Raw genomic sequence first — 403,713 nt, 5'->3', positions numbered from 1 at the left:
ACGATCGGCATGAAGCCGTGGTCCTTGCCGCACAGCTCGGCACACTGGCCGCGGTAGATGCCCTCCTTGGAGGTGCGGGTCCAGGCCTCGTTGATGAAACCGGGGATGGCATCTTTCTTCACGGACAGCTCGGGTACCCACCAGGAGTGAATCACGTCGTTGGCGGTGACCAGGAAGCGCACTTTCTTGTCGGCGGGCAGCACCAGGGGCTCGTCCACTTCCAGCAGGTAGTGCTCGCCCTTGTCTGCGGTGTTGTAGATTTCGCTCTGCGGGGTGCGCAGGTTGCTGAAGAACACCACGTTCTCGCCGTTCTCGTTGAGGTACTCGTACTTCCATTTCCACTGGTAGCCAGTAACCACCACGTCGAGGTCGGCGTCGTCGTTGTCGTAGATATTCAGCAGCGTCGACGTGGCAGGCACTGCCATGCCCACCAGGATGATAAAGGGAATGACGGTCCAGATAATTTCCACGGTGGTGTTCTCGTGGAAATGCGCGGCGACTGCGCCCTTGGATTTGCGGTGTTTGTAGATGGAGTAGAACATCACCCCGAACACACCGATACCGATCACCGTACAGATGCCCAGGATGATCATGTGGAGATCGTAGATCTCCTTGCCCACTTCCGTGGCGCCTGGGCCCATGTTCAACTCGTTCATGCCGCCGTAACCCAGGGCGGCTCCACCCCAAAGCATCAGCACAGGACCGAGCGCGAGCTTCACTAACCGCTTCGCTTCAAGACACATTTCCCGTGTTCTCCATGTTTTTGAATAATAGTTTTTCTACCCCACAACTGGCTGGCATTGCGCCACGGCCGTGTCGTGAACCCCCCTGAATCACGGGTGACCATCCTCAGCTGGGGACAGTCGAATGAAGACAGGGTATGGATTACCAGCTGACTTGGTTTTACCCAAGATGCGACAATATGCCGCAGCGGCAAAACGCCGGAAGTATAACCGCTCCGACGCGTATTTCCCAAACAATTACCGGGCCCCCTGGGGTCCCCGCACCAGCTTGGTGCGCCCGCGGAGCGTGCAAATCCCGTGACAATGGAAGATATGGAACCCCTGTCGCGCCTCGACCGCAAAATATGGGGCATCGCCTGGCCGGCCATCCTCGCCAATATTTCCGTTCCGCTGCTCGGCCTGGTGGATTCGGCAATCCTCGGTCACCTGGGCAACAGCCGCTATCTGGCCGCGGTGGCGGTGGGTGCGGCCCTGCTGACCTTCCTCTACTGGGGCTTCAGTTTCCTGCGCATGGGGACCACAGGCCTGGTGGCGCGCGCCGAGGGAGCAGGGCGCCACGACCGGGCAACCCTGGTGCTGTTGCGCTCCTCGGCGCTGGCCCTGCTCATCGCCGCGACGGTATTTTCCCTGCGCGAACCGCTGATCGGCCTCGGGCTCTACCTGATGGCACCGGCACCGGACCTTTACCCGCTGGCCGCGTCCTACGCCCACATTCGCATCTACAGCGCACCGGCGGTACTGGTGACCTACACCGTGCTCGGCTGGTTCATCGGCCGCCAGGACACGCGCTGGCCCATGCTGGTGGTCATCGTCACCAACCTGGCGAATATCGCCCTGGATTTCCTGCTGGTGATGGGCCTGGACCTGCGCAGCGACGGCGCCGCCTGGGCCACGGTGATCGCCGAGTACCTGGGCTGCGCGGTGGCGCTGGCCAGCGCCCGCCATAAGCTGCCGCGCGACCCCATCGAGGAGCTGCGCCGCAAACTCCTCGACTGGCGAGCCTACCGCGCCCTGCTGCGCAGCAATCGGCACCTGTTCGTGCGCACGGTGTGCCTGCTGTTTGCGTTTGCCTTCTTCGTCGCCCAGGGCGAAAACCTGGGCAGCGAAGTGGTAGCCGCCAATACCTTGCTGGTGCACCTGATGATGGTCGCCGCCTACGGCCTCGACGGTTTCGCCTTCGCCGCGGAGGGCTTGTCCGGCCAGCGCCTGGGCGCCCGCGACCTGCCCGGCTTCTATCGCGCGGTGCATCGCTGTGCGCTGTGGTCCGCTATCACTGCCGCGGTGGTCAGCGTCGGTCTGCTCGCGGCCAGCGCGCCGATGATCACGCTGCTCACCGACCTCGAGAACATCCGCGCCCTGATGCGCACTTACTACCCCTGGCTGGTGGTGCTGCCGCTGCTCGCCGCGCCGGCCTACCTGCTCGACGGCGTGTTCGTCGGCGCCAGCGAAACGCGCTACATGATGAGCACTATGCTGCTCAGCCTGCTGGGAGTCTTCCTGCCGCTGTGGTACTTCACCCAGGGGCTGGGCAACCACGGTCTGTGGTTGTCCTTCGCCGCCTTCAACCTCGCCCGCGGTATCACCCTGTACCTGTGTTACCGAGACCTGAATCACAAAGCTGGCTGGTTGCGATGAAAATCCCTGTAGAAATCGGGTGATTATGTACTAGCCTGAAGCTATTTCCTTCTGCCCGCGGATGGTCCCATGCCCATCAACGCGATACGGGAAACGATTCAGTCGGCGCTCGCCCACGAGGAGCGAACGGGGAGTTTTCGCCAGAAACTGGCGGAACAACTGCCGTGTCTTCGCGCCCGCCTGGAGCTTCCCGACATAGACCCCGTGGGCACCTTGATGTGCTTCGTCATCGATTACGTGCGCAGCGTGCCCGGCAGCCTCAACCTGGTCCGCGCGGTGAGCAAGCGCTTTGGTTTCCACGACTACACCGTGCCGTTTCTCGAACTCGCCGAGGATTACATCCTGCACCCGCCCCCGGTGCTGCCCTCGGACGAGGGTCTCGAGGCCATGCTCGACGAGGCCTACCTCTCGCACCGGCTGCTCGAGGAGGTCAACGACCATCACCAGCGGGAACTCAGGCGTCCGCTGCTGCCGGTGGACATGACCGAGGCCAACCTGATCGTGCACTACCTGGTGGGCGACGAGTTCGCCACCCGGCTGGAGCACCTGGTGCAGATCACCGCATCCCAGTTACTGGCGCGCGATTACGTGTGGGAGCGGGTGAGGGCGCTGCCGGGGGTGGAGCAGGCCTCGGTGGCGCGCATCTCCAGCGATACCTTCGGGCGCGGGCCGCTGCGCGTGCGCCTGCGGCTGGATCGCGGCTAGTCGGGCTTTTTTTTCGGGTCCGGTTCCGGGTCGAGCAGGCGCCCGCGCCGCGGCGCGGGTGACACGGGTGGGCAGTTCCTGGCCGGCATTATCCCGCGGCCGCTCTTCGCTGAAGTCACAGGCGATGCACTCGCGGCGTTCGGTCTGCATATCCACGACGATACGATCCATGGCCCCGCAGCGGGGACACACGGCGCCGGCGATAAAGCGGCGATTATGTGAGGGTGTGGACATGGCGGGCGACCCGGCGACGGGGTAGTCAGTCAATGGCAGGTTGGCTATTGTACCAGCCTTTCCCGGACCGCGAAGAACCCGCCATGCGTCACTACACCGCCAACAGCCTGCGCACTTTCCACGGCACCACGCCGGTTCTCGGCGAGCGTGTGCTCATAGACCCAAGTGCAGTGGTGATCGGCGATGTCACCCTGGGCGACGACGTCTCGGTGTGGCCGCAGGTGTCGATTCGCGGCGACATGCACCGCATCCGCGTCGGTGCACGCACTTCCATCCAGGACAGCTGCGTGCTGCATATCACCCACGCCGGCCCCTACAACCCCGACGGCTACCCGCTGACCATCGGCGAGGATGTCACCGTGGGCCACGCGGCGGTGCTGCACGGCTGCGAGGTCGGCGATCGCGTGCTGGTGGGCATGGGCGCGATTGTCATGGACGGGGCGGTCATAGAAAGCGACGTGGTGATCGCCGCCGGCGCACTGGTCACCCCCGGCAAGACCCTGCGCAGCGGTTTCCTCTATGCCGGCAGCCCGGCGCGGGAAAAGCGCGCGCTGACGCCTGGGGAGATGGACTACTTCGTCTACAGCGCCAACAACTACGTGAAGCTCAAGGACCAGCACCTGGCGATGCTGGAGGGAACACAGCAGGACTAGGCGGCGAGCATCGCCTCGCGGATTTCGCCGATCACCGCCTGTGTCGCCGGGCGCACACCGCGCCAGATGTAGAACGATTGCGCCGCCTGCTCCACCAGCATGCCGAGTCCGTCCGACACCGCCCAGGCGGCATGGTGAGCGGCCCAGCGCATGAACGGGGTGGGCTCCGCTCCGTAGATCATGTCATAGCAGCAACTGCGCTCGGTCAGCAATGCGCTGGGCAGGTCCGGCATCTCACCGGCCAGGCCGGCGCTGCTGGCGTTGATCACCAGGTCGAACTGGCGCTCGCCCAGGGCATCGTAGCCGCCGCCGGCGAGCGCGCCGCAATCGGCGAATTCCTGCGCCAGTTGTTCGGCGCGCTGGGGGGTGCGATTGACGATGAACACCTCGCGCGGCTGTTCGCGCAGCAGCGGCTCGAGCACGCCGCGCACCGCGCCGCCGGCGCCGATGATCAGCACCCGCTGGCCCTGGATGACCCAGCCGAGGTTGGCCACCATGTCGCGCACCAGGCCGATGCCGTCGGTGTTGTCGCCCTCGACCTGCCCGTCCGCAGCACGCGACAGGGTATTAACCGCCCCGGCGCGCCGGGCGCGTTCGCTGAGCCGGTCGGCAAAGCGGAAGGCCTCTTCCTTGAACGGAACGGTGACGTTGAGCCCGGCGCCGCCGGTGGAGAAAAATTCGCGCGCGGCGCGGGTGAAATCCCCCTCATCGACGCGCACCGCGCGGTACTGGATCTGCTGCCCGCACTGGGCGGCGAAGGCCGCGTGGATCGCTGGCGACTTGCTGTGCTTGATCGGGTTGCCGAATACCGCGTATTTGTCACTCACGCCTGTTCCTCCGCCAGCCAGTCCCGTCCCTGCAGGTAGTAGTCGGTCAGCCCGGCCTCCGCACTGCCCGGTTGCGGCTGGTAATCGTACTCCCAGCGCACCAGCGGCGGCAGCGACATGAGGATGGCCTCGGTGCGCCCGTCGGACTGCAGGCCGAACAGGGTGCCGCGGTCGTACACCAGGTTGAACTCCACGTAGCGCCCGCGCCGGTAGAGCTGGAACTGGCGCTCGGCCTCGCTCCAGGGCTGGTCCTTGCGCCGCGCGACGATCGGGCGATAGGCCTCGATGTAGGAATCGCCCACCGCGCGCATAAAGGCGAAACAGGTATCGAAGTCCCACTCGTTGAGGTCGTCGAAGAACAGGCCGCCGACGCCGCGCGGTTCATCGCGGTGGCGCAGGTAGAAGTACTCGTCGCACCAGCGCTTGTAGCGCGGGTAGACGTCGGCGCCGAAGGGCGCGCAGGCCTGCTCCGCCACGCGGTGCCAGGCGATGCAGTCCTCGCGGTTGCCGTAGTAGGGGGTCAGGTCATAGCCACCGCCGAACCACCAGATCGGTTCCGCCCCGGGTTTTTCGGCGACGAACATGCGCACGTTGGCATGCGAGGTGGGCACGTGGGGGTTGCGCGGGTGGATGACCAGGGAAACGCCCATCGCCTGGTAGCTGCGCCCGGCGAGTTCCGGGCGCGAGGCGCTGGCCGAGGGCGGCAGGTTGCTGCCCATGACGTGCGAAAAGTTGACGCCGGCCTTTTCAAAGACGGCGCCCTCGGCAAGCACCCGGGAGCGCCCGCCGCCGCCTTCCGCGCGCTGCCATTCATCGGTGCGGAACACTGCGTCGCCGTCCTCTTCGGACAGGGCGGCGCAGATGCGGTCCTGGAGGGAGAGCAGGTAGGCCTTGACCTCTTCGATCTGCATGTAACGCGTCCTTCAGCAGCGGCGCGAGCATTATACGCACCCGCGCGGTCGATCAACAGGCAGTGGCGCGATTCAGGCGCGCACCAGTTCGCCGCTGGCGAGATCGCGAATCTGGCTGGGCCGGGCGGAGGCGCCCACTGCACCGGGGAGGATGTCGGCGAGCAGGTCGCCGAAGTAGCGGCGCACCTGGAAGGCGTGCCGCGGCGGCTGCGCGCCGGCCGGGTTGGCGGACGTCGACACCAGCGGCCCGCCCCAGGCCCGGCACAGGGCGCGCACCGTGGGATGGGCACTGACGCGCACGGCCACCGTATCGAAATCGCCGTGCACCCAGGGCGGCACGCGCCCGTGATGGGGCACCAGCCAGGTATTCGGACCCGGCCAGCTCAGCGACAGCGTCGCGCGCTGGGCGCTACTGAGGTCCTCGAGCAGGAAGGCCAACTGCGCCTCGTCCGCCGCGACCAGGATCAGCCCCTTTTCTACCGGCCGCTGTTTCAGCTGCAGCAGCTGCTCCACCGCGGCGGCGGAGAAGGGGTCGCAGGACAGACCCCAAACCGCCTCGGTGGGGCAGGCGATGACGTCCCCGGCGGCGAGGGCCTGCAGGGCTGTCGCCAACCGCAGCGGCGACAGCGGTGGCGCCTGGTTCAAGCCTTCAGCGAAGCCTGCAGGGCGGCGTCCTTCTCGGCGATGGCAGCGGCGTTGGCCGCGCGCTCATCGCGCAGGCGCGCACCCAGCTCGGCGTCGGCGGTGGCCAGGATCTGCGCCGCCAGGTAGGCCGCATTCTTGGCGCCGGCCTTGCCGATCGCCACTGAGGCCACCGGGATACCAGCGGGCATCTGCACCGTGGACAACAGGGCGTCCAGGCCATCCAGGGAAGCGTTCATGGGCACGCCAATCACCGGCTTGACGGTGGTGGCAGATACGGCCCCGGCCAGGTGGGCCGCCATGCCCGCGGCGGCGATGAACACCGCGCAACCGCGCTCGTCGGCGTCCTTCACGAAGGCCTTGGTGACTTCCGGGGTGCGGTGGGCCGAGGTGATGCGGGCCTCGAAGGGAATACCGAAGTCCCGCAGGACACCGAAACAGGCCTCCATCACCGGCAGGTCGGAATCCGAGCCCATGACAATCGCGACAAAGGGTTTGCTCATAGCTTCGCTCCACAGGTTGCGGGCAGTGTGCGCCCTGGCGGCCTCCTCGGCCGCGATTCAGGCGCTGGCAGCGACCCTTCGAGGGTTCGCGTCTGCCCCGCTCGGGGCTGCGCGCCGGTATATCCGGGGCCGGCCAAAACCGCACCAATTACAGGGACTTAGTCCCAAATCAGCCACGCAACGAGCGCCCCGGGAAAGGGCGCGAAATTTAACCGAAGCGGTGCCGGCTTGGCAAGGTTATACGACCATCTGGCTCCCGGCGATAGCCTTGTGCGCCGCGCCTTACCTGCCCGGCCAGCTCGAGGGCGGTAAGTTCTGCCATTACCTCCGCCACCGGCCGCCCCGTGAGCCCGGCCAGCGTATCCGCCGGAATCTCGTCGTCGCCGAGCAGGGTGAGCAGGGCTGGCGCATCGCCGTCCGCTGTCTCGGACTCCTCGACCGGGCTCGGCGTGAGCGCCCGCTGGGCGCGGTACAGACTGTCCAGTTCTTCCAGGATATCGTCGATGCCCTGGACCATCTTGGCCCCGTCGCGCAACAGGCGCAGGCAGCCGGACCCGCCGGCATGGGCGTTGGACCAGGGCAGGGCGAAGACCTCGCGGCCCTGCTCGACGGCGGCACTGGCGGTGATCAGCGAGCCGCTGCGCAGGGCCGCTTCAACCACGACGACGCCCAGGGAAAGGCCGCTGATAATGCGGTTGCGCCGGGGAAAGCGCCAGGGTTCCGGCGCCGAGGCCGGCGGGTATTCGGTCACCAGGCAACCGCGCTCGATAATCTGCCTGGCCAGCGCGCCGTTGGCCTTTGGGTAGTGGATGTCGATCCCCGTACCCATCACCGCCACCGTTGGACCACCGGCCTCCAGCGCCGCCCGGTGCGCGGCACCGTCCACCCCCTGCGCCATACCGCTGCACACGCACAGACCGGCATCCACCGCGGCCCGGGCGAGTTCCGCGGCCGCCTGCAGGCCAGCTGCAGAGGCGCGGCGCGCACCGACTATCGCCAGTTGCGGCCTGGCGAGCAGGTCAGCGTCGCCGTGCAGGTACAACCGCGCGGGCGGGTCGGGAATAGCGTTGAGCAGCGGGGGGAAGCGGGGGTCGGTTGAAAGTATCAACTGCGTGCCGGGCGGCAGCGCCGGCGGGCACATATCGACGGTTTCCATGCATCATCCTTGACGGCAGGTCAGTCGGTTCGTTTTGTGTGGTTGCCGGCGGCGTCTCCCGGCTGGGCGACGCCGTCAGCGGCGAGGGATCAGGGGTTCTTGACCTTGTCCATCACCTTGAGCGGCCGGTTGGCCTTGAGGATGAGGGCGTAGCTGGCTTTTTCGTAGACTTCGAAGACCATGGCCATACCGGCGCGGACATCCGGCAGGCGGACATTCTCTTCGGCCACCTGGTCCAGCACCAGTTCGCCGGCCTGGTAGACCGCCAGCACGTTGCCGATGACCAGGCCGTCACGCAGGCCCTTGTTGATCACCACGATATCGGTGCTGCCGATCTGGGTAACGCCACCATCCACCGCAATCATATAGGCGTCTTCCAGCGTTGTCGCCGGGGCACTGGGGTAGAACGTGGAATCAATTACGCGCTCGGGGAGCGGGATCAGCCGGTCCGCCACGCGCACTTCCTCGGTGACGCGAGTGATTTCCAGCTCGGGGATCGGTTCGCGGTTGGAGGTGACCAGCTTGGCATTGCCGATGTCCTTGGCCTGGTAGCCGAGCAGTTCCTCGGTCAGCGGGTCGCGGTAGACGTCGCCGGGACGATAGATACCGTAGGCGCGCTCGCCGTCCGGGAACGGCCCGCGGCCGAAGATGTGGTCGCCCGGGGCGCTGATCAGGTGCTTCTGGGCGCCGGACACAACGTAGGCCGAACCGTTCATCTCGTCCGCACCGATAATCCGGTGGCGCATCAGGAAGGCTTCGATCTGGTCCAGCGGAATCACCGGGATGGCCAGATCCAGCGGGGTGACCCGCATGCTCGGCTCCAGCTTGACATCGCGGCCGCGACGCAGGCGCAGGCGCGGCTGGCCATCGACCCAGACCAGGTACAGTTCGTCGCCGGGGTAGATCAGGTGGGGGTTATCGATCTGCGGGTTGACGTCCCACAGCTCGGGCCACAACCACGGCTCCTGGAGGTACATGCCGGAAATACCCCACAGGGTGTCGCCCTTCTTGACGATATAGGTTTCCGGCACATTGTCGTTCAGCTCCACAGCCGCGTGCAGCCCGGCGCTGAACAACAGCGACGCCAGCAGCAGCCCAAGCGAGAATGACCTTGCTTTCATTGTTTTCGTCCCTGTGGCCTTGTTATGCGCTGCCCGACAGCTGGTACCGGTGGTAGCGGCACCGGAATAGCGGTGCAGCCACCGTCCGTGACATCAACCCGGCGGATAACCCGCCACTGGGCACCCCTTATTCCCGGACAGTATAATAGTCGTAAGTGTGCTGCCGCGTTTTCCCGCTGGCAAGCCAAAAGTTACTATTTCTCCAGCCTGTCGCTGGGGCCCCGCGAGACCGAGACCAAGAGATGGCCATACTCGAAATCCTCGAATTCCCCGATCCCCGCCTGCGCACGGTGGCGGAACCCGTGGTGGAGGTCACCGACGCCACCCGCTCCCTGATCGACGACATGCTGGAGACCATGTACGCGGCGCCGGGCATCGGCCTCGCGGCCACCCAGGTCGACGTACACCAGCGGTTGCTGGTCATGGACCTGTCCGAGGACCAGGATGCGCCGCAGGTGTATATCAATCCCGAGGTCGAGATCCTCGACCCGGAGCTGGGCGAATACGATGAGGGCTGTCTCTCCGTGCCGGGCTACTACGAGACCGTGAACCGGCCCCGGCGGGTGCGCGTCGCCGCCCTGGGTCGCGACGGCGAAGCGTTTACCGAGGAACTCGACGGGCTCGCCGCGATCTGCCTGCAACACGAGATCGACCACCTCGACGGCAAGCTGTTCGTCGACTACCTGACGCCGCTCAAGCGCACCCGCATCCGCAAGAAGCTGGAAAAGACCCAGCGCCGCCGCGCCTGATCCATGTCCGGCCTGAAACTCATCTTTGCCGGCACACCGGCGTTCGCGGCCCTTCACCTGGAGCCACTTATTGATAGTGAGCACCAACTCCTGGCGGTGTATACGCAGCCCGACCGGCCCGCGGGACGGGGCAAGAAGCTGCAGGCCAGCCCGGTCAAGCAACTGGCGCTGGAGGCCGGCCTGCCGGTGCTGCAGCCGCGCAGCCTGCGCGATGCCGATGCCCAGGCGGAACTTGCCGGGTTCGGCGCTGATGTGCTGGTGGTGGTCGCCTACGGCCTGATCCTGCCGCAGGCAGTGCTCGACGCGCCGCGCCTGGGCTGTGTCAACGTACACGCTTCGCTGCTGCCGCGCTGGCGCGGGGCCGCACCCATCCAGCGCGCCATCGAGGCGGGCGACGCCAGCACCGGGATCACCATCATGCAGATGGACGCCGGACTGGATACCGGCGACATGCTGGCCACCGCCAGCTGCCCGATCGACGCCAGAACCACCGCCGCTGACCTCGAACAAGGCCTGGCGCGCCTCGGTCCGCCGCTGCTCGCCGAAGTGCTCGCCGACCTGCCCGGCCACCAGGCGCGGGCCGCGGTACAGGACGATGCGGCGAGCTGCTACGCCGCCAAGATCGACAAGGCCGAGGCGGAGCTGGACTGGTCGCAGGACGCGCAAACCCTGGAGCGCCGGGTGCGCGCGTTCAACCCGGTGCCGGTGTGCTTTACCCACCTCGACGGGCAGCGCATCCGCGTCTGGGAGGCGCTGCCCGCGGGCGCAGCGCCGCTACCCGAGCCCGCGGGCAGCATCCTGCAGGTCACCCGCGAGGGCATCCTGGTCAACACCGGTGAGGGGCAGCTGCTGCTCACCCGGCTGCAATTGCCCGGCGGCAAACCGCTGGATGCGGCGCAGATCCTCAATGGCAGCGCAGACCTGTTCGCCGCGGGACGCCGCTTCGACATACCGGCCGCGGCCGACTGATGGCCCGGAATACCCGCGCTGTCGCGGCCCGCGTCCTGGGGCAGGTTCTCGACGGCCGCTCGCTGAACCAGGCGCTGCCCGCCGGGCTCGACGCGGTGGGCCCGCAGGATCGCGCCCTGCTGCAGCAGCTGTGCTACGGCAGCCTGCGCCTGGCGCCGCGCCTGCAGGGTATTCTCGATCAGCTGCTGGACAAGCCCCTGCGCGAGCGCGACCACGATGTGCTCGGCCTGCTGCTGTGCGGGCTCTACCAGCTGGCGGACACCCGGATTCCCCCCCACGCCGCGGTTGACGAGACCGTCGCCGCCACCCGGGCGCTGAAAAAGCACTGGGCGAAGGGCCTGTGCAACGCCGTGCTGCGCCGGTTCCAGCGCGAGCGCGAACAACTGGAGGCGAACCTGTCCGAGGCACAGCGCTGCGCTCACCCGGACTGGTTGTTCACCCACCTGCAACGCGACTGGCCGGCCCAGGCTCTCGACATCATCGCCGCCAACAACCAGCAGGCGCCGATGACCCTGCGCATCAATGCCGCTCACGGCACCCGGGAGGACTACCTGGCGCGGCTGGACGCAGCGGACATGCCCGCGCGACCGGGCGAACTTTCGCCCCAGGCGGTATACCTGGCGCAGGCGAGGGCGGTGGGCGAACTGCCCGGGTTCGCCGCCGGCGACGCCAGCGTGCAGGACGAGGCGGCGCAGATGGCGGCACTGTTACTGCAAGTACAGGCCGGCGAGCGCGTCCTCGATGCCTGCGCCGCACCCGGCGGCAAAACCTGCCACATCCTCGAACTGCAGCCGGCTCTGGCCGAGCTGGTGGCGATGGACACGGACGCCGGACGCCTCGCGATGGTGGAAGAAAACCTCGAACGGCTGGGCGTCTCCGCACGCTGCGTGGCCGGCGATGCCAGCCATCCACCGGCAGAAATAACCGCGCAAGCCTTCGATCGCATCCTGGTGGACGCCCCGTGCAGCGGCAGCGGCGTCATCCGCCGCCACCCGGATATCAAGCTGCTGCGTCGCGCGCAGGATATCGATGCCCTGGCACGACAGCAGGGCGCTATTCTCGATGGCCTGTGGCCGCTGTTGCGCCGGGGCGGCCAGCTGCTCTACGCCACCTGTTCGGTGTTGCGCGCGGAAAACGATGGCGTGGTCTCGGCATTTATTGCGCGCCAGGGCGATGTCCGGCTGCTGCGTCCCGCGGCGGCGTGGGGCGAGACAACCGAGTGCGGTCGCCAGCTGCTGCCGCGCACCGATGGCCCGGACGGGTTGTATTACGCCCTGCTGGAAAAGGAGTGAGCCGGCATTGTGCACAATTGCCCGGACCGGCGCTTACAATGTGAAGGGCTTTTATTTATCGTTCCCCCACCTTAGCCGGGTCAGCGAGCCATGAAGATCATTATCCTCGGGGCGGGTCAGGTCGGCGGCACCCTGGCCGAGCACCTCGCCAACGAGCAGAACGACATCACCGTCGTCGACACCAACAGCAACAAGCTGCGCGCCCTGCAGGACCGGCTGGACATCGGCACCGTTCTCGGCGGCGCCTCGCACCCCGGTACGCTTTATAAAGCCGGAGCAGAAGACGCGGACATGGTGATCGCGGTCACCAACTCCGACGAGATCAACATGATGGCCTGCCAGGTGGCGCAGACGCTGTTCAACACGCCGACCAAAATCTCCCGTGTCAGGTCGCCCAGCTACCTCGCCTACCAGGAGCAGCTGTTCAAGCGCGAGCACATTCCCGTGGATGTGATCATCGGTCCCGAACAGCTGGTCACGCGCAGTATCGAGCAACTCATTGAGAACCCCGGCGCCCTGCAGGTGCTGGATTTCGCCGACGGCCGCGTGCAGCTGGTCGCGGTGCGCGCCTACCACGATGGCCTCATCGTCGGCCAGGAGTTGCGCGAGATCCGCAACCACATGCCGAAGAACATGGACACCCGCGTCGCTGCGATTTTCCGCCAGAACCGGCCGATCATCCCCGAGGGTGACACCGTGGTCGAGGCCGGCGACGAGGTGTTCTTCCTCGCCGCACGCGAGCATATCCGCGCGGTAATGACCGAGCTGCGCAAGGTCGACAAACCCTACAAGCGGGTAATGATCGCCGGCGGCGGCAACATCGGCGCGACCCTGGCACAGAGCATCGAGCACAAGTACCGGGTGAAAGTGATCGAGCGCTCCTACGACCGCTGCAAGCTGCTGTCGGAGCGTTTGCGCCACACCATCGTGCTCAACGGCAGTGCCTCGGAGCCGCAGTTGCTGTCGCAGGAAAACATCGAGGCCTGCGACGTATTCTGCGCGCTGACCAACAACGACGAATCCAACATCATGATCTCCATGCTGGCCAAGCGCATGGGGGCGAAGAAAGTAATCACGCTGATCGCCAACCCCGCCTACGCCGAGCTGGTGGGCGACGAGATCGACATCGCCATCTCGCCGCAGCAGATCACCATCGGCAGCCTGCTCACCCACGTGCGCCGCGGCGACGTGGGTAACGTGCACTCCCTGCGCCGCGGTGCCGCCGAGGCGATCGAGGTCACCGCCCACGGCGACCCCTACTCATCGCGGGTCGTCGGTCGGCGCCTGGACGAGATCAACCTGCCGGACGGGGTTACCATCGGCGCCATCGTGCGCAAAGATGAGGTCCTCATCGCCCACGGCGACGTGGTGATCGAGACCGACGACCATGTGATCATCTTCCTGGTCGACAAGAGCAAGATCAGCGCGGTGGAAAAACTGTTCGCCGTGGGCTTCGGGTTCTTCTAGCCCATGCATTTCGCTGTCACCCTGCGCGTCCTCGGCATCCTGCTGATGCTGTTCTCGCTGACCATGGTGCCGCCGCTGGTGATCGCGCTGCTCGCCGACGATCACTCTGCCATCGGCTTTCTCTCCGCTTTTGGTATCACCTTTTTCTCCGGCCTGCTCATGTGGCTGCCGCTGCGCGATGTGCAGCAGGAGCTGCGCATCCGCGACGGCTTCCTGATCACCTCGCTGTTCTGGACGGTACTGGGCACCTTCGGTGCGCTGCCCCTGGCGCTGGCGGAGGGGCTGGAACTATCCCCGGTGGACGCGATCTTCGAGTCGATCTCCGGGCTCACCTCCAGCGGCGGCACGGTGATTACCGGACTGGATGCGCTGCCGCCCTCGATCCTGTTCTACCGGCAATTGCTGCAGTGGATGGGCGGAATCGGCATCATCGTGGTGGCCGTGGCGGTACTGCCCATGCTCGGCATCGGCGGTATGCAGCTGTACAAGGCGGAAACGCCAGGGCCATCCAAGGACAACAAGCTGACACCGCGTATCGCCGGCACCGCGAAGGCGCTGTTTATCTGCTACGTGATCCTCACCGCGGCCTGTGCCATCACCTACTACCTGCTGGGCATGTCCGTCTTCGACGCCATTGGCCACTCGTTTTCGACCATCGCGCTGGGCGGATTTTCCACCCACGACAGTAGCCTGGGTTATTTCAACAGCAACGCGATTCTCATCGCCTCCAGTTTTTTCATGCTCATCTCCGGGATCAATTTCGGCCTGCACTTCCTCGCCTGGCGGCGGCGCAGCCTGAAGGTCTACCAGCGCGACTCGGAGACCCGCTTCTATATCGTCGCGGTGTCCTGCTGCATCCTGACGACCATCGTCATCCTGATCTACACCAACACCCACGGTCATCACGAGAGCGTAATTCACGGTGTATTCCAGGTGATTTCCATTATCACCACCACCGGATACTCGACAGAAAACGTCTCGGTGTGGCCGGCGGAACTGCCGATCCTGGCGATTTTCTTCTCCTGTATGGGCGGCTGTGTCGGCTCCACCGCGGGCGGCATCAAGACCATGCGCCTGATGCTGATCTACAAGCAGGGCATACGCGAACTCAAGCAGCTGGTGCATCCGCAGGCGGTGATTCCGCTGAAGGTAGGGCGGCGCCGGGTCGAGGCCACGGTGGTCAGCGCCGTGTGGAGTTTTTTCGCGGTCTACACCACCGCTTTCATTATCCTGCTGCTGGCCATGATGGCCTGCGGCATGGACTTCACCACCGGTTTCTCCGCGGTGGCGGCGTCGCTGAACAACCTCGGCATGGGCATCGCCGGTGTGGCGTCGGGCTTTGGCGACATCAGCGAAACCGCGAAACTCATCATGTGCTTCGCCATGCTGCTCGGCCGCCTGGAGATTTTCACACTGCTGGTGCTGTTCACACCGGCCTTCTGGCGTACCTGATGCCTACTTCCCCAGCCCGCGCGACTTGCGGATGGTTTCGTAGGCGGACTGGATCTCCTGCGACTTTTCCGTCGCCAGCTTGACCATGTGCTCGGGCACGCCCCGGGCGATCAGCTTGTCCGGGTGGTTCTCGCTCATCAATTTGCGGTAGGCGTGCTTGAGCGCCTTGTCGTCGATGTCGGCGCTCACCCCCAGGGCCGCGTAGGCGTCGGCGAGGGTATCGCGGGAAGGCGCCGCGGATTGGCCGCCACCGTGGAAGTGTCCCTGCGCCTGGGCCATGCGCAACAGCTGTTCCAGCTGGGCGGGCGCGACACCGAACAGGCGGCCGATTTCCAGCAGCGCCTCGCGCTCGGCGGGCTCGACCTGGTGGTCGGCGAGGGTCAGCGACACCAGGAACATGAGCAGGGTGTGTTGCAGCTGGCGCTGCCCACTGCAGGTCTCGAGAAACGCGGACACCGTCGCCTGCGGCTGGAATTCCGCAGCGGCGCCGCGGCGGAACAGCTCGATGGCTTCGCGCCGCTCGTCGCTGTTCAGGCCGAGGTTGGCGATCACAGTTTCGGTGTGGTCGATCTCCTGCTGGGAGATATGCCCGTCCGCCTTGGCCAGGTAGCCGGAGAGCAAAAAGGTGGTTTCGAAGAAACTGCGCTGCACCCGCGCGATATTTTCCGGCGAGGCAAAGCGAAAGGCGCCGCCGAGACCGCGGTCGAAAAAGTGGCCGACGATTATTCCTGCCACCAAGCCAATAGGCCCCAGGGTCAACAGTCCGAGAACGCCGCCGATGAGCTTGCCGTAAAACATCATAGAGGTCTGGCCCGCCTAGAGATCATGATACACATCGCGCCCCTCCCGGGGCCTCACTTTGAAGCGCTTGTACTCCCACTGGTACTGCGCGGGTGCCTGCGCCACCGCCGCCGCCACGCCGCGATTCATCGCCTGCAGCGCCGTGTGGATATCCTCGCTGGCAACGTCCGGCTCCGCGGCAGTGTAGATCACGCGGAAGCCGCGCGCCGTGCGCAGGGCGGTGCCGACCACCGCCGTCGCCCCGCTGCGGCGAATCATCTGGCAGGCCAGGGTAGGCGTGAAGCAGCGTACCCCCATGAACTCGACATTTTCCCCGGCGTTCAGGCTGCGCGGCACCTGGTCGGGGAGAATACCGGCGATGCCGCCCTGCCTGACGCTGCGCAGCAGGCGGGCGAGGCCGCGGCTGTCTGTAGGCACCAGCGTTGCCCCGCTGCGCTCGCGGGCGCGTCGCATGACCGGCTCCAGCGCCACCAGGTGGGGCGGTTCGAACAGCGAAACCGTCGGTCCGAGCGTGGCCAGGTGCAGGCCGAGCACCTCCCAGTTGCCGATATGCGGCGCCAGGATGACCACACCGCTGCCGGCGGCGAGGGCCTCGGTGACCAGCTGCGCGCCCTCGACCGACTCGATGCGAGCGGCGATCACCGGCCAGGGCCGCAACCACACCCAGCCCATCTCCGCGGCGAGTTCCCCGGTGGCGAGCAGGCTGTCGCGCGCCAGCGCGTCGCGTTCGGCGGGTGCCAGGTGGGGAAATGCCAGCTCGATATTGCGCCGGGTCACTCGCGCCGCCGCGCCGTTGAGCTGCCAGTACGCCGCCGCCAGGGTGCGCCCGACCGCCCGCGAAACACCCAGCGGGAGGAGGGCGAAGCCGTGCAGGAAAAGCTTCACCAGCGCGGCCTTCAGAGCATTCATGGGTGCATGCCAGTTTCGGGCAAAGCGCGTATTATGCCGGCAAAAGAGCCTGTATAATACCCGGCTTTTTGCACCGACGCAGGGCAGATCCTTGACTGACATCCAGAGCAAACCCGAGACATTTCAGGAGCTTATCCTGAGGCTTCAGCAGTTCTGGGCGGACCGGGGCTGCGTGGTCCTGCAGCCGCTGGACATGGAGGTCGGCGCCGGCACTTTCCACCCGGCGACGTTCCTGCGCGCGGTCGGTCCCGAGCGCTGGAACGCCGCCTACGTGCAGCCCAGCCGGCGCCCGACCGACGGCCGCTACGGCGAGAACCCCAACCGCCTGCAGCACTACTACCAGTTCCAGGTAGTGATGAAACCCTCGCCGCTGGAATTCCAGCAGCTCTACCTGGATTCGCTGGCCGCCCTGGGTATCGACACCAGCATCCACGACGTGCGCTTCGTCGAGGACAACTGGGAATCGCCAACCCTGGGCGCCTGGGGCCTGGGCTGGGAGGTCTGGCTCAACGGCATGGAGGTCACCCAGTTCACCTATTTCCAGCAGGCCGGCGGCCTCGAGTGCTACCCGGTCACCGGCGAGATCACCTACGGCATCGAGCGCATCGCCATGTACCTGCAGGGCGTGGACAGCATCTACGACCTGGTCTGGGCCGAGGGGCCGGCGGGCAAGGTCACCTACGGGGACGTGTTCCACCAGAACGAGGTGGAGATGTCGCGCTACAACTTCGAGGAGGCGGACGTGGCCTGGCTGTTCAGCCAGTTCGATCACTGCGAGGCCGAAGCCCTGCGCCTGGTCGAGACCGGCCTGCCGCTGCCCGCCTATGAAATGGTGATGAAAGCCTCCCACACCTTCAACCTGCTCGACGCGCGCCACGCGATTTCCGTGACCGAGCGCCAGCGCTTCATCCTGCGTGTGCGCACCCTGGCGCGCGCGGTGGCCCAGGCCTATTTCGATGCCCGCGCCGCCCTCGGCTTCCCGCTGGCGGAGGAGCGCGTGCGCGCCGAAGTCCTCGAGCGTATCGCCCAGGAGGTGCCGGCATGAGCACGCAGACCCTGCTCGTCGAACTGGGCACCGAGGAACTGCCGCCCAAGGCGCTGAAATCCCTGGGACTGGCCTTCCGCGACGGCGTGGTTGCAGGTCTGGCGCAGCGCGAACTGGGCCACGGCGAAGTGCGCTGGTTCGCCACGCCACGGCGCCTGGCGGTGCTCATCGCCGAGGTGCAGGAGCGCGCAGCGGATCGCGAGGTCGAGCTGCTCGGCCCGCCCGCCGACCGCGCCCGTGACGCCGATGGCGCCTGGACCCCCGCCGCCGCCGGCTTTGCGAAGAAGCAGGGCGTGGCACCGGAGGAGTTGCAGGTGATCGACACGCCCAAGGGCGCCCGGGTCGGCCTGCGCCGGGTCGAGGCTGGCGTCACCGCCAGCGAGAGCCTCAACAGCATCATTCACGAGGCGATCGCCGGCCTGCCGATTCCCAAGCGCATGCGCTGGGGCGACAGCCGCGTCGAGTTCGTGCGCCCGGTGCACTGGGTGGTGAGCATGCTCGGCAGCGAGGCTGGCCACGGCGAGATCCTCGGCCTGCCCAGCGGCAATACCACCCGCGGGCACCGCTTCCACTGGCCCCACGACATCGTCCTGGCGCGTCCGGAAGACTATGAATCCGCCCTCGCCGAGGCCCGGGTCATCGCCAGCTTCGAGGAGCGCCAGCGCTCGATCCGCGAGCAGGTCGAGGTCGAGGCCAGCGCGCTGGGCGCGACGGCGGTCATCGATGACGACCTGCTGGACGAAGTCACCGGACTGGTCGAGTGGCCGGTTGCACTGACCGGCGGCTTCGAGGAGCGCTTCCTCGAGGTGCCGCAGGAGGCCCTGGTGTCCTCGATGAAGGAGCACCAGAAGTATTTCCACGTGGTCGACGGCCAGGGCAGGCTGCTGCCCAATTTCATCACCCTGTCGAACATCGAGAGCAAGGACCCGGTGCAGGTCATCGCCGGCAACGAGCGGGTGATCCGCCCGCGCCTGTCGGACGCCGCCTTCTTCTATGAGACCGACCGCAAGACGCCGCTGGCGGCGCGCGTCGAGAAGCTGCAGAGCATCGTCTTCCAGCAGAAGCTGGGCACCCTGGGCGACAAGACCCAGCGGGTGAGCGCGCTCGCCGGCGCGCTGGCCACGCGCATCGGCGCGTCCGCCGAGCAGGCGCAGCGCGCCGCGCTGCTGGCCAAGACCGACCTGGTAACGGAAATGGTGCTGGAATTCCCGGACATGCAGGGCATCGCCGGCGCCTACTACGCCGCCAACGACGGCGAGCCCGCCGACGTCGCCAGCGCGCTCGCCCAGCAGTACTGGCCGCGCTTTGCCGGCGACCGCCTGCCGGAATCCGGTGTGGCCTGCGCCCTGGGCCTGGCCGACAGACTGGATACCCTGGTGGGTATCTTTGGTATAGGCCAGCCACCCACCGGCTCCAAGGACCCCTTCGCCCTGCGCCGCGCTTCACTGGCGGTGTTGCGCATCATCGTCGAAAAGGGGCTGGACCTGGACCTGCGTGAATGCCTGCAACTTGCCGCAGCGGGCTACGCCGACGGAACCCTCGCCGATGGCACTGGCGAACAGGTCCTCGAGTACATGATCGAGCGCTTCCGCGCCTGGTACGAGGAGGAGAACATCCCGGTCGAAGTGTTCAAGGCCGTTGCCGCGCGGCAGCTCAGTCGTCCGCTGGACATCCAGCGCCGGGTGTATGCGGTACACGCCTTCAGCCAGCTGCCGGAAGCCGCCGCGCTGGCGGCCGCCAACAAGCGGGTTTCCAATATTTTGGACAAGGCAGAGGAGGGCGCCGGCACCGAGCCGGTGGATCCGCAGCTGCTGAACGAACCCGCCGAAAAAGCCCTGTTCGACACGCTTGACGCGTTGTCCGCGACCGCACAACAACACCTGTCGGCAGGCGCTTACGAAGAGGCGCTGGCCTGCCTTGCGGGCCTGCGTGAGCCAGTAGATCGCTTTTTCGATGACGTCATGGTCAATGCCGAAGACGACAAGCTGCGCCGCAACCGACTGGGCCTGCTGAAACAACTGCGCGACCAGTTCCTCGAGGTCGCCGATATCTCGCAGCTGGTCGTCGCCAAATAAACCAGGCGCCGGGGGGCGCCACGCCCAGGGAGAACGCGTGATCGACATCGCCTGGCAGGAACTGGCCATACCCGGCGCCGCAGCGCTGGGCGGATTGCTGCTCGGTGTGCTGGTCACGTTGATCATCGCCCAGCGCCAACAGCGCCGCACACAACACGCCTTCGACGAGGAGCGCCGGGTACTCGAGCAGAGCGTCGCAGACGCGCACCGGGAAATCAGTTCACTGCTCGCCGCCCGGGATGGGCTTAGTGCCCGCCTCGAGGAAAAGCTGCGCGACAACGACCGCCTGGACGGCGAACTGCGCCAGCAGAACGCCCGCTACCAGGACCTGCGCTCCCAGCACGCCAGGCTGGAAACCCAGCTCAGCGAACGCCAGGAACAGCACGAACAACAGGTCGCGCTGCTCAAGGAAGCCCGGGATAACCTGAAGCAGGAGTTCGAGGTTCTCGCCAACCGTATCTTCGAGGACAAGGGCAAACACTTCACCGCCACCAGTCGCGAGTCCCTGGAGTCACTGCTGAAGCCCTTCCGCGAGCAGATCACCGGCTTCCAGTCGCGCATCAACGAGGTCCACTCGGAATCGATCAAGGGGCAGGTCACGCTGGAGGGCGAGATCCGCAAGGTGCTGGATATCGGCCTGGCGATGAATACCCAGGCGGCGAATCTCGCCTCGGCACTCAAGGGCGACAAGAAGACGGCGGGCAACTGGGGCGAGGCGCAGCTGGAACGCACCCTGGAACTCGCGGGCCTCCTGCCCGGCGACCACTACAGCGCGCAGGAAAGCTTCACCGATGATTCCGGCAAACGACGCATGCCGGACTTCGTCATCAAGCTGCCCGACAACAAGAGCCTGGTCATCGACAGCAAGGTGTCGCTGGTCGACTACGACCGCGCGATCGCCGCGGAATCGGACGAGGCGCGGGTAGAGGCCCTGGCCGCACACGCTGCCGCCGTACGCCGGCATATCGAGGACCTCGCCGCCAAGGACTACAGCAACCTGCCGGGCCTGGAAAGCCCGGACTTCGTGCTCATGTTCATGCCCATTGAGCCCGCCTACATCGAGGCGCTGAAATTGAACCGCGACTTGTTCAACTACGGTTACCAGCGCGGCGTGGTCATGGTTTCGCACACCACCCTGATGCCCATCCTGCGCACCGTCGCCAACCTCTGGCGCATCGACCAGAGCAACCGCGAGGCGCGGGAAATCAGCGCGCGAGCCGGGGAGATCTACAACCAGGTCTGCCTGGTAGCCGAGCGCCTGCAACGCCTCGGTGCCACCTTGCAGACCACGGTGAAGCACTACAACCTCACCCTCACTGGACTGGCCGGCCAGCAGGGACTGGCGGGCAAGGTGGAGCGTTTTCGCCAGCTTTCCAGCAAGGCGAGCAAACAGATGGCCGAACTGGAGCCCATCCACGCAGACATCGAACTGGAGCGGCTACAGGCGTTCGAGCTGGCCGAGCCGGAAGAGGGTGTTGAAGAAGACGACCTGGACGTTCAGCCCGGGGATCAAGAAGCTCAGTCTGGGGAAAGGTCTGATTGAGTTGTCCCGTCGTTAGTTGGGGCGACGGAAAAAGTGAAGGGGCACTGCCTCCGCAAGCAGTGCCCCTGGGCAGTCCCCACCAGGGGTTGCAGGGACCGGGAGTCGGTTGTCAGTCGATGGATGCCACCTGGGCGGCGCCGATACGGGTCATGGCTGATGCGACTGCTTCATCCGCACAGGCTTTCTGCTCGGCGAAAACCTCGACACTGCCGGCCTCGCGGTAAGTGGTGACGCCACATACGCGGTCCGCGGCGCGCTGGATGCGGGCCTCGACAGCAGCCAGGCCTTCTTCGGTGGCCAGTTCAGAGCGGGTGAAGCTCACGGCAGTGCTCGGTACGGCCGGTGCGCGAACCAGGGTCTGGTCCATGGTTTCGGCAGAGGCGTTCAGTGCGAAAGCGCCGGTCAGGGTGATGGCGGCGGCGGTCAGCATGCTTTTTGCGATCTTGTTCATGGTGTAACTCCCTACGTTTCCTTGCGGGCGACTGCCCTTGTTGTTCCGGTCCGGGAAAGGTTTCCCGCCGGCCTTGAGGTAAAAAGTAGGGCAAGCCGCGCTCAGCGGAAACCGTGTTTCGCCCAACTGCGGCGCGATAGCGACAAACTGCTGCTGTCGAGCGATGAACTGCGTCGCCGGATCTGGCGATAATCAAACTGTCACATAAAAGAGGCGGCTTGATGCGCCGGAAATGTAGCCCCAGGTGCAGTTGAAGGGGTGTTTTCAGCTGGTCCCGGTCAAGACAGCTGCCTTCGCCGCGGCCAGTTGCAAGGAATTGCCAGGCCTACTGCGTACGCTTAGCGATGCTCTCCAGGACAGGCAACAGGTCGTGTTCGACGGCGAGGCCGAACGTGTCAGCCAGGGTCGACGCCAGCTGCACCGCGTCGAGGTCGCGCTGTTCCAGTACCTGATCACCTGAGCTGACAGTGAATCGGCGGTTGTTCAGGGTGTAACGACGCTGTGGAGTGGTGCGGGCCACACGCAAGTCCCGGCGAAAGTGCGAGTCAAGGTGGCGACTGGTGTACCAGTTCATCATCTCGTAGTCGGCCCTGCTCTGCGGGTCGTCACAGATATCGTAGAGCGGGAGCCACCGGCCCTGGCGTGAGAGCGCTATTCGCCACCCGCCCGGAATCGCCTGCAAACGATAGCTTTCATGGCAGGTGGACTGGGCCTCGTCGCTCGCCAGGTCCAGGGGCCGCGGCAGCGACGACCCGCCGAACCCGACGTCGGCGAGCCACTGTCGTTCGCCGAGCCGCACCTTTAGTGCAACATGGGTACGCGGCGTCGATGGTGCATCATCCGACAGCATCCAGCGCACCCTGGCAGAGAGGCCTTCCACCTCGAAACCTAGTTGGCGTAGGACGTTCATTAGAAGCAGGTTCTGTTCCAGGCAGTATCCGCCGCGGCGGCGATGCACCAGTTTCTCCTCGATCGCCGGCGGTGACAGGCTGATACCGCGGTCCATCAGAACGTCGAGCGCTTCGAAGGGGATCGCATCAACGTGCAGGGCATGCAGGGTGTAAAGGGTGGCTTGATCTGCGCGCGGCTCACCCGTGAAGCCGATACGCCGGAAATAGTCCTCGAGATCGACGAGGTGTTGGCGAGCATCCGTCACGCTGCCAGCCCCTTGAAACGCTGTTTCATCTCGCGGTAGCAGTTGCCGGCTCGCGCCGCTTTCAGGGGAGTCGCCCACCAGACCAGTTCTGCCAGCATCGCCTCCAGGGTACGCGCCGCTCTCAGCGCCTCCCCGGGTTGTCCGTCCACCGCAAACGAATTGTTGGCGTTGGCAAAAGCGAGGGAGGTCCGCACACTCATGGCATGCATTTCAGCGAACACGTTGCGCAGGTGCTCAACCGCCCTGAGTCCGCCGGACAGCCCCCCGTAGGAGACGAAACCCACGGGTTTGCCGGCGAATTCCAACCCGACACAGTCGATAAGGGCCTTCAAGGGGGCGGGGTAGGAGTGGTTGTATTCCGGCGTTACCACGATGAACGCATCGCAGCGGTCGATTTTTGCCAGCAGCGCTTCCAGGGACGGGCGGTAGTTGCCATAGATGGCCTCTTCAACCTCCCCACTCGCCGGGTCGAGGATTTCCCGGTCCAGGGATGGCGCGGTTTTGGCGAGTTGGTCGCACACCCATGCAACTACAGAGTCGCATAGTCGACCGTGCCGCGCACTGCCGTAGATGATACCGAGGGTCAGGTGTTCCATTTGTTTCGCGCCAAAAGTAATCAGGAGACGACAGGCTAATACCTCAAGTTAAGTTGAGGTCAACGAGCGACTGACATATATTTTCAATTTTGCCTGCCACGGGTCACGGGTCACGGGTCACGGGTCACGGGTCACGGGTCACGGGTCACAAACTATGGGAATACAGCACAGTCCCGCGCGGTGGTTGAGTGTCGGGCAGATCGCAAAGCGCAGCGGCATTCCCATATCGACCCTGCACTTCTATGAAACCAAGGGGTTGATCAGCAGCGAGCGCAATAAAGGCAACCAGCGCCGCTACCCCCGCCATGTCCTGCGTCAGCTAGCGGTGATTCGCGTCGCCCAGGAGCTCGGGCTGTCGCTAGCGGAGATTCGCGAGAACCTGGACTCGCTGCCGGACAACCGGACTCCGACGGCAGCAGACTGGAAACGACTTTCCTCGAAGTGGCGCAGTGATCTCGATGAACGCATCGCGCGGCTGGAGGCGCTCCGCGATCAACTCAACGGCTGTATCGGTTGCGGATGCCTGTCGATTGGCGATTGCCCGCTGCGCAACCCGGATGATCGGGCTGCTGCGCGCGGGCCAGGTGCTCGCGCGTTTGATCGACAACGATAGGGCGGGGCGGGCTCAACGCCCGTTGGTCTCAGACGTCCAGGTTGGCAACGGAGAGGGCGTTTTCCTCGATGAAATCGCGCCGCGGTTCCACCTGGTCGCCCATCAGCGTGGTGAAGATCTGGTCCGCCGCGATGGCATCTTCTACGGTGACCTGCAGTAGCCGACGGGCCTCCGGGTCCATGGTGGTTTCCCAAAGCTGGTCAGGGTTCATCTCGCCCAGGCCCTTGTAGCGCTGGATCGTGTAACCCCGGCGCGCCTCTGACATCAGCCAGTCCAGGCCCTCGACAAAGTCCCGGGTCGGCAGGGTTTTCTCCCCGCGCTGGAAGTAACCACCCTCGTCGATCAGGGTGTTGAGGGTTTCGCCCAGGGCCACCAGGCTGCGATATTCCGAGGAGGCGAAGAAATCACGTCCGTATTCGGTCTCGGTCTCCACCCCGTGGGCGAGGCGTTTCACTACCGGGTAGTAGGTCTGTCGCTCGGGGTTCTTGCGTACCACGGCGGAGTAGCTGACAGCAGAGGTTGTCAGGGTTTGTAAGCGCCCACTTACCTCTTCTGTGTAGGCCGCTACCGCAGGTTCCTCGAGCATCTGGTCGGTAGTCAGGGTGCTGGCGTAGACCATCTGCCAGAGCACCTCCGGTGAATACAGTCGCGACAGGCGCTCGATTGTCGATGCAACACGACGATACTGGTCGACCAGCGACTGCAGGCCCTCGCCAGTGATAGCCGGCGCGTCAGGGTTGACGAAGATAGCCGCATTTTCCAGGGCAGATTGAGTCAGATACTGCGCAAGTGCGTCGTCGTCCTTGAGGTACTGGTGCTGCTTGCCGCGGGCTATCTTGTACAGTGGCGGCTGCGCAATATACACGTGGCCGCGTTCGATCAACTCGCGCATCTGGCGGAAGAAGAAGGTAAGCAGCAGGGTGCGAATGTGTGACCCGTCCACGTCCGCATCGGTCATGATAATGATGCTGTGGTAGCGCAGCTTGTCCGCGTCGAACTCTTCCTTGCCGATGCCGCAGCCGAGCGCGGTGACGATCGTGCCGACTTCGGCAGAGCCCAGCATCTTGTCGAAGCGGGCCTTCTCCACGTTGAGGATCTTGCCCTTCAGGGGAAGAATGGCCTGGAAACGCCGGTTCCGGCCCTGCTTGGCCGAACCACCCGCGGAATCACCCTCCACCAGGAACAGCTCGGACAGCGCCGGGTCTTTCTCCTGGCAGTCTGCCAGTTTGCCGGGCAGGCCAGCGATATCCAGCGCGCCCTTGCGCCGGGTCATTTCGCGCGCCTTACGCGCCGCTTCCCGCGCGCGTGCAGCGTCCAGCATTTTGCCGACCACTGCCTTGGCCTCGTTCGGATTCTCCAACAGGTATTCGGCGAACCGCGTATTCATGGCCTGTTCCACCGCGGTTTTCACCTCGGAAGACACCAGCTTGTCCTTGGTCTGGGAAGAAAACTTGGGGTCGGGCACCTTGACCGAAATGATCGCGGTCAGGCCTTCGCGGGCATCGTCACCGGTCGTGGATACGGCGGCCTTCTTGGCCATACCTTCTTTTTCAATGTAGGTGTTCAGGTTGCGAGTCAGCGCTGCCCGGAAACCCGCAAGGTGAGTGCCGCCGTCCCGCTGTGGAATATTGTTGGTGTAGCACAGGATGTTTTCCTGGAAGGAGTCATTCCACTGCAGTGCCACCTCGACACCGATGCCCTCTTCGGAATCGAGTTGGAAATAAAAGGGCTTGTTGATCGGGGTCTTGTTCTGGTTCAGGAAATCAACAAACGCCTGCAGGCCGCCATCGTAGCTGTAGGTCTCTTCTTTGCCGCTGCGTTCGTCCTTGAGCACGATACACACACCGGAATTGAGGAACGCCAGTTCACGCAAACGCTTGGCCAACAGGTCGAAATGGAATTCGATATTCGTAAAGGTCGCACCGGAGGGGCGAAACTTGACCGAAGTACCGGTTGAAGAGGTCTCGCCGATCACTGCCAGCGGCGCATCCGGGACTCCGTGGCGGTAGATCTGCTCATACATCTTGCCGTCGCGGCGGATGTTCAGGGTGAGTTCTTCCGAGAGTGCGTTGACGACGGATACGCCGACACCGTGAAGTCCGCCGGAGACCTTGTAGGTGTTGTCATCGAATTTGCCGCCGGCATGCAACACCGTCATGATGACTTCGGCGGCCGAAACGCCTTCCTCGTGCATTTCGGTTGGTATGCCACGCCCATCATCGCCAACCGTCACACATTCATCAGGGTGGATGACAACATCGATTCGCGAACAGTGGCCAGCCAGGGCTTCATCGATGGAATTATCCACAAGTTCGAACACCATATGGTGCAGGCCGGTACCGTCATCGGTATCACCGATGTACATACCCGGGCGCTTGCGTACCGCGTCCAGGCCCTTCAGTACCTTGATACTCGAGGAATCGTAGTTCTTTTCGTTATCGCTCATAGCCGTCTCTTTGCGAACCACCCTGTGTTCATGTTCGTTATTGCCGCGTGGCGTTGCCCTGTTCCACGTGGAACATTGCCAGTTCAGCACCACCCTCGGCGGGCCACACCGCCGAAATATCCTCTCGCTGAACGCAGGTGATAAACACCTGGGCACTCATAGATGACAACAGGCTACACACCAACCCGGCATGCTCTCGATCCAGCTCTGCTGGCAAGTCATCCACCAAATATGCGCAATTTCCGCGCTCCGCCTCGGCCATTACCATGCCCTGGGCGAGTTTCAGGCCACAGACCACGAGCTTTTGCTGCCCCCTGGACAGCACCTCCGCAGCCAGTCGACCATCCACGAACACACGCATATCTGCTCGCTGCGGACCGACGTGGGTATAGCCCTGCTCCCGGTCAGCGCTCAGACTGTTCTCCAGGGCTTCCAGCAAACTGAGCTGCTTGTCCCAACCCTTTCGGTAGCGGAGCTCGAGATCTTTCAGAGAAGGCGCTAGTCCTTCCATGATGTCGCGAAATCGCGGTGCGAGCCGCGTGAAATAAGCCTCTCGGTCGGCGCTTAGCGCCTCGCCCGACTGGGCGATTTCCCGCGTCCAGACGGCCAATTCCTGACCAGACATTTTACCATGACGAAGCAGTATATTGCGCTGTTTTATACCCCGCTGGTATCGTTGCCACTGCCCATAAAAACCCTGTTCCACGTGGAACACGCCCCAATCGAGAAACCGTCTTCGTGCGCCCGGGGCGCCGGTCAAAAGATCGAAGCTCTCTGCTGTAATCACCTGCAGCGGTAGAATCGCGACCAGTTCAGCCACCGTTCTCACTGACGATCCATTGACCTTGATCTGCACGTCGCCGGTCAGACCACGTTGGACGCCGATAGACTGATTCCCCGGGGTAAGTCCCCCGAAAACAGTGCACGCCTGGTGGCCGTGAGTCACAAGGGAGCGAATGCTGCCGCGGAACGAGCGGGCCATGCCCAGTAAATGAATGGCTTCGAGTACGCTGGTCTTGCCGCTGCCATTGGCACCGAAAAACACGTTGACCCGCTGCAAGTCCTCAAGACGAACGCTGTCGAGATTGCGTACCTGATTGATGTGCAGACGTCGCAGTTGATTGGACATCAGCACACCATCTGCACAGGGAAAGGGGGAGGGGAGCGCCTCCTCAGAGGCGCATGGGCATTACCACGTAGACCGAATCACCTTCTTCAGACTCTTCCAACAAGGCACTGCTGTTGGGGTCCGAAAGGGACATCTTGATCTTGTCACCGGAAAGTACCGAAAGAACATCGAGCAGGTAGCTGACGTTAAACCCGATTTCCAGGCCACCGCCAACGTACTCCACCGGTACGGTCTCTTCGGCTTCCTCCTGCTCGGGGTTGTTGGCGACGATGTCCAGGGTGTTCTCGCTCAACTTCAGGCGAACCCCACGATACTTTTCATTGGACAGAATCGCAGTCCGGGTAAATGCCTGGCGCAGTTCAAGGCGCGAGCCGAGGACGGTTTTGTCGGAGGCGCGGGGCAGTACGCGCTGGTAGTCCGGGAATTTACCGTCGACGAGCTTCGACGTGAAGGTAAAGTCCTCGGTCGTGGCGCGCATATGATTGCTGCCGATGACGATACCAATCGTGGCTTCCTCATCCAGCAGGAGTCGCGCCAGTTCCAGCACACCCTTACGCGGCAGGATCACCTGGGCATCGCCATCGGTATCGACCTTTTCCTGCAGGGTGCACAATGCCAGGCGGTGGCCATCGGTCGCCACCACGCGCAACTGCTGGTCTTTCAATTCCCAGAGCATGCCGTTCAGGTAATAGCGAACATCCTGCTGTGCCATCGCGAACGCCGTGCGGTCGATCAGGCGTTTCAGCTGACCCTGCTTGACCGCCAGCTGATGGGTACCAATGCTGTCTTCAAGGCTGGGAAACTCCCGCGCCGGCAGCGTGGACAGCGTGAACCGACTGCGCCCGGAGCGCACGCTGACCTTGCCATCCTCCGCGGAGAACTGGATGTCGCTGCCCTCAGGCAGCGATTTGCAGATGTCGACCAGCTTGCGGGCAGGCACGGTGACCTCGCCGTCTTCGCCGGCACCACCGGCGAGCGCCACTCGGCCGATCAGCTCGACTTCGAGGTCGGTTCCGGTCAGCGACAGGCGATCACCTTCGATGACCATAAGTACATTGGAAAGAATGGGCAGGGTCTGGCGGCGTTCCACCACGCCCGCGACCAGATTCAAGGGCTTGAGTAGAGCGTCCCGCGAAACAGTGAACTTCATAGGTTGAGTAGTTCCTTGACCAGAACGGCGCGCCACGCGCCAGCTCGCACGGTCACCTTCAGGTAGTCAGCGACCGCAGCAAATTTTTGTAGTCTTCGCGAATATCCGAGTTGGTCTCACGAAGTTCCTTTATTTTACGGCAAGCGTGCAGAACTGTCGTGTGATCTCTTCCCCCGAAACTGTCGCCGATCTCCGGCAGGCTGTGGTTGGTCAGTTCTTTGGAGAGCGCCATAGCCACCTGGCGTGGACGCGCGACGGACCGGCTGCGACGGCGCGACATCAGGTCTGCCACTTTGATCTTGTAGTATTCCGCCACCGTGCGCTGGATGTTGTCCAGGCTTACCTGTTTATCCTGCAGGGCAAGCAGGTCCTTGAGGCTGTCCTTGATCAGGTCGATGTCGATGTCACGGCCAATGAAGTGAGCACTAGCTATCACTCTCTTCAGCGCCCCCTCCAGCTCGCGCACGTTCGACCTCACTCGCTGGGCAATAAAGAAGGCGGCGTCCGGCGGCAGGTTAACGCGAGCCTGGGTGGCCTTTTTCATCAGGATGGCCACCCGGGTCTCGAGTTCCGGGGGCTCTACCGCGACCGTCAGGCCCCAACCGAAGCGTGACTTCAGGCGTTCCTCCAGACCTTCGATCTCCTTGGGGTAGCGATCACAGGTGAGGATCATCTGCTGGCCGCCTTCCAGCAGTGCGTTGAAGGTATGAAAAAATTCTTCCTGGGAGCGGTCCTTCTTGGCGAAGAACTGGATATCGTCAATCAGCAAGGCATCGACCGAGCGGTAGTAGCGCTTGAAATCACTGATCGCATTCAACTGCAAGGCCTTGACCATGTCCGCGACAAAACGCTCGGAATGCAGGTAGACGATCTTCGCGTCGGGTTTGCGCATTTTCAGCGCGTTACCGACCGCGTGCATCAGGTGGGTTTTACCGAGACCGACACCGCCGTACAAGAACAACGGGTTGTAGGAATCGCCCGGATTTTCCGCAACCTGCCGCGCCGCGGCGAGGGCGAGCTGGTTGGATTTACCCTCCACGAAATTATCGAAGGTATAGCTCTCCACCAGGTTGTGCTGGTGTTGCAGTGAACCTTCGATTTCAGCCTGCCGATGGGTGTCCACCGGCCGCACTGCGCTGCCATTCGGCGGTGGTCGGCGTTGCTCGGTGGCGACGGCAGTACCGGACACCGCAGGCGGCATGTCATCCGGGCTGCGAAACCGGGAGGGCACCTCCGCAGTCAGTTGAGCAACATCCAGTTGTTGGCCACCGATTTCCAGGCTCACCTGCATGGGGCCACTGGCGCCGTACTCGGTAACCAGCTCGCAAATGCGGTCGGCAAACTTGTCGGAGACGAAATCCTTGATGAAACGATTGGGTGCGAACAGGCGCAGCGAGTGTCCATCCAGACTCGCGCGCAACGGCCTGATCCAGGTGTTGAACTGCTGTGACGGCAATTCATCCTGAAGCCGGTCCATGCATTGCTGCCAAACTACGCCAGGCAAAACCTTCCCCTCAAGGCGAAATGCAAGCTCTCGCCTTCCCTAATGTCTATGGTTTGATTTGTTTTTTTTCCGGTCTGAACTGGGCGACCAGAGAGCGCATCATAACGCTGCTCTGCCCGGTTATCCACAAAAATTTTCTGTGGGCAAAAAAATATATTTTATATATTTTTCAATTAGTTATGGAATTACAGCTCAGATAATAGCCAGAGCGGGCCAGCGTCGGGTAACACTTCCGATCTGTGGATAACTTGTTAATAAAATATGGAGAAATTGTGGGAGGATGGCCGCAGGGCACGCCGCTCAACGATTTCGACCCTGCGGGAGTAGGGTACCGAAATCACCCCGCTTGAAGGCCTGGCAGGCGCAATTCGGGTATCGAAAATTACCCGCCTGACGCAATTGAATTAGGCTGGTCGTTAACCTAGAATACCCAGCCTTTTTTTCCGCCCCGGCTGTGCCGGTGGCTTTACTGACAGATTCAGGTGGAATCAACCATGAAGAGAACATTCCAGCCCAGCGTTTTGAAGCGCAAGCGCACCCACGGTTTCCGTGCCCGTATGGCAACTAAAAACGGCCGCCAGGTACTGGCCCGTCGTCGCGCCCGCGGCCGCAAGGTCCTGTCCGCATAAGGCGACCAGTGTAAGTGGATGCCGGGCACCGCTTCACCCGGGACAGTCGCCTTCTCAATGCCGCTGACTACAAGCGCGTATTTGACGACGTCCAGGCCAAAGCGGGACACCGGCATCTATTACTGCTGGCGCGACCAAACGCCGCGGCGCAACACCGTCTCGGCCTGGTCATCGCCAAGAAGCATGTCCGGCTCGCGGTTCAGCGCAACCGGATCAAGCGGCTGACCCGCGAGGTCTTCCGCCACCTGCCCCACACCGAGCCGACGCTGGATGTCATCGTCCTGGCGCGGCCGGGACTGGGCGATTTGGATAATGCCGAGCTATCCACTATATTGCGGCAGCAGTGGCAGAAACTGGTCCGCCACAGCTCCCGGTCCGATAAAGGCTCACAGTCCTGATGCGCAGCTTCTTTATATACATGATCTCCTGTTATAAGGCGCTGCTCAGTCCGTTCCTCGGCCACAACTGCCGTTTCTACCCCACCTGCTCGAGTTACGCCCAGGAGGCGATTGCTGAGCACGGGATCCTGCGCGGTGGCTGGTTGTCCCTGCGCCGAATCGGAAAATGCCATCCCTGGCACGAAGGTGGCGCAGACCCGGTCCCGCCGGGCCGCCACATCCACTAACGCCACAGAATTTCCCTATGGATTTGCAACGCTCACTGCTCATCGGCGCGATCGCGGTTCTTTCATTCATGCTGCTGACCGAGTGGGTGCAGTTCAAGGAAGAGCGCGAAGCCGCGACAACCACCTCTTACACGCAGGCAGACCAGGCACCCGCGGATACGCTGCAGGGCGACCTCCCCGACCTGGAGCAGGTCGCAGCGCCGCACAATGAGGACCTGCCCACCGCACCAGGACAGGCAACCGACAGCGCCAAACCGGCCGCAGCCTCGAAACACCGCTCGATTAGCGTAACCACGGACACACTGCGGCTGGACATCGATCTCCACGGCGGCGACATCGTGCAACTCGGCCTGCCAAAGCATCCGGCCAAACTGGACACACCGGAACAGCCCTTCGTTCTGCTGGAGGACAACCCACAGCGCGTCTACGTTGCGCAAAGCGGCCTGATCGGCAGCGAGGGGATCGATAGCACCGGCCGCGCGCATTTCAGCGCTAGGGCAAAGGAATATGCACTGGTAGAAGGCCAGGACCAGCTGGTCGTCGATCTACATTGGACCGGCAGCGGCAATGTCGATATCACCAAGCGCTTCACCTTTACCCGGGGCGACTACCTGGTAAAAATCGATTACCTGGTAAAGAACAACAGCGACGCACGCTGGCAGGGCAACCTGTTCGGGCAGATCAAGCGCGACAGCAGCCCGGCACCTTCAGCCAGTTCTGCGGGCATGGGTCTCCACCCGTTCCTCGGCGCGGCCATGACCCAGCCCGATGATCATTTCGCCAAATACTCCTTCGACGACATCGCCGACAAGCCCTACCAGGCCCGACTGCCCGGCGGCTGGATTGCAGTCATCCAGCACTACTTCCTGAGCGCCTGGGTGCCCAACCCGGAACAGTCGCACAACTACAGCATGCGGGTGACCAATTCCGGCTATAACATCGTCGGTTTCACCGGTCCGGCCGTCGCCGTCGATCCCGGCCAGTCCGCCAAGATCGGCGCTTCATTCTATGCAGGACCCAAGGACCAGTACCGCCTCAAGGAGATCTCGCCCTATCTCGACCTGGTCGTCGACTACGGCTGGCTGTGGTGGATTGCGCAACCGCTGTTCTGGCTGCTGATCAAGATCCACGGCATCGTCGGCAACTGGGGTGTCGCCATCATCCTGCTCACCGTGCTGGTCAAAGGGCTGTTCTTCAAGCTGTCCGCCACCAGCTATCGCTCCATGGCCAAGATGCGCCAGGTACAGCCGAAAATGGTGGAAATCCGCGAACGCTACGCGGATGACAAACAAAAGCAGTCCCAGGCGATGATGGATCTGTATCGCAAGGAGAAGGTTAACCCCATGGGCGGTTGCCTGCCCGTGCTCGTGCAGATGCCCGTGTTCATCTCTCTCTACTGGGTGCTGATGGAAAGTGTAGAGCTGCGCCAGGCACCCTTCATCCTGTGGATCAAGGACCTCTCGGTCATGGACCCGTACTTCGTACTGCCCATCATCATGGGTGCAGGCATGTGGTTTGCGCAGAAGCTCAACCCGCCGCCGCCGGATCCGACCCAGGCCAAGATCATGCAGTGGCTGCCAATCGTTTTCACATTCTTCTTCCTCTGGTTCCCCTCGGGACTGGTGCTCTACTGGGTCGTCAACCAGGCGCTCTCCATCGCCCAGCAGTGGGTGATCACCCGCCAGATCGAAAAAGCGGCGGCCGCCTGATCCGGCAGGCGCCGCACGCAAATCGCCGCAGGAGCCGATGAGCCAGCTGCCGACCGACGGCGACACCATCGTCGCCATCGCTACCGCACCGGGCCGCGGCGGCATCGGGATTGTCCGGCTCTCCGGCCCGCTGGCGCACAGCATCGCCGCGAAGATTGCCCACCAGCCCCTGCAGCCGCGCCACGCGCATTACTGCACGTTCAGCGATACGCAGGGTGAACCCATCGATTCCGGTATTGCACTGTATTTTCCTGCGCCACATTCGTTTACCGGTGAGGACGTGACTGAACTACAGGGTCACGGCGGACCTGTCGTACTCGATCTGCTGGTCAACACCTGCCTGGCACTGGGCGCCCGCAGCGCCCGCCCGGGCGAGTTCTCCGAACGCGCCTACCTGAATGACAAACTCGACCTGGCGCAGGCCGAGGCGATAGCGGACCTGATCAACAGCACCACCGAGCACGCCGCTCGCAACGCCAACCGCTCCCTGCAGGGTGCGTTTTCCAACGCGATCGACGATCTTGTAGCGCGGGTCATACGCCTGCGGGTCTATGTCGAGGCGGCAATCGACTTCCCCGAAGAGGAGATCGATTTCATAGGCGATGGCGAGGTAAGCCGGCAATTGCAGTCACTGATCGAGCACCTCGAACAGGTCCAGGCCCAGGCGCGCCAGGGAGCGCTGCTGCGCGAGGGGATGAAACTGGTCATCGCCGGGCGTCCGAACGCCGGCAAATCCAGCCTGCTCAACGCGCTCTCCGGGCAGGAAACCGCCATCGTCACGCCGATCGAAGGCACCACCCGTGACGTGCTGCGCGAGCACATCCAGATAGACGGCCTGCCTCTGCACATCGTGGATACCGCAGGCCTGCGTGAAAGCCCAGATGCGATCGAGCGAGAAGGTATTCGCCGGGCCTGGCACGAGATTGCCACGGCGGATCATGTCCTGCTGGTGGTAGACGGCAGCGCGGGTTTTACCAGCCCGGACCCGCGCGATTTATGGCCGGAATTTCACGCTCAAATGCAGCGCGAAATCCCGGTCACAGTGATTCTCAACAAATGCGATATCAGCGCCCTTGGGCCAACTATCGAGGAGTTCGAGACGTTCACCACCGTGCGCCTGTCCGCCCGGACCGGGGACGGTCTCGAACTGCTGAAAACTCACCTCAAACAGAGCATGGGTTATGCCGGCGAAGGGAGTTTCAGCGCCCGGCGCCGACATCTGCAATCCCTGGACGAGGCGCACAGCGCACTGCTCGAGGGCTGGTCCCAGCTCGAGGGTGCCGGCGCCGGTGAGTTACTGGCAGAAGACCTGCGAGCCTGCCAGCAGGCACTGGGCGAAATCACCGGCCAGGTCAGCTCGGATCAGCTCCTGGGTGAAATCTTCAGCAGCTTCTGCATCGGCAAGTGATTTGTACGGACTCAGCAAGTCGTCCGCAGGTAGTCCACAGCCAGACCATACGACATCCACAGCTGGCTCACAGTCCACATAACCATCCACAGCCTGGGCACAGCTTCCTGGCATGTTGTCCCGGGCTGCGTAATCAACCACCCGGGAACGGGTATAACCCGTGGACACCAATGGGTACCGGGCGGTGGACAATAATGGGATAAACATAGAGATCGCGGAGAGGCCGATTTTGTCCCCAATACATCCAACGGCTACCCAGTGCGAATCCAGCGTTAAATCAGGATTTATGGCCCCGGTTATACTTTCTGTAAGTTTTTGTTTTTAAGAAAATAAACGGGATTTTACACAGACGGGGGCGGCCCTAATAACTATAACAACAATAGTTCTATATATATTTATCTATATATATTTCTATATACCTAATAACCATTAACCGCTTCCGAAACGACAACAAACCTGCCCTGGCGACGGCCATACAGATCAAGCTGGGAACAAGAAACTGAATTTCCACACTGTAATCGCGTGTAATTGATTACGTTCCCGTGCGCGAGATACTGTCCGGGTGCAGGGTCGCACTTTAGCGGACAGGGAAGTTCGCACCCTTCAAGACCCCCGCACCCTTTCTCATCCAGGTCCCGCAAGGCATTGCGCTGCCCCCTAAAGGAGCGGCGCGATTACCAGGCTGACGATCGCCATCACGTTTATCAGGATATTCATCGAAGGACCCGAGGTGTCCTTGAAGGGGTCACCCACCGTGTCTCCCACTACGACGGCGGAGTGTGTATCCGAACCCTTGCCGCCCAGGTTGCCCTTTTCGACATACTTCTTGGCGTTGTCCCAGGCGCCACCGGCGTTGGCCATCATCAGTGCCATCAGCACGCAGGCGAGCAATGCGCCACCGAGCATTCCCCCCAGCGAAGCCGCGCCCAGGCCGAATCCCACCAAAACCGGTGATGCTACGGCGATAGCCCCCGGCAACAACATGCGGCGCAGCGCCGCAGTGGTCGCGATATCCACGCAGCGGGCGGTATCCGGTTCTGCCGTGCCCTCGAGCAGCCCGGGAATCTCGTGAAACTGCCGGCGGATCTCGGTGATCATGTCGAATGCGGCCTCGCCCACGGCGGTCATGGTGATGGAGGCGATCAGGAAGGGAATCGAGCCACCGATGAACATGCCTACCAGCACCAGGGGATCGGATAACTCCAGCGTAAAGCCCGGGTCGTGTAACTCCACGGTCTGCACGAAGGCCGCGATGATCGCCAGCGCAGCCAGGGCTGCTGCGCCGATGGCAAAACCCTTGCCGATGGCGGCGGTGGTATTGCCGACTTCGTCCAGGCTGTCAGTGATACGCCGGGTCTCCTCGCCCATCCCGGCCATCTCGGCGATGCCGCCGGCATTGTCCGCCACCGGACCGTAGGCGTCGATCGCCATGGTGATGCCGACCGTGGCGAGCATACCCACAGCGGCGATGCCGACACCGTACAGGTCCGCCAGCCAGGTGGAGATAAATATGATCCCCGCCAGCACCAGGATCGGTATGACCACCGATTGCATGCCCACCGCCAATCCGGTGATCATCACGGTGGCCGGGCCGGTGCCGCCAGCCTTGGCAATGCGTCTTACCGGCGCCGCACCGGTGTAGTACTCGGTCACCAAGCCGATAACGACACCACCCACGGCCCCGCATACCACTGACCACCAGATCGTCTTGTCGAGCCCCAGCCAGGTGATCAGGAACCACGCCGCCGCAACAAACACCACAGGTGCGGCGAGAGTGCCCGAGCGCAGGGCCACTTCCGGCGCCGCCTTGTTGCGCAGGCGCACGACGAGAATGCCGAACAGGGAGGCCAGCAGCCCGATACTGGCCAGCGCCAGCGGCAGGAACATCATGGCGTCGCGCTCGGCGATCGCCAGGGTGGAGGCGATGGCGATACAGGCGATCATCGCACCGCAATACGATTCAAAAATATCCGACCCCATGCCGGCAATATCGCCGACATTGTCGCCGACGTTGTCGGCGATGACGCCGGGGTTGCGCGGGTCGTCTTCGGGTATTCCCGCTTCCACCTTGCCCACCAGGTCCGCCCCGACATCGGCGCTCTTGGTGTAGATGCCGCCGCCGACACGGGAAAACAGCGCGACGGTGGAAGCGCCCATGCCGAAGCCGTGGATTGCGTGTGCGGACTCCTCGCTGGCGCCGAACAGCCAGTAGAGACCCCCAAGGCCGACCAGGCCCAGCGAGGCCACGCAAAGCCCCATGATCGAACCGCCGTAGAAAGAGATCGCCAGGGCGGCGTCGGCACCATGATTGTGTGCCGCCACCGCGGTTCGCACGTTCGCCTTGGTGGCCGCGAACATGCCGAGGAAACCGGCGACTGCCGAGGAGAGCGCACCGACCAGGAAAGCGATAGCGGTGTCTTTGCCCAGCGGTGAAACGAACAGGCCGGTGAGCAACACCGCGGCGAAAATGCCCAGCATGCGGTATTCGCGTTGCATGAACACCATCGCGCCCAGGTGTATCTGGTCGCCGATATGCTTGATGGTACCGTCGCCGTGATTGTGGCGCACGAGGATGTGATAGATGACAAATGCGACTGCCAGACCGGCCAGACCAAGTAACGGGGGTACCACGTGATACTCAGACATACGCTGACTCCATGGTGTTATTATTGATCTCGCCCCCGCATGCTATCCAACTTCCGGCAGGCCGCACAAGAGCCGGCCTGTCCGCGCCGGCGGGGCTCCGACGAGTGAGACAGCGAGGCAGATATGCAGCACAGGGATGGCCGCTTCAATGGACCTTCGGGCTTATCGGTCTACTACCAGTACTGGATGCCCGAGTTGCCGCCGCGCGCGGTGCTGCTGGTGGTACACGGTGCCGGCGAACATTCGTCGCGCTACCAGGCTCTCGCCGAATTCTTCTGCGCCCACGGCTTCATGGTCGCGGCGCTTGACCACATCGGACACGGCCGTTCCGATGGCGACTACGGCCATGTCGAACGCTTCTCGGACTACCTCGAAACGCTGGCGATTTTCCGTCGCCAGGTGGAGCAGGACGCCCCCGGCCTGCCGGTGATCCTGCTCGGTCACAGCATGGGCGGGCTGATCAGTGCGGCCTATGTCCTCGATCACGGTGATGAGTTCCGCGCCTGCGCCCTGTCCGGCCCGGCGATCATGACGGAACTCACGCCCGGGCCGGTGCAGGTGTGGATCATCAAGCTGTTGTCCGCGCTGTTGCCGAAAGCCGGGGTCATGCAACTCGACGCGGGCGGCGTGAGTCGCGACCCGTCAGTGGTGAGCGCCTATGTGAGCGACCCGCTGGTGAACCACGGCAAGATGTCCGCGCGGTTTGTCAGCGAGTTGTTTGCCACCATGTTGCGCGTGCAGGCGGAGGTTGGCCGCATCGCGCTGCCCCTGCTGGTCATGCACGGGGAGGCCGACGCCATGACGGCGCCCGCGGGTGCGAAATTCCTGGTGGAAAACGCCAGTTCGACGGAAAAAACGCTGAAGCTCTACCCGGGCCTGTACCACGAGATATTCAATGAGCCGGAACGCGAGCAGGTGCTGGCGGACCTGCTGGCATGGTGTGAGGCTCGCTTAGCCTAGTTTTGCCTTGCCAGATTTGCATGACTGGTTCTGCAGGCCTGGTTTTTCTGAAATAGCTTTCCTGGATTAGCTCGCCTGAATTAGCTATACGGGATCAGCGCAGCAGAACCAGCGACCCAAAATCACTCGCCCGCTGCTGTTTCCGCATCAACGTCCTGCGCCGCTTGCATCCTGTGCTGCGCCAGGGACCACTCGAGAAAACGGTGCACGGCGTTGATCGTGTGTTCGGCGCGGATACTGTGCAGCAGCTCGAAACCGTGCTCCGCCCAGGGCATCTCTGCATACACCACCGGCGCTGTCGATACGCTGCGCAGGCGCTGCACGAAGACCCTGGCATCATCTACGGGTATCAGGCTGTCGTGGGTCCCGTGCAGGACCATGAACGGCGGCGCGTCCTCGCGCAGGTGGGTAATCGGCGAGGCGAGGTCCCATAACTTCGGGTTCTCCTCCTCGGTTTCGTACATCACCCGGTGGCGCAGGAATTTCAGCAGGGTTTCGCGACTGTGGTGCTGGTCGTAGCGGCCCAGGAAATCGTACAGCCCGTAGAAGGGGACTGCGGCCTGCAGACTGGTGTCGACCAGCGGATGGTCGGTCTGTAGTTCGGGCAGGTTGGCGGTCAGGCCCATCAGCGCCGCCAGGTGACCCCCGGCGGACCCACCGGTAACCGCGACGAACCCGGTATCCATGCCGTAGGCTTTCCCGTTTTCACGCACCCAGCACAGGGCGCGTTTGCAGTCTTCGAGATGGGTAGGGAAACCCACGCTGGGGCTGAGGCGGTAGTTGGCGGCGACGCAGATCCAGCCGCGGGCCGCCAGGTGATACATGAGGGGCAGTGCCTGGTCGTCTTTCTTGCTCAGGGTCCAGGCACCGCCGTGAATCTGCAGCAGGACCGGGCAGCCGCCCTCGGGGATGAATTCGGGCCGGTAGATATCCAGCTGCTGGCGCATGCCGCCGGGGGCGTAAGGAATATCGCGCAACACTTCTACGCCCGGTCGCGGCCAGCGGAACGGGTGTTTCCAGTCGTCGAAGCTGACCGATTCGCGCAGTTGTTCGCTGCGTTCGGTCGGTATGTCCCGGCGGTAATCGCTGCCCAGGCCGCTTTCCAGGGCGGATTCCAGGACCTCGTCGGCGTGCAGGGCCTGCCAGATGCTCCAGCCGAAGCCCGCCCAGGTTACCAGCAGGACCAGCAGGGCAAGTTCACCCAGCGCGGTGGAAAGGGCGCCGCCGATACACATGAGCAGGCTGAGCGTTACCTGAAGTGGCAGCCAGAACCAGGCCAGTTCAGTGGCCAGCAAGGTGACGCCGAACGCGCCCCAGGGGATGCTGTCGCGCACGGTGGTGCGCGGCTGGAAGACGGTGTACATGACCACCAGGTTGATCAGGGCCATCAGGGCCAGTAGCCAGTCCATTGCGAGTCGTCCCTCTAGCGTCGCCCGCTGCGGGTGCCGGGCCTGGATGTTTGCACTTTACACAAGCCGGTAACCGCTTGTCCAAGTGCCTACCGGTGGTGCAAAAGCGGTTGTAAAGCCACCTGGAAACAGGCGAACATTTTTTGATCAGCGGGCGTAGCGCACGTATAATCGCGCCCCCGGTTTTGCCCACAGGTGAGGGCCTGCGCGTGGATTTCAAACAACAGTTCGATGTGATCGTGGTCGGCGGCGGCCACGCCGGTACCGAGGCCTGCCTCGCGGCCGCGCGCATGGGCTGTCGTACCCTGTTGCTCAGCCACAGCGTGGATACCCTGGGCCAGATGTCCTGCAACCCGGCAATTGGCGGGATCGGCAAGAGCCACCTGGTGAAAGAGGTAGACGCACTGGGCGGCGCCATGGCGCGCGCCACCGACCGCGCCGGCATCCAGTTCCGCACCCTGAATTCGCGCAAAGGTCCTGCCGTACGCGCCACCCGTGCACAAGCCGACCGCGTGCTCTACCGCAACGCCATCCGCCAGATCCTCGAGGGCCAGGAAAACCTTTGGATTTTCCAGCAGGCAGTGGACGACCTGCTGCTGGACGGCGATACCGTTGCCGGCGTGGTGACGCAGATGGGCGTGGTATTCCGCGCGCCACGCGTCGTGCTGACCACAGGCACTTTCCTCGGCGGCAAGCTGCACATCGGCATGGAGAACAGTGCCGGCGGCCGCGCGGGGGACCCGCCGTCCATCGCGCTGGCGCGCCGCCTGCGTGAACTGCCGTTTCGCGTCGAGCGCCTGAAAACCGGGACGCCGCCGCGCATCGATGCGCGCAGCGTGGATTTTTCCGGCCTCGAAGAGCAGTGGGGTGACGAACCCATTCCGGTCATGTCATTCGTCGGCAGCGCCGCGGAGCACCCGGAACAACGCTGTTGCTGGATTACCCACACCAACGAGCGCACCCATGACATCATTCGCGGCGGCCTGGATCGCTCGCCGTTGTTTTCCGGGGTGATCGAGGGCATCGGCCCGCGGTACTGCCCGAGCATCGAAGACAAGATCCACCGCTTCGCCGACAAGAACTCCCACCAGGTCTTCATCGAGCCGGAGGGCCTGACTACGCCCGAGCTGTACCCCAACGGTATCTCCACCAGCCTGCCCTTCGATGTGCAGGTCGACCTGGTGCACTCCATCAAGGGCTTCGAGAACGCGCACATCACCCGGCCGGGATACGCGATCGAATACGACTTCTTCGACCCGCGCGACCTGAATTACTCGCTGGAATCGAAAGTATTGCCGGGCCTGTACCTGGCAGGACAGATCAACGGCACCACCGGTTACGAGGAAGCCGCGGCCCAGGGGCTGCTCGCCGGCCTCAACGCGGCACTGGCGGTGCGTGGCCAGGAGGCCTGGTGCCCGCGCCGCGACGAGGCCTATATCGGCGTTCTGGTTGACGACCTGATTACCATGGGCACCGCCGAGCCCTACCGCATGTTTACTTCTCGTGCGGAGCATCGACTGCTGCTGCGCGAAGACAACGCCGACCTGCGCCTGACCCCCGCGGGCCGCGATATGGGCCTGGTCGATGACACCCGCTGGCGCCGTTTCGAAGCCAAGAGCGAGGCCATCGAGCTCGAGCGTACGCGCCTTGCCGGTACCTGGATCCAGCCCGGCAGCCCCGAGGCGAGCGCCCTGGAACCGCTGGTCAGTGCACCGCTGACCCGGGAGTATTCGCTGCTCGACCTGCTGCGCCGCCCGGAACTCGAATACACGGATATCGCCAGTCTCAAGGGTGAACCGGTGGACGACGCGCAGGCCGCGCAGCAGGTCACCATCCAGGCCAAGTACGCCGGGTATATCGATCGCCAGCAGGAAGAGATCGAACGCCTGCGCCGGCACGAGAACACCCGCCTGCCCGCAGACCTCGACTACCAGCGGGTCGATGGGCTGTCCAACGAGGTCCGCCAGAAACTCGAGGCGGCCCGTCCCGAGACCCTGGCGCGCGCCAGCCGTATTCCCGGCGTGACGCCGGCGGCGGTGTCCCTACTGCTCATCTACCTGAAGAAGCGCGGTGCACTCGGGGCGTCCGGTGCTGCGGCGCCCGACGACGCCGACCCGCGTAAACTGGCCTGACTTGGAGGCCGCCTGCGCAACTGAGCTGGCACGGGGCTGCGAGACCCTGGGTGTTGGCACCAGTGGACGCGAGCAGGAGCAGTTACTCACTTACCTCGAGCTGCTGGCAAAGTGGAACGGCGCCTATAACCTCACCGCCGTGCGCGAGCCGCTGGACATGGTGCGCCTGCACCTGCTCGACAGCCTGGCGATTGCGCCCTTCGTGCACGGCCAGCGCCTGATCGACGTCGGCACCGGCGGCGGCCTGCCTGGCGTACCCCTGGCCATACTGTTTCCCGAGCGCGAGATACACCTGCTGGACAGCAACGGCAAGAAGACCCGTTTCCTGTTCCAGGTGAAAACTGCCCTGGGCTTGGATAATATGGCCGTTCACCAGGCGCGGGTGGAACAGTTCCGCGATGGCGGACAGTTCGATGCCGTATTGTCCCGGGCATTTGCATCGCTGCGGGACATGGTTATCGGCTGCCGCCACCTGCCGGGCCCGGAAGGCGTGTTTCTCGCCATGAAAGGTGCCTACCCCCAGGCGGAACTGGATGCCCTGGGGGAGTTGTGTGACATCCGCGCGGTGCACCCGCTTTCCGTACCCGGACTGGACGCCCAGCGTCACCTGGTCGAAATGGCACTGCGCGAGCCCAGCGGCAACTGACGGAACCGGGATACGTGGCAAGAATCATCGCAATCGCTAACCAGAAAGGCGGGGTCGGCAAGACCACTACCTGCGTCAACCTCGCCGCTTCCCTGGCCGCGATGAAAAAGCGCGTGCTGCTCATCGACCTCGACCCCCAGGGCAACGCCACCATGGGCAGCGGCATCGACAAGTACTCGGTGCAGCACAGCATCTACGACGTGTTGGTGCACATGGCGACCATCGCCGACGTGGTGCAACGGCCGGAGCAGGGCGGTTTCGACGTGGTGCCCTCCAACCGCGACGTGATCGCCGCCGAGGTGGAACTGGTCGATGTCGAGCACAAGGAGCGCCGCCTGCGCGCCGCGCTGTCCGTGGGCAGCGCGATTTACGACTATGTGCTGATCGACTGCCCGCCCACCCTCAACATGCTGACCCTGAACGCCATGGTGGCAGCGGACGGCGTGCTGATTACCATGCAGTGCGAGTACTTCGCGCTCGAAGGCCTGTCCGACCTGCTCGGCACCATCGGCCGTATCGCCCAGTCGGTGAACCCGGAGCTTGTCGTGGAAGGCATCCTGCGCACCATGTACGATCCGCGCAACTCGCTGACCAACGAGGTTTCCAACCAGCTGCACGAACATTTCGGCGACAAGGTGTACCGCACCGTGATCCCGCGCAACATCCGCCTTGCGGAGGCACCCAGCCACGGCGTTCCGGTCATGTACTACGATCGCTACTCGCGCGGCGCCAAGGCCTACATGGCGCTGGCCGGCGAGATCCTGCGCCGCGCCGAGCGCGCCGGCCAGGCTGCCGACCCGGCGCTGGCCCAGACCACCGAATGAACGGAGATTGAACATGGCGGGGAAGAAACGCTCGCTGGGCCGCGGCCTGGATGCGCTGCTCGGCGCCAGCGCCACCGCACCTGTCGACACCAGTAGCGGTGCCGGCGCCGACGCGGCGGACGCCGACCGTCAGTTGCGCGATCTGCCCGTCGATCTCATCCAGCGCGGCAAGTACCAGCCGCGCCGCGACATCGAACCGGAATCCCTGCAGGAACTGGCCGACAGCATCAAGGCCCAGGGGGTCATGCAACCCATTGTGGTGCGGCCGATCTCTGCCAACCGCTACGAGATCATCGCCGGCGAGCGTCGCTGGCGCGCCACCCAGCTGGCCGGTCTCGACAGCATTCCCGCGGTAGTGCGCGATGTGCCGGACGAGGCGGCCATCGCCATGGCCCTGATCGAGAATATCCAGCGCGAGGACCTCAATCCGGTGGAGGAAGCTCTCGCCCTGCAGCGCCTGCAGGAGGAATTCGAGCTGACCCAGCAGGAGGTCGCCGAGGCGGTGGGCAAGTCGCGCTCCACGGTGGCCAACCTGTTGCGCCTGCTCAGCCTGCAGGAGGATGTGCGCCGCCTGCTGGAGCACGGCGACCTGGAAATGGGTCATGCCCGCGCCCTGCTCGCCCTGGAGGCCGGCGAGCAGTCCCACGCCGCCGGCCAGGTGGTGGCCAAGGGGCTGTCGGTGCGCCAGACCGAGGCACTGGTCCGCCACCTGCAGGCGGTGCGTGAAAAGCCGGCGGCAGCCCCGCCGACGCTGGACCCGAATGTCCGCCAGTTGCAGGACGAGCTGTCGCAGAAACTCGGGGCCAAAGTCCAGATCCAGCACTCCGCCCGGGGCAAGGGCAAACTTATCCTGAACTACAATTCCCTGGACGAGCTGGACGGTATTCTCGGCCACATTAAATAGCCTGAACCAGAACGATTTCCGGCCCGCTTCCAGCAGTCTCGCAAGTGGGCGGAGAACACAGGATATAGTGGTCAATTTATGACCAGGCACAAGATGGGCGCTCAGGCCGGAAGCGCCATTCAATTCCCAGAAAAACCGCGGTGAACTGCCCGCGAAATGCGGGGAAAATTAATACTTTGGTCGGTGCCGGTTGAGTTGAACCCCCCGGGTAATCAACCTATAATGCGCGCCGCCCTGTACGAGGAACAACCCCGTGTGGCATATGGTGTGGAGAGCGCGGCGAGGCACCCATGAAAGGTGCTGAAATAGCCCGTCCTCCCGTCCATCGCATCACCCTGGCTCAACTGGCGATCCTGACCTGCGCGTGCCTTCTTACGTTGGCGCACGACACGGTCATGACCCAGTCCCTGGCCGCGGGTGGCATGGTGGCCATCGTTCCCCAGGCGTATTTCGCGACGCTGGCGTTCCGCCGCCGCGGCGCGGGTTCAGCAAGGATGATCGCCCGCTCGAGCTATGCCGGTGAAGTCGGCAAGTTCGCGCTCAGCGCAGCCGGTTTCGCCGTGGTCTTTGCAACCCTGAGACCGATAGACGGCCTCGCGGTTTTCGCCGGGTACCTGGCGATGCTGGCAGTACAGATTATTGGTAGCTGGCTGCTTTTGGTGCGGCCACTAAGATGAAAGCAGACGTAGCATAGGCAAGAGTCGATCGATGGCAGCTTCCGGCGAAACACAAACCGTTTCCGAATACATCGTCCACCACCTGACCAACCTCACCTACGGCAAGTTGCCCGCTGGTTTTGAGCGCCATGGCGCCGACGGCGTTCACGTGGTGCCCGAAGGTGGCGTCTGGACTTTCGCCCACGGCGGTGCCGAGGCGTCAGCCATGGGCTTCACCGCAATCCACGTGGATTCCATGCTGTGGTCCATCGGCCTCGGCGTGATTTTCTGCTGGCTGTTCACCCGCGTGGCCAAGAAAGCTTCCTCCGGCGTGCCCAGCGGCATGGTCAATGCGTTCGAGATGATCGTCGGCTTCGTCGACAACACCGTGAAAGACACCTTCCACGGCCACAACAAGCTTATCGCACCGCTGGCCCTGACCATTTTCGTCTGGGTCTTCCTGATGAACCTGATGGACCTGATCCCGGTCGACCTGGTGCCGCACCTGCTCATGCTGGTGGGCGTGCCCTACCAGAAGATCGTGCCATCCACCGATCCCAACATCACCATGGGCATGGCGGTGGGCGTGTTCATCCTCATGCTCTACTACTCGATCAAGGTGAAGGGCTTCGGCTTCGTCAAGGAGCTGACTCTCAACCCCTTCAACCACCCGCTATTTATCCCCATCAACCTGTTCATGGAAGTGGTTGGCCTGCTGGCCAAGCCCTTCTCCCTCGGCCTGCGTCTGTTCGGCAACATGTACGCGGGCGAGATGATCTTCATTCTTATTGCAGCGCTGTTCAGCGCCGGCATCGCCTGGATGGTGCCCGCGGGACTGCTGCAGATCGGCTGGGCGATTTTCCACATCCTGGTAATTACCCTGCAGGCTTTCATCTTCATGGTGCTGACAATCGTTTACCTCAGCATGGCCCATGAAGACCATTAATCAACCACACTTTGGTTCTTAACGTTAGGAGAAACTCATGGAACTGATTTACGTTGCTGCCGCCATCATGATGGGTCTGGGTGGTCTGGGTGCCGCCATCGGCGTTGGCCTGCTGGGCGGAAAGCTCATCGAAGGTTCTGCTCGCCAGCCTGAACTGGCTCCCAAGCTGCAGGTGACCTTCTTCCTGGGCGCCGGCCTGGTGGACGCGATCCCCATTATCGGTGTTGGTATCGCGATGTACCTGATCTTCGTAGTTGCTGGCTAACCGGAATTCCATTCGCGGGGCCGCACGTTTGTCTGGCGGTCCCCAGCAACCTGTGAGGAGAAGAGCGTGAATATCAATCTGACGCTTATCGGGCAGATGGTCGCCTTCGTCATCTTCGTGTGGTTCTGCATGAAGTACGTATGGCCGCCGATCCTGGCTGCCATGGCGGAGCGCGAGCAGAAAATCGCCGACGGCCTGGCCGCGGCGGATCGCGCCAGCCACGATCTGGAACTGGCCCAGGAGAAAGCCGTCGAGCGACTCAAGGAAGCCAAGGAAGAGGCCGCTGGCATCATCGATGCCGCCAACAAGCGCGCCAACCAGTTGGTGGAAGAGGCCAAGGATGCCGCGGTAGCCGAGGCCGACCGGGTCAAGGCATCCGCCCAGGCAGAGATCGAGCTGGAAGCCAACCGCGCTCGCGAGCAACTGCGCAGCCAGGTTGCAGCCCTGTCCCTGGCCGGCGCGGAGAAAGTGCTGGGTGCGGCGATCGACCAGAACGCGCACGCGGACCTGGTCGAGAAGCTGGCATCCGAGCTCTGAGGCGGTGACACATGGCTGAACTGAGCACACTGGCACGCCCCTACGCCCGCGCGGCGTTCGAGTTCGCCCGCGAGCGCGATGCGCTGGCGCAATGGTCCGAACAACTCGCGACCTGCGCGGCAGTGAGCGCCGATGCGAGCGTGGCCAAGCTGCTGGACAACCCGTCGTACACCCACGAGCAACAGGCGCAGGCGCTGAACGACCTGTGCGGCGATGCCACCGGTGCCGAAGTGAAGAACTTCGTGCGCGTGCTCGCCGCCAACCGGCGCCTCGGTCTGCTGGTGGAAATCTACGCGTTGTTCGAGCAATTGAAATCGGCGCAGGAGAAGCGCGTGGACGTCGAGGTGATCTCCGCCTTCGACCTCGACGACGCGACGACGGCGCGCCTGTCCGAGGCACTGGGCAGGAAACTGGAACGCGATGTGCAGGTCAGCACCTCCACCGACAGCTCGCTGCTGGGTGGCGTCTTGATCAGGGCCGGGGATCTGGTGATCGACGGTTCGGTGCGCGGCCGCCTGAACAAGCTGGCCGAGGCTATGAATTCCTGACAGGCGTCGGGATACAGGATTTGAGGAACAGAGCATGCAGCAACTGAATCCATCTGAAATCAGCGAGATTATCAAGCAGCGCATCGAGCAGCTCGATGTGACCAGCGAAGCTCGCAACGAAGGCACCGTGGTCTCCGTGACCGACGGTATTATCCGCATCCACGGCCTGGCCGACGTGATGTACGGCGAAATGATCGAGTTCGAGGGCGGCGTCTACGGTATGGCGCTGAACCTGGAGCGCGACTCTGTCGGCGCGGTTATCCTCGGCGACTACAAGGCACTGGCTGAAGGCCAGAGCTGCCGCTGCACCGGTCGTATCCTGGAAGTGCCCGTCGGCCCCGAGCTGCAGGGCCGCGTGGTAGACGCCCTGGGTAACCCGATCGACGGCAAGGGCCCGATCAATGCCGGCATGACCGACGCGCTGGAAAAAGTGGCGCCGGGCGTTATCGCCCGCCAGTCGGTAGACCAGCCGGTACAGATTGGCCTCAAGGCTATCGACGCCATGGTGCCGATCGGCCGCGGCCAGCGCGAGCTGATCATCGGCGACCGCCAGATCGGTAAGACCGCCATCGCCATCGACGCGATCATCAACCAGAAAGGCAGCGGCATTAAGTGTATCTATGTCGCTGTAGGCCAGAAGGCTTCCTCAGTAGCGGCTGTAGTACGCAAACTGGAAGAGCACGGCGCCATGGACCACACCATCGTGGTTGCGGCGACCGCCTCCGACCCGGCCGCCATGCAGTACCTGGCGCCGTTCGCCGGCTGCACCATGGGCGAGTACTACCGCGACCGCGGTGAAGACGCCCTGATCATTTATGACGACCTGACCAAGCAGGCCTGGGCCTACCGCCAGATCTCCCTGCTGCTGCGTCGCCCGCCGGGCCGTGAAGCCTACCCCGGTGACGTGTTCTACCTGCACTCCCGCCTGCTGGAGCGCGCCGCGCGGGTCAACGCCGACTACGTCGAGAAGTTCACCGACGGCGCCGTTAAGGGCCAGACCGGTTCCCTCACCGCACTGCCGGTGATCGAGACCCAGGCCGGCGACGTGTCCGCGTTCGTACCGACCAACGTGATCTCCATTACCGATGGCCAGATCTTCCTCGAGGCCGACATGTTCAACGCGGGCGTGCGCCCGGCGATGAACGCCGGTATCTCCGTATCCCGCGTGGGTGGTGCGGCGCAGACCAAGATCATGAAGAAGCTGTCCGGCGGTATCCGTACCGCGCTGGCGCAGTACCGTGAACTGGCGGCGTTCTCGCAGTTTGCCTCTGACCTCGACGAAGCCACCAAGGCCCAGCTGGACCACGGTGAGCGCGTGACCGAGCTGATGAAGCAGAAGCAGTACTCGCCGCGCAGTGTTGCCGAGATGGGCGTCGTCCTATACGCCGCCAACGAGGGCTACCTGAAGGACGTCGAAGTAGCCAAGATCGGCCCCTTCGAAGACGCCCTGCTGGCTTACATGCATGGCGAGCACGGCGAGCTGATGAACAAGATCGTCGAGACCGGCGACTACAGCGACGAGATTGCAGAGACCTTCAAGTCCGCGATCGAGAAGTTCAAAGCCACCCAGACCTGGTAAGCGCCGAGGATTCGTAGATGGCAGTCGGAAAAGAAATCCGCACCAAGATCTCGAGCATCCAGAGCACGCAGAAGATCACCAGTGCGATGGAAATGGTCGCGGCGAGCAAGATGCGCCGCGCCCAGGAGCGCATGCAGCTGGGCAAGCCCTACGCCCGCCGCATGCGCGCCGTGGTCGGTCACCTGGCCAACGCCGCGCCCGAGTATCGCCACATGTACATGGAGCAGCGCGAGGTCAAGCGCGTCGGCTACATCGTGGTCTCCACCGATCGCGGCCTGTGTGGCGGCCTGAACATCAACCTGTTCAAGGCCACGGTCAAGGCGATGAAAGCCTGGAACGACCAGGGCGTGGGCATTGACCTCAGCCTGGTGGGCGCCAAGGCGGCCGGATTTTTCAACAGCTATGGCGGCAACGTCATCGCAGCGGTGCGTGACCTGGGTGAAGAGCCGTCCATCGCCGACCTGATCGGCGGCGTGAAGGCAATGCTCGACGCCTATGAAGCAGGCACGATCGATCGCCTGTACCTGGTGAGCAACGAGTTCGTCAACACCATGACGCAATCGCCCACTGTGGAACAGATGCTGCCGCTGGAGCCGGAAGACTCCGACGAGATGAAACACCACTGGGACTACCTGTACGAGCCCGATGCGAAGGAGCTGCTGGAAGGCCTGCTCAAGCGCTACATCGAATCACAGGTGTACCAGGCGGTGGTGGAAAACGGTGCCTGCGAACAGGCCGCGCGGATGATGGCGATGAAGAACGCCACCGAGAACGCCGGCGAACTGATCGAGGACCTGCAGCTGATCTACAACAAGGCGCGCCAGGCGGCGATCACCCAGGAGCTGTCGGAAATCGTCAGCGGCGCGGCGGCGATCAGCTAAGAACTAAATGGGGCTATTTTATGGGGTCAGAGCCCTTTTTTGCGGAGCAAAAAAGGGCTCTGACCCCGGGTAACCCCGGGTAACACCCAAGAATTTATTTAGAGAGGATCCGAACATGAGTAGCGGACGCATCGTACAAATCATCGGCGCGGTTATCGACGTGGAGTTTCCGCGTGACGCCGTGCCCCAGGTCTACGACGCACTGACCGTGGGCGAAAAGGGCCTGACCCTGGAAGTCCAGCAGCAGCTCGGCGACGGCGTGGTCCGTTCCATTGCGCTGGGCTCCTCCGAAGGCCTGTCCCGCGGCCTGGCGGTGGACAACACCGGTGCCCCGATTTCCGTGCCGGTAGGTCTGGAAACCCTCGGTCGCATTATGGATGTGCTGGGCAACCCGATCGACGAGTGCGGCCCCATCGGTGAAAAGGAGCGCGCCTCCATCCACCGCGCGGCTCCCACCTATGAAGAGCTGGCGGCGGCCGAAGAGCTGCTGGAAACCGGCATCAAGGTGATCGACCTGGTCTGCCCGTTCGCCAAGGGCGGCAAGATCGGCCTGTTCGGCGGCGCCGGCGTGGGCAAGACCGTAAACATGATGGAGCTGATCAACAACATCGCGATCCAGCACTCCGGCCTGTCCGTGTTTGCCGGCGTGGGCGAGCGTACTCGTGAAGGTAACGACTTCTACTACGAGATGCAGGAGTCCGGCGTTGTAAACACCGAGACCTTCACCGAGTCCAAGGTGGCGATGGTGTACGGCCAGATGAACGAGCCGCCCGGCAACCGCCTGCGCGTGGCCCTGACCGGCCTGACCATGGCGGAGAAATTCCGCGACGAAGGCCGTGACGTACTGCTGTTCATCGACAACATCTACCGTTACACCCTGGCCGGTACCGAAGTATCTGCACTGCTCGGCCGTATGCCTTCCGCGGTGGGCTACCAGCCGACCCTGGCCGAAGAGATGGGTGTACTGCAGGAGCGCATCACCTCCACCAAGGTCGGCTCGATCACGTCCATCCAGGCGGTATACGTACCGGCGGACGACCTGACCGACCCCTCGCCGGCGACTACCTTCGCTCACCTTGACGCGACCGTGGTACTGTCCCGTGACATCGCCGCCAAGGGTATCTACCCCGCGGTGGACCCGCTGGACTCCACCTCGCGCCAGCTGGACCCGCTGCTGATCGGTGCCGAGCACTACGACACCGCCCGCGGTGTGCAGAACGTGCTGCAGCGCTACAAGGAACTCAAGGACATCATCGCCATCCTGGGTATGGACGAACTGTCCGAGGAAGACAAGCAGACCGTGGACCGCGCGCGTAAGATCGAGCGTTTCCTGTCGCAGCCCTTCCACGTGGCGGAAGTCTTCACCGGCTCCCCCGGCAAATACGTGTCCCTGAAGGACACCATCGCCGGCTTCAAGGGCATTCTCGCCGGTGAGTACGACCACCTGCCGGAGCAGGCCTTCTACATGGTTGGCAGCATCGATGAGGCCCTCGAGAAGGCGAAGAAACTCTAAGCCGGACAGCAACGGGAGAGGCCGATAACTATGGCTATGACCATACACTGTGACATCGTCAGCGCGGAGGAGGAAATCTTCTCCGGGCTGGTCGAACTGCTGGTCGCCACCGGCTCCGAGGGCGAGCTTGGCGTGAACTACGGTCACGCCCCGCTGCTCAGCGCCCTGAAGCCCGGCCCGGTACGCATCGTCACCCAGCACGGTGACGAAGAGGTTTACTACGTCTCCGGCGGCTTCCTGGAAGTGCAGCCGGGTGTGGTGACCATTCTTGCCGACACCGCCCTGCGCGCCGACGACGTGGACGAGGCTTCCGCCGAGGAAGCGCGCCGCGAAGCGGAGCACGCCCTGGCCAACCAGTCCGGCGAATTCGACTACGGCCGCGCCTCGGCGCAGCTGGCCGAAGCCGCCGCCCAGCTGGCGACCCTGCGCAAGATGAAAAACCGGGCGGGTCGCGGCTGATACGCTGCCAGCACACAAGAAAGAAAAAGCCCCGCCCAGCGGGGCTTTTTTTTGCCCGGAATGCCGCCCGGGGGCCAGAGTCGGGACTCTGTGCTGCCCGGGGTCAGAGCCGCGGCTCTGACCCCTCTCTCCAGGCGGTGCAATTCCACAACGCGGCATCTGTATTTACCGCCCGGGGTCAGAGTCATGACTCTGACCCCTACTTCCTCCTCGTCCACCGCCGGGCAAACAACCCGGCCCATGCCCACAACACCCGCCCGGGCGGTTGGCGCCCAAGGTGAATTCCGTTAACTTGGGTCGCCGAAAAATAAAACATGGAAGGGACGATCATGGGAAGACGCGCCGCACTGGACAGGTGGCAACGGAGCAGGGGACTATTGTCCGCCTGTTTACTGGGTGCGGCGCTCAGCGCCTGTGGCGGTGGCGGTGGTGGCGGCGACAACACGCCGACACCGACACCGACACCGGAACCGCCGGCACCTGCGCCGACCCCGACCCCGCGCACGGCCGCCTTTCCCTGTGGCTCCGCCGGTGCGACCCTGAGCGCAGACCAGGCGCCCGGCAGCTATGTCCTGTTCGAAAGCGGCCCGGTGCGGCCCCTGGCGATCAGCCCCGATGGCCAGCAACTGCTGGTCACCAACACACCGGCGGGCTGCCTGGAAATCTACGACCTGCAGGAGAGCGGTTTCACCTTGCGCGGCGCCGTTGCGGTCGGCCTGGAGCCGGTAGCGGTCGCCTACGCCAGCAACGATGAAGCCTGGGTGGTGAACCAGCTCAGCGATTCGGTGAGCGTGGTCGACCTGTCTGCAGCCACTCCCCATGTGCGCCAGACCCTGCAGGTGGGCGATGAGCCCCAGGACATCGTCTTCGCCGGGCCGGAGCGGCGGCGCGCCTTTATCACCGCCGCCTATCGCGGGCAGAACCATCCCACATTCAAGCTCGATGACTTTCTCACACCAGGTCTCGGCCGCGCCGACGTCTGGGTCTACGATACCCAGGGCGTGGACCAGAGCCTCAACGGCAACCCGCTTGCCATCGTCAACCTGTTCGCCGACGCGCCCCGCGCGCTGTCGGTCTCCCCCGACGGCGCGACGGTATACGCCGCCGCCTTTCGCTCTGGCAATCGCACCACCACCCTTTTCCAGGATGTGGTGGCCGGGGCCAAGCCGGAGCCGGGCTTCAACTTCCAGGGCACCCAGCAACCCGCGACCGGCCTGATCGTGCGCAACAACGGCAATGGCTGGCTGGACGAGGAGGGCACGGACTGGTCATCCGAGGTGCGCTTCAGCCTGCCCGACTACGACGTCTTCGCCATCGATGCCATGGGGGAAGTACCGGCGTTACAGCGGCAGGTGAGCGGTGTGGGCACGGTTTTGTTCAACATGGCGGTGAACCCCTCCAGCGGCGAACTCTACGTGAGCAATCTCGAAGCACGCAACGAAGTGCGCTTCGAGGGCCCCGGGGAGCGCGCCACCACGGTGCGCGGGCGTATCTCGGAAAGTCGCATCAGTGTGGTCAACAACGACGCGGTAACCACCAACCACCTCAACCCGCACATCGATTTCGCGGTGCCCCAGGGTGCCAGCTACCCCGCCAACCAGGTGCAGCGCAGCCTGAGCCAGCCGACCGCGCTGGCGGTTAGCCCCGAGGGCGACCGCCTGTACGTGGCCGCGTTCGGTTCGGGCAAGGTCGCGGCGATCCCAACCGCGCAGTTGCGCGAGGGCAAGTACGAGCCCAACGCCGCCTTCCAGGTGCAACTGCCTGACGGTGGCCCGGCGGGTCTCGCGCTCAGCGCCGATGGCGAGCGCCTCGTGGTCTACACGCGCTTCGACAATGCCATCTCCCTGTGGAATACCGCAGATGGCAGTATGCTCGCCCGGCGCCGGCTGTTTACGCCGGAACCCGCCGCGATCATCGACGGCCGCCGCTTCCTCTACGACGCCGCGGAGACTTCAGCCAACGGCACCTCGGCCTGCGCCAGCTGCCACATTTTCGGTGACGTCGATCACCTGGCCTGGGACCTGGGCAACCCGGATGCTCCGTCCAAGTTCAATCCCAACGAGTATGTCGCGCGCAGCCCCAACACCACACCGACGTTCCACCCGATGAAGGGGCCGATGACCACCCAGACCCTGCGCGGCATTGCCGACAGCGGTCCGCAGCACTGGCGCGGCGACCGCACCGGCGAGAACCGGGCGGTGGTGAACGGCGAACAGGAGAGTATTGAGGCGGCGGCGTTCAAGGAGTTCAACCCCGCGTTCGTCGAACTGGTAGGGCGCGCAGAGGAACTGGATGAACAGGACATGCAAGCGTTTACCGATTTCGCCATGGCCCTGACCCCGCCGCCCAACCCGGTGCGCCGCCTGGACAATTCACTCACCGCCGCACAGGCCCACGGCCGCGAGATCTACTTCGAGGTCGGGAACATCACCGGCATCGGCAGCTGCAACCACTGCCACAGCCTGGACCCCCAGCAGAAGCAGTTCGGCACTGGGGGACTGATGAGCTTCGAGGGCGCGGGCATCGACGAAAACTTCAAGATTCCCCACCTGCGCAACGCCTACGCCAAGGTCGGGATGTTCGGCACCTCGGGCGGCCTCACCGGCGACGGCGTGTTCCGCGGCGACCAGGTTCGCGGCTTCGGCTACCTGCACGATGGCTCGATCGCCACCCTCGTCGATTTCCTCTCCTCGAGTACCTTCATGTTCCCGGCGCCCGTCGAGGAAAACCGCCTGGACGTGGTGCGCTTTGTGCTGGCGATGGACTCCAACCTGGCGCCGGTTGCCGGCCAGCAGGTTACGCTGGCGCCGGGAAGTGCGGCGGGCGTACTGGACCGCCTCACGCTGATGGAACAGCGCGCCGATGTCACAGAACCGCGCGCCGAGTGCGATCTGGTAGTCCGCGGCGTAATGGATGGGTTGCGCTTCTCGGCACTGCGCCAGACCAGCGGTGACTACCTGGATACCGCCGCTATCGAGTACAGCAGCACGGAACTGCGCGATGCGGCCGCCGCGACAGGCAATGCGCTGACCTTCACCTGCGTGCCACCCGGCAGCGGTGCGCGCCTGGCGCTGGATACTGCCGGGGGTTGATAACCGGGGTAGTTCCGCACTGCCTGTGGCAGCGCAAACGCAGCGTTGCGTGGTTCAGACCTGGGGAACCTGCTGGGTAATGCAGTGGATGTTGCCGCCGCCGAGCAGGATCTCCCGGCCGGGAACACCGACTATCGTGTGCGAGGGAAACAGCGATGCCAGCGCGTCGCGGGCGGCATCGTCCTGCGCCGGGTCGAGCAGGGGAAACACCACGCGCTCGTTGCTGATCAGGAAATTGGCGTAGGACGCGGCCAGTCGCTCGCCGGCGTGACGCGCCATCCCCGCGGACGCGGTCACGCCCGCCGCCTCTGTCTCGCTGACATAGAGCGGGCCGGGCAGCGGCAGCCGGTGTACCAGCGGCGTGCGGCCACGCGCATCGCGGGCCGCGGCCAGTGCCTCGCCCGCCTCACGGCAGATCGCGTACATCGGGTCGCCCGGGTCGTCGCACCAGGTCAGCGCCACCTCGCCGGGACCCACCACGTGCAGGATGTTGTCAACGTGGCCGTTGGTCTCGTCGTTGTACAGGCCGTGCGGCAGCCAGATGACGGAGTCCACGCCGAGGTAGTCGCCGAGACAGGTTTCGATGGCCGTCCGGCCCAGCTGCGGATTGCGGCTGGGGTGCAGCAGGCACTCGGCAGTGGTGTAGCAGGTACCCTCGCCATCGACGTGGATCGCCCCGCCCTCCATGATCAGCGGCGCGCGGTAGCGCTCCACGCCGCGCCACTCGAGCAGCTGCTCTGCCATGGCATCGTCCAGCGACCAGTCGTCATAGAGGCCGTCGACCGCGCCGCCCCAGGCATTGAAAGGCCAGTCCACGCCGCGCAGGCCGCCGGCGCCATTGACCACGAAGCTCGGCCCGATATCGCGCATCCAGCTGTCGTTGCTGGGGATGATCAGCACTTTGACCTCGGCGGGCAGCAAGGCTCGGGCGCGCGCCTCGCTCGCCGGCGACACGCACATCACCACCGGCGTGGCGGGTTGGATGGCGGCGGCGACCGCGGCGAAGGCCTCGCCGGCGGGACCGGCGTTGCCGCGCCAGTTGTCCGGACGCTCCGGCCAGGCCATGAGCACCGCCTGCTGCGGGGCGTGCTCGGCCGGCATGTGGAAGCCGTCTGCGCGCGGCGTGGATACCAGGGCGCGGTTCACGACCGGTTATCGCCGCAGGCGTTGTGCAGGATGGGTTCGTACAGTTCCGGCCGGCGGTCTCGGAACAGGCCCCAGGCGCGGCGGTAGGTGGCGCAGGCGTCGAGGTCGATCTCCGCCAATAGCACGGTCTCCTCGTCGCGGCCGGCCTCGGTTATTTTCGCGCCGGTGTGGTCGGTGATGAACGAGGAACCATAGAAGGTCGTGCTGATGCCGTCGTCGGTTTCCACGCCGGTGCGGTTGGAGGCGATCACCGGCAGCAGGTTGGCCGCCGCGTGGCCCTGCATCACGCGCTGCCAGTGATCGCGCGAATCCAGGGAAGCATCCTGCGGCTCGGAGCCGATGGCGGTGGGGTAGAACATCACCTCGGCGCCGAGCAGGGCACAGCAGCGCGCGGTCTCCGGGTACCACTGGTCCCAGCAGATACCCACGCCGAAGGTGCCGTAGCGGGTCTTCCACACTTTGAAGCCGGTGTCGCCGGGCGTGAAATAGAACTTCTCCGCATAGCCCGGGCCATCGGGAATGTGAGTCTTGCGGTAGTTGTCGAGGACACGGCCGTCAGCGTCGATCATCACCAGCGAGTTGAAATGCGTGTTGGTGTCGCGCTCGTAGTAGCTGATCGGCAGCACGACCTCCAACTCTGCGGCGAGCGCGGCAAAGCGTGCCACGATAGGGTTGTCCGCCAGCGGCTGGGCGAGGTCCAGGTAGCGGTACTGCTGGGTCTTGCAGAAGTAGGGTGTGGCGAACAGCTCCTGCAGCAGGATAACCTGCGCGCCCTTGCCGTGGGCTTCACGCACCGCGGCCTCGGCCTTGTCCAGGTTGGCGTCGATATCCCAGCTGATGGCGAGTTGGGTGGCGGCAAAACATACCTTGCGGCTCATGTCGGTGTCCTGTGCAGTGCAGCGCCAGAGGCGCCTTGAAATAAAGGGCTAAGCATAGAATATCGGCGCGGCGATGGGGCTACCACCGCGGAGTTAGTCGCTTATTACCGGTGTCGCGTCGCGGTTCCCCGCGCGTCGCTAGAGCAGCCGCCAGAGGGTGTCGAACATCAGCTGCTGGGTGGAGGCGATGGCCGCCGAGTCGATGATCACTACCACCGGGTAGTCCCTGGCGGCCAGGGTGATCATGGCCACCTTGGGTGGGTAGATGGCGATGTAGGAGGCGTCCGCGTCGGCCTCTGAGGGCAGCCACTTGCGCTCGGCGTACTCGGCCTCGTCGCCGCCCTCGCCGACCGCGATGACGCGCACGCGGATGCCGCGCGCCTCGCGCTGTTTGGTGAAATTGGGAAAGGGACGGTACAGGTGCTGGCGCAGGGTTTTCGTCGAGATCACCGCGTAACCGCGCTCCGGATCCTTGCCGGCGCTGTCGAGAATATCGCGCAGTACCAGCTCCACGCCGTCGTCGCCCTCGTAAAAGCGCACATTGCCCGGGTTGAACCTGGCCTGGGATTGCTTGAGTTCGGGAATGACCTCACTGCGTAACTGCTCCATGGCCTGGCTCAGTGCCTGCTGGCGCCGCTCGCCCAGCTGCAGCAGGCGCTCCGGTTCCTCGGCCTGGAATACCCGGCGCTTGCCGCGCGGGAAATAGCTGACCACGCCGCGCGAGGCGAGCTGCTTGAGCGTCTCGTAGGTGGTGCCGCGATTCACGCCGGACTCCGCAGCGACCTCGCGAATGGAGGCCGGCCCGAGCTTGAGCAGGGCCCGGTAGACGGTGACGTCGCGCTCGTCGAGGCCGAGCTGGAGCAGGCTATCCAGTTTCACTCGTTGTCAATTTATTTGTGACAAAAGGCGTTGTAATGGCAAATCCCGGTTTTTACTATGCGCTTACAGCAAAATTGATGTCAATAATTTGATGACAGCGGGGCCCGTGCCGCGCTGGGACCAGACCCTATGAACCTCGAAGTAATCATTCTCGCCGCGGGCCAGGGCACGCGCATGCGCTCGCCCCTGCCCAAGGTGCTGCACCCGGTCGCCGGGCAACCCATGCTGGCCCACGTGGTGGCAACCGCCCGCCGTCTGCAGCCGCAGGCCATTCACGTGGTAGTCGGTCACGGCGCGCCGGCGGTGCGCGAGGCATTGCCGGCGACGGACCTGCACTGGGTGGAGCAGGCGCAGCAGCTGGGCACCGGCCACGCGGTGTTGCAGGCCCTGCCCGACGTGGACCCCGCCAGCGTGGTGCTGGTGCTGTACGGCGACGTGCCGCTGATTGGCGAGCAGACGCTGTCCGCCCTGGTCGCCGCCGCGCACGACGGCCCGGCCTTGCTCACCGCGCGCCTGGCCGACCCCGGCGGTTACGGGCGCATCCTGCGCGGCGCGGACGGTGCGGTGCTGGGCGTGGTCGAGCAGCGCGACGCTACCGATGAGCAGCTGGCCATCGACGAGGTCAACACCGGCGTGATCGCCGCGCCGGCGGCGCTGCTGGCGCGCTACCTGCCGCAGGTGGGCAATGCCAACAGCCAGGGCGAATACTACCTGCCCGACGTGCTCGGGCTGGCTGTGGCCGACGGCATCCCGGTGGCGGCGCAGCTGGCCAGCGGCGAACTGGAGATTCTCGGCGTCAACGACCGCCTGCAGTTGGCCCGCGTGGAGCGCGAGTACCAGCTGCGCCGGGCGCAGGAACTGATGCGCGAGGGCGTGGCCATCGCCGATCCGGCGCGCTTCGACACCCGCGGCGAGCTGCGCTGCGGGGCCGGGGTGAGTATCGATATCAACTGCCTGTTCGAGGGCGAGGTCGTGCTCGGCGACGGCGTACAGGTCGGTCCAAACTGCGTGCTGAAAAACGTGCGCGTGGCAGACGGCGCGACGATCCACGCCATGAGTCACCTCGAGGATGCGGAAGTGGGCGCCGGCGCCAGCGTTGGGCCCTTCGCCCGCCTGCGTCCGGGCACCCGCCTGGCGCGCGGGTCGCGGGTCGGTAATTTCGTCGAGACCAAGAATGCGCAGGTGGGCGAGGGCAGCAAGATCAATCACCTGAGTTATGTCGGCGACTGCGAGATGGGTGCGGGGGTGAATATCGGCGCCGGCACCATCACCTGTAACTACGACGGTGTCAGCAAGCACCGCACGTCTCTGGGCGACGATGTCTTCATCGGCTCCAACAGCACCCTGGTGGCGCCGGTGAGCGTGGCGCGCGGCGGTTTTGTCGCCGCCGGCTCGACCCTCACCCAGGCGGTGGCCGAGGGCGACCTGGCCGTGGGCCGCAGCCGCCAGCGCAACATCAGTGGCTGGCGGCGTCCGGGCAAGCGCGGCGGGGAGGACTGAGCATGTGTGGCATTGTTGGCGCCGCGGCGCGCCGTGAAGTTTCTGAAATCCTGCTCGAGGGCCTGCGCCGCCTGGAGTACCGCGGCTACGATTCCGCGGGCATGGCGCTGCTCGACAACGAGCGCAACCTGCAGCTGCACAAGCGCCTGGGCAAGGTGGCGGAGCTGGAGAGCGCCCAGCGCATGCATCCCTACCTGGGCTGCACGGGCATTGCCCACACCCGCTGGGCCACCCACGGCGAACCCTCTTCGGTGAACGCGCACCCGCACATCGCCGGCCAGCGCGTCGCCCTGGTCCACAACGGCATCATCGAGAACTACCGCGAGCTGCGCGAGCAGCTGCAGGCTGAGGGTTACGAGTTCCTGTCCGCCACCGACAGCGAGGTGGTGGCACACCTGGTGTATCGCGAGTTGCGCGGTGGTGCCAGCCTGTTACAGGCCATGTCGGCCGCGGTCGGGCTCCTGGAGGGAAGCTTCGCGCTGGCCGCGATAGACAGTGAACATCCGGAGACGGTGGTCGGCGCACGCCGGGGCAGCCCCCTGGTGGTCGGCGTCGGTATCGGCGAGAACTTCATCGCCTCGGACCAGCTCGCCCTGCGCCAGGTCACCGACCGCTTCATCTACCTGGAAGAGGGCGACCTGGTGCAGGTCACACCCTCGGCTATTACGGTTCTCGATAGTGCAGGTGATGTCGTCGAGCGCACGCGCACGCGAATCGACAGCGCCGTCGAAAGCGTCGACCGCGGCGAATTCGACCACTACATGCTCAAGGAAATCTACGAGCAGCCGCGGGCGCTGGCCGCCACCTTCAATGTCGGCGGCGCGCACAGCGTGGATGACGCCGCTTTCGGCGCCGATGCCGCGGCGGTGTTCGACCGCGTCGAGCAGGTGCAGATTGTCGCTTGCGGCACCAGTTACCACGCCGGCATGGTCGCGCGCTACTGGCTGGAGGAACTCGCGGGCATCGCCTGCCAGGTCGAGGTGGCCTCGGAGTTTCGCTATCGCCGGCGCGTGCAGCGCCCCGGCTCGCTGCTGGTGACCATCTCCCAGTCCGGGGAGACCGCCGACAGTCTCGCCGCCCTGCGCGACGCTGCGCCGGGTGAGTTCCTCGCCAGCCTGGTCATCGCCAACGTGGACAACAGTTCGCTGGTGCGCGAGAGCGACCTGATATTCCTTACCCGCGCCGGCCCGGAGATCGGCGTGGCCTCGACCAAGGCCTTCACCACCCAGCTGGTGGGCTTGCTGATGCTGACCATCGCCCTGGGCCGGCGGCGCGGCATGGCGGCGGAGAAAATCGAGGAGCTGGTCACCGCCCTGCACCAGTTGCCGGATTACGTGCAGCAGGTGCTGGAGCTGGACAGCGCCATCGAGCAGCTGGCCGAGGCGTTCATCCCGCGCCACCACGCCCTGTTCCTGGGCCGCGGCATCCAGTACCCGATCGCCATGGAGGGGGCGCTGAAACTGAAAGAGATTTCCTACATCCACGCCGAGGCCTACCCCGCGGGCGAGTTAAAGCACGGGCCGCTGGCGCTGGTCGATGACGACATGCCGGTGGTCGCAGTGGCCCCGGGGGATGACCTGCTGGAAAAGCTGAAGTCGAACCTGGAGGAAGTGCGCTCGCGCGGCGGTGAGCTGTTCGTGTTCGCCGATCGGCGCGCCGGCCTGCACAGCGAGGCGCGGGTGCAGGTGCTCAACATGCCGCACTGCCCGGAGGTCGTTAAGCCGATGGTCTACACCGTGGCCCTGCAGCTACTGGCCTACCATGTGGCCGTGCAGAAGGGGACCGACGTGGACAAGCCGCGCAACCTGGCCAAGTCGGTGACGGTCGAATAGGCGCCGGGCTTAGTTGCGGCGCACCCGGCGCTGTTCATCGAACTGCGCGTGACGGCGCACGCGCTCAACCTGCCGCGCACTGACCTGGCGCAACACGCTGTAGATACCCGGGGTGCTGTCGCTGATATCCGGCAGTTGCAGGTACTGGCACAGTCCATTGCCCGGGTTCAGCACCCGCGCCGGTGGCAGCTGCGAGAAGTAGGGCGAGATGCTGGCCTCGTCGAGGATTCCCGCGAGGACCAGGCGCGCCCGGTTCTGCACCGCGCTGATGGACGCCCGGTTGCGGGTACCCCAGCGCAACTTGTAGTCGTTGCACTCATCCGCGCTCGGACCCGGGTCTTCGACGAAGGCGACCATGCGCTCCACCCCGAAGTAGTAGTTGGTGAGCACTTCCTCCACCAGCATCGCAGTGTCTTCGAAGGGTGTCGAGTAGGCGTAGAGGTCGCTGGCGTCGTCGCCGGCAAACTCGGCACCCACCTGGCTGGCGGTCAGCGAGAGCAGGAAGCTGGTGAGTTCGGCGCCCTGGTAGAGCACCTGGCCGAGCTCGTACAGCGTGTCCGAGTACAGCGGATAGCTGTTGTACAGGGTCACCGTCGGAGTGTCGTCGAACACGGCGTCCGCTGCATCCAGCGGCGTCTGCCAGCCGCGCAGCAGCGGCAGCATGGCCGGCGGGATGGCGTCGTTGGCGTGGGTCAGCTCGTGGGCCAGCAGGTTGGCCATGGGCAGCAGGATGTCGTCGATGGTCCGCGTGCTGCCCTCCGGCCAGGCGTAGCTGGGCAGCCAGGCCTCGAGGTTGCCGCGCGCGTACGCCCAGAATTCGAAGAAGCGCAGGCTCTCGCCGAATTCCGAGCGGTAGTCTTCATCCCAGACGATGCTGTCGCGCTCGGACTGGGTCAGCCACAGGTCCTGGGGGTCGAGGTAGATGGCGCCGGTGGCCGGTGAATAGAACGACGGGCGGATATCCTCGGCGATGACCACCGCGGTAATACCGCGGAACATCTTGAGCATGCCCACCGGCAGCTGTTGCAGCATCTGGTTGAAGCGCTGGCCCATCCAGGCCTGGCTGACCACGGTGCGCGCCATGATCCCGCCGATGGTCGGTGAGCTCTGGGTAGCACCGAGCAGGGGCAGGGTGGCGAAGTTGCACAGGTCGAAGGGGTTGTTGCCGGTGACACACTGCGGCAGCACGCCCGCCCACTTGGAATTGGGGTTGTGGGCCCGAAGTGCGGACGGCGGCGGCAGGTCGCCCAGTCCGAAGGTGATTGAGGCCGATGCGATGATGCCGTTGCTGTCGGTGCTGGAGATAAACGGCCAGAGCTGTGCCGGGTCGTCGCCGGGTTCCAGTTGGAACACGTAGTTGGCACCCACCAGCTGGCCGCGGATGACGCGCGCGAAATCGGTAGTGCCGACAAACACACGCGGGGAGGCGCCGGCTTTCTGCCCGCGGACATCCAGGGTATTGGCGGGGATGCTGAGCTGGCGGGAGACTGAATTCCAGTACAGGGAGAAGTCCCACAGGTCCAGCGGGCCCTGGTAGCGGGGCTGGTAGACGGGGCCGAGCACGGTATTCAGGTCCTGCCCCCACAGCTCCTCGTTGAGGGTCAGGTCGCAGGGCTTGTACATGGTGTTGCACAGCCCTTTCCAGCGCTCGAAGGCGTGGCCGGGGACCGGCAGCGGCCAGAAGATTTCGCTGAAATCCTCGTTGATGTCGAAGACATAGCCGTCGGGGAAGACGTCCTGGCTGCGCCCACCATAGACCGCGCCCTGGCCTTCCACGTCGATCACGATACGGCAGGCGCCCAGCGCCAGGGTACCCAGCAGTACGGTGAGTGTTCGCATTCCCTGCATTGTTGAATCCACCTCCTTCGAAGTACAGCAACGCTATCACTGACTAGCAGTGCACTCCAGCGCAATTGCAGGAATTCTGCAGTGGGTATCTGGCAACCTGCGCGGCGACTGTTACACTGGTCGCATGACGCTATTTACCCTGCTGAAGATCTTTCACTCGACCTGTGCGCTGCTCTCCATCGGCGGCTTCGCCGTGCGCGGCTACTGGGCCGTGAGCGACAACCCGCGGCGCAACGCCAAGCTGGTGCGCGTATTGCCGCACGTCGTGGATACGCTGTTGCTCGCCACGGCCATCGGCATGCTGGTGATCTGGCAGGTGTCGCCCTTCGCGATGCCCTGGCTGGGGGCCAAGCTGGTCGCCCTGGTGGTTTATATCGGGCTGGGCGTGGTGACCATGCGCATTGCAAAAACCCCCAGTGGGCGCAAGGCCGCTTATACGGGAGCCCTGTTGACTGCCGCGTACATCCTGTCCGTGGCCGTCACCAAGTCGGCGCTGGGGCCGCTGCAGTTCCTGGCGGGCTGAGGCGCCCGCCAGGGGCGGGGATCAGGGGTTTGCCGCCTTGTACTCGCGCACTTCCGCGTTGAACTGGCCTGCCAGCTCTTCCTCGGCGGTGACCGCGGCGTTGTAGGTGTTCTGGGCGGCCTCGTAGGCAGCCTTGGCTTCGTCGACACCGTCACCTTTCTCGATGGCTTTCTGTGCCGCCACCTTGGCGGATTCGATGCCCGTCTCCAGGCACTTCATGTACTCGGCGTTGGCGGCCTGGAAGGTCTTCACCATCTGCTGCCCTTCGAGCATCTGTTCCATGGTTGAGGCGCTGCCATCCGGCAGGGTGGGGGAGGCGGGCGCGGTGCATTCGTCGGCCATCCCGTAGCCGCTGCCCAGGGCCAGGGCCAGTGCTGCATACTTCAGGGTTTTCATGTTGGCTGTCTCAGCTATTGGTTATTGGGGGGCAAAAACAGTAGCAGGCCGGGCGGTTCATGCCAAGCCGGGAGGGCTCATACCAGGCCGGGCGGTTCATGCCAGGCAGGACGCCGCCCCCGGGCTCAGGGCAGCTCCCCGACCCACAGTTTGGGCAGTTTGAAGTCCGCCTCGAGCTGGCGGGCGACCGCGTCGGCCGCGGTCTTGTCCGGCAGGTCGACCACGCGGACGCGGTAGATGGTGCGGCCGTTGCTCTCCCCGGCGGCGACGATGGCGCGGCCCTGCTCCGGGCGGATGCGCTTGACCCAGTTCTCGGCGGTCTCGCGCTGGCTGTAGGAGCTGAAGTTCACGAACCAGCCGCTGCCCGGGTCGTCGGTTGTCGCCACCGGTTCACTGGTCGGGGCTGACGTCCTGGGGGTTGGCTTGGGAGCGGGCGCCGGCGGTGGCGTTTTTTCCAGTGCTTCCTGCTGCGCGGCCAGCTGCGACTCCAGCCCGGCGACGATGGCCTGCAGGTTGCGGTTCTCGCGGCCGAGCTGTTCGATGTCCGCCAGCAATTCGCGGTTTTCTTCCTCGGCGGCCTCGGCGGCGGCGCGGCTGGCGGTGACCTCCGAGGGCGGAGCCGCGGTGGCCAGCCGGCCCTGCAGCAGGCGGATTTCCTCTTTCATCTCGGCGCGCTGCTTGATCACGCCGTAGCCGCCTACCGCGAGTAACAGAAGGGCAATCACCGCGACCACGATCATGCCGATGGACAGGGTCACTTCGCGGAAATCTTCCTCTTCTGCCGCGTATTCCTGTGCGGCGTCATCCACGTCCCCGCGCTCGGGGGTGTCCGGGTCGAACTGGCTGGCGGTGGTTGCCTGCGCGGCAAAGGTGTTGTGGCCCGGGGCGTGGCGTTCGTATTCTTCTTCGTCCCGTTCCGCTTCCCAGTCCTCTTCCTCGTCTGTATCGGTCAGTGCGGACAGCTCGTCCTGTTCCTCTTGCACCAGGCTCCAGCCGCTGTTGTCGGCAGAGCGCTCATCGGTGTCGTCCGCCGGGGTATCCCGCTCATCGTCGAACTCGTCGTCGACCTCGGTGTAGATGGCGGCGAAGTCGCTGTCGCGATCCGGTTCCTCGAAGTCCTCGTCCTCGAAAAGCTCGTCTGCAGCGGGTTCGCCACGCTCGTTTTCCGCGTAGCCGTAGCGCTTTTCGTTATTGCTCATGCGTGTCGCAAGCCTGTCCTGTGCCGGTGCTGCGATAGTAGCAGAGTGCCCGCTTGCGAGGGAAAAAATCACCACGGCACGGGTGTCGCTCGGTTAGAATGCGGCCATGGATGTATCGGATATTCTGACCGGGCTGAACGCCGCGCAGCGCGACGCCGTTGCCGCCGAAAACTGCAATATGCTGGTGCTGGCCGGTGCCGGCAGCGGCAAGACCCGCGTGCTCGTGCACCGTATCGCCTGGCTGATTCGCGCCGAGGGTTTCTCGCCCGGCTCGATTCTCGCGGTGACTTTCACCAACAAGGCGGCGCGCGAAATGCGCTCGCGCATCGAGGAAATGCTGCATATCCGCGGCCACGGCCTGTGGATGGGTACTTTCCACGGCCTCGCCCACCGCCTGCTCAAGGCCCACTGGCGCGAGGCCGGTCTGCCCCAGGATTTCCAGATTCTCGACGCCGACGACCAGCTGCGCCTGGTCAAGCGGGTGTGCCGTGAGCTGGAGCTGGACGAGGGGCGCTGGCCACCGAAGCAGGCCATGTGGTACATCAACGCGCAAAAGGACGAGGGCCTGCGCGCGCGGCACGTCGAGGCACCCGCCGGGGACTTCTTCGCCCGCACCATGCTGCAGGTGTACTTCGCCTACGAGGCGGCCTGTGAGCGCGGCGGGCTGGTGGATTTCGCCGAGCTGCTGCTGCGCGCCCACGAACTGTGGCTGCAGCATCCCGAGATTCTCGAGCACTACCAGGGGCGCTTCCGCCAGATCCTCGTCGACGAGTTCCAGGATACCAACACCATCCAGTACGCCTGGCTGCGCGTGCTCGCCGGCGAGCGTATCCCGGTGGTGGCGGTGGGCGACGACGACCAGTCCATCTACGGCTGGCGCGGCGCGAAGATCGAGAACATCCAGCGCTTCACCGACGACTTCCGCGGCGTGCACACGGTGCGCCTGGAGCAGAACTACCGCTCCACCAAGACCATCCTGCAGGCTGCCAACGGCGTGATCGCCAATAACTTCGGCCGCCTCGGCAAGGAGCTGTGGACCGCCGGCGACCAGGGCGAGCCGATCACCCTCTACGCGGGCTTCAACGAACAGGACGAGGCGCGGTTTATCGTCGAGCAGATCGAGCGCTGGTCGGAGGAGGGCGAGCGCCTGTCCGAGTCCGCCATCCTCTACCGCTCCAACGCCCAGTCCCGGGTGCTGGAGGAAGCGCTGATCCGTGCCGGCCTGCCCTACCGCATTTACGGCGGCCAGCGTTTCTACGAGCGCCTCGAGATCCGCAATGCGCTGGCCTACCTGCGCCTGTTGCAAAGCCGTGGCGACGACGCGGCGGTGGAGCGGGTGATCAACACCCCGCCGCGCGGTATCGGCGGCAAGACCATGGACAAGGTGCGCGACACCGCCCGCGAGCGGGAGATCACACTGTGGCAGGCGGTGCGCGCGGTGCTCGAGGAGAAACTGCTGCCGGCGCGCGCGCTTTCCGCACTGGAAGGTTTTACCGTGTTGATCGACGAGCTCGATAGCGGCACCGATGACCTGCCGCTGGAGGAGCTGGTCGAACACGTGCTCGACGGCTCCGGTCTTATCGACTACCACCGCCAGGAAAAGGGCGAGAAGGGACAGGCGCGGGTCGAGAACCTCGAGGAACTGGTCAGCGCCGCGCGCCAGTTCGATGCCGACGCGGCGGACGAGAGCTCGCCCCTGCAGCAGTTCCTGGACAACGCTGCTCTCGACGCCGGCGATGCCCAGGCCGACGCCCACGAGGATTGCGTGCAACTGATGACCCTGCACTCGGCCAAGGGCCTGGAGTTCCCGCTGGTGTTCCTGGCCGGCATGGAGGAGAACTTGTTCCCGCACCGCATGTCGGTGGAGGAGCCCGGCCGGCTCGAGGAGGAGCGCCGCCTGTGCTACGTGGGCATCACCCGCGCGATGCAGAAGCTGTATATCACTTACGCCGAGTCGCGGCGCCTGCACGGCAGCGAATCCTTCAATACCCCTTCGCGCTTCATCCGCGAAATTCCCGTGGACCTGCTGCAGGAGGTGCGCCTCAACAATACCCTGTCGCGCCCGGTGAGCAGCCTCGAGCGCGCGGCGGTTCCCGACACTGGGCTGGGCCTGGGGCAACGCGTGTTCCACCAGATGTTCGGCGAGGGCACCGTGCTAAACTTCGAGGGTCGCGGCGGCAGCGCCCGGGTCGAAGTCAATTTCGATACCGAGGGCAGCAAGTGGCTGGTGCTGCAGTACGCCAACCTGCAACTGCTGTGATCGCGGCGGCGCGTGACGCCGGCGCCTGCCGGTCACGCGTCAACGGGGTATACCGCCAGCGGACACGCTGGACATAATAAGGACAACAGCATGGCGAACGACACGCTGGAACAGCGCATCTCTCCCCTGGTTATCGTCGCCCTGGTCGCGTTGCTGGTGGCGGTGATTGCGCTGTGGGCGATGGACAAGGCCGCGCGCGGCGAGCGCGAAGCCGGCCCCGGCGCCGCGCAGACCGGCGAGGTCTTCCACTGGAAACTGGTCACCACCTGGCCCAAGAATTTCCCCGGCCTGGGCAGTGCGCCGGAGATCTTCGCCCAGGAGGTCGAGGCGATGAGCGGCGGCCGCCTGACCGTGCGCGTGTACGGCGGCGGTGAGATTGTGCCGGCGCTGGGTGTGTTCGACGCGGTCTCCCAGGGTGTCGCGCAAATGGGCCACGGCGCCGCCTACTACTGGAAAGGCAAGGTGCCCTCCTCGGTGTTCTTCACCGCCGTGCCCTTTGGCCTCAACGCCCAGGAAATGTATGGCTGGCTGTACTACGGCGGCGGCCTGCAACTGTGGGAAGAGGCCTACACGCCCTATAACCTGGTGCCCTTGCCCGGTGGCAGTACCGGTGTGCAGATGGGTGGCTGGTTTAATCGCGAGATCAACACCGTCGCCGACGTGCAGGGCCTGAAGATGCGCATCCCGGGTCTGGCGGGCGAGGTGTTCACCGCCGCCGGCGGCACCTCGGTGACCCTGCCCGGGAGCGAGCTGTATACATCGCTGCAGACTGGCGTGATCGACGCCCTGGAGTGGGTGGGTCCGTACAACGACCGCATCATGGGCTTCCAGGATGTGGCGAAGTACTACTACTACCCGGGTTGGCACGAGCCGGGTTCGATCCTCGAGTTCATCGTCAACAAGGAGGCAATGGCCTCGCTGCCGGAGGACCTGCAGGCCATCGTGCGCGCCGCGGCCAAGGCCGCCAGCGAGGACATGCTCGCCGAGTACACGGCGCGCAATAACGAGTCCCTGCGCGAGCTGCTGCAGGACCACGACGTGCAGCTGCGGCGTTTTCCCGAAGACGTGCTGCGCGCTTTCTGGCTGGCCACCGGTGACGCCATGCGCGACCTCACCGCCCGCGACCCGATGGCGGCAAAGGTCTATGCCTCCTACCGCAAGTTCTACCGCGACGTGCGCGAGTACCACCATATTTCCGAGCAGGCTTACATCAACATGCGCGATGACATCATGGGCGACGCGGAATTCTAGAACAGTCGCCCTCGCGCGCCCCGGTAAATTCAGAAAAACTGAACGAGAGTTTCAGTATTTCCAATTTCTCCAATGACACACCCAGTGTCTATGCTTCTTCCCCATAACGGGACGGGAGCGTCAGTTTCACCGCAAGCTAGTCCCCTCGTTATCTCAGGTGCGTTACCCCTAACAACCCAGAAGCGAGCATTATTATGAAGCCTTTAAAAACCGTGAGAAAAGCAATCACCGTGGCCACGCTGTGCGCCCTCGGTGCCACCGCTGCGGCGACCCACGCCGAAGCCCCAGACAACGACTACTGGTGGCCCAACCGTCTCAGCCTGGAACCCCTGCGCGACGCATCCGCCTCCGCCGACCCGATGGGCGCGGATTTCGACTACGCCGAGGCGTTTGAGACCCTCGACGTCAAGGCCCTGGAAAAAGACCTGCGCGCCCTGATGAAAGACTCCCAGGACTGGTGGCCGGCTGACTTCGGCCATTACGGCCCCTTCTTTATTCGCATGTCCTGGCACGCTGCCGGCACCTACCGCACCATCGATGGCCGCGGCGGCGCCGACGGCGGCATGCAGCGCTTTGCGCCGCTCAACAGCTGGCCGGATAACGCCAGCCTGGACAAGGCCCGCCGCCTGCTGTGGCCGATCAAGGAAAAATACGGCAACGCCGTGTCCTGGGCCGACCTCATCGTACTCGCTGGCAACATGGCGATGGACGATATGGGCTTCAAAACCCTTGGTTTCGCCTTCGGCCGCGCCGATGAATGGCAGCCGGAAGACGTCAACTGGGGTCCCGAGGGCGAGTGGCTGACCGACCAGCGGCGCAACGAAATGGGTCGCATCGAAGGGCCTTTCGGCGCCACCGAGATGGGCCTGATCTATGTGAACCCGGAAGGGCCGCACAAGAACCCCGACCCGCTGAAGGCGGCACAGGCGATTCGCGATGCCTTCGGCCGCATGGCGATGAACGACGAGGAAACCGCTGCGCTGATCGCCGGCGGCCACACCTTCGGCAAGGCCCACGGCGCGCACAAGGCCGCGGATTGCGTCGGCCCCGAGCCGGAGGCCGCCCCGCTGGAACAGCAGGGCCTTGGCTGGGCCAACAAATGTGGCACGGGCAAGGGTTCCGACGCGGTGACCAGCGGCCTGGAAGGCGCCTGGACCATCAACCCGGTGCAGTGGACCCACAACTACCTGCAGAACCTGTACGGCTTCGAGTGGGAGCTGCACATCGGCCCCGGTGGCGCGCAACAGTGGCGGCCCGTGGATGGCCAGGGCGCGAGCCTGGTGCCGGATGCCCACGACCCCGACAAGCGCCACGCGCCGATGATGTTCACCACCGACATTGCGCTGAAGGAAGACCCCTCCTACCGCAAGATCACCCAGCGCTGGCTGGAAAACCCCGAGGAATTCGAGCAGGCCTACGCCCGCGCCTGGTTCAAGCTGATCCACCGCGACATGGGCCCGGCATCGCGCTACCTCGGCCCCTGGGCCCCTGAAGAGTCATTCATCTGGCAGGACCCGGTGCCCGAGGCCGACTACAAGCAGGTGAGCGATAAGGACATTTCCAGGCTTAAGTCCGAGATCCTCGACACCGGGCTCAGCGTCGGCGAACTGGTGCGCACTGCCTGGGCCTCCGCCTCGACCTTCCGCGAGACCGACATGCGCGGCGGTGCCAACGGTGCACGTATCCGGCTGATGCCGCAAAAAGATTGGGCAGTGAACGAGCCAGCCGATCTGGCAAAGGTGCTGGCGAAGCTCGAAAAGGTGCAGGCCGACTTCAACAAGAAGTCGCGCAAGACCAAGGTTTCGCTGGCTGACGTCATCGTGCTCGGCGGCGCCGCGGCGATCGAGAAGGCGGCAGCGGACGCGGGCTACAAGGTCTCCGTCCCCTTCGTACCGGGACGCACGGACGCCACCCAGGAGATGACCGAGGTCGCCTCCTTCACCGTGCTCGAACCGAAGTCCGACGGCTTCCGTAACTACCACGCGGCCAGCTACGACCATCCGCCGGCCCAGGCGCTGGTTGAAAAGGCAGCCCTGCTGGACCTCACGGTGCCGGAGATGACGGCGCTGGTGGGCGGGATGCGCGTGCTCGGTGCCAATGTCGGCGGCAACTCCGCAGGTGTCTTCACCGACGAGCCGGGCAAGCTGACCACGGACTTCTTCGTCAACCTGGTGGACATGTCTACCAAGTGGCAGAAGGCGAGCACCCCTGGCCTCTACGAAGGCGTCGATCGCGACAGCGGCGAGGTCAAGTGGACGGCAACACCGGTCGACCTGATCTTCGGCTCGAACTCGGAGCTGCGCGCGATCGCGGAGTTCTACGCCATGGATGACTCGAAGAAGAAATTCGTCGACGACTTCATCGCGGCGTGGACCAAGGTGATGACTGCGGATCGCTTCGACGTCTGACCTTTGGGGGGCGGTGGCTTGGTTACCGCCTTTCTTTAACTCTGAAAACGCCGCTTTTTAGTGGCGTTTTTTTTTGCTCGGTGGTTTGTTGGTTGGGTGGGAGGCCGGGAGCGTCAGCCCTTCCAGGGTTCGAAAAGCACACTCACCCTGGAAGGGCTGACGCTCCCGGCCCTGCGACAAGGTGCTTGCCGCGAGATTGCCACCAGACCAGTTCGCTGGAGACGGACTGGCAGCGGGGCCGTTGGCCGCTCCAGTCCGGCGCCGCTCCGCGGTACCCTCAGTTGGTCGGGAGCCCGCGAGCGGTCTCCCTCCACGCCCTCGGCGCCAGACGTGATTTCCGCGGCCAACACCCCCGCTGCCAGTCCTCGCATTGCGCAAGACAGTGAATCCGAGTTTCGAGCGAGCGGTCATCGCATCGCGCGATGCGCGCGCACGGAAGTTTTTATCCGACACGTCCCTCCCTATGGGAACCGCGTACCACTGAGCATCGAGCTGCAAGTGCCGGGAGACGGGCGGGTGGAGCGCTCGCAAAAGACGCGCCGAGGAAGTGGAGGGAAACAGCGAAGCGCTTTAAGGTTCCCGACCGACCGAGGGCACCCCGGAGGGGCGCGATCTTCAGAGCGCTGCGCCCGCGGGTCTCCCGGCAACCCTCGAAGCCCCCCGGACTCGGCAGACGATCAGCAGTCGAGTAAAACCGGCAACAGGCAGGCGCGAGCGTGGTATGCCCCCACCGCGACTGCGCCTTTGGAGCGAGTGGGGGCATACCACGCTCGCGACTGCCGACCAGAATACGCCCAGACCCAAGCCCAGAACGAGGAAAGCAGCTCTAAGAGCCGTAAAAAATGCTAGCGCTTGATAGCCCGAGTACGCCCCGTCTCATCGATGGCGACGAAGACGAAGTCGCCCTCCGTCACCTTGATCGGTTCGCCGTCGTGCTTGGAGTTGATCCAGACCTCGACCACGATGCGAATCGAACTGCGCCCGATCTCGAGCACGTCGCAATAACAGGAGACCACCGCGCCCACGTGCACCGGGGTGAGGAAGGCCATGCCCTCGATGGCGACCGTCGCCACGCGGCCGCCCGCGACCTCGCTGGCAGTGACCATACCCGCCAGGTCCATCTGCGAGACCAGCCAGCCGCCGAAGATGTCGCCGCTCGGGTTGGTGTCGCGGGGCATGGCCACCGTCTGCAGGGCGAGATCGCCCTGGGGGGTGGGGTTGTCGTCGATGTCGTTCATAGCGGATGCCAGGGAATCGGGGGTTGAGGGAGAGTCACTGCTTCATCAGGGCGGGCAGCCAGGTCGCCATGGCGGGCCAGAACCACAGGGCCACGATCAACAGTAGTTGAATGATTATATAGGGCAGTACGCCGCGGTAGATAGCCCCGGTCGGCACACTCTCGGGCGCCACGCCGCGCAGGTAGAATAGGGCGAAACCGAAGGGCGGCGTGAGGAAGGACGTCTGCAGGTTGACCGCGATCATGATGCCCAGCCACACCGGGTCCACGCCCATGGCGAGCAGGATCGGGCCGACGATGGGTACCACCACGAAGGTGATCTCGATGAAATCGAGAATGAAGCCGAGCAGGAAGATCACCAGCATGACCACCGCGGTGGCGCCGAGCACGCCGCCGGGCATGTGCTGGAACAGGTGGTGGATGAGTTCGTCGCCGCCGAAACCGCGGAAGACCAGCGAGAACACCGCGGCGCCGATCAGGATCATGAACACCATGCAGGTGACTTCCAGGGTGTTCACCAGCGCTTCGTGCAGGCGCCGCCAGTCCATCTGCCGGCGCAGCAGGGCCAGCAGCAGCGCGCCGACAGCGCCGAAACCGGCCGCCTCGGTCGGGGTCGCCGCGCCGAGCAGGATGGAGCCGAGCACCAGGGCGATCAGCACCATGGGTGGTAGCAGGCCGTGCAGCAACTCGCCCAGGGAGATGTCTTCCTCCTCTACCGGCGGCGCCTGCTCGGGGCGTAGGTGGGCGACCAGCCACAGGTAGATAATGTACATCGTTACCAGCACCAGGCCGGGGATCAGCGCGCCGACGAACAGGTCGCCCACGGAGACAGTCTTCGGCGTAAACACCTGCATTTTCAGCTGCGCCTGCTGGTAGGCATTGGCGAGGATGTCGCCGAGCAGCACCAGTGCGATGGAGGGCGGGATGATCTGGCCGAGGGTGCCGGTGGCGCAGATGGTGCCGGTGGCCAGTGCCGGGCTATAGCCGGCGCGCAGCATGCTGGGCAGTGAGAGCAGGCCCATGGTCACGACCGTGGCGCCGACGATACCTGTGCTGGCAGCGAGGAACATGCCTACCACCACGACGGAGATACCCAGCCCGCCCTTGAGCCGCCCGAACACCCGCGCCATCGAGCTGAGCAACTCCTCGGCGATGCGCGACTTTTCCAGGATGTTGCCCATCAGGATGAACAGCGGCACGGCGATCAGGGTGGTGTTGTTGATGGTGCCGAACACGCGCCCGGGCAGGGCGGAGAGGAAGCTGGCGTCGAAGGCGCCGAACAGGATGCCCAGCGCGGCGAAACCCAGGGCCGTGCCCGCCAGGGTGAAGGCCACCGGGTAGCCGAGCATCAGTAGTACGCATACGGCGGCGAACAGGTAGAGCGAGGTGTATTCCACGCTCAGGCCTCGCCCCGGCGCAGCACCAGCAGCGCGCGCAGCGTCTCGGCAACGCCCTGCAGCAGCAGGTTCAGCGCCATCAGCGGGATCAGCGTCTTCAGCAGGTAGACGAAGGGCAGCCCGCCGGATTCCGTGGAGGTCTCGCGCATGCCCCAAGACTCGGTGACGAAACCCCAGCTGGCGCCGACGATGAACAGGCACAGGGGAATCAGGAACACCACGCCGCCGAGGGCGTTGACCCAGGCTTTGCCGCGCGGCGAGAAATTGCGATAGAAGATATCCACCCGCACATGGGCGCCGGACTTCAGCGCATAGCCGGCGCCGAGCAGGAACAGGCAGGCGTGCATGTAGGTGACGCTCTCCTGGGCGGGAATGGAGCCGGTGTTGAAGCCGTAGCGCGCAACGACGATGACCGTGGTCAGCAGCGCCATGGCCAGCGCCAGCCAGGCGAGCAGCCGGCCGCTGGCGCCGGTGAAGCGGTCGATGCTTTGTACCAGGCGATCGGCGAGTCCCATGGTCCCGAGGCTTTTTTATTGGAAGAGGTGCAGAGTATCATAGGCCCCTCGCCGATGGGCACAACCCGGCGCGCCATTCTCACCCGAGCCAGGACCAATGCTGACAGTAATTTCCCCGGCAAAAACGCTGGATTTTGATACGCCACCGACCACCCGCCGCACCACCCAGCCGCAGTTCCTGGAGCGCTCGGCGCAGCTGGTGGAGGACGCCCGTGCGCTGTCGCCGGACGACATCCGCGCCCTCATGGGGGTGAGCGAGAACATCGCCGAACTCAACCACAGCCGCTTCATGAACTGGGGGACGCCGTTCACCCTGGACAACGCCAAGCAGGCGGTGCTGGCGTTCAAGGGTGACGTATACACCGGGCTGGACGCGGATACGCTGTCCGCCGAGCAACTGCGCTTTGCGCAGAAACACCTGTGCATCCTCTCCGGCCTCTACGGCCTGCTGCGTCCGCTGGACCTGATGCAGCCCTACCGCCTGGAGATGGGCCTGAAGTTCGCCAACCGCGGCGGCGACAACCTCTACCAGTTCTGGGGCGACGAGATCACCGGCGCGCTGCAGCAGCAACTGAAGAAGTCCGGCACCCCGGTACTGGTCAATCTCGCCTCCAACGAATACTTCAAGGCGGTGAAGCCGAAGCAGCTCGACGCCGAGTTGATAACCCCGGTGTTCAAGGACCTCAAGGGCGGCAAGTACAAGGTGATCAGCTTCTTCGCCAAGAAGGCCCGCGGGCAGATGGCGCGCTTTATCATCGAGCGCGAACTGAACGAGCCGGAAGCGCTGAAGAAATTCCGCGTCGATGGCTACCGCTACAACCGCGAGGAGTCCAGCGCCCGCGAATGGGTGTTCACCCGCGACGCCGCACCGGGGGCCTGAGTTAGTGGACGCGCTGCCTTTCTCCCTGTCCTGCGAGAATAACAAGCAGCCGATACTCGATGTGCTGGCGCGCGTATTCGCCGACCGCCGCGAGGTACTGGAGATCGCCTCCGGCACCGGCCAGCACGCCACCTGGTTCGCGCAACAGCTCCCGCATTTGCGCTGGCGGCCCACCGAGATGCCGGACAACCTCGCCACCTTGCTGCCGCGCTGCAATCACTACGCCGGCGACAACCTGGCGCCGCCCACCGTGCTGGATGTCAGCGCACGCCCCTGGCCGCCGCAGGTGCCGCACGCGCTGTTCAGCGCCAACAGCCTGCACATCATGCCCTGGGCCTCGGTTGAGGACCTGTTCGCAGAACTGTCGGAGCGGGCGGAGGCGGACACCGTGCTGGCCGTCTACGGCCCCTTCAACTACGGCGGCGAATACACTTCCGAGAGCAACGCGCGTTTCGACCAGTGGCTGGCGGCGCGCAGTCCATTCAGTGCGATACGCGATTTCGAGAAGGTCGACGCCCTGGCGCAGGCCGCGGGTTTCGAGTTGGCCCAGGACAACGCCATGCCCGCCAACAACCGCCTGCTGGTGTGGCGAAAGCCCGCCTGAACCGTGCTCAGCAAAAATCGCGCTTAACAAAGGCCGCGCTCAACAAGAGCCCCGCGCAACAAACCGGAACCGTGGTTCGGCCTGGCTTCCCCGTCAGTCCCCCTGCTTGAACGGCAGCAGCGTCGCCGCCTCGCGCCGGTAGGCCTCGGTGTGCGGTAATTCCCGTCGGGTGAAGTCTGCCACCGCGGCGCGCAGCCGCGGATCGGCGATCCAGTGGTTGGAGAAGGTCTCGACCGGTTCGAAACCGCGCTGGATCTTGTGCTCGCCCTGGGCACCGGGGTCAAAGCGCGCAATGCCCTGCTCGATGCAGTACTCGATGCCGCGGTAGTAGCAGGCCTCGAAGTGCAGGCAGTCGAACTCCCGCTCGCAACCCCAGTAGCGCCCGAACAGCGTATCCGCCGAGCGGAAGTACAGCGCGGCGGCCACTGGCTGCCCGGCGTGGCGCGCGATGACCATGATCACCTGCTCGCCCATGCCGGCGGCGACGCGGGTGAAGAACTCGCGGGTCAGGTAGCCGCCGTGGCCGCTGCGCTTGGCGTAGGTGAGCTGGTAGAAGCGGTAGAACGTGCTCCAGTCCTGTTCGCTGATCGCGTCGCCGACCAGGGTCTGCAGCTCCAGCCCCTGCTCCTCCACCCGACGCCGCTCCCGGCGCAGGTTCTTGCGCTTGCGGCTGGCGAAGGTGTCGAGGAAGTCGTCGAAGCTGCCGAAGCCGCGGTTGAACCAGTGGAACTGCACCGCGCGGCGCTGGGGCAGCTGCTCTGCCTGTAACAGTCGCACGGAGACGTCCTGTTCGGGGAACAGCAGGTGCCAGCTGGACAGCTCCTGGCGCCGCGCGAATTCGGTGACGGCCTCCACCGCGAGCCGCCAGGCCTGCGCCTCATCGAGGTGAGGGGCGTGGCACAGGCGCGGACCGGTGGCCGGGGTGAAGGGAATGGCACTCACCAGCTTCGGGTAGTACTCGAGCCCGGCCTGCTGCCAGGCCTGGGCCCAGGACCAGTCGAACACGTACTCGCCGTAGGAGTGGGACTTCAGGTACAGCGGCAGCGCCGCAACCGGCTTGCCGGCTTCGCGCAGCACCAAATGACAGGGCTGCCAGCCGGACTCGGCGGTGGTGCAGCCGGTCTGTTCCAGGCCCAGCAGGAAGTCGTGGCGCAGGAAGGGGTAGTCGTCGCCGCACAGCGCCTGCCACTGCTCGGCCGGTACCTGTGCCAGGCTGGTGAGAAATTCCGCCTCCAGCTGCATCGCGCCCCCGGCCTACACGGCGTAATCGACCAGGATGCCGGCGAAGATCGCCGCGCCAACCCAGTTGTTGTGCAGGAACGCACGGAAGCAGGCCGCCGGGTCGCGCTCGCGGATCAGGTACTGGTGGTAGCCGCACAGCAGCGCCGCCGCGGCGAGCCCCAGGTAATAGGGCAGGCCCATGCCGAACACACTGCCGGCGGCCAGCATGCACAGGCCGAAGCCCAGTTGCAGCAGGCCCACAGCCACGCGGTCGCGGCGACCGAAATACACGGCGGTGGACTTTATGCCGACCACCAGGTCGTCGTCGCGGTCGACCATCGCGTACTTGGTGTCGTAGGCCATGGTCCACAGCAGGTTGCCGGCGTACAGCAGCCATAGGCCGGCGGGCAGCTCGCCGGTCTGGGCGGCGAAGGCCATGGGGATTCCGCAGGAAAAAGCCGCGCCCAGCACCAGCTGCGGGAAATGCGTGTAGCGCTTGGTAAACGGGTAGATCGCCGCCAGCGCCGCGGCGATGAAGGACAGCTCGACGGTGAGCCGGTTGGTCAGCAGTACCAGGCCGAAGGCCAGCAGTAACAGGGTGACGAACAACAGCTTCGCCTCCCCCGGGGTGACGCTGCCGGTGACCAGCGGGCGGCCGCGGGTGCGGCTGACACCGCCGTCCCAGTGGCGGTCGGCGAGGTCGTTGATGACGCAGCCGGCGGAGCGCATGAGAAACGTGCCGAGCACGAAGATCGCCAGCAGGCCGGGTTCCGGAAAACCGCCCGCGGCGATCCACAGGGCCCACAGGGTGGGCCACAGCAATAGCAGGGTGCCGATGGGGCGGTTGAAACGGATCAGTTGCAACAGCGCCTGGAGTTTCGACTGCGCGGGCATCAGGTTGGTCGCGGACATCAAAACGCCAGCTTACTGTGTCGGGTTGAGAATTGCAGCGCTGACCTTGCCGCGCTGGGTGCGGTGCACTGGCAGGACCGCGTCCCATGGCGTGAATGCCTGCAGGAACACCTCGGACACCATCAGACCGTGCCCCTGCAGCACGAAGCAGGAGCGCCGCGCCCAGGCCGGTTCGGCCTGGTGCAGCTGTGTCGGCAGGTAGTCGCTGTCGCCGCGCAGCCGGGCCAGCTCGAAGGGACTGCGGCGCATGCCCGGGTCGCGGAACAGGATCGCACCCAGGGGCTTGTTCTGCAGGCGCCGCAGGTGCGCCAGGTTGCCGCCGAGACTCGAGACCGGGATCACGCTGCGTGCGAATACCACGCTGCGTTCATCGAGCCGCAGCACTACCTCGCGCACAATCGCCACCTGTCGCTGTGGCAGGTCCAGCAGGCGCTGTTCCGAGGGCAGCGGAACCTCCCAGCCCTGGTGCAGCCGGCGCACGCTGAAGGCGCCCTGGCGCAGTTCGATCAGGCGGCCGGTGAGCGAGCCGTCGTCGAGCAGCCAGGCGCGGCAGCGGGCGGACAGTTCGCCGCCGGTATAGCGCTCGGCCAGGCGCCAGCGGGGTTCGCTGGCGACGCGGCGACGGGTCGGCTCGGGTGTGGCGGTAACGCGGGTCATGTCGGGGGAGAATGCGGTATCCCCCGGGCGCGCGCAATGACCCCCTCAGACTTTCGCATAGCGTTGTGCAGCCCCGGTCCAGCGCTGGATCAGCGGCGCGGCCAGTTGCGGGTGGTTGCTGCGGATGTCGGCGGCGATGTCCTGCACCTGTGGCAGCAGGTGCTCGTGCTCCGGCAGGCGCGCGACACGAAATTCCATGAGGCCGGTCTGCCGCGTGCCCAGTACCTCGCCCGGGCCGCGCAGCTGCAGGTCCTTCTCGGCGATGTAGAAGCCGTCGTTGCTTTCGCGCATGGCGGTCAGGCGCTGCTTGCCGTTGGCGGACAGGGGCGACTGGTAGAGCAGCACGCAGTGGCTGGCGGCCTCACCGCGGCCCACCCGCCCGCGCAGCTGGTGCAGCTGGGCGAGTCCCAGGCGCTCGGGGTTTTCGATGATCATCAGGCTGGCGTTGGGCACGTCGACGCCGACCTCGATGACCGTGGTGGCCACCAGCAGGTCCAGCTCGCCGGCCTTGAACGCCGTCATTACCGCGTCCTTCTCGGCACTTTTCAGGCGGCCGTGGACCAGGCCCACGCGCAGCTCGGGCAGAGCTCCGGCAAGTTCGCTGGCGGTGGCCTCGGCGGCCTGCGCCTGCAGCGCGTCGCTCTCCTCGACCAGGGTGCACACCCAGTAGGCCTGGCGGCCGCTGGCGCAGGCGGCGGCGACCCGCTCGACCACCTGCTGGCGCCGCTGGTTATCGATCAGCACGGTCTCCACCGGCGTGCGCCCGGGGGGCAGCTCGTCGATCACCGAGCAGTCGAGGTCGGCGTAGGCGACCATGGCCAGGGTGCGCGGAATCGGCGTGGCGGTCATCACCAGCTGGTGCGGGCGCCCCTGGCCGGGCGCGCCCTTCTCGGTGAGGGTGAGGCGCTGGTGCACGCCGAAGCGGTGCTGCTCGTCGACCACCACCAGGCCGAGCCGGGCGAACTGTACGTCATCCTGGAACAGGGCGTGGGTGCCCACCACCAGCCCGGCCTCGCCCGCGGCGATGGCGGCCAGGGTGCGCTCGCGCGCCTTGCCCTTGCTGCGCCCGCTGAGCCAGGCGATCTCTACGCCCAGTGGGGCGAACCACTGGCTGAAGTTGATGCGGTGTTGTTCGGCGAGGATCTCCGTGGGCGCCATCACCGCCACCTGGAAGCCGCAGGCGATGGCCTGCAGTGCGGCGGCGGCGGCGACCAGGGTCTTGCCCGAACCGACGTCCCCCTGCACCAGCCGCAACATCGGTTTCGGTTGGCCCAGGTCTTCGCGGATCTCGGCGATGACCCGCTGCTGCGCCGCGGTGGGGGTAAAGGGCAGGGCGCCGAGGAACTGTTGCAGCAGCGCCTCGCCGCCATGCAGTTGCGGCGCCCCCTCGCGCTGCTGCAGGTTGCGCAGGTCCTGCAGCGACAGCTGGTGGGCGACCAGTTCCTCCAGCGCCAGGCGCAGCTGGGCCGGGTGCTCGCCGTCGCGCAGCTGTGCCTGAGGCGCGTCAGGGGGCGGGGCGTGCAGGAAGTCCAGGGCCTGGGCCAGGCCGTAGCGCAGGCGCGCATCCGCGGGCAGCAGTTCCGCCGGGGCCGCGCCGCGCAGCCGGGTCACGGCCTGGGCGCACAGGTTGCGCCACTGCTGCTGGCCGATGCCCTCGGTGGTCGGGTAGATGGGGGTGAGGGTCTCGGCCACCGGTTCGCTGCCGGGTTCCACGCGGCGGTATTCCGGGTGGTACATCTCGTAGCCGCTGCCGCCGCGGCGCACCTGGCCGAAGCAGCGCAGGCGGGTACCCGGTTGCAGTGCGTTCTTCTGCGCCGCGGAGAAGTGGAAGAAGCGCAGGCTCAGGGTGCCGCTGCCGTCCTGCAGGCGCACTACCAGGCTGCGGCGGCGGCCGAAGGCGATGTCCGCCAGGCGCACCTCGCCCTCCACCACCACATCGTCACCCTCGCGGGCGGCGCCGATCGGGGTGACCCGGGTGCGGTCCTGGTAGCGCAGGGGCAGGTGGAAGAGCAGGTCCTCCACCCGGTGGATGCCCGCCTCGGCGAGTTTGCCGGCCAGCTTGGGGCCGACGCCGCGCAGCTGTGAGACCGGGTCGCCGGCGATCCCGACCATCTAGCCGCGCTCCACAGCGGCGACGCGACGCGCAGGACCCGGCCGGCGTGGGGACGGGAGTGGCGCCACGCTTCAGACCGCGAGAATCGCCTCGACCTCGATATCCACGGCCTTGGGCAGCGCCGCCACCTGCACGCAGGCGCGCGCCGGGTAGGGCTCCTTGAAATAGCGCGCCATGACCTCGTTGACCGCGGCAAAATCGCCCAGGTCGGTGAGCGAGATGTTCACCTTGACCGCGTGGTTGAGGCTGCCGCCGGCGGCCTCGGCGATCGCCGCGAGGTTGTCGAACACGCGTTCCGCCTGGGCGGTGATATCGCCCTGCACCAGCTCCATGCTGCCGGGTACCAGCGGGATCTGCCCGGAGATCCAGACGGTGTTGCCCACTTTCACGGCCTGGGAATAGGGGCCGATGGCCTCCGGTGCATTGGGTGTGGAAATAATCGCGCGGTTGCTCACGTGGTACTCCTTGTACAACTTTTCTTGTGATGTCGGGTCGATGGTGGCCGGGTTCAGCCGGCCTTGAAGCGGGTCACGCGGCGCACGTGGTTGATGCCGCGCAGGCGCTTCATGATGTGGGCCAGGTGCACCCGGTTGTGCACCAGGATCTCGATGTCCACGTAGGTGAACTGGTAGTCCTTGTCCTCGGTGGAGATCTTCTCGATGTTCACGCCCATGGCGTTGATGCGCGTGGCGATCACCGCGATCATGCCGCGGCGGTTCTCCACCTCGATGCGCAGTTGTACGCCGAAGTCGCCCTCGACGCGGTCGTCCCAGCGCAGGGCCACCAGGCGGTCGGTGTTGTCGCGGATCTCGTTCAGGTTGCGGCACTGCTCGCGGTGCACCACCACGCCCTTTTCCGAGCTGAGGTAGCCCTCGATCGGGTCGCCGGGAATCGGGTGGCAGCACTTGGCGTAGGTGAGCATGATGCCCTCGGTGCCGCGAATGGCCACCGGTTGTGCGTGTTCGGCGTCGGTTTTTTCCGGGTCGACCACGCCGAGCAGGGCCTGGGCGATGATCGCCGGCAGCAGGTTGCCGCGGGCGATGTCCTCCAGCATGTCCTCGAGGCGCTCGTACTCGTGTTCGCGCAGGTACTCCTGCAACTCGTCCACGGGGATGCTGTCCAGGCTGCTGTCCAGCGAGGCCAGGGCGCGGTCGAGCAGGCGCCGGCCGAGGCCGATGGAGTCGTCCCGGGTCTGGTTCTTGAGGAAGTGGCGGATGTTGGTGCGCGCCTTGGCGGTCACCGCGTAGTTGAACCAGGACGGGTTGGGGCTGGCCCCCGGCGCGGTGAGGATCTCCACCGTCTGGCCGCTCTGCAGCGGTTCGGACAGCGGTGCCAGCCGGCGGTTGATGCGGCAGGCCACACAGCTGTTGCCGACATCCGTGTGCACCGCGTAGGCGAAGTCCACCGGGGTGGCGCCGCGCGGCAGTTCGAAGATGCGTCCTTTCGGTGTGAACACGTAGATCTCGTCCGGGAACAGGTCGATCTTCACACTCTCGATGAATTCCAGCGAGTTGCCCGCGCGCTGCTGCATCTCCAGTAGGCCGGCGACCCACTCGCGGGCGCGCTGGTGGCTGCCGTTGGCGGACTGCGACTCGCTCTTGTACAGCCAGTGGGCGGCGATGCCGTTGTTGGCCATCTCTTCCATCTCGCGGGTGCGGATCTGGATCTCGATGGGCACGCCGTGCATGCCCATCAGCACCGTGTGCAGGGACTGGTAGCCGTTGGCCTTGGGAATCGCGATGTAGTCCTTGAACTCGCCGGGCACCGGCTTGTACAGGGAGTGGATGCAGCCCAGTACGCGGTAGCAGGTGTCCACCGAGTCGACGATGATGCGGAAGGCGTAGATGTCCATGATCTCGGAAAACGACTTCCGCTTGGACTTCATCTTCCGGTAGATGCTGTACAGGTGTTTCTCGCGGCCGATCACCTCGGCCTGGTGGCCCTCGCGCTCCAGGGTCGCCTCGATCTGCTGGCGGATCTTGTCCACCAGCTCCTTGCGCCGGCCGCGGGCGTTCTTGCGCGCCGCCTCGATACGGCTGGCGCGCATCGGGTGCAGGGCGGTGAAGCCGAGGTCCTCGAACTCCATGCGCACGCTGTTCATACCCAGGCGCATGGCGATGGGGGCGTAGATCTCCAGGGTCTCGCGGGCGATGCGCCGGGCCTTGCTCGACTGCAGCACGCCGAGGGTGCGCATGTTGTGCAGGCGGTCGGCGAGCTTGACCAGGATGACGCGGATGTCGCGCGCCATGGCCATGGCCATCTTCTGGAAGTTCTCCGCCTGTTTCTCCTCCAGCGACTCGAACTCCATCTGGGTGAGCTTGCTCACGCCATCGACGAGGTCCGCCACCGCGGTGCCGAACTGTTCGCTGATCGCGGCCTTGGGAATGCCGGTGTCCTCGATCACGTCGTGCAGCATGGCAGCCATCAGGCTCTGGTGGTCCATGTGCATGTCGGCGAGGATGCTGGCGACGGCCAGCGGGTGGGAGACGTAGGGCTCGCCGCTGCGTCGCAGCTGCCCGAAGTGCGCCTGTTCAGCGAAATAGTAGGCGCGAATGACGTGGTTGCTCTGCTCCGGGGTCAGGTAGCCCCGGAGCTGGGCGTTGAAGGCATCAAGGCTCTGCAAGGCATTCATCGGAACATGAACCCCCGGCTGCCGCGGCGATGCCCGGTCGGCTTAGAGGGCCTCGTTGTCGACCTCCATCATGACGCCGGCCAGTTCTTCCTCGGCGTCCAGCTCGTCCTCGCGGTCGAGGATCTCGGGGGTGATGTGGCCTTCGGCGACCTCGCGCAGGGCGATGACGGTGGGCTTGTCGGACTCTTCCTCGACCATCGGGTCCTTGCCGCCAGTGGCCAACTGCCGGGCGCGCTTGCTGGCGACCATGACCAGCTCAAAGCGATTTGCGACGTGTTCCAGGCAGTCTTCTACGGTGACGCGAGCCATTGCTGAACCTTCCTGTTAATAGGCAATAAAATGGAACCGGAAATTATACCCCTACGCCCACGCCTGCTCCAGCGTGAATAGTGGTGATTCGGCGGTCAGTCGAACAGTTGCTGTAGCAGGCCGGCGAGGTTCAGGCGCTGCTTGTCGGTCACCAGGCGCTGGCTGCGGACGATGGCCTGCAGGTCGGCCAGGGCGCGGTCGAAGTCCTGGTTGACCACCAGGTAGTCGCTCTCGATATAGTGCGACATCTCTTCCACCGCCTTGGCCATGCGGTCGTTGATGGTGGCGGCGTCGTCCTGGCCGCGGCCGGTGAGGCGCTGCAGCAGGGTCAGCCGCGAGGGCGGCAGGATGAAGATCGCCAGGGTGTCCGGCCGCAGGCGCTTGACCTGCTGGGCGCCCTGCCAGTCGATCTCCAGGATGACGTCGATGCCGGCAGCCAGCTGTTCCTCCACCCAGCGCTGGGAGGTGCCGTAGAGGTTGCCGAACACTTGGGCGTGTTCCAGGAACTCGGTGCGCTCGAGCATCGCCGCGAACTCGGCCTTCTCCACGAAGTGGTAGTCCACGCCGTCGGTCTCGCCGGGGCGCATGGGCCGGGTGGTGTGGGAGACCGAGACGCGCAGCGTGCTGCTCGACTCGACCAGCGCGTGGACCAGGCTGGTCTTGCCGGCGCCCGAGGGCGCGGAGACGGTGTACAGGGTGCCGGTGCTCATGGTGGCGATCTCGTTCCCTTCTTATTCAGTGTTCTGGCTTATTCGATGTTCTGGATCTGCTCGCGCATCTGCTCGATCAGCACTTTCAGCTCCACCGCGCTCTGCGTGGTATCGCTGGAGGTCGATTTCGACGACAGCGTGTTGGCCTCGCGGTTGAGCTCCTGCATCAGGAAGTCCAGGCGCCGGCCGCAGGGGCCGCCCTTTTCCAGGGCCCTGCGCACCTCGCCGACATGGGCATCCAGGCGGTCCAGCTCCTCGTCGACATCCGCCTTCTGTGCCAGGTAGACCAGCTCCTGTTCGAGCCGGCCCTGGTCGACATCCACGCCCAGCTCGGCGATGCGTCCCATCACCCGCTCGCGCTGCAGGCGGCGCAGTTCCGGCACCTGCTCGCGGGTGCTGGCGACCTGCCCGGCGAGCAGCTCGAGGCGCTCGAGGACCAGTGCCGCGAGCTTCTCCCCCTCGCGCTGGCGGTGCTGGACCAGTGATTCCAGCGCCGTCGCGAACAGCTCGCTGGCGGCAGCCTGCAGGCTTTCTTCGGACTGCTCCGGGGCGCCGCACACGCCCGGGAACTGCAGCACTTCCAGCGCCGTGGGCTTGCGCGTGTGGATGCGCCCGGCGACCTCGTCGACGGCGGCCAGCAGTTCGTCCAGGGCGTCGTTGTTGAGCGCCAGTTCGCGGCCGCGGCCGGCCAGCGGCTGGATGCGCATCATGCAGTCGACCTTGCCGCGGTTGAGCCGCTGGCCGAGGCGATCGCGCAATTGCGGCTCCAGGGCGCGCAGTTCGTCCGGCAGCTTGAAGCTGCAGTCCAGGTAGCGGTGATTGACCGTGCGCAGCTCGACAGTGAGCAGGCCCAGGCCGCTGCTGACGCTCTCCCTGGCGAACGCGGTCATGCTGCGGATTCGTGTCACGTGGGGGCCCCTGAACCAATGAACGGAAGAATGAAAACCACGGATTCTAGCAGTTTGCCCGGGTGCCTCCCAGTACGCGCGAGCGCTCCTCGCGTATACTGGGTCGCATTTTTCCACCGGAGCAAAACCATGCAACGACCCAGCGGCCGCGCCCCCGACCAGCTGCGAGCAATCGACATCACCCGTCACTACACCTGTCACGCGGAGGGCTCGGTGCTGGTCGCTTTCGGCGACACGCGGGTTATCTGCACCGCTTCGGTGGAGGAGGGTGTGCCACGCTTCCTGCGCGGCAGTGGCAGCGGCTGGGTGACCGCCGAGTACGGCATGCTGCCGCGCTCCACCGGCACGCGCATGGGCCGCGAGGCGGCGCGCGGCAAGCAGGGCGGGCGCACGGTGGAAATCCAGCGCTTGATCGGGCGCTCCCTGCGCGCGGCGATCGATCTGAAGAAGCTCGGTGAGTACACGATCACCATCGACTGCGACGTGATCCAGGCCGATGGCGGCACGCGCACCGCGTCGATTACCGGCGCCTGCGTGGCCCTGGTCGACGCCATCAATTACCTGCAGCGGAAAAAGCTGATCACCACCGACCCGCTGCTGCAGATGGTCGGCTCGGTCTCGGTGGGTGTCTACCGCGGGGTGCCGGTGCTGGACCTCGACTACGCCGAGGACTCCGCGGCGGATACCGACATGAACGTGATCATGGGTGAGGACGGTGGTTTCATCGAGGTGCAGGGTACCGCCGAGGGCGCCCCGTTCGGCCGCCCGGAACTGGACGCCATGCTGGACCTGGCCAGTGCCGGCGTGCAGCAGCTGATCGAGGTGCAGAAACAGGCGCTCGCCGAAGGCTGAGCGCCGGTTGGTTTACAGCTCGATGTCGTAGTCCATGATGACCGGCGCGTGGGTGGAGAATTCCTTCACCTTGTAGATCGCGCCGTAATCGACCGAGTACTGCAGACCCTTGGAGACGACATGGAAGTCGGTGCGCCAGCCATTGCCGCCCTCGCGGTTGCCGTCCGGCCACCAGCTGAACTCGTCGCGGTCGCTGTTGATCTCGCGGAAGGCGTCGACGTAGCCGTTCTCGAACAGCTCGTTCATCCACTGGCGCTCCTCGGCGAGGAAGCCCGGCAGGGTGCTGTTGGTCTCGGTGTCCTCGACGTCGTCGGGGGTGTGGGCGACCTGCCAGTTGCCGCAGATGATGAACTCGCGGCGCTTGTTGCGCACTTTCTGCAGGTGGTTGCCCAGCAGTTGGAAGAATTCCTGCTTGCGCGCCAGCTGGTCGGCGTCGCCGGGGGCGGCGTAGGGGGCGAGCAGGCAGCCGACGCTGATGTTCTCGTAGTCGGCCTGGATGTAGCGGCCCTCCATGTCGAAATCGGTAAACCCGAGTCCGCTCATGATCGCCTTGGGTAGCTTGCGGCAGTAGATGGCCACGCCGTTGGTCTTGCCGTCGACGTTGTCCAGGAAATAGGGGTTGTAGTCCGCGGGAAAATACACGTCGGCCTGCAGGTCGTACTCCGAGCAGCCGAGGTCCTGGATGCAGACGAAGTCTGCGTCCTGCTCCTGGAGCCAGTCGTAAAACCCCTGGTCAGCGGCGTTGCGTAAACCGTCGGCGCTGAAGCTGATGATCCTCATGCATAGTCCCTTGTTTCGAGAGCGTGTATCATACCTGAGCCCTCCCGCGCCGCACAGGTCGAAGGCCCGGCCGGGTGAATCAACTCATGTGAATCAACTCATAGAGTGAGATTGCCGCAATCCGCCGGTCGCGAGGCTGTTTAGCGCCTCAATAAGGATACCGCTGGTGGTCTGAGCGCGGCGCGGTGCGGGTGACCGTCCATTTTATCGGGGGATGCCGGGGATTACAAAGCCCGGCGTCGGCCCGCCTGCCGGGAGCAGTACCACCAATGCTGGACTACCAGAGAGACTTCATCGAACTGGCGCGTCGCTACGAGGTGCTGCGCTTCGGCGAGTTCACGCTGAAGTCCGGCCGTGTCAGCCCCTATTTCTTCAACGCCGGCGCATTTGCCAGCGGCGCGGCCCTGGCCGCCCTCGGCCGCTGCTATGCCCAGCGCATCGCCGACTCCGGCATCGCGTTCGACGTCCTGCTCGGCCCGGCCTACAAGGGCATACCGCTGGCGGCAGCCACCGCAATCGCCCTGGCCGACCACCACGCCATGGATGTGCCCTTCGCCTACAACCGCAAGGAGGCCAAGGACCACGGCGAGGGCGGAGTCCTGGTGGGTGCTCCGCTCACCGGCCGGGTGCTGGTGATCGACGACGTGATCACCGCCGGCACCGCAGTGCGCGAGGTGTTTGCCATGGTCGAGGCTGCCGGGGCGCAGCCAGCGGGGGTGGTCATCGGACTCAACCGCCAGGAGCGCGGCGCCGGTGAGCGCTCGGCGATCCAGGAGCTGGAGGAGAACCATGGTATCCCGGTGCTCAGCATCATCGACATGGCGCACATCATCGACTACCTGGAGCAGTCCGGGGCTGCACCGGAGGGCACCCTGGACGCGATGCGCGCCTACCGCGAGCAGTACGGGGTGTGACTTGCTCACATTGTGTACAGCGCATATATTGTCGCCATGAGAATTACCCCCTCGCTTACCAGGGCCTGGATAGCCATGTTTGCGCTCGCCGGTCCCGTCATGGGCGTTGCGGCTGAGCTGTACCGCTATAAGGACCATTCCGGCAATACGGTCATCGACGATCACGTCCCCCCCGAATTCGTTAAGAACGGCTATGAAGTAGTCAACTCCAAGGGCGTCGTGCTCAGGGTGGTACCGCGCCAGCTCAGCGAGGAAGAGCAAAAGGCGGCGGATGCCCTCAAAGAGCAGGAGCTGGAAGCGCAGCGCGAGGAAGCGCGCATGCGCGAATGGGACGAATCCCTGCTGCGTCGCTACAGCACCGTGGCCGATATCGAGGCCGCCCGGGAACGGGCGCTCAACGACCTGCGCATCCGCGTGAGTATTCTCAAGAGCAACCGGCGCGGCCTGAAACAGCAGGTCGAGAACTACCAGTCGGAGGCCGCCGAACTGGAGCGACGCGGTCGCAAGGTGGGCGCCGATCACCTCTCGGCGATCAGCGACCTGCAGTCGGAAATCGCTACCACCGAGCGCTCCATCGGCGAGCGCGAGGAAGAGATTGCCGACGTCGAGGCAGCGTTCGCTGCAGATATCGCGCGTTTCGAGGAGATTCAGGATATGGTCGAGTTCCGGCGCCAGGCCCTGGATGAGCGCGCCGGGCGGTCCCGGGACAAAGCGGTGGAAGATCCGCGCCGCTGAATGCGGCGCGTGGGTCAGGCCTGGCTTGCGGGCCGGGCGTAGCCGGCCTGGCCGGGCAGCGTCTGGCTCACCGCGTCACGAAAGAAGCCGGCCAGCAGCAGATCCAGCTGCGCTTTCCAGTCCTCAGTCGGCGAGCGCCGAAATTCCGAACGAACGTATTGCGAAATACGCCCCTCGGCCGCTGCCATCAGCAGGTTGGCGGCGGCGGGGAGGGCGATTGCGGGGCGCAGGCCCTCGCGCAGTTCCGCCTCCCGCAACACCTGCTTGAGCTGGGTCTCGAAACGGTCGAAAAGCTGCGCCACACGGGCGTGCAACCGCTCGGTCTCCCCGGCCAGGGCGTCGCCGGTCAGGATGCGGGTAATGCCGGGATTGCGCTCGGTAAACGCGAGCAGCAGGGTGAGCATTTTCTCGCAGCGCGCCGCGGCGGTGGGCTCCTCGTTGAGGATCAGCTTGATGCGGCTGAACAGGGTTTCCTCGATGAACTCGATGAGTCCCTCGAACATCTTTGATTTGCTGGGAAAGTGGCGGTAAAGCGCCGCCTCGGATACCCCTACCTGCCTGGCCAGCCCGGCGGTGGTGATGCGGCTGCCCGGGTTGGCTTCCAGCATCTGGGCGAGTGCTTCCAGAATCTGCTGGCGCCTTTGTGATTTTTTAGGTGGCATGCGCGAGGGTACGTGACAGCGAACAAGCCCTCATGCTAGCGATTACCCGTCAGTGCTGCAAGAACCACTGCAATTTTCCGGCGCGTTTCAGTCGCGCCGGTTGGTAATCAGTGTGCCGATACCTTCGTTGGTAAAGATTTCCAGCAACACCGCGTGGGGCACGCGGCCATCGATGATGTGAGCGCTGGCGACGCCGGACTTGACCGCATCCAGGGCGCAGCCAATCTTCGGCAGCATGCCGCCGTGGATGGTGCCGTCCGCGATCAGTTCATCCACCCGGGTGGTGCTCAGACCAGTGAGCACCTTGCCCTCGGCATCGAGCAGGCCTGCCACGTTGGTGAGCAGCATGAGCTTTTCTGCCTGCATGACCTCCGCCAGCTTGCCCGCCACCAGGTCGGCGTTGATGTTGTAGCTGTGGCCCTCGCGGTCGACGCCGATGGGCGCGATAACCGGGATGAAATGGCTGCCCAGAATGACGTTGAGTACCTCGACATCGATCTGGTCGACCTCGCCCACGTGGCCGATATCGATGATCTCCGGCGCGTTCATGCCCGGCTGGTTGCGCGTCACCTTGAGCTTGCGCGCGCGGATCAGCTGGCCGTCCTTGCCGGTCACACCGATGGCCTTGCCGCCGTTGCGATTGATCGAGGAGACGATGTCCTTGTTCACGCTGCCGCCGAGCACCATCTCCACCACGTCCATGGTCTGTTCGTCGGTAACCCGCATGCCTTCGATGAATTCGCTGTGGATGCCGAGTTTTTCCAGCAGCGAGCCGATCTGCGGTCCGCCGCCGTGCACCACTACCGGGTTCATCCCGACCAGTTTCATCAGCACCACGTCGCGGGCGAAACTCTCGTGCAGTTGCGGGTCGACCATGGCGTTGCCGCCGAACTTGACCACGATGGTCTTGCCGGTGAAGCGCTGGATGTAGGGCAGGGCCTCGGTGAGTACCTTGGCGATATTCAGTGCTGCGTCGCGTTGCAGTGACATGCTGGGTTCCCGTTCCGGTCGCCGCCGGCCTAGAAATTGAGTTTGAGTGACGGGTCGACCAGCGCGATCTGCTGGCGGAACTCGTGCATGATGGCGTCCAGCGCTTCTTCGGATTCAGCCTCGAAGCGGGCGGTGAGTGCCGGCGTCGTATTGGAGGCGCGCAGCAGGCCCCAGCCCTCGGCGAAGTCCACGCGGATACCGTCCATGGTGTTGACCTTGCCGGAGGAAAAGTCCGCGTTGCGAGTGATGCGCTCGATCAGCGGCTGTTTCTCTGACTCCTCGACAGGAATCCTGATTTCCGGCGTGTTCACGCTGGTCGGGAAGGCCTCGATAATGGTGTCGAGGTCGTCGCCCTGGGTGCTGAGGATCTCGGCCAGGCGAGCGGCGGCGTACATGCCGTCGTCAAAACCGAACCAGCGCTCGCCGAAGAACATGTGGCCGGAGAACTCGCCGCCGAGCAGGGCGCCGGTCTCTGCCATCTTCTGTTTCATGAAGGCGTGGCCGGTGCGGCACAGCACTGGCCGGCCGCCGCACTGGGTGATCAGGTCGGTGAGGTTGCGGCTGCATTTCACATCGAACACCACGTCGGCGCCCGGGTTCCGGGAGACCACATCCTGGGCGAAGATCATCAGCAGCACATCCGAGCGCACGATGCGGCCGCTGGGGGTGACCACCGCGAGGCGGTCGCCATCGCCGTCGAAGGCCACGCCAAAGTCTGCACCTTCATCCTGTACGCGCTGGACCAGGGCGGTGAGGTTGGCTTCGTCGGAAGTGTCCGGTGGGTGGTTGGGGAAGTTGCCGTCCAGGGTACAGAACATCGGGATCACCTCGCAGCCCAGCTCCTCGAAGAGCAGCGGCGCGAGTTCGCTGGTGGCGCCGTTGCCGGCGTCGATGACGATCTTCAGCGGTACGGCGATGGCGATGTCCTGCTGGATCTGGTCGACATAGGTGGCGACCACGTCCTCGTTGATGAGCCGGCCCTTGCCCTGGCTGAAGCCGCCGCGCAGCACGCGGTCGCGCACCTGCTGGATACCGCCGGCGTGGATGGTCTGCTGGCCGAGTACGATTTTCAGGCCGTTGTCGGTACGTGGGTTGTGGCTACCGGTGATCATCAGCCCGGAGTGGGCGTTCAGGTGCTGGGTGGCAAAATACAGGATCGGGGTGGGCACCAGGCCGATGTCGATGACGTCGCGCCCGGTTTCCAGCAGGCTGCGCACCAGTGCCGACTTCAATGCCGGGCTGCTGGTGCGCCCGTCGCAGCCGACCAGCAGGGTCTGTTCGTCACGCTCGCCGGCGATGCTGCCCAGGGCCTGGCCGATCTGCGCCATCAGCTCCGAGGTCAGCTCGTCCGCGGCGTTGCCGCGAATATCGTAGGCGCGGAAGATGTGCGCCGGGAAGCCGGTGGGTATAGCCACGGTGGCGGCTTCTTCCTCGTCGATCTCGGTATCCAGGTCGAGCACTTCATCGAAATCTGCACCGAGGTCGTTGTCCTCGAAGTCCAGGATCTCGCCTTCGGATTCCACCGCGATCGCCCGGTCGGGTTCCGCGGCCTGGCGCAGCGCGCGCAGGGTGGCCCGGCGCAGCTGGCGAGCCACGTCCACAAGCTGGGGTACCGCGAGCGTGAGGTCGGTCTTGCGATCCGCCGCGGCGAGGATACGGAACGTGTCGTGCTCGATAATTTTGGGAATGCGCACGGCGACGATCACGAAGCCGCCGATCACCGCCGCCAGGCACATACCCAGCACCACGTAGAGCGGCCGGTTGGAGACCGCCAGCGTTGCCATCAGTGTCTTTGACGGGGTGAAGGCGATCCGCCAGTTGGTGTCCGGGATGACCGCGAAGCTCTCGTAACTCGAGACGTTGCCGCTGCCCGCCTCGGCGATAGTATTGGTGTGGGTGCTGCCATCCCTGTTGGTGAAGCGCTGCTCCAGGGCGTAGTGGCCGGAGCCGGGGTTCACCGATTCCAGCAGGGTGGCGAAGGTGGCGTTGTCGACGCTGGCGACGATGACCGCGTTGAGAGCCTCGGTCTCACCCCTGACCAGTTCCGCCAGCGAGGTCAGCCAGCGATCCTCGTGGCGGAAGGACTCCGGCTGGGTCGGGTTGCCCTCGGCGGCGCGGCGCACCATGTCCACCTCGATGTGATTGCGCAGGCCGTGCTCGCCGGAGTCGAACTCCGCCGTGCCCATTTCTCCCACTGGAACCACGCGCAGGCTGACCAGATCCGGGAAGGCGGCGATGAGTTCGCGCTCCACTGCCGCGATTGCCTCGCGGTCCTGCCCTTGCAGCACGCTGCCGGCGGTAGCGGAGCCGGCGCTGCCGGCCAGGCGCTGGCGCAGCAGGGCGACGTAGGCGTTGACGGTGCCGGCCTGTTGCTCGGCGTAGTTGCCGGCGATGTTTTCCATCTGTGCCGCACGTACCGCGGGTTCGCGGACCAGTGCGAGGAAGACAAACGTACCTACCAGGATAAGGACGGCGATCGCCAGGCCGATCCCCGTGACCTGGTAGATCGCGTTAGCCCCGGCGACGATCCCGCGGCCGGGCGCGGCCGGGTTCTCAGTTGCCTTTTTCTTCTTTGTGAATTTCTTGAACATGGTCCCGGCCGATTCCCCTTATCCAACGCATGATATTACGCCCGCGGCGGGCGGTGTAGCCGCAACTGTCGGAACCTCAACTCTTTGCCGGGCCGCAGGCCTGAGCGACCAGCGCGATGATCTGGCGCGCGATACTGGCCTTGCTGGCTTTTTCCAGGGCGCGCTCCCCGCCGTCCCAGATCACGGTGACCGCGTTGTCCGCGCTATTAAAGCCGATGGAGGTGTCCGCCACGTCGTTGGCGACAATCATATCCAGCCGCTTGGCCGCGCGTTTGGCGCGTGCGTAGTCCAGTACGTCGCGCGTTTCCGCGGCAAAGCCCACGCTGAAGGGGCGCTGCTCGCTGCCGGCGATGGCGCTGACGATATCCGGGTTGCGGACCAGTTCCAGCGTCATGGTGTCTGCGGATTTCTTGATTTTCTGCCCGGCCCGCGCCGCCGGACGGTAGTCCGCGACCGCGGCGCAGGCAATGAAGATGTCGCACTCCGGGAGCAGGTCCAGGCACTGTTCGAGCATGTCCTGGGCGCTGCTCACCCGCCGGCACACCACGTGCGCCGGTGCCTCGAGATTTACCGGGCCGCTGACCAGGGTGGTACGGGCACCGGCGTCCACGGCGGCGCGGGCCAGGGCGTAGCCCATCTTGCCCGAGCTGTGGTTGGACAAGTAGCGCACCGGGTCCAGCGCCTCGCGGGTGGGGCCGGCGGTGATCACCACGCGGCGGCCGGCCAGGGCGCCATCGCTGAACACGTCTGTTGCGGCGGCGGCAATGACTGCGGGCTCCTCCATGCGGCCAGGACCGACATCGCCGCAGGCCTGTTCGCCGCTGGCGGGACCTATGCGGCGGATGCCGCGGCTTTCGAGCGTCGCAATATTGGCTGTCGTCGCGGGGTCCGCCCACATCTGCTGGTTCATCGCCGGGGCCACCAGCAGCGGCGCGGGGGTGGCCAGGGCGACCGTGGTCAGCAGGTCGTCGGCGCGCCCGGCGGCGAGACGGGCGATGAGGTCGGCGGTGGCCGGTGCCAGCAGCAGCAGGTCGGCCCAGCGGGCCAGTTCGATATGGCCCATGCCCAGCTCCGCCTGCTCATCCAGCAACTCGGTGTGAACCGGATGCCCGGACAGCGCCTGCAGGGTGAGTGGCGTGATGAACTCCTGCGCGCCGCGGGTCATGATCACGCGCACAGTAGCGCCCAGCCCGCGCAACTGGCGCACCAGCTCCGCCGACTTGTAGGCGGCGATGCCGCCGCTTACCCCAAGCAGGATGTTGCGATTGAAAAGATGTCCCATCGGTGCGCCCGAATTGACACAATAGCCCCGTAAAGGGAAGGAAAGATACCACCTGGCCCGTGGATTTGACACAGGCGCGGTGGCGGCCCGGGGAGGGGCGGATGAATGACGCAAACGCAATGGCTGGCGGGGGAGGGGCCGCGCGACCGCTTGCTGCGCCACGGCGCGGCGGTGCTCTCCGACGCGGAACTGCTCGCGGTGTTGCTGCAGACCGGCTACAGCCGCCGCAACGCCGTGGCCCTGGCCGGTGACCTGCTCGCCCACTTCGGTTCTCTGGCCGGCCTGGTCCGCGCCGACCGCAGTAGTCTCCTCGCCTGCCGCGGCGTGGGCGAGGCCAAGCTCGCCGTGTTGCGCGCCGCCCAGGAACTCGCCCGGCGCCAGGCCCTGCAGGAACTCGAGGGCAGCGACGTGCTATCCAGCCCGGCCCAGACCCGGCGCTTCCTCCAGCACCACCTAGGCGGCCTCAACCGCGAGGTGTTCAGCGTCATCTTCCTCGACAACCAGCACCGCGTGCTGCGCTGCGAAGACCTGTTCCTCGGCACCCTGGACGGCGCCGCCGTCTACCCGCGGGAAGTCGCCGTGCGCGCCCTGCAATACAGCGCCGCGGCGGTCATCTTCGCCCACAACCACCCCTCCGGTGTCGCCGAACCAAGCAGCGCCGACCGCCGCATCACCGAACGCCTGTGCGCCGCCCTCGGCCTGCTCGACATCCGCGTCCTCGACCACATCATCGTCGGCCGCGGCAGGGAGTACTCCTTCGCCGAGCAGGGTTTGTTGTAGGCCCTGGATGGTGCTGGAAATATGTCAACGGAGGTAAGACGTAACAATAGAAAGAGGAAGCGACAGAGGACAGAGAAAGCACAATGCGCCGCCACCCGAGCCTGCACATGGACGTGCGCTGTTTGGCGTGTTCCACCCGGCGACTGATGCCGCGCTGGCCGGCCCCCACGCCCGGGCTGAATTCCCCCACGCCCGGGCCGATTCCCCCCACGCCCGACCTTCACTCGGGCACCGGCACCACGCAGTCCGCGGATTCACTACAGCCCGCACTCCCGCGCCGGGTCTCCAGCCAACCCGAAGCATCGGTCCTCGGCCCGGCACCCACGCAATCGGCACCAGACCCCGCCGAATACCGCTTGCTATGCCATATCCCTTCTGGTATAAAGTCGCGCTCCGCGCGGTGGGGCCCCCTTTTCGAGCCGGCCGCAGCTACAAATTTCAAGCATGTCCCGCGATTTGGGAGACCCGTATCATGGCAAGAGTATGTCAGGTCACCGGCAAGCGTCCGGTCACCGGTAACAACGTATCACACGCAAAGAACCGCACCCGTCGCCGGTTCCTGCCCAACCTCCACCAGCACCGTTTCTGGGTGGAGTCAGAGAAGCGCTTCGTCAGCCTGCGCGTCTCCTCCAAGGGCATGCGTATCATCGACAAGAAGGGTATCGAGAGCGTCCTCGAGGACATTCGCGCCCGCGGCGAGAAGGTTTAAGCGAGGAGACACCCATGAGAGACAAGATTCGCCTCAACTCCACCGCGGGTACTGGTCACTTCTACACCACCGACAAGAACAAGCGGACCATGCCCGACAAGATGGAAATCAAGAAATACGATCCCGTCGCCCGCAAGCACGTCGTGTATAAGGAAGGCAAGATCAAGTAAGTCTCGCCTCCCGGATCGCACTGAACCCCGGCTTGTCCGGGGTTTTTTGTCTTTGCGCCAGGCCAGCCATACCCGCCGCGCCCGCCAGGCCTGAGGAGCCCACGGCCCATGCCCGAGTTGCCCGAAGTCGAGACCACCCGCCGCGGTATCGAGCCGCATGTCCTGGGGCGCCGGGTGGAGCAGGTTATCGTGCGCGAACCGCGCCTGCGCTGGCCGGTGCCGGGAGACCTGCCGCAGCGCATGGCCGGGCAGGTGATCGACGCTGTCGAACGCCGGGCCAAGTACCTGTTGCTGCGCACCGCCGCCGGTAGCGCGCTCATGCACCTGGGCATGTCGGGTTCCCTGCGGGTGGTCCCGGCGGGGCAGGCACCGGGCAAGCACGACCACCTGGATATCCGCTTCGCCGATACCCTCACCCTGCGCTTCAACGACCCGCGCCGGTTCGGTTGCTGCCTGTGGCTGGAGCCCGGCGAGCAACACCCCCTGCTCGGGCGCCTCGGGCCCGAACCGCTGTCCGCCGAGTTCGACGGCGCCTACCTGTACGGCCGCGCGCGCGGGCGCAAGGGGCCGGTCAAACCCTTCCTCATGGACCAGAACATCGTCGTCGGCGTTGGCAATATTTACGCCGCGGAGGCCCTGTTTGCCGCCGGTATCCACCCGCAACGGCCCGCCGGGCGTGTGTCGCAGGCCCGCTACGAGCGCCTCGCCGAAGAAGTGAAGCAAGTACTTACTTTCGCTATCGGGCATGGTGGAACGACACTGCGGGATTTTGTCGGCGGCGACGGCAAGCCCGGTTATTTCGCCCAGGAGCTGTCCGTTTATGGCCGCGAGGGGCAGCCCTGCAAGCGCTGCGGAAAAACTTTAAAAAACTCCAGATTAGGCCAGCGCAGCACGGTCTATTGCGTGACCTGCCAGCGATGAACAGGCTAAACTTGCTGGAGATTAGGGGACTGGGTGAAAACCCCGGGGAGAAAAACAATGAAAACTCGACTGGGCGCACGTCGCGCCGTCACTGCTTTTATGATCGCCTGCCTGTTGGCACCGCAGATGCTCTGGGCCGATTCCGCCGTTGATGAAAGCCCGAATCCCTGGGCCATGGCGGGCGACCTGGTGGTCGCGCGGCCGCTGGGCGCGGCGATTACCGTGGGGGGCACTGCGGTCTGGCTGGTCAGCCTGCCGTTCACCCTGCTCTCGGGCCACGCCGGGGAAGCGGCGGACAAACTGATCATCGGTCCGGGCGCAGCCACCTTCGCCCGTTGCCTGGGTTGTCGCAACGTCGGCTACACCCACAAGGACATCGACGCCTACCACGAGGCCCAGGAGCGGGCGGCGGCTGAAGAGGCCGCAGCGGAGTAAGCGTCACCGTCCGCCTCGAGCGGGCGCACTTCCTTCCGGGCCGGCCCCTGCGCCGGCCTTTCAGCGTTTGAAGCGTTCCTGCAGTGCCTGCGCCACCGGTGCGGGCACGAAGGGCGTGATATCGCCGTTCATGCTGGCGATCTCCCGCACCAGCGATGAGGAAATGAACGACAGGTGCTCGGAGGGCGTCAGGAAGATGCTCTCGAATTCCGGGTACATGGCGCGGTTCATGTTCGCCAGCTGGAACTCGTATTCGAAGTCCGCCACCGCGCGCAGGCCGCGCAGCACACAGTGCGCGCCCTGGCTGCGGGCAAAATCGATGAGCAGGGTGTTGAAGCCGGTCACCTCGATATTGTCCAGGTGGGCGAGGCTGCTGCGGCACAGTTCAACGCGCTGTTCCAGGGTGAACAGCGGGGTTTTCTTCTCGCTGTAGGCGATGGCCAGGACGACCCGGTCGAATAGCCGTGACGCGCGCTCGGCGAGGTCCACGTGGCCGTTGGTCAGCGGGTCGAAGGTGCCCGGGTAGATCACGGTCTCGGTGCGCATCGCTGGTTTCCTGCCGGGGTAAAAGCAGCGGATGGTATACGGTTTACCCGGGTGTCACAACGAACAGCCGGTAGGCAACGCCGCCGGCGCGTTTCTCCCGGTGGCAGTCCCAGCCCGCGGGCAGTTCGGGCAGCGGCTCGCCGGCGCCGGTCTCGAGATAGACCAGGGCATCCGGTGCCAGCAACCCGCGTGCGTCGAGTTGGGCGCAGCTCGGTCCGGCGAGCGCGTGGCCGAAGGGCGGGTCCACGAATACGATATCCCAGGGCTGGGCCGCATCGGATTGCCCCGCGAGGTAGTCCAGCGCCGGGCGCTGGTGGCAGCAGCCGGCGGCGCCTGCGCCCAGGGTGTCCAGGTGTTGGCGCAACTGGCGGATGACGCGCGGCGAGGTATCGACGAAATCGCAGTGTGCGGCGCCGCGTGACAGGGCCTCGAGGCCCAGCGCGCCGCTGCCCGCGAACAGGTCCAGGCAGCGCGCGCCGTGTACTTCGGGGGTCAGCCAGTTGAACAGGGTTTCGCGCACCCGGTCGGTGGTCGGGCGCAGGCCCTCTTCGGGGGCGAAGCGCAGTTTGCGGCCGCGCCACTGGCCGCCGATGATGCGCAGCTCGCTGTGCCCCGGCCGCCCGCTCGCTCGCGACATTTCTTCACTCTTGGCAGGAATGTTAGGATAGTGGTTTCGCCGTCGCTTCTCTGGCGACAGCCCACTCTAGCACGACCGAGATGAAATTTTTCAAACGCAAGAAATCGCCGGAGGCGCCCGCGCCTGCGGAAGACAAGGACGTTTCCGGCACAGCGGCGGAGCCCAGCGGGACGCCGCCGGCGGCTGACGCCGAGGCCGCGACCGATACCCCTGCACCCGGCCCCGAAGCCAGCGCCGGCCCGGAAGTCTCCGCGGCAGGCCCTGGCCCGGAGGCCAGCGCCGTCCCGGCCGCTGAGCAGCCGCCCGTGCCGCCGCCCGTGCCGCCGCCCGACCTCGAACCCGAGACCGAACCCAGGCCCGAACCTGAGCCGGTCGCGCAAGATATTGCGGCGCCTGAGCCGACCGCCCAGGCAGCGAGCGCCGACGCACCGCCCGTCGAGCAACCGGCTCCGGGCAAGGAGAATACCGGCGCCGACAAGCCCGGCTTCTTCGCCCGCCTGCGGCGCGGACTGGGTCGCACCAGCGACAACCTCGTCGCCGGGCTCGGCAACCTGTTCCTCGGGCGCAAGGAGATTGACGCCGAACTGCTCGAGGAGCTGGAGTCGCGCCTGCTACTCGCCGACGTCGGTGTCGAGGCCACCATGGAGATCATCGGCCGCCTCACCCAGCGCGTATCGCGCAAGGAACTCACCGACCCCGCGGCCCTGCAGAACGCCCTGCAGGAGGAACTGCTGGGCCTGTTGCAGCCCTGTGAAAGCCCTCTCGATGTAAGCGCTCACAAACCCTACGTTATCCTGATGGTAGGAGTTAACGGCGTGGGCAAGACCACGACAATCGGCAAGCTGGCGCGCCGGTTCCAGGACGAGGGCCGCTCGGTGATGCTCGCCGCCGGCGACACCTTCCGCGCCGCGGCTGTCGAGCAGCTGCAGGCCTGGGGCGATCGCAACAACGTGCCGGTGGTTGCCCAGCACACCGGCGCGGACAGCGCCTCGGTGGTGTTCGATGCCCTGCAGGCGGCCCAGGCCCGCGGTGTGGACGTGCTTATCGCCGATACCGCCGGCCGCCTGCACAACAAGGACAACCTCATGGAAGAGCTGAAGAAGGTGGTCCGGGTGATGGGCAAACTGGACCCCGGCGCGCCCCACGAGGTCATGCTGGTGCTGGACGCCGGCACCGGCCAGAACGCCCTGGCCCAGGCCGACCACTTCCGCCAGTGGGTCGGGGTCAGCGGCATCACCCTGACCAAGCTCGACGGCACCGCCAAGGGCGGCGTGATCTTCGCAATAGCCCGCAAGCTGGGCCTGCCGATCCGCTTCATCGGCATCGGCGAGAGCGCCGAGGACCTGCGTCCCTTCGAGGCGCAGCCGTTTATCGAAGCGCTGTTTGCCGGGGACGACCGCCCTGCATGATCAGTTTTGAGCGGGTGAGCAAGCGCTACCCGGAGGGCCACGATGCCCTGCGGGAAGTCAGCTTCGATATCGCCCGCGACGACCTGGTCTTCCTCACCGGCCATTCCGGGGCCGGCAAGAGCACCCTGATGCGCCTGATCATGCTCATGGACCGCCCCACCCGCGGCAAGGTGGTGGTGGACGGGCGGGATCTATCCACGGTGTCCAATCGACGCATCCCCGGCCACCGCCGGCAGATCGGGGTGGTGTTCCAGAACCACCAGTTGCTGTTTGATCGCAATGTGTTCGACAACGTTGCCCTGCCGCTGGTGATCAGCGGCTACGACCACCGCGAGGTAGGTCGCCGGGTGCGCGCGGCGCTGGACAAGGTCGGCCTGCTCAAGCGCGAACGCGCCATGCCGGTGACCCTGTCCGGGGGCGAGCAGCAGCGCGTGGGTATCGCCCGCGCGGTGGTCGGTCGGCCCAAGATCCTGCTGGCGGACGAACCCACCGGCAACCTGGACCCGGAACTCTCCGCCGAGATCATGCAGCTGTTCGAATCCTTCAGCCAGGTCGGCGTTACGGTGCTCATCGCCAGCCACGACCTGGCCCTGATCTCGCGCCTGCGCCACCGCATCCTCACCCTGCGCGAGGGTCGCCTGGTGACCGGGGGGCTGTTGTGAGCCGTGCGCGCAGCGACCGCCCGCGCGGCGAGGGCGCCAGCCTCAGCCGGGCGCGCATGGCTGACCAGTACCGGGCCTGGTTGCGCCACCACCGGCTGTCCGCGGCGGAAAGCCTGCAGCGCGTTCTGGAGCGGCCGTTTTCCAGCCTGATGACCTGGTTGGTGATCGGTATCGCCCTGGCCCTGCCGGTGGGGCTCAGTGTCACCCTCGACAACGCCGCTGAGCTGAGCGCGCGCTGGGAGAGCCCGACACAGATCTCACTGTTCCTGCACACGGACGTGGACGCCGCGGCGGCCGCGGAACTGGCGCAGGCGCTGGAGCGCAGCGCGGAGGTGGCCCAGGTGCACCTGGTCTCCCGCGACGACGCCCTGGCCGAGTTCGGTGCGCTGTCCGGGTTTGCCGAGGTGCTCGCGGAGCTGGACGACAACCCGCTGCCCAACCTGCTGCTGGTGACCCCCGCCCCGCGCCTGGACCAGGACGCCGTGCGCACCCTGCGCGACAACCTCGACAAGCGCGACAAGGTCGACGAGGCGGTGCTCGACATGCAGTGGCTGCAGCGCCTCAACAGCCTGATGGACCTCGGCCGGCGCATGGTGATGGCGGTCGGCGCGCTGCTGCTGGTGGGGGTGATCCTGATCCTCGGCAATACTATCCGCCTCGCTATCGAGAACCGGCGCGACGAGATTGTCATCGTCAAGCTGGTGGGCGGCAGCAATCCCTTCGTGCGGCGGCCGTTCCTGTACACCGGCCTGTGGTACGGGGTCGGCGGCGGCCTGGTGGCGGGACTCGTGGTCAACGCCGCCCTGTGGTACCTGCAGGGGCCGGTGGGTGAGCTCGCCCGGCTCTACCAGAGCGGATTCGAGTTGCGCGGACCGGGCATCATGGGGGTGCTCAACCTGGTGATTATCGGCGGTTTGCTGGGCCTTGCGGGGGCCTGGCTGGCGGTCAGCCGGCACCTTGCGGCCATCGTTCCCCGCTAGTCCCCTAAAAGCGCGAAAACCTCTCCTATCTTATTGATATTTCACAAATAAAATTCGTCATTTGGCGCGGCGCCAGGGAACTTTCCGGCGATTAGCACTCTAATGGATTGAGTGCTAATATTACTGCCCCATTGATGGAGGTCCATGCAATGAACCTGAGTCTGCGACCTGTCGACCAGCTGGTACCGGGAGCCAACCTCGCCGCCTATGTGCAGGCGGTAGGCAGCATCCCCATCCTCAGCCCGGAGCGCGAACGCGAGCTGGCCGAGGACCTGTTCTACAACGACAACGTCGATGCCGCGCGCGAGCTGGTGATGTCTCACCTGCGCTTTGTCGTGCACATTGCCCGCAGCTATTCCGGCTACGGCCTGGCCGAGGCGGACCTGATCCAGGAGGGCAACGTCGGCCTGATGAAGGCGGTCAAGCGCTTCAACCCGGAGAAGGGTGTGCGCCTGGTCTCCTTCGCCGTGCATTGGATCAAGGCGGAGATCCACGAGTTCATTCTGCGCAACTGGCGCATCGTCAAGATCGCCACCACCAAGGCCCAGCGCAAGCTGTTCTTCAACCTGCGCGGACAGAAGAAGACCCTGGCCTGGCTGACCGCCCAGGAAGCCCAGGCGGTGGCCGATGATCTCGGCGTCGACGTCAAGGAAGTGCAGCGCATGGAGGGTCGGTTGTCCAGCCGTGACGTCGCCTTCGACCTGCCGGTGGACAGCGACGACGACGAAGCCTGGCAGGCGCCGCAGTACTACCTCGAGGACCACAGCGCAGACCCGGCGCGCAGTGTCGAGGAGAGCGAATGGCAGGAAAACAGCGAAGCGCAGTTGCACAATGCGCTGTCCGACCTCGATGAGCGCAGCCGCGATATTCTCGCCCAGCGCTGGTTGGCCGAGGAAAAGGCCACCCTGCACGAGCTCGCCGACCAGTACGGCGTGTCCGCCGAGCGCATTCGCCAGCTCGAGGCCAATGCCATGAAAAAACTGCGGGCCGCGATCGCCGCCTGACCCCGCGTTCGGCCAAATCCGCTGCCCGCCTGCCGGCGGGCGCGGTTCCGGTTATAATCGGCCGGGCATCTATCCCAGCACAGATATCCCGCCCATGGCCAAACTGTTCATCACCCTCGCCTCCCTCAGCGGCATGTTTGCCGTGATTGTCGGCGCCTTCGGCGCGCACGGCCTGCGCGATCGCCTGGACCCCTATTACATGGCGATCTACCAGACCGGCGTGCAATACCATTTCTACCATGCGCTGGCCCTGCTGGCGGTGGGCATCATTGCCCTGCACCAGCCGCAGACCGCCCTGCTCAAGAGCGCCGGCTGGCTGTTCCTGCTGGGCACTGTGATCTTCTCCGGCAGCCTCTACCTGCTGGCCATGACCGGTGTGAAATGGCTGGGCGCTGTCACCCCCCTCGGTGGACTGGCGTTCATCGCCGGCTGGGGCTGCCTCGCCGCCGTCGGCTGGAAGATGCTCAACTAAACATGAGTGACCCGCGACAGGCGCGCCCGATTCGCAGTTACGTGCTGCGCACCGGGCGCATGACCCCGGGCCAGCAGCGCGCCTTCGATGAACACTGGGCGCGCTGGGGTCTGGAGCACGCGGACGGCGCCCTGGATTTCGAGCGCGCCTTCGGCCGGGGCGGGCCGCGGGTGTTGGAGATCGGCTTCGGCATGGGCCAGTCGCTGGTGACGATGGCGGCCGCCGCACCGACAACGAATTTTGTCGGCGTTGAGGTGCACCGGCCCGGTGTGGGCCGCCTGCTGCACAGCATGGCCGACCAGGGCGTCGACAACATCCGCGTCTACTGCCACGACGCCGTAGAGGTGCTGCGCGATTGCATCGCACCCGAAAGCCTGGACGGCATCCAGATCTTTTTCCCCGACCCCTGGCACAAGAAACGCCACCACAAGCGCCGATTGATCCAGCCGCCTTTCGTCGAGCTGCTGGTGTCCCGCATGGCTCCCGGCGGCCTGCTGCACCTGGCCACCGATTGGGAGAACTACGCCGAGCAGATGCTGGAGGTGCTCAGCGCCTGTGCCGCACTGCGCAACCAGGCCGGCCCGGGCCAGTATTCGCCGCGTCCCGATTCCCGCCCGCTGACCAAGTTCGAGCAGCGCGGGGAGCGTCTCGGACACGGGGTGTGGGATCTGCTCTTCACTCGCGCCTGAAGCACGCCTGTTTTTGCATGTCCGTCACGACTGGGTTTTAATGCCCAGATCACCGGCGCTTGCCGCCGACAGGGAGTTGTTGCGGGCCGGGTGATTGTCCAGTCGCATCGCGGGCCGGGGGGCCGCGGTTGTCGATTTTCCACGGAGGGCCTGTCCTTGTCGTTCAACAAGCATTCACTGTGCGGGCTGTTCCTGCTCGCCGGTAGCGCCGCCTGTTCGCAGGTCGCCGCGGAAAGTTTCCTCGACGAGATCGCCTGGGTGCCGCAGCTCGGGGTGCAGTACAAGCAGTTGGAATTCGAGCAGGATATCCGGGGTCTCGCGCGGACCCTCAATGTGGAGATGGACGCCGACCTGCCCTCGCTGAGCGCCGGGCTCGCGGCGGTGTACAGGCGCGGTTACGTCTCGCTCAAGTACGAGGGCACCTACTCCAACGTCAAGGCTGACAGCCAGGGCTCGCTGACCAACGCGCGCACCCCGATAGAGGCCGAGCGCGAGGACTACAGCATCACCGCCGGCTACCGGGTGTGGCGCACCGCCAACGTGTTTGCCGGCTACCTGGTGGGTGAAACGACGCTGACGCCGCTACCGCGATGTCCCCTGGATATCAGCGAGGAAGAGCCGGTGTGTGGCGACCTCGGTTCGGCGATCATCCCCGGCTCCGGCAACCGCGCCCACTACCACTACGTCGCCGGCCTGCCCAAGTACGAGCAGACCTACCGGGAGGATGGCTGGTTCGTCGGCGCCAGCTATGCCTGGAACGTGTTCGACACCGGCACGCTGTCGGTAAGTTTCGCCTACGCGTTCCTCGAGTCGCGCTTCAACGACAACTTCGGCGGGCCGAAGGAGCCGCAGTACCACCTCGATCTCGAGGGGGATGCGGACGGCTTCAGTCTCGGCCTCGCCTGGTCGCAGCCACTGTCCCAGCGCATGGGGTATTTCGTCGATCTGCGCACCCAGCAGTACGAGGCGACCACCTCCGACGACAGCGGCCTGGCGGCGGGCTCGGTGACCGACACCAAGGAGACCATGACCACGCTCACGCTGGGTGTGCAGTGGTACCTCTAGCGCCCGATGGTACCGGTAGGTTGATCAGAACGAACTGATCGACATGCCCTTGCGGCCGGCCCGTTGCTCGAGGCTGGCCACCTGGTCGCTCCAGCGCGCCAGAGCATCGGCGCCCAGCCCGCTGGCGGCGAGGTCATCCAGGAATTCGCGCGCAGCCTCCGCGTTGCCGTCGTCCACGTGCAGCGCGATGATCTTGCCGTACTTCTCCACCAGCTTGGCCCGGGAGCGGGCGAGCGCCGGTGTCTCGCCGGTGATTGTCCGGGCCTCGTCGATCTTCTGCGCTGCGCTGCGCAAGGTAGCGAGCGCCTGGCGGTTGTTGCCGAACAGTCCGGGCCGGGTATACGGGGTCGCGGTCAGCGCGTCGGCGCTGGCCAGGATCTCGTCGGCTTGCGCCTTGCGCTGTTCGCGCACGGCGGGGACCGTGGGCACTTCGGCGGTGGGCCGGGCCGGCGCGGTTGCCGCGGCCAGGGTGTTCTTCAGCGCCTGTACCCGCGCCGCCGGCGCGCCACCCGCTTCCAGTGCAGCGATCGCCTGCTGCGCCTCGCCGTAGGCCTTTTTCTCCAGGCTGAGCTGGGTGTCGGCGGCCACCTGTTCCAGCAGCGACGCGCGCAGTGCCAGCGCTTCGGCGTTGCCCGGGTCCAGTTCCAGTACCTGTTGCAGGCTCTCCAGCGCGTTGTCGCCGCGCGGCAGGTAGAGGTTGCCGCGCTGTGCCGCCTGTTGCGCGCCGCGCAACAGGGCGGCGACCCGCTGCGTGCGCTGGCTGTCCGCGGCCGCCTGCTGCTGCAGGCGGTCGCGCGCCTCGATCAGCGCGATCTGCACCTGGGCATAGCGTGCATTGGCCGGCGACAGGCTGCGTGCACGTTGTAGCTTGGTCTCGGCGACGTCGAGCTCGCCAGACTTCAGGTCGGCCAGCGCGGCGTCGATGAAACGCCCGGCGACCTTCTCGATACCGGTCAGGGCATCGAGGTTGGCCGGGTCGAGTTCGCGCACCTCGCGGAATTTCTCCACCGCGTTCTCGCCGGTCGGGGCATCCAGGCGGCCGGCCGCGAGGTCTTTCTCGGCGCCGGCGAGCAGCGCCTGCACCCGTTCCTGGCGGGCGCTGCGCTCCGCCTGCAGGGCCTCGCGCTGTGCTTCCTGGCGGGCGGACAGCTTGCGTGTTTCCTCGTCAAGCCGTTGCAGCAGTGCCTCTTTCTCCATCCGCACACTGTCGCTGGTCGCCGCCAGGTCCGGGTGCTGCGGATACACCTGCAACGCGGCGCGAATCAGTGCGTCGGCGCGGCCGAGTTCGCCGGCGTCGGCCTGCGCGCGGGCCTGTTCCAGCAGCAGCCCGGCGATGGTGACGATACCCTGCTGGGCGGCGGCGTTCTGCGGATCCAGGGCGAGCACGTCCTGGTAGCGCACATAGGCGTTGGCATCCAGCGGGCTGGTCAGCTGTCCCGCGGCGAGCAGTCGCCCGGCCTCGTCGAGCAGCCGGGAGGTGCGGTCGTCGCGTTGTTCGGTGATCTGTTGCTGCTGCTGGTTGGCGGCCAGCGCCTCCTGTAGTACCAGCTTGTGCTGTACCAGTTCCTCGTCGCTGACGTAGAAGTTGATCAGTGACGCCTGCTGCAACAGCTCCCGCGCGCGACGGAAGTCCTGCTGCTCGAGGGCCTCGCCCGTACCCTCGAGGTAGAGGCCGAACAGGCGATTGATCGCCACCCGGCCGCCGCTGTCGTCGGGTGCCAGTTCGAGCAGGCTGGTGAGGTAGGCCTGTGCGTTCTGCCCGTCGTTGCCGTAGAGCCTGCCCTGGTCCATCGCCTGCCGCGCCCTGCGTAACAGGTCCGCGGTCCAGGTGGCGACATCGTGGGTGGATGTCGAGGTCGCGGCGCTGCGGCTGGGCAGCGGCGGGGACTGGTTGGCCTGCCACAGCCACCAGCCGGTGGCACCCATGGCCACGGTGGTCGCTGCGGTAATCCAGGTGGTGAGTCGCCGTGGGCGGCGCGGTTGCAGCACCGCGGTCTGGGTATCCAGGTGCGAGGACAGGTTGCGCGAGCCGCTGCCGCCCGTGCGTCCGGTGGTGCTGCCGCGCCCGCTGCGCCGCGCCGCGCCGGCCGAGACCACCGCGGCGGGCGGGTTGATGTGGACCAGCTCGGCGTTGTCCACCTCCAGTTCTTCCAGCGCGTCGAGAAACTCCCGGCCGGTCTGGAAGCGGTTATCGGGATCCTTGGCCAGCGCGCGGTCGATGAATGCCTGGAAACCGGCCAGTTGCTCGGGCAGGCGCGGGATGGGGTTGTTGATGTGCATGATGCCGGTGGAGACCGGGGAATCCCCGGCAAAGGGCACCTCGCCCACCATCATCTCGTAGAATATGATGCCCAGGCTGTACAGGTCCGAGCGACCATCCGGGTTGCGCGCCATGGCCTGTTCCGGGCTCATGTAGCTGGGGGTGCCGACGATCACGCCGGCCTGGGTCATCTGTGTCTCACCGTCGGTCTGCTTGGCGATGCCGAAATCGCAGATGACCGCGCTGCGGTCCTCACGCAGCAGGATGTTCTCTGGCTTGACGTCGCGGTGGACGAATTTGCGCCGCGCCGCGTAGTCCAGCGCCGAGGCCAGTTCGCGGGCGATGCGAAAGCCCTCGGCCAGCGCGATGCCGCGCTGCAGCAGTTCCTTGAGACTGCCGCCGGGCAGGTACTCCATGGACAGGTAGTGGAAGTCCTCGTGCCGCCCGACCTCGTAGACCGGCACGAAGTTCGGGTGCGTGAGTTGCGCCACGATGCGCGCCTCGCGCAGGAAGCGGTCACCGAAGGAGGGGTCGCGCAACAGGTGCGGCGACATCACCTTGAGCGCGACCTGGCGGCCAAAGCTGGTCTGCTCGGCGAGGAAGATGTCCGCCATGCCCCCGTGTCCCAGGCGCTTGAGGATGGTGTACCCCGGTATTGTTGGAAATTCCATATCCGCGGCTCCGCCGGATCTGGTGGTGTCTGCGTTGTATGTAGCGAATCGGAGAGCGGCTGTGCTTTCCCCCTAACCAGAGAAATATAGCACTCCTGTGCGCAGACGCAGGGTTAGCGGGGAGGATCTTCCCACGCAGCAAGACAGGATTCGACAAACGCGGCCCACACCCCGGACGGCTCCCACAGCTGGAGCAGCGCCTGGCGCGCCTCCTCGGGCGCCAGGTTGCACCGGGTGACGCGATACAGGTAGACGAACGCGGAAACCCGCATATTGTAGGCGCAATGCACCAGGGTCGGTTCGCCGGCGACCGCATCCAGACAGGTGCAGAACAGCTCAAACTGCGCGCGGGTCGGGTTCTCGAAATCCACCGGGATATTCAGGTAGTCGATACCCTGCGCGGCGACGATGCGTGCCTCGTCGGCTACCGCGTTGTCGGAGTCGGGCAGGGCGAGGTTGATCACGTGGCGGATGCCCAGCGCGCCGAGTGTCGCCAGTTGCCCGGCGTCGGGCTGGCCGGCGGTGTGCAGCCAGTCATCTATTTGCAGGTAGTTGCGCCAGTCGTGCATGTGGCCAGCTCCCTCGCGCTGCGCGGGATCAGTCGAAGAACTCGGCGATGACCGAATCCAGGAAGCGCCGCCCCAAGGGGCTGGCGCGCACCCGGTCACCGTCGCACTCGAGCAGTCCGTTGTCCACCTGGCGCTGGATGCCCGGGGCCAGCACCTCGCGCGACAGGCAGGTACGCGCCTCGAAGTCCGCCAGCGCGAAGCCGGCGTTCAGGCGCAGCGCATTGAGCATGAACTCGCCGGCGAGTTCGTCACGGGGCACCTGGTGGCGCTGGGCTGTCGGGTCCTGGGCGCGCATGTAGTCCGCCGGCATGCGCGTCTTGGTGTAGCGCCAGACATCGCCATGGGCATCGGTTACCTTGCCGTGGGCGCCGGCGCCTACACCCAGGTAGTCGCCAAACTGCCAGTAGTTCAGGTTGTGGCGGCACTGCTTGCCGCGCCGACTGTAGGCGGAGATCTCGTACTGCCGGTAGCCGGCGAAGTCGAGCACCTTTTCCCCCTCGTCCTGGATGTTGGCCAGTTCCTCCTCCACCGGCAGCAGTGGCGGGCGGTTGTGGAAGACGGTATTGGGCTCGATGGTCAGCTGGTACCAGGACAGGTGCGCCGGTGCGCACAGGATCGCCATGCGCAGGTCGGCCAGTGCGGCCTCCACGTCCTGGCCGGGCAGGCCGTGCATGAGGTCGATATTGAAACTGTCGAAGCGCGCGGTCTCGGCGAACTCGACGGCGGCCAGCGCCTGGTCGGGGTCGTGGACCCGGCCCAGGGCCCGCAGTTTCTCCGCGTCGAAGCTCTGTATGCCCAGGGACAGACGATTCACGCCCGCGGCGCGAAAGCCGTGGAACTTCTCCCCTTCGGCACTCCCGGGATTGGCCTCCAGCGTAATCTCGACGTCCGCGGCGAAAGCCACCTCGCGGCGCAGGCCGGCGAGCAGCGTGGCGATGCCCTCGGCGCTGAACAGGCTGGGGGTGCCGCCGCCGATGAACACGCTGCGAATCTCGCGGCCGCCGGCCAGGGGCGCATCGCGGCGCAGGTCGTGCAACAGGGCGTTCACGTACTCGCGCTCGGGTATGCCGTGCGCTTCGTGGGAGTTGAAATCGCAGTAGGGACACTTGCGCACGCACCAGGGCAGGTGCACGTAAAGACTGAGCGGCGGTGCGGGCATCTTCAACGCCGCTGACCCAGCGCCTCCAGCAGCGCGGCGGAAGCGCGCGCGCGATGGCTGATGCGGTTTTTCACTACCGGAGGGAGCTCCGCTGAACTGCAACCTTCCTCTGGCACGAAAAACAGCGGGTCGTAGCCGAAGCCCTGCTCGCCGCGCGGCGCCTCCAGTATGCGTCCCTCCCAGCTGCCCTGGCAGATTAGCGGCGTGGGGTCCTGTGCGTGGCGCAGGTAGACCAGCACGCACTGGAAGCGCGCGGTGCGTTGCACTTCCGGCAGGCCCTCCAGGGCGCGCAGCAGTTTTGCGTTGTTGCCGGCATCTCCCTCGCCGGAATAGCGTGCCGAGTGAATACCCGGGGCGCCGTCGAGGTAGTCCACCTCCAGGCCCGAATCGTCGGCGATGGCGGGCAGTCCGCTGTGCTGGCAGGCGGCGCGGGCCTTGATGATCGCGTTCTCAACGAAGCTCAGGCCGTCTTCTGCGACCTCCGGCACGTCGAAATCGGACTGTGCCCGCAGGGTTACGCCGAGCGGCGCGAGGATGCGGCCAAGCTCGCGCAACTTGCCCTGGTTGCCGCTGGCCAGCACGATGCTGCGCTGCTCGCCGCCTGTCATTTTTTCAGTTCCTCGTAGACCTGCTGCTTGAATTTGAAGGTTTGCGTCTCGTCGCTGTTCTCGGCGCGGAAATGAATCTCAAAGTGCCGCCATTCCTCGTTCAGGAAATCGAAGGGCGCGATGTAGTAGATCGCCGGCGGTTCGCTCACTTCCTGGAACTCCAGCTCGGTGGATTTCTGCAGCAGGTCCCAGCTACTTCCCTTGAGCTGCATGGCGCGCGCCACGTCACTGCCGTCGGGCAGATGCTCGCGCAGCGCCAGGTTGAGGATGGCGCGATCGTCGCCGCGCACGATGCCGTAGGCGGCGGCGACCTGCGGGTCGAGGAAGGTGGTGTTGACTACCGCGTAGTGCAGTTCGTAGGGGCCGAAGCGTTTCGACTGCTGTGCCGACGCGGGCACGGCGAGCGCGGTGACGGCAACAATCAGGGAACAGAGCAGATAGCGCATGGGCACCTCACCGGGTGATGTGGTAGATCGCCGTGGTGGCGAACAGGTTGGGCCAGAAGCGGGCCATCAGGCGGTTTTCCCCGCCCGGTCCACCGACCATGTCGCGGGCCAGTATGCGGATGCCCTGCTCGCGGCATAGCACCTCGAAATCTCGCACGGTACAGAAGTGGATATTGGGCGTGTCGTACCAGGAGTAGGGCATCAGCCGCGACACCGGCATGCGCCCGAACACGCCCAGGTGCAGGCGGCAGCGCCACTGGCCGAAATTGGGGAAGGTGACGATGCACTCGCGCCCGATACGCAGCATCTCGGCGAGGACCAGGTCCGGGTGGCGCACCGCCTGCAGGGCGTGGGCGAGCACCACGGTGTCGAAACTCTGGTCCGGGAAGTTGCCCAGGCCCTCGTCCATGTTCTGCTTGATGATGTCCAGGCCACGGCCCATGGCGGTGGTGATGCGCCCGTCGTCAATTTCCAGCCCGGTGCCGCGCACCTCGAGCCGCTCGCGCAGTTGCTGCAGGAACTCGCCGTCACCGCAGCCGAGGTCCAGCACCCTCGAGCCGGGGGCGATCCAGCGCACGATGTGGGTGAGGTCCTGGCGCATCAGGCGTCGCCCCCCACCCGCCGCATGTAGGCGCTGAAGGCGGCCAGGTAGGCGGGGATAGGCATGAGGAAGGCGTCGTGGCCTTCGTCCGCCTCGATGTCGATATAGCTCACCGGCTTGTCCGCGGCGATCAGCGCGTCGACGATTTCCTGTGAGCGCTGCGGCGAGAAGCGCCAGTCGGTGGAGAACGAGACCACCAGGAAACTGCAGCGGGCATGGCCGAAGGCCTGCACCGGGTCGTTGTCGTACTCCCGGGCGAGGTCGAAGTAGTCCAGGGCGCGGGTCATCAGGATATAGGTGTTGGCATCGAAGCTGCCGGAGAAGCGGCTGCCCTGGTAGCGCAGGTAGCTCTGTACCTGGAATTCCACACCTTCCTCGCTGCCAATGTTGAAGTTGCCCGAGCGCAGGTCGCGGCCGAATTTGGCCGCCATCGCGTTATCCGACAGATAGGTAATGTGGCCGACCATGCGCGCCAGGGCGAGTCCCTGGGCGGGGATCGCGTCGTTGGCCAGGTAGCGCCCCTCGTCGAAGGCCGGGTCGGAGAGGATCGCCTGCCGCGCCACCTCGTTGAAGGCCAGGTTCTGCGCGCTGAGTTTCATCGCCGCGGCGATCACCACGCAGTGCTTCAGGCGCTCCGGGTATTCCAGCGCCCAGCGCATGGCCTGCATGCCGCCGAGGCTGCCGCCGATCACCGCGGCCCAGCAGTCGATGCCCAGGTAGTCCGCCAGCCGCGCCTGGCTGTGCACCCAGTCGCGCACGCGCAGGGGCGGGAAGTCCGGACCCCAGGGTTTGCCGGTGGCGGGGTTGATCGAGGTCGGGCCGGTGGAGCCGTGGCAGCCGCCGAGGTTGTTCAGGCTGACGACGAAAAAACGCTCGGTGTCGATGGGCTTGCCCGGGCCGATGCACTCGTCCCACCAGCCGGGTTTGCGATCTTCCTCGCTGTGGTAGCCGGCGGCGTGGTGGTGGCCGGAGAGTGCATGGCAGACCAGCACCGCATTGCTCTTCGCCGCGTTCAGTGTGCCGTAGGTTTCGTAGACCAGTTCGTAGTCCGCCAGCTCGCGGCCGCAGGCCAGTGGCAGTGCTTCGGCGAAGTGCGCAACCTGCGGCTGTACCAGCCCGACGGAGCGGCTGTCGCGGGGTGCGCTCACCATGCGTGGCTCAGAGGCCGATCACCAGGGCCGGGTGCAGGCCGACGCCGCCGGCGAGGTTGCGCACGATGATCTGCGCCACGTTGAGCAGGATGAATACCATGATCGGCGAGAAATCGAATCCGCCCATCGGCGGCAGCAGGCGGCGGAAGGGTGACATCACCGGCTCGGTGAGCTGGTACAGCAGCATGACCACCGGATGGCCGCCGCCCGGCGACAGCCAGCTGAGGATGATCATGGCGATGATGGCGATGAAATAGACATTCAGCAACAGGCTGAGCAACCCGATCGGCGCCCACACCAGCAGCGCGATGGGGCTGGGGAAACCCGCCCCGTAGAGGCCGAGCAAGACGATGAAGATCAGCATCTGCAGCAGCAGGCAGAGCACCAGCGAGGACAGGTCGATGCCGCCGAAGCCGGGCAGCACGCGGCGCAACGGCAGTACCAGCGGGTTGGTGATCTTGACCAGGAACTGGCTCACCGGGTTGTAGAAGTCCGCGCGTACCAGTTGCAGCAAAAAGCGCAGCAGCATGGCGACCAGGTACAGACTGAGCGCGGTCTGCACCAGGTAGATCGCGATTTCGTTGAGTGCTCCCATGGTGTCTATCCCATCTCCCGGGCCATCTCGGCGGCGCGGTCCACCGCCGCCTGCATGGCATCCTGCACGATGCGCCGCAAACCCGCGGCCTCGAAACTTTCTATGGCGGCCTGCGTGGTGCCGCCGGGGCTGGTCACCCGCCGGCGCAATTCGACCACGTCGACGTCGTTCTCCAGCGCCATGCGCGCCGCGCCAAGTGCCGTCTGCTGGGCCAGGCGGGTCGCGGTGTCGCGGTCCAGGCCGAGGCGTTCGCCGTGCTCGATCATGGCTTCCATGAACAGGAAGAAGTACGCCGGGCCGCTGCCGGAGACGGCGATCACCGCATCCAGGTCGATCTCGGCACCGACCCACTCGACGAGGCCAACGGCCTCGAGGATCTGTGTGGCGTGGGCGCGCTGCTGCTCGCTGACGTCGTCGGTGGCGTACAGGCCGGTGGCGCCGCAACCGACCAGCGCAGGGGTGTTGGGCATGCAGCGCACGATGGGGGTGGCCTGTCCGAGCCAGCCGCGCAGGCTGTCGATGGTGATGCCCGCGGCAATCGAGATAACCAGCGCGCCGCTGCCCGCCAGTGCCGGGGCGAGAGCCTGGCAGACCTCGCCCATGATCTGCGGCTTGACCGCGAGGATGATCACGTCGGCACCGTCGACCGCGGCGTTGTTGTCCGTGCCAGTGGCGACAGGGCCCAGTTCGCCGATGCGCGCAAGGCTCTGTTCGAAGGGGTCGGCGGCGCGAATCCGACCGGCCGGGTAGCCGCTTTCAAGCAGCCCGCCGACGATGCTCGCGGCCATGTTGCCGGCGCCGATAAAGGCGATCAGTGGCGTGTCCAAGGTGTCCTCGTTGTCCCCAGATTGCACGCAGCAGTTGCGTGCAATAAAAGTCAGTGCCAAAACAATGCGGCAGTATACCCGCTGGACCGGACCAATATCACCCGTCGCGCGGGCCGAAGATCCCGGTGCCCACGCGTAGCACGGTGGCGCCTTCGGCGATGGCCGCGCGGTAGTCCCCGGACATGCCCATGGACAGCGTGTCCAGTTCCGGGTGCGTGCCGCGCAGGTCCTCGAACAGCGCGCGCAGCCGGGCGAACGCCGCGCGCTGCTGCGCCGGGTCCGCGCTGCGTGCGGGAATGGCCATGAGTCCGCGCAACTGCAGGCGCGGCAGTTGCATCACCGCGGCGGCCAGGGCCGGCAGTGCGTCGGGGTCGGCGCCGGACTTGCTCGCCTCGCCGGAGATGTTCACCTGCAGGCAGACCTGCAGCGGCGGCAGTTCCGGGGGCCGCTGCTCGTCCAGCCGCCGGGCAATCTTCTCGCGCTCCACGCTGTGCACCCAGTCGAAGTGGACGGCGATGGGGCGGGTCTTGTTGGACTGGATGGGGCCGATGAAATGCCAGGTGAGCGGCAGGTCGGCGAGGGTCTCGATCTTCTCCAGGGCCTCCTGCAGGTAGCTCTCGCCGAACTCGCGAAGACCGCATTCGAAGGCTTCGCGCAGCTCATTTGCAGGGCGGGTTTTGCTCACTGCGACCAGCGTCACAGCGTCGGCAGGCCGATCGTACTTTTCGGCAGTTAAACGTATGCTCTCCAGTAGCTTTGTTATATTGTCCCTGAGCAACAGCCTGTCCATGGCGCGATGGTAGCCGATTCGACCCCCGCGCGGCCACCGGCCGAAGGACGGCGCAACCAGAAAAACACGGCGGCCCGGGCCGCCTGTCGGGCATCGTTTTGGGGACCCCGCGGGGGCGGATGCCGGGCCAAAGGGGAGACCTATGGACATTACAGAGCTGCTGGCCTTCAGTGCCAAGCAGGGCGCATCCGACCTCCACCTGTCGGCGGGCCTGCCGCCGATGATCCGTGTCGATGGCGACATCCGCCGCATCAACCTCCCGCCGATGGAACACAAGCAAGTTCATGAGTTGATCTATGACATCATGAACGACAAGCAGCGCAAGGATTACGAGGAATTCCTCGAGACCGACTTCTCCTTCGAGGTGCCGGGCGTGGCCCGTTTCCGGGTCAACGCCTTCAACCAGAACCGCGGTGCCGGCGCCGTGTTCCGGACCATTCCCTCGAAAGTGCTGAGCATGGAAGACCTGGGCATGGGCCAGGTGTTCCGCGACATCAGCATGATGCCGCGCGGCCTGGTGCTGGTCACCGGCCCCACCGGCTCGGGCAAGTCCACCACGCTGGCGGCGATGGTCGACTTCATCAACGACAACAAGTACGAGCACATCCTCACTATCGAGGACCCGATCGAATTCGTGCACGAATCCAAGAAGTGCCTGGTCAACCAGCGCGAGGTGCACAAGGATACCCACGGTTTCGCCGAGGCCCTGCGCAGCGCGCTGCGTGAGGACCCGGACATCATCCTGGTGGGTGAGATGCGCGACCTGGAAACCATCCGCCTGGCGCTGACCGCGGCGGAAACCGGCCACCTGGTGTTCGGCACCCTGCACACCACCTCAGCGGCCAAGACCATCGACCGCGTGATCGACGTATTCCCCGCCGCGGAGAAGGACATGGTGCGTTCCATGCTCTCGGAATCCCTGCAGGCGGTTATTTCCCAGACGCTGATGAAGCGCGCCACCGGCGGCCGGGTCGCGGCGCACGAGATCATGCGCGGCACCCCCGCCATCCGCAACCTGATCCGCGAGGACAAGGTCGCGCAGATGTACTCGGCGATCCAGACCGGTCACGCCCTGGGTATGCAGACCCTCGACCAGTGCCTGACCGACCTTGTCGAGAAGCGCATCGTCAGCCGTGAAGTGGCGCGCGAGAAGGCGCGTATGCCGGAGAATTTCTGAGTCGGCGCGCTGCCCGGCGCCGGGAGACTGACGCATGAAAATTGAAGACCTGCTGAAGAAAATCGTCGACCACAAGGCCTCGGATGGCTTTATCTCCGCCGGCGCCGCGCCGAGCATCAAGGTCGATGGCACAATCCACCCGGTGCGCGAAACCCCGGTTTCCGCGGAGGAGGCGCGCGCCCTGGTCCTGTCCACCATGGACGACAAGCAGAAGGCGGAATTCCTCGATCGCAATGAACTCAACTTCGCCATCGGCCGCGAGGGCCTGGGCCGCTTCCGTGTGAACTGCTTCGTGCAGCGCGGCGCCTGCGGCATGGTGCTGCGCCGTATCGTGACCAAGATTCCCACGCCCGACGAACTCGGCCTGCCGCAGATCATCAAGGACCTGTCGATGACCAAGCGCGGCCTGGTCATCTTCGTCGGCGCGACTGGTACCGGTAAATCGACCTCGCTGGCCTCCATGGTGGGCTACCGCAACCACAACTCCCGCGGGCATATCATCACCATCGAGGACCCGATCGAATACATGCACGACCACGCGCAGTGCATCGTCACCCAGCGCGAGGTCGGGGTGGATACCGAGTCCTTCGATATCGCCCTGAAGAACACCCTGCGCCAGGCGCCGGACGTGATCCTCATCGGCGAGGTGCGCACCGCCGAGACCATGATGCAGGCGCTGACCTTCGCCGAAACCGGCCACCTGTGCCTGTGCACCCTGCACGCCAACAACGCCAACCAGGCGCTGGACCGCATCCAGAGCTTCTTCCCGGCGGAACAGCACAGCCAGGTGTGGATGGATCTCTCACTCAACCTCAAGGCGATGATCGCGCAGCAGCTGCTGCCGAGGATGGACGGCAACGGCCGCACCCCGGTGGTCGAGATCCTGCTCAACTCGCCGCTGGTGGCGGACTACATCCGCAAGGGCGAGGTACACCTGATCAAGGAAGTCATGTCGAAGTCCACCGAGCTGGGCATGCAGACCCTCGACCAGTCGCTGGTCAAGGCGTACAAGGAGGGCCTGATCACGCTCGAGGATGCGGTGCGCCATGCGGACTCCGGCAACGACGTGCGCCTGGCCATCAAGATGTACGAGAAGGGCCACATGGGCGGCGACGGCGGCTTCAGCCTGGCCATCGAGGAAGACGACGACCGCGGGCGTTTCCTGGGTCGCTAGGTCTTTGCTCCAGCGCTTGGTCTGCACCGGTCCGGGCATTGCGCTGGCCGACTTATCCCGTTCACGCTAACCCTGTTGCGACAGCCAGGTGCGCAGGATGATCTCCGCCGCCAGGCTGTCCACCGGCGCGCGCTGGTAGTCCCCGCGATGCCCCTGTTCGCGGGCCTGGGCCTTGGCCTCGCGGCTGCTTAGCCGTTCGTCGGCCATCTCCACCGGTAATCCCAGCCGGCCGTGCAGCTGCCGCGCGAAGCGCTGTGCCCGCCGCGCCAGTTCACTTTCGCTGTCATCCATATTGAGCGGTTCGCCGACTACCAGCAGGTCCGGCCGCCATTCCGTCACCAGTGCCTGTACCGCGCTCCAGTCCGGCACGCCGTCGCGGGCGCGCAGGATGGGCAGTGCGCTGGTGGTGCCGAGCAGGGTGTTGCCCACCGCCACGCCGATCTGGCGCAGGCCGTAGTCGAAGGCGAGGACGCTGCGTACCGCGTCGCTCAGGCGTGACCTGCCTGGGCGGAGATGAGGTTCATGTCGACACCGATCTGCGCGGCCGCGGCGGCCAGGCGCTGTTCCACCGGGGTGTGGAAGATGATGTCGGTGTCTGCGGGCAGGGTCAGCCAGGCGTTGGCCGCCAGTTCCTGCTCCAGTTGTCCGGCGGACCAGCCGGCGTAGCCCAGGGCGATGAGGTGTTCGCGGGGGCCGTTGCCGTGGGCGATGGCGCGCAGGATGTCGCGCGAGGTGGTCAGGGTGATTTCATCGGTGACCGTGAGGCTCGCCTCCCACGGGGTGTCGCAGCCGCGATGCAGGACGAAACCGTGGTCTATCTGCACCGGGCCGCCGGCCATCACCGGTTCCGCGGAGAAATCACGCAGGCTGTCGATGTGCAGGTGGTCGAAGATTTCCTCGACCGAGAGTTCCAGGGGCTGGTTGATGACGATGCCCATGGCGCCGCTTTCACCATGCTCACAGATGTAAGTGATGCTGTGGCAGAAAATGCCCTCGGTCAGTGTCGGCATGGCCAGCAGGAAATGGTCCCGGAGGCTGTCGCTGCTGCGCGAGGTGATGGCGTGTAGTCGTTGGCCCATGTGGCTGCGCTCCTCGAGTGCGGGCTGTTAAGACACCCGACTCAGTTTGCAGCCTAGCTTATTGCTCGCTGAATTGCCAAGTGCGCACGATCTCCAGCTTGTCGGTGGTGGCGGCCAGTTCCGGCGGGAATTCGGAGTAGGGCGCGGCCATGCGCACGATCTTGATTGCCGCCTCGTCGAGCACCGCGTAGCCGGAGGATTTGAGGATTTCGACGTCCTCCAGGCTGCCGTCGCTGCGGATCACCACCATCAGGCGCAGGTCGCCGTACAGTCCGTAGCGGATCGAGGCCTCCGGATAGTAGCGGTTGCCCACGGCCTCCAGGCGCTGACGCCAGTCCAGCAGGTAGGCGGCATCCGCTGCCTGCTTGGCCGACACCGAGGTCAGGCGGCGTACCCGGGGTTGGGTAGACATTTCGCGCTGGCGCTCGTCGGGCGCCGCCAGCAGCGCGGCGTTGGCCTGCTCGCGGTCGCGCGCCTCCGGGTTGAGGCCGCGGCTGTCCGCCATGTGCTCGCGCTGTTCGCGGGGAGTGACCGCGCGCGGCGCCGCGGCGACGGTGGACAGCAACTCGCCACTGGCCTGCTGCACAGTCTCGGCGCGCGGCGCGGCCTGCTGTTGTGCCGGGGAGCTTGGCGGCAGGCTGCTCTGGGGGCTGGTGACCGCGTCCTCGCGCGCCATGTCGCCGCTGCCCACCTGGTTCTGCTGGGCCAGCTGGCGGGCGTCGTCCGGGGCGCGCTCGGCGCGCGAGGTGGCCAGGGTGACCTCGATCTGCCGCGCCTCGCTGGAGGAACCGAAGTTGTTGAAAGAGACTACCGATACCAGCACCAGGTGCAGGCCCAGGGCCACGGACAGGGCGTAGCGCATGCGCCGCCGCTCGCCGTCGATGTGGTGCAGGTAGTACACGTCCGGCTCAGCCGCGCGCGGAGAGCTTGCCCTGGATGCAGTCCATCAATTGACCGGCGATGTCCGTGTCGTAGCCGGCGTCGATTTCGCGCACGCAGGTGGGGCTGGTGACGTTGATCTCGGTGAGATAGTCGCCGATCACGTCGAGGCCGGCGAACAGGATGCCGCGCTCGCGCAGGGACGGCCCCACCTGTGCGGCGATCCAGCGGTCGCGATCGGTCAGCGGCTGCGGCCGGCCGGTGCCACCGGCGGCGAGGTTGCCGCGGGTCTCGCCGACCAGGGGGATGCGCGCCAGGCAGTAGGGTACCGGCTCGCCGTCGATGACCAGGATGCGCTTGTCGCCGTCGGTGATCTCGGGGATGAATTTCTGCCCCATGGTGGTCTGTTGGCCGTGGCGCGTGAGGGTCTCGAGAATCACACCGAGGTTCGGGTCACCCGGCTGCACGCGGAAGATGTTGCTGCCGCCCATGCCGTCCAGGGGTTTGAAGATCACGTCGCCGTGCTCGGCATGGAAGGCGCGCAACTTGGCCATGTCGCGGCTGACCAGCACCGGCGGGCAGCACTGGGGGAATTCGGTGGCGAACATCTTCTCGTTGCTGTCACGCAGGCCCTGGCAGCGGTTGACCACTAAGGTGCCGGCGCGCTCCGCGTGCTCCAGCAGGTAGGTGGTGTAGATGAATTCGTTGTCGAAGGGCGGGTCCTTGCGCATGAGGATGACGTCGAGGTCCGCCAGCGGGCGATCGGCGACTTCGCCGGCCTCGTACCACTTGGCCGGGTCGCGGAATACCTGCAGCGGCGTCATCGTCGCGCGGGCCTCGCCGTCGCGCAGGTAGAGGTCATCCTGCTCCATGTAGTGGAGCTCCCAACCGCGGTCCTGGGCCGCCCAGAGCATCGCCAGGGTGGTGTCTTTCTTGTAGGTAATGGCGGCAATGGGGTCCATCACCACACCCAACTTGATCCCCATGCTGGGTCGTCCGGCTAGTGTGCAGGCTGGTTAACTTAAATCGGGTGTGCGTCCGGTGCAAGCCGGCGATTGCCGAATACTCCGGAAAGTCGTACCGGAAGAGATTTTTCGCCAAAAACGGGCAAAAAGGGCTCTGACCCCGCTGTCAGGGGAGGTCGCCCCAGCGGGATTGGGCGATGGCGATGGCGGTGAGGGGGGCGGTTTCGGTGCGCAGTACGCGCGGGCCGAGGGCGAGGGAGGTGAAGCCGGCGGCCTCGGCGAGATCGATCTCCGCGGCGGAGAGTCCGCCCTCTGGGCCGATCAGCAGGTCCAGGGTGGCGGGGCGGGCGCTGTCCAGGGGCAGCGGGTCGGCGCGGTGATGCAGCACCAACCGCACTTCGCTGTCGCTGGCGGCGAGCCAGGCCTGCAGGGTATCCGGTGCCTCGATCTCGGGAACTCGGTTGCGGCCGCACTGCTCACAGGCGCTGATGGCGACCTGCCGCCAGTGGCCGAGCTTCTTCTCCTCGCGCTCGCCTTTGAGCTTGACCTCGGTGCGCTCGGTGAACAGCGGGCAGATGCTGGCGACACCCAGTTCTGTGGCCTTCTGCACCACGAAGTCCATGCGCTCGCCGCGCGACAGGGCGATGCCAAGGCGAATCGCCAGCGGCGACTCCGCCTCCCGCGACACGTGTTCGCCGGTAGTCACCGTCACCGCGCGTTTGCCGACCTCGGCAATCTGCGCCGGGTACTCGCCGCCGCGCCCGTCGAACAGCACCAGGGCATCGCCCGCCTGCATGCGCAGCGCGCGAGACAGGTGCTGAGATGGCCCCGGCTCCAGTTCGAACCGCCCCTGCGCGTGCAGGGGCTGCCCGGTGTGGATGCGCGGGACGCGCATTACAGGCCCAGGTTGCTGTGGATGGTGCGCGTCGGCTCCACCTGGTTCATGGTGTAGAAGTGAATGCCCGGCGCGCCCGAGTCGACCAGGGTCTGGCACAGTTGGGTGACCACTTCCAGGCCGAACTTGCGCACGCTCTCCTGGTCGTCGCCGTAGCCCTCCATGCGCTGGCAGATCCAGCGCGGGATTTCCGCGCCGCAGTTGCGCGAGAAGCGCGCCAGGTTGGTGAAGTTGGTGATCGGCATGATGCCGGCGTAGATCGGCTTGTCGATGCCGGCAGCCGCGCACTGGTCGAGGTAGTAGAAGTACGCTTCCACGTTGTAGAAGTACTGGGTGATGGCGAAGTTCGCCCCCGCGTCCAGCTTTTGCTTGAGGTAGTGCACGTCGCTGTCGTAGCTGCGCGACTCCGGGTGAATCTCAGGGTAGGCCGCCACCGCGATCTCGAAGTGATCCCCGGTGCGCTCGCGCACGAACTCCACCAACTGGTTGGCGTACACCAGCTGGGTGGCGGCGCCCATGCCCGAGGGCATGTCGCCGCGCAGGGCCACCAGGTGGCGGATGCCGCGCTCGCGGTAGGTGTCGAGCAGCGCGCCGACGGCCTCCTCGTCGTCACCGCCAAAGGACAGGTGCGGCGCCACGTCGATACCCGCCTCGCGGATCGACGAGACCACGCCGAGGGTGGAATCCCGCGTGGTACCGCCGGCGCCGTAGGTCACGGAGAAGAACCCTGGGTCCAGCGCGTTGAGCGCCGGGACGGTCTCCTCCAGCAGCTTTTTCTTGCCCTCCGCGGTTTTCGGCGGAAAGAATTCGAAGCTGATCCTCGGTTGCTGCTTTGCCATCGACCTGCCTTAGTAGCGGTAGGTTTCGGGCTTGAACGGGCCCTCGACCTTCACGTTGATGTACTTCGCCTGTTCGCTGGTCAGGCGCGTCAGTACGGCACCGAAGCCGCCGATCATGTGCGCGGCCACTTCTTCGTCGAGCTTCTTCGGCAGTACCTCGACCTTCACCGCGGAGGGCTTCATCTCCGGCTCCAGGTCGGCGAAGCGGCGCTCGAACAGGTAGATCTGCGCCAGCACCTGGTTGGCGAAGGAGCCGTCCATGACCCGCGACGGGTGCCCGGTGGCGTTGCCCAGGTTCACCAGGCGGCCCTCGGAGAGCAGGATCAGGTGGTCATTCTGGGCCTGATTGCGGTACACCTTGTGCACCTGCGGCTTGACCTCTTCCCACTCCCAGTTGCGACGCATGAATGCAGTGTCGATCTCGTTGTCGAAGTGGCCGATGTTGCACACCACCGCGCCGGACTTCAGCGCCGACAGCATATTCGCGTCACACACATTGTAGTTGCCGGTACAGGTCACCACGAGGTCGGTCATCGCCAGCAACTCGCGGTTGACGCACTCGGGCGTGCCGTCGTTGACGCCGTCGTTGTAGGCCGACACCACCTCGAAGCCGTCCATGCAGGCCTGCATCGCGCAGATCGGGTCGACCTCGGTGATGCGCACGATCATGCCTTCCTGGCGCAGCGACTGGGCGGAGCCCTTGCCGACGTCGCCGTAGCCGATCACCAGCGCGCGCTTGCCGGCGAGCAGGTGGTCGGTGGCGCGCTTGACCGCGTCGTTGAGGCTGTGGCGACAGCCGTACTTGTTGTCGTTCTTGGACTTGGTCACCGAGTCGTTGACGTTGACCGCCGGCACTTTCAGCGTGCCCTGCTCCAGCATCTCCTGCAGGCGGTGCACGCCGGTAGTGGTCTCCTCGGTGATCCCGTGGATCTTCTCCAGCATCTGCGGGTAGCTATCGTGCAGCATCTGGGTCAGGTCGCCGCCGTCGTCCAGTACCATGTTGGCGTCCCAGGGCTGGCCGTCCTTGAGGATGGTCTGCTCGATGCACCACTCGTACTCTTCCTCGGTCTCGCCTTTCCACGCGAACACGGGAATGCCCGCCGCCGCGATCGCCGCCGCGGCGTGGTCCTGGGTCGAGAAAATATTGCACGACGACCAGCGCACTTCGGCGCCCAGCGCGACCAGCGTCTCGATCAGTACGCCGGTCTGGATGGTCATGTGAATACAACCCAGGATCTTCGCGCCGGCCAGCGGCTTGCTCTCGCTGTAGCGCTCACGCAGCGCCATCAGCGCGGGCATCTCGCCCTCGGCGATGTCCAGCTCGCGCCGACCCCACTGGGCCAGGTTGATGTCCGCGACCTTGTAATCCTGCTTGCTCTCGAGTTGTTCTGCTGTGCTCATGCTTGCTTCCTCTTGGCGTGTTCGCCAATTGCCATTTGGATCTGGTTCGTTTGGGTCAGTGTTTCGGCTGACGTTTTGTTGGTGTTTCTTTCTTTGGTTCTGGTGCCGGTCTCTGCGGCGTACACGCCCGCCCGGGACACGCAAAAGCGCCGTCCATGGCCGTCGACGGTCCCAGGCGGGCGTGTACGCCGCAGAGACCTCAGTTCAAAATTTTGACCGGAGTGCGTTACCCCAGTCGGTACGAAAGTTCTCGCGCTTCCGACTTCCATCTGTCGAATCGCAAAGTCCCGTTCCCGCCAGCCCAGCTCGCGCCGCGAACCGCGTCGCAGCTCTTCGCCAACCAGAGGACGTACGCAACTGCATTGGCCTTCGTGGACCGTCGACGGCCATGGATGGCCGTCGCCGAGCTGCCATGGACGGCGCTTTTGCGTGTCCACGAAGGCCAATGCAGTTGCGTGCGGCCGTGCGGCCAAGCCGAAACCCCTCCGCATGCGAGGCCAGGCCGAACCCTGCCACGTGCGCTGAGCAACGAAGCAGGGACATTCAAGTCCGGGCGCACCTCAAAGTGCTGCCCGCAACGCCTCCGCCTTGTCCGTCTTTTCCCAGGTAAAGTCCGGCAGCTCACGCCCGAAGTGCCCGTAGGCCGCCGTCGCCTGGTAGATCGGGCGTTTCAGGTCGAGCATCGCGATCAGCCCTTTGGGCCGCAGGTCGAAATGCTCGCCGACCAGGCGGGCGATGTGGTCGTCGCTGATCTTGCCCGTGCCGAACGTGTTGATCGAGATCGAGGTCGGTTCCGCCACGCCGATCGCGTAGGAGACCTGGATTTCGCAGCGGTCCGCGAGGCCCGCGGCGACGATGTTCTTGGCCACGTAGCGCCCCGCGTAGGCGGCGGAGCGGTCTACTTTCGACGGGTCCTTGCCGGAGAAGGCGCCGCCGCCGTGGCGCGCCATGCCGCCGTAGGTATCGACAATGATCTTGCGGCCGGTGAGGCCGCAGTCGCCGACCGGGCCGCCGATGACGAACTTGCCCGTCGGGTTGATGTGGTAGCGGGTGTCCTTGTGCAGCCATTCGGCGGGCAGGACCTCCTTGATGATCAGGTCCATGACCGCCTGCTCGATGTCCTTTTGCTCGATATCGTCGCTGTGCTGGGTCGAGAGCACCACGGCGTCGATCGCCACCGGCTTGCCATCGGCGTAGCGCAGGGTCACCTGGCTTTTGGCGTCCGGGCGCAGCCATGGGAGGACCTTGTGCTTGCGCAGTTCCGCCTGTTTTTCCACCAGGCGGTGGGAATAGTAGATGGGCGCGGGCATCAGCACGTCGGTCTCGTTGGTGGCGTAGCCGAACATCAGGCCCTGGTCGCCGGCGCCCTGTTCTTTCTCTTCGGTTTCATCGACGCCCTGGGCGATGTCGCGGGACTGCTTGCCGATGGCATTGAGTACGGCGCAGGAGGCGCCGTCGAAGCCGACGTCGGAGCTGTCGTAGCCTATGCCGAGAATCACCTTGCGTACGATGGCCTCGAGGTCGACGTAGGTATCCGTGGTCACCTCGCCGGCGATCACCGCCATGCCGGTCTTCACCAGGGTCTCGACGGCGACGCGCGAGTGGGGGTCGTCCTTGAGCATGGCGTCGAGGATGGCGTCGGAGATCTGGTCCGCCATCTTGTCCGGGTGACCCTCGGAGACCGACTCCGAGGTGAAAATCGCGTATTCGCTCATGCTGCAGTCCTTTTATCCTTGCGGCGGCCAAACAGGCGCACCTGTATCTGAAATCCATTGCGTTGGGCGAGGAAGACACTGGCGATATCGTCCAGTCCCGCCTCCGTCGCCCAGCCGGTGAGCCGCGCCGGGTCGAAGCCCAGCCACAGGTCGCCGCAGTTCTCACGCGCCCAGCCCTGGTCGTGGCTGCACAGGTCCGTCACCAGCACCACCCCGCCGGGGGCCAGGCTGCCCGCGACTTCCGCCAGTACCCGGCCGGGGTCGGGGGTATGGTGAAGCACCATGTTTATCACCACACAGTCGGCCCCCAGCCCATCCACTTTAGGGTGGGCGGTGTCGCCGTGCAGGAAGCGGATGTTGTCCAGCCCCGCCGCCGCTGCCCGTTCGCGGGCCTGTTCGAGCATCGCGGCCTCGATATCCAGGGCCACGACTTCGCCAAAGCGCGGAGCCAGTTCCAGTAAGAAACGGCCATCGCCGGGCCCCACTTCCAGCGCCAGGGCCGAACCCGGCAGCGCCGCTTCCTGGAGGACTTCTGCCACGGTGCCGGCGTACTGGTCGTAGCGCGCGATGAGGTCCTGCTGCTCGCGGAACTTGTGCGCGTTCTCGCGGAAGAACGCGCGGGAGTTCTCCTCCCGCTGGCGCTGCAATGCATCCAGGGCTGCCAGTGTGGGTGCCGGCAGTACCAGGCGGTCCACCGACTCGAACAGGGCGGCCAGCAGTGCTTCGCCCGCCGCGCCGCCGTGCCCGGGCAGGGCGCGACGGTAAAAGATGGAATTGCCCTCGCGCCGGGTCGCCACCAGGCCGGCTCCGGCCAGTACCTTGAGGTGATGGCTGAGCGCCGGCTGGCGCATGTCGAAGATGGCGCAGAGTTCGGACACGCCGAAGGAGTCCTCGCGCAGCACGCGCAGGATGTGCAGGCGCAGCGGGTCGCCGGCGGCCTTGAGCAGGCCGGCCAGGCTGTCCGCGGCCAGCGCCCCTTCCGGGGTGACGGCGCTCTCCAGGGCGGGTTGCACGTTCTTCATGGCCGCGGAGTCTAGCAGGGCTTGCAGGCTATATCAAAATATTTTGATATAGATTCTGGCCGTGGGGCTCGGAGCCGGGAGCGGCTCAGTCCTCCTGCGCCCGCGCGTGGGCCTCCAGCAACTCGGCGAAGTTGTCTTCCAGGGTGGCGCGGTAGTCGTCGTGGGTGAGGATGTAGCGCTCGTTGGCGGCGACGTCGCGCAGCAGGTGGCGGGTGGCGTATTCCGCCGTCGCCACATGCGAACCCTGGTCCATGTCGCGGCTGGCCATCATGGCGTCGATGTCCTCGCGGCGCAGCTCGGACTTGCCCAGCGCCTCGGGGCGGGCCAGCGCGCTGCTCTCGAGGTGGCGGGTGACCATGCCCGAGGGGAACAGGATGCTGACGCCGATGTTCTCCGGCGCCAGCTCCATGCGCAGGGTTTCGGCGAAGCCGGTCACCGCGTACTTGCTGGTGGTGTAGGCGGCCATGCGGATGCCCGGGGTGTGGACGACGGAGGAGGAGGTGACCACGATATGCCGCGAGTACTCGCTGTCACGCAGCAGCGGCAGGAAGGTGGTGACCGTGTTGATCAGGCCGAGCAGGTTGACGTCCAGTACCCAGCGCCAGTCCTGCGCAGTGAGTTTGTCGATGGCGCCGAACTGTTGAACGCCGGCGTTGGCGCACAGCACCGAACAGCCGCCGAATTCGCGTACGGCATCCGCGGCCGCGGCCAGTGCGCAGGGGTCTGCGACGTCGAGTTGCAGCGCCATGGCGCGGTGTCCGTCCGCCTTGATGCGCTGCGCTGTAGCGTTGGCACGCTCGACATCGATATCCAGTGCGACAACCGCCGCGCCGGCGGCGGCGAAACGCAGGGCCATGGCCTCGCCGAGCCCGGAGCCGGCGCCGGTGACAACGGCGCAGCCGCCGCGAAAATGTGCTTCATGCATTACCGAGTTCCTTTCTTACAGATACCTGGCCCGGCGGGTGACACCCCCCCGGGCGACGGGAGTCAGGCGGCGGCGACCGGGTCGATGTCCACCAGCAGCCGGGTGAGCTTCTGCCGGGCGATGCGCCACTGCCCGTCGGCGCACTTCACATAGTGCTCGTGGTAGTGGCCGTAGCCGGTCAGTCCGCGCATGCCGATTTGGGCCGCGCGCTCCGCGTCCCAGACCACGCGGTCCTGCATGGCCCAGATGACGTCGGCGCTGTCGCCGTCGAAATGAATTTCCGGGGTGTGCACCTGGTGGGCGGTCTGCGCGTTGTCCAGGGAGCCGCGCACCATCTGCAGGGTCGCCTCGCGCCCCTCGGTGACCACGCCACCGGCGGGGGTGGTGTCGAGACGCAGGTCCTCGGTGAAGACATTGGCGAAGCCGTCCCAGTCCTTGGTGTCCAGGCAGCGGCAATAGCGCGCCTTGGTGTCGCAGATCGCGAGATAGTCGGCGATTCGATCAGCCTGCATCAGGCGGTCCTCCGGGTTGTTCTGTCATTTTTGTAGGAGGGGATCGATATTAGCAGTTCGCGTCAGCCGAATGATAGCAATTGCGCCGCTACGGACCCTGCGCTGGCCCTGGATGGGCCAGTTTCGGCCCCCAACAATTTACGCCCCCGAGGTTTGCCCCGTGCCCCCCGTTACGCCAAAATAGCGGCCTTTTTTTGACCAGACGCCCGCAAGCGCCCGGAGATACCCATGCCCGCAACCCGTACCGAACTCGCGAATGCCATTCGCGCCCTGTCCATGGACGCCGTACAGAAGGCCAACAGCGGCCACCCCGGCGCGCCGATGGGCATGGCGGATATCGCCGAGGTGCTGTGGAACGACTACCTGAGCCACAACCCGGCCAACCCGGCCTGGCCCAACCGCGACCGTTTCGTGCTCTCCAACGGCCACGGCTCCATGTTGCTGTACTCCCTGCTGCACCTGTCCGGCTACGACCTGACCATCGACGACATCAAGAACTTCCGCCAGCTGCACAGCAAGACCCCGGGTCACCCGGAATACGGCTACACCCCCGGCGTCGAGACCACCACCGGCCCGCTGGGCCAGGGCCTGGGCAACGCGGTGGGCATGGCGGTGGCGGAAAAAGCCCTGGCCGACCGCTACAACCGCGACGGCCACACGGTCATCGACCACCACACTTATGTATTCCTGGGTGACGGCTGCCTGATGGAGGGCATCTCCCACGAGGTCTGCTCCCTGGCCGGTACCCTGGGCCTGGGCAAGCTGATCGCCTTCTACGACGACAACGGCATCTCCATCGACGGCGAGGTCGAGGGCTGGTTTACCGACGACACCCCGGCGCGCTTCCGCGCCTACGGCTGGCACGTGATCAACGACGTCAACGGCCACAGCGCCTCCGAAGTGAAGGCCGCCATCCAGGCCGCCCGCGAGGAGACCGGCAAGCCCACCCTGATCTGCTGCAAGACCATCATCGGCAAGGGCTCGCCCAACAAGCAGGGCACCGAGTCCTGCCACGGTGCGGCGCTGGGCGCCGATGAAGTGGCCGCTACCCGCGTGGCCCTGGACTGGCCGCATGAGCCCTTCGTCATTCCCGAGGAGGTCTACGCCGGCTGGAACGCGCACAGCGCGGGCGCCGAGGCGGAAACAGCCTGGCAGGCGAGCATGGACGCCTACGCCGCGGCCCACCCGGAACTGGCGGCCGAACTGCGCCGCCGCCTGGCCGGTGAGCTGCCCGAGGACTTCGGCGCCCAGGCCCAGGCCTACGTCGAACAGTGCCAGGCGGATGGCCAGACCATCGCCTCGCGCAAAGCCTCGCAGAACTGCCTCAACGCCTACGGCCCGCTGCTGCCGGAACTGCTGGGCGGCTCCGCCGACCTGGCGGGCTCCAACCTGACCATGTGGAAAGGCTCCAAAGGCCTGACCCACGACGACGCCAGCGGCAACTACCTCTTCTATGGCGTGCGCGAGTTCGGCATGGGCGCCATCGCCAACGGCATCGCCCTGCACGGCGGCTTCATCAACTACGGCGCCACCTTCCTGGTCTTCATGGAATACATGCGCAACGCCGTGCGTATGTCCGCGCTGATGAAGCAGCACGCGATCTGGGTGTACACCCACGACTCCATCGGCCTGGGCGAGGACGGCCCCACCCACCAGCCGGTGGAGCAGGTGGCCAACCTGCGCAATACGCCGAACCTGGACACCTGGCGGCCCTGCGACGCGGTGGAATCCGCGGTGGCCTGGAAATCCGCCATCGAGCGCCGCGACGGCCCCTCGGCCCTGGTGTTCTCGCGCCAGAACCTGCCGCACCAGTCCCGCGACGCCGCCCAGCTGGCGGCGATTGCCCGCGGCGGCTACGTGCTGCGCGATTGTGACGGCACCCCCGAGGCCGTGCTCATCGCCACCGGTTCCGAAGTCGGCCTGGCCATGGACGCCGCCCAGCGCCTGGCGGATGCCGGCAAGCGGGTGCGCGTGGTCTCCATGCCCTGCACCGAGGTGTTCGAGGCCCAGGACGCCGCCTACCGCGAGTCCGTACTGCCCTCGGACGTGCCCGCCCGGGTCGCCGTGGAGGCGCTGTCCGCCGACTACTGGTACAAGTACGTGGGCCTGGACGGGCGCATCATCGGCATGACCAGCTTCGGCGAGTCCGCCCCGGCCGGCGCGCTGTTCGAGGAGTTCGGCTTTACCGTGGACAACGTGGTCGCCGCGGTGGAAGACGTCCTGTTCGACTGACCGCTATGTCCACAGGGGGCGGGGCATGACACGGCTGGCGATCAACGGCTTCGGCAGGATCGGCCGCAGCGTGCTGCGCGCCCTGCAGGAGAGCCCCCTGCGCGGGGAACTCGAGGTAGTGGCGATCAACGAGCTGGCCGACGCTGCCACCTTGCTGCACTTGACCCGCTACGACTCCACCCACGGCCGCTTTCCCGGCGAGTTGTCCGGCGACGAGGACACCCTGCGGGTGGACGGCCACCCCATCGCCCTGCTGCGCTGCGCCGACATCGACGCGCTGCCCTGGGGCGACCTCGGGGTGGACATCGTGCTCGAATGCACCGGCGCCTTTTCCGACCGTGACACCGCCGAGCGCCACCTGCAGCGCGGTGCCCAGCGGCTGCTGTTCTCCCAGCCGGCCCAGGCCGACGTCGACGCCACCATCGTGTTCGGCGTCAACCAGGACGACCTGCGCGCGGAGCACCGCATCGTCTCCGCGGCCTCCTGCACCACCAACGGTATTGTGCCGGTAATCCGCGCCCTGGCGGACACCATCGGCATCGAGACCGGCACCATCACCACCATCCACTCGGCGATGAACGACCAGCCGGTGCTGGACGCCTACCACAACACCGACCTGCGTAAGACCCGCGCCGCCTTCCAGTCGATCATCCCCATCGACACTGGGTTGGCGAAGGGCGTGGAGCGCATCCTGCCGGAGCTGGCCGGGCGTTTTTCCGCCCAGGCCTTGCGCGTGCCCACGCTCAACGTCTCGGCCATGGACCTCACCGTGCAGGCGCTCAACGACACCAGCGTGACGGCGGTCAACGCGGCCCTGGAGGCGGCGGCGCTGGAGCGCTTTGGCGGCGTGCTGGGCTACACCCGCGAACCCCTGGCCTCCTGCGATTTCAATCACGACCCGCGATCCAGTATCGTGGACGCCAGCCAGACCCGTGTCAGCGGCACGCGGCTGGTGAAAGTGCTCACCTGGTTCGATAATGAATGGGCGTACGCCAACCGCATGCTGGAGATCGCCCATCTCTGGTCGCAGTTGGCGCGTTGACCCGGGCGGGGCGATGCCCCGGACGGCGGACTCGGGCTACCCTGTTGCCCCTGACCCGGGCTTCGCAAACGCGGGTTTTGCCAACTAAAGCCGAACCACCCCAGCCAGCCAAGCAAGGAGAGGTATTCCATGGCACTCAATGTGAAACTCATGCGCGACCAGGCGCTCGCCGGCAAGCGGGTACTGATCCGCGAGGACCTCAACGTGCCGGTGAAAGACGGCAAGGTCAGCTCGGATGCGCGCATCCGCGCAGCGCTGCCCACCATCGAGGCGGCGCGCGACGCCGGTGCGAAGGTCATCCTGATGTCGCACCTGGGACGGCCCACCGAGGGCGAGTACGACGCCCAGTACTCCATGGCCCCGGTCGCCGAGCACCTGTCCGGCCTGCTCGGGCAGAAGGTCACCCTGGTGGAGGACTGGAAGCTCGGCGTGGAGCTCAACGACGGCGAGGTCGCCCTGCTCGAGAACGTGCGCTTCAACCCCGGCGAGAAAAAGGACGACGAGAGCCTGGCCAAAGCCTACGCCGGGCTGTGTGAAATTTTCGTGATGGACGCCTTCGGCACCGCCCACCGCGCCCAGGCCTCGACCCACGGCGTGGCCAAGTTCGCCCCGGTGGCCTGCGCCGGCCCGCTGCTCGAGGGCGAGCTCAACGCCCTGCAGCAGGCGCTGTCCAGCCCGGCACGGCCGATGGTGGCCATCGTCGGCGGCTCCAAGGTCTCCACCAAGCTCACGGTGCTCGAGACTCTTTCCGAGAAGGTCGACCAGTTGATCGTCGGCGGCGGCATCGCCAATACGTTCCTCGCCGCGGCGGGCAAGCCGGTGGGCAAGTCCCTGTGCGAGGCGGACCTGGTGCCGGCGGCGAAGGCGCTGATGGACAAGACCAGCATCCCGCTGCCCCCGGACGTGGTCACCGGCAAGGAGTTTTCCGAGACTGCCGCCGCCGAGACCAAGTCCGCCGACGCCGTGCAGGACGACGACATGATCTTCGATATTGGCCCGCAGGCCGCGGCGCAGATCGCCGAGATCCTGAAACAGGCGGGCACTATCCTGTGGAACGGCCCGGTGGGCGTGTTCGAATTCGACCAGTTCGGCGGCGGCACCAAGGCCCTGTCGCTGGCGATTGCCGACTCCCCCGCGTTCTCCCTCGCCGGTGGCGGCGATACCCTGGCGGCGATTGACAAATACGGCATTGCCGATAAGGTTTCTTATATCTCAACCGGCGGTGGCGCCTTCCTCGAGTACGTCGAAGGCAAGGTACTCCCCGCCGTCGCCATGCTCGAGTCCCGCGCCGCGGACTGACTTCACCGAGGAAATCACATGTCACTTATCAGTATGCGCCAGTTGCTGGATCACGCCGCGGAACACGGCTACGGTGTGCCCGCGTTCAACGTCAACAACCTGGAGCAGACCCGCGCCATCATGGAAGCGGCGGACAAGACCAATTCGCCGGTGATCATGCAGGCCAGCGCCGGCGCGCGGAAGTACGCCGGCGCGCCCTTCCTGCACGCCATGATGGAAGCGGCGATGAAGGAGTTCCCGCATATTCCCGTGGTGGTGCACCAGGACCACGGCACTTCGCCTGCGGTGTGCCAGCGCTCCATCCAGCTGGGCTTTTCATCGGTGATGATGGACGGCTCCCTGGGCGAGGACGGCAAGACGCCGATGGACTACGACTACAACGTCAGCGTCACCAAACTGGCGGTGGAAATGGCCCACGCCTGTGGCGTGTCCGTGGAGGGTGAACTGGGTTGCCTGGGCTCGCTGGAAACCGGCGAGGCGGGCGAGGAAGACGGCATCGGCGCCGAGGGCAAGCTGACCCACGACCAGATGCTCACCGACCCGGAGGAGGCCGCGCAGTTCGTCGCCGCCACCGCGGTGGACGCCCTGGCCATCGCCTGCGGCACCAGCCACGGCGCCTACAAGTTCACCCGCCCGCCCACCGGCGACATCCTCGCCATCGACCGCATCAAGGAGATCAACCAGCGCATCCCCAACACCCACCTGGTGATGCACGGATCGTCCTCCGTACCGCAGGACTGGCTGGCGGTGATCAATGAGTTCGGCGGCGCCATCCCGGAGACCTACGGCGTGCCCGTGGAGCAGATCCAGGAGGGCATCCGCCACGGCGTGCGCAAGGTGAACATCGACACCGACCTGCGCCTGGCCTCCACCGGCGCCATCCGCCGTTTCATGGCCGAACACCCGGCCGAGTTCGACCCGCGCAAGTACCTGGCCAAGACCATCGAGGCGATGCGCGATATCTGTATCGCCCGCTACGAGGCCTTCGGCACCGCAGGCATGGCGGACAAGATCAAGGTCGTGTCGCTGGAGAAGATGCAGAAGCGCTACGACGCCGGGGAGCTCAAGCCGCAGGTCAATTGAAGCTGGCTGGCCTGTTGCCGCGACGCCCGGCCCCGGGTATCGCGGCCCTCACCACTGGCTGCGGCGCCGCACCATGCTGAACGCCGGCGAACTGCAGCAACTGCGCGAGGCACTGCCCCCGTTTGGCGACGACGCCTTCCCGCCCGCTCCCCTGGTGGCGTTTTGCCGCGCCTACCACCTGGACTTCAGCGCGCACTTTCCCGAGGCCGCCTACCGCGGCGGCTACATCGATTCCGGAGAGCACCGCCTGATGCTGCACCGCTGGCTGCAGCCGGCGGCGCGCGGCAACCTGTTCCTGGTGCACGGCTACTTCGACCACTCTGGCCTGTTCGACAAGCTGGTGGCGTACGGCCTGTCACGCGGCTACAACGTGCTGATCTTCGACCTGCCCGGCCACGGCCTGTCCTCCGGCGAGCCGGCGGCCATTGACGATTTTGGTGAGTACGCGCTGGCCATCGAGGACGCGCTGGCCGCCGGCGGCCTGCCCGCAAACCTGCCCCTGTACGCCATCGGCCAGAGCACCGGCTGTGCGGCGCTGACCGAATACGCCCGTCGCGGTTCCTGGCCCTTCGCCGGCGTCGCCTACCTGGCGCCGCTGGTGCGCCCGGCGCACTGGACGCTGGTGCGTTTGGGGATTTTCCTGATGGCACCCTTTACCGAGGGCGTGGCGCGCAAGTTCAATCGCAACACCTCCGACGGGGCGTTCCTCGAGTTCGTGCGCAGCGACCCGCTGCAGGCGAGCCAGGTGTCCCTGCGCTGGCTGGTGGCCCTGAAGCGCTGGCTCGGCGGCCTGTCGCGCAAGGAACTGGGTGTGGGGCCGCTGCTGCTGGTGCAGGGCCGCCAGGACAGTACGGTGGACTGGCGCTACAACGTGCCCTTCGTGCTCGACCTGTTCGCCGGCAGCGAGGTCTGCTACCTGCCGCGCGCCGGGCACCAGCTGGCCAACGAGTCGGCGGATATTCGCGAGGTGTACTACGCGGCGCTGGACCAGTGGTTCCAGCGCCGGTCGCTGCGCTAGATTCGCACTGCCCGATCTTCCTTCGCGACGGCTTTCTTGCGGGGTTTTGCGAGGCAGAGGTCTCGCGGCAGGTTCGCGTGGCCGGTCACGCGTCGCGGCGGCGGATGATCCGCGCCGCGCGGCTACCGCTCAACGCGGCAGCAGCCGCCGGTATTTCTCCGCCCTGGCGGTATCCCCCAGTTCCGTGCAGTAGGTGACGAGCGCCTGCAGCACCTGCTGGTCCTGTGGTGATTGCCGCTGCAGGGCCTCCAGTTGCGCGACGGCCTCGCGCGGCTGGCCGAGGTCGTGCAGCGCGATGGCGTAGACGAAACGGTGGCGGGTGCTGCCGCGTTCCAGCGCCGCGGCGCGACCGAGGTAGTCCAGCGCCTGCTGCGCATTGCCGGTGCGCGTCTCCAGCAGGCCCAGCGAGTGCAACACGTCGCCGTTGTCCGGCGCGATGTCCATGGCGGTTTCCAGCAGCGACCGCGCCTGGGCCTCGTCGCCGCTGCCGCGCATGAGGTCGGCGAGGTTGAGATAGGCGCCGATCAGCTGCGGGTTCAGGCGCAGCGCCTCGCGGTAGGCGGCTTCGGCCGCGGGCAGTTCGCCGCGGGCGGTGAGGAACAGGCCGAGCTGCAACTGGGTGGCCGGCATGTCGGCATCGACCGCCAGCACGTCACGGTATTCCCCGAACAACTTCGACAGCGCGGCGGCCTGCTCCGGCGCGACCTGCTCCAGCGGCACGCCGGCGAGACTCGCAGCGACCTCCATGCGCACGCTGCGCACCGGGTCGTCGACCAGCGGCATGAGCAACTGGAAGCGCTGGTGCAGGGGCAGGAAATCCGTGGCTCGCACGGTGCTGGTGCGGATCAGGCTGTCGTCGTGGTAGAGCAGTTGGGCGACGCTCTGCAGCGCATCGCGTCCGCCCACTTCGCCGAGAGCCTCCATTGCCGTGGCGCGCCACAGGGGCGGCGCGCTGTCGTCGCCGGCCAGCTCGGCGACGCGCGGTGCGCCGCGCAGGTCGCCGGACTGCAGTTGCGCCAGCGCGCGCGCCGGGTGTGTGGCGGTGTCGAGGAACTGCACGCCGCGCTTGCGCAGCGCTTCCAGCGCCCAGTCCGGCGAGCGGTCGGTGTGGCACTGGTTGCAGGCGTTGGGCACGCCGAGCACCAGGGAGAGGTCCGGGCGCGGCACGCGCAGGCTGTGGTCGCGGCGCGGGTCCACGCCCATGTAGGTGGTCTCGGGCATGTGGCAGTTGGCGCAGGCGGCCCCGGCGCTGCCCACCGGGTGGAAGTGGTGTTCCTCGCTGTCGTACACCTGCGGCTTGTGGCACTGGCCGCATACCGCGTTGCCCGGTGCGCGCAGTTTCGCGCTGTGCGGCTCGTGGCAGTTGCTGCACACCACGCCCGCCATGTGCATCCTGCTCTGCGTGAATGAGCCGTAGACGTAGTCCTCGTCGAGGATCTGCCCGTCGACGTGGTACAGGGGCGGGCGCGGCAGGGCCAGACGATGGGTGTCCAGCAGGTCCGCACCGTAGTGGTAATCGCCCAGCGTGCCGCGCCGGCTGTGGCAGCGGCCGCAGGCGTCTATTTGCGAACGCGACTCCAGTGGTTCGCGGCGCCGGGCGATGGCCTCGCCCTGCGGGTAGGCCCAGGTGCCGCGCTGTGCCAGGTGCACGGGAAAACCGCCGTCCGCGGCGCCATCCAGCTTGCCTTCAATGGCCAGCGTGACATGCGCCTGCCCGGGGCCGTGGCAGGCCTCGCAACTGACGTTGAGTTCCTCGTATTGTGTATCGAAGCTGCGCGTCGTCGCGCTGTAGTTCTTGTGCAGGTCGGTGCTGTGGCACTCGGCGCAGCGCGTGTTCCAGTTCTGGTAGGGGCCGGTCCAGTGCAGCGGGTCGCGGTGGTCTATGGCCTCGTCCGGGTACAGGTGGTACCAGCGCTGGCCGCCTTCGGCCTGTGGTCGCGAGTCCCAGGCGATGGACAGGGCCTGCAGCCGCCCGCGCGACAGCGGCAGCAGGTACTGCTGCAGCGGATAGTGGCCGAACACGTAGGCCACCGGGTACTCGGTGAGTTTGCCGTCCTCGCCGTCGGTCGCGACGAAATATCCGCCGTCGCGCTGGAAAAACCGCGTGGTGACGCCGTTGTACTCGAAGCGGGCATCGTCGAAATCGCCGAGCACGGTCTGCGCACTGGCCGCCTGCATGGCGAGGTCGTGGTCCGAGCCGCGCCAGTGCTCGAACTGGGTGGCGTGGCAGTCGCGGCAGGCATCCGCGCCGGCGAAACCAGCGGGAGTCGCCAGCACGGGTGCGACGGCGAACAGCAGCGAAACGAGAAACAGGCGTGGGTGCGGCAACGGTTTTTATTCCCCGGAATCAGGGCGTCACATTAACCCAGATCAGCGCGCGCCCCAACCGGGCCGCAGGCCGGGGCGCCGGGTGGCGCTGTCGGGACATTGACGTCCGCAACAGCGCTTGTCTGCGTTCAGGCGATGGCGGCGACGCGGCGGCCGGCGGTGGGCCGCGGCGCGGGAATCTTTTGCGGCATGGGGCACTGCCACAGCTGCTGGGACAGCACCGCCGGAGATTCGCGGCAGCCCTGGGCCAGCCAGCGCGCGAGTGCGGCGGCCACGTCCGGGAACTGGATATCGGCAGTCAGGTGGCGGGCGGCGAGCCACTGCTCCAGCGCCGGCGCATCGAACACCGGGGTAGTGCAGGCGTAGCCGAGCTGCTCCAGCGCCAGGGCGTTGGAGTGCTGCTCCATCTGCCGCGCCAGGGGTTTGGTGAGCACCGGCTTACGCCACTGCAGGCACTCGCTGATCAACTCGAAACCGCTGTTGCAGATGACGCCGGCACTGCCGGCCAGGCACAGCTTGAAGCCGTGGAAGTCCGCCTTGCGACGGCTCACGTTGCCGCGTTCCTCGTCCACCAACTGCGAGGAGTACTGCACGAAACGCCGCTGCGGGAACTGGCGGAGGATGCGGGTGACCTCGTCCTGGTCCTCAAAGGGCAGGTAGACGACAAGATGTTCGCCGCGGGTCACCGGCAGGTCCGGCAGGTCGAGGATCGGCGGCAGCACGTTGTCGGCGTAGGGATGCCAGTGCAGGCCGAGTGGCACATCGACCGGGGCGAAGCGGTAGAGGATCTGCTCCTGCAGCCAGCTGCCGCCGCAGCGCGGGGTCGCCGGACCGAAGGCGTACTGGTGGCCGATACCGATCACCTGGCGTCCCTGCTGGCGGGCGGCGCGGGCGGTTACCGGTTCGTAGTCGCAGATGACGAGGTCGTAGGGCGACAGGTCCAGCTCGCGCGCCTCGCGCAGGAAGCGCGGCAGGTTGTTGTCCATGACCGTGGCGGCGTAGTGCAGCTTGCCGGCGCGGCTGGTGAAGGACAGACCGTGGCGGTGCTCGAAGTTGCCGAACGCCTCCATGTCGAACAGGTTTTCCCGGGCGCGGCCGGTGAACAGCCAGGTGACCTCGACCGGCCATTCGCGCAGGGCCTCGGCCATCGCGCGTGCGCGGCTGATGTGTCCCTGGCCTGTGCCCTGGACACCGTAGAGTATTTTCAAGTCAGACTCCCAGTTGCGCCGCGGCGAGCAGCGCGATACCGCTGCCCATGATGGCGCCTGCCAGTGTGTCGCCGGGGAAATGTACCCCCAGCAGGATGCGCGAGAGAGCGACTCCCGCGGCCCATAACAACATCGGGATGGCGGCACCGCCGTAGATGATCAACAGGGCGGTAGCCAGGAGGAACGCACCGGAGCTGTGGCCGGAGGGAAAGCTGAACTGGTCGCTGGCGGTGATCAGGCTGCGGAAACCGGGCACGGTCTCCTGCGGACGCGGGCGGCGCAGGCTGTTCTTCACCAGCCAGTACAGCGAGCGTTCGACGGCGAGCGCGAGCACCAGCAGGGGCAGCAGCTGCCAGCCGCTTTCCGGGTCCAGGGTGAGGACCAGCAGGGGCACTAACACGTGCAGGTAGCCGTCGCCGGAGCGGGATACCGCGCGCGCCATGGGGATCACCATGCGGCGTTCCGTCTGCCGGAACACGGTGGCGAAAAGGCGCGCCTCGAAGCGTTGCAGTGATCCCAAAATCTCCATAGCGTCAATAATTCCCGCCGGGCATGGCAATCCCGTTACAACGCCGTGTATTTTTCATGACACGCCGCCCTGCCTTTTGGTGGTATGGACAGGCTTGCGGGCGCTTTCCTACCATGGCGTCTGGTCCCCGTGGCAAGCGCCCTCGCAGCGAGAAACCTATGAAACTCGGCATCCTGAAAACCGACGCGGTCAAGCCCGACTGGGCCGAAGTCTACGGTGAATACCCGGACATGTTCGTGCGCCTGCTCGGCCAGCTCGACCCGGGCCTGGAGTTTCGCGTCTACGACGTGGAGGAGGGCGAGTATCCGGCGGATATCGACGAGGTCGACGCCTACCTTATTACCGGCAGCAAATCCTCGGTCTACGAGGACAAGCCCTGGATAAAACGCCTGATGGACTTCGTGCGCGAGCTCGACGCGCGCCGCAAGAAACTGGTGGGAATCTGTTTCGGCCACCAGCTGGTGGCCCAGGCGCTGGGCGGGCGCACGGAGAAATCCCCCAAGGGCTGGGGGGTCGGCCTGCACACGCATCACTTCCAGCACAAGCCCGAATGGCACGACGGCGGCGATGCGGACCTTGCGATCCTGGTCAGCCACCAGGACCAGGTGGTGCAGAATGCGCTGGGTGCCCAGGTACTGGCCGGTTCAGAGTTTTGCGAGAACGCGGTGGTGCAGGTCGGCGATCATATCCTCACCTTCCAGGGCCACCCGGAATTCGTGCCCGACTACTCGCGGGAGATCATGAACTTCCGCCGCGAGCTGATCGGTGAGCCGGCCTACGAGGTGGGCATGGCCTCTCTGGCACGGCCCCACGAGGGCGAGCGCGTCGGCCGCTGGATCCTGGATTTCCTGAAGCGCTGAGGCGCGGCGCTCACTCGCCGGTATTCAATCGCCGGTATTCAATCGCCGGCGGACGCCGCCACGGCGTTGCGCACCGCAGCGAGCGCGGTGTCCACCTCGCTCGCGGTTATCTCGCCCTGGTCAAAAAACAGCACCGTACCGCTGGCATCGAGGATGATCAGCGCGGCGGTCTTCTTCTCCAGCGCCCACTGCTGTTGCCCCAGGCCCTGCGCATCGACCACTAGGTCGACGCCGGGCTGGGCGCGCTTGGTCTTCTCGATTTCACCCACCACCAGGCCGGAGGTGCCCCACAGGGCGTCGTCGGAGTTCACCACACGGGTGATCTGGTACTTGTCCCTGGGCAATGCCGCATCCTTGAGCGCGACGAAAAACGTCATGTGGATATCATCCACACCGGCACGGGCGGCCACGTATTCCAGCACCTGGACCTTTCCCTGCAGGCTGCCGGAGTCCCAGGGCACGAAACGGGTGTCGTCCCCATCCAGCACGCACTCGCCGTCTTCCTCGACGGCCAGTGGCGCCAGTGGCGCACCGACCTCGATGGAAGCGCCCTGCGCGGGGCCGGCCAGTAGCAGGGCCAGGACCAGTCCGAGAGTGACAATCCGTTGCATGGGCGCATTCCTCCTGCGGCAGTAATCGATTTTCCCGACCCTGATCATCCAGGCAATTCACTTTGGTCTGTCGGGGCGCTTTGCGAGTATGGAACAAACGCGCAGTGCGCAGACTGCCAGAAATCGAAATAGGTGACGATGTGAAAAAGACCATGAGTTTTGCCGCGATCCACATGGGCGTGGCGTTCAGCGTGGGCTACGCCATGACCGGCGATGTGCTGGTGGGCGGGGCGATGGCCCTGGTGGAGCCGGCCTGTAATACGGTGGCTTTCTACTTTCATGAAAAACTTTGGAGCCGGATGCCGCAGGTGCGGGCAACGCGCGCCGACACGCCGGCACTGTGTGCATAGGACGTGCCCGCCCGGCGCCGGGGCGTAGTCAGGCCTCCGGCTGGTAGGCGTCAGCAGCAAAGTCGGGGCATTGTGCCACGGCCTCCGGCTCGTGCAGGTTGCGCTGGCTGTCGATCAGCCAGCAGGCATCGAAGATCGAGCAGTAGCAATAACTGAGCGAGCTGGCGGGCCGGGCGACGAGATCACGGAAATAGGCCACCCGCGCCGGGTCGTTGGTGCTCAGCAGGGTGATGCTCTCGCCTGGGCTGATCACCCGGTTGCTGAGGAAATTGCGGGAAATATCCGGCAGTGCTGCGCCCGGTTCACTGGCGGTGAGCCCGCTGAGAGTGCGCGCCGGCTGACCGTCGACCAGGATGCGCAGCTGTCCCATGCGCGCCGGGCCCACGCCCACATTGGTGAAGCTGATGGCGAAATGGGCGTCGTCCGCGGCGGCGCGGTCCTCGATGGTCATCTGCACGAAGGGCCAGACCGCGGCGGCGGTCTGCTGCCGCACGGCGGCGGACTCGTTGAGCGCCGCATACAGCGCGATGGCGCCGACCAGGATGCCGATAAACGCCAGCACGTTCTGCCACAGGGCGAGGCGCACGAAGGTGCGCTCCAGGCCGGCCGTGCTTGCGGTTACCGCCTCTGGTTTCGATGTATCCGGTGGCTCTGCTGCTGCCGGGGGCCCGGACTCCCCGGGCGCTGGTTCCCCTTCCCTCAAGCGTTGTCTTCCCGGGTCTTCGCCTGCATGTGCGCCAGGTAGTCATCGAGTTCCTGCTCGTTGGCGAACACCGCCATGTCGGGGAGGGCCTTGAGGATCTCGAAGACTTTCTCGATGTGCGGCTTGCGGTTGGCGGCGGCCAGGGTGCGGCCACCGGCATGGGTGAGCTTGGCGGCCTTGAAGATCACGCGCAGGCCGGCGGAGCTGATGTAGTCGAGGTCGCGCATGTCGAGAATAGTCAGCTGGTAACCCTCGTCGATCACCGCCTGCAGGCGCTGCTCGAAATTCGGCGCGGTATCGGTGTTGAGGGCGCCGTCGAGGGCGACCCGGGCGACCGAGCTGGCCTCGTCGGTGGTGACGGTGGTGGTCAGTTTCATAGCCTGGTCTCCCACTGGGGCTTTTTCCGCTACCGCCTGTTCCGCCACTGCCTGTTCCGTCGCCGCCTGAAACGCGCGGGGCGGTAAGTCGGCGCGCGACAGGCGTTTTTCCACGCGCAGCAGGTTGTGGCCATTTTCGCGGCGGTAGCGCTGCCCGTCGCTCAATTTTTCGATCAAGTGTACACCAAGCCCGCCCACCGGAGCAGCGTCGATGCCCGCCGCCAGCGGGGCGCGCACGGCCTGGCGCAGCGGGTCGAAGGGCCGGCCGGGGTCACGCGCCTCGAGTGCAAGGCGGTCGCCGGCATGGACCAGGCGCATGGCGATCTTCTCGCCTTTTTCCAGGCCGCCGTGGTGGTCGATGTTGGTCGCCATCTCCTCGGCGATGAGCTTGGTCTCGCCCTTGACGTCGCCGCAGACTTTCCACGCCGTCAGGGTGGGCTCCAGCCAGGCCAGCACGCGACCGGTCAGGCCCTGGCCGGGGGTGAAGGCGCACTCGGAGGCGGGGCAGTAGCGCAACAGCAACAGGGTGATGTCGTCGTGCTGCGGCGCCGCCCCGGCGTGCTCGCTGACCGCGGCGAGCAGCTGGCCACCGGCCTCCGCCAGTGGCTGCCCGGCACAGGTGGCGAGCACCTGGTTGAAGCGCTCCACGCCGAACATGTTGTCGTCGCTGTCGAAGGCTTCCTCGATGCCGTCGGTGTACAGGGCCAGCGCATCACCGGCTTCCAGTTGCAGGCTGTTGGCGCTGAAGTGAACGCCGCGGGCCAGGCCCAGGGCCGGGCCGCTGGCCGGACGCAGGCTGCGCGCGCTGTCGCCGCGCAGCAGGCTGGGCGCGGGGTGGCCGGCGCTGGCGAAGCGCAGCATGCCGGTCTCGGTATCCAGTACACCGAGGAATGCGGTGACGAACATGCAGCTGGGGTTGTCCTGCTCGAGCATGTCGTTGAGCGCGGCCAGTGCCTGTTCCGGGCCGTGCACGCTGCCCGCGAGCTGCTGCAGCAGGCTGATGGCGCGCGCCATGAACAGGGCGGCGGGCACGCCCTTGTCGGAGACATCGCCGATGGCGAACCACAGCTGGCTGCCATCGCGGTGCCAGGTGTAGAGGTCGCCGCCGACCATGCGCGCCGGTTCCAGGCGCGCCCACAGGCTGGCGCGGCCCTCGTCACAGCGCGCCTCGCCGCCGCCGGGCAGCATGGACATCTGGATCTCGCGGGCCGCGGCCAGTTCGCCTTCGAGGCGGCTGCGCGAGGCGGTGGACTCGGCGAGGTCGTCGATGTACGTGCGCAGGTCGCTGTTCATGCGGGTGAAGGCGCCCACCAGTCGCGCCACTTCGTCCTTGCCGCGGGCGCGCGGCAGGGGGTAGTCCATCTCGCCGCGGCCCATGTGTTCCGCAGCCAGGGTCAGCTCGCGCAGCGGCCGGGTCTGGCGCGATGTGATAAAGCCCAGCGCCAGGGCCATGAGCAACAGGGTGGCGCCGCTGATTGTCGCGGTCTTCACCTCGTAGGCGTGCAGCGGGGCGAGCACTTCGGCCTGGTCGTAGACCAGTCCTATAGGCCAGCCGGTGGTCTCCAGGCGCCCCATGCGCAACGTGCACTGGCCGTCGCGCTCGGGGCAGGGCATGTCCGCGCTCACCGCCTCGCCGTCCAGCGCGCGGCCAAACAGCGCGCCCCAGGCTGGGTCGTCCAGCCCCTTGCCCGCGACCTCCGAGTAATGGCGCATAACGTTGGCCTGGGTGCGCGTGCTCATCAGCACGCCCTCGCGGCTGAGCAGCAGGCTGTAGCTGTTGTCGCCCTGGTGCAGCTGCCGCAGCACCGTTTGCAGGTCTTCCAGGCGCACGTCGGCGGTGACTACCGCGTAGAGCTGCTGCGCGCCGCTCTCGTCCGCGCGGTACACGGGTGCCGAGAAGGTGGTCATGTCGGTCTCGCCGCCGCCGCTGTCGAAGTAGGGCTCGGACCAGCGTGCCTCGCCGCTCTGCGCCGGGATGCGGTACCAGTCCTGGTTGGCGTAGTCGGCCTCGGCGCTGCTGAGGTCGGCGTAACTGATGAAATCGTAGTCGCGGAAAAAGTACGGCGCGAAGGCATCCCCGTCCTCGCTGGTCAGCGGGTTGAGGGCGATGGCTGCGCCGTAGATTTCCGGGTTGTTGGCGACCACCTCGCGCAGCATGGCGCGCAGGTCATCGCGGCTGTACTGCTGCCGCGCGATCAGTTGGCCGAGGAAGCGCGTGGCGCCCTCGACCCCGGACAGCCAGTTCTCCAGGTCGCTGACCACGGCGGCCGCCTCCCCGGTGGACTGGCTGACCACTCGCTGCAGGATCTCCTCGCGTGTGTAGCGGTAGTCCAGGGCCATGCCGGCGCCGACGATAAGCGCCGCGCAGATCGTGAGCAGGACGATGAGGCGGGTACCGATGCTGTTCATGGGGCCGGGTTCCTGTGGCTTTTTGTCCTGTGGCTGTGGCTGCGGGGCTACCAGGTGCCGGTGTTGGGCATCGAGGCCCAGGGTTCGCGCTGTGGCAGGGCGTCGCCGGCCTGCAGCAGTTCGATGGAGATGCCGTCCGGCGAGCGGATAAACGCCATATGGCCATCGCGCGGCGGACGGTTGATGGTGACGCCGGCGTCCATGAGCTGCTGACAGGTAGCGTAGATGTCCTCCACCCGGTAAGCCAGGTGGCCGAAGTTGCGCCCGCCGGTGTACTCCTCTGGATCCCAGTTCCAGGTGATCTCCACCAGCGGCGCCATGTCCTGGCCGGCCCGCTCCGCGTCTTCCGGGGCGGCGAGGAAGACCAGGGTGAAGCGCCCCCCCTCACTCTCGTGACGGCGGATTTCCACCAGGCCCAGTTTGGCGCAATAGAAGTCGAGGGATTCGTCCAGGTCGCGCGCGCGCACCATGGTGTGCAGGTATTTCATCGGTGTCTCCCCGGGGGTGGAGCTGGTGAATGGCGAAGCCCGGACCAGCGCAATTCATGTTAGTTGGATGACGCGAATTCGACAAGTCCGGTCCTTGGGTGAACACCCCCGGCACAGGTTACAATGCCCGCCCTTTTAACTGGAGCCAGAATTGTCCATGTGGTTCAAGAATGTCCGCGCCTACCGCCTCACTTCGCCCTTCGAACTCTCGCCGGAACAGGTGGCGGCGCAGCTCGAGCCGCGCGTGTTCCAGCCCTGCGCCAAGTCGCAGGCCCTGTCGCTGGGCTGGGTGCCGCCGCTGGGCGGGGACACCGAGGCCCTCACCCACGCGGCGGGCGGGCGCATCCTGCTCAAGCTCAAGCGCGAGGAGAAACTGCTGCCGTCCACCGTGGTGCGCGAGCAGCTGGAGCAGAAGATTGCCGGCATCGAGGAGGAGCAGGCGCGCAAGGTCTACCGCAAGGAGCGCCTGACTCTTAAGGACGAGATCATCCAGGACTGCCTGCCGCGCGCGTTCACCCGCTCCAACGCGGTGTACGCCTACATCGATACCAAAGCCGGCTGGATCTTCGTCGACGCCGGCAGTGCGGCGCGCGCAGAAGAACTGCTCAACCTGTTGCGCGAGTGCCTGGGCAACTTCCCGGTGGTGCTGCCCCAGGTGAACCAGTCACCCGCCGCCTGCATGACCGGCTGGCTGGCGCACCGCAACCTGCCCGATGACTTCACCCTGGCCGAGGAGTGCGAGCTGCGCGAGCCGGGTGAGGAGGGCGGCGTGGTGCGCTGCCGCGGCGTGGACCTGCTCAGCGAGGAGGTGGAGATTCACCTCAACGCCGGCAAGCAGGTGGTGCGCCTGGCCCTGGACTGGGAAGAGCGAGTGTCCCTGGTGCTGGCGGAGGACCTGTGCCTGCGCCGGTTGAAGTTCTCGGACGAGCTGATGAAAGAGAACGAGGACATTCCCGAGGCCGACGACGCCGCGCGCCTGGACGCGGATTTCGCGCTGATGTCGGACGCCGTCACCGCCCTGCAGGCGCGGGTGCTGGCCCTGTTCGGCGGCGAGGCGGAGTAACGTACCGCGCCGGTAGCACTTTTGCCCCGGTAGCGATCAGCCCTGCGCAAACCGGCGCAGGGCCTCACCGGCCAGGCGGTAGCCGGTCCACTCGTCCATCGCCACCGCGCCGCAGGCCTCGTAGAAGCGGATCGACGGTTCGTTCCAGTCCAGCACATTCCACTCGTAGCGGCCGCAGCCCTCGGCAACGGCCTTTTGCGCCAGGTGGCGCAACAGCGCCTTGCCGGCGCCGCACCCGCGGTGCTCGGGCGAGACGTACAGGTCCTCGAGGAAAATCCCGTACTTCCCCACCCAGGTCGAGAAGTTGTAGAAGTACAGCGCGAAGCCCACCGGCTCGGCGTCGATCTCGCAGATCACCGCCTGCGCGCCGCGCGCGCCTGGCCCGAACAGCGCATCGCGCAGTTCGTCCTCGCTGGTGGTGACCTTGTCCGGTTCGCGCTCGTATTCCGCCAACTCGCGCACGAAGCGATAGATGAGTGCCGAGTCCTCGGCGGTCGCCGGGCGTATGTTCAAGTGGTCCATGCTCAATCGCGGTCCCAGTAGCGTGTCATTTCGAGGTAGAGGAAGGAGGCGCTCCAGGTGATGAGCACCAGTCCGGTCAGCGACTCCAGGCCGGTGAGATAGCGCAGGTCGCCCTCCGGCACGATATCGCCCACGCCCAGCGTGGTGTACATGGTGAACGAGAAGTACACGTAATCGAGGAAGTTCCCCTGCAGGGTGCCGGTGAGCTTGCCCCAGCCCTCCGAGTGGTCCATCAGGTAATAGGCGATGGCGAAGATCCACACCTCCACGCTGTGCGCGGTGAGCGCGGCGAATACGCCGAGCACGATGCGCAGGCGGTGGCGCACGTTCAGCTTCGGCATCAGCACGGTGAGCTGGTAGAGAAACTCGTAGTGAATTGCGACGGCGAGGGCGATGACCAGGCAGTTCACGGTAACGATCATGAGCACGGGCGCGGCTCCGTCCTTCCTTATCCCACGCACTTTACCGGGTTTCGCCGGGGATCAGTAGGGGCGCGCGACTGCCATCAAAATGTCATGGACGGTTAACGCCAGTGTCACGGGCGGCGCCTAGTTTGGCCGCCCATCGTGACTTGTTACTGGAGACTAGCGTTGTGAAGTCGTCTTTGCGTTCCCTGCCCCTGCGTGCCGCCACCTGTGCGGCGCTCGCCACCCTGCTCGCCAGCGGCGCCCAGGCCGCGCGCCTGGATGGCCGCATCACCGACAGCTCGGGCACCCGCTACCTGGGCTCGGCGATCGTGCGCATCGCGGAACTGAACCTGACGGCCAACACCGGCAAGGACGGCCGCTACAGCTTCGCCAACCTGCCCGAGGGCACCTGGACCCTGGTGGTGGAATACATCGGCGCCAAAAAAGTCAGCGAGAGCGTGGTGATCGGCGCCAGCGACGTGGTGCGCGACGTGCGCCTGGGCGACGACCTGCCGCCCATCGAGAACGTGCTGGTCTACGGTCAGCGCGCGCAGGCGGCCAATGCCCTGGCCCAGCAGCGCGCCGCCGATAACATCACCAGCGTCATCACCGCGGGCGACGCCGGTGCACTGCCGGACGGCAACATCGCCGAGGCGCTGCAGCGCGCGCCGGGCGTATTCATCGAGCGCGACCAGGGCGAGGGACGCTTCGTCGGCATCCGCGGCCTGCAGCCGAGCCTCAACACGGTGAAGATCAACGGCGTCAACGTCGCCGCCCCGGACTCGGACCAGCGCGCCACCGCGCTGGACGTCATCCCGTCCAACCTGCTGGAAAACCTCAAGATCACCAAGAGCTTCACCCCGGACATGGACGGCGACGCCATTGGCGGCACCATCGAGGTGGAGAGCCTGTCGGGCTTCGACCGCGACGGCCAGTACCTGGACTTCACCGCCGAGGGCGCCTACGGCGACCTGCAGGAAGAGTGGAGCCCGAAGCTGGGCGCCACCTGGAGCAACATCTTCGACGCCGGCGAACCGGGCAGCCTGGCCATGGCCCTGTCGGTGAGCTACCAGGACCGCGAGTTCGGCTCCGAGAACATCGAGCACGACGGTGGTTGGGTCCCCGCCGAGGCCAACGGCAACCTCTACCCCGAGGAACCCGAGCTGCGCGATTACGAGATCACGCGCAAGCGCATGGGCGCCGTGTTCAACCTGGACTGGCGCCCATCCGCCACCGATGAGTACTACCTGCGCACCCTGTACAGCGACTTCGAGGACCAGGAGTACCGCAACCGCATCGAGATCGAGCCGGACGAGGACGAGGGCAGTATCGGCGCCACCAGCGCCAGCTTCGATGCCGCGGAATACAAGCGCAGCCTGAAGGACCGCAAGGAGACCCAGGACATCATCTCCGCGGTGATCGGCGGCAGCAACCAGCGCGGTGACTGGACCTTCGACTACTCGCTGGGCTACTCCTACGCCGAGGAAGACGAGCCCAACCGTCACGACACCGATTTCGCGCCGCTGGACGATTACACACTGGGCTACGCGAGCATCGGCGAGACCCCCAGCTACCAGATCGACCCGCGGGTGAATGACCCGGCCAACTACGTGCTCGACGAAATCGCCGTGGAGAACAACCTGGTGGAGGACGAGGAACTCAGTGCCACCTTCGACGTCACCTGGCAGACCGAGTTGTTCGCAGCGCCGACCGCCTTCCAGTTCGGCGCCAAGGTGCGCCAGCGCGACAAAGAGCGCAGCTCCACAGTCGACGTATTCGACGACTTCGGTGACGACGATATCAGCGCCGTGGACTTCGCCGGTGGCAAGCTGGACTACAGCCTGGGCGACATGGGTTTTGCCTGGAACCCCGGCAGTGTGCGCCGCTTCGCCAGTGGCCTGACCGAGGACAACAAGGACCTCGACAAGTCTTTCACCGAATCCACCGTGGGCGACTACGAGATCCAGGAGGACATCTACGCGGGCTACTTCATGGCCACCGTGGACCTGTCCAGTGTCACCCTGATCGGCGGCCTGCGCTATGAACTGACCGACTTCGAATCCCAGGGCGCGCTGGGCACGGTCTACGAGAACAAGGACGAAGACTTCGACGCCGCCGGCTTCGGCGTCAGCAAGCAGGACGGCGACTACGACTACTTCCACCCCAGCCTGGTGGTGCGCTGGGATGCGCTGGACGAGGTCGTGGTACGCGGCGCCGCGAGCCAGACCATCGCGCGCCCCAGTTTCGGCGCGCTGAACCCTTCTTCCCTGGCGGAAATCGAAACCGACGACGGCGAGACCGAACTGCAGATCGAGGGCCTGGGCAACCCGGAGCTCGATCCCTACGAGTCGATCAACCTCGACCTCGGCGTGGAGTACTACCCGGAGGGAGACATCGGCGCGTTGTCCGTCGGCCTGTTTTACAAGGACATCGACAACTACATCGCCGAGGCCAACGTGGCCGGCAGCGTCGACCTGACACCCTGGACCAGCCAGGTGGGACTGACCCCCGCCGACATCGACGATGCCGACGTGCTGCAGTTCGTCAACGGCGGCAGCGCCGACCTGCTCGGCCTGGAAGTGGCCTGGTACAAAACCTTCGCCAACGGCTTCCTGTTCGGCATCAACGGCACGTTCATCGATTCCTCGGCGGATTTCGACGGCCGCGACGTGGATCTGCCGGGTTCCTTCAGCGAGGTCGGCAACCTGGTATTGGGCTATGAAAAACACGGCCTGCAGCTGCGCGTGGCGGTGAACTACCAGTCCGAGTCGCTCTCGGTGATCGGCGGCGACAAGTCCGAGGACGTCTTCCAGGACGAGCACACCCAGATTGACGCCAGTGCGAAATACGACATCATGGAGGGCGTGCAGATCTACTTCGAAGGCGTCAACCTGACCGACGAACCGCGCTACTTCTACCAGGGCGACAGCGCCTACAACTGGCAGTACGAAGAGTACGGCCGTACCTACGTGCTGGGCCTGCGGGTGACCTCGTTCTGATGCGCCTGAACCTGCACGCCGCTGTTCGACTCGCCACGCTGGCGGCGGTAGTCCTCGCCGGCGCGGCGCAGGCCGACGAGCGCCGCCTCGCCGATGGCACGCAGCTGTCCGTCGCGGTAGACAAGGATGCCAATCGCCTTGTGCTGCAGTGGCAGCCTGCCGCCGGCACCGTGCGCGAGCAGGCTATCGCCGTTCGCGGCCAGCTGCTGGACGGCGCCTGCCTGTTCCAGCGCAATGGCCTGGCCGGCTTCTATACCTTCAACGACCGCGGTTACCTGGCCCAGTGGTTGTTGCCGGCGCTGGATGCGCAGCCGCAGCTGGTGCGCCAGGTGCCGGGGTTCGTGGATATCCTCGACTGCCATGTGGACGACAACGCCGGCCAGTTGTACGTGCTCGAAGGCGGCGTCGGTGTCTCCCGCCTGGCCTCGGGTGAGGGCAGTATGGAGGCCGAGTTGCTGGCACTGTATCCGCCCCACGGCAAACTGGACCCGGAAGCCGAGACATTCTCTGTTGCCGGCTCCGAGTTGCGGGTGGGCGAGCGCACGGTGGCGGCGCTGGCGACAGCGCACGATAGCTTGCCGGCGGTGCCCGCCGCGGGGCAGACCGCGCCGGTGCCTACTACCGGCGACGCCGCCGACGACCCGGCGATCTGGGTCGACCCGCAAACCGGCACGGTACGCATCCTCGGTACCGACAAGCGTTTCGGCCTGCGCGTGTACGATCTCGAGGGCAGCGAATTGCAGGCTATCGCCACGGGGCGCCTGAACAACGTGGACCTGCGCCCGCTGTCCGGCGGCGGCGATGTGGTGGCACTGGCGGCGGCCTCCAACCGCAGCCTGCGCAGCATCAGCCTGTTCAGCATCGATGCCAGCGGCAACCTGGGCTGGCTGCGCGACTCGGACATCGCGACCGGCCTCGACGACCCCTACGGCCTGTGCATGTACGACGATGGCAAACACCTGCAGGTATTCGTCAACGACAAGGACGGTCGCCTGCAACAGTGGCGGCTGCGTCCGGGCGACGGCGGTTACTCGGGTGAACTGCTGCGCGAACTGCAATTGCCGGACCAGCCCGAGGGCTGTGTCGCCGACGACCAGCAGCACCTGCTGTTCTTCGGCATCGAGGACATGGGGGTGTACACGCTGCCCACCGACGTACTGGACGCCGAACCCCAGCGCCTGGCCGCCGTGGACGACGAAACCCTGCATGCGGATGTTGAGGGCATGGCGTTGTACCCGGTCGGCGCGGCGGGCTTCCTGGTGGTCTCCAGCCAGGGCAACCACAGTTACGCGGTGTTCGAGCGCCAGCCCCCGCACCGCTATCGCGGCAGTTTCCAGGTGACGGACAACCTCGGCGCGCAGGTCGACGGGGCCAGTGAAACCGATGGCCTGGACATCACCGCCGCGGCCCTGGGCGAGCGCTTCCCGGAGGGGCTGCTGGTCGTGCAGGACGGCTACAACGTGCTGCCCGACGGCAACCAGAACTTCAAGCTGGTCGACTGGCGCGCGGTGCGCGAGGCTCTGGACCTGCCCTGAGCGCAGGGCCGCGCCTGCCAGCTCCCGGCTCCTGTCTTTACAAAACTTGAAGAATCGCATTTGCATTTTCACCGCCAGGCGAGAACATTACCCGCGGAGGGTGGTCAGACGATCACCCTGAGACCTGCGAGGAGTTCGCGATGAAAAATATCCTGACCGTTTCTGCCCTGATTGCCTGCCTCGGTGCCGGCGCCGCCTTCGCCCAGAAGGGGCCGCCGACCGAAGAGCAGATGGCCGCCCGCCTGGAGCGCATGAAAGCGCACCTGGAACTGACCGACGAGCAGGTTGAGCAGATCCGCCAGATCCGCGCCGACGGTGGCCGCCGCGACGAGATTCGCGCCGTACTCACCCCGGAGCAGCAGGAAAAGATGGACCAGGCGCGCGAAGCGCGTAAGGCGCGCAAGCAAACTGCAGCCGACGACGCCCAGTAGTCGTCGCTTTACTTGCCCCATAACAGGTTATAGGCTCGACCCGTACTCCCCGCGAAACTGGCGATACAGGGGAGTACGGACTAACCTTCCTTAAATGATCGGGTTTTAACTTACGGGGTAATACAACAATGGATATCAAAAAACTGTTTGCGGCCGCCAGCGCCGCGGTTCTCGCCATGTCACTGGCGGCGTGCAGCAAGGAAGATATGGATTCCGCCAAGTCGTCCATGTCGGATGCCGCGGAGTCGGTGAAGGAGACGACCGGTGAAGCCGTAGACGCCGCGGGTGATATGGCCGACGACGCCATGGACGCCACTGAAGAGGCCATGTCCGATGCGGGCGACGCCGCCAGCGATGCCTGGGACAGCACCAAGGAAGCGGCCGGCGATATGGCCGACGAGGCCGGTGATGCCTGGGACGACGCGAAGGATGCGGCTGGCGACATGGCCGACGACGCCGGCGATGCCATGGATGACGCGATGGACGACGCCGAAGACATGGCCGACGACGCCGGCGATGCGATGGGCGACGCCATGGACGATGCCAAGGACGCCGCCGAAGACGCCAAGAAGGATATGGAAAAAGCGATGGAGTAAGGCTGCAGCCTTAGCAGCGCAACCACGGGGCCGTTTATCGGCCCCGTTTTCGTTGGGGACTTTGGGTGTCAGCAACGTTCGGTGTTCGCCTCCTTCGATGCCGGGGACGTTGAATGCCACGCACTTTCAGTACCGGGGACGTATGCCGCCGGGAACGTTTGGCGCCAGGGACCTATGGTATTAGCGACGTCCAGTGCCAGGTAGCTTCAAAGCCAGAGCCCTTCCGCTTCAGGCACATCCATTCGATCGGGGCTATCCAGCCCGCCCGAAAACCTCAGCTGCCCGCCGCCGGCATCAGGCTTAACAGTATCACCGTCATTCCCGTCACCCCTGATTCGATGGTCGGCCGCGCCGCCGGCGCGAACTGTGCCGAGTGCAGCCCGGGCAGGGCAGGTCCGCCGGCCTGCGCAGCCGCCACCGCGGCCGGGTCGGAGGCACCCAGCTGGATCAGGAAGGTGGGGATGTTTTCCGGCGTGCGACCGTAGCGGCCGAAGTCCTCGCCGGCCATGGATGGTTGGCCGGTGACCACGGCATCCTCGCCGAAGCGCGCCTGCAGTACCGGCACGACCTTGTCCACCAGGGCGGGGGTGTTGTAGACCGCCGGCGTGTACTCGTCCTTCACCGCCACAGCGGGCAGACGCTCTTCCGGCATGCCGGCGGTGCGCGCCACTCCCTCGCTGATCTCGCGAATGCGACGCAGCAGCAGGTTGCGCGTGGCGTCGGCGTAGCTGCGCACGGTCAGTTGCAGCGTCACCTCGTCGGGAATGATGTTGTGCTTGGTGCCGCCGTGAATGGAACCCACGGTGACGACCGCGGTTTCCCGCGGCGGCAGCTCGCGGCTGACGATGGTCTGCAGCTGGGTGACGATGCTGGCCGCCATGACGACGGGATCGACGGTCTGGTGCGGGTAGGCGCCGTGCCCGCCGCGGCCGTAGATGGTGATGTCCACCGAGTCCACGTTGGCCATGGCATAGCCGGAGACATAGCCGAACTTGCCCGCGGGCAGCCCCGAGCCCACGTGCATTGCGAGGTTGTAGTCCGGCACCGGGAAGCGCTGGAACAGGCCGTCCGCGAGCATCGCCTTCGCGCCGCCGCCGACCTCCTCCGCCGGCTGGGCCACCAGTACCAGTCTGCCGCGCCAGGCATCGCGCTGGCCTGCCATGCGGCTGGCGGTGCCGAGCATGACCGTCATGTGCATGTCGTGCCCGCAGGCGTGCATGACCGGCACGCTCTCGCCGGCGGGATTGGTGGCTGTGACCGTGCTGGCAAACGGCAGGCCGGTGGCTTCGGCTATCGGCAGGGCGTCCATGTCCGCGCGGTACATGACGGTCGGCCCCGCGCCGTTGGCGAGGATCGCCACCAGTCCGTGGCCGCCGACCTCGCGGGTGACGCTGTAGCCCATCGCCTCCAGTTGCCGGGCGAGATAGGCGGAAGTGTTGGCTTCCTGTCGTGACAGTTCCGGGTTCTGGTGCAGGTAGCGATAGTGCTCCAGCAGTTTGTCGGTCTCCAGCGGGGCGGCAGTGGCGGCCCCCGGGATCAGGGTCAGCAGGAGGCAAAACAGGTAGGCGCGCGACATCGGCAACTCCGCGGTGGGTTTCACCCTACCTTAGCCGATAATGCGCGCGCCGTTAATGTCAGCCCGCGCTGGCGCCCCGGACTTCGCCTGCGTCAACACCGCCGCCTGAGTCGGTATCCACGCCCGTGACTGCGCGGGTGTCCGCGCGCCGCCGTCGCCAGCCCACGGCGCCGAGGGCCGAGGCGAACAGCCAGGCGCTGGCCGGCAGCGGCACTGCCTGCAGTTGCAGCTCGCCGGTGAACTGGGTCGCGCCGGCGGCGCGATCGACGATGCGCAGGGTGCCGGCGTCGGAGGTGCTACCGCTGCCGTCCGCCTGGGTGTCACCGATCTCCATGATGCGGAACTCGATGCTGCCGGTGATCACCGCCAGGCTGCTCAGGTCGAACAGCGATTCGACGACATCGGAGCCGGGCTGGGCAAACGTGTCGAGGGGGTCGCTGAAGCCGTCGAGGCTGTAGAACAGGCCCAGGGTGCCGGGTCCGGTGTTGGAGGCGCGGGTGGCGATCTCCAGCGAGGCCAGTTGCAGCGAGTAGCCGGACTCGACGCTGATACTGAAGCTGAGGTAGTCGCCGCTGTCGCTGCCGCCCCAGCCGTTGCTACTGAAGGACGCCGATCCGCCGGGCGCGCCGAGGTCGGCGCCGCGCGCCAGTGTGGCGGCGTTGATGCCCATTGCGGCGTCGGTCGCGGCCATGCCGGCCTGGCTTCCCGGTTGCCCATCCATGCTCCAGGCCGCGATGGTCGCCGCCTGGGAATTCGCGCACAGCACCAGCGCCGCGCATAACATCCCTGTCTTGTGCATTGAAGCACCTCCTCGTGAGTGGCTGGCCGTTGGCGAGTGCCCGGCCTGTCGTCAGTGTCCTGCCTGCCAAGAGTGATGGCAGGGGGCTGCGCTGTGCTGTCTCTAAGAGCGGTCTTGAAGAACCGCTTCTAGGAGCAGCCTTCAAGACCTACAGTCCCGCAGCCCTGTTCGTCCGTGAACGGCGTGCTACACCGTGAGAGACAGCCTACGCGAGGAGGGTGGACAGGTGGGATGCCTGTCCGCCATTTGATGGAAAGGGGTTCAGCTGAGGAAGGATTTGGCCGCGCCCATCAGGCCGCCGACACCGCCCACCGAATCCAGCAGGCTGCCGCCGCTGCTGGCCTTGTCGACCATCTGCGGCAGTACGTCGGCGAGGCCGCCGGCGGCGGTATCGACGTCCGTGCCCAGCTTGCCGGCGAAGTCCGCCACGTCGCCGCGGCCGAGCAGGGCGAGGATGGACTCGGCGGAGATGCCCTGGTTGGCGCCGTCGCCCAGCCAGGAGCCAAGCACGTTGCCGAGTTCACCGCTGGAGGCCATCTTGCCGGCCAGTGCGCCGAGGTCGATGTTGCCCTGGCCGTCACCGAGCAGGCCGGAGAGGGCGTTGGCGATGGTCGCGCTGTCCACGTTGATGCCGAGTTTCTGGGAGAGCAGCTGTGCGCCGAATTCGAGAATATCCATGTGGGTTTCCTTGGCTGAAAGCGAAGCGGGTTGTTTTGTGCCGTGTTTTGTAGAGTGCCTTGTAAAGTGTTTGTAGCGTGTCCTGTCACGTTTTCTGTGCAGCGTCCTGCAGACTGTCCAGTTGGTCCTTTAGAGGATTCTGTAGATGGTCTTGCGGACTACACGAAAGCAGTCCTGAAGCCAGTCCTGCAAGGTGCCCGGCAAGACTAGCACATTGCCCGCACCCCGACGGGGTTCACTGCCAGAACGGTGTGGCCCGCTGCAGCTTGCGCCACACCGGCTGGCCGGCGCGGTTGCACTGCAGCTCGCGCGCCTGGGACCAGCCGCGCACCAGCAGCAGGCCGGAGGCGGCCAGGGTGCGCGGCGCCAGGCCCGCCATCAGCATGCGCGCGACCACCGCGTCGTTGGCCTCGCCGAGGCGGTCCTGCAGCGCTTCCATCAGCGCCAGGTAGCGCTCGACGCCGGGGCCGGACCACAGGGCGGCGAAGAACTCCATCGCGTAGCGGGCTTTCTTGCCGCGCTTGCGCAGGCCGTGGCGGTCCTCTTCGGACATGCGCGACAGTGGCCGGGTGTCGAGCAGCAGGTCGCGCCGTGTCCTGTCCAGTACATCGGCGGCGAAGTCCTTCACCGGCAACTCGAACATCCCGGGGTTCTCGCGCTCCAGGCCGACCAGGAAGCGCTGGAACTGCAACATGAGCCGGGTATAGCGCGCGCTGCAGAACACCTCCTGCGCCTCGGCGGTGGCGCGCCGGCGCTCGCGGGTGGCGAGGCGCTGCAGGCGGCGGTGTTCGGCGTCCTCGCCCGGGGTGGCAGCGACCACCTGGGGCAGGGTTTCGCTGAGGAACACGTGCCAGTCGCGCGCCGGCGCCAGGCGCGCCTGGAACCGGCGGAACTCGCCGTTGAAGGCCTTGCGCTTGTCGTAGGGCAGCACCTTCTTGAACGCGCGCATCGCCGCGCGAATGCGGCGGATGGCCACGCGCGCCTGGTGGATGCCGCCGGGCTGTCCCTCGAGGGTGGGCTGCTGGTTGCGCTGCAGGTGATCCAGGGCCTCGCCGACAATCCGCCCGAAGGCCTCGCCGACGCTCATGCCGGGGTCCAGCACCACCGCCCTGGCCTTGCTGCGTTTCGGTTTCAGCGCCGGGCGCGCCAGCGCATAGCCGCGCTGCGCCTTGGTCATGAACAGGGGCTGCAGGTCGATGTCGTCGCCGAGCGCGAGGATGAAGTCCAGCATGCGCAGCGGGTCGCCCTCGAGCAATTCGAACTCGGCCTCGCACACCGGTTGTTCGCGCGCTGTGCGGCCGTGGCTGCGCAGGCAGCCGATGTCCAGGGCCAGTTCGAAGCGGGTCTTGCCCTGCGCCAGTACCAGGGTTGTGCGTTCCACGTCGGTCGTAAACACCGGCGACAGGGACGGCGCGCGGCCGGCGTGTCCCAGGCGCTTGAGCAGGCTGTGCTGGAAGCGTGCGAGGTCTGGCTGCGGGCCGTCGGCGACCACGTTCCACTCTTCATAGTTCTGCATGCCCAGCGGGCCGGGCGCCGGCAGCTTCACGGTCTGCTCGAAATCCGCGCCGCACTGGCGCACGCGCAGGGCGCCGCCGCGCTTGCGCAGCCCGTGCTGGCGGGTGTCGTAGTAGGTGCTGGTCAGGCGGCGCTTCTTCGCCTTGCCGCGGGCGCTGCGGCGCAGGGTCTTTGCGCGCAGCAGTTTCTTCGCCGCGGCGGGGGACAGGGCGAACTTCATTTCGCTTTCGACATTCATGCGCGGCGGGTTCCGGGTACTGCACAGGTCGCGGGGAAAATCGCCTGATAGCCGGCGAGCAAAGTTGCCCTGCCGGGGTGTGCCGCGCTCATGCCTCGCCCCCGGTGTTTCCCGGCAGCGCCACCCGCACCACCGCCTGGAAGGCACGCGACAGGGCGGCGGTGGACACGCCGATCATCAGCACGCCGTTGATCGACTGCAGCGGGCCGAGCAGGCGGTGCTGCTCGGACATCACGATATCGCCGTAGCCCAGGGTCGCGAAGTTGACCCCGGAGTGATACAGCGCCACGTCGAAATCCGAGAACTCGCCCAGCGCACAGAACAGCAACGCCCAGGCGGCGACCTGGGCGATGTTGCCGACGATCAGGATCAGCATCAGTCCGGAGGTCACTCGCATGGCGCCGAAGATGGTGGTGCGCGCCTGCTCCAGGTGACGGGCGTAGTAGCGCAGCGCCATGATCACCAATACTCCCTGCAACAGCAGGCAGACGATCATGGTGGACAGGCCGAGCAGCAGGTTGATCAGCATTCGGGGGTTTCCTCCAGCGCTCGCGGGGCGCCGCGCCACCACTCCAGCAGGTGCATGGCCAGCAGGGCGTACAGGGTGACCGCGAAGAACAGCGCCATGCGCACGGCGAAGGCCTGGTAGACGTCGCGGCCGTTGGCGCTGTCCTGCACGGCGGCGCCGAGCAGAATGAGCATCGTGGTCATTGTATTGATCCAGAAGGTCGGGGCCAAACGGCTGCGCAGGGCGCCGAAGGTCGCGCCGCCCAGCACCAGGCAGACGAGCGTCACCCAGCCGGTGTAGAACCACAGGTTGACGGCCAGGCCGAGGCAGAACCACACCAGCACCGCGCATAGGCCGCCCAGTGCGGTGCTGCCGAGCAGTTCGCGGTTGGCCTGGCGCAGGCGCACCTGGGTGGCCTCACGCCCGAGCAGGATGCTTTTCACCAGGAACGGCAGGTACAGCGCCACGTTGCTCATGGCGATCAGGAACGCGGGCATGACGATCAGCGTCGCGCGCAGGCACAGCCAGTCACCCTGGGCCACGTCCGGCGCCGGGGGCGCGGGCGGCGGCGGGCCCGGGTCTTCCGGGAACAGCGGGTACAACAGCCACTGGCTGACCACCGTGACCACGATGCCCACCACCATGGCGGCGATGATCGCGGAGGCCAGCGCCTGGCTGACCGCGCTGGCCGCCGTGATCACAGTAAACCCGAAGGCGAGCAGGGTGGCAGGTGCCTCCTTGCCCTTGAGGATGGCCAGACGGTTGCTGAAGAACAGGCCGCAGGCCACGATCAACAGCGCGGGCACCGGCGCAAACTGCAGCAGCGGGCCGATCAGCAGGCCGATGCCCAGCGCCAGCGCCAGGAACAGGCTGAGGACCAGCGTCTGCTTCGCCCCGGGCGGCGGCGCCGGTTTGGCGCCGAGCAGCAGGGCCAGGATCGGCGGCAGGTAGGGAATGGTCAGGCCCAGGGCGTAGCCCAGGGCCAGCGCCAGCCCAGCAGTGAAAGCCAGGCGGTAGCTGCGCCGGGCGGCCAGCGGCATGCGCGGGGCCCGCGGCGCGCTCATCAGTAGGCGTAGGAGAGGTAGCTGAGCACGCGCACGTAAAGCCTGCCCAGCCAGGCCAGCGGACCGGCGCCTTCACCGTAGGCGATCACCGAGGCCTGGCCGCCGATGCGCAGGTGGCGGGCGACCTCGGCCGGGACGCCGCCATCGAACTCCACCTGCACCGGGAAGCGCTGGGCCTGGCGCAGCCAGTCGCGGTTGTTCTGTACCGAGGGCAGGGCGCCGGGGGGCGGCGCGGAGCCGGCGCTGACACCAAAGCCGATGTTGCGCACGCGGCCCTTGAATACCTGGCCGGGCAGGGCGTCGAGCAGGATCTCCACCGGCGTGCCGCGCTGCATGTGGCCGAGGTTGTTCTCGGTGAAGTCGGCGTTGATCCAGATGTCGCCCACCGCGATCAGGGTCAGTACCGGGCTGCCGGTACCGGCGAACTGGCCGACCTCCGCGCGCAGGTCGGTGATCACGCCACCGGACTGGGCCACCACAGTGGTGTTGCCGAGGTCGAGTTGCGCCTTGTCCACGCCGGCCTGGGCCGCCTGCAACAGCGTATTGCCGCTCTCGGATTCACCGCCCTTGGCCTCGATGGCCTGCTGGATACCGGCCTGCGCCGCGGCCACCTGGGCGCGGGACTGCTCCAGCGAGGCGGCGGAGATCTCCAGCCGCCGCTCGGAGATGGTGCCCGGGTCCTCCTCGCGCAGGCGCTTGAGGCGCTGGTAGTCCTGCAACGCCTTGAGCTCCCCGGCCTGGGCGGCGCGCAGGCTGGCGCGGGCCTGGGCCACTGCCGCATCCCCCGCCGCCACCTGCTGGCGGGTGTTGTCGAGATTGGAACTGGCCTGCTGCAGGGCAATCTCGTACTGCGAGCGGTCGATGGCGAACAGTTTCTGCCCGGCCTCTACCGTGGCGTTGTTCGCCACCCAGATGTCGGTGATCACACCGGCCACCTTGGGCGCCACGCCGACCACGTAGCCCTGTACCCGCGCCTGCGAGGTGTAGGGGGTGAAGCGGTCCGCCAGCAGGTACCAGGCGAGGGAGCCGAGGATCAGCGCCAGTAGTATCGCGCTGCCGCGGCGCACCGCGGCGGCGGGTTGTTCGCCGGTATCGTCGGCTGCCGCGGTCTCGGCGCTGGCGTCTTGCGCCGCCTGTGGCTGTTGCGGGGCGCTCGCTTCGCTCATGGTGCAGCTCCTTGTTCGGGGGGCGCGGGCAGCGGGGCGTCGAGCAGATCGCCCCAGTCGGTGCGCTCGCGCAGGGTGTCGCGCAGGGGCGGGGAGATCAGCTCCTCGATACTGGCGGCCTGCCAGCCGCCGCCCAGCGCGCGGTACAGGTCGATGATGGCGGCGACGTGATCGCCGCGGTTGACCACCGCGCGGTCGGACTGGGTGACGCTCGCCGCCTGGGCGTCGAGCACGCGCTGGAAGTCCGAGTAGCCCTCGGCGTAGCGGCGGGTGGCGATACTCAGGGAGCGTTCCGCCGCCGCCAGGGAGGCGTCGAGGATGGTCTGGCTCTCGCTGGTCTGGGCAATGCGCGCGGCGGCGTCGTCGATCTCCCGGGCGGCGCCCAGCACGCTGGCCTGGAAGGCTTCCAGGGCCTGCTGCAGGCGCGCGTCCTGCACCCGCACGTTGTTCTCGATACGGCCGTAGTTGAAGATGTTCCAGGTCAGTCCCGGTCCGCCGGCGAGGGTGGTGACATCGCCCACCGCGTCCAGGCTGGTGCCGGACCAGCTGAGCGTGCCGCCCAGGGAAATCGACGGGTACAGGTCCGCCTGCGCGATACCTACCTGCGCCGACTGCGCCGCCGCCTGCCAGGCCGCGCTGCGCACGTCCGGCCGCCGCAGCAGCAGCTGCGCGGGGACCGTCGCCAGGCTGGTGGCCTGCAGCTCGGGCAGCGCGCTGTTCGCTGCATCGAGTTCCGGCACGTCGCCGGGCGCCCGCCCGAGCAGCGCCGCCAGGGCGTTGCGCTGCTGGGTCAGGGCCAGGCGCAGGGCGGGAATCGCGGCCCGGGTACCGAGGTACTGGGCGCGGGCCTGTTGCACGTCCAGCTCGGAGTCCTGGCCCTCGTCGAACAGGCGCTGGGTGATCTCCAGGCTGCGCTCCTGCAGCGCCACGTTCTGCTGCGCGATCTCGATGCGCTGCAGGGTGGTCTTGTAGCCGTAGTAGAGAGAGGCGACCTGCGCCGCGAGCAGTACCTGCACGTCGCGCTGGTTGGCGACCGAGGCGAAGTAGGCGGCGTCCGCGGATTCGACACCGCGGCGGAAGCGGCCCCAGAAATCCAGCTCCCAGCCCAGGGTGAAGGCGGCGTCGGCAGTGCGGAAGTCCTTATCGCCGGCATTCAGGCCGCCGTCGGTATCCTGCGCCACAAACGCGCCGGAGCCGCTCACCTGCTGTAACTGCGGGTATTGCAGGCCGGTCGCAATGCCCTGGGTGGCGCGGCTTTCCAGAATGCGCAGGCCGGCGATGCGCAGGCTGGGGTTCTCGCGCCGCGCGGTGGCGACCAGTTCATCCAGCAGCGGGTCGTGGAAACGCTGCCACCACTGGCTGAGATCGGCGCCGGCCACCTGTTCGGTCTGGCCGTAGAGGTCCGGCTGCCAGTTCGCCAGCCAGGCCGGTTCCGGTTCCTGGAAGTCCGGGCCGAGGGGTGCGCAGGCGCTGGCCAGTGCGGCCAGCAGGGCCGGCAGGAGCAGACGCCCGCCGCCGCTGCGCGCCCGTCCGATCACTGTGTATCGGCTTCGCTGGCGTCCGCCGGCTCGGCCTCGTCGACCCAGGCCATGAAGATCTGGTAGCTGACCGCGAGAATCACTGCGCCGACGAACAGCCCGATCAGCCCCAGGCTGAGCATGCCGCCGATGGCGCCGAGCAGCACCACCGGCATGGGTACGGCCAGGCCGCGGCCGAGCAGCAGGGGCTTGAGCACGTTATCCGCCAGCCCGGCGACCAGCAGGTAGACGGTGACCAGGGTATTGGACAGGGTGGAGGCGTCGCCCTTGAGCCAGACCCAGGCGATCACCGGGATGACGATCAGTGCCGCCGGCACCTGGGCGATACCCAGCAGCAGCGCGATGATCGCCAGCAGGCCCGCGGCGGGAATGCCGGCGGCGAGGAAACCGATACCCAGCAGCACGGCCTGGATGAAGGCGACGCCGATCACCCCCACTGCGACGGAGCGGATGGTGGCTACGCTCAGCGTGTGCAGTTCCGGACCCACGCGCGGCCCGCACACGCGGGTGAAGATGCGCCGGGTGGTGTGCTCGCCCGGGTCGGCGTAGGCCATCATGATACCGGCGATGATGAACGCGCCGATGAAAGCCAGCATGGTGGTCAGGCTGCTGCCCATGGCGCCCGCGGCGTTGCGCGAGAACGTGCGAATCTGCTCGGCGTGATCCTGGGCGAATTCGGCGAAGTTGTCCGCCGCCGCCTGCCAGGCGGCGTAGACGCGCTCGCCGACCAGCGGCCATTCCTGCACCGTTGCTTTCGGTGCCGGCACTACCAGCGTGCCCTCCGCCATCGCGTGGTACAGCGACAGCATGTGGTCGACAAAAGAGGCGGCGAGCAGCGCCGTCGGTACACCCAGCACCAGCACCAGGGTGGTGACCATGAGCAGCGCGGCGCGGCCGTTACTGCCGCCGGTGCGCGCGGCGATCTTCTGGTTCAGCGGGTACAGTGCGATAGCCAGCACGATGGCCCAGACCATGAGGCCGATGAAGGGTGAGAAGATTTTCAGCGACAGCCAGATCATCAGGGCCACGAGGCCCAGGCGGATCACCAGGTCGATGGTTTCATTGGGACGCCGTGAGGTGGTCGTCGGCTGTTCCTTCGCAGGCTCCATCGCTGGCTCTCCGTTTTGTTGTTGTCACGTCCCTGTCGCGGGCGCGCATATTATGCCGGAGCGCGCCCCGATGTGGCGAGTGCCGCGGGGCGGGTTGTGCCGCCAGGGACGGAAATTATGTCCAGCGGCGGGCAGTATTACATCGCGTAGCGACGGCGAATGGCGTTGAAGCGGGTCCACAGTTGTTGCCTGCGCTGCTCCGCGGTGACGCGCGGGGTGTCCGCCGGCAGCACGGCGTCCAGCTCCGCGGTTTTCACCAGGCGGGTGCGGAACTCGGCGTTCTCGGTGGAGAGCAGGTTGCGGTAGATCAGGTTGCCGCGGGTGAAGCCCTGGGTGTCGACCCAGTTGTGCAGGCCAGGGTCCTGCGCGCACAGCACCAGCCTTACCACGCCGTCCGCACCCATGGCGGTGCGCGCCGGGGTGTGGCTCACCGGCCGGTAGAGGTAGTCCATGCTGGTGAAGAACGCGCCCATGCTGGCCATCATCCAGAAGCCGCTGTGCTGGTCGAACTCGACGATCAGCGCCTCGTCCGCCGCCAGCTCCCAGCACAGGCTCGCCGCCAGGCGGCCGCGCTTGCGGTCGCTGTCCTCGTTGGCGGCGGTGCCGGGAAACGCGTTGACGTGGTCCGGGTCCACCGCCGGGCTGTGGTGGTAGGAGTGGTCCGGCCAGTCGCGCATCATCGATTCGAGGAAATTGCCGGCCCAGCCCATGGCTTCCACCAGGGTCTCCGGCGTGGGCAGGGGGCGCGGCGAATCCATATCGACGCGCTCGATGCTGATCGTCGCCGGCAGTTCGTCCCAGCGGTCGAAGCCGTTGCGGATGAACAGCTTGCGCGACTTCGCCGTGGTCGGCAGCCAGTTGCCCGCGCGCTCGGGGCCGCCGATGTACAGCTCGAAACTGCCGTCCCAGGCGCACTGCAGCTGGTGGCCGAAGATGTTCGCCTCGGGGATATCGCCGAAGGGGTCGTGCAGGCTGGGTATGTCCGTGCCCGGTTGGCAGGCGGGCCGCTCACCCTGCACGGTGATGTTGAAAAACCGCGCGCTGCCGCGGTTGCCGCTGATGCGGTAGACGCTCTCGCCGTCGATCCAGGCCTGCTGGTAGGTGAAGTCCGCCGCGTCGCCGCCGAGCTTGCAGTAGGGGGTGCAGAAGCGGTGGATGGCGGGGTAGCGGGTGTCGCGGGTCTCCAGGGCGAAGTCGAAGGCCTGGCCGAGGTTTTGTGTCAGGAAGCGAAACGCGTCCGCGCGCTGCAGCGGGTTGGCCGGGTTGTAGTCCTTGAACGCCTGCTCGCCCGCCGCTTCCAGCTGGCGGCAGAACGCCCGCCAGCCCTCGCGCAGGCCCTGGTCGCTGGGGTCGTCGCCGAATGCCATGCCGTCTCTCCTGTCGCCCGCCGCCTGTCGCCTTTCCCGTATCGTGACGGGGGCGCCCTCAGGCGCCGATCTGGGTAAGCAGTTTGTCCATGTACAGCGCCGAGCGCCGGGTGGCGGCGAAACCGCCCTCCTCGTCGATGCGCGGGCCGATCAGTTCCATGTCGAAGGCGCCGGTGTAACCCGCCTCGAGCAGCCACTCGAACAGCCGGCGCAGGGGCATGTCGCCGTCGCCGGGTACGGCGCGGGCGGGCACGCAGCGGTCGCCGTAGACGTAATCGCTGACCTGCACCAGGTGGCAGCGCGGCATGGCCCGCACGAAGGTCTCGCGCAGGCCGGCCTCGGTCCAGCAGCCGGGCAGGTCGATGCATACGCCGACCTCGGCGAACTCCGCCAGTTGCACCGTGTCGCGCAGGGAGTGCGCGATGTGAATGTCGGCGTAGCCGGGCGGTGCGTTCTCGATCAGCAGTTCCACGCCCGCGTCCCGCGCTTTCGCCACGCAGGGTGCAATGGCCTGCCGGAAAACCTCTGCCGCCTGCTCCCAGCTCATGTCGCCGTGGCCGCCGGTCACCATGTAGATGGAGCGCGCGCCGAGGGCCGCCGCGGCATCGATCTCCGCGTTCATGCTGGCGCGCGGCGCCTCCCAGGTGGCCGGGTCCCGGTCCAGGCTCTGCTGGGTGAGGAACGGGTGCACGATGCTCTCCAGGCGGTAGCCGCCGTCCGCCAGCACCGCGGCCACTGCATCGGTGCCGGCCATGGCGATATGCGCGCCGAGCAGGGTCAGCCGCCCGGCGCCGAGTTCGCGCCAGTAACCGGCCTGGGTGTCCAGGCTGTCGCGCATGAAGGCAATGCTGTCGACGGAAATTCTGTCGTGCATAGGGTGACTCCGCTCAGTGTTTGTTTTCAGTCTCGAGGCCGAAGCGCTCGCGATAGGGCGCGAACTCCGCGTTCAGCTGTTCGACATCCACGCCGATATCCGCCGCCGAGTAGACGAACTTACCGTAGCGGTCGCCGCGGTTGTTGGCCAGGTAATCGCGCATTGCCGCGTCCGCCGCGGGGGTGAACTCGACGTCGCCGTACTCGTAAAAGCCGCGAATGGTGCCCACCGGGTCGCCGACGAAATCCCGGTAGCGCACGTGGTACACCCGCGGGTCGTCCACCAGCGGGTTGGACAGGGTGTCGGCGATACCGGCGCGGGTGGCGCCCAGGTGCGCCGCGGCCAGGGCTTTTTCGTCGATCGGCGCGCCGCCGGCGAAGGCGCGGGTCAGGGTAATGGCCATGCCGATGCGCGAGGCGGTGACCTGCACCGGGTCGCGGTGGGTCCAGATCAGGCGCGCATCCGGGTAGGCGTCGAAGAAGGCCGCCAGGCGCGGGCCGTGGAAACCCTTCAGTGCCCAGCGCTTTTTCGGCCGGCCGAACTGGCAGTGCTGCAGCATCATCTTGTGGATGCGGTACTGGGCCGGCGGGTCGGTGGGGAAGCCGCCGATGGCCATGCCGATGGGCGCGCTCCACCAGGCGGTGGGGGTGAGGATGCGGAAGTCGAAGGCCCAGGTGCGCTCGCACTCGGGCAGGCCATCGCCAAGCATGTCGTTGTAGGGGTGGATCTTCAGCCACTCCGGGGCCATGGCGTTGATCTCGCGCCAGTCGTCGTCCGCCAGGGCGCGGCGCGGGTCGTCCGGGCCCGCCAGTCCCGGCGGCGGCGAGGGACGCATCACCTCCCAGAAGCGCAGCGAGCGCGAATCCGGGTCCTGCGAGAGCAGGGCGTGCAGCAAGGTGGTGCCCGCGCGCGGCTCGCCGGTGGCGAACAGCGGGCGCTCAATCACCTCGTCGGCGAGTCCGGGGATGGTCTTGTGGTCGTTGAAAAAACGCAGCCGGTCGGTGAGCAGCCAGTGGCAGACCTCCGCCGCCTTGCGTTGGCCGGCGGCGTCCATGCCCACCTTGCGCAGGGCGTCCACGGCGAGGCCGAAGCGCTCCGGCAGGGTCGGGTCGCCCCAGTCGGACAGGCCGGTCGCATCCTGCGCGGCGCTCAGCAGGGTCGCGGTGTCGAGTATTTCCTGTGTCGCCATGGCCTATTGCCCGCACAGCCGCAGCAGTTCGTCCTCGGTCTCGCGCACCTTGGCGGCGGAGATGGCGCCGAACTTCAGCCCCGCCATGCTGCCGTAGTCGAGCAGCTTGGGCACGCGCAGGCCGGCGTCCACGTAGGCCTTGAGGCGTTGTGCGACCTTCTTCGGCGAGCCGTTGGGGATGACCGCAAGGATGGCCTCCGGCTCCACCTTGTCGAGCATCTCGAGGATGCGCTCGCGGGTGAGGATGGCCGGATCGATGTCCTGGTAGCCGCGCCAGTTCTCGCCCATCGGGTGGTCGAAGCCGAACTCCTTGAGCGAGGCGGCGGAAATCTGCAGGATCCAGGCCTTGATCAGCGGCGCCTCGAGGATCTCCGCCAGTTCGTCGTCATCGCCCAGCAGGCAGGTGGTGACGAAGGCGGGGACGATGGCCATCGGGTCGCGGCCGGCGCGTTCGGCGGAATCGCGGATAACCTTGAGCTTGTCGGCGTACTCCTCCGGGGTCCACGCCCCCGCCGGCCACCAGCCGTCGGCGAAGCGGCCGGTGATATCCAGCATGCGCGGGCCGGCGGCGCCGATCCAGATGGGCGGTGCCTTGCCCTCGTACAGTTCGGTGTCCAGTCGCGCGTGGTGCAGCTTGTAGAACTTGCCCTCGAAGTTCACCGGGCCCTCGCTCTCCCACAGCAGCTTGATCACCTGCAGGGATTCCTCGAAACGGCCCACCGGCTTGCTGAAATCAAAGCCGTAGGGGACGGTGTTCTCGGTCTCGCCGCTGCCCAGGCCCATGATGAAGCGCCCCTTGGACAGGTGTGAGATGGTCAGTGCGGACTGCGCCAGCAGCGAGGGGTGGCGGCGCACGGTGTCCACCACGCAGGTGGCGAGCAGGGTGTTCTCCGTCTTCACCGCCGCGGCGGCGGCCACCGCCATGGCGTCCAGGTGGCGGTGCGGCGAGGGCGAGACGGTGGCCAGGTCAGTGAATTCCGGTGTCCAGATCGAGTCCGGCCAGAAGCTCACCATGTGGTCGGGCAGCCAGATCGAGTGGTAGCGGCCACTGTCGTAGTCGTCGAGGGCGTCCATACCCAGGGGTAGCGTGGTGCGCAGGAAGGCAGCGGGTTGAACTTTCATGCAGGGCCTCTTGGCGTGGCGGGGGCGGCGCATATCGTTCGCGTTTTCTGGCCGGCCCGCGTGTATTATTATGAACAGCGATGTTCATAATAGACGGTCTGTTCGCCGAGCGAAATACCCGGCAGGCCGATAGTGACCACCCGTCCACAAGGAGAACGCCCCGTGACGCGCCGCGCCCGAACCCTCCGCGCCCGCTGCCTGCTGGCCTTCGCCCTGTGCACCCTTACCGCCACTGCCCAGGAGTATTCCATGTCCGATATCGAGGCGCGCGAAGCGCATATTCTCGGCCGCCCGCCGCGGCTGGAGCCGCTCGACCCGTCCCAGTTCAGCGACGAGCAGCTGCAGTTCGTGCGCGACCTGTGGAGCGCCATGGGCATAGCGCCCCTGCCGCAGCTGCCCGAGTATTTCGCCACCATGCTGCGCTACCCGGAGCTGACCCAGCGCCAGGCGGAGATGTCCACCACCCTGAACAAGGGGGAGCTGCCCTTTCGTACCCGCGAGCTGATCATCCTGCGCGTGGGCTGGCTGTGCCAGGCGCCCTTCGAGTGGGCCCAGCACGTCAAGGCCGGCAAGCGCGCCGGGCTCACCAGCGAGGAGATCGACCGCGTCACCCGCGGCTCGGCGGACCCGGATTGGGACGAGGCGGACGCGGCCATCCTGCGCGCGGTGGAGGAGATGTTTGACGACGCCATGATCACCGATGAGACCTTCGCCACCCTGGAAAAACACTTCACTATGGCCCAGCTGGTGGAGATTCCGTTTACCGTCGGCGCCTACCAGGCCACCGCCTACCTGCAGAACTCCTGGCGCTTCCGCCTGATGCCGGGGGTGGAGGGACTCAAGGCGCGCTGAGCGGCCCCGCTGGGCGCCGCCATCCGGCGCTGCCCAGCGACCCTGCGCTGGATCAACTAAGGCCCCATTCGGGCCGATGTGGTTGGGCGAGCTTTTGGGCCTGTAGTATCATGCGCCGCTTCGGCGCGACTTGATTTTTCTCGACACATGTACTTCCCGCTTCTCGACTACGAGAGCACAACGGGCGCCTGGCTGAACAGCGCCCGGATGCGCACCGCCATAGCCAGCAAGCAATCCGGCCTGCGTCCCAACGACCTGGCCGGCTCCGACGTGCCGACCTGGATCGGCAGGGTGGCCGGTGTCGAATCCCTGGACCTTGGCCCCTGGGCCAGCCGCAACAATGCGCTGGCGCAGCTGTGCCTGGCCCAGGGCACGATCCGCCAGACCGTGGATGCCCTGGTGGAGCGCCACGGCAGCGCCCGGGTCGGCCTGGTGCTGGGCTCCAGCACGTCCAGTATCGACCGCACCGAGGCCGCCTACCGTGAGTTGGACAACGAAGGCGCGCTGGCACCTGAATACCGGCAACCGCTGGTGCACAACCCGCACGCCCTGGGGCTGTTCGTGGCCCAGCACCTGGGTCTCACCGGCCCGGTGATGACCATCAACACCGCCTGCTCGTCCTCGGCCAAGATCTTCGCCACCGCGGCGCGCTGGCTGCAGGCCGGGTTTGTCGACGCGGTGCTGGTCGGCGGCGCGGACAGCCTGTGCCTGAGCGTGGTGCACGGATTCCACGCGCTGCAGCTGGTATCGACCACACCCTGTCGTCCCTTCGATGCCGGGCGCGACGGCATCAACCTCGGCGAGGGTGCCGGCTTCGCGGTGGTCGTCGGCCCGGATCACCCGCAGGCCAGCGGCGGGCCGGCCCTGACCGGCTACGGCGAGAGCTCCGACGCCCATCACATGTCCCACCCGCACCCCGAGGGGGAGGGCGCGCGCCAGTCGATTACCCAGGCGCTGCAGCGGGCGTCGCTGGCGCCGGCGCAGATCGACTACATCAACCTGCACGGCACCGCCAGCCAGGCCAACGACCTGATCGAGGGACGGGTGGTCGAGGCGCTGTTCCCGGCCTCCACCGTGTGCTCCTCCACCAAGGGCTGGACCGGGCACACCCTGGGCGCGGCCGGCATTACCGAGGCCATAATCGCCATCGACACCCTGTGTACGTCACTGGTGCCCGCCAGCCTGAACCTGGAGCAGCCGGACCCGGCGCTGGGCCTGCACCTGGCGCGCGACAACCAGGCGCGCGAGTTGCGCCACGTGATGACCAACTCCTTTGGCTTCGGCGGTAACAACTGCAGCCTGGTGTTCAGCAGCGCGTCCGGCGCGGAGGCCCCATGCAGGTAGCCATTCGCGGCATCGGTGCATTGGGTGAAGGCTTCAGTGACTGGGACGGGCTGCGCCGCGTGCTGGCGGGCGGGGAGTCGGACGCGGAGCAGGTCGCGCCGCGGCCGCAGCTGATCCCCGCCAACGAGCGCCGCCGTGCGCCGCTCGCCGTGCGCCTGGCGGTGGAGGCCTGCAGCCAGGCGGTCGCGGCCTCCGGCCTGGACGCCGCCGACCTCGCCTGCGTATTTACTTCCGGGCTGGGCGATACCGACCTCACCGACTACATGTGTCGCGAACTGGCCGGCGAGCGCAAGCAGTTGTCGCCGACCAAGTTCCACAACTCCGTGCACAACGCCGCCGCCGGTTACTGGACCATCGCCACCGACTGCCGGCAGCCGGCCAACTCGGTGGCCGGCCTCGAGCAGTCGGTCCCGGTGGCCCTGCTCGAGGGGGTGACCCAGTGCCTGGTGGAGAACCGGCCGGTGATCATCGCGTTCTACGATATTCCGACGCGCTCGGCGCTGGCCGAGCTGTTCGCCAACCGCGAGGCCTTCGCCGCCGCGCTGGTCATCACGCCGGAAGATGACCCCGCCGCGCTCGCCCGCCTGGCCTGCGAGGTGGAGGCGGACCCGGCGCCGCAGTGGCCGCAGCCGGACCTGCCGCCCGCGCTGTCACACAGTTACCAGTACAATCCCGCGGCGCGCGTGCTGCCGCTGCTGGTCGCCAGTACCGGCTCGCTGAACGCCGAATTCTCGTTGCCGCTGAGCGGCGGCACTCGCCTGCAATGCCGTGTCTCGCCGACCGGCGCAACGCCGAACAACCCAGCCCAGGAAGTAAACCCATGAACAGCAAGCGCCAGGACGTCATCATTGCCGGAGGTGGCCTGGCCGGCCTCGGGTTGGCGCGGCAGCTGATAACGCAGCGCCCGGACCTGGATATCGTGGTGCTCGAGCGCAACCGCTTCCCGGTGGACGAGACCGTCGCCAAGGTCGGCGAATCCACGGTGGAAGTGGCGTCACGCTACTTCTGCCACACCCTGGAACTGGGTGAGCATTTTCACGACAGCCACCTGCAGAAGTTCGGCCTGCGCTGTTTCTTCGGTGCTCCCCAGGACGACTTCAGCCAGCACGACGAACTCGGCGTCAGCCAGCGCTTCCCGCTGCCGACCTTCCAGCTCGAGCGCGGCGCGATGGAAAACCACCTGTACCGCGAGCTGCTCGAACGCGGTGTGCGCATAGACCACGGGGTGCAAATCCAGTCTATCGACATGAGTCCGCGCAACCACCGGCTGTCCTTCGTCGACGGCGAACAAGAGCGCGAGTACAGCGGCCGTTGGCTGGTGGATTGCACCGGGCGCTACGGCCTGGTGAAGCGGCAACTGGGCCTGGCCCGGCCCAGCCCGCACCGCGGCAACGCCATCTGGTTCCGGGTGGACAAGACCATCAAAATCGACGAATGGTCCGGCGACGCCGCCTGGCGCGAGCGCATGGTGCTGGACGGCAAGCGCTGGCTGAGCACCAACCACCTGATGGGGCCGGGCTACTGGGTGTGGATTATCCCCCTGGGCAGCGGCGCCACCAGCATCGGCATCGTCATGGACGACCAGGCCTTCGAGACAGCGGCGATCAGCGATTACCCCGGCGCCCTGGCCTGGCTGTCGCGCAACCATCCGCAGTGCGCCGCGGCGCTGGAGGGTTCGCGCCTGCTGGATTTCGTCGCCCTGCGCGACTACTCCTACGACTGCAAGCAGATGTTCTCCGACGAGGGCTGGGGACTCACCGGCGAGTCCGGCGTGTTCTCCGACCCGTTCTATTCGCCGGGCAGCGACTTTATCGCGCTGGCCAACGAGATACTCAGCCACCTGATCATCGCCGACAGCCGCGGCACTGACATCGCCTTCGAGACGCGGGCGCTGGAGTTTTTCTACACGAGTTTCTTCTCCAACACCCTGTCCCTGTACACCGACCAGTACGGCGGCTTCGGTGACCGCACCATGATGTCGGTGAAACTGGTGTGGGACTACAGCTTCTACTGGGGCGTGCTGGCGCTGCTCTACTACAAGGGCGCGGTGGCGGATATCCAGCTGCTGCGCCGTATCAACAGCCAGCTGCTGGAGGCGATCTCGCTCAACGCGCAGATGCAGGGCCTGCTGCGCGAGCGCGCCAGTCAGCGCCTGGTGCAGCCCGCCGCCGGCGTGTTCGTCGACCAGTACCAGATTCCCGTGCTGCACCAGTTGATCGGCCAGTTGCACGACGAGAGCCTGAGCCTGGAACAGGCGCTGCCGGTCAGCGTCGCGCTGCTGCGCGAGCTGGTGCCGGCGATGGCCGACCTGCTGGGCGAGACCCCGCAGCGGCAGGTCTCGGACAGCGAGCGGCAGCACCTGGGCGATTTTCGCCAGGCCGTGCTGGCCTGAGGCTGACCGGGCATGGCGTCGCGCGTACCGCTTGCCGTTCTCGCCGTCGCGGTGGCCATCGGCTATCCGCTTCTGGTGTACCTGGGCAGCGCGAGCCTCAGCGTGAGCAGCCTGGCGCTGCTGCTGCTCGGCCTGGCCCTGGCGCGGCTGGTGTTGAGTGGTGACTGGCGCCGGCCGCGGCAGTACCCGCTGCCGCTGGCGCTGGCCCTGTTGTGCGCGGTGGCGATCTACTGGGACAGCCCGGTGGCGCTGCAGTACTACCCGGTGATCATGAACCTCGCGGTGGCGGCCCTGTTCGCCTGGTCGCTGACCGGCAGTGAATCCCTGATCGAGCAGCTGGCGGGGCGTTTCACCGACATGAGCAAAAAGCCGCCCCAGGTGCGGGTCTACCAGAAACGCCTGACCGCGGTCTGGGCGCTGCTACTGTGCGCCAACGCCGCGGTGGCCGCCTACACCGCCTGCTGTATGTCCCCCGCCGCCTGGGCGCTGTACAACAGCCTGGTCGCTTACCTGCTGATGGCTGCGTTCATGGCCGGCGAGTGGGTGTTCCGCCAGTTCTATCGCCGCAGTCTCGAGCGCCGCCTGCGGGCGGGCCCGGTGGATTGCGGATGAGCGCAGCGCAGCACAGCCGCGCCCTGTCGCTGCCGGGTGACCCCGCGCAGTGGCCGCAAGTTGCGGGCGTGCGCGAGGGCGACGGACAGTTTGCGCTGGAATTACAGGTGCCGGAGTCGCTGTGCTGGTTTGCGGGCCATTTTCCGGGCACGCCGGTACTGCCGGGTGTCGTGCAGGTGTTCTGGGCCGAGTGCTTCGCGCGGCAGTTGTTCGGCCGCTTCCCGGACGAGTACCTGTTGCGCAACCTCAAGTTCAACCAGATGGTGCTGCCCGGCGCCGCGCTCACCCTCACCCTGGCCGAGGACGTGCAGAAGGGGCGGCTCGAGTTTCGCTACACGCAGGCGGATGATGCCGTTTCCAGCGGCGCATTCACGGAGTCCGGCGCATGAGTTGCTGCCTGGTCGTCCCGCATTACAACCACGTCGGCGAACTGGAGCGCTTCCTGCCGGGACTCGCCGCGCTGGGTCACCCGGTGCTGCTGGTGGACGACGGCAGTGACGAATCCGCGAAGCAGGCCCTGCGCAAGTTGGTGCAGGGCAGCGACAGCGTCAGCCTGGTGGAGCACCCGCGCAACCGCGGCAAGGGCGCGGCGGTGCTCACCGGTTTTACCGTGGCCGCGAGCCGCGGTTTCACCCACGCGCTGCAGATCGACGCCGACGGCCAGCACAACCTCGACGACATCGCCGGGTTTATCGCCGCCAGTGAAGCCAACCCGCGCAGTATCGTCTGCGGCAAGCCGGTGTTCGACGCCGATGCGCCAGCGGCCAGGGTGCACGGGCGCAAGGTGACCACCTTCTGGACCGCGCTGGAAACCCTGTCGCTGGAGATCGAGGATGGCCTGTGCGGTTTTCGCGTCTATCCGCTGGACGTGGTGGCGCAGATTGTCGATGCCTACTACCTCGGACCGCGCATGGATTTCGATACCGAGATTCTGGTCAAGGCGGTGTGGCAGGACATCGACCTGCGCTTCCTGCCGACCCGGGTGGTCTACCCGCCGGGTGCGACATCGCACTTCCACTACCTGCGCGACAACCTGGTGTTGATACGCCTGCACACGCGGCTCATGCTGGGCATGTTGTGGCGCCTGCCGGTACTGCTGGCGCGCAAGCTGCGGAGGCTGGCGCGTGGCCAGTGAATCACAGGCGAGCACTGTTTCCGGCCCAACCGGCGGCCACTGGTCGAACGCCCGCGAGTCCGGCTCGCTGGCGGGCCTGCGCCTGCTGTGGGGCGTGCATCGCCTGCTCGGCCGGCGCGCGCTCTCGCTGCTGCTGAAGCCGGTGGTGGTGTATTTCATCGCGGTGAGAACCCAGGCCAGGCGCGGCGCCTGGCAGTACCTGCAGGCCCACTACCAACGCTTCCCGGAGCGCTGGCAGCGCGCGCCGGGCCGGCTGGACCTGTACCGCCAGTTCCGCGAATTCGCCGAGAGCGTGGTGGACAAACTGCTGGCCTGGCACCTGGAGATCGATGCCGACGAGTTCCACCAGGTCAATCCCGCGGCCACCGAGAAACTGCTGAACGACCCTCGCGGGCAGCTGATCATCGGCTCCCACCTGGGCAACATCGAGTACTGCCGCGGCTACATGCACCGCTATGAATCCAAGGTGGTGAATATCCTGGTGTACGAGCGCCACGCGGGGAATTACGTGGAGATGATGCGGCGCATGAACCCCGAGTCGCGCATCAACGTCTACCAGGTCGACGAATTCGATATCACTACCATCCTGTTGCTCAAGGAGAAGATCGAGGCCGGCCAGTGGGTGTTCATCGCTGGCGACCGCATTCCCCTGTCCGGCACCGAGCGCACGGTAGAGGTGGAGTTCCTCGGCCGGCCCACGCGCCTGCCCATCGGCCCCTACCTGCTGGCCAAGGCGCTGCAGTGCCCGGTGTGGCTGATGTTCTCCTACAAGAACTACGGCGGCAGCGACCATCGCCTGTACTTCGAGGTCGTCGAGTACAGCGAGCAGGTAAAGCTGCCGCGCAAGCAACGCGACGCAGCGTTACAGTCACTGGCCCAGGGTTACGCGAACCACCTCGAGCGCATCTGTCGCGATGCGCCCTACCAATGGTTCAATTTTTACGACTACTGGCCGGCACCAGAGGCCGGCAGTACTGCGCGGGAAGCAGTAAACCATGAGTAAGAGCGCGGACCCGGAACTGCTGGAACTACTGCCCCACCGGCCGCCCATGCTGCTGCTGCGACGCGTGCTTGCGCTGGGCGCGGACCATGCCAGCGCCCTGGTCGAACTGGACGCGCAAGCGCCCTTCGCGCTGCCGGGGCAGGGCGTACCGGTCTGTGTCGGCCTCGAGTACATGGGGCAGACGGCCGCGCTGATCGCCGGCTACCAGCTGAGACAGGGGCTGATCGGTCCGCACCTGGGTTTCCTGCTGGGCAGCCGCCGCTACCGCGCACACCGCGATTTCTTCGCCCCGGGTAGCAGCCTGCAGGTGGATGTGCGCGAGGGCGTGGTAGTGGACGACAGCCTGGCCAACTTCGACTGCACGATTCGCTGCCTGGCCAGCGACGTCCTGCTGGCCGAGGCGACGCTGTCGGTGTTGCGCCGGCCCACCCCGGAGGTGGCGGCATGAGCGCCTTTGGCGAGCGCCGTGTAGTGATTACCGGCAGCGGCACCGTGTCCGCCCTGGGCAACGACTGGGCGGCGGTGGGCGAACGCCTGCGCGCCATGCGCAGCGCGGTGCGCTACATGCCGGAGTGGGAGGTCTACCCGGAGCTCAAGGCGCGCATCGCCGCGCCCATCGACGATTTCCAGCTGCCCGGCCACTACCGCGCCCGTGAGCGCCGCGCCCTCGGGCGGGTGGCGCAGATGGCGGTGGTGGCGACCGAGGACGCCCTGCAGCAGGCGGGCCTTGGCGGTGACCCGGTGATCACCGGCGGCCGTACCGGCGTCGCCTACGGCTCGGCGACCGGCAGCAGCGCCGCGGGCATGGAATTCCTCTCGCTGCTGCGCGACCACTCCATGGAGCAGGTCAACACCACCACCTACACGCGCATGATGAGCCACACGGCGGCGGTGAATATCGGCGTGAAGTTCGGCACACGGGGCCGGGTGTACACCACCTCCAGCGCCTGCACCGCCGGCAGCCAGGGAGTGGGCTATGCCTACGAGGCGATCAAGGCCGGCGTGCAGGACGTGATGATCGCCGGCGGCGCCGAGGAACTGTGCCCGACACAGTCCGCGGTGTTCGACGTCATCCTCGCCGCCAGCCGCCACCACAACGACTCGCCGGAGTGTTCGCCGCGACCCTTCGACCGCGACCGCGACGGCCTGGCGCTGGGCGAGGGCGCCACCACGCTGATTCTCGAGGAACTGGAGCACGCGCGGGCCAGGGGCGCGACCGTCCTCGCCGAGGTCATCGGCTACGCCACCAACGCCGATGGCGCACACCTGGTGCGGCCGCAGCAGGCTACCCAGGAGACGGTGATACGACTGTGCCTGGAGGATGCCGGCATCGACCCGCGCGAGGTGGGCTATGTGTCCGCCCACGCCACCGCCACCGCCAACGGCGATATCGCCGAGTCCCACGCCACAGCGAATGTGCTCGGCGCGGTGCCGGTGAGCGCGCTGAAAAGCTACACCGGGCACTCGCTGGGCGCCTGCGCCGCCTTCGAGCTGTGGGCGAGCATCATGATGATGAACGAGGGCTGGTTCGCGCCGACCCTGAACCTGGACAATGTCGACCCGCAATGTGCGGAACTGGATTACATTCGCGGCGAGTGCCGGGCTATCGAGACGGACGTCATCATGAGCAACAACTTCGCCTTCGGTGGGATCAATACTTCGCTGCTGGTGCGCCGCTGGTCCTGAACTCCGCGACTGCCCCGGGGCCGCGCGGCTTCAGTTTTGTCCGACAAACACGCCTGGCCGGATGCGCCGTGCGTCGATCACTTCCTGGTCCTTGAGCATGTGATCACAGCTGTGGCGCAGGATGCCCTGGCTCAATGCCGAGCGCGTCTTGTAGCCGGTGGTCATGCCCGCCAGCGCGCCGCTGACCATTTTCTCCGCCAGCTTGCCGAATAGGTTTGCCGAGCCCTCGCGCATCATGTTGTTTCGCTGTTCCGCCATGCCCAGCAGCTGGCCGTTGTAGAAGTAGTTGATCAGCGTGGTCCAGGCGCGGTGCCAGTCCTGCATGGTGTCGTAGTAGGCCTGCAGCTGCGCGGTCTCGATGCGCGAACGGCGGAACACCATGTGGTCCAGGGTGGCAGCCGCCTCCAGCGCCATGAACACGCCTGGGCTCAGCATCGGGTCGACAAAACCCAGGGCATCGCCCACCGCCACCCAGCCCGGGCCGAAGCCGCGCTCGGAAATCAGCTGGTAGTTGGCGTAGGTCGCGACGTCCGTAAGGTACTGGCGCCTGGCGCCTTCCACACGCAATAGCGGGCTGGACTCGATCGCTGCCTCCAGCCGCTCGCGCGGTGAACTGCCCAGTTGCCGGGCGATGCCGGCGTCGACCACCACGCCCACCGAGAGGCAATCGCGCAGCGGAATCTGCCAGGACCAGCCCTGGTCGAGGGCGGTGAGCAGCACCTGGCCCTGGAAGGCGGTGGGTGCCTCGAAGCCGGAGAAATGCGCGAAGTAGGCGGCGTCGTTGCGCCCGCCGCGGCGCGCTGGAATGTCCAGCAACCGGCTCACGCTGCGCGCGCGGCCGCTGGCATCGACGATCCACGCGGGCTGGGTGGCGCGGGTGAGGCCGGCCTGTGCCAGGGAGGCATCGCTGAGCTGCACTTCGCGCTCGCCGTCGGTACCGGGTTCGAGTTTTGCCTGCTCATCGACGAAGGTGATGCCGCGGGCGCGGGCGTGGTCGCGCAGCAGGTTGTCGAAGGCCGGGCGGGGGATGTTATACGCGCGCCCCGGGCGCCGCGCGCCGAAGTCCGGGAAACGGAAATCCACCCGCGTACCGTCGCCGTGGCGGAAGCCGGCGCCCAGTTTCAGCTCGGAAATCTGCGCGACCTCGTCCTCGATACCCAGCCGTTGCAGGTGTGGGATGACCGCGGAAATCAGCGATTCGCCGACCATCAGGTCGATGGTTTTCAGGTTGCTGTAGACAATACAGCGGTAGCCGCGCTCCTGCAGGAAGCAGGCGAGCGCCGAACCCGCCGGGCCGGCGCCGATAATCGCGACGGTATCGCGCATCAGCACAGGCCGCCGTTGATGCTGATGACCTGGCGGGTGATATAGCCCGCCTCGTCGGACATCAGGTAGCCGATCAGCCCGGCCACTTCCTGCGGCTGGGCGAAGCGGCGCAGGGGCACGGCCTTGAGGATCTCCTCGCTGGGCAGCGCGTCGGTCATGTCGGTTTCCACCAGCCCGGGCGCCACGCAGTTCACGGTGATCTTGCGCTTGGCCAGCTCTACCGCCAGTGCCTTGGTGGCGCCGATGACGCCGGCCTTGGCGGCACTGTAGTTGGTCTGCCCGCGGTTGCCGATGATCCCGGACACCGAGGCCAGGGTGACGATGCGGCCGCCGCCGCGGCGGCGGATCATGGGCATGACCAGCGGGTGCAGCAGGTTGTAGAAACCGTCGAGATTGGTGCGCACCACGCCGTCCCACTGTTCATCTGTCATGGCTGGAAACGCATTGTCGCTGTGCAGGCCCGCGTTGCAGACCACGCCGTAGTAGGCGCCCTGTTCCGCGATGCGCGCCTCCAGGCACTCGCGCACCTGCTCGCGCTCGGCAAGGTCGAACTGCAGCAGGTCGGCGCTGCCCCCGGCCGCCTCGATTTCCGCAACGACTGCCGCCGCGGCGTCTTCGCTGCCGCGATAATGCACGCTGACGTGAAAACCGTCGCCGGCCAGTCGCAGGGCCGTCGCCCGGCCGATGCCGCGGCTCGCGCCAGTCACCAGAACCTGTCGTTTTTCCATAGTGTCGCTACTGTCGATTCAGTTGGTGCGCCAGTGCGCTGGCGCCCAGGAAGTTTACGCAATTTGCCACCAGCAGGGAAAAACCGAAGCTCTGCACCACCGGGATATTGCTCGCCGCCAGCAACCCAAAGGACAGGATGCTGGTGGCCGCGGAGACTGCCACGGCGCTGTTGGCCTGGGCCGACCAGTCGCGCATCTCGTAGACGAAGATGCCGTAGTCCAGGCCCAGGCCCAGGGCCAGGAACAGCGCCATGACGTGGAACAGGTTGAACGGCACGCCGAGCACGCCGAACACCAGCAGCACGGCCGCTGTGGCGCACAGGGGGATGAGTATCACCAGCAGCGCGTGCGGGCTGCGGTAGAACCACAGCAGGAACAGGGCGACCAGGCCGTAGGCGCCGGCCAGCAACATCAGCGCGCTGTGCTTTTGCTGGCGCAAAGCCGCGGACGTCGCCTCGATGGCGCGGTAGTACTGCACGCCGGGCAGGCTGTCCGCCACTGTCGCCAGCGCCTTCGCGTCGACGCCCTTGCGCAGCAGGACGATGTTCACGACGCCGTTGTTCTGCTCGTACCAAAGCGGCGGCGCCACACCCGCGGCGACCAGGTCAGCCGGCGACGCCGCCGCGTGATCCGCGTAGTGGTGGTAGGCCGTGCGCAGTTCGCTGACCAGTGCGGCGGGCAGGCGCAGTTGCTGCGCGACGATCTCCAGCGCGCCCTGCGGCCCGTAGAGTTTTTCCTGCAGCCGGTAGTTTTGCCGTTGCTCCTGCGGCGACGGCAGCAGGGAGGAAAGATCGAGGAACTGCGCACTGTCCAGCGCGGGGCTGGCGTTGACAGCGGCGTCGAAGGCCTCGCTGCGCGCGTAGACTGCCCCGGGGGTATCGCCTTCAACCAGCACGAAGCTGGCGGGCTCGTACTGCGCGGTGGCCTCGGCGATTGCCGTGTCCATCGCCACCAGCTCCCGGTCCGCGTTCAGGAACAGTGCGGGGTTGTCTTGCGCGTCCAGCAGCCACAGTGCGGAGGCGCCGCCGGCGAACAACACGGCGCCGGCCAGCACCGCCGTGGCAGTGCGCGAGAGATACCGCCAGGGCGTCGCCAGCGCGTTCACCACGGCAGCCACCGCCGCCTGTTGTACACGCAGGCGCTGCGCCACCAGCGGGCACAGGGCGATGACCACGAGCATCGCCAGAGCCAGGCCCACGCAGGAAAACAATGCGACCTGGGCGAGTACGTGCAGGTGCGACAGGGCCAGTGCCGAGTAGCCGACCAGCGAGGTCGCCAGGCTCAGCAACAGGGCGCGGTAGAGGTGGCGGCGGCCGCCTGTGCCGGCGCGGTCGGCGTGGAAAAAATAGTGCAGCGAGTAGTCGATGACCACGCCGATCAGGCTGGCGCCGAACACGATGGTGATGATGTGAACACCCGAAAACACCAGCTGCGTCGCCGCGAACGCGCCCGCCACACCCACCGCCACGGACAGCACCGGCACCAGCAGGGCCCAGGGCGAGCGGAAGATCAGCAGCAGCAACAGCACCACGGCGAGCGACGAGATACTGCTGATGCGCGAGATGTCCTGGCGCGAATCGCGCGCCGCGTTCACCGCGAAGAAGAACACGCCGCTGTGCAGCACTTCTACCTCGGGGAATTGCTCGGCCAGTGCCCGCTCGAGGTCCGCGAAGGCGCCGGCCAGCGCGGCCTGGCCGGCCATGTCCAGCGGGTTGTCGAGGGTGACGCTGAGGTAGGCCATGTTGTCCGGCAATTCGCTGTCGGCCGCTGTCACTGCGGCGAACATCTCGAGCAGCGTCGCCGAATGCCAGCCCAGCGGATCGCTGGCGAAGGGCAGCAGCTGGGGCGCCGCGGCGAGGCCGTAGCGGGCGCGCAACGCCTCGTCGGCGATGGCCGCCGCGTCCAACTCGCCCAACTGCCGGCGCTGGTCGGCGGTGAGCAGGCCGAGGCGATACTGGTCGAAGAACTGCTGTGCCTGCGCCAGTACCTGTTCGCCGCCGGCCAGTTGCACTGCGTCCATGGTCTCCAGCTGTGCCTGCAGGAAGTCGGCCGCGTCCTGCGCGGTATCGGCGTCCGCAGCGGACAGCAGGAATACGACCCGCCGCTGCACATCCTGCGCGACGCCATCGACGGCCTGTCGGGCGAGGGGCGAGAGGTCGACCTCCGGGGCGAGCCCGGCGATATCCGTTTCGATATGCAGCCGGTCGTAGTTGAGTGCGAGCCCGGCGAGTATCGCCGCCAGGCTCGCCGCGAGCAGCCAGCGCGCCCAGCGGGACAGACTGTCGGGGGGCGCGCTGGCTGTCATGGGGTGGCTGCGGGCTGCTCCGCGTCACCCGCGAGCAGGCGGCAGGCCTGCGTACCGGCATCCAGCAGTTCGGCGCAGCGCTGGCCGAGCAGTTCGCTCGTGGCGAATACTTCTTCCTGCTGTGCCCGCACCAGGATGACCTGCTGGTCGCGGGTGACGATTTCCACCGTGACACCGGGAGTCTCATCCATGCCGTCGTCTGTCGCCAGCCGGCGCAGCAGCACGTGATCCAGCGCCCGGCGCAGCCGCCGTGAGCGCGGTGCCATGTGCAGCGATTCGTCATCGTTGGCGCTGAGCTCGAAGTCCTCGCGCAGCCGTTCCTCGTCGCCGCTGATCATGGCCAGCATCAGGTCGCCGATGGCGGATTGCAGTTTGCCGGGGCGTTGCGTCGCCGCGCCGTCCGGCGCGACTGCGTACTGGCGGCCATCCAGGGTCATCACCAGCGTTTCCGGCAGCGGGTCGCGGGTCGCCCAGACGATGCCCGCATCGCAGTCGAACAGGTAGTAGCCGCTGGAGACCAGCGCCTGGTCCAGGCCGGGAATGGATTTCTCCTGCTCGAAAGCGCCGCCAAATCGGCAGTCGGGGTTGTCGAGCACGGCGAGTTCGCGGCCCGCGGCGCCGCACCAGGGCAGCAGGCAGAGCAATGCAGTCAGCAGGGCGTGCGGCGGTGAGGGGGTCATGCGATCAGCGGGCGCCGAGGACGCGCTCCACGCTGGCGACCAGGGCGTCCGGGGCGTCGTACTGGATCACGCCCTGCGGCGATACCGCTACCTGGCTGGTGCTGCCCTTGGTGAGTGTCTCCCCCGAGTCGATGTCGCGAATGCGGTAGGTGATGACCAGCTTGTTGCGCCATTCCTCGAGTTTCGCGGATACCTTCACGCGCTGTCCGAACACGATCGGGCGCAGGTATTTGAGGTCCATTTCGATGACCGGGAAGAAGTAGCCCATCGCCTCCATGTCGGCATAGTTGATGTGCAGCTGGTCGAGCAGTCGGCAGCGGGCGATCTCGAAGTACTTCGGGTAGTTGCCGTGCCATACCACGCGGTAGCTGTCCACGTCGTGAAAGGGGATCTCCAGTTCCACTTCGGCAACCGACAGGTCCGGCATGTCAGTCCAGGGCCTGCAGCACGTCGAGCACGCCGCCGACTGTGCGCGTGTCGCGGAACAGTTCCGGCTCGATATGCCGGCCCCGCGACTGGCGCAGGCGCAGCAGCAGGTCCATGGTATCGATGCTGTCGATGTCGAGGTCCTCGTAGAGGCGGGCGGTCTCGACCACCGCCGCGGGCTCTGTCTCGAACAGTTCCTGCAGGGCGGCGGCCAGTTCGGCGTGCAACTCTTCGCGAGTCGGGGCGCTGGGCATGTCGGGCATCCTCGAAGGCAAACGTCCCATCATACCATTTTGTCCTGCGCGCCCGGCGCTGCGGCGAGGCGGGTGTGGAAGTATTCGCGCAGGTAGCGGGTCAGGGTACGGTACTGGCGGGTGCGCGGGGCGCTGGTATCGATGCAGTCGCCGCGCACCAGTTCCGGCTCGATGACGATATCCAGCTCCGGCCTTTCACTGGGCAGCTGGTACCACTTGTCGCCGCGCTGCAGGATGCGCGGCCGGCAGTGGATCACTACCGGCAGCACCGGGCTGTCGGCCAGTACTGCGAGGTTGGCGGCGCCGCGCCGGAAATCCAGTTCGAGGTCCGAGGTGTTGCGCGTGCCCTCGGGAAAGATCAGCACGTTCTCCCCGGCGTGAAGTCGTGCGCAGGCCTGCTCCATGAGGTCATCGGCGTCGGCCACCAGGAAACCCGCCTGGGCCAGGGTCATGCGGGTGAAAATGTTGCGCGCCAGCCCGGGTTTGGCGATGCAGCACACGTCGGGGACGTAGGCCATGACGAACAGCGCATCGATCAGCGTGGGGTGGTTGGCGACAATCACGTGGCCGGCGACCGGCGCAGTGCTCCTGTCCGTCACCGTGAAACGCAGCAGCCCGGCCAACTGCATGAAGTTCATGTAGAAGCGGCACAGGTAGCGAATGCTGTCGCGGGTGATGCGCTGGCGGCGGGTGCTGTCCAGGGGGAGTATTTTCAGGCCCAGGGCGAGCGCGGCGGGGATGGACGCCGCCACGGCGAATATCAGGTAGCAGATTCCCGCGGCGAGTACCCGCCAGCTCAGCAGCGGCGCCCTCGGTGCGGCTAGCGGCAAAAACACTCGACCTCGAAGAGCAGGTCCGAGCGACAGATATCCGCCTGTACGTAGTTCTTCTGTGCGGCGGGAAACGCCGCGTCCAGCGCCTGCGCCACGCTGGCCCGGTCCGCGGGGTTGCGCAGGTAGACGCGCATGCAGGCCATCTGGTCGGCGCGCGTGCCGGTCTGCTCGAGCAGGTGAGACACGTTGTCGATGGTCACTTCCAGCTGCCCCTGCAACTGGTGCGGGAAACGGGTCGCGTGGCCGACGATGCTGGCGGTACCGGAGACGAACAACAGGCGGCGCCGGCCGCAGTCGACGCTGGTGGCGCGGGCGAAGGAGGGGCTCGCGATGCCGTACTGCCGCGGGTACTCGAAGGCGTGTACCTGTTTGTTGTTGCCGTGGTGCTCGCCGGGGATATCGCTCGCCAGCATCTGCACGACGAGCTCGGAGCCTGCGTGCCCGACCGCGGAGGCGGCGGGAAAGTGCGCCTCGGTCACAGCCATCTCGCGAAAGGCGTGCAGGCGCCCGGCGCAAAAGCGCTTGTAGGTTTCCTCGTCGCCGACGCCGCTGTTGATGTGCGGAACAAAATTCCAGAAACGCAGCAGGTGCGGGTGCTCCCCTGCGGCCTGGAAGCGCAGCAGTTCGAGGTAGATGTCCCGGGTGACGGCACTGGCATCGGCGCCCGTTGGCAGCGGCGCCGAGACCTGGGCGAACACGAAACCGCCGACTCGCGACCAGCGCACAGGTCCGTGGCTGCCGACTTCGGCGTCTGCGGCGGGCAGCAACCAGTCCTCGCAGGCATCCGCGGGGAGTACCGGCAGCAGCGCGCAGGGGAAGTCGCAGGGCGCGGTATCAGCTGGCGGTTCGCCAAAGGTGACCCGCGCCAGCAGGCCCTGCCCCGGCGGCACCGGCGTGTCGGGATGCGCGACGCGCTGGGCGAGGGTCTTACCGGCGTTGGGTGCGCGCGCGGGTGAGCTTAGGGTGTGGTTCGGTTGCCGCATGAGCTGTCGTTCTAATCAGGGTCTGTCCCGGTGGTTCTATTCCAGTGTTTCAGGGTTCGGCAAGCCGTCCCGATACGCGCTGGTGAAGTCGATTGCAGATGACTTTGATTGGGCTTGTAGTCTAAACTACAGCCCCTCCATAAAAAAATGCTTTCGCAGGAAAACCCTTGGTAAATCAGTCATCCTTTGAGCAGGAGATAGCCGCTTTACTGGTCGAAGTGTTGGATCTCGAGGACGTGCGTCCGGACGAGATCGACCCGGCCGCGCCCCTGTTCGGCGAGGGCCTCGGCCTGGACTCCATCGACGCGTTGGAGGTGGCCCTGGCGATATCCCAGCGCTATGGCGTGCAGATGAAAGCCGAAGAAGAGAACACCCAACAGGCTTTCTCCAACCTGCAGAAACTGTGCGAATTTATCGACAGCAGGCGATAGCCGTCGCCACCGCATGACCGAGTCCGCTGACGACTCACTGCCGCTGCTGTCCCGCCGGGACGACACCCCCTTCGCCGTGCTCCTCTCGCCCACCGCAGCGCTGGCGCGGCAGGCTCCTGTGGTATCCACCGCCCGCTTCCGCCGGCACGTGTTGGCGCTTGCCGAACAGCTACCCGCGGGCGAATTCGCGATCAACCTCTGCGACAGCCGCTACCTGTTCTGCGTGGCGTTCTGCGCCGCACTGTTGCGCGGCCATACCAACCTGCTGCCGCCGAACCGTGCGGCACAGACCCTGGCCACGCTGGAACGCAGGCACAGCTGTTATTACCTTGTCGACGGCGAAGTGGTGGACACGCAGCTGCCAGTCCTGGACCTGGCCGGGTTCGAATTTCCCGATGGCGAGGCGCCGGCGCAGGCGCTGGACATTCCCGGGGACCACATCGCCGCGGAGTGCTACACCTCCGGTTCCACCGGTGAATCCAAGCCGATTCCCAAGCGTTGGTCCCAGCTGGCCAGGGCCAACGCCGTCAACGGGCAGCGTATGCTGGAGGACGGCGGCGAGCTCGTGTTCCAGCTGGCGACAGTGCCGCCGCAGCATATGTGGGGGCTGGAGACCAGCGTCATGCTGCCCCTGCATCACGAGCTCACCATGACCGACACGCGGCCGTTCTACCCCGCCGATATCGTCGCGCAACTGCAGCGCCTGCCGACACCGCGAATGCTGGTTTCCTCGCCGATTCACCTGCGAGCGCTGCTCGCCCACGACCCGCAGACACCGCTGCCGCAACTGCAGCGTGTGTTGTGCGCGACAGCCCCGCTGGGGCAGGCATTGGCCGCCGACGTGGAAGCCAGGACCGGCGCCCGGCTGGTGGAGATCTACGGTTGCAGCGAGCTCGGCTCGATGGCCAGTCGCGCCACCAGCGAGACCGAGGTCTGGTCGCTGTTTCCCGGTTTCAGCATGTGGCATGACGAGGGCGGTGCAACACTGGCCAGGGCGCCGCATATCGAGGAGGTTGCGCACCTGGGGGATCACCTGGAACTGCTGGACGAGAGCCACTTCCGGCTCGCCGGTCGCACCGAGGACCTGCTGAACATCGCCGGCAAGCGCGCCTCCCTGGCGGAGATCAACCGCGTGCTGCTGGAGTTCGACGGAATTGTCGATGGCGTGGTGTTCGCGCCGCCGCAGCGCGCGGAGCAGCGGCTGGCGGCGCTGGTGGTGTTCAGGCCCGGCGTCGACAAGTCCGCCCTGCTCGCACACTTTCGCGGCCGCATCGATCCCGCGTTCATCCCGCGGCCGATAGTAGATGTCCCCGGCCTGCCCCGGGCAGACAGCGGCAAACTGCCAAAAGAAGCGGTGTTGGCGCTGTACGCCGGGCGCGGCCGGCAGGCTTCCTAGCCCCTGGCGGCCGCGCTTCGTCGGTCAGGGATTCGGTGCCAGGGCCTGGCGGATTTCCGGCGCGTTGAACATGCGCCCGAGCTTGGTGGAAAACGCGATCGCCGCGGCTTTCGCGTTGCCCGACTCCATCCCTGCGCCGCCGAGAACTTCATCCTTGCCGGACGCCGTGGTGCTGGCGAGTCGCGTGGCCTGTTCGTCGTAGACCGACAGTTCCAGATCGTAGCTGAGGCCGAAATTCATGTAGGCGTCGGTCTTCCACTCGCGCACCGTCAACACGACGCTGCGCGGCAGGGTGACGCCCTGGATCGCCGTGGTCACGGCGGTGAGGGAGCCGTCACCTACTTCCAGTGCCACTACTTCGTAGCCGTTTTCCTTCAGCTCCCGCGTGATCGCGTCGGCCATTGCGTCCGCCAGCGGTTTGCCGCTTTGCGTGGTCACGTCGAAGGGGTTGCCGAAACCGCCGCGCTGCAGGCCGACGAAATCCGGTTGCTTGTCGCCGTCGAGCACATAGGGCCGCTGTTCCACCACGGCCAGGCCGACGTTGCCTGTGCCCTGCACCGGCAGGTCGACGGCGGCGCCGCCGTAGTCGTAGGTGTTGCCAACAGCACAGCCTGCGATTAGTACGGGAAGTGCCAGGACGGCGAGTCGTTTCATCATCATGCGGGTATCCTGCCTTTTGCTGTTATCGGGATTTGAAAATTTCGCTCAGCACTTCCTCGACCATTTCCTCCGGGGGGCGCCTGGCGAGCGAGGTCCGGTGTACCTGGCCGGACGCGAGTACGTAGTCGGTGTCCGGGTCGCGCAGCTGTACCCTCAGCGTGAGCATGTACATGGTGATATCCCACATCCACTGGTCCTGGTAGGTGACCAGGGCGTCCACTGCGTCAGGCGCCGGGGCGGTGTCGCCGTGTTCGACCTGGTAGCCCATTGTGCCGAGGCGGTCCGCGATAAGGCCGTCGATGCCGCGTTCATCGGCGGGCAGCTTGAGGACGTACAGGTGCTTGAGCGTGTCGAGGTCCACGTTGGGGTCGACGTCGGAGGTCAGTGACGTGTTGACGCAGCCGGCGAGGGTGAGTGCGGTGAAAGCGAGGAGTGTCCGCGCGAGAGCGGGAAGTCGAACGAGGCGGGGCAGGGCGCCTCGCGAAACGGTGTCTGGCATATTGAATCCTGTTCTTCCGTGAATCGTGGTGCAGTCCGCGCACGACCGCAGGCGACCGGCGCAGAAGAGACTTTACCCAATAAAGCTAGGTGGTGCTAGCTTTTGAGCTGGGCCGCTGGCCCCGCCCCGAAAAATCCTTTCCCGGGGCGCGCAGATTATTCCGCGAGCGTCACGACGTCGCCGAGAAAAGTCACGCCGGCCATGATGCTGCCGTTACCGCATTCGAATTCGGTGTCGCTGACGAAGGTGTTCTTCTTGTAGTAGCTGCGAATATTGATAACCGCGTTGCCGCCCTCGCGGGCGATGCGGTCCTGGAAGCTGAGCATGGCCGACAGGAAAGCCCACTGGCAGGCGTATTCGTCGGTTTTGTTCACCGCGTTGGTCTTCTTGTTGGACATGAACTCGCCGTGCTTCTCGACCACCGCCGCGTGCGGCTGGTTGCCGAACTTGAAGGTGTAACCGCGATTGAGCTTGGCCTTGGCGTCGGCCAGGTTCATCGCGTCGGCGATCGAGTAGTGGTTGCGTTCGTCCTTGGCCTGCGCGCCGATGGCGCCCGCGCCCAGTGCGAGTGCGGCGGCCAGTGCAATGATTTTTTTCATCTGTGTGTCTCCAACTCGGTGCGGCCTCCCCCGTGGAGCCGCGCGTCTTTTCCCCACCCGCCAAGGCGCATGGCCCCCGCACCTTAATACAAATGCTGGAGCAAATCACGGCAGGCTTTGGTCGGTAACGGCGAGATGGGTGCTTGGCACCCGCGGCCGGGATTGGCTCAAGCGGGCAGTTGGCCACATATTGCAAAATGGCCGGATTGCATTATTTTTTAAGGTTATGGCGCCGCACGGCGCCGGAGGCAGGGGGAACAACTTGGACGGGCTGGACAGCCGCATAACCGAAATGCTCAACACGCACTCGGCGAGTTTTTCGCCGGCGCAGGAACAGGGCATGGCCGAGGTGTACGCCCAACTCAAGGACATCGCCCACCGCCAGCGGCTGAAGGTGAGCAAGCACGGCCTCAATACCACGGCCCTGGCCAACGAGGCCTGGCTGAAGTATTCGGATCGCCCGCGCGACTTCAACGACCGCAAACACTTCTTCGCCTACTGTGCGGTGGCCATGCGCCACATCCTCTACAACCTGGCCCGGCACAACCGGCTGGCGACTATGGTCGACGTGGACCAGGAGTTGCAGCGCCTGCCGGTGTACGAGCAATCCGAGTTCCTGGTGGACATGGAGCGCCACCTGGTCGCGCTGGAGGCCTACTCCCCGCGCCTGGAAAAAGTCTTCACCTACCGCTTCTTTGGCGAGATGGAAATGGCGGAAATTGCCGAAGTACTCGGTGTCAGCGAGCGCACTGCGCTGCGCGACTGGAAGAAAGCGCGGGCAATGCTGTCCGCGGCGCTTGGCGGGTGAGCGACCTGCTCGACAAGTGGCGGCGCATCGACGCCGCTCTGGATAGCGACGACGAGCAGGGTGCCGACGAGTGCCTGGAACGGCTGGGCATTACCGCGCGCCTGCTGGACGAATCCCTCGATACCGCCGCCGGCGAAGTGCTCGGCCAGGCCTTCGGCGGCGACAACGTCACCGCGGAGATCGGCGGTTCCCGCTACCGGGTATTGCGGCGTATCGACAGCGGCGGGCAGAGCGAGGTGTTCCTCGCCGAGCGCGCGGACGGTGTCTACAACCGCACGGTGGTGATCAAGCTGCTCGCCGGCCACTACCACCGCGGCCTGATGCAGGAGCAGTTCCTGCGCGAGATGCAATTGCTGGCGGACCTGCCGCACCCGGGTATTGTGCAGATTCTCGACGGTGGCCTGGGCGCGGCGGAGCGCCCCTGGCTGGTGCTGGAATACATCGACGGCCCGCACTTCACCGCCTACTGCCGCGAGCAGCAGCTCGACTGGCGTGGGCTCGCACGGCTGGTGCGCGATCTGTGCGAGGCCCTGCAGTTCATCCACCTGCGCGGGGTGGTGCACATGGACATCAAGCCGGGCAACGTGATGGTGCGCGATATAAACGGCACCGCCTACCCGGTGCTGATCGATTTCGGTATCGCGCTGCAGGCGGCCAGCACTGCGGACGATACCCCCGGTGCGGTGTTCGGCAGCCGCGGCTACGCAGCGCCGGAGCAACTCGCCGGCGAACCCGTGGATGCGCGGGCAGACCTGTATTCCCTGGGTATGTTGCTGGCCCAGGCCTGCCTCGGCGACAGCGTGGAAAACGTCGGGCAGTTGCCGCCAGAGGAGCGCATGGCGCGGTTGCGCCGGGCCGGGGTGCCGCGCGACCTGCGCGATGTCATCGGCAAGTGCACGCGGGAAAAACCCGCCGCGCGCTACGCCTCGGCCGCCGCCCTGCGCACCGACCTCGACGCCTGGCTCAACGACCTGCCGCTGGCGGTGGGCCGCCATCGCCCCTTTCACGTGGCGGCCAAGGCGCTGCGCCGGCATACCCTGGCGGCATCCATCGCCGCGCTGGCCCTCGCTGGCACCGCCTGGGCAACCTGGAAATACACCGCCGATGTCGGTGCCCTGCAACAGGCCACCCAGGCGGAGAAGCACGCCGGCGACCGCCTGTTCAACTTCATGCTCGGCGACCTGTTCGACCGCCTGGCCCGGATCGGCCGTATCGACCTGCTGCAGCTGGTGGCCGAGCGCAGCATCGAGCACCTGGCGCGGCAGGACCCGCGTACCCTGGACGACCCGGCCAGGTTGCAAAGTGCCGTGGCTTATACCAATGCGGGCCGGGTGTTCGACGCCCTGGAGGAATCCACTGCCGCGCTGGATGCCTACCAGCAGGCCCGTGCCATCCTTGCCCAGGTGGAGGATCGCGAGGCGCACCGTCGCGCCTTGCTGGAACAGCGCTCGCGAGTGCTCATCCTGGAAAGCGAAACGCGCGCCTCCGAGGGCCAGCGGGAGCAGACTGAAGCGGTACTGCTGGAGGCCGCCAGCCTGGCCGGCGAACTGGTGGAGCGCCACCCGGATGCCTCGCGCGAGCCGCTGTGGGAGGCGCAGCTGCAACTGGGCTGGCACTACATGGAATACGACCAGGGCGACGCCGCGGGGGAGCACCTGCGCGCGGCGCTGGCGATTGCGGGGGAGATGGTCGAGGTGGAGGGCGGCACCCGCTGGCTGCTCGACGAATCGCACTCCTGGCAGGCCCTGGCCTGGCACGCCTTCGACTACGGCGAGCCGCGCGACGCCCTGACCGCGCTGGAGCGGGCCCTGGTGATCGCGCGCCGCGCTCGGGGCGCCGGCGATGACATCGAGACCCTCGACAACCACCGTATCCTGCTCAACCAGCAGGCGTACATGCTCACCCAACTCGGTGACTACGCTGGCGCCGACGCCGCGATGGTCACCGCCATCGAAACCGGCGAGCGTCTGCAGGCGATGGCGCCACAAAACCGCGAGTACCAGCGCGAGCTGGCCTATTCCTTCACCACCGGCGGGGAGACCGCCGAGCGCCGCGGCGACGACGCCACCGCGCTGCAGCGCTACCGCAGGGGCCTGGCCATATCCCGGGAGATTGCCGCTGCGGATGCGGGCAGTTTCACCGCCGCCAACGACCTCGCCGTAGACCTGGTCAGCGTCGCCAACCTGACCGCGAAGCTGGGCGGGCGCGAGCGGGCCGAGGCCCTGTGGCGGGAGGCGGCGGCGCTGATCGAGCCGGTCTGGCGGCAGGAGCCGGACAACAAATACTACCAGTACACGCTGGCCGTGGCCTGGCTGCAACTGGGCCGCCACGAGGAGGTTCGGCCCCTGGTGGCGGCTATCCAGGCATCCGGTATGGCTGACCAGCCCTTCAACGACCTGCTTGTCCAGCAGGGGTTCGAAGTAAAGTAAGCGCTCACATCCGGGGCTTGTCTGGGCCCCCTCCCCAAAAATTTTTCATTTTTTTTCGCTGCGCGTGTCAGTTGTGGCGCCCCTGGCGTGTTTTACCTCTTGAATGACCCGGATTCTGCCCGGCCATTTACAAACAGAGGTTTCCACGCAATGAACCCACGTTTCGAACAGGGAGCAGCACGACAATGATTATGAACAAGCAGTTTGCCGTCCACATGGCGGGCCTCGCACTGGCTGGGGCTCTCACCGCACCGGTCCAGGCACAGTTGAAAACCGACGTCGCCGCCGCGAGCTTCAGTGCGGGCATCGAGGGCGAGTACGCCAGCCTGCCCGAGCTGGCGCAGAAGATGGTGGAGAACACCCAACTCGCCGCGATCACTTCTCGTGGGGAGAAGATGATCATGGTGGTCGGGGTGGTCGACATCGAGACCGGGCATGTGGTCTACGGCTCGCTGTCCGAGCCGATCCTGGCCAACCCGGGCAAGAGTGCGCTGATCGAGATCGGTGCCGGACGCCTGGTGTCGTCCTGGCAGGCCTTTGAGGACCCGATCTTCGGATTCGAGGATCCGCTGTTCGGTTTTGAGGATCCCATCTTTGGTTTCGAGGATCCGATTTTCGGTTTTGAGGATCCCATCTTCGGTTTTGAAGATCCCCTGTTTGGTGGGGAAGCGCCGCCCAGCCTGGAAGCGGTCTGGGGTACCAACGGTGTCGCGTTCAAGCCCCAGACGTCCGACGCCTACTACGGCGGAGTGGGAAGCCGCGAGGCCCAGAACCCAGAGCAGGTGCTCTACGGCATCTGGGGGGTGGGCGGCGCCAGTTATGAAGGCCCGGCCGAGTACATGCTGATCGTTGCGCCGCTGTCCCTGGACGCCGGATCCGAGGTCGGTTATTCGGCCGCGATTCTCCCGTTCACCGCCAACCGCAAATAGACCGGCGCGAGCCGAGGAGAGATTCATGTTCTACCGTAAATCTATCGCGCCGACATTCGCGCCGGCGCTCGGCCTGGCGCTGTTGTTCGCTGCTACACCGGCAGCGCAGGCCGCTCCCGCGCCGGATTACGACCTGAACCACGCGCGCTCTGTCGTGACCTTCGGCCTCGACTCCAGGGTCTGGCAGGGAGTGGGGACACAGACCACCGACTACACCTTCGGCAGCGGCTTTCGCGCCCATGTGACCGGCGAGGGTACGACCACCGGTTACCCCGGCTCCGCCATGGCCAACGTGCACATCGAGAAGGTCGGCACCAGTGGCGGCGGGAACCATCGCAGCGCCTCCACGTACACCAAACTCGAGTACTACGTGTCCATCCTGCCGATCTACCCGGAGTACGCGGAGCTGGACAGCATCAACCTGGCGCTGACCACCATGGCCAGCCGGATAGGCGGCGACTCGCAGAGCAACACCGGCACCCAGGGCTACGGCCGGGTGCGGGTGACCAACATCCTCGGTGACCAGACGGTTGTCGACTACAACACCGATGACGAGGCGTTCTTTGACGACCCGTTCTACAACGGGGAAAAGGTGACCAACACCTACTACCTGGACGGTATACCGACCAATGCCGTGTTCCATATCGAACTGACCGCGCTGGCGGAGGCGATCATCGACCCGATCAACAACACTTCGGCGTTCTCGGAAGTGTGGGTCGACCCGCTGTTCGAATTCGACCAGGCCGCCTACGACCTCGCGCGCCTGTCGGACGAGAACCTGCCGGATATCCAGCTCGCGGACTACTTTTACTTCGGTATCTCCCCGGGTATGGAGGTGTCTCCGGTGCCGGTACCCGCCGCGGCCTGGTTGTTCGGCTCGGCGCTCATGGGTCTGGCGGGCGTGGGGCGCCGCCGGCGCACCTGAACAGGCCGGCGCGCCGGGCCTGGTCCGGCGCGCTTGCAATGTTCAATGCTGGCCAGCCACCTGGCGATGCGGTCTGGCCGGACTCTTGGTTGCGCGTATTCGCTCCCCCGTTAAGCGCCCGGTGCAGGCCATTGACTGCCAGTGCCTCACTTCTCAACAGGTTCACCAACGAGTTCCGACCAAGCCGGCGTTCACACCAGTCTGTTGACAACCCAGTATCCACAAAGATTGTAGGTGATCGTTCGGTCACTTGTTCCGCAGTAAGTGGCCACCTGTACACAAATCGCACCAGAATGATTGCTGCCGTACATTGCTGGAAGTCAATTTCCTCCTAAAAATCTTCAGTTTCAACGCCCGATGAATTGTTTCTGTGAAGAGCTTAACAGTGTCGAGATTTGCCTGGCCTCTTTGCATTGCCAAGGCTAATAGGCTGGGACAGAATCATTCGATTCATTGGATCTTGCGCCCTGAACAGTCCTCCTGGATGAGTTAAGACTTAGGCGGTTCAAGTATTAACTTAAGGAGGATGTAAGAGTTGCTCAATCTCTACGTACGACTGCTTGACGCTGCTGAGCGCTCACATCTGAACCGTATTCTCTATCGGTTGATGGTGGAATCCCGCGGCCAGTTCCGTATGGTCGAGGCCAGCGAGGCGAATGCCGTCGTCATCTCCCCGGATGATCCCGGGAGCATGCGCCTGATCGACAGCAAGAAGATCGTTCCCATCGTCTACGGCCCGACACCGGTGGACGGGGTGGAGTGGTATATCCCGAAACCCGGCAGCAGCTCGGACGTCGCGCAGACCATCCTCGGTGTATCCGCACTGTTCCAGCCCCAGGAACCGGCCGCGAATACCGAGCTGTCGCAGACAGAAGCTGCGCCGCCGGCACATGCCTCAACGCCGCCTCGCGCGGCGGACAGCGAGACCTTCAGCCTGGGCAGTGCGGAGTCCTTCGAGTACTCCCGCGTCGTCGATGTGCTGCAGTGCGCGCGTGAGCAGCAACAGAGTGTCGAATTGACTTTCGCCGGAGCCGGACCGGTGTACTACCTGGCGACTACCGACGACGTGTATGGGACGTTTACCGAGATTGCGGGTTTTCTTGCCACCCGTGAAGCAAGCGAGAACACGGGTAGGACTTACCAACAACGCTCGCTGGATGACGCCTCCCTGCGTCGGGTAGTCAACAAGCCGAATTTCTTTGGCTACCGCATGGAGTCCCTGGTCTGGCATGCGGCCCTTGCCCTGGACGATGCCAGGATTGTGGATACGGCCGCCTGCTACCGCCTGCGCAGGTGGCCGAACTTCGCCACGCTCACCTACGAGCACTGGTACATGAAAGCGGCGGGGATCCTGATGAGATCCCGGATGAGTGCACAGTCCCTGTCCGTCGCGCTCGATGTTCCGCTGGACCAGGCCTGCCGTTTCATGTCCGCCTGTGACGCTCTGGGTATTCTTGAACTGGCCGGGTCCGGCGAGCAGGCCGGCAGCAGCAGTGCGGTACCGGTTAAGTCGAAAAAATCAGAAAAATTGCTCGGCAAGCTGCTCAAGAGGTTTTTCGCAAAATGACAATGACAGAAAACTTTCTGGACCTCGATGGCGTTGAAAGCAGCGACATCAAGATCGTGTTCTCCGGCCCTGTCGGCGCTGGTAAAAGCCAGGCGATACGAACCGTCAGCGACATCGAAGTCGTGCAGACCGATGTTGTGGCTACCGACGAAGTACAGGATTCCAAGGAAACCACCACCGTCGCCATGGACTACGGCGAGTTGCAGCTGGACGCGGATACGACGCTCGCGCTCTACGGCACGCCGGGCCAGGAGCGGTTTCGGTTCATGTGGGACATCCTGATCAAGGGCGCGCTGGGCGTAGTGTTGATGGTCGATGACTCCGCCCCCGACCCGCTCGGCGACCTGGAAACCTACCTGCAGAACTTCAGCCATCACATCGCCCAGAGCACGGCGGTAGTCGGGGTGACCCACACTGACGTCGCCGCCAGCTCGGGGATGGAGAAGTACTACGAGTACATGGAACAAAAGGGATACTTTTTCCCGATTTACCCGATCGACGCGCGCAAGGCTGAGGACGTGAACCTGCTGCTTCAGTCACTGACTGCGATGCTGGAGATTGGCGGATAGACATTACCGAGTGAAAGAACATGACGAAGTTGTCGGTTGAACAAGCGGCAGAAATCACCAGGCCATGCCTGCTAGAAACCATGGATCGCTACAGCGCGATCGACGCGATGCTGGTGGTGAGTGTCGACGGGCACATGATCGCCAACCACATGCGGGAGGAAAAGCCGATGCGACGCCTGGCCAGCATGGGCAGCTCGCTGATGTCCCTGGGCGATACGGTGACGGAAGAGTTGAACATGGGTGCGTGTAAGAACGTGGTTATCGAGAACGACCTCGGCCACGTGGTGTTCCGGCACGTCAACAAGATACTTGTACTGGTGGCTGTTACGCAGTCCCCGGGCGGGTTGGGAATTCTCCTGAGTGCATCGAAGAGTTGCGCGGAGAATGTAGCAAAAAACTTCAGTGCTTTAATTTCTTAAACAGGAAAACGTGTTATGTCTTTACAGGAAACAATGAACACAATGCAAAGGAACGTCGACGGCGCCCTCGGCGCAGCGGTAGTCGACGTGGACACTGGCTTGATGCTGGCGGCAGCGCACAGTGTGCCGTACTTCACCCAAACCTATCTCGACGCAGTGGCCGCCGCTGCGGTAGAGATGATTCGCGGCAAGAACGTGCGCGCGGTCGAGGAACTGCTTTCCAGCCAGCGCGGCGAGGAAGTGACCAACTCGATTGAAGAAGTGCAGATGAGCACTCCTGGTACCTACCACTTCATGGCGACCTGCAAGGGCAAGCGCAACGTGCTGGTGGTCCTGATTACCTCAAAGAAGGCCAACCTCGGTATGGGCTGGGCTGCCGTGCGCGGCAAGCTGGACGAAATCGAAAGGCTGTCCCCGTAACCTGGCATGCCAGTGAGTATCGGCCGTCGAGCGCTGTGGTTTGTCCTCGGCGGCCTGCTGTTTCCCGTGTGAGCCTGCACCCGTGCACTCCTGTCTTTCTTCCCACGAACTCCTGTTATTTCGCCGTATCCTGGTCGACGTGCACCGCGGTTTGTCAGTGCGAGGCGATGACGTAGATCGACTCATTGGCGAGAGCCTCTATCGCGATGCCGGCCTGGCCGCGCTGCTGCCAACAGACCCGGCCCAGGCACGCCTGAAGGTCGTTGCCACCCTGAAATTCCTCGGCAGCCTCGCGGAGCGCGATTTCAATCCCGTAAGGCTCAAGTCCATCACCCGCCTGCATCACTCGCTGGGTGTGCGCGAGCGATCACTGCTTGAACTGTTCTCGGGAAAATTTGTCCTGCTGTGCGAGCAAGTCTGTGGCCGGTACTTCGCGGCAGACGAACACGCCGTGTGGCAACAGGTATTTGCCCGCACGCTCGCCGCTATGAACCAGTGTCTCGATGAGCTGGACAGCGAAGCCGACAACGACAGCGGCGAAGATGACTTCCTCCAGCAACTGGGTGGGCGAGCCGTGATCGACGCGGTGCACCGCCGGCTCTACGACCGGCTGTTCGATGACGCCTGGATCGGCCAGTTCTTCTACGGCAAAAGCAAGACGGCGCTGGTGAGAAAGCAGACTGAATTCACGCTCCACTATTTCGGCGCCCTGGCGGACTACACCTCCGAGCCGCCGCAGCGCCTGCATATGCACATGTATATCGACGAAGAGATGTTCGACATCCGGCACGATTATCTCAAGCGCTCCATCGAGGAGGAGGGCGTGCAGGAGTCCCTCAAATTGCTGTGGCTGGACTTCGACGAATCCTTCCGGCCGTCGATCACCAAGGCCGGCGTCGAAACCTGTGTCATGCGCTGTCCCGGCCAGATGCCGATCGTACCGCGCAAGCCCCAGGACTACAGTCCGCTGTGAGCATGGAATCCGGCAGCGCTGCACGCGCGCTTGAAATCATCGAGGTCGGCGGGGCCGGTCGCTACTCGCTGGAGGACATCGATGCCCTGCTGGCACGCGGCAAGATGCCGATGAGCCACGGCGGCGAATTCACCGGCAGGGTGAGCACCACGCTGTTCACGGACCAGCACAACATCCTGAAAGTGAAGGCCTTCCGCGGGAACTCGGAAAAGGGGACGCGCACCTGGGTGTCGTCCAGGGTGCAGACTGAGCGGGATTTCGGCCTCTACCACCCGGATAAGACCTGGTGCCTGGTAGAACTCGACGGCGAGGTATTTCCCGCCAACATCATGCCCTACCTGGACCCGTTGCATCAGCTGCTGGAGACCGGAGCCCAACTCTCCGGGCAGCGCAGCCACAGCCTGCCCGAACACGATCAGAAGGTCTGGGCGCTGTGCCAGGTCATCGACATGACCCTGAAGAAGGCCGGCGAAAAGGTGTGCCTGGATGCGGGCCTGTCGAATTTCGGGTACTGCCCGGACCGGCAGACGATCTATTACATCGATGACGACACCTACCAGTGGGACCGGTTTACGTCGTTCTCCCACGTGCTGCTTGTGTACCTGAGGCAGCTTCCCTGGGTCACCCCCGACGATATCGATGTGATCAATGACCAGATCAGGCAGTCCGTGCTGGCCTACTTCGACAACGACCCGCTGGGCCTGTACGTCATTCACGAGCGGATGAAATCCCTGTTTATCGCCGAGGAAAAACAGCCGCTGCTCGATCGCCTGCTGCTGAACCTGCGTCCGCCGCCAAAATCGCGGGCCGTGCGCAAGGCCGTCCCGGTCTACAATCCGGAAAAAAAGCTGGCGGTGTTCGGCGACATCCACGCCAATGCGCCGGCGCTCGAAGCGGTGCTGGCGGACATCCGCCGCCAGGGCATTGAGCAGGCTATCGTGGTCGGAGATGTGGTGGGTTACGGGCCGCACCCCGCCGAGTGTGTCGAGCTCATGCGCCGCAACGACTTCATGGTGGTGCGCGGCAACCACGACCATGCGGCGTCCTGCGCCTCCACCGGCGGGCGATTCTCAAAGTCCGCCACCTGGGCGATAGAATGGACCGTGAACACCATCGGCGATGCGGACAAGGCATGGCTCGCGGATATCGACACCCACCTGCAGTGCGAGCAGTTCATTGCCATGCACGGCGCACCGCGCGACCCCACCTTCTTCAACGCCTACGTCTACGCCTCCACCTACGAGAAAAACCTCGACTACATGGTGAGCAAGGACCTGGCCCTGTGTTTCCACGGCCACACGCACATGCCCGGTGTGTACCTGCGCCCGAACAAGGGAATGGACCGCTTCGAGGACGGCGACGTGGTCGATATCTCCAGCGCCCAGGCCTGCCTGGTGTCACCCGGTTCGGTGGGTCAGCCGAGAAACCAGGACTGGCGCGCGCAGTATGCGGTGTTTGATTGTGCTGACCAGACGGTCACTTATCATCGCGTCTCCTACGATCTCCAGTCCGTGGTGCGGGATATGCACGACCGGGAATTTCCGGCTTACGTTATGCACCACCTGGCCCGTTTTGATCCGGATCCAGGAATGATCTCCCGCTGATCGACAGATACGCGTTGGGTCCAACGCTGGTCGGCTCGCCTGCCTTTCCCTGGCATGAGGGGCCCGGGATCAATGAATTCGGACGGCTCGGTGGTCCCCTGAAATTGCACGGCGCCGATGCGCCAGGTAGAGATTCCCTTTGGTACCGCGGGGCACTTGGGTCAGCGCCCGCGCTCCCGGTAGTGGCGTGCCTGCCTGCAGACCCGCATTATCGGCATTGAGAACCGAGGAGGTTTAACCCATGCGTATACGGAAGTTGGGCGCCACTGGCCCGGTGCCGAAGTGCGGCGAGCAGGGCGAGTCGTACAACGAGGTGGCACAGGCCGCCGTCGCGGGCGTTCGCGCCGGTGAGTGATCCGGCCTGCGTTCTGGTTCTGGGTGCCAACGGCGCTGTCGGGCGGTTGGTCGTCGAGCAGGTACTCGCCAGCGGTGCCAGGGTGCTGGCGCTGGTTCGCGATGGTTCCGTGCTACCCGTTGAACTGTGCGAGCGCGACAAGCTCGAGATCCTCCGCGGCAGCATCCTGGAGATGAGCGATGCACAGCTGGCGGCGCTGTTGGCGCGCTGCACTGCCGTGGTTTCCTGTCTCGGCCACAATCTGAGCATGCGCGGAATCTTCGGCCCGCCCCGACGCCTGGTGCACGACAGCCTGCGGCGCCTGTGCAACACGCTGGAATCAGCCTCGCTCGCAGAACCGTTGCGGCTCGTTTTGCTCAGCACGGTGGGCTACCAGAACCATGTCGCGGGTGAATGCGTTTCGCGTCGCGAGGCGGTGCTGCTCTGGTTGTTGCGCCACCTGGTGCCACCGCACGCGGACAACGAGGCGGCGGCGAACTATCTGCGCGATGAAATCGGTACGCAGCATCCATCGATTCAGTGGGTGGCAGTGCGACCGGACGCTTTGCTCGACGGCCAACCTGAGGTCGGCGTGGCGGCCTTTCCGGCACCGGTGCGCAGCGCGTTGCTCGACCCCGGCCGGACACACCGGGCCAACGTTGCGCGCTTTATTGCCGGACTGCTGGATAGCGAAGCGAACTGGGAGGAATGGCGGGGCCGGATGCCCGCAATCTACGATCTCGATGCTGTGCCCTGAGCAGACCGCCGAGCACGCACGCCTGGTGCGGGAGGGCCACAGCCCGAAGGCCCATGTATCGGGTCCAGGGAATCAGGCCGAAGGTCTCGGCAATGATTCTCGAAGGTCTGGTGGAGAAGAAGAGGTGGAGCGAGGAGACTGGCCCGGCAGCTGATGCCGCCGGGCCATTGCAGGTCACCGGGCTTAGTAGCCGGCTTCCTTACAGGTCTTGATGATCGCCGCAGCGACCTTGTACGGATCCGCGTTGGACGCCGGACGACGGTCTTCCAGGCGGCCAACCCAGCCATCTTCCGGGGTGGTGATGGGGATACGGATAGAAGCGCCGCGGTCGGAGATACCGTAGCTGAACTCGTCGATCGCCTGGGTTTCGTGGCGGCCGGTCAGGCGCTGGTGGTTGTCGGCACCGTAAACGCTGATGTGGCGCTCGATGTTCTTGCCGAATTCCTCACAGATCTTGGTGAAGACTTCTTCCTTACCTTCTTCACGCATCGCGGTATTGGAGAAGTTGGCGTGCATGCCGGAACCGTTCCAGTCGGTGTCGCCCAGAGGCTTGGGATGCCACTCGATCCACAGGCCGTATTTCTCGGCGGTGCGCTCGAGCAGGTAGCGGCCCAGCCAGATCTCGTCGCCGGCGCGCTTGGCACCCTTGGCGAAGATCTGGAATTCCCACTGGCCGGCGGCCACTTCGGCGTTGATGCCCTCGACGTTCAGGCCGGCTTCCAGACACATGTCCAGGTGCTCTTCGACGATGTCACGGCAGAAGGCGTTCTTGGCGCCGACCGAGCAGTAGTAAGGGCCCTGCGGGTCGGGGAAGCCGCCGGCGGGGAAGCCCGGCGGACGGTCGGTCTTGGAATCCCACAGGAAGTATTCCTGCTCGAAACCGAACCAGTAATCCTCGTCGTCCTCACCTTCCATAATGGTGGCGCGGCCGTTGGAGACGTGGGGAGTGCCATCGGCGTTGAGCACTTCGCACATTACCAGGTAGGAGTTCTTGCGATCCGGGTCGGGGATGACCATGGCCGGCTTCAGCAGGCAGTCGGAAGCGTTGCCCTCGGCCTGCTCGGTGGAGCTGCCGTCGAAAGACCACATCGGACATTCTTCCAGGGTGCCGCCGAAATCTTTGCGAACCATAGTTTTGCTGCGCAGGCTTTGGGTCGGGGTATAGCCGTCCAGCCAGATATATTCCAACTTACTTTTCATCATGCATTTCTCTGTTGAATGGATTGCGGTGGTTTCTAGGGCACCGGTGTGGGCCGTTTCGCTCTAGCGCAGATGAATAGGCAAAAATTATTCCAATTTTTTTGGCCTTGTCCCCTATGGTGCATAAGTATTCACATGAGGGCACAACCCGCGGTTTCCGGGCGCTCTGGGAGTGGCGGGGGTATTGGGGTGTAGTGAAGGTGTCTTGCAGTGCACCATAAAGGTGCGAACCCTGAGCTGGGGGGCTTTATTTTGGTGCTCTACGGCTTCCCCAGGGAGGACGCGGCGAACGCTGCCTTCAGCCCGCTTGCGAGTCACCGGCCTCGACGACGATGGCGGTGATATTGTCGTGCCCGCCGCGGTCCAGGGCCAGGTCAATAAGGTTCTCCGCCACCTGCAATGGCGTGCCGCGGTGCAGCAGCGAGGCCACCTCGGGCAGCGCCATGTGCCGGTACAGGCCGTCGCTGCACAGCAGGTAGCGGTCGCCGGGTTCCACCCGGTGATAGCAGACGTCCAGTTTCAACTGGCGGTGCGCGCCCACCGCCCGGGTCAGTACGTTGACCGAGGCGTGGGTGTCCCGTTCTTCCGGTGTCAGCTCGCCCCGGGCGTGCTTTTCCTGGGCGACGGTATGGTCCTCGGTGACCTGCTCCACGGTGTGGCCCCGCCAGCGGTAGATGCGGCTGTCACCGGCCCACAGGAAGAAGGCGTGGTCGCCGAACACCAGCATCGCCGCCACCGTCGAACCTGAACGCTTGCCGCGAAATGCCGTGCGGCAGGTGTCATTGACCGCCGCCATGCGTGCCTCGATATCGCGAAGGCAGTCGGCGACAGTGTGCCCCCGGGTGAAATTCCCGAATTCGCGCACCACCGCCTTGCTGGCGAAGTCGCCGCGGTTGAGGCCGCCCATGCCATCGGCGACTACCCAGAGGCGTCGCTCCGGCGCATCGAGAAAGGCGTCCTCGTTGATGTGGCGGACCCGGCCGACGTGCGTGCGGCTGGCGCTGTGCCAGGCGATACCGGTGGTAGTCGCGTCGTCGACGATATCCTCGCTGGCGAAGCCGGCTTCGATTTCGGCGAGGTCTTCGAGACTGATCCGCGACATGGTTTCCGGTGGCCGGGTGGGTAGAAGGTCAGAGGCTGCCCGCAGGCGCCTCAGTCATTTTGCCAGTTTTCACGCAGGATGCGAACGACATCCTCCGCGGATCCCGGCCGGCGCAGAGGGTCCTTCTGCAGGCAGTCCATGGCCAGGCGGGCGAGGATGTCCGGTACGTGCAACCTGCTCACCGAGCGCGGGTCCGCCGGCGTCTCGGTGCGGACCTGCTGCAGCAGCACCTGGACGATATCACCCTGGAAGGGGGTCTGTCCGGTGAGCGCCTCGTAGAGCAGCGCGCCCAGGCTGTAGATGTCCGAGGCATAGCTGATATCGGTATCCCGGTCGATCTGCTCCGGCGACATGTACATGACCGTGCCCTGCAGTTTGCCTTTGCCGGTCATGTCGATGCCGATGTCGGGCACGCTGGCGGATTCGGTTTCGTCGTCCACCGACATGTCGCCTTCACCCGGTGCCTCCCGGTGCCAGACCTTGGCCAGGCCCCAGTCCAGCAGCAACACCTCGCCGTAGCGGCCGATGAGGATGTTCTCCGGTTTTATGTCGCGGTGCAGCACGCCCTTGTGGTGGGCATAACCCAGGGCGTGGGCCACCTGCACCAGCACGTCGACCAGCTGGGTCAGGTCGTAGCGTTCGCGGTAGTTGAACACCTCGCGCAGGGTGTAGCCGTGTACCAGCTTCATGGTGAAGTAATAGTGCCCGCGGTTGTCGCGGCCTATCTCGTAGGTTGGCACGATGTTCGGGTGCTGCAGGCCCGCCGAGATACGCGCCTCGCGCAATAGCCGGCGGTTCTCGATGGGGTCGTTCACGAACTCCGGGCGCAGGCTCTTGTAGCAGATGGTGCGACGCAGGTGCAGGTCTTTGCAGGACTTGATCAGCGACTTGCCACCGGTGGCGATGGTGGAAAAGTACGCGTAGCGCGTGCGCGGGTTGAGCTTCTCGGGCAGGGGCGCGTCGGTGTCTTCCGCGTAGAGCGGTTCATCCGCCGCCCGGTGCTGTGGAAATTCGAGCATGGGTACTCCGTCGGTGCGCGCTTGCGCTGCGGGGTGGGCGCTGTGGGGGCAGTATACTGAAAGCGCCTGAATTCTGTAGTGCCCGGGGGCGGGGCACTCGCCCGGGTGCGGGTGGGGTTGCCACGCCGGTGGAGGTTGGCCGGCAACCGGCGCAGCGAAGCGTGAGGCTAGCCTGCTTCCGACGTCTCGTTATCACCGGCCGCGAGTGCGCCACATTGCGCGGCGGACTCGGTACCGCGCAGGAAATACTCCTCGCGCGGCTGGCAGTCGCTGCAGGACCTATCCGTGCCTGTAGAACAGACCGGGAGACGGACGATATCCGGCGGCACCTGGAAGCGGTGCTCCGGCTTGGTCAGCAGCAGCCGGCGCATGATGCGGTTCCAGATGGTGGATGCGCCGAGCTGGCCCGAGTGCAGGTAGCGCATGGGCGAGCCGTCGTTGTTGCCGATCCACACCGCCGCCAGCCGGTCAGTGGTGTAGCCGATCGCCCAGTTGTCGCGCAGCAGGTCGGTGGTGCCGGTTTTCACCGCGACCTGGTGGCCGGGAATGCGCAGGTCCAGCGCCTGGCCCAGGGTCTCCTCGCGAGCCCGGGAATCCGAGAGGATGTCATTGATGAGGAAGGCCACTCCGGGTGCGAAAGCCTGCTCGCCCTTGCAGCCCGCTGTGCTGCTTACACATTCCCTTGCGTAGATGCGCGCGCCGTCGCGGTCGAAGACTTCCAGGATGGGGTCGGGCGCCGCCGGGTAGCCGAGGTTGGGAAAGGTGCTGAACAGCTGCGCCAGGTCCAGCATCCGCACTTCGCCGCTGCCCAGGGTGAGGGCGTAGCGGTAGGGGTTCTGGTCTCTCCAGGAGTGGATGCCCAGGGTCTCCGCCTTGGCGATAAAGCGCGGCACGCCGATCTCCACCAGCTGGTTTACCGCGGGAATATTGCGCGAGCGCGCCAGGGCCTGGCGCAGGGTGATCTCGCCGTCGAATTCGTAGTCGATGTTACGCGGCGTGTAGGCGCCCTCGTCTGGCACCTCGAGTTCGATGGGCTCGTCGGTGTAGATGCTCAGCGCCGTCTTACCGTCCTCCAGCGCCATGGCGTAGGTGAGCGGCTTGATCGTCGAACCCGGCTGGCGCAGGGCGAGCGTCACGTTGACCTCACCGTCTTTCCCGGCGTCGAAGTAGTTGACGCTGCCGACCATGGCGAGAATCTCGCCGGTACCTGGCGCCGTGACCAGGGCCGCGCCGTTGCCCACCCAGTGGCGGAACATCTCGGCCACCCCGTTGGAGACTATCGCCTGTACATCCTCCTGCAACTGCAGGTTCAGCGTGGTGCGGATGCGCAGGCCGCCGGTGTCCAGCAGCGGCTCCCCGAAACGTTGGGTGAGCAGGTCGCGGACGTAGAGCGAAAAATGCGGCGCGCGCAGGGTCACGCGGCGCTCGGCGAAGCGTAGCGGTTCGTGCAGTGCCGCCGTGTATTCGCCCTGGTCGATCCAGCCCTCGGCGAGCAGGCGCCCGAGCACCAGCCGCTTGCGGTACAGGTATTCCGTACTGCCGGTGCGGAAGGGGCCGTAGCGACTCGGCGCGCGCAGCAGGCCGGCGAGGAAGGCGCTTTCGCTGAGGGTCAGCTCGCCGACGTGCTTGTCGAAATAGGACAGGGCCGCGGCCTCGACGCCATAGGCAGCGCCGCCGAAGGCGACCTGGTTGAGGTACAGCTCGAGGATCTCGGCTTTCGAGAGCCGCCATTCCAGGCGCAGGGCGAGGACCAGCTCCCGCGCCTTGCGCAGCAGGGTCTTCTCGGTGCTGAGCACGCGGTTCTTGACCAGCTGTTGGGTGATGGTCGAGCCGCCCTCGAGCACACCGCCACCGCGCATATTGTTGCGCAGCGCCCGCGCCATGCCGGACAGGGAGAAACCCGGGTGGGTGTAGAAGTCGTGGTCCTCGACGGCGAGGATCGCCTGCACCAGGTGCTCGGGCACTTCTGAAAGGTCTACCGGGATGCGGTCCTGCTCGTCGTAGAAGCGGTAGAGCAGTTCGCCGTGGCGGTCCAGCAGCAGGCTTGAGGCCGGCGGGCGCGCAGAGACAATCTCTTCGGCGCTGGGCAGCCCGGGCAGCAGTACCGTGAGCAGGGCCAGGCAGGCCAGCAGCGGTACGGTGAGAATAATGAGGAAGCGGCGCTTCACGCCGGTGGGGTCTCCGCGAAGTAGGGGGAGTCAGCCTCCCCCGCAACGCGTAATGTGCGAACTGGCGGCCCCGATCAGAGCACCGGTATCCGGCAATCCACGTAACACATGCCATTGGCGCCGGTGGAGACCGTGGCGCCGGGCACACACTGCGGTGCGCCATCGAGGGGGCCGAAGTCGATATTCGGGCAGGATTCAGGCGGGATTACATCGTCGATGTCCTGGGGTACGCCGGAGGTATTTTCGAAGATGTTGAGGGAACCGTCGGTGATCGGCACAGAGCCGCCGGTGGGCGAGTCGATGAAGCTGAGGATGTTGCCACCACCACCGCCGGCGACAGCGTCGGAGACCAGCTGCGCGCCACCGATGCCGCTGGCACCTGCAGCCACCACCAGTACCAGCGCGGCACCACCCGCGCCGTGACGGGCAAAGCGACGCCAGGCGACAACCACCATGAGCAGGGCCAACAGCAGCAGGGCGTAGCCACTGAGGGTGGGTACCGCGTCAACAGAGGTGGGCGAGTAGATGATCTGCGCCGCGGCGGGATTGGCGACGAGGGACAGCGTAAGCGCGACAATCGCCAGTGGCTGGATGCTGCTGCGGTTCATTGGTTTTTCTCCTTGTTGGTTCCCCGGCCGGGCGGGGGAGGCTCTGGTCCCGAAAAAGGTTCTGGTCCCGACGAACAGGCCCCGAGCGAGACAAAAAAGATTCCCTCGCTAGCGCGTTCTGGTCGCGCAAGCTGGCTCGGTGGGTGTGGTCTGGTTCAACCGGAAAATAATACGCGGTCGCATAATAGACCACGATTGGAGATCCCGCGAATAGCCCGAAAGGGCCGGGTGGCCAGGTGATCAGTTACGCAGGTTCAGTGTGCCGGGCGGGTGTTCTGGTGGTGTCGGACACGATCGGGACCGGGGCGTACGAACTCTCTCCCGGGCTGTAGAGGCAGCCCGGTGACTGGAGGAGCGTTTGGGGAGTTGCGGATTGGGATGGTGCCCGGAGAGACATTCCAATAAATCGCATAAGCAATTGATATATATGAATAATGGGTGCGTGCTGGCATAGATATGCCCGCATAAGTGGCTCATTCGTATGAAGTTTGTGCTTTTGTATTGGGCCTACAAAGTAAAATATATAGCCAAATATTTTGTATAGGCTCCAATCATCTAATAAAATATTCCCGATTATATTTTGCATAGACCATGTCAAATCAAAATATTTGACCGATTATTTGGCTTTATATGGATACTTCAAAGTTTACTGATGAGCAAACCGGCCAATTAGTGACCGTTCCTGTATCAACAGGCAAAGACAGGGCCTTCGTTCCAAACCCCCTGTATCCCGATTGGCAGATCCCACAAGAAATATGGGCTCTATTGGCAGATGCGAAAATGGCTCTTGGGAGATTGGATGGTGTTGGCCGCAGGTTGCCAAACCCGGAGTTGCTGTTGTCCCCTCTTCGGAGCAGGGAGGCACTTCGATCGTCCAGTTTGGAGGGTACCTATGCCACGCCCAAGGAGTTGCTACTTTTTGAATTGGAGCCAGTTGTTCCGGCGACCTCGGGAGACAAGGCAAACGCGCAACTCGAAGTGTCTAATTACGGGAGGGCATTGCGGGAGGGCTTTAACGCGCTCCAAGAGTATCCGTTGTCGTTGAGTCTGATAAGGAACCTGCATCAGTGGTTATTGGAAGGTGTGCGAGGAGACGATAAGTCACCAGGCAAGTTTCGAGAGACACAAGTTCACATTGGATCGGGCAGGCGATTTATACCGCCCCCGCCCACTCACCTGTCCCAGTGCTTGCAAGAGTTAGATGCAAAATTGCGTCCGGAGGAGCAAGGTCAACGGGAGTATGACTCTTTGATCATGTGTTATCTGCTTCACTACCAGTTTGAAACTATACATCCATTTCGAGACGGAAATGGTCGCGTTGGCAGGCTTATTCTGGCGCTAACCACTTGGAAGTGGTGTGGCCTTTCTATGCCGTGGTTGTATATGAGTCCATTTTTTGAACGGTACAAGGACGAGTATATAAACAATCTATTTAATGTGAGCGCGCGTGGGGATTGGTCGGCCTGGATTGAATTTTGCCTGAAGGGCACCATAGTTCAGGCCGAAGATGCGATTGCCCGTTGTGACGCATTGATCTACCTGCGAGATGACTGGATAGCGAAAATTACGCAGGGGAACATCCGCCTGGTCACACTCATAGACAGCTTGTTTACCCGACCGATTTTGACCACTACGATCGTGCGGCAACTCACGGGCGTGTCTCAACCTACCGCGCAGTCTGATATTGATAAATTGGTTGAAGCTCAATTTCTTGTGCCGATTGATGGGACGCTCAGGCCAGTTGTCTATGCTGCGCCGCAAATTCTCGATATCGCCTATGGAGAACCAGCAGACATTTGAGAAGGAAATAACTCCTCCGGCCAGGACCCCCCCTGTTTTAGCTATGGGGGAGTGGGCATCTCCACAGAACTTATCTATCCGAGTGTGCTGTACGCTCTTGCCTTTGGCGGCCTCATTTCCTTCAAGACACTGGAACTGCACGCCTCAAGTGCTTTGCCTTGAGTAAGCCTGTTCCGCATTGTGTGTAGGCTGATAAGCCTGGCGTAAAGGGCCAGACCAAGTCGGTGGTTCTGAAGCCGACAGCTGAGGGTTTTCAGTATGTGATAGGGGAGGGGATAAGGTGGTGCCCAGAGACAGCTCCTGATAGGGCCATTAACTCATTGATATAAATAAGTTAGCTGCCTATTGGAAAGAGAAAATGCCCCCGTTTATGCCCCTGGCTTCGCAGGTTCATGCGCAATCACCTCGGTTCCTAGAACAGCGAGTTTCGCGTTTGGATCAACTTGGTCCATTATTGCTTTAAGCCCGCGATCAAATATCAGGTGCGCAAATGCCTTCCGATTGGGGTCACAATCGGTCGTATCGTGTAGGACATCTAGGGCCAAATCTCCATCTATTTCTATCCGCACTACGCCAATGTGTAGGCTCATTGGGGCTACCTTCTCCTGAATATCCAACCTGACTCTACCTAACAAGTCACCAGACCCCGCGAAAAATCTTCCCAATTCATGTGAGAGATAGTCGGAAAGTTTCATGATCCTAGTAGCCACAGACACTTGGGGAGTTGTGCTGGTGGCGGCATTCACAATTGCTTGGGCCGAGGTTGCCTTTCGCAAAGCTGCAACATGAAACTGATCTGGGGTGACGTTGATGTCACTATGTGTCGCGGCAATGATGAGAGTTGGTGTGAACCGAACTGTAGAGTGTGGTTCTGGATTTTGCACGTAGGTTGGCGGAGATGAGACCAATTCTGCTATTCGGATTTTTGTAACCCCGGTGGGTGTTTGAAGACCGAAATCGACTTCCTGCAATTCGCAGCGTACGCCAGGCCCGAAATTGTCGTCGTGGACGTACATGACACTGACGGCGGAGTCCAGTAAAGCAGGAGACTGAGCATGATTTGGTGCGCTTTCTTCTCTAAATGCGGTTATGCAAATTAGATGACGTTGTGCAGGATCATTTTCATAATTACCGACTACGGCTACAGGGTATCCTGACCTTATAAAAGAGGCGCAGGTCGCGGCAAATTTTGTCTTGCTGAAATATCCACCTGGTGCGTCCGGATTAGTTATGACTGGGGCGAGATCATGGGCAAGAATCGCCTCAAGCATTTGCTCGATTTTTAGCCCTGACTGCGGAAATGGTCTGTTCCCCAGCGAGGAGTTAAGATGTGCGGCGCGAGTTATATCTGCTGTAGTCGGGATGGCGTGGACATCGTCGAAAGCAGAGGAGTGCAGTAGGGTCCATATTCCTATTGTCGCGCAGGCGGATACTCCACGGTCTTGTTGTTGCCACGCCAGTCCTTCAACTCTCAGTTCCAATCCTGCAAGATGGCAGGTGTAGGTTCTCGCCGGTGTATCGATTCTCGTTGGTTGTTGATTCCCCTGTGGGTAGTGCCTTAGGACGGTACGGCCAAATGGCGCCGCCTCAAGGGGGCGTAGGATAATGTATCCAATGTAGGAGTCGTTAAAATGCTTTATGGCGCCTTTATCGTCAGATAGAGCGCGCTCCAGCAGGTCCCTACAGATCTCTCCGGAGTCGAAAAAATGAACCCTGCGACAAATATTTTTATAGCCCCTGGCGCTTGTGCCATAAAAAGCGGCAAATTCGTCCAGGTAATCGCGGTCAAAGTAGTTTGGCTCGACGATGAGCGTTTTCGCTCCGATGCCAGACAGGTAGGCTTTGATGTAACTTTTGTGTTGGAGGTGGTCGGGTAATTGGCTTATCGGACACGTCTTATCACCAAACGCAAAAAATTCCAGGGCTTGCGGCTGGTGCATGCTTATCTGATGAGTGGCTTTGGACTTCTAGGAAATGATGAAATTTAGGCACTCTTCATCAAAGCGTGACTGGAAAGGCAAAAGCTGCCCATCGTCGGCAGGAGTATTCACAATCTCAGAAGTACCTGCGCCCTGATTGATGCCGTTTTCTTCTATTAGCACCTCTAATTTTGTAGAGCCGCTTTGATATGTGGCTTCCCAAACTGACTTGGCGCGATCCATCGATTATCTCCCGTAATGGCGCGGGGCTTTTAGCGCATCCTTTCGACTAAGTCAAATGTTTCCCCGTTACGTATAACACAATATGAATTTTGACTATTAAATTCAAGGCATTGGGGTCACAAAATGAAATATAACCCTGGGTTATATGAGGTCCAGGTTTGTTGAGTTTTCTGAGTGTTGGCGCTGTCAAGCTGCCCATTGAGCTGCAACTAGCTCTGCTTGTCGAAGAATGGTTTCTGTAGCCACCTCCGCTTTATCAGGCGGATACCCATGCTTTTTCAAGGTCCGCTTTACCATAACCTTCATTCTCGACCGGGCGGTCTCCTTGACCGTCCAGTCGATAGTGGCGTTCCTGCGCACCTGTTCAACAAGATCGTGAGCAATCTCGCGTAGCTTCTCATCGCCCAAAATCGCGACGGCGCTGTCGTTCCCCTCCAAGGCGTCGTAGAAGGCCAACTCATCATCAGTCATCCCTAGCTGCTCGCCTCGCCGGTCAGCAGCTCGAATTTCCCCGGCCATCTCGATTAACTCTTCGATGATTTGTGCCGCGGTGAGCAGGTTGTTCTGGTAGCGGTTAATTGCGCCCTCAAGCATCTCGGAGAGCCTGCGGCTCTGCACCATGTTGCGAGTCGAGCGGGTACGGATCTCGTCCCCCAGAATCTTCTTGAGTAGCTCCAAGGCGAGATTTCTGTGCTGCATCCCCTGGATCTCGGCCATGAAGTCGTCAGAGAGGATGGAGATGTCGGGCTTCTTAATGCCGGCTGCGTCAAAGATGTCCACCACCTGATCAGATACAACCGCCTCGTCCACTAGCTGCCTGATGGCAGTATCGATCTCTTCTCTGCTCCGGCCGTTCCCCGGCTCGAACTTGGCCAGCCTGGCCTTCACCGCCTGGAAGAAGGCTAACTCGTCCTTGATGTCCATAGCGGCCTCATCAGGCGCTACGAGGGCGAATGCCTTGGAGAGCAAGGTGACTTCCCGGGTGTAGCGGTTCTTGCCGTCCTCCAGCCCCAGAACGTACTCCTCAGCCTCCAGAATCAGGCTCAGCTTGGTCGAGGTGTCGGCGGTGAAGTAGCGGCGATAGTCGAAGCCGGACAGCATCTGGTCCACCACCTCGAACTTCTCCTGCATTGCTGCGATGGCCTCGCCGATGTCCAGGGTGGGCTTACCCTTGCCGCCGCCCTCGGTATAGGTTGCCAGGGCTCGTTTAAGGTCCGAGGCGATGCCAATGTAGTCCACCACCAGGCCGCCGGGCTTGTCCTTGTACACCCGGTTTACGCGGGCGATGGCCTGCATCAGGTTATGGCCCTGCATGGGCTTGTCCACGTACAGGGTGTGCAGGCAGGGGGCATCGAAGCCGGTAAGCCACATGTCGCGGACGATCACCAGCTTGAGCGGATCGGCCGGGTCTTTGAGGCGCTCGCCGATAGCCTTGCGGACTGCCTTGTTGTGGATATGGGGCTGCATGGCCTGTGGGTCGGAGCTGCAGCCGGTCATGATGACCTTGATGGCGCCCTTGGCATCGTCCTCGTCATGCCAGTCTGGCCGCAGGGCCACGATAGCCTCGTACAGCGCCACGCAGATACGGCGGCTCATGGCGACTACCAGCGCCTTGCCATCAAAGATTTCCTGCCGCCCCTCGAAGTGGGCCACCAGATCCTGCGCCACGTTGTCGATGCGCCCCTGCTGGCCGACGATGGCCTCCAGCCGGGTCCACTTGGCCTTGGTCTTGGTGCCCAATTGCTCAAGGTCTTCCTCGCCACCGCCATAGCCTGCGGCGTCCTCCATGATCTGGTCGAACTCCTCGTCCAGGTGCTCGCGCTGCTCCTCGCGGATCTGCACTTTGGCCAAGCGGCTCTCGTAGTAGATGCGTACCGTGGCGCCGTCTTCCACCGCCTGAGCGATGTCGTAGACGTCGATGTATTCCCCGAACACGGCGGGAGTGTTCTTGTCATCCAGTTCTACCGGTGTGCCGGTAAAGCCGATGAAGGTGGCGTTGGGCAGGGCGTCGCGGATGTACTTGGCGAAGCCGTAAGCGGTCTTCTTGCCGATGACCTTGCCGCTCTCGTCGCGGATGTCTACTTCACGGGCGGAGAAGCCGTACTGGCTGCGGTGAGCCTCGTCGGCGATGACCACGATATTGCGCCGGTCGGAGAGCAGCGGGAACAGCGCCTCTCCCTCCCGGGGGCCGAACTTCTGCAGGGTGGTGAAGATGATGCCCCCGGAGGCCACCCGCAGCTTGTCGCGCAGGTCCTCACGCCCCTCGGCCTGCACCGGTTCTTGGCGCAGGAGCTGGCGGCTGGCGGCGAAGGTGTCGAATAGCTGGTCGTCCAGGTCGTTGCGGTCGGTGAGGACCACGATGGTGGGATTGTCCAGTTCCAGCACCAGTCGCCCAGCGTAGAACACCATGGACAGGGACTTGCCGCTACCCTGGGTGTGCCACACCACCCCCGCCTTGCGGCTTCCCTCGGTGTCCGCGGCATGCAGGGTGGAGGTGACTGCTTTGCGCACGGCGTAGAACTGGTGGTAGGCGGCGAGCATCTTCACCGTCTCCACGGTGGTCAGGCCGGTTGCCGGGTCCTCCTTGCTCGAGCGGGCAAACACGATGAAGTGGTGTATCAGCTCCAGCAGGGTAGCCGGGGCCAGCGCAGCGCTGATGAGCGTCTCAAGCTGGCCGACGTGCTTGCCGCCCTCTGAGTCATCCTCGGGGGCCTTCCAGGCCATAAAGCGGCTGAAACCGGCGCTGAGTGAGCCCATGCGGGCCTCCAGGCCGTCCGACACCACCAGCAGGCCGTTGTAGGTGAACAGGCTGGGGATGGCGTTCTTGTAGGTCTGTAGTTGCTCGAAGGCGGAGCGCAGGGTGGCATTCTCGTTGGCAGCGTTCTTCAGCTCCAGCACCACCAGCGGCAGGCCGTTTATAAACAGGATAAGGTCCGGGCGTTTGTTGGTGTTGTTCTCGACGATGGTGAACTGATTGACCACCAGGCGGTCGTTGGCCTCAGGGTTATCGAAATCCACCAGCCAGACCTTCTCGCCGCGGGTTTCACCGTCCTGCTGGAATTCCACGTCCACGCCATCGGTGAGGAGCTTGTGGAAAATCTCGTTGGCGGCCAGCAGCTCGGGGGCGTGGGTGCCCAACACAGTCTTTACGGCCTGTTCACGGACCTCTTCGGGAATGTCGGGGTTGATGCAGGCCACCGCAGAGCGCAGTCGCTCGGCCAGTACCACATCGGCGTAGGATGACCGTTCGGGGTTCTCGCCATCGTGGGCAATGTCAGGGCCGTGGCGGTAGTCGTAACCCAGCTCAATGAGACGCTCGATAGCGAGTTGTTCTATGGCGTCTTCGTTTAGCATGAGTCTGATCTCTTAAGTTGAGGCATGTAACGTGGAAGAAGTGTTGACACTGAATGAAACAATTTGTGTTATATATCAGGCAGTTATGAGCCTCTTCTCTTAGCTCTTCTCTTAAAGCATTGCTTATTTTTACTGATTTAAGAGTACCCACCGAGAGTCTTTGTGAGTTCCTTCGTTACGGATAACACCACCTTTCCTCAGCTCTGAAAGCAGGTTACCTACTTTGTTCTTCTTCTGCTTATCCGTCATTACATCAGGTAGTTTGTTCCACAGCAGCTCGTCGATCTCAGCGCGACTTAACGCTCCGTGTTGCGCAATTGCCTTCCGTATTAGGTCGAGGTAATACTGCTTGTCGAATCCCTTGTTTCGGGTGTAATTGGCTTTCTGTCCGACCTGTTGCGCTACCTGCTTGGCGATATAGTAATTCGGCTTTCGCCCTTCGATGAGTTGACGAGCCTTAAGTGCCTTGGCTTCATTTTCACTAAGTCTTTGCTGCTTCTGTACTTTATCGAGGGCGATGATCTCTTCGAGGCTGAATTCCCCGTGGGTGGCCAGGAGCCTGGCATAGTTCATGTCCAGCACCTTGCCAGTAAGAGTGACCTTTACGCGATTCTCGGAGAGGTCATAGTCGGGAAGGGGGAAAAAGCGTTGCCGCTGGTATTGAAATAATTTGCGAATGCCGCCCCCGGCAGTGTCGACCATCTTCAAGTTGAACATGGCATTGGCAAGAAATCGGTTGCGGTAATGCTCCTCCGGGGCATCTTCCATGACGACTCGGTATACATCGCCTGGGACAAAACTGCCGAGATTAGTAAACACCAATGATTCTTCGTTTTCGATGACGTTGATACGTCCCGCGAGAGTGTAGTCCTGATGGGCGATACAATTGTTTACAGCTTCGCGAATGGAATATGGCTCGTATTGGTCGATTTCCTCCGGGAACAAGGTACCCTCTCGCATATAGCGGTACTTGAGATTCCGGATGCGAGCAAACAGTTTGTCCACCGCCAACAACATAGGCATACCAAAGAGCGCGTAGTCGCGCTCGCTACCGTCACGGTCGCGTAATACCCAGCGTATCTTGATCTCGGCGGGCGAAAGAAAGTGCTCTGCTTCCTCCCGGCCGAGTAATATCAGGGCAGTGCGGGTAATTTTACCCTTGATTGTTAACTTGGCCTTGTTGAGGAAGGTGCTGTCGTCCCAGTTGCTGACCTCCTCAGCTTTGTCCAGAAATTTGCTTTTGAAATTCTCTCGAGCAACCCGAAGTGCTTGGGGGTCGAGATCATCGAACTGAGCATCGGAAACAATAGCGGCGCTCCAGTCAGTAACGGCAGATTGACTGCGGATTCGCTCAATTTCCTCGATGCCGAGGGGTCCAAGTGATTCACCGTCACGTCCATAATAGTGGCCACTAAACGCTACCGGCAATCCTTGAGGTGCCGCAGGTATCTCAAAAAGAATTACACGGCCTTCGGGTAGCTTCAGATCGTGAATCTGCCTGAAAGTTATTCGGTTCGTTGTCTTATCTGCGATTTCTTGCTTTAAAGATTCCTGACTCTTTCTGTTTGGTCGGTAGTTGGTTCCGACTACTTGCTGAGAATTATTTACCCCAAAGACAAGCCAGGCTTTATTGAGCCCCATCAAATTGGCTTCATTACTGAGAGCGGAAAAATATTTACCCAGTTTGTCGAAGGTGTAGTCGTTTTTTGCAGTCTTGAATTCAATAACTTCATTCTCTGAAGACACCGACAGCAGTTGTCGAAATTGAGATTCAATACCCATATCAGGCTACTCGGAGCTCGCCGGACATGAGTTTGGGGAGGAGGGTGTCGCGAAGATTGGACAAGGTGCGAACTTCACGACTATTGAGGAGCAATTTGGTGAAAAGCGGTTCAACGATTTGGTCAAACTGGGTGAGAACTGCCTCGTCTACAAAAAGAAAGTCCAATCCCTTTACGTCGGATGAGTTGATACCAGGGATAGCTGCCTTTGCACCTCTATGCCGAAGCTCCTCAAGTATTGGGTAGCTGCTGAACCAAAGATAAAGATAGTTCTGGTATATCGATTTTTTGGCCTGTAGGCGGAATACGTGTTCATTCAGACAAGCTGTTTTGTATGGAAAGTCTTCACCAAACATACTTATTCTGGCGTCGAAGCGACCGGGGGTACCTCCATCCTTGTAGATCAACACGTCCCTATTTTTGACAATACCCCGCCGCATTTTCGAGAAGTATTCTTCTGGGACATACTTCGTTTTGGCGTAGTCGTACTCTCCAATACGAGTAATACTTTCGGCCCCTATACTGGGGATGCCATCTTTGTATTGACCCACGCCACCCGCTGGCCTGCTGCCTGTTTCCAGTTCGGCGATCAACTGTTCGAGCTTGCCGATTTTCCACCCCACCGGAATCTCCCCCATCTCCGAGGGCTGCATGGTGCCGCCGTTCGACTTGTAATGATTGCCGTTTTCGTCGGGGAACTCGAAGTCCACGAACCAGTGCTTGAACAACGTCTGGGCGATGGCTTCCAGGGTGCGGTTCTGCTTGCGGTTGAGTTCGATTTTTTCGTCGAGGGACGAGGCCACCTCCACGATTTTAATCTGGTCCTCCATTGAGGGGCGGAAAACGGACAGGTCTAATAGTTGATCAGTGTTTAATCTGCCGGTTCCATGTCCTGCTGAATCAACAATTCCTTGTAACTTGTGTTTATTGCCAAGTAGTAGATAAGGGATAAATTCATTGCTGATCCCCTTTTTTGGCATTACGGCTTTAACGTCTTGATTGAAGGCGGCCTCTCGACTTACGCGGCAAATCGGAATGTTGTTGTGTAGCGTCATTCCTCGCGTTAGTAGTAGTGTTGTGCCAGCAATCACTCTATTCGCATTTGATGCGCCAACTTCGGTCAACCTATCTTCGGAGTTGGAGACCCAGTAAGTCTTCATATCTTTAGCACTTATCCAGGGAAACTCACCATTCCAAAATTCGGGCCTGGCCTTTGAAGGTGTATTGCCCGAACGCAGTTTTACACAGTCTCCTAACGTGACTGATTCGTACTCACTCATAAAGGAATGCCAACTTTGTTCAGGCTTGCTGTTATACGAGCATCGAGTGCGGCACTCTCCTCAATCTGCTCGCCGAGTTCAGCTGCGAGTTTGGCCATCTTTTCCTCGAACGGTATGCCATCATCTTCCTCGTCAGGAATGCCCACGTACCTGCCTGGCGTCAGCACATGGTTGTGCTTCAGTACCTCCTCCAGTGAAGCGGCCTTGCAGAAACCCTTCTCGTCCTCATACCCACCATCCTTGTTGCGCCACGCATGGTAGGTATCAGCGATGCGAGCGATGTCCTCGTCGGCGAAATCCCGGTTCCGGCGGGTAATCATCTCGCCCATATTGCGGGCGTCGATGAACAACACTTCGTTCTCCCGGTTGCGGAAGTTGTGGTTCTTGCGGTCCCGGGAGATAAACCACAAGCAGGCCGGTATTCCGGTGTTGTAGAACAACTTGTCCGGTAGAGCCACGATACAGTCAACCAGCTTGGCCTCGACGATGGCTCTGCGGATGTCGCCCTCACCGCCGGAGTTGGAGGATAGCGAGCCGTTGGCCAGCACCAGCCCCAGCGTCCCGGTAGGGGAGAGGTGGTAGATCATGTGCTGCATCCAGGCGAAGTTGGCGTTGCCGGTGGGCGGCACACCGTACTGCCAGCGGGGGTCGTCGCGCAGCAGCTCGCCGGACCAGTCGGAGTCGTTGAAGGGCGGGTTGGCAATGATGAACTCGGCCTTCATGTCCTTGTGAGCGTCGTTGAGGAAGCTGCCCTCGCCGTTCCAGCGCACGTTGGAGCCATCGATACCGCGGATGGCCAGGTTCATACGGCACAGGCGGTAGGTGGTTTGGTTGGACTCCTGGCCGTAGATGGAGATGTCGTCGATGCGGCCCTGGTGGGCCTCAACCAGCTTCTCGGCTTGCACGAACATGCCGCCGGAGCCACAGCAGGGGTCATAGATGCGCCCCTTGTAGGGCTCCAGCATGTTCACCAGCAGTTTGACGATGCTGACGGGGGTGTAGAACTGGCCGCCCTTCTTGCCCTCGGCGGCGGCGAACTCGCCTAGGAAGTACTCATACACGCGCCCCAGCAGGTCCTGGCTCCTTGCCTTGGCGTCGCCCAGGGCGATGGTGGCGATCAGGTCGATCAGGGCGCCCAGGCTGGCCTTGTCGAGGTTCTGGCGGGCGTACTGCTTGGGCAGCACCCCCTTGAGGGTGGGGTTCTCCTTCTCGATGGCCTCCATGGCCTCGTCCACGTCCTTGCCTATCTCGGGGAGCTTGGCGCGGGCCTGCAGGTGGCTCCAGCGGGCATTGGGGGGCACGAAGAACACCCGCTCGGCGCGGTACTCATCAGGGTCCTCGGGGTCGGCGCCCTCGTACTCGCCCTCACCGGCCGACAACCTGCCGTGCAGTTCCTCGAAGGCGTCGGATATGTACTTGAGGAAGATCAGGCCGAGCACGATGTGCTTGTACTCGGCGGCGTCCATGTTCTTGCGCAATTTATCGGCGCTTTTCCATAGGGTCTTTTCTAGAGGTTCGGATACCTTTTCTTTCTTAGTCGCCTTAGGCATAGCAGGTGATCAACTCTTTTCATGTACTCGAGGTGTCCGGCATATCCGATCAATATGGGCTTCCGGATAGGAATGTGACAGTATCAGAAAAGTGACTGTGGTTGCATGACAAGAGTGTGCAGGAGGCAGGGTGGAACTGATTCGAAATTGCATGCTTAAGTTCAGGTGCCCTTTGAACTGGCGAAACCTCGGACTTACCGAAAATCCAAAAGTTCGACACTGTAGTGATTGTGATCGAAGCGTCTTTTTGGTCGAGACGGAGGAGGATTACAAGAGGCACGCCAGTCTAGGAAATTGTATTGCGCAGAAGGTCGACCTGGTAGGCGGAGACGAATATTTGCTAGGGGAGCCGGCCTTGCTGAAGTATTGAGAACCTCTATTGATTCACCCCCCTCCGTATGCACTCCTCAAACCAACACCCCCGGTTCGAAAGGTGCTGCATGAAATAGAGGAGCTCGTACGGACAATCTCTCTCCGTCGAATGAGCTTGATTCAACTGGCTTCGAGTTAGCATTGGTCAGCATTTCTGTTCTATTGAGATTTGCTCAGTGTTCCGCAGTATTTGAAAGCTAGGCTGGGTAGTTTGTCCTTGAGCCATAGCGTCAGGCCAGCTGTGCCCAACCAGTTGGGCACCTCGATACCGTATTTTTCCCATACCAATGCCAATCCGCCCTCTAAGTTTAGTAACAGCTGACTCAGGAGCCCGATCTACTGTTTAGTGCGGTCTGCCGTCATATTCAGCCAACCATTCATCCGTAGTTTGGTTTTCAGGGGTGTTGGACCTGTAGTTTTGAGATTGACCAAGCCATTCACCCGGAGAATCCCTCATCCCTTCTAAGCTATCTACCTTTGCTCCGCAGGGATGAGCTCCCGCACCTGAAAGCTCGTCAACTGCATGATTTATAAGTAAATTTCTTCTCCTCTTGTCCGGAGTGCTTGTCTGGAGTTTGTCGGAAAAATGTCCACCTGTTGTTGAAATGTTGTCCGACACTTCATCGTGATTGTTTGAATGCAGAATCTCCCAGTGGCTCAGTGAAAGAGGTGAGAGGGTATCTTTATCCAGGCGGTTTGCGACTGAAAGGCGGGAGACAAACACTAGCGGCTTGAGCTTTGTCATGTAGTCGTGAAAGGATGAAAGCCTTCGGGGTGTTGGAAGTCCGGTTCGGTTCCAGAACAGTAGGAATTTTGAGCCCTTCTGGACCCGGAAATGCCCTGGTGGGAGTGGTGAGTCCTTTTTCCCATGCTTGGTGGTTCTGGCGCGTGAAATTTGTACATTGAATATGGTGTAAGCATCAGCGCCAGTTAAAAGCTCTCTGAAGCTCAAATTCACACCCGGATAGCGGCCCTCGCAGTTTTTCCGCACTGTACATGACAAGTATTGATAGGCCGTGATTTGGCATCGTTCTACAATCTGGAAGATTAGATCAGCTTCATGCTCATGCGCCCACAACTCTGGCACGGGCATGCCGCTGGAGGATTCAATGCAGAGGCGTCCTCGCTCTATCGATACTCGGTCTCCATGGCTCAGCAGTTTTTCGAGCAGGTTCGGCCTCTGCGATATTTGACTAGTTACTTTTGAGCCAAGAGTATCTGGGGTGGATCGGTTCGAGGGCAATCGTTGTGACCCTATGCGGGGGTGGTCATGCCTCCTCATGTCGGCTCTCCTCCCTTTCTCGGCTGCTTCAAGCACAGAGTCGTAGGTTTCTGAGCCACAAGCTGAGCACTAATCATTGTGTAGAATCCGTCGAGGGGTCTGTGCTCAGATCCAACAGCAGTTGTCTGACATCTTCCGCGCGCCAAACAGTCGTTCTGCTACCAAGCTTTATTCCTGGAGGTGCCTTTCCCTCCTTTACCCATTTCCACCAAGTGGACCGCCCGATGCCGAAGAAGGGGTAGATTTGCCTATCGCGAAGTAGGCCTGTTTTAGGCAGGTCGTCGTAGCTTGGGATTGTGGTGGTGCGTTCTGATCGGGATACGGCTACTGAATTGTGCACGTTGGCTCCTAGTCATACCGGTTAGTCGGTGACTAGAAGGTGACATTAGGGATAGTCTCCCTAGCAAGTATCCCTATTTCCCTATTTTGTCGGGATAGTGGAGGCACCTTGTTTAGGGAGTGCTGAGATTCGCCCATCTTTTTTCAAGCGCTCCCAGGCTAAGTCGAAGACCTTTTTGGTGAAAAATAATTGGCCAATCTTTTGGTCCTGAAGGAGGTTTCTTGCATCCTTTTTTACCCACGGTCCGCCTTCCCATGGGGGTAGAGCGCCTGGGTTATGGCCAAGCTTGCAGAGAATGTGAAGAATAATGTCTTCTTGGACCCGCATGCGGGGTCGGTGATTTATCTCTAGCCCATCGAGCAGCTTGTGGAGACTACAGGGAGTGGTCGATTCAGGTTTATCATCATGGAGCGATGTGAGTATCTCCTTCGAAATATTGTCAGTATTGATCGAGTTGGGGAGATTTGCTGACTTCGAGCCAAAGCTGTTGTTTGGGTTCTCCGACTTATCCGAGTCTCCGACAGCGTCCAAATCGCGCCTACCCGGCAATTGAGAAATAGCCAGTTCGATTTGTTCGCTGTACTCGAGCTTGATTGCTTCGAGCTGCAGCTCATATTCAGTTAACCTATCTTCCTTCTCCGCCAGATCAGATGCATTGTTAGCGGGAATGCGCTGCCAGCAGGCGATACTATCGCGAATTTCTTGCTCGCGTCGAAATAGATCTTCCCAGTCAAAGCTTGTAGTCATTTTCTCTCGTAAGTTCAGACAGATTTCTGCCCAAAGTCCCCGACTAGAATATTTTCCTGTCTTGCACCCTGCTTCAGCAGGTCGAGATAGTCTGCCCACTTCTGCATCATTTCGGTCCTTTGAGGCAGATGCTTGGTCCTGTTGTAAGCGCGCCCAAGAGAATCCCTGACTTGATGTGCGAGTTGATGCTCAATCCATTCCAGGCGAAACCCAAGCTGTTCATCCATCATGGTTCGGGCTGAAGCGCGAAAGCCATGGGCGCAGTGCTGGGATTTGGTGTCGTATCCGAGTTTCTGAAGTGCGCTGTTGATCGTAGCGGGACTCACGTGCTCCCGCCGCCGCCTGGCGTTTGGAAAGACGTAAGGCAATCGTCCCGTGAGTGGTTCCAGGTCGCGCAGGATAGCGATGGCCTGCAGGCTGAGAGGGACCACATGTTCCTGGCGCATCTTCATTTTGCTGGCCGGGAGGTTCCATGTGCTCGCTTTCCAGTCTATCTCCTCCCACTCCATGGAGATCATCTCACCCGGGCGCTGGAAGAGGATCGGGCAGAGCCGAAGTAAGCAGCGGACGACATGTGACCCCTCATATCCTTCAATGGCGAGGAGAAGCTTGCCGAATGCTGCAGGGTCAACTATCGCGGGTCGGTGCTGGGTGCCTTTGGGACTCAGTACACCCTGAAGATCGCTAGCCGGATTCGCGTCGACCCGGCGGGTCTGTTTCGCATAGCGGCAGATTTGATTGAGGACTTGCCGAGCGTTATGTGCGGTTTCGATTGCACCGCGGTCTTCGATTCGTTGTAGGAGAGAGATTAGATCGGAGGTTTCTACGTGGTTGATGGGGGTGGATCCCAGCCACGGGTATATGTCGTTCCGAAGGAGGTTCTCGCGCTTCTTGGCGGTGGACTCTGCCCATGTGGGTCGCTGTTTTTTGAGCCACTCACCTGCCACCGACTTGAATGTGTTGTCGGCCTCCCACTCCTCCTTGGCCTTCCGGGAGCGCCTGACCCGGCCAGGGTCGATCCCCTGCCTCAGCAGGCGCCTGGCGTCGTCTCGCGCGTCTCTAGCCTCCGCCAGGGTGACTTCGGGATAGACGCCGTGTGAAAGCCGCTTCTCCTTTCCGGCAAACCTGTACTTGTGACGCCAGTATTTGGACCCGGTTGGATGGATCTCGAGGTAGAGCCCGTTCTCGACTGCGAGACGATAGATCTTTTCCTTCGGTTTGGCGTTTTTTGCCGTCGTCGCGGTGAAAGCCACTCTGCCTCCTGGTGGGGGCATAACGAGCCGCATTTTGGGCCTATGCCCCCGGTTGTGCCCCGGCGGTGGTTGGCCTGTATCGAAGAATACGTGGACCAACAGGCACTATGTTACAGCCTAACCTGCTGTTACCAAGAAGTTTTTCAGATTTTTGTGAACTAACGGAGGAGGGGGTGTGGTGCCCAGAGACAGAATCGAACTGCCGACACGGGGATTTTCAATCCCCTGCTCTACCAACTGAGCTATCTGGGCATGGTCGCGAATCGCGAGAGGCGCGTATTAAACCCGCACGGGGGCGGCGAGTCAAGGGGGCGCGCAGGGCCCCCACAAGGTCCCTCGTAAGGGCTCTCGCAAGGACTCCTGTAGAGCCTCACTCAGAGGGCGGTACGTAGCCCTCGGCGGTGTCGTGCTCCTCGCCGGCGAAGAACTTCTCCATCTCCTCCTGCAGGTACTTGCGGGCGTCCGGGTCGACCAGGGACAGGTGCTTTTCGTTGATCAGCATGGTCTGCTGCGCCTGCCAGTCCTGCCAGGCCTGTTTCGAGACGTTGTCGAAGATGTCCTGGCCCTTGGGGCCGGGGTAGGGCGGCGCGTCCAGCCCTTCCATTTCCTGTTGGTACTTCCTGCAGAAGACGGTGCGGGCCATGGGTTACTCCTTTGCCTTGGGTGATTTTCGTGTCCCGGCCGCCGGGCTGCTACCGGTGGCGAGCTGCCGCAGCAGGTCGACGACCGGGGCGGCGAGGCCGATCCTGGGATTTTCGCGCACGTTATACCAAAGCTGCCGGTCGGCTTCCATGACGGCGGCTGCCGGCGCGGGTACGTGCAACAGCACCGGCTGGATATCCAGGTGGTAGTGGCTGAAGGTGTGGCGGAATTCGTGCCAGGCCTCGATGCTGCCCGGTTCGGCGCCGAACACGTCAAGGCACCAGGCGGCGGGGTCGCGCTCGCCGGCCTCCGGGAAACACCACAGGCCGCCCCAGATACCGGGGGCGGGGCGTTTTTCCAGCCACAGTTCGCCCGCCGGGTTGCGCGCCATGAAAAAGCGCGTGTTGCGCACGGGCATGGTCTTGCGGGGCTTCTTGCCCGGGTAGGCGCCGGGGTTGCCCTGCTCGCGGGCGACGCAGTCCGCGGCCACCGGGCAGTCTCCGCAGCGCGGGGAGGAGCGCGTACACAGGGTGGCGCCGAGGTCCATCATCGCCTGGTTGTAGTCGGCGTGGCGCTCGCGGGGGGTGAGTTCCTCGGCGATCTCCCACAGCGCGTCGTGCACCGCTGTCTTTCCTGGCCAGCCTTCGACGGCCCGGTGGCGGGCCAGCACGCGCTTGACGTTGCCGTCGAGGATGATGCCGCGCTGGCCGAAGGCGGCGGCGAGGATGGAGCCGGCGGTGGAGCGGCCGATACCGGGCAACCCCGCCAGGTCCTCCAGCGAGGCGGGAAACTCGCCCGCGTACTCGTCGCGTACCACCTGCGCGGCCTTTTGCAGGTTGCGCGCCCGGGCGTAGTAGCCGAGCCCGGTCCAGTGGTGCAGTACTTCGTCCTGCTCCGCGTTGGCCAGCGCGTGGACGTCCGGAAAGCGTTGCAGGAAGCGCTGGTAATAGGGGATGACCGTCTTCACCTGGGTCTGCTGCAGCATGATCTCCGACACCCACACCCGGTAAGGATCGCGGCTGGCCTGCCAGGGCAGGTCGTGGCGGCCGTGCACGTCGAACCAGTCGAGGACGCGGCGGTGGAAGGCAGGGCGGCGGGGCATGTTCAGGTCATTTGTCTCGGGGCGTACAGGGTAATTCGGGTCGCCGCGGGTTGCCAGTGGCGCTCCCGCCGCCGCAGTGTACTGCCGCCCCCATTCCTCTATAATAGCGGGCCTTTTTTCAGGGGCGGCCGCTGGCCGTCCCGGGCGAATCCCTGGAGACCCCCAATGGCTGAGCGCAAGGCCACCCTGGAACGCAATACGCTGGAGACGCAGATCTCCATTAGCGTGAACCTCGACGGCAGCGGCAAGGCGGAGCTGGAAACCGGCATCCCCTTCCTCGAGCACATGCTCGACCAGGTGGCGCGCCACGGCCTGTTCGACCTTGCCGTGAATGCGAAGGGCGACCTGCACATCGACGACCACCACACGGTTGAGGACATCGGCATCACCCTGGGCCAGGCCTTTGCCGAGGCCGTGGGCGACAAGCGCGGCATCATGCGCTACGGCCACGCCTACTGCCCGCTGGACGAGGCGCTGTCGCGGGTAGTGATCGATTTCTCCGGCCGCCCCGGCCTCACCTTCAACGTGGACTTCACCCGCGCCAGCGTGGGCGGCTTCGACGTGGACCTGTTCATGGAATTCTTCCAGGGCTTCGTCAACCATGCCCGGGTCACCCTGCACGTGGACAACCTGCGCGGCGAGAACACCCACCACCAGGCGGAGACCATCTTCAAGGCCTTCGGCCGCGCCATGCGCATGGCGCTGGCGGAGGACCCGCGCATGGCCGGCGTCACGCCCTCCACCAAGGGCGTGCTCTAGGCGCCCGGCATGAGCAGCGGTAGCGTCGCCGTCATCGATTACGGCATGGGCAACCTGCACTCCGTGGCCAGCGCCCTGCGTCACGTGGGCGCCGGCGAGGTGCTGGTCACCTGCGACCCGGAGGCCATCCGCGCGGCGGACCGCGTGGTGTTTCCCGGTGTCGGCGCCATGCGCGACTGCATGGCGGAAATCCGCCGCCTGAAGTGCGATGAGATCCTCGCCGAGGCCCTGGTGCAGCAGCACAAGCCGGTGCTGGCGATCTGCATCGGCATGCAGGCGCTGATGGATTCCTCCGAGGAAAACGACGGCGTGCCCTGCCTGGGACTGGTCCCCGGCACAGTGCGCCACTTCGGCAACCCGCTGGTGGCCGCCGATGGCGAACGCCTGAAAGTGCCGCACATGGGCTGGAACGCCGTCGACCAGGTGCGCGAGCACCCGCTGTGGGCGGGCATCGAAAACGGCACGCGCTTCTACTTCGTGCACAGCTACTACGTACATGCGCAGGACCGCGAGCTGGTCACCGGCGCGCTGCACTACGGCGTCGATGCCGACGCGGCGCTGGCCCGCGACAACCTGTTCGCCGTGCAATTCCACCCGGAGAAAAGCCACACGGCGGGCCTGCAACTTCTGAAGAACTTCATCGAGTGGAACGGCAAATGCTGATCATCCCCGCAATCGATCTCAAGGACGGCCAGTGCGTGCGCCTGCGCCAGGGCCTGATGGAAGACAGCACCGTGTTCTCCGACGACCCGGTGTCCATGGCCAAGAAATGGGTGGACGCCGGCTGCCGTCGCCTGCACCTGGTAGACCTCAACGGCGCCTTCGCCGGCACGCCAGTGAACGGCGAAGTGGTTACCGCCATCGCCGCGGCCTACCCGGGCCTGCCAATCCAGATCGGCGGCGGTATCCGCACCCTGGAGACCATCGAGCACTATGTAAAAGCCGGGGTGAGCTACGTCATCATCGGCACCAAGGCGGTGAAGGAACCTGAGTTTGTCGCCGAGGCCTGCGCCGCGTTTCCGGGCAAGGTCATTGTAGGCCTGGATGCGAAGGACGGCCTGGTGGCCACCGATGGCTGGGCGGAAGTCTCGGAAGTCAAAGCCACCGACCTGGCGAAGCGCTTCGAGAGCGACGGCGTATCCGCCATCGTCTACACCGACATCGCCCGCGACGGCATGATGCAGGGCGTCAACGTCGAGGCCACCCTGGCCATGGCCCGCGCCTCGTCGATCCCGGTGATCGCCTCCGGCGGCATCACCAACATGGACGACATCCGCGCACTGAGCGCCGTGGCCCGCGAGGGCATCTGCGGCGCCATCACCGGCCGCGCCATCTACGAGGGCACGCTGGACGTGGCGCAGGCGCAGAAGCTCTGCGACGAGGCTGCCTAGAGATGGGCCTGGCCAAGCGCATCATCCCCTGCCTGGACGTGGATAACGGCCGCGTCGTCAAAGGGGTGAACTTCGTCGATATCCGCGACGCCGGCGATCCGGTGGAGATCGCCGCGCGCTACAACGAGCAGGGCGCGGACGAGATCACCTTCCTCGATATCACCGCCAGCCACGAGGGCCGCGACACCACCGTGCACACGGTGGAGCAGATCGCCGAGAACGTGTTCATCCCGCTCACCGTCGGCGGCGGCATCCGCTCGGTGCAGGACATCCGCACCATGCTCAATGCCGGCGCGGACAAGGTGAGCATCAACACCGCCGCCATCCACAACCCGGATCTGGTCCGTGAATCCGCGCAGAAATTCGGCTCCCAGTGCATCGTCGTCGCCATCGACGCCAAGCGCGTGGATGACGTCGACGGCGCCCCGCGCTGGGAGATCTTCACCCACGGCGGGCGCAATCCCACCGGCATCGACGCGGTGGCCTGGGCGGTAAAAATGGCGGAACTGGGCGCCGGCGAGATCCTGCTCACCAGCATGGACCGCGACGGCACCAAGAACGGTTTCGACCTCGGCGTGACCCGCGCCATCAGCGATGCGGTGGAGATCCCGGTGATCGCCTCAGGGGGCGTAGGCAACCTGCAGCATCTGGTCGACGGCATCGCGCAGGGCGGCGCCGACGCGGTGCTCGCCGCCAGCATCTTCCACTTCGCCGAGTACACCATCCCCGAGGCCAAGGCCTTCATGGCCGCCCGCGGCATCGAAATGCGCCTCTAAAGTGGGGTCAGATGAGACTTTTTCTGGTGTCTCGTTGTGAGCCACGCTGCCCCAGCGCGCCAGCGCCTCTGAGGCCAGCGCCAGTTCGATACCGCGGCAGGCCAGCCGCGGCATAGCCTCGCGCAGTACCGCAGCGGTCGCCGGATAGGGGTGGCCGATCCCCACCGCCACCCGGGTGCGCAGCGCCTGCACCACCAGCTTGTCGAGCTGCCGGCGGATGGCCGCAGGTTCGGCGTCGTTGTCCAGGAATACCGAGCGCGACATGTTGGGCACGCTGTAGGCGCTGGCGGTATGCGCCGCCACGGTCTCGCGGCTGGTGCGCGAGTCGATGAAGAACAGGTCGCGGCGCACCAGCGCCTGCATGACCCAGCCCATCTGCAGCGGCAGGGTGGTGAGCTCGCTGCCCATGTGATTGTTGATGCCGCGCACGTGCGGTACGGCGTCGAGGTCCGCCGCCAGCACGCGGTCGAAGTCCTCGCGCGCCAGGGCGGGGGTAAGCGCGCCGCGGCCCAGCGCCATGCCGCCGGCATTGCTCATCGGGGCGTGCAGCATGATCTCCTTGCCCGCGGCGTGACCCGCTTCGGCCAGCTCGGCGCCGTGCGGTGTGTGCGGCAGGATGGCGAGATTGAGCTTGCCCGGCAGCTGCACCATGGCCATGCCATCGCGCACGCTGTTGCCGAGATCGTCGATGACCAGCACCACGGTGGCGCGCGGCTGCGCGGCGGCGATACCTGCGGGGGGTGTTTCCTGGCAGGTTGGCGCGGGCGCGGCGAGCGCGAGGCCGGCCTGGCCGAGCAGCCAGGCCAGGACCAGTCGCAGCGCCCTAGGACTCGGCCTTGGGCGCCGGCGTTGCGGGTGCCTTGGGTTTTTCACGCATCCCCAGTACGTTCAGGCCCTTGAGCAGTGACAGCGCCTCGTAGAGCTGGTTGTCATCGCTTTGCAGCTTGCGCGTGTCGCCGTTGCTCTTCGTCTTGCTGTCGCCGTTGACGTTGTTCAGGTGACGGGAGAGATCCGCCTCGGTGATGCCGCCTTCGTTTTCGAAGGTGGTTTCGGTGGCGCGCTGCACCTCGATGTCCGGCACGATACCCTCGGCCTGGATGGAGCGGCCATTGGGGGTGAAATACAGCGCGGTAGTCAGCTTCACCGCGCGGGAATCGGAGATCGGCAGTACTGTCTGCACCGAACCCTTGCCGAAGCTGCGCGTGCCCATGATCACCGCGCGGCGATGGTCCTGCAGCGCGCCGGCCACGATTTCCGAGGCACTGGCGGAACCCGCATTAATAAGTACCACCACCGGCTTGCCGTCCAGGGCATCCACCGGCTCGGCCTCGAAGCTGGCGTGGGCGTTGGGTACGCGACCCTCGGTGTAGACCACCAGGCCGCCGTCCATGAACAGGCCGGCCACGTCCACGCTGGCGCGCAGTACGCCCCCGGGGTTGTTGCGCAGGTCCAGCACCAGCCCCTTGATCTCGTCTTTCTCGGCGAGCTTGCTCACCGCCTTCGCCACGTCCTTGCCGGTATCGGCCTGGAACTGGGCGATGCGCACGTAGGCGAAGCCCGGCTCCAGCCAGCGTTTGCGCACGCTGGCGACCTTGATCACGTCGCGCACCAGGGTCACGTCGAAGGGCTGGCTCTCGCCGGGGCGGCCGATGGTGAGTTGGATCTCGCTGCCCGCCGGGCCGCGCATCAGGCCGATCGCCTCGCCCAGGCTCATGCCTTTTACCGGCGTGGTGCCCAGCTTGAGGATGACGTCGCCGCTGCGCAGTCCGGCCTTCTCCGCGGGGGAGCCGTCGATCGGCGCGATCACCGTGACGTAGCCGTCCTGCATACCGACCTCGAGGCCGAGGCCGTTGAACTCCCCGGTGGTGGATTCCTGCAGGCCTTCGAAGGCCTCCTCGGTCAGGTAGACTGAGTGCGGGTCCAGCCCCATGAGCATGCCCTGGATAGCGAACTCCAGCAGGGTGCTGTCGTCGATGTCCTCGACATAGCCGACGCGGATCTGGTTGAACACTTCGGCGAAGGTGCGCAGCTCCTGCAGCGGCAACTGGCCTTCCTCCACCGCGCCCAGGGCCGGCAGGGAGAGGCTGGCGCCGGCGGTGAGGGCCAGCAGCCGGCGACGAAGAGTGGAACTGAGCATGGGGTGTATCCGGGGCCCGCGGGCCGCAAGCGCAATATCGATGGCGCCAGTGTACCGCATTGCCCGCGATTCTGGCCAAGCGGCTATTGGTGAAAAGCGGCGCTGGTAGATGATGCTGGAAACTAGCGCCGGCACCACAGCGCCGGGTTGACCGGCTTGCCCTTCTCGCGCACCTCGAAGTACAGGGCCGGGCGACCCTGGCCGCCGCTGTCGCCCACCGTGCCCAGGGTGCTGCCGGTGCCGACCCACTCGCCGACCTCGCGCAGCAGGGTCTGGTTGTGGGCGTACAGGCTGAGGTAGCCGTCGCCGTGGTCGACGATGATCAACAGGCCCATGCCGCGCAGCCAGTCGGCGTAAACCACCCGGCCGTGGTGTATGGCCTTCACCGGGGTACCCGCCTCGGCCGGGATGGTCACCCCCTGCCAGCGCATGCGCCCTTCGTTGCGCGGGTTGCCGAAACGCGCGCTGGCGCGGCCGGGCACGGGCCAGGGCATCTTGCCGCGCGCGGCCTTGAACGGCTGGAAATCCTCGGGAATCTCGATATCGACGATGGCCTTGCGGATGGCGTCCAGCAGGTCCTGCAGCTCCTGGCGTTCCGCCTCGAGTTTTTTCAGCGCCGTGCCCTTGTCCGCGATGCTGGCGTCCAGTTCGGCCAGTGCCTGCTGCCGGTTCTCCTGTGCCTTGGCCAGTTCCCCCAGTTGTCCCTGCAGGGTCTGTTCATTGGCCTCCAGGCTGGCCAGGGTCTCGGCGATTTTGCGGCCGGTGTCATCCAGGGCGCGCAGGGTGTCGCGGAAGGCCTCGAGGCGCTCGGCGCGGGCGCGGTAGAAATAGCGGTAGTAGCCCAGGGAGCGGGCCACAGTGTCCGGGCTTTCCTGGTTGAGCAACACCTGCAGCTGGGCCTGGCGACCCATCTTCCAGGCGGTGCGCAGCTCCTGCGCGATGCGTTCCTGCTGCTGGTCCGCCTGGGCCTGCAATCGCGCTTGCTCGGCGTCCAGTTTGCCCAGCTCCTCCTGTTGCCTCGCCATCACCGCGCGGTTGTCGTCGATCGCGCGGTTGATACGCGCCTGCTCCAGTTCCGCGCTGCGCAGCTGTTCCTGCAGGCTGTCGCGCTGCTTGCCGGCGCTGCTGATCTCCTTGTTGATGCGCTCGATCTGCGCCTGCAGCTCGCGCATCTGTGCGCGCGCCTTGGCCTCGTCGGTGTCGGCGTGGGTGGTCGCGGTGAACAGGGCCAGGCCCAGCAGCAGGGACCCGGCGAGACGCTGGGCGAAACGTGTTCTCAGGAGGCGGTCTCGGCCAGTGGCGCCGGGGCGGTGAGGTCGCGGCCGGTCATCTCCTGCGGTTGCGGCAGGTGCATCATGCCCAGCACGGTGGGCGCGATGTCGGCGAGAATGCCGCCGCGCGGGTCCAGGCTCACTTCCTCCGCGCCGATGTACACCAGCGGCACCAGCTCGGTGGTGTGCTGGGTGTGGTGCTGGCCGGTCTCGTAGTCCTGCATCTGTTCGCAGTTGCCGTGGTCGGCGGTGACCAGGGCCTGGCCGCCCACTTCCAGCACCGCCTCCTCGACCCGGCCGAGGCAGGCGTCGAGGGTTTCCACGGCTTTCACCGCGGCGGCGTAGATGCCGGTGTGGCCGACCATGTCGCCGTTGGCGTAGTTGCACACGATGAAGTCGTACTTGCCGGAGCGGATCGCCGCCACCAGCTTGTCGGTCACTTCCGGGGCGCTCATCTCGGGCTTGAGGTCGTAGGTGGCGACGTCCGGGGAGGGCACCAGTTCGCGGTCCTCGCCCTCGAACAGCGCCTCGCGGCCGCCGCTGAAGAAGAAGGTGACGTGGGCGTACTTCTCGGTCTCGGCGATGCGCAGCTGGGTCCTGCCCTTTTGCGCCAGGTAGTCGCCGAGCACGTTGGACAGGCTCTCCGGCGGGAAGGCCACCGGCGTGTTGAGGTCCGAGGCATACTCGGTAGTGCAGACGAAACCGGCCAGTTGCGGCCGCTGGCGGCGCTCGAAGCCGTCGAAGGCGTCGTCGACAAAGCAGCGGCTCAGTTCGCGGGCGCGGTCGGCGCGGAAGTTCATGAACAGCACGGCGTCGCCATCGGAAATGGCCACGGGTTCAGCGCCGTCCGGGCACACCGCGGTGGGTGTGACGAATTCGTCGTTCTCGTCGCGGGCGTAGGCGGCCTCAAGGGCGGCGGCTGCGGACTCCGCCGTCTGTTCCGCTACCCCCTCGGTAAGCAGGCGGTAGACCGGCTCCACCCGCTCCCAGCGGTTGTCGCGGTCCATGGCGAAATAGCGCCCGCTGACGCTGGCGACGCGGCCGCAGCCGAGTTCCTCGAACAGGGCGGTGGCCTTATCCAGGGACGGGCCGGCACTGCGCGGCGGGGTGTCGCGGCCGTCGAGAAAGGCGTGCAGGTAGACCTTCTGCGCGCCGCGTTTGGCGGCCAGGCGCACCGCGGCGAGCACCTGGTCCTCGTGGCTGTGCACGCCGCCGGCGGACAACAGGCCCATGACGTGCACCGCGCCGCCGTCGGCCACGGCCTTGTCCACCGCGTCGGTGTAGGCCGGGTTGTCGTAGAAGCTGCCGTCCTCGATGGCCTTGTCGATACGCGTGATGTTCTGGTAGATGATGCGGCCGGAGCCCAGGCTCATGTGGCCGACTTCGGAGTTGCCCATCTGCCCGGCGGGCAGGCCCACATCCAGCCCGGATCCGGAGACCAGGGTGTGCGGCGCTTCCCGCCACAGGCGGTCCCATACGGGGGTGTCGGCGCCGGCGATGGCGTTGTCCTCGGTGTCCTCTCGATAGCCCCAACCGTCCAGGACAATCAGCACGGTGGGTCGCTTACGGCTCTCGCTCATGAGTTTTCCGTCGGATCGTTGCAACAGGGAAGAATTAGTTTAACCCGTCCCGGCGGGGCTTGCATCGGGCCCCTTTGCACCCCCCGCGAGGAGCCGTCGCGCGCGCCCGGCGCCAACCGTGCCGGGAGCAGCGCGAGGCCACTGGCGGCGCGGGTTGCGGGGGTGGTTGGGCGCCGGCTTAGCCTGTATACTCACCGCCTTTTGCGAGCCCCGGTCCGCGCAGCTGTCCACACAACAACGGCGCCCCGCGGGGGCCGCTTCGGTTTCCCGGCGGTTCAACCGCCCATTCGGTCGCACTACAGGTCTACACCCGGCATGGCGTTATTTCTCGAGTTCCTGGCACAGGAGTGGATTCTGACCGCTGCGCTGCTGGTGACGATCGCGCTGTTCTTCTTCCACGATTCGCGCAAGGCGGGGCCCTCGCTGAGCCCGCAGCAGGCCATCAACCTGGTGAACGCCGAGCAGGGCGTGTTCGTCGACCTGCGCGACAAGGCGGATTTCAGCGCCGGCCATATCGTCGACGCCGTACACATTCCCGCCAGCAAGCTGCTCACCGACTCGGGCCTGCTGGAGAACTACCGCCACCGCCCGGTGGTGCTGGTGTGCAAGCTCGGCCAGTCCGCCGGCGGCGTGAGCAAGAAGCTCAAGGCCGATGGCTTCGACAAGGTGTACAAGATGTCCGGCGGCATGACCGAGTGGCACAACCTGCAACTGCCGGTGGTCGGCAAGGCCTGAGGCATCCCCGTGAGTGCGGTCACCCTGTATACCACGCGCTTTTGCCCCTACTGCGTGCGCGCGCGTTTCCTGCTCGATGACAAGCAGGTCGAGTACACCGACATCCGCGTGGACGGCAAGCCCGAGCTGCGCCGGGAAATGATGGAAAAGAGCGGTCGCCACACGGTGCCGCAAATCTGGATCGGCGACTACCATGTCGGCGGTTACGACGACCTCGCGGCGCTGGAGCGCGCGGGGCGTCTGGATAAACTTCTGGCCCAGGTGTCCGCAGGCACCGGTAAACACAGATAACGGAGGACGGCATCATGGCCGACGAACAGGTTCAACAGCAGTTTGCGATGCAGCGCATCTACACCAAGGACATCTCTTTCGAGTCCCCCAGCGCGCCGGACATCTTCCGCAAGCAGTGGCAGCCCAAGGTCAACCTGGACCTCAACACCCAGAGCGACCAGCTCGACGAGGGCAACTACGAGGTGGTGCTGACCATCACCATCACCGCCAAGGTCGAGGAAGAAACTGCCTTCCTGGTTGAGGTCAAGCAGGCCGGCATCTTCCTGATCACCGGTTTCGAGGGTGAGAACCTGCGCCGCGTGCTCGGCACCGCCGCGCCCAACGTGCTGTTCCCCTACGCCCGTGAGACCATCGACAGCCTGTGCGTGAAGGGCGGCTTCCCGCCCATGATGCTGGCGCCGGTCAACTTCGACGCGCTGTACGTGCGCGCGATGCAGGAAGCGGCGGCACGCCAGCAGGCCGGCGGCGAGACCGTCACCAACTGATGTACCCCTCCCGGGTCACCCCAGGCCCGGGAAACCCAGCTGCCGCAGCGCTTCGTAGGTGACCAGGGCAACCGCGTTGCTCAGGTTGAGGCTGCGGCTGTCCCCGCGCATAGGAATGCGCAGGCAGTTCTCCGTCCCCAGTGACTCACGCACCTGTTCAGGAAGCCCGCGGGTTTCCGGCCCGAACAGCAGCGCGTCGTCTTCGCGGAAGGCAATCTCGTGGTAGGCGCGTGAGGCTTTGGTGCTGAGCCCGAGGAGGCGTCGCCCGGGGTTCTGCGCGCGATAGCTGGCGAGGTCCGGGTGGCGCCGCACCTCGGCGAAGTCCCGGTAGTCCAGTCCCGCCCGGCGCAGCTTTTTTTCCTCCAGGTCGAAACCCAGCGGTTCGATCAGGTGCAGCGCGCAGCCGGTGTTGGCGCACAGGCGCATGATATTGCCCGTGTTGGGCGGGATTTCAGGCTGGTAGAGGACGATATCGAGCATCGCCGCATGGTAGCCGCGGCGCTGCCCGCCCGCTACATCTGCAGGTCTTTCATTTTCCGCGTCAGGGTGTTGCGGCCCCAGCCGAGCAGTTCGGCGGCGTCGCGCTTGCGCCCGTGGGAGTGCTGCAGGGCCACCTCGATCATCACCCGTTCAAAGTCCGGCGTAGCCTGCTGCAGGATGTGGTGCTTGCCCTGGACCAGCTCGTTGCGCGCCCAGCGCTGCAGAAGTTCGCGCCAGTCGGACTCGCCGCGCTCGGGCTGCTCCACCACGCCGCGGGACAGTTCCGGCGGCAGGTCGGAGATATGCACGTCGCGGCCGGAGGCCATCACCGTGATCCAGCGGCAGGTGTTCTCCAGCTGGCGCACGTTGCCCGGCCAGTCCAGGCTGCTCAGGAACTCCTCGGTTTCCGGCAGCAGGATCTTGGTCTCCCCACCCAGTTCCTCGGCGGCGCGCTTGAAGAAGTGCTGCATCAGGCGCGGGATGTCCTCGCGGCGCTCGGCGAGCTTGGGGATGTGGATGCGGATCACGTTGAGGCGGTGGAACAGGTCCTCGCGGAAGTCGCCGCGGCGCACCAGTTCCTCGAGGTCCTGGTGGGTGGCGGCGATGATGCGTACGTCCACCTTCAGCGGAGTGTGGCCGCCGACGCGGTAGAACTCGCCGTCCGCCAGCACGCGCAGCAGGCGGGTCTGGGTCTCCGGCGGCATGTCGCCGATCTCGTCGAGGAACAGGGTGCCGCCGTCGGCCTGCTCGAAGCGCCCCTCGCGCTTGGCGTTGGCGCCGGTGAACGCGCCCTTTTCATGGCCGAACAGCTCCGACTCCATCAGGTCGCGGGGTATCGCGGCCATGTTAAGGGCGATAAACGGGCTCGCCGCGCGCGGGCTGTGGCGGTGCAGGGCGTGGGCGACCAGCTCCTTACCGGTGCCCGACTCGCCGTTGATCAGCACGGTGATGTTGCTGTGCGAGAGGCGGCCGATGGCGCGGAACACCTCCTGCATGGCCGGCGCCTCGCCGATGATCTCGGTCTGTGGCAGTTCGTCCATCTGCCGCGGTTCGCTGTTGCGCTCGCGGGCCTGGGCCAGGGCGCGCTCGGTGATGGCGACCACTTCGTCGAGGTCGAAGGGTTTCGGCAGGTACTCGAAGGCACCGCGCTGGTAGGAGGCGACGGCGCTTTCCAGGTCGGAGTGGGCGGTGGTGATGATAACCGGCAGGTCCGGGTGGCTGTCGCTGATCTGCGAGAGCAGGGCGAGGCCGTCGGTGCCGGGCATGCGGATGTCGCTGATGATCACGTCCGGGCGATCGGTGCTCAGGCGGGTGAGCAGCTGGTCGCCGTCGGCAAAGCTTTCGTTGTCGATACCTGCCTGGTTGAGGGCGCGCTCCAGCACCCAGCGGATCGAGCTGTCGTCGTCGACGACCCAGACTTTGGCATGTCTATGCATTGTGAGCTTCCATTGGCAGGTAGATGGTGAAGCAGGTCCGCCCCGGCTCGCTGGTGCAACCCAGCAGGCCGCCGTGGCGGGTGATGATGGACTGGGCGATGGTCAGCCCCAGTCCGGAGCCCTCGGCACGTCCTGTGACCATGGGCATGAAAATGGTGGGCAGCATGTCCTCGGGGATGCCCGGGCCGTTGTCCTCGATATCGAGGCGGCAGACCAGGCGGTGGCGCACGGCGCCGATGGTGAACTGGCGCTGCGGCCGGCTGCGCAGGGTGATCTCACAGCGGTCCACGTCGGGCGCCGCCTGCAGGGCGTTGCGCACGATGTTCAGCACGGCCTGGATCAGCTGGCTGCGGTCGCCGCGCAGGTCGGGCAGGCTGGGGTCGTAGTCGCGATTCACGGTGATGCGGTTGTCGGTCTCCGCGGCGATCAGGTTGCGCACGTGCTCGAGCACCTCGTGCACATTGAGATCGCGGCGGTCCGGCTGCTGGTTGGGGCCGAGCATGCGGTCGACCAGGTCGCGCAGGCGGTCCGCTTCGCGGATGATGATATTGGTGTACTCCGCCAGCTCCTCGTTGGGCAACTCGCGGGCCAGCAGCTGCGCCGCGCCGCGCACGCCACCCAGGGGGTTCTTGATCTCGTGGGCGAGGCCGCGAATCATCTCGCGGGTGGTCTCCTGGCTGTGGTAGATGCTCTCTTCGCGGCTGATCTTGAGCAGGCGGTCCACGGGCAGGATTTCCAGCAGCAGGTCGACGCCGCTGTCGCCGCCGTTGATCGGGGTGAGCAGCAGGTCGGCGCAGATCTCTCGGCCGGTGTGCAGGAACAGCTGCATGCTGCGCCGGGCCACCGAATTGCGGCTGTCGCGCACCTGTTCCAGTACGTCCATCAGGGTCTCGGGCTGGGTGACCAGTTTCTCGGCGCCGTGTCCGACGCAGCGGGCTTCCGAAGTCTCCAGCAGCACTTCGCCAGCGTTGTTCACTGACAGCACCTGCAGCTCGGCATCCAGCGCCACTACCGCCGTACTGATATTGTCCAGAATATCCTGGGAGTAATGCATGGGGGCGGCGTTTTCGTGTAGTTGGGGTTTCACTGCACTCATTCGTGTTCGGGAAAGCAAAAATAGAGCCAAAACGGAGCAGATTCGAAATCTTTCCGAAATTTGCTTAAAACTGGTGCGCAGCGGGTATGTGAGTGATTACTACTAATCCACTTTCAGTGACGTTGTGGCTCTGAAGTATGCAAAGGGGGGTGGCTGCAGGCGCCCCGGAAACCGCTATGCACAACTATGGTGCACGCGCCGGGCAAAAGTGTCCAGCCCGGGGCGAAACTACTGAAACTACTGGATGGAGGGTCGCAGCACGTAGACGCGCACGCTCTCCGACTGGGTAACCGCCTCGCCGGCCGCGTTGAGCAGGGTCACGCTGAGGTCGTGGGCACCGCGGAAGATGTTTTCGAGGTGCCAGCTGCCGCTGGCCTGCGGCTCGCCCCAGGGTTCGCCGTCGATATGCAGTTGCAGGGTTTGCCCCGCGCTGAGCGTTGGGGTCACCGACGCGGCGACGTCGAATATACCGCCGCCCATGGGGATGGTGCTCTCGTTACCGGGTGCGGTAATGGCTACCTTCGGCGCGCTGGCGGCGGGCTGCTCGGTCTCTGGCTGGGCCGGGCTGCGCGTCGGCACCGGGGTCGAGGGCGTGGTGTTGGTGGGCTGCAGGTCCACCGCTTCGCTGTCGCTGTCCGGCGGCGGTGTGTCGCTGTAGGTGACCCGGCCCTGCTCGTCGACCGACTTGTAGATCTGTGCCTGCGCGCCCGTCGCGAACAGGGCGACGCTGGCGGCGAGCGCGATGGCGAGGGTAAGTGCGCGCATGATTGGGTCCCGGTGGCCGTTATTGTTCCGGCCAAGCATAGACGCAGGGGTGCGCCGCGCTCAACAGGACATGTGTGAAAACGCAGCATAAAAAAGCCCGCCGGGTGGCGGGCTCTGGCTGCGGCCGCGAGGGCTCAGCAGGAGTAGTACATGTCGAACTCGACCGGGTGGGTGGTCATGTTCAGGCGCTCGATCTCGCCCTTCTTCAGCTCGATGTACGCGTCGATCATGTCGTCCGAGAACACGCCGCCGGCAGTGAGGAAGGCGCGGTCCGCGTCCAGGGCTTCCAGGGCCATTTCCAGGCTGGAGGCGACGGTGGGGATGGCCAGGGCCTCTTCCTTGGGCAGGTCGTAGAGGTCCTTGTCGGCGGGGTCGCCGGGGTGGATCTTGTTCTGGATGCCGTCGATGCCCGCCATCAGCATGGCCGCGAAAGCCAGGTAGGGGTTGGCGGTGGGGTCCGGGAAGCGAACCTCGACGCGCTTGCCCTTCGGGTTGGGCTCGTAGGGGATGCGGATCGACGCGGAGCGGTTGCGGGCCGAGTAGGCCAGCATGACCGGGGCCTCGAAGCCGGGTACCAGGCGCTTGTAGGAGTTGGTGCCGGCGTTGGTGAACGCGTTCAGCGCGCGGGCGTGCTTGATGATACCGCCGATGTAATACAGGGCTTCATCGGACAGCCCGGCGTAGCCGTCGCCGGCGAACACGTTGGCGCCGTCCTTGGAGATGGACTGGTGGCAGTGCATGCCGGAGCCGTTGTCGCCGACAATCGGCTTGGGCATGAAGGTCGCGGTCTTGCCGTAGGCATGGGCCACGTTGAGTACGCAGTACTTGGTGATCTGCACGTCGTCGCCTTTCTTCACCAGGGTGTTGAAGCGCACGCCGATCTCACACTGGCCGGCGGTGCCCACCTCGTGGTGGTGTACTTCGACGTCCAGGCCCATCTGCTCCATGGCGGTACACATGGCGGCGCGGATGTCGTGCAGGGAATCGACCGGGGGTACCGGGAAATAGCCGCCCTTGACGCCGGGACGGTGGCCGATGTTGCCCTCCTCGAACTGATGGTTGGACACCCAGGCCGCTTCCTCGGAGTGGATCTGGTAGCTGGCGCCGGACATGTCGACCTTCCACTTGATGTCGTCAAAGATGAAGAACTCGGGCTCCGGGCCGAAGTAGGCGGTGTCGCCGATACCGGTGGACTTCAGGTACTCCTCGGCGCGCTGGGCCAGGGAGCGCGGGTCGCGGTCGTAGCCCTGCATGGTGTTGGGCTCGACCACGGAGCAGCGCAGGTTGACGGTGGAATCGTCGGTGAACGGGTCGAGGATGGCGGTGGAGTCGTCGGGCATGAGGATCATGTCGGACTCGTTGATGCCCTTCCAACCGGCGATGGACGAGCCGTCGAACATCTTGCCGCTTTCGAAGAAGTCTTCATCGACTTCCTTGGAGGGTATGGTGACGTGCTGTTCCTTGCCGCGGGTGTCGGTGAAGCGCAGGTCGACCCAGCGCGCTTCGCTTTCTTTGATCAGGTTCAGAGTGGTCTCTGACATCTTTATTCCTCCATGGGATGGTAATCGGGCCGGCGGGCCGGCCTGCGTGCAACGATTGCGGTCGGCCTGCGGGGGACGACCTGGTTTTCGACAGCTTTCGGGACAGCCGTGCCCACGCCGGGCTGTGCCCCAGAGGTGCCTGAGTTAAGCAATTGAATTTGTTGAGTATTCTGTCTGAAAGTGACCTTAGCAGGGGCGCTCTGTGCTCACCGGGGTGCGTTCGTACGCCGTTGTTATGCGCTTCCCCGGCCCGCGCGGCGGGCGGATCACGTACGCGGCGCCACGTGAATACGCTGAAGCTTCCCGTATAATACGCAACCCCTGTCAGCGCTGCACCTGCCCCGCGATGAAATTTGTCGTCAAGTTCTTCCCCGAGATCACCATCAAGAGCAAACCGGTACGCCGCCGCTTCGTCGCCCAGTTGCACGAGAACCTGCGCGCGGTGCTGCGCGAGCTCGACCCGCAGGTGGAGGTCCGCCGCGGCTGGGACAAGATCGAGGTGGTCAGCGACTGCGAGCAGGCCAGTGTCGAGACCCTGGTCGATGCGATGCGTTGCATCCCTGGCATCTATTACATCCTGGAAGTGCGCGACTACCCGCTGCCGCCGGTGGAGGAGATTGCCGACCTGGTGCTGCCGGTGTACGCCGAGCGCCTGCGCGGCAAGACTTTCGCCGTGCGCTGCAAGCGCTACGGCAAGCACGAATTCACCTCGATGGACGTGGAGCGGGTGGTCGGCGGCGCGCTGCGCGCCTGTGCCGATACCGCCGGCGTGAAGCTCAAGGACCCGGAAGTCCAGGTGGAACTGGAAATCAGCAAGAAGACCCTGTTCGTGATCGGCGAGCGCCACCGCGGCCTGGGCGGCTACCCGGTGGGCAGCCTGGATTCGGTCATCTCGCTGATCTCCGGCGGTTTCGACTCGCCGGTGGCCAGCTACCTGGCCATGCGTCGCGGCATGCGCACCCACTTCCTGTTCTTCAACCTCGGCGGGCGCGACCACGAGCTGGGAGTCAAGGAAGTCGCCCTCTACCTGTGGCAGAAATACGGCTGCCGGCAGCGCGTGCTGTTCATCAGCGTGCCCTTCGAGGAAGTGGTCGCCGAACTGCTGACCCGGGTGGAGGACAGCCAGATGGGCGTAATTCTCAAGCGCATGATGCTGCGCGCGGCAGACCGCATCGCCGCCGACCTGGAGGTGGACGCGCTGGTCACCGGCGAGGCCGTGGCCCAGGTCAGCAGCCAGACCCTGCGCAACCTCTCGGTGATCGACGAGGTGAGCGAGCGCCTGGTGCTGCGCCCGCTGATCGCCACCGACAAGGAGGACATCGTCAACCTCGCGCGCGAGATCGGCACCGGCGAATTCGCCGCCAATATGCCCGAGTACTGCGGCGTGATCTCGGTAAACCCCACCACCCGGGCGCGCTTGCCCCGGGTACAGGCCGAGGAATCGCGCTTCGACATGGCCGTGCTCGAGCGCGCCATCGGCGCGGCCCGGCGCACGCGTATCGACCGGCTGGCGGACGAGGCGCTGGAGCGCACCGACGTAGAGGTTCTGCCGGTGCCGCTGGCCGGCAGCGTGATCATCGACATCCGCCACCCGGACGAGGAGGAGCAGGCGCCGCTGCGCCTGCATGTGCCGGTGGACAGGATCCCCTTCTACGAACTGCACTCGCGCAGTGGCGAGCTGGACCCGGCAAAAACCTACATGCTGTATTGCGGCAAGGGCGTGATGAGCCGGCTGCACGCCAGCCACCTGGTCGACGCCGGGTTCTCCCACGTCAAGGTCTACGCCCCGGGCTAGATTCCGGGCCGCGGCCCCCGGGACCTGCAAAATCCCCAAAATTCGGGATGATTCCTGCAACATTCGGTGGTGTATAATCCGCGGCCTTTTTGTGCCCCTCTGAGCCGTACCATGATTGAAAATCTGCGCAACATCGCCATCATCGCCCACGTCGACCACGGCAAGACCACCCTGGTCGACTGCCTGCTGCAACAGTCCGGCACCCTGGACCGCCGCAGCGAAGGCGCCGAGCGCGTCATGGATTCCAACGACCAGGAGAAAGAGCGCGGGATTACCATCCTGGCGAAGAACACCGCGATCAAGTGGGGCGACTACCGCATCAACATCGTCGACACCCCCGGACACGCCGACTTCGGCGGCGAGGTGGAGCGCGTGCTGTCCATGGTGGATTCGGTGCTGCTGCTGGTGGACGCGGTGGACGGCCCCATGCCGCAGACGCGATTCGTGACCCAGAAGGCCTTCGAGCAGGGTCTCAACCCGATCGTCGTCATCAACAAGGTGGACCGCCCCGGCGCGCGCCCGCACTGGGTGATGGACCAGGTGTTCGACCTGTTCGACAGCCTCGGCGCCACCGAGGAGCAGCTCGACTTCCCGGTGATCTACGCCTCCGCCCTGAACGGCATCGCCGGCCTGGACGATGCGGACATGGCCGAGGACATGACCCCGCTGTTCCAGATGATTGTGGACAAGGTATCGCCGCCGGACGTGGACCGCGACGCCCCCTTCCAGATGCAGATTTCCGCCCTCGACTACTCCAGCTACGTGGGCGTGATCGGCGTCGGCCGCATCACCCGAGGCACGCTGAAGCCGAACCAGCAGGTGGTGGTGATCGACCGCGAGGGCGCCAAGCGCAAGGCGCGCATCCTGCAGGTCATGGGCTACATGGGCCTGGAGCGCGCCGAGGTGGAGCTGGCCAGCGCCGGCGACATCGTGTGCATCACCGGGGTCGGCGAGCTGAACATCTCCGACACCCTGTGCGACCCGGACAACCCCGAGGCCCTGCCCGCGCTGACCGTGGACGAGCCCACCGTCAGCATGACCTTCCAGGTTAACGATTCGCCCTTCGCCGGCAAGGAGGGCAAGTTCGTCACCTCGCGCAACATCAAGGAGCGCCTGGAGCAGGAGCTGATCCACAACGTCGCCCTGCGCGTGGAGCCGGGCGACTCGCCGGAGAAGTTCAAGGTCTCCGGCCGCGGCGAGTTGCACCTGTCGGTACTCATCGAGAACATGCGCCGCGAGGGCTTCGAGCTCGGCGTGTCGCGCCCCGAGGTGGTCCAGAAGGAAGTCGACGGCGAGATCCACGAGCCCTACGAGCAGGTGGTGATCGACGTCGAGGAACAGCACCAGGGCGCGGTGATGGAAGAGCTCGGCCTGCGCAAGGCGGACCTCACCAACATGGAGCCGGACGGCAAGGGCCGCGTGCGCCTGACCTTCGTCGTGCCCTCGCGCGGCATGATCGGCTTCCGCTCCCAGTTCCTCACCATGACCAGCGGCTCCGGCATCATGACCAGCATCTTCGACCACTACGGCCCGGTGAAGATGGGCGAGGTGGGCAAGCGTACCAACGGCGTGCTGGTGTCCATGGTCAAGGGCAAGACCCTGGCCTACGCCCTGTTCACCCTGCAGGACCGCGGCCGCCTGTTCCTGGGTCACGGCGAAGAGGTCTACGAGGGCCAGATCGTCGGCATTCACTCGCGCGCCAACGACCTCGTGGTCAACCCGACCAAGGCCAAGCAGCTGACCAACATCCGCGCCGCCGGCACCGACGAAGCGCTGACCCTGACCCCGCCGATCCGCCACACACTGGAGCAGGCGCTGGAATTCATCGAGGACGACGAACTGGTCGAGGTCACCCCGCAGAGCATCCGCCTGCGCAAGAAGCTGCTGCAGGAACACGAGCGCAAGCGCGCCAGCCGCTCGTAACACCGCCGTGAAGGCGCTGCTGCAGCGGGTCACCGGGGCGCGGGTCGAGGTCGACGGCGAGTCCGTCGGCGCTATCGACACCGGCCTGCTGGTGCTGCTGGGGCTGGACAAGGACGACGACGAGGCCGGCGCCGCGCGGCTGCTGGACAAGCTGCTCGCCTACCGCGTCTTCCCCGACGACAGCGGCCGCATGAACCGCTCGGTGGCGGACATCGGCGGCGGCGTGCTGCTGGTCTCCCAGTTCACCCTCTCCGCCGATACCGCGAAGGGCCTGCGCCCGAGCTTCTCCTCGGCGATGCCGCCGGCCCAGGCCGAGGCACTGTACTCACGGATTTGCGAGATGCTGCGTGAACGCCACCCGGCGGTGGCCTTCGGTCGCTTCGGGGCGGATATGCAGGTGAGCCTGGTCAACGACGGGCCGGTGACCTTCCTGCTGGAGGTCTAGCGCCAGCTGTACCGCGGCCGCGCCATCCCGCGCTCAGCCGCCGCGGAAATACACCATCTCCAGGTGTGGAATCCCGTCCAGGTCGTAGGGCTCGCCCTCGGTGACGAAACCCAGCCCGCCGTAGAAGCGCTCCAGGTGTGCCTGGGCGTGGATGCGTATGTTGGACTCTGGCCAGGTGGCCAGGTTGTGGGCGATACCGCGCTCGACCAGCTCGGTGCCGAGGCCGGTGCCGCGCGCGGCCTGGTCGACGACGATGCGCCCCAGGGTGCTCTCCACCTCCTGCAGCCCCGGCGGCAGGCAGCGCTGGTAAGCGAGCAGTTGCTCACCGTCCAGCACCAGCATGTGCACCGCGGCCTGGTCGAGGTCGTCGAGGTCCAGGTAGATGCTGGTCTGCTCCACCGCGAACACCACCTGGCGCAGGCGCAGCGCGGCGTACAGCGCGCGGTTGTCCAGTTCCTCGAAGTTCGCGGTGATCCAGCGTACGGACATGCGAATTTGATCCTTCTATGGCCATTTAGCGGGTGCTCCCGCCGTGGAGAAGTTGCTACTATAGGCGGCATCTGTGCGGGCGCACAGCTCGCGGATAAAAATTCTGCAGCGCTAGCGACGGCTGCCCACCAACAGGATACTCCGATGCTGGCAAACGCCGAGGTAGCACGGGACTTTCTGGTCCTGGGTCAGCACTACAAGGAGCTGGTCGCCTCCCTGCTCGCATCCCTGGAAATGCCCGCCACCCCGTTGCAGGTGGCGCCCACCAAACGCGGCAATTTCCCGGGCTTTGACCCCAGCCAGATCTACCTGATCGAGCAGGGCAGCCTGGCGGTGCGCTACCACGACCGCACCCTGTACCTGCTGGAGGAGGGCGACCTGCTGCTGCCGGACATCGCCGGCGGGCGCGAGGAGGCGGCCATGGTGCAGTACTCCAGCGATATCGGCGCCACCCTGAACGCTTACCCCGCGCTGGAGTTCATGCACCGGGTGTATCGCGACCCGGCCGCCACCCGGCAGTGGACGCGCATCCTGGTCACCTATGCGGGACTGGCCCTGCGCGTGGCGGCGGCGCACACGCCGGCGGACGCGGAGACCACGCCGGGCTTCGAGCTCTACGAGGCGGGGCAGGACATCATCCGCCAGGGCGAGTATGGCGACTACGTCTTCCACATGTCCTCGGGCACCGCGGAAGTGCTGGTCGACTCGGTGGTGGTGGGGCGTATCGGCCAGGGGGAGATATTTGGTGCCATGGCCGCCTTGACCCACGCCGAGCGCAGTGCCACTGTGCGCGCCAAGACCACCTGCTCGGTGGCGAAGGTACCCAAGGAGCAGTTCACCGAACTGATCAAGCGCAACCCCGCCACCATTCACAGCCTGCTGGTCGACATGGCCAACGCCATCGTCAACCTCAACCAGCAGCTGGTCAGCCTGCGCAAATGAGGTTTTGAGAAGCCCGCGCCGCCCCGGCGGCCGGGGTTACAAGCGGTTATAGGACAACCATGACAGACATCGTACAGATCGACGACGACGGGATCGAACAGGTCTCGCTCAAGCAATACACCGAGAAAGCCTACCTGGACTACTCCATGTACGTGATTCTCGACCGTGCCCTGCCCAACATCGGCGACGGGCTGAAACCGGTGCAGCGGCGCATCGTCTACGCCATGAGCGAGCTGGGCCTGAAATCCAGCGCCAAGTTCAAGAAGTCCGCGCGCACCGTGGGCGACGTGATCGGCAAGTTCCATCCCCACGGCGACAGCGCGGCCTACGAGGCCATGGTGCTGATGGCCCAGGACTTCAGCTACCGCTACCCGCTGGTGGACGGCCAGGGCAACTGGGGCTCGCCGGACGATCCCAAGTCCTTCGCCGCCATGCGCTACACCGAGTCGCGCCTGACCCCTTACGCCGAGATCCTGCTCTCCGAGCTGGGCCAGGGCACGGTGGACTGGGTGCCCAACTTCGATGGCACCATGGACGAGCCATCGGTGCTGCCGGCGCGGGTGCCCAACGTGCTGCTCAACGGCACCACCGGCATCGCCGTGGGCATGGCCACGGACATCCCGCCGCACAACCTGCGCGAAGTGGTCACCGCCGCCATCCGCCTGCTGGAGGCGCCGAAAACCACGGTCGCCGAGCTGTGCGAACACGTGCAGGGGCCGGACTACCCCACCGAGGCGGAGATCATCACGCCGCGCGAGGACATCCGCACCATGTACGAGACCGGCCGCGGCGCGCTCAAGATGCGCGCCGTGTGGGACCGCGAGGGCGGCGACGTGGTGGTGCGCGCGCTGCCCTACCAGGTCTCCGGCTCGCGGGTACTGGAGCAGATCGCCCAGCAGATGCAGGCCAAGAAGCTGCCCATGGTGGCCGACCTGCGCGACGAGTCCGACCACGAGAACCCCACCCGCCTGGTCATCGTGCCGCGCTCCAACCGCGTGGACCTCGACGCGCTGATGAGCCACCTGTTCGCTACCACCGACCTGGAACGCAGCTACCGGGTCAACCTGAACATGATCGGCATCGACGGCCGCCCCGGCGTGAAAGGGCTGGGCCGCATCCTCGGCGAGTGGCTGCAGTTCCGCAAGGAGACCACCCGCCGGCGCCTGCAGTACCGCCTGGAGCGGGTCGAGCGGCGCCTGCACATCCTCGAGGGCTACCTCGTCGCCTACCTGAATATCGACGAGGTGATCCACATCATCCGCACCGAGGACAAGCCCAAGCCGGCGCTGATGCAGCGCTTCAGTATCTCGGATATCCAGGCCGAGGCGATCCTCGAACTGAAACTGCGCAACCTGGCCAAGCTCGAGGAGATGAAAATCCGCGGCGAGCAGGACGAACTGGCCGCCGAGCGCGACAGCCTGCAGCTGACCCTGGGTTCCGAGGCGCGCCTGAAGACCCTGATGAAGAAGGAACTGCTGGCGGCGGCGGAGGAATTTGGCGACGCGCGGCGCTCGCCCCTGGCCGAGCGCGAGGAGGCCCGCGCCTTCAGCGAACTGGAGCTGACCACCGCGGACCCGATCACCATCGTGCTCTCGGAAAAGGGCTGGATTCGCGCCGCCAAGGGCCACGACATCGACGCCGCGGCCCTCAGCTACAAGTCCGGCGACAGCTTCAAGCTGGCCGCCCCCGGGCGCAGCAACCAGCCGACCATCGTGCTGGATTCCACCGGCCGCGCGTACACGCTGGCCTCACACAACCTGCCCTCCGCCCGCGGCCAGGGCGAGCCTTTGACCGGGCGTATCAGCCCGCCCTCCGGTGCCACCTTCGAGGGCCTGCTCACCGGCACCGACGAGCGCCTGTACCTGCTCGCCTCGGACGCCGGTTACGGTTTTGTCGCCAAACTGGGCGACCTGCAGGCGAAGAATAAGTCGGGCAAGGCGGTGCTCAACCTGCCCAAGGGCGGCCGCGTGCTGCAGCCGGCGCCGGTACCCGAGGCGGCGGCGGAGGCCTGCGTGGCGGCGGTGAGCAACGAGGGACGCCTGCTGGTGTTCCCGCTGGCGGACCTGCCGCAGATGGCCCGAGGCAAGGGCAACAAGATCATCGGCATTCCCGCGGCGCGGGTGCTGTCGCGCGAGGAGTTCGTGATCGGCGTGCAGGTGCTGGCACCCACCGACGCCCTGGTGGTGTACGCCGGCAAGCGCCACCACCGCCTCAAGTTCGCCGACCTCGAGCACTACCGCGGCGAGCGCGGCCGGCGCGGCAACAAGCTGCCGCGCGGATTCCAGAAGGTGGATGCGATCGCCGTGGAGCGCTGAGCCCCGCATTCAGCGCCCGGGGGCCATCTCCCGTTGACGCTTGAGGATCAGCTGCAGCTGGCGCTCCAGCAGGTCGCCATAGGGTCCCGCGACAGCTTCGAGCATGGCGTAGTCCAACACTTCCGTGGCGTGGTGTTGCAGGCGCCCGTCGACGTCGGTGTCGGCGCACACCGCGGGTGAGAGCAGTATTTGCGGCGGCCGGCTGGCGCAGGCCTGTTGCAGTTCGTCCAGGGTGGACTGCATGTATAGCCCGGGGTAGATGTCCGCGCTGTCGCCGATACCCAGTTCGCTCAAGCCCACCGCCATGAAAAAGCGCAGCGACAGCGAGCGCGCGTCGTCCAGTTCGCGCGCCGCGGCGCGCACCAGCCAGGCACAGGACGCGGCGCGAAACGCCGCGCTGCCGCCCTTGCTCTCGCCGGTGAAGTACACCGCCAGTGCGAACTGCCGCGCCACCTGGATCTCGCCGCCGTAGAAGCCCGCCGCGGTGTATACCAGCCGGTGCAGGCGCTCGATGTAGCGGTGCAGGGATTGCTCGTCCAGGGTGTCCACGTAGTCGGCGAGGCTGTCCAGCTGCAGGTAGAGCACCGCGGTGTGGCTGTAGTGTTCCTCGCTGGCGGCGCGCTGGTCGCGGGTGCGCAGCAGGTCCATGGGCAGAGCATCGACCCGCTGCTGCAAATTGAGCAGTTCATTGCCGCTGGCCTGGCCCGGTGCCGCATCCTCCAGCGTCAGGCGGCGCGACAGGCCGCCCAGCCGCGCCCCCAGCACCCGGCCCAGCTGCATGCCGGCGCCGTATACCGCCAGGCTGAGCACCACCGCCAGGCCCAGCAGGCTGAGCACAAAGCGTCGTTGCGCCGCGCTGGCGGCATCGGTGCTCACCGTCACCCGCGCCTCGCCGGCGATATTCGCCTCCACGGTAATCGGCGCGCTGGCGGTGTACAGGTCCAGGCCCTCGGGCCGGCCGGCCTCGCCCAGCGGCTTGCCTTCGACATCGATGATGGCCACCTGCTCGGCGGCGGTGGTGTCGACGAAACGCTGGGCGGTGGCGCGCACGCTGAGCAGGTCGCCGGTCTCCAGCCCCAGGCCGACCTGCGCCGCCACCTGCCGCGCCAGGGCGCGACCGAAGTGGGCCTGCTGCTCGCGCAGCATGTGCCCGCTGGAAATCGCGGCGAGGGCCACCAGTGCCAGGCTGACCGCCAGGCAAAGGGCGGCGGCAGCCGTGGCAATCTGCTGGCTGAGCGGTGCGTGCTTGAATTGCTTCACGGGGCGTCTTCCGGCCGGATTTGCGCGCCAGTATAAACCACCCGCCGCGGCGCGGGGGCATGCCTCGGCGGCTGCGCGCGGCAGCCCGGCGGCGCTTGGACCGGCTCGTGCCCTGCGGGTAGAATAGCGGCCCTTTGCAACCACGGCCGCCGGGGAGCACCTTGAGCGACATACTGCTGATCAGCCTCTCCGGCGAGGACCACCCCGGCGTCACCGCCGGCATCGCCGCGATTCTCGCCGAGCAGGGCGTCAACGTGCTGGACATTGGCCAGGCGGTGATTCACGACACCCTGTCGCTGGGCATGCTGGTGGAGATTCCCGCGGGCTGCGACGCCGCGCCCTTGCGCGCGGCTGTGGAAGCCTGCGCGGCCGAGCTCGGCATGCGCGCGCGTATCTCGCAGGTGGACGAGCACAGCTACGCCGAGTGGGTCGGGGCGCAGGGCCGGCCGCGCTACATCATCACCCTGCTGGCGCGCAAGCTGAGCGCCGACCAGATCGCCCGGGTCACCCGCGTGGTGTCCGCGCACCAGCTCAACATCGACAGCATCACGCGCCTGTCCGGGCGCATTCCGCTGGGCGAACTGCCCGCCCAGTCCAAGGCCTGTGTCGAGTTCTCCGCCCGCGGCCCGCTGCCCGACGCCGCCGACTTCCGCCGCGAACTGCTCGAGGTCGCCTCGGAACTGGACATCGACCTCGCCTTCCAGCAGGACAACATGTACCGCCGCAACCGCCGCCTGGTGGCCTTCGACATGGACTCCACGCTGATCGAGGCCGAGGTCATCGACGAGCTGGCCAAGCGCGCCGGGGTCGGCGAGCAGGTCAGCGCGATCACCGAGCGCGCCATGCGCGGGGAACTGGATTTCAGCGAGAGCTTCCGCGCCCGGGTCGCCCTGCTCGAGGGCCTGGAGGAAACCGCCCTGGCGACGGTGGCCGGCGAGCTGAAGATCACCGAGGGCGCCGAGCACCTGATTTCCACCCTGCGCGCGCTGGGCTATCGCACCGCGATCCTCTCCGGCGGCTTCACCTACTTCGCGCGCTTCCTGCAGCAGCGCCTGGGCATCGACTACGTGTTCGCCAACGAGTTGGAGATCGAGCACGGGCGGGTGACTGGCCGGGTGACCGGCGACATCGTCGACGGCCAGCGCAAGGCGCAGCTGCTGCGCCGCCTGGCCGAGGCCGAGGGTATCGACCTGCAACAGGTGATCGCCGTCGGCGACGGCGCCAATGATCTGCCCATGCTGAGTATCGCCGGGCTGGGGGTGGCGTTTCGCGCCAAGCCGCTGGTCAAGCAGTCCGCGGAGCAGTCCATCTCCACTCTCGGGCTGGACGCGATTCTCTACCTGCTGGGGTTCAGCGACCGCTACCAGCGCGGGGCCTGACGCCGCGTTGCGGTTCCGACATAGCGAGTTACCGCGATTCAGAAATAGTCCGCGACCGCGGGCTCAGATATTGCTCCACACCGAATCGTAGGCGGATTTCGGCAGGCCGCTTTTTTCCTTGGACAGCACCTCGTCGATGTCCTGCATGTCGCGGAACTCGAACTGGGCGTAGCTGGCGGTGGCAGAGATCTGCCGGGTCAGGTGCACGTGGCGGGTTTCGCCGTGGCGGTACAGGGTCACCTTCATGCCCTCGCCAAAACCGGTGCGCGGCGTGACCAGGGTCGCCGGCTGCCCCACCAGCTTGATCTCCGGCAGCAACAGTGCGCGCTGCGGGTCGAGCTGGTCGCCCACCTTGCGCCGGCTCTGGGCGCCGCAGGCGGTGGCCTGGGGGCTGAGCAGTTCCAGTCCGGACAGGGTGCGCTGCGGGTCGACCCTGCTCACCCAGCGCAGCACGCCGATGGACCAGGGGCTGTTGGGGTTCTCCTGGATGCAGATGATATCGCCGGTACGCACCTCGTCGGGCAGGTTGTTGTCCCACTCGAGGCAGTAGCCGCCCGGGCTGGCGTTGATCTGGCGGGCGCGGAAGACCGGTACCTCGCGGTCTGTCGTGAGGGTCTTCTTTTCCTGTTTCTGTTTGCTGATGGCCTCGCGGGAGACCGCATCGACATCGATCTGGTGGGACAGCCGGGCCAGCGGGTCGTCGTCGCGGTCGTCGCGCAGGTAGTCCGAACCGGGGTTTGCCGCGCGCCAGACATCGCGCTGGCCGTGGTTCTTCAGCGTATCGCGGTAGTCGTCCTTCACCGAGAGCTGTGGCCGCTTGTCGTCGCCGTGAATGAGGCGTGCGAAATTGCGCTCGCCGGCGGCGTGGAAGTGCGCACCGGCGATACCGGGGGCGACCTGCACCGGACCTTCGACCATGACGCGCTTGAAGTTGCGCATGCTCATGGTGCCCAGTGCATCGACCAGGTGGCCGAGCATGTTCGAGGACAGTACCGTGCCGGTTTCCAGCTTGACCCCGCGGCGCTGGTTGGCCTCGTCGGCGCTGCGCAGTTCGCCCAGCAGGTGGATGAGCGGGCCGGTGTCGATGCTGCGCATGCCCGCGGAGCGGTTGTCGCCGTACAGGCTGCGGTAGATCGCGGGCTGGTCGCGGCCGAGGTCGACGGCGAACAGCCCCTGCAGCTCGTCCGGCTTGCCGATCTCCAGCTGGCCGCTCCACTGGCCCAGGGCCTGGTACACCGCCTCGAGGTCGGATTGGCGCAGCTGGTTGGGCTTGCTGCAGCCGAGCATCAGCGCCTGCAGGTAGGCGGCGACCACGCTGCCGGTGCCGCCCTCGCGTTCCGCCACCGGCAGCCGCGCCAGGTCCTGGTATTCGGCCAGGGCGTAGAGCTTGTGCAGGGTCAGCCAGCAACCCAGCGGCGCCGGCCGGTGCAGCTGGTAGGCGAGCAGGATGCGACGGCCGGTGTAGTGCACCGCGCGGTACAGGGATTCGCACAGCAGCCGGGCCGGGTTGGTCTCGCGCACGCTGTCCGGCTCCGCCAGGGTCTGGGTGGCGATGATGGCGTAGGCCAGCTGCAACTGGCGCAGCAGCGAATCGGTGCGGTCAGCCAGTTGCTGCGGGCCGGCGGGCATGACCAGCGGCTGGTTGAGGAAGCGCCGGGTCAGGTTGGTCAGGGTGACACGCAGGTGTTCGGACAGCGCATCCAGCACCTGGAACCGGCGTTCCGGGCGGGTCGGGAAATGGTTGAGGTCGCCGATGGCGTCCAGCAGGCGGTGGGAAACGTCGCGAATATTGGTGACCGGCAGTTGTGCCGCCCACGCGCGGGCCGCATCCTCCCGCAGCGGGAAGTGCTCGTATTCCAGCGCTTCCTGCGCCGGTAATGTGAGGTTGAATAGAGTATCCATACTCATCGGCACGGTTTCCCCTATACCTTTATATTTGTGGGGGCAAGAGTAGCTTAAATCGCCCCGGATGCCCACGGTTGTGCCCTCCCAACCGCGCCGGCTCTGGGGTATCATAGCCGCCTTTTTCAGATCGGACGGAAATACCATGGCGACCTTTTCCACCAACGAGTTCCGCCCGGGCCTCAAGGTCATGCTCGACGGCGAACCCTGCAGCATTCTCGAGAACGAGTTCGTCAAGCCGGGCAAGGGCCAGGCATTCAACCGGGTCAAGCTGCGCAACCTGAACTCGGGCCGGGTCTGGGAGCGCACCTTCAAGTCCGGCGAATCCCTCGAGGGCGCCGACGTGATGGACCGCGACATGCAGTACCTGTACACCGACGGCGAGTTCTGGCACTTCATGGAACCGGACACCTTCGAGCAGTTCCAGGCCGATGCCAAGGCAGTGGGTGACTCCCACCTGTGGCTCAAGGAACAGGACGAGTGTGTGGTCACCCTGTACAACGGCAGCCCGTTGTCCGTGACCCCGCCGAACTTCGTCGAGCTGGAAATCGTCGAAACCGACCCCGGCCTCAAGGGCGATACCGCCCAGGGCGGCAACAAGCCCGCCAAGCTGAGCACCGGCGCCGTGGTCAAGGTGCCGCTGTTCATCAGCCAGGGCGAGGTGATCCGCGTCGACACGCGTTCCGGCGAATACCAGAACCGCGTCAGCAAATAGGCGTATCCCGCGCAGGTCCCATGGACTGGCAGCCCTCAGCCAGCCTCGAGGCCCTGCGTCAGCGGGCCGCGCTGCTGCAACGCACCCGCTATTTTTTCGCCCGCCGCGGCGTACTGGAAGTGGAGACGCCGCTGCTGTGCAGCGCCGGCGTCTCCGACCCGGCCATCGAGAACCTGGCGGTGGAGCGCGGTACTTCCCTGGCCCGTCCGCGCTACCTGCAAAGCTCCCCCGAATATGCGATGAAGCGCCTGCTGGCGGCGGGCTCCGGCCCCATCTACCAGCTGGCGCGTGCGTTTCGCGACGGCGAGGCCGGCGCGCGCCACAACCCGGAGTTCTCCCTGCTCGAGTGGTACCGCCCGGGCTTTGACCTGGGGCAGTTGATGGCCGAGGTCGCCGAGCTGGTGCTCGAGTTTGTTGGCGAGCGGCCGGTCGAGTACATCGCCTACCGCGACCTGTTCCTGCGCGAACTCGATCTCGACCCGCTGCTGGCGCCGCCCGCAGCGCTGGAGGCGCGCGCTCGCGCTGCGCTGGATGTCGGCGACCTCGCCGGGAACCGCGACCTGTGGCTGGACCTGCTGATGAGCCACCTGGTGGAGCCGGCGCTGGCCGGCCGCGGCCTGTGTTTCGTCTATGACTATCCCGCCAGCCAGGCGGCGCTGGCGCGGCTGGAAACCCGCGGTGAGGTGAGTGTGGCGCGGCGTTTCGAGCTGTACGTGGACGGCGTGGAACTGGCCAACGGCTACCACGAACTCACCGACGCCGCCGAGCAGCGCCGTCGCTTCGCCGCCGACAACGCGCGGCGCGCGCAGCACGGCCAGCCCCTGCGCGAGGCGGATGACTACCTGCTGGCGGCGCTGGCCAGCGCGGACGGTTTACCGGATTGCTGCGGGGTAGCCCTGGGTTTCGACCGGCTGCTCATGCTGGCCAGCGGCATCAATGATATCCGCCAGACCCTCGCCTTCGACTGGTCGCGCTGCTAGTTCGGGTTGCTGGTCCGGGTTTGCCCGGCGCAACCATTCCTTAATACCCGCGAATACTACCGCCCTCGGCGCCGGAGGACTGTGCCGTGGCGTGGGCCGTGTCGTAGCTCGCCGGCTTCAGGGCGAAGTGCAGGAAGCCGTAGGTCATGGCGATCAGCGGACACAGCAGGTTGAAGAACGCGTAGGGCGCATAGCTGAAGGTGGCCACACCGAGGGTCGCGGACATGTAGGCGCCGCAGGTGTTCCAGGGAATCAGCGCCGAGCTCAGGGTAGCGGAATCCTCCAGCGTGCGCGAGAGGTTCAGCCGCGATAACTCGTGCGCGCCGTAGGCATCGCGGTACATGCGCCCGGGCAGTGCCACGGCGATGTACTGGTCCGCGGCGAGTACGTTGGTGCCGATACAGGTCAGCACCGTGGTGACGATCAGCGAACCGACACTGCGCACCCGGCGCAGGGCCAGTTGCAGCAGGTAGCCGAGAATCCCGGTGCGCTCCAGCACCCCGCCGAAGCCCAGGGCACAGAGGATCAGCCAGACCGTGTTGAGCATGCTGCTCATGCCGCCCTTGCTCAGCAGGGCGTCGAGGAACTCATTGCCGCTGCTCGAAACATACCCGCTGGCCAGCGCGAGCCACACACCCTTGAGCAGGCCGAAACCGCGGCCGATGTCCTGGGTATCGCCGGCCAGCGCCAGCACCTGGTCCGGCTGGAACAGCAGCGCGAACAACGCGCCGACCAGGGAGCTGATGATGATCGCCGGGTAGGCCGGGTAGCGCTTGTAAACCAGGAACAGCATCAGCGCCAGGGGCAGCAGCAGGTGGATGCCGATGCTGAATTGCCCGGCGATAGCCTCCTGCAGGGCCGCGATCTCCGCCGGCGTGGGCGCCGAGGCGCTGCCGATGGCGGCGAAGATCACCAGGGCGATGATGAAGCTGGGCAGCGTGGTCCACAGCATGTGGCGGATGTGGTCGAACAGGTCCACGCCGGTGACCGCCGCGGACAGGTTGGTGGTGTCCGACATCGGCGAGAGCTTGTCGCCGAAATAGGCGCCGGAAACGATCGCCCCCGCAGTGATCGCCGGCGACAGGTTGAAACTGCCGGCAATACCCATCAGCCCGATACCCAGCGTGCCCGCCACCGTCCATGAACTGCCGATACTGATCGACACGATGGCGCAGATCAGCGCGCTGGCGGCGTAGAAAAAGCGTGGGTTCAGCACCTCGACGCCGTAGTAGATCATCGCCGGCACCGTGCCGCTGAGAATCCAGGTGCCGATCAGCATGCCCACCGCGAGCAGGATCAAGGTCGGGCCGAGACCCACGCTGATACCGTGGATGATGCCCTCCTGTGCCTCGTGCCAGCCCATGCCGGCACTGCGCGCGACCAGCGCCGCGGCGCAGGTGGCCAGCACCAGCGCGATCTGGTTGGCGCCGTAGGAGGAGTCCGCGCCGAACAGGTAGACCGATGCACCGAGCATCATTACCAGCAGGATGATGGGCGTCAGAGCCAGAAGCGGGGAGAGCTGCTTGGGGGGCGGGGGATCCTGGGTCACTCGGGTACTGCCGGCGCGCTGCCGGTCCAGGTGGATAAAAATCCAGAATGCCCGATTTTCCGGCACTGGTACAGAGCGGGGGATATAATGGCGCACCGATGCCCACGCCCGCGCCCGCCCAGCCCGATCTCGCGCCCCACTACTACCGGGACAACTTCTTTCGCCTGCTGGATACCGTGGAGGCGCAGTACGCCGACCTGTTGCACGCCGACGAACAGGCCTTTATCCAGCGCCTGCGCGCCGCCGGCTTTCACGCCCAGTGCCTCTACGCGCGCCTCGTCTCCCGCGTCGGCCCCTGGTTCCGCGAGGCGAAACTCGACTACGCCGAACTCGGCGACTGCGCCCCGCTGCTCGACGAACTGCTCGGCGGCGACCTCGCCGTCGCCGCCGACGCCCTGGCCCTCGAGGACCTCGCCCGCTTGTGTACCCGCGCCGAACTCGCCGCGCTGTTCGACACCAGCGCCACGCGCAAGGCGGACCTGCTCTTGGAGATCGCCGCCACCGATCCCGACCCACAGCAACTGTGCGCCGCACTGCTCGCCGCCGACCGCGCGCGCATCGTCGCCCCGGCCCACCCCGACACCGTCGCCCTGCTGCAACTGCTGTTCTTCGGCAACCGCCGCCAGAGCCTCACCGACTTCGTGCTCAGCGACCTCGGCGTCGCCCGTTACTACCCCTACCCCCTGGATCGCGCCCGCCGCCTCTTCCCCTGCCGCGAAGCCGTCGACGAATACCTCGAGTTCGCCGCACTCGCGGACCTCTGGTACGCACTCCAGGACACCGCGAACGCCACCTCCCGGTCCACCAGAATGTCCGCAGCCGCCACCACCACGGCGACCGGCAACGAGACCCAGCGCAGCAGCCCGCCCGATTCATCCTCCAGCACCGAAAACGAAGCCCAACACAGCCACTCGCCCGATTCATCCTCCATCACCGGAAGCGAAGCCCAACACGGCAGCTCGCTAGATTCATCCTCCACCACCGAAAACGAGGACTGGCGCAACACTGCCCCCATTCAGGGACGTGCGAGGCCATGGATGGCCGAGCCCGAGCCTGCCATGGATGGCGCTGTTTGGCGGTCCCGGAATGGGGGCAGTGTTGTGCCGGGCCGGGCAGCTGGGCCGGACCCCAATCACCCCGCGACCGCGCCGGTGTCGGATAGCTCTGTGCCCGGGTACGTAGTGGATCAGCCGGCATTGGCTGCAGAGGTGCGAGAGATCGGGGATGTGGCTGCCCGCGACCGGCAAATCGCCTCCCGGGGACCGCCAAAAAGCGCCATCCATGGCAGGCTCGGGCTCGGCCATCCATGGCCTCGCACGCCCCCGGGAGGCGATCTGCCGGTCACGGACTGCCAGAGCGCTCCGGCGTATCTCGCGTTGGAGTTGCTGGCCTTGCCGGCGCGGTTCCCGACGTCGCGGCGACGGCGGGATCGGTTGTGCAACAGTGTGGCGCGGCAGCTCGAGCGCGAGGGGGAGCTGGAGCTGGCGCTGGCCCTGTACTGCGACAGCGGTACGCATCCGGCGCGGGAGCGGGCGGCGCGGGTGCTGGAGAACCTGGGGGAGGAGCGGGCGGCGCTGGAGGCGGCGCAGGAGGCGTTGGCTGATCCGTGGTGCGAGGAAGAGCGCGATGCGATGGGGCGGATCGCGACGCGGTTGGCGCGCAAGCTCGGTGTGCCGGGGTACAAGCGGCGGCGCGATGATTTCGCGATGCTGGATCTGCAGGTGCCGCGGGTGGAGCGGGGTGTGGAAAGGGCGGCGGCGCAGTGTCTGGTTGGGGAGTGGCGTGCGGTTTATTACGTCGAGAACCAGTTGATGAATGCCCTGTTCGGGCTGGCGTTCTGGGAGGAGATCTTCGCGCCGGTGGCCGGCGCGTTCACCAACCCGTTCCAGTCGGCGCCTGCGGATATGTACGAGGCGGGTTTTCGCGAGGCGCGGAGCGAGTTGCTGGAGGCGCGCTTTGCGCAACTGGCTGGCGCGGATCTCGGTGAGGTACTGCCGCGCGCGCACGCGGCGTACTGCGACTACCAGTGTCGCTGGGTGAACTGGCGGGCAGTGGATGCGCAGTTGGTTGCTGCGGCTGCCGCGATAATTCCGGCGCAGCACCTGCTGGCGATCTGGCGGCGCATGCTGTTCGACCCGCGCGAGAATCGCCGGGGTTTCCCGGACCTTCTGGCCCTGGGCGAAGCGCCCGGCGACTATCGCATGATCGAGGTGAAAGGGCCGGGGGATACGCTGCAGGAATCGCAAAAGCGCTGGTTGCGCTATTTCGACGAGCAGAGTATTCCCGCCGCGGTGGCCCGGGTGAGCTGGTGCGATGAGTGAGTTTCGCATCGGCGTGCGCGACCTCGCCGCGTTCTGCCATCGCAGCGGCGATATCGACCACCGCTTCACTCCGTCGCCCACCGGCGAGCAGGGCGTGGAGGGGCACCAGCGGATCTACCGACGCCGGCCGGCGAGTTACCGGCGCGAGTACGCGGTGAGCCTGCGCCACAGCTTCGAGGGAGTCGAGCTGCTGCTGCAGGGCCGTGCTGACGGCTACGACCCGGAGCAGGGGCTGGTGGAGGAGATCAAAACCTGCCGGGTGGAGGCCGCGAGCATTCCCGCGCATGTCAGCCAGTTGCACCTGGCGCAGGCGCGGCTGTACGCGGCGATCATCGCCGCCGACGCCGAAGCGCCTGAACTGACGGTGCGCCTGACCTGGCTGAATATCGACAGCGACGAGGAAGCACAGCTGGAGCAGCGCTACAGCGCGGCGGAACTCGCCGATTTTCTCGAGCTGACCCTGCAGCGGTTTTCCACCTGGCTGCACACCCTGGATACCCTGCGCCGGCAGCGCGATGAGTCGTTGGCGACGCTGGCCTTTCCCCACGGCGAGTTCCGTCCCGGCCAGCGCGACATCGCCGAGCTCACCTATAAATGCATAGACCGCGGCGGCCAGCTGCTGGTGGAGGCGCCCACCGGCATCGGCAAGACCGCCGCGGTGCTCTACCCGGCACTTAAAGCGCTGGGGCGCGGCAAGCACGATGCGCTGGTGTTCGTCACCTTCCGCACGGTGGGGCGGCGCGCGGCGCAGGATTGCCTGCATTACATGCGCGAGCACGGCCTGGCGGCGGGCAGCCTGAGCCTCACCGCGAAAGAGGCGATCTGCCTTTCGCCGGGCAGCGCCTGCCACGGCGATGACTGTCCCTTCGCCCGCGGCTATTACGATCGCCTGCCGGCGGCGCTGCAAGAGGCGGTAGGTAGCGGCGTGTTGGACAGCGAGCGCATGCGCGCGATCGGCGAGAGCCACCAGGTCTGCCCTTACCAGCTCGCCGAGGACCTGCTGCCGTGGATGGATATCGTGGTGGCCGATGCGCACTACGTGTACAGCCTCAACGCCGGTGTCGGCCAACGCTTCGCCGCCGATGGCCGCCGCTGGAGCGCGCTGGTGGACGAGGCCCACAACCTGCCCGAGCGCGCTCGCGACATGTACAGCGCGCGGCTGCTCAAGGCGGACCTGATGCGCGCCAGGCGCACCGCGCCGGCGGCACTCAAGCGCCCGCTGGACGCGCTGAACCGGGCCATGCTGGCGCTGGGCAAGGAACAGTGGGCGCAGCCGGACTGGGACAGCCGCGAGCAACTGCCCGAGCGCCTGCTCAACAGCATGGGGGATTTCGTCGCGGCGGTGGGGGCGGCGCTGGCCGATGACGCGCGTTTCGCGCCGCGCAACCCGGAGCCGATGGAATTCTTCTTTGCGGTGCTGCAGTGGCTGCGGGTGGCAGAGCAGTGGGACGTGGACTACCGCTTTGAGCTGGCGCGCGGGGAGGGTTCCCAGGGGCTGGCCCTGACCCTCAACTGCCTGTCGCCTGCGCGCCTGCTGGCCGCCGCCCACACCCGCAGCCACGCCCTGGTCGCCTTTTCCGCCACGCTCTCGCCGCAGCACTGGACCCGCGAGGCGCTCGGCCTGGACCCGTCGGCGGTGTCCCGGCGCCTGGATTCGCCGTTCGCGGCGCAGCAATTGAAGGTCGAGGTGGAGACCGGCATCGATACCCGCTACCAGCAGCGCGCCGCCAGCCTGCCGGCGCTGGCGGCGCGTATCCTCGCCTGGTGGCGCGATGTGCCGGGCAACTGCATCGTCTATTTCCCCGCCTACCGCTACCTGCTCGACTGCCTGGCGCAGATGCGCGTCGCCGACCCGGCGCTGGCCGGGCGCCACCTGTGGCAGCAGACCCCGGGCCAGTCCGCGGCGGACCGCCAGGCGTTGTTCGAGCTGTTCGACGAGCGCCGCGATGTCGCCGCCCTGTGTATCCTCGGCGGGGTGTACGGCGAGGGCATCGACCTGCCGGGGGAGCTGCTCTCCAGCGTGGTCATCGTCGGTGTCGGCCTGCCCCAGGTCGGGCGCGAGCGGGAGCAGCTGCGCGCCTGGTACGAGGCGCGCGGGGAGGACGGCTTCGACTTCGCCTACCGCTACCCGGGCATGCAGCGGGTGGCCCAGGCGCTGGGCCGCGTGGTGCGCGATAGCAGCGACCACGGCCGCGCGCTGCTGGTGGATCCGCGTTACGGGCAGGCCGAGTGGCGCGCCCTGCTGCCGCCCTGGTGGGAGTATTCAGCGCCTCCGTACTAGACAAACCATCATGTTTGTTTTTATAGAAAACGAGCCCCGTTTGGGGTACAGTTGCCGCCGTTTTGGCCATCCGGGCCATTCAGCCGGTGAATCCCCGGCATCATTCCTGCATACAGTTGGCTATGCTAGAGTAGCGCGCTGCCCGTCGGGAACACACCGGAATACGGACGGCGTGGTACTAAAAATAAGGGCGCCCCAGGGTGCTCACCGCTGCCGCCAGGCTGCTGGCGGGACACAGTTTCTGTTTTAGTGGGGGGAGACAAGCGCAATGCGTATCGCAATACCCAGGGAAACCCACCCGGGCGAGAACCGGGTGCCTATCACTCCGGAAGTGGCCAAGAAACTCGTGCGCATGGGCGCCGAGTTGCTGGTCGAAGCCGGGATGGGCGCGGGCGCCGGCTATGCCGACGCGGACTACACCGAGGCCGGAGCCACCATCAGCAGCGACCGCGCCAGCCTGATCTCGGGCGCCGACATGCTGCTGCGGCTGCGCAAGCCGACGCCCGATGAAATCGGGCAGATGAAGCGCGGCTGCATCCACGTCAGCTACCTCGACCCGTTCAACGAGCACGGCCTGGTCAACACTTTCAAGGACGCCGGCATCACCTCCATCAGCATGGAGATGATCCCGCGCACCACGCGCAGCCAGAAGATGGACGCGCTGAGTTCCCAGGCCAACCTCGCCGGCTACGTCGCCGTTATCGAGGCCGCCGCCGCCCTGCCGCGCATCTTCCCCATGATGATGACCCCGGCGGGCACCCTGAAGCCGGCCAACGTGTTCGTCATCGGCGCCGGCGTGGCGGGCCTGCAGGCCATCGCCACCGCCAAGCGCCTGGGCGCCAAGGTCACCGCCTTCGACACCCGCCCGGTCACCGCCGAGCAGGTGCGCTCGCTGGGCGCCAAGTTCCTGGAGATCGACCTCGGCGAGACCGGCGAGACCTCCGGCGGCTATGCCCAGGAGCTGACTCCCGAACAGGTGGAGAAACAGCGCCAGGCGCAAAAAGACCTGATCGCCAAGTCTGACGTGGTGATCACCACCGCCCAGGTGTTCGGCCGCAAGCCCCCGGTGCTGGTGACCAAGGACATGGTCGAAGGTATGCAGCCCGGTTCCGTGATCGTCGACATGGCGGCGGAGACCGGCGGCAACGTCGAGGGCTCGGTGCCCAACGAGACCGTGACCATCGGCGGCGTGACCGTGATCGGCAAGGGCAACCTCGCCGGCGAGGTGGCGCGCGACGCCAGCCAGATGTACTCCTCCAACCTGTTCAACCTGGTGGAAGACTGCTGGGACAAGGAAAAGAACGAGTTCGTGATCAGCTTCGAGCACGACATCCTGCCCGGCTGCATCATCACTCACGGTGGCGAGATCACCAACGAGACCATCAAGAACATCGTGGAAGGGGGGGCGTAACCGTGATAGCTGCATTCCTGACATTTATCCTCATGTTGTCCATCTTCCTGGGCTTCGAACTGATCAACAAGGTACCGGCCACACTGCACACGCCGCTGATGTCCGGTGCCAACGCGATTTCCGGCATCACCCTGGTGGGTGCGGTCAGCCTGGCCGGTACCGGCCAGCAGGACCTCGCCAACTGGCTCGGCGCCGGCGCCGTGGCCCTCGCCACGATCAACGTGGTGGGTGGCTACCTGGTGACCGACCGCATGCTCGCCATGTTCAAGAAGAAGGGGAGCTAAGCCGAGATGGATAACCTGATTCAATTTGCCTATGTGGTATCGGCCGCGCTGTTCATTCTCGGCCTGAAGAAACTCGGCTCACCGGCAACTGCCCGCCGCGGCAACATGATTTCTGCCATCGGCATGCTGGTGGCGGTCGTCGCCGCCCTGCTCGACCAGGGCATCGTCGAATACCAGTGGATCGTCGCTGGCATCCTGGTCGGTGGCGCCGTCGGTGTAGCCGCCGCACGGCTGGTCAAGATGACCTCCATGCCGGAGATGGTCGCCCTGTTCAACGGCTTCGGCGGCATGGCCTCCCTGCTGGTCGGCTGGGCGGCGCTGTCCGGCGGCGCCAGCACTTTCACCCTGGTGACCATCGTCCTGTCCATCCTGATCGGTGGCATGACCTTCACCGGCTCCCTGATCGCTTACGGCAAGTTGTCCGAGACCATCGGCAGCGGCGCCGTGCTGTTCCCCGGCCAGCAGGTCGTCAACAGCCTGATCGTCGCCGGCATCGTGGGCAGCGCGGTGATGTTCTGCATCGAACCTAGCAATCACCTCTGGCTGTACATCGTCGTCGCCCTGTCCCTGTGGTTCGGCATCATGGCGGTCATTCCCATCGGCGGCGCCGACATGCCGGTGGTGATCTCTCTGCTGAACTCCTATTCCGGTCTTGCGGCCTGTGCCGCCGGTTTCGCGGTGAACAACAACATCCTGATCGTCGCCGGCTCGCTGGTGGGGGCCTCGGGCATCATCCTGACCCAGATCATGTGCAAGGCGATGAACCGCTCGCTCTCCAACGTACTGTTCTCCGGCTTTGGCTCCGGCAAGGTGGAAACTGCGAAAGTGGAGGGCGAAATCAAGCCGATCTCCGCGGAAGACGCCTTCTACGTACTGGAAGCTGCGAGCAGCGTCGCCATCGTGCCCGGTTACGGCATGGCGGTGGCCCAGGCGCAGCACGTGGTGAAGGAGCTGATGGAAGAGCTGGAGAAAAACGGCGCGGAAGTGAACTTCGGTATCCACCCGGTCGCCGGCCGGATGCCCGGCCACATGAACGTGCTGCTGGCCGAAGCCGATGTGCCCTACGACCAGCTGCTGGAGATGGACGACATCAACCCGCGCATGGAAACGATCGACGTGTGTATCGTCATCGGCGCCAACGACGTGGTCAACCCGGCGGCGCGCGAGGTCGAGTCCTCGCCGATCTACGGCATGCCGGTGATCAACGTGGACAAGGCGCGCACGGTGTTTGTGCTCAAGCGTTCCATGGCCTCGGGGTTTGCGGGGATCGAGAATCCGCTGTTCTACAAGGACAATACCCGGATGTTGTTTGGGGACGCGAAGGAGTCAATTTCGGGTCTGGTTCGCGAGTTTGGCGATTGACGCTTTGGGGGTTCTGGGAAAACGCCGGCTTTTGCTGGCGTTTTTTTTGGCTGGGTTCGGGGTAGTTTGGCGGCAGCCGCGGGCGTGCCATGCCCCCGTCGCTCCAAAAGCTCAGTCGCGTCGGGGGCATGGCACGCCCACGGCTGCCTCTTGCAGGTGCTACCCCACCGGTGATCGTCCGCCGAGCCCGGGGGTTGCGAGAGTTGCCGGGAGACCCGCGGGCGGAGCGCTCTTAAGATCGCGCCCCTCCGGGGTGCCCTCGGTTGGTCGGGAGCCTTAAAGCGCTTCGCTGTCTCCCTCCACGCCCTCGGCGCGTCTTTTGCGAGCGCTCCACCCGCCCGTCTCCCGGCACTTGCGGCTCGATGTTTTGGGTTGGTTGGCTCGCTGGGTTGGCAGTTGGCGGTTGGGGCTTCGGGCTTCGGGGTTCGAGAGTCGGAGTTGCGAGTTGGCGGTGTTGTTTGGCGCGAGGGTCTGTAGCCCGAAATTTTGAGCAAGCTTATGCGGGAATACGAAAACTCGCGCGCAGATTCCGATTCAACGGCTCGTACTCTCCCAAGCCCGCCAGCCAGAAACTCCAAATCTCCAAACTCGCCCAACCCAAGGACCGGCAGCGGGCGCGTTGGCCGCGGAAATCACGTCTGGCGCCGAGGGCGTGGAGGGAGACCGCTTGCGGGCTGCCGACCAACTGAGGGCACCGCGGAGCGGCGCCGGACTGGAGCGGCCGACGCGCCCGCTGCCGGGCCGTCAGTGGCGAACGGAACCCGTAGCAGTCTCGCGACGAGCCAGATGTTGCGGGGCCGGGAGTGTCCCCCCTTCCAGGGTGAGTGAGCTTTTCGAACCCTGGAAGGGGGGACACTCCAGGCCAGCGCCCAATACCCAAGGAACGAGCCTCAAGCGACGGGCGCGTCGCACTCCACAGCCGCACCACGCCGCAGCGCTTCGACAGCATCGCCCCACTGCGGGCAGACCTCGGCCGCGGCGAGCAGGCCCATCAGCGGTGCCGTGCACAGTTTGCCGGTATCCACCGAGAGGTAGTTGCCGGTGGCCGTGAGGCCGATGCGGTCGCGGGTGTGGAGGAGACTGTCCGGGTCCTTGATGTCCGTGCCGCCGCGGGTGTAGATGTAGCCGCCGCGAATCACCGCGTGGTCGCGGTACTCGCGCAGGCGGTCCAGTTGCGGCCAGAGCGAGCAGGCGCCGGTGAGGGCCTCGTCGAACAGCTTGTCCGCTTCGGTGCCCTGCGGGTCTTCGATACCGGGGGGAAGTACGTCGCGGCTGAACAACATGCGACAGGCCGGGTACCAGGAGAGGTAGAACGTGCCGTCCGGGAAGTAGACCGCGTCGCCGTATTCGCCGAGCACGCCCGTGCAGGGCGGCAGGTCGAAATCTGCGGGGATGTCGCGGAAGTGGATGGCCAGCTTGTAGCGGAAGTTCCAGTCCGGGGGCAGCGGGTGGGCGACGCTCTCATCCAGGGCCAGGCGTCCCTCCCAGGCGGCGTTGATCACGTGGGAGTAGCGGGGCAGGTCCGGCGGCAGGTTGCCGTGCAGGGCGAAGCGCTCGTCTGCCAGTCGCTCGATGCGTTGCACGCGGCTGTCGCCGAATACGCGCAGCCGGGGGTTGTCCGCCAGGGCGCGGCGCAGCCAGGTCGACAAGGAGTGGATCTCGATGCACACCTCGGGGGTGAGCAGCGAGGCCTGTACCTGCTCGCTGGTGCGGCCGCTGGCGGAGGGCGCGTCGCTGCTGGGCCAAAGCGGTGCCGGGTAGCCCGCTGCCAGGGCCGGTTGCGCGGCAAGCAGTTGGTCGATAGCGGCGAACTGTGCGCGCACGGCATCAGGGGTCAACTGGCCACTTGCTATAACGTCGTAGGTGAACGGGCGCGAAGTACGCGCCGGTACTTGCTCGCCGAACAGTGTGCGCAGGATGGGGAAGAAGCTGCAGGAGCCCTCGATCATGGCGCTTGCGGTGGCCAGGCTGCGGTCCTTGGCGAACACGTAGCCCAGGTGCAGTTTGCCCTCGTTCCAGCGCGAGGCGCCGTGCATGGGGCCGGGGCGCGCGTCGAACAAATCGACCTCGATTCCCTGCAGGGTGAGGGCCTGGGCTGCGCTGGTGCCGGCCAGGCCGGCACCGATGATGGCGACTTTCATGCTGTGCGATCCTCCAGCGCCTGGCCGAGAATATTGTTGGCCACGCCGCGTGCGAGCAGTCCCAACTGGAACTGGTTGGGGTGCAGCGTCGCGGCCTCGTGCAGTACCTCCTGGGCGCGGAACACGTCGCCGCTATCGACATGCAGGCGCGCCAGGTTCTGCCACACGCGCCAGTTGGCGTCGGCGCAGCCGGTGGCGCGCTGCGCTTCGAACAGGGCGGCGGGTGTGTCGCCGCGGGCCTGTGAGCAGCGCGAGGCGAGCAGCCAGCCCAGGCTGGTTTCCGGGCTGTCCGGGGCGTCGTCGGCGGGGCGTCGCTCGCGGTACAGGCGTTGTTCTTCCCTGGGGTTGGCGCGCAGCAGCGGCGGCACCCAGGCGCGTGCGTCCATGGCCAGGCCGAGTGCGTCGGTCAGTGTGTTGTCCTCCCCGGTCACCGCCTGCGCGTCCGCCTGCATCTGTTCGGTGACGTTGAGCCAGTGCGCGGCGCGCTGTTGCGGGTCGCCACTGGTGCTCCACCAGCCGGTGCAGGTGGGGATGCTGGCATCCCCGGTGCGCTTGAAATACAGGGCCTGCGGCAGGCGCGCGCCGCGGTAGTGGCACAGCACGCGATGCGACCAGAGGTTGTCCAGTGCCGGAAAATTGAACGGTTCCGCGGGGAAAGGCAGATCGCGAGCCAGCGCCGCAGGGAACAGCCCGTGCCACAGGTTGGGATTGGCGACGCTGGAGCAGTAGGTGCGCAGGCGGATGCGCGTGTCGGCGCTGTCGAAGTCCGGCGCGACCTGGGTGCCGAAGATCACGCGGCCGGCGAAGGCCTGCAGGTCGCAGTAGCTGAAATCCGCGCCCGACTGCTGCAGGCGCTGCCACAGGGCGGTCAGGTAATCGGGGTGCCACAGGTCGTCCTGGGGCAGTACGCTCCACCAGTCGCTGTCGATGCTGGCGATGGTCTCGCGCACGTTGCCGGCCCAGCCCAGGCGCTCGCGGTTTTCCAGTACGCGGATGCGGCTGTCGTGGCGCGCATGCTTGCGCGCGCGACGCAGGGTGCCGTCGCGCGAAGGGTCGACGCAGATGACGATCTCGAGGTTCGGCCAGCTCTGCCGCTGTACCGAGGCGAGTGTGCTGTCTAGCGTCTTGCGTGCGTTGTAGGCTGGAATGCAGACGGCGATGCGTGGTGAAGACATTCTGGAAATACCGCGGGAAAGCACTATGGTAGTCGAGCCGGTGCCCGCTGGCCAGAAATAGCCGTTCTGGTATCGTTACGGGCACTGGAGCCGCAGCGTGCTGCCGCGTGTTCCCGATGCGGTGCAAACCGCTTTGGCGGTGACCGGGCGCCCGGGTATCGACGCAACAGGCAGACCAGCCACACAACCAGCAACAGGAAATCCGGCATGGCCGAACCCTCCAGCTCGACATCCTCCCTGCTCGTCGTCGGTTGCGGCGACCTCGGCATTCGCGCGGGAACGCAACTGCTGCAGCGGGGCTGGCGCGTCGACGGCGTGCGGCGCAATGTCGATGCGCTGCCCGCCGCTTTTGGTCGGCATGCGGCGGATTACGCCGCCGCGGGCGGTCTCGACTTCGCCGCGGCGCTGGCGCCGGATTGCGTACTGGCGACCTTCACCCCCAGCGGCCGCGACGTGGACGGCTACCGGCGCGGATTCGCCGCGGCGGCCGCCAACCTGCTGCGCGGACTTGGCGGTCACCGGCCGCGCCGGGTGTTGATGGTCTCCAGTACGCGGGTGTATGCCGAGCGCGAGGGCGGCTGGGTCGACGAAAGCGCGCCCCTGTCGAGCGAGGATGAACGTGCCCTGGCCATCATCGCCGCCGAGGATGCGCTGTTGGCTTCCGGCCTGCCGGTGAGCGTGGTGCGCTGCTCGGGTATCTACGGTGCACCGGACGGCCGCCTGCTCTCGCGTATCGCCCGCGGTGAAGTCGCCGCCGAGAAGCCATTGCGCTACACCAATCGTATCCACCGGGACGATGCCGCGGGGTTTCTCGTCCACCTGCTGGAAGCCGACGATGCAGCGGTGGAACCGGTGTACACCTGCAGCGATGACGACCCCGCGCCCGCGCACACCGTGGACACCTGGCTGGCGCAGCAACTCGGCCTCGCATCGCCGCTGACGCCCATCGCCCCGGCTGCCGATAGCGGGCACAAGCGCTGTCGCAACCAGCGCCTGCACGCCAGCGGTTACCACCTGCGCTACCCGGACTTCCGCGCCGGGTACTCACAGGTGCTGGCTGAGCGCGCGGCCCTGCGGGCGACGTAGGACAAGGTCTAAATCGCACAACGGCACGCGCCCTCCACAGCGCAAGATCGGGACAGCGCCGCTCCGGCCAAGTACACTCGTGCTATGCCCAGACCACTCAACCAGTTCAGCTACTCGCTGGAACACGGCGAGCTATTGCAGTCACTGGCGTCCCAGCGCCGCCTGCTGATCATCCAGGACCTCGACGGCGTCTGCATGGGCCTGGTGCGCGACCCGCGCCAGCGCAGCATGGACCCGCGCTACATCGAGGCCTGCAAGCAGATGGCCGGGCGTTTCTACGTGCTTACCAACGGCGAGCACATCGGCAGCCGTGGCGTGAACAGCATCGTCGAGAGCGTTTTCGCCGCCAGCGAGCCGGGTCGGGCCCGCGAACTCGGCCTGTACCTGCCCGGCCTTGCGGCGGGGGGCGTGCAGTTCCAGGATTGCTTCGGCCGCATCTCACACCCGGGGGTTTCCGATCGGGAAATGGCCTTTCTCGCCGAGGTGCCGGCGATTCTGCACCAACGCCTGGGCGAGATCCTGGCCGCGCCGCCATTCGCACTGCCGGCAGCGGATATCGAGCACCTGCTGGCGGTGGCAGTGTTGGACAACGCCGTCTCGCCGACCCTGAACATCGGTGTGCTGCACAGCCACTTCGCCGCGGCGCCGGCACGCTACCGCGAGGTGCAGGACACGGCCGCAGCGTTGATGGATGAACTCCTTGCACTCGCCCAGCAGCGCGGCCTCGGCGAGTCGTTCTTTGTGCACCTGGCGCCCAACCTGGGCAGCGACGCGAACGGGCGCGAGCGCTTGAAACCGGCCACGTCCAGCGACATGGGCACCACCGACTTCCAGTTCATGCTGCGCGGGGCGATCAAGGAGGTCGGCGTGCTGGTCCTGCTCAACGATTACTACTACATCCAGACCGGGGAGTATCCGCTGGGTGAAGGGTTTAACGCGCGCAACGCGCCGCACTCGCGCGAGGCGCTGCTGGCGTTGGCCGAGGGCGCCTTCGACCCGGCGCTCATGCCCAGCCTGGTCGGTGTGGGCGACACCCTGACCTCGAACCCGCAGTCGGACAACGGCAGCGTGAGTTATTCGCGCGGCGGCAGCGACCGCGGCTTCCTGACCCTGGTGCAGGCATTGGGCCAGCGTATGGGCAGTGACAGCGCCGTACTGTTCGTCGACAGCAGCGGCGGCGAACTGGACCGTCCCGGCGTGCATCCGCCGCCGGCGGCGGACGCTGTCAGTGTGTCGCTGGACGCGCTGGCCTCGATCACCGACCCCGGGGACCCGCTCCATTTGAACGCGATCTTCCCCGGCGGCCACCAGCAGTATGCGGCGTTTTTCATCGCACTGGCGCAGCGCTGCGCCGCGAACGCCGACTGATTACCCCCGGACTCAGCCGCGGGCGCAGCGCGGTTCGCTGCAGGCGCGGATCAGCAGCAGGGCGTCGCGGCGGGTGATGTCGCCGCTGTCGTCGAGATCCGCCGGGTCGTCCGCCCCGCTGGCGGGCTCGCCGATGTTGGGCAGCAGGGCCAGCAGGTCGTCGATATCCACGTCGCCATCGTTGTCCAGGTCGCCGGGGGCGGGCACCGCGGCGATGCGGTAGAGAATCCCGTCACTAAGGCTGGCCACGTACAGCTCCCCCGCAACGTCCTCGCCAAACGCGGCAGGTGCGCTGATCTGGCCGGCAGGCAGGACCTCGCTGGCCTCGGCGCCCGGCCCGGCGCCGTCCAGGGTGCGAATCGACGTGAGACAGAAATCGCTGAAGAAATAGCGCCCCTGCAGCACCGGGTAGGCGCTGCCGCGGTAGACGAAGCCGCCGGTGATCGAGCAGTTGCCGTCCGCGTGGGAGAGTGTGTGCAGCGGGAACAGGTAGCTGCCCGGCGCCGCGCAACCGATGCCGTTGAAGGGCTGGTCGCCCTCGTAGCAGCGCCAGCCCAGGTTCAGGCCGCCGGCGGCGCCGGCGGGAATCACGTCGATCTCCTCCACCGCGCCCTGGCCGACATCGGCGATCCACAGGGAGCCGTCGGCGCGGTCGAAGCTGAAGCGCCAGGGGTTGCGCGCGCCCAGCGCGTAGATCTCGTCGCAGCCGGCGCCGCCCGGTCCATCCACGAAGGCGTTGCCGGCGGGTATGCCGTAGGGGCCCGCCACCAGACTGCAATCCGCCGCGCCGCTGGCGTCGACGTCGATGCGCAGCAGCTTGCCGAGCAGGCGGTCGCCGGCCTGGGCGTTGTTCTGCGGGTCGCCGCCGCTGCCGCCGTCGCCGGAGGCGATGTACAGGTAGCCGTCCGGGCCGAAGTGCAGGTCGCCGGCGTTGTGGTTGGAAAACGGCTGGGCGAACTCCAGCAATACGCTCTCGCTGGCCGGGTCGGCGGCGTCCGGACTGGCGCCGACGCTGAACCGCGAGACCCGCGAGCGCAGCTGGCCGCTGCCCGCGTCGCGGGTGGTGTAGTAGACGAAGAACCAGCCGTTAGTGCTGTAACCGGGGTGGAAGGCCAGGCCCAGCAGGCCCAGTTCGCTGGCGCCGTTGTCGACGCGGTCGCGGATATCCAGGAACGGCGCGGGGGCCAGGTTGCCGGCGGCGTCCACCAGCCGGATGCGCCCGGGCTGCTCCACCAGGAACAGCCGCGTATCGCCGGCGTGGGCGATGGCGACTGGCTGGTCCAGGCCCGTAGTCCAGGTTTCCAGGGCGATGGCCGCCGCGGGCGGCGGGGGTGGCGGTGGCGGCGGCGGGTCGCCGTTGACCACGGTGACCGCCAGCGCCGCGGTGCCGATGGCGTCGCCGAGCAGGTCGAGCTGGCCGTTGCTGGAGTTGCCCGCCGCGTAGAGGGTGAAATCGCCGTTGTAGTCCGGTGCGGTCCACTCGAAGTCGAAGCTGAGCACGCCACCGCTGAACGCCTGCGGCGCGCTGTGCGCCAGCTCGCCCATGATCAGCCCGAGGTCGCCGTCCAGCGGCGCGAGGGCGCCCGCGGGATCGCTCACCGAGATGTTCACCCCGCCGGTCTGTGCCGGTCCGCCGGAGAGTGTCACCGTGAACGCTGCGGTAGTGCCCGCGTCTATCTGGCCCGGGCCGGCCAGGGTCACCTGCGGCGCCGGCACCCCCGCGGCGGGGGCGTGGCAGACCGCGCAGGTGGCGCCGTTGTTGATGTCGGGATTGCCGGAGAAGCCGTTGCGGCCATTCTGGCTGGCGTGCACGGGTGCAACCTGCAGCAGGCAGGTAGCGAAGGCCGCGCAAAGGGCGAGCCGGACGGGGCTGATTCCGGAAAGGCCGTGTCGAGAAGCGTTGACTTGGGAAAATCCAACTCGGGAAGAGCTGACTCGGGCAGAGCTATCTCGGGAAGAGCCAGGTCGGGCAGGGCGGGGCATGGGCACCTCACAGTGGCAGGGATGGGTGTGACCGCCTGATCACCATAGCCCACCCCCGCGTTTCGTGCAGCCGCGCGCAGCGATTCACGCCGCTGCCGGCTCCTCCGCTTTCTCCTCCTCCTTCTCCTCGTCCTCTTTCTCGATCATGCCCAGCACCTCGTGGGAGGTGGCGACCATGGGCTCGAAATGCGCGTGTTCACCGGCCGGCAGCACGGACACCCGGCGCATCTGGTACAGGGTGAACCCGCCCAGGCAGGCCAGGACCAGGGCGGCGTACAGGGGCAGGCCCTGCAGGCCGACCACTTCCATGGCCGCGCCCGCCAGCATCGGCGCGAAGGCCGCTCCGGCGCCGTGCAGCACCAGCATGGTGGTGGTGCCGGAAATCACCTCGTCGGGATGCAGCTGGTCGAGCAGCTGCGCTACCGCCAGCGGGTACAGCGAAAAGGCCATTCCGCCCCACAGGAAGAACACCGCCATCAGCGCGGTGTGGCCGGGGGCGAGCGGCATGCACAGTGCCAGCAGCGCCGCGGCGCAGGCCACCGCCATGAGTACGGCGCGCCGGTCGTGGGTGTCCGAGTAGCGGCCGATGGGCACCTGCAGCAGGGCGCCGCCGACGATGGTCAGGCTCATCAGCAGGCCGACGGCACCGGTATCGAAGCCCTGGCGGCTGGCGTACAGCGGCACCATGCCCCAGAAGGCGCCCATGGCCAGGCCGGACAGCGCCGCGCCGGCCACCGGCACGGGGGCGAAGCCGAGCAGGGTGCGCAGGCTGCTCTTGGCGCGCTCGGGAATCTGCGGCTGCGGCTTGCGGGTGATGGTGATCGGCAGTAGCGCCCAGCTGATCAGGATCGAGGCGATGGCGAACAGCACGTAGCCCTGGCCCACGTCCAGTCGCAGCAGCTGCTGGGCCACGGCGATGGCGCCGAGGTTGACCACCATGTATACGGCGAACACCTTGCCGCGCTCCTCGCGCGCGGCGCGGGCGTTGAGCCAGCTCTCGATCACCGTCATCAGGGTGACGAAGGACAGGCCGTAGACGAACCGCAGCAGCATCCAGCCCGGGGCGCTGACCCAGAGCATGTGCAGCAGCGCCATGGAGGCGCACACCGCGGCGCAGAAGGCGAAGGTGCGGATGTGTCCCATGCGCTTGATCAGGCGGCCGCTGACGAAGGTGCCGCAGGTGAATCCGGCGAAATAGGAAGACATGATCAGGCCGATCACGCTGGTGGAATAGCCGAGGTCGTTGGCGGTCAGTGACAGCAGGGTGTTGAGCAGGCCGCTGCCGAGCAGCAGCAGTGCCACGCTGGTGAGAATTGCCCGGATGGGCTGGACCAGGAGCCAGATAGGCGCCTCCTTGAAAGCATTGTGGTGAGTTTGGGCCCTGTTCGCGCGGTATTTGGGCGAAGAGCGGGCGGAACTCTGAGGTTGCAACTATTGCGCCACCCCATAATCCCCCGTCTACGCCGCCCGCGCCCTGCTTGCGCCCGTTTCCTGTGCAGGAACTGTGACCGATCGCACATTTTTTGTGCGATGGCGCGGCCCCGGGTGCCCGCCGCGTGGCGGCCGGTCTGCAGAAGCCCATGAATTAAAAGAGGTTTTATTTTCTTGGCAAGTGACTTGCGGAGGGTTCCGCTCCGGCGACTATACTTACCGCCCCCGGCGAGCGACACGTATCCCCTGCAATCGAAGTGTCGCCGGCGTGTAACACGCCACCGGTAGATTGATTGCGCTGACAGTTAATTGGAGTGACATGGATATGTTCAAACGATTGGCTCTTCTAGGAATTCTGGCGTCCTGCATGTTGTGGGGGACGTTTGCCCACGCTGCGTACGATATTGCCGGTACTACCGCAGACGGTCCCGACAGCTTCACTTTTGAGGTGCTCGATACAGGCGGTGGCACCGGCATGGTTGGACTGGTCAAACTGGGTGGCCCCGGCGGCGAGAAGATTCGCACCGTGGATTCCTCGCTCACGCTGGTGGCCGCGTTTTCCGGCAACGTAGGTGCGGCGGAGGACCCCACCCTGGTCGTGCCGATGATGGAACTCGCCGCCGGCATCTACACCATGTACATTGACAAGTTGAACCCAGCCGGTTCGGGTGCCGGATATGCCTATAGATTCACTGGCGATGTAATCGCGGCCGTACCACTCCCCGCCGCCGCCTGGCTGTTCGGCTCTGCCGTCCTCGGCCTTGGCGCCGCCAGCCGGCGTCGCGCGGAACAGTCCCTGACTGCCTGAGCCACCCTCACGCGGTCAACCCAACGCCGGCCCCGTGCCGGCGTTGTTGTCTGGGCTCGCGGTAGCGCCTTCACTGCGCTTGAGACAGCGCCGCTGTGCGCTCGGGCAAGTAGCGCCTCTGCGCACTTGAGTTGGTGCCGGGATGACTTCAATTCGACGTCCGGGGTGGTAAGCTTGGCCGCACACTCCCAGCGGATCCACCGGCCGGCGCATGACCTTTTCCATCGACCTGTTGCACGGAATCTGGCCCCCACTCATCGTGGTTGCGGTGACCGCGGCGCTGGTGGCCGCCGCTACCTGGGTGGCCCGGCGCAGCCAGCAGGGCACGGCGGGGCTGGTGTACCAGTTAGCGAACTGGGTGCTGGTCTCCCTCGGCGTGGTGGTAGTGGTGATCGTACTGCCGATCTCGGACGAGACCCAGGGCCAGATACTCAGCCTGCTCGGCGTGGTGCTCACCGCGGTGATCGCGCTGTCGTCCACCACCTTCGTGTCCAACGCCATGGCCGGCGTCATGCTGCACTTCACCCAGCCGTTCCGCCCCGGCGATTACGTGCGCGTCAACGAACAGTTCGGCCGCGTTACCCGGCGCTCGCTGGTGCACACGCAGATCCAGACCGAGTGGCGCGATATCACCACCCTGCCCAACCTGTTGCTGGTCAACAACCCGGTGACGGTCATGCACAGGGACGGCACTATCATCTCCGCCGAGGTGTCGATCGGCTACGACGTGGCCTACCCCGAGGTGCAGGACGCGCTGCTGCGCGCCGGCGAAGACAGCGGCCTGCGCGAGCCCTTCGTACTGGTGCAGGAACTGCTGGACCACGCGGTGCTCTACCGCATCTGCGGTTTCCTGGCCGAGATGAAGCACCCGCTGACGGCGCGCTCCAACCTGCGCAAGAAGGTGCTCGAACAGCTGCACGGCAGCGGCATCGAGATCGTCTCGCCGGCGTTCATGAACCAGCGTGTGCTCGACCCGCAGGCCAGCGTGATACCGGAGCGGCCGGTGGCGGAGCGCCAGCAGCCGCCCGGCGACGTGCAGGCACCGCCCCCGGAGGAAAAAATCTTCGACCAGGCCGAGCAGGCCGCGAGCCTGGAAGACCTGCGCGCGCGCCAGGAGCAGACCCGGCAGGCGGTCAAGCGCGAGCGCGCACACCTGAAGAGCGTGCCCGATGAGCAGCGGGCGGCGGTCGAGGAACGGATCGCCAGGCTCGAGCGCGAGGAGGCGCTACTGGCGCAGATGATCGAGGCGCACAACAACGGCGCCTGAAGCGGCTGCCCGCCTGTCCCCGGCACACCCCTGGAGGCCATCCCATGTACACGCTGTATATCGGCAACAAAAACTACTCGTCCTGGTCGCTGCGCCCCTGGGTGCTGATGAGCGAACTCGACCTGGCGTTCCACGAAGAGCTGGTGCCCTTTGCCGAGGGCGGCAGCTGGGAGCAGTTTCGCCGCTTCAGTCCCAGCGGCCTGGTGCCGTGCCTGGTGGATGGCGAGCGCGCCGTGTGGGACTCCCTGGCGATCGCGGAATACCTGGCGGAAAGACACCCGGGCGTGTGGCCCGAGGACGCCGCGGCCCGCGCCTGGGCGCGCTGCGCAGCGGCGGAAATGCACGCGGGTTTCAGCGCGCTGCGCAACCTGTGCCCGATGAATTGCGCCCTGCGGGTAAAACTCCGCGACAGCGACGCCGGGCTGCAGCGCGATCTCGCCCGCCTCGCGGAGCTGTGGGGTGAGGGGCTGGCGCGGTTCGGCGGGCCGTTCCTGGCCGGTGCCACGTTCACCGCGGTAGATGCCTTCTACGCGCCGGTCGCCTTTCGCCTGCAGACCTACAGCCTGTCCATGGACGCACCGGCCGATGCCTATGCGCAGCATCTGCTGGCACTGCCCGCGATGCAGCGCTGGTACGCCGCCGCCATCGCCGAACCCTGGGTGGATGCCGCCCACGAGGAAGAGGCGGCGCAGATCGGCGAGATCGTTGCCAACTACCGCGTCGAATGATGGCGCGCTGAACTCCGTTCACTCCCGTGCCGGGCGCGCAGGCAAAAAAAACCCCGCGGCCTAGCGGCGGCGGGGTTTCTTCGAAGTGCGCGGTTGCGCCCGGGATCAGAACTCCAGGATGAAGTCCACGCCGAAGGTGCGCGGCGGTGCCGGCGCCTTGGCGGCGAAGCCCAGGGAACCGTCGGTCAGGTCGTAACCGCTGGTGTACCACAGCTCGTCGGAGAGGTTGCGTCCCCACAGGGCCACGCTGATGGTGCTGTCCCAGGGTCCCTGCATCTCATCCAGGCCGATGCGGGCGTTCCAGGTGTCGTAACTTGGCGCGGTGTTGCCGTCGACCAGGTCGGGACCGTTCGCGGTGAGCAGGAAGTAGTCGTCCACCCAGGAGTAGTCGACGCGGAACACAAGGTTGCCGCTGAGAACGTCGGGCACGACGTAGCGGGCGTACATGTTGAAGGTGTTCTCCGGCGCGTGGGCCCAGTGGTTGTTGGACAGGTCCACGTCGTCGCTGGGATCCTCCGGCACGCCCTCGTTGATGTAGGTCTTGTACTCCGGGTCGAGGTAGCCGTAGCCGCCGCCCACCGTGAAGTTGTCGGTGATCAGGGCGGTGAACTCCAGCTCCATACCGGTAATCTCGGCGTCGCCCGCATTGTCGATGTTATTGTCGCCGGTGGCGGTCAGCTGATTGACCTGCAGGTCGCTGTAGTCGTTGTAGAAGATCGCGCCGTTGAAGATCAGGCGATTGTCCAGCCAGGTGGTTTTCCAGCCCAGTTCGTAGGTGTAGACGGTTTCCTCTTCGTAGCCCGCCAGCCACAGGTCGGGCCGGGTGTTGGGTGCGCGCGGGTTGAAGCCGCCGCTCACGTAGCCCTTGGAGACCTTGAAGTAGGTCATCAGGTCGTGGGTCCAGTTGTAGGTGACGCCGATGGTGCCGGAGACATCGTCGAAGTCCTGCTGCGCGTCGGGCAGGACGACACCACCGATGGCGTCGCCGGTAGACAGCAGCACCGTGGTGTCGGTACGGGTCTGTTCCTTGTCCTCGGCTGTGTAGCGCAGGCCCATGGTCAGGTCCAGCTTGTCGGTGATGCTGTAGGTACCTTCACCGAACAGCGCCCAGACCTCGTTCTGCGCGGTGGAGTCCAGGTTGGAGCTGATGCCGAAGATACCCAGGCCGTTGTAGCCGTAGATCTCCTTGATGTCCTCGTCCATGTAGAACGCGCCGAGCACGTACTCGAGGTCGGAGTCGAAGGCGTCACCCACCAGGCGGAATTCCTGGGTGAAGGTCTCGGCCTCGTCGCCGGAAGCGTTGTGCAGGATAAACAGCGGCGAGGTGTCGGAGTCCGAGAAGTTGTCGACCTCGAACTTGCGCAGGCCGGTGATGGACACCAGCGACAGGCTGTCGTTGATCTCCCAGTTGGCGGTGAAGCTGTGACCCTCGATGTCGGCCTTCATAAAGGTACCGACGGCGTCGAAGTAGCGCTCCTCCTGCTGGCCGTCATCCACGTAGGGGGCGAGGCCGGGCTGGGCCGGGCCGAAGGCGACCAGCTGCAGCGGGTACATGCCCTCGTCGATCTTGGTCATGTCGAACGAGTACAGCAGGTCCAGGCTGTCGCTGGGCTCCCAGCGCAGTTGCAGGTGCGCGACCTCGCGGTCCTTGTCGCCCAGGGTCTTGTTGTTGTCGAGCTTGTTCTTCCAGAAGCCGTCGCGCTGCAGGCTGGCGACGTTGGCCTTGAAGGCGAAGCTGTCGCCCAGCGGCACGTTGATGGTGCCCTTGAAGTCCTGCTGGTCGTAGTCGCCAAGGGTCGCGCTGACCTTGCCGGAGACCTCGTCGAACTGGGGTTTCTTGGTGATGAAGTTCACCGCGCCGCCGACCGTGTTGCGGCCGTACAGGGTACCCTGCGGGCCGCGCAGGATTTCCACCCGCTCCAGGTCGAGCACGTCGAACACCGAGCCGGCGCCCTTGGCGATGAGCACGCCGTCGAGGTACAGCGCGACCTTGGGTTCAAAGCTGGAGATGGTCTCGGCGTTCTTGAAGCCGCGAATGGCGATGGCGCCGCCGGCTTTGCCGGGCATTTCGTGCATCAGCACGTTGGGCGACATGGCGGAGAGATCCAGGTAGTTCTGGATGCCCTGTTCCTTGATGTTCTCTGCCGAGAACACGGTCATCGAGATGTCGGTGTCCTGCAGGGAGGCCTCGCGGCGCTCTGCGGTGACGATGACTTCTTCGAGTTGTGCATGAACGGTGGGAACGATAGCGACGGTCTGGGCGAGTGCCAGCCCCAGTCCGGTATACAGACGAGAGTATTTCATCCTGAAGTTTCCTCTGGAGAATAATTATTGAATTTATAGTTTCTCAACGTCACGTATTACTGTGTGATCCGGGGGACAGCAAACCGCGCAACGCTTGTAGCGGGCGTTATAGCATGTTCCAAAGCCCTGTTCCAAGGGCAGTTTTTCCGTTCAATCCCTTGAAAAAAATTTCGATAAAATGCGTCATTCTGCGCTGGAATCGGCGCCCTGGAGCAGCATTCCCGGGCCGGTGAAGCGCGCGCCCGCATGTTCCGCGATGGCCATGATGCCGAGGTTGAGTTCCTCCGCCACGGCGAGGAACTGCTGGAAATCGCGGGTCGCGATGCCGGCGTCCAGGCGCAGGATGGCGTTGGCGTCGCGGATATCCTCGAAGCGCACGGAGATGGTGTCGTCGATAACCTCCGCGGTGTTGGCGAACAGCTGGCGCACTTCGCCGAGAATCTCGCGCAGTTCCGCGCTGCCCGGCAGCTGCATCTGGAAGCGGCGGAAATAGCGGATGCGGTCGCGGGCGGTGAAGTTCTCTACTTCCTGGGAGGAGAACACCGAGTTGGGTATGTAGACCAGCGAGCGGTCGAGGGTGCGCAGTACTGTTGAACGCAGGCCAATCTCTTCCACCGTACCGGTGATATCGCCGAAGCGGCAGAAGTCGCCGGCGCTGACCGGCCGCGCGGTGTACAGAGTGATCGCGCCGATCAGGTTTTCCAGGGTTTTCTGCGCGGCCAGGGCGACGGCGAGGCTGCCCACGCCGAGACCGGCGAGGATGGTGGACATGTCGTAGCCGGCCTGGTTGGCCCAGACCAGCGCGATGATGGTGACCACCAGCACCTTGAGCATGGTGGTGAACGGCCGCAGCAGGGCGACGTACTGGGTATTGCCCGCGTGCTGCAGCTTGCGGATCTGGTAGTCGCGTAGCAGCGACAGCAGGCCGAGCACGAGTACCGCAGCGGCGACGAACTCGATGCCCGAGGAGTTGAGCAGGATGCGCGTGGTCAGCGACAGCCCGATCTGGCCGATGAGCATGCGGGCAATGATCAGGAAGGCGAAGAAGCGCACGGTGCGGCGGAAAAAACGCCGGATGCCATCGGGGAAGTTGTTCGGGATAACCAGCGCGATGCGCATCAGCAGGTAGCTGACCAGGCTGGCCAGCGGCCACGCGACGAGGAACGACAGCACCAGGGCGATGACCTGCCAGTTCTCCATACCGAGCACCCGGAACTGCGGCAGCCAGTCGCCGAGCTTGACCGCCAGCGGGCTGTAGCCGAGCTCGCGCCACATGTCCGGGATGCGCGCCACTGTCGCGTTGGAGAGCTTCCACTGCTTGCCACCACTGCCATCCGGCACGCGCTGCAGGTAGACCGGGATGGTTTCTTCCAGCAGTTTGATCGAACCGATCTGGTCGCGGTAGCTGGGCAGGCCGTCGTCCAGGTTGCCCTCGGGCAGGTCGCTGATGCCGGTGATGTCGACGATGTTCTGCTGGTTCCACACGTAGGCCAGCGCGCGCACCAGTTGTTCGTCGCTGTACTTGCCGACGTACTCGTCGACATAGCGCCGGTCCAGGTAGCTGCTCGCCGTCGCGTAGTCGCGCGCCCGCAGCGCCTCGCGCAGGCCGAGCACGGCGGACATCGGGGTGGCGGCTTCCTCGCCGGTGCCGGCCGCATCGCGCCCCCGCTCGGCCTGTACCCGCTCGGTTTTCTCGGCGGCCTCGAGCAGCTCGCGCGCGGAGATATCGGATTGTTGCGGCGCCTCCTGCGCCATCGCATACAGCGGTGCCAGGCAGGTACAAACCAGGAGCAACAGGCGAAGCAGGGCGTTGGGCATGGTCGAGAGTCCGCGAGGGTGGCCAGCGCCCATGGTAGCGCAAGCGCGCAGTCGTCCCCAGCGTCCGCTGCCCGCGACACCGATTGCGAGAGGTAGAGGCGGTTATTGACTGGGGCGGCAATGGTTTGGTCCATACATTTACTTGGGCGCGCCGCACCACATATCATACGGTGGCGTATCTCAGCTGGCGGCGACAGCGGCCGGCCCAATAAATAATAACCGCGAGGGCGTCCCACTATGTTTTGCAAGAAACCCCTGTACACGTTTGTCTGCGCCGCACTGGTCGGCACCGCGCCGATCGGCGCCGCGCAGGCCCAGGAAGCCGCTGGTGATGGCGCCAGTACGCGCCGCGCCGGCGCCGGCAGCCTGCTCGAGGAAGTGATGGTCACCGCGCGCAAACGCGGTGTCGCCGAAAGTTCGCAGACGGTACCCGTTACCCTGACCGCACTCGGCGGCGACCAGCTCGAGGCGATGTTCGCGCAGAACCTTGCCGACGTGAGCATGACCCTGCCCAACGTGCGGCTGGACTCAGACGGCGCCTTCCCGGGCACCTCGAACTTCTCTATCCGCGGCATGGGCTTCATCAGCACCATCGCCTCCAACGACCCGACTGTCGGCCTGTTCGTCGACGGCATGTATATCGGCACCACCCTGGGCGGTTCGCCGGATACCTTCGACCTGGAGTCAGTGGAAGTACTGCGCGGCCCGCAGGGCACGCTGTTCGGCCGCAACGTGACTGCCGGTGCGGTGATCATGCGCTCGCGGCGCCCGGGCCAGGAGACCAGCGGCACCCTGCGCGCCGGTGTCGGCAGCGGCGACCGCCTGCTGCTCGGTGGCGGTGTCGAGGGCGCGCTGGGCGACACCATGGCGGGCAAGATCTACGCCCAGTACAACGATTCCAGCGGTGACTTCGAGAATATCGCCAACGGCGACGACTTCGGCGCGCACAAGGTGCAGTTCGTGCGGCCCATCCTCAGCTGGACGCCCAACGAGGACCTCGATATCACCCTGATTACCGAGTACAGCAAACACGAGGGCGACGGCACCGCGGCACGCTATATCGAGTACCCGGGGCAGCTGCTCTACGACACCTACGGCGCGCGCGAGCCGGGCAGCGCCGACGAGATTGCCCTGAGCTACAAGGGCAAGACCGATATCGAGACCAGCCAGGCCGTGCTCGAGGCCAACTGGCAGCTGGGCGACGGCACGCTCACCTCGATCACCGGCGCGCGCAAGGTGTCCTACTACTCGCAGGGCGACACCGATTCCACCCAGTTCGACGTGGTCACCGACGCCTGGCTGGACCTGGAGCAGGACCAGTTCTCCCAGGAGCTGCGCTACGCCGGCAAGGCCTTCTCGGACAAGCTCGACTACACCGTGGGCCTGTACTACTTCCAGCAGGACATGGAGCAGTTCTACCACGTGCTGTTCTTCGGCTCGCCGGCGCTGCGCTCGCAGGGCAAGCTCAGCCACCAGTCCGCCTCGGCCTTCGCCCAGGGCGACTACCAGATCGTCCCCGACCTCTACCTGACCCTGGGCCTGCGTTACACCTGGGAGTACAAGGAGGCGGAAAACGCCAGCTTCTCCGACTGCGTATCCACCGGCTCGCAACTGCGCTGTGACCTCAGCGACTCCGGCGACAACGACTGGGACAACCTGAGCCCCAAGATCGGCCTGAGCTGGCAGGCGACCGACGACGTGCTGGCCTACGCCAGCTACACCGAGGGTTTCCGCAGCGGCGGCTACAACATCCGCACCACGGGTGATACCGAGTCGCCCGGACCCTACGACGAAGAGAAAGTGAAAGCCTACGAAATGGGCTTCAAGTCCACCTTGCTCGACGGCCGCCTGCGCGCCAACGCGGCGGTGTTCTACAACGAGTACACCGACCTGCAGCGCACGCGCAGCGTGGGTATCACCAACTTCATCGACAACGTGGCGGCGGCCACCACCCAGGGTGCGGAAGCCGAGCTGACCTTCATGCCGATAGACAGCCTGGTGCTGATGGCCTCGGTGGGATACCTCAAGGCGGAGTACGACGACTACCCGGACCTCGACGTCGACTTCGACGGCACGCCGGACCCGGAACTGGCCAAGGGCCTGCAGCTGGTGAAGGCGCCGGAGTGGTCCTACAACCTCGCCGCCATCTACGACCTCTCGCTGGGCAATGCCGGCGAGGTGTCCACCCGCGTGTCCTACACCTACAACGACGAGACGCCGATCAACGACCAGAACACGTTGATGATCGACGAGTGGGAGCTGTGGGATGCGAGCCTGACCTGGCGCCCGGCCTCGGGGCCGGACATCGAGGTGTCGCTGTGGGGCAAGAACCTGACCAACGAGGTGTACGCGGAGTCCGGCACCTACGTGGACACCCTGTGGACCAACCTCTACCAGGCACTGCCGCGTCGCTACGGTGTGGAGATGGTCTACCGCTTCTGAGTGCGCACACCCCCGCGTCGGCGCCGTGCCGTCGCGGGGCATTCTTCGTTTAACTAGAGCCCCAGCTGGCGAGGCCCTGTCTCGCCAGGCCCTGACTAGCGGGGTTCGCTCCCCGATCCCATCGCCGCGCGGTTGGCGGCGATACTCGCGGCGCTCAGCAGTATCACCTCGATCTCCTCGATGATCTCCTCCTGACGCAGGATATTGCTGCGCCGGGCGAGGTTGGTCTCCTCGTCGTCCAGGTGGCGCACGGCGGAGTCGAGGTGGCTGACGCGCAGGCGGTTCTCTTCCATCAGGGCCGCGTGCAGCATCCACTGCAACAGCAGGGGCAGGTGCAGCTCCGCGAGTTGCGCAAAGCACAGCTCCGGCGGCTGGTTGAGCAGGGGCGGCAGCCGCGCCGCGCCGGGGTTTTCCGCGGGCAGGTCGTGAAAGGTCGGCAGCAGCGCGTGCTCCTGCACTTCGCCGGCGGTGCACAGCACTGCGCGCAGTCCGAACAGGGCGTGTTCGCTGCGCAGTCGCAGCACCGTCTCCACCAGCGCCGACAGGCGCAGGGTAATCTCCTCGACGATCGACACGCCCTCGAGCACACCGACCACCCGCGGGTCGTCCTCCATCAGCCCGGCGAGCTTGTTGCCGACGCACAGGAAACGGTGGCTCGGCCCCGTGCCGGCGGGCAGCGTGGCTTCCAGGTGGCGCAGCAGGCGCTGGTTGAAATCCGCGCACAGGCCGCGCTCGCTGCCCAGCAGCAGGTACAGCGCCGGGCGTCCTGCGCTGTCCGGCGGCGGCCGCAGTTCCGGGTGTGCCTGCAGCAGCGCCGCGGCCGCGGTACGCTGGGCATCGACCACCGCCTGCTGCGCCTCCAGGCGCCGGCCGAGCTTGCGCGTTTCCATGTAGGCCAGGGTCTTCATGGAGTTCATGATCTCGCGGATCTCCGCCAGGTTGTGGCGGTGGGCCTCGAGGCTACGCCGGCGCGACATCGTGGCTGTCCTGCGCGGTTTCTCCAGCACGCCCGGCGGTGGAATCCCCCGCCGGCTCCGGTTCAACTGCCTGCAACCAGCTGCGCAGTGCCTGCAGCCAGGCGTCGCGCTCGGCGTCGAGGTCGAGCTGGCTGCTCTCCAGTCCGGCGCCGATGGCCTGCAGCAGGCCGGGTACGTCGGCGGGCTGGGCGGTGTCCAGCAGGCCCGCGTTGAAGGCCACCATCCAGGCCAGCTGGAAGCGCGCGGGCAGCGGACTCAGGCGGTCCTGCTTGAGCAGTTCGCGCAGCAGGCGGCCGCGGTGGATGGCCTTCTCCATGGAGGCCTCGAGGCGCGTGCCGAAGCGCGTGAACACCTCCAGTTCCAGGTATTGCAGGTAGTCCAGCTTCATGCGCCCGGCCTCGCGCTTGATGCACGGGTGCTGCGCCTGCCCGCCGATGCGCGACACCGAGACTGAGATATCGATGGCCGGGCGGAAGCCGGAAGTGAACAGGTTCTTGTCGAGGTAGATCTGCCCGTCGGTGATCGAGATCAGGTTGGTGGGGATGTAGGCGGCGATCTCCCCGAGGTTGGTCTCGACGATGGCCAGGGCGGTCATGCTGCCGCCGCCGTGGGCGGCGTTGAGCCGCGTGCCGCGCTCCAGCAGGCGCGCGTGCACCGAGAAGATATCGCCCGGATAGGCCTCGCGCCCGGGCGGGCGGCCGAGCAGCAGGGACAGCTCGCGGTAGGTGCGCGCGTGGGTGGAGAGGTCGTCGTAGACGATCAGCACGTCGCGCCCGCGGCGCATCCAGAACTCGCCCAGGGCGCAGCCGGCGAAGGGCGCCAGGTGCTGCAGGCCGGGCAGGGTGTTGGCCTCGGCCAGCACTACCGTGGTGTAGGCGAGGGCGTCGAACTCGCGCAGGGTGGTGATGGTCTGCACTGCCGCCGAGCGCTTCTGGCCGATCAGCACGTAGATGCACTGCACGTCCTTGCCGTGCTGGTTGATCACCGTGTCCATGGCCAGCGAGCTGCGCCCCAGGCCCTCGTCGCCGATCACCAGCTGGCGCTGGCCGCGGCCGATGGGAATCATGCTGTCGACGATCTTGATGCCGGTGTACAGCGGCTGGGTAACGAAGTCGCGTTCGATGATGGTCGGCGAGGGCGCCTCCATCGCTTGCCAGGTTTCCGTCGCCGCGGGCTCGAGGTCGTCCAGCGGGTCGCCCAGCGGGTTGATGATGCGCCCGAGCAGGCCGTCGCCCACCGGCAGGCTCAGGGTGTGGCCGGTGAGTTGCGCCGCGGTGCCCGAAGTCAGCTGTTCGGTTTCCTGCAGCAGCACGGCGCCGACCACGCCCTCCTGCAGGTCGAAGACCATGGCGCGGCTGCCGTCGGCCAGCGCGATGATGTCGTCCATGGCGGCGGAGGGCAGGCCGTTGATCCAGACGATGCCGTCGCCCACCGAGACCACCGTGCCGTGCTCGGCCAGGCGCAGTTGCGGGTCGTATTGCGCCAGCCACTCGCGCTGGCGCGTGATGCGCTCGTCGCCGTTCACCGGCCCACCCGGGCAAAGCCCTGCAGTTCGTCGCGCAGGTTGAGGCCGAGGCGCCAGCCGCCGGCGGTGATGCACAGGCCGGCGAGCAGCTCGGGTTGCTGCTCGAAGCTGCGTTCGCGGCCCGGGAACAGCGTATCGAGGCGCGCTTCCAGGGCCTGCCGGCGCGCCGCGTCGAGCGCGAAGGCACTGCCCACGGTGATCGGGCCGGGTTCGCGTTCCAGTTCACGGCGCAGGTTGTCCAGGGTGTCCGTGTCCACGCTTGCCAGTTGTCCCAGTGCCAGGTCGATGAGCCGGCCCTCGAGTTCGGCACTGGCACCGGCGCCGAGCAGGCGGGCGGCGAAGCCGGCGGCGTTGTCCAGTGCCTCGGCCTGCAGGCGCGCGGCGGTCTGCGCGTCGCGGTGGCCCTGCAGCACGCGGTTTTTCTCGCGCTCGGCGGCGACCTCGGTGGCGACTTCTTCGAGTCGCCGCGCGCGCTCCGCCTCGACCTCGTGGTGCAGGGCCTCCAGCGCCTGGCCGCGCTCGCGCTCCCAGTCCGCCAGGCGGCCTTCGTATTGCGCCTGGCTGGCCTGCGCGGCGTCGCGGGTCTGGCGCGCCTGGGCCAGGTCCTCGGCGATGGCCGCGCGCCTGCGCGCGATGACCTCCAGCACCGGGCGGTACAGGAAGCGCTTGAGCAGCCAGACCAGGACCAGGAAATTGATGATCTCCAGGATGAAGGTCGACCAGGTCAGTTCCACGGCGTGCGCTCCGCGACGGGCTCGGGTGACCGGTTCACTGGACCAGGTATTCCAGCAGCGGGTTGCGGAACAGGATGATGAGCACGATCACCAGCACGTAGATGGCCAGCGACTCGATCATCGCCAGGCCAATGAACAGGGTGCGCATGATCGATTTCTCCGCCTCCGGTTGCCGGGCCAGCGCCTCCAGCGCCTTGCTGATGGCCATGCCCATCGCCAGGGCCGGACCGAGCACGCCGATGGCGATGGCGAGGACCGCGGCGGCGGTGGAGACGATGGTGAACAGGGACAGGTCGGCCATGGCTGGGTCACTCCTTGCGGGACTGTCGGTGGATCTGGGTCTGGATGCCCCCGGCGATGTAGATCAGCGCGAGCATCCCGAAAATATACGCCTGCACCAGCGCCTCGACGATGTGCAGCATGAGAATCGGCACCGGGGCGAGAAAGCCCGCCACCACCAGGATCAGCAGCGCGGCCATCTCCAGGCTCATGATATTGCCGAACAGGCGCACGGCGAGCGCCAGGGTGCGGGTGATCTCGGACACGATGTGGAACGGCAGCAGCAGCGGCGTGGGACTCAGGTAGTGGCGCAGGTACAGTCCCAGGCCCTGGCTGCGAATGCCGAACCAGTGGGTGGAGAAGAACACCAGCAGGGCCAGTGCCGAGGTGGCGGAGAGGTCGCGGGTGGGCGAGTGCAGGCCGGGGATCAATCCCACCAGGTTGGCGACCACCAGGTAGCACCACAGGCTGGCGACGAACACGCCGATACGCTGGCGCTCCACCGGCACCACTTCGTCCACCGCCTGCTGCATGACCGTGACCAGTCCCTCCAGGGCGCTTTGCAGCATGCCGGGGTCGTCCACTTTCAGGCGCCGCGTGCCGAGAAAGGCGAGCAGGCCGATCGCCGCCACCACCGCCGAACTGGTCAGGCTGGTGGAGGTGACCGCCAGCGGGCCGATGCTGAACACGGTGTCGATGCTGAGTTCCGAGGCGGACACGTCGGCTACTCCCGGATCAGCAGGTAGACGTTGACCGCGCCGAGCACCACGCCGAGCAGCAGCAGGCTCAGGGTCCAGCGCATGGAATAGCCCTCGGACATGCCGTCCAGCCAGCGGCCGAGGTAGGCGCCGCCGACGATCGGCAGCACCATGGTCAGGCCCAGGGTGCCGATGTAGATGGTCTGGCTGAGCAGGGTGTCGTGCTCGCGCTCGGCGCGGCGCTTGCGTTCGCCCTGTTCGCGCACCTGTTCGTGCAAGTCGCGGGTCTCGTTCATACCGGCCTCAACTCGCGATGCCCGGCTTGTGCCGCTGCATGTCCCACAGCCGCTTGAGCATGTCGCGCTCCATGCCGCGCAGGTGCTCGATGGCCAGGTGCAGTTCGGACTCCGCCTGCATCTGCTGTTGCAGGCGCTGCATGATCGCCGCGTCGTCGTCGCCGCGAAAATAGCGGCGCGTGCTGTAGGTCAGGGTGTCGCCGCGAAAATGAATGAGTGCGCCGGGGGAGGCCAGGTAGCTCCAGTCATCCGCGCCGCGACGGAAGCGCGCCAGGCCCGGGCGCAGTACCGCCAGGGTGTGGGCGTGGCCGGCGAGCAGGCCGAAACTGCCGGTCTCGTCCTCGCCGACGAAGGAGGTGACGCCGTCGATGTGCTCGCCGCCGCTGCTGTCGAGCAAGTGCAGGCTGAAGCTGTTCATTCGTCGGTACCTGTGTCGACATCCGCGCCGCCACTTGTGCCCCGGCTCGAGTCGCTAGCGGGGCCGGGTGCGGAGCCCTTCTGTGCGCCGGGTGCGACACCGGCCATGGTCCCGCGCATGTAGCAGCTCTCCTCGTCGACCTCGTCGTAGCGGCCGAGCAGGAAGGCCTCGCAGTCGTCCAGGGTGTCCGCCAGCTTGACCGTCTGGCCGGGAATGCCCGAGTGCGAGGCGGTGGCCCAGAAAGGCTGGGTGAGGTAGCGCTGCAGCTTGCGCGCGCGGGTGACGATTTTGCGGTCCTCCGCGGACAGCTCATCGATGCCGAGCATGGCGATGATGTCCTCCAGTTCGCGATAGCGGGCCAGGTGCTCGCGCACGCCCTCGGCGATGTCGTAGTGGCGCGCGCCCAGGGTGTGGCGGTCCATCAACCGGCTGCTGGACTGCAGCGGGTCCACCGCCGGGTAGATGCCCTTGCTCGCCTGTACGCGGGAGAGGATCACGCTGGTATCGAGGTGGGCGAGGATGGCGTTCACCGCCGGGTCGGTCATGTCGTCTGCCGGCACATACACCGCCTGCACCGAGGTGATGGCGCCGAGGTCGGTGGAGACGATGCGCTCCTGCACCTCGGCGACTTCGGTGGTCAGGGTGGGCTGGTAGCCGACCAGCGCCGGCATGCGCCCGAGCAGGCTGGAGACCTCGCTGCCCGCCTGTACGAAGCGGAAGATGTTGTCCATCACGAACAGCACCTCGCGCTGCAGGGTGTCGCGCAGGTACTCGGCGTAGGTGAGCGCCGAGAGGCCGACGCGAAAGCGCACGCCGGGGGATTCATCCATCTGGCCGAATACCATGAGGGTCTGCTCGAGCATTCCCGAGTCGCGCATCTCGTGCCACAGCTCGTGGCCTTCGCGGATGCGCTCGCCGACCCCGGCGAATACCGACACGCCGCGGTACAGCTCGCTCACCCCGTGCATGAATTCCATGATCAGCACGGTCTTGCCCACCCCGGCGCCGCCGAACAGGCCGGTCTTGCCGCCCTTGGCGAAGGGGCACAGCAGGTCGATGACCTTGATGCCGGTCTCGAGGATTTCGCCGACGCCGGTGGCCGCGGAGATCGGCGGCGGCCGGCTGTGGATGTTGCGGTGCTCGCCCGCCGGCAGCGGCTCGCCGCCATCCAGGGGTTCGCCGAACACGTTGAGCAGGCGCCCGAGGCACTCCGGCGCCACCGGCACCTGCAGCGGCGCGCCGGTGTCGTACACGCGCATGCCGCGGAACAGGCCGGAGCTGCGGTGCAGGCTGATGGCGCGGATACGGCGCTGGTCCAGGTGCTGGTGTACCTCGAACAGGCAGGTCTCGTGGTCGAAGTGACCGACCAGGGCCTGGCGCAGCGGCGGCAGGCGCTCGCAGGCGATGACGGCGACCGCGCCGTGCACTTCCACCACCACGCCGATGGCTTGCGCTGCGCGGGAGTCCTGTGCGGGAACAGAGTTGGCCATGGTTTTTTTATACACCAGTAACGGGGTGCTGGCATTGCGGCTACGCAATGTTTTTTGGCACTGGCCGCTCGCGTGGCGCTGCCGATCGCGCTCTGGACGCGTCACCGTGTGGCGGCCCGCCCGCCTCGGGCGGTATCATGGCTGTTTTGCATTGGCGGGCAGCGGAGAACACATGTCGACACAACCCCCGGAAGGCGAGGCCACGCAGCCCGGCACCTTCGCGCCGCTGGGGGAAACCACGTTCCGCAACATGTGGATCAGCAACACCATCTCCAATGCGGGGGGGTTGATCCAGGCGGTGGCCTCGGCCTGGGTGATGGCCAGCATCGCCTCCGCGGATTTCGTGGCCATGGTACAGACCGCCACCTTCCTGCCCATGGCGCTGTTCGCGCTGCCCGCCGGGGCGCTGGCCGACATCTACGACCGGCGCAAGGTGCAGATCGTGTTCTTCTCGCTGGCGCTGGTCTCCGCCGCCCTCATGACCCTGGCCTCCAGCGCCGACCTGCTCACGCCCTGGGTGCTGCTCGGCTTCTGTTTCATGGTCGGTTCCGGCAATGCGCTGTCCGCGCCGGCGCGCGGCGCCTCGGTGGGCGAGCAGGTGCCCAAGGAACTGCTGGCGCCGGCGGTGGCGCTGAACAACATCAGCTACAACCTGGCGCGCAGTGTCGGCCCCGCGGTGGGCGGGGTGATCGTCGCCGCGCTGGGGGCGACGGTGGCGTTCTTTATCAACGCCATCAGCTACGTGCCCATGTTGTTCTCACTGTACCGCTGGAACCGGGTGGCGGAGGTCTCGCGCCTGCCGCCGGAGGGGCTGTTCCGCTCCATCCACGCGGGCGTGCGCTTCGTCGCCAACATGCGCCCGGTGCGCCGCGCCATCATGCGCGTGTTTGTGATCAGCTTCCTCGGCGCCGCGCTGCAGGCCCTGCTGCCGCTGGTGGCCAAGGACATGATCGGCGGCGACGCCAGCGTCTTCGGCCTGATGCTGGGCGCCTACGGTGTGGGTGCGGTGTCCGGGATCTTCGTACTGCAGCGCCTGCGCGCGAGCATCGGCAACGAGAACATCGTGCGCATGACCTGCGTGGTCGGCGCGGCGGCGCTGGTGATCCTTGCCCACAGCACCAGCCTGGTGCTCGACCTCGTAGTGCTGCTGGTGGCGGGCATGATGTGGATGGTCGTGGTCACCACCATCAGCATCACCGTGCAACTGTTCGTGCCGCGCTGGGTCATGGGCCGGGCGATCGCCACCTGCAGCGCCGCCACCACGCTGGGTATTTCCCTGGGCGCGCTGATGTGGGGGCACTTCGCCGAAATCTACGGCCTGCCGCTCACCTTCCAGGCCTCCGCGCTGACCCTGCTGGCCTCGCTCGCGCTGACCCGGGTGCTGCGCGTCGCCGACCGCACCGCGTCCACCGAATCCGACGAGCGGGTGCTCGACGACCCGGAGGTGAAGCTGGGGATCACCGGGCGCAGCGGCCCGATCAGCATCGAGCTGCAGTACCGCATCCCCGCGGAGAAGGCGCGCGATTTCTACAACCTGATGCGCGAGATGCAGCAGGTGCGATCGCGTACCGGCGCCTACGACTGGTCGTTGTCGCGCAACCTCGCCGACCCGGAGCTGTGGTCCGAGACCTACCGCCTGCCCACCTGGCTGGACTACCTGCGCCACCGCAACCGGCGCACGGTGGACGATATGACGCTGCTGATGCGCGCCCGCGAGATGCACGTCGGTATCGAGCCGGTGCGCGTGCAGCGCTGGCTCGATCGCCCCTCCGGTTCCGTGCGCTGGCGCGAGGATGCCCCGGACCGCGGCGACGACGGCCTGAAGTTGCAGGACTGAGTCCGGCACCGGCATGAGCGAGCACGCTGTCAGCGGCCTGCCCTGGCCCCGCCGGGGGGTGGCCATCGTGGCGATATCCGCCGGTTCGCTGATGCTGATGACTGACGCCTCGATCGCCGCGGTGGTACTGCCGACGCTGGCCGAGGCCATGGGTATCGACAGCTCGCGCGCGGTGCTGGTGGTGACCGTCTACCAGTTGATCCTGGCCATGACCCTGATGCCGCTGGCCGCCCTCGGCGACCGCATCGGCCAGCGCCGCCTGTTCCGCGCCGGCCTGGTGTTGCACAGCGTGGGCGCGGCGCTGTGTTTCCTGGCCGACGACCTCACTGCGCTGATCCTGGCGCGCTCGCTGCAGGCGCTGGGCACCGCGTCCGCCATGAGCGTGGTGTTCGGCCTGCTGCGGCTGGTGTACCCGGCGGCGCAACTCGGCCAGGGCCTGGCCATCAATACGATTGCCAACGCCAGCGGGACGGCGCTGGCGCCGGTGGCGGGCGGCCTCGTCTTGTCCGTGGCCAGCTGGCAGTGGGTGTTCTCCGCGGCGGTACCCTTTTCGTTGCTCTGTCTTTTGCTGAGCCGCGCGCTGCCCGAACCTGAGCCGCACTCGCAGCCCTTCGACCTGCCCGGCGCCGGGTTTTGCGCGCTGACCTTTGGCCTGCTGATCGCCGGTATGGAGATGGCCACGCACGGGCCACACGGCTGGCTGGGTGGGATGCTGCTGGGCGCGGCGGTCGTCTCCGCGGTGTTGCTGGTGCGCTGCGAGCGCGGCCGCGACCACCCGGTGCTGCCGGTCGATCTTTTGCGCCAGCCGGATCTCGCGCTGGTAGTGCTGTCGAACTTCATTGCCGTGCTCGGCTCGATGACCCTGCTGCTGTACGCGCCGTTCCTGCTGCAGGACGAGCTGGGCTATAGCGCCGGGGCTACCGGAGGGTTGCTGGCGTCCTACGCGATGGCGAGTATGGTCTGCGCGCCGCTGGCCGGGTATCTCTCCGATCGCCTGCCTGTTCCGCTGCTGTGCCTGAGCGGCCTCGGCGTCTCACTGCTCGGACTGTGGACCCTGGTACTGCTGCCTGCGGATGCGGGTTCCTTCGGCATCATGTGGCGCCTGTGGTTGTGCGGCGGTGGTTTCGGCCTGTTCTTCTCACCGGCCGCGCGCCTGGTCATCGGCACCGCACCGGCGTCGCGGGCCGCTGCCGCCGGCAGCCTGCAGACCACCGTGCGCATGCTCGGCCAAGCCCTCGGCGCCACCCTGCTCGCCGCCCTCCTGGCCAGCCCCCTCGGCGAAGGCACCCGCCCCATGGCCGTCTCCATGGCCCTGGTCGTCGTCGCCACCGCCGTCTTCCTCCTGCACCTCAAAGCGAGGCCATAAACTGGGGTCAGAGCCCTTTTCCGCTGTTTTTGATGTCCTGGGTGGCGCGTCCCCAGCGCTGGGGGACATCAAAAGCAGCGGAAAAGGGCTCTGACCCCTGCGGTTTTCAGGCGACGAGGTGGGTTTCGCCGGGTTTGAATTCCCACATGGGGGTCATGGCGGCGGTGGGTTTTTCGTTGATGATCCACTTGACCATGCGGCGCACGGGTTCGATGCCGTCCTGGGGGCCGATCAGGCCCGGGCCGTTGAGGTTGTAGCCGAGTTCGACGAAGCGCTGGCCGCCGTGCAGGGCGCCCTTGTGGCGCACCTCGTCGACCCACTGCGGCGGGTACACGCCGACGGTCTGGGTGGAGCAGTCAACTGCGTCGAGGAAGTCCTCCAGCGTGTCGATGGGCACCAGGTTGACGGTGCGGTCGGCGAGGTAGGCGGAGAAGTCCACCGGGTCCGAGGTTTTGGAGACGATCACCGCCCCCTCGCCCTGCTGGCCGCCGATCACCTCGTAAAAATCGTCCGACAACCGGCAGGCATCGACGTGGGATTTCAGCTCCGGGTCGTAGCGCTTGGGCCTGGTGCTCATGTCTTCCGGCAGGCCCAGCATACCGTCGTACACCGCGTGGCCCAGCTTGACCAGGCGTTCGATGGCCTCGTCGCTCTCACCGCCCATCACGTACACCGTGCGGCAGTTGGCGCAGCCCACCTGGTTGCCGACCCCGACATCGCAGGCGATACGCTTGCCGACTTCGATGATCTGTTCTTCGCTTTCCAGCCCGCCCTCACCGACAAAGCTAGCGCTGTGTTTCGGGTCCAGCGAGATCAGCTCCAGTCCCGGCTGGATGTACTTGGTCACGTGCTTGACCGAGCTGAACCCGCCCCAGGCGACGATCTTCTCCAGGTTGTGCGGCTGGTAGAGCTTCTTCTCGAAGGCCTCGTCGCCGCCGCGCCAGTAGGCCACGCTCACGTGTTTGGTGATCGGGTGGTCCGGCGCCACATCGACCATGGTGCGCACGATGGCGCCGGTGGTGAACGGGTCGTTGGAGGGCACCTTGATCACCGTGTCGCTGCGCGTCACCGCACCGCGCAGCACGGTCAGCGCGCCTAGGGTCGGGCCGTTGCCGGCGACGATGTGCAGGGCGCGCGAGCCGTAGGCGCGCACGTTGAAGTCGGAGCCGTTGATGCGCTTTTCCACCCAACCTTCCAGGTACTCGCGGCCGACGCTGTTATCCACCCATTGCAGGATGCGCTCGCGGTTGAACATCAGCGGCAGCGTGGCGTAGAAGCCGTCGATGATCGGCGGCGTGGTCGGCGCGGTCTGGTAGCTGTACTCGGCCGCCTCGCGCAGGTAGTCATTGGTGCGAAAATCCAGGTGCGTGCCGAGTTCCTCGAGGTAGTCGATGACGTCGTCGAGGGACAGCTCGTACATGTCCGCCATGTCGCTGGGACTGCGGATCGGCAGTTCGTCGATGATGGTCTGCGGGTCTGGCGCGTAGAACTCGAGGTCGCCGCCGCGGCCGCCGAAGCTGACCAGGTTGTCGTGGTGAATCTTGCCGCGGATGATCGCGTAGGAAATGGGCTTCAGGGAATCGGTCATCGTTGCTTACCTTCGGAACCAGTACTTTGTGGTTATTGATTGATTGGCCGCGGCACCAGTCGCGTTGCCGTGGAGCCGCCAGGCGCGTTCCGGACAGATACCCCGGCGCCGGGCCTGGCGGTCGAACCCGTCGCGCCTGGAGCTCCAGCGCGTTGAGCTAAAGCTCCAGCGCATTGAGCTAGAGCTCCAGCGCGTTGAGAAAGTCCAGCGCATCGGCCTGCGCCTCCGGCGTGGCTGCACAGGTGATTTTGTCGTCGCCGCCCTCGACCTCGGAAAAGCGCTGTACCTTGCCCTGTATCGCGGGGGTGGTGCGGCCGCAGGGGCAGGGAGTGTCCCAGTCGATGGTGATGCGGTCGCCGGTGACGATGCCACCCCAGGTGCCGTCGTGGGTCATGTCGAAGAATGAGGCGCGGCCGGTCTGCACGCCGCTGCGCGGCAGCGGGGCGCCGGTGTCGCGGTCGAGCAGGAACACGGTGACCCAGGGCAGGAAGTGGTAGTGACCGTGCTCGCAGGTGACGGTGAACGAGTTCAGCTCGGTCATGCCGTAGCTGGAGCGCAGTTGCGGCACGCCGAAGAATTCCTTGATGATGTCGTCGACGTTGTCCGGCAGCACCATGCCCTTGGCGCCGCCGCCGCCCATCACCACGGAATCCGGGGTAAACACGTCCTTTATACCTTCTGCCAGGCCGCTCTTCGCCACCTCGTAGAACATCGGCGTGGTGCCCATGGCGAACACCCGCTGGCCGCGCAGTTCCTGCACCATGGATTTCACGAAGGCCTGCTGCTGCGCCGGCATGTCGCGCTGCATGGCCTCCAGCTCCGCCTTGCGCGCCAGCAGGGTCTCGGGCACATCGACCTTGGAAACGTCGCCCTTGGCCTGGGCCGCGCGCAGGCGCCCGGCCAGCCACATCAGGTCGCTGCTGATCTTGGTCTGGAAGGCGGTGTGCAGGTAGCTCTCGTCGCCGAAGGCGAAGATCTCACACATGTACTTGCCGAAGGCGCCGGTGGACATGTGGCCGTCGCGGTACAGCGGCGTCATCACGTGCATCTTGTCCTTGAGGTCGCCCTCGGTGGGCATCTGGCCGAAGGGCTGCGGCAGTTGCACGCGAAAGCACATGGCGGACAGGCGGTAGTCGGCCTTGCTCTTGGGGAAGAACGACATGGTGCCGCTGGTGCCCGAGGAGTTTGCCGGGTCCAGCGGGGTCTCGGCGCGCAGGGTGCCCAGCCAGTCGTCGATGGACTTGCAGCCGGAGACATCGACGCCGGTGATGTCGTAGGGCGTGAGCTTGTCCAGCCACTTGCTGAGCTGGTCGAAGCGCTGCCTGGCGAGCAGGGAAATCGGGTAGGACTTGTACACCGTGTGCTCGAACAGCAGCGGCGCCGCGTCGTTGATCGTCGCCACGCTGTCGATGCCCTGGGCGTCCGCCAGCTTGGCCAGCACCGGAATCTGCTGGCGCCGCTCGGCCAGGCGCAGGTTGAGGGCGGCCAGCTGCACCGCCTCCTGTTCCTCGCGCGGCACGCTGTGCAGGCGGGTGTTGGAGTAGCCGAAATGGGCGAAGGGATCGTCCATCCAGGCGCGGGCCTCGCGCTCCAGTTCGGGGCCGATGGCGGGGGCTTGCTGTGCAGGGGCGTTGCTGGACATGGGTTACCTACCTTTTGCTTATCGGTCGGGTCGCCCGTTCATGTGCCAGTGCGCCCGGTTTGTGTCAGTAGCTCACCAAAACTAACCAATTGGTTAGTTTGAGTCCGGAGCTTAGCCCAGGGTCGCGGGGATTACAATCAACCATTTGGTTATATTGGGTTGCGCGATTAAGCCCCGCGGCGACCAGCCGTGGTACCATGTCCGGGTCCGGGCGGCTCCGCCCGGGTTCCCGTGGTGACAACTGCTTATTTGAGGAGAATCATGGAATCGCTGATCGAGCGCACGATGTATGCCGCTCGCTGGCTGCTGGCGCCGGTGTATCTCGGTCTCAGCCTGGCGCTGCTGTTGCTGGGCATCAAGTTTTTCGAGGAACTGCTGCATGTGTTCCCCATCATCCTGTCCATGTCCGAGGCGCAGCTGGTGCTGGTCATCCTCAGCCTGGTGGACCTCGCCCTGGTCGGCGGCCTGCTGGTGATGGTGATGTTCTCCGGCTACGAGAACTTCGTCTCCCAGCTGGATATCGAGGACGGCACGGAGAAGCTCGGCTGGCTGGGCAAGATGGACTCCACCTCGCTGAAGAACAAGGTGGCGGCGTCCATCGTGGCGATCTCCTCCATCCACCTGCTGAAGATCTTCATGGATGCGGAGAACATCGAGAACGACAAGATCCTCTGGTACATCATCCTGCACCTGACCTTCGTCGTCTCCGCCTTCGTCATGGGCTACCTCGACAAACTCACCCGGCACTGAGCCGATGACCGCCTACGTACCACCCGCCGACGCACCGGGCTGGTTCCTCGACAACCTGCGCCAGCCCGGCGAGTCGCACTTCGCCCCGGGCGGTGCCGGCCGCGTGCACCACCTGCGCTGGAACTGGGAGAACGACAGCCTGCCCGTACTGCTGCTGGTGCACGGCTTCGGCGGCCACGTGCACTGGTGGAGCTACCTCGCCCCGTTCTTCAGCGACCGCTACCGGGTGCTGGCGGCGGACCTGCCGGGCATGGGCGACAGCAGCGCCCCGGCGGTGTACGCGGATACCAGCTTCGCCGACGGCCTGCTCGACCTGCTGCGCCACTACGACCTGCACGACGTGACCATCGCGGGCCACAGCTTCGGCGGCCTGCAGTCGATGCGCGCCATGACCATGGAGCCTGCGCGCTTTCGCCAGGGCATCGTGGTCGATTCGCTGGTGTGCCTGCCGCCGGAAGAGCCGCCGCCGGTACTCGAGCCGCGCGGCCATCACAAGCACTACGGCAGCCTGGAGGAGTGCATGGGCCGCTTCCGCCTGGTGCCGGAACAACCCGCCGGCGACCCGGCCCTGCTGCAGTTCGTCGCATTCCACTCCTGCCGCCTGGGCGAGCGTGGCTGGCACTGGAAGTTCGACGCCCGGGTCTGCAACCGCGGCGAACTCAAGGACTTCGACGCCCTGCGCGGTATACAGGCGCGGGTGGACTGCATCTACGGCGAGCACAGCCTGTTCAACCAGGACCGCCAGCCGGAGCGCCTGAGCGAGTACTTCAGCCACCCGGGCGAGGTCATCCACGTGCCCGGTGCCCACCACCACCTGATGATCGACCATCCGCTGGCCCTGGTGGACGGCATGAACCGGGTGCTGCTGGCCAGGGCTTAAACTGTCACCGGGTTGTGGTAAAAGAACTCCCCGTCGCATTTTTTTGCTGGGAGTGAACCCGATGACGCTGTCCCGCCGCCATTTCCTCCACCGCTTCGGCGCCGTCGCTGCCGGCAGCGCACTGCTCGGTCGTCTGCCGCTGGCCAGCGCGGAGGCCATCCCCTTCCTGCACGGCATCGCCAGCGGCGACCCGCTGCACGATCGCGTGATTCTGTGGACCCGGGTTACGCCCCCGCCCGGCGACACCCGCCGCGTGCGCGTGCGCTACACCGTCGCCACGGACCCGCTGATGCTCAACGTGGTCGGCAGGGGCACGGCGTTGACCGGTCCGGAGCGCGACTACACGGTGAAAGTCGACGCCGCCGGCCTGCAGCCGGGCAGCAGCTACTACTACCGCTTCGAGGCACTGGGCGAGCGCTCGCCGGTGGGCCGCACGCGCACCCTGCCGCTGGGTGAACTGGAGCAGCTGCGCCTGGCGGCGGTGTCCTGCTCCAACTATCCCTACGGTTATTTCAACGTCTACCGCGCGCTGGCCGAGCGCGCCGACCTCGACGTGGTGCTGCACCTGGGCGATTACATCTACGAATACGGCGCCGGCACCTACAGCAACCCGGCGCTGGGGCGCTCGCCGCTGCCGGAGTGGGAGATCGTCACCCTCGCCGACTACCGCGCGCGCTACAGCCAGTACCGCATGGACGCCGACCTGCAGGCGGCGCACCGCCAGCACGCGTTCATCACCGTGTGGGACGACCACGAGTCCGCCAACGACGCCTGGCGCGACGGCGCCCAGAATCACAACACAGACAAGGGCGAGGGCGAGTGGTCCGCGCGCAAGGCCGCCGCGCTGCAGGCCTACTTCGAGTGGATGCCGATCCGCGTCTACCCGCGCCTGGCCGCGGGCCGCTGCTGGCGCAGTTTCCGCTTCGGCGACCTGGTCGACCTGGTGATGCTGGACACCCGCCTGTACGGGCGCGACCAGCAGGTGGCCACCAGCGACAGCGCCATCGACGACCCGGCGCGCAGCCTGCTCGGCTTCGAGCAGGAGGACTGGTTCTACGGCCAGTTGCAGCGCTCCGCCGCCGACGGCACCCGCTGGCGCGCCGTCGGCCAGCAGGTGATGTTCGGCCAGTTGCAGCTGGAGCAGGCGATCCTCAACGCCGACCAGTGGGACGGCTACCGCGCCAACCGCGCGCGGGTGCTCGACGTACTGGAGCAGGGCGGTATCGACGACAACGTGATCCTCACCGGCGACATCCACTCCTCCTGGGGCATGGAAATCGGCCGCGACCCCTACGGCGGCGCCGCGCCGCTGGCGGTGGAGTTCGTCACCCCCGGGGTGACCTCGCCGGCGCTGGAAGACCAGGCCCTGGCCGATCTCGCATCTACGGTGGCCCGGCGGCAGAACCCGCACATCAAGTTCGCTGACCTGTTCCACCGCGGTTACACCCTGGTCGACTTCACCCGCGAGCGAGTGCAGGCCGAGTGGTACCACGCGCAGACCATCACCGAACCGGGCAACAGCGCGCACAACCTCGCCGCGGTGCTGGCGTCCCCCGCCGGCAGCAACCGGCTGGAGGCAGCGGCCGCGGCCAGTCGTCCGTTGCGCGAGCCCGCCGCGCTGGCCTGACGCTCTTCAGGCGAAGTGGTTGGCGCCGGGACCAACAATAGGAGTAGCGAAAGGGTCAGCGTCAGGGTCGATGACAGGACCGACAAAGGTACCGATAAAGGGACCGACAAGAGGATCTACAACAGGATCGACAGAGGTACCGATAAAAGTGCGGGCACAAGCGCCGGCGCGCAATCCGCCCGCGCTCCTGTTATCCTCGGAATATAAAAATGAGGCTCATAACACCGGGCCTCCCAATAAGAGAGAGGGTCCAGATGAACAGCAGCGCCGGCACCACCGACTACTACCCCCTGCCGCTCACCATCGAGGCGATCACCGCGGACTGGATGACCCGCGCCCTGCGCCAGAAGGCGCCGGGCATTACCGTCGAGCGCGTGGAGGTCGTCGACCTGATCCGCGGCACCTGCACCAAGATCCGCCTGCGCCTGGAGGTGGACGAGGCGGGGCAGCGCGCCGGCATCCCGCCCACGGTCATCCTCAAGGGCGGCTTCGAGCCGCACAGCCGCGCCATGAGCAACATGCACCGCATGGAGGCCCTGGCCTACGGCGAACTGCTGGTGGAAAACCCGCTGCTCAGCCCGGTGTGTTACTTCGCCGGCTACGAGGAGGAGCAGCAACAGGGCATCGTCATCATCGAGGACCTGGTGGCGCGCGGCGTCACCTTCTGCCACCCGCAGGTGCCGCAGACCTACGCCCAGGTGGCGCGGCGCCTGGAGGTTCTGGCCGGCTTCCACGCGCGCACCTGGGACAGCCCGGCGCTGCAGCCCGGCGGCCGCTGGGACTGCACCCACGACGTGATCGCTGCCTTCGCGCCCTACATGAGCCAGTTCTTCACCGATGAGATCTGGACGCGCTGGACCAGTTCGCCGCGCGGCGCGGCGGCCTCCACGCGCTTCCACAGCATGCAGTGGATGCGCGAGACGCTCGACAAACTGGTGCAGTTCTCGCAGCGCTTCCCCAAGTGTGTGATTCACGGCGATACCCACCTGGGCAACCTGTACGAGGACCCGGACGGCAGCCCGGGCTTTTTCGACCCGCAGCCGCACCAGAGCCCGGGCATGTACGAGGTGGCCTATCACGTGGGCGGCGCGCTGGACCCGGCGGACCGCAAGCGCTGGGAGTCGGCCCTGGTGCAGCATTATCTGGATGCGCTTGCCGGCCACGGTGTGACGCCGCCGGCCTTCGACGTGGCCATGCAACAGTACGCGGCCTACCTCGCGCTGGGTTTCTGTATCTTCCTGGTCAACGACGACATCTTCCAGACCGAGGCGATCAACACGGTCTACACGGCGCGCTTCAGTGCGGCGATGCTGGAAAACAACACGCTGGATGTGCTCGCCGGTATTTGAACCGGTAGGGTCAGCGAGGCTGGCGGCGGGCGTCAGCTTGAATCAGGGCGTCTGGCCTCGCCGGTAAGTTCAGCGTCGCTGGCGACGGTAAGCCGTTCCGTGGAATGTCTCGCCCACAACCCAGCGTGCAATGTCACGCCAGGTAGCGATTCGGGATATCGCCCAGTAACCCGGCAAGCGTTTCCGACCGCAGCAGCGCCTCCAGGGTCCAGCCGCCGGGCTCGCGCAGCAGCTTGCGCATCTCCGGCTCCGGGTACAGGCCGATCTCCTCGCCCATCACGAAAAAGTCCTGCCCGCTCACGTGCGCCGCCTGCGGCAGGCACAGCAGCAGCACCAGCGCCGCGACCTGGCGGCCGTCCGGGGTGAAATCCTTGGGGAAGTTGAAATCGCGCACGCCGTTGGAGGGAAAGCCGCGGCGCCTGGATTCCGCGCCCGCCTCCACCAGCTCCGGTAACAGGAGGTCGCTGACCAGGCTCACCGGGCGGATCATGTTGCAGCGCACACCGTACTTGCCGAGGTCGCGGGCGACGGTGCGGGTGAGTCCAGCGACGCCTTCCTTCGCCGCGCTGTAGTTGGCCACGCTGAGGTGCCCCAGCCCGGAGGTTGAACCGGTGTTGATGATCACGCCGCCATCGCCCTGGGCGATGAGATGCGGCGCGGCGAAGCGGATGGTGGCGGCGTAGCACTTCAGGCTGACGTCGACGACCGCGTCCCAGTCCTCCTCGGTCATGGATTCGATGGAATGCGGCCGGTGAATGCCGGCGTTGTTGACCAGGATGTCGATGCGCCCGAAGTGCTCGACGGCGGTGGCGACGATGGCCTCGCCGGCGGCCCAGGAGTTGGCATCCATCACCGCCGGCACCGCCTCGCCACCCATGGCGCGGATGTCGGCGACGGTGGCGTCGGCGCTGTGTTTGCTGTTCACCACGACCTTCGCGCCGGCACCGGCCAGCGCCAGCGCTTCCTCGCGGCCCATGTTGCGGCCCGCGCCGGTAACCACCGCGACCTTGCCCTGCAGTGGCTGGTCCATTGTCGGCTCCCCCTTATTGTTGTGGGGAGATTATACCCGGCGCTTGTGCACCTGGTGGACATCCTCGGTCATGCCGATCTGCCAGTAGCCGCTGGCGTAGAGTTGCCCGCGCGGTACCTTGCGCTCACGGGCGTAGTTGCGCAGCGCCTGCACCCAGCCGCTCTCGCCCGCGGCCCACACCGCCGGCTCGCCCTCCAGCCAGGGCAGGCCGAGCACCCGGTAGAACAGCAGGGTGCCGCGCCGCGTCGGCTGCGGGTTGATCACCCAGATGATCTCGATGCCCGGCGGGGCGACCAGCGGCTGGCGGTCCTCCTCGGAGATGACTTCCAGCACCGCGTAGCCGCGCGCATCCTGTGGCAGCCGCTCGAGGTTGGCGGCGATGGCGGGCAGCGCCGACATGTCGCCGGCGAACAGGTACCAGTCGGCGTCCGCCGGGGCCAGCTTGGGTTTGCCCGGGCCGGCAAAACCGACCTGGTCACCGGGTGCTGCCTGCGCGGCCCACTGGGAAGCGGGGCCGTGGTCGCGGTGCAGCATGAAGTCCACGGTGATCTCGCGCTGCCCGGCGTTGTAGTCGCGCAGCGTGTAGGTGCGCACCACCGGACGCCGCTCCGGCGGCGCGCTGCGCCAGCCGGCGAGATTCTCGGTGAGGCTCGCCCGGGCTTCCGCGCGCGGCAGCAGCAGCTTGAAATTGGCGCTCTCGTGGTTTTCCGGGAAGCGGTGGAGGTCATCGCCGGTGAATACCACACGGCGCATATGCGGCGTCAGGTTGAAGGCCTGCTTGACGCTGAGCAGGTGGGGGGCTGTTTGTTCGCGCATTCGCGTTTCCTTGTACTCGTTTGCTGTTTAGTAGACAATATCAACTATAAATTGATAGGTTGATAAAGTCAACTATGACCATCGAACAGGACACGGTGCGCGACCTGCTGTGGCAGCTCGCATTCCAATTCAAGGTGCGCTGCCACCAGGCGGTGCGCGAATCCGGGCTGGACCTCGGCGGCATGCACGTGCGCATGCTGCAGGTGATCGACGAGGAACCCCAGTGCACGGCCAACCGCCTGTGCCAGCGCAGTGGGCGCGACAAGGCGCAGATCACGCGCCTGGTGAAGGAGCTGGAACGGCAGGGGCTGGTGAAGCGTTCGCCGCATCCTACTGACGGGCGCAGCCAGGTGCTGCAGCTTACGGGGCGGGCGAAGCGGCTGGTTGGGCGGGTGCGGGAGGTTGAGCAGGATGTGGAGCGGCAATACGTTGAGGGGCTTTCGGAGCGGGAACTGGCGGCGTTTGTGGCTACGGGGCGGAAGATGCTCGACAACGTGTCGGAGGTTGATTAGGTCGGGGTTTTGCTGATCGGCAGTCGTGGGTGTGGTACGCCCCCGACGCTCCAAAAGCTCAGTCGCGGCGGGGGCGTACCACACCCACGACTGCCTGCTTCGGGGGCTACTCCACCGGTGATCGCCTGCCGATCCAGGGGGTGGGAGAGTTGCCGTGAGACCCGCGGGCGGAGCGCTCTGAAGATCGCGCCCCTCCGGGGTGCCCTCGGGCGGTCGCGAGCCCGCAAGCGGTCTCGCTCCACTTCCTCGGCGCGTCTTTTGCGAGCGCTCCACCCGCCCGTCTCCCGGCACTTGCGGCTCGATCCTCCAAACACGGCGGCTCACGCAATGCGAGGCCCGGCAGCGGGGGTGTTGGCCGCGGAAATCACGTCTGGCGCCGAGGGCGTGGAGGGAGACAGCGAAGCGCTTTAAGGCTCCCGACCAACTGAGGGCACCGCGGAGCGGCGCCAGACTGGAGCGGCCAACAGCCGCACTGCCGGGCCGGAAGTGGCGAACGGACTTCGCAGCTTTCCCGCAGCCAACGCGGTTTCAATCGGCCAGAAGCGTCAGCCCTTCCCGGGTGAGTGCGCTTTTCTCACCCGGGAAGGGCTGACGCTTCCGGCCAACCCCGAAACCATAAAGCTCGCCGCGATACCCCAGCCAGCCCGTCCCCAGCAGCGGATCAAACCCAACCCGCAGATTGACATTTACAACAGTGGTGTTGAATATCTGCGGTCACGAAAGCCAGCCCAAGGAGCCCACCATGCAAGTCGCCCAGATCATCGAGAGTGCCCGCGCGCAGGCTGATAGCAAGCGCGAACCCGAGCCCTACAGTTTGCAGGCCCTGGAGCGCCTCGTGGATGCGCTCAACGACGAGGCGCTGTTATCAGAGCGCGGTGCGCAGGGGGTGGAGGCCAACCTGGTGAGTTCGCTGGCGATCCAGTTCAAGGTCGAGGATTACCTGGCGCAGCATCCGCAGCTGCTCGAGCAGCCGGTTGAAAAGCCACTGTTCGTGTTCGGTTTGCCGCGCACCGGAACCACCCTGGCGATCAACCTGTTGAGCGTCGATCCCGCCCGGCGTAGTTTCCTGCGCTGGGAATCGCTGGACCCCGTGCCGCCGCCGCGTCCGGAGGAGTTGCACGCCGGGCCGCGCTATGACGCCTGCCAGGCGCAGACCCAGATGGCGCTGAAATACGCGCCGCATATCGCCGCGATTCACTACGAGGATGCCGACAGTCCCACCGAGTGCCAGTTCGCCATGGCGCCGACGTTTGTGTCGCAGTACTACGATTCCATGTACCACGTGCCGTCCTACCACCAGTGGTTCCTGCACGAGGCGGACTACCTGCCGGCGTTTCGATTCCACAAGCGTTTCCTGCAGCTGCTGCAGGCCCACGCGCCGGGCAACTGGACCCTGAAGAACCCCTGGCATCCGCTGTACCTGGATGCGCTGACCGAGGTCTACCCGGATGCGCGGCTGGCCATGACCCACCGCGACCCGGTGGACGTGGTGGCTTCGGCGTGCAGCCTGCTCAAGGCGGTGCGGCCGATGTTCAGCGAGCAGGTCGATCTCGAGGCGATCGGGCAGATGCTGCTGGAGACCTTCGACGTGATGATCGAGCGCACCCTGGCCTACAAGACGCAGCACGGATGGGACGCGATCTACGACCTGCAGTACGCCGACGTGATGCGCGACCCGATCGGCGAGTTGCGCAAGTTGTACGCGCATTTCGACGAGCCCTTCACCGACGCCGCCGAGGCGGCGATGCACGCCTACATGGCCGCCAACCCCAAGGGCAAGCACGGCAGTCACCAGTACAACCTGGCCGACTACGGTCTCAGCGCAGGCGCCATCCGCGAGCGCTACCGCGACTACTGCGAGCGCTTTGGCGTGGTGGTGAAGTTCTGAGACTCCCGGCGCCGCCCGCGCGCCGGGGTTATTCCGCGCGCGGCAGGGCGAAGGCGAGGATGGCCGCCGCGGAGGGGCCGGGAATGCCGTAGTGGCCGCCCGCGGCGATCACCACGTACTGCCGCCCGTCGCTGGCGGAGACGAATGACATCGGCGTCGCCGCGGCGATCGCCGGCAGCTCGTAACTCCACAGTTCCCGGCCGCTGGCGCTGTCCAGGGCGCGCAGTTTGCGGTCCTGCGCGGCGCCGATAAACGCGACGCCGCCGGCGGTGATGATCGAGCCGCCCATGTTCGGCACGCCCATGCGGATCGGCAGCAGGGTCGGGATGTTGAACGGGCCGGACTTCGCCGAGGTGCCGAAACTGTGGCTCCACACCTGTCGCCGCGAGGCGAGGTCGAGGCCGTGGATGGTGCCGTAGGGCGGGCGCTGGCAGGGCACACCGAGCGGCGACATGAACGTCGACTGGGCGAAGATGTACGGCGTGCCGGCCTGTTCGAACACCGCCGTGCCCTCCTTGCCGCCAAACTTCTCCGCCGCGGCCTGCTCGCGGCGGATCAGGCGGCCGAAGTTGGCGAAGCGCAGGGTGTTGACCACCAGCAGGCCGCGTTCGGTATCCACCGACACGCTGCCCCAGTTGATGCCCCCGGCGGTGCCGGGAAACATGATGGTGTCCTGTTCGGTAACCGGGGTGAATGGGCCCTCGTAATTGGCCTGGCGAAAGCGCAGCCGGCACCACAGCTGGTCCAGCGGGGTCATGCCCCACATGTCCTCCTCGCGCAACTTCGGGCCGGCCAGGGACGGGAAGCCGGTGGTCTGCGGCTGGGTCGGCGCGGTGCGCTCCCCGGGTACGCCGCCCTGGGGTACCGGCTGTTCTATCACCGGGTCGATGGGTCTGCCGGTGCGCCGGTCGAGTACGAAGATCTCTGCCAGCTTGGTGGGCACCAGCAGCGCAGGCACCTTGCCGTATTCACCGGGCAGGTCCACGGCCACCGGCTGCGCGGCGAGGTCGTAGTCCCACAGGTCGTGGTGCACGGTCTGGAATGACCAGCGCAGCCTGCCGCTCGCGGCGTCGAGGGCAATGATGGCGGTGGTGAAGCGGTCCAGCGACTCCGGCCGCTGGCCGCCGTAGTAGTCCGGCGGGCTGTTGCCCAGCGGTACGAATACCAGCCCGAGGTCCGGGTCGCCGCTGATCGGCCCCCAGGCATTGGGCGTGGCGCGGGCGTAGGCGTCGTCCGGGTCCTCACCTTCGGCCTGGGCCGCGTTCCAGGCCCAGCGCAGGGCGCCGGTCTCGGCGTCGTAGCCGCGCACCACGCCGGAGGGTGCATCCAGCGAGGCGAGGTCGGAGACGGTCTGGCCGACCACGATGACGCCGTCGATAATGGCCGGCGGCGAGGAGGGGATCGCCGCGACCTTGCGGCGCGACTCCGGCAATTGCCGCGCCATGCCCGCGTGCAGGTCGACCGCGCCGTTCTTCCCGAAGCCCGCGCAGGCTTCGCCGGTGGCGGCGTCCACCGCGCGCAGGCGGCCGTCGGGGCTGGCGAAAATCACCCGTTGGCCGCACTGCGCCTGCGGCTGCGGTGACTCGTAGAACGACACGCCACGGCACTTGGCGCCGAACACTGCGGTGAAATCGAAGCTGTCGAGGTCCGGCGTGGTGTAGCGCCAGACCTCACGACCGCTCTCCGCTTCCAGCGCTACCACCACCCCGGCCTTGAGGCAGGCGTACAGGCGGCCGTCGGCCATCAGCGGGGTCACCTCGAAATTCGGGTAGAGCGGCAGCGGCAGGTCCGAGTCGTAGCGCCAGGCCAGTTCCAGCTGGTCCACGTTCACCGTGTTGATCTGGTTGCTGGCCACAAAGCGCGTGCCGCCCGGCGTGTTGCCCCAGTTGCGCCACTCGCTGGCGGCCTCGGCCACCTGCTCCGGCGGGATCTTGTACAGCGGGCGCGTGTCGGGCAGTACCGCGGCGATGCCGGCGATGGCGACCAGCGCGCAGCAGGCCAGGGCGGGCAGGGTTACCGTCCCGCGCCAGGGCCTGCCGCGCAACGCGGAGAACGGCAGTGCGGTGAACAGCAGGCCGAGTACCGCCGGCTGCAGCAGGCGCGGTGCCAGGGCCCAGCCGTCCAGGCCCACTTCCCACCAGCTCCAGCCCAGGGTCAGCAGCAGGTACAGCCCGTACAGGCTCACCGCCGCGCCGCGCCCCAGGCCCAGGGCCAGCGCCGTGCCCAGCAGCAGGACGCCGGCGAGCAGGAAGTAGCCGCTGCCGCCGGCCAGCAGCAATTGGGTTCCGCCGATGGCGTGGGCGATGCCCAGCGCGGCGAACAGGGCGGTGAAAATCCAGGTGGCGAGGCGGGGCATGGTCAAGTCCGGTGGGGTTCCTGTCGGTTGGCGTCGCGCGTCAGCTGGCGCTGCGCAGCGGCCGGAAGAAGTCGCGCAGCTCCTGCGTCCACAGCTCCGGCGCCTCGGCGAAGGAAAAGTGCCCGCCGCGCGGCAGGCAGGTCCAGCGCTGCAGGTTGGTGTTGCGCGCCACCGGGGCGCGCGGAATGAGCATCACCTCGCGCGGCGCGACCAGGTAGCCGCAGGGCGTGTCGATCACCGGCGTGCGCTGGTGCAGCGGCCGGAACGGCAGGCCGCCGGCGCGGGCGTGTTCGCAGTAGGTGCGCAGCGAGGTGGCGATGCTGCCGTTGAGCCAGTACAGCGAGGCCTGGGTGCACAGGAAATCGCGGTCGAAGGCCGCGAGCACATCGCCGTCGCAGTCGCTCCAGGCGCGCCGTCGCGCCCACAGCCAGGCGGCGGTACCGACCGGCGAGTCGGCCAGGGCATAGGCCAGGGTCTGCGGCTCGTTGCTTTGCACGACGAAATGGCTGATCACCTGTGGCGTGATGGTGGACGAGCGCTCGAGCATCCACTGCTCGTCCGCGGCGTAGTCCTGCGCGGCCAGGGTGTTGAGGTCCAGGCCGGGATAGTAGGGGATGCTGGCGAGCAGGCCGGTCACCTGCTGCGGGAAGTGGTGGGCGATGAGGTGGCTGATCGCCGCGCCCCAGTCGCCGCCGGCCACGCCGAACCCGGTATAGCCCAGCACTTTGGTCATCAGTTTGCTGAACAGCGCCGCGTGCGCCGGCACGTCCAATCCGCTGTGCGCCAGCGGCATGGACAGGCCGTGCCCGGGCAGCGAGGGGATGACCAGGTCGAAGGCATCCACCGGGTCGCCGCCGTGACTGGCGGGATCGGTCAGCGGGCCGATGACGGCTTCGAAATCCATGAAGGTCCACGGCCAGCCGTGGATCAGCAACAGGGGTGTCGGCGCGGGACCCTTGCCGCGCAGGTGAACGAAGTGCAGCGGGTTGCCGTCGATCTCCACGCGGTAGTTGGGCAGCGCGTTGATGCGCCGCTCGGTGGCGCGCCAGTCGTACTCCGCGCGCCAGTACTGGACCATCTCGCGCAGCCAGCCGGCCTCTACGCCGTAGCGCCAATCCGCGTTGTCGAGGTCGTCCGGCCAGCGCGTGGCGTCCAGGCGCGCGTGCAGGTCGTCGAGCTGCGCCTGGGGGACGTCGAGTGTGAATGGCGTTGGCTGCATGGCCGCGCGTTCCCGCTGCCGGTGGGTATCGTCGGCATTATGCGGGCAGGGGCCGCGGCGTTCTCGACAATGCCCGCACCGCCGTCGACCGGCCCTGTCGCCGGGCCGGGTCCTCGCGCTGCGCGCCGGTCAGGGCCGGACGGCGATCACCTCGATCTCCACCAGCATGCCCTCGGCCACCAGTCCGGCAACCTGTACCGCGGAGCGCGCGGGCAGGTTCGGCTGCGCCTCGGTACCGAAGTGGCGCGAGTAGCTTTTCATGAAACCGGCGAAGTCCATCTTGCCGCCCATGGCCGGGTCGCCGACCAGGAATACCGTCATCTTGACCACGTCCCCCATGTCCAGGCCCTTGGCCTTGAGCGACGCCTCGATGCGGCCGAGCACCGAGTCGGTCTGCTCCTCGGTGTTGCCCCAGAACGCGGCCGGGTCGCCCTTGGCGGTGGGGTCCCTGGGCGCCGGTACCTTGCCGCTTTCGTAGACTACGGCGTTACCGGGCACCTCAACCGCGGCGGCGATGGGGAACGTGCTGTTGTCGGGCAGGGGATAGCGGGTGACCTCGGCCGCGTAGCTGGCGGCGGCGCACACGGTAATTGCGAGCAGGCTGGCGGACAGTGCGTGTTTCATCGGTGGACTCCTGGGGTGGGATGGCAGGTGTTCGGGTCGCGCGGCGACCCCGTGGTTATACGGCGGCCGCGTGTTCGCGCCGTTCGATGTCTTCCAGCGCGCGCCAGGCGGAGCGCACGGCGCCCTCCTGCCAGCCGGAGAGCAGGCTGAGCTGGTCGCCCATCATGTAGTGCCGTCCGGCGGGTTGGCTGAGGATGGGGTAGCCGCGCTCCAGGCCCTCGGCGCTCCAGTGGGAATTGCAGCCCATCATATGGTTCATGCGGTGCCAGCAGATGGAGACGCCGTTCTCCATGTAGCGGGTGTAACCGTGCGGGTGCACCCTCTCGCCCTCGGCCAGGGCCTTGGCCAGGCGCTGGGTGTGATCCAGGGGGGCGAAGCGGTCGATGATGGCCGGGTCCCAGGCATAGGCGCCCAGCACGATTCCCTTGCGCGCGAAGATGCCCTGTTGCGGATACCAGATCTGGGTGATGTCCTGCCGGGTCCAGCTGATGCCGGCGTAGATGCCCTCGGCCTCCCAGAAGCGCTCGCTGGCCTGCAGGCCGATCTTGAACATCTTGCCGGGCTGGGCGGTGCCCAGCGCCCAGTTGTAGTCCACCGGGAAATTGTTGGCGATGCCGGTCATCAGGTGCGTGGGAATGCAATTGAGGCAGTAATCGCCGCGCGCCGAGCGCAGCTCGCCGTCCTGGCGGTAGTCGATGTCGACCCCGTCCTCGCCCAGGGTGACGCGCTGAACATGGGCGCCGAGACGGATGTCGCAGTGCAGCGCGCGGGCGAAACCCTGCACGATCTGGTCCATGCCTCCGCGCGGGGTCAGCATGGCCGGCGCCTGGTCCTCGCCCTCGGCGAAGTTCATCGCGCCGTGGTCCGGCCAGGGCATGTCCCGCCAGTTCAGCGGCCCGGTGGTGAAGGTTGTCCTGAGCAATTCGCGAAACGCGAGCGGGTCGCGGATGACCCCGGGCTCCAGCGCACCGCCGGCGGCGTATCCGGCGCGGGCCGAACCACGGTAGCGGTAGTTGTGGTCGAGATCGCCGTAGCTTTTCAGGAAGGCGCGCAGGCGCTCCAGGTCCTGGGCGTCGAAGGGCTGGTCGAGCCCGGCGCCGGGCAGGGTCTTGGCCAGGAGTTCGGCCATGAAGCCGCGGGCGTCGGCCTCTACTTCGCGGATGCGCATCGGCTTGCCGCCGAAGGCGTCGTCGTCCTGGGTGAAGCAGTTCTTGTTGTGGTTGCTGAACAGCTCCATTTCCACACCGAGGGCGCGGCAGTAGTGCATGATGCCGGTGTGCACCGCGGGGATGCGCGCGGGCCCGGCATTGAAATACAGGTGAGGCTGGTCGTCGAAGCGGCAGGTCTGCCGGTTGCCGGCCTCGTCGATAACATCACCGTGACGCACGGTGAGGTTGCGCCCGCCGAGGCGCCCGGAGGCCTCGAACAGGGTGACGTCGTAGCCGGCGCGCTGCAATTCATAGGCGCTGACCAGGCCGCTGATGCCCGCACCGAGGATGATCACCGAGCGCTTGCGCTCGCCCAGGGGGCGCAGCTGTACCGGTTGCGCCTCGCCCGGGTCGGCGGCGAAGCCGAAGGCGCGCGCGGCCTGGAAGGCGACTGCGGACGAGCCCGCGGCCTGCGCCAGCAACAGCAGCGCCTGGCGGCGGGTGAGGTCGGTTTTCATGGGCGATTCTCCACGCTGTCGTCGTCGCATGCGACGCCACGGCCTTGCGTCGAGTATACACAGGCCGCCGACGAACACGTACGCCCGGGCAGCGCGGCTTGGCTCGCGGCGATGTTCAACTGCTATGCTGTTGCGGTAAGTCGTTGTGCTGGTGGGTGTGTCCGCGGCGCGCGGCAGGTGTTATCGCCGGTGTGCGACAGTGCTGACAGGCCTGTCGCTACGCCGGCTGCAATAAGGGGAATTGCATGGATATCAAGGTAGGTGGAATCTTCGGATTCCTGATCTTCGTCGCCGACATCTGGGCGATTATCAACATCCTCGGCAGCAGCGCGGACAACGTGAAGAAGCTGCTGTGGATTCTGCTGGTCCTGTTCCTGCCGCTGCTCGGCGTGGTGATCTGGTTCTTTGCCGGGCCGCGCTCAAGCTCGCGATAGGCTTTCCCCGGCCGGCCGCTAGGGCCGGCCGAACATCTGCGTCCAGTACAGTCCGTAGGTGCTGGAGGCGTTGCTGAACTTGGCAGCGCCGATGTGCACGTAGGACGCACCCATCATGTTGGCGCAGTGGCCGTCGCTGCTGATCCACGCCTGTACCGCGGCAGTCGGTGAACTCAACGACGTTCCGGCGGCGATATTCTCGGCCAGTGCCGACCAGCTGTAGCCCGCTTGTGACGCTCGCGTGCCCAGGCTCGAGCCGTTGGAGCCGGTGTGGCTGAAGAAGTTGTTGTTCGCCATGTCCCTGGAGTGGCCCAGCGCGGCGCTCTCCAGTTTGCAGTTCCAGGTCAGTGCGGGGGCCGCGTTGAAGGTGCCGCGGGCACCACAGCTGCGCCGTTGCGAGCGGAAACTGTTGACCGCGTCGAGCATGGCCTGGGCTTCGGCGGAGACCGTGCAGCCGGGCGGCGGTGTCGGCGTAGGCGGCGGAGTGGGAGTCGGGGCCGGCGGCGGAGTCGGGGTCGGAGCAGGTACCGGGTTGTCCACGATGTCGCAGGCATCGCCGAGGCCGTCTCCGTCGCTGTCCAGCTGGTCCGGGTTGTACGCGTTGGGGCAGTTGTCGCGCTGGTTGTCGACGTAGCCCTCGGGGGCGCGCGGCGCCACAATGCTGTCGCCGGGAGCGCCGAAGCCGTCGCCGTCCACGTCGCGGAAGAATTCGTAGGTAACAAAGCCCTCGTCGATCACGCCGTCGCAATTGTTGTCGACACTGTCGAAGACCTCGCCCGCGGCGGGGTAGATGGCGCTGTTGTCGTCGTCACAATCGCCGCCCCGGGTGACGTGGTCCGGGATCGGTTCCAGCGACTGCCGGGCACCAAAGGCACGGCCATAGCCGTCGCCGTCGAGATCGACATACCAGGTGGTGTCCGCTTCATCGACATCGCCATCACAGTCGTTGTCGCGGCCGTCCAGGGTTTCCTGCGCGCCGGGGTAGTCGGATTTCTGCGTGTCGTCGCAATCCAGCTTGTTGGGTACGTAGCCCGCGGGCTTGCGCAGCGAGAGCAGGCTGACCTCCGGGTCGCCGTAGCGGTCGCCGTCGCTGTCGAGGTAGAACAGGGTATCGACATAGCCCTCGTCGAGCATGCCGTTGCAGTTGTTGTCCTTGCCGTCCTCGACTTCCTTGTGCCAGGGGTGGACGTCCTCGTCGTAGTCGTTGCAGTCGCCGGCCTGGACGACATAGCCCTCGGGCTGTTCGGCGGACATCACCGATACGCTGCCGTGGCCGTACAAATCCCCGTCCTCGTCGCGGTACCAGGCGCGCACGCTGGTCACCGGCTCGAACTCGGCGGACAGGCCGATGTCGCCCTCGTCGTCCTTGTGCGCTTCCGGCAGCGGGGCGATGGTCGCGGTACACACCGGTGTGGGCGAGCTTACACAGATCGTTTTCCAGCGCACGAAGCGGAAGCCCTCGGCAGGCACCGCTGTATAGGTTTCAGTGACTTCCCCGGTAATCGGGAAGACGCAGGATGGCTCGCTGCAGTCGTACTCGCCGGAGGCGGACTCGATGTGGCCACCGTCACCCGTGGTGATCACCAGGCGACAGCTCGCCAGCATTACGATGGGCAGGCCCAGCGCCAGGCGCAGGGCGATGCTTTTCTTATTTGAGGTCGCGTTCATAGTGACTGCCCGATCCCGTATTTCACTGCAGGAAACTTTCAGTAGGATCGAGTATTGAAAGTCACACGCCGGCGACTCTCCAATCGTTTCTGGTTATTTCGAGATATAACCGGAGGTGATGCGGGCCCCAATGTCGGACCGTTGCCGCGTACCTATTGCGCTGATTGGCTGCGCAGCCAGCTGCGCCATTCCGACTCGAGTCGCGCAGTGCCCCCGGGGTAGGCGGAGTACAGCGCCAGTCGCGCCGAGAAGGGTCGGCAGAAATTGGCGTGGATCTGCTCGATGAGCTCCTTGAGCGCGTAACGTCCGGCGTTGTCCTGCATCAGGAAGTGCACCAGCGACCAGGCCGCGGCGTAATTGCGCGCGCGGCGCTGCGTATGCCAGGCCTGCCTGTCTTTTGTCAGCAGATCGTCCAGCGCGGGTACGCCGTTGCGCCGCAGCAGTTGCAGGTGCGCCCGGTCGAGAACGAAGCGCGCACCTTCGCCGCGCACACGCATGGTTTCGAAGTATTCCGCGAGTCCCTCGTTGAGCCAGGGCGGGGTCGGACCGAGCAGGTTGGCGCTGACCAGGTGCGAGATCTCGTGGTAGGCGGTGCGCATGGCCTCGCCCGGGCGTTGCGCATCGAAGCTTACGTAGGCGGTATTTCGCAGCGGGCTGTAAAAGCCGATGGTGGGCTGGCTGTCGGGCCAGACCTGCGCCTGCACAGCGGCGTAGCGGGCGGCGTCGCCGATCACCTGCAACCGGATGTGCGCCTGCTGCAGGCGCTGTTCGCCGAGGAAAAAATGCCAGGTATCGTAGATGCGTTTGGCGCCGGTGCGCAGGTGTGTCTCGAACTGCGCCGGCAAGGTGTCCTCGCTGAGGATCTCGTAGCTGAAATCGCGCTCCGCGCCGGTCGCGTCCAGGACAGTGGGTATATAGCTGCGCGGCGGCGTTTCGGACAGGTGGGTCTGTCCCTGGTCATCGACCCAGCGGTAGACCGGCGGGCTGGTAGGTGTTTGGCGCCTGCCGCTGGCCGGCCTGGTACAGAACATGGGTTCGAGCGCGCCGTGCTCGCCGGGCCGGTTCACCGCACTGCGCAACGGTGGCACCGGGCCGCGGGGTATGCGGGCCTCCTGCGGGTCGGCTGCGGCAGCACCGTCGGCGGACACGGGCGGTGCGGCTACCGGGGCAGCGGGTCCGCCGGTGCCGGGGCGCAGTGCGAGCGCGCCCGCCAGGCCGATAGCGCAGAGCAGGGCCAGAGCCAGCCATGAGCGGGGCGAGTTCATCGGGGGACGATTCCCGGGGCGAGGTGTACGGAACGGGGCAAACGAAACGGAACTGGCAGGATGACAACGCAGGGTAATGGATTACCTGCCGCGGCGTCGAGAGTGAGCGCGGTCACATTTTTTTACAGAAACAGGTGTTTTTTCGTGGCCCAACATTTGACACCGGGCGTAAACTGGCCTCCGACTGGAGCGCGCGGGTCGTTCTGCCTGATCCCGCAAATACAGTTCGACGTAAACCGCCGCGCCGGTCATATACCAATAATTACCCCGGAGGGGAATCATGCTCGGATATATGCGGAACCATCTCGAATACTCCAATGCTGTTCTGGACACCCTGCAGAGCCTGGTCGACGAGGGCGCGTTCAGTGCCGTGCGCGCCGGCGACCTGCGCCTGCGCCTGGCCGATCGCGCCCAGGTCGAGAACACCGTCGTGCGCATGGAATACGGCAGTGCCGACAGCGCCTTTCGCGAACTGGCCTCCAACTGCTGGCTGCATTTCGAGGGCGCCCGCGCCCGCGGCGACAACAGCAAGGGCGACTACCTGAAACTGGCGACCCGCGCGCTGATGCTCGGCGGCCTGCCCGAGTCCGACGCCGGCGAAGAACTCTCCGCCCTGGCGCGCCTGCACGGGCAGCGCGCCCAGACCAGCGCGGGCGACACCGGAGTAGCCATCCACTAGCGCCCTGCGCGGGCGACAACACCGGGCGCCGCCCAGACGCCAATCGGCGGCGCCCGGCTTGGCTGATTTGTCAGCCGAATGGCGGTAATTGTCAGCGATCCACTGCGCCGCTGGTGCTAGGCTTTCGCTTCCGCAACCCGGCGCGCAGCCGGCAGGAGGCCGCCATGACCGACTCCATCACCACCCACTACCGCGCCTGCCACCTGTGCGAGGCGATCTGCGGCCTGGAGATCAGGACCCGCGGCGAGGAGATCCTGTCGATCCGCGGCGACCGCGAGGACCCGTTCAGCCGCGGCCACGTCTGCCCCAAGGCGGTGGCCCTGCAGGACCTGCACGAGGACCCGGACCGCCTGCGCCAGCCGGTAAAGCGGGTCGACGGCGGCTGGCAGGTGATCGGCTGGGACGAGGCTTTCGCAACGGTGGGCCGCGAACTGTCCCGGTTGCAGCGCAGCCACGGCGACGATGCTGTGGCGATCTACGCCGGCAATCCCAACGTGCACAACTACGGCTGCATGACCCACGGCGGACTGCTGCGCAAGGCGCTGGCCACGCGCAACACCTACTCGGCCACGTCGCTGGACCAGCTGCCGCACCAGCTGGTGTCCTGGGCGCTGTATGGCCACCAGGCGCTGCTGCCGGTGCCGGATATCGACCACACGCAGTTCATGCTCATCTTCGGCGCCAACCCGGTGGCCTCCAATGGCAGCATCATGACCGTGCCCGACGTCACCCGGCGCCTGAAGGCGATACGCCAGCGCGGCGGCCGCGTCGTGGTGGTCGACCCGCGGCGCACGGAGACCGCGGCTATCGCCGACCGCCACCACTTCATCCGCCCGGGCAGCGACGCCTTCGTACTGCTGGCTATCTTGCATACCCTGTTCGATGAGGACCTGGTCGATGCCGGCGAACTCGCGCCGCTGCTGCGCGGCGTCGAGGCGGTGCGTGCCGCGGTGGCACCGTTCACCGCGGACCTGGCGCAGGCGCGCAGCGGTATCGCCGCGGAGGATATTCGCGCCCTGGCGCGGGACATGGCGCGCGCCCCGGCGTCGGTCTGTTACGGCCGCATGGGGGTATCGGTGCAGGCCTTCGGTTCCGTCTGCCAGTGGGCCATCCAGGTGATCAACATCCTGTGCGGCTCCCTCGACCGCCGCGGCGGGGCCATGCTCACCTCGCCCGCCTTCGGTTACATCCGTCCGGGCGAGAAAGGCGCGGGCAGTTTCGGTCGCTGGCATTCGCGGGTCGGCGGCCTGCCCGAGTTCGGCGGCGAGTTGCCCAGCGTGGCGCTGGCGCAGGAGATGCTCACCCCGGGCGAGGGCCAGGTGCGCGGACTGGTGACCATCGCCGGCAACCCGGTGCTCTCGGCGCCCAACGGCCGGGAGATGGATCGCGCGCTGGCGGGACTCGAGTTCATGGCGGCCATCGACCTGTACATCAACGAGACCACCCGCCACGCTGACATTATTCTGCCGCCGACCGGGCCGCTGGAGCACGACCACTACGATGTCGTGTTCCACCGCCTGGCGGTGCGCGACACGGCGCGCTACAACGCGCCGGTGTTCGAACCGGCGGCGGACACGCGGCACGACTGGCAGATTCTCAACGCGCTGGCGGTGAACATCGCCGCCGGCAAGGAGCAGGCACTGCAGCCGCTGCCGGCGCCGGACGTGCTGCTCGACCTGGGCCTGCAGCACGGCTACCACGGCGCGGCCAATGGCGCCGCTGCCGCGCTGAGCCTGGACAAGCTCCGGGAACACCCGCACGGCATTGACCTCGGCCCGCTACAACCGGGCCTCGCCGCGCGCCTGTGCACCGCCGATGGCGCCATCCACCTGGATGTCGACTTCCTGCTCACCGACCTGCCGCGCCTGCTCGACGCACCGGAGCCCGCCGGCGCTGGCGAACTGCTGCTCATCGGCCGCCGCCACGTGCGCAGCAACAATTCCTGGATGCACAATTTCCACCGCCTGGTGAAGGGCAAGCCGCGCTGGCAGTTGCTGATGCATCCCGAGGACATGCGCGAGCGCGGCCTGCACGACGGCGCGCAGGTGGTGGTGCGCTCGCGGGTGGGCGAGCTGGAAACCGAAGTGCTCGGCAGCGACGAGGTGATGCCGGGGGTGGTCAGCCTGCCCCACGGCTGGGGTCACCAGCGCGATGGCGTGCGCCTGGGTATCGCCGCGCAGCAGGGCGGGGTCAGCTGCAACGATGTCACCGACCAGGCGCATATCGACCCGGTGTGCGGCAACGCTGCCTTCAACGGGCTGTCCGTGCGCGTCGCCGCGGCGCCGGCCTGAGCGACTCCCCAGCAACTATCCGCTGGTATATTGAATGTGGTCGCGCGGCCGGTCACACTGTTTTACCCCGTCTGCAACCGCAGGATGTTCGCCATGTCGATGATTCGCCGCGCCGCGCTGAGCGCAGTTTTCGCCCTTTCCCTCCATGCCCAGGCCGCGCTGGACACCGGCGCCAGCGCGCCCCTGTTCACCGCCCCCGCGGCGCTGGACGGCAAGGCCTTCGAGTACTCGCTGGCCGCTGCCCTGGAGCAGGGCGCGGTGGTGGTGTATTTCTACCCCTCCGCCTACACCGGTGGTTGTAACGTGCAGGCCCACGAATTCTCCACCAGCATGGCCGAGTTCGAGGCCGCCGGCGCCTCGGTGATCGGTGTGTCCCTGGACAGTATCGAGCGGCTCGAGGATTTCTCCGCGGACCCGGACTACTGCGCCGGCAAGCTCGCCGTCGCCTCCGACGCAGACGGCGCCATCGCGCGCAGCTATGACCTGCAGGTGCGCGAGGGCATGGACGGCTTCAAGGATTCGCGCGGCGTGGAAATCGACCACGGCTTCGCCGAGCGCGTCACCTTTATCGTCACCCCGGACGGCAAGGTGGCGCGCACCATCGGCGGTGTGTCGCCAGCGGACAACGTCAGGCAGTCGCTGGAGGCGGTACGTGAACTGGGCGGCGCCGCGGACAGTGCCCAACCCTGAGGCGCGGTGATGGGTGCGGCGTCGCGCGGGGGGTGATCAGCAACCCGCGGCGTCGGTGCGCGCGGGTGCTCGAATAATCAGTCGATGAGGCCGCCGCTGGCGGCCACTCGGGTAGGGCTGCCGGGACTCAGGCCGCTTCTTCGCGCTCTTCGGTCTCGGGCTCGGCTTCACTGGCGGCCACCTGCTCTTCCAGGCCCTTCAGCTTGCGCTGCAACTCGGCGTTTTCCGCCTTGCTCTGGTTCAGCGACTTCTGCAGGGCGTCGGCGGCGCGGGTCTTCTCGGCCAGCTTCTTCTTGTTGGCGTCGAGGTTCTTCTTCATGCGCGGCGGATCGAACTGCTTCAGCGCCTTGTTCTCGTCGCGGACTTCGCCGAGATCCTTCTGCAGCGCCTTGACGCGCTTTTTCAGCTCGGCGGCTTCGTCCTGCAGCTTCTCGGAGCGGTTGTTCAGTTCGCGGTTGAGCTGTTCGGTACGCTGGTTGGCGGTGGCCTTCTCGGACAGGCCGGTGATGGTCTCGAGCTGCTGGGCGACGGTGGCCTCGAGTTCGGCCTGGCGGGCTTTCAGTGACTCGATTTCCGCATCGCGGGCTTCCAGTTGCGACTGGTATTCGGCGCGCAGGTTGTCTTCAAGTTCGATGATTTTTTCCAGTTTGTTGGCTGTCAGCATTCAGTGATTCCTGTATCGGTCAGTGCGCTGGGGCGGGACGCGCGGACGAGCGGCGTCCCCGCATGCGCAGGGTGCATTACTTGGGGGTGGGAATGGCGGCGGGAGTATACACGAGAATGCCGGCCGTGCCGACCTCAATTTGCGAGCCGATTCGCCGCCCGGCGGGGGGCTTCAGCCCGGCGGTTCGGGCTTCTCGCCAGAGCTGGTCCCGCGGCGCGGCGCGGCCCGCCAGTGCTCGCCCTCGCAGCTGGCCAGCCCGAGCCGCTGCAACTTGCCCAGGGCATCGTCGATCTCGAAATCCAGCCGGCACTGCAGCTGTTCGGCGAACCAGTCCTCGATCGCCGCGTCCAACGCGGGGGCGGTCATCGGCGCGCCGTGAGCGAGCAGGAAATAACAGGCGAGCACGCTCTCCTTGCACTCGGCATCCTCGGCGTCGTCTAGGATGCGCAGCAGGGCGCCGGTGTTGTTGTCCAGCAGCTTGAAGTAGAGGTTCTCGGTGAGGGCCTGGGTGTAGCGCAGCTTGCGGTTGCGGAAATTCGCAAACTGCTTCCACAGGTAGCCGCCGAGGGCGGCAAGGCCCGCGCCGAGGGCAATCAGCATGGGCTTGTCCAGGGTCACCGGCTGGCTGGACAGGCCCAGCCAGAAGCCGATCAGCGAGCCGAGCAACAGCAGGGTGGTGCCCACCTTGGTGGTCAGTGCGATGCCGCCGCTGACCAGCGCCGGTACGCCGATGAGCAGTTTGTCCAGCATGCGCATGCCGACGCGGATATTCGGGAACAGCATCTCGATATCCGCCTCGGGAACGTTCTGGAACAGTTTCAGCAGGGTGCTGCCGGCGGGGCAGTCGCCCAGCGTACTGGACTCGTCGAGGTCCGGCTTCAGGCGCAGGTAGAGCAGCACCCGGTCGTAGTTGGTGAAGCGCACGGTGCGCCGCCACAGGCCGAACAGCTCGCGCACCTGTTCCTCGCGGCGGCTGGCGCCGCGGGTGTACAGCAGCAGTTCGGCGAAGTCATCGAGGTCCACGTGCAGGCGCACCTGGAACAGGGACGAGGCGCGCAGGGCGCGTTGCAGGTCGCGCTCGCTGACGCGGTCGTAGTTGGCGCGCTCGAGAATCTCGACCAGGCGTTCGCGCAGCTCTCCGGTGTCCTCCGCGGGTGGATGCGCGCCGACGCTGCGGGTGTCGGTGTCCGGGTCGAGCGCGGCGTAGGCATCCTTGAGCGATTGCCGCAGGGCGTGAAATTCATCGCGAAAGTTCGCCCGCAGGTGCTGCGCCGCGGTCTCGAACTGCGCCATGGTGGCGGCGTCCAGTTCGCCACGCTCGCGGCACAGGCGCAGGAGGTCGCTGTGCCGGAAGGGGATGAAGCGGCGCAGGGGCAGCTGCGCCGCGCCGCTGTCCGGGCGCGCTTTGCGCTTGGAACTGCCGCCGGGCACGGGGCCGCGGGTTACCAGACTTCGACGGTGTTGCGGCGGATCTCCCAGTCCATCTCCTCGGTCAGCTCGGGCTCTACCAGCTGCTCCACCATGCGGCGCGACTTGGCCTCGCTGCCCGCGCCGATGCTGCCGCCGTCGTAGATGAGATTGGCCCACTCGGGGAAGTTGGCGCGCAGCGTGCCGCGGAAGCCATCGCTGTTGAGATCGACACCGACCGAGGCCTCGGTCCGGTTGCCATCGTTGTCCCAGTCCACCCGCCGGTGGGCCGCGCGGCCCTTGGTCACCGCGGTGCCGCCGGAGAAGTAGCGCACGCCGTAGCCGCGCAGGGGGAAGTCGAAGCCGAGCACGTCCAGGCCCTCGAGCTCATCCAGGCTGGTCTCGTTGAGGGCGTTGAGGTTGAAGCGCTCGTAGTCGAGGTAGGGCTGGCCGTCCTTGATCAGCCACACCACCTGGTTGAAGTAGCTCATCACGCTGAGGTGATTGGGCTTGTAGTTGGTGTTGTCCGGGCCGCCGTGGCGCAGGCCCAGGGTGTGGCCGAGCTCGTGCATGATGGTGCCCGCGCGCTGCTCGAAGGTGCCGGGGTTGGTCGACCAGCGGCCCAGTGACTCGATGTAGTCGCTGGCGGGAATGCCCCGCGCGATGCCGCTGCTGGTACCGCCTGAGTAGCCGTGGGCGTTGAGCATGCGGCGGTAGATGGTGCGCTCGGCGCGGCTGAAGCGCGGGTCCATGATGGCGTCGAACTCGGTCCACACCGGATTCAGGTCGGTGTCGTGGGCCACCGAACCGAAGTCCTTCAAATGCAGGGTGATACCGGTGCTGCCATCGGGGTTGGCCACCGGCGCGCGGGCGAAAGATTCCACCACCGCGTCGAGCACCGCCTGGCTGGGCTGGTGGGAGAGCACCTCGCCGGCGCCCTGGTCCATCCACACGTAGCCGACGGCGATGTCCTTGCGCAGCGGGTCGAAGCCGAGGATGTGCAGCGGTACGTCGATAACACCGTCGCCGTCCTCGTCGTAGCCGTTGGTTTCCCAGTCGTCGAGGTAGCCGTCGCCGTCGGTGTCGAGCTGGGCGGCGGCGTCGAGGGCGGTAAACGCGATGGCGAGGGACAGCAGGGTTGGTGCGAGACGGCGGCTGCGCATGGGTGTGCTCCTTGCAGGTTATGGTTGGTCGGGCGCCTCAAGGTTAGGCCACAGGAAGCCCTCGCGCCAGCCGCTGTAGCCCGGGCGGGTCAGCCGGTGAGAGGCGCGCCCTGGAGCGGCGCCGGGGATCAGCGCCCGACACCCCAGCCGAGCACATCGCGGGCGATCGACCAGCGCGGTTCGGCGTCCTGCGCGCCCTGGCCCAGCACCCAGTAGCGGTACGACTGGTCCACATAGCCGGTATCCATGGCCAGCACGATCCACTCGTTGATGGTCTCGGCCAGTTCGCCGGCGTCCCGGGCGACACCGAAGGCAGTGGACAGGCGGATCGGGTGCGGGTGCGGCACCACCACCGTGTAATCCGGGTGCAGCAGGCTCCAGCCGGAGGCGTGCTCCACCGGCATGAGGAAAGCGTCCAGCTGCGGGTATTCGCCCTCGAAGAAAGGCTTCCAGAACGGCACCAGCTCGAAGCGCACGTCGGCGTCGCCGAAATAGCGTTTGATGCTGGACTGCACCTGGCGCCGGTCCAGCGGGATGCCGATCACCAGCCCCTGGCTGCGGCGCAGGTCCTGGACGCTGGCGAATTCGTGGCGGCGCTCGTCGCGTACGGCAAAGCCGACAGTACCCTGCATGTAGGGCGCGCTCAGGTGCAGCTTGCCGAACCAGTTCGGCCGGTACCAGATGCCCGGCATCACGTCGATCTCCCCGCGCGCCAGCATCGCCGGTACCGCCTCCCAGTCGATGGGCACGAATTCGGCGCGCACGCCCAGGCCGGTGGCCAGGCGCAGGGCCAGTTCGACGTCGAAGCCGACCAGTTCGCCGGCGTCGTTGAAGAAGCTGAATGGCAGGTTGTCCGGCTCGAAGCCAACGCGCAGGGTGCCGCGGGCCGCGATGCGCTGCATGACCGGGCCCTGTCCGGCGTCGCCTTCGGGAGTCTCGGCGAGCACCTGGGCGACCGGGAGGTCTGCAGGCAGTTGCATCTGCAGCGCGCGGGCATCGAGGTCGTAGCCGGTGTGCACCGACCAGGCCAGCAGCACGCGCAGCAACACCAATGTAGCCGCGGTGGCGAGCGCGGCGATGGCTGCGGCGCGCAGCAGGCGCGCGGGCTCCAGCACCAGGAAGCCGCCCATGGCCGCGGCGCCCACCAGGGCGAAGCCGAACAGGTTCATGGCCGCGACCATGGAGTCGAAATTACCGGTGAGGATGGTGGTGGGGATGTACAGCATGAACAGGTCGTGGGGCAGGCCGAGCAGGTCCAGCAGGAAGGGCAGCGCCACCTGGGCCTTGGCGAAGTAGCTGGGAATGCCGGCGGCGAACAGCCCGGCGTAATCACCGGCGGGCAGCGGCGTGCCCGCCAGCCAGGCGGCGAAGGGCACGAACAACAGGGTGAGCAGCTTGCCCGCGTTGGGGAAGTTGTAGAGCACCGGGATCAGCACTTCGCTGGCCGACTCCGCGCGGTCGCCGAGGCGCTCGTGGCGGGCGAGCAGTTCCTTGACCCGTTCGGTGAGCAGCGGCAGCACAATGAAGGCGCTCTGGGTGATGAACGCGGTGAGCAGTGCGTCACGCGATACCGCCAGCAGCTCGCGGTAGCGAAAGGGCGTCACCGCGCAGACCAGCAGCGGCAGGATGACGAAGGCGAGCAGCAGTGCGCAGGCGGCAAAGCTGACGAAGTAGACTTCCAGGCGCAGGAAGGTCTGCGCGGTCATGGTGCCGGCGGTGACCGCGGCGATGCAGAACACGCCGTAGGGCGTCAGCTGGATCACCATGCGCGTGATCAGCACCATCGCCTCGTTCCAGACCTGCAGCGGTTCCAGCAGCCGCGCCTTGTCGCGCAGGCGCATCACCGCGATGCCGAACAGGCTGCTGAACAGGACCACCGCCGGCACCACGTTGCGCGACAGCGACTCGAAGGGGTTGGCGGTGAAGTACAGTTCCGCAAGGGAGAATTCGCGCGGTGGCTCGACCAGCGAGGAGCTGTAGAACGCGGCGCTCACATAGTCCGGGAAGGCCAGCGGGATCAGCGAGATGAGTAGCGCCATCAGCGCCCACACCAGCAGCAGCATGAGGCCGCCGAGCACGGCCAGGCGCCGGGCCTGGCGCGGCTCCAGCTGGCCGAAGGCGAGGACCAGGGCGGTGATCAGGTAGGGCAGCACGGTCATCTGCATCAGGCGGATGTAGATATCCGCCAGGGTCTGCAGCTGCGCCGCGGACTCGCCGGCGAACAGCCCGAGCAGCACGCCCAGGCCCAGTCCCACCAGGATCTGCAGCGACAGTCCCAGCCTGCGCCAGCCGCGTGCGAGCTTGCCGATCATGCCGTGATCTCCTGCGGCGCCGCCGCGCCGGTTGTCCTGGTTCAAGGCTATCCAATTCGGCGCGCGGGTGGAACACATTGGCGGGTGTGTCGCCGGTGAACTCCTGCAACGGCGTGTGCGTATCCATGGTTGCTGCTCCGGTTTGCTGCCGGGGTTGTCGTTCTTTTGCGCATCTGCAGGGGGCCTGCCATGAAAATGACCATCGCCGAGTTTGCGAAGCTGGAAGCGCCGGTGCCCGTGGTGGTGCACTCGCTGGACATGGCGCTGTACCAGGTCACGTTGCAGATCGACGGCGGCGAACACCTGCTCGCCGAGGACAGCGGCCGCCCCCTGCGCAGCCGCAATCTTGTCTCACTGCTGGAACTGCTGAGCCGCCTGCCGGTGGCCAGCGCGGTACTGCGCCAGCGCTCGGCCTACGACGAGATGGTCGGGCAGCCGCTGCGCGACGGCGACAATGCGCTGGAACTGCCGCTGGTGTTGCCGGAGGTGGAGCAGGCGTCGCTGCACTGAGTGCGGCCCCCGGGCCGGTCTTTCCCGGCCTGTTTCGACCGGTTGACCCAGGGCGAGTCCCGCGTGGTCTGCAGGCGTGTATTTCGCACGGCGCAGCGTACCTCCCCCACCGCGAGTGCGCGGCGGTCGTATACAGCCCGGGCGAGTGGGCTTACACTGGTCTATAGAAAGCACGGCTTTATAAATGCCGCCGCACGATAATAACTGACCGCCGCCCCCAAGGAGGACCGTCGTGACCACGCCGACCCAGCAGATACTGTCCGAACTCGCCGACCGCGCCGCCATCGAGGAATGCCTGAGCCGCTACTGCCGCGGCGTCGACCGGCTCGACGCGGACATGGTGCGCAGCGCCTACTGGCCGGACGTGGTGGATACGCACCTGGATTTCCAGGGCAATGCCGAGGAGTTTATCGAGTGGTCCTTCGCCGCCATGGGCACCATGGACCAGACCCAGCACTTCATGTGCAACACCATCATCAACCTCGACGGCGACACGGCCGACGTGGAATCGTATTTCATGGGCTTTCACGTGGTCAACGGGCCGGACGGCAAGTTCGACCTGCTGGCCGGCGGCCGCTACGTGGACCGCTTCGAGAAACGCGACGACGAGTGGCGCATCGCCGAGCGCCTGGTGGTGACCGACTGGTTCCGCCAGTTCGAGGATTCCGCGGACTGGTCCAACGGCATGCTCGGCTTCAACATCAAGCCCGGCGGCCGCTACCCCGACGATGCCAGCTACACGCGTATCAAACTGGTTTGAATGTCCGAGAGAAGCGACCCGCTGCGGGTGAACGCTGAGCGGGCCGCGCCGGGCTAGCGAACCACCAGAGCCTCGGCCAGTTGCGCACGCGGCATCGCGTCCTGCGCGAGTTGGCTGACCAGGGCGAGGTTTTTCTGCGGCGAGTAGGCCACCCCCGCGAGCACCACGGCGGTGCGGAAGGCGCGCCTCGCAGCCGCGATATCGCCGCGGCGGAACTCCGCCACCCCGAGGTTGTTGTAGTCGCGCCAGCGATCCCGCGTAGTCCCCGCGTCGATCGCCCGCAGGCAGTTGTCGCGCGCCAGCTCCGGAGCATCGTTGGCCAGGTGGGCGCGGCAGGCCAGGCCGAAGTGGGCGGCTTGCGCGGCGCTGTCACCGCGAGTTGGTGAGCCGCTTGCGAGAGTCGTCAGGGCGCCGGCGGCATTGCCCTGGTTCAGCAGGCGGTCGGCGACGGCGAGATAGTCCTGTGCCGGTTGTGCGCCGGCGCCGGCTTCGACAGCCGCCAGGGCGGCGAACGACAGCGCAGCCAGGTTTATCAGTTTTCGCATGGGGCACCTCCTGTGCCGTGTTTAAACGTGTCGGACCCGGCGGCGGCTGAGCGGCCGCCGGGGTGTATTGCCGGGTGGGATCAGGCGTCGCAACGCCACTGGCCGATGCCGCGCGCGCGCAGCACGGCGTTGCGGTACTCGCGCCGGCACTCGCCGTCCCCGGTGGCGCCGTTGGCATCGAGTTCCGTGCCCGCGTAGGAGGCCAGGGTGTAGACCGGGCTGCCGCCCTGCGTTTTCGCAGCGCAGTTGCCGGACTGGTAGCCGATGCGGCGGGCGCGCAGCACGCTGTTGCGGTAGTCGCGCTCGCAGCTCGCCAGTCCATTGCTGGCGGTCATCGCGCCGCGCGACGGCAGCGGCTGGCTGTCTGCAGCGGCTGCTGCTGCGTTGCCAAAGGCGATGGCTCCGCCCAGGCACAGACCCGTGATGATGTGTTTCATGGTGAAGCTCCTTTGCTGTATGTCAGGTGTTTCAGGCCGGCGTCCGGGCCGCCCCGCGAAACGCACGGCTGCGCGTTTCAGTGCGGGGCGGATTCTCGGGGCGGAGCGTGGGAGCGGGCGTTGTGACAGCGTTGTGGTCAGCGTTGAAATGTGCCGGGCTGCCTGGGCTATAGGAAAAATTCCCGTTTTCGCCTGCTGCGCGACGGGGGCGATGGTCATGGGCGGCGAGATGCTTGGGCTGGCGACGCGCCTGTGTGCCGGTGGTGTGTGAAACGCGCGAGCGGTTCTGACAAAAATCACCGGCACTACCCGAATGGGCCACGACTTGCCTGCGTGCGCTGATGACCGCAGTGTATACATATAATAAACTGTGTTGTCCTTTTTTCCTGTCACGGATGCGTTCGCCAGTCTCGCGCTCACTACCCCAGCCGAGAGGCGTTCCGACACAACAACTTAGAAGAACTGACCGGTGAAAACACAGCTATCGGCGCTCCTCGCTTGTCCGGCTTGTGGCGACACTCTCGACCTGGAAGCCCTGCAGCAGCCCGCGGATGACTGCGTCCGCGAGGGCGTGCTGCGTTGCCATCGCTGCAACCTGGCCACGCCGGTGGCACACGGTTTCCCGCTGTTCGGCGAGACCCGGCTGGATAGTGGCCAGCTGGCCACCGAGTGGCTGCCCGGCCTGGTTCCGGGGTGGTTCCAGGAGGAGAGTTTCGGCCGCTTCCTGCAGGAAAAGGCCGCGCGCGGGATCTACGACGCCTATGCGCTGTTCCAGCCTTTCAACGAATCCAACCGCGCATTGCTCGCCCTCTACCCGGCGCTGGCCGAGGCGCTCGCTCCCGGGGACGTCATCCTCGACACCTGGTGCCGCACCGGCTGGCAGGGCGAGTGGCTGGCCGCCCTTTTTCCGCAGCAGCAAGTGGTGTCGCTGTGGGAGGGCAACAGCAATGTGCTCGGCTATGCCGGCTTCCACCACTGGCTGGCGGAGGGCGAGCGGCTGCCCAACCTGGAGGTGCTGTTTACCCACCCCGACCGCCCGCTGCCGCTGGCCAGCGACTCGGTGGCGCTGGTGATCGGCCTGGACTCCCTGCACCGCTACAGCCAGGGCATGTTCCTGCCCGAGTGCCTGCGCGTGCTGCGCAGCGACGGCCTGGCGTTCTTCCCGCATATTCACCTGACCAATTCCGAGCCGGAGCCGTTCTTCGAGCGCGGCTGCACCCAGCTGTCCGGGCGCGAATGGCAGCAGATACTCGAGCGTTCCTGCGCGGGTAGCGACCGCGCCGCGTTCATTTTTGCCGAACCGGAGTTGTTCGACGCCGGCGCTGGCTGGCGGGTCGAGAGCAACCCGGACACCTCGCACTACAACGGCGCCGCGCTGATCGCACCGGCGCACTGGCGCGGGCGCGAGATTCCCGCGCCAGCGGACGCGCTGTGCGAACACCACCGGCTGGTCCTCAACCCCCTGCTCGACATCGACCTGGCCCGCGCGCGGGTCGGCGTCGCCGCGGATCGCGAGGGTCTGCCGGTGGCCGGCATGCTGAGCCGGCACCCCTGTTACGCCGAGCGCCTGGATAAAGTACTGGGTAGCGACCTGGCGGCCCTCGACTGCGAGATTCTCGCGCTGGCCGCCGCGGGTGACAGCCTCGGCGAGATCGCCAGCGCCCTGCGGCGCCCGGCGGCGGAGGTCTTCGCCGCGAGCCAGGCACTGGCCGCGCGCGAGATCGTCTTCCCCGCCGCGGTCTCCGCGAGCATGGCGCGCCTGCAGCATTTCTACGGCCACCTCGAGTTGCCCGCCCCGTCCGTGCCGAACTTCCAGGCGCTGTGGGCGAGTCTGCCCGGGCGCTATGCCCATCACCCGATACTCATGGACGAGGACGGCGACGGCTACGATTTCGAGTCCGTGGATGTACTGGTCCGCGCGGCCGCCCGCTGGATGGAACAGTCACTCCCTGCCGGCGCCCGCATCGTGCTGTGCAGCGAGCTGTGCCTGGAGGCCTACCTGGTGACTTGGGCGAGCTGGCTCACCGGCCGGGTGATCGTGCCGCTGGACCCGAACATGGTCGACACCACCCTCGCCGCGCTGCTCGAGGAAGTCGCCCCCGCGGCCTGCCTCGGCCAGCGCGAGGGCTTTACCCAACTGGACAGCCTGGCGCGGGACGAGTCGCGCCTGTTCTCCGCACTGCTGGAGCCGCATCTCGACAGCGACACGCCGCTGCCCGAACCGCCCGCGGCCGATGCGCCTGTGGCCATCCTGTTTACCTCCGGCTCCACCGGCAGGCCCAAGGGCGTGTGCCTGGACCAGGGCAGCCTGCTGCATACCGGCCACCATCTCGGCGCGCACTTCGCCTGGGGGCCGGTGGACCGACTGCTCGCGCTGGGGGCATTCCACACCATGAGCGGCCTGCGCAACGGCGCCGTCGCCGCGGTGCAAAGTGCGATGACGGTGGTGGTGCCGGCGGCGGGCATGATGCAGCCGCAGCGGCTGCTCGGCATCGCCCGCGACTGCGCGGTGACCCATGTGTCCACGGTGCCGGCGCTGCTCGCCGCGCTGGCCGCGTCGCGGCCATTGCTGGCGGCACAGCCGCGGCCGGAGCACCTGCGCCAGATTATCGCCACCGGGGATTCGCTGTCCGCCGCCGCAGCGGGCGCTGTCGGCGAGTGGCTGGATGTGGAAATCGCCAGCTACTACGGCCTCACCGAGACCGGCGGCGTCTGCCTGGCGCAGGATGCCGAGGGCAGCGCGCTGGGCGACCTCGGCTGGCCGCTGGGCGCCGTGGCCCAGGTGCGCGGCGAGCACGGCGAGATTCTCGATACCGGCACCAGCGGAGAACTGGCGATTTTTTCCCGCGGCAATGCCAGCGGTTACCTGCAGGCCGATACCCGCAGCTCGGTGCGCTTCGACGACGGCTGGGTGTTGACCGGCGATATCGTGGCGCTGTGCGAGGATGGCTCGTTCCAGTACCAGGGGCGCAGCGACGACCAGGTCAAGAATCGCGCCGGGGAGATCCTTTATCTGCAGGAGATAGAAAGCCTGGCGCGCGAGAGCGCGTGCGTGGCCGACAGCTGTTGCATCCAGGTGGACGGCGACCTGCGCCTGTTGCTGGTGCTGCGCGAGGATGCCGACCAGGACGGCTGGGAAACCGCCGTGGCCAGACACATGGAGGAATGTCTGGGCCGTAGGACGCTCACGGCGGAGTTGGTCCGCGTGGATACGATCGCCCGGTTTGCCAGCGGCAAGGTCAACCGGTCGATGATGGCCCGGGCCATTCACGGCAGTGAGCAGGCAACGACCAGTCAGGGATCGAGTAGAGAGTAGGTAGAGAGAAGGTAGAGAGTAACGATGTCCCGATTTTACGCCGCGGCGCAGAGCCAGCCGCGCAAAAAAGTGTTCCTGGAAGAGGGCGCGCAAAACTTCACCTACGGTGAACTGGTCGACCAGCTCGGCCGACTGACCGCCTACCTCGCCGCCTCCGGCCTCAAGCCCGGGGAGCGCGTGGTGATCAGCGCGGCGGACCCGCGACACACCGCGGTGCTGTTCTTCGGCCTGATCGACAGCGGCCTGGTGCCGGTGATCGCCGCGCCGGACCTGCGCCCCAGCGAGTTCCGGCTGGTCGCCACGGTGGCCGGTGTCGCCGGTTGCATCATGGATGCGGCAACCCTGGACAACTGCCTGCCGCAGGCGCACGAGCTGCGCCTGGTGCTGCCGATCCGCGCGCAGAAGGCGAAAAAGAACCTGGTCAACAAACTGCTGGGCGGAGGCTCGCGTGCCGCCGCGCCCGCCGACAGCTACCCCGCAGTGCTTGACACCTGCGAGCCGACTGCGCCCGGCCAGCTATGGCATGACGATCACGAGGCCTACGTGATCATGACCTCCGGCTCGACTTCCGCGCCCAAGGCGGTGTCGATTCATCACGGCGCGCTGTTCGCCCACCTCGCCACCCTGGGCCGGCAGTTCGGCTACAGCGCCGACAGCCGGCTGTTCAATATCCTGCCGCTGTACCACGTGGACGGGCTGATCCAGGGCCCCGCCGTCGCCTCCCTGCACGGCGCCTGCTGGATCCGGCCATTCAGCTTCAGCATCCCGAATATCGAGCCGCTGCTGTTGTCGCTGTACCGCCTGCGCGCGTCCCACCTGGTCGCCGTACCGACCATCCTCTCGCTGATCCTGCGCCTGGGGCGGGAGTTCGCCGACAGCTTCGACTACGAGGAATTCCGCTTCGTCGTCTCCGCCGCCGGCCACCTCGAGGCGCGCCTGTGGGAGGACTTCCAGAGTGCGTTCGGGGTGCGCGTCGCCAATCTCTACGGTCTTACCGAAACGGTCACCGGGGCGCTGTTCAGCGGCCCTGGCAACGACTGCTACCGGATCGGCTCGATCGGCAAGCCGGTGGACTGCGAGGCGCGCATCGTCGGCGAGGATGGCGCCGAGGTCGCCCAGGGCGAAATCGGTGAACTGGTGCTGCGCGGCGCCAACGTGTTCCGCGGCTACCTCGGTCTGGATGCCGTGAACGCGGAGCTGTTCCTGGACGGCTGGCTGCGCACCGGGGACCTCGCCCACGTCGATGCCAACGGCCTCTACTACATCGACGGGCGTCTCAAGAACGTTGTCATCTACGGCGGAGAGAATATCTACCCCGAGGAGGTCACCGAGGTGCTCAACCAGCACCCGGCGGTGATAGAGGCGCACTGCTTCGGCGTCGACTACCCGGAGTGGGGCGAGATACTGGTCGCGGCAGTGGTGCCGGGGGAGGGCTTCGACGAGGCTGCGGTCACCGGCTGGCTGGAGGAGCGCCTCACCCACTTCAAGGTGCCGCGCAAGTGGCTGCAGGTGGACGCGCTGCCCAAGGGGCCGTCGGGCAAGGTGCTGGTGCCTGAGTTGCGCGAGTTGTACCAGGCCGGCGGCGCGGCGCAGGCCGCGGTGGCCGGGGGCAATGTGCAGGAGCGGATTTTCGCCATTGCCGCGCGGGCGTTTCGTGTTTCTACCTCGGAACTCAGCGCGAGTTCCTCGCCGGAGTCGACCCGTGGCTGGGACTCCCTGGCCCACGTGGAATTCATGCTGCAACTCGAGGGTGAATTCGAGATCCGGCTCTCGGCGACGGATATCGCGGTCATTACCAGCCTCGGCGCCGCCGAGTCGCGGGTCAGCGCCAGGCTGCAGCATTGAGATCCTGGCTCGACCTGTTACTGCTGCCGGTGGCCCTGGGGCTCGCCTTCGTCCTGGTGTTTTCGCTGCACCTGCTGTGGAAGCCCGCGGACCTTGCCCTGGACAGCTACGACCCCACGGTGCTCTACGCGCTGGCGGAATCGGTGGAGGATTTCGGCCGCAACACCTGCGGGCCGCGCCAGGTCACGGCGTTTGGCGGCTCCATCCTGTTCCGCGCCATCGCCGCGCGCTACCCGGCCGCGAAATGGGAGCGCTGGCAGTTCTACGACGGCGACATCGGCGACTACCGGGTACACCTGGTCACCCGGCAGGGCAGTCGCCCGGGTTTCGACAGCCTCGACCCCCTGCTCGCGGCACTGCCGCAGTGCCCGAAGATCCTGCTGTTCCAGTCCAACGTGATCAAGATGAAGCAGGGCAGGAATAAACAGGCCCGCCTGCAGGACCAGCTCGACGACTATTTCTACAGCGCGGTGTTTCACCTGCGCTATATTCTCGAGGGCGCCTGGCCGGCTCCCCTGCGCAGCTCCTTCCACGGCACCAAGTACCCGAACGGCAACCCGGCCGCCTACGACGCGGGCCCGCTGCGCAAGGCCAAGCCGCCCCGGCCGGTCAAACGCAAGGACATCCACGCCGCGCTGCCGCTGTTTCGCCAGCTGATTGCCGGCGGCGCGACGGTGGTCGTCGTCGACCTCGCCCGCGGGCCGGAGATCGAGGCCATGGGCGGTGCCAAGTACGAGGCTTATCGCAGCGAACTGCGCCAGCTCGCCGTCGCCAACCAGGGTCTGGAGTTCCTCGAGTTCCCCACCCTGGACAACACCATGTACAAGGACAAGCGCCACCTGAACGGCCCGGGCTCGGATATCTTCCGCGCCTGGCTGGACGAGCAGCTGGCCGCGCTGGGGTTGTGACGTCATGGGATTGGTAAGCCTCGCCAACCTGCCGCTGGCCGCGGCTTTCGTCGCCCTGTTCTGGCTGACGCCGCGGCGCCTGCAGGCCTGGTACCTGGTGGCCTCCGGCGGTGCCTTCCTCGTCTACCAGGGGCAGTACCTGTCGCTGCTGGCGCTGGCCGGGCTGGGTGCCGGTTGTTACGCCACGGCCACGCTGTTTGCACGCTGGTTCGGGGCCGGGCGCGCCGCGCTGCTGGCGATGGTGGCGCTGGTGCTGTTTTTCGTCGCCTACAAACTGGTGCTGGCCAACGCGGGCAACACTTTCGTGCTGCTCGGCGCCGCCTACTACGTATTGCGCATGCTGCACTACGTGATCGAGAGCTACCGCGGGCGGCTGCCGGCGCACGGGCCGGCCGAGTTCGCCGCCTACCTGTTCTTCCTGCCCACCCTGTTCGTGGGCCCGATCAACCGCTTCGGCGAGTTCGTGCGCGACGAGCGCCGCCGGCGCTGGGACACGCGCCTGTTCCACACCGGCCTGGAGCGCATCCTGTTCGGCTACTTCAAGGTGGTGGTGCTGGCCAACTACGTGCTGGACACCAAGCTGGCGGCCTACATCGAAAGCGTGGGCGGTGACGACACCGCCCTCGGCGCGTGGCTGTTGTGCGTGGAGTACGGCCTGGAACTCTACCTGCGCTTCGGCGGCTACTGCGACGTGGCCATCGGCATGGCGGCCCTGCTCGGCTACCGTATCGTGGAAAACTTCAATTACCCGTTCCTGCGCAGCGATATCAACGCGTTCTGGCGCAGCTGGCACATCTCGCTGTCCGCCTGGTGCCGGGACTACATCTTCACGCCCGCCGCGTTCCGGCTGCGCAGCCCCGCCGCGGGGGTGATTCTGTCCATGGTGGTGCTCGGGCTGTGGCACGAGATTTCCCTGCGCTACCTGGCCTGGGGCGCCTACCACGGTGTCGGTATCGTCATCTTCCAGTACTGGTGTCGCCTGAAGCCGGCCCTGCCGACCACCGGCAGGCTGCCGGGTTGGTTGACCACGCCGCTGGCGACGCTGCTGACATTCAATTTCGTGGTGATGAGCTTCGCCATCACCCGCAAGGAAACCCTGGGCGAGGCGCTGCAGGTGTTCCGCGTGATCCTGGGGGTGTGAATGTATTACTGGCTGCGTGACAAACTCGGCGGCGGCTGGCTGCCCCGGCTGCTGGCGATTGCGGTGTACACATTGATGATGCTGCTGATCCTCATCTACTCGGTTTTCCCCTCCGACTCCTTTCGCTACCTGGAAATCTAGCGCCGCGGGCGGTGTGCTGCGGCGGTACTGGCGGCGCGCGGCTCGAGCGGTAGCCCTATCGGGTTAACGCGGTGCCGGATTAGCCCAACTGTACTATCGAAACCGGGGTCCCCGCGGTGGGCGGCCCGGGCGGGGCCGTCTATAGTTTTTCCAATGCTCGATAAACAGGTCACCGGGTTCCTGTGCCGGTGATCGTCCTGTAGTCCCTTTCCAGTGGAACGATCATGAAAAATTTCGCGGTACGTGTAGTGCTTGCCCTGGCCCTGGCCACGGCATCCTCCCTGAGCTTCGCCGGCGGTGGCGGAGGCGGTGGTGGTGGTCACCATGGCGGTGGCGGTCACCACGGCGGTGGCGGCCACGGTGGTGGCGGCGGCCACGGTGGCGGCGGCGGCCATGGTGGTGGTGGCGGTCACGGTGGTGGCGGTGGCCATCACCACGGGCCCGGTTGCGGCCACGACTACGGCAGTTCGGTACCGGAAATCGATGCAGCCGGTGCGGGCATCGCCCTCGCCCTGCTGGGCGGCCTGGTTGCCGTTTCCCGCGAACGCCGGCGCAAGGCCGGTTAAGTACCGGGCCGTCCGGCCTGCCCCGGCCCCTCTCGGGCCGGTTTCAGGCACGCCGGGCGGCTCATCCCTCTCCTGATGCCCACCGCGGTCGGCACCGGCCGTGAGCGGGCTGTCGGCTGCTACCCCTATTACCCTGCGCAAACAGTCCCCTGCGCAAACCATGCCCTGCGCAAAACATGCCGACTGTCTCCAGCCCTCTCCTGACTCCCCACCGCGCTGAAGCCGCGGGCTACGTAGGCCTGTGCGTGGCGCTGCTGTCGCTGGTGGCCGAGGTGCTGTACATCAGTTTCACCTATGATGCCTGGTCGGCGCAGGGGCAGTCGGCCGACGGCCTGGTGCCTGCGATGTTCTCGCTGATGGGCTGGGCGGCGAAGTATGCGGTGGTGGTCGCCTTTATCCTGCTGTTTGTTTACCGCCAGCACCTGGCCGCGGCGGGCCGGGCTATTGCCGGGGGCTTGCAGCCGGCGCGTTTTGCACTGTTCTTCGCCGCTCATCTGGCGGCCTACGCCTGTCTGCTGGCGATGACCGCTCTGGTGTTTCCGCCGGGTGATGCCCGCGCCGGCGTTCCCGGCCTGTACTACGCCGGCTGGCTCGCTGCGGCGCTGGCTACCGGCGGTCTGTGGTGCCTGGTGGTGGTGCGCTGGTCGCAGCTCGTGGATTTTCTCGCCGGGCAGTGGCGGGTACTGCTGCTGGCGCTGTTGGCAGCGGCGGTGGTCGTGGTGTTCAGCCTGGCCAGCCAGCGCGGCTGGGACCTGCTCTCCGGGGCCACCTTCAGCCTGGCGGCCAGTCTCCTGCACCTGGTGAACCCGGACCTGCTGTTCCTGTACCCGGAGAAAAAACTCATCGGCCTGGGCGACTTCATCGCCGAGGTCGGGCCGCCCTGTTCCGGCCTGGAGGGCATCGGCCTGGTCACGGTGTTCGTCGGGTTGTACCTCTACCTGGAGCGCGATTCCCTGCGCTTTCCCCGCGCCCTGGCGCTTTTCCCCCTCGGCGCGGCGGTGATCTGGCTGCTCAACGGGGTGCGCATTGCCGCGCTGGTGGCGATCGGGCACTACTGGTCGCCGCAGGTGGCGATCGGCGGGTTTCACTCCCAGGCGGGCTGGATCACCTTCATCCTGGTCTCCCTCGGCGTGCTGTGGCTGGCCAACAACCTGCGTTTTTTCCACCGCGCGCCGCGCGCCGTCGCCGCGCCCCTGAACCTGCCGGTGGCGACGCTGTTGCCGCTGATCGCCCTGCTCGCGGTCACCCTGCTGGATTCCGCGCTGGTGGCGCAGTTCAACACCTGGTACCCGCTGCGGGTGCTCGTGGTGGCGGGGGTACTGGCCTGGGTCTGGCGGCCGCTGGCGCTGTTTCCCTACCGGCCCAATCCGCTGTTGCTGCCGGTGGCGGTACTGGTTGCCGTGCTCTGGGTGGCGTTGCTCGGCAGCGATGCCCAGGCCGATGCCGCTTTCCAGTCCTCCCTCGATGCGCTGGGGCCCTGGGGCGGCTGGTGGCTGGCACTGCGTATTGTCGGCACCGTCGTCACCGTGCCCATCGCCGAGGAGCTGGCGTTTCGCGCCTACCTGTTGTGCCGGCTGTCCGGCGAGGAGGTCAGCGTACGCGGGGCCGTGCGTTTTTCCTGGGTCGCGGTGGTGGTCTCCTCACTCGCCTTCGGCTTCCTGCACAGCGCCTGGCTGGCGGGTACGCTCGCCGGCCTGTGCTACGCGCTGCTGCGCCTGCGCACCCGGCACGTGGGCGACGCCATCCTCTGCCACGCCCTCACCAACGGCCTGCTGGTGGTCTTCGCACTCGCGACCGGGAGCTGGTCACTGCTGTAGATCCGGCCTGCCTGTGCGGGCAATTGCGGGTGCCGCAATGGGCATTCCGACCGCTGTCCCTGCGTCCCCGGGTCGCCCCGAATTGATTTGAAACAAAGTTTTGTGAGTCCCCCGGGCATAGAATCCGAAGTCCTGTCCCTGGGAGGTGAAGCTATGACGACAATAAAAGTGGCACCGCTGGCGGAGGATCTCGCATTCGGCGCCCGCGTAACCGGCGTCACGCGCGATGCGCTGGACGATGAAAACGTACGCGCACAATTGCGCGAGGCGCTGGACCAGCGCGGCGTACTGGTGTGCCGGGAGGTAGAGCAGACCAGCGACATGCAGGTGAAGCTCAGCACGGTGTTCGGCCCGCTCAAGGAGCACCCGGTCTATGCCGTCGACCGCGCCGACCGCGACAAGCTGCCCGGCGTGATCGTGATCGCCACGGGCCCCGGTTCCTGCATCGTGGAGATCGACGGCAAGCCGCTGGTGACCTGGCAGCCCTGGCACTTCGACCACGCCTACAACAACGAGATGATGTACGCCGCCGTGCTGCGCTCTATCAAGACCCCGAAAGACGGCGGCCGCACCGCGTTCACCGACGGAATCCAGATCCTCAACGACATGGACCCGGCACTGCGCGCGAAGGCGGAGCAGCTCAATGTGTTGTACAACCTGGACCTGCGCTACGACCGGCAGCGTTTTGGCCTGCCGGAGAACTTCCGCCTGGTGAAGGAGCACGACCACACGCTGAGCCAGGAAAACGAGAACGGCCGCTGCGCGGTGCACCCGGCGGTGTGGACGCGACCGGACGGCGAGAAGGTGTTCCACATGTGTCCCTACGGCTGCCGCGGACTGGAGGGCGACCGTAGCGACGCCGCCTTCGAGCAGCTCGCCGAGATCTGGAACGAGGCGCAGCGCGTGATGAAGGTATACTACCACGAGTGGCAGCCCGGCGACATGGTGGTGTGGGACAACACCCGTGTGCTGCACGAGGCTACCGGCAGCAACCCCGAGGAGCCGCGGGAGATCCACCGCACCACCATCAAGGGCGACCTGTGCCACGGCTGGTGGGAGGACGAGGCGCGGGCGGAGACCGTGGCCTGACCCCACTGCCAATCGCGGGGTAATCCAGTTATTGCTGGAGCACCCCGCACGGGTGGGGTATAAGTGCGCCATGAAACCCCCGAAAGCCCTGCAACCCCTGATCGAAGACGGCATCATCGACGAGGTCCTCTACGCCCTGCTCAGCGGCAAGGAGGCGAGCGTCTACGCCGTGCGCTGCGGCCGCCAGGTGCGTTGCGCCAAGGTCTACAAGGAGGCTTTCCGGCGCAGCTTCAAGAAGGCCGCCCAGTACCAGGAGGGGCGCAAGGTGCGCAACAGCCGCCGCGCCCGGGCCATGGAAAAGCGCTCGCGCTTCGGCCGCGAGCAGCAGGAGGAAGCCTGGCAGAGTGCGGAGGTCAACGCCCTGTACCGGCTGGAACGCGCCGGTGTGCGCGTGCCCAAACCCTACGGCTGCTTCGACGGTGTGCTGTTAATGGAGATGATCGTCGACGCCGACGGCGACGTCGCCTCGCGCCTGAATGACGTCACCATGAGCCCCGAGCAGGCGCGCGAAGACCACGCGCTGATGATGCACTACATCCAGCTGATGCTCTGCGCGGGCATGGTGCACGGCGACCTCTCCGAGTTCAACGTGCTGGTGGACGAGTACGGCCCGGTGATCATCGACCTGCCGCAGGCGGTGGACGCCGCCGCCAACAACAACGCGCGGGCCATGCTCGCGCGCGACGTGGACAACATCACCACCTACTACAGCCAGTACGCCCCCGAGCTCGCCGCGACCCGCTACGCCGACGAAATGTGGGACCTGTACGAGGACGGCGAGCTGACCCCGGAAAGCGAACTGAGCGGCGAGTTCACCGACGCCGCCGGCGCCGCGGACGTGGACGGCGTGATGCTCGCCATCAAGGCGGCGCTGGAAGAGGAGCAGGAGCGCCAGGAGCGCCTGCGCGAGGCCGACGACGACTGAGGCCGGTTACGCCGGCGCTTCCTCCCCGGGGCTTTCCGCCTCGCGAAACTGCAAACTGTACAGCCGCTGGTAGAGCGCCGAGCTGCGCAGCAGTTCCTCGTGGCTGCCGGTGGCCACCACCTGGCCGTGGTCCAGCACCGCGATACGGTCCGCGTGCTGGATGGTGGACAACCGGTGGGCGATGATCACCGTGGTGCGCCCTTGCATCAGTTGCTCCAGCGCCAGCTGTACCTTCTGTTCACTTTCCGAATCCAGCGCGCTGGTCGCCTCGTCGAGCAGCAGCAGGCGCGGGTTGTTGAGTATCGCCCGGGCGATGGCGATACGCTGGCGCTGCCCGCCGGACAGGCGCACGCCTTTCTCGCCGAGATGGCTGGCGTATTGCTGCGGCAGGCGCTCGATGAACTCGTGGGCGTAGGCGGCTTTCGCCGCGGCGATCACTTCCTCGTCGCTGGCGTCGATGCGACCGTAGCGGATGTTGTAGGCGACGTCCCCGGTAAATAGCGCCGGTTGCTGCGGCACCAGGGCGATCTGCGAGCGCAGGTCGTGCAGGCGGAACTCGCGGATGTCGCGGCCGCCGAACAGCACGGCGCCCTGCTGCGGGTCGTAAAAGCGCAGCAGCAGTTCGAACACGGTGGACTTGCCGGCACCGGACGGTCCGACCAGCGCCAGGCTCCTGCCTTCCTCGATATGCAGGTTGACCGACTGCAGCGCGGGGGTGTCCGGGCGCGTGGGGTAGTTGAAAGTCAGGTCCTGCAGGGCCATGGTCGCCGGCAGGTTGTCGACGCCTTCCACGGGCGTGTCCGGCTGCGCGATATGCGAGCGTTCGGCGAGCAACTCCATCAGCCTCTCGGTGGCGCCGCCGGCGCGCTGCAATTCACCGAATACTTCCGATAGCGTGCCTACGCCGGCGGCGACGATGATCGCGTAGAACACGAAGGCGCCGAGTTCGCCCGCGCTCATCGAGCCGCGCAGCACGTCGCTGCCGCCGACCCACAGCATGAGCGTGATGGAGGCGTAGGCGAGCAGGATCGCCGTGAGCATGAGCAGCGCGCGCTGGCGTATACGCCGCCGTGCAATGGCGAAGGCGCGCTCGACGTCGGCGCCAAAGGCCGCGCGCTCGGTGTCCTCGCGGGTATAGCTCTGTACTGTCTTGATGTGCTGGATAGTCTCGCCTGCGTGGCTGCCGACATCCGCCACCGAATCCTGGCTCTGGCGTGAGAGCTTGCGCACGCGGCGTCCGAACAGGATCACCGGCAGTACTACCAGCGGCACGCCGCCGAGCACGAACAGGCTCAGCTTCAGGTTGGTGATGACCAGCATGAGCATGCCGCCGATGGTGGTCAGCGTGCTGCGCAGGGCCATCGACGCGGTGGAGCCGATGATGTTCTGCAGCAGGGTGGTGTCGGTGGTAAGGCGCGACATGATCTCGCCGCTGCGGTTGGTCTCGAAGTAGTCCGGGTGCAGTTCCACGATGTGGTCGAACACCGCCTTGCGCAGGTCCGCGGTGACCCGCTCGCCGATCCAGGACACCAGGTAGAAGCGGATGAACGTGCCCACGGACATGAGCACGATCAGGCCGAGCATCAACACGGTGATGCGATTGAGGTCGCCGGTGGAGCCGGCGACGAAGCCCTCGTCGATCAGCATCTTGACGCCCTGGCCCAGGGTGAGGGTGATCGCGGCGGTGAACACCAGCGCCGCCCCGGCGCCCAGCGCCTGGCGCTTGTAGGGCAGGAGGAACGGGATCAGTTTGGTCAGGGCCGAGAGCTTTCTCGGTTTGCCGTTGGCAGTCATGGGTAGGGCCGTGGTTGGTTGAGGCGTGGCGCTCGCACGCCGATGGCAAAGCCTAGCGGAAATTCAGCGTGGGCGCAGTGTTGCTGCACTGCGCGTTACCGTATGCGCAATAGTGTATTGCCGTCTTCACCAATTTTCTCGCGGCGCGTCGCCGCTACAGTGGATTCCAGGTTGAGCGACATGGTTCCCGGGACTTTCGGACCAACTTTCAAACCTGCATTAACTGATTTGCACTAACCAACTGTAGAAATGAGGAGCACAGACATGAACATGAAATCCATCCTGGCATTACTCGCCGGCCTGATCTTCTCGGTCAGCGCCTTCGCCTCGGACGTCAGCCACAGCACCCCTGCCGTATGGGGTTACGACGTGGTGTCCTATCACGTCAACAAGCGCCCGGTGCGCGGTTCCGGCCACTTCGTGGCGGACTTCGAAGGCGCCACCTACCTGTTCGCCTCGCTGGAGAACAAGGAGACCTTCACCAGCAACCCCGCGAAATACGTGCCGGCCTACAACGGCTACTGCGCCTTCGGCGTGGCCAAGGGCAAGAAGTTCGCCGGTGATCCGGAAGTATGGCGCATTGTCGACGACACCCTGTACCTGAACCTCGACACCAAGATCCAGGACCTGTGGCTGCAGGACACCGACACCATGATCAAGGACGGCGCGAAGAACTGGAAGCGCATCAAGAACGTCAGCCCCACCGAGCTGTAAGCGCAGCGGTCCCACTACCGGCGCCGCCGTCCCCCAGGGGCGGCGGCGTTTTTCGTTGCGGGATGCGGGGAACATCTGCGGATTTAACGCGTTTCACCCGGACTATTTCACACACGGCAATTTTGTACTGACGTCGAGACCAGTTATCCGGGCGTTCGCGTTTATTAGCATGAACAACGTCGGATGTCCGACACCAACAATCCCACTTCCAGGAGAAGAGTATGAACAATCGAGTAGTTACTGCAGCCGCCCTCGCCGCGGTCGTCGCCGGCGCACTGTCCATGGCCCAGCCGTCCTTCGCCGCCGGCAAGGAAAAGTGCTACGGCATCGCCGAGGCCGGCCAGAACGACTGCGCCAACCTCGCGGGCACGCACTCCTGTGCCGCGCAATCCACCGTGGATTTCGACATCAGCGAATACAAGGTCGTCGACAAGGGCACCTGCGAATCCCTGGGAGGACACTCCAAGGTGCAGGCGCAGAAGATCCTCGCCGAACGCCAGGCCAAGCGCTGAGCGAGCCACCGGGGTCACCGCCATGCAACAGGTACAGACAGTGCAATTCGAACCCGCAGTAGGTGTAGGCCTGCGCCATCCGCATTACAAAGATGCGCTGTCGCAGCCGCCTGCATTGCAGTTTGTCGAAGTGCACGCGGAAAACTTCTACATGGACGGTGGCCCCGCACTTTCCCTTTTGCACGAGGTGCGCCAGCGCTTCGACGTGAGTATTCATGCGACCAGCCTTGGCCTGGGCGGCGAGCAAGCGCCTCCCGCGACTGAGCTGCGCCGCCTGTGCCGGCTGGTGGATGCGATCGACCCCATCCTGGTGTCCGATCACGCCTGTTTTGCCTGGCATGGCACTGACGGGCAGCGCCTGCACGCTGGCGACCTGTTGCCCATCGCCTACAACGACCATGCGCTCGAGCAGTTCTGCGCCAACGTCGACAGCGTGCAGCAGGTGCTGGGACGACAATTGCTGGTCGAGAACCTCTCGGCCTACCTGAACTGGCCCGACAGCACCATGGGCGAGTTCGAGTTCCTGCAGCGAATGTGCGAGCGCACCGGCGCCGGCCTGCTGCTCGACCTCAACAATATTTTTGTGAACGCGGTGAATGCCGGCTTAGAGCCGCAGCTTGAAGTGATCCGCGTGATTGCCAGCCTCGATGCGCGTCACATCGGCGAGGTTCACCTGGCGGGCAGCACACCGCAGCCCGAGGGCGACCTGTTGATCGACGACCACGGCACCGAGGTGCCGGAGCCGGTGTGGCGCGGCTACGAGCAACTGCTCGCCGTGCTGGGTCCGAAGCCCACTCTCGTGGAGTGGGACACGCAGCTGCCGACATGGCAGGTGCTGCTGGAGCAGGCGCAGCGCGCGCGCCGCCTGCTGAGAGAGCGCCATGCCTGAATCTCTCGGCGTTCAATCCGGGCAGCGCTTACTGCTGGAGGCATTGGTCCATGGCCGGCCAATGACGGGCGTCGATGCCCGCGGCCTCGCCATCTACCGCCGCAACCTGCTGGCAGGCGCCGCGCGCGCGCTGGCGATCAGCTTTTCCACCGTGGGCTACCTGCTCGGCAGTTCGCGGCTGGCGCTGCTGGCCGGCGAGTTCCTCGCTGACCATGGCCGCGGGGTTTTCGACTGGGGCCAGTGGGGCGACGCCTTTCCCGCATGGCTTGCGGGCCAGCAACCTGGCATGGAACACCCTTACCTGGCGGACTGCGCGCGCCTTGACTGGCTGTTGCACTGCGCCCAGCGCGCTGCCGACTCGCAGCCGGATTACGCGTCCTTTGCCGCACTGCAGGACGCGGATTCCCTGGAGGTCTGTCTCGACGCCGCGCCGGGCATCGCCGTGCTGGCCTCGAACTACCCCGTTGTCGCCATACACACCGCCCACGCCGACAACCCCGCTGAACCCGACCTGCGCGTCGCTGCGGCGATGCTGGAGAGCGGCCGCGGCGAGACCGCGCTGGTCTGGCGCCAGGGCCTGCGCACCCGCCTGCGCGCGGTGGCGGACGACGAAATTCACTGGTTGCGCCTGCTCGACGGCGGCGCGGTCACCCTGGCCGACGCGCTGCATAGCGCGCCGGCGAACAGCTTCCCCTTCGAGCAGTGGCTTGAAGAGGTTATCCGAGAGCAGCTCGTCACCGGGCTGTCCCCAATTTCATCCAACCCAGAGGACCAACCATGAACACCGCAATAGCGAGGCTGAGCGGCCTGAACGCCGTGATCGCCTATCCCGTCAACAAACTACAGAGCCTGAGCCAGCTGGGCATGCGCCTGTACACCAGCTGGATGTTTTTTCCCGCCGGACTACTCAAAATCCAGGACTGGGGCACGACCCTGTTCCTGTTCGAGGAGGAGTACGCCGTGCCGTTGCTGCCGCCGGAACTTGCCGCCCTGATGGGCACCTTCGGCGAGCTGGTGTTTCCGGTGCTGCTCTCCCTGGGGCTGTTCAGCCGCGGCTCCGCGCTGGGGCTGTTTCTCGTCAACCTGGTAGCGGTGATCAGCCTCGAGTTCGTACCGCCGGCGGCCATGGGTCAGCACCTGCTGTGGGGCCTGGCCCTGTTCGTGATCATCGTCTGGGGGCCGGGCAGATTCTCCCTGGATTACCTGCTGGACTTCCTGGTTGTACGGCATACCTCCCACCAGGTATGAGGTGCGGAGCGCGTACTCCTGAACCGCCGGTGATTGCCGGCGGTTTTTTTTGGTTACGTCCGGGGGCGAGTGGATCTCGCTGGGTTACCAGCGCAGTGGCAGCACGCAGCGCTGGACGACGACTTCTTCCACGGAGACTGACACCAGCCGCTGGGCGCCGGGGCGTCGGGCGACCTCGGGTGAATCCCAGTCGATGCGCGCGCAGCCGTTCACCTGCAGCAGGCTGCCCTGCTCGAAATCGATAAACAGCAGGCCGACGTTCGGGTTGAGCACGAGGTTGCCGAGGGTGTTGAAGAAGTTGTTGCCCGCGTAGTCCGGGAACAGCAGTTCGCGCTCGCTGAGCACCTCGACCAGGCCGGGCGGGCCGCTGCGGTGGGAGGCGTCCAGGCCGCCGGCTTCTGCCGCATCCCGCGCTGCACCGCTGGCGATAAAGAACGTATCCGCGTGGCGTATCCAGGCTGCCGTCGCGATATCCAGTGAAGACGCGCGTGCGGTGTGCACGGCATGTGGTGCCCGCTCGACCGGTCGCCACTGGCGCTGTGTGATGTAGCTCGGGCAATTGCCGTAGGACTGGCGCACACCGACCGCGATGGTTTCGTTGGTGTGCCTGGTCACGTTCCCGTTGGCGCGGTTGCGCCGCCGGCTGGCCAGGTCGATGCCGAGCAGGCCGATGTCGGCGCCTATGGTGAAGGCGTGATCGAGTGCGTCCCCGGCGCGGGGCCGGGCCTGGATGTGAAGTCGGGTATCGGCGGGGGACTGGATGAAACCCGGCGCACCGGTCAGCAGTGTCGCCCAGATACGGTGGCGGTTGTCACGGCCGGCGGCGACCAGGAAGGGTAACTGGCGGAACATGTTGCGGTGCTGGTCCGGCATGCGCGAGCGGATCGCGCGGCCGGCCCATTTGTCCACGCTTTCGCGGACCCCGAGGCGTTCCTGCACCCACAGTTCGCCCGGGTGAAAAAGTGTCGGCATGGTATTTCACAGGCCGAGTTCGGACAGCCCCGGGTGGGCGTCGGGACGGCGACCCAGGGGCCAGTGGAACAGGCGTTCGCTGTGCTCGATGGGGTGTTCGTTGATGCTCGCCAGTCGGCGGCGCATCAGGCCGTTGTCGTCGAATTCCCAGTTTTCGTTGCCGTGGGCGCGAAACCACTGGCCGGCGTCGTCGTGGAATTCGTAGGCGAAGCGCACGGCGATGCGGTGGCTGTCGAAGGCCCACAGTTCCTTGACCAGGCGGTAGTCCAGTTCGCGGGTCCACTTGCGTTGCAACAGCGCCTGCAGTGCGCTGCGGCCGGTGACGAACTCGGTGCGGTTGCGCCAGCGGCTGTCCTCGGTATACGCCAGTGCGACTTTCGCCGGGTCGCGGCTGTTCCAGCCGTCCTCGGCGAGGCGGATTTTCTCGATGGCGGTGTCGCGGGTGAAGGGGGGTAGCGGGGGTCTGCTCATGGGCTTGTCCTCCTGGGGTTGCGGAAAGGGAAAGGGGTGACGGGCAGGGCCCGCCACCCATGGGGGTCAGGCGGCGAGGTCGCTGACCGCGGGGAAGTCGACGGCTGTCGCCAGCGCCGAGTTGATGTAGTTGGTCAGGGTGCTGAGGGCGACATGGCCGATGATTTCCAGTACCTCGGCCGCGCTATAGCCGGCGTCCAGCACCGCCTGCACGTCCTCGCGCTGCACCGCGCCGCGCTGCTGCACCAGGTTCGCCGCGAACTCGACGGCGACCGCCGCCCGGTTGTCCCCGGAGGAACCGTGCCGGTTGGTGAGGATCTCGGTCTCGGTGAGCCGCGCCACGTTGGTGGCGAGGTAGGTGTGTGCGGCGAGGCAGTAGTCACAGCCGTTGAGCTCCGCCACTGCCAGCGCAATGCGCTCGCGGGTGGCCGGGCTCAGGCTGCCCTCGTCCAGGGCGCTGCTCAGTGACAAATAGCCCTTGAGGGTTTCCGGGCTGTTGCCGACCAGGCGGAACATGTTGGGCACCGAGCCCAGCGCCGCCTGTACGCCTTGCAGGATGGGTTGTGCAGCCTCGGGGGCCTGCTCGATGGTTGCGGGGGTAGGTATATGTGACATCGTGATCTCCTTGGTTGTCGAGTCAACGGAGATCATTCTGCGTACTTTGCGGTTGTAAATAATTGGCCCGCAATACACTTCACTATTAATATTATCGCAATAGTGATCTGGGGGATGAAACATGGCGATGGATAAACTGGAGGCCATGCGGGTGTTTTCCGCGGTGGTCGAGGAGGGGAGTTTTGTGGACGCCAGCCGCGTGCTGGACCTCTCGGCGCCGGCGGTCACCCGCTCGGTGGCGCGGCTGGAGAGCGCGCTGGGCGTACCCCTGTTCCACCGCTCCACCCGCCATGTTCGGCTTACGGATTCAGGCCAGCGCTACTACACCCATGCCAAGGCGATTCTCGAAAGCGTGGCGGAGGCCGAGGCGGCGGTGACCGGCAGCTTCTCCGAGCCCAGCGGACGGCTGACGGTGACCGCGCCATCGCTGTTCGGCCACAAGTACGTGGTGCCGATTATCGCCGAGTACGTCATGGCCCACGGCAAGGTGTCGGTCAACTCCCTGTTCCTCGACCGGGTGACCAACCTGCTGGAGGAGAACCTGGACGTGGCCATCCGCATCGGCAACCTCGCAGACTCCAGCCTGTTCGCCACCCACGTGGGTGACATCCGCCGCGTTGTCTGCGCGTCCCCAGCCTACCTTGCCGAACGCGGCGTGCCGCAGTCTCCAGCGGACCTCGCCGAGCACGATCTTATCCACGCCACCGCGGTGGAACCGCTCACCGTTTGGGCCTTCGGCAAGCACAAGGTCAAGGTCGCCTCGCGCTTCCAGTGCAACCAGAATTCCGACGCCGTGAAGGCCGCGGTGATGGGACTGGGGCTGACCCGGGTGATGTCCTACCAGGTGGCGGACGAGTTGGCTGCGGGCAGCCTGCAACTGGTGCTGGAAGACCTGGAGCCGCCGACCCTGCCGGTGCACGTGGTGTACCTGGAGGGGCGCAAGGCGAACGCGAAGATCCGGGCGTTTGTGGATCTGGCGGTGGAGCGGTTGCGGGGGAATGCGCTGCTTCAGTGAGTAGTGTAGTGCCTGGATTCAGGCGGCCTGGGAATCCTGGCTCGCTGCGAGCGCGAGCGCGAGCGCAAAAGCGTCGCGTGTGCGTCTAGGCCGATTCGCCTTCCTCTTCCTGGGGGCACACTTCCAGTAGATCACCCACCTGGATCAGGCCGCTGTGCAGGATACGCGCGCACAGCCCGCCATGGCCAAGCATCGCCGCGACACCGCCCTTGCCCAGCGCTTCCTCCATGCGCGAGCAGGGGTGGCACAGGGCGGTGGCCTCGAACTCGGCCCCGCCGATACGAAAGCGCTGGTGGCGCAGGGCGTTGAGGTTGATACCGCGCACCACCAGGTTGCGACGCAGCAGGGCCGGGTCGATGGTCTCGTGGCCGCTGTAGTGCGCGATCTGCGCGATGAACTCCTCGGAAATCAGCGTGACCTGGCGGGCCGAGCCGGGCGCCTTGCTTGTGCGGTGGTCGCCCTCCAGGCCGAGGGTGGCGAGGGCCTGTGCCTGTTGTACCGGTACCACATCGCCGCGGCGCGCGCTGCGCAGGCCGATCCAGTTGAGGGTGCCGGGGGGAAGGTCGCGGGCGAATCTGTCGAGGGGGCTTTTGCGCATGGGTGGTAGTGTGATTGTGAATGCCTGGATTTACCAGTTTGGTTGTTGGTACTGGTTGTGCGCGCTGCGAGTTGTGCAAGGCGCTGGTTGTGCCCGGAGACGGGCGGTGCTTTAGTGTGTTGCAGCAATCCGCTTAAGGAGACCCCGCAGTGCCGACAGTGAACAATGCGCTGGACCGCGTCATGACCCGGGTCAGCCAGAGTATCGCGCTGATTCCAGTGGTCATCTCCCTGGCTATGCTGCTGCTGTGCCTGTTCATGGTGAGTGTCGACTTCTCGCCCGCTGCCGACTGGTTGGAGCGCCACCTCGGCATCGTGGTGGTGTCCGACGCGGACAACGCGCGGACCATTCTCAGCGCGCTGGTCGGCGGCGTCATCTCGCTGGCGGTGTTCAGCTTCTCGATGGTGATGGTCGTGCTCACCCGCGCGTCGGCGACGCTGTCACCGCGGGTGATACCGGGCCTGGTCACCAAGAAACAGCACCAGGTCTGCCTCGGGGTTTACCTGGGCACCATCATCTACTCCCTGCTGCTGATCGCGTCCATCCACAGCGAAGCCGGCGCCGACGCCGTGCCCGGTCTCGCGGTGATGATTGCGATTACCTTCGGCATCGCCTGCCTCGTGCTGTTCGTGAACTTCATCCACTCGATCACCCGCTCGATACAGGTGGATCACATCGTCGAGTCGATATTCCTGGAAACCCGCAGGAACCTGCGCCGGCGGGTGGCGAGTATCCGGGAAGACATGGCGCGCGGCGATTGCAGCCCGCCGGATACCGAGCAGTGGGCCGCGGTACACAGCGGGCACACCGGCTACTTCAAGCGCGTCATCGGCGGCGAGCTGCTGCGACAACTCGAGGCCGAGGACCTTGTGCTGGTCACCCTGGTGCAGCGGGGCGAGTTTGTCGCAAAGGGCCGGCCGCTGTTCCGGTTGAGCCGGGAACTCGACGACGACAGGCAGGGAAAGCTGCTCGACTGTTTCGATTACTACATCGAGGACTTCGCCGACGACCATTTCCTGTTCGGCTTCAAGCTGTTGTCGGAAATTGCGGTAAAGGCCCTGAGCCCGGGGATCAACGACCCCGGGACCGCCATGCGCGTGTTGGATATGCTGTCCATGCTGCTGGTGGAGTACGCGCAGCACCCGGGCTTCGATGGGGAGCGCAGCGAGGATGGCACGGTCCGCGTTTACTATTTCGAGCCGGACTTCTCCCGCGTGCTGTATGACTGCCTCACCCCTATCCGGCAGTACGCCATGGACGATGTGATGGTGCTGGCCCGCCTGCTGGACGCCTGTGCCAATGTGGCGTACGCGGGTATCGACGATGGCAAGCGCGCCGCGCTGACCCGGTATGTGGAAGATTTTGTCGCTGCGCTACGGGTGGATGGGTTCAGCGAATTGGATATAGAACAGTTGAATCGAATGATCGAGTTGTACGCTGGCGCGTCCGGGCAGCAGGTCGATGCCGTTGTTGCGGCGCTCCACCGCGAACCCGTCGGCGCTCCAGTACTTAAGTAAGCCTGCGCTTGTGTCACATGCGCAGCATGGATCATGATTTTTGCGTGTACCAGATTCGCGTCGTATAAGTCAGCGGCACCGGGTCCGGCAACACCTCGCTCATCTTCGCCATTACCTGCTCGAACAGCGCCTTGCCCTCGTCGCTGCGCAGGTCCCAGAACTGGTTGCGCACCGAGCGCCAGGCCAGCAGGTAGTGCTCCTTGGTTTGTTGCACGGTAAAGCTGTCCTCGAGGTAGTGCACGTCGGAGAAATACGGCGAGGCCTCGAGGATGGGCCGCTGGTCCTCACGGCGCGAGCCGCCGGTGTAGTCGGGGAAGAAGGACTTCAGTACAGCCTGGGTTTTGGACTGGATTTCGTCTTCCTCGAGGCTGCGGTGGTTCCACATGCAGGCGAACCAGCCGCCGTCTGCCAGTACGCGGTGGGCTTCCTTGAGGGTGGTGTCGCGCTCCGTGGTATTGAACGATGAGCCCATGAGATAGGCCTGCACCGATTTGTCTGGCAGCCCCGTCGCTTCTCCGGTGCCCGCCTGCCAGCGCGTGGGCTTGCTGGCCGAGCGCTGGATGCCGATTTCGCGCATGGCATCATTGGGTTCGATGGCGATTGGTGTGTAGCCGCGCTCCTCGAGCATGATGGTCAGGTTGCCGGTGCCCGCGCCCACGTCCGCGATGAGGAAGCCTTCATCCCTGGGGACGGCGAGTTTTTCCAGCAGTGTGTCGATGGCCAGGGGCGAGTAATTGGGGCGGTACTGGTAGTAGGGGGCCTGCTCGGAATAGTCCCAATCGGATGCATGTGTGCTCAAGGTTTTCTCCAGTGTGGTTTACCAGCGCCGCAGCGCTCATTTTCTAGTTGCGTTTTGGGTATGCGCTACCGGCTGTCAGGCATCCGTGCTCGTGTCCGGTAGCGCGCGTTTGCGCCTGGCGCGCAGTTCGCTGATGCGGCCGAGGAAATTGGTCGACCCCTGGGCGAAGGCCTCGCGCAGGGCGGCGATGCGGGCGCTGTTGTCCAGGCCGTAGTTTTTGCCGAACTCCTCGAGGCTGTCCAGCAAATGCCTGATCTCGGCCGAGGACAGGTTCGACGCGCGCAGGGTCGGCTCGTCCAGGCTAGCCGCAAATTCGGCGATGTCTCGCAGGTAGGCGATGGGCCCGTCACCGGGTCCGGCACGGTTGAAACCGGTGGGAAGGGCGATTGCCTGCAAGAAATCGAGTTTGTGCAGTGTGGCGAGAGGGTCCTGCTCAGGCGCGGCCGGCGCCCCGCTTTCGTGGGCGTAGCCCAGTGTGTCCAGTAGGTCCCGCGTCTTTGCCTCGATAATCGCGATGCCTTCCTCGATATCCTCCCGGTCCTTCCAGTCGCCGACCTTGCCGGCGCGATTGGCGACCTCGGTATCGCCAGGGTACATCGCCTTGTAACGCGCCTCCGCTTCCTTGGCCTTTTCGATGCTGGAGTTATCGATCGCCCGCTGGATGTCTGCGTCGCTGTATTCCAGTTCGAGGTGGCCAAGAATACGCTCCAGCAGCGCCTTCGCATCCTGCTTGTAGTCCTCGAAGCGGAACACGGCTATATCCTCATGCGCCAGCCAGCACAGCATGTTGAGGCGCCAGTGGTCGACACGGTTGAGCAGGGAGTCGGGATTAGGGAAATTCAGGAAGTCGGTGAACGACAGGTCCGGGGAGATGCGCCGGTACATGGAATAGATCGCGTCGCGCGGGTCACGCACAAAGTAAATCGCGCGCTGGCCCCGGTGTCGCGCCGTGGGGAATTCCTGGATGTACTCGACTTCGATATCGTCGCGGAACGTGAAAGTATCCCGTTGCTGCAAGGTCGGCAGCCACTTTTTGAGGATTTCCACGTTGGGGTGCAGTGAACAGCCCTCGCCAGCTGGTTGCCACAACCGGGATAGGTCGGACTTTGAGCGCGGCCAGACGTTATCCACGGCGGGCTTGTGCAGGATCTTGATATCCAGTTCGAGAAAGCAGTTGAGCAGCCAGGAGGCGCCCGAGGCTTCCAGGGGCGAGGCGAAGTAGATCGTGGTGGGTGACATCGGTAGAACCTTCAGGCGCGACGGGTAAGGCTACAGCGGCGGGATGGCCCGGTCTCGCGCAGGCTACAACGCAGGCGGCAAGAGTGTGGTGGTGTCAAAAAGCTACCGCCCATAAACATTGGCGTGGTTGACGTGGAAATGGTCGTGCTCCCCAGGTGCGTATTGATTTCGTTCGTGGCGCAACTGCGCCATCACGCCCTTTCCATGGCACTGTTGTTCCAAGTGCCTCGAGCATCGCTGTGTGGTGGTTTCGGTAGTCAGGCCCCCCGATAACTATAGACCACACTCGCCGCGATGTGCATGGGTGAATGGCTTCCGGCAGGGCGACCAATCAACCGTTAACCGCAAATGCGAAATTGGTGCTACTTTATTTAGTGATCAACTGGTTCTCCAGTTCGTCGCTGGGGGCGTTTTTACGTCCAGTATGGCGACCAGGAGGCCAGAATAATTTCGCAAGCTTCCAATCACTTCAGGTTTTCCGGTCAGGTATGAACAGAGATGTAAAAAAAGAAAGCGAGGGCAATATCATCTCCCTCGCCCGAGCGCGTTGTGCACAGCTCTTCATTATTTTCAGCGGCCGCGCCGGCTTTATGATGGCCGGCGGCAGTATCGGCGGCGTTCCGCCCATCCAGTTCCTGCGCGCCACAGGCCTTGGCTCGCGCAACGTCACCTGGATACGCGACCCGAACAACGACAACTACCTGCAGGGTGTCGGCGGTAGTATCGACAGCCTGGATGCGCTCTCGGACTGGCTGGTCGAGCATATCGAGTCGCAGCCGCAGATCGAGGAGGTCTACTGCATCGGCAACTCCAGCGGAGGTTACGGCGCCCTGTATTTCGGCCATATGCTCAGGGCGAATACCGTCTGGGCCTTCTCGCCGCGCACGGCCACGATGGAGACTGCCAAGCAGGCCGAAGCCGCGCTGCTGGAAAGGCTCGCCGACGATAACGGCGTGACCGACTACCGCATCCTGTTCGCCCGCGAGAACGATGGCGATCGCGAGTTCGCGGAAATCTACGCCGACAGCCCCGGCGTGACCCTGGATATCCACGACGGCTTTGAAGGGTCCCACGGCCTGTTGTACCGGCTGACCGAGCAGGACAAGATCGGCGACTATTTCCCCCCGTTCCTGGCCACGGCAAACCGTTTCTAGTGCACCGGCGCGGCTACCTGTCCGGCATCGGGCGGGTGTCGATCCGGTTTGATCGGGGAGCGCCGGCCGCATTTTTGGCCTCCGTCGCGGAGGTCGTCACCTGGGAGACTGGCACGCGAGCTATGGACTCGAACGCCCTTAGTGGACAAGTGATCTGGATTACCGGGCTGTCGGGCGCGGGCAAGACCACGCTCGCCCATCTTGTGGTGGCGCGGCTGCGTGAACAAGCGCTGCCGGCGGTCATGCTCGATGGCGACGAGTTGCGCGCGGTGTTCGGGGCGGCCCGGTGGAGCGCTTCCAATCACGGCCGCGAGGAGCGCCTGCAACTTGCGCGCCGCTACTCGCACCTGTGCCAGGTGCTGGCGGGGCAGGGCGTGACCGTAGTTATCGCCACCATCTCCATGTTCAGGGAGATTCACCAGTGGAACCGCGAGCACCTGCCGGGGTACTTCGAGGTGTACCTCAAGGTACCGGAGGCGGAGTTGCGCCGCCGCGACCCGAAGCAGCTGTACGCGCGCTTTGATGCCGGCGAGGTAACCCAGGTGGCCGGCCTCGACATGCCGGTAGACGAACCGGAGGCTGCGGACCTGACGGTAGATTTCAGTACGCCACAGTCACCCGAGGCCATCGCGGAAGCCGTGCTGCGCGCCGTACTGTCGACGTCACCCGACTCGGGAGCCGTGTAGGGTGACGCAGGTGATGACCACCAAGGCCGGCAACCTCGCCCGGCTGCGCGGCAGCCTGCGCGGCGCCCGCATTGCACCGCTGGCTTACTTCACCGTGGCGCAGTGGCGCGAGGATGCACAGCGCTGCCTGTCGCAGATTGCGTCTTCGCTGGGTGATGGCCCGCTGATCGTGCGCTCCAGTTGCCGGCGCGAAGACGGCGCCGGCGCCTCCCATGCCGGCGAGTTCCTCAGCCTGCTCAACGTGTCCCCGGCAGACCTGCCGCAGTCCATTGACCAGGTGATCACTTCCTATGGTACACCCGAGGCAGAAGACGAAGTGCTGGTGCAGCCCATGCTGCAGGACGTGCAGCGCGCCGGGGTGGTCTTTTCTCACGACCCCAACACCTGCGCGCCGTATATCGTCGCCAACTGGAGCGAGGGCGGCGATACCGGCTACGTGACCGGCGGCTACGGCGGCCGCACCTGGCAGGGCGCGGCGCTGTCGCCCTATGGTCCGCCAGACGAGATAGCCGGTGTAGTGCCGCTAATTCGGGAACTGCAGGGCCTGTTTGGCGAGGTGCCCCTGGATTGCGAATTTGCCGTTACCCGTGAAGCTGGGAACGACGTGCTCTGGCTGCTGCAGGTCCGTCCGCTGCATCTTGCCCGCACCAGCGAGTCCCCTGAGGCCCAGGCCCGGCGCCTGGCGTTGATCGCGGAGAAGGTCGAGCGCGGTATGCGCGAACACCCGTTCCTTATGGGCCGGCGCACGGTATACGGCGTGATGCCGGACTGGAACCCCGGCGAGATTATCGGCATTCGTCCCAAGCCGCTGTCGCTGTCGCTCTACCGCGATCTTGTCACCGACGCCATCTGGGCCTACCAGCGCAACAACTACGGTTACCGCAACCTGCGCAGCTTTCCGCTGATGCCGCACTTCTTTGGGCTGCCCTACGTGGACGTGCGCCTGTCGTTCAACTCCTTCGTGCCCGCGGATCTCGACGATACGCTGGCCGCACGACTGGTCGACTATTACATCGACCGCCTGTTGGCGGAGCCCGAACTGCACGACAAGGTGGAGTTCGAAATCGTGTTCTCCTGCTACACGCTGGACTTTCCGCAGCGCGTGCAGCGCCTGGCCGAGGCCGGGTTTCGGGAGAACGAGCAGGCACTGCTGGCGCACAGCCTGCGCCGCTTGACCAACGGGATCGTCCACCCCGAGACCGGCCTGTGGAAAACCGATGCCGCCAAGCTGGAGACCCTGAACCGGCGCCGCGAGGTGCTGCTGGGCTCAGGTCTGGACACCCTGGCGCGCATCTACTGGTTGCTCGAGGACGCCAAGCGCTACGGCACGCTGCCCTTTGCCGGCCTGGCGCGGGCCGGCTTTGTGGCGGTGCAGATGCTGCGCTCGCTGCTGGCGGTGGGTGTGTTCACCCAGGCGGACTATGACGCGTTCATGGGCGGGCTGACCACCGTCAGTGGCCAGCTCGGCCACGATATGGCGTCGCTGGAACGCGATGTGTTCCTGGCCAAGTACGGCCACCTGCGTCCCGGCACCTACGACATCCTGTCCCCGCGCTACGACGAAGCGCCGGAGCTGTACTTCGACTGGGCCAACAAGCCGCCGGCGCCGGCGCACCGGCCAGCCTTCGTGCCGAGTGAACAGCAGGCCACTTATACCGAGGCACTGCTGCGCGAACACGGCCTGCATTGCAGCGCGCAGGAGCTGTTCAGTTTCATTCGCTCGGGTATCGAGCTGCGCGAGCTGGCCAAGTTCCACTTCACGCGCAACCTGTCGGATGCATTGTCGCTGGCTGCTGCCTACGCCGAGCAGCATGGTATCAGCCGCGAGGACATGGCCTACTGCCACATCGGCGCGCTGCAGGAGTTGCACATCGCCGCCGCGGACCCCGCCGAGGTGCTCATGCGCTCCATCGAGCAGGGCAAGGCGCAGTACCAGGAGACACTGCGCGTGGCCCTGCCGCCGGTCATCCTCAATCCGGAGAGCGTGTGGGCCTTCGAGCTGGGCAAGACCGAACCCAACTTCATCACCCAGAAGCAGGTGACTGCGCCGGTTTCCGACTGCGATGCGGGCAGTGACCTGAAAGGCCGCATCGTCTGCATTCCCAACGCCGACCCCGGCTTCGACTGGCTGTTCTCCCACGCCATCGCCGGGTTGATTACCGCCTGGGGCGGCGTGAACTCGCACATGGCAATTCGCGCCGGCGAGCTGGGCCTGCCGGCGGTGATCGGCTGCGGGGAAGCGTCCTACCGGCACTGGGCCCAGGCCCGGCGGCTGCGGCTGGATTGCGCGGCCAGGCGGGTGGAGGTGTTGGCGTGAGTGAACTGAGAAAGGTGGCGGTGAGCCAACGGGTGGACCTGTGGCCGGAACGGGGTGAGCGCCGCGATGCGCTGGACCAGCGATTGGTGCAGTGGTTGGTTGCCGCAGGGTGTTGCGCAATACCCGTACCCAATGCGCTGGGGTCTAGCGAAGTTGCGGCCTCCACGCGGGATTGGCTGGGCGCGATCAAACCGGCCGCCGTGGTGCTCTCCGGCGGCAACGAGATCGGCGAGGTGCTCGAGCGGGATAAGACAGAGTCAGCGTTGCTCGACTATGCCAGTGATGAACGCCTGCCCCTGTTGGGCATCTGCCGCGGCATGCAGATGATGCTGGCGTGGGCGGGTGGATCGCTGGCGGCTGTTACCGGGCACGTGGCCACGCGGCATGCCCTGCAGTTTGAAGCAGGCGCCGTGGCGGCGGACTGGCCCGCCGAGGTGAACAGTTATCACAACCAGGCCGTGGCGGAAGTACCGCCGGAGTTTGCTGTGGCGGCGCGTTCTGCGGACGGCGTGATCGAGGCCGTGCGGCACCAAAGCCTGCCCTGGGAAGGCTGGATGTGGCACCCGGAGCGAGAGTCTGATCTTACCGAAGTGGACATTGCCCGTTTCAGGGCACTGTTAAACGCCGGGGCGACAGCATGAAAGCGATCATCCTCGCCGCCGGCCGCGGCAGCCGCATGCGCGACCTCACCGACGAGCGCCCCAAGTGTCTGCTGGAAGTGCGCGGCCGGGCGCTGCTCGACTGGCAGCTGAACGCGTTGTGGGAAGCAGGTATCGACGAGATCGGGATCGTGACCGGCTACCGGCGCGAACTGCTCGCCGGCCGCGGCCTCACCGAATTCCACAATGCGCGCTGGGCGCAGACCAATATGGTCTCGTCACTGGAGTGCGCTCGCGACTGGCTGGAATCCGGCCCCTGCATTGTGAGCTACGCGGATATTTTCTTCGACGCCTCCGCTCCGCGGGCGCTGCTGGCCAGCGAGGCGGATATCGCGATCACCTACGACCGGCACTGGCTGCAGCAGTGGGCCCAGCGCTTCGAGGACCCGCTGGCGGATGCCGAGACCTTCCGCCTGAAACCCGACGGCAGCCTGGCCGAGATCGGCAATACGCCGCGCTCAGTGGACGAGGTGCAGGGGCAGTACATGGGCCTGCTCCGTTTCACACCGGCGGGGTGGGCTGAGGTGCAGCGGATTCGGGCGGCGCTGCCGCAGGTGGAGCGCGACGCCATGCACATGACGGGCACGCTGCAGCGCGTGCTCGAGGCCGGTCGGGTGCCGGTAGGTGTCGTGGAGTACTCGGGGGAATGGGGCGAGGTGGATAGCCCGGAAGACCTCGGGTTGTTTCAGGGGTGAGCGGGGGACTGCCAGGCCCGGCGTGTTCGCCGGACGGGGGGTGCCAACCGGTGGATGTGGGTGATTTGGGGCCCGGCAAGGGGGCTCCATGAGCGAGGCGAATCATCTTAATGAAGCTCTTGGCCTCTGTGGGGCCTTTTGGTATAGTTGCGCGCCTCAAATCCTCGGTGTGTAGCGCAGCCTGGTAGCGCACTTCCTTCGGGAGGAAGGGGTCGGAGGTTCAAATCCTCTCACACCGACCATTTCTCTGTCTGGCCATATCCAGACACCCCCGTAAGCAGCTGTTTATACTAAGATTTTTCTATTCAACTGCATTCCATGGTGGCTTGGGTGTCCCCCGTTGTGCCGCTACCAGTGACGGCACGGCAGCCGGTACCGGCAGGTTCAGCGAGACCGGCTGCGTCATGGCGCAAGTGCAAGCCATACACAAGCTGACAACTGCACCCAAGGAAACACCTGCTACCCTTTTCGCGCCACAACCCGGTCCTGGTTGTGTCCGATATGTTTTTCTTTTTCTGGTGACCGCCACTTACCCAGCGAGACGTCAACGATTTTCAGCTTATTGCGCTCATACAGCGATCGAATGAACTGTATATCGAAGGCAATGGCCGCCTCGGGCTTCCTCGGGTTGTCTGTGTAGGAATGCTCCTCGAATAACCTGAACTTGCGCCTGGATTCCCCGCTTTCTATCTGCGCTTTGGTCGCTTCGTCGATCAGGAAGTAGGTGATGAAAACCGTGCCGCCAGGCTTCAGCATACGGTGGATTTCGGACAGGTAATTGTCGACGTCCTTGGCGTGCATGTGAGTGAACACGGACGTGAGGTAGATGAAGTCAAACGTATTGTCGTCAAAGGGAAACCTGAAGTCGCAGGCATGCGTGGAAGATGAGGGGTTGTAGTGCTTGTTGTACACGTCGATATGCTGGAACGTAAAATTTGGATAGTGCCTATAGGTTGTCTGGCACCACTCCACGAACGGTTCCATGATCTCAGCGCCAGTGTAGCTTCCCCCCTCCAGGTAGCCTGCCAGTGCGCTGGCAATGCGGCCGTTCCCCGACCCAATCTCGAGTACATGGTCGGTCGGTTTAAGGCCCAGCTCGTTGATAAAGTAATTGGCGTGGTTCCTGCCGACCGCCTGGAAGGCCCTCTCGCTGTATCTCATAATCTGGAACTGCTCGGGCGGTAGCAGGTCGCGGTCGAATTCTCTCATCTCGCAAGCTCCTTGTTTTATTGTGTCGATTTGGCCGCTAACTATCCTGTTAGCTTCCCATCGTATCCGATGACCAGCGCATGGCGCTCGCCCTGTGGGCTGACCTGCCTCAAAGCCTGGAGCCCTATACACCATGTGGCCCTGCAATATGTTCTACGGCCCTTGGACAGATTGGCCTGGCGCATGCCTGGTTCACGCGAAATGACGCAGGTAGAGATAGATGCAGGCGATAGCAACGCACAGGCACATGACCGGCAGCCCCAGCAGCAGGAAGCGCAGGAAGCTGATCGGGTAGCCGGCGCGTTCGGCGAATCCCGCCACGATGATGTTGGCGGTAGCGCCCACCAGCGTGCCGTTGCCGCCAAGGCACGCCCCCAGGGAGAGTGCCCACCACACTGGCCCCATCGCTTCCTCGCCACCGAGATAGGGCGAGGTGCTTTCCAGTACGGGGATCATGGTGGCGACAAACGGTACGTTATCGACGATGGACGAGGCAAAGGCCGCAAGCCAGAGGGTGGCAAACGTGGTGGCCTCCAGGCTGCTGCCGGTGAGGGCGACCATATGCTGCCCCAGCAGGTCGAGCACGCCGCTGGCGCTCAGGCCGTGCACCATCATGAACAGGCACATGAAGAACACGATGGTGCTCCATTCCAGTTCCGAGAAAATCCCGTCCACCCGGGTGGACTGCTCCTTGCCGTTCCTGCCTGCGGTGTAGAGGAGCATGAGCAGGGCAGCACCGCCGAGTGCGACGCTGCCTGACAGCAGCCCAACGTGCTCGCCAAAAATGAAACCCGCGATGACCAGGGCCATCACCGACAGCGACTGACGCAACAATCTCGGGTCGGTTATCGACCCGCGTTCGTCGAAGGCCATGATCCGCGCTCGCGCTTCAGCGCTGCTGATCAGCTGTTTGCGCCAAATCAGGTAGAGAACCGCCAGCACCGAGGCGTGTATCACCAGCACCACGGGACCCAGTTCGGTGATGAAATCCGCGAAGGTGAGCCCCACCGCGGAGCCGATCATGATATTCGGCGGGTCGCCGATCAGCGTCGCTGTGCCGCCGATGTTGGAGGCGAAGATCTGGGCGAACAGGAAAGGGTAGGGGGACAACTCCAGCTTCTCGACGATCAGCAGGGTAACCGGGACAATCAGCAGCACGGTTGTGACGTTGTCGAATAACGCCGAGAAGACGGCCGTCACCGTCGCCAGGGACAGCAGTATGCCCTGTGGGTTGCCCCGCGCCTTTTTCACCACCCACACCGCCACGTACTGGAAAACACCGGTGCGCTGGGTGATGCCCACAAGGATCATCATGCCCGCCAGTAGCGAGATGGTGTTGAAGTCTACGCCGTCGAAAGCGTCGTCCTGGGTGATGATGCCACTGAGGATCATCAGCCCGGCGCCGAACATCGCGGCGACAGAGCGGTGCACGCGCTCGGAGACCAGCAGAATATAAGTCAAAAGAAAAATGGCCGACGACAGCCACACCGGGTCGAGCCCCATGATGATCGAGGCTGGCTCCGCAGCGGCCATCAGTCGGCCTCTTCCAGCGACCGCAGCAGGGTGATCAACGAGATCGCCCCGACGAGGTGGCCGTTTTCGCGACTGACCACCGGTATCCGGATGAATTTGTGGTAGAGGAGCATCAGCGCGTCGATGAGCGGGGAGTCCGGGTAGACCACCACGGTATCCCTGTTCAGATAGGGTTCGATGGGGCTGCCGCTGGCCTTGTGCAGTCGCTGGCGAATATCCTCCAGGGTCTCGCGCATAAAGCTGGTGTTCATCAGCCCCTGTTCCATGCTGAGACTGGTCGGCAGCAGTAGTCCCGCCAGGCGCCGGATACTGATTTCGCCGACGAAGACTTCGTTGCGGTCCACCACTGGCACATCGTACATGTGGTGTTCGAGCAGCATGTCGATGGTGTCCTGCACGGTGCTGTCCACGTACAGGTAGGTCGGAGGCGTGTGCATGATGTCGCTGCACTTGACGTAATCGCTATTGGCCACGGCTGGCGCTCCCCCGGCTTGGTCCGTCGGGATTGGTTGTATGTTCAGTTTCGGGGAATGCGCGGGGGCTGACAAGTCGGTTGGGTGGTTGCTGGCTGCAGGAAGCTCTCGTTGCAGGGAGTTTTCGTTCAAGGAAGTGTTGCCCAGACTCGCGGAACCGTCAGTAAAGCGAGCCTCCTTTAAAGTCCCTGGAGGGCATGGCCCAGCTCCGTCTGCCTCTACCCGGCTCCTGACGGGTTAGAGAGCCGTATATAATCCGGGTTCTGGTATCTGCAAATTTAAGAAAAATACTATGAGCAAATACGACCACCTCATCGACCAGGAGATGGTAAATGGTCATTGGAGCTGGGACTCGGACCGTGCACTACTCTACGCCGTTGGTGTCGGTGCCGGCCTCGACGACCCACTCGAGGAACTGCAATTCACCACCGAGAACACGCCGGGCCTGCCGCAGCAGGTGATACCGTCGTTTGCCACCATCATGGGCCTGCAAAGTGATTGGATGGAATTACTGGGGTGGCAGAAAGTCGGGCTGAGTCCGGTTGGAATGGTTCACGGCGAACAGAGCGTCACGCTCGCCCGACCACTTCCGGTGAGCGGCACAGCGCATCTCTCCACGATACTTCGCCAGGTCTATGACAAGGGTTCCGGTGCCCTTGTAGTGCAGGAGACCCGTATTACCCTGGCGGACACCAACGAGTATCTCGGCTCGACCTGCTCGGGGATCTTTGCCCAGGGGAAAGGAAACTTCGGTGGTCCGCGGGGGCCATCGGGGGCGACGGGCTGGGACCAACCGTCCCGAGCGCCAGATGTGAAAATCACGCTTCCCGTTGGGCTGAACCAATCGCTTGTCTATCGCCTCTCCGGCGATCGTCACCCTCATGGCACCGAACCCACTCGGGCGCGTGCCGACGGCTTTGAGAAACCTATTCTGTATGGTCTTGGTACTTACGGCTTCGCCTGCCGGGCGCTGCTGAGGGGGTTGTGTGAGGGAGACGTCACTCGATTCGGGCATATGGCGGGGCGATTCTCCAAACCGGTCTACCCGGGGGATAGGCTGGATACGGTTATCTGGCGCACTGAAGAGGGAGCAGTGTTCCAGATGATTGCGAATGGGGAGCGGGTCGTTCTCGACAGGGGTGTTTTTCGTTTTCGAGAGTAGCTCCAGGGATTTTTGTTAGTCGTGACCTGAGCTGAATCAGTGGAAAGCTGGTCGGAAGCTTCGGATCGTCTGGACCAGCAGTTTAAGAGGCTGAATGAGACAACAGGATATCTACGTAGTACTGCGCAGCTTCTCAACGCCGGAGGCAAAGAACTCGCTGAGTATGTGATTACGGAAGAATTCAGCCAGCAGATCTCTGGAAGCTAAGCAGGCCCAGGAAACCTCACTCCCCCCGACTAGACACCCCAAAGCCCTCAACGTCTATGCAATGTCGGCAGTTCTTGCGTGATGAAAAACCCCTAAAAAATGTGGGTCATAAGAGATTCGCAAACAATTTGTGCAGGTGTTGAATTCATTAATGTGCGTCGATTCACATATCCAGGCTTTGGTTTGGGAATCATCGAGAATCACGATTGCCACACCTCTTGTGGATACCATAAGCTGATTTTCGAAACGCCCCGTACTATTAACATATTTTTTACGGGGTTATATCTGCAAAGTGACTCACGACGATCCGATGTGACCGGCCGCTGTAGATTAACCAATGAATCTCGTTCTAAAGGCATCTTCCAGAGTGTAGGTGATGATCAAGCTGTCTATACGTGTGTTAAATCCAAATCGACAGATGGTATTGGAGTCTGTTCTTCGCGGATTGGAAATTACCATGAGTGAACAACTCAAGTTGGTACCCCATCAAGTTGTGTCTCCGTAATCGAGTATGGAAGCTTGCTATGACTATATGCAGGCAAAGGGATATCTGGATCCAGTGTCCCGATTGATGCTCGGAAAACGGATGATGTCAATCTGATGCTGGGATCGCTCGCAGCTGTGATTGTTGCGGACAGCTACTGAACCACCTAACCAGTTGATACATTTTTTATGGCAAAACTATCTGTAAAAGACGCTGCGGAAATCATAGAGCCATGTGCCCAGATTGCACTGGATACCCATGCTTCTGTCAAAGGAATCGTGGTTGTAACCGTGGATGGACACATGATTTTCAGCAAGATGAAAGACGGTCGACCCGCTAAGCGACTGGCGTCCATGAGCAGCTCTCTTATGTCTTTGGGAGACACCGTAACTGACGAACTTGCTATGGGGAAATGTAAAACCGTCATAGTGGAGAATGAATGTGGGTATGTGGTGTTTAGACACATCAACCAGGTTTTTGTACTTGCAGCGGTTTCCAGCTCACTAACGGGAGTAGGCCTCCTGCTGGGTGCATCAAAGCTGTGCGCAAGAAACATCGCCGAGGCCTTCGAGGCTCTTGCAGCGTAGAGTGCCGGCGCACCAGAGCAGTCGCATATTCCTGTAGTACCGATTATATCGAAGAAGGCTAGTCAAGGGCTGGGTGATGGCCAGGAACAAGCTGGCATTAGTCGAGGAGGGGGCTCCGTAGAACACAACATCCGGGAACTCTCACTAGCACGGAGCACCAGAATGATTTACGGAGCCACAGCCTGATGTAGTTCTGATAAGAATCAGAACTGTGAGAAGAGTGGCTTCCAGTGAAGTTCGGGCGTTTGTCTTATGAGACTTCGCTCTATCTGAAACGAGTCCCCATCAGGGGGCTTTTAACCAGTGATGTACCTTTTTTAGCATCACGCTAAGAGCATGTAGGTGATTTGCAAAAACGTCCTACAGACAATTGATTTGGAGAAAGTGTAATGAGCGATTTGAATACCACTGTTACTGGCATGATGGGAATCGACGGCGCGCTAGGTGCCGCTATTGTTGATTATCAATCAGGCCTTTTGCTCGCGGGCGAAGGTGGCGGGGTTGATCTCGAACTGGCCGCCGCTGGAAACAGCGAGGTGGTAAAAGCCAAAATGAAAACTATGGCCTCGTTGGGGATCGAGGGGAATATCGATGATATATTGATCACCCTGGAAACACAGATGCACATTATCCGTCCAAGCGTTAGCAATGACGGCCTGTTTCTGTACCTTGTCCTTGACAAGAAGAACTCAAATCTAGCTCTTGCACGTCGGAAAATACTTGGCTTAGAAAACGAGCTAGAGCGTATCTAAGCTATATCATGCATAGAATACAAACAGACAACCCGATGGCGGGTTGTCTGTTCTATTGTTGCTCAACTGTAAACCTGGCTAATTTGCCTGGTGCTTGTTGCCGACTCTGTGAATAGAGATAAGAGTCTATAAATAAGCAGCGGCATTCCCCACAAAACAAGTGCAGGCCGTCAGGCAAATCCTAAAATGTCGCTCTCATATCTACGAGCGCATGTTGAATTGCATTCAAAATTTCCCCACTAGTGTCCCATGCAAGGCAAAACTGCAACCGTTTTCAAACTTAACTAATTGATTTATCGGGTGGGCCCAGAAGGGCTTGAACCTTCGACCTGCCGATTATGAGACGAGCGGAGAGGGGGGGGCGGCGGCGTAATCAGCAGATATATAATCAGTTTTCTAATTTGTCTACACGAATAGACCGAACACCGAACCTATGCCTAACCTAGGCGGGTTGGAGGTGTAGAGTAGGGGCTGTAACCGCATGAATTCGAAGCCATTTCCGAAATTGAACTGCGAACCAGTACCGAGCCACTAAACCACTGACCCGCGCGCCCCGCTTTCTTGCCTATGAATGTGGATTTTGTATAGAGAGTCCCGCACACTTAAACACTTGGCTGAACTTGATGTATGACATCAGGTGAGCACAACAGACACAAGCTAAGACAACGCCAACACCTCACAGTGGACGTGACAAAAAAGAAAATCGATGTAACCGCCGCTCTGATCGTCAAAGATGGTCGAATTCTCGCTGCTCGGAGAGCACCGGGTAAGCACCTAGCGGGGTATTGGGAGTTTCCAGGGGGGAAGCTGGAGCCGAATGAGACTCCCGAAAGCTGCCTCGAACGGGAACTAGCCGAAGAATTCAGCATTTCCACCCGCGTACACTCATTTATAGGTGAGAGCGTCCACGACTATGGCGAAAAAGTAGTCCGGCTCCTTGGCTACGAGGTGGAGCACACCGCCGGTGACTTTGAACTCGTGGATCATGATGAGCTGCGTTGGCTAAGCGTCGATGAGCTGTATGAGGTTGAGTGGGCGCCGGCCGATATTCCGTTGGTCGAGCAATATCAGCTTCGAGCTCGGACATCTGCTTATTATTTGATCAACGCCCAGGAATACTGTGAGGAGACCAGCGGTCTTGAGGTTGATGATCTCTATCCTCCGTTCCTAGCCTTACTTGAACCTGGGGCCCACATTCTCGACCTGGGTTGCGGCTCAGGCAGAGACTCCAAGGCATTTTGCGACAAAGGCTATCGGGTCACTCCGGTCGATGGGAGCCCATCAATAGCGGCTTGGGCTAGTGCCCACATTGGGCAATCAGTACAGGTCAAGTTGTTTCAAGAGATTGATTACATAAACGAATTTGATGGAGTTTGGGCGTCGGCTAGTTTACTCCATTGCCCGCCTGAAGAACTGGGAGGGGCCCTTGGGCGGATCCTAACGAGCCTTAAAGCGAACGGAGTGGCCTATATGTCCTTCAAGTGGGGTAAATCTCCTTCAGTTGATAGCTGGGGGCGGCATTTCACCAACTTTACCACTGAGACACTAACAGACACGTTGGTAGACCTGCCCAACACCGATGTTCTGGATATTTGGAAATCTGAGATGGACCTGCGGGGTAAACCGCAAAGATGGGTCAATGCCATCATTCGAAAGCAGGGCGGTAGGGCGTGAGCGGGTTTCCAGACCAGCATCTAACAGTCGGCGGTGATAATCCTTTCCTTCCAAGTTTACTAGAAGCAATCAACCATGCCGACGATATTGCGATAGCAACGGCATTCATACGCATGACTGGGGTTCGTCTTATACAAGGCGCGCTGGAAGACGCATTGGAGAGAGGCGCACGGGTTAGGGTGTTAACTGGTGACTATTTAGGCGTCACAGACCCACAAGCATTGAGATACCTCATGTTGCTGCAGGAGCAAGGTGCCGATGTGAAGGTGTTTGAGAGCCAAGATAAGACAAGCTTTCACATGAAGACGTATATCTTCACTCGTCACAACCAGCAAACTGAGGGGGGAGAAGGGTGCGCGTTCGTAGGTTCAAGTAACCTAAGCCACGCAGCACTTGTTGATGGATTAGAGTGGAACCTGAAAGTCGACCAATCGGAAAATAAGAGTCGTTTTGCTCTGATCTTAAGAGAATATGAGCTTCTCTATGCCAATCAGGCATGCAAAACTCTGACGCATCATTGGATTGATGAGTACATTGAGCGAGTTCCAGACAACACCAGTAAGCCCACGTCAACCGAAGCCGGCCAGGACGAGAAAGAGCCACCACCAGGACCTAACTCAGTACAAATAGAAGCGCTCGATGCCTTGGCGTCCACAAGGGAATTAGGCTTTCGACGTGGGTTGGTTGTGTTAGCGACAGGATTAGGAAAAACCTGGCTCTCGGCGTTTGATTCCCAGCGAATGAATGCAAAGAGAGTTCTCTTTGTAGCACATAGAGAGGAGATACTGAAACAGGCGGAAGAGACCTTTGTCAGGATCAGGCCGGATGTAAAAGTAGGGCGATACGATGGCCAGGAAAAGGAACTCAATGTCGATATGCTCTTTGCGTCGGTTCAGACATTGGGTAGAACGAGCCATCTCAATTTGTTCAGTAGGGATCACTTCGACTACATCGTAGTTGACGAATTCCATCACGCCGCGGCGCGGACCTATCAGCGGCTTCTAATACATTTTGAACCTCGATTCCTGCTGGGTCTTACCGCTACGCCGGAACGTACTGATCAATCGGATATTCTCGCCTTATGCGATGACAATCTTGTCTTTAGTCGTGACCTCTTTCATGGCATCGAGATGGGACTATTGTGTCCTTTTTCCTACTTCGGTATTGCGGACGAGGTGAACTACCAAGAGATATCGTGGCGTAATGGCAAGTTTGATCCCACTCAGTTAGAGAGCCAACTCGCGACGCACGCTCGAGCTAGACACAATTTTAGGCACTGGCAGGAAAAGCACCAAAGCCGGACGCTAGCATTTTGCATCTCCAGAAAGCATGCAGACTTTATGGCGGACTACTTCAACCGCCAGGGTGTTAGTTCGGCCTCCGTGCATTCTGACTCCGACATGCAGCGTAATGAGGCACTAAAATTATTGGGGAATGGAGATATAAGGGTTATTTTCTCCGTCGATCTATTCAACGAGGGCGTCGATCTTCCTGCCATCGATACCATTTTGATGTTGAGGCCGACAGAATCGAAGATCATCTTCTTACAACAACTCGGAAGAGGCCTTAGAAACAGCCTCGAAACAAGCAAAGAAAAACTGGTCGTAATCGATTTTATTGGCAACCACGTCAGTTTCTTCCGTAAGCCAGAGGCGCTGTTCAGGGTTGGCGTTACGACGAATGAGCGCAAGTCATTTATTGATGATATTCGAGATAACAATCTGAGTCTTCCCCTGGGCTGTTTTGTGAACTACGACCCTGAATCGTTAGATTTCATGGAGCGGTTAGTAGAAACGAAGGGAGACAAACAAGTAGAACTGTATCGTAATTTGAAAAACGCCTTAAATCGGAGGCCGGCATTAGCTGAGTTCTACCGAGCAGGTGGTAGTGCGGATACTATTCGTAAATATTACGGTCAATGGTATACGTTTCTAAAGAGTGAGCAGGATCTGGAATTACAAGAAATCGATTGCCTTAACGCATACGATAGATTTTTTCGAGAACTCGAGACTACGAGCCTAACAAAGTCCTTCAAACTAGTATTATTGGAAGCATTTATAGAGCTAGATGGATATGCAAAGCCACCTAGTATCCAAGTCCTTTCGAGAAAAAGCTTCGATGTGTTACAGCGGCGTAGAATCCTGCTCAATGATTTACCTGAGAAATATCGAAGTCTGACGATATTATCCGAGAATGAATCGACTGAATGGCTGGAGTATTGGACGTCTAACCCAATCAACGCTTGGGTTGGGGGCAATACCTCATCGAGTTCGGCGTATTTCGAAATTCATGATGGCGTGTTCCGATTCAAAGGGGAAATATCTGAGACTGTTTCAGACACATTTTCCGTCCTGGTCCAGGAACTCGTTGACTTTCGATTCCGGCAATACGAATCTCGCGTAGAGCAGAAGGGCGCTACTGCACCGGCGCCAACGGAGAATACCGAAAGCGTAGAAATACCGTTTTTCACTGATCTAAAAGTCGCGTGCGGCCATTTTCGCGAAAGTCCACACGATGATGTGAACATAGAGTATCGGTCGCTACCCATGAAATACCGAGTAATTGATCCGGCAAGGTTTTTCATCGCTCAGGCTTCTGGTAATTCGATGGATGGCGGTGAGAACCCTATTAGAGACGGCGACTATTTGCTGTTTGAGTTAATCTCCGAAAGCGAACTTACAAGTATGGCTTCGATTAATCATGTTAGGGAGCCGAATACAGATGATACAGAAGTTTTAGAGTCTGCAACGATTGTTGCTGAAAACAGAGAAGGTTTCGGCCATGAGTTTCTGCTCAGGAATCTAGTATCAAATACCTCAGGGGCCGCCACTTTAGTAGCGCAGAATCCCAGCTATCCAGATATTCCCGTCACAGCAAAAATCGCATTGATTGCAGAACTGAGAAAAAAGATAGACCCATTGGATCTGCAATTGCACCAAGCATTCCTCCGAGCCGATATCCCGCCGTTATTCGGCCTAGAATTCAGTAAAGCTATTTGGGAAACAGGGCACGTGTGCCCGAAGGAAATCTCGGAGCAAATCTTGTTGGTTACACTCAATAAGCAGGGCAAAAATGCTAACGAGCAATACCACGACTACTTCTTAGACGATCATACGTTCCACTGGCAGAGCCAAAACAGCACAGCTCCAGGAGGCAAGAGAGGTAAGGGCATAGTGGAGCATAAACGACTAGGAAGTGCTGTGCATCTATTTATAAGAAAGCACAAGCTTCTAGATGGAAAGGCGGCGCCGTTTATTTATTGTGGTAGGGTCGACTATGAGAGCCACAATTCGGAGAAACCAATGAACGTAACTTGGAAACTACAGTCACCTCTGCCGAATAGCCTCCTCAGCTATTTTGCGAGTTGACTTGTTCTAAGGTGTGGGAGTCAGGATCTTCTCTATTGTAAGAATTGATGCTCCTTGCGAACCACTGTCATACGCTGATCTGGCTTCAGCTTTCTCCCGGGTGGTCTGATGGAGGGATGATAGGTCAGGTCAAAGTGCTATATTTCTTTCGCGTAACGAGCACCTTAGAATTGCCGTGGATTCTCCCCTAGTTACAGCGGTGGAATTTAATGAATGAATTGAACCGTTTTTTCTCAACTCGTAAAGGTTGGATATTTTCACTCAGCGCAGCTGTGGACCGTGGCAGCGACTGGGGAGTGCCTGATTTGTTTTTCCTGGATATTGAGAATGACAGTAAGCGCGAGGGAGATTGTTTTGTCTTCAAAACCCAAGTGCGAGGGACGGTTCTAAACAAAGATTGCCACATACAGTCTGGGGACGGGATCGCGTTTTACCACAGCAAGCGTGCTCAGTTTCCGCCAGGTGACGAACATGGTAAGCGGCAGCGAATCTCGCTGATGGGGATTGTCGACGAGTGTGACCAGCGCGGTGTTGATGTCTCTCACCTGAAGGTAAGGATTCCGGAGGATGTTTATGAGGTAATCCATGAAGAGCCAATCGTTTGGACCCCGGAAAGAGACGAGGCCTTTGTTTCATGTGGTCTTCGGGATGGGCCAGTGAGGGCGTTCTACCCGGTACCCAGCCCTACTTGGAGTACTTTTCTTCATGATGTTGCCGATCGAGTGGAGGAATACACTGGGGAGCGCCCGGAGTACTGAGCTGGCTTGGCTTGTCGAGTCTGGTCGATCTCAGAATTTCTACACCCCCCCCTCCCCGACTCTGGCCCAAGTGTCACCCATCCCCCCGGAATAGTCGGCAGGTGCCACATAGAATAACCTGATTAGAAACAAGAAGATTGGTGGGCCCAGAAGGACTTGAACCTTCGACCTGCCGATTATGAGTCGGATGCTCTAACCAACTGAGCTATAGGCCCGAATCGCGAACGCGATCAAGCGCCGGATTATATCGGACTCCCCGCCCCTTGGCACTGCCCCACCTCGCCCCTCCACAAACACCGGGCAGATGAGAATTACCCCACCAAAGTGGTAAGGTATCCCTTCACCCCCGCACGCCAGGCCACCAACGCGCCGGGGCATAACAATAAACCCAGAAGGCAGCCCCCAATGCACCAGGCCGGTACCCCTGCTCGTTCCCCGCGCATCTTCTACGGATGGATCCTCGTTGTCGTCCTCCTCCTGCTGGTCAGCATCGGCATGGGCACCACCATGTACATGTACAGCCTGGTCGCCGGCGCGGTGGGGGAGGAATTCTCCGCGGGCCGGCTCACGCTGATGGCCGGCTCCACGGGCATGCTGCTGGTCATGGGCCTGCTATCGCCGACGCTTGGCAGGCTGTTGGACAGGGTCTCCAGTCGCTGGATCCTGGTTGTCGGCTCCATCGTCATGGGCCTTGGGTTTCTCTGGGTCGCCTTCAGCTCCAACGTTTGGATGGTGGTGGCCAGCTACATCCTGCTCATCAGCGTGGGCGCCGCCACCCTGAGCCTGCTGGCCACGGCGACACTGCTCACACGCTGGTTCGTGCGCTACCGCGGCCTGGCAATCGGCATTGCCGCGCTGGGTACCCAGTTCGGCGGCTTCTTTTACCCGCCGCTGTTCGCGGCGACGATGGAAGCCCACGACTGGCGCGTGGCCGTAGGCGCGATGGGCGTGTTGATCATGGTGATGGGGCCGCTGCTGACCTGGTTGTTCGTGGTCGACCGCCCCGCGCTGAAGGGCCTCACTCCCCTGGGTGGCGAGGCAGCAGCGCCGACGCCACCGGCTGAGGAAACATCGCCGGTAGCGCCCGCTACGGTTGGGTTCGCGCGCCTGCTCGGCCAGCGCAACTTCTGGCTGATCGTGCTGATCGCCGGCGCCGGCATGGCCACCAACACGACCCTGCTGGCCAATCTCTCCCTGTTCGCGGTGGACATGGGCGAGCCGGTGGTGCGCGGCGCGTTCCTGGTCTCGCTGGTGGCGTTGTTGGGCGTGTTCGCCAGCCCGTTCCTGGGCTGGCTGAGCGACACAATCAACATCAAATTGGTGGTGGCGATCATGACGCTCTCCCTGGCCGCCGCCTGCTTACTGTTCAACCTCGCGCGCAGCTACGACATGCTGCTGCTGGCCGCGGTGTTCATGGGTATCGGTGGTGGTGGGGTATTCCCCATCTACGCTTCGCTGGTCGGCCACCTCTACGACACACGGGTCTACGGCGAGGTGCTGGGTTCAACGACCTTGCTGAACTCGATCATCGCGGCATCGGCACCGCTGTTTGCCGGCTGGGTGTTTGACGTGACGGGCAGCTACCAGGCCTTGTTCCTCACCCTGATGATTGCGCTGGTGGTGTTCACGGTCGCGATCCTGTTGCTGCAGGTGCCGAAAGACCCGGCGGAGAAGTTCGGCGCGCTCGCCGTTGCGTAACCGCGCAGGAAGCAGATGACTGAAGGCTGGCCAGCGCCCGAACAATCGGCCGGCCCTGGCGCATGCCTTGTCCGGCGCCAACCGGCCGACGTAGACTGCTCCCATGCAAATCGAACCCGGCACGCCAACCGATGCCAGCGATCCTGACCTCGGTCCCGTCGAGCGGTTGCCCCTGCCGGACGCAGACCTGCAGCTGTTCCACCAACTACCCCTGGGAGCGAGCACCACCGACCTGTTCCAGGCCCTGCAAGCCGAAACCCCCTGGCGCGAGGAATCCATCACCCTTTTCGGCAAAACCTACCTGCAACCCCGCCTCATGGCCTGGTACGGCGACCCGGATGCCCACTACCGCTACTCCGGCAAGACCTACGCGCCGCTGCCCTGGACCAACCTGCTCCTGAAATTGCGGGACCGTATGCAGCAACTGGCCGAAGCCCCCTTGAACAGCGTCCTGCTCAACTACTACCGCGACGGCCGCGACTCGATGGGCCTGCACGCGGACGACGAGCCGGAACTGGGCCCGGCGCCGGTCATTGCCTCACTCAGCCTGGGCGAGGCTCGCAAGCTTTACTTCCGGCACAAGCGGGAACGCGGACGGGAGGGCTTGGATGTGACGCTCACCGACGGTAGCGTCCTGTTGATGCGCGGGGCTACCCAGGCCAACTGGAAACACGGCATCCGCAAACTCGCGCGCCCCTGCGGGCCGCGGATCAACCTGACTTTTCGCCAGGTGCAGCACGGCCAGGCCTGACGGCCGCGGCACTCACTCGAAGATCATCCCCAGCAACTCACGCAACGCCTCGCTCCCCCGCGTGCGCTGCGCGTACCAGCTCACGTGTTCTTCAGGCCCGCGCTGCGGCGATAGCTCGATCCCCCACAGCGGCGCCACGTGGTGCGGCAGCATCGAGTAGCGGATATCCACCACTCGCAGCGGGTTGATCGGGTCGATGCCGAGATAGCCGGCGGAAAAGTGATCGAAGCGCGCGATATCCCGCGCCTGCTGGTCGCCATCACCTAACCATGGAAAATCGCGCGCCTGGTCCAGTCGCGCAATGGACTCCCCCTCCCACACGCGCGGCGTGCCCAGCCCGGGCCGTACTGCATCCACGTAGAAGCGCTCCGGTGTCGCGTACACGGTCTTCCACACCACGAGGTTGCCGAAGCTCGGCTTGGCCTCCAGCTTCAGCGGCTGGTGCCCGCGCTGTGCGGCGATGGCCTCGCCTATGGCAACGGCACGCTCGTGCTGCACAACCCCGACGCCGAGATACAGTGCGCCCCAAGCCACGCCAGCCAGCAGCCACGGACGCGACTGCCGTGAGGCGGCCAGCACCAGCGCAATACTCAGCGGCACGGTAAACAGCGGGTCGATCACCGAGACGATGTCCCAGGCGAAGCGGTGGTTGGAGAGCGGCCACAGCAACTGCGTGCCGTAGGACGTGCAGCCGTCAAGCAGGCCGTGGGTGGCGTAGCCGAGCACACTCCACAGCAGCACCTGGCGCAGCGGCAGCTGCCAGCGCCGACCAAGCAGGGCGTACAGCAACAACCCGCACAGCCCGCCGAGCAGCGGAATGAACAGCAGCGAGTGGGTGAAGTGCCGGTGGAATTCCAGCGCCAGCAGCGGGTCTTCGCTGGAGCGGATCAATACGTCGAGGTCCGGCGCCATGCCGGCGAGGGCGCCGATCACCGCGGCCTTCGCGTATTGCCTGCGCGGCGCGCCGAGTTGTGCGGCGGCCGCGCCGACGGCGGCCTGGGTGACCGGATCCAAGGGTTTGTGCCTGTTTCAGCCCCCGTGCGAGAGCTTGTAGCGCGCCAGCCCCGCAAACGCCGCGCCGCCCAGCAACGCTGCGAGCGCGGCCAGAAGCATCGGCGGCAGCGCCGGAACAGGCTCCGCCACGGCAGCCGCTGCAGCTTCCACTACCAGGTCATCGTGGTAGCCAGCCGCGGCCAGCGTATAGAAACTGCCGGTCTTCAACACCAGGGTGACGGTATCCGAGGCGGCGGTGAAGCTGCCGGAGAACGCCTCCCATTGGAACTGGAATACGCCGCCGCTGGCCAGGTTGTTCGCTTCCTGTTTGGCGATCAGCACGTCCTGTGGTCCCAGGCCGCTGTCGATCTGTGCCTCGCTGGGCACACCGTCGAACACGTTGATTTCCCACCAGGTGCCGTTGTTGCCGTCGAGGTTGCCGGTGGTGCCGCCGCTCCACAGGCCGGACACACTGTAGGTTTCACCCGGCGTTACGCTGATGGTCTGCAGCAGGCCGCCGTGGGCGTTGCCCGAGCCGCTGCCTTTTTTCTGCGCGTGGGAGGTGGTGCCTGCATAGGGGCAGCCGTTGGTGGGCACCCAGATGTCGCAGTCGTTGCTGTGGTTCCAGGTGTCGTCCCAGAAGGCCGACGGCGGCGCGTTCCAGGTGGTCCAGCCAGTAAGCCCGGATTCGAAGTCACCGTTGTTGAGCAGGTTCTGGGCGCCGGCGGGCGCGCACAGGAAAAGCGCGGCCCACAGCAGCAGGCCCTTGAATGTGTTGTTCTGCATGATGCCCCCGGGGAAAATTGGCACTCGTTGTTTTACGTTTGCCTGTCGGCGCAGACTAAATTAATCCCGGGATTCCCGCCACAAATACCGGTGATTGCGGGCGCTGGAATCGCGAGTAAAGAAGCGGCGAACACCGCTCACCTGAGGATACGCACCGGCAGGCTGATCCACCCCCGCTGGAAATACCCCGCATTCCCCCCCGCATCCGCAAGGTCGAACTCGAAGTCCCGCACCCGCGACAAAAACTCCTGCGCCAGCACCCGTACCTCCATCTGCGCCAGGTACTTGCCGATGCAGTGGTGCTGCCCCATGCCGAAGGAAATGACCCGAGGGATCGGCCGGTTCCACACGAAGCTGTCCGGGTTTTCGAACTCGCGCTCGTCGCGCGCCGCGGAGTAGAGCATGGCCGCCACGCGCTGGCCGGGGCGCACCGCCTGCCCGGCGACCACCACCGGCTGGTGCGCGGTGCGGAAGGTGTACTGGGCCGGCGCGCAGAAGCGGATCATTTCCTGTGATGCGATCGCGAGATTCGCACCCAAGTCCTCGCGCACGGCGGCCAGCTGCTCCGGGTGTTTCCACAATTCGAGGATGCCGCCGCCGGTGACCTTGGGCACGGACTCCATGCCGCCGACCATGGCACACACCAACTGGTCGGCGATCTCCGCGTCGGAGAACGCGCGACTCTCCGGCGGCTGGCGGTAGTTGATCAGGCCGTCGATCATGCCGTTGCTGCCATCGGCGCCCGCCGCCCGGCGCGCCTCGATGGCGGGCAGGATGTACTTCTGCAGTTCGCTGAAAAACGAGGTGAGGTCCACGCCGCTGCGGCCGGTCTTGTAGCGGCCGATGGCGTTGAGGTTGGCGATGACCTGGTCGGCGACTTCCAGCGGCAGGCCGAACAGGTGGCAGATCACCCGCGCCGGGATGATCGCCACGTAGTCGGTGGTCAGGTTGAACTCGCCGCGCGGCAGCAGTTCGTCGAGTTGTTTGCGCGCCATGTCGCGCACGAACTGCTCCAGCGCCGCCACCGAGCGCGGGCGCAGCGGGCCGATGTGCAACTGGTGCATCTGCTCGTACTCGGGGGAGGCGAGCTGCGGGCCGGGCGCCATCGGGTTGGTGGAGGCCAGCGGCGGCGCCCCGGTGTTGCGGTGCTCGCGCAGGCGGTCCGCGGTGGGCAGGTTGGTCTCGGTCGCGAGCAGGGCGTTCTTGCCGATGCGCAGTACGTCCCACACGTCCTGGAAGCGCGAGAAGAAGAACGTGTCGTAGTCCGCGTTGTAGTACACCGGGTGCTCGTCGCGCAGCTGGCGGTACCAGCGGTCCGGGTCGGCGACGACCTCCGCGGAGAAGGGGTCGAAACTGAATTCGCTGCTGGCCGGTGCTGTCATTGCCGGTCCCTCGCCTATACCGCCGCCAGTGCGGCGCGGCCACGGCCGGCGGGACGCAGCAACTGGCCGCTGGTGACGCCGGTGGGTTCGTCGCGGCGGTGGGTGATGCCGCCGTTGACCAGGATGTAGTCGTAGCCGCCGGCGCGGCCCTTGCGTCGCCAGTCGCCGTGGGGCATGTCGTGCACGATCTCGTAGCGGAAGGTATCGAAGTACAGCTCATCGAGGTCGTAGATCAGGATATCCGCCCAGAAGCCCGGCAGCAGGGCGCCGCGGTCGGCGACCTGCACCGCGCGCGCGGGCTTCAGCGCCAGGTGAAAGTGCAGTTCCTCCTGCGACATCAACTTCTCCTCCCGGCCAAGCCAGATCAGCAGGTCGGTGGGTACATGGCCCATGCCGAAGGACTTGGTGTGCGCGCCTCCGTCGGAGCCGCCGACCACAGTGGCGGTGTGGCCGAGCATGCGCGCGGCCTGGCGCGGGTCGGTGGAGGCCACCGGCGGCGAGCGCAACTGCAGCGCGAGGCGCGAGCGGGTGGCGAGCTCCAGCAGGGTCTCCACCGGGCCGCAGCCCAGTTCCTCGGCGATATCGCCGATGCAGCGGTCGAGGTAGCCCTGCAGCGCCGGCTCGTGGCCGACGGCGATGACGATCTGCCCCTCCAGGCCGTTGGCGCCGTTGGTGGAGCCCTTCTCGGCATACTCGGCGGCGAAGGCGGCGCGGTAGTCCGGGTCCGCGACGAGGTCCAGCACTTCCACGTCGCTCTTGCAGGCGGCGATTTTGCGCACCGAGGTGAGCATGCCGCAGGCCACATCGAGCTGGCGCATGCCGGCCTCGATCCAGCCGCGGTGCAGGAAGCAGTTGGCGGTCACGTCGTAACCGTGTGCGCGCAGGCCGTCCAGCCAGGCGAGGTCGCGGTCGATCATTTCCGGCATCAGGTCGGAGGTGATAAACGCGTTGTGCACCACGGTTACGCCGCTGCCCTGGGCCAGTTCCAGCACGCGCTCGGTCAGCGAACGGTCGCCGTAGATGACCAGGTGGGAGAGCAGCTGGATGACGCCCTCGCCGCGCTCCACCAGCGCCCGGCAGATATCCAGGATCACCTCCTGGTCGAGCACGTCGGTGGGCATGGGGGTGCCGTCGCAGTCGAGGTGGGTGTTGCCCTCGGCGCCCATGGACGACATGGAAATACCGATGGCGCCGGCGTCCATGGCCTCGTTGATCAGCCGGTGGATCTGCGCCATCTCGGCTTCGCTGGGGCGGTGGTGCTTGGCCGCGTCCACGCCCATCACGTAGACCAGCAGCGGGTTCAGCGGCAGGTAGCTGAGGATATTCACGCCCTTGTCCAGGCCGCCGACCCGGGCCAGGTACTCGGGGAAGCTCTCCCAGTCCCAGGGCAGGGCGTCGCGCTGGTGGGCGACGGGAATCTGCTCGGTGGTCTCCAGCATCTGCATGGTGCGCTCGCGGTCGGCCGGGCGGGCCGGCGCCACGCCGAAACCGCAGTTGGCGTTCACTACCGTGGTAACTCCATTCTCGCCTGAGTTCGAGAGGTACGGGTCCCAGAACAGGGCGACGTCGTAGTGGGCGTGCTGGGCGACGTGGCCGGGGGCGACGGTCTTGCCGCGGGCATCGATCACGGTGGTCGCCTGGGCGTCGCGCAGCTGGCCGATGGCGGCGATGCGGCCGCCGCTGATGCCGATGTCGGCGTAGTAGCCGGGGCAGCCGGTGCCGTCGACGATACGCCCGCCGCGGATGAGGGTGTCGAAGCTCGCCATGGAGTCCTCCCGATGCTGGGGTGGTCGCCCGGGTTTGCAGCTGGCCGTGCTGTTATCGGTCGCGCCTCTCGCAGAGGCGGTTTTCGGCCGGGGAACTGCGTGCTGCAAATCCTGAGCAGTCGCTCAGGAAACTACTCTTCCTATTTCGGGGTGTCAAGGCGAGCGGGGCGGCCAGCCCGGGTGTGGCGCAGCCTGTCGGGTTGACAAGCGTAATGCTACGGCGTAGTTTCCTGAGCAATTGCTCAGTGCCGTCTGCGGTGCCCTCCATGCTGCCGACCTGGCACTGTTGCGGTATTAGCCTTTGGTACTTGTCTCTAGTGTTAGCCGGGTAGTTTCTGGCCAACAGGTATTGGCCCGGTACCAGCCACGCGACCTCGCGGAGCAGGCAATAATAAAAATGCGAGAGCACCCGTCCCGTCCGCTGTTTTCCAGCGCTCCCGAGCTTCGGGCGCCGCACACACGTGCGCGGCGGGCCAGCCCCTGCGGAGACCACCCATGAGCCGATTCTCTGAAGTCGAGTGCGCCATTCGCCAGCTCCACGCGCGCTACGCCGATGCGGTCTGGCGCAAGGACCTGGAGGCCTTCGGCGACTGTTTCACCGAGGATGCACAGTGGCGCATTGGCGGGCGCATCCAGCGTGGCCGCGCGGACATCGTCGACAACCTGCGCCGCCTGCTGCCCAATTTCGAGCGCGTGCTCATGACCTTCCGCACACCCCTACTGGAACTGGGCGAGGAGGAGGGCACCGCGACCGCGCGCACCTACGTCACCGAGAACAACATCTTCGCCGACGGCCGGCCGGGCTGCAGCATCGGCATCTATTACGAGCGCTTCGTCGAGCAGGAGGGCCGCTGGCGCTTCCACTGGCGGCTGTTCCAGACCCACTACCTGGGGCCCGCGGACATCAGCGGCCCGCTGTTCCCGAACCCCGACTTCGGCCCGCCGCCGCAGATGCCGCCGCTGGACGCCCCCACCTTCGACCATACGGGCCTGAGCAAGCGCGCCTGGTCCGAGGAGTGAGCCGGAAGAGTGAGTCGGAGGAGTGGATCGGACAACTGACTTTAAAGAGTGAACCGAAGGAAAGAGCTGCAAGAGAGAACCGCAAGAGAGACCCGGAAAAACAATAACCGCGCGCAGGTTCGCCCAGCGATAGCCTGGCGCACGGGGAATCACGAGCCGGGCAGTCGGTAGAGTCCAGCCCGGCAAACATGGACCCAGCAAGCACGAACCCAGCAACACGCTTCCACGACAGACACCAATAAGAAGACGCACAAGGAATTCACCATGAAATTGAAGCAAGCAGTGATGATCGCCGTGGGCGCCAGCCTCGCCCTGGAACCCGCCCTCGCCCTGGCCCAGGCACTGGAGGAAGTTGTGGTGACCGCGCGCAAACGCGAGGAGTCACTGCTCAAGGTGCCGGTAGTGGCCTCGGTGCTGAGCGCGGATCTCCTGGAGCGCTACCAGGTGCAGGACATGTACGCGGTGGCCCAGCGCGTGCCCGGCTTCGTCATGGGCGAGTCGGTGGGCACGGTGGGGATGCAGACCTCGTTGCGCGGCATCGGGCCCACCTCGCAGACCGCCACCGTCGACCAGTCGGTATCGCTGAACATCGACGGCCTGTCCCTCACCCAGGGTTACGCCTACGCCATCGGTATGTTCGACGTCGGTCAGGTGGAGGTGCTCAAGGGGCCGCAGGCACTGTTCTACGGCAAGAACAGTACCGCGGGCGTGATCTCGATGCGCTCCAAGGACCCGACCGACGAGCGCGAATTCCTCGCCCGTGTCGGCTACGAGAGCGAGGCCAAGCAGAACATCGTCGAGGGTATCGCCTCCGGCCCGGTCGGCGACTGGGCCAAGCTGCGCCTGGCCGCCAGCTACTCGGACATGGACGGCTACTTCGAGAACACCGGCGAGCCACTGCCCGGCCTCGGCAACGTGGCGCCGAAACACCGCGACTTCGCCCCGCGCGAGACGGTGATCCTGCGCGGCACCGCGCTGCTCGATCCGGTCGACTGGTACAGCGCGCGCTTCAAGCTCAATTACTCCGACGACAGCATGGAAGGCAGCGGCGGCGACGGCCAGCTGGTGTTCTGCCCCGATGGCACCGGCGGCGTCGAGGGTATCGGCATTCCCTTTATCGGCGACGCGGACTGCAAGCTGGACGGCAAGACCCAGCTCGGCGATTTCGACCCTGCGTTCTGGCCCGGCGTGCGCAACGGCGGCGTGCCGTTCATGGACTCCGAGCAGTGGTTCGGCACCCTGGAACAGGACTTCGAATTCACGCCGGAGCTGACCCTGACCTCGGTCACCGGCTACTACGATATCCACCAGGACAACCTGATCCGCGGCAGCGGCAGCAGCAACCCGACCATCGCTGCGGACTTCACCTTCGGCACCGAACAGTTCAGCCAGGAACTGCGCCTGACCTCCAACTTCAGCGACAGCCCGATCAACTTCATGGTCGGCGCCTTCTACCTGGACAGCGACATGGACGTGCGCAACCGCCTGCGCGCCAACACCGTGTTCGGCCTGCCGCCGCTGCTGCAGTCGGGCCTGCACACCATCGACATCGAGTCGATGTCCGCCTTCGGCCAGGTGCTGTGGCAGATCACCGACCAGTTCGAGATCGCCGCCGGCGCGCGCTACACCGAGGAGGAACGCCACCACCGCTTCTACGACTACCTCCAGGACGGCCGCGAGATCGACCTGCCCGACCCGGACCTGGATGCCAGCGATGTCTCGCCCGAGCTGTCCCTGACCTGGACGCCCTCGGACACGCTGACCCTGTTCGCCTCCTACCGCCAGGGCTTCAAGTCCGGCTCCTTCAACACGGTTATCTCACCGACGGAGAGCACTCTGTCCGCCTTCGAGGACGAGGAGGCCGAGGGCGTGGAGGCCGGCGTCAAGCTGCTCGCCTTCGAGGGCAGCCTGGCCGCCAACGCCGCGGTCTACTACTACGAGTACACCGACCTGCAGGTGGGCGCCAACGACCTCTCCGACACCGGTGCCATCCTGCTGCGCACCATCAACGCCGCCTCGGCGGTAGTGCAGGGCTTCGATGCCGACTTCACCTTCTCGCCGCAGAACGCGCCCAACCTGACCCTGTTCGGCGCGGTGAACTACAACATCGCGGAGTTCGACAAGTTCCCCAACGCCCCCTGCGGCAACGGCCAGACCATCGCCGAGGGCTGTAACCGGCTGCGCAACCCGGACACCGGCCTGTTCACCTCCCAGGACCTCGGCGACGAGCCGCTGGTGCGCGCGCCGGAGTGGACCGCCAGCGTGGGCTTCGATTACAGCATTCCGCTGTCCAACGGCATGGCCTGGGAACTGGGCGCCAGCACCCGCTACAGCGACGAGTACTTCACCAACCTCGTCGAGCTGCCCGAGTACAAGCAGGACAGCTACTTCAAGACCAGCGCCAGCGTGACTCTGCGCGGCGCGGACGACATCTGGGACGTGGCGCTCATCGCCAACAACCTCGAGGATGAAATCACCGCCGGCGTGTGCTCCAATTCCAACACCCAGAACGGCACCATCTTCGGCGGGCAGATCGCCGGGGGCGCGGAGAAGGGCCCCGCGGGTTCCGACGAACTGGGTTGTGTGGCCGAGCGCGGCCGGGAACTCTGGGTGCGTTTCACCCTGCGTTTCTAGGGCGTTCGCGCCGCTCCCGCGGCGGCTCACCGGGGCCGCCGCCGTTTTTACTCCGGACACAATGATGCAAGGCTCCCGCGCGACCCGTGAATCCTCCCGCGACAAGCTGATCCAGGCGGCGGCGGAGCTGATGCTGGAGTCCGGCTACGCCTCGGTCACCTCACGCCGGGTGGCTGCGGCGGCCGGGCTCAAGCCGCAGCTGGTGCACTACTATTTCAGTTCCATGGACGACCTCTACCTGGCGGTCTATGCGTGGTATTTTTCGGGCCTGTCCGAGCGCCAGGGCGAAATCACCGCCTCCGCCACGCCGCTGCGCGACCTGTGGCGCATGATGTGCGACTCGCGCGGCGTGATGCTCAACGAGTTCCTCGCGCTGGCCAACCACAAGCCGAAGATCAAGCGGGAGATTGCCGCCTTCAGCAGCCGCTTCCGCGCCGAGCAGGTGGCCCTGCTGGAACGGGTGGTGGACCCGCAGAGCCTGGAGCAGCACGGCATCACTGCGGCCATGCTCTCGCTGATGCTCAACTCCCTGGCGCGCAGCCTGGCCACCGAGCGCGAGTTCGGTATCGAGCAGGGGCACGCGGAGGCACTGGCCCGGGTGGAGCGCATGATCGAGGAAATCGACAGCCGCTATACACCGCCCGGTGCGGCGTGAACCGGCGCGCAATTTCGCGGTAAACCCGCCGCGCGGCTGTGACTGGGTTGGCAGCTGGCCCAGGTGAGCAATGGCGCTGCCTCAAGCGAGCGGCTACTATCAAAAGCCATGGGACTGGAAGTCGGGGCAAATGCAGGTAAGTATCGGGGTGCTGATCAGCGTCGGCGTGGCCTTCCTGCTACTGGGGGGAACCGCGGGCTGGCTGCTGTTCGCACTGATGCAGCAACGCAAGCTGGCGCATACTGACTACCTGACCGGCATCGCCAATCGCGGCAGCGTTTTCGAGCAGGGCTTCAAGCTGGTTGAGCACGCCCACGGCGAGGTCGAACCCTTTTCCATCGTCCTGTTCGACGTCGATCACTTCAAGAAGATCAACGATACCCTGGGCCATGGTGCCGGCGATCGCGCCCTGCGCGTTATCGTCAACGCCTCGCGGCGGGTGCTCGGGCAGCGTGAATTCCTCGGTCGCCTCGGCGGCGAGGAGTTTATCGCCGTCCTGCCCGGCTGTGGCCGGGAGGAGGCGATGAAGCGCGCGGAGTCCCTGCGCCTGGCGATCGCCCGGGCCGGTTTCCTCTATGCGGACAAGCACCCGGTCAATATGACCGCGAGCCTGGGTGTCGCCACCCTCGACCGCGACGTGGACTTCCAGATCCTGGTCAATCGCGCGGACGAAGCGCTCTACGTGGCGAAGAATTCCGGCCGCAACCGCGCGGTGCGTGCCTCCTCCTCCGCCGAGCGCCTGTCCGCCGGCATGGTGACTGTCGGCAGCCGGCAGCGCGTGCGCGGCTGACTGCCGCCGTACTCAGAGATTGGGCAGCAGCACGCTGTCGATCAGGTAGACGACCCCATTATCCACCTCAACGCCCTGGCAGGTGACCGCCGCGTTGTTCACGCGTGCCGCTCCGTCGGACCATGCGAAGTACACGTTCTGCCCCTGCAGGGTGGGCCGGCGCGACACGGTGAAGTATTTGCGTGGGTCGGCATTAGTGGTGGGCACCACGTGGTAGGTGAGTACGGCGCTGAGCAGGTCTGGGCTCGCCAGCACGGCATTGAGGACGGGTTCTGGCAGTGCGGCGAAGGCGTCGTTGGTCGGCGCGAACACGGTGATGTTGTCTGTGGTGGCCAGAGCGTCCGCCAGTCCGGCGGCGACAACAGCGTTTACCAGTGTGCTCAGTTCCGGCGTAGCGATAGCGGCGTCGACCACCGTGCCATCGAAGCTGGCGTTCCCGGTGGCGGCGCAATCAGCGAAACCCTGTGCCTTGGTACCGCTGGCAAATCCCAGGGCGAGGGTGGTGGCAGCGATCAGCGCTTTGAGTTTCATCATTCTCTCCTTCGGTTTATCGTCGGGTGAATGCCGCCGCTGGCGCAAAACCGCATTAAATGCCGGACCTCATGCACGCCAGCGTCGTGCTGGTAAAAATACGTACGGGTTGCGCAAACGGATGTATGCTGCGCGCCGATAGTCGTCGACTATACTGAGCGTGCCCCGCGCGTCGTTCGCCTGTGGGGTTTACCTGAGCCAATAAAACAAGAGGTCTCGCCATGCCCCGATCCACCCGTTTATCCAAGTCGTTCATTATCTGCCTGATGTTTCTGGCGGCCTGTTTCAGCGCGGCGCTGCGCGCGGAAACCGTCGAGCAGAAAGTGTGGGTCAAGGCAGTGGACACCGATGGCAGCTGCAGGGTGACTGCCTATTTCAAGGGCGACCACGACAACTGCAGCAACCACGACGCCCACGGGCGCGACGACTGCCCGAAGGACACCGGCTGTATCTGTACGCGGCAGGAAAAACACGTGACCTGGGCGATGGACGGCAGCGAGAGCTTCAGCGTGATGTTCGACCAGGGCAGCGAGAATCCCTTCGTGGAAAAGGGCGACAACGCCTGCAGCTTCAGCAGCAACAAGAAGGGCAAGCTGCGCTGCCGGGTGAAGGAAAAGAACACGCCGAAGGGCATCTACCACTACTCGGTGCATGTGAACCACTGCGAGCCGGCGAAGGTGAAGCTCAAGCTGTACTGAGCCGCGGCTCCTGCCGGCAGGTCGCCTGAGCGGTTGATCCGGGTCATGGTCGCGCTATGTATTAGTTGATACTAATATAAGAAGTTACTAATATAGCGCGGGTCGGGAGGATGGAGCGCTGTGCGCGGTCCTCCCCCATCTTCTGCGAGGAGGCGACCATGAACGTCGACAAAATGGTGTTTGCATTTGCCGGGACCTTTATCCTGCTGAGCCTGGCGCTGAGCCAGCTGCACTCGGTGTACTGGCTGTGGTTTACCGCGTTTGTCGGGGTCAACATGCTGCAGGCGGCCTTTACCGGTTTCTGCCCGCTGGCCATCATCCTGCGCAAGCTGGGCCGTCAGCCCGGCTGCGCGTTCGAGTAAACACCCGCTAGTCACCCGGGGAAGCGCATGTCCCATCCCGTCGATCGCCTGGTCCGTTACACCCTCGGTGGCGGCCTGCCCAAGCTCATATTCGTGGTGGGCGTGCTGGCGGGCATCCTCGCGCTGTACTTCACCCCGCGCGAGGAGGAGCCGCAGATTGTCGTCCCCATGGTGGACGTGCTGGTCGAGGCCCCGGGCCTGTCCGCGCGCCAGGTGGAGCGGCAGGTCACCATTCCCATGGAGAAACTGCTGGCGCAGATTCCGGGGGTGGAGCATGTCTACTCGTCCTCGGCCACCGGCCGCGCCTCCGCCACACTGCGCTTCTTCGTGGGCGAGGACCGCGAGGACTCGATCCTCAACACCTACAACAAGCTGTACTCCAACGTCGACCGCCTGCCACCGGTGGTGGCCAACTGGATGGTGCGCCCGGTCGAGGTCGACGATGTGCCCATCGTTATGCTCGCCCTGTGGAGCGAGGACCCGCAGCGCTACAGCGACTTCGAGTTGCGGCGCATGGCGGACGAGGTCTCCACCTTCCTGCAGGGCATACCCAGCACCAGTGAAGTGAACGTGGTCGGCGGCCGGCCGCGCACCGTGCGCATCCTGCTCGACCCGGAAAGCCTGGGCGCGCGGCGCACCACGGCGCAGGACATCGTCGGCGCGCTGTCGGTCTCCAACGTGCTGCGCAGCGCCGGCAACTGGACTTTGGGCAACCAGTCCATCGCCCTGGAAGGCGGAGACGTGCTGCGCGATGTCGGCGAGCTGCGCGAGCTGGTGGTCAATGTCATCGACGGCGTGCCGGTGTACCTGCGCGACGTGGCGCGGGTGGTGGACGGCCCCGACGAGGCGGACAACTACACCTGGATCGGCTTCGCCCCGGGGCACCCGCTGGGCGAGCTCGCCGACCGGCCGATGGTCGCCATTTCCGTGGCCAAGCAGCGCGGTACCAACGCAGTCAGCGTGGCGCGAGCCATCCATGAAGTGATGGGCGAGCTGCAGCAGGAACTGCTGCCGCCGGAAGTTCATGTGGAAGTGTTGCGCGACTACGGCCAGACCGCCAATGAGAAGGTCAACAACCTGACCAGTTCCCTGGGCTTCGCTATCGTCACCGTGGTGGTGTTCATCGGCGTGTTCCTCGGCTGGCGCCAGGCGGTGGTGGTCGGCCTCGCGGTGCCGATCTGCTACGGCATCACCCTGGCCCTGGACATGATGCTCGGCTACACCATCAACCGGGTGACCCTGTTCGCATTGATCCTCGCCCTCGGCCTGCTGGTGGACGACCCGATCACCGGCGTCGACAACATCAGCCGCTTCATGGGCCGCCGCGACCTGCCTCTCAAGGAGCGCGTGGTTCAGGCGATTGGCGAGATCCGCGTGCCGCTGATCATGTCCACCCTGACTATCGTGCTAGCCTTCCTGCCGCTGGCGGCGATCACCGGCATGATGGGTCCGTACATGGCGCCGATGGCCTTCAACGTGCCCGCCTCGGTGATCGCCAGTACGTTCGTGGCCTTCCTGGTCACGCCCTGGCTGGCCTGCAAGCTGTTGAAGGAGGCCGGCCCGGAGGAGGAAGGTCCCACCGACGGCGGCCTGTACGCCAAGATGATGGCGCCGATCCTGGACAGCAAGGGCCGTGGCAAATGGATTCTCTGGCTGGTGCTGTTTCTGTTCTTCGCCACCGCCATGCTGCCGGTGCTGCGCCTGGTGCCGCTGAAACTGTTGCCCTTCGACAACAAGAACGAGGTGCAGGTGCTAATCGACATGCCGGAGAGTGCCAGCCTCGAGGCGACCGCCGCGCTGGCGCGGGACATCGCCGCCGAGGTCAAGCGTGTGCCGGAAGTGCGCGCCGTGGCGGCCTTCGTCGGCCAGCCTTCGCCGATCGATTTCAACGGCCTGGTGCGCCGCTACTACATGCGCTCCGGGCCGCACATGGGCGAACTGCGCCTGACGCTGGCGGACAAGGCGGACCGCGCCCAGCAGTCCCACGCGCTGGTGTTGCGCCTGCGTGAGCTGCTCGCCCCCTACAGCCGCGATGGCATCAGCGTGAAGGTGGTGGAAGTGCCCCCGGGTCCGCCGGTGCTGAGCACCCTGGTGGCCGAAATCTACGGCGGCCCGGTGACTCCGTACGCGGTGCAAAAGGACGCCGCCCGGGCGCTGATAGCGCGGCTCTCCCGCGAGGCCCACGTGGTGGAGATCGACTCCACTATCGAGGCGGACAAGCCGCGCCTGCGCTTCGTCACCGACCGCCAGAAGGCGGCGCTGTCCGGCATCGCCGCCGATGACGTGGCGCAGACCCTGGCCATGGCCAACGCCGGCTTCAACGCGGGCTTTGTGCAACTCGAGCGCGAGTCGCGGCCGCTGCCCATCGAGCTGCGCCTGGACCCGGCCCAGCGCATCGTCGAGAACGACTTTGAGCGCCTGCTGGTGCGCGGCCGCCAAGGCGTGGCCAAGGCCAGCACGGCCGAGGGCCTGGAGATCGCCCCGCAGCCGCTGGCCGCCCTCGGCGAACTCGGCGCCTTCGAGCGCAGCGACGCAGACCAGGCCATTCACCACAAGGACCTGCGCCCGGTGGTCTACGTGATGGCTGAACTGAACGGCCGTACCCCGGCGGACATCATCGCCGACGTGCATTCCGACATGGGCGAACCCGCCGGCGAGGCCAATAGCTGGGAGGGCCGCACTTTCCTCACCAGCGGCGCCGGTGACGGCTGGCAGATGCCGGAGGGAACGGACCTGAAGTGGACCGGCGAGGGCGAGTGGCGCATCACCAAGGACGTGTTCCGCGACATGGGCCTGGGCTACGCTTTCGCGCTGGCGGCGATCTTCTTCGTGCTGCGCGTGCAGACCAGCTCCAACACCCTGTCGCTGATCATCATGCTGGCTATCCCGCTCACGGTGATCGGCATCATGCCCGGCTTCTGGCTGATGAACCAGTTCGGCGAACGCAGCGTGGCCGGCGCGCCGGACCCGGTGTTGTTCACCGCCACGGCGATGATAGGCATGATCGCCCTGGCCGGCATCGTGGTGCGCAACTCGCTGATCCTGGTGGAGTTCATCACCCAGGCCCGCGAGCGCGGCGCGAACATTCGCGACGCCCTGCTGCAGGCGGGCTCGGTGCGCATGCGGCCGGTGTTGCTCACCGCCGGCACGACCATGCTCGGCAACCTGGTCATTACGCTGGACCCGGTGTTCTCGGGCCTGGCGCTGGCCATTATTTTCGGCATCGTCGCCTCCACCGCGTTCACGCTGGTGGTGGTGCCGGTGGTGTACCTGCTGGTGTTCGGCGGGCAAGAGGATAACGCGGCGGCGCCCGGCGCCGCGCCAGAGGATGCACAATCATGAAAAAACTGCTGATGCCATTGCTGGCGATTATCGTGCTGCTGCTGATGGTGGCGTGGATGGCGGGCGCCTTCAGGGACAAGATCGAACCGGGCCTGGCGGACGCCGCCGCGGTCAACGCCAGCGATGCCGTGGCGGCGGTGCAGGAAAGCGCGCCCTACAGCGAGTCGGTGCCCGCCTCGGTGGAGGCCAAGGAGGCGACCATCATCTCCTCGCGGCTGCTGGCGCGCATCACCGCCATCGAGGTACGCGCCGGGGACTTCGTCGATGAAGGCCAGCTGCTGCTCACCCTGGAGAAAAAGGACTTGCTCGCCCGCGCGCAACAGGCCCGCGACCGCATCCGCGCGGTGGAGGCGCGCCTCACCGAGGCCCGCCAGAACCTGACCCGCGCCGAGGAACTGCACAAGCGCGGCCTGATCGCTGTAGCCGACCGCGACGCCGCCCGCGCCGACGCCGCCTCGCTGGAGGCGGAACTGGCCTCGGCGCGCCAGGCGCTGGAGGAGGCGGAAACTGCGGTGGCGTTCAGCGAGATCCGCTCGCCCATCGCCGGCCGTGTGGTGGACCGCTTCGCCGAACCCGGTGACACCGCTTCGCCGGGGGAGAAACTGCTCTCCCTGTACAACCCCTTCTCCCTGCGGGTGGAAGCCCGCGTGCGCGAGCAACTGGCGCTCTCCCTGGAGCAGGGCCAGATGCTGGAGGTCCAGGTGCCGTCGCTGGAGGCGACCTACCAGGCGAAGATCGAGGAGATCGTACCCGCCGCCGACCCCGGTTCGCGCAGCTTCCTGGTCAAGGCGATCCTGCCCTCGGAAAAACGCCTGCTGCCGGGCATGTACGCCCGCGTGCGGGTGCCGGCGGGGGAGCGTGAGCGCCTGCTGGTACCGGTCGAGCGCGTCGGCCATGTCGGCCAGCTCGACGTGGTCTGGGTGGCGGAGGGCGACAAGACCGTGCGCCGCTTCGTGCGCCTGGGCCGCGAGACCGGGGACGGCCTGGTCGAGGTCATCTCCGGCCTCAGCGCGGGCGACAAGCTGCTGCCGCAACCCTGATCCGCTGCGAACGCGGCCAGGCTACTGCGACTGGCACGTCGGATGTATCGCGCCTGGCGCCGCTGCCCCGTGTTGCCGCCAGGGCCGCTGGCTCACTGCGCGGCGAAGGCCGCGGGGCCGGCAGTCACCAGCGGCGGCAGGTCCGCGGTGCGCAGTAGTCCCGGCGGCGCCGCGCAGACGAAGGGAATGGCGTTGACCGGCGGGTTGGCGGTGAGCGCCGGGGTGTAATCACCCAGTTCGTCCAGTGACACCGGGAACTTCAGGTCGATCTCCAGCGAGGCGTCTCCGCGCAGGGTGACGCGCCAGCCGGTCTCACCCACGTTCCAGTCCGGGTCCAGGTCGGTGGTGATGTACATGACCTGGGCGAAACGCACCCGCTCCACCCCGTCCATGTAGCCGCTCTTCACTAACCGCCGGGCGCCCACCGTGCCCGCCTTGACGTCGCCGCAGATGGTCCAGGCGTCGCTGCGCGCCGCGGCGAACCCGGTTACCGTGCGCCACTCGTCGATCTCCCAGCCAGCGGCGCGGGCGATCGGCGCGAAGGCGGTGGGAGCGCTGGACAAGCGCGGCGTGGGGTAGGCATCCGGGTCCATGGGCCGGCCGAAGCCGATCTGGTCGAACAGCATGCCGGGGGAGTCGCGCCGGCTCATGTTGCCGAACTCCTCGATCTGGTAGAAATCCACCTGGCGCTGCAGGGAGAGCAGGGCGTAGGGGAAAATATCGGTGATGAAGCCGGGGCTGCTGCCGGTGCCGTACACCGACGCCCCACCCCTGGCGCAGGCCTCGGCCAGCCGCGCGCGATCGGCGGGCTCCAGGCCGCTGCCGCCGTCGTAGAGTTCCATGCAGATCGAGACGATATTGGTGCCGGCTTCGGCAAAGCGCACCAGGTCGTCGATGTCGACGACGCGCGGCATGTACAGCACGCAATCGGCGCCCAGCGCATGGATGGCCTCGCGGTCGGTGGTCATCGGCACGCCTGCCTCTGCCTCACCGCACAGTTCGCCAGCGTCGCGGCCGGCCTTGTCCGGGTTGTAGGTGAGGGCGCCGACCAGTTGCATGTCCGGGTGGCGGATGACCTCGCGCATGCTGCGCAGACCGATGTTCCCCGTCGCCCACTGGACGACGCGCAGGGGTTGCTGAGTTGTGCCCATTGTTATTCTCCGTGCACGGGTGAGGCGGCGTCGCGACGCCGGCAGGTTGTGGCGAACTGCTAGTGGCCAGCTGGCCACCCATGCTACGTAATCCGCCGCGGGAAACAAGCGTCTGTGCCGGGTCTCCCGATTCCATTATTATCCTGTGACATCCGGATGCCTCGCGAGCGCTCGTGAGGACCGGCCTTCGCCCGTCTTATCCCGCGGAAGAACCACGTGCAAAAACGCATTCTTGTCAGTGGCGGTGCCGGTTTTATCGGCTCCCACCTGTGTGAACGGCTGGTCAGTGATGGCCACCGGGTGTTGTGCCTGGATAATTTTTTCACCGGCACGCGTGAAAATATCGCCGGCCTCGCGCGGCACCCGGCCTTCGAGCTCATCGAGCAGGACGTCGCGGCGCCGTTGTCCCTGGAGGTCGATGAGATCTACAACCTGGCCTGCCCGGCATCGCCGGTGCACTACCGCCGCGACCCGGTGCAGACCACGCGCACCTGCGTCATGGGTGCGCTCAACATGCTCGACCTCGCCCACGCCTGCGGCGCGAAAATCCTGCAGGCGTCGACCAGCGAGGTGTACGGCGACCCCCAGGTGCACCCCCAGCCCGAGGGCTACTGGGGCAACGTCAACCCGATCGGCGAGCGCTCCTGCTACAACGAGGGCAAGCGCTGTGCCGAAACCCTGTTCTTCGATTTCTGGCGGCAGTACGGCACGCAGATCAAGGTGGCGCGCATCTTCAATACCTACGGCCCGCGCATGCAGGACGACGACGGCCGGGTGGTCAGCAATTTCATCGTGCAGGCCCTGCGCGGCGCGCCGTTGACGGTGTATGGCGACGGCCGGCAGACGCGCAGTTTCTGCTATGTGGATGATCTGGTCGACGGCCTTGTACACCTGATGGATGCCGGGCCGGAGTTGGTCGGCCCGGTCAACCTGGGCAACCCCGCCGAGTTCACCATGCTGGAACTGACCGGGGCGGTTGGCGAGGCAGTGGGCGGCGAGTGCGAGCTGGTCTTCCATCCCCTGCCGGGCGACGACCCGCGCCAGCGGCAGCCGGATATCGCCCTGGCCAGGGCTGCCCTCGGCTGGCAGCCGCACACGGACCTGGCATGCGGCCTGGCCCGTACCGTGGCCTATTTCCGCGAACGTCAGCCGGTGACGGAACTGCTGGACGGCGACGGCGGGCGGTAGCGCAGCTGCCATGCCAGCTGGCGGCCGCGGTTGATTGCCCGCCAGACAAGGCGGCGCAGGGCAGAGGGTCGCGGCAGGGAGTCTATCGCCTGCAGTATCGTTTCGGGTGCGACCGGCGCATGGCTGTGCTCCTGTGCCACGTGCACGTAGGGCATGCGGTAGAGCCGGCTCAGGCGCAGGAAATGGCGTTTACCGGGGCCGCTGTCATCGGCAATGTCATGCGGGCAGATCTCCACCAGCGCGGTGGGGCCGTCACACAGCACCATGTTGCCCAGCGCCGCGCCGTGCTGGCCGATCACCACGTCCGCCCAGCGCAGCGCAGCGGCCTGCGCTGCCAGGCTGTGGTCCTCAGGATACATCTCAATGGTGGCGGGATAAGTCTCGCGCACCCGCTGCAACAGTTCCGGGAAATTGGGCAGGGAGCGGCGATCAGTGCCGGCACCGGGGATTTCCGCCTCCGCGGAGAGGTAGAACGCCTGGGGCGCCTGGCGGTTGAACATGAGAATTTTCAGGCTGCCGTCTGCCGCGATCGGCAGGGTGGTCGCCTCCTGTGCGATGGCCGGACCGAGCCGTTCGAGCAGCACGGCGGTGGCGGTCTGGATCGCGCCGAAACGATAGGCGTTCGGGCCGTCGTAGCCCGGTACCCGCAAATGCTTCAGTGGCAGGCCCTGTGCGTCGGTATCGGTCTCGCCCAGTGCCTCGTGTGCGGAGCGTGGAAGAACGCGCAGCTTGCTGTAGCCCAGTCGCGGCAGGTGCTCGTCCATGATCGCGCAGCTGCGCACGTAGATGGCGGCGACCTCGGCGCGTGGCTGCAGGCGCTCGCAGGCGAGTACCAGTGGCACCAGGAAACCGAAGTAGAAATGGTAGTAGTGTTCCACCGACCCGCTGCGGTTGGCGCAGCTCAGGTGCACTGCGAAGGCCCCCGGCGCGGCTGCGGCCTTGCCGGGGGTGGGTTCGACGCCCGGCGAGGCCGGGCGCGGCGGTGCCGGGGTGTCCGGCCGCACGGGGAGAGCGGGCTTACTCGTCGAGGAAGCTGCGCAGGTAGTCGGAACGACTCGGGTGGCGCAGCTTGCGCAGGGCCTTGGCCTCGATCTGGCGGATACGCTCGCGGGTGACGTCAAACTGCTTGCCGACTTCCTCCAGCGTGTGGTCCGTGTTCATGTCGATACCGAAGCGCATGCGCAGCACTTTCGCCTCGCGGGCGGTGAGGCCGGCCAGCACTTCCTTGGTCGCTTCCTGCAGGCCCTGCCCGGTGGCGGCGTCGACCGGTGAGGAGATGGTGTTGTCCTCGATGAAATCGCCCAGGTGGGAATCCTCGTCGTCGCCGATCGGCGTCTCCATGGAGATCGGTTCCTTGGCGATCTTCAGCACCTTGCGCACCTTGTCCTCGGACATGTCCATGCGCTCACCGAGCTCCTCGGGGGTGGGCTCGCGGCCCATCTCCTGCAGCATCTGGCGGGAGATGCGGTTGAGCTTGTTGATGGTCTCGATCATGTGCACCGGGATACGGATGGTGCGCGCCTGGTCGGCGATCGAGCGGGTGATCGCCTGGCGAATCCACCAGGTGGCGTAGGTCGAGAACTTGTAGCCGCGGCGGTATTCGAACTTGTCCACCGCCTTCATCAGGCCGATGTTGCCCTCCTGGATCAGGTCCAGGAACTGCAGGCCGCGGTTGGTGTACTTCTTGGCGATGGAGATCACCAGGCGCAGGTTGGCCTCGACCATCTCTTTCTTGGCGCGGCGTGCACGGGCCTCGCCCATGGACATGCGGCGATTAATTTCCTTGATCTCGCTGACCGTCAGGCCGGAGGCTTCCTCGACCTGCTGGATACGGCGCTGCAGGCGCTGGATGTTGTCCTTCTCAGCGGTCAGCTTGGGGCCGAAGTCTTTCTTGCGCGTGTGGCGCGACACCCACTTCAGGTCAGACTCCGAGCCCTGGAAGGTGGTGATGAATTCCTTGCGCGGCATGCTGCACTGCTGCACGGCGATGCGCATGATCTGGCGCTCCTGGTCGCGCACGGCGGCCAGCAGTACCCGCGGCTCCTCGGAGATGGGGTCGAAGACGCGCGGGGTCAGCTTGAGGAACTTGAACAGTTCGCCCAGTTTCTCCATTTCCTTGACACTGTTGGCGTGGGAGCGGCCCTTGGCTGCGATCTCTTTCTCGGTCTTGTTGAACTGGCGCTTGAGCGCGGTGAAGCGCTTCTTGGCTTCAACCGGGTCGGGGCCGGACTCGGTTTCCTCGTCATCGTCGTCGTTGTTGTTGCTGTCGTTGGCGGCTTCGCTCATCTCGGCAGCGGAGGGCACGTCGTCGGTGGGGTCGAGATAGCCGACGATGATATCGCCCAGGCGGCGCTCTTCCTTGGCCACCAGGTCGTATTCGTCGAGGACCTGTTTGACGGCGCCCGGGTACAGGGCGAGGGCCGCCATCAGTTCGCGGATACCTTCCTCAATGCGCTTGGCGATGACGATCTCACCCTCGCGGGTGAGCAGTTCCACCGTGCCCATCTCGCGCATGTACATGCGCACTGGGTCGGTGGTGCGGCCGGCCTCGGTTTCCACCGCGGCCAGAGCGGCGGCGGCCTCGGCGGCGGCGATGTCGTCGGCGGAGGAATCACCCTCGGTCATCAGCAACTCGTCGGCATCCGGGGCGCTTTCGAACACCTGGATACCCATGTCGTTGATCATCTGGATGATGTCTTCTACCTGATCCGGATCGGAGATATCCTCCGGGAGGTGGTCGTTCACCTCGGCGTAGGTCAGGTAGCTTTGCTCCTTACCCTTGGCGATCAGGGCCTTGAGTCGGGACTGTTGTTGTACAACGTCGGACATTAAGCTCATACCTTTAAAAACTTGCAAAAAAAAGTCAGCCGGTAATTATAGCTAGTTTTTGCTCAAACAACCAGCTCACGTGTTTAAAAAGTAGACAACAGAGGCTGGATTTCGTCCCGCCTGTTGCCGCCCGTTCTGACCCGCTACTGCTCTTTACCGCTTTACCGCCGACTTCACTACTTCCTGCTTCCTGCTTCCCATTACCTGCTTCGCTTCTGGCCTCGGGCCTGTCGCAAATCCCCGGTCGTCGGCTGGATATGCGGCCGGTGCACCGGATTGCAACCGTTGTGCTTCGACTGACCTGTTTCTCGCCTACTTTTCGACTTTGTTTGGGCCTTTGCGCCTTTCGGTGTCCCGTTTCCAGGGAGTGACGTTCCGGCTGTCGCCCTCGAGCGTGCTCGAACAGGCTTGCCTCGAAATGCCTGCGCGGGATTCTTCGCCTCGAAATCGGTGCGTTGACCCTTCGCGATAACGTTACAGCGCAAGGGTTCAGCGCTCTCGCCGCCTGGTTTTCACGTTCGGGGATGTTCCCGAACCCCAGCCACAGAGGCTTTGTCTTCGAGATCGCGCTTCTGGATTTCGAGCTGCAGCCGAGATGTCGCTTACGGACTCTTGCCTCGAACTCCTGCGTTGGGCTTTTGTTGTTTCGAGCCTCGGCTTCTGTTTGGAGCCTCGGCTTCGAGAGTTTGCCTGGAGTTCGGACTATGAGCATTTGCCAGCTCGGCGCCAGCCTGGTTTGCCGCACGTTCGCTGCCGGGGACCCAAGCGCCGCGTGGCGGTATTCGGGGCCGGGTTCAGCACCTGTTTGTGTCGATGTTTAGCTCGCTCTATCGCGCTCGCATGATCGCAGTCGTGGGTCGTGTGATGGCCCGTGGTAGCCGGTTGCCGGCCGCGATGGCCGGCCGCTTTGACAACCTTAGTCGAGTCCTGTTCGTGCTGTCGGCAAGTTTGTCGCTCGCCGCCAGAACTGTGATGCAGTTGGCATTCCTGAAAATTATTTCAAAAAGCTTTTTGCATTTTTGCGCATTCTGCGCTGTGCGATTTTGACGGGCGACAGCGCCGCACTGCAAAAAACTTTCCGTGTTTATAGGGTTAAAACAGCGTTGATCAGATATCGCGACGTTCGCGTTCTGCATCCCGCCGGCGCTTTTCCTGAAGGAGTTCGCGCAGACGCTGTTTCTCCAACTCGCTGACCTCAGCGTAGTTGGTGTGCTTGAGTTTGTCGACCTGGGCTGCCAGTTGGGTTTGCTGTGGCAGGCGCCTGCACAGTGCATCCAGCGTGTCGCGGAACTGGCGGTCGATACCTTCGGTGGGAATCAGGCGCTCCTGGCCGGCGAGTCGCGCCAGCAGGTCGCCCTCCGGGCGCCCGTACCAGTGGCCCAGCAGCATGCCCGTATTCGACTCCGGGCGCAGGCGTACCAGTTCGATCAACTCGCGCAGTAGGCGGGCGTCCGGCGCAGGTGATTCAGCCAGCGGTGCGGGGTCGACGTCGCGCGCCACCGACGGTTTGTGCAGGATCAATGCGATGGCACCCTGCGCGATATTCGCGTAGCCCGAAGGCATTACCGGCTGCGCGTCGCGGCGCGCGCCGGGTGCGGCGGAGGCAGATGCAGATGCCGACCCGGATGAGGGTGCGTCGGGCCAGTCCCCGGGTGGAGCCTCTGGCTCTGTCGGGGCGTCAGGGTAGTCGTGAGTACCTGCTGCGGGCGCCGGTTCCGGCGGTGTCGCGGCCTCTGCGGCGGCGGCTTCCAGGCGCAGCAGGCTGTCCAGTTCCAGTCCGGTGCGGCGCGCCAGTTCCTGCAGCATCAGCTCCCGGAACACGCCGTCCGGCAGTCGCCGCACATGCGGCAGTGCCAGTCGGGCCATGCGCGCGCGGCCATCCAGGCTGCGCGTGTCGATGCCCTCGGCGACGGTCTCGAACAGGAATTCCTCCATCGGCAGCGCGCTGTCCAGCAGGGCCTGGAAGCCCTCGGCGCCGGCGCTGCGCACCATGCTGTCCGGATCCTCACCCTCGGGCAGGAACAGGAAGCGCGCCTGGCGGCCGTCCTCCAGCACTGGCAGGGCGGCCTCCATCGCCCGGGAGGCGGCGCGGCGCCCTGCAGTGTCGCCATCGAAGCAAAAGATGACCTCCGGGCAGCGGCGGAAGATGCGCTCGAGGTGGGCGGTACTGGTGGCGGTGCCGAGGGTGGCGGTAGCGAAGGTGATGCCGTGCTGGAACAGGGCGATCACGTCCATGTAGCCCTCGACGACGAGAATGCGTTGCAGATTGCGATTCGCCTGCAGGACCTGGTAGAAGCCGTAGAGCTCGCGGCCCTTGTGGAAGACCGCGGTCTCGGGCGAGTTGAGGTACTTGGGTTTGTCGTCGCCCAGTACCCGGCCGCCGAAGGCGATGACGCGGCCGCGCTGGTCGCGGATGGGGAACACGATGCGGTCGCGGAAGCGGTCGTAGACGCGGCCCTGGTCGTTCTCCACCAGCATGCCGGCGTCGGCGAGCAGCTTGCGCGTGGCCTCGTCCTTGCCCAGTGCCTGCAGCAGGTTGTCCCAGCCGGGCGGGGCGAAGCCGAGGTCGAACTGCCGGGCGATCTCCCCGGTCAGGCCGCGTCCCTTGAGGTAGTCCACCGGGCGGTTCTTCTGCGGGTGCTGGCGCAGCTGCTGCTTGTAGAAGCTGGCCGCTTCCTCCAGCAGCTTGTACAGCGACCGGTGCTCCTCCTCGCGCCGGGCCTGTCCCGGAGCGGTGCTCTCCCGGGGGACTTCGAGACCGACGCTGCTGGCAAGGGCTTCCACTGCACGGGGGAACTCCAGGTTTTCGTAGTCCATCACGAAACCCAGGGCATTGCCGCCTGCGCCGCAGCCGAAGCAGTAGTAGAACTGCTTGTCCGGGTTGACCGAGAAGGAGGGCGTTTTCTCTTCGTGGAACGGGCAGCGTGCGGTGTAGTTCTTGCCGGACTTCTTCAGCTTCACACGGCGGTCGATCACCTCGACGATATCGAGGCGGTCCAGCAACTCGTCGAGAAATGCCTGTGGAATCCGTCCAGCCATACGCTATTGAACCACCAGCCCCGCCACCAATAAAAGTGGGGTCAGAGGAGACTTTGATTGATGGCCGGCTTTACGAGGCGAGGCGGGCCTTGACCAGGGCGCTGACGGCGCCCATGTCGGCGCGGCCCTGTACCTTGGGCTTGAGCTGGCCCATGACCGCGCCCATGGCCTGCATGCCGCTGGCGCCGGAGGCGGCGATGGCCTCGTCGATCAGGGTGTTGATCTCGTCCTCGCCCAGTTGGGCGGGGAGGAATTCCTGGAGCACCGCGATCTCGCCGTTTTCCTGGTCGGCCAGGTCCTGGCGACCAGCGTCGAGATACTGCTGGGCGGAGTCGCGGCGCTGCTTGACCATTTTGTCGAGCACCGCGAGGGCGCGCGCGTCATCGACTTCGACGCGCTCGTCGACTTCGATGCGTTTGAATTCGGCCTGGATCAGCCGGATGGTCGCCAGTCGCTCCTTGTCGCGGGCCTTCATGGCCGCTTTCTGCTCGGCCTTGACGCTCGCCAGGATGGACTGGTCAGACATGGGGGTCCTGCGTCGACCTCAGTAGAGGCGGACGCGCTTGCGGTTTTCCCGGGCCAGCTTCTTGGCGTGACGCTTGACGGCTGCAGCCGCGGCGCGCTTGCGCACGGTGGTCGGCTTCTCGTAGTGCTCGCGCTTGCGCACCTCAGCCAGGATGCCGGCTTTCTCGCAGGAGCGCTTGAAGCGGCGCAGGGCGACGTCGAAAGGCTCGTTTTCCTTAACCTTGATGTGTGGCATTCAGTTTCTACCTGTCTCGTTGATTCCGCGGGACCGGCGGCCCGCGGGGCCGGCAATCACCTGAAAGGGCGCGCATTCTATACTCAAGCGGACCCCTTTGCAAAGGCCCTGCGAGGGGCGGATTGGGTAAAAAATGGCCAAACCCGCTGGTTTGCCCCCGGGGCAGCCAGTATCATGCGCCGGAAATCGAATCCGGACACCAACTATGCTCGTTCTGGGCCTGGAAACCTCCTGCGACGAAACCGGCGTGGCGCTGTTCGACAGCGAGCGCGGCCTGCTCGCGGATGCCCTGTACAGCCAGGTCGATATCCATGTCGAGTACGGCGGCGTGGTGCCGGAACTGGCCTCCCGCGACCACGTGCGCAAGACCCTGCCGATGGTCGAGGAAGTACTGCGCAGCGCCGGAGTCGCCGGCGCGGACCTCGACGGCGTCGCCTACACCGCGGGGCCCGGCCTGGTCGGCGCACTGATGGTCGGCGCCACCCTGGCCCGCGCCCTAGCCTGGGGCTGGGGGGTGCCGGCGCTGGGCGTGCACCACATGGAAGGCCACCTGCTGGCACCCATGCTCGAGGATGAGCGCCCGGAATTCCCCTTTGTCGCCCTGCTGGTCTCCGGCGGCCACACCCAACTGGTGCGGGTCGATGGCATCGGCCGCTACCGCCTGCTCGGCGAATCCCTGGACGACGCCGCCGGCGAGGCCTTCGACAAGACCGCCAAGCTGCTCGGCCTGCCCTACCCGGGCGGTCCGCATATCGCCCGCCTGGCCGCTGAGGGCGACCCCGCGCGCTTCGACTTCCCGCGCCCCATGGTCGGCAAACCCGGGCTGGATTTCAGTTTCAGCGGCCTCAAGACTTACGCCCTGAACACGGTGGAGGACTGCCGCGCCGCCGGCGGGCCCAGCGAGAAGGACTGCCGCGACATCGCCCGCGCCTTCGAGGACGCGGTGGTCGACACCCTGGTCATCAAGTGCCGCCGGGCGTTGCGCCAGGAGGGGCTGAAAACCCTGGTCATCGCCGGCGGGGTGAGCGCCAACCGCAACCTGCGCGCCTCCCTCACCGAGGCCCTGGCCAGGGAGCGCGCCCGGGTGTTCTACCCGGCGCCGCGCTTCTGTACCGACAACGGCGCGATGATCGCCTTTGCCGGTGCCCAGCGCCTGGCCGCCGGGCAGCGCGACGACGCAGATACTGCCGTGCGTCCGCGCTGGCCGATGGAAGAGTTGCCGCCGCTGGAGGGCGCCGCCTGATGGACATCGTCTATATACGTGGGTTGCGCACCGAGGCGGTAATCGGCGTCTACGACTGGGAGCGCAACATCCGCCAGCCCCTGGTGCTCGACCTGGACCTGGCCAGCGACAATCGCGCCGCGGCCGCCACCGACGGCATCGCCGAGGCGGTGGATTACGACGCCATCTCCCAGCGTGTGCTGGCTTACGTCGCTGACAGCCAGTTCCAACTGATCGAAACCCTCGCCGAACGGGTCGCCGAACTGGTGATTGCGGAGTTCGGCATCCCCTGGCTGCGCCTGCGCGTCTCCAAGCCCGGGGCGGTGGCCATGGCCGACGACGTGGGCGTGATCATCGAGCGGCCCTGATGGCGCAGGTTTTCCTCGGCCTGGGCAGCAATGTCGAGCGCGAACGCTACATCGCGGCGGGCCTGGACGCGCTGGCGGAGCTGTTCGGTGAGCTGGCGATCTCTCCGGTGTACGACTGCCCCGCCGTAGGGTTCGACGGCCAGCCCTTCTATAACCTGGTAGTCGGTGTCGAGACCACTTTAAGTGTGGGTGAACTGGCCCGCCGCCTGCGCGCCATCGAGATGGCCCACGGCCGCGCCGCGGACGCCCCGCGCTTCGCCCCGCGCCAGCTGGACATCGACATCCTGACCTACGACGACCTCACCGGTGTTATCGACGGTGTCGAACTGCCGCGCGGGGAGTTGCTGAATCGTGCCTTTGTGCTGCGGCCGATGGCCGATCTGGTCCCCGATCTGTGCCACCCGCTGGATGGCCGCAGCTATGCCAGCCTGTGGCGGGCCTTCGGCGACGATGGGGGCCTGCGCCCGGCGGTTTATTCCTGGCGCGGGCGGCCGCTTTAGTTCCTGGCGCGCCCGGACGCGCTAGCCTCCGGCACAAGCCGCGCGGTGCGCCTCCAACCGGCGCGTGCGCTCCGCGGCGATCGCCTCGCCGATTGCCTTGCCCTCGAGTCCCGCCGCCGCAAACTGCGCGGCATCGACATCCTGCACCAGCGCCAGGGCGGCGCGCAGGTAGTCGGCCTGCGGGTAGGGTTCATCCTCACGACCGGTGCGCCCGCGGGCATCTGACTCGCAGGCGAGCAGGAACTGCTCGAAGCGCGCGGGCTGGCGCAGGGCGCCGGTGGCCTGGAACAGCTTGAGCAGGGTCTTGCCGCGCAGCTCCCGTGCGCGGTGACAGTTCAGGTGGTGTTCGCACACCGCCAGCGCCAGCTCGCGGTAGGCGTTGGGCGCTTTCAGGCGCTCGCAGACGGCGCGTACCAGGGGCAGACCGCGCCGTTCGTGGGCGATGTGCCGGGGCCATTCCGCCTGCGGTGTGATTCCCTTGCCCAGGTCGTGCACCAGCGCCGCGAAACGCACCTCGCTGCCGCCGCCCAGGCGCACCGCCTGCTGCAGGCAGAGCAGGGTGTGCACGCCGGTATCCACCTCCGGGTGGTACTCCACGCTCTGCGGTACGCCGAACAGTGCCTCCACTTCCGGCAGCAGGGCCTGCAGGGCACCGCAGGCGCGCAGCACTTCCACGAACACATCCGGGTTGCGCTCGCCCAGGGCGCGCTCGAGTTCCCGCCACACGCGCTCGGCACTCAGGTGTTCCAGTTCCCCGTCGGCGACAATCTGCGCCATCAGCGCGTTGGTCTCCTCGGCGACGCGAAATCCCAGGTGGGCGAAGCGCGCGGCAAAGCGCGCGGTGCGCAGCACGCGCAGCGGGTCCTCGGTGAAGGCCTCGGAGACATGCCGCAACAGGCGCGCCTCGAGGTCGGCGCGGCCGCCGTAGGGATCGACGATGTCACCGTCCGGGGTCTGCGCCATGGCGTTGATGGTCAGGTCGCGGCGCAGCAGGTCCTCTTCCAGGGTGACCGCGGGGTCGCAGTCGATGCTGAAGCCGGTGTGGCCGTGCCCGCGCTTGCGCTCGGTGCGCGCCAGGGCGTATTCGTCGCCGGTCTCGGGGTGCAGGAAGACCGGGAAGTCGCGCCCCACCTGGCGGTAGCCGAGGTCGAGCATGGCCTGCGGGGTGGCGCCGACCACCACCCAGTCACGTTCGTGGGGTTCCAGCGGTGTGTAGCCGAGCAGCGCGTCGCGCACGGCGCCGCCGACGAGGTAGATATCCATGGCGGCAGTTTAACTGGCGCGCAGGGCGCCGGGGAATCGCTGTACCGTGCCGTCGGTGTCGCGACACTTGCCGCCGCGGCAGCGGCAGCGCAGCATTTCGCCGGTCTCCAGGCAGTACAGCGACAGCGCACCGCCCCAAACGCAGCCGGAGTCGAGGCCGATGACGTTGGGCACGTCCGTGGACCCTTCCAGGGACGCCCAGTGGCCGAACAGGATTTTCTCGCCCGCCGCCGCGCGCTGCGGGTGGCTGAACCAGGGGGCGACGTTGCCCACATCCGGATCGGGCTTCGGACCTTTACTCTTCAGGTCCAGCGCCCCCTGCGGCGTGCAGTAGCGCATCCGCGTCAAGTAGTTGGTGATCACGCGCAGGCGGTCCATACCGGTCAGGTCTTCCGTCCACAAATTCGGCTCGTTGCCGTACATGTTGCGCAGGAAGCTGGTGCATTCCGGGCTTTGCAGGGCCAGTTCCACCTCGCGCGCGCGGCCGATGGCGTAGGGAATGCTCCACTGCGGCGGGATGCCGGCGTGCACCAGCGTGTAGCCCTTCTCCCGGTGCAGCAGCGGGCGATGCAGCAGCCAGTTGAGCAGCTGGTCGCGGTCCGGTGCGGCGAGGATCTTGTCCAGGGTGTCGCTCTTCGACGGCGGGCGCACCCCGGCGGCGACCGCCAGCAGGTGCAGGTCGTGGTTGCCCAGTACCAGCACCAGGGCATCGCGCATGCTGTACAGGAAGCGCAGGGTCTTCAGGCAGCGCGGCCCGCGGTTGACCACGTCGCCCACCGACCACAGCACGTCGCGCGAGGGGTTGAAATCCACCGCGCGCAGCAGGGTCTTGAGGGGTTGCAGGCAACCCTGGATATCGCCGACGGCGTAGGTGGCCATGCGCTCAGTTCAGTGCGGTGGGGGTGTGCAGCGTGAAGGCGGGAATCGGGACCTGGAATTTCTCCGGTGCGTCTTCCGGGTCGTCGTCCTCGTCCCAGGCCACCATGAAGTAGGAACCCTCCATGAATCCGACGGGGGTGTTCAGGGTGGTGCCACTGGTGTAGCGGAAATAGTCGCCGGGCTCGATCACCGGCTGTTCGCCGACCACGCCCTCACCGCGCACTTCCTGCACCAGGTTGTCGGCGTCGGTGATCACCCAGTGGCGGGAGAGCAGCTGTACCGGCCGGTCGCCGGCGTTGCTGATGGTGATGGTGTAGGCGAAGGTGTACTGGTCTTCCTCCGGGTCGGAGTGACCGGGGAGGTAGGCTGTGGCTACCTCGACGTTGACCAGAGAGGGATTGAACTCGAATTCAGCCATGGATCGCGTTGGTAAGGTCGATGAATTGGGCCAGTTCCAGGGTCTCGGCGCGCGACCCCGGGTCGATACCGATCGCCTCCAGGGCGTGCATATCTATAAGCCCTTTGAGGTTGTTTCGCAAGGTCTTGCGCCGCTGGGCGAAGGCCGCCTGTACCACCGCGCGCAGGCGCTGCTCGTCGCAGGCGGGCCAGGGGGAGCTGGCCCGCGGCACCAGGCGCACGATGGCCGAGCGCACCTTGGGCGGCGGGAAGAACGCCTCCGGCGGCACCTCGAACAACTGCTCTACCTCGCAGTGGTACTGCGCCATGATGCCCAGCCGGCCCCAGTCCTTGCTGCCGGGCGCCGCGGCTAGCCTTTCGACCACCTCCAGTTGCAGCATGAAGTGCATGTCGAGAATGCACTCGCGCTGCCCCAGCAGGTGGAAGATCAACGGGGTGGAAATGTTATAGGGCAGGTTGCCGACCACCCGCAGTTGCTCGCCGGGTGCGGCCAGCGCGTGGTAGTCCACCTGCAGGGCATCCGCCTGGTGCAGTTTGAACCCGGGGTAGATGCTGAAGGCCGCGAGCAGGCCGGGTACCAGGTCGCGGTCCAGTTCGACCACGTCCAGGCGGCAGCCGCTGGGGGCGAGGGCCTCGGTGAGGGCGCCACGGCCGGGGCCGATTTCCACCAGGTGATCCGTCTCGCTCGGGTGGATCGCCGCCGCGATCGCCTCGATCACACCGTGGTCGGTGAGGAAATTCTGGCCGAAACGCTTGCGCGGTCGGAGGCTGGCGGGCTTGGCAGGCATGCGACCATTGTACCGGCGTATCGCCGCGGGCGCGATGCGCACGCGCTGCGCCGGGCTTTGCATTTCTGTTACACTTGCGCGCGCCGCAAGGGGTGGAGGAACGGGGTTTCGCGCACTGCGAACGTGCTCGCAGCTCTCTTAACTCGCGCAAGCCTCGGAACTCTCGGAACTCTCGCAACTACAGCCTGGCAACGACATTTTCACGATGACACCCGCGCAATGACGCTCTCACAATATTTCGGCCTGGTAGATGTGCAGGCGCGCATGCTGCTCAAGGCGGATGCGGCCAAATTCAAACTCGGCATCCTGTGGTGGTTCCTGGAGCCGCTGATCTGGGTGTGCGTGTTCTACGTGGTGTTCAACATGATCCTCGACTCCGGGCGCAAGGGCGGCGATTTCGTGCTGTTCCTGGCGGTCGGCAAGTTCGCGTTTATCTGGTTCTCCAAAACGGTGATCCAGGCCTCCGGCGCGATCATCGCCGGGCAGGGCCTGATCGGCAAAATCGACGTGCCCAAGTCGCTGTTCCCGATGTCCGCCATCCACGAGAGCTTGTACCGGCAGTCAACCATCTACCTGCTGTTGTTCGTCATCCTGCTGCTGGGTGGGGTCAGCCCCGGCCTGGGCTGGTTGTGGCTGCTGCCGATTGCCCTTACCACCTACCTGATGATCATCGGCTGCGGTTTTATCGCCGCCTGCCTGGTCTGTGTGGTGCGCGATTTCCAGAAGTTCATCCCCCTGGGCATGACCTTCCTGCTGTTTACCTCGGGCATCTTCTGGGATGTGCGGACCCTGGGCGATACGCAGAAAATGGAAATGCTGCTGTGGGTCAACCCGCTGGCGTTCATTATCGACGCCCACCGCCAGGCGCTGATTCACCTGACTGCCCCGGACCTGCTGCACCTGGCGGTCATCGCCCTGGGCTCGGTGGTCGCCATCGTGCTGTCGCTGTGGTACATGCGCAGGTATAGCAAGCTCATCGCCCTGCAGGTACTGACCTGATGCAGGCGAACCCCGAGACAGTGATGCTGGAACTGCGCGATGTCTCGCTCAATTTCCGCACCAGCAAGGGCACCTTCGACCACGGTGTGCACCATGTGCTGCGCTCGGTGTCGTTCCAGCTGTTCGAGAACGAGACCCTGGGTATCATCGGTCGCAACGGCGTGGGCAAGACCACCATGCTGCGCATCATGGCCGGCATCCTCGCGCCGACCAGCGGCGAGGTTCTCACCCACCCGGGCAAGACCGCCTCGCTGCTAACCATTGGCCTGGGCCACAAGCCGGATCTCAGCGGCCGCGACAACGCGCTGCTCTCGGCCATGCTGCAGGGCGCCAGCAAGCAGCAGGCGCTGACCTATCTCGAGGAGATCAAGGCATTCTCCGAACTCGGCGACTCTTTCGAGGAGCCGGTGAAGACCTACTCTTCCGGCATGAAGTCGCGCCTTGGTTTCACTACGGCCCTGCTCACCCATGTCGATATCCTGCTGGTCGACGAGATTCTCAGCGTCGGCGATGCGGAGTTCCGCAAGAAGGCGGAGAAGGCGATGAAGGATCGCATCTGCGGCGACCAGACGGTGGTCTTCGTATCCCACTCTGAAGGCCAGATCACCGACCTGTGCGACCGCGTGTTGTGGATAGACCAGGGCCGGGTCTGCGCCGCCGGCGAGCCCGGCGAGGTCCTCGATCTTTACCGCGCGAGCATGCGCTAGGGCTGCGCCTCGACGCGGCTGAACCCGAGTACCTGCTCGTGGGTCTTGCGGTAGTTGCGCAACACACCATCCCATACCGCCCGCGCGGTCACCCGCAGGAACGTTCCGCGCTCGTGCGGCTCGTAGTGGCGCACACTCAGGAAAAACCCCGGGATTTTCACCAGCAGGATCAGCGGGTAGAACCAGCCCGAGGCGATGCGGTAGAGCTCCAGGCGATTGCGGTAGGTGTAGTAGACCTTCCACAGCGGCCGGTACACGTCTAACTGGTTGACCAGGGTTGCGCAGTCGTGCACGAACCGCAGGTTCGGTACGAACCAGTGCTGGAAGCCCGCGCGGCGCAATTGCAGCAGGTAGATGATGTCGTCGGCGTAGATGAACAGCTCCGCACGCGGCAGGCCGATGGCGCCTTCGCGCACCAGGTCCAGGCGGATGAAGCAGCCGACGAAAGACGAAGCATCCGCGCTGACCGGCTGCGCGCTGTGGTAGTCGCCGTCGCCCAGGTGAAAGCCGTGGCGACCGCGGCCCGCGGCGCCGAAGAATTCACGCAGGTGCCAGAACGGGTTGCGGCTGGGCCGGTTCATCTCGCTGATGCGGCCGTCCGGCAGGTACACGGCGGCGCCCAGGCTGCCGACCTGTGGCGGAATCTGCAGCGCCTCGAACTGTGCCACCACGTCCGCCTCGGGGTAGGCGTCGTCATCGAAACACACCAGCCACTGCGCTTCGGGCAGTTCCCTGGCGGCGTAGTCGAAGCCGCGGTGGAAGCCGCCGGCGCCGCCCAGGTTGCGCGCGTTACGCAGCACCACCAGCTCCGGCGCCTGCAGCCCGGCCAGCCAGTCGGCGGTGCCGTCGGTGGAGCAGTTGTCCACCACCACGACGCGGTAAAACCCCTGTCCCAGCGTGTGTTCGAGCGCCGTACGCAGCTTTTCCAGGCGATTGAACGTGACAACGACGGCGACCAGTTTTTCGGGCATGGCGGGCTAGGCGGGTTCTGTGAAAAAGGCCGGGACCGGCGCGCCCGCGGCGCGCAGGGCGAGAAAACGCTCTGCGGCGTCCAGGGCCTCGGCGATGGTCACGTCCATGTCGAGGTAGCGGTAGGTGCCCAGGCGGCCGACAAAGCTGATGTTGCTCTCGTCTCGGGCCAGCGCCACGTAGTCGCGCAGCAGCGCCTGTTCGCCGGCCAGGCGGATCGGGTAATAGGGGATGTCGCCAGGCTCGCAGGCGCGGCTGTATTCGGCAAAACAGACGGTGTTCGCGTGTTCCTCCCAGGGCGAGAAATGCTTGTGCTCGCTGATCCGGGTGTAGGGCACCTCCGGGTCGCCGTAGTTCATCACTGCGCAGCCCTGGTAGTCGCCGCTGGCGCGGATCTCCCTGAAATCCAGGGTGCGGTAGCCGAGACGGCCGAGCCGGAAGTCGAAGTAACCGTCAAGCGGGCCACTCCAGAACACGTGCTGGTAGTTGGCGACATCCGCGCGGGTGACGGCCGTGCCCAGGCGCACCTCGATGCCCGGGTGGTCCAGCAGCTTTTCGACGAGGGCGGTGTAGCCATCGCGGGGCATGCCCTGGTACTTGTGGAAAAAATAATTGTCGTCGTAGTTAAAACGCAGGGGCAGTCGCTTGAGGATGCTCGCGGGAAGCTCCGCGGGTTCGCAGCCCCATTGTTTCTGCGTGTAGCCCTTGAAAAAAGCCTCGTACAATTCGGGGCCGACAAAGCGCAGGGCCTGTTCCTCGAAGGTTTGTGGGTCCTCGATGGAGAGATCCGCGCGCGCCTCGATGAATTCACGTGCTTCGGCCGGCGACAGGGTGGTGCCAAAGAACTGGTTGATGGTGAGCAGGTTCACCGGCAGCGAGTAGACGTGTCCCTGGGTGGTTGTCTTCACCCGGTTGGTATACGGCATAAATTGCGTGTAGTCCTGCAGGAAGGACCACACCCGCTCGTTATCGGTGTGGAAGATGTGCGGCCCGTAGCGGTGCAGCATCACGCCGCTGGCGGTATCGCGCTCGGTGTGGCAGTTCCCCGCGACGTGATCACGGGTGTCACAGACCGCCACCGCGAGGCCCGCCTCGGCGAGCTGGCGGGCGATGACAGCGCCAGAGAAGCCGGCGCCAACGGTGCAGACCTCAGCCACCAGGGGTTCCGTCGCGCGGCTTAGTAGGCATGCTTGTGCACCAGGCCTTTGAACAGGGTCATCAACATTATCTTCAGGTCCAACCACAGGGACCAGTTCTCGATGTAGTACAGGTCGTGCTCGATACGTTCGTGCAGGTCGGTATCGCCGCGCCAGCCGTTGACCTGGGCCCAGCCGGTAATGCCCGCCTTGACCATGTGCTTGCGCATGTAGCTGGGGATTTCGTCGCGGAATTTCTCGACGAACACCGGGCGCTCCGGTCGCGGGCCGACGATCGACATGTCGCCGCGCAGTACGTTCCAGAACTGCGGCAGTTCGTCCAGGGAGGTGCGCCGCAGCAGGCCGCCGAAGCCTGTCGCGCGCTTTTCTGTGCCGTTCGCCCACACCGGGCCGCTGGTCGCCTCCGCGTCCACCGGCATGGTGCGGAATTTCAGCATGTCGAAACGCTGGCCGTTCCAGCTCAGCCGCTCCTGGCGATAGAGCACCGGCCCCGGGCTGCTGAGCTTGACGCCGAGTGCGAGAAGCAGCAGCAGCGGACTGGCCAGCAGCAGGATCAGCGTCGCGAAGATACGGTCCTCCGCCGCCTTGATCCAGCGGTTGACGCCATCCATGGGCGATACCGACAGGTTGATCACCGACATGTTGGCGATAGTGCTGATGGAGTGGTTGATCAGGCGGTAGCCGAACAGGTCCGGCACCAGACGGATATCCGCGGTGGTGTCGCGCAGGCGCTCCATGATATCGCGGATGAGCTCCTCCTCCCTGAGCGGCATGGCGATCCACACCTGGTCGATATCGCGCTGTCCGGCGAGGAACGCGATGCCGTCATCGATGCTGCCGCGGCGGATGCCCTCGGGCACGGCGCCGCCGCTCTCGTTGGCGTAGTAGCCGATGATGTTGAGGCCGGTCTCGGGGGCGCCGCACAGGCTGTTCAGCACCCGCGTACCGGTGACGCCGGCAGCGAAAATGACGATATGGCGCAGGTTGTAGCCGCGGGCACGCAGGCGCTCCAGTGTCGAGCGCAGGGCGTAGCGGGTCAGGAACAGGCCGGCGCCGCCGCTGAAATACCAGGTCAGCAACCAGGCGCGGGAGAAACTGGCCGAGGTCTTGGTGATGACCGAGAGAAAGGCGAGGGCGGCGAAGACCACGGTCCAGGCCATGAGCAGGGCCGTGAACTGCTGCAGGTAGTCCTCGCCGCGCCAGGCCCGGTAGAGGTCGAACAACTGGAACACCAGCACCTGCAGCAGCAGGGCGATGATCACGGCAATCTGGTAGTAGAGCACGCTCGGCGGTGAGGCAGGGCCACCGAACACCAGCGCATAGCCGAGGCCGCAGCACAGCGCGGAAATGGCCACGTCGGTCAGCCGCATGAGCCAGAGCAGAAGGCTGGAGTGCTCGCGTAAATGACCTGCGCTTAGCATTACGTCGATACGGTTGGCGATCCGGGTTGGGCTGGTTGGGGGAGCGGTTGCTGGCCGCGATAGTAACATCCGGGTCCGGCCGGCGCCTAGTCAGGGTGCGCGGCAGGCCGGCATAGAGCCAGGGGCGCGCGGCAGGCCCGCACCCCGGATGGTAGTGGGACGTTCGCGGCCGCGACGCTGTGGCATAATTGCCGCCATACTTGCGGGCGAGTTCATGCCCGGATATCGACCTCCCGACAGCGGCGAAACGGGATCAGCGTACAGCGATGAGCAGCAGGACCATTTTTCTTCACGTCGGCAATTTCAAGACCGGTACCTCCGCCTTGCAGCAATTTTGCTCGACGCAGCGCGACACCCTGCTGCGGGCCGGCCTGGATTACCCTGATGTCGCCCGCCCGGGTAACCTGCCGGTCAGCCACGGCAAGTTGCCGCTCAGCCTGTATACGCGCTATGGCCAGCGACCGCCGGATTGGTACGCGGATAGCGACGACTATGTCGATGTCGCGGCTGCCCTGCGGCGCGCACTGGAGCAGTCGCAGGCCCCGGCGGCGCTGGTTTCCTCCGAGGAATTCTACCGTGTCCCCGGTTTTCCCGAGGAGGCGCGCGAAGGTATCGGTCGCGACCTGCAGGCACTGTTCGCGGGGTACCGCGTACGCGTCATCATGTATGTGCGCGCGCCGTTGTCCTTCGCGATCTCCTGGTACAACGAGATCAACAAGTCGGACCGCCCGCACCGGCGTTTCGTCGATTTTGTCGACCACCTGAACCGCAGCATCATCCTTCCGGAGGCGAATACGGCCTACTGGCGCGGGCTGTTCGGGGAGGATGCCGTGCTCCTGGAACCCTATGGGCTGCGCGGCGAAGCGCACATCACGCGCTTCCTGCAGTTGCTCGGCGCCGACGGGATCCACGCCCATGAGGCCGCCAGCGCGGTGGTCAATCCCGGGCGTGACGAAACGACGCTGGAGCGCGATCGCCTGCGCAAAATCAATGCCCTGGCCGACGAGCGCGCGCGTTCGCGCCTGCTGCGCTCCACTGCACTGGCCTCGGTGGAGCATGTTCAAGTACTGCAGGAGAAACTGGAGGCGATTGAACGCGATTTCCAGGCGTTTTGCCGGCGCGAGCAACTGCATGTCCCGGGTGAGCCCCTGGACCTGGCGCGGGTGCTGGTACATGACGAACAGGTCAACCGGCGTGATGTGGTATCCGTCGACCCGCTGGGGGTGGCCCTGCTGCGCTGGCGACGCGGAGCCTTTGCGGGCGGGTTGCGACGCCTGCGCGCGCGCCTTGCCGCCTGGAGGCGCGGGTGATTCAGTGCCAGCGCCGGTCCGCGCATGATTGACCGGCTGATCATTCACGCCGGCCTGCACAAGACAGGCTCCAGTTCCATCCAGGCCTTCCTGGCGCGTAACCGCGAGCGCCTCTCGACAGACTTTGATATCCAGGTGCCGACCATCGCTGGTTTACTGCGGCGTACACCGGACCTGCGCGGCTACGCCACCAACCCGTCAGCCCTGGCGCCGCTGGCGGAGCTCGACAGCGCCGTCTGCCTGTTGTCGCGGGAGAACTTTGCCTGGATCGATACGCCCGAAGCGCTTATCGAACTGCAGCGGCACTGCGCTCGCTACGCGCGCCAGGTTGCGGTGCTGTTCTACCTGCGCCGCCAGGATGCGCTGGCGGTATCGCAAAAGCAGGAGGGCACCAAGTGGCCGGATTGCGCGCTGGCCTACGGGCATGAGCCGGCCGCGTTGCCCTCGCGGCTGTCGGACGTCGCCGCGGGTTACCTGGATTTCCAGCGACGTGTGGGCATGTGGGGTGATGCCTTCGGTGATCGCCAGGTGACCCTGCGCGTGTTCGAGAGCGACCGCCTGCACGGAGGCGACGTACTCGCGGATTTCGCTGCCCTGCTGGAGCTGCCGGCGGGCGAGTTCGACTGGCAGCGGCCGCTGAATGCTTCCCTCACTCGCCGCAGCCAATTGTTCCTGCACCAGACCCGCGCCCCGGTCGGAGAGCACTCCCCGGCCAAGCACTTTCTGGTACTCGCGGCGAATCTCTACGACCGGACTATCCAGCCGCGCGACAAACTGCTGCCCGGCCGCGCCGAGGCGCAGGCGTTCTATGCGCCCTTCGTCGCCGGCAACCGGGCGCTGGCCGAGCGCTTCGGGGTTGAGGGGCCGGCGGACCTGTTCACCGATGATTTTTCCCACTACCCGGTGGTGGCATCCCCGGCGCCACTCGACGATGCACAGTTGCGCGACTATCTGGACGAGATGGTGAGCGCGGTGGACAGGAAAGCCGACGTGCTGATGACGGCCCTGGAACGACGCAAGGATACCGAGGGCTACCTGGGTGTGGTGCCGCTGCAGTTCCGGCATCGCCTGCACGCACGCCCGGCGTTGCTGGGTGAGGCCTGCCTGGCCGCCGCCGGCCGCCTGCCTGCCAGCTTCGGCGATGCCCGCCTTGCCCTGGGCGACCTGGCCCGCCGGCTGGGTGCCGGCCCCTTGCACTCGCGGGTCAAGCGACTACAGTTTCAGGTGGGCAGGACGTTCGGGAGGTAGCCGCAGGCATGGGGGCAAAGGCAGGGATTGGCCGAATCAGGGGAGTAGCACTTCCCGGACACGCGGCGCGCTAGACGGATGGACGCGACCCTGTTTATCGGCATCGGTGCGCAAAAGGCCGGTACCTCCTGGTTGGGAGCGTATTTCGCCGCACACCCGCAGGTGCAGTTTTCGCCCATCAAGGAACTTCACTATTTTTCCCGCCTTAACTCCCTGCCCGATGGCGAGGGCTGGCACTGGAAAGAAAAAAAGATACTGGCCAACCTCAAGCGCAAGGCGGCGCGCCTGGGTGAGTGCAGCGAACCGGATGCGCTGGACGAATTGCACTTCCTCCTCGCGCGACTGCGCATGGCCCGTGGGCGCTGCAGCTACCTCGACTACTTCGAGGCCCTGGCGCGGAACGGCGCCCGTGCGGTCGGCGAGATCACGCCGGCCTATGCGACCCTGTCCGAGGCGGGCTTTCGCAGGATGCGCGAGGAAGCGCCCGAGGCGCGCCTGATCTTCCTGCTGCGCGACCCGGTGGAGCGCACCTGGTCGCACCTGCGTTTCGAGGAAGCGCGCCTGGGCAGGCTGCGCTTTGACGCGCGCAAGCGTGCGCGGCAGGCGCTCACCGATCCGGTGTTTGTCAGTCGCACGGACTACACGCGTACACTGCGTGTGCTGGATACCGTCTATCCCCCCGAACAGGTTTTCCTGTGCTTTTACGAGGACCTGCTCGGCGCCGAACATCACCAACGCGAAATCAACCGGCTTGCAGCGTTCCTGGGTATCGACGCGCTGCCCGGTGCGCTCGACAAGCGCGTGCACGCCACCGCGCAGGCGCCGTTGCCCGAGGGTTTCGAGGCGCTTGCCTGCCAGGCGTTTGCAGGCGTGTATCGCGACCTTGGCGAGCGTTTCGCCGGCGCCCTGCCCGAGCCCTGGTCGCGCCGGGCCGCTTTGGCGGGGGTCGCTACCGGGGCTCCTGTCATGCGAGCCGCAACATGAGCAGCGGGCGCTCCTCGCATTTCATCAACGACTTCGGCGGCGTGGTGCCGCTGGCGGCGCAAACGGTCGGGCAGCGGACACCGGCCAAGCCGCGCCTGCT

Annotated in this window: 365 protein-coding genes, 3 tRNA genes and 2 pseudogenes (1 of these 370 only partly in view); 182 read left to right on the top strand and 188 right to left on the bottom strand. The window is 65.3% G+C overall.

Features of this window, described 5'->3' with window-relative positions; translation table 11 throughout:
- Positions 1-692 (bottom strand): cytochrome c oxidase subunit II (gene coxB, locus E4634_RS15025; RefSeq protein ID WP_135445305.1); only part of this gene is annotated, 692 nt, incomplete at its 3' end.
- Between the two features lie 354 nt (positions 693-1,046).
- Between coxB and E4634_RS15020 the strand changes: the two genes are divergently transcribed.
- The gene (locus E4634_RS15020) at positions 1,047-2,378 is read left to right on the top strand and encodes an MATE family efflux transporter (protein WP_240725204.1); all 1,332 of its coding nucleotides are present in this window, start codon (positions 1,047-1,049) and stop codon (positions 2,376-2,378) included.
- A gap of 69 nt (positions 2,379-2,447) precedes the next feature.
- Positions 2,448-3,083 carry a hypothetical protein gene (locus tag E4634_RS21890; RefSeq protein WP_135445303.1) on the top strand — a complete coding sequence of 212 codons (636 nt, stop codon included), beginning with the start codon at positions 2,448-2,450 and terminating at the stop codon, positions 3,081-3,083.
- Between the two features lie 48 nt (positions 3,084-3,131).
- Here E4634_RS21890 and E4634_RS22010 read toward each other — a convergent pair.
- A pseudogene (locus tag E4634_RS22010) lies at positions 3,132-3,317 on the bottom strand (YheV family putative metal-binding protein); the annotation flags it as partial.
- 83 nt (positions 3,318-3,400) lie between these two features.
- On the opposite strand from E4634_RS22010, the gene E4634_RS15005 reads away from it, so the two are divergent.
- A complete protein-coding gene (locus tag E4634_RS15005; protein WP_135445353.1) occupies positions 3,401-3,970 on the top strand; it encodes a gamma carbonic anhydrase family protein in 570 nt (189 codons plus the stop codon).
- On the opposite strand, the gene aroE is transcribed toward E4634_RS15005, so the two are convergent.
- The 6 genes from aroE to E4634_RS14975 form a co-directional block, all read right to left on the bottom strand.
- Complete coding sequence (gene aroE / locus E4634_RS15000) at positions 3,967-4,797, bottom strand: shikimate dehydrogenase (RefSeq protein WP_135445301.1); 831 nt, start codon at positions 4,795-4,797, stop codon at positions 3,967-3,969. The genes E4634_RS15005 and aroE overlap by 4 nt on opposite strands.
- Complete coding sequence (gene hemF, locus E4634_RS14995; RefSeq protein ID WP_135445299.1) at positions 4,794-5,708, bottom strand: oxygen-dependent coproporphyrinogen oxidase; 915 nt, start codon at positions 5,706-5,708, stop codon at positions 4,794-4,796. The genes aroE and hemF overlap by 4 nt, the downstream gene beginning before the upstream one ends.
- 72 nt (positions 5,709-5,780) lie before the next feature.
- Entirely contained in the window at positions 5,781-6,353 is a 573-nt protein-coding gene (gene tsaC, locus E4634_RS14990) for an L-threonylcarbamoyladenylate synthase type 1 TsaC (RefSeq protein WP_240725199.1), read from the bottom strand.
- On the bottom strand, positions 6,350-6,853 hold the full coding sequence (gene purE, locus E4634_RS14985; RefSeq protein WP_135445297.1) for a 5-(carboxyamino)imidazole ribonucleotide mutase: 504 nt from the start codon (positions 6,851-6,853) through the stop codon (positions 6,350-6,352). Before purE ends, tsaC begins: the two co-directional genes overlap by 4 nt.
- Positions 6,854-7,061: 208 nt before the next feature.
- Positions 7,062-8,009, bottom strand: coding sequence for a DNA-processing protein DprA (dprA, locus tag E4634_RS14980; protein WP_135445296.1), 948 nt, complete (start codon positions 8,007-8,009; stop codon positions 7,062-7,064).
- Between the two features lie 89 nt (positions 8,010-8,098).
- Entirely contained in the window at positions 8,099-9,130 is a 1,032-nt protein-coding gene (locus E4634_RS14975) for a LysM peptidoglycan-binding domain-containing protein (RefSeq protein WP_135445294.1), read from the bottom strand.
- A gap of 242 nt (positions 9,131-9,372) precedes the next feature.
- Between E4634_RS14975 and def the strand changes: the two genes are divergently transcribed.
- From def to E4634_RS14950, 5 genes are all read left to right on the top strand, one after another.
- Entirely contained in the window at positions 9,373-9,879 is a 507-nt protein-coding gene (gene def / locus E4634_RS14970; protein ID WP_135445292.1) for a peptide deformylase, read from the top strand.
- A gap of 3 nt (positions 9,880-9,882) precedes the next feature.
- Positions 9,883-10,848: a methionyl-tRNA formyltransferase gene (fmt, locus tag E4634_RS14965; RefSeq protein ID WP_135445290.1), complete on the top strand. Its 966-nt coding sequence runs from the start codon at positions 9,883-9,885 to the stop codon at positions 10,846-10,848.
- Positions 10,848-12,140 (top strand): 16S rRNA (cytosine(967)-C(5))-methyltransferase RsmB, encoded by a 1,293-nt coding sequence (gene rsmB, locus E4634_RS14960; protein ID WP_135445288.1) that lies wholly within the window; start codon positions 10,848-10,850, stop codon positions 12,138-12,140. The genes fmt and rsmB overlap by 1 nt, the downstream gene beginning before the upstream one ends.
- A 90-nt stretch (positions 12,141-12,230) precedes the next feature.
- Positions 12,231-13,607 (top strand): Trk system potassium transporter TrkA, encoded by a 1,377-nt coding sequence (gene trkA / locus E4634_RS14955; RefSeq protein ID WP_135445286.1) that lies wholly within the window; start codon positions 12,231-12,233, stop codon positions 13,605-13,607.
- 3 nt (positions 13,608-13,610) lie between these two features.
- The gene (locus E4634_RS14950; RefSeq protein ID WP_135445284.1) at positions 13,611-15,059 is read left to right on the top strand and encodes a TrkH family potassium uptake protein; all 1,449 of its coding nucleotides are present in this window, start codon (positions 13,611-13,613) and stop codon (positions 15,057-15,059) included.
- Positions 15,060-15,062: 3 nt separating this feature from the next.
- Here the strand turns inward: E4634_RS14950 and djlA are convergent, their stop codons facing one another.
- On the bottom strand, positions 15,063-15,857 hold the full coding sequence (gene djlA / locus E4634_RS14945; RefSeq protein ID WP_135445349.1) for a co-chaperone DjlA: 795 nt from the start codon (positions 15,855-15,857) through the stop codon (positions 15,063-15,065).
- A gap of 18 nt (positions 15,858-15,875) precedes the next feature.
- Positions 15,876-16,871, bottom strand: coding sequence for a lysophospholipid acyltransferase family protein (locus E4634_RS14940; protein ID WP_346763344.1), 996 nt, complete (start codon positions 16,869-16,871; stop codon positions 15,876-15,878).
- Between E4634_RS14940 and glyQ the strand changes: the two genes are divergently transcribed.
- From glyQ to E4634_RS14925, 3 genes are read left to right on the top strand one after another with little or no spacing between them, the layout of a single operon-like run.
- A complete protein-coding gene (glyQ, locus tag E4634_RS14935) occupies positions 16,861-17,814 on the top strand; it encodes a glycine--tRNA ligase subunit alpha (protein ID WP_240725198.1) in 954 nt (317 codons plus the stop codon). The genes E4634_RS14940 and glyQ overlap by 11 nt on opposite strands.
- Positions 17,811-19,889: a glycine--tRNA ligase subunit beta gene (gene glyS / locus E4634_RS14930; protein WP_135445278.1), complete on the top strand. Its 2,079-nt coding sequence runs from the start codon at positions 17,811-17,813 to the stop codon at positions 19,887-19,889. The genes glyQ and glyS overlap by 4 nt, the downstream gene beginning before the upstream one ends.
- A gap of 37 nt (positions 19,890-19,926) precedes the next feature.
- Complete coding sequence (locus E4634_RS14925; RefSeq protein WP_206046895.1) at positions 19,927-21,432, top strand: DNA recombination protein RmuC; 1,506 nt, start codon at positions 19,927-19,929, stop codon at positions 21,430-21,432.
- A gap of 109 nt (positions 21,433-21,541) precedes the next feature.
- Here E4634_RS14925 and E4634_RS14920 read toward each other — a convergent pair whose 3' ends face one another.
- The 3 genes from E4634_RS14920 to E4634_RS14910 all read right to left on the bottom strand — a co-directional run bounded on the left by E4634_RS14920 (position 21,542) and on the right by E4634_RS14910 (position 23,635).
- Positions 21,542-21,883, bottom strand: coding sequence for a UrcA family protein (locus E4634_RS14920; RefSeq protein WP_135445274.1), 342 nt, complete (start codon positions 21,881-21,883; stop codon positions 21,542-21,544).
- 325 nt (positions 21,884-22,208) lie between these two features.
- A complete protein-coding gene (locus tag E4634_RS14915; protein ID WP_167854930.1) occupies positions 22,209-23,039 on the bottom strand; it encodes an arylamine N-acetyltransferase family protein in 831 nt (276 codons plus the stop codon).
- Positions 23,036-23,635 (bottom strand): NADPH-dependent FMN reductase, encoded by a 600-nt coding sequence (locus E4634_RS14910; RefSeq protein ID WP_135445270.1) that lies wholly within the window; start codon positions 23,633-23,635, stop codon positions 23,036-23,038. Before E4634_RS14910 ends, E4634_RS14915 begins: the two co-directional genes overlap by 4 nt.
- Positions 23,636-23,789: 154 nt before the next feature.
- Between E4634_RS14910 and soxR the strand changes: the two genes are divergently transcribed.
- A complete protein-coding gene (gene soxR / locus E4634_RS14905) occupies positions 23,790-24,248 on the top strand; it encodes a redox-sensitive transcriptional activator SoxR (RefSeq protein ID WP_135445268.1) in 459 nt (152 codons plus the stop codon).
- Between the two features lie 28 nt (positions 24,249-24,276).
- Here the strand turns inward: soxR and gyrB are convergent, their stop codons facing one another.
- Genes gyrB through dnaA form a run of 4 tightly spaced genes read right to left on the bottom strand, consistent with a single transcriptional unit; the run spans position 24,277 to position 30,450 of the window.
- Entirely contained in the window at positions 24,277-26,694 is a 2,418-nt protein-coding gene (gene gyrB, locus E4634_RS14900) for a DNA topoisomerase (ATP-hydrolyzing) subunit B (RefSeq protein ID WP_135445266.1), read from the bottom strand.
- Positions 26,695-26,731: 37 nt separating this feature from the next.
- The gene (gene recF, locus E4634_RS14895; RefSeq protein WP_135445264.1) at positions 26,732-27,823 is read right to left on the bottom strand and encodes a DNA replication/repair protein RecF; all 1,092 of its coding nucleotides are present in this window, start codon (positions 27,821-27,823) and stop codon (positions 26,732-26,734) included.
- Between the two features lie 43 nt (positions 27,824-27,866).
- Entirely contained in the window at positions 27,867-28,973 is a 1,107-nt protein-coding gene (dnaN, locus tag E4634_RS14890) for a DNA polymerase III subunit beta (protein WP_135445262.1), read from the bottom strand.
- A gap of 58 nt (positions 28,974-29,031) precedes the next feature.
- A complete protein-coding gene (dnaA, locus tag E4634_RS14885) occupies positions 29,032-30,450 on the bottom strand; it encodes a chromosomal replication initiator protein DnaA (protein WP_240725197.1) in 1,419 nt (472 codons plus the stop codon).
- A 521-nt stretch (positions 30,451-30,971) separates the two neighbouring features.
- Between dnaA and rpmH the strand changes: the two genes are divergently transcribed.
- The 5 genes from rpmH to mnmE are packed head-to-tail and all read left to right on the top strand — an operon-like array spanning position 30,972 to position 34,848.
- Positions 30,972-31,106, top strand: a complete 135-nt coding sequence (rpmH, locus tag E4634_RS14880) for a 50S ribosomal protein L34 (protein WP_135445259.1) — start codon at positions 30,972-30,974, stop codon at positions 31,104-31,106.
- Between the two features lie 14 nt (positions 31,107-31,120).
- Positions 31,121-31,504, top strand: coding sequence for a ribonuclease P protein component (rnpA, locus tag E4634_RS14875; RefSeq protein ID WP_135445257.1), 384 nt, complete (start codon positions 31,121-31,123; stop codon positions 31,502-31,504).
- Positions 31,504-31,731 carry a membrane protein insertion efficiency factor YidD gene (gene yidD, locus E4634_RS14870; RefSeq protein WP_135445255.1) on the top strand — a complete coding sequence of 76 codons (228 nt, stop codon included), beginning with the start codon at positions 31,504-31,506 and terminating at the stop codon, positions 31,729-31,731. Before rnpA ends, yidD begins: the two co-directional genes overlap by 1 nt.
- 17 nt (positions 31,732-31,748) lie before the next feature.
- Entirely contained in the window at positions 31,749-33,440 is a 1,692-nt protein-coding gene (yidC, locus tag E4634_RS14865; protein WP_135445253.1) for a membrane protein insertase YidC, read from the top strand.
- 37 nt (positions 33,441-33,477) lie between these two features.
- A complete protein-coding gene (gene mnmE, locus E4634_RS14860; protein ID WP_135445251.1) occupies positions 33,478-34,848 on the top strand; it encodes a tRNA uridine-5-carboxymethylaminomethyl(34) synthesis GTPase MnmE in 1,371 nt (456 codons plus the stop codon).
- 657 nt (positions 34,849-35,505) lie between these two features.
- Here mnmE and E4634_RS14855 read toward each other — a convergent pair.
- Positions 35,506-37,494 (bottom strand): sodium-translocating pyrophosphatase, encoded by a 1,989-nt coding sequence (locus tag E4634_RS14855; protein ID WP_135445249.1) that lies wholly within the window; start codon positions 37,492-37,494, stop codon positions 35,506-35,508.
- 123 nt (positions 37,495-37,617) lie between these two features.
- Here E4634_RS14855 and E4634_RS14850 point away from each other — a divergent pair, with 123 nt between their 5' ends.
- Positions 37,618-38,454 carry an alpha/beta hydrolase gene (locus tag E4634_RS14850; RefSeq protein ID WP_135445247.1) on the top strand — a complete coding sequence of 279 codons (837 nt, stop codon included), beginning with the start codon at positions 37,618-37,620 and terminating at the stop codon, positions 38,452-38,454.
- A gap of 122 nt (positions 38,455-38,576) precedes the next feature.
- Here the strand turns inward: E4634_RS14850 and E4634_RS14845 are convergent, their stop codons facing one another.
- Positions 38,577-39,863, bottom strand: coding sequence for an alpha/beta hydrolase (locus E4634_RS14845; RefSeq protein ID WP_135445245.1), 1,287 nt, complete (start codon positions 39,861-39,863; stop codon positions 38,577-38,579).
- 209 nt (positions 39,864-40,072) lie between these two features.
- On the opposite strand from E4634_RS14845, the gene mnmG reads away from it, so the two are divergent.
- The 14 genes from mnmG to E4634_RS14775 all read left to right on the top strand — a co-directional run bounded on the left by mnmG (position 40,073) and on the right by E4634_RS14775 (position 54,845).
- Positions 40,073-41,995 (top strand): tRNA uridine-5-carboxymethylaminomethyl(34) synthesis enzyme MnmG, encoded by a 1,923-nt coding sequence (mnmG, locus tag E4634_RS14840; RefSeq protein ID WP_135445244.1) that lies wholly within the window; start codon positions 40,073-40,075, stop codon positions 41,993-41,995.
- Position 41,996: 1 nt separating this feature from the next.
- Positions 41,997-42,641, top strand: coding sequence for a 16S rRNA (guanine(527)-N(7))-methyltransferase RsmG (gene rsmG, locus E4634_RS14835; RefSeq protein WP_135445243.1), 645 nt, complete (start codon positions 41,997-41,999; stop codon positions 42,639-42,641).
- Positions 42,642-42,655: 14 nt separating this feature from the next.
- On the top strand, positions 42,656-43,465 hold the full coding sequence (locus tag E4634_RS14830; protein WP_135445241.1) for a ParA family protein: 810 nt from the start codon (positions 42,656-42,658) through the stop codon (positions 43,463-43,465).
- 13 nt (positions 43,466-43,478) lie between these two features.
- A complete protein-coding gene (locus E4634_RS14825) occupies positions 43,479-44,369 on the top strand; it encodes a ParB/RepB/Spo0J family partition protein (protein WP_135445239.1) in 891 nt (296 codons plus the stop codon).
- Between the two features lie 290 nt (positions 44,370-44,659).
- A complete protein-coding gene (locus tag E4634_RS14820) occupies positions 44,660-45,046 on the top strand; it encodes an ATP synthase subunit I (protein ID WP_135445237.1) in 387 nt (128 codons plus the stop codon).
- A 31-nt stretch (positions 45,047-45,077) separates the two neighbouring features.
- Positions 45,078-45,971 carry a F0F1 ATP synthase subunit A gene (atpB, locus tag E4634_RS14815; RefSeq protein WP_135445235.1) on the top strand — a complete coding sequence of 298 codons (894 nt, stop codon included), beginning with the start codon at positions 45,078-45,080 and terminating at the stop codon, positions 45,969-45,971.
- A 37-nt stretch (positions 45,972-46,008) separates the two neighbouring features.
- Entirely contained in the window at positions 46,009-46,236 is a 228-nt protein-coding gene (gene atpE / locus E4634_RS14810) for a F0F1 ATP synthase subunit C (RefSeq protein ID WP_009020576.1), read from the top strand.
- A 66-nt stretch (positions 46,237-46,302) separates the two neighbouring features.
- The gene (locus E4634_RS14805) at positions 46,303-46,773 is read left to right on the top strand and encodes a F0F1 ATP synthase subunit B (protein WP_135445233.1); all 471 of its coding nucleotides are present in this window, start codon (positions 46,303-46,305) and stop codon (positions 46,771-46,773) included.
- A gap of 11 nt (positions 46,774-46,784) precedes the next feature.
- On the top strand, positions 46,785-47,321 hold the full coding sequence (locus E4634_RS14800) for a F0F1 ATP synthase subunit delta (protein WP_135445231.1): 537 nt from the start codon (positions 46,785-46,787) through the stop codon (positions 47,319-47,321).
- A gap of 34 nt (positions 47,322-47,355) precedes the next feature.
- A complete protein-coding gene (gene atpA, locus E4634_RS14795; protein WP_135445229.1) occupies positions 47,356-48,900 on the top strand; it encodes a F0F1 ATP synthase subunit alpha in 1,545 nt (514 codons plus the stop codon).
- Between the two features lie 17 nt (positions 48,901-48,917).
- Positions 48,918-49,781, top strand: a complete 864-nt coding sequence (gene atpG, locus E4634_RS14790; protein WP_135445227.1) for a F0F1 ATP synthase subunit gamma — start codon at positions 48,918-48,920, stop codon at positions 49,779-49,781.
- 115 nt (positions 49,782-49,896) lie between these two features.
- Positions 49,897-51,294, top strand: coding sequence for a F0F1 ATP synthase subunit beta (gene atpD, locus E4634_RS14785; protein WP_135445225.1), 1,398 nt, complete (start codon positions 49,897-49,899; stop codon positions 51,292-51,294).
- A gap of 30 nt (positions 51,295-51,324) precedes the next feature.
- Positions 51,325-51,753, top strand: a complete 429-nt coding sequence (locus E4634_RS14780; protein ID WP_135445223.1) for a F0F1 ATP synthase subunit epsilon — start codon at positions 51,325-51,327, stop codon at positions 51,751-51,753.
- 377 nt (positions 51,754-52,130) lie between these two features.
- Positions 52,131-54,845, top strand: coding sequence for a hypothetical protein (locus E4634_RS14775; protein ID WP_135445221.1), 2,715 nt, complete (start codon positions 52,131-52,133; stop codon positions 54,843-54,845).
- Between the two features lie 54 nt (positions 54,846-54,899).
- On the opposite strand, the gene aguA is transcribed toward E4634_RS14775, so the two are convergent.
- The 3 genes from aguA to E4634_RS14760 form a co-directional block, all read right to left on the bottom strand.
- Entirely contained in the window at positions 54,900-55,991 is a 1,092-nt protein-coding gene (gene aguA, locus E4634_RS14770; RefSeq protein WP_135445219.1) for an agmatine deiminase, read from the bottom strand.
- Positions 55,988-56,869, bottom strand: a complete 882-nt coding sequence (aguB, locus tag E4634_RS14765; protein WP_135445217.1) for an N-carbamoylputrescine amidase — start codon at positions 56,867-56,869, stop codon at positions 55,988-55,990. The genes aguA and aguB overlap by 4 nt, the downstream gene beginning before the upstream one ends.
- 138 nt (positions 56,870-57,007) lie before the next feature.
- The gene (locus tag E4634_RS14760) at positions 57,008-57,748 is read right to left on the bottom strand and encodes a TrmB family transcriptional regulator (protein WP_135445215.1); all 741 of its coding nucleotides are present in this window, start codon (positions 57,746-57,748) and stop codon (positions 57,008-57,010) included.
- A 129-nt stretch (positions 57,749-57,877) separates the two neighbouring features.
- On the opposite strand from E4634_RS14760, the gene glmU reads away from it, so the two are divergent.
- Complete coding sequence (gene glmU / locus E4634_RS14755) at positions 57,878-59,248, top strand: bifunctional UDP-N-acetylglucosamine diphosphorylase/glucosamine-1-phosphate N-acetyltransferase GlmU (protein WP_135445213.1); 1,371 nt, start codon at positions 57,878-57,880, stop codon at positions 59,246-59,248.
- Positions 59,249-59,250: 2 nt separating this feature from the next.
- Entirely contained in the window at positions 59,251-61,080 is a 1,830-nt protein-coding gene (gene glmS / locus E4634_RS14750) for a glutamine--fructose-6-phosphate transaminase (isomerizing) (RefSeq protein ID WP_135445212.1), read from the top strand.
- Between the two features lie 9 nt (positions 61,081-61,089).
- Here the strand turns inward: glmS and E4634_RS14745 are convergent, their stop codons facing one another.
- Positions 61,090-62,928 (bottom strand): hypothetical protein, encoded by a 1,839-nt coding sequence (locus E4634_RS14745; protein WP_135445210.1) that lies wholly within the window; start codon positions 62,926-62,928, stop codon positions 61,090-61,092.
- A gap of 124 nt (positions 62,929-63,052) precedes the next feature.
- On the opposite strand from E4634_RS14745, the gene E4634_RS14740 reads away from it, so the two are divergent.
- A complete protein-coding gene (locus E4634_RS14740) occupies positions 63,053-63,451 on the top strand; it encodes a SirB2 family protein (protein ID WP_135445208.1) in 399 nt (132 codons plus the stop codon).
- Between the two features lie 21 nt (positions 63,452-63,472).
- Here E4634_RS14740 and E4634_RS14735 read toward each other — a convergent pair whose 3' ends face one another.
- A complete protein-coding gene (locus tag E4634_RS14735; RefSeq protein ID WP_135445206.1) occupies positions 63,473-63,847 on the bottom strand; it encodes a hypothetical protein in 375 nt (124 codons plus the stop codon).
- A 125-nt stretch (positions 63,848-63,972) separates the two neighbouring features.
- Positions 63,973-65,046 carry an SPOR domain-containing protein gene (locus tag E4634_RS14730; protein ID WP_135445204.1) on the bottom strand — a complete coding sequence of 358 codons (1,074 nt, stop codon included), beginning with the start codon at positions 65,044-65,046 and terminating at the stop codon, positions 63,973-63,975.
- Positions 65,047-65,152: 106 nt separating this feature from the next.
- On the opposite strand from E4634_RS14730, the gene uvrD reads away from it, so the two are divergent.
- The 3 genes from uvrD to katG all read left to right on the top strand — a co-directional run bounded on the left by uvrD (position 65,153) and on the right by katG (position 70,965).
- Complete coding sequence (uvrD, locus tag E4634_RS14725; protein ID WP_135445202.1) at positions 65,153-67,306, top strand: DNA helicase II; 2,154 nt, start codon at positions 65,153-65,155, stop codon at positions 67,304-67,306.
- Positions 67,307-67,396: 90 nt separating this feature from the next.
- Positions 67,397-68,557: a TRAP transporter substrate-binding protein gene (locus E4634_RS14720; RefSeq protein ID WP_135445200.1), complete on the top strand. Its 1,161-nt coding sequence runs from the start codon at positions 67,397-67,399 to the stop codon at positions 68,555-68,557.
- A 194-nt stretch (positions 68,558-68,751) separates the two neighbouring features.
- Complete coding sequence (katG, locus tag E4634_RS14715) at positions 68,752-70,965, top strand: catalase/peroxidase HPI (protein WP_135445198.1); 2,214 nt, start codon at positions 68,752-68,754, stop codon at positions 70,963-70,965.
- Between the two features lie 845 nt (positions 70,966-71,810).
- Here the strand turns inward: katG and E4634_RS14710 are convergent.
- Genes E4634_RS14710 through E4634_RS14700 form a run of 3 tightly spaced genes read right to left on the bottom strand, consistent with a single transcriptional unit; the run spans position 71,811 to position 74,114 of the window.
- Entirely contained in the window at positions 71,811-72,203 is a 393-nt protein-coding gene (locus E4634_RS14710) for an acyl-CoA thioesterase (protein WP_135445196.1), read from the bottom strand.
- Between the two features lie 34 nt (positions 72,204-72,237).
- A complete protein-coding gene (locus E4634_RS14705) occupies positions 72,238-73,599 on the bottom strand; it encodes a TRAP transporter large permease (RefSeq protein WP_135445194.1) in 1,362 nt (453 codons plus the stop codon).
- Positions 73,600-73,601: 2 nt separating this feature from the next.
- Complete coding sequence (locus tag E4634_RS14700) at positions 73,602-74,114, bottom strand: TRAP transporter small permease subunit (RefSeq protein WP_135445192.1); 513 nt, start codon at positions 74,112-74,114, stop codon at positions 73,602-73,604.
- 97 nt (positions 74,115-74,211) lie between these two features.
- Between E4634_RS14700 and yaaA the strand changes: the two genes are divergently transcribed.
- Together yaaA and E4634_RS14690 are read left to right on the top strand one after the other, a co-directional pair.
- On the top strand, positions 74,212-74,994 hold the full coding sequence (gene yaaA / locus E4634_RS14695; protein ID WP_135445190.1) for a peroxide stress protein YaaA: 783 nt from the start codon (positions 74,212-74,214) through the stop codon (positions 74,992-74,994).
- Between the two features lie 4 nt (positions 74,995-74,998).
- Positions 74,999-75,598 (top strand): DUF938 domain-containing protein, encoded by a 600-nt coding sequence (locus E4634_RS14690; protein ID WP_240725196.1) that lies wholly within the window; start codon positions 74,999-75,001, stop codon positions 75,596-75,598.
- Between the two features lie 93 nt (positions 75,599-75,691).
- Here E4634_RS14690 and E4634_RS14685 read toward each other — a convergent pair whose 3' ends face one another.
- The 9 genes from E4634_RS14685 to E4634_RS14645 form a co-directional block, all read right to left on the bottom strand.
- A complete protein-coding gene (locus tag E4634_RS14685) occupies positions 75,692-76,840 on the bottom strand; it encodes a GNAT family N-acetyltransferase (protein ID WP_135445186.1) in 1,149 nt (382 codons plus the stop codon).
- A 12-nt stretch (positions 76,841-76,852) separates the two neighbouring features.
- The gene (gene ubiA, locus E4634_RS14680; protein ID WP_240725195.1) at positions 76,853-77,731 is read right to left on the bottom strand and encodes a 4-hydroxybenzoate octaprenyltransferase; all 879 of its coding nucleotides are present in this window, start codon (positions 77,729-77,731) and stop codon (positions 76,853-76,855) included.
- A gap of 12 nt (positions 77,732-77,743) precedes the next feature.
- Positions 77,744-78,388, bottom strand: coding sequence for a chorismate--pyruvate lyase family protein (locus E4634_RS14675; protein ID WP_135445184.1), 645 nt, complete (start codon positions 78,386-78,388; stop codon positions 77,744-77,746).
- A 45-nt stretch (positions 78,389-78,433) separates the two neighbouring features.
- Positions 78,434-80,500 (bottom strand): ATP-dependent DNA helicase RecG, encoded by a 2,067-nt coding sequence (recG, locus tag E4634_RS14670; protein ID WP_135445182.1) that lies wholly within the window; start codon positions 80,498-80,500, stop codon positions 78,434-78,436.
- Between the two features lie 72 nt (positions 80,501-80,572).
- Complete coding sequence (locus tag E4634_RS14665; RefSeq protein WP_135445181.1) at positions 80,573-80,956, bottom strand: RidA family protein; 384 nt, start codon at positions 80,954-80,956, stop codon at positions 80,573-80,575.
- A 53-nt stretch (positions 80,957-81,009) separates the two neighbouring features.
- The gene (spoT, locus tag E4634_RS14660) at positions 81,010-83,133 is read right to left on the bottom strand and encodes a bifunctional GTP diphosphokinase/guanosine-3',5'-bis pyrophosphate 3'-pyrophosphohydrolase (protein WP_135445179.1); all 2,124 of its coding nucleotides are present in this window, start codon (positions 83,131-83,133) and stop codon (positions 81,010-81,012) included.
- Positions 83,134-83,175: 42 nt separating this feature from the next.
- The gene (rpoZ, locus tag E4634_RS14655; RefSeq protein WP_135445177.1) at positions 83,176-83,442 is read right to left on the bottom strand and encodes a DNA-directed RNA polymerase subunit omega; all 267 of its coding nucleotides are present in this window, start codon (positions 83,440-83,442) and stop codon (positions 83,176-83,178) included.
- A gap of 95 nt (positions 83,443-83,537) precedes the next feature.
- A complete protein-coding gene (gene gmk, locus E4634_RS14650) occupies positions 83,538-84,152 on the bottom strand; it encodes a guanylate kinase (protein ID WP_135445175.1) in 615 nt (204 codons plus the stop codon).
- A gap of 38 nt (positions 84,153-84,190) precedes the next feature.
- Positions 84,191-85,060 carry a YicC/YloC family endoribonuclease gene (locus tag E4634_RS14645; RefSeq protein ID WP_346763343.1) on the bottom strand — a complete coding sequence of 290 codons (870 nt, stop codon included), beginning with the start codon at positions 85,058-85,060 and terminating at the stop codon, positions 84,191-84,193.
- 129 nt (positions 85,061-85,189) lie between these two features.
- On the opposite strand from E4634_RS14645, the gene rph reads away from it, so the two are divergent.
- Positions 85,190-85,912 (top strand): ribonuclease PH, encoded by a 723-nt coding sequence (gene rph / locus E4634_RS14640; protein ID WP_135445173.1) that lies wholly within the window; start codon positions 85,190-85,192, stop codon positions 85,910-85,912.
- A gap of 12 nt (positions 85,913-85,924) precedes the next feature.
- Here rph and E4634_RS14635 read toward each other — a convergent pair whose 3' ends face one another.
- Positions 85,925-86,692, bottom strand: coding sequence for an exodeoxyribonuclease III (locus E4634_RS14635; RefSeq protein ID WP_135445171.1), 768 nt, complete (start codon positions 86,690-86,692; stop codon positions 85,925-85,927).
- 269 nt (positions 86,693-86,961) lie between these two features.
- On the opposite strand from E4634_RS14635, the gene pyrE reads away from it, so the two are divergent.
- Together pyrE and E4634_RS14625 are read left to right on the top strand one after the other, a co-directional pair.
- Positions 86,962-87,606 (top strand): orotate phosphoribosyltransferase, encoded by a 645-nt coding sequence (gene pyrE, locus E4634_RS14630; protein ID WP_135445169.1) that lies wholly within the window; start codon positions 86,962-86,964, stop codon positions 87,604-87,606.
- Positions 87,607-87,681: 75 nt separating this feature from the next.
- Positions 87,682-88,341 (top strand): DUF4124 domain-containing protein, encoded by a 660-nt coding sequence (locus tag E4634_RS14625; RefSeq protein ID WP_135445167.1) that lies wholly within the window; start codon positions 87,682-87,684, stop codon positions 88,339-88,341.
- A 14-nt stretch (positions 88,342-88,355) separates the two neighbouring features.
- On the opposite strand, the gene slmA is transcribed toward E4634_RS14625, so the two are convergent.
- From slmA to coaBC, 4 genes are all read right to left on the bottom strand, one after another.
- The gene (gene slmA / locus E4634_RS14620) at positions 88,356-89,003 is read right to left on the bottom strand and encodes a nucleoid occlusion factor SlmA (RefSeq protein WP_135445165.1); all 648 of its coding nucleotides are present in this window, start codon (positions 89,001-89,003) and stop codon (positions 88,356-88,358) included.
- An 87-nt stretch (positions 89,004-89,090) separates the two neighbouring features.
- On the bottom strand, positions 89,091-89,993 hold the full coding sequence (gene argB / locus E4634_RS14615) for an acetylglutamate kinase (RefSeq protein ID WP_135445163.1): 903 nt from the start codon (positions 89,991-89,993) through the stop codon (positions 89,091-89,093).
- Between the two features lie 29 nt (positions 89,994-90,022).
- Positions 90,023-92,584 (bottom strand): phosphomannomutase/phosphoglucomutase, encoded by a 2,562-nt coding sequence (locus E4634_RS14610; RefSeq protein ID WP_135445161.1) that lies wholly within the window; start codon positions 92,582-92,584, stop codon positions 90,023-90,025.
- Between the two features lie 76 nt (positions 92,585-92,660).
- On the bottom strand, positions 92,661-93,866 hold the full coding sequence (gene coaBC / locus E4634_RS14605; RefSeq protein ID WP_135445159.1) for a bifunctional phosphopantothenoylcysteine decarboxylase/phosphopantothenate--cysteine ligase CoaBC: 1,206 nt from the start codon (positions 93,864-93,866) through the stop codon (positions 92,661-92,663).
- A 105-nt stretch (positions 93,867-93,971) separates the two neighbouring features.
- On the opposite strand from coaBC, the gene radC reads away from it, so the two are divergent.
- The 5 genes from radC to E4634_RS14580 all read left to right on the top strand — a co-directional run bounded on the left by radC (position 93,972) and on the right by E4634_RS14580 (position 96,881).
- Entirely contained in the window at positions 93,972-94,646 is a 675-nt protein-coding gene (radC, locus tag E4634_RS14600; RefSeq protein WP_135445157.1) for a RadC family protein, read from the top strand.
- A 472-nt stretch (positions 94,647-95,118) separates the two neighbouring features.
- The gene (gene rpmB / locus E4634_RS14595; protein WP_135445155.1) at positions 95,119-95,355 is read left to right on the top strand and encodes a 50S ribosomal protein L28; all 237 of its coding nucleotides are present in this window, start codon (positions 95,119-95,121) and stop codon (positions 95,353-95,355) included.
- A 14-nt stretch (positions 95,356-95,369) separates the two neighbouring features.
- The gene (gene rpmG, locus E4634_RS14590) at positions 95,370-95,525 is read left to right on the top strand and encodes a 50S ribosomal protein L33 (protein ID WP_135445153.1); all 156 of its coding nucleotides are present in this window, start codon (positions 95,370-95,372) and stop codon (positions 95,523-95,525) included.
- A gap of 108 nt (positions 95,526-95,633) precedes the next feature.
- Positions 95,634-96,446, top strand: a complete 813-nt coding sequence (gene mutM / locus E4634_RS14585) for a bifunctional DNA-formamidopyrimidine glycosylase/DNA-(apurinic or apyrimidinic site) lyase (RefSeq protein ID WP_135445151.1) — start codon at positions 95,634-95,636, stop codon at positions 96,444-96,446.
- Between the two features lie 57 nt (positions 96,447-96,503).
- A complete protein-coding gene (locus E4634_RS14580) occupies positions 96,504-96,881 on the top strand; it encodes a hypothetical protein (protein WP_135445149.1) in 378 nt (125 codons plus the stop codon).
- A gap of 60 nt (positions 96,882-96,941) precedes the next feature.
- Here E4634_RS14580 and coaD read toward each other — a convergent pair whose 3' ends face one another.
- The gene (gene coaD / locus E4634_RS14575; protein ID WP_135445148.1) at positions 96,942-97,427 is read right to left on the bottom strand and encodes a pantetheine-phosphate adenylyltransferase; all 486 of its coding nucleotides are present in this window, start codon (positions 97,425-97,427) and stop codon (positions 96,942-96,944) included.
- A 43-nt stretch (positions 97,428-97,470) separates the two neighbouring features.
- Positions 97,471-98,064, bottom strand: coding sequence for a 16S rRNA (guanine(966)-N(2))-methyltransferase RsmD (gene rsmD / locus E4634_RS14570; RefSeq protein WP_135445146.1), 594 nt, complete (start codon positions 98,062-98,064; stop codon positions 97,471-97,473).
- Between the two features lie 80 nt (positions 98,065-98,144).
- On the opposite strand from rsmD, the gene ftsY reads away from it, so the two are divergent.
- The 7 genes from ftsY to E4634_RS14535 all read left to right on the top strand — a co-directional run bounded on the left by ftsY (position 98,145) and on the right by E4634_RS14535 (position 104,345).
- Positions 98,145-99,473: a signal recognition particle-docking protein FtsY gene (gene ftsY, locus E4634_RS14565; RefSeq protein ID WP_135445144.1), complete on the top strand. Its 1,329-nt coding sequence runs from the start codon at positions 98,145-98,147 to the stop codon at positions 99,471-99,473.
- Positions 99,470-100,135: a cell division ATP-binding protein FtsE gene (gene ftsE, locus E4634_RS14560; protein ID WP_135445142.1), complete on the top strand. Its 666-nt coding sequence runs from the start codon at positions 99,470-99,472 to the stop codon at positions 100,133-100,135. The genes ftsY and ftsE overlap by 4 nt, the downstream gene beginning before the upstream one ends.
- Positions 100,132-101,115 (top strand): permease-like cell division protein FtsX, encoded by a 984-nt coding sequence (gene ftsX / locus E4634_RS14555; protein ID WP_240725194.1) that lies wholly within the window; start codon positions 100,132-100,134, stop codon positions 101,113-101,115. The genes ftsE and ftsX overlap by 4 nt, the downstream gene beginning before the upstream one ends.
- A 149-nt stretch (positions 101,116-101,264) precedes the next feature.
- On the top strand, positions 101,265-102,119 hold the full coding sequence (gene rpoH, locus E4634_RS14550) for an RNA polymerase sigma factor RpoH (protein ID WP_135445140.1): 855 nt from the start codon (positions 101,265-101,267) through the stop codon (positions 102,117-102,119).
- A gap of 94 nt (positions 102,120-102,213) precedes the next feature.
- Positions 102,214-102,591, top strand: coding sequence for a DUF423 domain-containing protein (locus tag E4634_RS14545; RefSeq protein WP_206046894.1), 378 nt, complete (start codon positions 102,214-102,216; stop codon positions 102,589-102,591).
- Positions 102,592-102,593: 2 nt separating this feature from the next.
- On the top strand, positions 102,594-103,280 hold the full coding sequence (gene trmB / locus E4634_RS14540; protein ID WP_135445136.1) for a tRNA (guanosine(46)-N7)-methyltransferase TrmB: 687 nt from the start codon (positions 102,594-102,596) through the stop codon (positions 103,278-103,280).
- A 156-nt stretch (positions 103,281-103,436) separates the two neighbouring features.
- Positions 103,437-104,345, top strand: a complete 909-nt coding sequence (locus E4634_RS14535; RefSeq protein ID WP_135445134.1) for a hypothetical protein — start codon at positions 103,437-103,439, stop codon at positions 104,343-104,345.
- A 24-nt stretch (positions 104,346-104,369) separates the two neighbouring features.
- Here the strand turns inward: E4634_RS14535 and E4634_RS14530 are convergent, their stop codons facing one another.
- From E4634_RS14530 to E4634_RS14485, 10 genes are all read right to left on the bottom strand, one after another.
- Positions 104,370-107,276 carry a serine/threonine-protein kinase gene (locus E4634_RS14530; protein WP_135445132.1) on the bottom strand — a complete coding sequence of 969 codons (2,907 nt, stop codon included), beginning with the start codon at positions 107,274-107,276 and terminating at the stop codon, positions 104,370-104,372.
- A gap of 113 nt (positions 107,277-107,389) precedes the next feature.
- Complete coding sequence (locus E4634_RS14525; RefSeq protein ID WP_135445130.1) at positions 107,390-107,845, bottom strand: protein tyrosine phosphatase family protein; 456 nt, start codon at positions 107,843-107,845, stop codon at positions 107,390-107,392.
- Positions 107,846-107,873: 28 nt separating this feature from the next.
- Complete coding sequence (hemW, locus tag E4634_RS14520) at positions 107,874-109,004, bottom strand: radical SAM family heme chaperone HemW (RefSeq protein WP_135445128.1); 1,131 nt, start codon at positions 109,002-109,004, stop codon at positions 107,874-107,876.
- Positions 109,005-109,006: 2 nt separating this feature from the next.
- The gene (rdgB, locus tag E4634_RS14515) at positions 109,007-109,612 is read right to left on the bottom strand and encodes an RdgB/HAM1 family non-canonical purine NTP pyrophosphatase (RefSeq protein ID WP_135445126.1); all 606 of its coding nucleotides are present in this window, start codon (positions 109,610-109,612) and stop codon (positions 109,007-109,009) included.
- Positions 109,609-110,058 carry a DUF4426 domain-containing protein gene (locus E4634_RS14510; RefSeq protein WP_135445124.1) on the bottom strand — a complete coding sequence of 150 codons (450 nt, stop codon included), beginning with the start codon at positions 110,056-110,058 and terminating at the stop codon, positions 109,609-109,611. The genes rdgB and E4634_RS14510 overlap by 4 nt, the downstream gene beginning before the upstream one ends.
- Before the next feature lie 7 nt (positions 110,059-110,065).
- Positions 110,066-110,659 (bottom strand): methionine biosynthesis protein MetW, encoded by a 594-nt coding sequence (gene metW, locus E4634_RS14505; RefSeq protein ID WP_135445122.1) that lies wholly within the window; start codon positions 110,657-110,659, stop codon positions 110,066-110,068.
- Positions 110,659-111,810, bottom strand: a complete 1,152-nt coding sequence (metX, locus tag E4634_RS14500) for a homoserine O-succinyltransferase MetX (protein WP_135445120.1) — start codon at positions 111,808-111,810, stop codon at positions 110,659-110,661. Before metX ends, metW begins: the two co-directional genes overlap by 1 nt.
- Positions 111,811-111,817: 7 nt before the next feature.
- The gene (locus E4634_RS14495) at positions 111,818-112,405 is read right to left on the bottom strand and encodes a YggT family protein (RefSeq protein WP_135445118.1); all 588 of its coding nucleotides are present in this window, start codon (positions 112,403-112,405) and stop codon (positions 111,818-111,820) included.
- 5 nt (positions 112,406-112,410) lie between these two features.
- Positions 112,411-113,232: a pyrroline-5-carboxylate reductase gene (gene proC, locus E4634_RS14490; RefSeq protein WP_135445116.1), complete on the bottom strand. Its 822-nt coding sequence runs from the start codon at positions 113,230-113,232 to the stop codon at positions 112,411-112,413.
- A 97-nt stretch (positions 113,233-113,329) separates the two neighbouring features.
- Entirely contained in the window at positions 113,330-114,022 is a 693-nt protein-coding gene (locus E4634_RS14485; RefSeq protein WP_135445113.1) for a YggS family pyridoxal phosphate-dependent enzyme, read from the bottom strand.
- A 142-nt stretch (positions 114,023-114,164) separates the two neighbouring features.
- Here E4634_RS14485 and E4634_RS14480 point away from each other — a divergent pair, with 142 nt between their 5' ends.
- On the top strand, positions 114,165-115,199 hold the full coding sequence (locus E4634_RS14480; protein ID WP_135445110.1) for a type IV pilus twitching motility protein PilT: 1,035 nt from the start codon (positions 114,165-114,167) through the stop codon (positions 115,197-115,199).
- 34 nt (positions 115,200-115,233) lie between these two features.
- Positions 115,234-116,373: a PilT/PilU family type 4a pilus ATPase gene (locus E4634_RS14475; RefSeq protein ID WP_135445108.1), complete on the top strand. Its 1,140-nt coding sequence runs from the start codon at positions 115,234-115,236 to the stop codon at positions 116,371-116,373.
- A 66-nt stretch (positions 116,374-116,439) separates the two neighbouring features.
- Here E4634_RS14475 and ruvX read toward each other — a convergent pair whose 3' ends face one another.
- The 11 genes from ruvX to E4634_RS14420 all read right to left on the bottom strand — a co-directional run bounded on the left by ruvX (position 116,440) and on the right by E4634_RS14420 (position 126,605).
- Positions 116,440-116,865, bottom strand: coding sequence for a Holliday junction resolvase RuvX (ruvX, locus tag E4634_RS14470; RefSeq protein ID WP_135445105.1), 426 nt, complete (start codon positions 116,863-116,865; stop codon positions 116,440-116,442).
- Positions 116,862-117,452 (bottom strand): YqgE/AlgH family protein, encoded by a 591-nt coding sequence (locus E4634_RS14465; protein WP_135445103.1) that lies wholly within the window; start codon positions 117,450-117,452, stop codon positions 116,862-116,864. The genes ruvX and E4634_RS14465 overlap by 4 nt, the downstream gene beginning before the upstream one ends.
- A 58-nt stretch (positions 117,453-117,510) precedes the next feature.
- Positions 117,511-118,353, bottom strand: coding sequence for an energy transducer TonB (locus tag E4634_RS14460; protein WP_135445101.1), 843 nt, complete (start codon positions 118,351-118,353; stop codon positions 117,511-117,513).
- A gap of 7 nt (positions 118,354-118,360) precedes the next feature.
- Complete coding sequence (gene gshB / locus E4634_RS14455; RefSeq protein WP_135445100.1) at positions 118,361-119,317, bottom strand: glutathione synthase; 957 nt, start codon at positions 119,315-119,317, stop codon at positions 118,361-118,363.
- A gap of 145 nt (positions 119,318-119,462) precedes the next feature.
- A complete protein-coding gene (locus E4634_RS14450) occupies positions 119,463-120,191 on the bottom strand; it encodes a 16S rRNA (uracil(1498)-N(3))-methyltransferase (protein ID WP_135445098.1) in 729 nt (242 codons plus the stop codon).
- The gene (gene metF, locus E4634_RS14445) at positions 120,191-121,030 is read right to left on the bottom strand and encodes a methylenetetrahydrofolate reductase [NAD(P)H] (protein WP_135445096.1); all 840 of its coding nucleotides are present in this window, start codon (positions 121,028-121,030) and stop codon (positions 120,191-120,193) included. Before metF ends, E4634_RS14450 begins: the two co-directional genes overlap by 1 nt.
- A gap of 9 nt (positions 121,031-121,039) precedes the next feature.
- Positions 121,040-122,431 (bottom strand): adenosylhomocysteinase, encoded by a 1,392-nt coding sequence (ahcY, locus tag E4634_RS14440; protein ID WP_135445094.1) that lies wholly within the window; start codon positions 122,429-122,431, stop codon positions 121,040-121,042.
- Positions 122,432-122,991: 560 nt separating this feature from the next.
- Positions 122,992-124,146: a methionine adenosyltransferase gene (metK, locus tag E4634_RS14435; RefSeq protein ID WP_135445092.1), complete on the bottom strand. Its 1,155-nt coding sequence runs from the start codon at positions 124,144-124,146 to the stop codon at positions 122,992-122,994.
- Positions 124,143-125,168 carry an ArsR/SmtB family transcription factor gene (locus E4634_RS14430; RefSeq protein WP_135445090.1) on the bottom strand — a complete coding sequence of 342 codons (1,026 nt, stop codon included), beginning with the start codon at positions 125,166-125,168 and terminating at the stop codon, positions 124,143-124,145. The genes metK and E4634_RS14430 overlap by 4 nt, the downstream gene beginning before the upstream one ends.
- 85 nt (positions 125,169-125,253) lie before the next feature.
- On the bottom strand, positions 125,254-126,093 hold the full coding sequence (locus tag E4634_RS14425; RefSeq protein ID WP_135445088.1) for an SDR family oxidoreductase: 840 nt from the start codon (positions 126,091-126,093) through the stop codon (positions 125,254-125,256).
- 62 nt (positions 126,094-126,155) lie between these two features.
- Complete coding sequence (locus E4634_RS14420) at positions 126,156-126,605, bottom strand: nuclear transport factor 2 family protein (protein WP_135445086.1); 450 nt, start codon at positions 126,603-126,605, stop codon at positions 126,156-126,158.
- A gap of 228 nt (positions 126,606-126,833) precedes the next feature.
- Here E4634_RS14420 and tkt point away from each other — a divergent pair, with 228 nt between their 5' ends.
- The 5 genes from tkt to E4634_RS14395 all read left to right on the top strand — a co-directional run bounded on the left by tkt (position 126,834) and on the right by E4634_RS14395 (position 133,279).
- Positions 126,834-128,837, top strand: coding sequence for a transketolase (gene tkt / locus E4634_RS14415; protein WP_135445084.1), 2,004 nt, complete (start codon positions 126,834-126,836; stop codon positions 128,835-128,837).
- 25 nt (positions 128,838-128,862) lie between these two features.
- Complete coding sequence (locus tag E4634_RS14410) at positions 128,863-129,879, top strand: type I glyceraldehyde-3-phosphate dehydrogenase (protein ID WP_135445082.1); 1,017 nt, start codon at positions 128,863-128,865, stop codon at positions 129,877-129,879.
- A gap of 129 nt (positions 129,880-130,008) precedes the next feature.
- Complete coding sequence (locus E4634_RS14405; protein WP_135445080.1) at positions 130,009-131,178, top strand: phosphoglycerate kinase; 1,170 nt, start codon at positions 130,009-130,011, stop codon at positions 131,176-131,178.
- A gap of 18 nt (positions 131,179-131,196) precedes the next feature.
- Entirely contained in the window at positions 131,197-132,261 is a 1,065-nt protein-coding gene (gene fba, locus E4634_RS14400) for a class II fructose-bisphosphate aldolase (protein ID WP_135445078.1), read from the top strand.
- Between the two features lie 73 nt (positions 132,262-132,334).
- On the top strand, positions 132,335-133,279 hold the full coding sequence (locus tag E4634_RS14395) for an alpha/beta hydrolase (RefSeq protein WP_135445076.1): 945 nt from the start codon (positions 132,335-132,337) through the stop codon (positions 133,277-133,279).
- A 129-nt stretch (positions 133,280-133,408) separates the two neighbouring features.
- Here the strand turns inward: E4634_RS14395 and E4634_RS14390 are convergent, their stop codons facing one another.
- The 3 genes from E4634_RS14390 to E4634_RS14380 form a co-directional block, all read right to left on the bottom strand.
- Positions 133,409-135,607: an ammonia-forming cytochrome c nitrite reductase subunit c552 gene (locus tag E4634_RS14390; protein ID WP_135445074.1), complete on the bottom strand. Its 2,199-nt coding sequence runs from the start codon at positions 135,605-135,607 to the stop codon at positions 133,409-133,411.
- Positions 135,608-135,735: 128 nt separating this feature from the next.
- Positions 135,736-136,815 (bottom strand): MJ1255/VC2487 family glycosyltransferase, encoded by a 1,080-nt coding sequence (locus E4634_RS14385; protein WP_135445072.1) that lies wholly within the window; start codon positions 136,813-136,815, stop codon positions 135,736-135,738.
- Position 136,816: 1 nt separating this feature from the next.
- Complete coding sequence (locus tag E4634_RS14380; protein ID WP_206046893.1) at positions 136,817-137,344, bottom strand: phosphatase PAP2 family protein; 528 nt, start codon at positions 137,342-137,344, stop codon at positions 136,817-136,819.
- Positions 137,345-137,502: 158 nt separating this feature from the next.
- Between E4634_RS14380 and E4634_RS14375 the strand changes: the two genes are divergently transcribed.
- On the top strand, positions 137,503-138,204 hold the full coding sequence (locus E4634_RS14375) for a glutamine amidotransferase-related protein (RefSeq protein ID WP_135445070.1): 702 nt from the start codon (positions 137,503-137,505) through the stop codon (positions 138,202-138,204).
- A gap of 38 nt (positions 138,205-138,242) precedes the next feature.
- Here the strand turns inward: E4634_RS14375 and E4634_RS14370 are convergent, their stop codons facing one another.
- The gene (locus E4634_RS14370; RefSeq protein ID WP_167854929.1) at positions 138,243-138,815 is read right to left on the bottom strand and encodes a YtfJ family protein; all 573 of its coding nucleotides are present in this window, start codon (positions 138,813-138,815) and stop codon (positions 138,243-138,245) included.
- Positions 138,816-138,919: 104 nt separating this feature from the next.
- Between E4634_RS14370 and E4634_RS14365 the strand changes: the two genes are divergently transcribed.
- Complete coding sequence (locus tag E4634_RS14365; protein WP_240725192.1) at positions 138,920-139,165, top strand: DUF2061 domain-containing protein; 246 nt, start codon at positions 138,920-138,922, stop codon at positions 139,163-139,165.
- A 28-nt stretch (positions 139,166-139,193) separates the two neighbouring features.
- Here the strand turns inward: E4634_RS14365 and E4634_RS14360 are convergent, their stop codons facing one another.
- The 3 genes from E4634_RS14360 to E4634_RS14350 all read right to left on the bottom strand — a co-directional run bounded on the left by E4634_RS14360 (position 139,194) and on the right by E4634_RS14350 (position 143,142).
- Entirely contained in the window at positions 139,194-139,751 is a 558-nt protein-coding gene (locus E4634_RS14360) for a DUF8453 domain-containing protein (RefSeq protein WP_135445066.1), read from the bottom strand.
- A 113-nt stretch (positions 139,752-139,864) separates the two neighbouring features.
- Positions 139,865-142,654: a SpoIIE family protein phosphatase gene (locus tag E4634_RS14355; RefSeq protein WP_135445064.1), complete on the bottom strand. Its 2,790-nt coding sequence runs from the start codon at positions 142,652-142,654 to the stop codon at positions 139,865-139,867.
- A gap of 47 nt (positions 142,655-142,701) precedes the next feature.
- Positions 142,702-143,142 carry a VOC family protein gene (locus E4634_RS14350; protein ID WP_135445062.1) on the bottom strand — a complete coding sequence of 147 codons (441 nt, stop codon included), beginning with the start codon at positions 143,140-143,142 and terminating at the stop codon, positions 142,702-142,704.
- A 157-nt stretch (positions 143,143-143,299) separates the two neighbouring features.
- Here E4634_RS14350 and rdgC point away from each other — a divergent pair, with 157 nt between their 5' ends.
- Positions 143,300-144,205, top strand: a complete 906-nt coding sequence (gene rdgC / locus E4634_RS14345) for a recombination-associated protein RdgC (protein ID WP_135445060.1) — start codon at positions 143,300-143,302, stop codon at positions 144,203-144,205.
- Positions 144,206-144,241: 36 nt separating this feature from the next.
- On the opposite strand, the gene E4634_RS14340 is transcribed toward rdgC, so the two are convergent.
- Together E4634_RS14340 and E4634_RS14335 are read right to left on the bottom strand one after the other, a co-directional pair.
- Positions 144,242-144,727 (bottom strand): GNAT family N-acetyltransferase, encoded by a 486-nt coding sequence (locus E4634_RS14340; RefSeq protein WP_135445058.1) that lies wholly within the window; start codon positions 144,725-144,727, stop codon positions 144,242-144,244.
- Positions 144,728-144,729: 2 nt separating this feature from the next.
- The gene (locus E4634_RS14335) at positions 144,730-145,149 is read right to left on the bottom strand and encodes a potassium channel family protein (RefSeq protein WP_135445337.1); all 420 of its coding nucleotides are present in this window, start codon (positions 145,147-145,149) and stop codon (positions 144,730-144,732) included.
- 170 nt (positions 145,150-145,319) lie between these two features.
- Here E4634_RS14335 and E4634_RS14330 point away from each other — a divergent pair, with 170 nt between their 5' ends.
- The 4 genes from E4634_RS14330 (at position 145,320) to E4634_RS14315 (ending at position 150,695) form a co-directional block, all read left to right on the top strand.
- Positions 145,320-148,133 (top strand): TonB-dependent receptor, encoded by a 2,814-nt coding sequence (locus tag E4634_RS14330; protein ID WP_135445056.1) that lies wholly within the window; start codon positions 145,320-145,322, stop codon positions 148,131-148,133.
- On the top strand, positions 148,133-149,668 hold the full coding sequence (locus E4634_RS14325; RefSeq protein WP_135445054.1) for a phytase: 1,536 nt from the start codon (positions 148,133-148,135) through the stop codon (positions 149,666-149,668). Before E4634_RS14330 ends, E4634_RS14325 begins: the two co-directional genes overlap by 1 nt.
- 140 nt (positions 149,669-149,808) lie before the next feature.
- Complete coding sequence (locus tag E4634_RS14320; protein ID WP_135445052.1) at positions 149,809-150,099, top strand: hypothetical protein; 291 nt, start codon at positions 149,809-149,811, stop codon at positions 150,097-150,099.
- Between the two features lie 128 nt (positions 150,100-150,227).
- Positions 150,228-150,695: a hypothetical protein gene (locus tag E4634_RS14315; protein WP_135445051.1), complete on the top strand. Its 468-nt coding sequence runs from the start codon at positions 150,228-150,230 to the stop codon at positions 150,693-150,695.
- A gap of 274 nt (positions 150,696-150,969) precedes the next feature.
- On the opposite strand, the gene E4634_RS14310 is transcribed toward E4634_RS14315, so the two are convergent.
- From E4634_RS14310 to E4634_RS14250, 13 genes are all read right to left on the bottom strand, one after another.
- On the bottom strand, positions 150,970-152,271 hold the full coding sequence (locus E4634_RS14310; RefSeq protein ID WP_135445049.1) for a M20 metallopeptidase family protein: 1,302 nt from the start codon (positions 152,269-152,271) through the stop codon (positions 150,970-150,972).
- A 58-nt stretch (positions 152,272-152,329) separates the two neighbouring features.
- A complete protein-coding gene (locus E4634_RS14305) occupies positions 152,330-153,070 on the bottom strand; it encodes a hypothetical protein (protein ID WP_135445047.1) in 741 nt (246 codons plus the stop codon).
- Positions 153,071-153,331: 261 nt separating this feature from the next.
- The gene (locus E4634_RS14300; protein ID WP_135445045.1) at positions 153,332-153,748 is read right to left on the bottom strand and encodes a YidB family protein; all 417 of its coding nucleotides are present in this window, start codon (positions 153,746-153,748) and stop codon (positions 153,332-153,334) included.
- A 235-nt stretch (positions 153,749-153,983) separates the two neighbouring features.
- On the bottom strand, positions 153,984-155,501 hold the full coding sequence (locus tag E4634_RS14295; protein WP_135445043.1) for a CYTH and CHAD domain-containing protein: 1,518 nt from the start codon (positions 155,499-155,501) through the stop codon (positions 153,984-153,986).
- Positions 155,502-155,589: 88 nt separating this feature from the next.
- Positions 155,590-156,030 carry an ion channel gene (locus E4634_RS14290; RefSeq protein ID WP_135445041.1) on the bottom strand — a complete coding sequence of 147 codons (441 nt, stop codon included), beginning with the start codon at positions 156,028-156,030 and terminating at the stop codon, positions 155,590-155,592.
- Entirely contained in the window at positions 156,024-157,049 is a 1,026-nt protein-coding gene (locus tag E4634_RS14285) for a DUF2955 domain-containing protein (RefSeq protein ID WP_135445039.1), read from the bottom strand. Before E4634_RS14285 ends, E4634_RS14290 begins: the two co-directional genes overlap by 7 nt.
- 23 nt (positions 157,050-157,072) lie before the next feature.
- Positions 157,073-158,239 (bottom strand): HlyD family secretion protein, encoded by a 1,167-nt coding sequence (locus tag E4634_RS14280; protein ID WP_135445037.1) that lies wholly within the window; start codon positions 158,237-158,239, stop codon positions 157,073-157,075.
- Complete coding sequence (locus tag E4634_RS14275; protein ID WP_240725191.1) at positions 158,236-159,777, bottom strand: TolC family protein; 1,542 nt, start codon at positions 159,775-159,777, stop codon at positions 158,236-158,238. Before E4634_RS14275 ends, E4634_RS14280 begins: the two co-directional genes overlap by 4 nt.
- Complete coding sequence (locus E4634_RS14270; RefSeq protein ID WP_135445036.1) at positions 159,774-160,886, bottom strand: AI-2E family transporter; 1,113 nt, start codon at positions 160,884-160,886, stop codon at positions 159,774-159,776. The genes E4634_RS14275 and E4634_RS14270 overlap by 4 nt, the downstream gene beginning before the upstream one ends.
- A gap of 137 nt (positions 160,887-161,023) precedes the next feature.
- Positions 161,024-162,253 carry a DUF1214 domain-containing protein gene (locus E4634_RS14265; protein ID WP_135445034.1) on the bottom strand — a complete coding sequence of 410 codons (1,230 nt, stop codon included), beginning with the start codon at positions 162,251-162,253 and terminating at the stop codon, positions 161,024-161,026.
- 58 nt (positions 162,254-162,311) lie between these two features.
- On the bottom strand, positions 162,312-163,127 hold the full coding sequence (locus tag E4634_RS14260; RefSeq protein WP_135445032.1) for a sugar phosphate isomerase/epimerase family protein: 816 nt from the start codon (positions 163,125-163,127) through the stop codon (positions 162,312-162,314).
- A 13-nt stretch (positions 163,128-163,140) separates the two neighbouring features.
- Positions 163,141-164,316, bottom strand: a complete 1,176-nt coding sequence (locus E4634_RS14255; RefSeq protein ID WP_135445030.1) for a sulfotransferase family protein — start codon at positions 164,314-164,316, stop codon at positions 163,141-163,143.
- A gap of 3 nt (positions 164,317-164,319) precedes the next feature.
- Entirely contained in the window at positions 164,320-165,438 is a 1,119-nt protein-coding gene (locus E4634_RS14250; RefSeq protein WP_135445029.1) for an LLM class flavin-dependent oxidoreductase, read from the bottom strand.
- A 162-nt stretch (positions 165,439-165,600) separates the two neighbouring features.
- Here E4634_RS14250 and E4634_RS14245 point away from each other — a divergent pair, with 162 nt between their 5' ends.
- The 10 genes from E4634_RS14245 (at position 165,601) to E4634_RS14200 (ending at position 174,462) form a co-directional block, all read left to right on the top strand.
- Positions 165,601-166,290: a carboxymuconolactone decarboxylase family protein gene (locus E4634_RS14245; RefSeq protein WP_135445027.1), complete on the top strand. Its 690-nt coding sequence runs from the start codon at positions 165,601-165,603 to the stop codon at positions 166,288-166,290.
- 147 nt (positions 166,291-166,437) lie between these two features.
- Positions 166,438-167,634, top strand: a complete 1,197-nt coding sequence (locus E4634_RS14240; protein WP_135445025.1) for a beta-ketoacyl-ACP synthase — start codon at positions 166,438-166,440, stop codon at positions 167,632-167,634.
- A complete protein-coding gene (locus E4634_RS14235) occupies positions 167,625-168,458 on the top strand; it encodes a beta-ketoacyl synthase chain length factor (RefSeq protein ID WP_135445023.1) in 834 nt (277 codons plus the stop codon). Before E4634_RS14240 ends, E4634_RS14235 begins: the two co-directional genes overlap by 10 nt.
- Positions 168,455-170,026, top strand: a complete 1,572-nt coding sequence (locus tag E4634_RS14230; RefSeq protein WP_167854927.1) for an NAD(P)/FAD-dependent oxidoreductase — start codon at positions 168,455-168,457, stop codon at positions 170,024-170,026. The genes E4634_RS14235 and E4634_RS14230 overlap by 4 nt, the downstream gene beginning before the upstream one ends.
- A 12-nt stretch (positions 170,027-170,038) precedes the next feature.
- Positions 170,039-170,638, top strand: coding sequence for a COG4648 family protein (locus E4634_RS14225; protein ID WP_135445020.1), 600 nt, complete (start codon positions 170,039-170,041; stop codon positions 170,636-170,638).
- The gene (locus tag E4634_RS14220; RefSeq protein WP_135445018.1) at positions 170,635-171,027 is read left to right on the top strand and encodes an ApeI family dehydratase; all 393 of its coding nucleotides are present in this window, start codon (positions 170,635-170,637) and stop codon (positions 171,025-171,027) included. The genes E4634_RS14225 and E4634_RS14220 overlap by 4 nt, the downstream gene beginning before the upstream one ends.
- A complete protein-coding gene (locus tag E4634_RS14215; protein ID WP_135445016.1) occupies positions 171,024-171,773 on the top strand; it encodes a glycosyltransferase family 2 protein in 750 nt (249 codons plus the stop codon). The genes E4634_RS14220 and E4634_RS14215 overlap by 4 nt, the downstream gene beginning before the upstream one ends.
- Complete coding sequence (locus E4634_RS14210; RefSeq protein ID WP_135445014.1) at positions 171,763-172,776, top strand: lysophospholipid acyltransferase family protein; 1,014 nt, start codon at positions 171,763-171,765, stop codon at positions 172,774-172,776. Before E4634_RS14215 ends, E4634_RS14210 begins: the two co-directional genes overlap by 11 nt.
- On the top strand, positions 172,769-173,224 hold the full coding sequence (locus E4634_RS14205) for a hotdog family protein (protein WP_135445008.1): 456 nt from the start codon (positions 172,769-172,771) through the stop codon (positions 173,222-173,224). The genes E4634_RS14210 and E4634_RS14205 overlap by 8 nt, the downstream gene beginning before the upstream one ends.
- Positions 173,221-174,462, top strand: coding sequence for a beta-ketoacyl-ACP synthase (locus tag E4634_RS14200; protein WP_135445006.1), 1,242 nt, complete (start codon positions 173,221-173,223; stop codon positions 174,460-174,462). The genes E4634_RS14205 and E4634_RS14200 overlap by 4 nt, the downstream gene beginning before the upstream one ends.
- Before the next feature lie 30 nt (positions 174,463-174,492).
- Here E4634_RS14200 and E4634_RS14195 read toward each other — a convergent pair whose 3' ends face one another.
- The 8 genes from E4634_RS14195 to E4634_RS14160 are packed head-to-tail and all read right to left on the bottom strand — an operon-like array spanning position 174,493 to position 181,997.
- Entirely contained in the window at positions 174,493-175,788 is a 1,296-nt protein-coding gene (locus tag E4634_RS14195; protein ID WP_135445004.1) for an NAD(P)/FAD-dependent oxidoreductase, read from the bottom strand.
- On the bottom strand, positions 175,788-176,516 hold the full coding sequence (gene fabG, locus E4634_RS14190) for a 3-oxoacyl-ACP reductase FabG (protein ID WP_135445002.1): 729 nt from the start codon (positions 176,514-176,516) through the stop codon (positions 175,788-175,790). The genes E4634_RS14195 and fabG overlap by 1 nt, the downstream gene beginning before the upstream one ends.
- Positions 176,517-176,523: 7 nt before the next feature.
- Positions 176,524-178,821 (bottom strand): MMPL family transporter, encoded by a 2,298-nt coding sequence (locus E4634_RS14185; protein WP_135445000.1) that lies wholly within the window; start codon positions 178,819-178,821, stop codon positions 176,524-176,526.
- Complete coding sequence (locus E4634_RS14180) at positions 178,818-179,501, bottom strand: hypothetical protein (RefSeq protein WP_135444998.1); 684 nt, start codon at positions 179,499-179,501, stop codon at positions 178,818-178,820. The genes E4634_RS14185 and E4634_RS14180 overlap by 4 nt, the downstream gene beginning before the upstream one ends.
- Before the next feature lie 4 nt (positions 179,502-179,505).
- Positions 179,506-179,928, bottom strand: coding sequence for an acyl-CoA thioesterase (locus tag E4634_RS14175; RefSeq protein WP_135444996.1), 423 nt, complete (start codon positions 179,926-179,928; stop codon positions 179,506-179,508).
- A 1-nt stretch (position 179,929) separates the two neighbouring features.
- Complete coding sequence (locus E4634_RS14170; protein ID WP_135444994.1) at positions 179,930-180,181, bottom strand: acyl carrier protein; 252 nt, start codon at positions 180,179-180,181, stop codon at positions 179,930-179,932.
- A 29-nt stretch (positions 180,182-180,210) separates the two neighbouring features.
- Entirely contained in the window at positions 180,211-181,011 is an 801-nt protein-coding gene (locus E4634_RS14165) for a lysophospholipid acyltransferase family protein (RefSeq protein ID WP_135444992.1), read from the bottom strand.
- Complete coding sequence (locus tag E4634_RS14160; RefSeq protein ID WP_135444990.1) at positions 181,002-181,997, bottom strand: chorismate transformation FkbO/Hyg5 family protein; 996 nt, start codon at positions 181,995-181,997, stop codon at positions 181,002-181,004. Before E4634_RS14160 ends, E4634_RS14165 begins: the two co-directional genes overlap by 10 nt.
- Positions 181,998-182,164: 167 nt before the next feature.
- Here E4634_RS14160 and E4634_RS14155 point away from each other — a divergent pair, with 167 nt between their 5' ends.
- On the top strand, positions 182,165-182,428 hold the full coding sequence (locus E4634_RS14155) for a phosphopantetheine-binding protein (protein WP_135444988.1): 264 nt from the start codon (positions 182,165-182,167) through the stop codon (positions 182,426-182,428).
- Between the two features lie 13 nt (positions 182,429-182,441).
- Positions 182,442-183,824 carry an AMP-binding protein gene (locus tag E4634_RS14150; protein WP_135444986.1) on the top strand — a complete coding sequence of 461 codons (1,383 nt, stop codon included), beginning with the start codon at positions 182,442-182,444 and terminating at the stop codon, positions 183,822-183,824.
- Positions 183,825-183,848: 24 nt separating this feature from the next.
- On the opposite strand, the gene E4634_RS14145 is transcribed toward E4634_RS14150, so the two are convergent.
- The 3 genes from E4634_RS14145 to E4634_RS14135 all read right to left on the bottom strand — a co-directional run bounded on the left by E4634_RS14145 (position 183,849) and on the right by E4634_RS14135 (position 185,582).
- Positions 183,849-184,484 carry a YajG family lipoprotein gene (locus E4634_RS14145; RefSeq protein ID WP_135444984.1) on the bottom strand — a complete coding sequence of 212 codons (636 nt, stop codon included), beginning with the start codon at positions 184,482-184,484 and terminating at the stop codon, positions 183,849-183,851.
- Between the two features lie 22 nt (positions 184,485-184,506).
- Entirely contained in the window at positions 184,507-184,983 is a 477-nt protein-coding gene (locus tag E4634_RS14140; protein ID WP_135444982.1) for a hypothetical protein, read from the bottom strand.
- A gap of 155 nt (positions 184,984-185,138) precedes the next feature.
- Complete coding sequence (locus tag E4634_RS14135; protein ID WP_135444981.1) at positions 185,139-185,582, bottom strand: excinuclease ABC subunit A; 444 nt, start codon at positions 185,580-185,582, stop codon at positions 185,139-185,141.
- Here E4634_RS14135 and E4634_RS21515 point away from each other — a divergent pair.
- The 11 genes from E4634_RS21515 (at position 185,530) to E4634_RS14080 (ending at position 197,316) form a co-directional block, all read left to right on the top strand.
- Positions 185,530-186,390 (top strand): ECF-type sigma factor, encoded by an 861-nt coding sequence (locus E4634_RS21515; protein ID WP_135444979.1) that lies wholly within the window; start codon positions 185,530-185,532, stop codon positions 186,388-186,390. The genes E4634_RS14135 and E4634_RS21515 overlap by 53 nt on opposite strands.
- A complete protein-coding gene (locus E4634_RS14125; RefSeq protein ID WP_135444977.1) occupies positions 186,387-188,819 on the top strand; it encodes a serine/threonine-protein kinase in 2,433 nt (810 codons plus the stop codon). The genes E4634_RS21515 and E4634_RS14125 overlap by 4 nt, the downstream gene beginning before the upstream one ends.
- Positions 188,820-189,004: 185 nt before the next feature.
- Positions 189,005-189,748, top strand: a complete 744-nt coding sequence (locus E4634_RS14120; protein WP_135444975.1) for a hypothetical protein — start codon at positions 189,005-189,007, stop codon at positions 189,746-189,748.
- A 25-nt stretch (positions 189,749-189,773) separates the two neighbouring features.
- Complete coding sequence (locus E4634_RS21705) at positions 189,774-190,673, top strand: VPLPA-CTERM sorting domain-containing protein (RefSeq protein ID WP_206046891.1); 900 nt, start codon at positions 189,774-189,776, stop codon at positions 190,671-190,673.
- A gap of 535 nt (positions 190,674-191,208) precedes the next feature.
- Positions 191,209-192,240 carry a hypothetical protein gene (locus E4634_RS14110; RefSeq protein WP_135444974.1) on the top strand — a complete coding sequence of 344 codons (1,032 nt, stop codon included), beginning with the start codon at positions 191,209-191,211 and terminating at the stop codon, positions 192,238-192,240.
- Positions 192,237-192,809 (top strand): GTP-binding protein, encoded by a 573-nt coding sequence (locus tag E4634_RS14105; RefSeq protein WP_206046890.1) that lies wholly within the window; start codon positions 192,237-192,239, stop codon positions 192,807-192,809. The genes E4634_RS14110 and E4634_RS14105 overlap by 4 nt, the downstream gene beginning before the upstream one ends.
- A gap of 20 nt (positions 192,810-192,829) precedes the next feature.
- Entirely contained in the window at positions 192,830-193,228 is a 399-nt protein-coding gene (locus tag E4634_RS14100) for a roadblock/LC7 domain-containing protein (protein ID WP_135444972.1), read from the top strand.
- 42 nt (positions 193,229-193,270) lie between these two features.
- On the top strand, positions 193,271-193,648 hold the full coding sequence (locus E4634_RS14095; RefSeq protein ID WP_240725190.1) for a hypothetical protein: 378 nt from the start codon (positions 193,271-193,273) through the stop codon (positions 193,646-193,648).
- Positions 193,649-193,805: 157 nt separating this feature from the next.
- Positions 193,806-194,621, top strand: a complete 816-nt coding sequence (locus E4634_RS14090; RefSeq protein ID WP_135444968.1) for a group I truncated hemoglobin — start codon at positions 193,806-193,808, stop codon at positions 194,619-194,621.
- A 2-nt stretch (positions 194,622-194,623) separates the two neighbouring features.
- Positions 194,624-196,225 carry a metallophosphoesterase family protein gene (locus tag E4634_RS14085; protein ID WP_240725200.1) on the top strand — a complete coding sequence of 534 codons (1,602 nt, stop codon included), beginning with the start codon at positions 194,624-194,626 and terminating at the stop codon, positions 196,223-196,225.
- 347 nt (positions 196,226-196,572) lie between these two features.
- Positions 196,573-197,316 carry an NAD(P)-dependent oxidoreductase gene (locus tag E4634_RS14080; protein WP_135444964.1) on the top strand — a complete coding sequence of 248 codons (744 nt, stop codon included), beginning with the start codon at positions 196,573-196,575 and terminating at the stop codon, positions 197,314-197,316.
- 183 nt (positions 197,317-197,499) lie between these two features.
- Here E4634_RS14080 and E4634_RS14075 read toward each other — a convergent pair whose 3' ends face one another.
- From E4634_RS14075 to E4634_RS14055, 5 genes are all read right to left on the bottom strand, one after another.
- Entirely contained in the window at positions 197,500-198,516 is a 1,017-nt protein-coding gene (locus tag E4634_RS14075; protein ID WP_206046903.1) for a glutamine synthetase beta-grasp domain-containing protein, read from the bottom strand.
- Positions 198,517-198,814: 298 nt separating this feature from the next.
- Positions 198,815-199,618 (bottom strand): PP2C family protein-serine/threonine phosphatase, encoded by an 804-nt coding sequence (locus E4634_RS14070; protein ID WP_135444961.1) that lies wholly within the window; start codon positions 199,616-199,618, stop codon positions 198,815-198,817.
- A gap of 50 nt (positions 199,619-199,668) precedes the next feature.
- The gene (locus E4634_RS14065; RefSeq protein ID WP_135444959.1) at positions 199,669-200,637 is read right to left on the bottom strand and encodes a serine/threonine-protein kinase; all 969 of its coding nucleotides are present in this window, start codon (positions 200,635-200,637) and stop codon (positions 199,669-199,671) included.
- Positions 200,638-200,804: 167 nt separating this feature from the next.
- The gene (locus E4634_RS14060) at positions 200,805-202,805 is read right to left on the bottom strand and encodes a transglycosylase domain-containing protein (RefSeq protein WP_135444957.1); all 2,001 of its coding nucleotides are present in this window, start codon (positions 202,803-202,805) and stop codon (positions 200,805-200,807) included.
- 74 nt (positions 202,806-202,879) lie between these two features.
- Complete coding sequence (locus E4634_RS14055) at positions 202,880-203,413, bottom strand: midcut-by-XrtH protein (RefSeq protein ID WP_135444948.1); 534 nt, start codon at positions 203,411-203,413, stop codon at positions 202,880-202,882.
- A 630-nt stretch (positions 203,414-204,043) separates the two neighbouring features.
- Between E4634_RS14055 and E4634_RS14050 the strand changes: the two genes are divergently transcribed.
- Positions 204,044-205,213 carry a Fic family protein gene (locus E4634_RS14050; RefSeq protein WP_135444947.1) on the top strand — a complete coding sequence of 390 codons (1,170 nt, stop codon included), beginning with the start codon at positions 204,044-204,046 and terminating at the stop codon, positions 205,211-205,213.
- A 368-nt stretch (positions 205,214-205,581) separates the two neighbouring features.
- Here E4634_RS14050 and E4634_RS14045 read toward each other — a convergent pair whose 3' ends face one another.
- From E4634_RS14045 to mutY, 13 genes are all read right to left on the bottom strand, one after another.
- A complete protein-coding gene (locus E4634_RS14045) occupies positions 205,582-207,153 on the bottom strand; it encodes a hypothetical protein (protein ID WP_135444945.1) in 1,572 nt (523 codons plus the stop codon).
- Between the two features lie 27 nt (positions 207,154-207,180).
- Positions 207,181-207,375: a hypothetical protein gene (locus E4634_RS14040; RefSeq protein WP_135444943.1), complete on the bottom strand. Its 195-nt coding sequence runs from the start codon at positions 207,373-207,375 to the stop codon at positions 207,181-207,183.
- 186 nt (positions 207,376-207,561) lie between these two features.
- Positions 207,562-210,729 (bottom strand): type I restriction endonuclease subunit R, encoded by a 3,168-nt coding sequence (locus tag E4634_RS14035; RefSeq protein WP_135444941.1) that lies wholly within the window; start codon positions 210,727-210,729, stop codon positions 207,562-207,564.
- Between the two features lie 129 nt (positions 210,730-210,858).
- Positions 210,859-212,511: an RNA-binding domain-containing protein gene (locus E4634_RS14030; protein ID WP_135444939.1), complete on the bottom strand. Its 1,653-nt coding sequence runs from the start codon at positions 212,509-212,511 to the stop codon at positions 210,859-210,861.
- A gap of 1 nt (position 212,512) precedes the next feature.
- Positions 212,513-213,790 (bottom strand): restriction endonuclease subunit S, encoded by a 1,278-nt coding sequence (locus E4634_RS14025; RefSeq protein WP_135444937.1) that lies wholly within the window; start codon positions 213,788-213,790, stop codon positions 212,513-212,515.
- On the bottom strand, positions 213,787-215,340 hold the full coding sequence (locus E4634_RS14020; RefSeq protein WP_135444935.1) for a class I SAM-dependent DNA methyltransferase: 1,554 nt from the start codon (positions 215,338-215,340) through the stop codon (positions 213,787-213,789). The genes E4634_RS14025 and E4634_RS14020 overlap by 4 nt, the downstream gene beginning before the upstream one ends.
- A 715-nt stretch (positions 215,341-216,055) precedes the next feature.
- On the bottom strand, positions 216,056-216,664 hold the full coding sequence (locus E4634_RS14015) for a hypothetical protein (protein WP_135444933.1): 609 nt from the start codon (positions 216,662-216,664) through the stop codon (positions 216,056-216,058).
- Positions 216,665-217,067: 403 nt separating this feature from the next.
- Positions 217,068-217,334, bottom strand: a complete 267-nt coding sequence (locus E4634_RS22075; protein ID WP_206046889.1) for a helix-turn-helix transcriptional regulator — start codon at positions 217,332-217,334, stop codon at positions 217,068-217,070.
- An 81-nt stretch (positions 217,335-217,415) separates the two neighbouring features.
- The gene (locus E4634_RS14005; protein ID WP_135444932.1) at positions 217,416-218,081 is read right to left on the bottom strand and encodes a hypothetical protein; all 666 of its coding nucleotides are present in this window, start codon (positions 218,079-218,081) and stop codon (positions 217,416-217,418) included.
- A gap of 14 nt (positions 218,082-218,095) precedes the next feature.
- Complete coding sequence (locus tag E4634_RS14000; RefSeq protein WP_206046888.1) at positions 218,096-219,334, bottom strand: tyrosine-type recombinase/integrase; 1,239 nt, start codon at positions 219,332-219,334, stop codon at positions 218,096-218,098.
- A gap of 176 nt (positions 219,335-219,510) precedes the next feature.
- A tRNA-Phe gene (locus tag E4634_RS13995) sits at positions 219,511-219,586 on the bottom strand.
- A gap of 118 nt (positions 219,587-219,704) precedes the next feature.
- Positions 219,705-219,977 (bottom strand): oxidative damage protection protein, encoded by a 273-nt coding sequence (locus tag E4634_RS13990; protein ID WP_135444928.1) that lies wholly within the window; start codon positions 219,975-219,977, stop codon positions 219,705-219,707.
- A 3-nt stretch (positions 219,978-219,980) separates the two neighbouring features.
- Entirely contained in the window at positions 219,981-221,078 is a 1,098-nt protein-coding gene (mutY, locus tag E4634_RS13985; protein WP_135444926.1) for an A/G-specific adenine glycosylase, read from the bottom strand.
- Between the two features lie 165 nt (positions 221,079-221,243).
- On the opposite strand from mutY, the gene hisB reads away from it, so the two are divergent.
- Genes hisB through hisF form a run of 4 tightly spaced genes read left to right on the top strand, consistent with a single transcriptional unit; the run spans position 221,244 to position 224,004 of the window.
- Positions 221,244-221,837 (top strand): imidazoleglycerol-phosphate dehydratase HisB, encoded by a 594-nt coding sequence (gene hisB / locus E4634_RS13980; RefSeq protein WP_135444924.1) that lies wholly within the window; start codon positions 221,244-221,246, stop codon positions 221,835-221,837.
- Positions 221,838-221,846: 9 nt separating this feature from the next.
- The gene (gene hisH / locus E4634_RS13975) at positions 221,847-222,500 is read left to right on the top strand and encodes an imidazole glycerol phosphate synthase subunit HisH (RefSeq protein ID WP_135444922.1); all 654 of its coding nucleotides are present in this window, start codon (positions 221,847-221,849) and stop codon (positions 222,498-222,500) included.
- Positions 222,494-223,228, top strand: a complete 735-nt coding sequence (hisA, locus tag E4634_RS13970; protein ID WP_135444920.1) for a 1-(5-phosphoribosyl)-5-[(5-phosphoribosylamino)methylideneamino]imidazole-4-carboxamide isomerase — start codon at positions 222,494-222,496, stop codon at positions 223,226-223,228. Before hisH ends, hisA begins: the two co-directional genes overlap by 7 nt.
- 2 nt (positions 223,229-223,230) lie before the next feature.
- Entirely contained in the window at positions 223,231-224,004 is a 774-nt protein-coding gene (gene hisF, locus E4634_RS13965; protein ID WP_135444918.1) for an imidazole glycerol phosphate synthase subunit HisF, read from the top strand.
- 75 nt (positions 224,005-224,079) lie between these two features.
- On the opposite strand, the pseudogene E4634_RS21880 reads toward hisF, so the two are convergent.
- The 4 genes and pseudogenes from E4634_RS21880 to gpmI form a co-directional block, all read right to left on the bottom strand.
- Positions 224,080-224,703: pseudogene (locus E4634_RS21880) on the bottom strand (divergent polysaccharide deacetylase family protein); the annotation flags it as partial.
- 124 nt (positions 224,704-224,827) lie between these two features.
- On the bottom strand, positions 224,828-226,141 hold the full coding sequence (locus tag E4634_RS13955; protein WP_135444914.1) for a S41 family peptidase: 1,314 nt from the start codon (positions 226,139-226,141) through the stop codon (positions 224,828-224,830).
- A 122-nt stretch (positions 226,142-226,263) separates the two neighbouring features.
- A complete protein-coding gene (locus E4634_RS13950) occupies positions 226,264-227,313 on the bottom strand; it encodes a murein hydrolase activator EnvC family protein (protein ID WP_135444912.1) in 1,050 nt (349 codons plus the stop codon).
- A 104-nt stretch (positions 227,314-227,417) separates the two neighbouring features.
- Positions 227,418-228,992, bottom strand: coding sequence for a 2,3-bisphosphoglycerate-independent phosphoglycerate mutase (gene gpmI, locus E4634_RS13945; RefSeq protein ID WP_135444910.1), 1,575 nt, complete (start codon positions 228,990-228,992; stop codon positions 227,418-227,420).
- Positions 228,993-229,307: 315 nt separating this feature from the next.
- Here gpmI and E4634_RS13940 point away from each other — a divergent pair, with 315 nt between their 5' ends.
- Genes E4634_RS13940 through secB form a run of 3 tightly spaced genes read left to right on the top strand, consistent with a single transcriptional unit; the run spans position 229,308 to position 230,503 of the window.
- The gene (locus E4634_RS13940) at positions 229,308-229,727 is read left to right on the top strand and encodes a rhodanese-like domain-containing protein (RefSeq protein ID WP_135444908.1); all 420 of its coding nucleotides are present in this window, start codon (positions 229,308-229,310) and stop codon (positions 229,725-229,727) included.
- A gap of 9 nt (positions 229,728-229,736) precedes the next feature.
- Positions 229,737-230,018, top strand: a complete 282-nt coding sequence (grxC, locus tag E4634_RS13935; protein ID WP_135444906.1) for a glutaredoxin 3 — start codon at positions 229,737-229,739, stop codon at positions 230,016-230,018.
- Between the two features lie 14 nt (positions 230,019-230,032).
- Positions 230,033-230,503, top strand: coding sequence for a protein-export chaperone SecB (gene secB / locus E4634_RS13930; protein ID WP_135444904.1), 471 nt, complete (start codon positions 230,033-230,035; stop codon positions 230,501-230,503).
- Between the two features lie 15 nt (positions 230,504-230,518).
- On the opposite strand, the gene E4634_RS13925 is transcribed toward secB, so the two are convergent.
- The 5 genes from E4634_RS13925 to glnA form a co-directional block, all read right to left on the bottom strand.
- Positions 230,519-230,983, bottom strand: coding sequence for a tRNA (cytidine(34)-2'-O)-methyltransferase (locus E4634_RS13925; RefSeq protein ID WP_135444902.1), 465 nt, complete (start codon positions 230,981-230,983; stop codon positions 230,519-230,521).
- A gap of 32 nt (positions 230,984-231,015) precedes the next feature.
- Entirely contained in the window at positions 231,016-232,419 is a 1,404-nt protein-coding gene (ntrC, locus tag E4634_RS13920) for a nitrogen regulation protein NR(I) (RefSeq protein ID WP_135444901.1), read from the bottom strand.
- Positions 232,412-233,506 (bottom strand): nitrogen regulation protein NR(II), encoded by a 1,095-nt coding sequence (gene glnL, locus E4634_RS13915; RefSeq protein WP_434783505.1) that lies wholly within the window; start codon positions 233,504-233,506, stop codon positions 232,412-232,414. Before glnL ends, ntrC begins: the two co-directional genes overlap by 8 nt.
- A 246-nt stretch (positions 233,507-233,752) precedes the next feature.
- On the bottom strand, positions 233,753-234,280 hold the full coding sequence (locus E4634_RS13910) for a DUF4124 domain-containing protein (protein ID WP_167854924.1): 528 nt from the start codon (positions 234,278-234,280) through the stop codon (positions 233,753-233,755).
- 134 nt (positions 234,281-234,414) lie between these two features.
- Complete coding sequence (gene glnA, locus E4634_RS13905) at positions 234,415-235,821, bottom strand: glutamate--ammonia ligase (protein WP_135444895.1); 1,407 nt, start codon at positions 235,819-235,821, stop codon at positions 234,415-234,417.
- Positions 235,822-236,167: 346 nt separating this feature from the next.
- Between glnA and thiI the strand changes: the two genes are divergently transcribed.
- From thiI to dtd, 3 genes are all read left to right on the top strand, one after another.
- Positions 236,168-237,616, top strand: a complete 1,449-nt coding sequence (gene thiI / locus E4634_RS13900) for a tRNA uracil 4-sulfurtransferase ThiI (RefSeq protein ID WP_135444893.1) — start codon at positions 236,168-236,170, stop codon at positions 237,614-237,616.
- Positions 237,617-237,727: 111 nt separating this feature from the next.
- Positions 237,728-239,539, top strand: a complete 1,812-nt coding sequence (gene typA / locus E4634_RS13895) for a translational GTPase TypA (protein ID WP_135444891.1) — start codon at positions 237,728-237,730, stop codon at positions 239,537-239,539.
- Between the two features lie 7 nt (positions 239,540-239,546).
- On the top strand, positions 239,547-239,984 hold the full coding sequence (gene dtd, locus E4634_RS13890) for a D-aminoacyl-tRNA deacylase (RefSeq protein WP_135444889.1): 438 nt from the start codon (positions 239,547-239,549) through the stop codon (positions 239,982-239,984).
- A gap of 33 nt (positions 239,985-240,017) precedes the next feature.
- Here the strand turns inward: dtd and E4634_RS13885 are convergent, their stop codons facing one another.
- Positions 240,018-240,473, bottom strand: coding sequence for a GNAT family N-acetyltransferase (locus E4634_RS13885; protein WP_135444887.1), 456 nt, complete (start codon positions 240,471-240,473; stop codon positions 240,018-240,020).
- Positions 240,474-240,617: 144 nt separating this feature from the next.
- On the opposite strand from E4634_RS13885, the gene E4634_RS13880 reads away from it, so the two are divergent.
- Together E4634_RS13880 and parC are read left to right on the top strand one after the other, a co-directional pair.
- Positions 240,618-241,415 (top strand): cyclic nucleotide-binding domain-containing protein, encoded by a 798-nt coding sequence (locus E4634_RS13880; protein WP_135444885.1) that lies wholly within the window; start codon positions 240,618-240,620, stop codon positions 241,413-241,415.
- Positions 241,416-241,474: 59 nt separating this feature from the next.
- Positions 241,475-243,730, top strand: coding sequence for a DNA topoisomerase IV subunit A (gene parC / locus E4634_RS13875; RefSeq protein ID WP_135444883.1), 2,256 nt, complete (start codon positions 241,475-241,477; stop codon positions 243,728-243,730).
- Positions 243,731-243,739: 9 nt separating this feature from the next.
- Here parC and E4634_RS13870 read toward each other — a convergent pair whose 3' ends face one another.
- Complete coding sequence (locus E4634_RS13870) at positions 243,740-244,990, bottom strand: hypothetical protein (RefSeq protein WP_135444881.1); 1,251 nt, start codon at positions 244,988-244,990, stop codon at positions 243,740-243,742.
- 161 nt (positions 244,991-245,151) lie between these two features.
- Between E4634_RS13870 and serB the strand changes: the two genes are divergently transcribed.
- Complete coding sequence (serB, locus tag E4634_RS13865) at positions 245,152-246,369, top strand: phosphoserine phosphatase SerB (RefSeq protein ID WP_135444879.1); 1,218 nt, start codon at positions 245,152-245,154, stop codon at positions 246,367-246,369.
- Positions 246,370-246,432: 63 nt separating this feature from the next.
- On the opposite strand, the gene E4634_RS13860 is transcribed toward serB, so the two are convergent.
- Positions 246,433-248,277 carry a cyclic-di-GMP receptor FimW-related protein gene (locus E4634_RS13860; protein WP_135444878.1) on the bottom strand — a complete coding sequence of 615 codons (1,845 nt, stop codon included), beginning with the start codon at positions 248,275-248,277 and terminating at the stop codon, positions 246,433-246,435.
- A gap of 139 nt (positions 248,278-248,416) precedes the next feature.
- On the opposite strand from E4634_RS13860, the gene efp reads away from it, so the two are divergent.
- Positions 248,417-248,986: an elongation factor P gene (gene efp / locus E4634_RS13855; protein WP_135444876.1), complete on the top strand. Its 570-nt coding sequence runs from the start codon at positions 248,417-248,419 to the stop codon at positions 248,984-248,986.
- 20 nt (positions 248,987-249,006) lie between these two features.
- Entirely contained in the window at positions 249,007-249,966 is a 960-nt protein-coding gene (gene epmA, locus E4634_RS13850) for an EF-P lysine aminoacylase EpmA (protein ID WP_135444874.1), read from the top strand.
- Positions 249,967-250,006: 40 nt separating this feature from the next.
- Here epmA and nhaC read toward each other — a convergent pair whose 3' ends face one another.
- Positions 250,007-251,515: a Na+/H+ antiporter NhaC gene (gene nhaC, locus E4634_RS13845; protein WP_276606630.1), complete on the bottom strand. Its 1,509-nt coding sequence runs from the start codon at positions 251,513-251,515 to the stop codon at positions 250,007-250,009.
- 47 nt (positions 251,516-251,562) lie between these two features.
- Between nhaC and E4634_RS21510 the strand changes: the two genes are divergently transcribed.
- The 5 genes from E4634_RS21510 to E4634_RS13815 all read left to right on the top strand — a co-directional run bounded on the left by E4634_RS21510 (position 251,563) and on the right by E4634_RS13815 (position 259,174).
- Positions 251,563-253,836: a VRR-NUC domain-containing protein gene (locus tag E4634_RS21510; protein WP_167854923.1), complete on the top strand. Its 2,274-nt coding sequence runs from the start codon at positions 251,563-251,565 to the stop codon at positions 253,834-253,836.
- Positions 253,829-256,117: an ATP-dependent DNA helicase gene (locus E4634_RS13830; protein ID WP_135444869.1), complete on the top strand. Its 2,289-nt coding sequence runs from the start codon at positions 253,829-253,831 to the stop codon at positions 256,115-256,117. The genes E4634_RS21510 and E4634_RS13830 overlap by 8 nt, the downstream gene beginning before the upstream one ends.
- A 268-nt stretch (positions 256,118-256,385) precedes the next feature.
- Positions 256,386-257,528: a Re/Si-specific NAD(P)(+) transhydrogenase subunit alpha gene (locus E4634_RS13825; RefSeq protein ID WP_135444867.1), complete on the top strand. Its 1,143-nt coding sequence runs from the start codon at positions 256,386-256,388 to the stop codon at positions 257,526-257,528.
- A 32-nt stretch (positions 257,529-257,560) separates the two neighbouring features.
- On the top strand, positions 257,561-257,812 hold the full coding sequence (locus E4634_RS13820; RefSeq protein ID WP_434783507.1) for an NAD(P) transhydrogenase subunit alpha part 2: 252 nt from the start codon (positions 257,561-257,563) through the stop codon (positions 257,810-257,812).
- A 6-nt stretch (positions 257,813-257,818) separates the two neighbouring features.
- Positions 257,819-259,174: an NAD(P)(+) transhydrogenase (Re/Si-specific) subunit beta gene (locus tag E4634_RS13815; RefSeq protein WP_135444863.1), complete on the top strand. Its 1,356-nt coding sequence runs from the start codon at positions 257,819-257,821 to the stop codon at positions 259,172-259,174.
- 890 nt (positions 259,175-260,064) lie between these two features.
- Here E4634_RS13815 and E4634_RS13810 read toward each other — a convergent pair.
- On the bottom strand, positions 260,065-261,315 hold the full coding sequence (locus tag E4634_RS13810; RefSeq protein ID WP_135444861.1) for an FAD-dependent oxidoreductase: 1,251 nt from the start codon (positions 261,313-261,315) through the stop codon (positions 260,065-260,067).
- Positions 261,312-262,490 carry a glycosyltransferase family A protein gene (locus tag E4634_RS13805; protein WP_135444859.1) on the bottom strand — a complete coding sequence of 393 codons (1,179 nt, stop codon included), beginning with the start codon at positions 262,488-262,490 and terminating at the stop codon, positions 261,312-261,314. Before E4634_RS13805 ends, E4634_RS13810 begins: the two co-directional genes overlap by 4 nt.
- 207 nt (positions 262,491-262,697) lie before the next feature.
- Between E4634_RS13805 and E4634_RS13800 the strand changes: the two genes are divergently transcribed.
- Positions 262,698-263,576 carry an NAD(P)H-binding protein gene (locus E4634_RS13800; RefSeq protein ID WP_135444857.1) on the top strand — a complete coding sequence of 293 codons (879 nt, stop codon included), beginning with the start codon at positions 262,698-262,700 and terminating at the stop codon, positions 263,574-263,576.
- 84 nt (positions 263,577-263,660) lie between these two features.
- Complete coding sequence (gene stpA, locus E4634_RS13795) at positions 263,661-264,944, top strand: glucosylglycerol 3-phosphatase (RefSeq protein ID WP_135444855.1); 1,284 nt, start codon at positions 263,661-263,663, stop codon at positions 264,942-264,944.
- Positions 264,945-264,956: 12 nt separating this feature from the next.
- Here the strand turns inward: stpA and E4634_RS13790 are convergent, their stop codons facing one another.
- Positions 264,957-266,927 (bottom strand): PQQ-dependent sugar dehydrogenase, encoded by a 1,971-nt coding sequence (locus E4634_RS13790; RefSeq protein ID WP_135444853.1) that lies wholly within the window; start codon positions 266,925-266,927, stop codon positions 264,957-264,959.
- Positions 266,928-267,011: 84 nt separating this feature from the next.
- Positions 267,012-268,229 (bottom strand): MFS transporter, encoded by a 1,218-nt coding sequence (locus E4634_RS13785; RefSeq protein WP_240725187.1) that lies wholly within the window; start codon positions 268,227-268,229, stop codon positions 267,012-267,014.
- Between the two features lie 448 nt (positions 268,230-268,677).
- On the opposite strand from E4634_RS13785, the gene E4634_RS13780 reads away from it, so the two are divergent.
- The 3 genes from E4634_RS13780 to E4634_RS13770 all read left to right on the top strand — a co-directional run bounded on the left by E4634_RS13780 (position 268,678) and on the right by E4634_RS13770 (position 271,161).
- Positions 268,678-269,166 carry a hypothetical protein gene (locus tag E4634_RS13780; RefSeq protein ID WP_135444851.1) on the top strand — a complete coding sequence of 163 codons (489 nt, stop codon included), beginning with the start codon at positions 268,678-268,680 and terminating at the stop codon, positions 269,164-269,166.
- Between the two features lie 211 nt (positions 269,167-269,377).
- Complete coding sequence (locus tag E4634_RS13775) at positions 269,378-270,433, top strand: mechanosensitive ion channel family protein (RefSeq protein WP_135444849.1); 1,056 nt, start codon at positions 269,378-269,380, stop codon at positions 270,431-270,433.
- A gap of 44 nt (positions 270,434-270,477) precedes the next feature.
- Entirely contained in the window at positions 270,478-271,161 is a 684-nt protein-coding gene (locus E4634_RS13770) for a glutathione S-transferase family protein (RefSeq protein ID WP_135444847.1), read from the top strand.
- A gap of 105 nt (positions 271,162-271,266) precedes the next feature.
- On the opposite strand, the gene E4634_RS13765 is transcribed toward E4634_RS13770, so the two are convergent.
- A complete protein-coding gene (locus E4634_RS13765) occupies positions 271,267-273,465 on the bottom strand; it encodes a TonB-dependent receptor (RefSeq protein WP_135444845.1) in 2,199 nt (732 codons plus the stop codon).
- Between the two features lie 183 nt (positions 273,466-273,648).
- The gene (locus E4634_RS13760) at positions 273,649-275,283 is read right to left on the bottom strand and encodes a mechanosensitive ion channel family protein (protein WP_135444843.1); all 1,635 of its coding nucleotides are present in this window, start codon (positions 275,281-275,283) and stop codon (positions 273,649-273,651) included.
- Between the two features lie 237 nt (positions 275,284-275,520).
- Between E4634_RS13760 and E4634_RS13755 the strand changes: the two genes are divergently transcribed.
- Entirely contained in the window at positions 275,521-277,725 is a 2,205-nt protein-coding gene (locus tag E4634_RS13755) for a TonB-dependent receptor (RefSeq protein WP_135444841.1), read from the top strand.
- Positions 277,726-277,820: 95 nt separating this feature from the next.
- Here the strand turns inward: E4634_RS13755 and E4634_RS13750 are convergent, their stop codons facing one another.
- Genes E4634_RS13750 through atpD (E4634_RS13715) form a run of 8 tightly spaced genes read right to left on the bottom strand, consistent with a single transcriptional unit; the run spans position 277,821 to position 284,142 of the window.
- On the bottom strand, positions 277,821-278,702 hold the full coding sequence (locus E4634_RS13750; protein ID WP_135444839.1) for a F0F1 ATP synthase subunit gamma: 882 nt from the start codon (positions 278,700-278,702) through the stop codon (positions 277,821-277,823).
- Positions 278,686-280,227, bottom strand: coding sequence for a F0F1 ATP synthase subunit alpha (locus tag E4634_RS13745; RefSeq protein WP_135444837.1), 1,542 nt, complete (start codon positions 280,225-280,227; stop codon positions 278,686-278,688). The genes E4634_RS13750 and E4634_RS13745 overlap by 17 nt, the downstream gene beginning before the upstream one ends.
- Entirely contained in the window at positions 280,224-280,961 is a 738-nt protein-coding gene (locus tag E4634_RS13740; protein ID WP_135444835.1) for a F0F1 ATP synthase subunit B family protein, read from the bottom strand. Before E4634_RS13740 ends, E4634_RS13745 begins: the two co-directional genes overlap by 4 nt.
- Positions 280,962-280,995: 34 nt before the next feature.
- Entirely contained in the window at positions 280,996-281,262 is a 267-nt protein-coding gene (atpE, locus tag E4634_RS13735) for an ATP synthase F0 subunit C (protein WP_135444833.1), read from the bottom strand.
- A 7-nt stretch (positions 281,263-281,269) separates the two neighbouring features.
- The gene (locus E4634_RS13730) at positions 281,270-281,959 is read right to left on the bottom strand and encodes a F0F1 ATP synthase subunit A (RefSeq protein ID WP_135444831.1); all 690 of its coding nucleotides are present in this window, start codon (positions 281,957-281,959) and stop codon (positions 281,270-281,272) included.
- Positions 281,960-281,964: 5 nt separating this feature from the next.
- Positions 281,965-282,234, bottom strand: a complete 270-nt coding sequence (locus E4634_RS13725; protein ID WP_135444829.1) for an AtpZ/AtpI family protein — start codon at positions 282,232-282,234, stop codon at positions 281,965-281,967.
- A gap of 7 nt (positions 282,235-282,241) precedes the next feature.
- On the bottom strand, positions 282,242-282,652 hold the full coding sequence (locus tag E4634_RS13720; RefSeq protein ID WP_135444827.1) for a F0F1 ATP synthase subunit delta/epsilon: 411 nt from the start codon (positions 282,650-282,652) through the stop codon (positions 282,242-282,244).
- Positions 282,649-284,142 (bottom strand): F0F1 ATP synthase subunit beta, encoded by a 1,494-nt coding sequence (atpD, locus tag E4634_RS13715; RefSeq protein ID WP_135444825.1) that lies wholly within the window; start codon positions 284,140-284,142, stop codon positions 282,649-282,651. The genes E4634_RS13720 and atpD (E4634_RS13715) overlap by 4 nt, the downstream gene beginning before the upstream one ends.
- 172 nt (positions 284,143-284,314) lie before the next feature.
- Between atpD (E4634_RS13715) and E4634_RS13710 the strand changes: the two genes are divergently transcribed.
- Both E4634_RS13710 and E4634_RS13705 read left to right on the top strand, forming a co-directional pair.
- A complete protein-coding gene (locus E4634_RS13710; RefSeq protein WP_135444823.1) occupies positions 284,315-285,979 on the top strand; it encodes an MFS transporter in 1,665 nt (554 codons plus the stop codon).
- 13 nt (positions 285,980-285,992) lie between these two features.
- Positions 285,993-287,345 carry an MFS transporter gene (locus tag E4634_RS13705; protein WP_135444821.1) on the top strand — a complete coding sequence of 451 codons (1,353 nt, stop codon included), beginning with the start codon at positions 285,993-285,995 and terminating at the stop codon, positions 287,343-287,345.
- Between the two features lie 106 nt (positions 287,346-287,451).
- Here the strand turns inward: E4634_RS13705 and E4634_RS13700 are convergent, their stop codons facing one another.
- Positions 287,452-288,933 carry an acyl-CoA reductase gene (locus tag E4634_RS13700; RefSeq protein WP_135444820.1) on the bottom strand — a complete coding sequence of 494 codons (1,482 nt, stop codon included), beginning with the start codon at positions 288,931-288,933 and terminating at the stop codon, positions 287,452-287,454.
- Between the two features lie 178 nt (positions 288,934-289,111).
- Positions 289,112-290,575, bottom strand: a complete 1,464-nt coding sequence (locus tag E4634_RS13695; RefSeq protein ID WP_135444818.1) for a phenylacetate--CoA ligase family protein — start codon at positions 290,573-290,575, stop codon at positions 289,112-289,114.
- A gap of 261 nt (positions 290,576-290,836) precedes the next feature.
- On the opposite strand from E4634_RS13695, the gene E4634_RS13690 reads away from it, so the two are divergent.
- From E4634_RS13690 to E4634_RS13675, 4 genes are all read left to right on the top strand, one after another.
- Positions 290,837-291,325, top strand: coding sequence for a TIGR00645 family protein (locus tag E4634_RS13690; protein ID WP_135444816.1), 489 nt, complete (start codon positions 290,837-290,839; stop codon positions 291,323-291,325).
- 4 nt (positions 291,326-291,329) lie between these two features.
- On the top strand, positions 291,330-292,205 hold the full coding sequence (locus E4634_RS13685) for an alpha/beta fold hydrolase (RefSeq protein WP_135444814.1): 876 nt from the start codon (positions 291,330-291,332) through the stop codon (positions 292,203-292,205).
- A 61-nt stretch (positions 292,206-292,266) separates the two neighbouring features.
- Positions 292,267-293,832 carry an alkaline phosphatase D family protein gene (locus E4634_RS13680; protein WP_135444812.1) on the top strand — a complete coding sequence of 522 codons (1,566 nt, stop codon included), beginning with the start codon at positions 292,267-292,269 and terminating at the stop codon, positions 293,830-293,832.
- A 254-nt stretch (positions 293,833-294,086) separates the two neighbouring features.
- Positions 294,087-295,181: an aminoglycoside phosphotransferase/kinase family protein gene (locus E4634_RS13675; protein WP_167854920.1), complete on the top strand. Its 1,095-nt coding sequence runs from the start codon at positions 294,087-294,089 to the stop codon at positions 295,179-295,181.
- Positions 295,182-295,314: 133 nt separating this feature from the next.
- Here the strand turns inward: E4634_RS13675 and E4634_RS13670 are convergent, their stop codons facing one another.
- Together E4634_RS13670 and E4634_RS13665 are read right to left on the bottom strand one after the other, a co-directional pair.
- The gene (locus E4634_RS13670) at positions 295,315-296,211 is read right to left on the bottom strand and encodes an SDR family NAD(P)-dependent oxidoreductase (protein WP_135444808.1); all 897 of its coding nucleotides are present in this window, start codon (positions 296,209-296,211) and stop codon (positions 295,315-295,317) included.
- 30 nt (positions 296,212-296,241) lie between these two features.
- Positions 296,242-297,027 (bottom strand): siderophore-interacting protein, encoded by a 786-nt coding sequence (locus E4634_RS13665; RefSeq protein ID WP_135444806.1) that lies wholly within the window; start codon positions 297,025-297,027, stop codon positions 296,242-296,244.
- Positions 297,028-297,101: 74 nt separating this feature from the next.
- On the opposite strand from E4634_RS13665, the gene E4634_RS13660 reads away from it, so the two are divergent.
- Positions 297,102-297,539: a MarR family winged helix-turn-helix transcriptional regulator gene (locus E4634_RS13660; RefSeq protein WP_135444804.1), complete on the top strand. Its 438-nt coding sequence runs from the start codon at positions 297,102-297,104 to the stop codon at positions 297,537-297,539.
- A 742-nt stretch (positions 297,540-298,281) separates the two neighbouring features.
- On the top strand, positions 298,282-299,427 hold the full coding sequence (locus E4634_RS13655; protein WP_135444802.1) for a sulfotransferase family protein: 1,146 nt from the start codon (positions 298,282-298,284) through the stop codon (positions 299,425-299,427).
- A gap of 28 nt (positions 299,428-299,455) precedes the next feature.
- Here the strand turns inward: E4634_RS13655 and E4634_RS13650 are convergent, their stop codons facing one another.
- From E4634_RS13650 to E4634_RS13635, 4 genes are all read right to left on the bottom strand, one after another.
- The gene (locus tag E4634_RS13650) at positions 299,456-301,783 is read right to left on the bottom strand and encodes a pyrroloquinoline quinone-dependent dehydrogenase (RefSeq protein WP_135444800.1); all 2,328 of its coding nucleotides are present in this window, start codon (positions 301,781-301,783) and stop codon (positions 299,456-299,458) included.
- A gap of 40 nt (positions 301,784-301,823) precedes the next feature.
- Positions 301,824-303,002, bottom strand: coding sequence for an epoxide hydrolase family protein (locus E4634_RS13645; RefSeq protein ID WP_135444798.1), 1,179 nt, complete (start codon positions 303,000-303,002; stop codon positions 301,824-301,826).
- A 129-nt stretch (positions 303,003-303,131) separates the two neighbouring features.
- Positions 303,132-303,626 (bottom strand): RidA family protein, encoded by a 495-nt coding sequence (locus E4634_RS13640; protein WP_135444796.1) that lies wholly within the window; start codon positions 303,624-303,626, stop codon positions 303,132-303,134.
- A gap of 55 nt (positions 303,627-303,681) precedes the next feature.
- Entirely contained in the window at positions 303,682-305,292 is a 1,611-nt protein-coding gene (locus tag E4634_RS13635; protein ID WP_167854918.1) for a flavin monoamine oxidase family protein, read from the bottom strand.
- Between the two features lie 245 nt (positions 305,293-305,537).
- On the opposite strand from E4634_RS13635, the gene E4634_RS13630 reads away from it, so the two are divergent.
- Positions 305,538-305,726, top strand: a complete 189-nt coding sequence (locus E4634_RS13630; protein WP_135444792.1) for a PLDc N-terminal domain-containing protein — start codon at positions 305,538-305,540, stop codon at positions 305,724-305,726.
- Positions 305,727-305,744: 18 nt separating this feature from the next.
- Here E4634_RS13630 and E4634_RS22040 read toward each other — a convergent pair whose 3' ends face one another.
- Positions 305,745-307,394: a MopE-related protein gene (locus E4634_RS22040; RefSeq protein WP_135444790.1), complete on the bottom strand. Its 1,650-nt coding sequence runs from the start codon at positions 307,392-307,394 to the stop codon at positions 305,745-305,747.
- 152 nt (positions 307,395-307,546) lie between these two features.
- Complete coding sequence (locus tag E4634_RS13620; protein WP_135444788.1) at positions 307,547-308,659, bottom strand: DUF1570 domain-containing protein; 1,113 nt, start codon at positions 308,657-308,659, stop codon at positions 307,547-307,549.
- Positions 308,660-308,939: 280 nt separating this feature from the next.
- On the opposite strand from E4634_RS13620, the gene E4634_RS13615 reads away from it, so the two are divergent.
- From E4634_RS13615 to E4634_RS13605, 3 genes are all read left to right on the top strand, one after another.
- Positions 308,940-309,338, top strand: coding sequence for a hypothetical protein (locus E4634_RS13615; RefSeq protein ID WP_135444786.1), 399 nt, complete (start codon positions 308,940-308,942; stop codon positions 309,336-309,338).
- A 164-nt stretch (positions 309,339-309,502) separates the two neighbouring features.
- On the top strand, positions 309,503-311,629 hold the full coding sequence (locus E4634_RS13610; protein WP_135444784.1) for a molybdopterin-dependent oxidoreductase: 2,127 nt from the start codon (positions 309,503-309,505) through the stop codon (positions 311,627-311,629).
- A gap of 93 nt (positions 311,630-311,722) precedes the next feature.
- Entirely contained in the window at positions 311,723-312,319 is a 597-nt protein-coding gene (locus E4634_RS13605) for a peroxiredoxin (protein ID WP_206046887.1), read from the top strand.
- 127 nt (positions 312,320-312,446) lie between these two features.
- Here the strand turns inward: E4634_RS13605 and E4634_RS13600 are convergent, their stop codons facing one another.
- The 4 genes from E4634_RS13600 to E4634_RS13585 all read right to left on the bottom strand — a co-directional run bounded on the left by E4634_RS13600 (position 312,447) and on the right by E4634_RS13585 (position 317,865).
- Positions 312,447-312,983 (bottom strand): hypothetical protein, encoded by a 537-nt coding sequence (locus E4634_RS13600; RefSeq protein WP_135444782.1) that lies wholly within the window; start codon positions 312,981-312,983, stop codon positions 312,447-312,449.
- A gap of 171 nt (positions 312,984-313,154) precedes the next feature.
- Positions 313,155-314,414, bottom strand: coding sequence for a DUF3754 domain-containing protein (locus E4634_RS13595; RefSeq protein ID WP_240725186.1), 1,260 nt, complete (start codon positions 314,412-314,414; stop codon positions 313,155-313,157).
- Between the two features lie 11 nt (positions 314,415-314,425).
- Positions 314,426-315,553 carry a hypothetical protein gene (locus tag E4634_RS13590; RefSeq protein ID WP_135444780.1) on the bottom strand — a complete coding sequence of 376 codons (1,128 nt, stop codon included), beginning with the start codon at positions 315,551-315,553 and terminating at the stop codon, positions 314,426-314,428.
- A gap of 128 nt (positions 315,554-315,681) precedes the next feature.
- Positions 315,682-317,865 (bottom strand): cation:dicarboxylate symporter family transporter, encoded by a 2,184-nt coding sequence (locus E4634_RS13585; protein ID WP_167854917.1) that lies wholly within the window; start codon positions 317,863-317,865, stop codon positions 315,682-315,684.
- A 189-nt stretch (positions 317,866-318,054) separates the two neighbouring features.
- On the opposite strand from E4634_RS13585, the gene E4634_RS13580 reads away from it, so the two are divergent.
- Both E4634_RS13580 and E4634_RS13575 read left to right on the top strand, forming a co-directional pair.
- Positions 318,055-318,375: a DUF6482 family protein gene (locus E4634_RS13580; RefSeq protein ID WP_206046886.1), complete on the top strand. Its 321-nt coding sequence runs from the start codon at positions 318,055-318,057 to the stop codon at positions 318,373-318,375.
- Positions 318,376-318,607: 232 nt separating this feature from the next.
- Complete coding sequence (locus tag E4634_RS13575; protein WP_135444776.1) at positions 318,608-319,135, top strand: nuclear transport factor 2 family protein; 528 nt, start codon at positions 318,608-318,610, stop codon at positions 319,133-319,135.
- Between the two features lie 53 nt (positions 319,136-319,188).
- Here E4634_RS13575 and E4634_RS13570 read toward each other — a convergent pair whose 3' ends face one another.
- Positions 319,189-319,680: a hypothetical protein gene (locus E4634_RS13570; protein WP_135444774.1), complete on the bottom strand. Its 492-nt coding sequence runs from the start codon at positions 319,678-319,680 to the stop codon at positions 319,189-319,191.
- Between the two features lie 80 nt (positions 319,681-319,760).
- Positions 319,761-320,117: a hypothetical protein gene (locus E4634_RS13565; RefSeq protein ID WP_135444772.1), complete on the bottom strand. Its 357-nt coding sequence runs from the start codon at positions 320,115-320,117 to the stop codon at positions 319,761-319,763.
- 469 nt (positions 320,118-320,586) lie between these two features.
- On the opposite strand from E4634_RS13565, the gene E4634_RS13560 reads away from it, so the two are divergent.
- The 9 genes from E4634_RS13560 (at position 320,587) to E4634_RS13525 (ending at position 331,865) form a co-directional block, all read left to right on the top strand.
- Positions 320,587-323,433 carry an AMP-binding protein gene (locus tag E4634_RS13560; protein ID WP_135444770.1) on the top strand — a complete coding sequence of 949 codons (2,847 nt, stop codon included), beginning with the start codon at positions 320,587-320,589 and terminating at the stop codon, positions 323,431-323,433.
- 24 nt (positions 323,434-323,457) lie between these two features.
- Positions 323,458-325,278, top strand: coding sequence for an AMP-binding protein (locus E4634_RS13555; protein ID WP_135444768.1), 1,821 nt, complete (start codon positions 323,458-323,460; stop codon positions 325,276-325,278).
- Positions 325,275-326,186: a hypothetical protein gene (locus tag E4634_RS13550; protein WP_135444766.1), complete on the top strand. Its 912-nt coding sequence runs from the start codon at positions 325,275-325,277 to the stop codon at positions 326,184-326,186. Before E4634_RS13555 ends, E4634_RS13550 begins: the two co-directional genes overlap by 4 nt.
- A 4-nt stretch (positions 326,187-326,190) precedes the next feature.
- Positions 326,191-327,327 carry an MBOAT family O-acyltransferase gene (locus E4634_RS13545; protein ID WP_135444764.1) on the top strand — a complete coding sequence of 379 codons (1,137 nt, stop codon included), beginning with the start codon at positions 326,191-326,193 and terminating at the stop codon, positions 327,325-327,327.
- Positions 327,328-327,468: a hypothetical protein gene (locus E4634_RS21505; protein WP_167854916.1), complete on the top strand. Its 141-nt coding sequence runs from the start codon at positions 327,328-327,330 to the stop codon at positions 327,466-327,468.
- A gap of 224 nt (positions 327,469-327,692) precedes the next feature.
- Entirely contained in the window at positions 327,693-328,034 is a 342-nt protein-coding gene (locus E4634_RS21995) for a hypothetical protein (RefSeq protein ID WP_135444762.1), read from the top strand.
- A gap of 176 nt (positions 328,035-328,210) precedes the next feature.
- A complete protein-coding gene (gene xrtE, locus E4634_RS13535; protein ID WP_135444760.1) occupies positions 328,211-329,851 on the top strand; it encodes an exosortase E/protease, VPEID-CTERM system in 1,641 nt (546 codons plus the stop codon).
- Positions 329,852-330,004: 153 nt separating this feature from the next.
- Complete coding sequence (locus tag E4634_RS13530; protein WP_135444758.1) at positions 330,005-330,940, top strand: TauD/TfdA dioxygenase family protein; 936 nt, start codon at positions 330,005-330,007, stop codon at positions 330,938-330,940.
- 70 nt (positions 330,941-331,010) lie between these two features.
- Positions 331,011-331,865 (top strand): PA4780 family RIO1-like protein kinase, encoded by an 855-nt coding sequence (locus E4634_RS13525; RefSeq protein WP_135444756.1) that lies wholly within the window; start codon positions 331,011-331,013, stop codon positions 331,863-331,865.
- Positions 331,866-331,871: 6 nt separating this feature from the next.
- On the opposite strand, the gene E4634_RS13520 is transcribed toward E4634_RS13525, so the two are convergent.
- A complete protein-coding gene (locus E4634_RS13520) occupies positions 331,872-333,659 on the bottom strand; it encodes an ABC transporter transmembrane domain-containing protein (RefSeq protein WP_135444754.1) in 1,788 nt (595 codons plus the stop codon).
- A gap of 264 nt (positions 333,660-333,923) precedes the next feature.
- Here E4634_RS13520 and E4634_RS13515 point away from each other — a divergent pair, with 264 nt between their 5' ends.
- The 5 genes from E4634_RS13515 (at position 333,924) to E4634_RS13495 (ending at position 337,022) form a co-directional block, all read left to right on the top strand.
- Positions 333,924-334,373, top strand: coding sequence for a YHS domain-containing (seleno)protein (locus E4634_RS13515; RefSeq protein ID WP_135444752.1), 450 nt, complete (start codon positions 333,924-333,926; stop codon positions 334,371-334,373).
- Positions 334,374-334,594: 221 nt separating this feature from the next.
- Positions 334,595-334,885, top strand: a complete 291-nt coding sequence (locus E4634_RS13510; RefSeq protein ID WP_135444750.1) for a BufA1 family periplasmic bufferin-type metallophore — start codon at positions 334,595-334,597, stop codon at positions 334,883-334,885.
- Between the two features lie 40 nt (positions 334,886-334,925).
- Positions 334,926-335,774, top strand: a complete 849-nt coding sequence (locus E4634_RS13505) for an MbnB/TglH/ChrH family RiPP precursor modification enzyme (RefSeq protein ID WP_206046885.1) — start codon at positions 334,926-334,928, stop codon at positions 335,772-335,774.
- Positions 335,767-336,555: an HvfC/BufC family peptide modification chaperone gene (locus E4634_RS13500; protein ID WP_135444746.1), complete on the top strand. Its 789-nt coding sequence runs from the start codon at positions 335,767-335,769 to the stop codon at positions 336,553-336,555. The genes E4634_RS13505 and E4634_RS13500 overlap by 8 nt, the downstream gene beginning before the upstream one ends.
- The gene (locus tag E4634_RS13495; RefSeq protein WP_135444744.1) at positions 336,552-337,022 is read left to right on the top strand and encodes a DoxX family protein; all 471 of its coding nucleotides are present in this window, start codon (positions 336,552-336,554) and stop codon (positions 337,020-337,022) included. The genes E4634_RS13500 and E4634_RS13495 overlap by 4 nt, the downstream gene beginning before the upstream one ends.
- Before the next feature lie 84 nt (positions 337,023-337,106).
- On the opposite strand, the gene E4634_RS13490 is transcribed toward E4634_RS13495, so the two are convergent.
- From E4634_RS13490 to E4634_RS13480, 3 genes are all read right to left on the bottom strand, one after another.
- Entirely contained in the window at positions 337,107-337,994 is an 888-nt protein-coding gene (locus E4634_RS13490) for a pyridoxamine 5'-phosphate oxidase family protein (protein ID WP_135444742.1), read from the bottom strand.
- A gap of 6 nt (positions 337,995-338,000) precedes the next feature.
- The gene (locus E4634_RS13485) at positions 338,001-338,465 is read right to left on the bottom strand and encodes a nuclear transport factor 2 family protein (protein WP_135444740.1); all 465 of its coding nucleotides are present in this window, start codon (positions 338,463-338,465) and stop codon (positions 338,001-338,003) included.
- A 66-nt stretch (positions 338,466-338,531) separates the two neighbouring features.
- A complete protein-coding gene (locus E4634_RS13480; RefSeq protein WP_135444739.1) occupies positions 338,532-339,080 on the bottom strand; it encodes a carboxymuconolactone decarboxylase family protein in 549 nt (182 codons plus the stop codon).
- Between the two features lie 121 nt (positions 339,081-339,201).
- Here E4634_RS13480 and E4634_RS13475 point away from each other — a divergent pair, with 121 nt between their 5' ends.
- A complete protein-coding gene (locus E4634_RS13475; RefSeq protein WP_240725185.1) occupies positions 339,202-340,095 on the top strand; it encodes a LysR family transcriptional regulator in 894 nt (297 codons plus the stop codon).
- A gap of 85 nt (positions 340,096-340,180) precedes the next feature.
- On the opposite strand, the gene E4634_RS13470 is transcribed toward E4634_RS13475, so the two are convergent.
- Complete coding sequence (locus E4634_RS13470; protein WP_135444737.1) at positions 340,181-340,693, bottom strand: MOSC domain-containing protein; 513 nt, start codon at positions 340,691-340,693, stop codon at positions 340,181-340,183.
- A 149-nt stretch (positions 340,694-340,842) separates the two neighbouring features.
- On the opposite strand from E4634_RS13470, the gene E4634_RS13465 reads away from it, so the two are divergent.
- A complete protein-coding gene (locus E4634_RS13465; RefSeq protein WP_135444735.1) occupies positions 340,843-342,210 on the top strand; it encodes a DUF2254 domain-containing protein in 1,368 nt (455 codons plus the stop codon).
- A gap of 31 nt (positions 342,211-342,241) precedes the next feature.
- Here E4634_RS13465 and E4634_RS13460 read toward each other — a convergent pair whose 3' ends face one another.
- Complete coding sequence (locus tag E4634_RS13460) at positions 342,242-343,009, bottom strand: class I SAM-dependent methyltransferase (protein WP_167854914.1); 768 nt, start codon at positions 343,007-343,009, stop codon at positions 342,242-342,244.
- Between the two features lie 75 nt (positions 343,010-343,084).
- Entirely contained in the window at positions 343,085-344,248 is a 1,164-nt protein-coding gene (locus E4634_RS13455) for a sulfotransferase domain-containing protein (RefSeq protein ID WP_135444731.1), read from the bottom strand.
- A gap of 488 nt (positions 344,249-344,736) precedes the next feature.
- Here E4634_RS13455 and E4634_RS13450 point away from each other — a divergent pair, with 488 nt between their 5' ends.
- The 6 genes from E4634_RS13450 to E4634_RS13425 all read left to right on the top strand — a co-directional run bounded on the left by E4634_RS13450 (position 344,737) and on the right by E4634_RS13425 (position 350,001).
- Positions 344,737-345,402 carry a hypothetical protein gene (locus E4634_RS13450; RefSeq protein WP_135444729.1) on the top strand — a complete coding sequence of 222 codons (666 nt, stop codon included), beginning with the start codon at positions 344,737-344,739 and terminating at the stop codon, positions 345,400-345,402.
- A gap of 122 nt (positions 345,403-345,524) precedes the next feature.
- A complete protein-coding gene (locus tag E4634_RS13445) occupies positions 345,525-346,088 on the top strand; it encodes an adenylyl-sulfate kinase (protein WP_135444727.1) in 564 nt (187 codons plus the stop codon).
- A gap of 1 nt (position 346,089) precedes the next feature.
- Positions 346,090-348,405, top strand: a complete 2,316-nt coding sequence (locus E4634_RS13440; protein ID WP_206046884.1) for a PEP-utilizing enzyme — start codon at positions 346,090-346,092, stop codon at positions 348,403-348,405.
- Positions 348,402-349,046: a gamma-glutamyl-gamma-aminobutyrate hydrolase family protein gene (locus E4634_RS13435; RefSeq protein ID WP_206046883.1), complete on the top strand. Its 645-nt coding sequence runs from the start codon at positions 348,402-348,404 to the stop codon at positions 349,044-349,046. The genes E4634_RS13440 and E4634_RS13435 overlap by 4 nt, the downstream gene beginning before the upstream one ends.
- Positions 349,043-349,759 (top strand): phosphocholine cytidylyltransferase family protein, encoded by a 717-nt coding sequence (locus E4634_RS13430; RefSeq protein ID WP_135444725.1) that lies wholly within the window; start codon positions 349,043-349,045, stop codon positions 349,757-349,759. The genes E4634_RS13435 and E4634_RS13430 overlap by 4 nt, the downstream gene beginning before the upstream one ends.
- 165 nt (positions 349,760-349,924) lie before the next feature.
- A tRNA-Pro gene (locus E4634_RS13425) sits at positions 349,925-350,001 on the top strand.
- A gap of 217 nt (positions 350,002-350,218) precedes the next feature.
- Here E4634_RS13425 and E4634_RS13420 read toward each other — a convergent pair.
- The 3 genes from E4634_RS13420 to E4634_RS13410 all read right to left on the bottom strand — a co-directional run bounded on the left by E4634_RS13420 (position 350,219) and on the right by E4634_RS13410 (position 352,974).
- A complete protein-coding gene (locus E4634_RS13420; RefSeq protein ID WP_167854913.1) occupies positions 350,219-350,968 on the bottom strand; it encodes a class I SAM-dependent methyltransferase in 750 nt (249 codons plus the stop codon).
- A 192-nt stretch (positions 350,969-351,160) separates the two neighbouring features.
- On the bottom strand, positions 351,161-352,501 hold the full coding sequence (locus E4634_RS13415; RefSeq protein ID WP_135444721.1) for an ArsB/NhaD family transporter: 1,341 nt from the start codon (positions 352,499-352,501) through the stop codon (positions 351,161-351,163).
- Complete coding sequence (locus tag E4634_RS13410) at positions 352,501-352,974, bottom strand: CBS domain-containing protein (RefSeq protein ID WP_135444719.1); 474 nt, start codon at positions 352,972-352,974, stop codon at positions 352,501-352,503. Before E4634_RS13410 ends, E4634_RS13415 begins: the two co-directional genes overlap by 1 nt.
- 292 nt (positions 352,975-353,266) lie before the next feature.
- On the opposite strand from E4634_RS13410, the gene E4634_RS13405 reads away from it, so the two are divergent.
- The 6 genes from E4634_RS13405 (at position 353,267) to E4634_RS13380 (ending at position 361,966) form a co-directional block, all read left to right on the top strand.
- Complete coding sequence (locus E4634_RS13405; RefSeq protein WP_135444717.1) at positions 353,267-354,136, top strand: MaoC/PaaZ C-terminal domain-containing protein; 870 nt, start codon at positions 353,267-353,269, stop codon at positions 354,134-354,136.
- An 879-nt stretch (positions 354,137-355,015) separates the two neighbouring features.
- Positions 355,016-355,414: a roadblock/LC7 domain-containing protein gene (locus E4634_RS13400; RefSeq protein ID WP_135444715.1), complete on the top strand. Its 399-nt coding sequence runs from the start codon at positions 355,016-355,018 to the stop codon at positions 355,412-355,414.
- A 389-nt stretch (positions 355,415-355,803) separates the two neighbouring features.
- Positions 355,804-356,166 (top strand): hypothetical protein, encoded by a 363-nt coding sequence (locus E4634_RS13395; protein WP_135444713.1) that lies wholly within the window; start codon positions 355,804-355,806, stop codon positions 356,164-356,166.
- A gap of 681 nt (positions 356,167-356,847) precedes the next feature.
- Positions 356,848-357,840, top strand: a complete 993-nt coding sequence (locus E4634_RS21700; RefSeq protein WP_206046882.1) for an NUDIX domain-containing protein — start codon at positions 356,848-356,850, stop codon at positions 357,838-357,840.
- Positions 357,837-361,208, top strand: a complete 3,372-nt coding sequence (locus tag E4634_RS13385; protein WP_135444709.1) for a DUF3427 domain-containing protein — start codon at positions 357,837-357,839, stop codon at positions 361,206-361,208. The genes E4634_RS21700 and E4634_RS13385 overlap by 4 nt, the downstream gene beginning before the upstream one ends.
- A 209-nt stretch (positions 361,209-361,417) precedes the next feature.
- Positions 361,418-361,966, top strand: a complete 549-nt coding sequence (locus E4634_RS13380; RefSeq protein WP_135444707.1) for a hypothetical protein — start codon at positions 361,418-361,420, stop codon at positions 361,964-361,966.
- Positions 361,967-362,104: 138 nt separating this feature from the next.
- On the opposite strand, the gene E4634_RS13375 is transcribed toward E4634_RS13380, so the two are convergent.
- Positions 362,105-362,181: transfer RNA gene (locus E4634_RS13375), tRNA-Ile, on the bottom strand.
- 190 nt (positions 362,182-362,371) lie between these two features.
- On the opposite strand from E4634_RS13375, the gene E4634_RS13370 reads away from it, so the two are divergent.
- On the top strand, positions 362,372-363,664 hold the full coding sequence (locus tag E4634_RS13370) for an MFS transporter (protein WP_135444706.1): 1,293 nt from the start codon (positions 362,372-362,374) through the stop codon (positions 363,662-363,664).
- Positions 363,665-363,767: 103 nt separating this feature from the next.
- Positions 363,768-364,415 carry an alpha-ketoglutarate-dependent dioxygenase AlkB family protein gene (locus E4634_RS13365; RefSeq protein ID WP_135444704.1) on the top strand — a complete coding sequence of 216 codons (648 nt, stop codon included), beginning with the start codon at positions 363,768-363,770 and terminating at the stop codon, positions 364,413-364,415.
- A gap of 12 nt (positions 364,416-364,427) precedes the next feature.
- Here the strand turns inward: E4634_RS13365 and E4634_RS13360 are convergent, their stop codons facing one another.
- From E4634_RS13360 to E4634_RS13345, 4 genes are all read right to left on the bottom strand, one after another.
- Complete coding sequence (locus E4634_RS13360) at positions 364,428-365,429, bottom strand: metal-dependent hydrolase (protein ID WP_135444702.1); 1,002 nt, start codon at positions 365,427-365,429, stop codon at positions 364,428-364,430.
- Positions 365,430-365,444: 15 nt separating this feature from the next.
- Positions 365,445-366,194: a carbohydrate binding domain-containing protein gene (locus tag E4634_RS13355; protein ID WP_135444701.1), complete on the bottom strand. Its 750-nt coding sequence runs from the start codon at positions 366,192-366,194 to the stop codon at positions 365,445-365,447.
- 137 nt (positions 366,195-366,331) lie between these two features.
- Entirely contained in the window at positions 366,332-367,576 is a 1,245-nt protein-coding gene (locus E4634_RS13350; protein ID WP_135444699.1) for a cytochrome P450, read from the bottom strand.
- Between the two features lie 14 nt (positions 367,577-367,590).
- Positions 367,591-369,342: an N-acyl-D-amino-acid deacylase family protein gene (locus E4634_RS13345; RefSeq protein ID WP_135444697.1), complete on the bottom strand. Its 1,752-nt coding sequence runs from the start codon at positions 369,340-369,342 to the stop codon at positions 367,591-367,593.
- Positions 369,343-369,837: 495 nt separating this feature from the next.
- On the opposite strand from E4634_RS13345, the gene E4634_RS13340 reads away from it, so the two are divergent.
- From E4634_RS13340 to E4634_RS13325, 4 genes are all read left to right on the top strand, one after another.
- Complete coding sequence (locus E4634_RS13340; protein WP_135444695.1) at positions 369,838-370,362, top strand: nuclear transport factor 2 family protein; 525 nt, start codon at positions 369,838-369,840, stop codon at positions 370,360-370,362.
- A 264-nt stretch (positions 370,363-370,626) separates the two neighbouring features.
- Complete coding sequence (locus E4634_RS13335; protein WP_135444694.1) at positions 370,627-372,996, top strand: TonB-dependent receptor; 2,370 nt, start codon at positions 370,627-370,629, stop codon at positions 372,994-372,996.
- A gap of 64 nt (positions 372,997-373,060) precedes the next feature.
- Positions 373,061-373,651: a TetR/AcrR family transcriptional regulator gene (locus E4634_RS13330; protein ID WP_167854912.1), complete on the top strand. Its 591-nt coding sequence runs from the start codon at positions 373,061-373,063 to the stop codon at positions 373,649-373,651.
- A 130-nt stretch (positions 373,652-373,781) separates the two neighbouring features.
- Positions 373,782-374,441, top strand: coding sequence for a GGDEF domain-containing protein (locus E4634_RS13325; RefSeq protein WP_167854910.1), 660 nt, complete (start codon positions 373,782-373,784; stop codon positions 374,439-374,441).
- Between the two features lie 12 nt (positions 374,442-374,453).
- Here E4634_RS13325 and E4634_RS13320 read toward each other — a convergent pair whose 3' ends face one another.
- Positions 374,454-374,972, bottom strand: coding sequence for a fasciclin domain-containing protein (locus tag E4634_RS13320; protein ID WP_240725184.1), 519 nt, complete (start codon positions 374,970-374,972; stop codon positions 374,454-374,456).
- Between the two features lie 221 nt (positions 374,973-375,193).
- On the opposite strand from E4634_RS13320, the gene E4634_RS13315 reads away from it, so the two are divergent.
- The 4 genes from E4634_RS13315 to E4634_RS13300 all read left to right on the top strand — a co-directional run bounded on the left by E4634_RS13315 (position 375,194) and on the right by E4634_RS13300 (position 380,414).
- The gene (locus E4634_RS13315; protein ID WP_135444686.1) at positions 375,194-375,670 is read left to right on the top strand and encodes a hypothetical protein; all 477 of its coding nucleotides are present in this window, start codon (positions 375,194-375,196) and stop codon (positions 375,668-375,670) included.
- A gap of 158 nt (positions 375,671-375,828) precedes the next feature.
- On the top strand, positions 375,829-376,032 hold the full coding sequence (locus E4634_RS13310; RefSeq protein ID WP_135444684.1) for a YgaP family membrane protein: 204 nt from the start codon (positions 375,829-375,831) through the stop codon (positions 376,030-376,032).
- Positions 376,033-376,059: 27 nt separating this feature from the next.
- Entirely contained in the window at positions 376,060-379,374 is a 3,315-nt protein-coding gene (locus tag E4634_RS13305) for an efflux RND transporter permease subunit (protein ID WP_135444682.1), read from the top strand.
- Positions 379,371-380,414, top strand: a complete 1,044-nt coding sequence (locus E4634_RS13300) for an efflux RND transporter periplasmic adaptor subunit (RefSeq protein ID WP_135444680.1) — start codon at positions 379,371-379,373, stop codon at positions 380,412-380,414. Before E4634_RS13305 ends, E4634_RS13300 begins: the two co-directional genes overlap by 4 nt.
- A gap of 92 nt (positions 380,415-380,506) precedes the next feature.
- Here E4634_RS13300 and E4634_RS13295 read toward each other — a convergent pair whose 3' ends face one another.
- The gene (locus tag E4634_RS13295; protein WP_135444678.1) at positions 380,507-381,565 is read right to left on the bottom strand and encodes an NAD(P)H-dependent amine dehydrogenase family protein; all 1,059 of its coding nucleotides are present in this window, start codon (positions 381,563-381,565) and stop codon (positions 380,507-380,509) included.
- 216 nt (positions 381,566-381,781) lie between these two features.
- Here E4634_RS13295 and E4634_RS13290 point away from each other — a divergent pair, with 216 nt between their 5' ends.
- On the top strand, positions 381,782-382,753 hold the full coding sequence (locus E4634_RS13290) for a UDP-glucuronic acid decarboxylase family protein (protein WP_206046880.1): 972 nt from the start codon (positions 381,782-381,784) through the stop codon (positions 382,751-382,753).
- Here the strand turns inward: E4634_RS13290 and E4634_RS13285 are convergent.
- Positions 382,711-383,757, bottom strand: coding sequence for a glycosyltransferase 61 family protein (locus E4634_RS13285; protein ID WP_167854909.1), 1,047 nt, complete (start codon positions 383,755-383,757; stop codon positions 382,711-382,713). The genes E4634_RS13290 and E4634_RS13285 overlap by 43 nt on opposite strands.
- Positions 383,758-383,770: 13 nt before the next feature.
- Positions 383,771-385,582 carry an RNA polymerase sigma factor RpoD gene (gene rpoD / locus E4634_RS13280; protein WP_135444673.1) on the bottom strand — a complete coding sequence of 604 codons (1,812 nt, stop codon included), beginning with the start codon at positions 385,580-385,582 and terminating at the stop codon, positions 383,771-383,773.
- Positions 385,583-386,389: 807 nt separating this feature from the next.
- On the opposite strand from rpoD, the gene E4634_RS13275 reads away from it, so the two are divergent.
- Positions 386,390-386,629: a hypothetical protein gene (locus E4634_RS13275; protein ID WP_135444672.1), complete on the top strand. Its 240-nt coding sequence runs from the start codon at positions 386,390-386,392 to the stop codon at positions 386,627-386,629.
- Between the two features lie 60 nt (positions 386,630-386,689).
- Here the strand turns inward: E4634_RS13275 and dnaG are convergent, their stop codons facing one another.
- The 3 genes from dnaG to rpsU form a co-directional block, all read right to left on the bottom strand.
- Positions 386,690-388,621, bottom strand: a complete 1,932-nt coding sequence (gene dnaG, locus E4634_RS13270) for a DNA primase (RefSeq protein WP_135444670.1) — start codon at positions 388,619-388,621, stop codon at positions 386,690-386,692.
- Positions 388,622-388,691: 70 nt separating this feature from the next.
- Complete coding sequence (locus E4634_RS13265) at positions 388,692-389,147, bottom strand: GatB/YqeY domain-containing protein (RefSeq protein ID WP_135444668.1); 456 nt, start codon at positions 389,145-389,147, stop codon at positions 388,692-388,694.
- A gap of 18 nt (positions 389,148-389,165) precedes the next feature.
- Positions 389,166-389,381 (bottom strand): 30S ribosomal protein S21, encoded by a 216-nt coding sequence (rpsU, locus tag E4634_RS13260; RefSeq protein ID WP_135444666.1) that lies wholly within the window; start codon positions 389,379-389,381, stop codon positions 389,166-389,168.
- A 205-nt stretch (positions 389,382-389,586) separates the two neighbouring features.
- Between rpsU and tsaD the strand changes: the two genes are divergently transcribed.
- Genes tsaD through folK form a run of 3 tightly spaced genes read left to right on the top strand, consistent with a single transcriptional unit; the run spans position 389,587 to position 391,471 of the window.
- Complete coding sequence (gene tsaD / locus E4634_RS13255) at positions 389,587-390,624, top strand: tRNA (adenosine(37)-N6)-threonylcarbamoyltransferase complex transferase subunit TsaD (protein ID WP_135444664.1); 1,038 nt, start codon at positions 389,587-389,589, stop codon at positions 390,622-390,624.
- Complete coding sequence (gene folB / locus E4634_RS13250; protein WP_135444662.1) at positions 390,624-390,971, top strand: dihydroneopterin aldolase; 348 nt, start codon at positions 390,624-390,626, stop codon at positions 390,969-390,971. Before tsaD ends, folB begins: the two co-directional genes overlap by 1 nt.
- Entirely contained in the window at positions 390,971-391,471 is a 501-nt protein-coding gene (gene folK / locus E4634_RS13245) for a 2-amino-4-hydroxy-6-hydroxymethyldihydropteridine diphosphokinase (protein ID WP_135444660.1), read from the top strand. Before folB ends, folK begins: the two co-directional genes overlap by 1 nt.
- A gap of 21 nt (positions 391,472-391,492) precedes the next feature.
- Here the strand turns inward: folK and E4634_RS13240 are convergent, their stop codons facing one another.
- Genes E4634_RS13240 through rsmA form a run of 4 tightly spaced genes read right to left on the bottom strand, consistent with a single transcriptional unit; the run spans position 391,493 to position 394,818 of the window.
- Positions 391,493-392,734, bottom strand: coding sequence for a multifunctional CCA addition/repair protein (locus tag E4634_RS13240; RefSeq protein WP_135444658.1), 1,242 nt, complete (start codon positions 392,732-392,734; stop codon positions 391,493-391,495).
- Between the two features lie 9 nt (positions 392,735-392,743).
- The gene (locus tag E4634_RS13235) at positions 392,744-393,613 is read right to left on the bottom strand and encodes a symmetrical bis(5'-nucleosyl)-tetraphosphatase (protein WP_135444657.1); all 870 of its coding nucleotides are present in this window, start codon (positions 393,611-393,613) and stop codon (positions 392,744-392,746) included.
- Between the two features lie 4 nt (positions 393,614-393,617).
- Positions 393,618-394,031, bottom strand: coding sequence for a Co2+/Mg2+ efflux protein ApaG (gene apaG, locus E4634_RS13230; RefSeq protein WP_135444654.1), 414 nt, complete (start codon positions 394,029-394,031; stop codon positions 393,618-393,620).
- Positions 394,024-394,818: a 16S rRNA (adenine(1518)-N(6)/adenine(1519)-N(6))-dimethyltransferase RsmA gene (gene rsmA, locus E4634_RS13225; RefSeq protein WP_135444652.1), complete on the bottom strand. Its 795-nt coding sequence runs from the start codon at positions 394,816-394,818 to the stop codon at positions 394,024-394,026. The genes apaG and rsmA overlap by 8 nt, the downstream gene beginning before the upstream one ends.
- 219 nt (positions 394,819-395,037) lie before the next feature.
- On the opposite strand from rsmA, the gene E4634_RS13220 reads away from it, so the two are divergent.
- Positions 395,038-395,817 carry an ABC transporter permease gene (locus tag E4634_RS13220; RefSeq protein WP_167854907.1) on the top strand — a complete coding sequence of 260 codons (780 nt, stop codon included), beginning with the start codon at positions 395,038-395,040 and terminating at the stop codon, positions 395,815-395,817.
- Positions 395,817-396,524, top strand: a complete 708-nt coding sequence (locus E4634_RS13215; protein ID WP_240725183.1) for an ABC transporter ATP-binding protein — start codon at positions 395,817-395,819, stop codon at positions 396,522-396,524. The genes E4634_RS13220 and E4634_RS13215 overlap by 1 nt, the downstream gene beginning before the upstream one ends.
- Here E4634_RS13215 and E4634_RS13210 read toward each other — a convergent pair.
- The 3 genes from E4634_RS13210 to E4634_RS13200 are packed head-to-tail and all read right to left on the bottom strand — an operon-like array spanning position 396,521 to position 400,071.
- On the bottom strand, positions 396,521-397,495 hold the full coding sequence (locus E4634_RS13210) for a glycosyltransferase (protein ID WP_135444650.1): 975 nt from the start codon (positions 397,493-397,495) through the stop codon (positions 396,521-396,523). The two genes, E4634_RS13215 and E4634_RS13210, sit on opposite strands and share 4 nt — an antisense overlap.
- 6 nt (positions 397,496-397,501) lie before the next feature.
- On the bottom strand, positions 397,502-398,650 hold the full coding sequence (glf, locus tag E4634_RS13205) for a UDP-galactopyranose mutase (protein WP_240725182.1): 1,149 nt from the start codon (positions 398,648-398,650) through the stop codon (positions 397,502-397,504).
- 20 nt (positions 398,651-398,670) lie between these two features.
- Entirely contained in the window at positions 398,671-400,071 is a 1,401-nt protein-coding gene (locus E4634_RS13200; protein WP_167854906.1) for an undecaprenyl-phosphate glucose phosphotransferase, read from the bottom strand.
- 266 nt (positions 400,072-400,337) lie between these two features.
- On the opposite strand from E4634_RS13200, the gene E4634_RS13195 reads away from it, so the two are divergent.
- The 4 genes from E4634_RS13195 to E4634_RS13180 form a co-directional block, all read left to right on the top strand.
- Entirely contained in the window at positions 400,338-401,381 is a 1,044-nt protein-coding gene (locus E4634_RS13195) for a hypothetical protein (protein WP_135444645.1), read from the top strand.
- Between the two features lie 24 nt (positions 401,382-401,405).
- Entirely contained in the window at positions 401,406-402,629 is a 1,224-nt protein-coding gene (locus tag E4634_RS13190) for a hypothetical protein (protein ID WP_135444643.1), read from the top strand.
- Positions 402,630-402,707: 78 nt separating this feature from the next.
- Positions 402,708-403,613 (top strand): sulfotransferase, encoded by a 906-nt coding sequence (locus E4634_RS13185; protein WP_135444641.1) that lies wholly within the window; start codon positions 402,708-402,710, stop codon positions 403,611-403,613.
- Positions 403,610-403,713, top strand: the 5' portion of a protein-coding gene (locus E4634_RS13180; RefSeq protein WP_135444639.1) for a methyltransferase domain-containing protein. The gene runs 766 nt beyond the window's last position; only the first 104 of its 870 coding nucleotides appear in the window; the start codon lies at positions 403,610-403,612; the stop codon falls past the right edge of the window. Before E4634_RS13185 ends, E4634_RS13180 begins: the two co-directional genes overlap by 4 nt.

It is taken from the genome of Mangrovimicrobium sediminis (assembly GCF_004745945.1).
GTDB lineage: Bacteria > Pseudomonadota > Gammaproteobacteria > Pseudomonadales > Halieaceae > Mangrovimicrobium > Mangrovimicrobium sediminis.
This window is presented reverse-complemented; position numbering and strand designations above follow the sequence as displayed.

Excerpts from the sequence above, each read along its gene's own strand:
- E4634_RS15020 (WP_240725204.1), top strand. The coding sequence starts at position 1,047 with ATGGAAGATATGGAACCCCTGTCGCGCCTCGACCGCAAAATATGGGGC.
- E4634_RS21890 (WP_135445303.1), top strand. The coding sequence starts at position 2,448 with ATGCCCATCAACGCGATACGGGAAACGATTCAGTCGGCGCTCGCCCAC.
- E4634_RS15005 (WP_135445353.1), top strand. The coding sequence starts at position 3,401 with ATGCGTCACTACACCGCCAACAGCCTGCGCACTTTCCACGGCACCACG.
- hemF (WP_135445299.1), bottom strand. The coding sequence starts at position 5,708 with ATGCAGATCGAAGAGGTCAAGGCCTACCTGCTCTCCCTCCAGGACCGC.
- purE (WP_135445297.1), bottom strand. The coding sequence starts at position 6,853 with ATGAGCAAACCCTTTGTCGCGATTGTCATGGGCTCGGATTCCGACCTG.
- dprA (WP_135445296.1), bottom strand. The coding sequence starts at position 8,009 with ATGGAAACCGTCGATATGTGCCCGCCGGCGCTGCCGCCCGGCACGCAG.
- E4634_RS14975 (WP_135445294.1), bottom strand. The coding sequence starts at position 9,130 with ATGAAAGCAAGGTCATTCTCGCTTGGGCTGCTGCTGGCGTCGCTGTTG.
- def (WP_135445292.1), top strand. The coding sequence starts at position 9,373 with ATGGCCATACTCGAAATCCTCGAATTCCCCGATCCCCGCCTGCGCACG.
- fmt (WP_135445290.1), top strand. The coding sequence starts at position 9,883 with ATGTCCGGCCTGAAACTCATCTTTGCCGGCACACCGGCGTTCGCGGCC.
- rsmB (WP_135445288.1), top strand. The coding sequence starts at position 10,848 with ATGGCCCGGAATACCCGCGCTGTCGCGGCCCGCGTCCTGGGGCAGGTT.
- trkA (WP_135445286.1), top strand. The coding sequence starts at position 12,231 with ATGAAGATCATTATCCTCGGGGCGGGTCAGGTCGGCGGCACCCTGGCC.
- E4634_RS14950 (WP_135445284.1), top strand. The coding sequence starts at position 13,611 with ATGCATTTCGCTGTCACCCTGCGCGTCCTCGGCATCCTGCTGATGCTG.
- djlA (WP_135445349.1), bottom strand. The coding sequence starts at position 15,857 with ATGTTTTACGGCAAGCTCATCGGCGGCGTTCTCGGACTGTTGACCCTG.
- E4634_RS14940 (WP_346763344.1), bottom strand. The coding sequence starts at position 16,871 with ATGTCAGTCAAGGATCTGCCCTGCGTCGGTGCAAAAAGCCGGGTATTA.
- glyS (WP_135445278.1), top strand. The coding sequence starts at position 17,811 with ATGAGCACGCAGACCCTGCTCGTCGAACTGGGCACCGAGGAACTGCCG.
- E4634_RS14920 (WP_135445274.1), bottom strand. The coding sequence starts at position 21,883 with ATGAACAAGATCGCAAAAAGCATGCTGACCGCCGCCGCCATCACCCTG.
- E4634_RS14910 (WP_135445270.1), bottom strand. The coding sequence starts at position 23,635 with ATGGAACACCTGACCCTCGGTATCATCTACGGCAGTGCGCGGCACGGT.
- soxR (WP_135445268.1), top strand. The coding sequence starts at position 23,790 with ATGGGAATACAGCACAGTCCCGCGCGGTGGTTGAGTGTCGGGCAGATC.
- gyrB (WP_135445266.1), bottom strand. The coding sequence starts at position 26,694 with ATGAGCGATAACGAAAAGAACTACGATTCCTCGAGTATCAAGGTACTG.
- recF (WP_135445264.1), bottom strand. The coding sequence starts at position 27,823 with ATGTCCAATCAACTGCGACGTCTGCACATCAATCAGGTACGCAATCTC.
- dnaN (WP_135445262.1), bottom strand. The coding sequence starts at position 28,973 with ATGAAGTTCACTGTTTCGCGGGACGCTCTACTCAAGCCCTTGAATCTG.
- dnaA (WP_240725197.1), bottom strand. The coding sequence starts at position 30,450 with ATGGACCGGCTTCAGGATGAATTGCCGTCACAGCAGTTCAACACCTGG.
- rpmH (WP_135445259.1), top strand. The coding sequence starts at position 30,972 with ATGAAGAGAACATTCCAGCCCAGCGTTTTGAAGCGCAAGCGCACCCAC.
- yidD (WP_135445255.1), top strand. The coding sequence starts at position 31,504 with ATGCGCAGCTTCTTTATATACATGATCTCCTGTTATAAGGCGCTGCTC.
- yidC (WP_135445253.1), top strand. The coding sequence starts at position 31,749 with ATGGATTTGCAACGCTCACTGCTCATCGGCGCGATCGCGGTTCTTTCA.
- mnmE (WP_135445251.1), top strand. The coding sequence starts at position 33,478 with ATGAGCCAGCTGCCGACCGACGGCGACACCATCGTCGCCATCGCTACC.
- E4634_RS14855 (WP_135445249.1), bottom strand. The coding sequence starts at position 37,494 with ATGTCTGAGTATCACGTGGTACCCCCGTTACTTGGTCTGGCCGGTCTG.
- E4634_RS14850 (WP_135445247.1), top strand. The coding sequence starts at position 37,618 with ATGCAGCACAGGGATGGCCGCTTCAATGGACCTTCGGGCTTATCGGTC.
- E4634_RS14845 (WP_135445245.1), bottom strand. The coding sequence starts at position 39,863 with ATGGACTGGCTACTGGCCCTGATGGCCCTGATCAACCTGGTGGTCATG.
- E4634_RS14825 (WP_135445239.1), top strand. The coding sequence starts at position 43,479 with ATGGCGGGGAAGAAACGCTCGCTGGGCCGCGGCCTGGATGCGCTGCTC.
- E4634_RS14820 (WP_135445237.1), top strand. The coding sequence starts at position 44,660 with ATGAAAGGTGCTGAAATAGCCCGTCCTCCCGTCCATCGCATCACCCTG.
- atpB (WP_135445235.1), top strand. The coding sequence starts at position 45,078 with ATGGCAGCTTCCGGCGAAACACAAACCGTTTCCGAATACATCGTCCAC.
- atpE (WP_009020576.1), top strand. The coding sequence starts at position 46,009 with ATGGAACTGATTTACGTTGCTGCCGCCATCATGATGGGTCTGGGTGGT.
- E4634_RS14800 (WP_135445231.1), top strand. The coding sequence starts at position 46,785 with ATGGCTGAACTGAGCACACTGGCACGCCCCTACGCCCGCGCGGCGTTC.
- atpA (WP_135445229.1), top strand. The coding sequence starts at position 47,356 with ATGCAGCAACTGAATCCATCTGAAATCAGCGAGATTATCAAGCAGCGC.
- atpG (WP_135445227.1), top strand. The coding sequence starts at position 48,918 with ATGGCAGTCGGAAAAGAAATCCGCACCAAGATCTCGAGCATCCAGAGC.
- atpD (WP_135445225.1), top strand. The coding sequence starts at position 49,897 with ATGAGTAGCGGACGCATCGTACAAATCATCGGCGCGGTTATCGACGTG.
- E4634_RS14780 (WP_135445223.1), top strand. The coding sequence starts at position 51,325 with ATGGCTATGACCATACACTGTGACATCGTCAGCGCGGAGGAGGAAATC.
- aguB (WP_135445217.1), bottom strand. The coding sequence starts at position 56,869 with ATGAGCCGCAAGGTATGTTTTGCCGCCACCCAACTCGCCATCAGCTGG.
- glmU (WP_135445213.1), top strand. The coding sequence starts at position 57,878 with ATGAACCTCGAAGTAATCATTCTCGCCGCGGGCCAGGGCACGCGCATG.
- glmS (WP_135445212.1), top strand. The coding sequence starts at position 59,251 with ATGTGTGGCATTGTTGGCGCCGCGGCGCGCCGTGAAGTTTCTGAAATC.
- E4634_RS14745 (WP_135445210.1), bottom strand. The coding sequence starts at position 62,928 with ATGCAGGGAATGCGAACACTCACCGTACTGCTGGGTACCCTGGCGCTG.
- E4634_RS14740 (WP_135445208.1), top strand. The coding sequence starts at position 63,053 with ATGACGCTATTTACCCTGCTGAAGATCTTTCACTCGACCTGTGCGCTG.
- E4634_RS14735 (WP_135445206.1), bottom strand. The coding sequence starts at position 63,847 with ATGAAAACCCTGAAGTATGCAGCACTGGCCCTGGCCCTGGGCAGCGGC.
- E4634_RS14730 (WP_135445204.1), bottom strand. The coding sequence starts at position 65,046 with ATGAGCAATAACGAAAAGCGCTACGGCTACGCGGAAAACGAGCGTGGC.
- uvrD (WP_135445202.1), top strand. The coding sequence starts at position 65,153 with ATGGATGTATCGGATATTCTGACCGGGCTGAACGCCGCGCAGCGCGAC.
- E4634_RS14720 (WP_135445200.1), top strand. The coding sequence starts at position 67,397 with ATGGCGAACGACACGCTGGAACAGCGCATCTCTCCCCTGGTTATCGTC.
- katG (WP_135445198.1), top strand. The coding sequence starts at position 68,752 with ATGAAGCCTTTAAAAACCGTGAGAAAAGCAATCACCGTGGCCACGCTG.
- E4634_RS14710 (WP_135445196.1), bottom strand. The coding sequence starts at position 72,203 with ATGAACGACATCGACGACAACCCCACCCCCCAGGGCGATCTCGCCCTG.
- E4634_RS14700 (WP_135445192.1), bottom strand. The coding sequence starts at position 74,114 with ATGGGACTCGCCGATCGCCTGGTACAAAGCATCGACCGCTTCACCGGC.
- yaaA (WP_135445190.1), top strand. The coding sequence starts at position 74,212 with ATGCTGACAGTAATTTCCCCGGCAAAAACGCTGGATTTTGATACGCCA.
- E4634_RS14685 (WP_135445186.1), bottom strand. The coding sequence starts at position 76,840 with ATGCAGCTGGAGGCGGAATTTCTCACCAGCCTGGCACAGGTACCGGCC.
- ubiA (WP_240725195.1), bottom strand. The coding sequence starts at position 77,731 with ATGTCCGCGACCAACCTGATGCCCGCGCAGTCGAAACTCCAGGCGCTG.
- E4634_RS14675 (WP_135445184.1), bottom strand. The coding sequence starts at position 78,388 with ATGACCCGCGTTACCGCCACACCCGAGCCGACCCGTCGCCGCGTCGCC.
- recG (WP_135445182.1), bottom strand. The coding sequence starts at position 80,500 with ATGGTCGGGATCGCCGGCGACCCGGTCTCACAGCTGCGCGGCGTCGGC.
- spoT (WP_135445179.1), bottom strand. The coding sequence starts at position 83,133 with ATGAATGCCTTGCAGAGCCTTGATGCCTTCAACGCCCAGCTCCGGGGC.
- rpoZ (WP_135445177.1), bottom strand. The coding sequence starts at position 83,442 with ATGGCTCGCGTCACCGTAGAAGACTGCCTGGAACACGTCGCAAATCGC.
- gmk (WP_135445175.1), bottom strand. The coding sequence starts at position 84,152 with ATGAGCACCGGCACCCTGTACACCGTCTCCGCGCCCTCGGGCGCCGGC.
- rph (WP_135445173.1), top strand. The coding sequence starts at position 85,190 with ATGCAACGACCCAGCGGCCGCGCCCCCGACCAGCTGCGAGCAATCGAC.
- E4634_RS14635 (WP_135445171.1), bottom strand. The coding sequence starts at position 86,692 with ATGAGGATCATCAGCTTCAGCGCCGACGGTTTACGCAACGCCGCTGAC.
- pyrE (WP_135445169.1), top strand. The coding sequence starts at position 86,962 with ATGCTGGACTACCAGAGAGACTTCATCGAACTGGCGCGTCGCTACGAG.
- E4634_RS14625 (WP_135445167.1), top strand. The coding sequence starts at position 87,682 with ATGTTTGCGCTCGCCGGTCCCGTCATGGGCGTTGCGGCTGAGCTGTAC.
- slmA (WP_135445165.1), bottom strand. The coding sequence starts at position 89,003 with ATGCCACCTAAAAAATCACAAAGGCGCCAGCAGATTCTGGAAGCACTC.
- argB (WP_135445163.1), bottom strand. The coding sequence starts at position 89,993 with ATGTCACTGCAACGCGACGCAGCACTGAATATCGCCAAGGTACTCACC.
- E4634_RS14610 (WP_135445161.1), bottom strand. The coding sequence starts at position 92,584 with ATGTTCAAGAAATTCACAAAGAAGAAAAAGGCAACTGAGAACCCGGCC.
- coaBC (WP_135445159.1), bottom strand. The coding sequence starts at position 93,866 with ATGGGACATCTTTTCAATCGCAACATCCTGCTTGGGGTAAGCGGCGGC.
- radC (WP_135445157.1), top strand. The coding sequence starts at position 93,972 with ATGACGCAAACGCAATGGCTGGCGGGGGAGGGGCCGCGCGACCGCTTG.
- rpmB (WP_135445155.1), top strand. The coding sequence starts at position 95,119 with ATGGCAAGAGTATGTCAGGTCACCGGCAAGCGTCCGGTCACCGGTAAC.
- rpmG (WP_135445153.1), top strand. The coding sequence starts at position 95,370 with ATGAGAGACAAGATTCGCCTCAACTCCACCGCGGGTACTGGTCACTTC.
- mutM (WP_135445151.1), top strand. The coding sequence starts at position 95,634 with ATGCCCGAGTTGCCCGAAGTCGAGACCACCCGCCGCGGTATCGAGCCG.
- E4634_RS14580 (WP_135445149.1), top strand. The coding sequence starts at position 96,504 with ATGAAAACTCGACTGGGCGCACGTCGCGCCGTCACTGCTTTTATGATC.
- coaD (WP_135445148.1), bottom strand. The coding sequence starts at position 97,427 with ATGCGCACCGAGACCGTGATCTACCCGGGCACCTTCGACCCGCTGACC.
- rsmD (WP_135445146.1), bottom strand. The coding sequence starts at position 98,064 with ATGTCGCGAGCGAGCGGGCGGCCGGGGCACAGCGAGCTGCGCATCATC.
- ftsY (WP_135445144.1), top strand. The coding sequence starts at position 98,145 with ATGAAATTTTTCAAACGCAAGAAATCGCCGGAGGCGCCCGCGCCTGCG.
- ftsE (WP_135445142.1), top strand. The coding sequence starts at position 99,470 with ATGATCAGTTTTGAGCGGGTGAGCAAGCGCTACCCGGAGGGCCACGAT.
- rpoH (WP_135445140.1), top strand. The coding sequence starts at position 101,265 with ATGAACCTGAGTCTGCGACCTGTCGACCAGCTGGTACCGGGAGCCAAC.
- E4634_RS14545 (WP_206046894.1), top strand. The coding sequence starts at position 102,214 with ATGGCCAAACTGTTCATCACCCTCGCCTCCCTCAGCGGCATGTTTGCC.
- trmB (WP_135445136.1), top strand. The coding sequence starts at position 102,594 with ATGAGTGACCCGCGACAGGCGCGCCCGATTCGCAGTTACGTGCTGCGC.
- E4634_RS14530 (WP_135445132.1), bottom strand. The coding sequence starts at position 107,276 with ATGGAATTTCCAACAATACCGGGGTACACCATCCTCAAGCGCCTGGGA.
- E4634_RS14525 (WP_135445130.1), bottom strand. The coding sequence starts at position 107,845 with ATGCACGACTGGCGCAACTACCTGCAAATAGATGACTGGCTGCACACC.
- hemW (WP_135445128.1), bottom strand. The coding sequence starts at position 109,004 with ATGCCCGCACCGCCGCTCAGTCTTTACGTGCACCTGCCCTGGTGCGTG.
- rdgB (WP_135445126.1), bottom strand. The coding sequence starts at position 109,612 with ATGACAGGCGGCGAGCAGCGCAGCATCGTGCTGGCCAGCGGCAACCAG.
- E4634_RS14510 (WP_135445124.1), bottom strand. The coding sequence starts at position 110,058 with ATGCGCTATCTGCTCTGTTCCCTGATTGTTGCCGTCACCGCGCTCGCC.
- metW (WP_135445122.1), bottom strand. The coding sequence starts at position 110,659 with ATGCGCCAGGACCTCACCCACATCGTGCGCTGGATCGCCCCCGGCTCG.
- metX (WP_135445120.1), bottom strand. The coding sequence starts at position 111,810 with ATGGTGAGCGCACCCCGCGACAGCCGCTCCGTCGGGCTGGTACAGCCG.
- E4634_RS14495 (WP_135445118.1), bottom strand. The coding sequence starts at position 112,405 with ATGGGAGCACTCAACGAAATCGCGATCTACCTGGTGCAGACCGCGCTC.
- E4634_RS14485 (WP_135445113.1), bottom strand. The coding sequence starts at position 114,022 with ATGGACAGGCTGTTGCTCAGGGACAATATAACAAAGCTACTGGAGAGC.
- E4634_RS14480 (WP_135445110.1), top strand. The coding sequence starts at position 114,165 with ATGGACATTACAGAGCTGCTGGCCTTCAGTGCCAAGCAGGGCGCATCC.
- E4634_RS14475 (WP_135445108.1), top strand. The coding sequence starts at position 115,234 with ATGAAAATTGAAGACCTGCTGAAGAAAATCGTCGACCACAAGGCCTCG.
- E4634_RS14465 (WP_135445103.1), bottom strand. The coding sequence starts at position 117,452 with ATGGGCCAACGACTACACGCCATCACCTCGCGCAGCAGCGACAGCCTC.
- gshB (WP_135445100.1), bottom strand. The coding sequence starts at position 119,317 with ATGGGGATCAAGTTGGGTGTGGTGATGGACCCCATTGCCGCCATTACC.
- E4634_RS14450 (WP_135445098.1), bottom strand. The coding sequence starts at position 120,191 with ATGCGCGTCCCGCGCATCCACACCGGGCAGCCCCTGCACGCGCAGGGG.
- metF (WP_135445096.1), bottom strand. The coding sequence starts at position 121,030 with ATGGCAAAGCAGCAACCGAGGATCAGCTTCGAATTCTTTCCGCCGAAA.
- ahcY (WP_135445094.1), bottom strand. The coding sequence starts at position 122,431 with ATGAGCACAGCAGAACAACTCGAGAGCAAGCAGGATTACAAGGTCGCG.
- metK (WP_135445092.1), bottom strand. The coding sequence starts at position 124,146 with ATGAGCGAATACGCGATTTTCACCTCGGAGTCGGTCTCCGAGGGTCAC.
- E4634_RS14430 (WP_135445090.1), bottom strand. The coding sequence starts at position 125,168 with ATGAAGAACGTGCAACCCGCCCTGGAGAGCGCCGTCACCCCGGAAGGG.
- E4634_RS14425 (WP_135445088.1), bottom strand. The coding sequence starts at position 126,093 with ATGCATGAAGCACATTTTCGCGGCGGCTGCGCCGTTGTCACCGGCGCC.
- E4634_RS14420 (WP_135445086.1), bottom strand. The coding sequence starts at position 126,605 with ATGCAGGCTGATCGAATCGCCGACTATCTCGCGATCTGCGACACCAAG.
- tkt (WP_135445084.1), top strand. The coding sequence starts at position 126,834 with ATGCCCGCAACCCGTACCGAACTCGCGAATGCCATTCGCGCCCTGTCC.
- E4634_RS14410 (WP_135445082.1), top strand. The coding sequence starts at position 128,863 with ATGACACGGCTGGCGATCAACGGCTTCGGCAGGATCGGCCGCAGCGTG.
- E4634_RS14405 (WP_135445080.1), top strand. The coding sequence starts at position 130,009 with ATGGCACTCAATGTGAAACTCATGCGCGACCAGGCGCTCGCCGGCAAG.
- fba (WP_135445078.1), top strand. The coding sequence starts at position 131,197 with ATGTCACTTATCAGTATGCGCCAGTTGCTGGATCACGCCGCGGAACAC.
- E4634_RS14395 (WP_135445076.1), top strand. The coding sequence starts at position 132,335 with ATGCTGAACGCCGGCGAACTGCAGCAACTGCGCGAGGCACTGCCCCCG.
- E4634_RS14380 (WP_206046893.1), bottom strand. The coding sequence starts at position 137,344 with ATGGAGATTTTGGGATCACTGCAACGCTTCGAGGCGCGCCTTTTCGCC.
- E4634_RS14375 (WP_135445070.1), top strand. The coding sequence starts at position 137,503 with ATGAAACTCGGCATCCTGAAAACCGACGCGGTCAAGCCCGACTGGGCC.
- E4634_RS14370 (WP_167854929.1), bottom strand. The coding sequence starts at position 138,815 with ATGCAACGGATTGTCACTCTCGGACTGGTCCTGGCCCTGCTACTGGCC.
- E4634_RS14355 (WP_135445064.1), bottom strand. The coding sequence starts at position 142,654 with ATGAACAGCATCGGTACCCGCCTCATCGTCCTGCTCACGATCTGCGCG.
- E4634_RS14350 (WP_135445062.1), bottom strand. The coding sequence starts at position 143,142 with ATGAAATACCTGCACACCATGGTGCGCGCGCGCGACCTGGACGAATCC.
- rdgC (WP_135445060.1), top strand. The coding sequence starts at position 143,300 with ATGTGGTTCAAGAATGTCCGCGCCTACCGCCTCACTTCGCCCTTCGAA.
- E4634_RS14340 (WP_135445058.1), bottom strand. The coding sequence starts at position 144,727 with ATGGACCACTTGAACATACGCCCGGCGACCGCCGAGGACTCGGCACTC.
- E4634_RS14335 (WP_135445337.1), bottom strand. The coding sequence starts at position 145,149 with ATGATCGTTACCGTGAACTGCCTGGTCATCGCCCTCGCCGTCGCAATT.
- E4634_RS14325 (WP_135445054.1), top strand. The coding sequence starts at position 148,133 with ATGCGCCTGAACCTGCACGCCGCTGTTCGACTCGCCACGCTGGCGGCG.
- E4634_RS14320 (WP_135445052.1), top strand. The coding sequence starts at position 149,809 with ATGAAAAATATCCTGACCGTTTCTGCCCTGATTGCCTGCCTCGGTGCC.
- E4634_RS14315 (WP_135445051.1), top strand. The coding sequence starts at position 150,228 with ATGGATATCAAAAAACTGTTTGCGGCCGCCAGCGCCGCGGTTCTCGCC.
- E4634_RS14310 (WP_135445049.1), bottom strand. The coding sequence starts at position 152,271 with ATGTCGCGCGCCTACCTGTTTTGCCTCCTGCTGACCCTGATCCCGGGG.
- E4634_RS14305 (WP_135445047.1), bottom strand. The coding sequence starts at position 153,070 with ATGCACAAGACAGGGATGTTATGCGCGGCGCTGGTGCTGTGCGCGAAT.
- E4634_RS14300 (WP_135445045.1), bottom strand. The coding sequence starts at position 153,748 with ATGGATATTCTCGAATTCGGCGCACAGCTGCTCTCCCAGAAACTCGGC.
- E4634_RS14295 (WP_135445043.1), bottom strand. The coding sequence starts at position 155,501 with ATGAATGTCGAAAGCGAAATGAAGTTCGCCCTGTCCCCCGCCGCGGCG.
- E4634_RS14290 (WP_135445041.1), bottom strand. The coding sequence starts at position 156,030 with ATGCTGATCAACCTGCTGCTCGGCCTGTCCACCATGATCGTCTGCCTG.
- E4634_RS14285 (WP_135445039.1), bottom strand. The coding sequence starts at position 157,049 with ATGCCGCTGGCCGCCCGGCGCAGCTACCGCCTGGCTTTCACTGCTGGG.
- E4634_RS14280 (WP_135445037.1), bottom strand. The coding sequence starts at position 158,239 with ATGAGCGAAGCGAGCGCCCCGCAACAGCCACAGGCGGCGCAAGACGCC.
- E4634_RS14270 (WP_135445036.1), bottom strand. The coding sequence starts at position 160,886 with ATGGAGCCTGCGAAGGAACAGCCGACGACCACCTCACGGCGTCCCAAT.
- E4634_RS14265 (WP_135445034.1), bottom strand. The coding sequence starts at position 162,253 with ATGGCATTCGGCGACGACCCCAGCGACCAGGGCCTGCGCGAGGGCTGG.
- E4634_RS14260 (WP_135445032.1), bottom strand. The coding sequence starts at position 163,127 with ATGCACGACAGAATTTCCGTCGACAGCATTGCCTTCATGCGCGACAGC.
- E4634_RS14255 (WP_135445030.1), bottom strand. The coding sequence starts at position 164,316 with ATGGCGACACAGGAAATACTCGACACCGCGACCCTGCTGAGCGCCGCG.
- E4634_RS14250 (WP_135445029.1), bottom strand. The coding sequence starts at position 165,438 with ATGAAAGTTCAACCCGCTGCCTTCCTGCGCACCACGCTACCCCTGGGT.
- E4634_RS14240 (WP_135445025.1), top strand. The coding sequence starts at position 166,438 with ATGTACTTCCCGCTTCTCGACTACGAGAGCACAACGGGCGCCTGGCTG.
- E4634_RS14235 (WP_135445023.1), top strand. The coding sequence starts at position 167,625 with ATGCAGGTAGCCATTCGCGGCATCGGTGCATTGGGTGAAGGCTTCAGT.
- E4634_RS14230 (WP_167854927.1), top strand. The coding sequence starts at position 168,455 with ATGAACAGCAAGCGCCAGGACGTCATCATTGCCGGAGGTGGCCTGGCC.
- E4634_RS14225 (WP_135445020.1), top strand. The coding sequence starts at position 170,039 with ATGGCGTCGCGCGTACCGCTTGCCGTTCTCGCCGTCGCGGTGGCCATC.
- E4634_RS14220 (WP_135445018.1), top strand. The coding sequence starts at position 170,635 with ATGAGCGCAGCGCAGCACAGCCGCGCCCTGTCGCTGCCGGGTGACCCC.
- E4634_RS14215 (WP_135445016.1), top strand. The coding sequence starts at position 171,024 with ATGAGTTGCTGCCTGGTCGTCCCGCATTACAACCACGTCGGCGAACTG.
- E4634_RS14205 (WP_135445008.1), top strand. The coding sequence starts at position 172,769 with ATGAGTAAGAGCGCGGACCCGGAACTGCTGGAACTACTGCCCCACCGG.
- E4634_RS14200 (WP_135445006.1), top strand. The coding sequence starts at position 173,221 with ATGAGCGCCTTTGGCGAGCGCCGTGTAGTGATTACCGGCAGCGGCACC.
- E4634_RS14195 (WP_135445004.1), bottom strand. The coding sequence starts at position 175,788 with ATGCGCGATACCGTCGCGATTATCGGCGCCGGCCCGGCGGGTTCGGCG.
- fabG (WP_135445002.1), bottom strand. The coding sequence starts at position 176,516 with ATGGAAAAACGACAGGTTCTGGTGACTGGCGCGAGCCGCGGCATCGGC.
- E4634_RS14185 (WP_135445000.1), bottom strand. The coding sequence starts at position 178,821 with ATGACAGCCAGCGCGCCCCCCGACAGTCTGTCCCGCTGGGCGCGCTGG.
- E4634_RS14180 (WP_135444998.1), bottom strand. The coding sequence starts at position 179,501 with ATGACCCCCTCACCGCCGCACGCCCTGCTGACTGCATTGCTCTGCCTG.
- E4634_RS14175 (WP_135444996.1), bottom strand. The coding sequence starts at position 179,928 with ATGCCGGACCTGTCGGTTGCCGAAGTGGAACTGGAGATCCCCTTTCAC.
- E4634_RS14170 (WP_135444994.1), bottom strand. The coding sequence starts at position 180,181 with ATGCCCAGCGCCCCGACTCGCGAAGAGTTGCACGCCGAACTGGCCGCC.
- E4634_RS14160 (WP_135444990.1), bottom strand. The coding sequence starts at position 181,997 with ATGCGGCAACCGAACCACACCCTAAGCTCACCCGCGCGCGCACCCAAC.
- E4634_RS14150 (WP_135444986.1), top strand. The coding sequence starts at position 182,442 with ATGACCGAGTCCGCTGACGACTCACTGCCGCTGCTGTCCCGCCGGGAC.
- E4634_RS14145 (WP_135444984.1), bottom strand. The coding sequence starts at position 184,484 with ATGATGATGAAACGACTCGCCGTCCTGGCACTTCCCGTACTAATCGCA.
- E4634_RS14140 (WP_135444982.1), bottom strand. The coding sequence starts at position 184,983 with ATGCCAGACACCGTTTCGCGAGGCGCCCTGCCCCGCCTCGTTCGACTT.
- E4634_RS21515 (WP_135444979.1), top strand. The coding sequence starts at position 185,530 with ATGGCGCCCGCGCCCAGTGCGAGTGCGGCGGCCAGTGCAATGATTTTT.
- E4634_RS14135 (WP_135444981.1), bottom strand. The coding sequence starts at position 185,582 with ATGAAAAAAATCATTGCACTGGCCGCCGCACTCGCACTGGGCGCGGGC.
- E4634_RS14120 (WP_135444975.1), top strand. The coding sequence starts at position 189,005 with ATGATTATGAACAAGCAGTTTGCCGTCCACATGGCGGGCCTCGCACTG.
- E4634_RS21705 (WP_206046891.1), top strand. The coding sequence starts at position 189,774 with ATGTTCTACCGTAAATCTATCGCGCCGACATTCGCGCCGGCGCTCGGC.
- E4634_RS14105 (WP_206046890.1), top strand. The coding sequence starts at position 192,237 with ATGACAATGACAGAAAACTTTCTGGACCTCGATGGCGTTGAAAGCAGC.
- E4634_RS14100 (WP_135444972.1), top strand. The coding sequence starts at position 192,830 with ATGACGAAGTTGTCGGTTGAACAAGCGGCAGAAATCACCAGGCCATGC.
- E4634_RS14095 (WP_240725190.1), top strand. The coding sequence starts at position 193,271 with ATGCAAAGGAACGTCGACGGCGCCCTCGGCGCAGCGGTAGTCGACGTG.
- E4634_RS14085 (WP_240725200.1), top strand. The coding sequence starts at position 194,624 with ATGGAATCCGGCAGCGCTGCACGCGCGCTTGAAATCATCGAGGTCGGC.
- E4634_RS14075 (WP_206046903.1), bottom strand. The coding sequence starts at position 198,516 with ATGAAAAGTAAGTTGGAATATATCTGGCTGGACGGCTATACCCCGACC.
- E4634_RS14070 (WP_135444961.1), bottom strand. The coding sequence starts at position 199,618 with ATGTCGCGGATCAGTCTCGAAGACCTCGCCGAAATCGAAGCCGGCTTC.
- E4634_RS14065 (WP_135444959.1), bottom strand. The coding sequence starts at position 200,637 with ATGCTCGAATTTCCACAGCACCGGGCGGCGGATGAACCGCTCTACGCG.
- E4634_RS14055 (WP_135444948.1), bottom strand. The coding sequence starts at position 203,413 with ATGAACCGCAGCAGCATCCAGCCACTGGCGATTGTCGCGCTTACGCTG.
- E4634_RS14050 (WP_135444947.1), top strand. The coding sequence starts at position 204,044 with ATGGATACTTCAAAGTTTACTGATGAGCAAACCGGCCAATTAGTGACC.
- E4634_RS14045 (WP_135444945.1), bottom strand. The coding sequence starts at position 207,153 with ATGCACCAGCCGCAAGCCCTGGAATTTTTTGCGTTTGGTGATAAGACG.
- E4634_RS14040 (WP_135444943.1), bottom strand. The coding sequence starts at position 207,375 with ATGGATCGCGCCAAGTCAGTTTGGGAAGCCACATATCAAAGCGGCTCT.
- E4634_RS14035 (WP_135444941.1), bottom strand. The coding sequence starts at position 210,729 with ATGCTAAACGAAGACGCCATAGAACAACTCGCTATCGAGCGTCTCATT.
- E4634_RS14030 (WP_135444939.1), bottom strand. The coding sequence starts at position 212,511 with ATGGGTATTGAATCTCAATTTCGACAACTGCTGTCGGTGTCTTCAGAG.
- E4634_RS14025 (WP_135444937.1), bottom strand. The coding sequence starts at position 213,790 with ATGAGTGAGTACGAATCAGTCACGTTAGGAGACTGTGTAAAACTGCGT.
- E4634_RS14020 (WP_135444935.1), bottom strand. The coding sequence starts at position 215,340 with ATGCCTAAGGCGACTAAGAAAGAAAAGGTATCCGAACCTCTAGAAAAG.
- E4634_RS14005 (WP_135444932.1), bottom strand. The coding sequence starts at position 218,081 with ATGACTACAAGCTTTGACTGGGAAGATCTATTTCGACGCGAGCAAGAA.
- E4634_RS13990 (WP_135444928.1), bottom strand. The coding sequence starts at position 219,977 with ATGGCCCGCACCGTCTTCTGCAGGAAGTACCAACAGGAAATGGAAGGG.
- mutY (WP_135444926.1), bottom strand. The coding sequence starts at position 221,078 with ATGCCCCGCCGCCCTGCCTTCCACCGCCGCGTCCTCGACTGGTTCGAC.
- hisB (WP_135444924.1), top strand. The coding sequence starts at position 221,244 with ATGGCTGAGCGCAAGGCCACCCTGGAACGCAATACGCTGGAGACGCAG.
- hisH (WP_135444922.1), top strand. The coding sequence starts at position 221,847 with ATGAGCAGCGGTAGCGTCGCCGTCATCGATTACGGCATGGGCAACCTG.
- hisA (WP_135444920.1), top strand. The coding sequence starts at position 222,494 with ATGCTGATCATCCCCGCAATCGATCTCAAGGACGGCCAGTGCGTGCGC.
- hisF (WP_135444918.1), top strand. The coding sequence starts at position 223,231 with ATGGGCCTGGCCAAGCGCATCATCCCCTGCCTGGACGTGGATAACGGC.
- E4634_RS13955 (WP_135444914.1), bottom strand. The coding sequence starts at position 226,141 with ATGCTCAGTTCCACTCTTCGTCGCCGGCTGCTGGCCCTCACCGCCGGC.
- E4634_RS13950 (WP_135444912.1), bottom strand. The coding sequence starts at position 227,313 with ATGCGCGAGCTGCAGGCGCAGATCGAGCGCATCAACAAGGAGATCAGC.
- gpmI (WP_135444910.1), bottom strand. The coding sequence starts at position 228,992 with ATGAGCGAGAGCCGTAAGCGACCCACCGTGCTGATTGTCCTGGACGGT.
- E4634_RS13940 (WP_135444908.1), top strand. The coding sequence starts at position 229,308 with ATGGCGTTATTTCTCGAGTTCCTGGCACAGGAGTGGATTCTGACCGCT.
- secB (WP_135444904.1), top strand. The coding sequence starts at position 230,033 with ATGGCCGACGAACAGGTTCAACAGCAGTTTGCGATGCAGCGCATCTAC.
- E4634_RS13925 (WP_135444902.1), bottom strand. The coding sequence starts at position 230,983 with ATGCTCGATATCGTCCTCTACCAGCCTGAAATCCCGCCCAACACGGGC.
- ntrC (WP_135444901.1), bottom strand. The coding sequence starts at position 232,419 with ATGCATAGACATGCCAAAGTCTGGGTCGTCGACGACGACAGCTCGATC.
- E4634_RS13910 (WP_167854924.1), bottom strand. The coding sequence starts at position 234,280 with ATGCGCGCACTTACCCTCGCCATCGCGCTCGCCGCCAGCGTCGCCCTG.
- glnA (WP_135444895.1), bottom strand. The coding sequence starts at position 235,821 with ATGTCAGAGACCACTCTGAACCTGATCAAAGAAAGCGAAGCGCGCTGG.
- thiI (WP_135444893.1), top strand. The coding sequence starts at position 236,168 with ATGAAATTTGTCGTCAAGTTCTTCCCCGAGATCACCATCAAGAGCAAA.
- typA (WP_135444891.1), top strand. The coding sequence starts at position 237,728 with ATGATTGAAAATCTGCGCAACATCGCCATCATCGCCCACGTCGACCAC.
- E4634_RS13885 (WP_135444887.1), bottom strand. The coding sequence starts at position 240,473 with ATGTCCGTACGCTGGATCACCGCGAACTTCGAGGAACTGGACAACCGC.
- E4634_RS13880 (WP_135444885.1), top strand. The coding sequence starts at position 240,618 with ATGCTGGCAAACGCCGAGGTAGCACGGGACTTTCTGGTCCTGGGTCAG.
- parC (WP_135444883.1), top strand. The coding sequence starts at position 241,475 with ATGACAGACATCGTACAGATCGACGACGACGGGATCGAACAGGTCTCG.
- E4634_RS13860 (WP_135444878.1), bottom strand. The coding sequence starts at position 248,277 with ATGAGTATGGATACTCTATTCAACCTCACATTACCGGCGCAGGAAGCG.
- efp (WP_135444876.1), top strand. The coding sequence starts at position 248,417 with ATGGCGACCTTTTCCACCAACGAGTTCCGCCCGGGCCTCAAGGTCATG.
- epmA (WP_135444874.1), top strand. The coding sequence starts at position 249,007 with ATGGACTGGCAGCCCTCAGCCAGCCTCGAGGCCCTGCGTCAGCGGGCC.
- E4634_RS21510 (WP_167854923.1), top strand. The coding sequence starts at position 251,563 with ATGCCCGATTTTCCGGCACTGGTACAGAGCGGGGGATATAATGGCGCA.
- E4634_RS13830 (WP_135444869.1), top strand. The coding sequence starts at position 253,829 with ATGAGTGAGTTTCGCATCGGCGTGCGCGACCTCGCCGCGTTCTGCCAT.
- E4634_RS13825 (WP_135444867.1), top strand. The coding sequence starts at position 256,386 with ATGCGTATCGCAATACCCAGGGAAACCCACCCGGGCGAGAACCGGGTG.
- E4634_RS13820 (WP_434783507.1), top strand. The coding sequence starts at position 257,561 with ATGTTGTCCATCTTCCTGGGCTTCGAACTGATCAACAAGGTACCGGCC.
- E4634_RS13815 (WP_135444863.1), top strand. The coding sequence starts at position 257,819 with ATGGATAACCTGATTCAATTTGCCTATGTGGTATCGGCCGCGCTGTTC.
- E4634_RS13810 (WP_135444861.1), bottom strand. The coding sequence starts at position 261,315 with ATGAAAGTCGCCATCATCGGTGCCGGCCTGGCCGGCACCAGCGCAGCC.
- E4634_RS13805 (WP_135444859.1), bottom strand. The coding sequence starts at position 262,490 with ATGTCTTCACCACGCATCGCCGTCTGCATTCCAGCCTACAACGCACGC.
- E4634_RS13800 (WP_135444857.1), top strand. The coding sequence starts at position 262,698 with ATGGCCGAACCCTCCAGCTCGACATCCTCCCTGCTCGTCGTCGGTTGC.
- stpA (WP_135444855.1), top strand. The coding sequence starts at position 263,661 with ATGCCCAGACCACTCAACCAGTTCAGCTACTCGCTGGAACACGGCGAG.
- E4634_RS13790 (WP_135444853.1), bottom strand. The coding sequence starts at position 266,927 with ATGCCCCGCCCTGCCCGACCTGGCTCTTCCCGAGATAGCTCTGCCCGA.
- E4634_RS13780 (WP_135444851.1), top strand. The coding sequence starts at position 268,678 with ATGGATATGTTCAAACGATTGGCTCTTCTAGGAATTCTGGCGTCCTGC.
- E4634_RS13775 (WP_135444849.1), top strand. The coding sequence starts at position 269,378 with ATGACCTTTTCCATCGACCTGTTGCACGGAATCTGGCCCCCACTCATC.
- E4634_RS13770 (WP_135444847.1), top strand. The coding sequence starts at position 270,478 with ATGTACACGCTGTATATCGGCAACAAAAACTACTCGTCCTGGTCGCTG.
- E4634_RS13765 (WP_135444845.1), bottom strand. The coding sequence starts at position 273,465 with ATGAAATACTCTCGTCTGTATACCGGACTGGGGCTGGCACTCGCCCAG.
- E4634_RS13760 (WP_135444843.1), bottom strand. The coding sequence starts at position 275,283 with ATGCCCAACGCCCTGCTTCGCCTGTTGCTCCTGGTTTGTACCTGCCTG.
- E4634_RS13755 (WP_135444841.1), top strand. The coding sequence starts at position 275,521 with ATGTTTTGCAAGAAACCCCTGTACACGTTTGTCTGCGCCGCACTGGTC.
- E4634_RS13750 (WP_135444839.1), bottom strand. The coding sequence starts at position 278,702 with ATGTCGCGCCGGCGTAGCCTCGAGGCCCACCGCCACAACCTGGCGGAG.
- atpE (WP_135444833.1), bottom strand. The coding sequence starts at position 281,262 with ATGGCCGACCTGTCCCTGTTCACCATCGTCTCCACCGCCGCCGCGGTC.
- E4634_RS13725 (WP_135444829.1), bottom strand. The coding sequence starts at position 282,234 with ATGAACGAGACCCGCGACTTGCACGAACAGGTGCGCGAACAGGGCGAA.
- E4634_RS13720 (WP_135444827.1), bottom strand. The coding sequence starts at position 282,652 with ATGAACAGCTTCAGCCTGCACTTGCTCGACAGCAGCGGCGGCGAGCAC.
- atpD (WP_135444825.1), bottom strand. The coding sequence starts at position 284,142 with ATGGCCAACTCTGTTCCCGCACAGGACTCCCGCGCAGCGCAAGCCATC.
- E4634_RS13710 (WP_135444823.1), top strand. The coding sequence starts at position 284,315 with ATGTCGACACAACCCCCGGAAGGCGAGGCCACGCAGCCCGGCACCTTC.
- E4634_RS13705 (WP_135444821.1), top strand. The coding sequence starts at position 285,993 with ATGAGCGAGCACGCTGTCAGCGGCCTGCCCTGGCCCCGCCGGGGGGTG.
- E4634_RS13700 (WP_135444820.1), bottom strand. The coding sequence starts at position 288,933 with ATGACCGATTCCCTGAAGCCCATTTCCTACGCGATCATCCGCGGCAAG.
- E4634_RS13695 (WP_135444818.1), bottom strand. The coding sequence starts at position 290,575 with ATGTCCAGCAACGCCCCTGCACAGCAAGCCCCCGCCATCGGCCCCGAA.
- E4634_RS13690 (WP_135444816.1), top strand. The coding sequence starts at position 290,837 with ATGGAATCGCTGATCGAGCGCACGATGTATGCCGCTCGCTGGCTGCTG.
- E4634_RS13685 (WP_135444814.1), top strand. The coding sequence starts at position 291,330 with ATGACCGCCTACGTACCACCCGCCGACGCACCGGGCTGGTTCCTCGAC.
- E4634_RS13680 (WP_135444812.1), top strand. The coding sequence starts at position 292,267 with ATGACGCTGTCCCGCCGCCATTTCCTCCACCGCTTCGGCGCCGTCGCT.
- E4634_RS13675 (WP_167854920.1), top strand. The coding sequence starts at position 294,087 with ATGAACAGCAGCGCCGGCACCACCGACTACTACCCCCTGCCGCTCACC.
- E4634_RS13670 (WP_135444808.1), bottom strand. The coding sequence starts at position 296,211 with ATGGACCAGCCACTGCAGGGCAAGGTCGCGGTGGTTACCGGCGCGGGC.
- E4634_RS13665 (WP_135444806.1), bottom strand. The coding sequence starts at position 297,027 with ATGCGCGAACAAACAGCCCCCCACCTGCTCAGCGTCAAGCAGGCCTTC.
- E4634_RS13660 (WP_135444804.1), top strand. The coding sequence starts at position 297,102 with ATGACCATCGAACAGGACACGGTGCGCGACCTGCTGTGGCAGCTCGCA.
- E4634_RS13655 (WP_135444802.1), top strand. The coding sequence starts at position 298,282 with ATGCAAGTCGCCCAGATCATCGAGAGTGCCCGCGCGCAGGCTGATAGC.
- E4634_RS13650 (WP_135444800.1), bottom strand. The coding sequence starts at position 301,783 with ATGCCCCGCCTCGCCACCTGGATTTTCACCGCCCTGTTCGCCGCGCTG.
- E4634_RS13645 (WP_135444798.1), bottom strand. The coding sequence starts at position 303,002 with ATGCAGCCAACGCCATTCACACTCGACGTCCCCCAGGCGCAGCTCGAC.
- E4634_RS13640 (WP_135444796.1), bottom strand. The coding sequence starts at position 303,626 with ATGAAACACGCACTGTCCGCCAGCCTGCTCGCAATTACCGTGTGCGCC.
- E4634_RS13635 (WP_167854918.1), bottom strand. The coding sequence starts at position 305,292 with ATGAAAACCGACCTCACCCGCCGCCAGGCGCTGCTGTTGCTGGCGCAG.
- E4634_RS13630 (WP_135444792.1), top strand. The coding sequence starts at position 305,538 with ATGGATATCAAGGTAGGTGGAATCTTCGGATTCCTGATCTTCGTCGCC.
- E4634_RS22040 (WP_135444790.1), bottom strand. The coding sequence starts at position 307,394 with ATGAACGCGACCTCAAATAAGAAAAGCATCGCCCTGCGCCTGGCGCTG.
- E4634_RS13620 (WP_135444788.1), bottom strand. The coding sequence starts at position 308,659 with ATGAACTCGCCCCGCTCATGGCTGGCTCTGGCCCTGCTCTGCGCTATC.
- E4634_RS13615 (WP_135444786.1), top strand. The coding sequence starts at position 308,940 with ATGCTCGGATATATGCGGAACCATCTCGAATACTCCAATGCTGTTCTG.
- E4634_RS13610 (WP_135444784.1), top strand. The coding sequence starts at position 309,503 with ATGACCGACTCCATCACCACCCACTACCGCGCCTGCCACCTGTGCGAG.
- E4634_RS13605 (WP_206046887.1), top strand. The coding sequence starts at position 311,723 with ATGTCGATGATTCGCCGCGCCGCGCTGAGCGCAGTTTTCGCCCTTTCC.
- E4634_RS13600 (WP_135444782.1), bottom strand. The coding sequence starts at position 312,983 with ATGCTGACAGCCAACAAACTGGAAAAAATCATCGAACTTGAAGACAAC.
- E4634_RS13590 (WP_135444780.1), bottom strand. The coding sequence starts at position 315,553 with ATGCGCAGCCGCCGTCTCGCACCAACCCTGCTGTCCCTCGCCATCGCG.
- E4634_RS13585 (WP_167854917.1), bottom strand. The coding sequence starts at position 317,865 with ATGATCGGCAAGCTCGCACGCGGCTGGCGCAGGCTGGGACTGTCGCTG.
- E4634_RS13580 (WP_206046886.1), top strand. The coding sequence starts at position 318,055 with ATGAAAATGACCATCGCCGAGTTTGCGAAGCTGGAAGCGCCGGTGCCC.
- E4634_RS13570 (WP_135444774.1), bottom strand. The coding sequence starts at position 319,680 with ATGCGAAAACTGATAAACCTGGCTGCGCTGTCGTTCGCCGCCCTGGCG.
- E4634_RS13565 (WP_135444772.1), bottom strand. The coding sequence starts at position 320,117 with ATGAAACACATCATCACGGGTCTGTGCCTGGGCGGAGCCATCGCCTTT.
- E4634_RS13555 (WP_135444768.1), top strand. The coding sequence starts at position 323,458 with ATGTCCCGATTTTACGCCGCGGCGCAGAGCCAGCCGCGCAAAAAAGTG.
- E4634_RS13545 (WP_135444764.1), top strand. The coding sequence starts at position 326,191 with ATGGGATTGGTAAGCCTCGCCAACCTGCCGCTGGCCGCGGCTTTCGTC.
- E4634_RS21505 (WP_167854916.1), top strand. The coding sequence starts at position 327,328 with ATGTATTACTGGCTGCGTGACAAACTCGGCGGCGGCTGGCTGCCCCGG.
- E4634_RS21995 (WP_135444762.1), top strand. The coding sequence starts at position 327,693 with ATGAAAAATTTCGCGGTACGTGTAGTGCTTGCCCTGGCCCTGGCCACG.
- xrtE (WP_135444760.1), top strand. The coding sequence starts at position 328,211 with ATGCCGACTGTCTCCAGCCCTCTCCTGACTCCCCACCGCGCTGAAGCC.
- E4634_RS13530 (WP_135444758.1), top strand. The coding sequence starts at position 330,005 with ATGACGACAATAAAAGTGGCACCGCTGGCGGAGGATCTCGCATTCGGC.
- E4634_RS13525 (WP_135444756.1), top strand. The coding sequence starts at position 331,011 with ATGAAACCCCCGAAAGCCCTGCAACCCCTGATCGAAGACGGCATCATC.
- E4634_RS13520 (WP_135444754.1), bottom strand. The coding sequence starts at position 333,659 with ATGACTGCCAACGGCAAACCGAGAAAGCTCTCGGCCCTGACCAAACTG.
- E4634_RS13515 (WP_135444752.1), top strand. The coding sequence starts at position 333,924 with ATGAACATGAAATCCATCCTGGCATTACTCGCCGGCCTGATCTTCTCG.
- E4634_RS13510 (WP_135444750.1), top strand. The coding sequence starts at position 334,595 with ATGAACAATCGAGTAGTTACTGCAGCCGCCCTCGCCGCGGTCGTCGCC.
- E4634_RS13500 (WP_135444746.1), top strand. The coding sequence starts at position 335,767 with ATGCCTGAATCTCTCGGCGTTCAATCCGGGCAGCGCTTACTGCTGGAG.
- E4634_RS13495 (WP_135444744.1), top strand. The coding sequence starts at position 336,552 with ATGAACACCGCAATAGCGAGGCTGAGCGGCCTGAACGCCGTGATCGCC.
- E4634_RS13490 (WP_135444742.1), bottom strand. The coding sequence starts at position 337,994 with ATGCCGACACTTTTTCACCCGGGCGAACTGTGGGTGCAGGAACGCCTC.
- E4634_RS13485 (WP_135444740.1), bottom strand. The coding sequence starts at position 338,465 with ATGAGCAGACCCCCGCTACCCCCCTTCACCCGCGACACCGCCATCGAG.
- E4634_RS13480 (WP_135444739.1), bottom strand. The coding sequence starts at position 339,080 with ATGTCACATATACCTACCCCCGCAACCATCGAGCAGGCCCCCGAGGCT.
- E4634_RS13475 (WP_240725185.1), top strand. The coding sequence starts at position 339,202 with ATGGCGATGGATAAACTGGAGGCCATGCGGGTGTTTTCCGCGGTGGTC.
- E4634_RS13470 (WP_135444737.1), bottom strand. The coding sequence starts at position 340,693 with ATGCGCAAAAGCCCCCTCGACAGATTCGCCCGCGACCTTCCCCCCGGC.
- E4634_RS13455 (WP_135444731.1), bottom strand. The coding sequence starts at position 344,248 with ATGTCACCCACCACGATCTACTTCGCCTCGCCCCTGGAAGCCTCGGGC.
- E4634_RS13450 (WP_135444729.1), top strand. The coding sequence starts at position 344,737 with ATGAACAGAGATGTAAAAAAAGAAAGCGAGGGCAATATCATCTCCCTC.
- E4634_RS13445 (WP_135444727.1), top strand. The coding sequence starts at position 345,525 with ATGGACTCGAACGCCCTTAGTGGACAAGTGATCTGGATTACCGGGCTG.
- E4634_RS13430 (WP_135444725.1), top strand. The coding sequence starts at position 349,043 with ATGAAAGCGATCATCCTCGCCGCCGGCCGCGGCAGCCGCATGCGCGAC.
- E4634_RS13420 (WP_167854913.1), bottom strand. The coding sequence starts at position 350,968 with ATGAGAGAATTCGACCGCGACCTGCTACCGCCCGAGCAGTTCCAGATT.
- E4634_RS13415 (WP_135444721.1), bottom strand. The coding sequence starts at position 352,501 with ATGGCCGCTGCGGAGCCAGCCTCGATCATCATGGGGCTCGACCCGGTG.
- E4634_RS13405 (WP_135444717.1), top strand. The coding sequence starts at position 353,267 with ATGAGCAAATACGACCACCTCATCGACCAGGAGATGGTAAATGGTCAT.
- E4634_RS13400 (WP_135444715.1), top strand. The coding sequence starts at position 355,016 with ATGGCAAAACTATCTGTAAAAGACGCTGCGGAAATCATAGAGCCATGT.
- E4634_RS13395 (WP_135444713.1), top strand. The coding sequence starts at position 355,804 with ATGAGCGATTTGAATACCACTGTTACTGGCATGATGGGAATCGACGGC.
- E4634_RS13380 (WP_135444707.1), top strand. The coding sequence starts at position 361,418 with ATGAATGAATTGAACCGTTTTTTCTCAACTCGTAAAGGTTGGATATTT.
- E4634_RS13370 (WP_135444706.1), top strand. The coding sequence starts at position 362,372 with ATGCACCAGGCCGGTACCCCTGCTCGTTCCCCGCGCATCTTCTACGGA.
- E4634_RS13365 (WP_135444704.1), top strand. The coding sequence starts at position 363,768 with ATGCAAATCGAACCCGGCACGCCAACCGATGCCAGCGATCCTGACCTC.
- E4634_RS13355 (WP_135444701.1), bottom strand. The coding sequence starts at position 366,194 with ATGCAGAACAACACATTCAAGGGCCTGCTGCTGTGGGCCGCGCTTTTC.
- E4634_RS13350 (WP_135444699.1), bottom strand. The coding sequence starts at position 367,576 with ATGACAGCACCGGCCAGCAGCGAATTCAGTTTCGACCCCTTCTCCGCG.
- E4634_RS13345 (WP_135444697.1), bottom strand. The coding sequence starts at position 369,342 with ATGGCGAGCTTCGACACCCTCATCCGCGGCGGGCGTATCGTCGACGGC.
- E4634_RS13340 (WP_135444695.1), top strand. The coding sequence starts at position 369,838 with ATGAGCCGATTCTCTGAAGTCGAGTGCGCCATTCGCCAGCTCCACGCG.
- E4634_RS13335 (WP_135444694.1), top strand. The coding sequence starts at position 370,627 with ATGAAATTGAAGCAAGCAGTGATGATCGCCGTGGGCGCCAGCCTCGCC.
- E4634_RS13330 (WP_167854912.1), top strand. The coding sequence starts at position 373,061 with ATGCAAGGCTCCCGCGCGACCCGTGAATCCTCCCGCGACAAGCTGATC.
- E4634_RS13325 (WP_167854910.1), top strand. The coding sequence starts at position 373,782 with ATGCAGGTAAGTATCGGGGTGCTGATCAGCGTCGGCGTGGCCTTCCTG.
- E4634_RS13320 (WP_240725184.1), bottom strand. The coding sequence starts at position 374,972 with ATGAAACTCAAAGCGCTGATCGCTGCCACCACCCTCGCCCTGGGATTT.
- E4634_RS13315 (WP_135444686.1), top strand. The coding sequence starts at position 375,194 with ATGCCCCGATCCACCCGTTTATCCAAGTCGTTCATTATCTGCCTGATG.
- E4634_RS13310 (WP_135444684.1), top strand. The coding sequence starts at position 375,829 with ATGAACGTCGACAAAATGGTGTTTGCATTTGCCGGGACCTTTATCCTG.
- E4634_RS13305 (WP_135444682.1), top strand. The coding sequence starts at position 376,060 with ATGTCCCATCCCGTCGATCGCCTGGTCCGTTACACCCTCGGTGGCGGC.
- E4634_RS13300 (WP_135444680.1), top strand. The coding sequence starts at position 379,371 with ATGAAAAAACTGCTGATGCCATTGCTGGCGATTATCGTGCTGCTGCTG.
- E4634_RS13295 (WP_135444678.1), bottom strand. The coding sequence starts at position 381,565 with ATGGGCACAACTCAGCAACCCCTGCGCGTCGTCCAGTGGGCGACGGGG.
- rpoD (WP_135444673.1), bottom strand. The coding sequence starts at position 385,582 with ATGTCCGACGTTGTACAACAACAGTCCCGACTCAAGGCCCTGATCGCC.
- dnaG (WP_135444670.1), bottom strand. The coding sequence starts at position 388,621 with ATGGCTGGACGGATTCCACAGGCATTTCTCGACGAGTTGCTGGACCGC.
- E4634_RS13265 (WP_135444668.1), bottom strand. The coding sequence starts at position 389,147 with ATGTCTGACCAGTCCATCCTGGCGAGCGTCAAGGCCGAGCAGAAAGCG.
- rpsU (WP_135444666.1), bottom strand. The coding sequence starts at position 389,381 with ATGCCACACATCAAGGTTAAGGAAAACGAGCCTTTCGACGTCGCCCTG.
- tsaD (WP_135444664.1), top strand. The coding sequence starts at position 389,587 with ATGCTCGTTCTGGGCCTGGAAACCTCCTGCGACGAAACCGGCGTGGCG.
- folB (WP_135444662.1), top strand. The coding sequence starts at position 390,624 with ATGGACATCGTCTATATACGTGGGTTGCGCACCGAGGCGGTAATCGGC.
- folK (WP_135444660.1), top strand. The coding sequence starts at position 390,971 with ATGGCGCAGGTTTTCCTCGGCCTGGGCAGCAATGTCGAGCGCGAACGC.
- E4634_RS13240 (WP_135444658.1), bottom strand. The coding sequence starts at position 392,734 with ATGGATATCTACCTCGTCGGCGGCGCCGTGCGCGACGCGCTGCTCGGC.
- E4634_RS13235 (WP_135444657.1), bottom strand. The coding sequence starts at position 393,613 with ATGGCCACCTACGCCGTCGGCGATATCCAGGGTTGCCTGCAACCCCTC.
- apaG (WP_135444654.1), bottom strand. The coding sequence starts at position 394,031 with ATGGCTGAATTCGAGTTCAATCCCTCTCTGGTCAACGTCGAGGTAGCC.
- rsmA (WP_135444652.1), bottom strand. The coding sequence starts at position 394,818 with ATGCCTGCCAAGCCCGCCAGCCTCCGACCGCGCAAGCGTTTCGGCCAG.
- E4634_RS13220 (WP_167854907.1), top strand. The coding sequence starts at position 395,038 with ATGACGCTCTCACAATATTTCGGCCTGGTAGATGTGCAGGCGCGCATG.
- E4634_RS13215 (WP_240725183.1), top strand. The coding sequence starts at position 395,817 with ATGCAGGCGAACCCCGAGACAGTGATGCTGGAACTGCGCGATGTCTCG.
- E4634_RS13210 (WP_135444650.1), bottom strand. The coding sequence starts at position 397,495 with ATGCCCGAAAAACTGGTCGCCGTCGTTGTCACGTTCAATCGCCTGGAA.
- E4634_RS13200 (WP_167854906.1), bottom strand. The coding sequence starts at position 400,071 with ATGCTAAGCGCAGGTCATTTACGCGAGCACTCCAGCCTTCTGCTCTGG.
- E4634_RS13195 (WP_135444645.1), top strand. The coding sequence starts at position 400,338 with ATGAGCAGCAGGACCATTTTTCTTCACGTCGGCAATTTCAAGACCGGT.
- E4634_RS13190 (WP_135444643.1), top strand. The coding sequence starts at position 401,406 with ATGATTGACCGGCTGATCATTCACGCCGGCCTGCACAAGACAGGCTCC.
- E4634_RS13185 (WP_135444641.1), top strand. The coding sequence starts at position 402,708 with ATGGACGCGACCCTGTTTATCGGCATCGGTGCGCAAAAGGCCGGTACC.